General features: G+C 58.0%; 264 protein-coding genes, 3 pseudogenes and 1 CRISPR repeat array. Of the genes and pseudogenes, 169 read left to right on the top strand and 98 right to left on the bottom strand.

Annotated features, from left to right (window positions below; translation table 11 throughout):
• Both HNQ59_RS01330 and HNQ59_RS01325 read right to left on the bottom strand, forming a co-directional pair.
• Positions 1 to 1,157 (bottom strand): T6SS effector BTH_I2691 family protein (locus tag HNQ59_RS01330; RefSeq protein WP_184034086.1); only part of this gene is annotated, 1,157 nt, incomplete at its 3' end.
• Positions 1,150 to 1,317 (bottom strand): hypothetical protein, encoded by a 168-nt coding sequence (locus tag HNQ59_RS01325; RefSeq protein ID WP_184034084.1) that lies wholly within the window; start codon positions 1,315 to 1,317, stop codon positions 1,150 to 1,152. The genes HNQ59_RS01330 and HNQ59_RS01325, both read right to left, overlap by 8 nt.
• A 63-nt stretch (positions 1,318 to 1,380) precedes the next feature.
• On the opposite strand from HNQ59_RS01325, the pseudogene HNQ59_RS19540 reads away from it, so the two are divergent.
• Positions 1,381 to 1,582: pseudogene (locus tag HNQ59_RS19540) on the top strand (IS481 family transposase); the annotation flags it as partial.
• Between the two features lie 83 nt (positions 1,583 to 1,665).
• Here HNQ59_RS19540 and HNQ59_RS01315 read toward each other — a convergent pair.
• A complete protein-coding gene (locus tag HNQ59_RS01315; protein ID WP_184034083.1) occupies positions 1,666 to 1,869 on the bottom strand; it encodes a tautomerase family protein in 204 nt (67 codons plus the stop codon).
• Positions 1,870 to 1,896: 27 nt separating this feature from the next.
• A complete protein-coding gene (locus HNQ59_RS01310) occupies positions 1,897 to 3,066 on the bottom strand; it encodes a YbfB/YjiJ family MFS transporter (protein ID WP_184034080.1) in 1,170 nt (389 codons plus the stop codon).
• A 103-nt stretch (positions 3,067 to 3,169) separates the two neighbouring features.
• On the opposite strand from HNQ59_RS01310, the gene HNQ59_RS01305 reads away from it, so the two are divergent.
• The 3 genes from HNQ59_RS01305 (at position 3,170) to HNQ59_RS01295 (ending at position 5,574) form a co-directional block, all read left to right on the top strand.
• On the top strand, positions 3,170 to 4,111 hold the full coding sequence (locus HNQ59_RS01305) for a LysR family transcriptional regulator (RefSeq protein WP_184034079.1): 942 nt from the start codon (positions 3,170 to 3,172) through the stop codon (positions 4,109 to 4,111).
• 160 nt (positions 4,112 to 4,271) lie between these two features.
• Entirely contained in the window at positions 4,272 to 4,763 is a 492-nt protein-coding gene (locus HNQ59_RS01300) for a phasin family protein (RefSeq protein WP_184034077.1), read from the top strand.
• Positions 4,764 to 4,926: 163 nt separating this feature from the next.
• A complete protein-coding gene (locus HNQ59_RS01295; protein WP_184034075.1) occupies positions 4,927 to 5,574 on the top strand; it encodes a TetR/AcrR family transcriptional regulator in 648 nt (215 codons plus the stop codon).
• 39 nt (positions 5,575 to 5,613) lie between these two features.
• On the opposite strand, the gene HNQ59_RS01290 is transcribed toward HNQ59_RS01295, so the two are convergent.
• Positions 5,614 to 10,362 carry an NAD-glutamate dehydrogenase gene (locus HNQ59_RS01290; RefSeq protein ID WP_184034072.1) on the bottom strand — a complete coding sequence of 1,583 codons (4,749 nt, stop codon included), beginning with the start codon at positions 10,360 to 10,362 and terminating at the stop codon, positions 5,614 to 5,616.
• Positions 10,363 to 10,818: 456 nt separating this feature from the next.
• On the opposite strand from HNQ59_RS01290, the gene HNQ59_RS01285 reads away from it, so the two are divergent.
• From HNQ59_RS01285 to astE, 13 genes and pseudogenes are all read left to right on the top strand, one after another.
• The gene (locus tag HNQ59_RS01285) at positions 10,819 to 11,598 is read left to right on the top strand and encodes an ABC transporter substrate-binding protein (RefSeq protein WP_184034069.1); all 780 of its coding nucleotides are present in this window, start codon (positions 10,819 to 10,821) and stop codon (positions 11,596 to 11,598) included.
• A 218-nt stretch (positions 11,599 to 11,816) separates the two neighbouring features.
• The gene (locus HNQ59_RS01280; protein ID WP_184034066.1) at positions 11,817 to 12,209 is read left to right on the top strand and encodes an ABC transporter permease; all 393 of its coding nucleotides are present in this window, start codon (positions 11,817 to 11,819) and stop codon (positions 12,207 to 12,209) included.
• Positions 12,137 to 12,492, top strand: a pseudogene (locus tag HNQ59_RS19535) (ABC transporter permease subunit); the annotation flags it as partial. The gene HNQ59_RS01280 and the pseudogene HNQ59_RS19535, both read left to right, overlap by 73 nt.
• A 48-nt stretch (positions 12,493 to 12,540) precedes the next feature.
• Positions 12,541 to 13,659 (top strand): succinylglutamate desuccinylase/aspartoacylase family protein, encoded by a 1,119-nt coding sequence (locus tag HNQ59_RS01270; protein WP_184034061.1) that lies wholly within the window; start codon positions 12,541 to 12,543, stop codon positions 13,657 to 13,659.
• Between the two features lie 42 nt (positions 13,660 to 13,701).
• Positions 13,702 to 14,559 (top strand): ABC transporter ATP-binding protein, encoded by an 858-nt coding sequence (locus tag HNQ59_RS01265; protein WP_184034059.1) that lies wholly within the window; start codon positions 13,702 to 13,704, stop codon positions 14,557 to 14,559.
• A 100-nt stretch (positions 14,560 to 14,659) separates the two neighbouring features.
• Complete coding sequence (locus HNQ59_RS01260) at positions 14,660 to 15,631, top strand: GlxA family transcriptional regulator (RefSeq protein ID WP_184034057.1); 972 nt, start codon at positions 14,660 to 14,662, stop codon at positions 15,629 to 15,631.
• Positions 15,632 to 15,724: 93 nt separating this feature from the next.
• Complete coding sequence (locus HNQ59_RS01255) at positions 15,725 to 16,936, top strand: aspartate aminotransferase family protein (protein ID WP_184034055.1); 1,212 nt, start codon at positions 15,725 to 15,727, stop codon at positions 16,934 to 16,936.
• 174 nt (positions 16,937 to 17,110) lie between these two features.
• Complete coding sequence (aruF, locus tag HNQ59_RS01250) at positions 17,111 to 18,127, top strand: arginine/ornithine succinyltransferase subunit alpha (RefSeq protein WP_184034053.1); 1,017 nt, start codon at positions 17,111 to 17,113, stop codon at positions 18,125 to 18,127.
• Between the two features lie 70 nt (positions 18,128 to 18,197).
• Positions 18,198 to 19,217 carry an arginine N-succinyltransferase gene (gene astA / locus HNQ59_RS01245; protein WP_184034051.1) on the top strand — a complete coding sequence of 340 codons (1,020 nt, stop codon included), beginning with the start codon at positions 18,198 to 18,200 and terminating at the stop codon, positions 19,215 to 19,217.
• Positions 19,218 to 19,221: 4 nt separating this feature from the next.
• Positions 19,222 to 20,685 (top strand): succinylglutamate-semialdehyde dehydrogenase, encoded by a 1,464-nt coding sequence (gene astD, locus HNQ59_RS01240; protein ID WP_184034049.1) that lies wholly within the window; start codon positions 19,222 to 19,224, stop codon positions 20,683 to 20,685.
• Positions 20,686 to 20,952: 267 nt separating this feature from the next.
• Entirely contained in the window at positions 20,953 to 21,753 is an 801-nt protein-coding gene (locus HNQ59_RS01235; RefSeq protein ID WP_184034047.1) for a transporter substrate-binding domain-containing protein, read from the top strand.
• 42 nt (positions 21,754 to 21,795) lie between these two features.
• The gene (gene astB, locus HNQ59_RS01230) at positions 21,796 to 23,142 is read left to right on the top strand and encodes an N-succinylarginine dihydrolase (RefSeq protein ID WP_184034044.1); all 1,347 of its coding nucleotides are present in this window, start codon (positions 21,796 to 21,798) and stop codon (positions 23,140 to 23,142) included.
• A 64-nt stretch (positions 23,143 to 23,206) separates the two neighbouring features.
• Positions 23,207 to 24,223 (top strand): succinylglutamate desuccinylase, encoded by a 1,017-nt coding sequence (gene astE / locus HNQ59_RS01225; RefSeq protein ID WP_184034043.1) that lies wholly within the window; start codon positions 23,207 to 23,209, stop codon positions 24,221 to 24,223.
• Positions 24,224 to 24,335: 112 nt separating this feature from the next.
• On the opposite strand, the gene HNQ59_RS01220 is transcribed toward astE, so the two are convergent.
• The 4 genes from HNQ59_RS01220 to HNQ59_RS01205 form a co-directional block, all read right to left on the bottom strand.
• On the bottom strand, positions 24,336 to 24,764 hold the full coding sequence (locus HNQ59_RS01220) for a PilZ domain-containing protein (RefSeq protein WP_184034041.1): 429 nt from the start codon (positions 24,762 to 24,764) through the stop codon (positions 24,336 to 24,338).
• A gap of 160 nt (positions 24,765 to 24,924) precedes the next feature.
• Entirely contained in the window at positions 24,925 to 25,404 is a 480-nt protein-coding gene (locus tag HNQ59_RS01215; protein WP_184034039.1) for a GNAT family N-acetyltransferase, read from the bottom strand.
• Positions 25,405 to 25,728: 324 nt separating this feature from the next.
• Positions 25,729 to 26,235 carry a nucleotidyltransferase family protein gene (locus HNQ59_RS01210; RefSeq protein ID WP_184034037.1) on the bottom strand — a complete coding sequence of 169 codons (507 nt, stop codon included), beginning with the start codon at positions 26,233 to 26,235 and terminating at the stop codon, positions 25,729 to 25,731.
• 49 nt (positions 26,236 to 26,284) lie between these two features.
• Positions 26,285 to 27,466, bottom strand: a complete 1,182-nt coding sequence (locus HNQ59_RS01205; protein WP_184034035.1) for a vWA domain-containing protein — start codon at positions 27,464 to 27,466, stop codon at positions 26,285 to 26,287.
• 341 nt (positions 27,467 to 27,807) lie between these two features.
• Here HNQ59_RS01205 and HNQ59_RS01200 point away from each other — a divergent pair, with 341 nt between their 5' ends.
• Entirely contained in the window at positions 27,808 to 29,256 is a 1,449-nt protein-coding gene (locus tag HNQ59_RS01200) for a coniferyl aldehyde dehydrogenase (protein WP_184034033.1), read from the top strand.
• 264 nt (positions 29,257 to 29,520) lie between these two features.
• Here HNQ59_RS01200 and torT read toward each other — a convergent pair whose 3' ends face one another.
• Entirely contained in the window at positions 29,521 to 30,576 is a 1,056-nt protein-coding gene (gene torT / locus HNQ59_RS01195) for a TMAO reductase system periplasmic protein TorT (RefSeq protein WP_184034030.1), read from the bottom strand.
• 369 nt (positions 30,577 to 30,945) lie between these two features.
• Between torT and cas3 the strand changes: the two genes are divergently transcribed.
• From cas3 to cas2, 7 genes are all read left to right on the top strand, one after another.
• Positions 30,946 to 33,201 carry a CRISPR-associated helicase Cas3' gene (gene cas3 / locus HNQ59_RS01190; protein WP_184034027.1) on the top strand — a complete coding sequence of 752 codons (2,256 nt, stop codon included), beginning with the start codon at positions 30,946 to 30,948 and terminating at the stop codon, positions 33,199 to 33,201.
• Between the two features lie 424 nt (positions 33,202 to 33,625).
• Entirely contained in the window at positions 33,626 to 34,291 is a 666-nt protein-coding gene (cas5c, locus tag HNQ59_RS01185; protein WP_184034024.1) for a type I-C CRISPR-associated protein Cas5c, read from the top strand.
• Positions 34,288 to 36,051: a type I-C CRISPR-associated protein Cas8c/Csd1 gene (gene cas8c, locus HNQ59_RS01180; RefSeq protein WP_184034021.1), complete on the top strand. Its 1,764-nt coding sequence runs from the start codon at positions 34,288 to 34,290 to the stop codon at positions 36,049 to 36,051. Before cas5c ends, cas8c begins: the two co-directional genes overlap by 4 nt.
• Positions 36,048 to 36,926 (top strand): type I-C CRISPR-associated protein Cas7/Csd2, encoded by an 879-nt coding sequence (gene cas7c, locus HNQ59_RS01175; protein ID WP_184034017.1) that lies wholly within the window; start codon positions 36,048 to 36,050, stop codon positions 36,924 to 36,926. Before cas8c ends, cas7c begins: the two co-directional genes overlap by 4 nt.
• Before the next feature lie 69 nt (positions 36,927 to 36,995).
• Positions 36,996 to 37,619, top strand: coding sequence for a CRISPR-associated protein Cas4 (cas4, locus tag HNQ59_RS01170; RefSeq protein ID WP_184034014.1), 624 nt, complete (start codon positions 36,996 to 36,998; stop codon positions 37,617 to 37,619).
• Positions 37,619 to 38,653 (top strand): type I-C CRISPR-associated endonuclease Cas1c, encoded by a 1,035-nt coding sequence (cas1c, locus tag HNQ59_RS01165; protein WP_184034011.1) that lies wholly within the window; start codon positions 37,619 to 37,621, stop codon positions 38,651 to 38,653. The genes cas4 and cas1c overlap by 1 nt, the downstream gene beginning before the upstream one ends.
• A 1-nt stretch (position 38,654) precedes the next feature.
• Entirely contained in the window at positions 38,655 to 38,945 is a 291-nt protein-coding gene (gene cas2, locus HNQ59_RS01160; protein WP_184034008.1) for a CRISPR-associated endonuclease Cas2, read from the top strand.
• A 176-nt stretch (positions 38,946 to 39,121) separates the two neighbouring features.
• A CRISPR array of direct repeats spans positions 39,122 to 41,802; the repeat unit is 37 nt; unit sequence GCATCGCCCAGCCTAACCGCTGGGCGCGGATTGAAAC.
• Between the two features lie 103 nt (positions 41,803 to 41,905).
• On the opposite strand, the gene HNQ59_RS01155 is transcribed toward cas2, so the two are convergent.
• Positions 41,906 to 43,831, bottom strand: a complete 1,926-nt coding sequence (locus HNQ59_RS01155; RefSeq protein WP_184034005.1) for a M66 family metalloprotease — start codon at positions 43,829 to 43,831, stop codon at positions 41,906 to 41,908.
• Between the two features lie 314 nt (positions 43,832 to 44,145).
• The gene (locus HNQ59_RS01150) at positions 44,146 to 45,804 is read right to left on the bottom strand and encodes a 4Fe-4S dicluster domain-containing protein (RefSeq protein ID WP_184034002.1); all 1,659 of its coding nucleotides are present in this window, start codon (positions 45,802 to 45,804) and stop codon (positions 44,146 to 44,148) included.
• A 361-nt stretch (positions 45,805 to 46,165) separates the two neighbouring features.
• On the opposite strand from HNQ59_RS01150, the gene HNQ59_RS01145 reads away from it, so the two are divergent.
• Both HNQ59_RS01145 and hslO read left to right on the top strand, forming a co-directional pair.
• Positions 46,166 to 46,735: an MFS transporter gene (locus tag HNQ59_RS01145; RefSeq protein ID WP_184033999.1), complete on the top strand. Its 570-nt coding sequence runs from the start codon at positions 46,166 to 46,168 to the stop codon at positions 46,733 to 46,735.
• 15 nt (positions 46,736 to 46,750) lie between these two features.
• Positions 46,751 to 47,617: an Hsp33 family molecular chaperone HslO gene (gene hslO, locus HNQ59_RS01140; protein ID WP_184033996.1), complete on the top strand. Its 867-nt coding sequence runs from the start codon at positions 46,751 to 46,753 to the stop codon at positions 47,615 to 47,617.
• Here the strand turns inward: hslO and HNQ59_RS01135 are convergent.
• Positions 47,611 to 48,513, bottom strand: a complete 903-nt coding sequence (locus tag HNQ59_RS01135; protein ID WP_246490797.1) for a transporter substrate-binding domain-containing protein — start codon at positions 48,511 to 48,513, stop codon at positions 47,611 to 47,613. The genes hslO and HNQ59_RS01135 overlap by 7 nt on opposite strands.
• Before the next feature lie 129 nt (positions 48,514 to 48,642).
• Here HNQ59_RS01135 and HNQ59_RS01130 point away from each other — a divergent pair, with 129 nt between their 5' ends.
• Entirely contained in the window at positions 48,643 to 49,299 is a 657-nt protein-coding gene (locus tag HNQ59_RS01130) for a fumarylacetoacetate hydrolase family protein (RefSeq protein WP_184034155.1), read from the top strand.
• Here the strand turns inward: HNQ59_RS01130 and HNQ59_RS01125 are convergent.
• Positions 49,200 to 49,706, bottom strand: coding sequence for a putative zinc-binding protein (locus HNQ59_RS01125; RefSeq protein WP_184033994.1), 507 nt, complete (start codon positions 49,704 to 49,706; stop codon positions 49,200 to 49,202). The two genes, HNQ59_RS01130 and HNQ59_RS01125, sit on opposite strands and share 100 nt — an antisense overlap.
• Before the next feature lie 38 nt (positions 49,707 to 49,744).
• Between HNQ59_RS01125 and HNQ59_RS01120 the strand changes: the two genes are divergently transcribed.
• The 3 genes from HNQ59_RS01120 to HNQ59_RS01110 all read left to right on the top strand — a co-directional run bounded on the left by HNQ59_RS01120 (position 49,745) and on the right by HNQ59_RS01110 (position 51,771).
• A complete protein-coding gene (locus tag HNQ59_RS01120; RefSeq protein WP_184033991.1) occupies positions 49,745 to 49,885 on the top strand; it encodes a hypothetical protein in 141 nt (46 codons plus the stop codon).
• A gap of 241 nt (positions 49,886 to 50,126) precedes the next feature.
• A complete protein-coding gene (locus tag HNQ59_RS19885; RefSeq protein WP_184033988.1) occupies positions 50,127 to 50,915 on the top strand; it encodes a carbohydrate-binding protein in 789 nt (262 codons plus the stop codon).
• A 73-nt stretch (positions 50,916 to 50,988) separates the two neighbouring features.
• Entirely contained in the window at positions 50,989 to 51,771 is a 783-nt protein-coding gene (locus HNQ59_RS01110) for a carbohydrate-binding protein (RefSeq protein WP_184033985.1), read from the top strand.
• Between the two features lie 19 nt (positions 51,772 to 51,790).
• Here HNQ59_RS01110 and HNQ59_RS01105 read toward each other — a convergent pair whose 3' ends face one another.
• Positions 51,791 to 52,372: a methyltransferase gene (locus HNQ59_RS01105; protein ID WP_184033982.1), complete on the bottom strand. Its 582-nt coding sequence runs from the start codon at positions 52,370 to 52,372 to the stop codon at positions 51,791 to 51,793.
• Positions 52,373 to 52,476: 104 nt separating this feature from the next.
• Between HNQ59_RS01105 and yoaA the strand changes: the two genes are divergently transcribed.
• The 4 genes from yoaA (at position 52,477) to aspS (ending at position 57,421) form a co-directional block, all read left to right on the top strand.
• Positions 52,477 to 54,510 carry a DNA repair helicase YoaA gene (yoaA, locus tag HNQ59_RS01100; protein ID WP_184033980.1) on the top strand — a complete coding sequence of 678 codons (2,034 nt, stop codon included), beginning with the start codon at positions 52,477 to 52,479 and terminating at the stop codon, positions 54,508 to 54,510.
• A 167-nt stretch (positions 54,511 to 54,677) separates the two neighbouring features.
• Complete coding sequence (locus HNQ59_RS01095; RefSeq protein WP_184033977.1) at positions 54,678 to 54,950, top strand: FmdB family zinc ribbon protein; 273 nt, start codon at positions 54,678 to 54,680, stop codon at positions 54,948 to 54,950.
• A gap of 14 nt (positions 54,951 to 54,964) precedes the next feature.
• Complete coding sequence (locus HNQ59_RS01090; protein WP_184033974.1) at positions 54,965 to 55,579, top strand: DUF502 domain-containing protein; 615 nt, start codon at positions 54,965 to 54,967, stop codon at positions 55,577 to 55,579.
• Positions 55,580 to 55,627: 48 nt separating this feature from the next.
• A complete protein-coding gene (gene aspS, locus HNQ59_RS01085; protein ID WP_184033971.1) occupies positions 55,628 to 57,421 on the top strand; it encodes an aspartate--tRNA ligase in 1,794 nt (597 codons plus the stop codon).
• Between the two features lie 117 nt (positions 57,422 to 57,538).
• Here the strand turns inward: aspS and HNQ59_RS01080 are convergent, their stop codons facing one another.
• Genes HNQ59_RS01080 through HNQ59_RS01065 form a run of 4 tightly spaced genes read right to left on the bottom strand, consistent with a single transcriptional unit; the run spans position 57,539 to position 59,506 of the window.
• The gene (locus tag HNQ59_RS01080) at positions 57,539 to 58,345 is read right to left on the bottom strand and encodes a peptidylprolyl isomerase (protein WP_281397155.1); all 807 of its coding nucleotides are present in this window, start codon (positions 58,343 to 58,345) and stop codon (positions 57,539 to 57,541) included.
• A gap of 41 nt (positions 58,346 to 58,386) precedes the next feature.
• Complete coding sequence (locus HNQ59_RS01075; RefSeq protein WP_184033968.1) at positions 58,387 to 58,656, bottom strand: BolA family protein; 270 nt, start codon at positions 58,654 to 58,656, stop codon at positions 58,387 to 58,389.
• Positions 58,653 to 58,955, bottom strand: coding sequence for a YciI family protein (locus HNQ59_RS01070; RefSeq protein WP_184033965.1), 303 nt, complete (start codon positions 58,953 to 58,955; stop codon positions 58,653 to 58,655). The genes HNQ59_RS01075 and HNQ59_RS01070 overlap by 4 nt, the downstream gene beginning before the upstream one ends.
• On the bottom strand, positions 58,955 to 59,506 hold the full coding sequence (locus HNQ59_RS01065; protein ID WP_184033962.1) for a septation protein A: 552 nt from the start codon (positions 59,504 to 59,506) through the stop codon (positions 58,955 to 58,957). The genes HNQ59_RS01070 and HNQ59_RS01065 overlap by 1 nt, the downstream gene beginning before the upstream one ends.
• A gap of 152 nt (positions 59,507 to 59,658) precedes the next feature.
• Here HNQ59_RS01065 and HNQ59_RS01060 point away from each other — a divergent pair, with 152 nt between their 5' ends.
• The 10 genes from HNQ59_RS01060 to HNQ59_RS01015 all read left to right on the top strand — a co-directional run bounded on the left by HNQ59_RS01060 (position 59,659) and on the right by HNQ59_RS01015 (position 67,837).
• Positions 59,659 to 60,510, top strand: a complete 852-nt coding sequence (locus tag HNQ59_RS01060) for a 3',5'-nucleoside bisphosphate phosphatase (protein WP_184033959.1) — start codon at positions 59,659 to 59,661, stop codon at positions 60,508 to 60,510.
• 25 nt (positions 60,511 to 60,535) lie between these two features.
• Positions 60,536 to 61,162, top strand: a complete 627-nt coding sequence (locus HNQ59_RS01055) for an L-threonylcarbamoyladenylate synthase (protein WP_184033956.1) — start codon at positions 60,536 to 60,538, stop codon at positions 61,160 to 61,162.
• 2 nt (positions 61,163 to 61,164) lie between these two features.
• On the top strand, positions 61,165 to 61,806 hold the full coding sequence (locus HNQ59_RS01050; protein ID WP_184033953.1) for a site-2 protease family protein: 642 nt from the start codon (positions 61,165 to 61,167) through the stop codon (positions 61,804 to 61,806).
• Positions 61,807 to 61,831: 25 nt separating this feature from the next.
• Complete coding sequence (locus tag HNQ59_RS01045; RefSeq protein ID WP_184033950.1) at positions 61,832 to 63,034, top strand: tryptophan--tRNA ligase; 1,203 nt, start codon at positions 61,832 to 61,834, stop codon at positions 63,032 to 63,034.
• 40 nt (positions 63,035 to 63,074) lie between these two features.
• On the top strand, positions 63,075 to 63,431 hold the full coding sequence (locus HNQ59_RS01040; protein ID WP_184033947.1) for a hypothetical protein: 357 nt from the start codon (positions 63,075 to 63,077) through the stop codon (positions 63,429 to 63,431).
• Entirely contained in the window at positions 63,421 to 64,275 is an 855-nt protein-coding gene (locus HNQ59_RS01035) for a DMT family transporter (protein ID WP_184033944.1), read from the top strand. The genes HNQ59_RS01040 and HNQ59_RS01035 overlap by 11 nt, the downstream gene beginning before the upstream one ends.
• Complete coding sequence (locus HNQ59_RS01030; protein ID WP_184033940.1) at positions 64,275 to 65,117, top strand: segregation and condensation protein A; 843 nt, start codon at positions 64,275 to 64,277, stop codon at positions 65,115 to 65,117. Before HNQ59_RS01035 ends, HNQ59_RS01030 begins: the two co-directional genes overlap by 1 nt.
• Positions 65,118 to 65,306: 189 nt before the next feature.
• Positions 65,307 to 65,867: an SMC-Scp complex subunit ScpB gene (gene scpB, locus HNQ59_RS01025; protein WP_221320149.1), complete on the top strand. Its 561-nt coding sequence runs from the start codon at positions 65,307 to 65,309 to the stop codon at positions 65,865 to 65,867.
• A complete protein-coding gene (rluB, locus tag HNQ59_RS01020; protein ID WP_246490796.1) occupies positions 65,851 to 67,122 on the top strand; it encodes a 23S rRNA pseudouridine(2605) synthase RluB in 1,272 nt (423 codons plus the stop codon). Before scpB ends, rluB begins: the two co-directional genes overlap by 17 nt.
• A gap of 19 nt (positions 67,123 to 67,141) precedes the next feature.
• The gene (locus HNQ59_RS01015; protein WP_184033936.1) at positions 67,142 to 67,837 is read left to right on the top strand and encodes a GAF domain-containing protein; all 696 of its coding nucleotides are present in this window, start codon (positions 67,142 to 67,144) and stop codon (positions 67,835 to 67,837) included.
• A 63-nt stretch (positions 67,838 to 67,900) separates the two neighbouring features.
• On the opposite strand, the gene ispH is transcribed toward HNQ59_RS01015, so the two are convergent.
• The 11 genes from ispH to HNQ59_RS00960 all read right to left on the bottom strand — a co-directional run bounded on the left by ispH (position 67,901) and on the right by HNQ59_RS00960 (position 81,045).
• On the bottom strand, positions 67,901 to 68,833 hold the full coding sequence (gene ispH / locus HNQ59_RS01010) for a 4-hydroxy-3-methylbut-2-enyl diphosphate reductase (protein WP_184033933.1): 933 nt from the start codon (positions 68,831 to 68,833) through the stop codon (positions 67,901 to 67,903).
• A 101-nt stretch (positions 68,834 to 68,934) separates the two neighbouring features.
• Positions 68,935 to 70,245 carry a DUF58 domain-containing protein gene (locus HNQ59_RS01005; protein WP_184034143.1) on the bottom strand — a complete coding sequence of 437 codons (1,311 nt, stop codon included), beginning with the start codon at positions 70,243 to 70,245 and terminating at the stop codon, positions 68,935 to 68,937.
• 5 nt (positions 70,246 to 70,250) lie between these two features.
• Positions 70,251 to 71,234: an AAA family ATPase gene (locus tag HNQ59_RS01000; protein WP_184033930.1), complete on the bottom strand. Its 984-nt coding sequence runs from the start codon at positions 71,232 to 71,234 to the stop codon at positions 70,251 to 70,253.
• Positions 71,235 to 71,245: 11 nt separating this feature from the next.
• Positions 71,246 to 72,346, bottom strand: coding sequence for a DUF4350 domain-containing protein (locus tag HNQ59_RS00995; RefSeq protein ID WP_184033927.1), 1,101 nt, complete (start codon positions 72,344 to 72,346; stop codon positions 71,246 to 71,248).
• On the bottom strand, positions 72,343 to 73,890 hold the full coding sequence (locus HNQ59_RS00990; protein WP_184033924.1) for a DUF4129 domain-containing protein: 1,548 nt from the start codon (positions 73,888 to 73,890) through the stop codon (positions 72,343 to 72,345). The genes HNQ59_RS00995 and HNQ59_RS00990 overlap by 4 nt, the downstream gene beginning before the upstream one ends.
• Positions 73,880 to 74,851, bottom strand: coding sequence for a stage II sporulation protein M (locus HNQ59_RS00985; protein ID WP_184033922.1), 972 nt, complete (start codon positions 74,849 to 74,851; stop codon positions 73,880 to 73,882). The genes HNQ59_RS00990 and HNQ59_RS00985 overlap by 11 nt, the downstream gene beginning before the upstream one ends.
• Positions 74,848 to 75,531, bottom strand: coding sequence for an RDD family protein (locus HNQ59_RS00980; RefSeq protein ID WP_184033919.1), 684 nt, complete (start codon positions 75,529 to 75,531; stop codon positions 74,848 to 74,850). Before HNQ59_RS00980 ends, HNQ59_RS00985 begins: the two co-directional genes overlap by 4 nt.
• Before the next feature lie 12 nt (positions 75,532 to 75,543).
• On the bottom strand, positions 75,544 to 76,371 hold the full coding sequence (locus tag HNQ59_RS00975) for a BPSS1780 family membrane protein (RefSeq protein WP_184033916.1): 828 nt from the start codon (positions 76,369 to 76,371) through the stop codon (positions 75,544 to 75,546).
• 360 nt (positions 76,372 to 76,731) lie between these two features.
• Entirely contained in the window at positions 76,732 to 77,199 is a 468-nt protein-coding gene (lspA, locus tag HNQ59_RS00970; protein ID WP_184033913.1) for a signal peptidase II, read from the bottom strand.
• A complete protein-coding gene (ileS, locus tag HNQ59_RS00965; RefSeq protein ID WP_184033910.1) occupies positions 77,192 to 80,014 on the bottom strand; it encodes an isoleucine--tRNA ligase in 2,823 nt (940 codons plus the stop codon). Before ileS ends, lspA begins: the two co-directional genes overlap by 8 nt.
• A gap of 68 nt (positions 80,015 to 80,082) precedes the next feature.
• Positions 80,083 to 81,045, bottom strand: coding sequence for a bifunctional riboflavin kinase/FAD synthetase (locus HNQ59_RS00960; RefSeq protein WP_184033907.1), 963 nt, complete (start codon positions 81,043 to 81,045; stop codon positions 80,083 to 80,085).
• Positions 81,046 to 81,272: 227 nt separating this feature from the next.
• On the opposite strand from HNQ59_RS00960, the gene HNQ59_RS00955 reads away from it, so the two are divergent.
• Positions 81,273 to 83,174, top strand: coding sequence for an ATP-binding cassette domain-containing protein (locus tag HNQ59_RS00955; RefSeq protein WP_184033904.1), 1,902 nt, complete (start codon positions 81,273 to 81,275; stop codon positions 83,172 to 83,174).
• A gap of 114 nt (positions 83,175 to 83,288) precedes the next feature.
• Here the strand turns inward: HNQ59_RS00955 and HNQ59_RS00950 are convergent, their stop codons facing one another.
• From HNQ59_RS00950 to HNQ59_RS00940, 3 genes are all read right to left on the bottom strand, one after another.
• Positions 83,289 to 83,570, bottom strand: a complete 282-nt coding sequence (locus tag HNQ59_RS00950) for a DUF1653 domain-containing protein (RefSeq protein ID WP_184033901.1) — start codon at positions 83,568 to 83,570, stop codon at positions 83,289 to 83,291.
• Positions 83,571 to 83,644: 74 nt separating this feature from the next.
• Entirely contained in the window at positions 83,645 to 84,502 is an 858-nt protein-coding gene (gene ypfJ / locus HNQ59_RS00945) for a KPN_02809 family neutral zinc metallopeptidase (RefSeq protein WP_184033898.1), read from the bottom strand.
• 61 nt (positions 84,503 to 84,563) lie between these two features.
• On the bottom strand, positions 84,564 to 85,172 hold the full coding sequence (locus HNQ59_RS00940) for a TetR/AcrR family transcriptional regulator (RefSeq protein ID WP_184033895.1): 609 nt from the start codon (positions 85,170 to 85,172) through the stop codon (positions 84,564 to 84,566).
• A 129-nt stretch (positions 85,173 to 85,301) separates the two neighbouring features.
• Here HNQ59_RS00940 and HNQ59_RS00935 point away from each other — a divergent pair, with 129 nt between their 5' ends.
• The 9 genes and pseudogenes from HNQ59_RS00935 to HNQ59_RS00900 all read left to right on the top strand — a co-directional run bounded on the left by HNQ59_RS00935 (position 85,302) and on the right by HNQ59_RS00900 (position 95,097).
• Positions 85,302 to 87,110: an acyclic terpene utilization AtuA family protein gene (locus HNQ59_RS00935; RefSeq protein ID WP_184033892.1), complete on the top strand. Its 1,809-nt coding sequence runs from the start codon at positions 85,302 to 85,304 to the stop codon at positions 87,108 to 87,110.
• Positions 87,101 to 88,711, top strand: a complete 1,611-nt coding sequence (locus HNQ59_RS00930) for an acyl-CoA carboxylase subunit beta (protein WP_184033889.1) — start codon at positions 87,101 to 87,103, stop codon at positions 88,709 to 88,711. The genes HNQ59_RS00935 and HNQ59_RS00930 overlap by 10 nt, the downstream gene beginning before the upstream one ends.
• 13 nt (positions 88,712 to 88,724) lie before the next feature.
• Positions 88,725 to 89,885 (top strand): acyl-CoA dehydrogenase family protein, encoded by a 1,161-nt coding sequence (locus HNQ59_RS00925; RefSeq protein ID WP_184033886.1) that lies wholly within the window; start codon positions 88,725 to 88,727, stop codon positions 89,883 to 89,885.
• Positions 89,886 to 89,896: 11 nt separating this feature from the next.
• Positions 89,897 to 90,700 carry an enoyl-CoA hydratase/isomerase family protein gene (locus HNQ59_RS00920; RefSeq protein ID WP_281397151.1) on the top strand — a complete coding sequence of 268 codons (804 nt, stop codon included), beginning with the start codon at positions 89,897 to 89,899 and terminating at the stop codon, positions 90,698 to 90,700.
• Positions 90,693 to 90,740: pseudogene (locus HNQ59_RS19960) on the top strand (hypothetical protein); the annotation flags it as partial. The gene HNQ59_RS00920 and the pseudogene HNQ59_RS19960, both read left to right, overlap by 8 nt.
• Positions 90,721 to 92,652, top strand: coding sequence for an acetyl/propionyl/methylcrotonyl-CoA carboxylase subunit alpha (locus HNQ59_RS00915; protein ID WP_425491308.1), 1,932 nt, complete (start codon positions 90,721 to 90,723; stop codon positions 92,650 to 92,652). The pseudogene HNQ59_RS19960 and the gene HNQ59_RS00915, both read left to right, overlap by 20 nt.
• A gap of 85 nt (positions 92,653 to 92,737) precedes the next feature.
• On the top strand, positions 92,738 to 93,136 hold the full coding sequence (locus HNQ59_RS00910) for a hypothetical protein (RefSeq protein ID WP_184033880.1): 399 nt from the start codon (positions 92,738 to 92,740) through the stop codon (positions 93,134 to 93,136).
• Positions 93,137 to 93,280: 144 nt separating this feature from the next.
• On the top strand, positions 93,281 to 93,652 hold the full coding sequence (locus HNQ59_RS00905; protein WP_184033877.1) for a lysozyme inhibitor LprI family protein: 372 nt from the start codon (positions 93,281 to 93,283) through the stop codon (positions 93,650 to 93,652).
• A gap of 599 nt (positions 93,653 to 94,251) precedes the next feature.
• Entirely contained in the window at positions 94,252 to 95,097 is an 846-nt protein-coding gene (locus tag HNQ59_RS00900) for a hypothetical protein (RefSeq protein WP_184033875.1), read from the top strand.
• A gap of 126 nt (positions 95,098 to 95,223) precedes the next feature.
• Here the strand turns inward: HNQ59_RS00900 and HNQ59_RS00895 are convergent, their stop codons facing one another.
• Positions 95,224 to 96,180 (bottom strand): diguanylate cyclase domain-containing protein, encoded by a 957-nt coding sequence (locus tag HNQ59_RS00895; protein WP_184033872.1) that lies wholly within the window; start codon positions 96,178 to 96,180, stop codon positions 95,224 to 95,226.
• A 262-nt stretch (positions 96,181 to 96,442) separates the two neighbouring features.
• Between HNQ59_RS00895 and HNQ59_RS00890 the strand changes: the two genes are divergently transcribed.
• Positions 96,443 to 97,243 (top strand): TIGR00266 family protein, encoded by an 801-nt coding sequence (locus HNQ59_RS00890; protein WP_184034137.1) that lies wholly within the window; start codon positions 96,443 to 96,445, stop codon positions 97,241 to 97,243.
• A 221-nt stretch (positions 97,244 to 97,464) separates the two neighbouring features.
• On the opposite strand, the gene HNQ59_RS00885 is transcribed toward HNQ59_RS00890, so the two are convergent.
• From HNQ59_RS00885 to hppD, 6 genes are all read right to left on the bottom strand, one after another.
• Complete coding sequence (locus tag HNQ59_RS00885; RefSeq protein WP_184033870.1) at positions 97,465 to 98,016, bottom strand: hypothetical protein; 552 nt, start codon at positions 98,014 to 98,016, stop codon at positions 97,465 to 97,467.
• Between the two features lie 496 nt (positions 98,017 to 98,512).
• Positions 98,513 to 99,157, bottom strand: coding sequence for a maleylacetoacetate isomerase (gene maiA / locus HNQ59_RS00880; protein ID WP_184033868.1), 645 nt, complete (start codon positions 99,155 to 99,157; stop codon positions 98,513 to 98,515).
• Between the two features lie 128 nt (positions 99,158 to 99,285).
• Positions 99,286 to 100,275, bottom strand: coding sequence for a fumarylacetoacetate hydrolase family protein (locus HNQ59_RS00875; RefSeq protein WP_184033866.1), 990 nt, complete (start codon positions 100,273 to 100,275; stop codon positions 99,286 to 99,288).
• A gap of 84 nt (positions 100,276 to 100,359) precedes the next feature.
• Positions 100,360 to 101,487 (bottom strand): homogentisate 1,2-dioxygenase, encoded by a 1,128-nt coding sequence (locus HNQ59_RS00870; RefSeq protein ID WP_184033864.1) that lies wholly within the window; start codon positions 101,485 to 101,487, stop codon positions 100,360 to 100,362.
• The gene (phhA, locus tag HNQ59_RS00865) at positions 101,487 to 102,338 is read right to left on the bottom strand and encodes a phenylalanine 4-monooxygenase (protein WP_184033863.1); all 852 of its coding nucleotides are present in this window, start codon (positions 102,336 to 102,338) and stop codon (positions 101,487 to 101,489) included. The genes HNQ59_RS00870 and phhA overlap by 1 nt, the downstream gene beginning before the upstream one ends.
• A 13-nt stretch (positions 102,339 to 102,351) precedes the next feature.
• The gene (hppD, locus tag HNQ59_RS00860) at positions 102,352 to 103,467 is read right to left on the bottom strand and encodes a 4-hydroxyphenylpyruvate dioxygenase (protein WP_184033860.1); all 1,116 of its coding nucleotides are present in this window, start codon (positions 103,465 to 103,467) and stop codon (positions 102,352 to 102,354) included.
• Positions 103,468 to 103,633: 166 nt separating this feature from the next.
• Here hppD and HNQ59_RS00855 point away from each other — a divergent pair, with 166 nt between their 5' ends.
• Positions 103,634 to 104,119, top strand: coding sequence for an Lrp/AsnC family transcriptional regulator (locus HNQ59_RS00855; RefSeq protein WP_184033857.1), 486 nt, complete (start codon positions 103,634 to 103,636; stop codon positions 104,117 to 104,119).
• Positions 104,120 to 104,144: 25 nt separating this feature from the next.
• Here the strand turns inward: HNQ59_RS00855 and HNQ59_RS00850 are convergent, their stop codons facing one another.
• The gene (locus HNQ59_RS00850; protein WP_246490795.1) at positions 104,145 to 107,105 is read right to left on the bottom strand and encodes a bifunctional diguanylate cyclase/phosphodiesterase; all 2,961 of its coding nucleotides are present in this window, start codon (positions 107,103 to 107,105) and stop codon (positions 104,145 to 104,147) included.
• 349 nt (positions 107,106 to 107,454) lie between these two features.
• On the opposite strand from HNQ59_RS00850, the gene HNQ59_RS00845 reads away from it, so the two are divergent.
• Entirely contained in the window at positions 107,455 to 108,948 is a 1,494-nt protein-coding gene (locus HNQ59_RS00845) for an AMP nucleosidase (protein ID WP_184033854.1), read from the top strand.
• Positions 108,949 to 108,954: 6 nt separating this feature from the next.
• On the opposite strand, the gene HNQ59_RS00840 is transcribed toward HNQ59_RS00845, so the two are convergent.
• Entirely contained in the window at positions 108,955 to 111,162 is a 2,208-nt protein-coding gene (locus tag HNQ59_RS00840) for a putative bifunctional diguanylate cyclase/phosphodiesterase (protein WP_184033852.1), read from the bottom strand.
• A gap of 26 nt (positions 111,163 to 111,188) precedes the next feature.
• The gene (locus tag HNQ59_RS00835) at positions 111,189 to 114,947 is read right to left on the bottom strand and encodes a response regulator (protein ID WP_221320147.1); all 3,759 of its coding nucleotides are present in this window, start codon (positions 114,945 to 114,947) and stop codon (positions 111,189 to 111,191) included.
• Between the two features lie 376 nt (positions 114,948 to 115,323).
• On the opposite strand from HNQ59_RS00835, the gene HNQ59_RS00830 reads away from it, so the two are divergent.
• The 16 genes from HNQ59_RS00830 (at position 115,324) to lexA (ending at position 129,389) form a co-directional block, all read left to right on the top strand.
• The gene (locus HNQ59_RS00830; protein WP_184033847.1) at positions 115,324 to 116,877 is read left to right on the top strand and encodes a thioredoxin family protein; all 1,554 of its coding nucleotides are present in this window, start codon (positions 115,324 to 115,326) and stop codon (positions 116,875 to 116,877) included.
• Between the two features lie 21 nt (positions 116,878 to 116,898).
• On the top strand, positions 116,899 to 117,564 hold the full coding sequence (locus HNQ59_RS00825; protein WP_184033845.1) for a class I SAM-dependent methyltransferase: 666 nt from the start codon (positions 116,899 to 116,901) through the stop codon (positions 117,562 to 117,564).
• 78 nt (positions 117,565 to 117,642) lie between these two features.
• Positions 117,643 to 118,041, top strand: coding sequence for a LapA family protein (locus HNQ59_RS00820; RefSeq protein ID WP_246490802.1), 399 nt, complete (start codon positions 117,643 to 117,645; stop codon positions 118,039 to 118,041).
• A 123-nt stretch (positions 118,042 to 118,164) separates the two neighbouring features.
• Positions 118,165 to 119,328 carry a lipopolysaccharide assembly protein LapB gene (gene lapB, locus HNQ59_RS00815; protein WP_221320155.1) on the top strand — a complete coding sequence of 388 codons (1,164 nt, stop codon included), beginning with the start codon at positions 118,165 to 118,167 and terminating at the stop codon, positions 119,326 to 119,328.
• Between the two features lie 25 nt (positions 119,329 to 119,353).
• Positions 119,354 to 120,061 carry an orotidine-5'-phosphate decarboxylase gene (gene pyrF, locus HNQ59_RS00810; RefSeq protein WP_184033841.1) on the top strand — a complete coding sequence of 236 codons (708 nt, stop codon included), beginning with the start codon at positions 119,354 to 119,356 and terminating at the stop codon, positions 120,059 to 120,061.
• 16 nt (positions 120,062 to 120,077) lie between these two features.
• Positions 120,078 to 121,400: a nucleotide sugar dehydrogenase gene (locus HNQ59_RS00805; RefSeq protein WP_184033839.1), complete on the top strand. Its 1,323-nt coding sequence runs from the start codon at positions 120,078 to 120,080 to the stop codon at positions 121,398 to 121,400.
• 75 nt (positions 121,401 to 121,475) lie between these two features.
• Entirely contained in the window at positions 121,476 to 122,420 is a 945-nt protein-coding gene (rfaE1, locus tag HNQ59_RS00800; RefSeq protein WP_184033837.1) for a D-glycero-beta-D-manno-heptose-7-phosphate kinase, read from the top strand.
• Between the two features lie 123 nt (positions 122,421 to 122,543).
• Entirely contained in the window at positions 122,544 to 123,539 is a 996-nt protein-coding gene (gene rfaD / locus HNQ59_RS00795) for an ADP-glyceromanno-heptose 6-epimerase (RefSeq protein WP_184033834.1), read from the top strand.
• A gap of 121 nt (positions 123,540 to 123,660) precedes the next feature.
• A complete protein-coding gene (locus HNQ59_RS00790) occupies positions 123,661 to 124,122 on the top strand; it encodes a PaaI family thioesterase (RefSeq protein WP_221320146.1) in 462 nt (153 codons plus the stop codon).
• An 8-nt stretch (positions 124,123 to 124,130) separates the two neighbouring features.
• A complete protein-coding gene (locus HNQ59_RS00785; protein ID WP_184033831.1) occupies positions 124,131 to 124,562 on the top strand; it encodes a PaaI family thioesterase in 432 nt (143 codons plus the stop codon).
• A 178-nt stretch (positions 124,563 to 124,740) separates the two neighbouring features.
• Positions 124,741 to 125,274, top strand: coding sequence for a DUF2059 domain-containing protein (locus tag HNQ59_RS00780; RefSeq protein ID WP_184033829.1), 534 nt, complete (start codon positions 124,741 to 124,743; stop codon positions 125,272 to 125,274).
• Positions 125,275 to 125,439: 165 nt separating this feature from the next.
• Positions 125,440 to 126,036 (top strand): DUF2059 domain-containing protein, encoded by a 597-nt coding sequence (locus HNQ59_RS00775; RefSeq protein WP_184033826.1) that lies wholly within the window; start codon positions 125,440 to 125,442, stop codon positions 126,034 to 126,036.
• 256 nt (positions 126,037 to 126,292) lie between these two features.
• Complete coding sequence (gene serC / locus HNQ59_RS00770; RefSeq protein ID WP_184033823.1) at positions 126,293 to 127,378, top strand: 3-phosphoserine/phosphohydroxythreonine transaminase; 1,086 nt, start codon at positions 126,293 to 126,295, stop codon at positions 127,376 to 127,378.
• Entirely contained in the window at positions 127,375 to 128,025 is a 651-nt protein-coding gene (locus HNQ59_RS00765) for a LysE family translocator (protein WP_184033820.1), read from the top strand. The genes serC and HNQ59_RS00765 overlap by 4 nt, the downstream gene beginning before the upstream one ends.
• A gap of 129 nt (positions 128,026 to 128,154) precedes the next feature.
• Positions 128,155 to 128,526 (top strand): MAPEG family protein, encoded by a 372-nt coding sequence (locus HNQ59_RS00760; protein WP_184033817.1) that lies wholly within the window; start codon positions 128,155 to 128,157, stop codon positions 128,524 to 128,526.
• Positions 128,527 to 128,783: 257 nt separating this feature from the next.
• The gene (gene lexA / locus HNQ59_RS00755) at positions 128,784 to 129,389 is read left to right on the top strand and encodes a transcriptional repressor LexA (protein WP_184033814.1); all 606 of its coding nucleotides are present in this window, start codon (positions 128,784 to 128,786) and stop codon (positions 129,387 to 129,389) included.
• A 204-nt stretch (positions 129,390 to 129,593) separates the two neighbouring features.
• On the opposite strand, the gene HNQ59_RS00750 is transcribed toward lexA, so the two are convergent.
• The 3 genes from HNQ59_RS00750 to HNQ59_RS00740 are packed head-to-tail and all read right to left on the bottom strand — an operon-like array spanning position 129,594 to position 134,508.
• Positions 129,594 to 131,654, bottom strand: a complete 2,061-nt coding sequence (locus HNQ59_RS00750) for a putative bifunctional diguanylate cyclase/phosphodiesterase (protein WP_184033811.1) — start codon at positions 131,652 to 131,654, stop codon at positions 129,594 to 129,596.
• A 2-nt stretch (positions 131,655 to 131,656) separates the two neighbouring features.
• Entirely contained in the window at positions 131,657 to 132,589 is a 933-nt protein-coding gene (locus tag HNQ59_RS00745) for an ABC transporter substrate-binding protein (RefSeq protein WP_184033808.1), read from the bottom strand.
• The gene (locus HNQ59_RS00740) at positions 132,589 to 134,508 is read right to left on the bottom strand and encodes a TonB-dependent receptor plug domain-containing protein (RefSeq protein ID WP_184033805.1); all 1,920 of its coding nucleotides are present in this window, start codon (positions 134,506 to 134,508) and stop codon (positions 132,589 to 132,591) included. The genes HNQ59_RS00745 and HNQ59_RS00740 overlap by 1 nt, the downstream gene beginning before the upstream one ends.
• A 351-nt stretch (positions 134,509 to 134,859) precedes the next feature.
• Here HNQ59_RS00740 and HNQ59_RS00735 point away from each other — a divergent pair, with 351 nt between their 5' ends.
• Positions 134,860 to 135,654: a substrate-binding periplasmic protein gene (locus HNQ59_RS00735; RefSeq protein ID WP_184033802.1), complete on the top strand. Its 795-nt coding sequence runs from the start codon at positions 134,860 to 134,862 to the stop codon at positions 135,652 to 135,654.
• A 52-nt stretch (positions 135,655 to 135,706) separates the two neighbouring features.
• Here HNQ59_RS00735 and HNQ59_RS00730 read toward each other — a convergent pair whose 3' ends face one another.
• The 6 genes from HNQ59_RS00730 to HNQ59_RS00705 form a co-directional block, all read right to left on the bottom strand.
• Positions 135,707 to 136,468 carry a substrate-binding periplasmic protein gene (locus HNQ59_RS00730; RefSeq protein WP_184033798.1) on the bottom strand — a complete coding sequence of 254 codons (762 nt, stop codon included), beginning with the start codon at positions 136,466 to 136,468 and terminating at the stop codon, positions 135,707 to 135,709.
• A gap of 394 nt (positions 136,469 to 136,862) precedes the next feature.
• On the bottom strand, positions 136,863 to 137,927 hold the full coding sequence (locus tag HNQ59_RS00725) for a bifunctional nicotinamide-nucleotide adenylyltransferase/Nudix hydroxylase (protein ID WP_184034125.1): 1,065 nt from the start codon (positions 137,925 to 137,927) through the stop codon (positions 136,863 to 136,865).
• 63 nt (positions 137,928 to 137,990) lie between these two features.
• Positions 137,991 to 138,911, bottom strand: coding sequence for a quinolinate synthase NadA (nadA, locus tag HNQ59_RS00720; protein ID WP_184033795.1), 921 nt, complete (start codon positions 138,909 to 138,911; stop codon positions 137,991 to 137,993).
• A gap of 249 nt (positions 138,912 to 139,160) precedes the next feature.
• Entirely contained in the window at positions 139,161 to 139,982 is an 822-nt protein-coding gene (dapD, locus tag HNQ59_RS00715; RefSeq protein WP_184033792.1) for a 2,3,4,5-tetrahydropyridine-2,6-dicarboxylate N-succinyltransferase, read from the bottom strand.
• 393 nt (positions 139,983 to 140,375) lie between these two features.
• The gene (locus tag HNQ59_RS00710) at positions 140,376 to 140,969 is read right to left on the bottom strand and encodes a PilZ domain-containing protein (protein ID WP_184033789.1); all 594 of its coding nucleotides are present in this window, start codon (positions 140,967 to 140,969) and stop codon (positions 140,376 to 140,378) included.
• Complete coding sequence (locus HNQ59_RS00705) at positions 140,966 to 141,262, bottom strand: hypothetical protein (RefSeq protein WP_184033786.1); 297 nt, start codon at positions 141,260 to 141,262, stop codon at positions 140,966 to 140,968. Before HNQ59_RS00705 ends, HNQ59_RS00710 begins: the two co-directional genes overlap by 4 nt.
• 260 nt (positions 141,263 to 141,522) lie before the next feature.
• Here HNQ59_RS00705 and smc point away from each other — a divergent pair, with 260 nt between their 5' ends.
• From smc to HNQ59_RS00575, 26 genes are all read left to right on the top strand, one after another.
• Complete coding sequence (smc, locus tag HNQ59_RS00700; RefSeq protein WP_184033783.1) at positions 141,523 to 145,041, top strand: chromosome segregation protein SMC; 3,519 nt, start codon at positions 141,523 to 141,525, stop codon at positions 145,039 to 145,041.
• A 265-nt stretch (positions 145,042 to 145,306) separates the two neighbouring features.
• A complete protein-coding gene (locus tag HNQ59_RS00695; RefSeq protein ID WP_184033780.1) occupies positions 145,307 to 146,413 on the top strand; it encodes a cell division protein ZipA in 1,107 nt (368 codons plus the stop codon).
• A complete protein-coding gene (gene ligA, locus HNQ59_RS00690; RefSeq protein ID WP_184033777.1) occupies positions 146,410 to 148,482 on the top strand; it encodes an NAD-dependent DNA ligase LigA in 2,073 nt (690 codons plus the stop codon). The genes HNQ59_RS00695 and ligA overlap by 4 nt, the downstream gene beginning before the upstream one ends.
• Before the next feature lie 101 nt (positions 148,483 to 148,583).
• Positions 148,584 to 149,465 carry a UTP--glucose-1-phosphate uridylyltransferase GalU gene (gene galU, locus HNQ59_RS00685; RefSeq protein WP_184033774.1) on the top strand — a complete coding sequence of 294 codons (882 nt, stop codon included), beginning with the start codon at positions 148,584 to 148,586 and terminating at the stop codon, positions 149,463 to 149,465.
• Positions 149,466 to 149,769: 304 nt separating this feature from the next.
• On the top strand, positions 149,770 to 150,516 hold the full coding sequence (locus HNQ59_RS00680) for an S-methyl-5'-thioinosine phosphorylase (protein WP_184033771.1): 747 nt from the start codon (positions 149,770 to 149,772) through the stop codon (positions 150,514 to 150,516).
• A complete protein-coding gene (def, locus tag HNQ59_RS00675) occupies positions 150,506 to 151,048 on the top strand; it encodes a peptide deformylase (protein ID WP_184033768.1) in 543 nt (180 codons plus the stop codon). Before HNQ59_RS00680 ends, def begins: the two co-directional genes overlap by 11 nt.
• Before the next feature lie 60 nt (positions 151,049 to 151,108).
• Positions 151,109 to 152,104, top strand: coding sequence for a UDP-N-acetylglucosamine 4,6-dehydratase (inverting) (pseB, locus tag HNQ59_RS00670; RefSeq protein WP_184033765.1), 996 nt, complete (start codon positions 151,109 to 151,111; stop codon positions 152,102 to 152,104).
• The gene (gene pseC / locus HNQ59_RS00665) at positions 152,101 to 153,255 is read left to right on the top strand and encodes a UDP-4-amino-4,6-dideoxy-N-acetyl-beta-L-altrosamine transaminase (protein ID WP_184033762.1); all 1,155 of its coding nucleotides are present in this window, start codon (positions 152,101 to 152,103) and stop codon (positions 153,253 to 153,255) included. Before pseB ends, pseC begins: the two co-directional genes overlap by 4 nt.
• A gap of 4 nt (positions 153,256 to 153,259) precedes the next feature.
• Entirely contained in the window at positions 153,260 to 154,333 is a 1,074-nt protein-coding gene (locus HNQ59_RS00660) for an N-acetylneuraminate synthase family protein (RefSeq protein WP_184033759.1), read from the top strand.
• 3 nt (positions 154,334 to 154,336) lie between these two features.
• Positions 154,337 to 154,996 (top strand): imidazole glycerol phosphate synthase subunit HisH, encoded by a 660-nt coding sequence (gene hisH, locus HNQ59_RS00655; protein ID WP_184033756.1) that lies wholly within the window; start codon positions 154,337 to 154,339, stop codon positions 154,994 to 154,996.
• A complete protein-coding gene (gene hisF, locus HNQ59_RS00650; RefSeq protein WP_184033753.1) occupies positions 154,990 to 155,751 on the top strand; it encodes an imidazole glycerol phosphate synthase subunit HisF in 762 nt (253 codons plus the stop codon). The genes hisH and hisF overlap by 7 nt, the downstream gene beginning before the upstream one ends.
• Before the next feature lies 1 nt (position 155,752).
• Entirely contained in the window at positions 155,753 to 157,045 is a 1,293-nt protein-coding gene (locus tag HNQ59_RS00645; RefSeq protein ID WP_184033750.1) for an N-acetyl sugar amidotransferase, read from the top strand.
• A 48-nt stretch (positions 157,046 to 157,093) separates the two neighbouring features.
• Complete coding sequence (locus HNQ59_RS00640; RefSeq protein WP_184033748.1) at positions 157,094 to 157,792, top strand: acylneuraminate cytidylyltransferase family protein; 699 nt, start codon at positions 157,094 to 157,096, stop codon at positions 157,790 to 157,792.
• 47 nt (positions 157,793 to 157,839) lie between these two features.
• Complete coding sequence (pseG, locus tag HNQ59_RS00635) at positions 157,840 to 159,267, top strand: UDP-2,4-diacetamido-2,4,6-trideoxy-beta-L-altropyranose hydrolase (protein ID WP_246490794.1); 1,428 nt, start codon at positions 157,840 to 157,842, stop codon at positions 159,265 to 159,267.
• A gap of 1 nt (position 159,268) precedes the next feature.
• Complete coding sequence (gene pseI / locus HNQ59_RS00630) at positions 159,269 to 160,327, top strand: pseudaminic acid synthase (protein ID WP_184033741.1); 1,059 nt, start codon at positions 159,269 to 159,271, stop codon at positions 160,325 to 160,327.
• A gap of 126 nt (positions 160,328 to 160,453) precedes the next feature.
• Positions 160,454 to 161,728 (top strand): class I SAM-dependent methyltransferase, encoded by a 1,275-nt coding sequence (locus HNQ59_RS00625; RefSeq protein WP_184033738.1) that lies wholly within the window; start codon positions 160,454 to 160,456, stop codon positions 161,726 to 161,728.
• Entirely contained in the window at positions 161,725 to 166,467 is a 4,743-nt protein-coding gene (locus HNQ59_RS00620; protein WP_184033736.1) for a glycosyltransferase, read from the top strand. Before HNQ59_RS00625 ends, HNQ59_RS00620 begins: the two co-directional genes overlap by 4 nt.
• A gap of 107 nt (positions 166,468 to 166,574) precedes the next feature.
• Positions 166,575 to 168,077, top strand: a complete 1,503-nt coding sequence (locus HNQ59_RS00615) for a flagellin N-terminal helical domain-containing protein (protein WP_184033733.1) — start codon at positions 166,575 to 166,577, stop codon at positions 168,075 to 168,077.
• 73 nt (positions 168,078 to 168,150) lie between these two features.
• The gene (locus HNQ59_RS00610) at positions 168,151 to 168,552 is read left to right on the top strand and encodes a flagellar protein FlaG (RefSeq protein ID WP_184033729.1); all 402 of its coding nucleotides are present in this window, start codon (positions 168,151 to 168,153) and stop codon (positions 168,550 to 168,552) included.
• Positions 168,553 to 168,606: 54 nt separating this feature from the next.
• A complete protein-coding gene (gene fliD / locus HNQ59_RS00605; protein WP_184033725.1) occupies positions 168,607 to 170,637 on the top strand; it encodes a flagellar filament capping protein FliD in 2,031 nt (676 codons plus the stop codon).
• A 3-nt stretch (positions 170,638 to 170,640) separates the two neighbouring features.
• Entirely contained in the window at positions 170,641 to 171,129 is a 489-nt protein-coding gene (gene fliS, locus HNQ59_RS00600; protein WP_246490793.1) for a flagellar export chaperone FliS, read from the top strand.
• A complete protein-coding gene (fliT, locus tag HNQ59_RS00595; protein ID WP_184033723.1) occupies positions 171,126 to 171,449 on the top strand; it encodes a flagellar protein FliT in 324 nt (107 codons plus the stop codon). The genes fliS and fliT overlap by 4 nt, the downstream gene beginning before the upstream one ends.
• A gap of 190 nt (positions 171,450 to 171,639) precedes the next feature.
• Positions 171,640 to 172,041, top strand: a complete 402-nt coding sequence (locus HNQ59_RS00590; protein WP_184033720.1) for a DUF2802 domain-containing protein — start codon at positions 171,640 to 171,642, stop codon at positions 172,039 to 172,041.
• On the top strand, positions 172,038 to 173,189 hold the full coding sequence (fliK, locus tag HNQ59_RS00585) for a flagellar hook-length control protein FliK (protein WP_184033718.1): 1,152 nt from the start codon (positions 172,038 to 172,040) through the stop codon (positions 173,187 to 173,189). The genes HNQ59_RS00590 and fliK overlap by 4 nt, the downstream gene beginning before the upstream one ends.
• Complete coding sequence (locus HNQ59_RS00580; RefSeq protein ID WP_184033716.1) at positions 173,176 to 173,517, top strand: EscU/YscU/HrcU family type III secretion system export apparatus switch protein; 342 nt, start codon at positions 173,176 to 173,178, stop codon at positions 173,515 to 173,517. The genes fliK and HNQ59_RS00580 overlap by 14 nt, the downstream gene beginning before the upstream one ends.
• Positions 173,518 to 173,603: 86 nt before the next feature.
• Positions 173,604 to 174,485 (top strand): 2-hydroxy-3-oxopropionate reductase, encoded by an 882-nt coding sequence (locus tag HNQ59_RS00575; RefSeq protein ID WP_184033714.1) that lies wholly within the window; start codon positions 173,604 to 173,606, stop codon positions 174,483 to 174,485.
• A 669-nt stretch (positions 174,486 to 175,154) separates the two neighbouring features.
• Here HNQ59_RS00575 and HNQ59_RS00570 read toward each other — a convergent pair.
• The 3 genes from HNQ59_RS00570 to HNQ59_RS00560 form a co-directional block, all read right to left on the bottom strand.
• Positions 175,155 to 176,759, bottom strand: coding sequence for a peptide chain release factor 3 (locus HNQ59_RS00570; RefSeq protein ID WP_184033712.1), 1,605 nt, complete (start codon positions 176,757 to 176,759; stop codon positions 175,155 to 175,157).
• Positions 176,760 to 176,912: 153 nt separating this feature from the next.
• Complete coding sequence (locus tag HNQ59_RS00565; RefSeq protein WP_184033710.1) at positions 176,913 to 177,629, bottom strand: alanyl-tRNA editing protein; 717 nt, start codon at positions 177,627 to 177,629, stop codon at positions 176,913 to 176,915.
• 106 nt (positions 177,630 to 177,735) lie between these two features.
• The gene (locus HNQ59_RS00560) at positions 177,736 to 178,485 is read right to left on the bottom strand and encodes a substrate-binding periplasmic protein (RefSeq protein WP_184033708.1); all 750 of its coding nucleotides are present in this window, start codon (positions 178,483 to 178,485) and stop codon (positions 177,736 to 177,738) included.
• A gap of 745 nt (positions 178,486 to 179,230) precedes the next feature.
• On the opposite strand from HNQ59_RS00560, the gene HNQ59_RS00555 reads away from it, so the two are divergent.
• The 5 genes from HNQ59_RS00555 to HNQ59_RS00535 are packed head-to-tail and all read left to right on the top strand — an operon-like array spanning position 179,231 to position 184,465.
• Entirely contained in the window at positions 179,231 to 180,208 is a 978-nt protein-coding gene (locus tag HNQ59_RS00555; RefSeq protein WP_246490792.1) for an STM4015 family protein, read from the top strand.
• A 33-nt stretch (positions 180,209 to 180,241) separates the two neighbouring features.
• Complete coding sequence (locus tag HNQ59_RS00550; RefSeq protein WP_184033706.1) at positions 180,242 to 181,345, top strand: STM4014 family protein; 1,104 nt, start codon at positions 180,242 to 180,244, stop codon at positions 181,343 to 181,345.
• A gap of 19 nt (positions 181,346 to 181,364) precedes the next feature.
• The gene (locus tag HNQ59_RS00545) at positions 181,365 to 182,168 is read left to right on the top strand and encodes an STM4013/SEN3800 family hydrolase (protein WP_246490791.1); all 804 of its coding nucleotides are present in this window, start codon (positions 181,365 to 181,367) and stop codon (positions 182,166 to 182,168) included.
• A gap of 5 nt (positions 182,169 to 182,173) precedes the next feature.
• The gene (locus HNQ59_RS00540; protein ID WP_425491306.1) at positions 182,174 to 183,526 is read left to right on the top strand and encodes an STM4012 family radical SAM protein; all 1,353 of its coding nucleotides are present in this window, start codon (positions 182,174 to 182,176) and stop codon (positions 183,524 to 183,526) included.
• 33 nt (positions 183,527 to 183,559) lie between these two features.
• Positions 183,560 to 184,465, top strand: a complete 906-nt coding sequence (locus HNQ59_RS00535; protein WP_184033701.1) for an STM4011 family radical SAM protein — start codon at positions 183,560 to 183,562, stop codon at positions 184,463 to 184,465.
• Here HNQ59_RS00535 and HNQ59_RS00530 read toward each other — a convergent pair whose 3' ends face one another.
• From HNQ59_RS00530 to HNQ59_RS00500, 7 genes are all read right to left on the bottom strand, one after another.
• Positions 184,466 to 185,401, bottom strand: coding sequence for a GNAT family N-acetyltransferase (locus tag HNQ59_RS00530; RefSeq protein WP_184033699.1), 936 nt, complete (start codon positions 185,399 to 185,401; stop codon positions 184,466 to 184,468). It abuts the gene before it with no gap.
• Positions 185,398 to 186,675: a phenylacetate--CoA ligase family protein gene (locus HNQ59_RS00525; protein ID WP_184033696.1), complete on the bottom strand. Its 1,278-nt coding sequence runs from the start codon at positions 186,673 to 186,675 to the stop codon at positions 185,398 to 185,400. The genes HNQ59_RS00530 and HNQ59_RS00525 overlap by 4 nt, the downstream gene beginning before the upstream one ends.
• 52 nt (positions 186,676 to 186,727) lie before the next feature.
• Positions 186,728 to 189,187 carry an acyl-CoA reductase gene (locus tag HNQ59_RS00520; protein ID WP_184033693.1) on the bottom strand — a complete coding sequence of 820 codons (2,460 nt, stop codon included), beginning with the start codon at positions 189,185 to 189,187 and terminating at the stop codon, positions 186,728 to 186,730.
• A 1-nt stretch (position 189,188) separates the two neighbouring features.
• The gene (locus HNQ59_RS00515) at positions 189,189 to 190,319 is read right to left on the bottom strand and encodes a LuxE/PaaK family acyltransferase (protein WP_184033690.1); all 1,131 of its coding nucleotides are present in this window, start codon (positions 190,317 to 190,319) and stop codon (positions 189,189 to 189,191) included.
• Positions 190,320 to 190,445: 126 nt separating this feature from the next.
• Positions 190,446 to 191,714, bottom strand: coding sequence for an MFS transporter (locus HNQ59_RS00510; RefSeq protein ID WP_184033687.1), 1,269 nt, complete (start codon positions 191,712 to 191,714; stop codon positions 190,446 to 190,448).
• 624 nt (positions 191,715 to 192,338) lie between these two features.
• On the bottom strand, positions 192,339 to 192,551 hold the full coding sequence (locus HNQ59_RS00505; protein WP_184033685.1) for a VF530 family protein: 213 nt from the start codon (positions 192,549 to 192,551) through the stop codon (positions 192,339 to 192,341).
• 24 nt (positions 192,552 to 192,575) lie between these two features.
• Positions 192,576 to 193,043, bottom strand: coding sequence for a DUF3291 domain-containing protein (locus tag HNQ59_RS00500; protein WP_184033682.1), 468 nt, complete (start codon positions 193,041 to 193,043; stop codon positions 192,576 to 192,578).
• A 99-nt stretch (positions 193,044 to 193,142) separates the two neighbouring features.
• Here HNQ59_RS00500 and HNQ59_RS00495 point away from each other — a divergent pair, with 99 nt between their 5' ends.
• Positions 193,143 to 194,057 (top strand): LysR family transcriptional regulator, encoded by a 915-nt coding sequence (locus tag HNQ59_RS00495; protein WP_184033679.1) that lies wholly within the window; start codon positions 193,143 to 193,145, stop codon positions 194,055 to 194,057.
• A gap of 63 nt (positions 194,058 to 194,120) precedes the next feature.
• Here the strand turns inward: HNQ59_RS00495 and HNQ59_RS00490 are convergent, their stop codons facing one another.
• From HNQ59_RS00490 to HNQ59_RS00480, 3 genes are all read right to left on the bottom strand, one after another.
• On the bottom strand, positions 194,121 to 195,095 hold the full coding sequence (locus HNQ59_RS00490) for an isoaspartyl peptidase/L-asparaginase family protein (protein WP_184033676.1): 975 nt from the start codon (positions 195,093 to 195,095) through the stop codon (positions 194,121 to 194,123).
• The gene (locus tag HNQ59_RS00485; RefSeq protein ID WP_184033673.1) at positions 195,070 to 195,915 is read right to left on the bottom strand and encodes a 23S rRNA (adenine(2030)-N(6))-methyltransferase RlmJ; all 846 of its coding nucleotides are present in this window, start codon (positions 195,913 to 195,915) and stop codon (positions 195,070 to 195,072) included. Before HNQ59_RS00485 ends, HNQ59_RS00490 begins: the two co-directional genes overlap by 26 nt.
• Before the next feature lie 116 nt (positions 195,916 to 196,031).
• On the bottom strand, positions 196,032 to 196,427 hold the full coding sequence (locus HNQ59_RS00480; protein ID WP_184033670.1) for a DUF445 domain-containing protein: 396 nt from the start codon (positions 196,425 to 196,427) through the stop codon (positions 196,032 to 196,034).
• Positions 196,428 to 196,894: 467 nt separating this feature from the next.
• On the opposite strand from HNQ59_RS00480, the gene HNQ59_RS00475 reads away from it, so the two are divergent.
• Together HNQ59_RS00475 and HNQ59_RS00470 are read left to right on the top strand one after the other, a co-directional pair.
• On the top strand, positions 196,895 to 200,674 hold the full coding sequence (locus tag HNQ59_RS00475; RefSeq protein WP_184033667.1) for a response regulator: 3,780 nt from the start codon (positions 196,895 to 196,897) through the stop codon (positions 200,672 to 200,674).
• Positions 200,671 to 201,606 carry a diguanylate cyclase gene (locus tag HNQ59_RS00470; RefSeq protein ID WP_343074187.1) on the top strand — a complete coding sequence of 312 codons (936 nt, stop codon included), beginning with the start codon at positions 200,671 to 200,673 and terminating at the stop codon, positions 201,604 to 201,606. Before HNQ59_RS00475 ends, HNQ59_RS00470 begins: the two co-directional genes overlap by 4 nt.
• A gap of 142 nt (positions 201,607 to 201,748) precedes the next feature.
• Here HNQ59_RS00470 and HNQ59_RS00465 read toward each other — a convergent pair whose 3' ends face one another.
• The 8 genes from HNQ59_RS00465 to trxB form a co-directional block, all read right to left on the bottom strand.
• Entirely contained in the window at positions 201,749 to 202,792 is a 1,044-nt protein-coding gene (locus tag HNQ59_RS00465; RefSeq protein ID WP_184033664.1) for a bifunctional UDP-4-keto-pentose/UDP-xylose synthase, read from the bottom strand.
• Between the two features lie 19 nt (positions 202,793 to 202,811).
• A complete protein-coding gene (locus HNQ59_RS00460; protein WP_184034110.1) occupies positions 202,812 to 203,738 on the bottom strand; it encodes a formyltransferase in 927 nt (308 codons plus the stop codon).
• On the bottom strand, positions 203,735 to 204,679 hold the full coding sequence (locus tag HNQ59_RS00455; protein ID WP_184033661.1) for a glycosyltransferase: 945 nt from the start codon (positions 204,677 to 204,679) through the stop codon (positions 203,735 to 203,737). The genes HNQ59_RS00460 and HNQ59_RS00455 overlap by 4 nt, the downstream gene beginning before the upstream one ends.
• A 243-nt stretch (positions 204,680 to 204,922) precedes the next feature.
• Positions 204,923 to 206,047 (bottom strand): DegT/DnrJ/EryC1/StrS family aminotransferase, encoded by a 1,125-nt coding sequence (locus HNQ59_RS00450; RefSeq protein ID WP_184033658.1) that lies wholly within the window; start codon positions 206,045 to 206,047, stop codon positions 204,923 to 204,925.
• Positions 206,047 to 206,418: an SMR family transporter gene (locus HNQ59_RS00445; RefSeq protein ID WP_184033655.1), complete on the bottom strand. Its 372-nt coding sequence runs from the start codon at positions 206,416 to 206,418 to the stop codon at positions 206,047 to 206,049. The genes HNQ59_RS00450 and HNQ59_RS00445 overlap by 1 nt, the downstream gene beginning before the upstream one ends.
• Positions 206,415 to 208,070: a glycosyltransferase family 39 protein gene (locus HNQ59_RS00440; RefSeq protein WP_184033652.1), complete on the bottom strand. Its 1,656-nt coding sequence runs from the start codon at positions 208,068 to 208,070 to the stop codon at positions 206,415 to 206,417. Before HNQ59_RS00440 ends, HNQ59_RS00445 begins: the two co-directional genes overlap by 4 nt.
• 96 nt (positions 208,071 to 208,166) lie before the next feature.
• A complete protein-coding gene (locus HNQ59_RS00435) occupies positions 208,167 to 208,826 on the bottom strand; it encodes a Smr/MutS family protein (protein ID WP_246490789.1) in 660 nt (219 codons plus the stop codon).
• A gap of 194 nt (positions 208,827 to 209,020) precedes the next feature.
• Positions 209,021 to 209,974 (bottom strand): thioredoxin-disulfide reductase, encoded by a 954-nt coding sequence (gene trxB / locus HNQ59_RS00430; RefSeq protein ID WP_184033649.1) that lies wholly within the window; start codon positions 209,972 to 209,974, stop codon positions 209,021 to 209,023.
• 302 nt (positions 209,975 to 210,276) lie between these two features.
• Between trxB and HNQ59_RS00425 the strand changes: the two genes are divergently transcribed.
• The gene (locus HNQ59_RS00425) at positions 210,277 to 211,212 is read left to right on the top strand and encodes a DUF805 domain-containing protein (protein ID WP_184033647.1); all 936 of its coding nucleotides are present in this window, start codon (positions 210,277 to 210,279) and stop codon (positions 211,210 to 211,212) included.
• 77 nt (positions 211,213 to 211,289) lie between these two features.
• Here the strand turns inward: HNQ59_RS00425 and HNQ59_RS00420 are convergent, their stop codons facing one another.
• Positions 211,290 to 212,309, bottom strand: coding sequence for a nucleoid-associated protein (locus HNQ59_RS00420; RefSeq protein ID WP_184033644.1), 1,020 nt, complete (start codon positions 212,307 to 212,309; stop codon positions 211,290 to 211,292).
• Positions 212,310 to 212,430: 121 nt separating this feature from the next.
• Positions 212,431 to 212,910: a Cd(II)/Pb(II)-responsive transcriptional regulator gene (cadR, locus tag HNQ59_RS00415; RefSeq protein WP_184033641.1), complete on the bottom strand. Its 480-nt coding sequence runs from the start codon at positions 212,908 to 212,910 to the stop codon at positions 212,431 to 212,433.
• Between the two features lie 307 nt (positions 212,911 to 213,217).
• On the opposite strand from cadR, the gene HNQ59_RS00410 reads away from it, so the two are divergent.
• The gene (locus tag HNQ59_RS00410; RefSeq protein ID WP_184034105.1) at positions 213,218 to 215,491 is read left to right on the top strand and encodes a heavy metal translocating P-type ATPase; all 2,274 of its coding nucleotides are present in this window, start codon (positions 213,218 to 213,220) and stop codon (positions 215,489 to 215,491) included.
• 135 nt (positions 215,492 to 215,626) lie between these two features.
• Complete coding sequence (locus tag HNQ59_RS00405; protein ID WP_184033638.1) at positions 215,627 to 216,541, top strand: ADP-ribosylglycohydrolase family protein; 915 nt, start codon at positions 215,627 to 215,629, stop codon at positions 216,539 to 216,541.
• Between the two features lie 64 nt (positions 216,542 to 216,605).
• On the opposite strand, the gene HNQ59_RS00400 is transcribed toward HNQ59_RS00405, so the two are convergent.
• Entirely contained in the window at positions 216,606 to 217,175 is a 570-nt protein-coding gene (locus HNQ59_RS00400; protein ID WP_184033635.1) for a DNA-3-methyladenine glycosylase I, read from the bottom strand.
• 330 nt (positions 217,176 to 217,505) lie between these two features.
• Between HNQ59_RS00400 and HNQ59_RS00395 the strand changes: the two genes are divergently transcribed.
• The 5 genes from HNQ59_RS00395 (at position 217,506) to HNQ59_RS00375 (ending at position 221,994) form a co-directional block, all read left to right on the top strand.
• Positions 217,506 to 218,204 carry a TerC family protein gene (locus tag HNQ59_RS00395; protein WP_184034103.1) on the top strand — a complete coding sequence of 233 codons (699 nt, stop codon included), beginning with the start codon at positions 217,506 to 217,508 and terminating at the stop codon, positions 218,202 to 218,204.
• Positions 218,205 to 218,281: 77 nt separating this feature from the next.
• Entirely contained in the window at positions 218,282 to 218,707 is a 426-nt protein-coding gene (locus tag HNQ59_RS00390) for a universal stress protein (protein ID WP_184033632.1), read from the top strand.
• 358 nt (positions 218,708 to 219,065) lie between these two features.
• Positions 219,066 to 219,869: a transporter substrate-binding domain-containing protein gene (locus HNQ59_RS00385; RefSeq protein ID WP_184033629.1), complete on the top strand. Its 804-nt coding sequence runs from the start codon at positions 219,066 to 219,068 to the stop codon at positions 219,867 to 219,869.
• 210 nt (positions 219,870 to 220,079) lie between these two features.
• Positions 220,080 to 220,715, top strand: a complete 636-nt coding sequence (locus HNQ59_RS00380) for a TetR/AcrR family transcriptional regulator (protein WP_184033626.1) — start codon at positions 220,080 to 220,082, stop codon at positions 220,713 to 220,715.
• 157 nt (positions 220,716 to 220,872) lie between these two features.
• Positions 220,873 to 221,994, top strand: a complete 1,122-nt coding sequence (locus HNQ59_RS00375) for an alkene reductase (RefSeq protein ID WP_184033623.1) — start codon at positions 220,873 to 220,875, stop codon at positions 221,992 to 221,994.
• Between the two features lie 107 nt (positions 221,995 to 222,101).
• Here HNQ59_RS00375 and HNQ59_RS00370 read toward each other — a convergent pair whose 3' ends face one another.
• A complete protein-coding gene (locus HNQ59_RS00370) occupies positions 222,102 to 224,003 on the bottom strand; it encodes a potassium transporter Kup (protein ID WP_246490788.1) in 1,902 nt (633 codons plus the stop codon).
• A gap of 445 nt (positions 224,004 to 224,448) precedes the next feature.
• On the opposite strand from HNQ59_RS00370, the gene HNQ59_RS00365 reads away from it, so the two are divergent.
• The 3 genes from HNQ59_RS00365 (at position 224,449) to HNQ59_RS00355 (ending at position 229,670) form a co-directional block, all read left to right on the top strand.
• Positions 224,449 to 225,216, top strand: a complete 768-nt coding sequence (locus tag HNQ59_RS00365; protein WP_184033620.1) for a ParA family protein — start codon at positions 224,449 to 224,451, stop codon at positions 225,214 to 225,216.
• A 142-nt stretch (positions 225,217 to 225,358) separates the two neighbouring features.
• Complete coding sequence (locus tag HNQ59_RS00360) at positions 225,359 to 228,763, top strand: PAS domain S-box protein (protein WP_184033617.1); 3,405 nt, start codon at positions 225,359 to 225,361, stop codon at positions 228,761 to 228,763.
• Entirely contained in the window at positions 228,747 to 229,670 is a 924-nt protein-coding gene (locus HNQ59_RS00355; RefSeq protein ID WP_246490787.1) for a response regulator, read from the top strand. Before HNQ59_RS00360 ends, HNQ59_RS00355 begins: the two co-directional genes overlap by 17 nt.
• Positions 229,671 to 229,844: 174 nt before the next feature.
• Here HNQ59_RS00355 and HNQ59_RS00350 read toward each other — a convergent pair whose 3' ends face one another.
• Positions 229,845 to 230,255 carry a hypothetical protein gene (locus HNQ59_RS00350; protein ID WP_184033611.1) on the bottom strand — a complete coding sequence of 137 codons (411 nt, stop codon included), beginning with the start codon at positions 230,253 to 230,255 and terminating at the stop codon, positions 229,845 to 229,847.
• A 275-nt stretch (positions 230,256 to 230,530) separates the two neighbouring features.
• On the opposite strand from HNQ59_RS00350, the gene HNQ59_RS00345 reads away from it, so the two are divergent.
• Entirely contained in the window at positions 230,531 to 232,270 is a 1,740-nt protein-coding gene (locus HNQ59_RS00345; RefSeq protein ID WP_184033608.1) for a M14 family metallopeptidase, read from the top strand.
• 7 nt (positions 232,271 to 232,277) lie between these two features.
• Here the strand turns inward: HNQ59_RS00345 and HNQ59_RS00340 are convergent, their stop codons facing one another.
• On the bottom strand, positions 232,278 to 234,662 hold the full coding sequence (locus HNQ59_RS00340) for a DNA internalization-related competence protein ComEC/Rec2 (RefSeq protein ID WP_184033604.1): 2,385 nt from the start codon (positions 234,660 to 234,662) through the stop codon (positions 232,278 to 232,280).
• A 194-nt stretch (positions 234,663 to 234,856) separates the two neighbouring features.
• Here HNQ59_RS00340 and HNQ59_RS00335 point away from each other — a divergent pair, with 194 nt between their 5' ends.
• Positions 234,857 to 235,747 carry a cation diffusion facilitator family transporter gene (locus HNQ59_RS00335; protein ID WP_246490786.1) on the top strand — a complete coding sequence of 297 codons (891 nt, stop codon included), beginning with the start codon at positions 234,857 to 234,859 and terminating at the stop codon, positions 235,745 to 235,747.
• A gap of 11 nt (positions 235,748 to 235,758) precedes the next feature.
• Here the strand turns inward: HNQ59_RS00335 and rph are convergent, their stop codons facing one another.
• Together rph and HNQ59_RS19955 are read right to left on the bottom strand one after the other, a co-directional pair.
• Complete coding sequence (gene rph, locus HNQ59_RS00330; RefSeq protein WP_184033601.1) at positions 235,759 to 236,475, bottom strand: ribonuclease PH; 717 nt, start codon at positions 236,473 to 236,475, stop codon at positions 235,759 to 235,761.
• Positions 236,476 to 236,528: 53 nt separating this feature from the next.
• Complete coding sequence (locus tag HNQ59_RS19955) at positions 236,529 to 236,765, bottom strand: cysteine-rich CWC family protein (protein WP_184033598.1); 237 nt, start codon at positions 236,763 to 236,765, stop codon at positions 236,529 to 236,531.
• Between the two features lie 354 nt (positions 236,766 to 237,119).
• Here HNQ59_RS19955 and HNQ59_RS00320 point away from each other — a divergent pair, with 354 nt between their 5' ends.
• The 9 genes from HNQ59_RS00320 (at position 237,120) to HNQ59_RS00280 (ending at position 248,994) form a co-directional block, all read left to right on the top strand.
• Complete coding sequence (locus HNQ59_RS00320; protein ID WP_184033595.1) at positions 237,120 to 238,751, top strand: YncE family protein; 1,632 nt, start codon at positions 237,120 to 237,122, stop codon at positions 238,749 to 238,751.
• 87 nt (positions 238,752 to 238,838) lie between these two features.
• Positions 238,839 to 239,309 carry a TlpA family protein disulfide reductase gene (locus HNQ59_RS00315; RefSeq protein ID WP_184033592.1) on the top strand — a complete coding sequence of 157 codons (471 nt, stop codon included), beginning with the start codon at positions 238,839 to 238,841 and terminating at the stop codon, positions 239,307 to 239,309.
• Positions 239,306 to 239,530: a DUF4266 domain-containing protein gene (locus tag HNQ59_RS00310; protein WP_343074186.1), complete on the top strand. Its 225-nt coding sequence runs from the start codon at positions 239,306 to 239,308 to the stop codon at positions 239,528 to 239,530. Before HNQ59_RS00315 ends, HNQ59_RS00310 begins: the two co-directional genes overlap by 4 nt.
• Before the next feature lie 5 nt (positions 239,531 to 239,535).
• Positions 239,536 to 240,690 carry a DUF3570 domain-containing protein gene (locus HNQ59_RS00305; RefSeq protein ID WP_184033589.1) on the top strand — a complete coding sequence of 385 codons (1,155 nt, stop codon included), beginning with the start codon at positions 239,536 to 239,538 and terminating at the stop codon, positions 240,688 to 240,690.
• Between the two features lie 3 nt (positions 240,691 to 240,693).
• The gene (locus tag HNQ59_RS00300; protein WP_184033587.1) at positions 240,694 to 241,560 is read left to right on the top strand and encodes an FAD:protein FMN transferase; all 867 of its coding nucleotides are present in this window, start codon (positions 240,694 to 240,696) and stop codon (positions 241,558 to 241,560) included.
• Positions 241,561 to 241,603: 43 nt separating this feature from the next.
• Positions 241,604 to 243,871 (top strand): Lcl domain-containing protein, encoded by a 2,268-nt coding sequence (locus tag HNQ59_RS00295; RefSeq protein WP_184033584.1) that lies wholly within the window; start codon positions 241,604 to 241,606, stop codon positions 243,869 to 243,871.
• A gap of 10 nt (positions 243,872 to 243,881) precedes the next feature.
• Positions 243,882 to 247,016, top strand: a complete 3,135-nt coding sequence (locus HNQ59_RS00290; RefSeq protein WP_184033581.1) for a hypothetical protein — start codon at positions 243,882 to 243,884, stop codon at positions 247,014 to 247,016.
• A gap of 605 nt (positions 247,017 to 247,621) precedes the next feature.
• The gene (locus HNQ59_RS00285; protein ID WP_184033579.1) at positions 247,622 to 248,437 is read left to right on the top strand and encodes a LabA-like NYN domain-containing protein; all 816 of its coding nucleotides are present in this window, start codon (positions 247,622 to 247,624) and stop codon (positions 248,435 to 248,437) included.
• Positions 248,438 to 248,454: 17 nt separating this feature from the next.
• A complete protein-coding gene (locus HNQ59_RS00280; protein WP_184033577.1) occupies positions 248,455 to 248,994 on the top strand; it encodes a hypothetical protein in 540 nt (179 codons plus the stop codon).
• Between the two features lie 89 nt (positions 248,995 to 249,083).
• On the opposite strand, the gene HNQ59_RS00275 is transcribed toward HNQ59_RS00280, so the two are convergent.
• Positions 249,084 to 250,004 carry a PP2C family protein-serine/threonine phosphatase gene (locus HNQ59_RS00275; protein WP_184033575.1) on the bottom strand — a complete coding sequence of 307 codons (921 nt, stop codon included), beginning with the start codon at positions 250,002 to 250,004 and terminating at the stop codon, positions 249,084 to 249,086.
• A gap of 87 nt (positions 250,005 to 250,091) precedes the next feature.
• Positions 250,092 to 251,039: a serine/threonine protein kinase gene (locus HNQ59_RS00270; RefSeq protein WP_184033573.1), complete on the bottom strand. Its 948-nt coding sequence runs from the start codon at positions 251,037 to 251,039 to the stop codon at positions 250,092 to 250,094.
• Positions 251,040 to 251,187: 148 nt separating this feature from the next.
• Here HNQ59_RS00270 and HNQ59_RS00265 point away from each other — a divergent pair, with 148 nt between their 5' ends.
• From HNQ59_RS00265 to HNQ59_RS00225, 9 genes are all read left to right on the top strand, one after another.
• A complete protein-coding gene (locus HNQ59_RS00265; protein ID WP_184033571.1) occupies positions 251,188 to 252,054 on the top strand; it encodes a YicC/YloC family endoribonuclease in 867 nt (288 codons plus the stop codon).
• A gap of 220 nt (positions 252,055 to 252,274) precedes the next feature.
• Complete coding sequence (gmk, locus tag HNQ59_RS00260) at positions 252,275 to 252,898, top strand: guanylate kinase (RefSeq protein ID WP_184033569.1); 624 nt, start codon at positions 252,275 to 252,277, stop codon at positions 252,896 to 252,898.
• Positions 252,899 to 253,004: 106 nt separating this feature from the next.
• Entirely contained in the window at positions 253,005 to 253,211 is a 207-nt protein-coding gene (gene rpoZ, locus HNQ59_RS00255; protein ID WP_184033566.1) for a DNA-directed RNA polymerase subunit omega, read from the top strand.
• A gap of 25 nt (positions 253,212 to 253,236) precedes the next feature.
• Positions 253,237 to 255,432, top strand: a complete 2,196-nt coding sequence (locus HNQ59_RS00250) for a RelA/SpoT family protein (protein WP_184033563.1) — start codon at positions 253,237 to 253,239, stop codon at positions 255,430 to 255,432.
• Between the two features lie 56 nt (positions 255,433 to 255,488).
• Complete coding sequence (gene thiS / locus HNQ59_RS00245) at positions 255,489 to 255,692, top strand: sulfur carrier protein ThiS (RefSeq protein WP_184034093.1); 204 nt, start codon at positions 255,489 to 255,491, stop codon at positions 255,690 to 255,692.
• A 66-nt stretch (positions 255,693 to 255,758) separates the two neighbouring features.
• Positions 255,759 to 256,544: a thiazole synthase gene (locus HNQ59_RS00240; protein WP_184033560.1), complete on the top strand. Its 786-nt coding sequence runs from the start codon at positions 255,759 to 255,761 to the stop codon at positions 256,542 to 256,544.
• Between the two features lie 79 nt (positions 256,545 to 256,623).
• Entirely contained in the window at positions 256,624 to 257,331 is a 708-nt protein-coding gene (gene trmB, locus HNQ59_RS00235) for a tRNA (guanosine(46)-N7)-methyltransferase TrmB (RefSeq protein ID WP_184033557.1), read from the top strand.
• Positions 257,328 to 257,942, top strand: coding sequence for a 2OG-Fe(II) oxygenase (locus HNQ59_RS00230; protein WP_184033554.1), 615 nt, complete (start codon positions 257,328 to 257,330; stop codon positions 257,940 to 257,942). Before trmB ends, HNQ59_RS00230 begins: the two co-directional genes overlap by 4 nt.
• A gap of 23 nt (positions 257,943 to 257,965) precedes the next feature.
• On the top strand, positions 257,966 to 258,520 hold the full coding sequence (locus HNQ59_RS00225) for a hypothetical protein (protein ID WP_184033551.1): 555 nt from the start codon (positions 257,966 to 257,968) through the stop codon (positions 258,518 to 258,520).
• A gap of 179 nt (positions 258,521 to 258,699) precedes the next feature.
• Here HNQ59_RS00225 and HNQ59_RS00220 read toward each other — a convergent pair whose 3' ends face one another.
• Entirely contained in the window at positions 258,700 to 259,311 is a 612-nt protein-coding gene (locus HNQ59_RS00220) for a response regulator transcription factor (protein WP_184033548.1), read from the bottom strand.
• Positions 259,308 to 261,230, bottom strand: a complete 1,923-nt coding sequence (locus HNQ59_RS00215) for a two-component system sensor histidine kinase NtrB (protein ID WP_184033545.1) — start codon at positions 261,228 to 261,230, stop codon at positions 259,308 to 259,310. Before HNQ59_RS00215 ends, HNQ59_RS00220 begins: the two co-directional genes overlap by 4 nt.
• Positions 261,231 to 261,379: 149 nt before the next feature.
• Between HNQ59_RS00215 and HNQ59_RS00210 the strand changes: the two genes are divergently transcribed.
• The 4 genes from HNQ59_RS00210 (at position 261,380) to HNQ59_RS00195 (ending at position 266,369) form a co-directional block, all read left to right on the top strand.
• Positions 261,380 to 262,381, top strand: a complete 1,002-nt coding sequence (locus HNQ59_RS00210) for a TRAP transporter substrate-binding protein (protein ID WP_184033542.1) — start codon at positions 261,380 to 261,382, stop codon at positions 262,379 to 262,381.
• 230 nt (positions 262,382 to 262,611) lie between these two features.
• Entirely contained in the window at positions 262,612 to 263,169 is a 558-nt protein-coding gene (locus HNQ59_RS00205) for a TRAP transporter small permease (protein WP_184034090.1), read from the top strand.
• Positions 263,166 to 264,545, top strand: coding sequence for a TRAP transporter large permease (locus tag HNQ59_RS00200; RefSeq protein ID WP_184033539.1), 1,380 nt, complete (start codon positions 263,166 to 263,168; stop codon positions 264,543 to 264,545). Before HNQ59_RS00205 ends, HNQ59_RS00200 begins: the two co-directional genes overlap by 4 nt.
• A 99-nt stretch (positions 264,546 to 264,644) precedes the next feature.
• The gene (locus tag HNQ59_RS00195) at positions 264,645 to 266,369 is read left to right on the top strand and encodes a methyl-accepting chemotaxis protein (RefSeq protein WP_184033536.1); all 1,725 of its coding nucleotides are present in this window, start codon (positions 264,645 to 264,647) and stop codon (positions 266,367 to 266,369) included.
• A 144-nt stretch (positions 266,370 to 266,513) separates the two neighbouring features.
• Here the strand turns inward: HNQ59_RS00195 and nudK are convergent, their stop codons facing one another.
• From nudK to HNQ59_RS00160, 7 genes are all read right to left on the bottom strand, one after another.
• Positions 266,514 to 267,092 (bottom strand): GDP-mannose pyrophosphatase NudK, encoded by a 579-nt coding sequence (gene nudK, locus HNQ59_RS00190; protein ID WP_184033533.1) that lies wholly within the window; start codon positions 267,090 to 267,092, stop codon positions 266,514 to 266,516.
• Between the two features lie 83 nt (positions 267,093 to 267,175).
• On the bottom strand, positions 267,176 to 268,330 hold the full coding sequence (locus HNQ59_RS00185; RefSeq protein WP_184033530.1) for an ABC transporter permease: 1,155 nt from the start codon (positions 268,328 to 268,330) through the stop codon (positions 267,176 to 267,178).
• A complete protein-coding gene (locus HNQ59_RS00180) occupies positions 268,327 to 269,481 on the bottom strand; it encodes an ABC transporter permease (RefSeq protein WP_184033527.1) in 1,155 nt (384 codons plus the stop codon). The genes HNQ59_RS00185 and HNQ59_RS00180 overlap by 4 nt, the downstream gene beginning before the upstream one ends.
• Entirely contained in the window at positions 269,478 to 271,424 is a 1,947-nt protein-coding gene (locus tag HNQ59_RS00175) for an ATP-binding cassette domain-containing protein (RefSeq protein ID WP_184033524.1), read from the bottom strand. Before HNQ59_RS00175 ends, HNQ59_RS00180 begins: the two co-directional genes overlap by 4 nt.
• Entirely contained in the window at positions 271,403 to 272,506 is a 1,104-nt protein-coding gene (locus tag HNQ59_RS00170) for an HlyD family secretion protein (protein ID WP_184033521.1), read from the bottom strand. The genes HNQ59_RS00175 and HNQ59_RS00170 overlap by 22 nt, the downstream gene beginning before the upstream one ends.
• A gap of 22 nt (positions 272,507 to 272,528) precedes the next feature.
• Positions 272,529 to 273,884 carry a TolC family protein gene (locus HNQ59_RS00165; protein ID WP_184033517.1) on the bottom strand — a complete coding sequence of 452 codons (1,356 nt, stop codon included), beginning with the start codon at positions 273,882 to 273,884 and terminating at the stop codon, positions 272,529 to 272,531.
• Between the two features lie 141 nt (positions 273,885 to 274,025).
• Complete coding sequence (locus tag HNQ59_RS00160) at positions 274,026 to 274,901, bottom strand: sterol desaturase family protein (protein WP_184033514.1); 876 nt, start codon at positions 274,899 to 274,901, stop codon at positions 274,026 to 274,028.
• 180 nt (positions 274,902 to 275,081) lie between these two features.
• Between HNQ59_RS00160 and HNQ59_RS00155 the strand changes: the two genes are divergently transcribed.
• From HNQ59_RS00155 to HNQ59_RS00140, 4 genes are all read left to right on the top strand, one after another.
• Entirely contained in the window at positions 275,082 to 276,452 is a 1,371-nt protein-coding gene (locus HNQ59_RS00155; RefSeq protein ID WP_184033511.1) for a sensor histidine kinase, read from the top strand.
• The gene (locus tag HNQ59_RS00150) at positions 276,427 to 277,059 is read left to right on the top strand and encodes a response regulator (RefSeq protein WP_184033509.1); all 633 of its coding nucleotides are present in this window, start codon (positions 276,427 to 276,429) and stop codon (positions 277,057 to 277,059) included. The genes HNQ59_RS00155 and HNQ59_RS00150 overlap by 26 nt, the downstream gene beginning before the upstream one ends.
• Before the next feature lie 202 nt (positions 277,060 to 277,261).
• Entirely contained in the window at positions 277,262 to 277,909 is a 648-nt protein-coding gene (locus tag HNQ59_RS00145) for a response regulator (protein ID WP_184033506.1), read from the top strand.
• 10 nt (positions 277,910 to 277,919) lie between these two features.
• A complete protein-coding gene (locus tag HNQ59_RS00140) occupies positions 277,920 to 279,296 on the top strand; it encodes an ATP-binding protein (RefSeq protein ID WP_184033503.1) in 1,377 nt (458 codons plus the stop codon).
• 54 nt (positions 279,297 to 279,350) lie between these two features.
• On the opposite strand, the gene HNQ59_RS00135 is transcribed toward HNQ59_RS00140, so the two are convergent.
• From HNQ59_RS00135 to HNQ59_RS00115, 5 genes are read right to left on the bottom strand one after another with little or no spacing between them, the layout of a single operon-like run.
• Positions 279,351 to 280,064 carry a 4'-phosphopantetheinyl transferase family protein gene (locus tag HNQ59_RS00135; RefSeq protein WP_184033500.1) on the bottom strand — a complete coding sequence of 238 codons (714 nt, stop codon included), beginning with the start codon at positions 280,062 to 280,064 and terminating at the stop codon, positions 279,351 to 279,353.
• A gap of 11 nt (positions 280,065 to 280,075) precedes the next feature.
• Entirely contained in the window at positions 280,076 to 281,518 is a 1,443-nt protein-coding gene (locus HNQ59_RS00130; RefSeq protein ID WP_184033497.1) for an efflux transporter outer membrane subunit, read from the bottom strand.
• Positions 281,515 to 282,447, bottom strand: a complete 933-nt coding sequence (locus HNQ59_RS00125) for an HlyD family secretion protein (protein ID WP_184033494.1) — start codon at positions 282,445 to 282,447, stop codon at positions 281,515 to 281,517. The genes HNQ59_RS00130 and HNQ59_RS00125 overlap by 4 nt, the downstream gene beginning before the upstream one ends.
• Positions 282,444 to 283,160: an ABC transporter ATP-binding protein gene (locus HNQ59_RS00120; protein ID WP_184033491.1), complete on the bottom strand. Its 717-nt coding sequence runs from the start codon at positions 283,158 to 283,160 to the stop codon at positions 282,444 to 282,446. The genes HNQ59_RS00125 and HNQ59_RS00120 overlap by 4 nt, the downstream gene beginning before the upstream one ends.
• Positions 283,161 to 283,170: 10 nt before the next feature.
• Positions 283,171 to 284,298 (bottom strand): ABC transporter permease, encoded by a 1,128-nt coding sequence (locus tag HNQ59_RS00115; RefSeq protein ID WP_184033488.1) that lies wholly within the window; start codon positions 284,296 to 284,298, stop codon positions 283,171 to 283,173.
• Between the two features lie 1,080 nt (positions 284,299 to 285,378).
• Here HNQ59_RS00115 and HNQ59_RS00110 point away from each other — a divergent pair.
• The 20 genes from HNQ59_RS00110 (at position 285,379) to HNQ59_RS00015 (ending at position 337,510) form a co-directional block, all read left to right on the top strand.
• Positions 285,379 to 286,407 (top strand): hypothetical protein, encoded by a 1,029-nt coding sequence (locus tag HNQ59_RS00110; protein WP_184033485.1) that lies wholly within the window; start codon positions 285,379 to 285,381, stop codon positions 286,405 to 286,407.
• A gap of 272 nt (positions 286,408 to 286,679) precedes the next feature.
• Positions 286,680 to 293,444, top strand: a complete 6,765-nt coding sequence (locus HNQ59_RS00105; protein ID WP_184033482.1) for a type I polyketide synthase — start codon at positions 286,680 to 286,682, stop codon at positions 293,442 to 293,444.
• A gap of 137 nt (positions 293,445 to 293,581) precedes the next feature.
• Positions 293,582 to 297,910: a polyketide synthase family protein gene (locus tag HNQ59_RS00100; RefSeq protein WP_184033479.1), complete on the top strand. Its 4,329-nt coding sequence runs from the start codon at positions 293,582 to 293,584 to the stop codon at positions 297,908 to 297,910.
• A 71-nt stretch (positions 297,911 to 297,981) separates the two neighbouring features.
• Positions 297,982 to 300,972, top strand: coding sequence for a PfaD family polyunsaturated fatty acid/polyketide biosynthesis protein (locus HNQ59_RS00095; RefSeq protein ID WP_184034088.1), 2,991 nt, complete (start codon positions 297,982 to 297,984; stop codon positions 300,970 to 300,972).
• Complete coding sequence (locus tag HNQ59_RS00090; RefSeq protein WP_184033476.1) at positions 300,969 to 301,742, top strand: SDR family NAD(P)-dependent oxidoreductase; 774 nt, start codon at positions 300,969 to 300,971, stop codon at positions 301,740 to 301,742. Before HNQ59_RS00095 ends, HNQ59_RS00090 begins: the two co-directional genes overlap by 4 nt.
• Positions 301,743 to 301,895: 153 nt before the next feature.
• A complete protein-coding gene (locus HNQ59_RS00085) occupies positions 301,896 to 303,146 on the top strand; it encodes an SDR family oxidoreductase (RefSeq protein WP_184033473.1) in 1,251 nt (416 codons plus the stop codon).
• Between the two features lie 14 nt (positions 303,147 to 303,160).
• The gene (locus HNQ59_RS00080) at positions 303,161 to 303,856 is read left to right on the top strand and encodes a hypothetical protein (RefSeq protein ID WP_184033470.1); all 696 of its coding nucleotides are present in this window, start codon (positions 303,161 to 303,163) and stop codon (positions 303,854 to 303,856) included.
• Positions 303,843 to 304,625: an amidohydrolase gene (locus tag HNQ59_RS00075; RefSeq protein ID WP_184033467.1), complete on the top strand. Its 783-nt coding sequence runs from the start codon at positions 303,843 to 303,845 to the stop codon at positions 304,623 to 304,625. The genes HNQ59_RS00080 and HNQ59_RS00075 overlap by 14 nt, the downstream gene beginning before the upstream one ends.
• Positions 304,626 to 304,737: 112 nt before the next feature.
• On the top strand, positions 304,738 to 317,340 hold the full coding sequence (locus HNQ59_RS00070) for a non-ribosomal peptide synthetase (RefSeq protein ID WP_184033464.1): 12,603 nt from the start codon (positions 304,738 to 304,740) through the stop codon (positions 317,338 to 317,340).
• Between the two features lie 132 nt (positions 317,341 to 317,472).
• Positions 317,473 to 324,009, top strand: coding sequence for a non-ribosomal peptide synthetase (locus HNQ59_RS00065; protein WP_184033461.1), 6,537 nt, complete (start codon positions 317,473 to 317,475; stop codon positions 324,007 to 324,009).
• Between the two features lie 21 nt (positions 324,010 to 324,030).
• Positions 324,031 to 328,566: a type I polyketide synthase gene (locus HNQ59_RS00060; RefSeq protein ID WP_184033458.1), complete on the top strand. Its 4,536-nt coding sequence runs from the start codon at positions 324,031 to 324,033 to the stop codon at positions 328,564 to 328,566.
• Positions 328,563 to 330,242: a condensation domain-containing protein gene (locus tag HNQ59_RS00055; protein WP_184033456.1), complete on the top strand. Its 1,680-nt coding sequence runs from the start codon at positions 328,563 to 328,565 to the stop codon at positions 330,240 to 330,242. The genes HNQ59_RS00060 and HNQ59_RS00055 overlap by 4 nt, the downstream gene beginning before the upstream one ends.
• A 2-nt stretch (positions 330,243 to 330,244) precedes the next feature.
• A complete protein-coding gene (locus HNQ59_RS00050) occupies positions 330,245 to 331,183 on the top strand; it encodes an ABC transporter ATP-binding protein (protein WP_425491305.1) in 939 nt (312 codons plus the stop codon).
• On the top strand, positions 331,176 to 332,288 hold the full coding sequence (locus HNQ59_RS00045; protein ID WP_184033450.1) for an ABC transporter permease: 1,113 nt from the start codon (positions 331,176 to 331,178) through the stop codon (positions 332,286 to 332,288). Before HNQ59_RS00050 ends, HNQ59_RS00045 begins: the two co-directional genes overlap by 8 nt.
• 119 nt (positions 332,289 to 332,407) lie before the next feature.
• Entirely contained in the window at positions 332,408 to 332,599 is a 192-nt protein-coding gene (locus HNQ59_RS00040; protein ID WP_184033447.1) for an MbtH family NRPS accessory protein, read from the top strand.
• Between the two features lie 16 nt (positions 332,600 to 332,615).
• Positions 332,616 to 334,790: a penicillin acylase family protein gene (locus tag HNQ59_RS00035; RefSeq protein ID WP_184033432.1), complete on the top strand. Its 2,175-nt coding sequence runs from the start codon at positions 332,616 to 332,618 to the stop codon at positions 334,788 to 334,790.
• Between the two features lie 56 nt (positions 334,791 to 334,846).
• Positions 334,847 to 335,698 (top strand): MipA/OmpV family protein, encoded by an 852-nt coding sequence (locus HNQ59_RS00030; RefSeq protein WP_184033429.1) that lies wholly within the window; start codon positions 334,847 to 334,849, stop codon positions 335,696 to 335,698.
• Positions 335,699 to 335,972: 274 nt separating this feature from the next.
• A complete protein-coding gene (locus HNQ59_RS00025; protein ID WP_221320144.1) occupies positions 335,973 to 336,308 on the top strand; it encodes a hypothetical protein in 336 nt (111 codons plus the stop codon).
• Positions 336,309 to 336,485: 177 nt separating this feature from the next.
• Complete coding sequence (locus tag HNQ59_RS00020; RefSeq protein ID WP_184033423.1) at positions 336,486 to 336,863, top strand: hypothetical protein; 378 nt, start codon at positions 336,486 to 336,488, stop codon at positions 336,861 to 336,863.
• A gap of 5 nt (positions 336,864 to 336,868) precedes the next feature.
• Positions 336,869 to 337,510, top strand: coding sequence for an SOS response-associated peptidase (locus HNQ59_RS00015; RefSeq protein WP_184033420.1), 642 nt, complete (start codon positions 336,869 to 336,871; stop codon positions 337,508 to 337,510).
• Positions 337,511 to 337,534: 24 nt separating this feature from the next.
• On the opposite strand, the gene HNQ59_RS00010 is transcribed toward HNQ59_RS00015, so the two are convergent.
• Positions 337,535 to 338,521 (bottom strand): DNA-binding protein, encoded by a 987-nt coding sequence (locus HNQ59_RS00010; protein ID WP_184033417.1) that lies wholly within the window; start codon positions 338,519 to 338,521, stop codon positions 337,535 to 337,537.
• 364 nt (positions 338,522 to 338,885) lie between these two features.
• Here HNQ59_RS00010 and HNQ59_RS00005 point away from each other — a divergent pair, with 364 nt between their 5' ends.
• Entirely contained in the window at positions 338,886 to 339,626 is a 741-nt protein-coding gene (locus HNQ59_RS00005) for a tetratricopeptide repeat protein (RefSeq protein WP_184033414.1), read from the top strand.
• The last annotated feature ends 286 nt before the right edge of the window (positions 339,627 to 339,912 follow it).

Here is a 339,912-nt window from a genome sequence, read left to right as displayed (position 1 = left end):
TGCCAGAGTTGTTCATGCTCTTCTTTGGTGTGGCCAGAGCCGCTTGCACAGATGACAAAGTAGTGCTCCAACGCCAGCCCATTGCCCGGGTCAGCTGGGTCGATGTCTTGATTGAGCACGTGCCCAAGCTGGGTGGATTTCATCCAGCCCACATAGTCCGTCGAGTATGTTTCGAGCTGTTTGGCCAGCTGTTGCTTGGTCTGTAGTTTTTTCAAGACCGGGTCATATTTGCGGTGATCCAGGTGTTTTTCATAACGCTGCCAGCCCTTGGCTTGGGCTTCGGCCCGGTCTTCTGGATCGGTTTCCCCCTTGCTGGCTTGGGCTTCGATATGTTGTTTCATTTCCATGATCAGGCTGGCCACCATCAGGTCCTCTCGTTCCGGCTGGGTCAGCTTGTCATCCAGGAGCAGTATCTGTTCAGCCAGACCATTGCGCGAGGCGTTGAGGGTGGCTGTGATGCCCACCGGGTCGAACAGCGCCATGATCAGGCCCTGCTTGCCCGTGGCGGACATCTGCTTCATCTGGTCGGGCAACCGTGTCAGATGGCCATTGTCGTTGAGCACCCCCGCTGTCAGCGGGCTGCGATTGAGTTGCCGGACGCGCATCTCATCAAAATTCGCCACCCATTGTTTCAAATTGGCCGGGCTGGCTGGCAGGGCGTGGGCGAAGGGGCTGTCGTCGAGTGCTGTGATCGCCTGCATCCGCATGGCGGGGTGCTTGGCGTGCCCATCGCGCACTGCCTTGGTCCAGCGGTGGCGGCTGAAGGCGATCCACACCGGCCCCCGGGTGTCTTCTATGCAGAGGGCCCGACCCGGCAGGCTGTTGTGCGCCTGATTGCTGCAGGTCTGGCGCAGGGGCTTGTCCGGCGGCGCGGCAGGCATGTCTTCCAGTGTCAGGTTGGGGTAGTACAGCATCGCCCCTTCCGGATCGACCAGATAGCCTTTCCATTGTTTGTTGGGGTAGAGCAGGTACACATAACCGGCCTCCAGCCCACGCAGGTAGTAGTCGTGCTGTTTCAGCACCTGCTGGGTGATGCCTGCTCCAAACGGTTCAGCCAGCTTGGGCAGCTGGGCCTGGAGCGCTTTGGGGGCCACGGCATACAGCACTGGAAACAGCGCGTAGCCTTTACGTTGACAGCGGTGACAGAGCTTACCCATGTGCGGTCTCTGCGAGGATTGGGTTCAGCAGCGATGCGAAGCCCTGCACCGTTTCAACGATCAGCGCATTCGGGTGGTTGGCGGGGACGGGCTGGAACAGACGGTTGGTCGCTGTGAATCGACCCAGCGCCTGACGGAACAGCAAGGCGAAGTTAGACATGCGTTTGCCGTCAAATATTGACGATTTATTATGCCATCAAGATAGGCGGGCGTCATGGTTGACCTGCCACAGATGGCCGATGAATCCAGCCGATACCATCTGTTTGTCGCCATCGATCGGGCCACACGCTGGGTGTTCATTGCCCGCTGATGCAGTCAGCTGCTTCCTCCGTGCCCTGCACAAAGCCTGTCCCTGCAAGATCCACCGGCTGCTGACGGATAATGGCAAGGAATTCACAGATCGGCTGTTCGTCGGCGGTGGACGGGGCCTTGGGGTCATGAAGGCATGGTATGCCGAACGACCAGAATTGTTTAACAGAAGACCTTGTCATCTTGCAGGGTTTGATAGCTAGCGCCCTGCTTGTCGGCGGATGGTCACGGTTTCGCCGCCGATTCCCCAGTTGTCGGTTTCAACTTCATCGATCACCACTACGGTGGTGTTCGGGTTTTTGTCCAGTACATCCACCAGCAATTGCGTCACGCCTTTGATCAATGCGGCTTTTTGCTCAGCGGTGGCACCCTCGCGGGTGATTTTGATGTTGACGTATGGCATGGGTCAGTCCTATGCGTGGTTGAATAATCAGGTCTGGGGCAGCTGCTGTGGCAGGGGCCGGGCGGGCTGTGCTGATTTGATCAGCAGTATCGCGCCCACCAGCAGGCTGCCTGCGGCGATTTCCAGCGAGTGGGCCATGCCCTGAGGATGGTGCGCCAGGCTGGCGGTGATCAGTGGGCCGATGATCTGGCCGGTGCCATAAACCAAAGTCAGCAAGCCCACGGTGCGGCTGCCGCCTAGTGGGTCGTATCGGCGTGCCAGGGTGACTGCCATGACGACAATGCCCAGAAAGGTGCTGCCTAGCAACAAAGCACCAAGCAGGACGCCTGGCAGGCCGCCGATATGTACCGGCGCCAGGATGCCGATGATCTGCAGCCCGTAGGCCAGCAGCAGGGCGCGAAGCTCACCGATGCGCTGCATCAGCCAGCTCCAGAACAAGGTGGATGGAATGGCTGCCAGGCCGACCAGCACCCAGCTGGCGGCGGCCCAATCTGCGAGGCCTGGTGTTTGCCGCACCAATGTCGGCAGGAAGGTGGCGCTGACAATGTAACCCAGCCCTGAACAGCCATAGCCCAGTGCTACCCAGGTCAGCTGTGAATTGGCTGGCCGCGCCGATGTGGGGCGTTGTGCGGAGGGGAGGGGAGGCTCGCTCAGCTGCATGGCGGGCCAGAGCGCCAGTGCGCACAGGCCTGCGGCTGCCCACCAGCCACTTTCCCAATGGCCTTGCATCTGGGTCAACAGGCTGACCAGCGTGCCGGAAAAGGCGATCCCCAGCCCCACCCCAGCATACAGCAAGCCGCTCAGTGCCATGCGATTGGCTTGTGCCAAATAGGCAAAGACAAAAGTGGAGGCATACACAAATGCAATGCCATTGCTGATGCCAGCCACAAACCGTAACACTGCCCAACTGGGCCAGCTTTGCACCAGCGGCATGCCAAGCAGGGTCAGGATGTTGATCAGCAGCGCGCCACGCAGCCAAGGCCTGCGTCTGCCCTGATAGCATATGGTGAACAGTGCGCCCAGCAGGTACCCCACATAATTGGCTGACGCCACCCAGCCCCCTTGCTTGAGCGACAGGCCTGATTCAACCATCAGCGGCAGGATCGGGGTGTAAGCAAAGCGGCCAATACCATGTACGATCATCACGCAGGCAATGCCCGCGAATAGTGTTTGGACGAGGGTCGGGGGGTGTTTCATCAAAGTTTCACGATTGAATTGGCTTGTGGGCAGTATAGGTAATTTCACATATCAACAGAAATGAATAATAATGATGGTTGCCATCATATTTTGAGATGCCAGGATGGATATCGTCAGCCTGAAAATATTTCATGCCGTAGCCGAGACGGGCAGTGTGACCCGGGCTGCTGAACAGCTGCACTATGTACAGTCGAATGTCACAGCCCGTATCAAACAGCTGGAGGCCTCACTGGGGGTGCGGTTGTTTCATCGCCAGCCTCGCCAGATGCAGCTGACGCCCTCCGGCGAGGTGTTGTTACGCTACGCTGCGCGCATCATCCGTTTGATGGAGGAGGCGCGGTCGGCGGTATCTGATCAGGGTTGCCCCCATGGCCCATTGACCTTGGGCACCATGGAGACCACGGCTGCCTCGCGTTTGCCAGCCATCCTGCCGCGCTACCATGCCCGGTACCCCGATGTGGAGCTGAATCTGCAGACTGGCACCACCGGCGAGCTGGTGCCAGCAGTGCTTGAGCTGAAGCTGACTGCTGCTCTGGTGGCGGCGCCGCTGTCACATCCGGATCTGGCACAGGATGTGGTGTTTCAAGAGGAGCTGGTACTGGTCACCAGCGCCAGTTGTGTAACCCAACCTAGCCCTGCCCAGATTGGCGAAATGGCAATCATGGTTTTCCGACCAGGGTGCATGTACCGTGCCAATCTGGAGCGATGGCTCGCCCATGTGGGCGCTATCCCACGGCGCAGCATGGTGTTTGGCTCCTTTGACGCCATCATGGGGTGTGTAGCGGCAGGCATGGGTATGTCGATGATGCCATTGTCGGTGGTGCAGCAGCATCGGCTGTACGGCGCGGTGCGTATCCACCCCATGCCCAAACAATTTGCCCATGCGCCGACTTTGCTGATCTATCGCCGTGACATGGCGTTGACCTCGGCCATGCGGGCATTCCGCGACTTGCTGCTGGAGCACCATGAGCCCTTGCCCATGGAGCCTGGATCAGACGGGCTGGCTGACCGGCACCCGATCATGCATGACAGCGTCTCGGCTTGATCTGAATCAAGCCCTGGCTGTGCGATTAGTGGCCCCCCTCTAGATTTGTTGCATAGACTAGATTCCATTGAAGCCGCGCCAGGTACACCTGGTTGGCAAGCAGTCCGGAAGGCGCCGTCTGGTGGCGTCATGCACAATCGATGATACAGAGGAGCCCATCATGGCCGTGGTCAAACAATTGAAGAATATCGCTGTCAACGTCACCGAAAACGATCTGATCAAGGGCACCAAGGATTCGGCCCAGCAAATCTGGCTGGCAGGCTTGGGCGCGTTTGCCAAGGCGCAATCCACTGGCAACAAGGTGTTTGAGGAGCTGGTGAAAGAAGGCGAAGCACTGCAAGCCAAGACACAGAAAGCTGTCAGCAAGCAGGTTTCCAAGGGCACCTCGAAGGCGACCGAGACCTGGGACAAGTTGGAGCAGGTGTTCCAAGATCGCGTGGCAGGGGTGGTAGCACGCCTGGGCGTGCCCAGCCGGAAGGAAGTGGCCGAATTGACGGAGCGGGTCGAAGAGCTGACCAAGCTGCTGGAAAAAGCCATCGTGGCGGAAAAGAAGGCCGCCAGTGTGGTGAAGAAAGCGGCATTGGAGGCGAAAGAGGTCACCGCTAAAAGCACGGCGCTGACCGCTGCCGAGTTGGAAGTCGCGTCACAATGAATCGACAACGGATCTGGGTGACAGGCGCTTGCCAGGCTGGTTGGCAGGGCAGTGGTTCTGGCCGTTGATCTGAGAGATGAAGTAGCGCTTTCCTCATGCCCGCCGGTCGGCGGGCTTTTTTTGGTGTAGATTGCCTGGACACCGATGACGTGCAAAACAAGCCATGGACCCCAAACCCAAGCGCCAGACCAAAGCGCGGATTCTCGATGTGAGTCTGACACGATTCAATGCTGTTGGTGAGTCCAATGTGACCACCACCGAGATCGGCGAGCTGCTGAACATCAGCCCTGGCAATCTCTACTATCACTTCAAGAACAAAGAAGCGATTGTCGATGCCTTGTTCGAGCAATTCCGTCAGGAGTTCCATCAGTCGCTGGCCTTGGATGCCCATGCCAACGCCTCACTGGAAGACCTGTGGTTGTACCTGCACTTGTTGTTTCAATTGGCGTGGAAGTACCGGTTTCTTTACCGTGATCCGGTGAATGTGGTGTCGCGTTATGCAGGCGTGGCCAGCAGACTGAAACAGATCATCGGCTTGCAGGCGCGGTCGGTGGCGGGCATCCTGACCAGCCTGGCCGCCAGTGGCGAGCTGCGGGCCAGCCAGCATCAGCTGCAGACGCTGACGGTGAATATGTTGGTGATCGCCAATCAGTGGTTGTCCTTCGAATACGTGCGGCAGCCACGGCAGGCGCTGGATAGCGAGGTGATGGCCAATGGTGTATATCAAACCATGTCGCTGGTGTCGCCCTTGTTGAGCGAGGAGGCGCAGCTGGTGTTCGATCATCTGGCGGGGCAGTATCTGGCGCAATGAAAAAAGCGGGCTTGGCCCGCTTTTTTCATGAGCTTGGTGTCACGCGAAACGGATTCGCAATTCACGCAATGCAGCAGACAACATGGTGATGTCGGTACGCTTCTCGCTCATCAACTCATTGAGCAGCGCCCGAGCACCCTGGATGCCATCGTGCTTGGCAGCCAGCCAGTGATCGACGGTGCCCAGTTTCAGCACCCGCTCGACCAATGCACGTTGCTCGCGGTACAGCTCGTCCCGCAGCGACATGCGTGCCAGGGTCTGCCAGCGTGATTCGCGGGGCAGGGCGTCGATATTGGCGCGCAGCCAGGTCAGCGACAGCAGTTCATCCACACGGAAGTAGCTGACGGCGACTTCTTCCACGCTCCGGCCCTCTTGCTTGGCCAGCAGAACCACATCCAGCAGCGCGACCACCACGTCCAGATAACCCAGACGCTTGGCCAGATCAGCAGGAATGCCATTTTGCTCAAAGCCTTGCACCAGGTTGCGCAGGTCATCACGATAGCCCAGCCATTGTGAAGCCTGCGCCAAGGCTGCCTGGAAGTCGGAACGGATGCCATCCAGCGTGCTGCTCAGGTCTGGATTGGCCAAGCGCTCACGCAGCACCCAGCGGGTCAGGCGCTCCAGTTGCTTCCGCAGCTCAAGGTGCAATGCATGTTGTGCGCTGGCTGTGGCTTGGCCGTCCAGCGCATCGATGTCCTGCCAGAACTGTTCGGCAGCCAGCAGGCGGCAGGCGTCGCGCCAAGCCAGGACGATGTCAGCGCTGGAGGCGTCGGTTTCCTCGCGCAGTCGCACCACAAAGGTGCAGCCCATGCGGTTGATCGTCTCATTGATGACATGGTTGGCAATGATTTCGCGTTTCAGCGCGTGGCTCCGCATGCCATCCGCAAAACGTTCACCGAGCACTGTCGGGAAGTATTCGAACAGTAGCTGATCCATGCCAGCGGCGTCTGGCAGGGAGCTGGCCAGGATGTCCTGATACAGATCGATCTTGGAATAGGCCAGCAGCACAGCCAGCTCGGGCTTGGTCATGCCCTGTTGCTTGGTGCGGCGCTCAGCCAGGATGTCGTCGCTTGGTAGATATTCCAGGCGGCGAGACAGCTTGCCAGCCTTTTCCAGATTGTGCATCAGGCGGATATGCGCGGGCAGCAGCGACAGCGATTGCTCTGCTTCAAGGCTGATGGCTTGGGTCTGCAAGTAGTTGTTGTTCAACACCAGCTGCGCCACCTCGTCAGTCATGTCGGCCAGCAGCTGATTGCGCTGCTTCAGCGTCATATCGCCAGCCTGCATCAGCCCGGTCAGCAGAATCTTGATGTTGACCTCGTGATCGGAGCAATCCACCCCGCCCGAATTGTCGATCGCATCGGTGTAGATGCGGCCACCGGTGAGTGCGAATTCAACTCGGCCCAGCTGCGTGCAGCCCAGGTTGCCCCCTTCGCCCACAACCTTGCAGCGCAGCTCGCCACCATTGACGCGGATGGCGTCGTTGGCGCGGTCGGCGGCCTCTGTGTGCGTCTGGGTGGCGGCTTTCACATAGGTGCCGATCCCGCCGTTGTACAGTAGATCGACCGGGGCCTTCAGAATGGCATTCATCAGCTCGGCTGGGGTCAGGCTGTCTGCCTCGACCTGCAACATGGCTTTCACCGGTGCGGACAGCGGTATGGTTTTAGCGCTGCGGGAGAAGATGCCACCGCCCTCTGAAATGACCTCTTTGCTGTAGTCCTCCCAACTGGAGCGGGGCAGGGCGAACATGCGCTGGCGCTCTTTGAAGCTCAAGGCTGGATCGGGGTTGGGGTCGAGGAAGATATGCATGTGGTTGAACGCCGCCACCAGCTTGATGAAGGGACTGTTCAACATGCCATTGCCGAATACGTCACCGGCCATGTCGCCAATGCCAGCCACAGTGAAGACCTCTTGTTGCGTATCCAGACCCATCTCACGGAATTGGCGCTTGACCGACTCCCAGGCGCCGCGTGCAGTGATGCCCATCTTCTTGTGGTCGTAACCCGCCGAGCCGCCTGATGCAAACGCATCATCCAGCCAGAAGCCGTATTCCTGCGATACGCTGTTGGCAATGTCGGAGAAGGTGGCAGTGCCTTTGTCGGCGGCCACCACCAGATAGGGATCGTCCGGATCACGCCGCACCACGTCCAATGGGGGCACGACCTTGCCTTCCTTGAGGTTGTCGGTGACATCCAGCAGGCCACGGATGAAGGTCTTGTAGCATTCCACGCCCTCGTGCTGGATGGCGTCGCGATCCATACCCGGCACCAAGTGCTTGCACACAAAGCCGCCTTTCGAGCCTACCGGCACGATCACAGTGTTTTTCACCATCTGCGCTTTGACCAGGCCCAGCACCTCGGTGCGGAAGTCCTCCTTGCGGTCCGACCAGCGCAGGCCTCCGCGGGCGACTTTGCCGCCCCGCAGGTGCACGCCCTCGACACGTGGCGAGTAGACCCAGATCTCGAACATCGGCACGGGTTGCGGCATGTTGGGAATGTCGCGTGGCGAGAGCTTGAACGAAATATAGGATTTGGGCTGGCCGTCGGCGGCAGCCTGATAGAAGTTGGTGCGCAGCGTGGCTTTCATCACGCTGAACAGCCCCGACAGAATCCGCTCGTCATCCACGCTGTCAACTTTCTGCAGCGCATCCTTCAATTCGCTCTGCAGTGCATCGATATCGTGTTTGCCTGCTTGCGCCGGGTCAAACATTGCGTTGAACAGCCCGGTCAGCCGTTTGGCCAGCTCGGCGTGGCGTGCCAGTGTGTCCGCCAGGGTTTCGATGGTGTAATTGAAACCGATCTGGCGCAGATACTTCGAATACGCGCGCAGCACCACCACCTCGCGCCAGGGCAGGCTGGCAAGCAAGACCAGGCGGTTGAATGGATCGTTCTCGGCCAGACCAGTGAATGTGGCAGCGAAGGCTTGCTGGAACGCACGTCGTGCTTCGGTCTCCTGTAACAGGCCAGCCTGCGGCATGCGCAGGCCGATGTCGGTGATGGAAACAGTGCGGCCATCGTCCAGCAACAGCTTGTAAGGCCGCTCGTCAGATACGCGCACGCCCAGGTTCTCCAGCAGCGGCAAGCTGTCGGACAGCTCGATGGGCTGGGAGCGATACAACTTCAGGCGGATCAGGCTGGTGTCGGACGGATTGGGTGCGGACAGTGCCAGCTCCAACGGGTGGCCCGCCAGGCAGGATTCGATGCGGTCGATGTCAACCACGGCGTTGCGGGCGTTGAAGTCAGCCAGGTAGGCTGCCGGGAAGCTGTGTTGATAGCGACGCAATAGCGCATTGCCACGCTCCTCGCCGGCATGTTGCAGCAGATTGTCGCGCAGGTCGTCCGCCCAGCGGCGGGAGGCCGCCACGATCTGGGCTTCCACCTCACGGGCGACATAGCTCAGCTCTGCGCCAGTCGGGATGCGCACGATGAAATGGATGCGCGCCAGGGCGGCATCCGACAGCATGACGTTGAATTCCGCACTGATGCCATTGAAGGTGTTGAGCAGGATCTGCTGCATCTTGATGCGCACATCAGTGTTGTAGGCATCGCGCGGCAGGTAGACCAGCGCCGATACATAGCGCCGGAAGATGTCCTCACGGATGAACACCCGCACCCGTGCCCGCTCCTGCAGGTTCACCACGCCCAATGCGATCTGGAACAGCGTGTCCTCGCTGGTTTCGATCAGCTCGTCACGTGGATAGGTCTCCAGCACATTCAACAGCGCCTTGGCCTTGTGGCTGTTCGGCAACAGGCCGCTCAGCTGCATCACGCTGTCGATCTTGTCGGACAACAGCGGGATCTGATGCGGCGGGGTGTTGTAGGCGGCTGCGGTATACAGACCAAGGAAGCGATATTCACCAATGGCATTGCCTTGATCGTCGAAACGACGGATCGCGATCACGTCCAGATAGCCGGCACGGTGGACGGTCGAGCGTGAGTTCGATTTGGTCAAGACCAGCAATTGCTGGGCTTGTGCGTGCTTGGGGTTGCGCAACTCGATCGGCAGAGCTTTGAAGCTGGCCGACAGCTTTTTGTCTTTTGCCTCACGCAACAGGCCCAGGCCGGATTCGGCCACGATCTGCAATTGCGGGCCTTGTTCGTCTTCTGCCAGGGCATATTCACGGAAACCCAGAAACACAAAATGCTCGTCCCGTAGCCAGGTCAGGTAGTCTTTGGCCTGCTCGGATTGGGCATGCTGGCCGGGTAGGCTGCCGATGACACTTTCCAACTGTCTGGCCATGGCTGGCCAGTCTTCAACGCAGGCGCGTAGCTGTGTCAGTGCGGCGTGCAGGGCTTGGTGGATTTCATCCAGCTGCCCCCGGCCACTGATACGGTCGATTTCGACATGCATCCAGGACTCGGCACGGTTGTCCGCCGCGTCAAAGCCGGACAGTTGGCCCTTGGCGTCGCGATTGGTATCGAAGATGGGGTGGACGATCAGATGGATGTTCAGGCCCAGGCGCTGCAAGGTCAGGCTGACGGTATCCACAAGGAAGGGCATATCATCGTTGATGATCTCGACGACTGTGTGCGAGGTCTGCCAGTTGTCTTCGTTGAAGCTGGGATTGTAGACGCGTAGCTTGAGCTCGCCTGCGGCACGTTTGGCGCCGAATTGATAGTGGGCGAGGGCAGCGCCATACCAGTCGAGCGCTTCACGGCTCTCCAGGTCCTCGGTGGCGACAAGGCGGTAATACTGTTCGAGAAAACTCGTCAGCCCAGGGGCTGCGTTGCCGTTACCGGCGGCACAAATCTGGTCGAGTAGCTTGGTTGCGACGATATCGCTCTGCATGTGGGGGTCTCCTCTCAGAAGCTGTCCCAAAGCCGCTGTTGTGACCGGGCTTGTGGCTCGGTCATACAACGGTTTTGGGGCAGCCACTGGCGTGCATGAACATTTCAGCATAGTCGAATATGCCTACCACTCAAGTGTCATGCCTTTTTTTATTCTGACGCATTCTAGCGAAACGTCGATCTGGCGGATTTCCCTAATGCGACACCTTTGTACATCGGCCCGCCAGCGTGATATGCACCAATTTAGGGCGCGTAATGTCGCACAAGTCGGATTCGGGGAATACCCGTATAAACGCCAATATTGCGATGGCGGAAGCAATGGCGGTAAAAAATATGCTGTGTAAACATGGTGTTATTGGATTGTGAGCCTGTGCCGATCTGAGTGGGAGGGTCGGCGGCAGGGTGAAGGAGGGGGGTGGCTTGTGGTATGCTGACTGGTTTATGCGAGGAGTTGTATATGCAGAAACGGGTGCTGATTGCGGCGATGTGGTTGTCCGCGCTGGTGGCCACGGTACAGGCCAAAGAGTGGAAAACCATCCGCATCGGCCTGGAAGCCGCTTATAAGCCGTTCACCTACAAAACCCCGGATGGCAGGCTGGCGGGCTTCGATATCGACATGGCCAATGCCTTGTGTGCCCAGATGAAGGCCAAGTGTACGTTTGTCGAGCAGGATTGGGATGGCATCATCCCAGCGCTCAATGCGCACAAATACGATGCCATCATTTCTTCCATGTCGATCACGGAAGAGCGCAAACGGGTAGTCGCATTTTCCGATAAGTACTACCACACGCCCTCGCGCCTGATTGCCAAGCTGGACAAAAAGCTGACAGGTACGCCGGAAAGCATGAAGGGCAAGCGGATTGGCGTGTTGCGCGGCGCCACTCAAGAGCAGTATGCCGCTGATCTCTATGGCCGTGCTGGCGCACAGGTTGTACCTTATGGCTCGCAGAACGAGGCGTTTCTCGATCTGAGTTCTGGTCGGCTTGACGCCACCTTGGTGGACAGCGTGGTCGGCAAGGTGGATTTTCTGGATACACCGGCTGGCAGGAGCTACGGCTTCATCGGCGCGGTGCTGGATGACCCCAAGTACATCGGCGCAGGTGTGGCGGTTGCCGTCCGTAAGTCAGATACCGATCTGCGTGACCAGTTCTCCGCTGCCATCAAGGCCATTCGTGGTAATGGCGTCTATAAGCAGGTCCAGACCAAGTACTTCGATTTCGATGTGTACGGGAACTGAAATCTGCTGACACATGGCATGGTGTGGAGCGGGTACCGGCCAGTCTCCGGGTGCCGCGCAGCTTGCTCATTGCATCGCCATCCGGCACAGGCCGACCTGACCTCCCTATGTCTTTCCCGCATTGTGCGGATCAGGTTCAGGTTCGTCAGTGTGTTTTTTTGGCAGAAACAACCATTATGCTCGGCGGGTACCTTCCCAGCATTCCTGGTGGAGCGTGGGTGAGGCTGAAGATCGCTTTGGGTTCATTGCTGGTTGCCATCATCCTGGGTTTGATCGGTGTAGCAGCCAAGCTGTCGCCGCATCGTTTCGTCGCCTGGTGGGGTGACGCTTATTCCACGTTGATCCGGGGCGTGTCGGACAGGGTGCTGCTGTTGTTGTTCTTCGGCGGTCAGATTGCTGTCAACGAGGCGATTACCTGTTTCAATGACTGGATGATAGAACGGGGCACCGATCTGGCGCTGGATTTCATCGACGTCGATCCTTTCTTGGCCGGGGTGTTGACCACCGGTTTCATTTTCAGGGCCTATCTGTCCGAGACCTTCCGGGGGCGATTCTGGCCGTGCCCATGGGGCAATCGGAAGCGGATATGGTCTATGGCATGGGCTGGTTGATGATGTTCCGCCGCATCTTGCTGCATGCTGCACTGCGTCGGGCCTTGCCTGCCTACAGCAATGAAGTGATCATGATGCTGCACGGGGCTTCATTGGCGTCGATCGTAACGTTGATGGACATCACCGGCGCAGCACGTAAGATCTATGCACGGTATTACCTGCCGTTCGAGAGGCATTCATCGCGGCAGGGGTGATCTACCTGGGTTTTACATTTTTAATCGTCAAGTTGTTCAAGAGGGCGGAAGGACGCTGGCTGGCATATTTACAGCCACGCAAAACCTGATGGGCAGGTCACGTAACCTAGCTCACGGGGCAAACCGGAGGCAAGAAGATGAACATACAACAACACCCGCTGCTTTCACCGAGTATCGGTACGCAGCGGCAATTGATCAGCCTGCATTATGGGCAGCCTGGTCGTGGTGAAAAGGTCTACCTGCAGGCCAGCCTGCATGCAGATGAGTTGCCGGGCATGCTGGTCCTGCACCATTTGCGCCCGCTGCTGGCGCAGGCGGAGGCTGCAGGGCGCATCCAGGGTGAAATCGTCGTTGTGCCCTATGCCAACCCGATCGGCCTGTCACAGAGCCTCCTGCATGATCAGATGGGACGTTTCGAATTCAACACGGGCGAGAATTTCAATCGCTACTATACCGATTTCGCACCTGCCATCCAGGCTGGGTTGGCAGGCAAGCTCACACAGGATGCCAAGCATAATACGCACTTGATCCGTGAGGCGATGCAACAGTTGCTACAGACGCGGCAACCGACAACCGAGCTGGAGTCCTTGCGCCATGTGCTGATGTCGCTGGCTTTTGATGCTGATGTCGTGCTGGATCTGCATTGCGATTGCGAGGCGGTGCTGCATCTTTACACCGGTACGCCGCTGTGGCCGCAATGCGAACCACTGGCGCGTTACCTGGGGGCACATGCCACCTTGCTGGCCACCGAGTCGGGTGGCCAGCCATTCGACGAAGCCTGTGGGCAAACTTGGTGGAAACTCGCCAAGGCTTTTGCTGGACAATTCCCGATCGAGATGGCCTGTCTGTCGGTCACCATCGAGCTACGCGGTGAGCGCGATGTCAACCACACTCTGGCGCAGCAGGATGCGGCGGCTTTGTATGCATTCCTCTGTCATCGTGGCGTGATCGATGAGCCTGTCCCTGTCTTGCCACCCTTGTTGCATCCTGCCACGCCCTTGGCAGGCTCGGATTCGCTGATTGCGCCCTGTGCGGGCGCGGTGGTGTTCCACCGTGATGTCGGTGACATCATCGCCGCAGGGGATGCGATCTTCGATGTGGTGAATCCATTGCAAGGTGAGGTGGTGACTGTGACCAGCCAGACAGCGGGTGTGTTGTATGCCCGGGAAAACCGCCGATATGCAACAGCAGGCATGAGTTTTGCCAAAGTGGCCGGCCAGGTGCCTTTCAAGACCGGGAATCTGCTGAGTGCTTGATGCAAAAGCCAGCTGGCCCTTGTTTTTCGGAGCGAAACAACCATGTTTTTGAATGCTGGCCAAGCCGACCTGGCAGCTGGTGGCACAGTGGGTGCCATCGGGCTGGCAGGTGCGACAGCGCAATCGGCACAGTATGCCGACAAGCTGCAGGTCGATGATCTGCACAAGTGCTTTGGCACCCAAGAGGTACTCAAGGGCGTGTCGCTTTCGGCACGGGCAGGGGATGTGATCAGCATCATTGGGTCAAGCGGCTCGGGCAAAAGCACCTTGCTGCGATGCATCAATCTGCTGGAGCGGCCCAATCAAGGACGGATCAGGGTGGCTGGCGAGGAGCTGAAGCTGAAAATGGCCAAGGATGGCATGCTGATCGCCGTGGATGCCCAGCAGCTGCAACGGACGCGTGCCCGTCTGGCCATGGTGTTCCAGCATTTCAATCTGTGGGCGCGCATGACTGTGCTGGAAAACATCATCGAGGCACCGATCCATGTATTGGGTGTGCCCAGGGAGCAAGCCATCGCCCGCGCCCGCGACTATCTGGAAAAAGTCGGCCTCAGGCGGGTGGAAGACACCTATCCGGCTCATCTGTCAGGGGGCCAGCAGCAGCGGGTTGCCATCGCCAGGGCGCTGGCGATGGAGCCGGAAGTGATGTTGTTCGACGAGCCAACTTCCGCCCTGGGCCCGGAGCTGGCCGGTGAAGTGTTGCGGGTGATGCAGCAATTGGCTCAAGAAGGGCGTACCATGGTCATCGTGACGCATGAGATGGCTTTTGCGCGAGAGGTGTCGAATCATGTGATCTTCCTCTACCAGGGGCGCATCGCAGAGCAGGGTGATCCCCGCCAGGTATTGGTGTCCCCGCAAAGCGACCGGCTACGCCAATTTCTGTCTGGTAGTCTAAAGTAAAGGCTTCTGGGGCCGGCATGATGCCGGCCTTGTGTTTTGGGTGAAGCAGGCTGCTGATCCAGCTGTGACACCCAGTCAAAATCATGGTTTGCTCGTTTACATGTTCGAGTTGAATGATCAGGCGCCTGTCCGTCAGGTGCAATTGCTGTTGTTGCCGGGTTTCGCCATGCACGAGTTGGCCCTGGTCCGTGCGGCTTTGCTGCAGGCCAACCGGCTGGCGGGTGTGGCTGTATTCGAGGTGTCCTTGGCTGCCATGACGGCGGGCGAGGTGCAGGACGAGGCCGGTTTGCCGATCATGGCGCCCGCCCTGAGACCACAGCTGGCGACAGATCTGGTCTGCGTGCTGGCTGGTGGATGGTCGCCCCAGGCCGAGGCGCTGTGCCAGCTCAACCGTGACGCCATGCTGGCGGGCGTTGGGTGGGGGGCGTTCTGGCTGGCCCAGGTTGGGCTGATGAATGGTTATCGGGCCAGCGTGCATTGGCAGCAGGTTGAATTGTTCAGTGAGCAGTTTCCACAGGTGTCTGCCTCCACCCACTTATTCGAGCTGGATCGCAATCGCTTCAGCTGTGGTGGTGGTTTGGCCGCCTTGGATCTGACTCTGGCCATCATCGGTCGTCTGGCCGGGTCGGCACTGGCTGGCGCGGTGTCGGAGGCGCTGATGAACGAGCGTATGCGCAGTGGCGAGGAGCGCCAGCGGATTCCTCTGCAAAGCCAGTTGGGAACCAGTGCCCAGCCTAAGCTGGTCAAAGCGGTCAGCCTGATGGAGAGCCATCTGGAGGAGCCGTTGACCACCGATGAGATCGCGGATCGGGTCTGTGTGTCGCGGCGCCAATTGGAGCGGCTTTTCAAGCAACACCTCAACAGCGTGCCTTCGCAGTATTATCTGGAGCTGCGCTTGCAACGTGCGCGGCAGCTGTTGTTGCAGACCAGCAAGTCGATCATTCAGATCGGCTTGTCGTGTGGGTTTTCGTCGGGGCCACATTTTTCCAGCAGCTATCGGAATCATTTCGGCACCACGCCCAGAGAGGACCGGATGCGTCACCAACCAGGACGCAAGCCTTCGTCAGACTGATGTAATTAGTTGTCGCATGCATTAAATGATGCTGGCCAGGCATTGCCTACAATGCCAAGCATCAAACGAAACGTTTGGATAAGGAAACAGGAAATGACTCAGCAGGTTCAACGCGCCGATTTCGATCGGGTAATGGTTCCCAACTATGCGCCCGCTGCCTTTGTGCCCGTGCGTGGCCAGGGTTCACGAGTGTGGGATCAACAAGGCAAGGAATATGTCGATTTTGCGGGGGGCATCGCCGTCAACAGCCTGGGTCACGCCCACCCCGCACTGGTCGCCGCGTTGACCGAGCAGGCTGGCAAGCTATGGCATGTGTCCAATTCGCTGACCAACGAGCCAGCTTTGCGTCTTGCCAGCAAGCTGGTCGAGACAACCTTTGCCGAGAAGGTGTTCTTCTGCAATTCCGGCGGGGAGGCCAATGAAGCGGCATTCAAACTGGCCCGCCGTTACGCCATCGACAAATTCGGCCCAGACAAGGTCGAGATCATCGCATTCAACAATGCCTTCCATGGCCGCACCTTCTTCACGGTATCGGTCGGGGGGCAATCCAAATATTCTGATGGTTTCGGCCCCAAGCCTGGCGGCATCACCCATCTACCGTTCAATGATCTGGATGCGCTGGCCAAGCAGATTTCTGACAAGACCTGCGCCGTGGTGATGGAGCCACTGCAAGGCGAAGGCGGCATCACGCCTGCTACGCAGGCATTCATCGAGGGCGCGCGGGCGTTGTGTGACAAGCACAACGCACTGCTGGTGTTCGACGAAGTGCAAAGCGGCAATGGCCGCACCGGCACCTTGTATGCCTATCAGTCATTTGGCGTGGTGCCGGACATCCTGACCACGGCCAAGGGCTTGGGTGGCGGCTTCCCGATCGGTGCCATGTTGACCACTGCAGACATCGCTTCGCATCTGGCAGTCGGCACACACGGCTCCACCTATGGTGGCAACCCGCTGGGCTGCGCTGTGGCAGAGGCCGCGCTGGGTATCATCAGCCAGCCAGCCGTGCTGGCGGCAGTGCAGGACAAGCACAATCGATTCAAGCAGCGCTTGAATGCCATCAATGCGCAATATCAATGCTTCAGCGAGATCCGTGGCATGGGCCTGTTGATCGGTGCCGCTTTGGTGCCCGCCCTGGCTGGCAAGGCAAAAGACTTCATGAATGCCGGTGCCAAGGAAGGCGTGATGGTGCTGCAGGCGGGGCCGGATGTGATCCGTTTTGCGCCGTCATTGGTCATCCCAGATGCGGACATCGATGAAGGGCTGAATCGTTTCGAACGTGCCGTGGCGGCTGTTGTCGCCAAGTAACCCCGCACCCTGCGACTGGATGCGACTCAGCGCAGGGCGCTTGTCGGGATTCCAGTTGCAGGCAGTGTCTCGGTGCCTGTTCATGCTATGGGCTCCCGCCACCCGGCCTGGTCGGGGTGAGCGGGCGGCTATGCACGGGCAGGCCCTGGACTGGCCCCATTTCTTGAGATCACCATGTTTGTTCTACGCCCCAGTCGGCTGACTGATCTCCCCGCCATCGAGCGCATCGCCGCCAAAAGCCCGGTGGGGGTGACTTCGTTGCCGGACAACCGTGAGCGGCTGTATGCCAAGATCGAGGCATCAGTCAAATCGTTTGAGTCCGATGTATGTGGCAATGGCGAGGAAACCTATTTTCTGGTGCTGGAGGACACGCGCACTGGCGAATTGGTGGGGACGTCGGGTGTCGTGGCCTCGGCGGGCTATCAAGAGCCGTTCTACAACTACCGTAATGAGACGCTGATCCATGCCTCGCGTGAGCTGGGCGTGCACAGCAAGATCCATGTGCTGTCGTTATGCCACGACCTGACCGGCAATACGCTGCTGACCTCTTTTTATATCGACGAGCCCTATCAATACACTGAATGGTCGGATCTGTTGTCGCGGGCCCGCCTGCTGTTGATTGCTGGGCACCCGCAGCGCTTTGGTGATTCGGTGGTGTCCGAGATGGTCGGGCTCAGTGATGAGCAAGGCAATTCGCCCTTTTGGGACGGTGTGGGGCGGTTGTTCTTCGATATCGACTATGCGCAGGCCGAGTTGTATTGTGGAATCAAGGGCCGCTCGTTCATTGCAGAGCTGTTGCCGCAACACCCGATCTATGTGCCGCTGCTACCGGAGCCCGCCCAGGAGGCGATTGGCCAGGTGCACCCTGCGGCCATGCTGCCATTCGAGATCCTGATCAATGAAGGGTTCGAAACCGAGCGCTATATCGATATCTTCGATGGGGGCTGCGTGGTGCAGGCGCGCACAGCCAATATCCGGACCATTGCCGGGCATCGGCGTTGTCGGGTAGAGATTGGCGAGACAGCAGGGGCACCAGTGCAGCTGCTCGCCAACCGCAAATTGACCGATTACCGCGCAACCGTCGGCGCCGCCGTGGTGGACGAGCAGCAGGGTACGGTCCGCCTGAGCCAGACGTTGGCGGATGTGCTGTGTGTGGTGGCGGGTGATGCGCTGTTGGTCTGTGCATTGTGATATGGGTAGGTAAGGTGGGCGCCCTGGCTGCCCAGCCGTTTCTTTGATCTTGAATGCTGACGAGACGCCGATGTTTGTTCGTTCCATAGTTGCCGCCGACCTTGCTTCCCTGATGGCGTTGGCCCGTTCCACCGGCGTTGGGGTGACCACCCTGCCTGCCAATGAAGAACGGCTGTCGCGGCGTATCGACATATCAGAACGCTCGATTGCTGGCACCGCCCCCAGGCAGGATGCCAACTATCTGTTTGTGCTGGAGGATGCCAGCGGGGCAGTGGTCGGTACCTCAGCTGTGGCTGCTGCGGTGGGCTTGGATGAGCCTTGGTATAACTATCGTGTCGGCCTGTCCGTACATGCATCACGCGAGCTGGGCGTCTATCGGCGCCTGCAGACCTTGTTCCTGACCAATGACATGACAGGCGTGGCTGAGCTGTGCTCACTGTTTCTGCATACTGATTTCCGCCATTCCAATAATGGTGCCCTGCTATCGAAATCCCGGTTCCTGTTCCTGGCAGACTTTCCGGAGCGGTTCTCTGACAAAGTGATCGCTGAGATGCGTGGTGTATCCGACGACGCTGGGCGTTCGCCATTCTGGGAAAGCCTGGGGCGTCATTTTTTCAAGATGGACTTCTCCCAGGCTGATTATCTGTCGGGCATCGGCAACAAATCCTTCATTGCCGAGCTGATGCCACAGCACCCGGTCTATGTCGATTTCCTGAGCGAAGAGGCGCGGGCGGTGATCGGGCAGGTGCACGACAAGACCCGCCCCGCCTTGTCGATGCTGCAGGGAGAAGGGTTCAGTTACCAGGGCTACGTCGATATCTTCGACGCAGGCCCAACCGTCGAATGTGCATTGAAACAGATCCGCGCCGTGCGTGAATCCAAGGTGGTGACGGCATTGCCACATCATACGCAGGCTGATGACATCACCTATCTCGTTTCAAATCGCAAGCTGTCTGATTTCCGGGTGTGCCTGGTGCGTAGCCGAATGACCCCGGCTGGCCTGCCGATCAGCCCGGAAGCCTTGTCCAAACTCAATCTGGCCGTGGGCGACAGTGTTCGCGCCGTGCCCTTATCCGCAAGAGAGGAATGACCCCATGTCAACCCAATTGATCGCCGGCCAGTGGCTGCCGGGCTCTGGCAGCCCATTTCAGAGCCGAAACCCGGTGACCCAGCAGGTTGTGTTCACCGGGCAATCCGCCACCGAAGCGCAAGTGGATGCTGCTGTGCTGGCAGCGCGCGACGCATTCAAAGCATGGCGTGATGGCGGGTTGGCGGCCCGTCTGTCTGTGATCAAGCGCTTTGCGGAGCTGTTGGGCGAAAACAAGGCTGAATTGGCTGATGCCATTGGCCTGGAGACAGGCAAGCCACGCTGGGAGGCCTTGACCGAGGTGCAGACCATGATCGGCAAAGTCGATATCTCGATCAAGTCCTATCAGGAGCGCACTGGCGAGAAGCAAAGTGAAATGGGCGATGCCATGGCGGTATTGCGTCACCGCCCTCATGGCGTGGTTGCGGTGTTCGGTCCTTACAACTTCCCAGGCCATCTGCCGAACGGTCATATCGTGCCCGCGCTGATTGCGGGCAATTGCGTCATATTCAAGCCATCCGAGCTGACACCCAAGGTTGCGGAAGTGACCTTGAAACTTTGGCTGCAAGCGGGCATTCCTGCTGGGGTGATCAATCTGGTGCAAGGCGGGAAGGACACGGGCGTCGCTCTGGCCAATCACCCGGATCTGGACGGGCTGTTCTTCACAGGCAGCTCAAGCACCGGGCATCTGCTGCATCGGGCATTTGCGGGCCATCCTGACAAGATCCTGGCATTGGAGATGGGTGGCAACAACCCATTGATCGTCGAGGGAGTGGCCAATATCGATGCAGCCATCCACCATATCATCCAATCTGCCTTTATCAGCGCAGGCCAGCGGTGCACCTGCGCCCGTCGTCTGCTGTTGCCGAAGACTGCTGAAGGTGATGCGCTGCTGGCGCGCTTGGTGACGGTAACCCAGCAACTGCGGGTGGGCCGGTGGGATGATGCCGAGCAGCCCTTCATGGGTGCGGTCGTATCCCTGGCCGCTGCAGATCAGCTGCTGCAAGCGCAGCAGAAACTGGTGGCGCTGGGTGGCCAGCTGGTGCTGGAAATGCGCCGTATCGAGCCTGACACTGCCCTGTTGAGCCCAGGCATCGTCGATGTGACCGCGATAGCCGACCTGCCGGATGAGGAATATTTCGGTCCGCTGCTGCAAGTGCAACGTTATGACACCTTCGACGAGGCATTGGCGCTGGCCAATCGCACCGCCTATGGCTTGGCGGCAGGTTTGATCTGTGATGACCAGGCACGTTACGAGCTGTTCTGGCAGGAAATCCGGGCCGGTATCGTCAACTGGAACAAGCCATTGACCGGCGCCAGCAGTGCTGCCCCCTTCGGTGGTATTGGCAAGAGCGGTAATCACCGCGCCAGTGCCTACTATGCAGCGGATTATTGCGCCTACCCGGTCGCAGGGTTGGAGGCGGCGTCACCCACTTTGCCTGCACAGTTGAGCCCTGGCATGCAGCTGTGATTCAAAAGAAATGAAGGATGAGCAAAATACAATGACCTGACGGGATGTGCCATAGGTAACTTTATACGAAAGTAAAATGCAAATGGCATAATGTCATGATCGGATTGGATAATGTTTTAAGTACAAGATTGAAAAAGACAAATGTGATTTCGATGCCGTGAATGCAACAATCGTTTTGTCGTATGCTTTCTTCATTTTCTTTGATTGATTGCATTTGAGTATTATGAGATTCTTATTCTCCCTTGCATTGGATTGTGGAGAACAAGAATGAAAAAGGTTGGATGGCTGTGCCTGGCTGGTTTGGCAATGTCGGCTTCTGTATGGGCGGCAGATGACTGGGACAAGATCCAGGAGAAGAAGCAGATCGTGATCGGCGTGCGGGACAGTTCACCACCATTTGGGTTCTTCGATAAATCCAAAGGCAGTGTTTCTGGCTATGACATCGAGTTTGCGCAGTTGGTGGCTAAAAAGCTGAATCTGACGCCTGTTTTCAAGACAGTTGACCCCGCTGACCGGATGCCTGCGCTGAAAGACGGACGGGTCGATGTACTGTTTGCGACATTTGCCAAGACCAAAGAGCGTGAAAAAGAAGTCGAATACAGCCTCGGTTATTTTGTCTCCACACAGAAGATCGTCGCCAAGAAAGGCAAGTTCCATGATCTGCTGCAGCTGGACAGCATGACCGTCTGCGTGCCCAAGGGCACCACCAACGCCAAATATCTGCAGGATCTGTCACAAAAAGTACAGATCAAGCAGCTGGAAGATTACGCCGAAGTGTTCAAGGCGCTGAGCGAGGGCAAGTGTGAATTTGCATCGGGCCCAGAGCCTACCTTGTTGGGCAATATCAACAAGATGGCGAACAAGGCGGATTTTGAAGTGCCGGATGTGCCATTGGCTGCGGAAGTCTATGCGGTCGGTATGCGCAAAGGGCAAAAGCGTTTGCAACAACAGATCAACGAAGCATTGGTGGATGCGGAGAAGAGTGGCGAGGCCGCCAAGATCTACGATAACTGGTTTGGCCCCAAGTCTCCTGTGCCACTGATGCGGACATTCAAAATCACGCAATGACGGCTCAAGGCCGTCGATTGCGCTTGAAACCGAGGTTTGAAGATGACCGCATTTGAAGCCAATTTCGACGGCCTGGTTGGCCCAACCCACAATTATGCCGGCTTGAGTTTCGGCAATGTGGCCTCGACATCCAACGAGAAAGCCGCATCCAACCCCAAGCTGGCGGCCAAGCAAGGCCTGGAGAAGATGAAAGCCTTGCACGACCTGGGTTTCAAACAGGGCGTGCTGGCACCGCACGAGCGCCCCAGCGTTGAGCATCTACGCGTACTGGGGTTCAGCGGCACCGATGCCGAGGTCATCCGTAAGGCGGCCCAGGCGGCGCCCACCATCCTGGCGGCCTGTAGCTCCGCTTCGACCATGTGGACGGCGAATGCCGCCACGGTCAGCCCCTCGGGGGATACGGCGGATAGGCGGGTGCATTTCACCCCAGCCAATCTGAACAACAAGTTCCATCGCTCCATTGAGCACCCGACCACGGGCCGCATTCTCAAGGCCATGTTTGCGGACGAGCGCCATTTTGCGCACCACGCTGCCTTGCCGGCACAAATGCACTTTGGTGATGAGGGCGCTGCCAACCATACCCGATTCTGTGCCAGTTACGATGCCCCAGGCGTTGAGTTCTTCGTATTCGGCCAGGCTGCTTTCGATACCCGTTACCCGAGACCCAGCAGATTTCCTGCCCGCCAGACACTGGAGGCATGCCATGCGATTGCTCGCCTGCATGGCCTGAGTGATGCGCAGGTGGTGTTTGCACAACAAGACCCGAATACTATCGACGCAGGGGTATTCCACAATGACGTGATTTCGGTGGGAAACCGCCAGGTGTTGTTCCATCACCAGCGCTCGTTTGTCGATCAACAGCAGGTGTTGGCCGAGCTGGAGCGTAAGCTGGCGGCGGTGGGTGGGCAGTTTGTCGCTATTGAAGTGCCGGAGCAGGCCGTCAGCGTCGAAGAAGCCGTCAAGTCTTATCTGTTCAACAGCCAACTGTTGTCCAAGCCCGATGGCAACATGATCATCGTAGTGCCTGAAGAGTGTCGGCAGCTGGCGCCGGTCTGGTCATACTTGGAATCCATGACGCAAAGCGGCGGCCCGATCGATGAGATCAAGGTATTTGATCTCAAGCAGTCGATGCAAAATGGCGGTGGGCCCGCCTGCCTGCGTCTGCGCGTGGCCTTGTCCGAGGTTGAGTTGGCGGCGGTCAATCCCAAGGTGTTGATGTCGGATACCTTGTTCGCAACCCTCAATCAATGGGTGGATAAGCATTATCGAGACCGGTTGACCGGCGCCGATCTGGGCGATCCGCAGTTGCTGATCGAATGCCGCACCGCGCTGGATGAGCTGACCCGGATTCTAGGTCTGGGCGCGGTCTACCCCTTCCAGCTCGTTTGACCCACACGCAATCAGGCTGGGGGGGATGCTCTCGGCCTGTGTTCCATATCGATATGTGATCCCCATGCCAACATCTTTTCTACAAGCGCTGCTTGACAACACCCCCTTGGACTTCATGGATGGGCCTTTGCCTGATGGCAGCCAAGGGCAGATGCTGGGTGAGGGCGCCTGGCTGGTTGAGCCGGTGCGGTCGCCTGTCATGAATCTGGTGATTTCCTGCGGCATACACGGCAATGAGACAGCGCCGATCGAGCTGGTGGGCCGGTTGATCGAGGCGATCCGCACCGGCATCCTCTGTCCACAGTCCCGAGTGCTGTTCGTGATGGGCAATCTGGATGCGATGCGGGCAGGTAAGCGCTATCTGGTGGAGGACATCAATCGGCTGTTCTGTGGAAAGCATGGCGAAGTTGCAATGGGTGCCGAGCCGGCCCGAGCCGCCGCGCTGGAACAGGTGCTGCAGCAATTTTTCGCCGGGGCCGAGCCCCACACGCCGCGTTGGCACTTTGACTTGCACACTGCCATTCGTGGCTCGTATTACGAGAAATTTGCCATCTACCCATTTGTCGATGGGTTGCCGCATGATCCGCAGGCGGTGGCTCTGCTGGGGGCGTGTGATATCCAGACCATGCTGCTGCATAGCAAACCTTCACCTACTTTTTCCTACCATGCCAGTCACCATTTCGGCGCCAAGGCTTTCACGCTTGAGTTGGGCAAGGCCCGCCCATTTGGCCAGAATGCAGGGGTGGATGTCTCCGCGTTGGAGCGGGTGCTGGCCGGTATGATTGCTGGAGTGCTTCCCGCTTTGCCAGACTATGATCCTGCTGCTTTCCGGATTTTTGAAGCGACCCGCGATGTCATCAAGACCAGTGCGCAATTTAAATTGAACCTAGCGCCGGATGTGCAGAATTTCACGCCGCTGGAGGCGGGCTACGTGGTGGCGGAGGATGCCGGGCATCGTGTCGTGGTGCAACCCGGCGAGCACATCATCTTTCCGAACCCTGATGTGAAAGTGGGTTTGCGGGCAGGCATCCTGGTCGCACCGGCACAGTTGAAGACCAAGTCTGGCGCAAATGCCTGTTGATGCGGTACGTTGGCTCAGAGGGGAGGCTATCAGACTTGCTGACAGGGCGACATGGCCTGCGCCGTGGCACCTGGCCTGGCCAGCGTGGATCATGAAGTGGTGTCAACGGCACCTAGTGTAAGGATTCTGGGCCGCCATTGGGAAAGTCGGCGGCAAACTTGTCGATCCATTCCCGTGCCGCCTGTTCGGGGCTCAGTTCACGGCCCTCATGTTGCTTCACGTATTGCAGGTATTGCTCGATCTGGCAGACCTGCTCGACCATCCGCACCCGGAATGCATCCTCCTCATCCAGAAAGGTGACACCCAGCTCGAACCCTGGCGGGTCGCCACGGCACCAGACCACCTGCGCAGATGTTTCAAAAGGCGGTCGCGTACCTGGAATGCGCACACGGATCAGATCCCCCTGATTGGCCGCTGTGGCCGAGACGAAGGACAAGCCACCCAGGCTGACATTGACGGCATTTGCGGCTTGCTGCTGCGTGGCCTCGCTGTGATGAACCTCGATGGGAATGCTGCTAGGGTGGCGGATGAACTGTCTCATGATGGAGGTGGCGACATGGATATTTCATCCTAGTTGTTGTGGGCCATGAAAGACAGCTTATTTTCGGATGTATTCATCCTGCCATCAGGCTGGGACGAGGCACCTTGCGCAGCCACCACCCGCTGTATCGTATTCACCACACTTTGTGCTGAGATTGGGCTCATGAGGCCACATCAACTGCACGCAGCCTGGCGGGATCACGTTCTGCTGTCGGTATCAGATCTTTACTCATGAAATGCCGTGCATGCCCAGGTGGGAAGTCTGGTAGGGTGCCGATGATCTGGTAACCGGACTTTTCGTAGAGGGCAGGGCTTTGAAAAGTGAACGTGTCCAGATACGCGTGCTTGCAGCCTTTGCTGATCGCTTCTTGCTCGATCATTGCCAGCATGCGGGAGGCCAGGCCTTGTCGTCGGTACACTGGCGAAACCCAGACTGATGAGATATTCACCCAGCCCCAGTAGGCTGATCCAACGATGCCACCGATGACCTGGTTGTTCGAATCCTTGGCAAACACGTAGAGCGTGTCGATTGCGCCATCGCCGGTGCGTGCAACGTTGTCATCATAGACGCCTTTATAGAGTGTCCGGGTCATGGCGGCATTGGGGCTTGATTCAACGGCGAGCCGAATATCGTTCAGCATGGTTTGCTCCTCTCATCATGGTCAGCTTCTGGTGCTGGTGGCATAGGCTGTGGATGTCGTGCCATGGTCATGGCACAGAGCCTGAAGGTATACCCACAAGATCCATCGGACAAGGGACTCAAGACCCATCAATATGCAGGGTTGGTGATATCGGAAGCAAAAAAAAGGGTGACGAATCCGTCACCCTGAATAACCACTGGAGATACACAAGCAGAAGGCGTCGCCTTCTGATTGACATCATCGCAGAGCCTTGCGGTGGTTGATTTGATTTCGGTCAAGTTTGGGCAAAGGCATATGGTTACATCTGTCAACCACCGATTGCACTCAGATGATCCGCACCTTGGGCCAGCGTCGCGCCACCTGCTTGGTGATCTGGCGATGTTGGTAGGTTGCCAGATCGGAGAAGCCTGGATTCCGCCGCCAGATCATCCCGAACAGATCATCCAATCCCAGGGGGCTTGCCACTGCCCAGCCATGCAGGTCAAACCGCAGGCCGATGCAGGTGGCGGTTTCCGGCCAGCTGGCCATCGCCTCGATGCAGCTGTTATGGGCGGCGATGGGTTGTCCATGCTGATCACGATACCAGCGATGGACGTAGGCCTGATTGACCACCTCCCACTGGTTGCCGGTCTGGGTGGAGAGTGTTTTGCTCAAGACTTGATCTTGTTCTGGTGATGCCTGGGGATCGTGATAGATCAGGTCGATATCCTGCTCGCCACTGGGGGTGGTGTAGCCATGCCAATGGTCCCACAGCTGATTGCGGATGCAGCCGGCTGCCAGGTACCAATCGGGCAGGTCGAGCCGCGCCGCCTGGGCCAACCACGCTAACAATTGTGTGTCTGTTTGGGCCCAGCGGATCAATTGTTGTGGATATGCAACATCAGGCTTGCTGATTGAGTACACGGATACCTCGATCCAGCCCATCGATGGTCAGCGGAAACATGCGTTGGCCCATCTGTTGTTTCAGCAGGGTGAGTGATTGTGTGTAGTCCCAGTATTCCTCGCTCACCGGGTTGAGCCAGATTGCATGTCTGTAATGATCCAGCAGGCGTTGTATCCAGACATGACCGGCTTCCGGGTTGTTGTGCTCCACGCTGCCGCCGGGGTACAGAATCTCATAGGGGCTCATGGTGGCATCACCGACAAAGATCAGCTTGTAATCGGGGCCGTAGGTGTGGAGTACATCCTCCGTCGGGATGCGCTCGGCATGGCGCCGCCGGTTGTCACGCCAGACGGATTCATACACGCAATTGTGGAAATAGAAATATTCCAGGTGTTTGAATTCGGTCTTGCAAGCAGAGAACAGCTCCTCACAGATCTTGATGTGGTCATCCATCGAGCCACCCACATCCAGAAACAGCAATACCTTCACCTTGTTATGCAACTGCGGCACCATCTGCAGATCAAGGTGGCCGGCATTGTTGGCTGTGGCGCGAATGGTTCCTGGTAGATCCAATACCTCTTCTGCGCCCTCGCGCGCAAAACGTCGCAGTCGCCGTAAGGCCACCTTGATATTGCGCGTGCCCAGCTCGACGCTGTCATCAAAATTGCGGAACTCACGTTCATCCCACACCTTGACGGCGCGGCGGTGTCGCGATTCGGCCTGCCCGATGCGGATGCCCTCCGGGTTATAGCCATAGGCACCAAAAGGGCTGGTGCCGCCCGTGCCGATCCATTTGTTGCCACCTGCGTGACGTTCCTTCTGTTCCTTCAAGCGCTCTTTGAAGGTCTCCATCAGTTTGTCCCAGCCCATGGCCTGAATCTTGGCCTTGTCTTCGTCTGACAAAAAGCGCTCAAACTCCTTTCTGAGCCAGTCCTCGGGAATATCCCCGCCCAGTGCGGCTGACAGCGACTCGATGCCCTTGAAATAATGACCGAAGACCTGATCAAAGCGGTCAAAGTGTTTTTCGTCCTTGATCAGAATGGTGCGGGCAAGAAAATAGAAGTCATCCAGGCTGCCACTGATCACTCGTTTATCCAGGGCCTCCAACAGAGTCAGGAACTCCTTGATACTGACCGGCAGGCGGGCATCTTTGAGTTGGTAGAAAAAATCGATGAGCATGATGAATTGACGACAGGAATGTTGCAGCACAGTATACCGGCTTGTCTGTCGGGCTGATGCTATTTGATATGAGCCAAGAGCCAAAGGAAGCATTTCAATGGATTGTGCAGCCGCATATTGCGACTTATGATTACCCTCGAAGTGTATCCGCACATCGGTTGCATGTATTTGGATGACCAACCAGAGCATGAATGGCCATTTTTCCAAGTGACTATCGGTCATTGACGATTCATGGTACGGGTGCTACTTTGTGATTCATATTTTGATGGATTGTCTGACAATACGGGTGGCGTGGCTGATCCTGCCGACGCGATACTAAAAATCAATCAGGAGCCACACGGATGGAGCCACTATTTCCTCCTCATGCTTCGGCGGTGCAATTGGAGCGGCTGAATGCCTTATTCGAGCGTCAGCAACAGGCATTCCGTCGCGAGCGTTTTCCAACGGCTGTCATGCGCCGGGCGAACCTGCAGAAGCTGGAGCAGGCCCTGCTGGACAACATGGAGCAGCTGGTCGCTGCTGTCAAATCAGACTTTGGACACCGCTCGGCGGTCGAGACCCGATTCATGGAAATCTTTCCAAGCGTGGCGGAGATCCGCGAAGCGCGGCGGCATGTGGCATCGTGGATGAAACCACGACGGGCAGGCGTGTCGTTCTGGTTCACGCCGGCCACCAATCAGGTGGTGCCCCAGCCACTGGGTGTCGTGGGCATCATCGTGCCTTGGAACTACCCGATCTTTCTGGCGCTGGGCCCATTGGTGGCAGCATTGGCTGCGGGGAATCGGGTGATGATCAAGATGTCCGAATCGACCCCGCATACAGGCGAAGCGTTGGCCGCATTGCTGGCAGCCCACTTCGATGAAGATCATGTCGCTGTGATCCATGGCGGGGTGGATGTCGCGCAAGCCTTTTCCAGCAAGCCGTTCGACCATATGCTGTTCACAGGCTCCACCCAGGTCGGCAAACATGTGATGCGAGCAGCGGCGGATCATCTGACCCCGGTGACCTTGGAGCTGGGGGGCAAATCCCCAGTGCTGATCAGCCCGGACTTTCCAATCAATACCGCCGCCGAGCGGATCTTGTGGGGCAAGACAGTCAACGCAGGCCAGACCTGTGTAGCGCCTGATTATGTGATGTTGCCCTACCGCAAAGAGCAGGAATTCGTTGAGCAGGCCAAGGCCGCTGTGGCCAGATTTTTCCCCACCTTGGCAGCCAATGAGGACTACACGGCCATCATCGATGCCCGGCATCATCAACGGCTGATGTCCTATCTGGAGGACGCACAGGCAAAAGGCGCCACCATCATACCGCTGAACCCAGCCAACGAATCATTGGCCGGAACAGGCAAGATCGCACCCACCCTGGTGTTGAATGCCACCTCGGACATGCTGGTGATGCAGCAGGAGATCTTCGGGCCGATCCTACCAGTCTTGACATACCGCGACATGCAGGAATCCATCCTGTACATCAACGATCACCCCCGGCCATTGGCTCTGTACTATTTTGATCATCACCCATCCCGGGTGCGCAAGGTGGTGCGGGAAACCATATCCGGTGGCGTGACGGTCAATGATGTGGTGATCCATGTTGGGCAAGGCGATCTGCCCTTCGGTGGGGTAGGGCCTTCGGGCATGGGGCACTACCATGGCAAATATGGCTTTGACACCTTCAGCAAGCAAAAAGGCGTCATGTATCAAAGCCGCTTGAATACTTTGTGGATGCTATACCCGCCTTATGGCAAGCTGGCAAAGTGGGTATTCAAAGCCATGACAGGCCGCAGCTATCGCTGAATCAGTACCGTCGTGCAAATCAACGGGCCGCATGACGGCCCGTTTTCCTTTGCGCGTCGTAGATCACGGTGGCTATTATTGATTGGCAGCCGCTTTCCAGGTCAAACCGTGGTCGCTGGGGGAGTGGTGTGGCTTCAGAACAGCTGTTTGAATCCAAATTGCCATTGATGCTGTCTCGACTCGTGCCCTTGCTCCGTTTGCCAATTGATGAACCAGCTTTGCTGATTCCCACGATTTCTCACCGTGTCCATATTCACCTCTGCCTCACTGCAGTGAATTTTCCTTGTTGCGGTCGAGTGGTGGGAGGGCTTGTAAGACCATCCATTGGCCGGGTGGGGGGAGTAGGCGTGACAGGTCGATCTGGTTGATGTTTTGTCGATCGAGTACCACGATGGCGGGGCTGACCAGGGTGGGTACTTTTTCACCTTGGAGCGTTCGCACGGCCAGGTCGATGGCGATGCGGGCCTGAATCACGGGGGAGTCGGTCGGGGCGGCCATGACCTTGCCATTGCGGATCAGCTCGACAATGGCTTCGGTGGTGTAATAAGCCACCAGCCTGGGGGCGTTGGGTTGTTGCAGGAACAGGCGGCTGGCGGCTTCGATAGCCACGGCGTTGCCGATTACATAGTCGGGCAGCCCTTGTTTGGCCACCATGCGCCGCAGCAGCCCCATCTGAACTGATATCTCAGTTGCACCATAACCAGCGTGGATCAATGAGATCGGTCTGCCTTCAAATGCAGTCTTCAAGCCGCGTTCGCCATCTTGAACCCAGCCTGCATCCTGTGGGCCGGGCAGCCAGGCGACTTTGATCGGCGTGTCTTTGTCGGTGTGATCGACAATATACTTGCCCGCCATGCGTGCCATCTCCGCAAAGCTGACCAGCGAGCGTGAGGCGACCAGCTTCGAGCTGACCCCGTTGACCAGATCGATGACTGGGATATCGAGCATGGTGGCAGCTTCGATGCTCTCATTAAGCCCATCTGCCGATATAGCACCCAAAATGAGGGCTTGAGCCCCCTGTCGGGTGCACTCGGCCAATTGAGCCTTTTGCGTGCCAAGATGCTCATAGCCTCCTGCCTGATAGATGCCGACCACCGCCCCCTGTCGTTTTGCCTCCTCGGCCAGGCCGCGCGACACCCCCCACCAGTAACGATCTTTGCCATGGGGTAGCAATGCACAGATGCGCCAGGCATGGTTGGCGGCTGGTAGGGGCTTATAGGCCAGGCGCTTGCCATCTCCAATCACCTCGATCGGGTACCAGTCTGCAGCTTGTGCGATGGATATTGACAGCAATGCGAAACAAGCTGCCAACCATTTCATGATGTCTCCGGTGCAGGTTGGGCGCGTATGCGCCTGGGTGAATGAGCACATTGCCATGACTGTAGTGTAGACCATGTGCTGCAGGCAATCGGCAGGGTATCGCCGGCCAGTGCGCAATGCTGGGTGTGGCTCGGTTTGAGGGGGTGTGGAAAGGCGGTTTCCGTTTGTGAAACAAGGCGCCAGCCAGCGAGGCCAGGGAGCAGGATCGCCCTGAATGGCGCTGTGGGCTTTGTTTGGGCTGGTGGCGGGCTTTCGTCAGGGCTGCATGGTTGGATGGTGTTTATAGTTATGGGGCTTCGGATGTATTTGAGCGGATTTGCGTGCTTGGCTATGATCCCGCCCCCATGACCATCCACGCCATCTATCCGCATGACACCCATCTATCTGGCTCATGTTCACCCCGAAACATTGGCACCTCATACGTTGCCGGATCACCTGCGTGACACGGCCAAGCTGGCCCGAGCGTATCTGGCTGGCCTCGGCATGGATGACTGGATCAATGTGGCGGCGCTGTGGCACGACCTGGGCAAATACCGAGAGGCATTTCAGCAATATATCCGTGACGTCAGCGGCTATGATGCCCATGTCAAAGACAGCACCTCGAAAAAGACTGATCACTCCACCGCCGGGGCGTTGCTGGCGTGGCAGCGCATGCCAGATGTGCGTGGGCGTATTCTTGCTTACCTGATCGCCAGCCATCACACCGGCCTGTTGGACTGGTTTGGCGACGGCGTGGGCGGCCCGCGCCCCTTGGAAAAGCGCCTGGCGTCCGGGGTGGAAGACGGCTTGCTGGCGCAGGCGTTGGCGGCGGACATACCGGACGACATCCTGAACCCGCCTATGCCTACCTTGGTGCTGCCTTGTGGGGTGGATGGCCTACACCTTTGGGTGCGCATACTGTTCTCCAGCTTGGTGGATGCCGATTTCCTCGATACCGAGCGATTCATGAATATCAAGCAATCGGGCTGCCGCGAGCATGGGCACTCGATCAGCCAGCTGCGGGCGTTGCTCGATCAACATTTGGCGGCCAAGGCCGCTGCATTGCCGCAACCCTTGACTGAGGTCAACGTGCTGCGGGCCGAGGTGCTGCAACAATGCCTGGATCGGGCTGCAGAGCCACCGGGTCTGTTTTCGCTGACTGTGCCGACCGGTGGCGGCAAGACCTTATCGAGCTTGGCGTTCGCGCTGAAACACGCTGACATCCACAGCAAGCGCCGCATCATCTATGCCATCCCCTACACCAGCATCATCGAGCAGACTGCCGGCGTGTTTCGGGAAGCCCTGGGTGATGTCGTGCTGGAGCACCACAGCAGCTTCGACCCGGACAAGGAAACACCATTCAGCCGCCTGGCGGCGGAAAACTGGGATGCCCCGCTGATCGTCACCACCAATGTGCAATTGTTCGAATCGCTGTTTGCCGCACGTACCAGCCGCTGCCGCAAGCTGCATAACCTGATCAACAGCGTCATCGTGCTGGACGAGGCCCAACTGCTGCCGCCTGATCTGCTGGCGCCCATCCTGCACTGCATGCGCGAGCTGAGTGCCCGCTATGGCGTGACCTGGGTGCTATGCACCGCCACCCAGCCCGCACTGGGCACCCGCCGCAATGGCCATGGCAAGGTCACCTTGCAGGGCTTGGACGGTGTACGGGACATTATCCCTGACCCCCGTGCCTTATTCGAACGGCTGGATCGCGTCGAGGTCGAGCTGCCCGCTGACCTGAACCAGCCCACCGACTGGCCGACCCTGGCTGACGAATTGGCTGGGCATCAGCAGGCGTTGGTGGTGGTGAACACGCGCAGCCAGGCGCGCGAGCTGTTCCAGCACATGCCAGAGGGCACCCATCATCTCTCCGCCTTGATGTGTGGCGAGCACCGCAGCCAAATCCTGGCGCAGATTCGTGCCCAATTGGCCCTTGGCGAGCCGGTGCGTATTGTCAGTACCAGCTTGATTGAAGCGGGCGTCGATATCGATCTGCCCGTGGTCTACCGCGCTCTGGCGGGGTTGGATTCGATCGCCCAAGCGGCAGGCCGCTGCAATCGAGAGGGTAGGTTGTCCGGCAAAGGGCGGCTGGTGGTATTTGTGCCGCCTGCCAAGCGCTTGGTTGGTTTGGCCAAATACGGTGAGCAGGCCACCCGCAGCGTCTTGCATCGCCCGCCAGCCAAGCTGCTGTCGCCTGAGGCATTCCGGCTGTATTTCGACGCTTACTATGGGCAGATCGGCCAGGGGCTGGACAAGCACCAGATTCTGCAACAACTGAAGCAGAATGCCGGTGAGGCAAAGATTCCCTTCCGAACCGTGGCCGAGCAATTCAGCCTGATTGACGAATCGCAATCGATCAGCGTGATTGTGCCCTATGTCAACCCGGACAAGCCCGAAGCCGACAGCCGCCCGCTGATCGCCATGCTGGCCAGTGGCAACGTGCACCGCGAGCTGACCCGCCACCTGCAGCGGTTTGCCGTGTCCTTGCGCCGATATGAATTCGACCTGCTCAAGCAATCAGGTGAAATCGATGAGCCCTTGTCAGGCTACTTTGTGCTGAAAAATGAAACGATGTATCACCCGAAACTGGGAGTGTGCATTGACCAGCGCATGGGGCTGGACCCAGAGAGGTTTGTGACTTGAGGAGGGTTTTGTGTTTGATGGGAGCGGGCTGGCCAATGTGGCCAGCCTAGGCTTTTAGTTGAAGTCTTTATGGCAGATAGTTTCAATCCGCGTTACAGCAAAGGAGCTGAAACGAACATATATGGTACATCCCTTTTCCTCGGAGGGCGATGCTGATTTCAAGAACTCGTTAAGAAATATCTTCCTATGGTAGATAGAAGATTGTATGATTTCAGGCAATCAAAATTACCTGGAGGGCTGCGTCGTGAGCGATTGGAAATGGTTGCGGGAGTTTCGCCTTTTGCTAACTGGAGTGCCGGAGACACGGTTCTGGGGCGGAGTAGCGTTGATTATTTTTTTAGTGGTTTGGTTTTTCAAGCCCGCATTTGTGTCTTGAGTAAGCTAGCCCCTGACGTGGTCAGGGGCTGAATTTGGGAGCTACTCCATGAAATTTTGTTTGGAAGTGACTGGTGAGCTGGCCTGTTTTTCCAGGCCAGAGATGAAGGTTGAACGGGTCAGTTACGATGTCATCACGCCCTCCAGCGTGCGCGCCATCTATGAGGCCATTTTGTGGAAGCCCGCCATCCGCTGGGTGCCTGAGCGGATCGAGGTGCTGAGCCCCATCTGCTGGGCGTCCATCCGCCGCAACGAGCTGGGCGGCAAGATCTCGTTCAGCAATGTCAAATCCGCCATGAAACAGGGGCGGGGGCAGCTGGCGCAATATATCGAAGAAGACCGCCAGCAGCGCGCTGGCCTGCTGCTGCGCGATGTGCATTACCGGCTGCATGCCCGCCTGGAAATGACCGCGCAGGCTGGTGGTGACGAGCCTGTCGCCAAGTATGTCGAGATGTTCCGCCGCCGCGCCAGCAAAGGCCAATGCATCAACCAGCCTTATCTGGGTTGTCGTGAGTTCGCTTGTGATTTCAAGCTGGTGGAAGACGATTCGCCCGCCCAGCCTGCCGTGCAGGATTTGAGCCGTGATCTGGGCTGGATGCTCTACGACCTGGACTACACCGACCCTGGCGATCCGCAGCCGCGCTTCTTCCAGGCCCGGTTGGCACAAGGCGTGCTGGACATCCCTGCCCCCCATAGCCCGGAGATCAGAGGATGATCCTGCATGCCTTGATGGAATATTACCAACGTAAAACCCGCGACCCGGACAGCCAGCTGGCCCCGTCTGGCTTCGAGTGGAAGGAGATCCCGTTCCTGATTGTGTTGGATGCCGCCGGCAAGCTGGTACAGATCGAAGACACCCGCACCCCGCATGGTAAAAAGCTGCGGGCGCGCTCCTTTCTGGTGCCGCAAGCAGTGAAAAAGACCTCGGGCATTGCCGCCAACCTGATGTGGGATAACGCAGAGTACGTGCTGGGGGTGCCGATCAAGGGTAAGCCCGAACGTGTGGCTGAGCAGCATGCTGCTTTCAAGGCGCGGCTGGCCAGCCTGCCGCAAGACGAGCCCGCGATGCAGGCCGTGCAAGCCTTTCTGGCTGCGCTGCCGATGGCGGAGCTGGCCAGCCAGCCGGAGTGGGAGGAGCTGCGCACCACCAACCCCAACCTGTGTTTCAAGCTGCTGGGCGACACCGACACCATTTGCGACCGGTCTGCCTTGATCGATGCCGTTCACGCTGCCAACAACGACACCCCTGACGATGCAGTCCAGGGCCTTTGTCTGGTGACGGGCGAGCACACACAGATTGAGCGCCTTCACCCAGCCATCAAGGGCGTATGGGGCAGTCAATCAACTGGCGCCAATATCGTGTCATTCAATCAACGGGCGTTCGAGTCATATGGCAAGGAGCTGCGCCAGGGTGAGAATGCCCCGGTTGGCAAGCAGGCGGTGTTTGCCTACACCACCGCACTCAATCACCTGCTGGGTAAGGATTCCGTGCAACGGGTGCAGGTGGGCGACGCCAGCACGGTGTTCTGGGCCGATCGCCCATGCGAGCTGGAAACGCAGCTGCCGCTATTTATCAACGACCCACCCAAAGACAACCCGGATGCCTGCACCCAGGCCGTCAAGGCATTGCTGAAAAGTATTCAGAAAGGTGCTTTGCCGTCGTTGGAGGAGCCCCGCCGCTTTTATGTGCTGGGGCTGTCACCGAATGTGGCGCGCCTGTCAGTCCGCTATTGGCATCATGGCACGGTGGTTGAGATGTCACAGCGTTGGGCGACCTGGTTCAGTGATCTGCAGATCGACCATGCGGTGTACGAGCAAGACTGCCTGCCGCTGTTCCGGCTGTTGTTGGCCACCGCCACGCAGGACAAAGCGGACAACATCCCCAACGGTTTGGCGGGCGATATCATGCGCGCCATCCTCACCGGTAGCGTCTACCCGGCCACCATGCTGCAGGCGGTGATCCGTCGCATCCACGCCACGCAGACGGTCACTTATGCCCGCGCGGCGCTGCTCAAGGCTTATTTGAACCGGCTGGCACGCCAAGCAGCCAGCCATCAGGAGGAAATCACTGTGTCACTGAATACCGAGAACAAGCACACCGGCTATCTGCTGGGGCGGCTGTTTGCCGTGCTGGAGCGCGTGCAGGAAGAAGCCCACGATCGCACGCTGAGTGCCACCATCCGCGATCGCTTCTATGGCGCGGCCAGCACCACGCCGGTCACTGTCTTCCCAAATCTGATCAAATTGTCTATGCATCACCAGACCAAGATGGAGAAAAAGCAAAGCAAAGAAGTTTCGCAATGTCTCCAGGTTTTGGAGGGTTGTTTTGATGAGATTTTTGAAAAAATCAATGACATAAGTGGATTTCCTTCACATATGTCCATCGAAGAACAAGGTTATTTCGCTATCGGCTATTTCCAGCAGCGACAAGTATTGCCTAGGTGTAAAAATTCGGAACAAGGAGAAACAGCGTGACCCCATTGCAGAACCGTTATGATTTCGTATTGCTGTTTGACGTGAAAGACGGCAACCCCAATGGTGACCCGGATGCGGGCAATCTGCCGCGCATTGACGCCGAAACGGGCAGGGGGTTGGTGACGGATGTCTGCCTCAAACGCAAAGTGCGCAACTATATTGCGCTGGCCAAGGGCGAAACGCCTCCCTTTGATATCTACGTAAAGGAAAAGGCCATCCTCACCCAGCAGCAGGAGAAAGCCTATATCGCGCTCGGGCTCGACCCAAAAGGGGAAGAGGGCAAGCGCAAGGGTGGGGACGATGTACCGAGGGCACGGCAGTGGATGTGCCAGAACTTCTACGATATCCGCACCTTTGGCGCGGTCATGAGCCTGAAAGAGGCCAACTGCGGCCAGGTGCGCGGCCCGGTGCAGCTGACCTTTGGCCGCTCGGTCGATCGCATCGTCGCACTGGAGCACAGTATCACCCGTATGGCGGTGGCTACCCAGACCGAGGCCGACAAGCAACTAGGTGACAACCGCACCATGGGCCGTAAATACACTGTGCCCTATGGCCTGTATGTCGCGCATGGCTTTGTCTCGGCGCACCTCGCCAACCAGACTGGCTTTGGTGAAGAAGACCTGGCGCTGCTCTGGCAATCACTGATCAATATGTTCGAGCATGACCGCGCCGCCGCCCGGGGCGAAATGACCACCCGTGGCCTGTACGTGTTCAAGCATGACAGCATGCTGGGCAATGCCCCGGCCCATCAGCTGTTCAAGTTGATCAAGCCCGAGGCCCACACGGCAGTGCCGCGCGAATTCGACGATTACACCATTCATGTCGATCAGGCAGCCGTACCAGCAGGGGTTGAGCTGCAGACCTTGCTTGCATAAGCGTTGGCAGGGGCCTGGGTGTCGCGCTGGCGGCGCCCAGGCCGCTGTCATCATCGAGGCCACGCATCCATGACGCCAGACGACCCGATCCCTATCTCTGCTCTGCAACACTACAGCTATTGCCCTCGGCAATGTGCGCTGATCCACCAAGAGCAAGCCTTTGCCGACAACGAACACACCGCCCGAGGCAATGCAGTGCATCGGCTGGTGGACACCCCCGGCCTGGAGACCCGGCCAGGGCTGGTCATCGAGCGCGCCCTGCCATTGTATTCCGAGCAATACGGCCTGATCGGCAAAGCCGACGTGGTGGAATTCCTGACCGATGGCACCCCGTACCCTGTTGAATACAAACACGGCCCGCGTCGCCAACGTCAGCACGACGACCTGCAGCTCGCTGCACAGGCCCTCTGTCTGGCTGAAATGACCGGCAAACCCGTGCCCGAGGGCGCCATCTACCATGCCAGCTCCCACCGTCGTCGCATCGTGCCCATCACCCCCGTGCTGACCCAGGCTGTTGCCGACACCACCCAAGCGGTGCGCCAGATGCTGCAAGCGGGCCGACTGCCACCCCCGGCCAACGACGCCCGTTGCAAGGAATGCTCGCTGAACGACCTCTGCCAGCCAGCCATGATCGCCAACGCCAGCACCCTGCACCAACTGCGCGCCACCCTCTACGACGACCCGGAGCCCTGATGCAGACCCTGCTCAACACCCTCTATGTCACCACCTCCGGCAGCTACCTCCACCTCGATAACGACACCCTGCGTGTAGAGATCGAGCGCGAAACCAAGCTGCGCGTACCCTTGCACCATATCAGCAGCGTCGTCACCTTTGGCGACGTGCTGATCTCCTCCGCCATCATGCAGCGCCTGGCCGACGAGGGCAAAAACCTGGTCATGCTCGACCGCAATGGCCGCTTCAAGGCCAGACTCGAAGGCGGCGTCAGCGGCAACATCCTGCTTCGGCTGGCCCAGTTCAAACAAAGCAGCGAGCCAACCTTTGTGCTCGACACCGCCAAAGCCATCATCGCCGGCAAGCTGCGCAACAGCCGCCATGTCTTGCTGCGCGGCGCACGCGACGCCAGCGACACCGCCGACCAGCAAGCCCTGCGAGACACTGCCACCGCACTCGCCATCAACCTGCGCAACCTGCGGCAGGCCAGCGACCTTGACACCCTGCGCGGGCTGGAAGGCGAAGCCGCCCGTCGCTACTTCGCCGTCATGGGCCACCTGATCCGCCCAGACCAGCGCGACGCCTTCACACCAGATGGCCGCAGCCGTCGCCCACCCCGTGACCGCATGAACGCCTTGCTCTCATTCCTCTACAGCATGCTGATGAACGACTGCCGCAGCGCACTCGAAATCGTCGGCCTGGACCCCCAACTGGGCTGCCTGCATGCGGTCAGACCTGGCCGGGCCTCCCTGGCGCTGGACCTGATGGAAGAATTCCGCCCCATCCTGGCCGACCGGCTTGCCCTCTCACTGATCAACCGCCAGCAACTCAAAGCCGAAGACTTCACCCTGCACCCAGGGCACAGCGTCACCCTGAGCGACAGCGCCCGCCGACTGGTGGTGGTCGAATACCAAAAACGCAAACAAGACCTCGTCGCCCACCCATTGCTGAAAGAAAAACTCATGCTGGGCCTGGTGCCACCCCTGCAAGCCCGACTACTGGCCCGCTGCATCCGTGGCGAGGCCGAAGGCTACCTACCCTATCTGGCCCGCTGACATGCTCATCATCGTCTGTTACGACGTCTCCACCGAAACCAGCGCCGGACGCCGCCGCCTGCGCCGCGTCGCCAAAGCCTGCGAGGCCGTCGGCCAGCGCGTGCAGAAATCCGTATTCGAATGCCGCGTCAGCCTCATGCAATACGAAGAACTGGAACGCAAACTGCTCCGCGAAATCGACCAGACCCAAGACCGGCTGCGGCTTTACCGCCTGCACGAGCCTATTGACCTGAATGTCAAAGAATATGGACAATTCAAAGCACTGGATTTCGACGGCCCGCTGGTGGTGTAGCGCGAACCCCCAGCAACCGACAAAACCCAGCCCTGTTCGCGTTTTTCCAACTGATTGAATAAAATGGGAAAAATTATGACCACCACCCCAGGCGCCCACCCGCTGCTGCCACATGGCAACAGGTTCGCGCAGGTGATCAGAAAAAGCCTGTTTCATCAAAAAGATGGAAAAACGGGGCATCGCCCAGCCTAACCGCTGGGCGCGGATTGAAACAAGGATGCGGCCGGGGCGGCGATTATGTCGCTTCGCATCGCCCAGCCTAACCGCTGGGCGCGGATTGAAACAAGGCATCGAAAATGCGGGGCGCGTTGCTAACCAGCATCGCCCAGCCTAACCGCTGGGCGCGGATTGAAACCATGTACGCCCTAATTACGGCTTCTGCTGCCTCCGCATCGCCCAGCCTAACCGCTGGGCGCGGATTGAAACATGTTGCTACCGTCAAATATGGCACCAGTCACGAGCATCGCCCAGCCTAACCGCTGGGCGCGGATTGAAACAAGTTGGCAGTCATCAAGCATGTCGATTTTCTCGCATCGCCCAGCCTAACCGCTGGGCGCGGATTGAAACCTTTTCATCATCGTCTTTGGCCTGGCGAAGTTGCGCATCGCCCAGCCTAACCGCTGGGCGCGGATTGAAACTTGCGTTCGATGAAGCGGTCAGTTGCGCCAGGTGCATCGCCCAGCCTAACCGCTGGGCGCGGATTGAAACTTCTCGCCGGTCTTCTTGTCCTTCCATGCGTCGGTGCATCGCCCAGCCTAACCGCTGGGCGCGGATTGAAACTTTTCGAACCCACTGATAGTTACTGTCAGCATGAGCATCGCCCAGCCTAACCGCTGGGCGCGGATTGAAACCTCGTTACAGCAACTACAGCTGATGCGACCGATGCATCGCCCAGCCTAACCGCTGGGCGCGGATTGAAACAAATTTATCCTGCTGCTTAGTCCATTCAGGCGCCGCATCGCCCAGCCTAACCGCTGGGCGCGGATTGAAACTTGATCGTAAATCAGAAAATACATATGTGATTGCGCATCGCCCAGCCTAACCGCTGGGCGCGGATTGAAACCAAGCCAGCTCGATGTCGCTTGCCGGGTATTGCGGCATCGCCCAGCCTAACCGCTGGGCGCGGATTGAAACAACCGCCGATTTCATGTAACGGGCCAGCCTTTCGCGCATCGCCCAGCCTAACCGCTGGGCGCGGATTGAAACGCGCAAGTCGTGGTATTGGCCAGGCTATCGCATTGGAGGCATCGCCCAGCCTAACCGCTGGGCGCGGATTGAAACTCGGCGATCTGCTGAGCGAAGTTGTCAGCGTCCTGCATCGCCCAGCCTAACCGCTGGGCGCGGATTGAAACCAGTTCATGCCGGGGACGGTGGATGACGTAAGTAAACGCATCGCCCAGCCTAACCGCTGGGCGCGGATTGAAACTCTGAGAAGAAGTCGAAATCGACCGAATCACGGTGCATCGCCCAGCCTAACCGCTGGGCGCGGATTGAAACCGGGCCGTGCCTTGCGCCAACGCAGCCGCCTTGACGCATCGCCCAGCCTAACCGCTGGGCGCGGATTGAAACGTTTGCATCCCAACCCAAAAAATAATCGGATCCCCAGCATCGCCCAGCCTAACCGCTGGGCGCGGATTGAAACATCAATAAAGCCCGCGGCGCATGGGCAACCCTACTGCATCGCCCAGCCTAACCGCTGGGCGCGGATTGAAACTCTGGCCATAGCTCGACCTCCTCTTGATAATCTTGCATCGCCCAGCCTAACCGCTGGGCGCGGATTGAAACTTGTCGAGCCTGGCCGCGTCGGCAATCTTGGCTTGCATCGCCCAGCCTAACCGCTGGGCGCGGATTGAAACGCGATGCAAGCATTTGTGCGGCAACAAGGCGGCGGGGCATCGCCCAGCCTAACCGCTGGGCGCGGATTGAAACATGAAGTGGTGCGCGCCGCTGGCGAGCAGCGCGAGGCATCGCCCAGCCTAACCGCTGGGCGCGGATTGAAACATCTCGGCCCTTACATCAGGTGAAAAAGCCTTTGGCATCGCCCAGCCTAACCGCTGGGCGCGGATTGAAACTGCTTTGCGATACCTAAATACTTGGCCAGACCGTGCATCGCCCAGCCTAACCGCTGGGCGCGGATTGAAACGCGCCTTGTTGATGCGCTTACCGAGGGAGACACCGCATCGCCCAGCCTAACCGCTGGGCGCGGATTGAAACCGTTGCAATTAACCACGAATTGTTACGCCAAGTCGCGCATCGCCCAGCCTAACCGCTGGGCGCGGATTGAAACAAAAACAACTGGTTGTTTTTACCCCGAATCTGAAAGCATCGCCCAGCCTAACCGCTGGGCGCGGATTGAAACGGTTTGGACAAAGATCGTGGCATGGAACCGTTTTGCATCGCCCAGCCTAACCGCTGGGCGCGGATTGAAACAGAGTGTCTTCGTGTGATTACACTTCGTTTGCCAGGCATCGCCCAGCCTAACCGCTGGGCGCGGATTGAAACAACTAGGTTGTTACCAGCCGAGTCGGTTTCAGGCGCATCGCCCAGCCTAACCGCTGGGCGCGGATTGAAACATCTTGACGACAGAGGCTTGGCGCAGGCTGCTTTGCATCGCCCAGCCTAACCGCTGGGCGCGGATTGAAACATGCTTTAGTGGGCTGGAGCAAATGATGGAATCAGCATCGCCCAGCCTAACCGCTGGGCGCGGATTGAAACAGGTCTTTTTCTGCATCCGCAAGCTTATATCCATGCATCGCCCAGCCTAACCGCTGGGCGCGGATTGAAACAGCTGAATTTCCATCGAGGTGTAGACCTTCTGCCGCATCGCCCAGCCTAACCGCTGGGCGCGGATTGAAACTGGCTGAGGTGACGGATCGCAAAGGTATCTGCCAGCTACGACAGCGAAGTAAGTCTGTCGCCGTTGATAGGCCAAGGCAAGGGTTGCTATCCCTTGTTGGTCTTCATAGTGTTTTGCTGATCAATACCTTTGGGTTGTTGCCGATGCCGTTCCAGGCCATTGGTGTTTCCAGAAGCTCGATCTTGCTGATTGCTTTGTTGCCGGGTACGTTGATCCCCCACACCTGGAAACTGTTGCCATCATTTGGGTCCAACTTGCTCGCAGGGGTGTTGCCCATGGGTGAAAACCAACTGCGCATACCGCCCTGCAACAGAATATGCTGCATGCTGCCATCTTTGAAGGTGACGCGAACAGTGAAATCACATCCGCTTGCATGGCAGTACCATGGGTATTTCCCGGTATTCGGGATGATTTCCGCCAGTTGGGAGGCTACGGTCGGGTCAACGTTGCGACGCAGGTTGCCCTCATACGAGAGGACGGGGTAAATCTGCGATGCATTGGTGGTGCCGGCTAGGCTATGGGTAATGATGATTGTGTGGACTGGTACGTCACGTTGGCTTGGTAGGCCGTTGTCAAAGCCCCATAGCCCTTTTTTCTCGGTTGCTGGTGTGAATGTGACACGGCGCTTGTCAATGCTATCCCAGCGGCTATAGCCGGTTGGGAAGGCTTTGTCGATGAAAATGGTTCCGCCGTCGTACTCATGCTTGCCATCCTTGTCGAGGGTGGTGTTGCCTTCAAAGTAATGCTGAATCACCCCCGCATTGAAGTCGGCAAACATGGTATAGCGATAGCCTTTTGCTTGGTCGCCAGAGCCGCCTTGCATCGGGTCTTGCTTGATGCAACGGCCTTCCGCGTCCTTGATGCGATCGGTATCGGTCTTGCAGTTTTTGAAGCCGCTTACATCTTGTGGCAAATAGGGCGACAGGAAGGTATTTCGTCCTAGATCATAACCCCAGCTCGAACCCAGCAGACTGCCATTTACATAGGGGTAGCTGCCGCTCTTATAGCCATCGGCAGCATGAGGCATGCCAAAGGCGTGGCCTTGCTCGTGGATGAAGACGCCCCCATAGTGATGGTCGCCCGTTCCGCGTGAGCCGCCACCCAAACCACCGCCAGGCCCAAAGTACTTGCCATTGGCACCCAACATCAGCAGCGGAGCATAATGCTGGCTGTTGGTGCCGGATTCACCATTGGCTTCACGGATTGCGCTGAGAATGCCAAGCGCCGCACTCATGACGTCGTAGCCGCCCTTTTGCTGATCGGCATTTTCCACTTTATAAGCCGGGCCACTGTTGCGTGGGGCGACGATGATATATGGCCAATCGATTCGCTTGAGTGGGTGGTTTTTCATGTTCAGGCGTGACACTGGCCACTTGGCATACAGCTCGTCAAAGGTGGCTTTGTCTGGGTTGGCGACCATTGAAAAAGGGTAGGTATTGGTGTCATTGGCACCAAACAGGTACATCGGCACGATCCACATGTTGAAGTCGATATCTGCGCCGACTTCCGGTTTTTTGTAATCACTGGCGCTGTAGTTGTCTGCCGAGACGCGCAACATGACTCCAGGTTTGATCCAGTCGGCGGGCAGGATGGCGCTGTGACGATTGCTTGCATAAGCTGGGCCATTGGCTTCGGTGACAGGCAGCTTGTCTGGTGTATTCAACGCCACCTGCCCCAGCTTTGCATTGTTGCTCCAGGCTTCCAGCATGGGCCGAGTTGGCGTGGCAGCACCCAGGTCAACCATGACCAGCGTGTCTCGTTGTGCAGTCAGGTGCAATCTGCCCATTTCGGATCCGTCAGACTTTTTCCATGTCAGCCCGGCTTCAGGTAATACATGGGTTTGCGCGGTCTCAAATTTGGAGATCACCAGCTGAGCGGGGGTGGGTGTTGGCGTAGGAGTTGGCGCTGGTGTAGGAGTTGGGGTTGGTGTAGGGCTTGGCGCGGTGCCGCCACTGCTATCCCCACCACCACCGCCACATGCTGCTAGAGCAAGGGTAATCAACAGCGAAGCCAGTGTTTGTTGTCTCATTTTGCTTTTCTTGCATTATTTTGATTTGAATGGCCAAGATGAAATCACTTAAATTCATTAAAACAATACCTTGATGGCATTTTGGTTTTTTTCTTGGCTGTTGGGTACGCATGATAAATCACAATATCATTATATGTAAATGTATTTTACATGTCATAAGCTACTGATTTTACAATGTAATATTGTGACAATTTGTGTCATGGGGGTGGCGATTTTTGTTGTGAATGGGCAGATGCTGACAAAATTTGTCAGCTGAGTGCGAAAACAAAAACGCCCAATCAAGTGATTGGGCGTTGCATGCTGAATGTGATGATTTACATGTTCGGGTAATTGGGCCCACCCCCCCCCTCGGGTACGGTCCAATTGATGTTCTGGCTGGGGTCTTTGATGTCGCAGGTCTTACAGTGTACGCAGTTCTGTGCGTTGATCTGCAGGCGTGGCGCGTCCACCCCTTCCCGGACGATTTCATAGACACCCGCAGGGCAGTAGCGGGTTTCCGGGGCGTCGTAGGTGGCTAGGTTCAGGCTGATGGCAACCGAGGTGTCACGCAGACGTAGGTGGATCGGCTGGTCTTCTTCGTGGTTGGTATTGGAGATGAACACCGAGCTGAGTTTGTCGAAGGCGATTTTGCCATCGGGTTTGGGATACGGGATCTTCGGCATGTCAGCTGCGGGCTTCAGGCATTCGTGATCTGGCTTGCCGTGGCGCAGTGTCCAGGGCAGGTTGAGGCCCAGGCAGTGCATCCACATGTCGAAGCCGCCATAGAGCGTGCCGCCGATCATGCCCCACCGCGACAAGGCAGGTTTGACATTGCGCACCTTGTACAGGTCGTCATAGACCCACGATTGGCGGAAGGCTTCTGGGTAGGTTGTCAGCTCGTCATGCCCTTGGCGGGATTGGTTGACGACAGCATCGTAGGCTGCGTCTGCCGCTAACATGCCGGTCTTCATGGCGTTGTGGCTGCCTTTGATGCGGGGCACGTTCACAAACCCGGCGGAGCAGCCGATCAATGCGCCACCCGGGAAAGTCAGCTTGGGAATCGATTGCAGGCCGCCTTCGTTGATGGCTCGGGCGCCGTAGGCGATGCGCTTGCCGCCCTCAAAAAAGCTGCGGATGTGCGGGTGGGTCTTGAAGCGCTGGAATTCGTCATAGGGCGAGAGGTGCGGGTTCTGGTAGTTCAGGTGAACCACGAAACCGACCGCGACCTGGTTGTTCTCCAGGTGGTACAAGAAGGAGCCGCCGCCGGTGTCCTTATCCAGCGGCCAGCCCTGGGAGTGCATCACCAGCCCAGGCTTGTGTTTGGCTGGGTCGATTTCCCACAGCTCCTTGAAGCCGATGCCGAATTTCTGTGTCTCCACACCATCGCGCAGGTTGAATCGGGCCTGGATCTCTTTGGCGAGCGATCCGCGAACGCCTTCAGCAATCATGGTGTACTTGGCGTGCAGCTCCATGCCTGGCGCATATTCGCCTTTAGGTTGGCCATCGCGCCCTACGCCCATGTCGCCAGTGGCGACGCCTTTGACCGAGCCGTCCTCATGGTAGAGCACTTCGGCGGCGGCGAAGCCAGGGTAGATCTCGACGCCCAACGCCTCGGCCTGCTCCGCCAGCCAGCGGCAGACATTGCCCAGGCTGATGATGTAGTTGCCGTGGTTGTTGAGCAGCGGGGGCATCAGCTTTTCGGGGAAGCGTTTGGCGCTGTCTTCGGTCAGGAACAGGAAATGGTCTTCGACCACTGGGGTGTTGAGTGGGGCGCCGCGTTCTTTCCAGTCAGGGAACAGCTCGTTCATGGCGATGGGGTCCATGACAGCGCCGGACAGGATGTGGGCGCCGACTTCCGAGCCTTTCTCCAGCACGCAGACGCTGATTTCCTTGCCGTTCTTTTCCGCCAGTTGCTTGAGCCGGATCGCGCAGGAAAGGCCCGCTGGGCCGGCCCCGACAATCACGACATCGTATTCCATGAATTCGCGTTCCACGCTGATCCCCTTTAAATCGTGTAGCGGGCATACCCGTGTCTACAATAGAACAAACCAAGCTGATGCGAAGTCTTGAATTGCACATGTGGATATCGTGATATCTGCATGATATCGCGAGGTAAATCTGCAATCGCCGCCAGCGGTGGCCAGTCAGGCTTCGACAGTGTGGTAATGGGCGCCCGGATTGAAGTCCGGCCTAATGATGCAACGATTTGACGGGTAAGTCAAAAAAAGCCGATCAAACGCTTGTTTGGAACGCAGATTCGCCCTGCATGTGGCTTGGCCGGTCGGGGGGATGTCGTTACAGTTCTTGTCGGTGGGCCAATTCCGCTAAAATGTGATTTTATCCGTACGGTTTGTCATGACGACACTGGTAGTTGTTAGAAAAGATGGGGTGTCGGTAATCGCCGGCGATAGCCAATCCACTTTTGGTGATACCCGCCTGGCGGCGGCGTTTGATTCGGCCAGCAACAAGATCTTTCAGGTGGGCGAGAATCATATCGGTATTTCGGGGAGTGCGGCGCATGATCTGGTGCTGCAAAGTGCATTACGCAAGCGGAAGAAGCTTGATTTATCCAATCGCGTCGCCATTTTCGATACATTCCGCCAATTGCACCCGGTGTTGAAGGAGGAGTTCTTCCTGAAGCCGGATGAAGAGGAGGACGATCCATACGAGTCGAGCCAGATGACGGTGCTGATCGCCAATCCACACGGTATCTTCGGTGTATACAGCATGCGTGAGGTCTATCAGTTCGAGCGCTTCTGGGCGATCGGCTCGGGGCGTGAGTATGCCATTGGTGCCATGCATGCGCTGTACGATCAGCTGGATGCTGAAGCGATTGCCAGATCCGGTGTCGAGGCTGGCTGCACATTCGATATCAATTCCGCATTGCCTTTAACCCTGTATTCGGCTACCAGCAAGGTGGCCTGAAAGTTTGAGTGTTTCATGAAAGATGCTTTGTTCCGTTTTCTGTTCGAAGGCGCGCCTGTCCGTGGTGAGTTGGCGACCTTGGATCAAACCTATCGTGAGGTGTTGGCCCGCCATGATTATCCACCCGTGCTGCGCGCCATGATCGGTGAAATGATGGCGGCGGCGGCATTGTTGTCGGCCACACTTAAGTTCAATGGTTCCTTGATCATGCAGATGCATGGGACGGATGCGGTGCGTCTGGTGGTGGTGGAGTGCAATGCCGATCTGTCGATGCGGGCCACCGCGCGATGGGAGGGTGAGGTGAAGCCGCTGCCGATTCGTGAGCTGTTGGGCAATGGCAAATTTGTCATCACGCTCGACCCGCAGAACGGCCAGCATCCATATCAGGGCGTGGTGTCGCTGGAGGGGGATTCGATTGCGGCCATGCTGGAGACCTATATGCTGCGATCCGAGCAGCTGGAGACGCGCTTTTGGCTGGCGGCCAACGATCACCGGGCGACTGGCTTGTTGCTGCAGAAGCTGCCGGACAGCCAGGGGGATGAGGATGCCTGGGAGCGGGCAGGGCACCTGGCCGGCACCTTGACCGAGGCGGAGCTGCTGGAGGTGCCGCCCAAGGAGATCATGCACCGGCTGTTCCATCAGGAGGATCTACGGGTCTTCGATGATCATGCCATCCAGTTCCGTTGCTCCTGCTCGCGCGAGCGGGTGGGGAGCATGTTGAGGATGGTCGGGATCGATGAAATCCGCGCCGTTCTCGCTGAGCAAGGGTCGATCGATATTCAGTGCGAGTTTTGCAATACGCGCTATGAATTCGACAAGGTTGATGTCGAACAGGTGTTTTCCAGTCAACTCAGCCAGCCCGCCACCGGCACCCGTCATTGAGGTGGGTGCGCAGGCTTGCTGGGTGCGGCCAGGCGGGGCCGATACCAAAGCTCCCGCCGGTTGAGCGGTGTGGCTGGGGGAAGCAACGGGTTGTCCAGCTCGATGATGACCCGTTTGTCCAGTCGGGCGGCAATCAGGCTGTCTCGCATTTCCTGCTGGAATAGCTGCTCGAAACTGCCATCGGCCAGCGCGCGCTCCAGCCCAGTATGCACCCAATTGGCTAGGCGAAGGTTCTGTTTGTTGACAAAAAAATAGGATGCAGCCGGGTAATGGATGGCTATGTATGGGTCAACCATGATGCCCGCGCTGAGTTGCTCGCTCGCCTCAGCCCAGATCTCGCTGACCGATCTGGGGAAATAGTCGTATCGCCGCGCCAGCAGCGTCTTGAAGAGTGATTGGTAGCCCACCACGCCCAGGGTGGGGAGCCGGTTGGCACGCAGGATGGTCGTGTCTGGCCAGTCATGGCCTTGCCCGGCCAGCAGTTTGGCCAGATCGGCCCGTGTGCGCACCGCAGCCAGCAGATCCGGCTGATCTGCGGTGATCAAGGCAATGCGCCAGCCAATCAAACCTCGGCAGATCGGAATGCGGATCGGGAGTAGCCGTTCCTCACGCTCGATGGAGGTCATCGACCAGGTGATGTTCACCTCGCCCAGCCCTTTTTCAAGCATGACCAGGGCGCGCCCTTGCTGCATTGGAAGCTTGCTGGGTTGTAACGTATAGTCTACCCCGGCTTTCTGCAGGGCCAGCTCCAACAGCTTCAGGGAGTAGCGGGAGCGTTCATCGAAATCCCCGTCGGGCCTGGGATAGGTGACAGTATACCGTTCCCCGGCCAATACACCGTTGCTGATACTGCACATGAAAGCGAAGCAGAGCACAAACAGGATTGGCCGTGTCATGGAGAATGTCCACAGTCGCTTGAAATTCAGTTATAGCAGCCCAGATGCTGTTGACTGGCTCGATTCACCCCGCTGCCAGGCATGTGTGCCCATCGGCAGATCACCATACTATGAGGAGTAATGCGTCCCATGCCCTTCGTCACCTTGCAACCGCACGGACAGCAAGTCGCTGTCAACAATATCTTCTGCATTGGTCGAAACTACGCAGCCCACGCCGCTGAATTGGGTAACCGAGTGGAAGAAACACCGCTGGTCTTCATCAAGCCGACGTCAGCCCTGTTGCCAGTCGGGCAGCCGATCCAGCTGCCGTCCTTTTCGAAAGATGTGCATTATGAAACCGAGCTGGTGGTGTTGATCGGCCAGGGCGGGAAGCACATCCCCGAGGCGGCGGCGCTGCAGCATATTGCAGGCTATGCGGTGGGCCTGGATCTGACCGCGCGCGACCTGCAGAGCGCTGCCAAGGCAAAAGGGCTGCCTTGGACGTTGGCAAAGGGGTTTGATGGGGCCGCCTGTGTCTCGGATTTCCAGCCGGTCAGTGCCATTGCGGACATCACCCAGGCCCGGTTCAGCATGAGCCTGAATGGCGTGAGCCGGCAGCAAGGCAATACGGCGATGATGCTGTTTCCCGTCGCCTATCTGATCCACTACTTATCGACAGTGTTCACTTTGCAGCCTGGCGACCTGATCTATACCGGCACACCTGAGGGCGTTGGGCCATTGCAGGCCGGGGATGCACTGCAATTGTCACTGGAGGATCGCACTCTGGCTGAGTTCGTCGTGGCCTGATCAGGCTGCATGTCTGGGCTGGTGGCCTGGGCCAGCCCGACCTGGTTGATCTCACGGGCCGCCGCCTCGACCCAGGGCCACAGTTGCGCGGCCTGTTCTACATCAAAATCGGTATGGCGTTGTTTTTTCACGCCAAACGCTGATAGCGTCAAATGGCTGTCAGGCTCGACCCCCGCTCGCGCCAAGCAAGCCGCAACACAGTGCATGATGCAGCCATCCAGCGCCAGAATCGGTCGCCCGGATTGGGCTGTTCTGACCAGCCCTGGCACCCCGCCGCCGACTCCCGCGATACAAGACATCTCTGCAATGCCTGTCCGATCCAGCTTCAGCGCCAGATGGTTGGCCAGTTGTGCGGCACTGGAGCAGCCCGAGCAGGCATAAACCAATGGGATCGTGTTCGTTTTCATATGATGAGTGTGCCGCGATGCCTGGGGTGCCGGCCTTGATGAATATCAAACTCACTGGGTTTTCTGTTGATCTGACGGTTGATGAGCACGGCCCGGCGCGTGGATTCAGAACGCAGGTGGTGGGTGTCGGGTTGGGGGATTTTGCAAGTGGGTGGATGGGGCGTAAATATGCACTTTGATATCCATATATCAGAAAAGAATGAAAATCTGATTTTATATTCACGACATCCTTTGTTTCGAATGTTGCTATGAAAAAAATTAAATAAATCATATATCTAAAATGATTGATGGAAGAGGGTTTACCCTATCTTGTGCGCTGCAATATCGATGTTGAAAATGACCGTCGGTCAGGTGTTGTGCCCCCCCCACAGCACGGTGCCTGATGAAACCGCAGTGCTTACAACAAGAAAGGAAAATCCAGTGCGTCCTTTATCACTGGTGTGGGGAACCACCATGCTGCTCGGGGCTGTTCCAGCCTTGGCGGCCAACGAAGTCTCACTCGTTCATGCTCGTAGTATCGTCAGCAATAAGTACGGCATCACGGTGCAAAGTGCACAGTTTGATGTGCAGGTGGCGCAGCTTGGCCGCCAACAATCGGTATCGATTCGCCACCGCGCTGCGGATGGCCAATGGCAGACTACCCCGTTGACCTTCAGCCGGATGCTGGGCAACGGCCAGGCGCTGTGGAGCGGCAGCCTGCCCAATTACAGCACCAACGGCGTTCCTGGCCAGCCGATGACGCTGGATTTTGTCGTGTCATATCAGGCCGATGGTCGGCAGTATTGGGATGACAACCAGCGCCAAGGCTATCAGCTGGCACCAACGGCTGGCGATGTGTTGTATGGCCCTGTGGTGTGGGTCACCAACCATACCGGTAGCCTGGATCAGTTCTGGGGCGGTCAATACCACGGGAGCGTGGTGCTGAAGAACCTGGGCTATCACAAGGATGTGCAGGTGGTGTACAGCACCGACCATTGGCAGAGCCAGCGTGTGGCTTACGCGTCTTATTCGCCCTCCTATTGGGCAAGTGCCTATGCCCATACCACCAACCCCAACCCGGCTGGGTTCGAGGTCTGGTCGTATGTGCTGGATGTCGGAGCGGCGACGGCGGTGGAATATGCCGTCCGTTACCAGGTCAATGGGCAAATCTATTGGGATGACAATGGTGGTCAGAACCACCAGGCCCGCCTGACGAATCGTCAGATGTGATCAGCCCCGGCTGGTGGAGTCTGCTGGTCGGCTGATCAGCCATATCGATGAATATGATTCAAGAGATGATGAAATGCGAAAACATATAGTGGTAGCAATCCTGGGGGCATTGTCTTTGCCAGCGCTGGCGGTGGCCCAAGATGAAGTCAGTCTGCTGCATGCGCGTAGCTTGGTCATGACCAAGTATGGGCTGCAGTGGCAAAGTACCCAGTTCGATGTCAAGGTGCGGAATCTCGCGCACGACAAGCAGGTGGTGATCGAATACCAGCGCCCGAATCAACCATGGCGGCAGGCGCCGCTGTCATTCAATCGGCAGGTTGATGACGAAAGTGAAATCTGGTCTGGCGGTATCGGTGGCCATGGCGCGGATGACTCAGCCAGCCAACCGGGCCCATTCGTCTACCGTATCCGCTATCAAGTAAAAGGGCAGGCCTATCTCGACGACAATCAACAAGCGCTTTATCAGCTGGATGCCAATCAGGGCGACGTGTTGTACCGTGGAGTGGTGGGCGTCGTCGATCATCGTCCGCTGGTCGATCGCTTCTGGGGTGGCCAATATCATGGCCACGTAGCGCTGAAGAATCTGGGCCCCGCCAAGGATGTGCAAGTGCATTACACCACAGATGGCTGGCAGACCCAGCGTGTGGCTTTTGCGCAGTATCTGCCTTACTTCAGCTACGGCTATGGTTCTGTGCCCAACCCGAACCCAGCGGGATTCGAGGTGTGGTCATTCAGTCTGGATGCGGGTGGCGGCACGGAAATCGAGTACGCGGTCCGTTACACGGTGAATGGCCAGACCCATTGGGATAATCAATTTGGCCGTAATTACCGAGTAAGGGCAGGTACCGGTGGGTAACCCTACGGGTACCCTGTTGTCACCGGCGTTGCCACGTTTGCCACCATTCGTGCCCATCGAACGTGGGCACGGACGCTTTGACAGGCTGCGCCGCCAGCAGGGTGAAGTCCGCGTGCAATAACTGATCCAGCTCGGTTTGGCTGGTGCCGAACGGGGGGCCGGTGGGCGTGTCTTTCAGGAAAAAGAAGCCCGCCAGCAAACCCTGTGGCTTGAGCAGCTCTGCCTGGCGCCGGGCATACTCGGCCCAGCAGCTGCGGGGGAGCGCACAGAGAAAGGCGCGCTCGAAGACCACGTCGTAAGCAGGCCCGGAGTCGAATCGGAAAAAATCACCGAACACCACATGTCGGCCCAATTCGCCCAATGTCTGCTGAGCCTGGGCAATGGCACCCTCACTGAAATCGATGGCGAGCACATCCCAGCCCGCCTTGGCAAAGGCTACGACCTCGTGGCCCGTCCCGCAGCCAGGAATCAGCACCCGCCCGGGTGGGCGTTGCCGCAGCCAATCATGCAGTGCGGGATGGGTGCCGCCCGCATCCCAAGGGGTGACTTGTGATTGGTAGCGGGTTTCCCAGAATTCGGGTAGCGAGCTGTCTTGAGCCATATCAGCGTTTCTTCCATGTGTCGTGGTCAGTGTCGAGCCGGTTCCGATGTCTGCTCGTTGTAAAGGATCTGGTACCATTGGGCGTTTGATTGTAGCGTGAGATGATGGCGGATCTGGATTTTCTATTCAGCGAAACCGGCCCACTGGCTGAGTCCATTGCCGGGTTTCGTCCACGGCGCCAGCAGTGCGAGCTGGCGCAATCGGTGCAGCAGGCAATTGAAAACCAGGGCATTCTGGTGGCCGAGGCCGGTACGGGCACTGGTAAGACCTATGCCTATCTGGTGCCTGCATTGACATCCGGCGGCAAGGTCATCATCTCGACCGGCACCAAGACCCTGCAGGATCAACTGTTCCAACGTGATATCCCCACGGTCAGGCAGGCGCTCAGCGTGCCGGTCACCATTGCGTTGCTGAAGGGCCGCGCCAATTACGTCTGCCATTACCACCTGGAAAAGGCCGCGATGGATGGCCGCTTCATGTCGCGTGATGATATCCGCCACCTGCAAACGATCCGGTCTTTTCTCAATACCACGTCCACCGGCGACAAAAGCAGCTGTGGCGGGGTGCCAGAGAATGCACCCATCTGGTCGCATGTTACCTCGACCAAGGAAAACTGCCTGGGCGCAGACTGCCCTTACCACAAAGAGTGCTTTGTGATGCAGGCCCGACGGGAAGCCATGGCGGCAGATGTGGTGGTGGTCAATCACCATTTGTTCTTCGCGGATGTATGGCTGCGCGACGAAGGAGCAGGAGAGCTGCTGCCAGCCTGCAATACGGTGATTTTCGATGAGGCCCATCAACTGCCGGAGGTGGCCAGCCTGTTCTTTGGTGACAACCTGTCGAGCGGCCAATTGCTGGAGCTTGCAAGAGACAGCCGCGCCGAGGCCCTGACCGAGGCCAAGGACTTTCCGGCGCTGCCCGTCGCCTGTGGCAAGCTGGAGAAGGCGGTCAAGGACTTCCGGCTGGCGTTCGAGCAAGACAATGTCCGCCTGCCCAAGCATGCGCTGGCTGATAATGTGCCATTCAATCAGGCGTTGACCGATCTGGCCGCTGCATTGATCGATCTGTTGAATCTGCTGGAAATCCAGGCAGAGCGGGGCGAGGGGCTCAAGAACTGCCATGAACGTGCCATGGCGCTAAATGACCTGCTGCACGCATGGCAGGTCGGCGCGGCGGAAACGCCCTCGGAAACAGAGGGCGAGCAGAAAAACAGCGCTGCCATCCCGTCGGTGCTGTGGGTTGATGTGTTCAGCCACGCCTTTCAGTTGAACAGCACCCCTTTGGACGTGGCGGAGGTGTTCCGCAAGCAGATCAACATCCAGAAACGGGCATGGATCTTCACTTCCGCCACCTTGGCGGTCAATGGTGATTTCAAACATTATTGTTACGAGCTGGGGTTGTTCGATGCCGAAACTGGTTGTTGGGACAGCCCATTCGATTACAAATCCCAAGCCCTGCTTTACGTGCCCAAGCACATGCCAGAGCCCAACTCCCGCGAATTCACCGCCGCCGTGGTCAATGAAGCCTGGCCAGCCTTGAAGGCCAGCGAGGGACGGGCGTTCCTGTTGTTCACCAGCCTGCGGGCCATGCGGGAAGCGCACGAGCTGGTGAAGGCTCGCCTGGCCGAAGAGGGGCTGGATTATCCCCTGCTGCTGCAAGGAGAAGGCTCGCGCACCGAATTGCTGGAGCGGTTCCGCGCCTCGGAGCACGCCATCCTGGTGGCCAGCCAGACCTTTTGGGAGGGAATTGACGTCAAAGGGGATGCCCTGCAGCTGGTGGTCATCGACAAGCTGCCGTTCGCCCCACCCGATGACCCGGTACTGTCGGCGCGGGTGGATCAAATCAATAAAGCAGGGCGCAATGCCTTCATCGAATATCAATTGCCACGGGCTGCCATCACGCTCAAGCAAGGGGCAGGGCGCCTGATCCGCGATGAGCGGGATACGGGGGTCTTGATCATCTGCGACACGCGCTTGGTGGACAAGCCCTATGGCAAACGTATCTGGCAAAGCCTGCCACCGATGTTGAAAACGCGGGATGGCAGCGTGGTGCCCCGTTTTTTTACGCAGATTGCCCATCGGCGTACAGCGGCAAACCCGACCGAACCGATCGCGCCAACTGAAATACCAGCCCCTTGACCATCATTTGTAAAATGCAGCGCCATCTTGGGGACTTTCCGATCTCGATGATATACTGCACGGCTCTGTAAATAGGTTTGGTATGTGGTGCCAGGTGGCCAGAGCGCCTTCCACATGCCGACCGTATCTTGTTATTGCATTAGTGATTTGTTGTCAGGAGCATGATCATGCCGATCTATGAATACCGTTGCTCAGGCTGTGGCCATCAGAAAGAAGTCATGCAGAAGATGAGCGATGCGCCATTGACTGTTTGCCCCGCCTGCAATCAGGCGACATTTTCTAAAATGCTGACCGCAGCCGGTTTCCAATTGAAAGGCTCTGGTTGGTATGCGACCGATTTCAAAGGCGGGGCGAGCAGCACGGCTGCATCGTCCGCCTCCAGCACGACAGAGAGCGCACCCGCCAGCACGCCTTGTGGCGGCAGCTGTGCCTGTCATTGAGCATGAATGACTGAATGAAAAAATATTTCATCACCGGGCTCTTGATCTGGGTGCCACTGGGCATCACGCTGTGGGTGCTTTATAGCCTGATCGGCATGATGGACCAGAGCCTGAATCTGTTGCCGGCGCAGATCCACCCGAAACAACTGTTCGGGCACGACATACCCGGCCTGGGCGCCATCCTGACCGTGTTGGTGGTGTTTCTGTCCGGGCTGTTGACCGCCAATATTCTGGGGCGGCGGCTGGTTGATTTCTGGGATCGGCTGTTTCAACAGATCCCGATCTTCAAATCTATCTATACCAGCGTCAAACAAGTATCCGATACGTTGTTCTCAAGCAGCGGGCAGGCGTTCCGAAAAGCCTTGTTGGTGCAATACCCCCGACAAGGTGCTTGGACGATCGCCTTTCTGACCGGCACGCCTGGTGGGGATGTGGCGCGTCATCTGCAGGGCGACTATGTCAGCGTCTATGTGCCGACCACGCCCAACCCCACGTCTGGCTTCTTTCTCATGATGCCGCGCCAAGATGTCGTCGAACTCGATATGAGCGTTGACGAAGCACTGAAGTACATTATTTCGATGGGCGTCGTCGCGCCCGGCGGAAATCATTCGAATTCGAATGCCGGCTAATCCAGCCGGTCTTCCTTTTTTCAAATCCCATCCATCAGGTTAGAAAAAATGCGTACCAACTACTGCGGTCTGATCGACACACAATATCTGGATCAAATCGTCACCCTGCAAGGCTGGGTGCACCGTCGTCGTGACCACGGCGGCGTCATTTTCATCGACTTGCGCGACCGCGAAGGCTTGGTCCAAGTGGTCGTTGACCCGGATACCAAGGAAGCCTTCGAAACAGCTGACAAGCTGCGCAATGAATTCGTGGTGCAGATCCAGGGCAAGGTCCGCCACCGCCCGGAAGGCACGACCAATTCAAACCTGATTTCAGGTCAAATCGAAGTGCTGGCCAAGGCGATCGAGATCCTGAATCCATCAGTGACACCGCCTTTCATGATGGATGACGACAATCTGTCGGAAAACACCCGCCTGTTGCATCGTGTGCTGGATCTGCGCCGCCCGGAGATGCAGCGCAATCTGCGCTTGCGTTATAAGGTTGCGCTGTTGGTGCGCAACTATCTGGATTCGGCAGGATTCATCGATATCGAGACGCCGATGCTGACTCGTTCGACACCAGAAGGTGCGCGTGACTATCTGGTGCCATCCCGCGTGCACCCGGGGCAATTCTTCGCCCTGCCGCAATCGCCACAGCTGTTCAAGCAGCTGCTGATGGTGGCGGGTTTTGATCGCTACTACCAGATCACCAAATGTTTCCGTGATGAAGACCTGCGGGCTGATCGCCAGCCAGAATTCACCCAGATCGACTTGGAAACATCGTTTCTGGATGAAGAGCAGATCATGGACATCACCGAATCCATGGCGGTGCATGTGTTCAAGGAGGCGATCGGTGTGGATCTGGGTCAGTTCCCACGCATGACTTACGATGATGCCATGTTCTACTATGGCTCGGATAAGCCCGATCTGCGTGTGTCACTGAAATTTGCCGAGCTGACCGATGTGATGAAGGACGTGCCCTTCAAAGTATTCAGCGGGGCTGCCAATATGGATGGCGGTCGCGTGGTTGGTTTGCGCATTCCTGGCGGCGCGGCATTGAGCCGTTCCGAGATTGATACCTACACACAATTTGTCAGCATCTATGGTGCCAAGGGCCTGGCCTATATCAAGATCAATGACAAAACTCAGCTGAACGATACCGGCTTGCAGTCACCTATCGTTAAGAACCTGACCGAGGCGTCGTTAGCGGCCATCATCGAGCGCACGGGGGCTGAAAATGGTGACTTGATCTTCTTTGGCGCGGACAAGGCCAAGGTGGTCAATGAGGCCATTGGTGCGTTACGTATCAAGATCGGTCATGAAAAAGGTGAAGCAGGGGGCTATTTCGTCAAGGCATGGCGCCCGCTGTGGGTGGTGGATTTCCCGATGTTCGAACATGACGAGGATGGCGACCGCTGGGTTGCGTGCCATCACCCATTCACCAGCCCGAAACCCGGTCATGAAGACTGGCTGACATCCAACCCCGGCGCATGCCGCGCACGCGCTTATGATATGGTGCTGAACGGCTGGGAGATCGGTGGTGGTTCGGTGCGTATTCACAGTGCTGAGGTGCAATCGAAGGTATTTGATGCCTTGAAGATTGGCCCGGAAGAGGCACAGAATAAGTTTGGCTTCCTGCTGGACAACCTGAAATTCGGCGCGCCCCCGCATGGTGGCTTGGCATTTGGTCTGGATCGCCTGGTGACATTGATGACCGGCGCGGAATCGATCCGTGATGTGATTGCTTTCCCGAAAACCCAGCGTGCGCAATGTCTGCTTACCAATGCACCTAACGAGGTCGATGAAAAGCAGCTGCGTGAGGTGGGTATCCGCTTGCGTCAAAAGGCTGAAACCACCGCATGATCGGGTGGTGAAGGCTCACCGGAGATGCCGCCTGATTGAATCAGGTGGCATTTTCATGGGTTGAAGCAATAAAAAAGGGGCTTTCGCCCCTTTTTTCATTTGCATGCTGTGGCTGGCTTATTCAACCTTGGCCTTGGCTCGCAGGTCTTTCATCAGATTTTCCAGTTGCTTTTGCTGCAGGAACTGGGAGATCTGCGGTTTCAGCTCATCCAGTGAAGGAACCGGGGTATTGCGGGCGTCTTCCAGCTTGATGATGTGATAGCCGAATTCGCTCTTGACTGGCTCTTCGGTCACTTGACCCTTTTGCAGCTTGACCAGCGCATCGGCAAACGGCTTCACGTAATTGGAAGGTGCGCTCCAGTCCAGATCGCCACCTTTGGCAGCAGAGCCTTTGTCTTCGGACAGCTTGCTGGCCAGTTGATCAAACTTGGCGCCCTTTTTCAGCTGCGCCAGAATGTCCTTGGCCTGCTTTTCTTCCTTCACCAGGATGTGGCGGGCACGATATTCTTTGCCATTGGCGCTTTGCTGTTCCTTGAACTTGTCATACTCAGCCTTGATCTCGGCATCAGCCACTGGGTGGCTCTTGAAGTAGTCTTGAACGAATGCACGGAACAATACACCCTGGCGAGCTACTTCCAGCTCGGCTTGTACTTCAGGCGCCTTATCCAGGCCTTTTTTGGCCGCTTCCTGCTCGATCAGCATGCCGGTGATCAGGCTGTCTTTGACTGCGTTGCGCAGCTCGGGTGAGTCCTTCTGGCCGCGGGCAGCCAACACTTTCAGTTGCGCATCCAGCTTGGCTTGGGGGATGGCAACGCCGTTGACCACGGCAACATTGCCGTTGGCGGGCTTGGATTCTTCTGCAACGGCAGCAGCAGCCAGCGCGCCGGCGGTCATTGCAACGATCAAACGGGTAGTCAGTTTCATGTGTTGTGAGTCCTGAATAAAAGTGAATAGTGTCTTGGGTATTACATCTCTTCCGGAGCGTAAGCCTTGATGCTCAAAGCATGGATGCGTGTCTGCATCAAGTCCCCCAACGCTTGGTAGATCAGACGATGGCGTTCGATGCGGCTTTGGCCGACGAATGCCGCTGATACGATGGTCATCCAGTAATGTCCACCACCGCCTTTGGCTCCTTCGTGGCCGATATGCTGCGATGACTCATCCTGGATGTCGATCAACTCTGGCGAAAGCGCTTGTAAACGCTCCCGCATCAGCAGGTCGGTACTGCCATTCATGCAGGCAATACCTTTTTGAAGGGTTTCACCGCGATCTGGCTGAAAACACCTTCCTTGACATAGATGTCCTGCTGGAACCACTGCTCTGCAGCGGTAAGGGATTCAAACTCGGCAATGACGATGCTGCCGCTGAATCCGGCAGGCCCAGGATCGGGGCTGTCGATGGCTGGGCACGGGCCTGCAACCAGCAGGCGACCTTCATTCTGCAGGGTCTGCAGCCGTGCGAGATGCTCAGGGCGAACCCGCAGGCGCTTTTCAAGGGCATCCGGCGCATCGGTGCCTATCATGACGTACCACATCAGTCGTTTTTCTCCGGTGTGTCTTCAATGTATTTAGCCAGCATCATGCTTTGCAGGACAACGAACACGAGCATGAGGCCCAGACCGCCAAACATCTTGAACTTGACCCAGGTTTCTTCGCTGAATCTGAATGCGACAAACAAGTTGAGCGCACCCATGAATACGAAAAAGCCAGCCCAAGACCACATCAGTCGGGACCAGATCGGCTCGGGCAAGGTCATCTGTTTTTCCATGACGGAGCGGATCAGATTCTTACCCAGCGCCAGCTTGGCACCTGCCAATGTGACGGCAAAAGCCCAGTAAAGTGCCGTGGGTTTCCACATGATGAAGGTTTTGTTGTGGAAAACCAAGGTCAGGCTGCCCAGGCCAACCACCAAGAACAGCGACAGCAATAGCATGCCATCCACTTTGCGGTGCTTGAACCACATCCAGGCGACTTGGGCAATCGTGGCGGCAATCGTGACGGCTGTGGCGGCAAAGATGTCTTTGTCCGTCACAAAGTACGTCACAAAAAACAGAATGATCGGGAATAAGTCGAACAGAAATTTCATAGCGGGCGATTATGCAGCGGGTGCAAACGATTGTCCATGATATGCAAGATAAAGGTTCAAATAGACTTGATCGATGGTCTTTGGGTTGGGCTTGGTTTGGTGCCCGTGCTGGAGTTTGTTACCATGTCGGAGATTCATTCTGTTGGTTTACCATGCTCAAAATCGATTTGCACTGCCATTCCAATTGTTCTGATGGGGCGCTTGCGCCAGCTGAGGTCGCCGCGCGTGCTGCCAGTCGGGGCTGCGAGGTGTGGGCGTTGACCGACCATGACGAACTGCAGGGCTTGGCGGAGGCGCGTGCTGCGGCTGAGGGCGCAGGCATGCGTTTTGTTCCGGGTGTCGAGGTGTCGGTGACCTGGGATCGTTTGACCGTGCATATCGTCGGGCTGAATGTGGACCCGACCAATGCCAGTCTGCAAGCTGGTCTGGCGCAGGTGCGTAGTGGGCGTGTCCGCCGCGCTGAGGCGATGGGGCTTGATCTGGAACGGGTTGGCATCAAGGGTGCTTTCGATGGGGCACTGGCGCTGGCTGACAATAAGGAAATGGTCGGGCGGACGCATTTTGCTCGCTTTCTGGTTGAACAAGGGCATGTGAAGGATGTCAAAACGGCTTTCAAGAAATATCTGGTCAAAGGAAAGCCTGGTTATGTCTCCCATCAATGGGCAGAGCTGGTTGATGTGGTTGCCTGGATCAGGGCTGCGGGTGGCCAGGCTGTGCTTGCCCACCCAGGCCGTTATGAAATCGGTAAGGCCCGGATGTTGGCGTTGATTACGCAATTCAAAGAGGCGGGTGGTGAAGCCATCGAGGTGGTCACGTCCAATCACACCGCAGAACATGTCAGCCAATTTGCCCGGTTGTGTGTCGAGCATCAGTTGCTGGCTTCATGTGGTTCCGATTTCCATAGTCCGGCGGATGGTTGGTGCGATCTGGGCACGCTGCCGGCCTTACCTGCCAATGTGACGCCCATCTGGCATGACTGGCCCGGCTTGCCATTGGCCAGCTGAAACTCAATTCTCATCACAATAATTCATGGCACAATTTTTCTCTGTTCATCCTGAGAATCCTCAGGCACGCTTGATCTCGCAGGCGGTCAAGATCATCCGTGATGGTGGGGTGGTGATCTACCCGACCGACTCCTGCTACGCAATCGGCTGCCAGATCGGCAATAAAGATGCAGTCGAGCGCATCCGGCAGATCCGGCAAGTCGATGATAAGCATCACTTCACGTTGGTCTGCCGGGATTTGAGTGAATTGGCAACCTATGCCCGGGTCGATAATGCGCAATTTCGCCTGCTCAAAGCCACCACACCTGGCTGTTATACCTTTTTGCTGCAGGCGACCAAGGAGGTTCCCAGGCGGCTGCAGCATCCAAAGCGTAATACCATCGGCTTGCGCGTGCCAGAGCATGTGGTGACGCAGGCATTGTTGGCTGAGCTGGGTGAGCCCTTGCTTTCATCAACCCTGCTGTTGCCGGGTGATGAGTTTCCGCAGACTGATCCTTACGAAATCCGTGATTTGCTTGAGCATCAGGTGGATCTGGTGTTGGATGGGGGGTACTGTGGTGTGGAGCCGACAACGGTGGTCGATTTGACTGAAGGCGCACCCGTATTGATTCGGCAAGGCAATGGCAGTCTCAAGCCATTGGGTTTGGAGTGATCATGGACGAACTTAACCTGATCCAGAAGATTTGTGTCTACGCAATACCGGTGCTGTTTGCCATCACCATGCACGAGGCTGCCCATGCTTATGCCGCCATGCGTTTCGGGGATCGGACAGCTGCCGAGTTAGGACGATTGAGTCTGAACCCGATTCGGCATATCGACTGGGTGGGGACAATATTGCTGCCGATGGTATGTTTGGCTTTGGGGGGCTTTCTTTTCGGATGGGCCAAGCCGGTGCCGGTCGATTTCCGGCGCTTGAGGCATCCGCTTCGCGACATGGTGTGGGTGGCTGGCGCCGGCCCTGCGTCCAATCTGGCGATGGCCATTGGCTGGGTGCTGATGTTGAAGCTCGCCATGGCAAATCCGGACAGCTATTTTTCTCTCCCGTTGGCCTATATGGCGCAAGCAGGGGTGGGTATCAATGTTTCACTCATGGTGTTGAATCTGTTGCCGATTCCACCGTTGGATGGTGGTCGTATCGCAGTTGGGTTGTTGCCGAGAAGCTTGGCACAGCCGCTGGCAGGCATCGAGCCTTATGGCATGTTCATCCTGATCGGACTGATGGCGACGGGGTTGTTGACGGCCCTGATGCAGCCCTTGATCGCGATCACCTTCAAATTGTTAATGCTTTTTCTCTAAATCAAACTGATCGACGGAATACAACATGTTTCAAGACCGCGTCCTCTCGGGCATGCGCCCGACCGGTAGTCTGCACCTGGGCCATTATCATGGCGTATTGAAGAACTGGGTCAAGCTGCAAAGTGAATATGAATGCTTGTTCTTTGTGGCGGATTGGCATGCGCTGACCACCAACTATGACGATCCGCAGATCATTGAGAAGAGCGTCTGGGACATGGTGATTGACTGGTTGGCGGCTGGGGTGGACCCGGCCCAGGCCATTCTGTTCATCCAATCACGGGTGCCGGAGCATGCGGAGCTGCACCTTTTGCTGTCGATGATGACGCCACTGGGCTGGCTGGAGCGGGTGCCCACGTATAAAGACCAGCAAGAAAAGCTGAGCCAGAAGGATCTCGCAACCTATGGCTTTCTAGGCTATCCCTTGTTGCAGTCCGCTGACATCTTGATCTACCGCGCCAATCAGGTGCCGGTGGGGGAGGATCAGGTGCCACATATCGAGCTGACCCGCGAGGTGGCGCGTCGCTTCAATCACCTGTATGGCCGTGAGCCGGGTTATCAGGAAAAGGCCGAGGCGGCCATCAAGAAGATGGGCGGCAAAAAAGCCAAACAATATGTCGAGCTGCGTGGCCGGTATCAGGAGCATGGTGATGTCGAAGCGCTGGAGGCAGGCAGGGCATTGCTGGCAGAGCAGCAGAATTTGAGCCTGGGTGACCGTGAACGTCTGTTTGGCTACCTGGAGGGCGGCGGCAAGATGATCCTGTCCGAGCCGGGGGCGTTGCTGACCGCTGCATCCAGAATGCCTGGGTTGGATGGGCAGAAGATGTCCAAATCCTATGGAAATACCATCACACTGCGCGAAGATGCTGAATCGGTGACCAAAAAGATCCGCACCATGCCTACCGATCCACAGCGTGTCCGCCGCACCGATCCGGGTGATCCGGCCAAGTGCCCGGTGTGGCAGTTGCACGAGGTGTACTCGGGTGAAACGACGCGCGAATGGGTTCAACAAGGCTGTAAGAGCGCGGGGATTGGCTGTATCGAATGCAAGCAGCCCGTGATCGAGGCTGTGCTGAAGGAGCAGGAACCGATGCGGGAGCGGGCGCAACACTATCTGGATGATCCGACACTGGTGAAGAACATCATCGCAGATGGCTGTGACAAAGCGCGTAAACTGGCTCAGGAAACCATGCGTGATGTACGCGAGGCCATGGGCCTGAATTACAGTTGATGTAAAAGTGTCCATTCGTCGACTGTGTCAGGAGGTGTGCATGAAATCAGCTTTGATACCTGTTGCTTTGATCGTTATCGGTTTGGCGTGGCTGCTGGATGAATTCCATGTCTTTCCTGAGGTGAACTGGTTCTGGATCACCGCCCTGACTGCTGCCGGTGTCGCGGTGCTACTGCTCGATGGCATCAACAAGAGCTCTGTGGTGGTCGGCCCGCTGCTGATTGGGGGAGGTATCACCACGTTTCTCCGCCAATATTTAGACCTGAGATTTGGCGCGCAATGGTCAGTGCTGATGATTCTGCTGGGTGTGCTGATGTTGGTCGCGAGATCACCATCGATTCCAGAGGTAGGCAATGTCGGTCGCCTGCTGCCCAAATCCTCACGCGATGAGACTTGATCGTGCCAACCAGCTTGCGCTGGCCGCCATCTTGTTATGGGCCAGTCTGGCATCACTGGGTGTGAAACTGGCCCAGGTGCCGCCTTTCATGTTGGTTGGTATCAGCTTGTTGGTCGGTAGCCTGGGGAGCATCCATCGCATTGGGAGTTGGCGGGTGCCTTTGGGGACGCTCGTGGTGGGGGTCGCGGGGCTGTTTGGCTATCATTTTTGCCTGTTCCTGGCCTTACGCTGGGCAGCGCCAGTGCAGGTGAATCTGCTCAACTACCTGTGGCCTTTGCTGTTGGTGGTGTTGTCCCCTGTGGTATTGACCGGTTATCGCCTGAGCCTGCCGCAGGTCGGTGGCGGGGTGCTGGGTTTTACCGGGGCGGCTTTGTTGGTCACAGGTGGCGGGCAGGTCGCCACGCCCATGGCAGATTGGGCGGGTTATGGTCTGGCAATGCTGGCTGCTTTGATCTGGGCTGTCTATTCACTGTTGACCAAGCGCTTGCCGGCCTTTCCGACCAGCGCCATCGGTGGCTTTGCCGCCGTGTCGGGGCTGTTGTCCTTAATTTGTCATGTACTGTTGGAGCCCGCTTATTCACCTTCTGCCGAGCAATGGGCATTGCTGCTGCTGTTGGGGGCGGGGCCGCTGGGTGCGGCGTTCTTTCTGTGGGATGCGGCTCTGAAAAAGGGTGATCCACGGGTGATCGGCACCTTGGCTTACCTGACGCCATTGCTATCAACCGCTTTGTTGGTCGTGACCGGTGGGGCAGCCCTGAGCTGGCCTGCTCTGGTTGCCCTAGGGCTGATCCTGAGTGGTGCCTGGCTGGGCAGTCGGCCTGCCCGTGAGCGGGTGCCTGCTTGATGGATATCTTGCCTAGCGACGACAGCAATCCAGCACTGGCACCGATCGCCAGCCTGTTTGGTGAGCCAGTCACCGAACTGCCCAAGGATCTGTACATCCCGCCTGATGCACTGCGGGTGTTTCTGGAGGCCTTTGAGGGTCCACTGGATCTGCTGCTGTACCTGATCCGCAAACAGAACATCAATGTGATCGATATCCCCATGGCGCGCATCACGGCGCAATATATGGAGTATATTGAACTTATGCAGCAGAACCGGCTGGAGTTGGCAGCAGAGTATCTGCTGATGGCGGCGGTGCTGATCGAGATCAAATCCAGGATGTTGCTGCCAAGGCCTGCCGAGGTGGAGGGCGACGAGGGGCTAGACCCGCGTGCGGAGCTGGTGCGCCGCCTGTTGGAATATGAGCAGATGAAACTGGCGGCTTACAACCTGGATCAATTGCCACAAGCCGAGCGGGATTTCGCCTGGGCGCAAGCCATGATCGACCGGGTGGCGGTACAGCGCTTGCCAGAGGTGGATATCGACGACCTGCGATCAGCCTGGATGGCCATCATTGCCCGTACAAAAGCCAATACCAGCCATAAGGTGACGCGGGAGGAACTGTCGGTGCGAGAGCATATGACCCGGATTCTTCGGTTGTTGGCGGATGGCCGGTTTTTGGCTTTTCATGAATTGTTTGTACAGCAGGCGAGTCGCCCGGTGTTGGTGGTCAATTTCATCGCGGTTTTGGAGTTGGTCAAGGAAAGCCTGGTGTTTGTGACACAAGCACAACCCTATGCGCCGATCTATGTGCGACTGAGTGTGGCGGCAGATCAATCCACGACCGCCATGGAACCGGCCTGAGGTCATGCCTGCCTGCAGCCTGGCCAACAGTACGCCGGGCAGGGCGCATGCCGTGGCTTGATGTGAGCGGGCTGGATGAGGAAACCGTGCATATGGCTATGCCGACAACGCGTTGGGCGTTAAAATACGCGGTTTGCCTGATCAGCCCAAGATTGGGCTGATGTTCAGCCCTCGTTCCGGATAGTTGCATTGACCACCCACTCCCACCTCAAATTGGTCATCGAGGCTGCATTGTTTGCAGCTGGCGAGCCGTTGAATGTTTTTGATATAAAACGGCTTTTCGATGTGGATGTGCCTGCTGATGCCATTCGTAGAGCCGTTGCGGAATTACGGCAGGATTGGCAGGGGCGGGCCATCGAGCTGGTTGAGCTGGCCGGGGGCTGGCGTTTTCGCGTCAGGCCGGAATACATGGGCCACATAGAACGATTGAGCCCGGAAAAACCACCGCGTTATTCCCGAGCGGTGATGGAGACCTTGGCCATCATTGCCTACCGACAGCCCGTTACGCGGGGCGATATCGAACAGATTCGCGGCGTGTCGGTATCAACCAATGTCATAAAGGCATTGGAAACCCGTGGCTGGATTGATGTGATTGGCTATAAAGAAGTGCCAGGGCGGCCTGGCTTGTATGCCACTACCAAAAAATTTCTTGACGACCTGGGCCTGAATTCACTGAAAGATCTGCCACCCCTGGCAGAGCTGGGCCAGCTCGTGATCCCTGAGGAATCCCGAATTGAGCAGATCGAATAATCGCGCACCGCGCAACACACAGCAGTTTTTCCGCACTGGCACGCCAAGTGACCGTGTCGCGGGTGGCCGGAGCCGCACCCCTGATACCTCGCGAGCCCGCGCCGTGACCCCGGGCACCGATAATCTGGACAACAGCCAAGGACGACGCCCACCCCGTCAAGGCCGTGGTGGGCCAGCTCCCGCTGCCCCGACGAGCCATGGTATAGGCCGGCAGTCGCAAGCCCGCAGTGATTGGAGTATGGATGGTGGCCGTCAGGAGCGGGGCCGCCGCCGGGTGGCCATGGATATCGAGACATCGGACGAACATCGACGCCAAGTGGCCGAGGGGCGCCAACGCGCCTCGCGGGATGAAGTGGTGGAAGGTGCTGACAGCGATGGTTTTTCCTCACCTCGCCGTCCGCAACGCGACAGTCGTGGCGTGCCGCGTGCCAAAAAGATGCGCGAGCGAGTTGGTTCGCTCAAGGAACAAAAGCGCGCCCAAGATCTGCGTGAGCACCGCATCGACCCGAGCAGGCTCGATGATATGCGGCTGCAGAAAATCCTGGCGTTGACTGGCCTGGGCTCCCGCCGTGAGATGGAGGAATTGATTGCAGCAGGCAAGGTCGAGGTCAATGGCGCGGTGGCAACACTGGGCCAGAAGGTCGCTTACGGCGATAAGGTCAGGGTGGATGGTAAGAATGTCTTTCTGAAATGGCCGGATCGTTTGCCGCGTGTGATCATTTACCACAAGCAGGAGGGCGAGCTGGTCAGTCGTGATGATCCGGATGGTCGAACCACCGTATTCGACCGGCTGCCAGCCGTGCAAAGCAGTAAATGGGTGGCGGTTGGGCGGCTGGATTTCAATACCAGCGGACTGTTGATCTTCACGACTTCCGGTGAGCTGGCCAACAAGATGATGCACCCCCGGTTTGAGGTGGATCGTGAATATGCAGTGCGGGTCCTGGGTGAGTTGACGCCGGAACAGATGAAGGAGGCCACCAAGGGGATCGAGCTGGAAGATGGCCCCGCGCATTTCCAGCATATCTCTGATCAAGGCGGGGAGGGGCGCAATCACTGGTACCGGGTGGTGTTACGTGAAGGACGCAATCGCGAGGTGCGGCGGATGTTCGAACACTTCGGTGCCACGGTCAGTCGCCTGATCCGTGTCCGTTTTGGGCCGATTGCTTTGCCTGGCCGACTCAAACGCGGCACCTGGACTGAGCTGGAGCCGCAGGAAGTGCAGCGCCTGTTGAAATGGGCCGGTGTCACCCTGTAGACCGGATGGATGAAAACAAGTGAAGGTGGATCATCAGGTGGTTGTTGAATATCTTCGGCGGGCGGGCCTGCAGGCCTATCTGGATCAACCCGGCTTTGAGGGTGGGGTGCAGCAGGCGGTGGCGTGGCTTCAGGCCACGCCGGTGACCGTTCCAGATGCGGTGGCACTGCAATATGCTGTGCCAGTGTTGAGTGAGGATGGCAGCTGCTCCTTGTTTGATGTGTTATCGCCCGAGCCGTTTGATCTGCAGCCTGTGTTGGGTGCCGATACTGTGGCATTGCGCCAGTGGCTGGGCCGTTTGGATGGCTGGGTGGCGGCGCTGCAGGAGCGACATCAGATTGGCTGGATTGGCGTGTATCAGCGCCGTAGCCTGCAAGGTGATGACTGTCTGGTGAAGTTGGCATACCGTGGCAAGCCTAGCCGTGCGATTTTCCCACTGACCGAAACATTTGCCCGCCATTCCACCAACAGCTCAGTTGGCCTGTCAGGGCGGGCGCGGGTGATTGGAGATGTGTCGGCACATGTGGCCGGTGGTGGCGCCTATTACACTTGTGACCCTGCTGTCGTATCAGAGGCCTGCCTGCCGATTCTGGGTGGGCAGGGACAGGTGTTGGGCATCATGGATGCAGAGGATAACCGGCCCGGCTTCTTTGAGGCGGCCAGGTTGGCTGATCTGGTGGCGTTGTGCTTACTGGCATCAGCTCATCTGCAATGATGGCTGACAAGACGGCAGGACAGGCCCGGCTTTAGGCTGGGCCTGTTGCTTTTTCAATGGGCGTCAGGTGGCGGGCTGGTTCAGGCCCTTGGGCAGCGAGAAGACGATGTTCTCCTCGACGCCTTGCAGCTCTTCGACCGAGCTTGCACCCAGTTCACGAATCCTGGCGATCACCGCCTGTACCAATACTTCTGGGGCCGATGCGCCAGCGGTGACGCCGACACGTTGCCCAGCACCAAACCATTCAGCCCGGATCTGTTCTGCGTTATCGACCATATAGGCCGCTCGGCCAAGGTTCTCGGCCACTTCGCGTAAGCGGTTCGAATTGGAGCTGTTCGGTGAGCCGACCACGACCACGACATCGGCTTCGGCAGACAGTTTCTTGACGGCATCCTGACGATTCTGCGTGGCATAGCAGATGTCGTCCTTCTTGGGGCCGATGACGGCTGGGAAGCGCACCCGCAATGCGTTGACGACAGCTGCTGCGTCATCGACGGATAGCGTGGTCTGGGTCACATAGGCCAATTTGTCGGGTGAGTTGACCTGCAGGCTTGCGACATCGTCAACAGTCTCGACCAGATACATGCCGCCATCGGCCTGCCCCATCGTGCCTTCGACTTCAGGGTGGCCTTTGTGGCCGATCATGACGATCTCATAGCCCCCCTCGCGCATTTTTTTCACCTCGACGTGCACCTTGGTCACCAGCGGACAGGTGGCATCAAATACCTTCAATCCACGGGATTCCGCCTCTTGACGAACGGCCTGTGACACACCGTGGGCGCTGAAGATCAAGGTGCTGCCCGCCGGGACTTCCGCCAGATCCTCGATAAAGATCGCGCCTTTGCGTTTGAGGTCTTCGACCACGAATTTGTTGTGCACCACCTCATGGCGCACATAGATCGGGGCGCCAAATTGTTGTAGGGCACGTTCAACAATGGCGATGGCGCGATCGACACCGGCACAGAAACCGCGAGGGTTGGCGAGAAGCACTTGCATGGAGGATTCGGCTGTCAAGGGTAATGATCAACCGACTATTTTACTAGGCTTTTGCAATCCATGAAACCATATAGGCTGACGCCCGCCCTGGATAATGGCGGCTACAACGCGTGGCTTTGCTTGAGTTCCAGATAGCGGTTGACCAACGACAGTGGTAGCTGTGCGGGCTCGACATCCAGGCAACGCGCACCACTGGCGGTCAGCTGGCGCAGTGCATGGGCTCGCCGCTGGTTGTAATCGACAGTGGCGGCGAATTGCAGCGCCTGCTCCAATGTATCGACGGTCTGGCGGCTTAGGTCGAGTGCCTCTTCACGCAGGCTGGCCATTACCACCAGGTGTCGTTCCCGCAGTAGCTTCAGTGCTGGCAGCAGGCTGTCGCTGTCTTCATCACGCAGGCTGGTGACGACGATGACCAAGGCACGGCGCTTCACCTGCGTGGTCAGATCGAGGGCGGCCCTGAGATAATCCGGAGACAGCTTGCCAGGTTGCAAGTCGAATAGGGTGTCCATGAGCAGGCTGGTTGTCGATTTGGCCTTGCGCGGTGCAACAAAGCGTGGGGTGTCGCTGGCGAAGGTCATCAGCCCCACGGCATCACCTTGGCGCAATGCGACGTGGCCTAATAGCAGCAGGGCATTCAGCGCGTGATCGAAATGCGACAGCTCGCCATCCTGGGCGGCCATGCGACGGCCACAATCCAGCAGGAACATGACCTGCTGGTCGCGTTCGTCCTGATATTCACGTGAAATCAGTTTGCGCATGCGGGCGGTGGCTTTCCAGTCGATCTGCCGCTGGCTGTCGCCTTCGCGGTATTCGCGGAGCTGGTGGAACTCCAGGCCTTCTCCACGGCGGCGGCGCTGTAGCACACCCAACAGGCTGAGCCGGTTGGCGGTGGCCAGCAGCGCGTAGCCCGAGACCTTGGCGAAGTTGGGATAGACCCGGATGGATTGCTCGGCACCCAGCCAGATCGTCCGTCGCCATAGGCCCAGCGGGCTGCCGACCTGGGCCTCGACCCGGCCAAACTGGAAACTGCCGCGTTGATTGGCTCGGATGCGGTACTGCAGGCTGCTGCCCTGCCGTCCTGCCAAGCGCAGCGTGATCGGAAAATCCTCACAGTGCAGCTCGACCGGGTAGTGGTCGAACAATGTGACCCGCACCGGCAGGGTGCCGGTCTGACGTAAGGTCAGGGTGACGGTCGATTCCACGCCCACCGGGATCACGCCAGCCAGGTGGCGTTCAGCCTGCATGGTTTGTGGTGCGCGCCAGATGAGGATCGCATCCAGCGCCACGGCACTCATCAGCAGAAGCAGTGCGATACGCCATGGCTCGTTCAATGCGTCGGGCCAGGGGATGGCGGCGATCGAGAGGGCCAGCAGGGCCAGCAACAGGTAAAGCAGGAGGCGACTGGGTTGCAGCATGATTATTGACGAGGAGCCTCGACTTCGTTCAGCAGCTGCAGCAACAGCTGATCAGCATGGGTGCCTTCGATTTCGGCCTCTGGCGAGGGCACGACCCGGTGGCGCAGGGTGGGCAGCGCCACCTGCTTGATGTCGTCTGGCGTGGCAAATGCCCGGCCTGCCAGCAGCGCACAGGCCCTGCCTGCGCGGACCAGTGCGATGGCACCACGCGGCCCCGCGCCACTGGTCAGCCGGGCAAAGCTGCGCGTGGCGCGGGCCAGCCGCACAGCGTAATCCATTACCCGATCATCCACCATCACACGGGCGGCCATCTCTTGCAAAGCCAGCACAGTCGCGGGCTTGATCAAGGTTGGGACGACATTCACATCAAGCTGTTCCCCGATGGCACCCTGGGTGACTTGTTTGACCAGGCGGGTTTCTTCTTCCAGCGAGGGATAGTCGATCTGGATTTTCAGCAGAAAACGATCGAGTTGGGCTTCTGGCAGTGGGTAGGTGCCCTCCTGGTCGATGGGGTTTTCGGTGGCCAGCACCATGAACGGTGCATCCAGCTGATGCGCTTGGCCTTCGATGGTCACCTGCCGTTCCTGCATGACCTCCAGCAGCGCCGCCTGCGTCTTGGCGGGGGCGCGGTTGATCTCGTCTGCCAGCAACAGGTTGGTGAAGACCGGGCCTTTGCGCGTTGAGAAGTGTCCGGTAGCCGGGTCGTATAGGGTGTGGCCGGTGACGTCCGAGGGCATCAGATCTGGCGTGAATTGAATCCGGCGGAAGTCACCGCTGAAGGTCTTGGCCAGTGATTTCACCAGCAAGGTCTTGCCCAGGCCAGGCACCCCTTCGATCAAAACATGCCCGCCGGCCAGCAGGGCGATCAGTGTCTGATCCACCACGTCGCGCTGGCCGACCAAGGCGCGGCCAATGGCTTCGCGCATGGCGTCCAGGGCTTTGACGGCCTCGCTGAGTCGGGATTCAAATGTCGGATCTTGCATCATGTCTGTTATGCCTACAAAGATTGATGGATACGGATCAGCGCCTGCATACAGCGCAGAAAAGCCTCGCTGCGCTTGGGTTGGCCATGCAGGGCGTGGTCGATGTCGAGTGTGGTGAGCCGGGTGCGCTCCGCCAGCTGAGTGGTCAGCTGGTCGGTGGGCAGTGGCGCCAGCGTAGGGTGGCGCTGGATGCGTTGCATGACCCATTGCCGGACCAAGTTCAGCATATTGGCCTGCAGCCCATGTTGCCACCAGAAACGACCGACTGCGGCGAGGTGCTCGCTCAGTCGTCTTCTGATGGGCTGCGGCTCAGGTTGGAGCGGGCCGAAGCGGGGTGCAATGTGCCAAAGCCAGGCCAGGAGCAGGATGGCGGTGGTGATCAACGCCGGGAGCGCAGTGCGGGCCAGTAGCTGCCAGGTGGATTCGCCCTCGATGATGGCCCCGACCCAGACCGGACTTGGCGGCCCGCCCTGGTTGAGCACGTACCACAGGAAATCAGCGTGGTCGTGACGGGCCAGGGCGTTGTCCACCATGAAGTCAAAGTTCGACATCACCGTGATCCGTCCTTTGCCCATGCGCAGATGGACGACACGCAGGCCAAACCGGTCTTTGACGTGCCACTCAGCTTGTTGAATGGACGCCTCAAGATTCTGATAGGGCATGAACTGTACCCGGAACGCGCGACCATCAAGCGCAAATTGGCTGACATCTGCCGCTTCATGGGCTTCGTTATCGGCCTCGTGCTTGATCTGCAAGGCTTCCAGCAACAGATCCGTCTCGCCGGGCTGCTCGGCCTCTACCAGCAGCCGCCCACCGCGCTTGACCCAGTCGAGCAGTTGATCGACATGTTGGGGGGATATGATCTTGTCGCGGCGATCCCCCAAGAGCAATGTCGCTTGGGGGGGGAGCTGTGACAGCTCCGAAAGCGTCAGCATGCGGTGCGGTTGTGCGCCCAATCGATTCAGCCACAGCCCGACTGCGTGGTAGGCATCGGTTGCTGCCATGCCGCTGGGGCCCACCCAGCGGGCGTGGGGGTAACGCTCGAACAGGCTGAACATCAAGATCAGCAACATGCCCAGCAGGATGACGGGGAGCCATTTCAGGAAGCGCATCATGCGGCGGCCTCCTGTTTCACGAAATGTCGGGCCCAATCCAGACATAACGGTTGGATCGATTCAGGCTGTGGGATCTGGTGCCCATAGGCGGCTTGTTGCCATAGCCTGACCAGTTGCTTGAAATAGCCATGGCCAGCTTGGCCCAGCAGCAGTTCGCTGCGGCGGGTGCAGTCCAGCTCGGTGTCGCCTGGCTTCAATATCAGCTGGTGGTCATGCACCAGGGCGGATAGCGACGCCCGATAGAGCAACGACAAGGCTTCCAAGGGCTTGCCTTGTGCCAACAGTTGCTGGGCAGCCTCGCCAGGCAGGTTGGGGAGCGAATCCGGCGTGATGTCGAGCCCGAACAGGCTCATTGGTGACGTGTGCTTGCGCCAGGTGGGTTTGCCGCCTTCAAAGCTGATATGGCGACTCAGCCACACCACGCCCAGCGCCAGCAGGATGCCACCGACCACCCAGATCAACCAACGCATTGATTCGGCCAATACTGCGATCAGTTTGGCGAGCCAGGCTGGGGTTGATTCGTTTTTGCTTTCCTCGGGTTTGGGGTTCCACGGGTCGTATTGAAAAGTCTCGATCAGCCAATTGCGGAAGGCAGGTGTGGCACGCCACTGGCTGACTTGTTCATAGTGGCCGAATTCAGGGCGGGCGATGATCTCGTCAATTGCCTGTTTGGCCTGACTGGGCGTCGCCGGTGTGGTGGTGTCGGCATAGGCTGGAGAAGGCTGCAGGCCCATGAATGCCAGCCATCCTGCCGTCAACAGACAGGCGAGTGTCTGGCGCATGCCCACCATCGAACGCAGCCGCTGGCTCAAGCGACGGAAGGCCAATTCGATGTCCCAACCTTCCAGCTCGCTCCGCCGGTTCAGGTACAGAGCAAAGCCGGAGGCCACGAAAATCGGCTCGATCAGCAACAGGCAGGATACCCACAGCAGGTTGATCAGGCTTTGCCGGAGTGGCGATTCGCCGGTCAATGGCGCAAATATGGTGTCCCAGCCGGATTGGAAGGCATGGCTGGGTAGCAGCATATTGATCAGTATCCACAGGCCGAATAGTAGGACGCCTTCAATGTGCAGTAACACCAGCCCCATCCACATGCTTTGGCTGCGGCCATTACGATCGAGTACACGATAACGTGCCTTGAGGGGCTTGCCCGATTGGCGTTCCAATTGGCGGACCGGCAGTCGGAAGGTGCGTGACAATGACAGCCGCCCCAAGGTGAGCGCGTGGAGGAGGCCGGTATGGCGGGCCAAGTCGGGCACGGCCCGCAGCACCTCACGCCAGCTGGGGTGGTTGCCAAAGATGGCCTGAGAAAGAAATAGCAACAGAATGCGGTCATACAGCGGTTTCAGCCACCAGATGATCAGACCGGCCTGGGCTGGCCACCAATAGCCCAGCAAAATGACGGGTAGGATGATCAGCAACAGGCTGGGTAAAGTGGCCCGATACAGTGGGCCAGCCAGCTGGCGGAACAACGCCACACCGAGATCGATGGCCTCCCACGGGGTGCGGCTACGTAGATTCAGCGACATCTTGTCAAGCTGCATGGCGCCGCCCCGCAAACAGAAAATACACCAGCAACAACACCCACAGGCCGATGCCGAGCCCGACTTTGAATTCGAATGGCGCCCAGGGGTTGGGCGACCAGAATCCCTCGATGAAGGCTGCGACAAAGGTCATGGTTGCGGCCCCCCCGCACAAGCCAACAGCAGGTTTGGCGGCAAATTTGAGCGCGGTGGCCCGGCTGAGGCGGCCCGGCGCAATCAAGGCCAGCCCAATGCGCAGGCCAGCCGCGCCAGCCAAGACCGCTCCTAGCAGCTCAAAGCTGCTATGCCCGGATACAAACCCCCAGAACTGTTGCCCAGAGCCGATCTGTGTCAGATATCCTGCCACCATGCCGTGCATGATGCCGTTGAAAATCAGGTAGAACACCGTACCCACACCAAATAACAGCCCCCCGGCGAAGCACTGGAAATCGATTTTGATGTTATTGCCGATGTAATGCCCCCACATCATGACATCATCCGCTGCATCCCGTCCCTGTGTGGCCATGCTGCTGGAGTACATCTTTTGGAAATCAGCGACCTCGTCGGCAGGCATGACGTGATAGATCGCCTTGGGGTCGAATTGCGCCCAGACGATACAGATGATCAATGGGATGAAATACAAGGCAGCGGATGCCAATACCACGCCACCATGCTGGCGGACCAGTTGTGGGAACCCCCGGTGGAAAAAGCGCGCGATCTTGGCGGCAATGCCAGTCCGGGCGCCGTACAGCACCTCGTGGCCTTCCAGCGCGAGCTGATTCAGGCGGTCGAGCAGGGCACTGGTGTATTGGCGATCGCGTGCCAGCGCCAAGTGCGCGCACACCTCGCGATAGATGGCCGGAATGGTCTGTGTCGTCAGCTGCGCATCGGATGCCATGGTCCTTTTCTGTCGCCCTGCCAGCCACAGCTCGAATGCCCGCCAGGTGGCTTCGTGGGCTTGCTCGAATTGTTCCTGCGTCATCGTTGCCCCAACAGAAATCGGGCCAAACCCACCAGTTGCATGCTGGGGGAGGCGGTGGGTTTGTTTTCGATCAAGGGTTCGGCAATGGCCGCCAGCTCGTCTGCCCGCTCGTCCGTCCAGCCTGGCAGGCGTTGTGCGAAATCGATGATGGCACGTTGTTCTTCTGGCAGCAGTCTGACCGGCGGGGTGCGGACAGGTGCATCTGGTAAGGTGTTCGGGTAGGCCAGCTCGCTGCTGTAGACCACCACCGTGCCCGCTGCGAGGTCGCCAAGTCGCTGGAAACGACCACTGATGAGCATCGACATAAAGCCGGCCAGGTACATCAGCGGCATGAAATCGATCACCCGTAAGATGTTGCGGGTCAGTGAGGCGCCCCAGGTGATCGGGGTGCCGTCATCCATCACGGCCCGCAGTTTCATCGAAGCTTTGCCAGGGGTGGCGCCGCGCCGCAGCATTTCAAACATGACCGGGTAGAGCCATTCCAGCAGAAACCAGAGAACGGCAGCCAAACCGGCGCCGAATCGATCCAGGCTACCTAAAACGGTGGCGAAGGCAAGGAAGATGGCTGTGCGGATCAGCACATCGATCAGCCAAGCCAAGCAGCGGGAAACCGGCCCGGCCAGTCTGAGTGTCAACTCCACCCCCTCAGGAGTGGAGATGACGCGTAAGGTATCAAGCATGGATCAGATGATTTATTGCGCGTAAAAGATATCGCGGTAGCTGGTATAGAGTGTGGCCAGGATGAGCGGCCCTACAATCAGCAGGCCGAGGAGCAACGGGATCATGCCCAACACCATCAACACAAAATACAGCAGGCCATAGACGAAGAACGGCAGGATGTTTTTCAGGCAGGCCTTGAAGCTCATCTTCATTGCTTCAAATGGCTTGAGCTCGTTGAACACCACCAGCGTTGGTGCAAACCAGACTGCCATGACCAGGGGGATGCTCAGCGCCAGGATGATCAGGAACAACAATATCGCGCCAATTCCCAACCCACCCAAGGCCATGGCTGTTGCCACATCATCATTTTGGCTGGACCCAAAGGCTGCAGCCAGCGCCGCTCCTCCAAAGACTCCAAAGGCGATGATGGTGACTACGATGCCGATCAGAACAATGAAGCCGATGTAGATCAAGCCGATCATCACCAAGTTGCCGGTGTGTTGCTTGCCAGCAAATAGATGGTCGATGTTCAGATCGCCGCCTTCCTCCTGTGTTCTGCAGCCGATCATCATGCCGCCCACGAGAAATGGCATCAGCATATTACCCGCCAGCCAACCGAAGAAAGGGATGATGGAGGCAATGAAAGAGAGCAGAACGAACAGGATGGTGGTGAAGATCCACATCATCGGTGATTTCTTGAACAACTCCCATGCCGCGCCGAACCAGCTGGCGGCGCTGCCAGCAGGCACGCTGCGGCCATTGGGGATGAAGTTGCCAAAGTCATCGCGGATGGTAGGGCCGACTGGTGCTACTGCACTTTGTGGTGCTGCGTAGGGGTTATTGTCTGACTGGTTGCTCATATGCTCTCCCTGTTATGTGTTGGTGTATGTGCCAGCCATGATGAACCGATAGTTTGTCCGGCGCATGACAGCTCCTTTTCCGCTGGCTCGGATTCATGGCCCGTGTCAGGTTGCCTCGATTGAGGGGCAGATGCCGCCATTGCTCGCGGGTACATCCGCCGACGGGTAGGGCGGCCACACCTTGTCAATGACTTCAGGATCTGGTGCCGTCGCGACGCAAACGATTGCGGAGCCACCGTACATGCGGTTTTGATGATAGCAGAGCGCTATGTGCCAAGCGAGTGGCTATTGAGTGATCCACATGCGTGTCATGTGTGGGACCAGGGACAAAAAAGCCGGTTTTTCAACCGGCTTTTCCGTTCAATGTGCCACGTCGGGCTGTTTCTTGAAACTGTCGATGATCATCAGCGCCGCCCCGACACAGATGGCACTGTCCGCGAGATTGAATGCCGGGTAGTACCATTGCTGGTAGTAGATCTGAATGAAGTCCACCACATGGCCATAGGCGATCCGGTCGATCAGATTGCCGATGGCACCGCCCAGAATCAGACTGAGTGCACTGCTGAGCAAACGGTTGGTGCTGTTTTTACGCAACATCCATACCAGCCCGATCGAGACGACAACAGCGATCACGCTGAAGAAATGTCGTTGCCAGCCCCCGGCATCGGCCAGGAAGCTGAACGCCGCGCCAGGGTTGTAGGCCTTGACGATATTGAATGATGGAATGACCGGAATGGTTTGGCCGTAAAACAGGTTGCCATCGATCCACAACTTGGAAAATTGATCGATCACCACCACGACCAAAGCCAGTAACAACCACTTACGCATGACGACGTGCCTCTCCCTCACCAAACAGATTGGATACACAGCGGCCACACAGCCCGGTATGGGCGGTTATCGCGCCGACATCTGCGCGGTAATGCCAGCAGCGCTCACACTTGGTGTATTGACTTGGTGTGACGGTGACTTCGTCAGCCTGCCCGTTGACCAGCTTGGCCTGGGAGGTGATCAGCACAAAGCGCAGGTCATCACCCAGCGAGGCCAGCAGCGCATACAGCGGATCGGTCGCGGTAATGGTGATTTCGGCCTGCAACGACGAGCCGACCCCGCCAGCTGTCCGCACTTCTTCGATCTGCTTTTGCACCTGTGAACGGAAGGCTCGCAATGCGCTCCAGCGTTGCTGCAGGCGTTCGCATTCGGCTACGTCGATGGCGGGGAAGGCGTACCAGGTGTGCAGGAATACGGAATCCTGTTGATTGCCGGTCAGCCAGCCCCAGGCTTCCTCGGCAGTGAAGCTGAGGATGGGTGCGAGCAATCTGATCAGGCTGTGTGTGATGTGATGCAGCGCAGTCTGTGCGGCACGCCGTGCTGGCGCATTGGCCCCTGCGGTGTACAGGCGGTCTTTCAGGATGTCGAGGTAGAACGCACCCAGATCCTCCGAGCAGTACTGCGTCAGCTCTTGCACCGCATGGTGGAAGGTATAGCGCTGGAAGTGGCTGCCCGTTTCGGTGCCCGCGTATTCGGCAATGCGATCCTGCAGGGCTTTGGCCTGCACGATGGCGTATTGATCGATCTCCAACAGCTGCTCGAATGGCAGCAATTGGGTGGTGGCATCGAAGTCAGCCAGATTGGCCAGCAGGAAGCGTAGGGTGTTGCGAATGCGACGATAGCTTTCGGTGACCCGCTTCAGGATCTCTTCCGACAGCGACAGATCGCCCGAATAATCGCTGGATGCAATCCACAGGCGCAGGATGTCCGCGCCGAACTTGTTGCAGATTTCCTGCGGCTCGATGCCGTTTTTCAATGATTTGGACATCTTGCGCCCGTGCGCGTCCACGGTGAAGCCATGGGTCAGCAGCTGCTTGTAAGGGGCATGGCCAAAGGTGGCACAACCGGTCAGCAGTGATGACTGGAACCAGCCACGATGCTGGTCGGAGCCTTCCAGGTAAAGATCTGCCGGGAAGTCATCCGAGCTGTCGGTGCGCACCATGTCGGCGTGTTGCTTCACCACCGCGTAGTGTGTCGAGCCAGAGTCGAACCAGACATCCATGGTATCCGACAGCTTGTGGTAGTGCGCAGCGTCCTCGCCCAGCAAATCCGCCGGGTCGAGTGCGAACCAGGCTTCGATGCCACCTTGCTCGATACGTTGGGCAACGGCTTCCAGCAGCTCCGTGGTGCGGGGGTGCAGCTCGCCAGTCTCTTTGTGTTCGAACAAGGGCATCGGCACGCCCCAGTAGCGCTGGCGGGAGACGCACCAGTCCGGGCGATTGTTGATCATGGCTTCCAGGCGGGCGCGGCCCCAGGCAGGGAAGAACTGTGTGTCCTCGACGGCTTTCTGTGCGCGCTGGCGCAGTGTCTCGCCTTGATTGCCGGCCTTTTCCATGCCGATGAACCATTGGCTGGTGGCGCGGAAGATGACGGGTGTCTTGTGCCGCCAGCAATGCGGGTAGCTGTGCAGCAGTTTCTTTTGCACCAACAGCGCCCCATTGGCCTCCAGGGTGGCCATGACCTTGGGGTTGGCATCCCAGATGCTCATGCCGCCAAACAGCGGCAGGCTGTTGATGAATTTGCCATCCGGCCCGACTGGGTTGTTGACCGGCAGGCCATAGTGATTGCCGACCAGATAGTCCTCCAGACCGTGGGCTGGTGCGGTATGGACCAAGCCAGTGCCAGCATCGACGGTGACGTGCAGGCCACAGATGATGGGGACTTCCTTGTCGAGGAACGGGTGCTTGAGCTTGAGGTGCTCCAGCTTGTTGCCAGTACATTGGCCAACCACCTCGACCGACTCCAGCCCATAACGCTGCAGCGCAAACTCGGCCAGGTCACGCGCCAGGATCAATAAGCCTTTCTCGGTCTGGATCAGGTCGTAGATGACTTCCGGGTGGACGCTGACTGCTTCGTTGGCGGGCAACGTCCAGGGGGTGGTGGTCCAGATCACCGCATAAGCGGCTTCGCCATTGACATGGGTGCCAAATGCCTCTGCCAGTGCTTGGTTATCGACTACGCGGAAGGCAACATCAATGGCAGGGGAGTGCTTGTCCTGGTATTCAACCTCGGCCTCAGCCAGCGAGCTGCCGCAATCCAGGCACCAGTACACAGGCTTGGCGCCTTTGTAGAGGAAACCGTTCTGGTGGATGTGGCCCAGCGTACGGACGATGTTGGCTTCGGTTTTGAAGTCCATTGTCTTATAAGGCTTGTCCCAGTCGCCCAGGATGCCCAGCCGGATGAAATCGACTTTCTGGCGCTCGATCTGGCTTTCTGCATATTCACGGCAGAGCTTGCGGAACGCATTGGGCTCCAGGTGCTTGCCATGCAGCTTCTCGATCTGATGCTCGATGGGCAGGCCGTGGCAGTCCCAGCCGGGTACATAGGGTGCATCGAAACCCGCCATGGTCTTCGATTTGACAATGATGTCCTTCAGAATTTTGTTGACGGCGTGGCCCAGGTGGATGTCGCCATTGGCATACGGCGGGCCGTCATGCAGGATGAACTTCGGGCGGCCCTGGCTGGTCTCGCGGATTGTCTTGTACAGCTGGCGTTGCTGCCATTGCGCCACCATGCCCGGCTCGCGCTTGGCCAGATCGCCACGCATGGGGAAGCCGGTATCGGGAAGGTTCAAAGTGTTCTTATGGTCGGACATGTCGTTGTAGTCTCAGGCAAATATTGGGTATGTCCCCATTCTAATTCACAAAACAGGTGATGGCGGTATCAACCAGCCTGTTGGATGGAATGGGCGATGGTCAGTTCACGCTGCGCGAAAAAGTGGCGGCATTGCGCGACATCACGGGCGATGGCCTGGGTCAGCTCATCCAGGCTGGCGTATTTCTCCTCGTCCCGTAGCTTGGTCAGGAAATCGACCCGCAGGTGCTCGCCATAAATACTGCGCCCGAAGTCAAACAGATTGACTTCGAGCGTGGCTCTCCCGTTCGCGGTGATGGTGGGGCGCAGGCCGAGGCTGGCCGCGCCTTGGTAGATACGTTGATCAAGGCCGTGGACCTCGACCGCAAAGATGCCCTTCAGCGGCGGCTTGTTGTGCTTCACCTGGATGTTTGCTGTCGGAAAGCCCAATGTCCGGCCAATTTTATCGCCATGAAATACGCGGCCACTGATGGAATAAGGCCGGCCCAACAAGCACGCAGCCAGGGCGCAGTCACCTGCCGCCAATGCCTCGCGGACGGCTGTGCTGGATACCCGCGTCTGCCCGGACATGACACTGGGCATGCTCTCCACCGTCAAGCCGAGTGCGCCACCAACCTGGGACAGCATCTCGAAATTGCCCTGACGCCGGGCGCCGAAGCAGAAGTCATCCCCCACCAGGACATACCGCGCCTGCAAGCGACGTACCAAGATGTCGTGGATGAAGGCATCCGCGCTCAGCGCCGCGAAGGCGCGGGTGAAGCGGACGACGTAGACGCGATCGACCCCCTGCACTGCCAGCAGTTCCAGTTTTTCGCGCAGGCTGCTCAGGCGGGCTGGGGCGGCCTCGGGTGTGAACAGCTCCCGTGGATGTGGCTCGAATGTCATCACCGCAGCGGGCAGGCCACGCTGGCGTGCCACTTTGACCAGCCTGTCCAATATGACCTGATGGCCCAGATGGACACCGTCAAAGTTGCCGATGGTCAATGCACAGGGGGCGTCACTGACGGAAAAAGGGGAGCGGAAAACCTGCATGCCAATGTGGAAGTCTGGAAAACGAGCGCAAGCAACGTATGTCGAAAAGAATTGAATTGTATCGTTGCCTGGGCATGGGGTCTAGGTTCTGTTGACACGATTTCATGGCTGGTGCCGCCCTGTTTCCGGCCCAATGCCGATCAGAGATGGGCGCTGCCACGTCGAAGTGAGGCGGTGGCTGGTATAATCGATCGATCGATAATGATTGTTTCTAGGATGGTCTCATCTTGCCGCTGATTTCTGTTGATAACGCATGTTTGGCCTTTGGCCACCATCCCTTGTTGGATCAGGCTGCCCTGAATCTGGATGCGGGTGAACGGGTTGGGGTGATCGGACGTAATGGTACCGGCAAATCGTCGCTGCTGAAGGCGTTGGCGGGGCTGGTGAAGCTCGATGACGGGTTGATCCGTTTTGCCAGTGATGCCAAGGTGGCTTACGTGCCGCAGGAGCCTTTGTTTGAGCCGGGGCTGTCGGTGTTTGATGCGGTGGCGGGTGGCTTGGCGGATCTGGCGGGGCTGCTGCGTGACTATCATCACTGCACCCAGCAATTGGCCCATGCCCACGACGAGGCATTGCTGGCCCGGATGCAAAGCCTGCAGACCGCGCTGGAGGCGCAGGATGGTTGGCGATTCAACAGCCTGGTGGAATCCACCTTGTCTACGCTGGGCTTGCCCGCCGACAAGCCGGTCGATGAATTGTCCGGTGGCTGGAAAAAGCGCGTGGCGCTGGCGCGGGCGCTGGTGGCTGAGCCGAATGTGCTGTTGTTGGACGAGCCGACCAACCACCTGGACGTGGCGGCCATCGAGTGGCTAGAGGGTGTCTTGCGCGCCTTTGCCGGTGGGGTGCTGGTGATCACCCATGATCGGCGCTTTCTGGACAATGTCGCCACTCGCATCGTCGAGCTGGATCGCGGCCTGCTTTGCAGCTTTCCGGGCAATTTCGCGACCTATCAACTCAAAAAGGCCGAGATGCTGGAGGTCGAGGCCATCCACAACCGTAAATTCGACAAATTCTGGGCGCAGGAAGAGGTGTGGATTCGCAAAGGGGTAGAGGCGCGGCGTACCCGCAACGAGGGGCGAGTGCGGCGGCTGGAGCAATTGCGGCGTGATCGGGCGGCCCGACGCGAGCAGATGGGGCAGGTGCAGTTCTCACTAGACGCGGGTGAGCGCTCGGGCAAGCTGGTGGCTGAGCTGGACAAGGTCACCAAAGCCTATGCGGGCCGCACCTTGATCAAGGATTTCACCACGCGCATCCAGCGTGGTGACCGTATCGGTCTGCTTGGCCCCAATGGCATCGGCAAGACCACGCTGTTGAAGTTGATTCTGGGGGAGATCCAGCCTGATGGCGGGACGGTCAAGACCGGGACCAATCTGCAGATTGCTTACTTCGATCAGTTTCGTGAGCAATTGGATGAGGAGATGGCGATTGTCGATGTGATCAGCCAAGGTAGTGATTTCATCCAGATCGGCAATGAACGTAAACACATCATGAGCTATCTCGGTGATTTTCTGTTCGCGCCCGAGCGAGCCCGTTCTCCGGTCAAATCCTTGTCGGGGGGCGAGCGCAATCGCTTGCTGCTGGCGCGGCTGTTCACCAAGCCTGCCAATGTGCTGGTGCTGGATGAGCCCACCAATGACCTCGATATCGACACCCTGGAGCTGCTGGAGCAGCTGGTGGCGGATTACACCGGCACAGTGTTCCTGGTCAGCCATGATCGTGCGTTTCTGGACAATGTGGTGACGCAGGTGATCGCATTCGAGGGTGAAGGGGTGCTGCGCGAGTACCCTGGCGGCTATGAGGACTTCCAGGCAGCCAAAGCCCGGATGGAGAGTCAGAAGCCTGCTGAGAAGGCTGTCGTGGCGAGCAAGCCCGCAGCTCAGCCGGTGAAGAATCGTCAAGTCAAGTTGTCATTCAACGAGTCGCGTGAATTGGCCGCATTGCCCGATGAGATCGCCGCATTGGAAGCCGCGCAGGCTGAGATCAACGCCCAATTGCTGGCTCCTGATGCTTACAAGACTGACCCGCAACAGTTGAAGGCTTGGCAATTGCGAATCGATGAAATCGATGAGCAGTTGTTGGAGAAGCTGGCCCGCTGGGAGGCGCTGGAGGAAAAACAGAAAGGGGGCTAGGCTCTTTTCATGGGTCGCGGCGCCGCGTCGATCATGGACTGTGCCGGCGACCACCATCCGCCGTGGTGGGCCATGGCACCGTGTCGGATGGGGGCTGATCAGGCCATGCACCACTCAGGTCGAGGTTTGCCGTGCGCGGCGCGCGGCTTTGGCGGCAGTAACGGTTTGTTGGGCGGCCTGGCGATTGCCCTGCATCTGGGCCTGTACGATGGCCGCGTCTATCGGGGTGAAGCGCTGCTGGAACTCCACGGCATTGCGTACCCATATACCAGGCTCGAAAGGCCACAGGTGTTCATACACGATGACGGGCTGTGCGTTGTCAGCGTGGCGTGCTTCGGTGATGAAGCGGTACAGGCCGCCGTCGATGTGTTGGAAATAGCTGGAAGGTGGTGTCATCTGAAGCTCAGGTGTCTTGGTGGGTAGGGCGCGCAGTGTAGTTGGGGCTGCCGGGCCCGGATAGAGGGTGGTGGTCAGCCCTTTGCTGCGGAGAATGTATCACAGCGCCGCATGTCGCCTGCCTCGAAGCCGCGCTTGAACCAGTACATGCGTTGCTCAGACGAGCCATGGGTGAAGGCATCAGGCACGACATGGCCCGTGGCGTTGCGCTGCAGGGTGTCGTCACCGATGGCATGGGCAGCGGTCAGGGCCTCGGCCATGTCGCCTGGGTCGAGCAGTTTACGTTGCTGGGCATAATGCCCCCACACGCCCGCCAGGCAATCGGCCTGTAACTCCAGCTGTACCGATAGCGCATTGGCGGCTTTTTTGCCGAGTGCTTGTTGTTTGCGATGCACCTGTCCTGATACGCCCATCAGGTTCTGGATGTGATGGCCGACCTCGTGTGCGATGACATAAGCCTGCGCAAAATCGCCCGGGGCGGCAAAGCGCCGTTGCAATTCGTCGAAAAAGCCCAAGTCGAGATAGACCTTTTTATCACCAGGGCAGTAAAACGGGCCGACCGCCGAGCTGGCGCGTCCGCAAGCCGAGCTGACCGCATCGCGGAACAGAACCAACGTGGGCCGTTCATAGTGGCTGCCAGCCTGCTTGAACAAATGATCCCAGGTGTCTTCGGTGTCGCCCAGAATGGCTGAGACGAATCGTTTGCCTTCATCGTTGGTGGGCTGGGTGCGCGGTTGGGCGGCTTGATTGGTCGGGTGCTGGCTGGCGGATTGCATCAGGCCGAGGATTTCCAGCGGGTTTTGCCCCAGCAGCAGACTGATCACGGCGACCACCACCATGCCCCCGATACTCAGCCCGCCAATGGGCAATCCCCCGCCACCGCTGCGGCGGTCTTCGACATTGTCGCTTTGTCGCATGTCATTCCAGCGCATGGGATGGGCTCCTGAGGCAAGATGCTTGAATTGTATGTTGCTTTCGAGGCGGCGTCTTGTGTCAGGCGCTGCGCAGGAAAAAAACCATCGCGTCATCCACCAGATCGTCCAGTGAAAGCGGGCCGTCGGGCCGATACCACTGCGCAATCCAGTTCAACGAGCCAAACAGGAACAGCCGATCCGCACGGGTGGGCATGGGCCAGTCGCCATGTTGCTGGAGCCGTGCGATGACGCTTTCCCATACGGCCTCATATTGCTGCTGCAAGGCGGCGATCTCCACCTGTGCCGCCGGCGGCAGCGAGCGCCATTCATAGAGCATCACTGGGATGAAATCATGATCTGGCGCCAGGATGGTGTGCAGGTGTGTGTGGATCAGCGCGCGCAATGCGGCTTTGGCGGGCAGGGTGGCGACATCCAGCTGCTGGATGCGCGCCAGCGAATCCGCCATACCTTCCCGCATCACCGCCGCCAGGATCTCATGTTTGCTCTTGAAATGATAAAACCAGCTGCCAGCCTGCACACCTGCGGCGTGAGCGATGTCACGCACGGTGGTGCGCTCGAAGCCTTGTTCTCGAAACAGTTTGGCGGACTGTTGGATCAACACGCGGCGCAGGCTGGTGTCGGCGTCTTTGGGCGGACGGCCACGCTTTCTGGCGGGGGAAGGTGTCATGGCGAAGTGATCTGGTGCGGGGTGAGAACGGGTCTGGTGGCTATTGTGCCGAATTCTGACGGATTTTGATATTTATTAAATCAAGCGATTGAATTATATTGAGCGAAATCGCCCGTTCAAGGAGAGGCAATGGAGGAGAGAGTCGTCAAGATCGGCTGTGCAAGCGGCTTTTGGGGGGATACCCAAACTGCGGCGGCTCAGCTGGTGCGATTGGCCGAGCTGGATTACCTGGTGTTCGATTACCTGGCCGAGGTGACGTTGTCGATCATGGCGGCGGCCAAGGTAAAGGATTCGAGCCTGGGTTACGCGCCTGACTTCGTGGACAACGTGTTGCCGCCGTTGTTGCCACAGCTGGCGGCCAAAGGCATCAAGGTGATCAGCAATGCAGGTGGGGTGAATCCGCTGGCTTGCCGGGATCGATTGCAAGCCGCCATCGATGCCGCAGGTCTGACGCTGAGCGTGGCGGTGGTGCAGGGGGATGACCTGATGCCACAGTTGGATGCGTTGCAAGCCGCTGATGTCAAGGAGTGGCAGACCGGCGCACCGCTGCCGACCAGCCCCTTGACCGCCAACGCCTATCTGGGTGCGACGCCGATTGCCGCTGCTCTGGCTGCCGGGGCCGATATCGTGATCACTGGCCGGGTGGTGGATAGCGCCCTGGTGCTGGGCCCATTGCTGCATGCGTTCAATTGGTCGCTGCATGATTATGACAAGCTGGCGCAGGGCTCATTGGCCGGGCACATCATCGAGTGTGGGGCGCAGTGCTGTGGTGGCAATTTCACCGATTGGCAGACTGTGCCGGGGTTTGATCAGATGGGCTTCCCGCTGGTCGAGGTCGCTGCGGATGGCTGCTTTGTCGTGACCAAACCAGCAGGCACGGGTGGGCTGGTCAGTGTGCCGACCGTCGCAGAACAGGTGGTCTATGAGGTGGGCGATCCGCAGGCCTATCTGTTGCCAGATGTGACTTGCGATTTCAGCCAAGTGCAATTGACCCAGATCGGTGACAACCGTGTGGCAGTACAAGGCGCGCGGGGCAGGCCGCCCACTCATCAATATAAAGCATGCCTGACCTGGCAGGATGGCCACCGGCTGACTGCCTGCTGTGTGCTGGCAGGCCGGCAGGCGGTAGCCAAGGCGCGATCAGTAGCTGATCACCTGATCAGCAAGGCACAAGCCTTGTTGGCGCAGCGGAAGCTGCCGCCGTTTACTGCAACCCGGATCGAGATCCTGGGTGCCGAGGCCAGCTATGGCCACCATGCTCGTTGTGACGACACGCGGGAAGTGGTGTTGCGCCTTACCGTGACCCATCCCTTGAAACCCGCATTGCAATTCTTCGGGGGGGAAATCGCTCAGGCAGCGACCGGGATGGCACCAGGGTTGGTCAGCCTGCTGGGCGGGCGGCCCAAGCCGTCACCGGTGATCAAGCTGTTCGCCTGCCTGATTCCCCAGGCGCTGGTGGCCCAGTCGGTGCATATTGGCGGACAGGTGATCAGGGTGCCCTTACCGACGCTCCCGGCGATTGAGCCGATACCGATGGATGCAAAGTTGATCACCCCACCCCATCCGGTGAACGAACATGGGCTGATCAGCGTGCCGTTGATCCAGCTGGCCTGGGCTCGTAGCGGCGACAAAGGCGATGATGCCAACATTGGGGTCATTGCCCGCCACCCTGAGATCCTGCCTTGGCTGCATCAGGCATTGACCCCCACAGCAGTGCAGGCTTGGTTCCAGCATGTGCTGGATCACCCGCAAAGCCGTGTCGAGTGCTATGCCTGGCCAGGGCTGCATGCGTTGAATCTGGTGCTGCGCCATGCGCTGGGTGGTGGTGGCATGGCCAGCTTGCGGGTGGATGCACAAGGCAAGGCATTTGCCCAGCAGCTGCTGGACATGCCGATCCCGATTCCACCGCGATTGTTGGAAAGGCTGCCATGTCAGTGATCCAGAGCCAGATCGATACCAGTGGGCCAGCCTTTGCCGCCAATCGTGCCGCCATGCAGGGCATGCTGGATCAGTTGCAGGCGATTCGCGAGCGGCAAGGGCGGCTGGTGCAGGCGGAAAAGCCCAGATTCGACCAGCGTGGCCAATTATTGCCGCCAGAGCGGGTGCAGCGGCTGCTCGACCCTGGCTCCCCGTTCATCGAGTTGATGGGGCTGGCGGGCTACCAGATGCACGATGACAAGGACGGCACCGAAGCCGGCGGGGGCATTATTGCTGGGATCGGTTATGTGAGCGGGGTGCGGTGCCTGGTCTATGCCAATAACAGTGCCATCAAGGGTGGCACCATATCGCCAGCGGGGTTGCGAAAGACATTGCGCCTGCAACAAATTGCACTTGAAAACGCACTGCCCATGATCATGTTGACCGAAAGTGGCGGGGCCAATCTGCATCACGCCGCCGATGTATTTGTGGAAGGTGCGCGCGCCTTTGCCAATCAGGCGCGGCTGTCTGCGGCCGGCATTCCGCAGATCTCTGTGGTACATGGCAACGCTACGGCGGGTGGGGCGTATCAGCCGGGTCTGTCGGACTACGTGATCGTGGTGCGTCAACGGGCCAAGCTGTTCCTGGCCGGGCCACCATTGCTGCTGGCTGCTACTGGTGAGGTGGCGACGGATGAGGAGCTGGGCGGGGCGGAAATGCACGCAGGCCTGGCGGGCACCGCTGAGTATCTGGCCGAGGATGATGCCGATGCCATCCGCTATGTGCGGCAACTGATGGCGCATCTTGGCTGGTCTGCAGCCGAGTCAGGGCACCCCCATTATCATGAGCCGCGATATGACCCGTCCGAGCTGCTCGGGCTTGTGCCCGCCGACCCCAAGGAGCCATATGACGTGCGGGATGTGATCGCACGGCTGGTGGATGACTCCGAGTTCCTCGATTTCAAGTCGGTGTTCGATCAGCAGACCGTGTGTGGTTGGGCCGCCCTGGCCGGACATCGTATCGGCATCATCGGCAACAATGGCCCGATCACGCCACAAGGCGCGGCCAAAGCGGCGCAATTCATCCAGCTGTGCGACCAGACCGGTCGCCCGTTGTTGTTTCTACACAATACCACTGGCTTTATGGTGGGGAAGGAGGCCGAGCAGGGCGGGGTGATCAAACATGGCGCCAAATTGTTGCAAGCTGTGGCCAATGCCCATGTGCCCAAGCTGTCATTGGTCATCGGGGGCTCGTATGGCGCAGGTAACTATGCGATGTGTGGCCGTGGGCTCGATCCACGTTTCATCTTCGCCTGGCCCAACAGCCGCACTGCCGTCATGGGCGGGGTGCAGGCTGGCAAGGTGCTGCGCATCGTGGCCGAGCAGAAACAGCGCAGGGCAGGCATCACACCCGACCCCGCCAGCCTGGATGCCCTGGAGCAGACCACCGCACAAGGGCTGGAGGCGCAATCCACCGCCCTGTATGGCACAGCCAGGTTGTGGGATGACGGGCTGATCGACCCGCGTGACTCCCGCACCTTATTGATGTTGTTGTTGGATCTGATTGCCACTGCTGGCAAGCGGCCCTTGCACCCCAACCATTTCGGCGTTGCCCGATTCTGACCCGGAGCCTTCCATGCAATTGACCCCCGAACACGAGCAGATGCGCCGCACCGCGCTGCAGTTTGTCGAGAAGGAAATCAACCCCCATGCCGACGAGTGGGAGCGTGCTGGCTGTTTCCCGGCACACGAGCTGTTCCGCAAACTGGGTGAGCTGGGGTTATTGGGCATCCATAAACCCATCGAGAATGGTGGCCTGGGGTTGGATGTGTCGTACAACCTGGTGGTGGCCGAGGCCCTCGGCTGGTCGGCTTGTGGGGGGGTGCCACTGGCGATCGGTGTGCAGACGGATATGGCAACGCCCGCCCTGGCGCGCTTTGGCAGCAAGGCATTGCGTGAAGCCTTTCTGACCCCGGCGATCCGAGGGGACTACGTGGCCAGCATTGCCGTGTCCGAGACGCACGCTGGCTCTGATGTGGCGGCCATCAAAACCACGGCCCGTAAGGATGGGGACGACTATGTGATCGACGGCAGCAAGATGTGGATCACCAACGCCTTGCAGGCGGATTTCTTTTGTGTGCTGGCCAATACCAGCGACGGCCATCGCCACGCCAACAAATCCCTGATCATTGTGCCAGCCAGCAGCAAGGGCATCAGTTTTTCCAAGCCGCTCGACAAGCTGGGCATGCGGGCGTCGGACACCGCCCAGGTGTTCTTCGATGGGGTGCGGGTGCCACAACGCTATCGCATTGGTGAAGAAAACGCAGGTTTCATGATGCAGATGCTGCAGTTCCAGGAAGAGCGCCTGTTCGGTGCTGCCAATTGCATCGGCTGCATCGAGCGCTGCCTGCGGCTCACCACCGATTACGCCCGCCAGCGGCAGGTATTCGGCATGCCATTGCTGGACAACCAGACCGTGCATTTCCGGCTGGCCGAATTGCGGACCGAGCTGGAAGCCTTGCGGGCGCTGACCTGGCAAGCATGCGAGCAGCACATTGCCGGGCAGGATGTCACCATGCTGGCTTCCATGGCCAAACTCAAGGCGGGTCGCCTGGTGCGCGAGGTGGCGGACAGTTGCCTGCAGCTCTGGGGTGGGCAGGGGTATATGTGGGACAACCCTGCTTCGCAGCTGTATCGCGATGGCCGTCTGGCTTCGATCGGCGGGGGAGCTGATGAGGTCATGCTCGGCATCATCTGCAAACTCAGCGGCACCTTGCCCGGCAAACGCCCGCAGTGATGGAGATGGACATGGTTTTTGAGACATTGCAACTGGCCCGCCAAGGCGGTCTGGTTCAGGTGACATTGAATCGTCCGGCACAGCGCAATGCCATGAGCCTGCAGATGGTGGCAGAACTGTCGCGCCTGTGGAGCTGCCTGGCAAGCGATGCCGAGGCACGGGTCGTGGTATTGCAAGGGGCGGGTGGACATTTCTGTGCCGGGGGCGATGTCCGCGACATGGCCGGTCTGCGCCACCAACTTGCCTCGGATTCGCAAGCAGCGGTACGTTTCAATCGCCAATTCGGGCAGATGCTGCAACAGGCGGCGGCCCTGCCACAGGTGTTGGTCGCAGTGCTGCAAGGTGCGGTGCTGGGGGGCGGGCTTGGTTTGGCTTGCGTGGCCGATATCGTGCTGGCGCATGCCGATTGCCAGCTCGGCATGCCCGAAACCGGCCTGGGGCTGATTCCAGCGCAGATCGCACCCTTCGTTGCCCAGCGCATTGGTTTGTCGCAGGCCCGCTGGCTGGCGTTGAGCGGGCAGCGTATCGATGGACGCCGCGCCTTGTCGCTGGGGCTGGTGCAACAGATCCAACCATCCGATACCGCGCTGACTGGCGCATTGGCGGAACTGCTGGCCCAGCTGGCCCGCACCGCACCCTTGGTCACCCGCCAGACCAAACGGCTGATGCAGGCCATGCCTGGGATGGCGCTGGATGCGTTGCTGGATGAGGCAGCCAGCTGCTTTAGCGAGGCAATGCAAGGGGCCGAGGCGGCAGAGGGCGCAGCGGCTTTCATCGACAAACGCGTGCCCAGCTGGGTGGAGACCTGGCCATGACACGCCCCTTCCGCCGCTTGTTGATCGCCAATCGAGGTGAAATCGCCTGCCGCCTCATTGCCACCGCCCATCAGCTGGGCTATCACACCATCGCGGTGTTTTCCGATGCTGACCAGCATGCCCGCCATGTCAGGCTGGCAGATGAAGCGGTGCGCCTGGGGCCACCTGCGGTAGGGGAGAGCTATCTGTCGATTCCCCGCCTGCTGGCTGCCTGCCAGCAAAGTGGTGCGGAGGCAGTGCACCCAGGCTATGGGTTTCTCTCGGAAAACGCGCTATTTGCACAGGCCATATTGGCGGCTGGGTTGGTGTGGGTTGGCCCATCGCCAGCTGCGATGCAGTTGATGGGCAACAAACGGCAGGCCAAGCTTGCGATGCTGGCTGCGGGCGTGCCCTGTGTGCCTGGCTATGCGGGTGAGGATCAGTCTGACCGGGCGCTGGCCCAGGCCGCGAGCGAGATCGGCTACCCGCTGATGATCAAGGCGGTAGCTGGGGGTGGGGGGCGAGGCATGCGGCTGGTCAATCAACCCATGGCGTTGGAAGACGCCGTGCATCGCGCCCGAAGCGAAGCACGACACGCATTTGGCAGCGATGAGCTGATTTTGGAAAAAGCGGTGGTGCATCCCCGACATGTTGAGTTCCAGATCCTGGCGGACACTCATGGCCAGGTGCTGCATCTCGGCGAGCGTGAATGCTCGGTGCAGCGGCGCCATCAGAAGGTGATCGAGGAGAGCCCCTGCCCAGTGATGACCCACGCCCTGCGTGAGCGCATGGGGGCGGCAGCTGTGGCGGCGGCCAGCGCATGCGGGTATGTGGGGGCAGGCACGGTGGAGTTCCTGCTGGGTGCCGATCAACAGTTCTATTTTCTGGAGATGAACACCCGCCTGCAGGTCGAGCATCCGGTCACCGAGCTGGTCACCGGGCTGGATCTGGTCGCTTGGCAGCTGCGGGTGGCTCAGGGCGAGCGGCTGCCTTGGCAGCAGTCGGACATGACGCCACGCGGGCATGCCATCGAGGTGCGGCTCTATGCCGAAGATCCGGCACAAGGCTTTTTGCCGCAAACCGGGCCGGTCATCCATTGGCGGGTGCCATCTTCGATCCGGATCGATCATGGCATCCAGACTGGCGATCAGATCACCCCCTTTTATGACCCGATGCTGGCCAAGCTGATTACCCATGGCGATACTCGGGCTGATGCGGTGCGTGCCATGGCCCGTGCGCTGTCACAGACCACTCTGCTCGGTGTGGTGCACAACCAGCGTTTCCTGCAAGAGTTGATCGATCATCCAGCGTTCATGGCTGGCGAAACCCATACCGGCTTCATCGACCAATATCAGGCTGATTTGCCCAGCCTGTCTGCGCAGTGCATCGACTTCGACAGCTTGGCGCTGGCGGCGGCATTGCTGCAACAGGTTCACTCACAGCGTGTCGGAGACTGGGGGCGTCAACAGCTGGGAGAGCAACCTCGTGTGTTGAGGGTGGGCGAGCGCACCCATGAGGTGATCGTCGAAACCGCCGGGGCCGCACTGACGGTGAGTGATGCGCAGCTGCCTGGGCAGGCTCAGACGCTAGTGCTGCTGCAGACCGATGCGCATCACTGCGAATATCTGCAAGGGGTGCGTCGGCTCAAGGCTGCATTTGCCATGTTGCATGGGCAACTGCTGTTGCAGACCTGCAGTGGGGCCTGGCAAGTGGCAGACGTGACCCATGCGCCGCCTATCCGTCAGACCGGTGCGGGGAGCGGTATCGTCCTCGCGCCCATGGACGGTGCGATTGTCGATGTGCGTGTCCAGACCGGGGATCGGGTCGAAGCCGGTCAATTGTTGATGGTGCTGGAGGCCATGAAAATGGAGCATCGGCTGACCGCCGACTGTGCTGGCATCGTGAACACCCTGCTAGCTGGCAAAGGGCAACAGGTCAAGCGTCGGCAACAATTGGCCATCATCGGATCGTGATGGCGCGGCTGGTATTCGGGCTGCACGGCAGGCAATCAATACTATAAAAAAGTATGCATGGCACATTGGCAGGCGAGGGGGCGATATGGCTTACACCACCATCAAGGGTTGGCTGTCAGTACCTGCCAATCGGCTGGCGGAGGCCACAGCCATTCTGGATGACCACCAGGCGATGGCCGACAGAGCAGGCATCGGGCGCGACCTGGCAGCGTCGTATCGGTCGGGTTGGCTACTGCAGACCCATCCGATCAATGGTGCCTGCCTCGCTTTTTATGGTGCAGAAATCAAAACAACGGCGCTGCCGTTGATCGAAGCCCAAGTAAGCGCGCTGGCCCAGTTGGAATTCCAAGAGACGGAGGCTGGCGTGCTGGTCGAGACAGACGGCTATTTCCACCTTGATCAAGACACCCAGGGAGAGCGTGCCCGGCTGGCATGGCTGGTCAGGGATGGTGAGGTGTTGAAAATGACGCGGCCATTCGAGTAGCAGGCATCACCGCTTGCCAGCAGGTTGTGTCCCACACGGTCAGCCACCTGATGGGGGCACGCTGCCGGCGTCCTTGTAAGCGCATTTGCGCGGACCGGTCATCGACATCATAATCCATCGCTTTGCCAACCAAGGGATCTCAACATGAAACCATACCTTGCCATGCTCGCACTGGCATTACCCGCCCTGGCATTCGCCAACTCGAATTGTGACAAACCCATCAATGACTTCGATGGGCTCTACTGCCTGAACAAAGTCTACGGCGAGGCTGACAAGGAGCTGAACGAACGCTACAAAGAGCTGGTCGGCCTGCTCGACAGCCAAGGTAAGACTACGCTTAAGCAAGGCCAGCTCGCATGGATGAAAAAACGCAATAGCCAATGCTCACGCCGCGAAGGTGACGATTTCTTCGTCAACCTCGACTGCGCCACCAACCAGACCATCGATCGCGCCCAGTTCCTGCAAAGCCGCATTCGGGAATGCAAAAGCTCGGGTTGCTTGAACAGCAAGCTCTGACAGCTTTACCCGACGGACATACTGGCACGCTCCCGTTGACTTGTGGGGCTGCCAGGAATCGCCATGTCTATCCAGCCCACCCTGTATTGCCCCTCCTCTTCAATAGCCAGGTCGGTTCCCGATTGTCAGGGCACGGCCAGGGCATCCGATTCCATCACCCATTATTTCCTGCGTCTGCCGCACGCTAGGTGAATTCCATCGCAATGGCATAGAAGCGCTTCCGCTTGCCGAGCCGCAACGGCATGGGGACGCGCTCCGTGCTGTAAACAGGGCTCCGCTTGTCACTCTGTCTTTCTGTCAGTTAAATGCCAGCCTGTCAGTATGAGTGATCTTGCATTTTTTTGGATTGATTTTGATGTTTTATATTCGAAATTTGAATTATATATTTTTGTTTTAAATGAACAAATATAGAGTTTTTATGAAATGAACTTTTGATTTATATTTAATATTCGGAATATTATAATTTGTTGCAAATCGTATATGAATGTGGATACTTGCGGGCGACTTGCCTCCCTGTGAGCAGAAACCATATGGATTGGACGATAAGCCCAGGAGGCATTGGAAACGTCATTTAATGTCTCTGAGATGAGGAATTGAACATGCATGAAAATATCCGCCCCTGGGCTGAGCTGCGTCAACGCTCCAATTTGCAACGCCTTTGTATGGCGGTTTCAGCTTCGTTGTTCGTTTTAAGTGCGCCCATAGCCCAAGCTGGCGCAGTCGTGCTGTACAACCAGAATTTCGAAAAACCGGTAGGGTTTGTGGATAACGGTGGTGATGTCAATGCCCTTAGTTCGGTCAACCAGCTTTATCCCAATCAACCCCAGGGCTTTACGTTCGCACAGCAATTCACCGTCGAGACGCTGCGTGTAGGCGGCACTCAGGCCTGGGCGGCGGCTCAGGGCGGCAAGGGTGGATTCAAAGACCCGCAAGGTATTGCGGGCAGTTATGTGTTGGGGATGCTTTCTTCACGTCAGGATGACTTGCTCGGTTTGGCTTTCAATGTTGGCAACAATCATTTTCTGAATTTCAGACTGAATATTTCGAGCATAGATCTCAACGCACATGGCGGCCCGTTCGTCCCTACCGGCGGACAAGCACCGGTGTTCCGACTATCACTGTTCGATAATCCTAGCGGCCAGGCTGGCATTGGCGGTGGAAAGCTGCTGGACTCTGAAGACATTACGGGGCTCGTTGCGCCCAATAAATGGACTTTCAATTGGTCTGAGCTGACTGTGGCGCTCGATGCCATAGGTAATACCAACGGCAATGTGCTCTTGCAGATCGATCTCCTGAAGGGGGGCTATGCAGCGCTCGACAATCTGCGTATTGCGGCTTCCAATGAGGCTGGCAATGTGGGTACGGTGAATGAGCCAGCACCGCTGCTGCTGGCAGCGCTGGGCCTTGCTGCGCTTGGGTGGCAGCGGCGCCGGAAGATTGCTTGACGCCGTACCTGTCATATGGCGGGTGAAACCATTCACCCTGCCGATGCCGCCCACTGAGATTGCTGGCCAACATGGCAAGTGACAACAGTAGGTGGCCCGAGGCCCAAAGAACCCGTGCTGTCCCCCTCAGGACGGGTTCAACATGCAGATCTCCTGCTCCTGGCGCTGACTGATGAATGCGTAGGTATTCTTCCCGCTTTGCTTGGCTTTGTACATGGCCAAGTCCACTGCCTTGTGCAGCGGCTCTACCTCGCTGCCGTCCAGTGGGAACAGCGCGATGCCGATGCTGGCGCCCAGGGTGATCGGGACGCCTGCGAAATCGACCGGCAGGTTGATCCGATCGATCAGGCGTTTGGCGAGCATGGCGATGTCGTCCTGGTGATCGGTTTGCTCCAAAAGGATGGCGAATTTGTCATGGCCGATCCGAGCGACCGTGTCGGTCTTGCGCAGCACGGTCAGCAGCCGGGCGCCGATTTCACGCAGGGCCAACTCGGTGGCATCGTCACCGAAGCGCTCGTGGATCTGTTTGAAGTCATCGAGATCAAGCAACATCAACGCCAACTTGAAGAGGTCACGGCGCGCACGATAGATGGCATGGCTCAGGCGGTCATCGAACAGAAAGCGATTGGGTAGACCGGTGATCGGATCGAGGCCGCCATGTTGGCGGTCGGTGACCAGGGCGTTGTGGCGGGCCGCACGCGGGTGGTTGATCTGGAGCCAGCGGGCCTTGGCCAGCAGCAGATCGGTCTGCACCGGCAGCGTCAGTATGTCGTCGAAGCCCGCCTGGATCAGCTCGCCAGGGGCCAGTGATGGCTCAGTCAATGCGACAACCAGGGGTTGCGGGTAGGAGGCCGACGGGCGCAGGTGGGTCAAGGCCTCTGGCCAGTTGGCTGACTGTTGATCCGGGGCGACCAGGATCAGATCAGGCAGATGCTGCTGCGCCAATTCGTGCGCCAATGATAGCTGTTCGGTGTAACGCGCCTGGTGGCCGTGCTGGCTCAACAGGTCGGCCAGCGGTTTGGCGATGTTGTGGCCAGCCAGGATCAGGGTGGAGAGCGCAGTGGTGCCTCGGTTGATGGACATGTTCGGGAGCCCGCGTGTTGATTGTGCTGGTGCCATTATAGGCGCGGTTTTGTGAAAAGTTGTCACCGGAAAAAACCAGCCAAGATGATTGCACGGCAAGCCAGCTGCGTGGCCCTTGGACTGAAAACGGTTTTGTTGCACACTCTGTAGCTTGTCTGCCGAAGGAGGCTGGAATCGATCGAGATCCTTGCCTACCGCTTAGCAGAGCCCGGTTCAGGAATCGATTCCGACAGGTTTGATTGAAAAGGAGGGTTGTATGGCTATGGCTATGGATGTGATCGACTACCAAATATTCGGCGACGACATGCAGTATGTCGAGGTGGAGCTGGACCCCGGCGAGGCGGCGATTGGCGAGCCTGGCGTAATGATGTACATGGAAGATGGCGTCGAGATGGACACCATTTTCGGTGATGGCTCGCAACAACAGAGCGGCTTCATGGGGAAATTGCTGGGTGCGGGCAAGCGTTTGTTGACGGGTGAATCGTTGTTCACCACGGTCTTTCACAATGAAGGGCATGGCAAGCGTCGCGTGGCGTTCGCTGCGCCTTACCCTGGCAAGATCATTCCAGTGCATCTGCCGGATGTGGGTGGCACGCTGATCTGCCAGAAGGATTCATTCCTGTGTGCGGCCAAGGGCGTGTCGATGGGCATCGCCTTTCAGCGCAAGCTGGGCGCGGGGCTGTTCGGCGGCGAGGGGTTCATCATGCAGAAGCTGGAAGGCGATGGCTTGGCTTTTGTGCATGCGGGCGGCACCATCTGCGAGCGTCAGCTGGCGCCGGGTGAGCGGTTGCGGATCGATACCGGTTGCGTAGTGGCTTTCCAGCCGACCGTCGATTTCGATATCCAGTTCGTTGGCAAGGTCAAGAGTGCGCTGTTTGGCGGAGAAGGACTGTTCTTTGCCACATTGACTGGCCCTGGCAAAGTCTGGTTGCAATCGTTGCCGTTGTCCAAGCTGGCAAACCGCATTGTCATGGCGGCACCGGCGGCAGGTGGTACCAGTCAGGACCAGGGCTCGGTGTTGGGGAGTGGTGCTTTGAGTGGGATCTTTGGCGGAGATGATTGAACGGGCCTGTGCCGTATGACTGGGCCGAGATCAGGCAAAGCCTGGGTACGCCCTGAATCCATCCAGATATAGGTGGTGGGGTGCGTACCCGAGCTGGTGGCTGGGTGGTGGATGAACGGGGGCGCTTGTTGCTAACCCACCACTCGGACCATGATCCACCGACCAACCAAAACAGAAAAGCCGACTTGAGTCGGCTTTTCTATTGATGTCAGCTCAATACCTTATCTTGGCAGGCACAGCTCACCAATATAGGCACCCCAATTGCCAAGGTAGTTACCAAAGGCATAGATGTGGCCGCTGGCGCCATTGAACCTTCCTGTGCCGCCCACCAGCAGGATCTGCTCGGACAGGCCTTTCGCCCCCATCACACCTGCATCTGCACCGTACAGTGCGTCATTGCCGGATTTGATGATGGTGCGGCCTGTGAAGAAGCGGCGGGTGTAAGGAATAGGGCTGGTGCCATCGGGTACTGGCGGCACCTGCTGCTCATTGGCGCTACCAGGTGTCATGGTGTGGCCTTGATCGGCACCGAACACCGTTTCAACGGTCAGGCCGGAAAAACCCTTGCCCAGGCCGGTGACGGTGGTCCGGTGGCAGGTGTTGGGTGCCTTCAGGAAGGCATTGCCAGGGTATTCGGTGGCGACTTGGCAGGTGGGGTCCATATCCAAGCGGAGCGCGCCGACGAGTGGGTAGCAGCGATCAGCAGCCTGGGCGGCGAACGTGGTGGCGGTCAGGAGTACGGCGGTGAGCAGTTTGAGTTGGGTGGTTTTCATAATGTTGCGGTGACCTCGATAAAGATTGATGAAGCATTTGCAATAACCATTTCTATTAAGCAATTCTAATGCCATTATTTTTTTTACCCTTATAAACAAGGGAATGCGAAATGCGTAAATGATTGATATGACATCATTGTAAAAAATATCGACACCGTCACGGAAAGTGGCCGTTCAGGCTGATCTACAAGGTTCATGTTGAAAAATAGATGTTTTTGCAGTTATGGATTGTATATCCGAATACAAGGGAATGTTTGTATGTTCCAATCAGGACAATCGGCTTGAAGCGGTCTTTATTGCTGCTATTTTGAAATGAAGGTGGTTTAGGGGGCATGCCTGCCAGAGCGGTTTGCTGATTCAGTGCAGGTGGATTCTAAAGATGATTTGATATGGTGTTGATATAAAATGATATTTATATTTATTGTTGCTTGGTGTGAGTAAAATCAAAATTTTTTAAAAAAACAAAATATGGCCAACGCTCGGGTTGGCCAGAGCATCAGGCGGCGTCAGGTTGCTGGGCGGGGGCGGCTGTGCTGAAGGCAGGCAGCGACTGGCAATGTGTGGCGATACGCTGCAAAGTTGGGTAGGCATCCATATCGACCTGAAAACGCTGTGCATTGAATACCTGGGGAATCAGGCATACATCGGCCAGTGTCGGTGTGTTGCCCAGGCAACACAGCCCTGTGCGCGCATCGCCTGCCAGCTGGTTCTCCAGCGCGGCGAAGCCCAGTTTGATCCAATGCTGGGCCCAGCCTGTCTTGGCGTCATCGGTTACAGCCAGCTCATTGCTCAGGTATTGCAGCACGCGCAGATTGTTGATGGGGTGGATGTCGCACGCGATGCCAAGGGCAATGGCACGCACCCATGCCCGGTCGAGGGGTGAGGATGGTAGCAGGGGGATCTCGGGGTGGGTTTCCTCCAGATACTCGCAGATGGCCAGCGACTGGGTGAGGATTCGGTTGCCGTCGATCAAGGTGGGCACCAGCTCCGCCGGGTTGAGCTGTTTGTAGGCCACGCTGTGCTGCTCGCCGCCGTGATTGAGTAGGTGGATGAATTGTGGGGTGTAGGGTAGCCCCTTCAGATTGAGCGCGATACGCACTCGGAAGGCGGCGGATGATCGGAAGTAGGTGTAGAGCTCCATCTATGTCTCCAAAGGCAGGTCGATAGGATCACGTTTGCTCAGCGTACATAAGCAAAAAGCAGGTCGGGTGACCTGCCATGGTGTCAAATGGGCCTGGTACATCTGCCAGGCCAGCATGCTGCCGGGTGTCAGTTGGTGGGGTTGGGCCTGACCACCTGATCGATCGCGCCGAAGATCGACTGGCCGTCACGGTCGAACATCTCGATGCGAACCTGTTCACCATATTGCAGGAAGGGGGTTCTGGGTTGTCCTTCCGCCAGGATCTCCAGCATGCGGCGCTCAACGATGCAGGCGCTGCCACGGCTGCGATCCACGTTCGAGATGGTGCCAGAGCCGACAATGGAGCCAGCGCACAGCTCGCGGGTCTTGGCGACATGGGCGATCAACTGTGCGAAATCGAACACCATGTCGGTGCCGCAATCCGGAGCGCCGAACAGCTCGCCACGAACATGGACAGTCAATGGGCGCGTGACCTTGCGGCCATCCCAATCGTGGCCCAGTTCATCAGGCGTGACGGCAACGGGCGAAAATGCAGTGGCGGGTTTGCTCTGGAAAAAGCCGAAGCCCTTGGCCAGCTCGGCGGGGATCAGGTTGCGCAGGGTGACGTCGTTCACCAGCATCAATAGTTTGATCTGGCTGGCAGCCTGCTCGGGTGTGGCGCCCATGGGCACGTCGCCAGTGATGACGGCGACTTCTCCTTCCAGGTCCACTCCCCAAGCGGTATCGCGTACCGCAATCGGTGCGGTGGGGGGCAGAAAACTGTCTGACCCACCTTGATACATCAATGGGTCAGTCCAGAATTCTGGCGGCATGTCGGCGCCGCGCGCTTTACGCACCAGCTCGACATGGTTGACGTAGGCTGAGCCATCAGCCCATTGGTATGCGCGGGGTAGGGGTGAGTGGCATTGCTGCGGGTCGAACTGGAACGCATCTTGCATGTCACCGCTGTTGAGCACTTCATAAGCGGCTTGCAGCAGGGGCTCGACCTTGGCCCAGTCGTCCAGGGCGGCTTGCAGTGTCATGGCGATATGGGGCACCTTGACCGCTTGCGTCAGATCACGGCTGACAACCGCCAGGGTACCATCGCGGCCTCCGGCTTTCAGTGTGGCGAGTTTCAATGTTATCTCCAGCGTCATGCGTTAAAAACGCGGGGCTCGCCCCGCGTCAAATGGCTGATTGCCATGATAGGCCGAATTGATGGCTCAGGTTTTGGGTTTCCACGAGTCCACATACCCAGGCCATTCGACTGACTGGGCTGGCTCGTGGATGTCAAGCGGGAAGCGGGTGTCGATCATCACTGCCACCTCGTCCGTCTCTGTCCGGCTTGCTTTCATGCCCACCTCGAACGCCTTGGGGTGCGGCCCATGAGTGAAACCGTTCGGATGCAAAGTCATCATGCCGGGCTTGATATTGTCGCGGCTGAAGAAATTGCCACGATGGTAGAAGATCAACTCATCATAGTCATCGTTGTTGTGGTAGAACGGCACTTTCAGTGCGCCTGGGTCGGATTCGATCGGGCGGGGCGCAAAGGTGCAGATCACGAAATTGCGTGCGACAAAGGTTGTGTGTGCCGAGGGAGGCAAGTGGTAGCGATGGCTCATCAGGGGGCGGATGTCGCGCCAATTCACCTTGCAGGCTACCAGGTCGCCATGCCAGCCAGTGGTATCCAACGGGTTGAACGGGTAGGTGAGGGTGGACAGCTGCCTAGCCCGTTTCACCTTGACCTGCCAGGTCTGATTACCTTGCTGGGCGCGGAATGCATCATTCAGCGCGGGGGTTTCCAGCACAGCGGGGTCAAAGATCGCGTGCGGGCCGACCATGCCTTTTTCCGGTAGCTGGTACGAACTTTGCGTGGCCTCGATCAGCATCAACTGTGTGGGTGAGCTAGGTGTCAGCCGCCACATGCTGCCACGAGGCAACATGATGTAGTCGCCATCTCGATAGGGCAAATGCCCCCAGTCACAATACAGATCGCCCGCGCCTTCATGGATGAACAGCAGCTCGTCGCCATCTGCATTGCGCACCAGATGGGTCATGGCGTCTTTCAGTTGCCAATAGCGGATGCGGGTATCGTGATTGGAGAACAACAGGTGGGCATCCCAGGGGCTGGGGCCGGCGAGAGCCAGCTCATTCAGGTCAAAGGCATGGGGCTGTAGTGGGCCGTCGAAACTGATCCAGGCTGTGGGTGGATGCTGATGGTGGAAGTGGCAGGCCGGGCCGAAAAAGCCTTCTTTGCCCATTTCGCGCTCATAAGTGCCGGTGGGTAAGTCGCAGTGGGCTTGCTTGGAATATTCGCCAGCAGATTTCGGAAAACTGATCCATTTTTTCATCAGGCGGCCTTTTGATCGACAGGGTTGGTATGGCTGACCAGGGTATCGCTGGGGAGGACCACGCTGGGGTCGATCGGCTCCAGTTTCTTCAAGTCTTCGTAGATTGGGCCGAAATCCACCGCCGTTTCATCGAACAATTGCTGGAAACTGTCGATGACGAAGTAGGTGTCCTGATAACGGTCGATCCGATATTCACTTTGCATCACGCGCCGCAGATCGAATTTGATGCGATTGGGCGCTGGGCTGTCGATGCAATGGATGATCTCACCGCCCGAGGACAAGATGCCGGCCCCATAGGTGCGCAACCCCTCTGGCGTCAGGATCAGCCCGAACTCGACCATATACCAATAAAGCCGCGCCAAATAAGGCACGGCGTCCAGCTTCATGGCGCGCAATCCGCCTTTGCCATACGCTTGCAGATGATCTGCGAATACCGGGTTCAGCAACAGCGGCACATGGCCGAAGAAATCATGAAAGATATCGGGCTCGACGATGTAGTCGAATTCCTCGGGCTTGCGCAGCCACACCGTGACCGGGAATTGGCGATGTGCCAAGTGGGTGAAAAAGGTGTCGTCCGGAATCAGGCCAGGAACAGCCACGATCTTCCAGCCAGTCTCCGCCAGGATCTGATTGGCATCATCGAAACAGGGCAGCCCATCGGATGCCAGGCGATGCACATTCTCTATGAATTCCTCGGCGGCGTAGCCTTTCAGTTTGCTGCTCTGGCGCTCGAACAACCGCCGATAGAGATCATGCTCCTCGGCGGTGTAGACCTGCCAGTCCTGCTCGACGGTGTAATCCGCACGGATGTGGCTGTAATTGCCACGCAATGGGTTGTCCGGTTTGAGCATGAAAGCCTCCTGATCACGCGGCCTGGGTGCTTGGGTCTTGCAGCACGCCGCGACGGATCTGGTCGAGTTCGATCGAATCGAACAGGGCTTTGAAATTACCCTCGCCAAACCCTTCATTGCCCTTGCGCTGGATGATCTCGAAGAAGATCGGGCCGATGACGGTTTCGGTGAAGATCTGCAGCAGATAGCCTTGCCCTTCGCTGGGGGCGCCATCGATCAGGATGCGGTTGGCCTTGAGCCGCGCGATGTCCTCGCCATGCCCTTTGACCCGCTCATTCACCATGTCATAGTAAGTGTCAGGGGTGTCAAGGAAGGTGATGCCGCGTGCTTTAAGGGCCTCGATCGTGCCGATGATATCGTCGGTACCCAGAGCAATGTGCTGTATGCCTTCTCCATTATATGCATGCAGGAATTCTTCAATCTGGCTTTTATCGTCAGAAGACTCGTTGATCGGGATGCGGATCTTGCCGCATGGGCTGGTCATGGCCTGGCTTTTCAGCCCGGTCAGCTTGCCCTCGATGTCGAAATAGCGGATTTCCTTGAAATTGAACAGCTTTTCATAAAATGACGACCAGACGCCCATCCGTCCGCGATGGACATTATGGGTCAGGTGGTCGATATAGGTCAGGCCGACCCCGAAATTGACCCCGTTGGAATCGTCCAGCGGAATGAAATCCACGTCATAGATGGACTGGCTGCCATAGCGATCCACCAGATAGATGGGGCAATCACCGATGCCCTTGATGGCGGGGATGTTCAGCTCCATCGGGCCGTAGTTCTGATCATGCGGAACAGCACCCAGGCTCACTGCGCGGTCAAAAGCGGCGCGTGCATCAGCTACCCGGAAAGCCATCGCGCAGGCAGAGGGCCCATGCACTCGGGCAAAAGATTGCGCAAAACTTTCTTTTTCAGCATTGACGATGAAATTGATGTCGCCTTGACGATACAATGTCACATTTTTGGAGCGGTGCTTTGCGACGGCCTTGAAGCCCAACAGGGTAAACAGGGTGTCCAACGTTTGAGGGTCGGGCGCGGTGTATTCGACGAATTCAAAACCGTCGGTGCCCATCGGGTTGTCCCACAGTGAGGTGGGGGCGGAGCGAGGACGTGCAAACTGCAACGTGGTCATGAGTGTGTCTCCAAATGGATTTGTGATGTTATCTTTGGTCGCCGTTGGCGATACCTCACATTTTTCTATCCTACGCTGAAATCCTCGATATTTGATTTCAAAAATTGCCCGAACTTCTTTAAAATAAGCAACGTATAACTAACTTTAATTCGCAAAGAGCAATAAAATGTCAAAGCGAATCAGGCTCGACAAAATCGATCGCCGTATTCTTGAAGTCCTGCAGCAGCATGGCCGCATCTCCAATGTAGAGCTGGCCAAGCGCGTGGCCTTGTCTCCCTCGCCTTGCCTGCGGCGTCTGCAAAGGCTGGAGGAAACAGGCGTCATCGATCATTACACCGCCATTCTCAGCCCGGAAAAATTGGGGTTTGGCTTGCTGGCTTTCGTCAATGTGTCGTTGGACAAGCGAGCCGAAAGCTCGACTGACAGCTTCAAGCAGGCGGTCAGGGAGTGGCCGGAGGTGACGGAATGTCACTCTATGACTGGAGAGATGGATTATCTGCTGCGGGTCATGGTGACGGATCTGCAGCACTTTTCACGATTTGTGATGGATAAGGTGCTGAAGCAGCCCGGGGTGCTGGATGTCAAATCCAGCTTTGCATTGGAAGGGGTGAAGCGCACCACCATCCTGCCAGTCGATGAGGCGCTCGACTGAGCGTTGGGAGGCGGAGACGGGCACATCACGCCGCAGGCCGAGCCACCGATAGTGGGTTTTGCTGCAACAGCAGGTCGAATTCGGTGGCGGGCACGGGGCGGCTGTACCAATAGCCTTGCGCATAATCACACTGCGCCCCGATCAGCAGATTGCGTTGCTGCTCTGTCTCCACGCCTTCGGCTACCACTTTAATGCCAAGTTTGTGGGCCATCACGATGATGGCCTCGCATAACGCCAGATCGGGCGAGTCCGGTGTCAGATTGCGCACGAACGACTGGTCGATCTTCAAATAATCAATATCGAATTTCTTTAAATAGGACAGGGACGAATAGCCGGTGCCGAAGTCGTCCAGCGCCACCTGGATTCCCGCATCCCGGAACGCCAGCAGCCGACGGCTGACGGCTTCACCGGCATCCATCAGCAGACCTTCGGTGATTTCAACCACCATGCAGTGGCCGGGCAGGTTGAGTGATTTCAGGTGATCGATCCAGACGCTCTCATGGTGGGCCTCGCTGCGGAACTGGATCGGTGATTTGTTGACGCTGATCTGCATGTCGGGTTGATAGCGCTCGCGCCAGATCTTGACCTGGCGTGCGGCTTCGAGGAACACCCAATTCCCGATCTCATTGATCAGACCGGTTTCCTCTGCAATCGGGATGAAATCAGCCGGACTGATCCGGCCATGCTTGGGGTGTACCCACCGGATCAATGCTTCTGCTTTCTGGATGCGGCCACTGCTCAGCTCGACGATGGGTTGGTAGTACAGGGTGAATTGCTCGCCACTGATGGCGATACGCAATTCATTGGCCAATCGCATGCGTTTTTCGACGGATTCCTGCATCGATGGGGTGAAGAAATTGTAGCGATTCCGCCCTCGCTGTTTGGCGGCATACATGGCCTGGTCGGCGTGTTTGATCAGGCTATCGACATCCGTGGCATCGTCTGGGTAGAAGGTGATGCCGATACTGGCGGAAATGTAAGTCAGATCGTCGCCCAGCTGGAAAGGCTCGACCAGGCGGGCCAGCAGATCACGCGCCACCCGCTCTGCGATGTGGGTGTCCTCCAGCTCGCTCAGGATCAGGGTGAATTCATCCCCCCCCAGCCTGACAACTGTATCGCTCTCCCTTACGGTGGCGGTCAGGCGGCTGGCGACATCTTTCAGCAATTGGTCGCCCATCGCATGTCCGAGGGTGTCGTTGACCGCCTTGAAGTGATCGAGATCGAGGAAGATCAACGCCAGTGAGAGCCCCGTGCGGTGTGATTTCTTGATCTCCTGCTGGAGCCGATCGTGGAACATGTGCCGGTTGGGCAGTCCGGTCAGCGGGTCAAAATTGGCTTGTTGCCAGATCAATTCCTCGGATTTCTTTTTTTCACTGATATCCTGAAACTGTGCAACCCGACGATGGACAGTGCCATCTTCATTCAAAATGGTATTGACCCCCAGCCACGCGACGAAATCTTCGCCGCTCTTGCGCTTCACCCAGATCTCGCCTTGCCATTGGCCATTCAGGCGGATCGCATCGCTCATTTCCTGGTAGAAACGCTCATCATGTCTGTCGGAGCGCAACAAGCGGGTATTGCCGCCGACGATCTCATCACGCTGGTAGCCGGTGAGGCGGGTGAACGCCGGGTTGATCGCCAGAATGGCGTTCTTGGCATCTGACACCGACATGGCCTCATTGCTGTTGGTGTAGACCAGTGAGGCCAATTGCATCTCCTCTTCGGCATGCCGCTGGTCGGTGATGTTTTCGATGATCGACCAGACATAGCGTTCGCCCTCACCACCGGTAATCAGCATGCCGTTGAGCCGCACGGGGATCAGCTGGCCGTTGTGGTGGATGTATTCCTTCTCATACGGGCCATATCGCCCTTGCTGGATCAACAGCTTGGCCTGGTGCTGGTCGAGCGATGCATAGCGGGGCGGGGTGAGGTCCCAATAGCTGAGTCGATTCAGCTCAGCCAGTGGGTACCCCACCATATTCAACAGCGCCGGGTTTGCTTCCACATAGCGTCCATCGAGGGTATTGCGGGCCATGCCCAGCGGTGACAGCTCGAACATGGCGCTCAAGCGCTGTTCGCGCTCCCGTAGATCTGCTTCGGCCTGCATGCGCTCTTGCAAAGCCAGGGCGAGCGACATACCGATCAAGGTGATGATGACGGTGAAGAACCAGTAGTTGGCTTGGCTGCCTACCGGTGCAGATTGGCTGAAATAGCTGTGATCGCCCATGCCCCCAACCAGTGCCTGGATGGAAAGGATGGCCAGCGCCAGCGATACACCGTGTCGCCCCAGCCGCACCCCGGCCCAGGCTACGAATACAAAGGCCATGAAATCTTCCGCATATTGACCGACCTGCTGGTGAAGCCAGCCGAGGAAGATGATCTGGCCTGCCAGGATCGTCAGTCCAAAACAGATCACGGCTTCGATCAGCCTTTCCTGCTGCAGCCAATGACGGGGTGGATTCAGCCACAGGACAGCCAGTGGCGTCAGGATCAACATGCCAAGCACGTCGCCTTGCCAGTGCAGGATCATCTGTTGCAAGGGGAGTGTGTCGGGGATGTCGCTATTGATCCAGGAGAGCACCATGCCCAGGGTATCACCCAGCAGATTGGCAATGGCGATGGACGCGCAGAACCAGACATATTGCCGAAGGCGGGAAAATGGTGGCACACCAGGCTGGTGCAGCTGGATCAACCAGGCGGCAGTCACGGCCTCCACTGTGGTGTCAAACATACTGGCTGACATGGCCTGGGTGGGAAACCCAAGTAAGAAATGGCCGCACAGATCGCCCAGGGCAATGGCTGGCCAAAATCGCAGCCCCGCCACCATCAGCCCTGCCAAAGCCAGCCCGCCAGGCAGCCATAGCGACGTGGCGCGGTTCTGGTTGGCCAGAAAATGCCAAGTCAGCACGACAACGGTTGCGTAAAGTGTGGCAAAGGCCAATATCTGTAAGCTTTCTGTCACGCTGTAACGAAACCATTTCTTCAAGTGACAGTCTCCTGATGTCGGTTGCCCTGGCCGCCTGCTGTCATGGACAGGCGGGCAGGGTGGTTATGGGCTCTCTTTGTTATAGACCCTTGGATGCGGGGTGAGCTGTTGCAATCACATCTGCTCGCCCAGCCCTTGCCCGCTGGCAGGCATGCGGGAATGTCTGCAATGCCAAATCCAGCGCCGTTGCGCCATACTGAAGCCATATCACGGCTGTTTTCCGTTGGCTGTAAATAATATCAGTTATGATCAAATCAGCATCCGATCCGGCTGTTCCATGCTTCATCAACCCAACCCAGCGATGCTCAGATTATCGGCTGGGTGTCATATAGAGACTTGCGAGCCCGACATGCCCTATCTGCCCGCTTTCATTGCCGCTCAAGCCTTCACCGATGCCGAAGCCGCCTTGCAGCACGCCCGTCACATCTACGATCACAGCCTGGCGCATCTGCGCGATGCTATGCAGCGCTTTGTCAAAGGGGAGGATCTGCCAGGGCATGTCCGGGCGTGTTATCCCTACGTCAGGGTGCAGACCGACACCGTCGCACGGTTTTCACCTGCAGATGCCGCACGGTTGAGCTATGGGTTCGTGGCCGGGCCAGGCCGGTTTGAAACCACGCTCACTCGTCCTGACCTGTTTGCCGACTATTATCTGGAACAGTTTTCGCTGCTGTTGCAAAACCACCGATGCGAGCTGGAGGTCGGTGTCAGCAATCAGCCCATTCCTGTGCATTTTTCGTTTGCCGAGCATGACCATATTGAGGGCAGCCTGAGCCCGGCCCGCCGGATGTTGATGCGCGATGTGTTCGATCTGCCGGACTTGACTGCCATGGACGATGGCATCGCCAATGGCACCTACGAGCCCGGCCCTGGCGAAGCCCAGCCCTTGTCCTTGTTCACTGCGCCGCGCGTGGATTACTCGCTGCATCGGCTGCGCCATTACACCGGTACGGCGCCGGAGCACTTCCAGAGTTTCGTGCTGTTCACCAACTATCAGTTCTACATCGACGAATTCATCCGCATGGGCCATGCCGCCATGCAAGACCCGGCAAGTGATTACATCGCCTTTATCGAGCCAGGGAATGTGGTGACCCGCCGGGTGGGCCAACCTGCCGGGGCTGTTGACCATTTGGGTGCTGCCTTGCCGCGCCTGCCGCAGATGCCCGCCTATCACTTGATCCGGGCTGACCGCAGGGGGATCAGCATGGTCAATATCGGCGTGGGCCCAGCCAATGCCAAGACCATCACTGATCACATCGCGGTATTGCGCCCGCAGGCTTGGGTCATGCTTGGGCACTGCGCCGGGCTGCGAAACAGCCAGCAGCTGGGTGACTATGTGCTGGCGCATGGCTATGTGCGTGAAGACCATGTGCTGGATGAAGACCTGCCGCTGTGGGTGCCGATTCCGGCGCTGGCCGAGATCCAGCTTGCGCTGGAGGCAGCCGTGTCCGAGATCACCCAGGTCAAGGGCAGCGAATTGAAGCGGATCATGCGCACCGGCACGGTGGCGAGCACCGACAACCGCAACTGGGAGCTGCTGCCGGACAATCGGCCCCAGCGGCGTTTCAGCCAAAGCCGCGCCATTGCGCTGGACATGGAAAGCGCCACCATTGCTGCCAATGGCTTCCGGTTCCGCGTCCCCTACGGCACCTTGCTTTGTGTCAGCGACAAGCCCTTGCATGGTGAGATCAAGCTGCCCGGCATGGCAAACCAGTTCTATCGTGATCGTGTCGATCAGCATCTGCGTATTGGGATCAAGGCGATGGAGCTGCTGCGCGAGCAGGGCATCAACCAACTGCACAGCCGGAAACTGCGTAGCTTTGCCGAGGTGGCGTTCCAGTAGGTGTTGTCAACAGGACGGCGCTGGTGGTGGCATGCCGGCTTGGCTCGGCATGTGGTTTGGTCGCAGAGGCATACCTGCTGTCATGCTGTTGCTGATCAAGCTCTCCAGCTCTGCCACCTGGCAGGGCGGGGAGTAATAGAAGCCTTGAATGATGTCGCACCCCAGGCAGGTCAGCACATCCAGCTGGGCTTTGGTTTCCACACCCTCCGCGATGGTCTTCATGCGCAGGTTGTGGGCCAGATCGATGATAGAGGCGACGATGGCCACATCCCGTTCCGATTCCGCCAGTTGATCCACAAAGCTCTTGTCGATCTTCAACGCATCCAGATTGAAACGCTTGATGTAGCTGAATGAGGAATAGCCGGTGCCGAAATCATCGATCGACAACGACACGGCCAGCTGATGCAGTTGGTGGAGAATGTGCAGGGTCTGTTCATTTTCCTGCATCAGCATGTTTTCCGTCAGCTCCAGCTCGATCGAAGCCGGGTTGATCTGGTGCTGGTGCAGATGCTGGCGGAGCATGCGTGCTAGGTTCTCATCCACGAATTGCCGTGGCGAGATATTGATGGCGATTTTGCAGTCCTCCGGTAGCACATGCCGCCGATTCCAGTCTTGGCGCTGCGCACACACTGTCTTGATGATCCAGTTGCCAACCGGCACGATCAGGCCGGTTTCCTCCAGCAGTGGGACAAAGGTTGCGGGGGAGACCAAGCCTGCTGTCGGGTGCTGCCAGCGCAACAGGGCCTCCAGGCCGATGATCTGGCCCGTCCGTAGATCGATCTGTGGCTGATACACCAGCCGCAGCTGCTGGCCAGTGAGCGCATGGTGCAGGCTTTGTTCCAATACCATCTTGGTCCGCGCCCGGTCATTCATTTCCTGGGTGAAGAAATGGTAGAGGTTGCGGCCATCGCTTTTGGCCCGGTACATCGCGACATCTGCAGCCTGCATCAGCGCGACCGGGTTGTCGCCACACGCCGGATAGGTGGCGATGCCGACACTTGCGCCGATGATCAGCTCCATGTCCTGGATCTGGAAGGGGTGCTTGAGGGCCTCGATGATCTTGGCGGCGCAGTAGGCGGCGTCCTCCGCCCCGTCCAGATGCTCCAGAATGACTGTGAATTCATCGCCGCCCAACCGCGCCAGTGTGTCTGCTTGGCGGACGGTGTGTCTCAAGCGATCAGCTACGGCCTGCAAGAGCTTATCGCCGCTTTCGTGACCAAGGGTGTCGTTCACCTGTTTGAATCGATCCAGATCGATCAGCAAAAGTGCCATCTGGCCGTGGTGGCGGGTGCAGCGTGCCAGCGCGTGCAGCAGCGCGGCCTTGAATCCAGCACGATTGTAGAGCCCGGTCAGGTGATCGGTCATGGCTTGCATCCGCAGCTGGTTTTCCAGTGCCTTGCGTTGGGTGATGTCCACGAACACCACCACGGTGCCCTTGGTGCAGCCAGCCAAGGGCGAGCAGGTGTATTGAACGGGAAAGGCATCCCGTTGGGTGGAGCCGAACAGCGCTTCCTCTACTCGGATCTCACGTTTTTCCGACCAGGCCAGGTAAAAGTCGGATGCTTCCCAATGGTTGGGCTGTTCCTCAAGCGGGGGATAAAAGCTGCGAAAAGGTTGATCCAGCAGATCAGGCTGAGGGAGCTGCAGCAGATTCAAGGCGGCTGGGTTGGCGAATCGCACCTCGCCCTCGGTGGAAAGCCCGATCACGCCCTCGCCGGCGGCATTGAGCATGGATTCGTAATAGGCTTTCTGGGTGTCCAGCCGCTCATAGGCGATCTTGAGCTGATGCTTTTGTTGGTTCAGCGCCAGAAACTGCATGACCTTACAGCGCAACATGACGCTGTTGATCGGTTTGGTCAGGAACTCAATGGCCCCTGCTTGATAGCCACGTAAGGTCTCCATCTCGTCGCGCAGGAAGGCGGTCAGCATGATCACCGGGATATGGCGCGTGCTGCGGGTGCTGCGCATCATCTGTAGCACTTCGTAGCCATCCATGCCCGGCATCGACACGTCCAGCAGCACCAAGGATACCTCGGTGTTCAGCAGCATTTTCAGTGCGGTTGCGCCCGAGCTGGCATGCAGGAAATGGATCTGTCCATCATCCAACATGGCCTCCAGCGCCACGCGGTTCTCCTGTTTGTCATCCACCAACAGTACCGTCTGGATGAATGGGGGAATCCGTACTGCGGTAGGAGAGGTGTCATTGGCGGCCATGGTGGAGGTCCCTGTGTCAGCTGGGCTCAGCCGATCTGCCAGCGTGCCAGCGCTTTGAACAGCGACTGCTGGTTGATCGGCTTGGCCAGGTAATCATCTGCACCCGCCGCCAGGCATTTCTCCCGATCCCCCTGCATGGCATAGGCGGTGACTGCGATGATCGGCTTTTTGAAGTCTGCATCCCGCAGCCTGCGGATGGCGGTATAGCCGTCCATGACCGGCATCGCCATGTCCATCAAGACCACATCGATGTGGTGATGCTCGGCCACCTGCTGGATGGCCGCTTCGCCATTGTCTGCAGTCAAGACATTGAATTGCCGGGTTTCCAGCAGGCTGTTCATGGCATAGATGTTGCGGATGTCATCATCGACTACCAATACGGTCTTCCAGTCACTGCCCTCGGCTGGGGCGGGCAGCATGTCATCATTGGGCGGTTGCGCCAGGCCTGGGCTGGTGGGTAGCATATCTGCCAGTAACAATTGAATGGTGTTTTGTAGCGTGTCGGGCGAGTGTTGTTGCTTGCTCAGTGTCACAACATGCTGCGCCTGCTTGGGCAGCGGTGTGGTGGTCGGCAGGCAGCCGGAGTAGATCACCACATGAATGTGTTGATAGGACTGCTGATCGTACATCCAGGCCAGCAGCTCGCTGCCGAAGCCATCCGACAGATGTAGATCGAGAATCATCACATCAATGGCGCGGGACTGCAGCACTTGTTTGGCTTCCTCGATCGAGCCCACTGCGGACACATGGAAGTCGGTCTGGTCGAGCATCTGGGCATAGTGCTCACGCTCGATGAGGTTATCCTCCACCAGTAATACCTGCCAGCGGTCGGCCACCCCATTGGCTCCCAGCTGTTGCAAGACATGCAGCAGCGCCTGTTGATCAAAAGGTTTCACCAGATAATTGCAAATGCCCCTTTCCCGCCAGTCATCGGGGCGATCCAGGCAGGAGATGACCTGAACCGGCACGGTCGGGCCGATGATATCGCGCAATGCGCGCAAGACCCGCCAGCCACTCATGTCGGGTAGCAGTAGATCCAGCAACACCGCTGAGGGGGGCGTCTGGCGGGCCAGGTCGAGCGCGAGTGCGCCGCTGGATGCCACGGATGCTTGCAGGCCCAATGCCTGGGCGGCTGACAGAATGATATGGGCCAGCGCGGCATCGTCCTCGATGACCAGCAGTTTGTTGTGGGCGAGGGGGCGTTGAGCAGGGGGCTCAGGCAGCGGTGGTGGCATGAGTTGGCTATGTGGTTTGACAGACTGGACTGGGACGGACACCGTAAAGCAGCTTCCCCCGCCCGGCGGGTCGGTGAGCTGCACGTCTCCACCCAGCAATTTGGCCAACTGGCGTGAGATGGTCAGGCCCAGACCTGTGCCGCCAAAACTGCGGCTGGTGGAGTTGTCGAGTTGACGGAAGGCTTCAAAGATCTCTTCCCGTTTGTCTGGCGGAATGCCAGGGCCGGTGTCGGTGACAGCCACGGCCAGCCAGGTGTCCGCATCGGGCGGGGGCGATGACTTGGGTGGTGGCGCGGCGGGGTGGATCTCGATGGATACCTGCCCCTGATCTGTGAATTTGATGGCGTTCACGGTCAGATTTTTGATCACTTGCTGGAGGCGCTTGTTGTCGGTGATGAACAACGCTGGCGTGTCAGGCTGGACTGTGACCGTCAGGTGCAAGGATTGTCGCTCCGCCAGAGGCCTGAATGCGCTCAACAGGTGATGGGCCAGGTCCTGGGCTGAGATGAGATCCTGCTCGACGGTGACACGGCCTGCCTCGATCTTGGAGAGATCCAGAATGTCATTGATCAAGGACAGCAGCTCGGAACCTGAGCGGAAGATGATATCGGCGTGCTCCACCTGCTTGTTGGTCAGGTTGCCCTGGCGATTGTCCCGCAATTGCTCGGCCAGGATCAGAATGCTGTTCAGCGGGGTGCGCAGCTCGTGCGACATGTTGGCCAGAAATTCACTTTTGTAGCGGCTGGCTTGTTCCAGTTGCTCGGTCTGTTGCCTCAGGCGCTGTTCGGTGGCTTTACGGCTGGAGATGTCATTGATCAGGCAGAGCACAAAGACCCCTTCATCGGTACTCATCGGATTCAGGCCGATTTCGATCGGAAACTCCGACCCATCCTTTCTGAGCCCGAACAGGTCCCGCCCCGCCCCCATCGGTCTGGCATCACGCTCACGGAAAAAGGCTTCCCGGTAACCGGCGTGGTGTGCCCGAAAGCGTGTGGGGATCAGCCGCTCGACGGGTTGGCCCAGCAACTCATTGTCTGGATAGCCAAACCAGCGTTCGACTATCGGGTTCACCAACTCGATCTGGCCTTGTGGGTTGACCATCAGAATGGCGCTCGGGATGCTTTTCACCACTTGGCGGAATCGATCCTCCAGGCGTTTACGGATGGATAGATCGACAACCGAACATAAGGTGGCGGTGGCGTCATCGAGTGCCAGTGGGGTCAGTTGGATCTCAACCGGGAACTCGCCACCACCTGGCCTGAGCCCGACAAAGCCTTGCTCGGCGCCCAGGTGTTGCGGGGTGTTGGTCGCCGCACAACGGCTGGCTAATTGGGACAATGGGGCAGTGGTGGGTGGTCTGGTTGCCAGCACCTGGTCGATGGACTGCCCGACCAGCTTGCTGGTGCTGGTTTCAAACCACTCGGCAGCTGTGCTGTTGGCCGTCGTGATGCATCCGTTCCGATCCATTGTCAGCAAGGCATAGGGGATGGCTTCCAAGGTGTGGCGGAAGCGTGTCTCGCGTTGTTGGCTCTCCAGGGTGCGATCGGTGATCAGCCGCATCTCCAGCTGTCTGGCATTGGCACGTTGCGCGACGATGCCCATGGTCAGCAAGGTCATCAACAGGCCCGCGCCCCATATCCAGTGCGCGCGGCCAGGCATTTGCGAGGCCAGGAAAGGTGCCGTCGGTGACATGACCAGTATCCATTGATGGCCACCCAGATCCAGTGTGTGCTCGATGGTCAGCGGGCCGCTATGCTGTCCCGTGCCGTAGATCAGTTTTCCATCCCGTGTGCCATCGTGAATGCTCAATCTGATGGGGCGGCTTGAAATGCTGGTGGCTGCGACCAGCTCACGCACCCGGCTGCCTACATATAGCCATCCTTGTGGTTGGGCAGGGTGATCGGAGGCGGGTTGGGTGGGGTAGGCCAGATACAGCATGAAGCTTGGGGTCTGCGCATGCCGCTGGTCGAGAAGCAGGACAATGCTGGCCGATGCGGCCACCTTGCCGGTGGTCGCGGTGAAATCCATGGCGCGGCGCCGGTTAGGCTCGCCATAGGCGTCAAAGCCCAGGCTGGGCAGGTAATCCACACGCGGCGGGTGGATCATGGTGATGATGCTCTGCACAGGGGCATCCTGGCTGGGGTGGATCTGAAAGTCTGGATGCAGCAGCAGCATGCGCTCGACAAACGCCGCTCGCTGGGTGGCCGTCACCCGCTCGGCAAAGCCAATGCCAAACAGGCCAGGATAGTCCCGCATCAAGCCACTATCCCTGACATATAGATGGAATTCCTCCTCCGATACGCTGCCCCGTGCATTGAAATGTGCCGCCACACCACGTAACGCCTGCGCATAGTGCTGTATCCGCTCGGCAATGGCATGCTGCTGCAGCCTGGCCTGTTCCTCGAACCGGGTGCGCATCAGAGATTGCTCTTGCTGAGTGACCATCGATGCCAGAAAGGCCGTGCCACCCAGCATGGTAATCAACAAGGCCAGGCTGGCCAGCATTTGCCTGGGTATCGAGCGGACGATGGGGTGGGTGCGCAATTGCACTTCCTCTGCTGAAATGGGTCCGGTGATCAGATGGCGTTGCGTGTTAAAACAGGTTCACATCGTTGCTTCAATATTTAGATGGATTGGGTGAATATTTCAATTCATATGATTCATGATTTAATTCGAAATAGGTAAATTTGAAGTATGGTAAATATTCATATTAATCATTATGTTGTTTGATGCTGTTTCTGGCCTGATTTGTGGGTGATATTGATTGTATTTGCTATTCGGATATAAGGATGTATTGTCGATGTGTGCTTTTGCTGGCTGGCGACCGGGCTGATATTTACGTGTTGCTGAAATCAAGGTGGCAGAACCACCTCTACAGGATGTAAAAGCTGGATTATCATGCGGTATCTCATTGGGAGGGGTGAGCATGAAACAATGGCCGATTCTTTGGGCGGGCCTGATGGTGGTGGGCCTGCCTGGGCTGCCTGTCCTGGCGGCAGATACTGGTGCGGTGGCGATGGCGGGCATCGATTGGCAGAAAGGCGATGTGGATGCTGCCTTCGCGTTGGCCAAAGCCAACCAGAAGCCCTTGTTCCTGTATTGGGGGGCGGCATGGTGTCCGCCTTGCAATCAGGTCAAGGCGACCATCTTCAACCAGCAGGCCTTTATTGACCGGTCGCGTTCCTTTGTGCCGGTCTATCTGGATGGCGACAGCCCCAATGCCCAGCAGCTGGGCGAGCGATTCCAGGTGCGTGGCTACCCCACCATGATCTTGTTCAAGCCCGATGGCACGGAGATCACCCGCTTGCCCGGTGAGTTGGATCTGCGACGTTATCTGCAGGTGTTGGATCTGGGTATGTCATCCGCCTTGCCGGTCGGGATGGTGCTGGCCCGAGCCCAGGATGGCAAGACGACCCTGCATGCCAATGACTGGCGGCTGCTGGCAGACTACTCATGGGATACCGATGAAGCCAAGTTGGTCGAGCCTGAAAAGCGAGCTGCAGTTCTGTATGCCTTGGGCGCGAAATGCCCGCAGCGTGAAACGGCGGCCCGGCTGATGTTGAAGGCCCTGGCTGCGGCAAACGAGGGGCAGCCTGCACTGGATGAGCCGTCGCGCCGTGTGGCGGCCCGCCATGTGGCCAGCGTGTTGGCCAATGCCCGACTGGCTCGGCAGAATTTCGACATCCTGACCGGCTATGCGTCCGACATCGTACCGCTGATCGAAAAGCAAGGCGTGCAACGTGATCGGCTGCTGGCGAGCTGGGACAAGGTATTGCAGCGGCTGAGTCAAGATCCATCGCTATCCACCGCTGATCGCCTGTCTGCGTTGACCTCGCGTGTTGCACTGGCCAAGCTTGATGGCAAGACGCCGTCTGTTGCGCTGCAGCAGGCCGTGCGGCAGCAGGTGGCCAAGGCCGACCAGATGACCCAGGATCGGTTCGAGCGCCAGGCCGTCATCAGCACGGCGGCCTACACTTTGACAGAGGTGGGCTTGATGCCCGAGGCAGATCAGCTGCTGACTGCGGAATTGAGCAAGTCACATTCCCCTTACTATTTCATGCTGTCGTTGGCTGGCAATGCCAAGAAGCGTGGCGACAAGGCGCAGGCGCTGACATGGTATGAAAAGGCCTATGCCACGTCCGAAGGCCCGGCCACCCGCTTGCAGTGGGGGGCGAGCTATGTGCTGGGACTGCTGGAGTTGTCACCAGAAGACGAGCCACGCATCGATCAGGCCGTCCATCAGATCCTGAACGAGCTGAATGGTCAATCCAATGTCTTTTATGAGCGTAACCGCCGCTCGCTGGAGAAGATAGCCTTGAAACTGGCCGGGTGGAATCAACAAGGCCAGCACGAGAGCGTGGTCACCAAGGTGAAGGGGCAGCTGGATGGATTGTGCCAAGCGCTCTCGACAGAAGACCCGCAGCGACAGGTCTGCCAGGGCTTGGTGCAGGTAATGGATCGGAAACCCGGCGCCGCATAGGCCCATTTGATCAGGTATACCATGTCCCGACGTACATTGAATCTCGACGATACACTCTATCAGTATGTGCTGGATCACTCATTGCATGAGCACCCGGAACAGGCAGCACTGCGCAAGGTGACGGCCCAGCATGAGCGAGCCAGAATGCAGATCTCACCCGAGCAAGGGCAGTTGATGGCGCTGCTGATCAAGTTGCTGGGGGTGAGCCGCGCCATCGAGGTGGGTGTGTTCACTGGCTACAGTGCGCTTTCCGTGGCGCTGGCGCTGCCACCCACAGGATATCTGTTGGCCTGCGACATCAGTGAGGAATTCACCAGTATCGGCAAACCATATTGGCAGCGAGCCGGGGTGGCGCACAAGATCGACCTGCAACTGGCGCCAGCGGTGGATACCCTGCAAGCCCGCATCGCAGCAGGTGAGGCGAGCAGTTACGATTTTGCCTTCATCGATGCAGACAAAATCAGTTACGACCACTATTACGAGCAGTGCTTGACCCTGTTGCGGCCCGGCGGGCTGATCATGATCGACAATGTGCTGTGGGGTGGCGCGGTGGCCCGACCCGCTGATGATCTGGATGCCGATACCCGTGCCCTGCAAGCCTTGAATCGTAAATTGCATCGGGATGATCGCATCGATCTCACCCTGTTGCCGTTGAGTGATGGCATCACGCTGGCACGCAAGCGGTAGCGATGGTCTGTCCGGCAGTTTGGAGCGCACCAACAACCCCGGGCATCCGGGGTTGTTGCTTTTTTGTGCCGTGGATTGATGACTGTTGCGTACTTGCAACTTTATTTGTACGCCTTGCTAACGCGAATGGCCGTCTATCGGGTAAAATGCGCGGTTATCCAGACCTGCCAAAGAGACCTGATCGTGATGCGTTATTTCATCTGGGCCCTGCAGTTCGTTGTTTTCCTCTTGTTCTTGGGTTTTGCGCTGCATAACAGCCAAACCGTGTCACTCCGTTACTTTCTGGGCTATGAATGGCAAGCACCCTTGATACTGATGCTGTTGGTATTCTTCAGCATCGGCGCTGCCTTTGGGTTGCTGGCTGGTCTGGGACAATTGCTGAAGCTGCGCCGTGAAATACTGGTGCTCAAAAAAGAACTGCGCAGCCGTGGCACGCTGACACAAAGCGGCCCACAACAACCAGATGTGGTGATCTGACGCCTGATTCAGGGCTGACCCGCCTGGTCTTTCGCGTGTTCGGGGCGAGGCTGATGCAATGCTCCATACAGCAACACCTGTCAATAACACCTGTAAAGCTGATTTAGGAATACCCGCGTGGATATGGAGTTATGGTGGTTGGTACTGCCCCCCTTGTTTTTTGGCATGGGCTGGTTGGCCGCCCGGATCGACATTCGGCAACTGTTGCGTGAAACACGTAAATTGCCGCTGGCCTATTACAAAGGCTTGAATTTTCTGCTGAACGAAGAGCAGGACAAGGCCATTGCGGAATTCGCTGAAATCATCAAGAGCGACCCTCACTCGGTAGATCTCAATTTCGCTCTGGGCAGCATGTTCCGCCGCAAAGGTGAACATGAGCGCGCCATCTTGATCCATCAGAATCTGTTGGCCAGAAATGACATCTCGGCAGAGCAAAGGCTCAAAGGGCAATACGAGCTGGCGCTGGATTTCGTGAAAGCTGGCCTGTTCGACCGGGCAGAGGAGATGCTGCAGAAACTGGCGGATTCGCCTTACGCACGCACCGCCAGCCAGCAACTGCTGGACATCTACCAGCTGGAAAAGAACTGGGAGAAGGCCATCGAGACCGCCAACCGCTTGGCGGATGGGACGGCGTCATTCCAGAACGAAGTGGCGGAATTCCACTGCGAAATGGCACAGCGGGATATTGCCAATTCGCAGCCCGAGCAGGCACGCGGCAATCTCGAAAAGGCCTTGCAGATCCACCGCAAATGCGTGCGTGCCAACATGCTGCTGGGGGATATCGCCATGGCTGCAGGTGAATTGGACGACGCCATCGAGCATTGGAAACGGATCGAAAACCAGGACCCGCAATACCTGTCACTGGTGGGTAGCCGTTTGATGGAAGCCTATAAACAAGCCGGTCGGCCTGCCGAGGGAGTGCAGTTGTTGCGCACCTATCTGACCAGCTATCCATCGCTCGATATCGTCGATCAGGTGTTCCAGGCCATCAGTGAGCTGGATGGGCTGGATACCGCCAAGGAGTTTCTGTACGCCGAGTTGCGTCGGAATGCCTCGCTGCTGGGTTTGCGCTCGCTGGTCGAGGTGGAGCTGCATTATGTGGCCGCAGAGCGCCGCCCGGATCTGGAAGCGGTCCGCAATCTATTGCACGAACACACCAAGAAATTGGCCATGTATCAATGCCAGCAGTGCGGTTTCCGCGCTCGACAATATTATTGGCATTGCCCGGGCTGCGCAGGCTGGGAGAGTTATCTGCCCAAGTTGGGCGGTGGAGCCCGCGTCACCTGAATATATTCAAATAAACAGGATAGTCATGACCTCTCAATATGATCCAAAAATAATTGTGCCGCTGGACTATGCCAATGCGGCGACGGCCATGCAATTCGTGGGCCGCGTCGATCCATCCCTGTGCCGCTTGAAAGTCGGTAAGGAATTGTTCACAGCAGAAGGCCCTCGCTTTGTGGAGCAGTTGATCAAGACAGGGTTTGATGTATTTCTCGATCTGAAATTCCACGACATTCCCAACACCGTCGCTCAGGCTTGTAAGGCAGCGGCCAATTTGGGTGTGTGGATGGTCAATATCCACGCGCTGGGTGGCCGCAAGATGATGGAAACCACCCGCGAGGCATTGTCGGGTTTGTCACAGCGGCCCTTGCTGATCGGCGTGACCATCCTGACCAGTATGGATGCCACTCAGTTGGCAGAAGTGGGCCTCAACCCCGACCCGGCAGCCATGGTGGGTCGGTTGGCCGCGTTGGCCAAGGATTGTGGCCTGGATGGCGTGGTGTGCTCCGCGCAGGAGGCCGCCCAGCTGAAAGCCCAGCATGGGGCGGATTTCAAGTTGGTGACGCCCGGCATCCGTCCAGCGGATGCTGGTCTGGACGATCAATCCCGGGTCATGACGCCGGAGGCGGCGATCCAGGCTGGGTCGGACTATCTGGTCATTGGTCGCCCGATCACCCGTGCGGATGATCCCGTGGCTGCATTGATGCGTATTCGCGATGCTATCGCTCAGAATTGATTGAAGGATTCGAATTGTGAAGATCAGTATTATTGGAACGGGTTATGTGGGTTTGGTCACCGGCGCATGCCTGGCTGAGATGGGCAACAATGTGCTGTGTCTGGATGTCGATCCGCGCAAGATCGAGATCCTCAACAATGGCGGCATCCCCATCTATGAGCCTGGCCTGGAAGTCATGGTCAAGCGTAATGTGGCAGCAGGGCGCTTGGCGTTCACCACCAGTGTCGAGGCCAGCGTTGCCCATGGCACCTTGCAGTTCATCGCGGTCGGCACCCCGCCAGATGAAGACGGCTCGGCTGATTTGCAATATGTGGTGGCTGCTGCGCGTAATATCGGTCGTCATATGGCGGAATACAAAGTGGTGGTGGATAAATCCACCGTGCCAGTCGGCACCGCCGATCGTGTTCGTGAGGCCATCCGTGAGGAGCTGGCCCAGCGCGGCGTGCAGATCGATTACAGCGTGGTGTCGAATCCTGAATTCCTCAAGGAAGGCGCTGCCGTCGATGATTTCATGCGGCCAGACCGGGTGGTGATCGGTGCGGACGATGAACGGGCCCTCAGTCTGATGCGCAATCTGTATCAGCCTTTCCAGCGCAATCATGAGCGCATCATCATCATGGATGTGCGTTCTGCAGAATTGACCAAGTATGCTGCCAACGCCATGCTGGCGACGCGTATCAGCTTCATGAACGAGCTTGCCAATCTGGCGGAGGTCATGGGGGCGGATATCGAGCATGTCCGTAAAGGGATCGGCTCTGATCCGCGCATCGGGTATCACTTTCTGTACCCCGGTGTGGGCTATGGCGGCTCCTGCTTCCCGAAGGATGTGCAGGCTCTGCAACGCACCGCCAGTGAAAACGGCATCAATCTGCATGTGCTGAATGCGGTGGAGCGGGTCAACGATGCTCAGAAGTTCCGTATGCTGCAAAAGCTCGATAAACACTTCGATGGCGACTTGCAGGGCCGACATTTCGCATTGTGGGGGTTGGCGTTCAAGCCCAATACCGACGATATGCGTGACGCGCCCAGCCTGGTGATCATCCGTGGCCTGCTGGAGCGTGGTGCCACCGTGACTGCCTATGATCCGATCGCTGTGCATGAGGCACAACGGATACTGGGCAATGTGGAGGGCGTGCGATATGCCAGCTCACCGATGAATGCATTGGAAGGCGCTGATGCGCTGCTGATCGTGACCGAGTGGAAGGAATTCCGCAGCCCGGACTTCCCAGGGATCAAGGCGGCATTGAAGCGACCGCTGATCGTGGATGGCCGCAATATGTATGACCCAGCCCTGGTGCGGGGCTTTGAGTTGGAATACGACGCCATTGGCCGTAAATGACCCCAGTCGGTGTGTGATGGGACACCCAGCCGGCGTGACAGACGCCGGTTTTGGTATGGAACAGAAGGAAGACAGATGGATCGCGCTCAAGTCGATCAATTGAAATCAGCCATTCATGGCGCCCGTATTCTGGTGGTAGGGGATGTCATGTTGGATCGCTATTGGTTTGGCGATGTCAATCGGATCTCACCCGAGGCGCCGGTGCCGGTTGCGCTGGTCAACCGCAGCGAAGAGCGGGCTGGTGGGGCGGCCAATGTCGCCCGCAATGCAGCCTCATTGGGTGCGCAGGTCACCTTGCTGTCAGTGGTGGGGGATGATGAAGCGGGCACTGCCCTGGAAAAGCTGATGGCCAGCTCGGGCGTGAAGTGCTCGTTGCTGCGGGATGCCACCATCTCCACCATCATCAAGCTGCGGGTGATTGCGCGCCAGCAACAATTGATCCGTATCGATTTCGAGGCGCAACCGAGCCATGAAATCCTGGCGGCCAAACTGGACGACTTTCAAGAGGCCTTGCCAGAGCATGATGTCGTGATTCTGTCCGACTATGGCAAAGGTGGTCTCACCCATGTCGAAACCATGATGAAGCTGGCCCGCGATGCCGGCAAGGTGGTGTTGGTTGACCCGAAAGGGGATGATTATCGCCGTTATCAGGGGGCGACATTGTTGACGCCGAACCGTAGCGAATTCCGGCAAGTGGCGGGCAGCTGGCGGGACGAGGCCGAACTGACTGCCAAAGCCCAGGCACTGCGCCAGTCGTTGGCCCTGGAGGCATTGCTGGTCACGCGTAGCGAGGAGGGCATGAGTCTGTATCGTGAAGACAGCACGTTGCATGAGCCCACACAGGCCCGTGAGGTCTATGATGTATCCGGCGCGGGGGACACCGTCATTGCAACACTGGGCGTGATGCTGGGCGCGGGTCTGCCGATGTCGGAAGCAGTGCGTTGGTCGAACCGTGCGGCAGGTATCGTGGTGGGCAAACTTGGCACCGCTGTGGTGCAGCAGGATGAGCTGTTCGGCTGAGTACGGTTGACCGAGACACAATGCGCCACCGACACCTGGCGCTAGGATTTCAGCATTTCAAACCACCGGTCTGGCCGGTGATATAACAGGCCGGCATCGCCGCTGGCCGATGGAGAGACACACATGACCATCATCGTTACCGGCGCAGCCGGGTTTATCGGCTCCAATCTGGTCAAGGCGCTCAATGAGCGTGGGCAGACTGACATCATCGCAGTGGATAATCTGAAAAAAGCCGACAAGTTCAAGAACCTGATCGATTGCGAAATTGCTGATTATCTCGACAAGGAAGACTTCATCGAGCTGTTTCTGGATGGCGCGTTCGATGGCGATGTGGATGCCATTCTGCACCAGGGTGCGTGCTCCGATACCATGGAAACTGATGGCAAGTACATGATGGAGAACAACTATCGTTATACGCTGAGTTTGTTCGAGTACTGTCAGGCAGAAGATATCCCTTTCCTGTATGCATCCAGTGCCGCTACCTATGGCGCAGGCAAGGTCTTCCGCGAATCGCGTGAATTTGAAGGCCCACTGAACATCTATGGCTATTCCAAATTCCTGTTTGACCAAGTGGTGCGCCGTCGTTGGAACGAATTGACCAGTCAGGTCGTGGGGTTCCGCTACTTCAATGTCTACGGCCCGCGTGAGCAGCATAAGGGGCGGATGGCCTCGGTGGCGTCCCATCACTTCAAGCAATATCGTACCGAGGGGTGTGTCAAGCTGTTCGAGGGCTGCGATGGCTATGCCAACGGCGAACAGCGCCGTGATTTCGTGTCAGTCGAAGACGTCGTCAAGGTCAATCTGCATTTTCTGGATAATCCAGGCAAGTCCGGCATTTTCAACTTGGGGACCGGGCAGGCTCAGAGCTTCAATGATGTAGCGGTGGCCTCAGTCAACGCTTGCCGGGCGGCAGAAGGAAAGCCTGCGCTGAGCCTGGCGGAGCTGGTCGAGCAAGGCTTGTTGGAATATGTATCCTTCCCCGATGCCCTGAAAGGCAAATACCAGAGCTTCACCCAGGCGGATATCACCGCTTTGCGCAATGCGGGCTACGATCAGCCGTTCCTGACGGTGGAGCAGGGTGTGTCGCGCTATGTGCAATGGTTGTTGGCGCAGGCTTGAATGCTGAATCCAAATCGGCAAAACAAGTATGTTGCGATGCAATAACTGCTAGAATCCAGAACAGGATTGCTGACAGCCGGTGGCTTTCTACCGGCTGTCTTGTTTTGTGCAGGAGCCACACATGTCCATTTTGCCATTGCCAGTGGTCAACCAGGCGCTGTTTGAGTCGGTTGCACGCTGGTTCACCGAGATCCCCCATTCCAAGACGATAGGCCTGCAGTATGTCCAGGGCGAACGTGGCCGGGCCACCATGAAGATCGACTACCGGCCAGATCTGATCGGCAACCCCAAGACCGGCGTCGTACACGGTGGCGTGATCACATCGCTGATCGACACCACCAGCGGGCTGGCGGTGTTTTCACATCTGGCCGAGTCCGAAGCCATCGCAACATTGGATCTGCGGATCGATTATCTACAATCTGCGGTGCCCGGCCAGACCATCTACTGCACAGCTGAGTGTTATCGAATGACCAAGAACGTGGCATTCACCCGCGCCACCGCCTATCAGGATGGCCTGGATCAGCCGATTGCCTACAGTGTCGGCACATTCATGCGCGATTCGAACGCGGCCATATTGAAGTGAGGCGGACGATGAATCTAGTTGACAAACTGGCCACCGCAAAAAGCAGTGGCGACTATTCCGATATCATCGCCCAGATCCCCTACGCCACATTGCTGGGGGTCAAGATGACAGAACAAGATGGCGAGCCGTTCTTCACCTTGCCGTTCAATGCTGCCAATATTGGCAACACCTTGCTGCCGGCTTTGCATGGCGGGGCAATTGGTGGCTTTCTGGAGAATGCTGCGCTTTTGCATCTGATCTGGGCGAGGGAATCCAATGAAATCCCCAAGACGATCGATTTCTCGCTGGATTACCTGCGCCCTGGAAAAGCCCAGGACTTGTTTGCCGTCTGTGATATCACCAAGCAAGGCAAGCGGGTGGCCAATGTGTTGATGACAGCGTGGCAGACTGATCGTAACAAGCCGGTGGCAGTGGCTCGTGCGCATTTTCTGCTGGTATAGTGGGCGTTGTGCGGCCCGCCCATGAGCAGGTTGACCTGATGGGACGTGGCGATGTGTCGTGCGGCGCATCGCTGACCGATCCGAATATCGCTCGCCCATCCGGCGCTCATGACGCTGGCTTTGGCCAGGGTTGTCGGCTGTGGGGCCACGTCAACAAAACCTTGAGAGGAACCCTTGCATGAAACGATGGCAGGCTTTGCTGGCCGTGGCATTGGTGGTGCAATTGAATTGGGCAAATGCCGAGACACCCGTGCAGCCGGTATCAAGAGAAACAGTCAAAGCGCTCATTCAGCGTTTTGAGTTCAATGGCCAGTTGCAGCAGATGCTCGCGGCCATCGTGCAACAGACCCAATCCACCTTGCCGCAGGTGGCCGATGAGTGGATCGATCAGCGTCCCTATTGGGATTTCGACAAGCGCCAGCACAGCAAGCAGCAGCTCGCCAAGCAGCAGGACAAACTTCTGCAGGCCTTTGCCGATGAGATCAAACAACTGGATCTGACGGTGCTGATGGAAGACAACCTGTTGGCGGTATCCGGCCAATATTTCCAGGAATCAGACCTGCAGACTCTATTGCAAAGCCCGGTAGGCAGTGAAACCTCCAGCACACCACTGCCTGCCATGCTGACAGAGGCCATGCAGCGCACCATGAAGCAGATGATGCCACTGATCGGCGCCGCACGTGATCGGGCCATTGAAAAACAATTCAACTGACACCCTTGCCAGGGCAAAGTTGTGGTTTGGTCAAATGGACGATGCCTTTACACGGTAAAATCCATCCTGGGCTCTGTTGACATGATTCAAGGGCTGAGGCTTGTCAATATGACAACGGAGCATGGGCGGCAACATCCGCAATATATTCAAATAACGGAGAAGTAGATGAAACTGGTTAATGTGATGTATGCCGCATTATTGGGTGCAATGGTGGCAGGGCCGTTACAGGCTGCTGACGCACCGCTGACCCCCGAGAAACAGAAAGCGGCCAAAGAGCTGTTGGCCACGTTGGATGTGAAACGCTCTACCGCGCAGCTCAAGGAACTGATGTTCCGTCAATGGCTCATGGCAGCCTCATCCGCCGCGCCGCGTGCCATCAACGAAGACAAGACTTTGTCCGATGAGCAGAAGAAAAAGCTGATGGGCAATGGCGAGAAAGTCATGAAGATCATGGGTGACGATTTCAAAACCGCACTGGATAAGGTCGATATGACCAAGATTCTGGAAGGTGCGGCGGCGGAGGCCTATTCCAAAAGCCTGACCGAGCAGGAGATGCGCGAGGTGGCAGCATTCAACAACACCGCGACCGGCAAGAAGCTGCAACAGCTGCAACCGCAGATTTCGGCGGATGCCATGAAGCTGGCCACCGAGCGTGCCGCAGAACAGCTGCGTGGTGCCAAGCAGACTTCATTCGCTGACATGGTGAAGAAGATTGACAGCGCGCCTGCGCCGGCTGCCCCATCGAAGGACAAAGGCAAGTAAGCAACATGCCAGGCCAATGACATGGCCAGGCTGGCCAGAAAGCCGCTTTGCGACACGAAGCGGCTTTTCGTTTCTGGCGGGGCCACTGTATTGTGGTAAATAGCGCCAATTGTATGTATGCATGAGATGGGCCGCATTGCACAATACAGCCTGTGGTGTTGCCGATGTTGCTCAGACCTGCAGCCGGCGTGGGGCGTATCGTCCTGGTGTTGCGTAGGCCACCCATCTTTCTTCGAATTGATCAGACGAGGTAGTCGTGACCACGGTTTACAATTTCTCGGCAGGCCCCGCTGTGCTGCCCAAGGATGTTTTGCTGCAGACACAGCAGGAGTTGTTGGATTGGCATGGCTCAGGCATGTCAGTGATGGAAATGAGCCATCGCGGGCCTGAATTCACGCAGATCATTCAGGAGGCCGAGGCGGACCTACGGGATTTGATGGCGATCCCCGCTCATTACAAGGTATTGTTCCTGCAGGGGGGCGCGACCACTCAGTTCTCCGCGATACCCTTGAACCTCATCGGTCGTACCGGTAAAGCAGACTATGTGAATACTGGGCACTGGTCGAAAGGCGCCATTGCCGAGGCACGGCGCTATGGTGATATCCACGTGGCCGCCAGTGGCGAGGACCGGCAGTTCACCTATATCCCAGACCTGACTCGTTGGCAGGTCCGCCCGGATGCGGCCTATTTACACTACACGCCAAACGAGACCATTGGCGGTGTGGAATTCCAGAGCGTACCAACGGTAGGCGATATCCCGCTGGTGGCAGACATGTCGTCCAACATCTTGTCCAGGCCGGTCGACGTGAGCCGCTTCGGGCTGATCTACGCCGGTGCGCAAAAGAACATCGGCCCTTCTGGCCTCGTGATCGTCATCGTTCGCGAAGACCTGCTGGGCCATGCACTGCCGCTGACCCCTAAATTGATGAATTACCAGCTAGTGGCCGACAACGATTCGATGCTGAATACCCCGGCCACCTTTGCCGTCTATGTGGCTGGCCTGATCTTCAAGTGGCTGAAGGCCAAAGGTGGCGTGGCTGCAATGGAACAGATCAATATCGCCAAGGCCGATAAAATCTATGCAGCCATCGATGGCAGCCAAGGCTTCTACCGTAACCCAATCGACATCGCATGCCGTTCTCGAATGAATATTCCCTTTGTTCTGCATGATGACGCGCTGAACGCCGCTTTCCTGAAAGAGGCTGCCGACCATCGCCTGTTGCAGTTGAAAGGGCACAAATCGGTAGGCGGTATGCGCGCTTCCATCTACAACGCCATGCCCATGGACGGGGTCGATGCATTGGTATCCTTCATGCAGGATTTTGCTGGGCGTCATACATGATGCCGATCGATGTGGCGTTGTTACCGACCTTTCTGCTGGCCTGCCTGGCACTGGTAGTCATTCCCGGCCCGGATATGGCCTTGATCACGGCTTACACTGTCGCACAGGGGCGGCGAGCCGGCCTGCTCTGCACAGCAGGGATCGCGTTGGCTGGGGTGATGTTGGCGGCGCTGGTGGCCTCTGGTCTTGGTGGTGTCCTGCAAGTGATGCCGGCCTGGGTGGCGATCATCAAGGCTATCGGGGCGATCTATCTGCTGTGTTTGGGTATCCAGTCGTTGTATGGCGCTTGGCGGCCCACCTCAGTCAAGGGTGCTGGGTTGCCGACAGCGCCACAGGGAAACGGATGGGCCATTCTGATGCGTGGTTGTCTGGGCAATTTGACGAACCCGAAAGCTCTGCTGTTTTTCAGCTTGTTCCTGCCGCAGTTTGTGGTGCCTGGCCATGCCGCATTACCACTGCAATTGATCAGTTGGGGCGTGTTGCTCACGGCCTTGGCAGCCATATTCAATGTGCTGCTGGTCTGTCTGCTGGCCAGCATCCGTCAGCGCTGGCAAATGCCAAGACAGGCCTCACGGCTTGGTGACGGCGTGTTGGGTGTGGTCTTTGTCGGCTTGGCTGCACGGCTGGCGCTACCCAGGATCAATTGACAGCGCTGCTGCCCGCGCTGAGCCAATTGTGGACAAATCAGTGGTATATATTCCAGCTGCTGTTGGTTTGATTGCTACAATGGCATCCAAGTATCGTCGGCAATCTAATGTTCGTTTGGAGAGAAGTCTGTGACTGCTGCTTATTGGTGTGTCATGATCAGTGCCTTGATGCCGATCATCTGGGTTGCGCTTGCCAAGGCGCAGCCAGGTTACAACAATCGGGCACCCCGCCCGTATCTGGATAAACTCGAAGGGTGGCGTAAACGCGCCAGCTGGGCGCAGCAGAACAGTTGGGAGGCCTTGGCCATGTTTGCGCCAGCAGTGCTGCTTGCTCAGCAGGCACATGCCCCGCAGGACCGTATCGATACCCTGGCAATTGCTTTTGTGTTGATCCGTCTTGTCTATGGCCTGTGTTATCTCGCAGATCAACAAGCCTTGCGCTCATTGGTCTGGTTCGCCGGTATCGGCTGCACAATTGGAATCTATCTGGCTCCATTATGAGCATGCGCAGGTGAGTATCTGACTGCCAAGTGCTCACCTGTTGCCTGGATCTGTCGTGGTATTGCGTTGGCATCAACCGCCCGGGCTTGAAAAACAAGCCATGTCAGCGTTAAGATTCGGGCTGCCAGCCCTGTTCCGCTGGCGCCATTTCACCCAATCCCTCCAATTTCTTCATTTTTAACTGTTATTTTTTACAGTTTCTGTTCTATAATCCTGCTTGGAAATTTTGATCCTGATCTCAAGCAGGGAATACAACAATGGAACGATTAACCGCGCGTCAACAAGTCGTACTCGACTTCATCCGTGACTATATCCGCGAAAACGGCAGCCCACCGACATTTGCCGATATTGCAGAAGGGCTGGGCTTCCGCTCGATCAATGCAGCTGTGGATCATGTCAAGGCGCTGGTCAAGAAGAACGTGATCGAATTGCAGGCCGGCGTGGCACGAGGTATTCGCCTGAAGGACGAGGCCAAACAGGAAGGCTTGCCTGTCATTGGCCGTGTTGCGGCGGGCTCACCGATCCTGGCACAGGAGCATGTCGAGCATCATTATCTGGTGGACCCGAATCTGTTCTCCATGCCAGCAGACTATCTGCTGCGCGTGCGCGGCAACAGTATGATCAATGCAGGCATTCTGGATGGCGACCTGATTGCCGTTCATCGTACACAGACGATCCGGGAGGGGCAGATTGTCATTGCCCGTCTGCAAGATGATGTCACTGTCAAACGGTTCCACCGCAATGGCGAGGTGGTCGAATTGATCGCGGAAAACCCGGATTACCCACCTATCGTCGTTGACCCTCGTCGTGAAACACTTGATATTGAGGGGTTATGTGTCGGGGTGATCCGTTCGATGCAGTAATGCGTCGGATTGGCTGGGTGCCCGGCATCATCGCCATTATTGATGATGAGATGCAAGGCAGGATGATCAAGCAGGATGAGCCCGTAACAGACCCCATAGCGGGTAATACACCTGGCTCTCCGCCAGTGTCAGCCTGTATCCCGTCAGCGTGTTCCCGACGGCCAACCTGCTGTGGTATGTGCCGTTCAATCTTGCCAGCAGAGCCTAAGATGCTGTATCGGCCTCTCTGATCGAAGGATTGATTGGTCGTTTGGTGGAAAATTCGCTCAGGGGTCTGGGTGCCGCAATCCAGTAACCCTGTGCGAAGTCCACACGCAGTGCCTGTAATATATCCAGCACTTCAACCGTATCGACGTACTCTGCTATGGTTTTGAGCCCCATCAAGTGGCTGATTTCGTTGATGGAGGCGACCATGGCCCGGCTGATTGGGTCATGGGCGATGTCTCGGACAAATACGCCGTCTATTTTCACGTAATCCACAGGCAGTTGCTTGAGGTAGCCCATCGAGGATACCCCGCTGCCAAAGTCATCCAAGGAGAATCGACACCCCAATTTGCGCAGACGCTGCATCAGGTCAACGGCTTGTGGCAGATTCACGATGGCAGCTGTTTCGGTGATCTCAAAGCAGATTCGCTCAGCTGGCAGCGCATGCTGTTCAAGATGGGTGAGGATGAAATCAAACAATTCCGGGTCGCCCAAGGACATGCCCGACAGATTGATGGAGCACGTGGTCGGCATGGCGTGCCCCTGTTGTTGCCAAGTCCCAAGCTGCTCGAATACATGTGAGATCACCCAGCGATCGAGGGTGGGCATCAAGTTGTAACGTTCCGCTGCGGGAATGAAGGCCATCGGTGTGATCAGGGTGCCATGGCTGTCCATGATGCGCAGCAGCACTTCAATATGATCGATCGGGGCCTGGTGCAGAATATCCATGATCGGTTGATGGAACAGCTGTAGCTGCCCTTGTTCAAGCGCGTGATTGATGCGACCCACCCAATGCATTTCGCCTTGTCGTCGTTGAATCTCGGTATCACTTGCCTGGTGGATCTGGATACGGTTGCGACCACTATCCTTGGCGCTGAAGCAGGCCGCATCTGCATGGGCTAGCACCTGATGCAGATTGGCCGTTTCGGCATTGATCGCGGCCAGGCCAATGCTGGCACCCACACCAAATGATTTGCCTTCCCACGTAAAACGGAATCGATTGATGGTGTCCAACAGATTGCCGGCCAATTGGGATGCAGCCTCGATGGGTGTGTGTTCCATCAACAGGCCGAACTCATCGCCGCCCAATCGTGCCAGTATGGCGCCCTTGGGTACTTGCTGTTCCAATAACATCGACAATTGCCTCAGCAATGCATCGCCTGCGGCATGGCCACAGGTGTCATTGACAATCTTGAATTGATCGAGATCGAGATAACCGATTGCATGCGTGGCATGATGCATCTGTGCATTGGTGATGGCGAGGGCGACACGTCGCTCGAACTCAGCACGATTGATCAGGCCGGTCAGCGTGTCGTGGCTTGCTTGATGCCGGAGCTGACTGGTGGCATGTCGGATACGCTCCTGCAGGTGTTCCTGGGCGGATTCAATGGCTTCGGCCATACGATTGAAGCCATGCTCCAAGACGCCCAGCTCACCCGGGGAGGTACATTGCACCCGTTCATCCAGCTTGCCCGCGCCGAAGTGTTTGACTGCTCTGGAGAGGGCGCGGACTGGTTGTCGGAAGCCTTTGGATAGACGCCAGGCCAGGGCGCAGCTCAGCAAAATGCCGGCAACGCCGATCATCAGCGAATGGCGGATCATCTGATATCGCCGTTCGATCATATTCCGCTGGGTCAGTACCACTTCGACTTCGCCGAGATGGTGGTTTTGGGCGCCGTATTGCTGTGCGAAGTCATCCAGCGAGATCTCGATGTGTTCGATTGTGGCGCGGAACCGCTCCAGTGGCTCTTCCGGGCCTGGGTTACGACGTTGAATGCTTGCCAGCTCCCGCCCTTGATGGTCCTGGACACGGATGGACACCACATCGTTTGCAAGTGATGCAGAACGCAGCAGTTCGTCAAGGATGGCCACATTGCCCGACATCACGCCATATTCACACGCAGGGGCGAGGTTGCTGGCCAGCTGGGTGCCCCGGTCGTGTAGCGATTGCCGGAGATCGGTCAACTGGGTGCTGAGTGAGTGGGCGGTCAAGAGCACACCTAGTAGCAGCATTGGTGCGACCATCATGACAATCAGGCGGGGAAGGAAACCTTTCAGCATTGTCAGTTTTCCCCTAGTTCCTGATGTAGCCGCTCCAACAAGATGGGGGCAGGCTTGATTTCCATGCCCAATGCGCGGGCAACCCGGTCATTGACGCTGATGGTGTAGTGTTGCGGATACTGCGGGGCGGGCAGCACAGCCCGGCCAGACAAGACCTTGCTGGCGATTTCTGCTGCTTGCTGTCCTATCTGGCTGGGTGTCGAGTATACGGAACATAGTGCGCCAGCCCGGGTGAATGTACTGGAGAAACCAATGATTGGCACGCGCTGGCGATAAGCGGTCAGGATGACCAGCTCCGCCGTGTGTGGGGTATAGACCTTGTTGTCTGGGATGGCAAGCAGGGCCTGGGTGCCTGGCAAAACACGCTGCATGGTCGGGACAATATCCCGTTCGCTTTCGATGAGCTCAACCACGAGCGCGGGGGGATTTTTCAAAGCGCTGGCCAAAGGTTTTCGCGGTGGCGCAGGGTCCATGCTGCTCAGAATGGCGACACGCTCCAGATTGGGGACGACCAACCTGGCCAGCCCGAGAAAGCGGTCAAGAGGCTGGTCGAGATAGATGGCACTGCGATTGCGTAGGTCTGTAGCGGGTTTGCTGCTGAGCAGCTTTTCATAGGTCAGCCTGGGAACCAGAACAGCCAGGTGTGGTACACGTTGATTGGACTGAATGGCCTGCTCTGTCGCGCTGACGCCCAAGGTAAGCAATAACCTGGGTGGCTGTTTACTCAATGAATCGCTGAGTTGCTGCTGTGATTGAACGCTGATTTCCAGTTGATCAACCCGTCCAGCCAGCTGGGTGCTGAAGGTCTGGATCAATTCTTGATAGGGCGGGCTGTCCTCACTGCTGACAATCAACACATCGGGCGTGGCCAGTGCCCAGCCCGATGCCGTCAACCAGGCCAGCAATACGGTCGGAAGAAGCAAGGTTGGCCGCATCAGTAGTCCACGCTGAGGGTCAGGGCAGTGGTACGGTTTGCAAAATTCTCCTTGTAGAAGTCCATATAGTGGCTGTTGGTCAGATTCTGCACGGACAGCATGAGTTTGCCGTCCAGCCTGCCAAGACGCATGCTGTAGCCTAGACTGGCGTCCCAACGATGTAGGTCACCCACCCGGTCACCATCCCACATCCATACCATTTTGCCTACCCGGAAATAAGTCAGGTTGCCACTCCAACGGCCTTGGCGAAGGCTGGCCGAGCCGGTAAACGTGTAATGGGGAACCGACTCCACCAATTCATCGGGCGTGGAGTCGGAGCGCGCACGGGTTGAGGCTCGCGTATAGCCTATCCGTAGATCCGCCCATTGCCACGGCGACCAGCCTAGCTGGATGTCGCTCCCTCGAAGACGAATCCCCACCTCGTTGCGGAAATAAAGGGGTGCTGACCGGGCGCCCCGCTTGGTCAGGTTGACCAAGTGATCGATACGATCGTCAAACAACCGGATGTCCAGATTCAGTCGCTGATCCGGCCAATGCCAGAGATAGCCGATGTCGCGGCTGCGGATCTTTTCCGCTTGCAAGGTGCCATCTGCCAAGATGAACCGGATGCGTCGCTGGTTGACATCGATCCCGAAATCTCCCCGTTGTTCGAACAAGGCAGGATTACGGGTGGCGTGGGATTCACTGACCCGAAAGGTGTGCCTGGCCCATGGTTGGTAGTTGATTGCCACACGGGGGGCGGTGCTCCTGCCGGCCAGTCTATCTCGCTCCATCATCAGCCCGGTGTGAACCGACCATAGTGCATTGGGCTGCCAGGTGGCATCGGCAAAAAGGCGTTGCAATTGATTGCTTACACGGCTACTCGGCCCGGAGATATAACCCGTGGCACGTACCCGCTCATGGCGCAGGCTGCCGCCCCAGGCAAGGCGCAGACTGGGATGAGGCGACACACTGTGCTGGATTTCAAGCTCAGTGCGGGTTTCCTCGTCAAGATTGGTCGCGATCAGATAGGGTTGGGGAGGCAGGGCATCCAACGCAAGTGGTACCGTGGTGGTTTCCTGCCTATCGTACCGGCTTTGGCTGTACAGCTGGATGCTCAGCTCACTGCCATCAGCAAAAGGGTGCAGCCACCGGAGCTGTCCAAATTGGCTTTGATGATACCCATGGTGTGGCGTGTTGATCACTTCGCCTTCCTGGCCGGCCTCTCGATGCCCTTGTGCGACGCCCATGTTGAGGCTGACCGAATCGAGCTCGCCCACCCGGATATCCGCCCGGCCCGAGAAATAATGATACTGGCGACTGTCTCGGATTCGTGCAAAACCATGATCAACATTGCGCTCTGCGGTGAATCGATACAATGCCTCCCCCGCCTGTCCACCAAAGCGGAAACGCTGGCGTTGGTATTGACCAGCGGTCGTGCTGGCTGACCAGCCCAGCGTTTCTGCTGTATGGCGTGTCAGAATGCTGATGACGCCCAGAAAAGCATTGGCACCATAGGTGGCAGCACCCGGCCCGCGCACGACTTCAATTCGATCGATGTCTTGAATGCTGATGGGCAGATCGACCCAGTCCACTCCACCCAGCATGGGGGAATACACAGGCCGACCGTCGATCAAGACCTGCATACGGCGGGCATGCTGATCACCCAGCCCGTGGTAACTGGCCGCGATCTGATTGCCATCCAGGCTACCCACAACCATGCCTGGTACCAGGCGCAGCACATCTGGTAGATTGCGTGTTCCCAGGCTCTCCAGTTGTTCGCGATCAATGACCGTGATGGCAGCAGGTGTTCGCTCCAAAGGCTGTGCCAGGCGGGATGCGGACAGAATAGGTGGCAGGTCGAACAGGAAATCCTGTTCAGATAGATTGGCATTATCCTTTGCCAACGCGGAGCTGGTGGCATAGACCAACCCCAGCATGGGTAAAAGCAGAAGCCGGCAGGGGGGTGAATGGGTGGGAGGTCGCATTTTGCCAGTCAATTGTACGCATTCGGACATGGCATGATTCTAGGTTCTGTTGGCATGAATTCATAGCCCACGCCGAGCCGATTGACGATGAAGTCATATCCACCAGCGGTTGCTCTGGCCCCCAAGCACTGCCGTGAGACACAATACTTAGCGGGTGCTGATGTCATGCCAACAGCACTGCGCATCACCACCGGGTTCTGACTATGTGACAGCCAGGGTTGAGATATTTGATCGTGGTAATGTTGATGCGGTGCCGATGCACTATAAATAAAGCTGGCGGATGGCAGAGATCAAGAGAGCGTGATGTGGCAATTTCACAGTAAAGCGTGGGCGGTGGCGGGTTTGATGTGGTCAGTTGGTGTGTCAGCGATGGAGCCTATCAATCTGGTCTATGTTGACGTGGACTCCACCCCTTTTCTGGTGGGCAAGGGGGATATGATTGCCACACCACCTGGGCTGGCGGTCGAGTTGGTCAGAGATGCCATCACCCAGGCAGGCTACCAGGTGCAGATACGACGTCTCCCCCAATTGCGGATGCTGAAAATGCTCGAAGAGGGCAAGATCGATGGCGCATTCATCTTTTCCTATACGCAGGATCGCGCCAAGAAATTTGCCTATCCGATGAAAGATGGCCAGCCGGATGGGCGGTATCGCGTGACGCATATCAGCTATCGTCTGTATCGCCTCAAGGACAGCAAGGTGATGTGGGATGGCAATCAATTCTCCAATCTGACATTGCCCGTTGGCGTCAATACTGGCTGGACCATGGCAGCTCAATTGCGGGAGAAAAACATCGCGGTGGATGAAGGTGGGCGGGGTTACCCGGAAAATTTCAGCAAGCTCAAGCTGAAACGATTGGATGCCTACGCAGCCTTGGAGCTATCGGCTGACAGCTACCTGAAGAAAATGGGCCAGACGGAGCTATTTGAAAAAGTGGGGCCGCCATTGCAATCAAAAGACTATTTTCTGTTGTTCAGCCAGCAGTTTGCCGCAGCCCAGCCTGAGGCGGCCCAGAAAATCTGGCAATCAGTGGCGGATATGCGGGAAAAGCAGGAAAGCCAGCTGTATAGCAAATATGAAAACGTGGAGCCTCAATGAGGCAGATGAGGTTCGGTCAGTAGGCTTCGTCATAGGCCAGGAAAACCGGCCATTACTTACTGGGGCTGATCTCCTGAGATCTTGGGAAATATTTTTGATATTTGCCACTTTCTTTCAATCTATCCAATTTGTAGTTGAACAGGTTGATCAAATCCTGATTACGCTTGATCTTTTTTGAGAGCAGCAGAAAACTGTCTTTTTCCATCAGTGGCTTGGCATGATAAGTGATGCGGCTGACCTCCTCTGGGCTGAAATTGGTCTGTAGCACATTGATGGAAACCTGCAATTCCTGAGGGTAGATCTGGATGCGGCCAGCCAGCAGCTTTCTGAAGTTCTGGACGTCTGTATTGGTCCTGTCTACATGGATCTTCCCGCTTTTCTCGGCTTTGTCGAATTCGTCCCCATAAGAGAAATTGAGGATGCCACCGATCTTCAGCCCTTGTAGATCCTGGATGCTTTCCCAGGAAAACGGCAATTCTCTCATGTGGAAAAGGACATGCCTTTCCCGAATGACTGGATTGGAGTAATAAAAATCCGCCAGGCGTTCGTCATTTTTCAACCAGACCGCAGTGCCATCGAAATTGCCTGCTTTGGCCTCTTTGAAGGCGCGGGGCCAGGGCAGGAAGCGATACTCAACCTGATAACCAAGCTCAGCGAAAATATCAGTGATGATCTGCGCTGCCACACCATGCCCTGGCATGTTTTCAGACAGATAGGGCGGCCACTCGCCCGCAGCGATCCGGACAATGTCCTTACCATATGACGCCTGCCCGAAGTTCGCGATGAGCAGGCAGATGGTTGCAATGAATGACATGACATTCGGCATAGTGTGTCCGTTGGGTGCTTTGCCCACCTTGATCGTTTGTAAGGTTGCTCGGTTTTGACATCGATGGTCAGGGTGCCTCAATTTATCCTAGGTTCTGTTGGCCTGATTTCAACCACCTCGTTACAGGCAGTGCTGTTCTGTTCCGCAAGGCTGGCGGTTCCACCGTGGGAATCATGCCGCCGGGTATGATCCAGCCGTGCCGTAGTGATCAGCGGCAGACAGATCGTCGCCCCTGTGAGCCCGGGTGGCGGGTGGATTACATTAGCGTGCAGTGTGGCAAGGCGGGGCTGACCCATTCATCTGCAAGCCGAGGGCGACGTGAGTCAGTCCTGGCTTGAGGAAATAGGTTTCAAGGCTTGCATCGAGGCAGTGTCAACAGAATCTAGATCTGCCCCAGAAACCAGTTCACGATATAGAAGTGATCGTCGAACAGCTGGTCTTCCATCCTGCTGAATTCAAACAGGGGCACCCATTTGGCTTTGTCAGCGTCGTCTGACCCTTTGACTTTGGGCAGCCCATCCTGCGTAGGTGGCAGCTCGATCAGAAAGGCATGGGTGATGGTGCGGCCCCGCAGGCTGCGTTTAGGGTGGTCGAAGACACGAGAGGCTCGGATCGACCCTGCCAGCACCGGGGCAGGCACCTTCAGTTTGGTTTCCTCGCGTAGCTCGCGGATGGCTGCATCCCGGATGCGCTCCTGCTGATCGACGAAGCCCCCGGGCAATGCCCATAGCCCTTTGCCGGGCTGTGTCCGACGCCGCACCAGCAGGATATGGCCCGAGTACACCACCATGGTATCCACGGTGACAAAGGTGGGTGGGTAGGGCGCACGTGCCCAGCTGCGCTTGTAGTCCTGGATATAGGCATACTCCGTGACCAGATTCCGGTATTGCTCGGTCTGGCGGAATTGCTGCAGGTAGGCATCCACTGGTGGTGGCAACCGCTCTGCATCATAGGCGGCCTGGCAGGCAAGCGCCGGGTCAAAATAGTGGTGGCGGATGTCAGCCGAGGCAACGCCAGGTAACTCAGCAGTGTGCACTTGATGCCACTGTGGAAAGAATTCGAGATAGTAGTTGTCCTGACCTTGGCTGCTGCTGATCATGCCAATGCGGTATTCGGCTGGCCGCGAGGACAGGTTGGCGGTGTCCACGGCAATGACCTTGTCAACTGCGCTCTGCACCTCACCCACCCATTGCTGGTCGTTGTACATCCGATCGGAAATGCCAACGACAAACACGCGTTGCTGATCTGCCGGTGCAAGGCAGGCTCGAATGAGTTGTTCGCGCTCCTGAAATGTCCACGGATTCTCGAAGGTGCGGGCCCCCCGCGCCGAGCCGACAATGATGATGACCTTGGCGGCTTCACGTAAAGCATGGCGAACCGTTTGCAGATGGCCGAGGTGAAAGGGCTGGAAACGGCCAACAAAAATCAGATAGTCGAATAGGGCCATGCCAGTCAGGTCTGAAGATGCGTAGGTTGGAAACAAGGAAGCGACCCGTAGGTCGCTTCCGGATCAAGCGTAGTAGCGCTTGGAGAATTCCAGCATGCGTTCAATGGGCAGTCTGGCCGCATCCATCTGCGCTTCGGTCAGATAATCGATACGGATACCCTCACCCTGTTGTGCGCGTTTGACAGCCTCGATGGTGTTCAATTTCATGTACGGGCAGGAGTTGCACTGACAACCAGCATAGATGGGGGCCTGGCGGATGTCCAGCTCGGGCCGCGCCTGTTTCATGTTGTAGAGGATACCGTCCTCAGTTGCGACAAAAATCACGGAATCGGGTGCCTGGGCAAATTGTCTGACCCAGTTCAGCATGCCAGAGGTCGAGCCGACATAATCCGCCCGTTTCAACACCGGCAGGGGGCTTTCCGGATGGGCGATCAGGAAGGCAGACTTGTCTGCCACCTCAGCCAGCCCGGCATTCAACGCATCTTCATTGAATTTGTCATGCACCTCGCAGACCGCTGACCACAGTGGCATGTCGTAACCATACTGGAAATTCAGATAGGCGCCCATATTGCGATCAGGAGAGAAGATCACCTTCTTGCCCTGCGCGTATAGGTCGGCAATCAGGTCATCGACATTACGGCTGGTACAGATCCAATCCGCCACCGCTTTGTGCTCGGCGGAGGAATTGATATAGGCCACATGCACATGATCCGGGTGCTGCTTGCGCCAAGCGGTGAGGGCGGCAACATCGGTCTGGGTGACCAGCGAACAGGTCGAGCCCCGATCAGGCAGGATCACTTCAGCATGGGGGTTGAGTATCTTGGCAGTCTCAGCCATGAAGCGCACCCCGGCGAACACGATGGTGTCTGCGTGTGAATCGCGGGCAAACAGCGACAGCTCCAGGCTGTCACCGACCTTGTCGGCCATCTGTTGAATTTCGGGTGTGCAATAGTAATGGGCGAGCGTGACCACTTTCTTGGCCATAGGAAATCCTCCTATTTCAAATGCTTGCGATCTGCCTCGCAAGCGGGGTGATGCGATCATGTATAGACTTTGGCCACGGAATCCCCGTGTCTGGTCTGCCAAAGCGGTATAACGCTATCAGATTTGACCGTGAATCACCAGCGCGGTTTCATCTGCTTGATTCCATTGGGGAGATCTGGTTCGATGGCCCGTTCTGGTGTGATCAGGCAAAAAGCCGCTGGCGCGGCTTTCTTTCAGGTGGCTGCAGACTCAGATACCGCGCAGCAACTCATTGATGGCGACCTTGCCACGGGTCTTGGCGTCAACTTTTTTGACGATCACCGCGCAGTAGAGGCTGTACTTGCCGTCCGCAGACGGCAGATTACCCGAGACAACGACTGAGCCCGCCGGGATACGGCCATAGCTGATCTCACCGGTTTCACGGTCGTAGATGCGGGTGGATTGGCCAATGTAGACGCCCATCGATATCACCGAGCCTTCTTCGACGATCACGCCCTCGACGATTTCAGAACGTGCGCCGATGAAGCAATTGTCCTCAATGATGGTTGGATTGGCCTGCAGCGGCTCCAATACCCCACCGATGCCGACACCGCCGGACAGGTGCACGTTCTTGCCGATCTGCGCGCATGATCCCACCGTCGCCCAGGTATCGACCATGGTGCCTTCATCGACAAATGCGCCGATATTGACATAGGACGGCATCAACACCACGTTTTTGCCGATGAAGCTGCCACGGCGGGCGATGGCATTGGGAACCACGCGAAAGCCGCCTGCTTTGAAGTCGGCTTCGGCGTAATCAGCGAATTTGCTTGGCACTTTATCGAAAAACTGGGTGCAACCGCCGTCCATCGGGACATTGTCGTTCGCACGGAAAGACAGCAGCACTGCTTTTTTGACCCACTCGTGGGTGACCCACTGGCCATCGATTTTCTCCGCCACCCGCAGGCTGCCACTGTCCAACTCGCTGATCACTTGGTTGATGGCAGCTTTCAGCTCAGGTTGGATGGTCGCAGGGCTGATGTCTGCGCGGCGCTCAAAGGCTTCTTCAATCAGTGGCTGGATTGGGTGCATGCGGTTCCCCGTATTGGTAGTCAAATGAATACTGATCATGGATTTCAAACCTTCTTGATGATGCAACAACCTATCTGCGAAAAGCAGCCTGGGTTGGTGTTGGCGTGGTTGACAGTGTGTGTGTCTGGCATGGGCGGTATACCGCCGAGCCATGGGCTTGCCTTTGAATCGGGTCAATCACGCTGTTGTCGGCCCTGGGGGCGCTGGCTGATCGAAAGCGGGCGCAACCCGTTGCCACGTTACCTGGGTATCCGGTGAACGGTAGCATGTGCGTCGTTGAGATGGGTCGGCGTTGGCTGGATGGGTCCCGGGTCAGGAACCGATCACCGTTCAGATGCTGATTATATCCAGCATGGTGCCATTACCCAATACTTGCTTGAGGTGGGCGGCGGACTACAGGGCGGTGCCGGGCTGGGTGGACTTCCGATGGGCTTGGATCTGCCGGCGGTGGTAGCGGAATATCGTGCGCGCCAACCAATCGGCCACCGGGTCGGATAGGTGCTGGAACTCGGCATCGATGCGCCAGGTGTTGTCATTGGCCGGGTTGCAGGCGGCGATTCGCACCGGCAGCCTGAGCGGCTCGGGGATCTGCGCGGACAGATACAGCATCAACAGTTGTTCGTCGTCGATTGACTGAGGTGGCTGGCCCTGCCAGACCAGTCGGTCGGTATACAGCGTCACGGGTTGGGCTGCGGGCTGTGGGCACTGCGCCGCCATGAATCGAGCCAGAAGATGCAGGGTCAAATTCAGCTTGGCCTCGATCCGGTCGCTCTGTCGCGTCGCGTCGAATTCGTGCGCCAGCTCGCCACCGCCTGCATCCAGTGCCGCCAAGCCGACCAGCAAAGCCTGGTTGGCCTGCATCCATTGCTCGATCTGTGTCTCCCAGCTAGCGGGCAGCGGGGCGAGCGCCAACCCTAGGGATAGATCGAGCCCGATCGATGCGGGCCGTTGGCCGCCATGCAGGGTGTCTTGTGATGGAGCGATCACTTTTTAGCGGCGGCGGGTTTGCTTTTCTTCTCCGGTGCAGGGGGCGGCAGCGGAGGTGGGGGCGGTGCGGGGGGCTCCGTCTGCTCGGTGGCTGTGGTAGCAGGTTGCTCCTTGCTTGCATCGGCCAGGTTGGTTGCTTCTTCGGTCTGAGGGCGATTTTTGCAGAATGCCGGGGGGTTATCGGTAAAGCAGAGCACACTGATGGTGCGCTGGCCAGCACAGCCTTCGCAGGCGAATGCCGATGCTGACAGCAGCACGCAAGCCGATGCGACGAGGTATTTGAATTTGAACATGGTGGCGCTCCAGAAGCGACAGTGAATTCAAGGGTAGAGTGGCTGCAGCCGCAGCCTGCCACGATCTGGCGATGGTAGCCAGCGCCGGATACTGCCTGTCATGATAACCTGATCGCATGAAAATCGCATAAAAATCCATGCGCGGTTGATGTGCTGTGCGGATGGGCAGCATGGGCGGGTGCTCAGCCCAGATCAATGGGCCAAATCAGTACAAACCGGTTAAAATCGGCGCCGAATCGTTCAGTCCTCTAGGTCACTCCTTGCGTCTCTCTCAAATCAAACTCGCGGGCTTCAAATCTTTTGTCGATCCTCAGCAGATCCCTGTTCCTGGGCAGCTGGTGGCGGTGGTGGGCCCCAATGGTTGCGGCAAATCCAACGTGATCGATGCTGTTCGTTGGGTGCTGGGCGAAAGCTCGGCCAAGCAATTGCGTGGCGAATCCATGCAGGATGTGATCTTCAATGGCTCGGATCACCGGAAGCCGGTCGGTCGTGCTTCGGTTGAGCTGGTGTTCGACAACAGCCTGGGGCGGGCTGCCGGGCAGTGGTCGCAATATGCCGAGATCTCCATCAAGCGCGTGCTGACCCGGCAGGGTGAGTCGAGCTATTTCATCAACAACATCCAGTGTCGCCGTCGTGACATCCAGGATCTGTTCCTGGGGACGGGTGTCGGCACCCGTGGTTATGCGGTGATCGAGCAGGGCATGATCTCGCGCATCATCGAGGCCCGCCCGGAAGAATTGCGCGTGTTTCTGGAGGAGGCGGCCGGGGTATCAAAATACAAAGAGCGCCGCAAGGAAACCGAAGCCAGGCTCAACGACACTCGGGACAATCTGACACGGGTCGATGACATCCGCCAGGAGCTGGAAAGCCAGCTGGAAAAGCTGGCGGTGCAGGCCGAGGTGGCCGAGAAGTATCAACAGCTGAAGCAGACGCTGGAGAACACCCAGAATCTGCTGGCCCTGCTCCGTAAGCTGGAGGCGCAGAAAGACCAGGAGAAACTGACGCGTGATATCGCCACGGCAGTCAACGATCTGGAAGCGGCCACCGCGCAATTGCGCGACACCGAAAGCCAGCTGGAGCAATTGCGCGAGACGCATTTCACGGCCAGTGACGAGCTGCATGCGGTACAAGGCCGGCTGTATGAAGCCAATGCCGAGGTGGCGAGGCTGGAGCAGCAGATCATCCACCTGAAAGACAGCCGTGGGCGTCTTGGCAACCAGATCAGCCAAGCCAAAGCCCAGCTGTCGCAATTGCAGCAGCAGGTGGGTACGACCGATGAGCTGCACTTGCATTGGCAAAGTGAAACCGAGGTGCTGGCAGAGCGTGTGGAATGGGCGCAGACCCATCTATTGGAAGCCAATGAAGCCATGCCTGCGTTGGAGAGCGCCTGGCGGACGGCTCAGCAATCCTTTGGCGAGATTCAACAGAAGCTGGCTCAGGTCAAGCAGGCCCGTGAGCTGGAAGCCGCCCACGGCAGCCATGCGCTGAAGACCATCCAGCAATTGGAGGCCCGCCGTGAGCGTCTGCGACAGGAGCAGGCGGCGCAACCCAGCGTGGATCAGGATGGCCTGACCGACATGGAGGAGGCCATTGCCGAGCTGGAAGCCCGGCGGCTGATGTTGGAGGATCAGCTGGCGGCATTGCAGGAGGACGCCCCGCGTCATGAGCAGACCAAGCGTGATGCGCAACATGCCTTGCAGCAGAGCCAACAGCACTTGACCAGGCTGGAGGCCCAACATGCCGCGCTGGCGCGACTGCAGCAACAGGCTGATCAGGATCAGCAACTGCAGACCTGGCTGGCACGGCACCAGTTGTTGGACGCGAATCGTTTCTGGCAAGGGCTGCAGGTTGAGGCAGGATGGGAGACAGCGCTGGAGGCAGTGCTGGTTGAGCGGCTGCAAGCCCTGCCGATGCCGGTGGCGGCCAACGCCCTGTTGGCGGATCGAGCGCCTGCTCGCTTGGCCTTGTTCAACGCACGAGCCGGAAGCGATCTTGCTCCGCCCAGCCTGCACGGGTGGCTGCCGCTGCAAAGCAAGGTGCAGGCGGCTGACCCCCGATGTGGTGCGGCCTTGGGGGATTGGTTGTCCCATGTCTGGTGCGCCGAATCGATCACTGATATCGAGGCTGCTCAGGCTGCATTGCCAGATGGTGGGTGGGTGGTGCTACGCGATGGGCTGATGATCAGCCGCACCAGTGCTCGCTTCCATGCCGAGCAGGATGTGCAATCTGGCATGCTGGCGAGGCAGCGAGAGCTGACGCAGCTGGCGCAGGCCATTGAGGCGCAGGCCGTCGTGTTGGAATCGGCCCAGCAGACCGCCCAGCACTCAGAACAAACCCATGCCTCGATTTTCGCGGAGCTGCAGCGTAAACGCGGCGAATCGGATCAGCTGGGCCGGCAGCTGCATCAACAGCAGATGGAGTTGTTACGCCAGCAGCAATCTGTTGAGCGGGTGATGCAGCGTCGGCAGCAAATCGCGCATGAGCTGGCGGAGATCACTGAAGCCATCGCGCTGGAAAACGAGGCCCGGGGCGAAGCCGCCTATAAGCAGACCGAGCTGGACGAACAGTTGGCACATCTGGATGAGGCGATGGCCTCGGTCAGCACACATCGCACCCAGACGGACACCGCATTGGAAGCGGCGCGGAACCGGCTACGCGACGCAGAGCGTGAAGCGCGGGAGGCTGAGTTCCAGCTCAAGACTGCGCAAAACAAGATCATCGAGCTGGAAGGCTTGAAGCGTACCCACGGTGAGCAACAGGATACCTTGCTTGAGCGCATCGAGTCATTGCAGCTGGAGCTGGATGGATTCGACCCGACTTTGCTGGATGAATCGATCCAGGCGGCGTTGAACAAACGTGGGGAGCGCGAGGTGGAGCTGGCCAAGGCACGGGATGCGGTCGGCCATGCCACTAACAAGCTGCGTGAGCTGGAGTCCGATAAGATGCGTATCGAGCACGGCCAGGAGCCCCTGCGGGAGCGTATCAATGAGCTACGCTTGAAGGAACAGGAGGCGCGCCTGGCTGTCGAACGCTTTACACAGGAATTGCAAGAGGCCGGTGCGGATGAGGCCGCGTTGCTGCCCATGTTGCCTGCCCATGGCAAAGTCTCGACTTTTGTCGGGCAGATCGGCTCATTGACCCAACAACTGAATGCATTGGGTGCAGTCAACCTGGCCGCGATGCAGGAGCTGGAGGAGTCGCGTACCCGGAAAGCCTTTCTGGACGCACAGGCGGCGGATCTCACCGAAGCGATGGACACCCTTGAAGGCGCTATCCGTAAGATCGACAAGGAATCGAGTGATTTGCTGCAGGCGACCTTCGACAAGGTGAATGCATCGATGATGGAGCTGTTCCCCTTGCTGTTCGGCGGGGGGCAGGCGCGGCTGGTGATGACCGGCGAAACCATTCTGGATGCTGGCGTGCAGGTGATCGCCCAGCCGCCGGGCAAAAAGAACAGCACGATCCACCTGCTGTCGGGCGGTGAAAAAGCGCTGACCGCATTGAGCCTGGTGTTTGCACTGTTTCAGCTCAATCCGGCCCCGTTCTGCTTGTTGGATGAGGTGGATGCGCCGCTGGATGATGCCAACACCAGCCGGTTCTGCGATATGGTGAAACGGATGTCGGCCAATACCCAGTTTCTTTACATCAGCCATAACAAGATTACGATGGAAATGGCGGATCAGCTGGTTGGCATCACCATGCAGGAAAAAGGGGTGTCGCGGGTGGTGGCGGTGGATATCGAAGCTGCTTTGTCGATGGCCGAGCCGCTTGCCAGCTGATGAAGATACATAGTTGCCCGACAGGCGGGCTTGGCGGGCCGGCCCTGGCCACTGGCCTGTATTGAAAAGCCTTTTTGGTGCAACGTGGGTGGATTGCCCATGCTTTGACTGTCAAGGCGAATGTAAGCCTTTACTAAAGTAGTTGTCGCTTTTCCGCTGAATGTCGGAAAATAAGAGTCCGTGTCATGTCATGTTGCCCTGAATCCAGCGCGACAGTGTGGCACGGGTGCCGAATTAAACCCGTAGTCGAGTCATCCAACCCCACATGAGCGATCTCAACCTAGCCTTGATCGTGGCCGCCGTCGGCATCATTGGCGGCGTCTGGGCATTGAACTGGTGGCAGGAGCGCAGCTTCCGCCGCAAAGCCGAACAAGCCTTTGAAAAACCAGCCGAGGACGTGCTGCTGGAACGTAAGCCGAAAACCGCCGCCCGAGCCGAGCCCGACACCCCGCGACTGGAGCCGAGCTTGGTCGATACCTCGCCAGCCGTTACACCGGTCACCTCTCCCAGCCCGCAGGCGGAAACGACCGCTGCGCTGTCTGTCTTGCCCAACACAGTGCTCGACAGCGGTATCGATTTCATTGCCGAACTGCATCTGACCGAGCCGGTCGCGGTGCGTAATCTGCAGGTGTCGATGGAAGATGCCGCCAATATCGGCAAGCCCGTGCGCTGGAGCGGGCTGGACGCCGAGGGTGAGCATTGGAGCATGATCCATCCTGGCGCCGCCGGCAGCTTCCGCCAATTGCGGGTGGGCTTGCAGCTGGCTGATCGCAAGGGCCCGGTCAGCGATGCACAATTGCTGGAGTTCGTGCGTATCATCCGACTGGTCGGTGAAGATATCGGCGCAGTGGTCGAGCTGCCGCAACGCACGCCAGCATTGATGGCCGCCACCGATCTCGATACATTCTGCGCAGATGTCGATGTGTTGATCGGCCTCAATATCGTCAGCCGGGATGGAACACCCTTCTCCGCGACCAAGATCCGGGCGCTGTGCGAGGCGGCGGGCATGCAGCTGGCGGATGATGGGCTGTTCCACCTGCGCAATGAGCATGGCCAGACGCTGTTCTCGTTGTGCAATCTGGGGCAGGAATCCTTCTCTTCCGCGACCATCCGTCAGATGAAAGTGAACGCTGTCACCCTGTTGTTTGATGTGCCGCGCGTGGTGGGTGGGGTGAGCGTATTCGATCGTGTGGCCAAGTTGGCCGACCATCTTGCGGAATCGTTGGATGGCGAGCTGGTGGATGACAATCGCCGCCCGCTCAATGAACAAGGACTGGGGGCCATCCGCCGCCAGCTGATCGAACTCTATCGTCGTATGGAGCAGCGTGGCATCCAGCCAGGCAGCCCAACCGCACTCCGACTCTTCGCATGATTCCAACTTCTGTTACTGAGCGCGCAGCCGAGCTGCGCGTTTTGCTTGAATACCATAATTATCGTTATTACGTACTGTATGATCCGGAAGTCCCAGACGCTGAATACGACGCCTTGTTTCGCGAGCTACAAGCTCTGGAGCAGGCTCATCCAGCGCTCTTGACGCCAGATTCGCCGACCCAGCGCGTGGGCGGGCGACCGTTGGATGAATTCAACTCCGTCGTTCATCGTACCCCGATGCTGTCGCTCAACAACGCTTTTGAGGCGGAAGATGTCGAGGCTTTTGACAGGCGGATTCGTGAGGCCGTGCATGCCGAACAGATCGCCTACGAAGTCGGGCCGAAGTTCGATGGCTTGGCGATCAGCCTGACCTATGAGCACGGGATATTGGTGCAGGCCGCCACCCGGGGGGATGGGCTGACAGGCGAAGATGTCACTGCCAACATTCGCACCATCCGCTGCATCCCATTGAAGCTGGCCACGGATCAACCGCCCGCCCTGGTGGAGATCCGTGGTGAGGTGTTGATGTTGAAGGCGGATTTCGAGCGGCTGAATCGTGATCAGGCTGCCAAAGGTGAGAAACTGTTCGCCAATCCGCGCAACGCGGCGGCAGGCAGCCTGCGGCAGCTCGATTCCCGCATCACGGCCAGTCGGCGCTTGAGCTTTTTTGCCTATAATCTGGGCGAGATGCAAGGCGGGCCGGACTTTACACGCCAGACCGAGTTGATGGATTGGCTGCAGTCGCTGCAGCTGCCGGTCTGTGAGTTGCGTCGACAAGTGATCGGGCCACAAGGGCTGCTGGATTACTACCAGGAGATCGGTACCAAGCGACCAGGCTTGCCTTTCGATATCGATGGGGTGGTGTATAAGGTCGATCAGCTAGATTTCCAGCAATCATTGGGCTTTGTGTCACGCGCTCCGCGCTTTGCCGTGGCGCATAAATACCCGGCGGAAGAGGCCATGACCACGGTGGAGGCGATCGATGTCCAGGTGGGGCGTACTGGCGCATTGACGCCGGTTGCCCGGCTGAAGCCGGTCTTTGTCGGTGGGGTAACAGTCACCAATGCCACATTGCATAACGAGGACGAGGTGCGCCGTAAGGATGTCCGGGTTGGTGACACTGTGGTGGTGCGCAGGGCTGGCGATGTCATTCCTGAGGTGGCACGGGTGATGGTCGAGCGCCGTCCCTGCCGCGAGGTGCCCGGTGCGGATTTATTCTCAGCTGAGCAGGTGCCGCTGCATCCACCCTTTGACATGCCCAAGTCCTGCCCGGTTTGCGGCTCGCATGTTGTGAAGGAGGAGGGCGAAGCCGTGTCACGCTGTAGTGGCGGGTTATTCTGCTCCGCGCAGCGCAAGCAGGCATTGATCCACTTCGCCCAGCGTCGGGCCATGGATATCGAGGGCCTGGGCGATAAACTGGTGGAGCAATTGGTGGATGTCGGCCTGGTGCATACACCTGCCGATTTATACAGGCTGGACAAGGCCAGTTTGGCCGGGTTGGATCGGATGGCCGAGAAATCGGCTGGCAATTTGCTGGCCGCCATCGAGAAAAGTCGCTTCACGACCTTGCCCCGTTTCATTTATGCTCTCGGCATTCGCAATGTCGGTGAGTCAACGGCCAGAGACTTGGCGAAACACTTTGGTCAGCTCGATGCGTTGAGGGCGGCTGAATACGAGATGCTGTTGCAGGTGCCGGATGTGGGCCCGATCGTTGCTCAGAGCATCCGGGACTTCTTTGGCGAGCCGCATAATGCCGAGGTGGTCGAACAGCTGCTCCAGGCTGAAGTGGCCTGGCCTGCCATCGAGCCCTCAGCGTTGGCCAGCAGCCCCTTTGCGGGCAAGACTTTTGTCTTGACCGGCACCCTGCCCACCCTGACGCGGGATCAAGCCAAGGCCATGATCGAGGCCGTAGGCGGGAAGGCTGCGGGCAGCGTATCGAAAAAGACCGACTATGTGGTGGCTGGCGCAGATGCCGGCAGTAAATTAGCCAAAGCGCAGGAGTTGGGTGTGCAAATTCTGGATGAGGCGGCATTTCAAGCTTTACTGGCAACAGTGCAGCAGCCTGCCTGACGCGGTGAAGCCCGGGAACGTGGTCACTGCACCGAATTGGTAGCCACCTGTTGCGCTGAGCGCTTTTCAAGCAAATTCATAAGTAATGAAAGGGATGTGGAATGCAGAAGGTCAAGAAGGCGGTGTTTCCCGTTGCTGGTATGGGCACGCGCTTTTTGCCTGCCACCAAGGCAAGCCCGAAAGAAATGATGCCAGTGGTGGATAAGCCACTGATTCAATATGCAGTAGAAGAGGCGGTCGAGGCGGGGATCACTGAGATGATCTTCATCACTGGTCGTAACAAGCGCTCGATCGAAGACCATTTCGACAAAGCCTATGAGCTGGAAAATGAGCTGGAGATGCGCAACAAGCATCAAATGCTCGAAATTGTACAAAGTATCATTCCGAAGAATGTTACCTGCATCTACATCCGCCAACCCGAGGCGCTGGGGCTCGGGCATGCCGTGCTGTGCGCGCAGCCCGTGGTGGGGAATGAGCCATTTGCTGTGATTCTGGCAGATGATCTGTGCGATGCGAAGAAACCTGTGATGAAGCAGATGGTGGATGAGTTCGATCGTTGCCATTGCTCGATTCTGGGCGTGGAGACTGTCGAGCCCGAGCAGACTGGCTCATACGGCATCGTGGCCGTGGATGAGGAGAAGCCGCATGTGCATCGCATCCGCTCCATCGTGGAAAAGCCCAAGCCTGCGGACGCACCATCCAATCTGGCTGTGGTTGGTCGCTACATCCTGACCCCGCGCATCTTTGACATGCTGTTGAATGTACAGCCTGGTGCGGGCGGCGAGATCCAATTGACCGATGGCATTGCGGCATTGCTCAAATATGAGGCTGCCTTTGCCTATGAGTACGAGGGGGCGCGTTATGACTGTGGCTCCAAACTCGGGTATTTGAAAGCCACCATCCAATATGGGCTGAAACACCCGGAGGTCGGTGGTGAGTTCGCGGCCTTCCTGAAGCAACATCACTGCGATTGGGTGGCTTGATCCCTCAAACCGTGGCTCAAGGCACATGCAGGCGCATGTGCCTTTTTTGTTTGAGGTTGAATGGGATAGCGTTGGCGATGTATTCAGTGATTCCCTCTCAGCCCGCGCCAGTACTGGCATTGCTGCGGGAAACCGTCGATAATGTAGATAATCGCGTCCTTGTGAGGTGCGGCATCTGAGTGGGTGGCATCAATGGCCTATTGCATCAGCCTGCGCGGATTCCATCATATTGCATGATGTCCACATGCAAGGCGCTTGGTCAATTATTGCTTGAGCGGTCGATACGCTATCAGAAGGAGACGCAATGCTAGCCATCATCGGCGGAACGGGCATGACCCAACTGGCCAATCTGGAAATCACCCATCGCCAAGTGATCCGCACCCCTTATGGCGAGCCATCCGGCCCGCTGACGTTTGGTCGGATCAAGCATCACAACGTCGTGTTTCTGGCCCGGCATGGCTATGGGCACACCATCCCACCCCACGAGATCAACTACCGCGCCAATATCTGGGCGCTGTCGAGTCAAAAGGTCAAGCGTATCGTGGCGGTGGCCTCGGTCGGGGGGATTGCTGCGGCGCTGAAGCCCGGTGCCTTGGCGGTGCCTGATCAGCTGATCGATTACACCTATGGGCGTAAATTCACCTTCTTTGAAGGAGGGGAGAAACCCGTCACCCATATCGACTTCACCGAGCCTTACTCCGACAAGCTGCGGCAGCGCATTTTGAAAGCCGCGCACGCTGCCCAGGTGGCGGTATCGGATGGTGGAATCTATGCGGCCACCCAGGGGCCGCGCCTGGAGACGGCTGCCGAGATCAACCGACTGGAACGTGATGGCGCCACCATGGTAGGCATGACCGGTATGCCGGAAGCGGCCTTGGCGCGGGAGCTGGGAATCGAATACGCCGCGCTGGCGGTGGTGGCCAACCATGCGGCGGGGCGAGAGCCGCAGGGTAGTGCCATTGACATGGCGGCCATTCACGCAGTGCTGACCGGTGCCATGGAGCAGGTGCGTAACGTGTTGGAATATGTGGTGGATCACGATGCCGATTAAGCCGGTGCTGAAGATGGGTGAGCCGCTGCTGTGGCAGATGGCTGCTGCGATCGAGACATTCGATACACCCGCTTTGCATGCGCTGATTCAAGATATGGAAGACACCATGCTGGCCATGAATGGCGCTGGAATCGCTGCACCCCAGATCGGCGTCAGCGAACAGGTGGTGATTTTCGGCAGTAAAGCACCCAAGGAAAACCCCCGTTATCCAGATGCAGGCCATGTGCCCTATACCGTACTCTGCAACCCGCAAATCGAACCGATTGGCGACGAGATGGAGGAAGGATGGGAGGGGTGCCTGTCAGTGCCTGGTCTGCGTGGTGTGGTGCCCCGTCACATGACCATCCGTTATCGTGGCATGGATCAGTTCGGACGACCCATCGATCGCACGGTCAGCGGTTTTCACGCCCGCGTCGTACAGCACGAGTGTGATCACCTGTGGGGTGTGCTATATCCGATGCGGATACAAGACATGCAGCGCTTTGGTTTTGTCGACGTGTTGTTTCCCGACATGCCAGTCGAAGATGACTGATGGTCATATTGATTGGCAGGGTATAAGTGTGCCTGTGTGTAATGCAAAAAGGAGAGGCCGATGTTCGACAATCAATCGATTCTGATCACCGGGGGCACCGGCTCTTTTGGGCGTAAATTCATCCGGACATTACTGGCCCGGCATCAGCCCCGCCGGGTCGTGGTGTTCTCGCGGGATGAGCTCAAACAATATGAAATGCAGCAGGAGTTCAACCAACCCTGCATGCGGTTCTTCCTGGGCGATGTCCGAGATGGCGAGCGCCTACGCCAGGCGATGCGTGGCATCGACTATGTGGTTCATGCGGCGGCGCTGAAACAGGTGCCCGCAGCCGAATACAACCCTACCGAATGCATCCGCACCAATGTCTGGGGGGCGGAGAACGTCATCAATGCCGCGATCGAGAGTGGCGTACAAAAAGTGATCGCCCTATCCACCGACAAGGCGGCCAGCCCGATCAATCTGTACGGCGCGACCAAGCTGCTGTCCGATAAATTGTTCGTGGCGGCCAATAACATTACCGGTGGGCATATCACCCGTTTCGCCGTGGTGCGCTATGGCAATGTGGTCGGGTCACGCGGCTCGGTCGTGCCTTTGTTCCGCAAACTGGCGCAAGATGGTGCGCCAGATCTGCCGATCACAGATGTGCGGATGACCCGCTTCTGGATCACCCTGCAACAAGGCGTGGATTTTGTCCTGAAGAACTTCGCCCGCATGCATGGCGGAGAGTTGTTCGTTCCCAAGATTCCCTCCATCCGAATCGTCGATCTGGCGCAAGCCATGGCGCCAGACAAACCGCACCGCGTCATTGGAATCCGGCCTGGTGAGAAACTGCACGAGCTGATGGTGCCGCGTGATGCGGCATTCCAGACCATCGAATTCGATGACCACTATGTGATCAAGCCCGCCATTCTGTTCACCCAGCCTGCGGATTTCTCACGCAATCAGTTGAATGAAGCTGGCAAAACGGTGGCAGATGATTTTGAGTACAGCTCTGAAACCAACCCCTGGTTTCTCACGGTCGATGAGCTGATTGAATTGGATCGTGCAGACGTATGATTCCCTATGGTCGGCAAGACATCTCTGAAACCGACATCGAAGCAGTCGTCGCCACGCTGCGTTCCGACTGGTTGACCCAAGGCCCGGCAGTGCCCCGGTTTGAGCAGATGGTGGCAGCCTACTGTGGGGTGCGTTACGCCGTGGCCGTGGCCAATGCCACCGCTGCCTTGCATTTGGCCTGCCTGGCGCTGGGGCTGGGGCCAGGCAAGCGCCTATGGACGTCACCCAATACCTTTGTTGCATCAGCCAACTGTGGGCGCTATTGCGGGGCAGCGGTCGATTTCGTCGATATCGACCCCGTGAGCTATAACCTGAGCCCAGCCGCGCTGGCCGACAGATTGCAACAGGCCGAAGCGAATGACACCTTGCCAGACGTATTGGTACCGGTGCATTTCGCCGGCCAATCCTGTGATATGCAAGCCATTGCCGCACTGGCCCGGCCACGGGGTATCGCCATCATCGAAGACGCCTCGCATGCCATTGGTGGGCATTACCAGGGCAGGCCGATCGGCTGCTGCGAATTCTCGGATTGCGCCGTATTCAGCTTCCACCCGGTCAAGATCATCACCAGTGGTGAAGGCGGCATGATCCTGACCAATCGGGAGGACCTCTACCAACAGTTGGTCCGCCTGCGCAGCCATGGCATCACCCGTGATCCAGCCTGCATGGAGGGCCCATCAGAGGGAGATTGGTACTACCAACAGATCGAGCTGGGCTTCAATTACCGGATGACAGACATCCAGGCCGCGCTGGGGGCCAGCCAGATGACCCGGATTGACGATTTTGTCCGCCAGCGCCGAGAGTGGGTGACAGCCTACCGGACTGCATTGGACGGCCAGCCACTGCAGCTGCCGGACCCATCGAATGACCAGGCATCGGCCTGGCACCTGTTTGTGGTGCAGGTGCAGGCAGACGGACAGCGGCAGCGGGTATTCAACGCCATGCGGAGCGCGGGTATCGGCGTCAATGTCCATTACATCCCTGTGCATCTGCAGCCTTATTATCGACGGCTGGGCTTTCGACCCGGCGATTTCCCCGTGGCTGAACGTTACTACCGGCATGCCATCACCCTGCCGCTTTACCCAGGCCTGACCTGTCAAGATTTCCGACAAGTGGTCGATAACATGATAGCGATATTTGAAAAAGGTTGAAGCCATGGCGGTACATTTTGGCAAGCGTAAAGTCGGGGACGGCGAACCCTGTTTCATCACCTACGAAGCCGGCCCGACACATGATGGCTTGGCCTCAGCCAAGCGACTGGTCGAGCTGGCCCGTCAGGCGGGGGCGGATGCGGTCAAGTTTCAGATTCTGGATCCAGATCGATTGGTCGCAGACAAACAATTGCTGTTTAGTTACGACGTATTGGTGGATCGGGCTTCAGGCAGGCTGGAAACGGTAGAAGAGCCGCTGTATGACATTCTGTGCCGTAGATCACTGAGCCATGCGGAATGGCGCATATTAAAAACCTATTGCGACGGACTGGGCTTGGCTTTTTTTGCAACAGTTGGGTTTGATGATGAAATCGCCTTGCTGGAAAATTTGAATTGCGACTCTATCAAGATTGCCTCTGCTGATGTCAATCACTTTCCCCTGATTCGAAAGGCGGCACGAACAGGAATGTGTCTGCAATTGGATACGGGCAATGCTTCATTGGGTGAAGTCGAGCAGGCTATTGATGTGATTCGTAGCGAAGGGAATGAGAACATCATCATTCATCAGTGCCCAAGCGGCTACCCTGCACGATTGGAAAGTATCAATCTCAATATTATCAAAACGTTGAAGCAGATGTTTCCCTATCCGGTTGCATTTTCAGATCACACGCCAGGTTGGGAAATGGATGTGGCTGCGTTAGCAGTGGGTGCCAACCTGCTGGAAAAGACCATAACTGAAGACCGCACCACGCGTAGCGTCGAGCACGTATTTTCACTTGAACCACATGAAATGCGTCAGTTTATCCAGACGATTCGGGATGTGGAAATCGCCTTCGGTTCTTCTCGACGCATTCTACATGCGGAAGAGCTTTCCAAGCGTAAACGTATACGCCGTAGTGTACATCTTCTACAGTCTGTGTCGGCGGGGCAGAAACTTGCTGACGTGGCTGTAGAGTTCCGTCGCCCTGGATTTGGTATTTCACCAGATCAATATGAAGCATTGCTGCAACACCGGTTTGTACAGACACTGCCTGCAGGCACCTTGCTTTCCGGCGAACACCTGCGTGCGGAGGACTGATCCATGAGTGTGCGAGTTGGTATTGCCGATTACGGCGTTGGTAATATGGCTTCAGTGAGCAATGCTGTGATGGTTGCGGGTGGACTGGCAGACATTGTGACAGACCCGACGCGATTGCTGGATTATGACAGGTTGATTTTGCCTGGCGTGGGTGCCTTTGCTGACGCAGTCAAGCGATTGAGATCGAGTGGCATGGCTACTGCTCTGGATGCCTATAGACGGACCGGAAGGCCCATTTTGGGTATATGTCTGGGTATGCAACTGATGTGTAAGGATTCTACCGAAGACGGCTTGCATACCGGATTAGGTTGGTTTGATGCACATGTGCGCCGTTTTCCTGCGATTCCAGATCAGAAGGTGCCCCACATTGGTTGGAATGATCTGGCTTTCTCACGAGAACACCCTGTTTTGAGTCAAGTGCCCGCCCAGGCAGACGCCTATTTTGTGCATAGCTATCGCGTTGAGCCCATCAGTCAGCACGATGTACTTGCATGGTGCGATTATGGCGGGCCATTTGCGGCCATGATTGCCCGAGATAATTTGGTGGGTATCCAGTTCCACCCGGAAAAAAGTCAGCGTATCGGCTTGACGATACTGAAGAATTTCATTGCCTGGAATGCGGCTTTGATGGCTACCACAGAGTTGGAGATGGCTACATGCTGAAAAAGCGCCTGATCGCAGTCCTGATCTTGCGCGATGGCCAAGTGGTACAAAGTGTTAGGTTCAAACACACCAATGTCATTCACTATGATGCTGTCCATGCGGTCGAGTGCTTCAACAAGTGGGCAGTGGACGAGCTGGTGATGTTAAATGTATCCCCTGATTCCACATCCCGTGAGGGATTTGCTGATGCGGTAAGACGCATCGCTGGGCAATGTTTTGTTCCACTGTCGGCAGGAGGGTGGATCAATGATGCTGCATATGCCGAAACCTTACTGCGTGCAGGTGCTGATAAGTTGGTGCTGAATACGGCGTTTCACACTCACTGCGATCTAGTCCAAACGCTGTCAGCCCGCTATGGAAGGCAGTGCATCATTGGCTCTATGGATGTGAAGCTGCAAGTGTCTGGCGAAACTACCGTGATGGTAAATCGTGGTCGTGATGATACAAAAATAGCACCAATTGACTGGGCCAGAAGAATGGTCGAGCTGGGTGCGGGGGAGCTGTTCTTCAATTCCATTGATCATGATGGTGCTCGCAAGGGCTATCATCTATCAGCTTTGCAAGCCGTTTGCCAAACAGTTGATGTGCCAGTGATTGCCTTTGGCGGTGTCTTCACTTGGCAGCATTTGGTGGATGGATTGAATGCTGGTGCTCAGGCCGCTGCTGCGGCGAATATCTTCCATTACACTGAACATAGCACCCGTAAGGCCAAGCGTTTTCTGGCCGAAGCAGGTATTCCTGTCAGGAGCGAATAATATGCGGTATTGCGCACGGTGCCTTTATCCGGAGAATGCCAAGCCCACCATTATTTTTGATGAAGATGGGGTTTGTAGTGGTTGTCGCTACCACGAAAGCCGCGGTCGACTGGAGGTGGACTGGGAAGAACGATTGGCCATGCTTGAGCAGATTTTGGAAGAAGCTCGACGTATGGCGCGTGCACGCGGCAATTGCCATGATTGCATCATTCCTGTTTCTGGCGGTAAGGATTCGCACTACCAGGTATGGTTGCTGAAAAAGAAATATGGCATGAACCCCTTGTTGGTGACTTTCAATCATGTCTACAACTCGCCTGCTGGCTTACGTAATCTGTCCAATCTGGTAGAGAAGTCCGGCTGTGATTTGATCCGTTACACCGCCGGTGTGGATGCAGTCAGGCGGTTGTCCCGGTTTATGTTGCAGACAGTCGGAGATTTGACATGGCATTACCATGCCGGTATCCGCACTTTTCCGTTTCAAGTGGCAGTCAAGTACAACATACCGCTAATTGTCTGGGGTGAGCACGGTTTTGCCGAATTGACTGGTATCGTGTCATTGGAGGACTTTGTCGAATTCACCCGCTGGACGCGTAAAGAACATGATATGCGCGGATATGAACCCCATGATCTGATCGGAAAGGGTGGAATTACATTACATGATGTGGCGCCATACATCTACCCAACTGACGAAGAGATAGAGAAGACTGAGGTTCGTGGTATCTATTTATCCAATTTTGTGGATTGGAATGCCAAGGAGCATGCGGAGCTGATGATTCGTGAATGGGACTTTGCACCGGTTGCCTATGAGCGTGATCGTAGCTTCAATCTACATGCCAAGATCGAAGATCACGCAAATGACGTACATGATTACCTGAAATATCTGAAATTCGGATATGGCCGAGCTACCGATGATGCCAGCATGGAAATTCGTCATGGCCGGTTGACAAGGGAGGAAGGTATAGCACAAGTCGCACACTACGATCACCGCGAGCCGAAAACACTGGATACCTATTGTGAATTCTTGGGGGTTCGCAAATCTGAGTTTTATTCGCTGGTCGATCATCAACGGGACGCACGCATTTGGTCGCGTGATGCGGGTGGGGGCTGGGCACCATTGGACGCAGTTACTCGACATGCTATTGGCCCTGAAGAGGAAAAACAGCGTGTCAGGCAGGTCGCGGACCGGACCTTCTCAGAAGCCAATCGTCACTTGTACTACAACCTTGCTAATCCACCGAAGGCAACAGGTAATCCGGTGCTTGATCAGCAGAGTTTGAAGTTCACAGCGTTGTGAATGACGATGAATCTGCTGATGACACGAGTTTGAATGTGTTTTGCGAATATGGCCACATTGACACTGATTCCAGCAAAAGGCTGTTCCACCCGCTTGCCCCGGAAAAATATCCTGCCTTTGGGCGGAAAGCCGCTATTGGCCTGGGCCGCTGAGGCTGCACGGCGGGCAGGTGTTTGTGGGCGCATTATCATATCGACAGAAGATGAGGCGGTTGCAGCTGTTGCGCGTGAATATGGGATCGATGTGCCATTTTTACGACCTGCTGAATTAGGTTGTGATCCAGCGGGCGTTGTACAAGTCGCCTTGCACGCTTTGCAGACACTGCGCACACAAGGTGAGGAATACAAGCGCATGATCATCTTGCTGCCCACCAGCCCTTTTCGCACAGCCAGCGATATTGCAGAAGCTGTCGCCTTGTTTGATACCAAACAAGCCAAATTTTTGCTGAGTGTGTCTGCTTTTGATCACACGCCGTTTGCTGCAATGAAGCTGGAGGACGGGGTGGTGTCTCCCTGGTTTCCTGAGTATTTTGGGCGAAAGTCGCAGGAGATGCCTTCAGCGTTTCGCCCGAATGGGGCGATTCACGTGCTGGATGTGGCCGCGTTTGAAGCAGCGGGTAGCTATTTTGGCCAGCCCTTATATGCCTATGAAATGCCCTGGCCTCGATCGCTGGATATTGATACGGTGGCCGATTTGCAGATGGCTGAAGCGGTACTGGCGGCTGGGTTGGTATCGTGGCCAGTTTGATAGCGTTCCGGTGCGATGCTTCCGTCCGCGTCGGAGCGGGTCATATCATGCGATGCCTGACATTGGCTGATGCATTATCGACTCGTGGATTGAAAATTCTGTTTTTATGTGTCGAAGCGCCAGAACATCTATTGACGATGATTCGGGTGAAGGGCTATCGAACCAAGGCCTTAGCATCGTCAGCAACAGACCTTGAAGATGCCCAGCATACAATCGATGCATTGAAGGGCGAAGCTGTCGAGTGGTTGGTGGTGGATCAATATCATCTGGGCCAGGCTTGGCATCTGGCAGTACGATCTGTAGCGCAATATTTGTTGGTGATTGATGACCTCGCCAATCGTATGCTGGATGCAGATATTCTGCTGGATCAGAATGACTTTGAAGACCGTGCAAGCCGGTATTGTGGGCTGGTTGATCCGGCATGCCTATGTCTGCTTGGGCCTCGGTATGCCTTGTTACAACCTGCTTTTGGGCCGTTACATGCTCAGCCAGCGCAGTTGGTCGATCCGCCAAGCGTATTGGTCAGTTTTGGTGGTAGCGACCCTGCGCGGCTGACGCTTCCAGTTGTGCAAGCCCTGTTGTCTGGTTTGCCAGTGGATGTCCAATTTGATGTGGTGGTGGGTGCCTTGTGTGAAGATGCCCACGCACTTCAGCAACTGGCGCTGATTCAGCCACGGGTACGATGTCACATCGCAACTACTCAGATGGCGACCTTGATGACAAAGGCTACCATTTTCGTTGGAGCGGGGGGGGCCACAACCTGGGAGCGGGTCTGTCTGCGGTTACCGTCGATCATTGTTGCGGTAGCACCCAATCAAGAGGCCTTTAACGAAGAATTGGCCATGCAAGGCGCACAATGTTACTTAGGGCCGGTGCATATGCTTGATCTGCCAACCATAGTCAGCAGTAGTGCATTGTTGTTGGGGAATTCTGCTTGGCGCCAATCTATGAAGCGTCAGTTGGCAAGTAAGCAGGTGGATGGGTTAGGTGCGCAACGAGTTGCCAGCGCGATGCTTACATTCAATCATGCTGCAGCGATTCAGTTGCGCCCTGCCTGCATGGATGATGCTGTGGATTTGCACACCTGGCGCAATCATCCCACCGTTCGTCAATTTGCGGGGGATGATCAAGAAATTCCTTTTGCAACCCACATTCGATGGCTAAATACTGCCTTGGTAGACAAGGATTGCGCATTGTTGATTGCATCGGATGATGCAGGGGTGTTAGGCGTGCTGAGATTTGATCGCACTCGTTCAGAGGCTACTATATCTATCTATCTGGTGCCAGACCGAATTGGTCAGGGGCTGGGAAAGCACTTGCTAATAGCGGGTGAGCGTTGGCTGCAAACTCACTGGTCTGATGTGTCCAGACTAAAGGCAAATGTGCGTGTGGATAATCTGCGCTCGGCCAAGCTATTCGAAACCGCAGGATATCAAGCCACATCGCAGCACTTTATCAAGCGACTGGGGGGCTGAGATGTCCAACCGTTCATTTTCGATTGGTGGGCGCAGGATCGGGATAGACCAACCACCTTTCATCATTGCCGAGATGTCGGGCAATCACAATCAATCACTTGATCGGGCCTTGGCAATTGTGGTTGCCGCTGCCAAAGCCGGTGCACACGCACTGAAACTGCAGACCTATACCGCCGACACCATGACGCTGGACTGCCAGGAGCCTGGTTTCACCATTGATGATCCCCATAGTCTCTGGGCGGGGCGTACTTTGTACTCGTTATACGATGAGGCTCATACGCCCTGGGACTGGCACCGCCCAATCATGGCGCGCTGCCACGAGCTGGGTATGCTGTGTTTCAGTACACCCTTTGATGATACAGCAGTCGATTTTCTGGAGTCGCTGCATGTCCCTTGCTACAAGATAGCCTCATTCGAAAACACAGATCTCCCCCTGATTCGCAGGGTGGCAGCAACGGGTAAGCCGATGATCATCTCAACCGGCATGGCGACTGTGGCTGAATTGGATGAGACTGTTCGAGCCGCACGTCAAGCAGGGTGCCAAAATCTGGTGTTGCTGAAGTGTACCAGTACCTACCCAGCTACGCCGGCGTATTCCCATGTGCGAACCATTCCTCACATGCGTGAGTTATTTGGCTGTGAGGTTGGTCTGTCAGACCATACCATGGGTGTCGGGGCGGCTGTAGCTGCGGTGGCACTGGGTGCAACGGTGATAGAGAAACACTTTACCTTGAACCGAGCTGATGGGGGCGTGGATTCTGCATTTTCAATGGAGCCCGCGGAGCTTCAGTCCTTGGTCGTCGAAACAGAACGTGCCTGGCAGTCGCTCGGTCACATTACCTATGGTGTGGGTGAAGTAGAGCAAAAATCGCTGGCGTTCCGACGTTCGCTTTATGTAGTGGAAGCTATTGAACCTGGTGAAACGCTGACAGCCCGCAATGTTCGCGCAATCCGCCCAGGGTTTGGCTTACCTCCCAAATTTTTGGAGCAGGTGATCGGGCGAACCGCCAAAGTGCCCATCCAGCGCGGCACGCCGCTGAGTTGGGACTTGCTGGCCTAGGGGGCGGCTACTACACTGCTATGTAAATCAATAGTCACATTAAATTATTCTATAGCCTCGACGGTGATCATATTCCACCTGGTCAACGAGACGGGGCTTTCACTTTGTAGACAATTTGGAATCAATATGGCGAATGTGGATCGGCTGATCAATTGGAAGACCGATGCCTGGAAAGACCCGCAAATGGTGGCGTGGTATTCGCGTCGCATGGTCGAAAATACGGGCACCAATCGGTTGAATAACGATTTGGAAATTAGCTTGATAGCCCAGTATGCAGTGGGTGAGTCTTTACTTGATGTTGGGGTTGGTACTGGCCGTGCTTCCTTGCCGTTGGCACAGGCCGGCAGGCAGGTGACCGGTGTGGATAGCTCCCAGGCCATGCTTGATGAAACCCGACGGTTGGCCGGACAGACACCGATTACTTTGATTCCTGGAGATGTACTTGATCTGCCGGTGGCAAGTCAATCGTTCGATACTGTATGTGCATTGAATGTTCTGACTCATTTCCCGCATTGGCGAGAAATCTTGAAACACTGGGCCGACAAGGTAAAGCCTGGTGGTCGATTGGTATTTGATGTGTATTCACTGGATCATTTGCGCGTGGCCATGGGGCAGCCACTGACAGAAGCAGATATATTGCCTTCTGAGGGTGATGAAAGTGCAATCTCCCGCTTCAATTTACGGATTGCGGTGGATGATTTAGTGTCCGTCGCGGATGAAATGGGTTTGTGTGTCATTGCAGTCGTCCCGTATCGAGGTTTTTTTGGATCGACAGATACCAACCGGCTATTGGCCCCCTGGCTGGATGGACAGCAGCGTTGGGAAAGGCTGCTGTCCTGGTTGGCGTTGGATGACAGGATGTTCGCATTTGCCCGTTTTCTGGAGCATCACTTTATCGCACCGTTGACGAGTGTGGTATCTGGCAAGATGATGGTCGTATTGGAGCAACGGCCAGATAGCAAGGCGAATGCAAGCTGGCTGGCACGAAATGATGAAATCAATCGTGTGCTGCTAGCGGAGCAACAGCTGACAGTTGTCCAATTGGCTCAATATCTGCCTGCTGAAATGGAAGTTATCCGTACAGAATTGGCCACCCATCTGACATCCTTACGCAATCAGATTTTGTTGTATCGACTCATCAAGCCCTTATTGGCGCAAAGCCGTCGTTTTGATCTGATGGCCCTATTGCCTGAGATGATCTTCAATCGTTATGTCGATTGGTTCCGGCGTGAATTGCAAGATCAAAGGGCTACCCGTGTTGCCCGGCATTGGTCCGAATGCATGGTCAACCCAGGCGCGACTCAGTTTGAAGGTGTTAATTTGGCTGTCGCTACCGAATACTCTTTGACAGAGCGTGTCCTGACTGAGCATCTTGGTTGTTTCACAGGAGAGCGCACATGAAGCAGCAGGCGCTGGTGTGTTTCCTGTGGGAAAAGAACATAGATGTGCTTCGTCGCCACCTGCAGCGTTTTCCCGATTCTGTCGTGCTGGTTTATGCGCCCTGTACTGGGCAGCCGTCAGTAGCGATGCAGGAGCTGGTGGGTAGTCGCTTGGTGGATATGGGGCAATTGCTGACGCAGGCAGATTTGCCCGAGTTGCAACATGCATTGGCTCACTATGAGCAACAAGTAGAGACACTTGGGCAAAGTGGTGCTTGGTTGGCGTTGTGCGAGTCTTTGTCGTTGGCAGCAACAGCGTTGACAGAGGCTGTGATTGAGTCAGCCAGAGGACATGCCGCAGTCGGCATTCAGTTGCTTGCCGCACTAGATAAAGCTAATCACCTATTTGATATACGCTTATTGTTGCTGAATGAAGATGTAACCGCTGCTGGTCGGATCACTGTAGCGTGGGGTAAAGCGCATGGCGTACCAAGCCTGCTCGTACAACATGGGGTGCAGCTTTCTACGGCCTACACAGTACATGGTACCTTGTTTGCAGATGTTGCAGCGGTGTTCGGTGGGCGAGGTATCGAGGCATACCTGGATGTAGGTGTGGCGCCGGAAAGGATGTTCATCACCGGCAATCCTGCATGGGATGCTTACCCTGCCTGGATCGAGCAAAGGGACTCACTGCGTAAACAGTTATGTGAGAAACATGGTCAAGATGTAGATCGACCGATTGTACTGTTCGGTACAACTTGGGCGGCCAATTTATCGGCCATGGTGGATGAGGCCATTTACGGTGAGACCCTCCGAGCATTCATCCGGGCCCTGCCACCTTTGATGGCTGGTGGATTACGACCACAGTTCGTGATTAAAGATCGGGCTGCCAACGCCCATTTTGGTGTTGAAAGGTATCAGCAAATTGCATTGGAAGAGGGGGTAGATCCAGCTTGGCTGACCTATACCACGCTGGATACCGAAGCTTGGGTTGTGGCAAGTGACGTTGTTGTCGCAGTCGATTCCAACCTCACTGTGGAGGCGATGATTGCGGGTACTCCGGCCATCAATTTAATGAATGAGACGGGCATGCTGTTAGGCCCGAGTTTTGATGCCGAGACCGGGGTGCTTGAGGTTGAGGCGGATGAATTGATGCAGGCTTTGGCAGAAGTGCTGACCAGCGAGAGTTTACGTCTTGGCCTGCGTCAACAGATGGCCGCCAGATTACCCCATTACAATCATCGCAGCGAGCAGTGTGCTGCGGAGCGTGTCGTAGAACTGATTGCTCGACTTGGGCAATTTCATGCTGGTGAGCAGCGTTTCGTCTGGCAGCAATATCTGGATGTCGAGGAGATCGACGCAACCGGCTATCACGAGGGGGCACGGGGTGACTTGGTGGCCATGTTCACCAACACCCCACAATTCGTGCTCGATATTGGTTGCGCTGCCGGAGGCACGGGGCGGGTGCTCAAGCAGATGTATCCACAGGCCAAGGTGTGGGGGATTGAGACCAATCGCGCTGCCGCACAGGTGGCCTCAACCCGGCTCGACAAGGTGCTGGTGGGCAAATTCGAGGAATTCGACCTGGAGGCGGAGGGCATTCCCAAAGGTAGCCTGGATGGCGTGATCGTCGCGGATGTGTTGGAGCACATGTATAACCCGTGGCAGGTGATGGAGACCTTGCGGCCCTACCTGTCGCCAACTGCGCAAGTGATCGCCAGCATTCCCAATGTGCGCAATCTTGCGCTGATGGACGATCTTGCAAAGGGCCACTGGAAATACGAAGCGTTAGGTTTGCTGGATATCACTCATATCCGCTTCTTTACGTACAAAGAAGTCGAGCGGTTCTTCCGCGAAACAGGTTATCGCTTGGTACGGACCACCTATGGTATCGATACCCGACTGAAGGATGTGTTTGAGCAACATCGAGATCATTGCCCAACGACATTGGATACGGGCAAGATGGTGTTGCGTGATGTCAGCCATGCGGAGCTTTGTGAGCTGTGCAGCTTGCAATTCTATGTGGTGGCAGTGCCGTCGGAGGCGGCTGACAGCCAACCTTTGGCATTGGACGCGGGCCAATTGCCGGCATTGCGTCATCAGCAGTTGTTGAAACAACACGTCTTGACGGTAGCCGAAGCAGAACAATTCGAATTGCGGCTTGAGCAATGGGATCACCATCCATTATTCCATGTGGTGGTCATTGTCACGCCCAATACTGTCGAGCAATTGGGGCAGACCATCCAATCGCTCGCGCAACAAGGTTATTACCGGGTGCGGATCACCATCTTGTCAGGCAGCTCTGCACCGGTTGATTTCGTTGCCAATGAGCACATTGAATGGATGCAGGCCGATGGGCTGGTGTTCGATGCGATCAACCAATTGTTTGCCCATTCCGACGCGGATTGGCTGCTGGCGCTCAATGCAGGCGATACCGTGGTGTCTCACAGCATGCTGTTCGTGGCTGAGCAAGCCTTCCAGCATCCGGCCTGGCAGTTGATCTACAGTGATGAAGATACCATCGGAGGCAATAGCAAGCCCGAGCTGCCTTATTTCAAACCGGGCTTCAGCCCTGATTACCTGCGCGGCTACCCCTACATCGGGTCGCTGGTATGGTTGTCCAAGCCGGCCTTCAATCGCCTGTTGGGCTTCCAGACGGAGCTGGCCGGGGCCGAGTGGTATGACCTGCAGTTACGTGCCCTGGCCATGTTCGGCACCGATGCATTTGGTCATGTCGCGGACATCCTGATACACCGCTGGCCGGTTGACCGTTTCGATGATCTGCCCACGCTGCAGATCGTCAACGCCAATGCTACCGCGTTGCAGAACCACCTCGCTGCCACCCAGACCCCAGCAAAATTGGAGCTGGGCAGAGTGCCGGGCAGCTATCGGCTACGATATCAATTGACTGACCATCCATTGGTTTCCATCATCATCCCCACGCTGGACAATCTGGACTACCTGCGGCGTTGTATCGAAACAGTGTTGGAGCACACGGACTACCCGCGCTATGAGTTGATCATCATCGATACTGGCAGCCAAGAGCCGGAGGCAATGCAATATCTGCAGGGGCTGGAGGCACTCGGTTCGGAGAGTGTGCGGGTCTACACGCTGCCAGGCCCGTTCAATTTCTCAAGATTGATGAATCTGGCCAGTGGTGAAGCGCAAGGTGAATATCTGCTGTTTCTGAACAACGATGTGGCCCCGTTGCATGACGACTGGCTCAGTGAGCTGATGGGTTATGCAATCCGACCAGACATCGGTGTGGTCGGGCCGCGTCTGCTCAAGCCTGACGGCACGGTGCAACAGGCTGGTTTGACTTTGGGCCTGTTAGGGGCGGCAGATACAGCATTTTTCGGCATACCGCATGATTCAGACTACGGTTTTGGTCGTGCACAATTGGTGCAGAATGTGTCGGCGGTGTCGGGCTCCTGCCTGTTGATCCGTAAAGCGGTCTTTCAACAGGTGGGGGGCATGAATGAAGATATTGCCCTTGCCTATACTGATGTGGATCTCTGCCTTCGGGTGCGCGAACTAGGCTTGCTGATTGTCTATACTCCGTATGCCAGCTTGCTGCATGAGGGTGGCGCCACGTTGAAGAATATCGATCTGGTCGGCAATATCGGCCCGCGACTGGAGGCGGATCGCAAGCAACTGCATTTGCGCTGGTTACCCCAGTTGGCCCGTGACCCATACTACAACACCAACTTGTCGTTGAACGAGTACGGCTGCCAGATTGACACCCGGCCAAGTTTGACCTGGAACCCCCTGTCCTGGAAGCCGTTGCCACGTATTCTGGCCCACCCAGGGGACAATCAGGGTTGTGGTCATTATCGCATCATCCAGCCGCTCAGCAGGGCGGTGGATCATGGTTTGATCGAAGCGACCTATTCCTTCTCTTATTTCACGCCGGTCGAGATGGAGCGTTTTGAAATCGATACCTGGTTGTTACAGCGGCAGCTGCATCCTCACCAGACCGATATCATTCGACAATACAAGGCACTACATAAGTGTTTGCTGGTGTTCGAGCTGGATGACCTGACCACCAATCTGCCGGCGAAGAGCTTGCACCGTGAACACATTCCAAAAGATATTCGTAAGTGGTTGCGTGAGGCAGTTGCGTTGTGCGATCGCTTCGTGGTCTCGACTGAGCCTTTGGCTGAAGCCTATCGAGACCTGAGTGCAGATATCCGCGTGGTAAAAAATGCTATCGATACCCGGCAATGGGGACACTTCCAGCCTCGACGGGGCGTGTCGAGCAAGCCTCGGGTTGGTTGGGCCGGGGGCCTCAGCCATACGGGCGACTTGGAAATGATCGCAGGCGTCGTGGCAGCGCTGGCTGACGAAGTGGACTGGGTCTTCATGGGGATGTGCCCGGATAAGCTCCGGCCTCATGTCAAGGAATTCCACCCCGGCGTGCCGATCGATCGTTATCCTGGTGCGCTGGCGGGCTTGAATCTGGATCTGGCACTTGCGCCATTGGAGATCAATCATTTCAATGAATGCAAGAGCAATCTCCGCCTATTGGAATATGGCATCTTGGGCTTCCCGGTGATTGCGACCGATATCATTCCTTACCAGGGGGATTTCCCCATTAAGCGGGTGAAGAACCGTGACCGAGACTGGATACAGGCCATTCGCGAACACCTGTCGGACAGGCAGGCGCTGGCTGCGCGCGGGGATGCTTTACGGGAGTATGTGTTGGCACACTGGACCATTGAGAAACATCTGGAAAACTGGATGCAAGCCTGGTTCAGATAATTTTTGGGTTTATCACTAAAGTTAATTTAGCGAATGCCGATAAACGAGTCAGAGACGTGAGCAACGTCTTATTGAACGAACTAGGCTGCACCTGAAAGGAGCACAACATGCAGGTCATCAACACGAACATTGCCTCTCTGAACTCGCAGCGCAATCTGTCGCGCTCGCAAGACAGTCTGGCAACCTCCCTGCAGCGCCTGTCGTCCGGTCTGCGCATCAACAGCGCAAAAGACGATGCTGCGGGTCTCGCAATTTCCGAACGTTTTACAGCCCAGATTCGTGGCCTTGACCAAGCCCGCCGTAATGCCAACGATGGTGTGTCGATTGCGCAGACTGGTGAAGGTGCGTTGGAGCAGATGGGTAATATCCTGCTGCGTGTACGCGAGCTGGCTGTACAGTCTGCCAATGCCTCGAACTCTGCTGGCGACCGTCAGGCCCTGAATGCGGAAGTCACACAACTGGTTTCCGAACTGGATCGCTTTGCAGTGACCACTGAATTCAACGGCCAGAAGTTGTTCGACGGCTCGTTTGGCTCAGCGATCTATCAGGTTGGTGCCAATGCCAACCAGACCATTACCGCTACCACTGCTAATTTCCGCACGGATCAGTATGGTACCTACCAGTTGGGTAATGCTACGTCGGCCAATTCTGGGGCGTCTGGGACCACGGCAATAGCAGTACAAAACAGCGCTGCCGTCACCGCATCTGGCAACATGACGATCAATGGTGCGGATGGTACAGCAACCGTCGCATTGGCGGTGGATGATAGCGCCAAGACCATCGCCAGCAAGATCAATGCGCAGACCCAGACTGGGGTTCGTGCAACGGCAAAAACCGAGGCAACATTCACCTTTGGCGCGACTGGTTCTTATTCCTTGTCGGTGTTTGGCTCAAACAGCACTGCGCAAACAGTTAGTTTCAGTTTGACTTCGACCAATACTGCCGGTGGCCTGTCGCAAGCGGTGCAGGCTTTCAATGATCAATCATCGAAGACAGGCATCACCGCCCGCCTCAATAGCACCAATGATGGTGTGGTGTTGACAGCAGAGGACGGTAGTAACGTCACATTGGGTGCTGCGAACGCTATTGCGGCTCCTGGGAAAATCACACTGTCTGGAGCGGGTGCTGCTACAAGTTTGGCTGCAACGACAAGCGGTTCATTGACAGTGGCAGGGCAGGTGACATTGGATTCGTCTAAATCCTATTCGATCAGTACTGACGCCACTGCGGCGCTCAATTCTGGTGTCATTGGAGCAAATTCGATTGCTGCCAGCACAACTAGCGTGTCTGCTCTGCAAAAAGTATCGAATCTGGACATCTCAACTGTTCTGAATGCAACCAATGCACTGCGGACGGTGGACAGTGCCATCGGTATCGTCAACGATCAACGCGCCAAGTTCGGTGCACTGCAAAACCGTTTCTCAGCAACGATCTCGAATTTGCAGACCACCTCGGAGAACCTGAGTGCTGCGCGTAGTCGGATTCGCGATGCGGACTTTGCGACGGAAACCGCCAACCTGAGTCGTACGCAGATTCTGCAACAGGCTGGTACCGCGATGTTGGCCCAGGCGAACCAATTGCCACAACAAGTGCTCCAACTGTTGCGGTAAGTCGATAGCGCATAACATCATCGTGCCCGACCGGTTTACCCGGTCGGGCTTTGTGCCGTAAAGGAGTGAAACCATGACCGTCCCTTCCGTCAGCAGTCCGACACAGGTCGGTTTAGCTCAGCTCGATACCTATGCCGGCAGTGTGCGTAACCGAGACAATGCCGCTCAGGCCAATACGACACAGTCTGCAAGCCAGGTTGCTGGCAATGCCTATGAACAGACAGCCGTTGAGCAGACCAAAAAGCCGACGCCGGTTGAAGAATTGAAAAAGGCTGCCGATAAGCTCAATAAGGTTGTCAACGTCTATGCCAGCGAGCTCAAGTTCACTGTTGATGAGGAGACCGGCATCGACGTGGTCAAAGTGATCGATACACAATCCAAAGAGGTGATCCGTCAGATTCCTTCCGAGGAAATGTTGAAAATCGCTGAGAGTATCGAACATCTGCAGGGCCTGCTGGTTCGTCAGAAAGCCTGATCAGGCATCGGCTTAGCCGGCCAGGATCATGTGGATCAACCCAAGGAGAATACCATGGCTATCGCATCGCCCGGTGTTGGCTCCGGACTGGATGTCAACACCCTCATCACCAAGCTGATGCAGGCTGAGAAAGAGCCGCTGACAGTCTTGGCTACCAAAGAGATCGGGGTGCAGGCGAAGCTGTCTGCCTTTGGTACGGTCAAGGGCGCTATGGCGGCGCTGCAATCCGCTGTGCGGGGCTTGGCGGATGCCAGTAAATTCCAGGCCAGTAAATCTGCTAATTCATCCAACAGCGAGGCGATCACAGTGACGGCTTCGGCTGGGGCCGCGTTGGGCAACTATAATATCGAGGTGACCAAGCTCGCTCAGGCACAAAAATTGGCCTCTGCAGGCCAGGCATCGAAAAATACAGTCATTGGCAATGGCACCTTGACATTCAGCTTTGGCACTGTCAGTGGTGGAACATTCGATGCCAACACGGGCAAGTATACCGGGGCGTCGTTTGCATCCAATGGCAATGCGACCAAATCCGTGACCATCGATGCATCCAACAACAGCCTGGAAGGCATTCGTGATGCAATCAACAAAGCCAACATCGGCGTGACTGCCTCGATCATCAATGATGGCAGCGGCACCCCTTATCGCCTGGCATTGGCATCCAGCAACCCAGGCGCGAGCAATAGCGTCAAGATCAGCGTGGCCGGTGACACGGCGCTGCAAAACCTGTTGGCACATGACCCTGCCTCCAATACAGGTCAGGCATTGCAGGAGACCGTCACGGCTCAGAACAGTGAATTGAAGATCGACGGTGTTGCTATCAGTAAATCCAGCACCTCGATCACCGATGCCATAGAGGGCGTGACACTGAACCTGCTGAAGACCAATGTCGGTTCGCCCGCCAAGATCACGGTATCCAATAGTGGTAGCTCACTGGGCACTGCGGTCAATGCCTTTGTCAAAGCCTACAATGATCTGAACAAATTGCTGGATGATGCCACCGCCTATGATGGTAGTGGTGCGAAAGCGGGTGGCACAGCGGGAAAATCCGCGCCGCTGCAAGGTGACTCGACAGTGCGAAGCATGCAATTCCGCTTGCGGCAGATGTTCGGCACTGTGGTGGCAGGCGTGGACAGCTCAGTCAATTCGCTGGGCAAGGTGGGAATCGCTTTCCAGAAAGACGGTACATTGAAGGTGGATTCAGCCAAGCTGCAATCCGCCATCGATAGTAAATTCAACGATGTGACGGCTCTGTTTGCCGCAACAGGCAATGCCACCGATAGCCTGGTCAAGTATCAGGGATCAACAGCGTATACCCAGGCGGGCAACTATGCTGTCAATGTCACCAGCCTGGCCACCCAGGGCAAGTTGGTCGGCAGTGCCGTGACCAGCGGTCTGACCGTGACTGCGGGTGTCAATGATTCATTGGCCGTGACCTTGAATGGCAAGGCCGCTACCTTGACGCTGGGCGCGGGGACGTACGCCAGTGTTTCGGAGCTGGCTGCGGAAATCCAATCTAAAATCAATGGTAACAGCACGTTTGCCGGCAGCAAGGTTGCCATCACGGGCACCGGGGATGCGACCAGCTTCACGCTGACCGGGGTGTCCGACCAATACGGTTCATCATCGAATTTCTCGGTCAGTGGCAACGCTGCTGCACTCTTTGGCGCCAGCCCGGTTGCGACAGCTGGCACGGACATCGTGGGCACCATCGGTGGTGCGGCAGCAACCGGGAGTGGTCAGAAGCTGACTGCCAGCTCCGGCGCTGCGCTGGGTTTGTCGGTGACGGTGACGGGTGGCGCTGAGAATGCAGATCGCGGTACCATAAGCTTCTCCCGTGGATTCGCTTCACAGCTGGACAAGCTGCTGGATGAGTTCCTGGGGGCAAAAGGTGCGATTGCTGCGCGGACTGACGGTCTGAATCAGACCGTCAAGGATATCGGTAAACAGCGAGAAGTACTCAACCGCCGACTGGACGATACCGAGAAACGATATCGGACGCAATTTACTGCGCTGGATGTGATGTTGTCCAACATCAGCAAGACAGGGCAGTATTTGTCTCAGCAGTTGGCAATGCTCAACAGATAAATTATGCACGGCTCAACCATGACTGGCTATCCACGCTCTGCGGTTCATGCTTACACACGGCATGCACTGGAAAATGAAATCAATAGTGCCAGCCCTCATAAATTGATCCTGATGTTGTTCGATGGGGCGTTAGCCTCGATTGCACAGGCGAGGAAACATATCGAGGCATCCCAGATCTCTGCCAAAGGCAATGCCATATCAAAGGCCATTGCCATTGTGGAGGAGGGCTTGCGGCTCAGTCTGGATAAGAACGTGGGCGGTGAATTGGCCCAGAATCTCGATGCCTTGTATGAATACATCTCCCACCGCCTGCTGTTGGCCAATATTCAAAATGATGTGGCCATGCTGGATGAATCGACCCAGTTGCTGAACCAGCTGCGGGATGCGTGGCAGGGTATTGCGCCACAAGGTGGCGGGGCACCGACCGATCCGGCATCGCCGCCTCCTCCGGATGCGGGGGATCGTCAGACGGCCAGTTACGGCAAAGTATGACCAGCGAGGAGCTCATTGCCACCTATCGAGAGCTACATAGCCTGAGCCAGCACATGTTGGATCTTGCCCGGCAGGAGCAGTGGGAGCCGTTGCTGGCCTTGGATGCAACACGCGCCGCCATGCTGGCGACAGTGGCAGGAATCGATATCGGTGCATTCGACCTGTCGCAAACCATTCAAACCGAGCTGCGGGACATGATTGCCGCCATTCTTGCAGCTGATCAACAGACGGTCACGCTGACTGAAGTCTGGCTGTCGGAGCTGCGCGACATCCTGGCCAGTGCCAGTAATGAACGTAAAATCACTGATGCCTACCGTTGACCGGTGCGGCATATGACACGATACCAGCGCCAGCTGGGCTGGCTGGGGCATCATGGTTTGTCTGAACAATGGATTGAGAAAACATCTGCCACGGCGTAAGCTGAAAGCAGCAGGGTTTCGGCATGATGCAGTCGTGCGTGCCAGCCCTACGACCTCAAGTATCAACTGTCAGATGTCGGGCTGTTAGATCATGGAATCCATCGTTATTACCTGGCGTGAGTTGTTGGTGGTCGGCGCTATTGTCATCGGCATCTACATTGCCGAGTGGTTTGCGTTCATGCGGGCCAGTAAACGGGCACGCGAGCGCCGCGAGACCATCCCACCTCAACCCGCATCGCACGAGCTGCTGGGGCGGTTGGAGGTGCTGGAGGCGGAGGTGCAGGCCTTGCGGCAACGGCTTGAGGCCGCCGCCAATGCCGCCCCGCCAAGGCCGGTGCGTACCGCTGAACATGAGAAAGTGCACTCGCCGTATACCCAGGCGGTGGAGTTAGCGAGGCAGGGCCTGGATGCCGCCACTCTGGCGGCCCATTGTGGTATTTCCCGTGGTGAGGCTGAATTGATCATCGCTTTGCATCGGTTTGACCCGGTATGATCCATAACGATGCATTAGGCCAACTCAACCAGCTGGTTCGGCGGGTTTCGCCAACCTTGATCGAGGCCAGCCAGGAAAGGCCGCCTGTCACGGATGAGCGTATTCCGCAATTCATCCCTGGTGAGCGGATTCCCGCTCATGTGCTGACTCTGTTGCCCAACGGTCGGTTCGAGGTGTTGGTGAAAAACCAATTGCTCGATATGAATCTGCCCGGCAATGCCCAACCGGGCGAGGCATTGGACTTGACCTTCATCCGCGTCGAGCCCAGGCCCACTTTCGCGCTGACCAAGGATCTGGCAGCCTTGATGGGGGGCGGGGCAGGAGAGGTCAGGTTCAGCGAAACTGCCAAATTCCTAGGGGCGTTGCTGGCCAAGGCGGAACAGTCAGCCGCCACCCCTGCAACCATCGGCACCCAGCCTATGATGGAATCGGCTGATACCCAGCCGGAGCAGATTGCTCAGAATCTGCAGAAAGCCATCGCCCACAGTGGCGTTTTCTACGAATCGCATCAGGCTGAGTGGGTCAGTGGCCAGCGCAGCCTGCAGGCTCTGCAAGCCGAGCCGCAAGCCACTCTGTCGCAATCGGTTGCCAATCATCCAACACCCCAAGCGGTGGCCGATCCGGAAAAGACTGCTGCTGCGGTGGGGCCAAAGGCAGAGGTGCCTGATCTGACCAGGCCCGCTGGCCCAGCCAAAGAGGCGACATTGCTGGTGCCTGCCAGCACGGTTGCCGAGAAGGCCCCGTCACTGTCCGGTGCTGAGCTGGCGCCACAGCTCAAGCAGATCGTCCAGCAGCAACTGGGTGTGCTGGATACTCGCCAGATGATGTGGCATGGCGTGGCATGGCCCAATCAGCCGATGGAGTGGTCGATTGAGGAGCAGGTGGCAGCCCAGCAAGGCGGAGGGGGAGAGGAGGACCGGACTTGGTATTCACGCATGAAATTGAGCCTGCCTACCTTGGGTGATGTGGTGATTGGCGTCAGCCTGCATGGGCAGAATGTCGCTGTCAATTTTCATGTCGCCAAGGCTGAGACAGGCAACCGCATCCGCAATGCCGGCACAACCTTGAGCCATCAATTGGAAGCAGCCGGTCTCCGCCTGGCGGGCAGTACAGTGGATATTCAGGAAGCATCTGATGGCGTTGGATAAAGACCGGCAGCGGCAGATGGCGGTGGCCATGGCCTATCAATCGGGCATGAGCGCGCCCAAGGTCGTGGCCAAGGGGCGGGGTGTACTGGCTGAAATGATCATTGAACGCGCACGCGAGGCAGGTGTGTTCGTCCATGAATCGCCGGAGCTGGTGTCCTTGTTGATGCAGGTCGATCTTGATCAGCATATTCCCCCTGAGCTGTACCGTGCCGTGGCCGAACTTCTGGCTTTCATCTACCTGCTGGAGCAGGGCGGCGACGCACCCCCGCCACCGACGCTGTCATTGCCTGAAATGCCAGCGACTGTCGATGGTGAGCAGCCGGGCTGATCGGTTAAACTCCACCCGCTTGCCTGCGGCCTGGCTCAATGTGCCGGGCGCTCTATCCGTGTCTCCATCCATCGTAAGGAATCAGCATGACCAAACCGGTTGTCGGCTATATTGGCCTGGGCATCATGGGCCGCCCCACAGCGCTCAATCTGATCAAAGCGGGCTATACGTTGCATGTGTATGCCCGGCGGGCAGCGTCATTGGCCCCTCTGTTGGCGGAGGGTGCGCAGGCCGCCGCCAGCCCATGTGAGCTGGCTCGGGTGGCCGACATCCTGTTCGTCAATGTGTCGGACACCCCGGATGTGGAGCAGGTGCTGCTGGGGGAGCAAGGTGTGATCGAGGCTGGCAGGGCGGGCCAAGTTGTGGTGGACATGAGCACCATCGCGCCGCTGGCTGCCCGGCAGATGGCCGAACGATTGGCAGAGAGGGGCATTGACCTGCTGGATGCGCCGGTATCGGGTGGAGAGGCGGGCGCGATAGCCGGTACGCTCTCGATCATGGTAGGGGGTAAAGCAAGCGCATTCGAACGGGCGTTGCCGCTGTTGCAGGTGTTGGGCAAGAATATCGTACATGTCGGTGACAGCGGGGCGGGGCAGGTGGCGAAAGCCTGCAATCAGATCGTGGTGGCGGGCACCATTGCGGCGGTGGCGGAAGCCCTGACCTTTGCCCGTCGTAGCGATGTGGATGCAGCCAAGGTTCGGGATGCCCTCATGGGCGGTTTTGCGGGCAGCAAGATTCTAGAGGTGCACGGCAAGCGGATGCTGGATGGTGACTTCCGGCCTGGCTTCAAGAGCCGCCTGCATCAGAAGGATATGCACATCGTGCTGGAGACTGCCCGCCAGCTTGGCTTGGCTTTGCCCATCAGCAGCCAGACCACCCAGCTGATCAATGCCTTGCTGGGATTGGGGCAGGGTGAAATGGATTCATCGGCTATGATCAAAGTGATCGAGCGGATGTCTGGCGATTGACATGTCACGGGGCGTTGACATCTCCGCACGAGTGGGCCGCATGTAGCTGTTGTGGAGATATCATGGAGGGCTGCCGCCATGGGAAGAATGCCCCTGATGCTTGTTGCGGTGCTTGCCCTACCAGCTTGCACCATCCTTTCGTCCTTTCAATTCAGGCCACTGGTTGAGGCCACATCAGGTGAACGTGCCAGAATCAGAGCCATCGTAACCTATGGAAGTCTTGCGGTGACACCAAACAAGTCGTGTGCCGCTCCCTCAGATCCACAATCTGGCATGGCGATCATGCGAACGCCTGTGGGAAACCCAGGATTTACGGGAAGATCGATCGGCATACCTGACGATAAGATCCAATATCTGGACAAGGCAGATTATGCGGAATTCTACGCTACTGCGAACGCACCTATCACGTTCACGCTGATGGACTTTGGTGGTAGATGGCACTGCGTTGCGCCATCGATCTATTTCATACCGGAAGCCAATAAAGATTATGAGGTCGAGTACATACACGATGTCCGGGCGGGGGTGTGTGGTGTGAGGGTGCGCTCACTTCCCAACAGGGCAGTCGTCATGTATTCCGAAACGGGTTTGTGTCGGCGCCGGTAGCCACCTGACTGGGGCTTATTGATTGTAACCCGCCAGCCAGGCGGGTTACGTGGTGGGCCGCGCTGATCAGTTCAGCTTGGCGGCATGCTCACGGGTTGCGTGAAAACGGATCTTGGGCCAACGCTCTTCTGTCAGTGACAGATTGACGCGGTTCGGGGCCAGATAGGTCAAGTTGTCGGTGGCATCATGGGCCAGGTTCATGCCGAGGTTTTTCTCGAAATCAGCCAACATGCGACTGTCTTCGCTGCTGACCCAGCGTGCGGTGTAGATCGAGCAGGACTCGAAAATGGCATCGACGCCATACTCGTTCTCCAAGCGGCTTTTCACCACCTCGAACTGCAGCACGCCTACCGCGCCCAGAATCATGTCTGCGCCCGAAAGGGGCTTGAACACCTGTACTGCGCCTTCCTCGCCTAGCTGCTGCAGACCTTTTTGCAACTGCTTGAGCTTTAGTGGGTTCTTGATCCGCACACTGCGGAACAGCTCGGGCGCAAAGAACGGGATGCCGGTGAAAGCCAACAGCTCGCCTTCGGAGAACGAGTCACCGATCTGGATATTGCCGTGGTTGGGTACGCCGATGATGTCCCCGGCGTAAGCCTCCTCGACCTGCTCGCGGCTGGATGCCATGAAGGTGACCACCGAGTTGGCGGCCACATCGCGCCCTAGGCGCAGATGTTTCATCTTCATGCCACGCTCGAATTTGCCCGAGCAGACGCGCAGGAAGGCGATACGATCGCGGTGTTTCGGGTCCATATTGGCTTGGATCTTGAACACGAAGCCGGAAAATTTCTGTTCGTCCGGGTTGACGCTGCGAACCGTAGCATCTCGTCCGCCTGGGGCGGGTGCCCAGTCGATCAATGCATTCAGGATCTCGCGCACGCCGAAGTTGTTGATGGCTGAGCCAAAGAATACGGGCGTCTGCCGACCCGCCAGAAAGGCTTCCAGGTCGAATGGATGTGATGCGCCGCGCACCAGCTCCAGCTCGTTACGGGTATGTTGGATTTCAAGCGGGAACAGCTCGTCCAGGCGCGGATTGTCAATCCCTTTGATGACCTCCGCCACATCTTGCCCTGCCTTGTCTTCGCCAGGGGTGAACAGCATCACCTCATCATTCAGCAGGTGGTAGACCCCACGGAACACCTTGCCCATGCCGATTGGCCAGGTGATTGGTGCGCACTGGATCTTCAGCACGCTTTCCACCTCGTCCAGCAGCTCCAGGTTGTCACGCACTTCACGGTCATATTTGTTCATGAAGGTAACGATCGGCGTGCTGCGCAGGCGGCAGACATTCAGCAATTTGATGGTCTGCTCCTCCACACCTTTGGCGGCGTCGATGACCATCAGGGCGGAATCGACCGCAGTCAATACGCGGTAGGTATCCTCAGAGAAGTCCTGGTGGCCTGGGGTGTCGAGCAGGTTGATCACGTGTTCACGGTAATCGAACTGCATCACGCTGGATGCGACGGAGATACCCCGCTGCTTTTCGATCTCCATCCAGTCGGAGGTGGCGAATTTGCCGGTCTTCTTGCCCTTGACCGTGCCCGCCAGTTGAATGGCACCCGAAAACAGCAGCAATTTCTCGGTCAGTGTGGTTTTGCCCGCATCGGGGTGGGAAATGATGGCGAAGGTGCGTCGGCGCGCCACTTCATTGGCGATCTGTTCGAATGACATGAGGAAAGGCAGGAGGGATAAAAGGGCGGCATTATAACGCTAATTCAGCGACTTATTCCATGTTGAATAGGGTGGCCCTGCGCAGCCCCGCACAGCGCCTGGCGGAATGGCGGTGCGAGGGTGGTAAGCAGCTGATTTATAGGGGTTGCATGCTCACGCAAACGTGATGGTCACCCGGCGGTTCTGTTTGCCCTTGTTTTCGATTTTTTGCACGACCATAGGGCCGATCTCGGCGGTGTTACCTACATGGGTGCCGCCACAGGGCTGTAAATCGATCTGTTGGGCCGTGCCAATGCGCAGCAACCTGATCTGGCCCGCTCCTCGGGGGGGAGTGACCGACATGGTCTTCACCAATTCAGGCTGGGCATCCAGTTCGGCATCGGTAATCCATTGGGTGGTGACGGGGAGGCCGGTGGTGATCAGCGCATTCAACTGAGCAGCCACTGAATCTTTGTCAGGTTGCTCACCTTGCAAATCGAAATCCAGACGCCCTTTGTCCTCTGCAATCTGTCCGCCTGTCACCGGGTAGGGCAAGGCGACGGAGAGCAGGTGCAGCGCGGTATGCATCCGCATCAGCCGGTAACGGCGTGCCCAGTCGATCTGGGCTGAAACAGTATCGCCCACCGCCAGGGTGGGGCTGTCGGGCGCTGGGATGTGGACGATGCTGCCTTGGCTTTCCCCTTTGCGGGTATCGATGATCTGCAGCACCCGACCGTCTGCACAGGCCAGGGTCCCCGTATCGCCAGGCTGGCCGCCGCCGAGCGGGTAGAACACGGTGTGGGACAGCTCGATACCACGCTCATCGACGGCGATTACGGTTGCTTGGCATTGTTGCAGATAGGCATCGTCGCGGAACAGGCATTGCGTCATGAGTTGATCTCCGTTGTTCGTGGTCAGCAGAATCTAAACAAAGACCATGCTTTTGCAAAGTGACAGATCACCAAAAAAGGCGTGGCCATTTGCGCTGTGACGGGGATCAAGGTTGCAGGAACTGTTGCCATATGCCCTGATGCTTGGCTTTCTGGATGGCGACATCGATGCGCCTCAGCAATAGGCGCTTATTGGCCGATTTGGCATAGGCGAAATGCACCGGGTCTTTGATCAGGGGCTTGTCGAGTACCGAAACCAGCCCGGCCTGCTTGGTCTGTTTATCGAGCGAAGCTTGCAACTGATCCCGCGTCTTGTTGTGGGTCGTCAGCAAAACGACATCCACACGACCGGCCAGCAGCCTGCGCAGCCGGATGGGCGTGGAGTCCACGTCCTCCTGCACCTGAAATAGCTGCCCGCGATGGCGTTCGAAATCATCACTCAGGACATTACCACGGAATACACTGACCACCTTGCCCCGCAAGTCTTCAATACGATGGCAGGGAAAGCGCTCGCCAGCGCGGGTGATCATCCAGATATCGTTGGTGCGGACCGTGGCGGAAAAGTCGAAGACGGCCTGTCGCCGGGTATTGCTCGATAACCCCCAGACCAATCCCTTCCCTTGCGCAGCCAAGGCCAGACCGCGCTTCCAGGGGTAGGTCTGCACATCGAAGTACAGCTGCAGCTCCTCCTCCAGATAGCTGATCAGACGCTGCAGAAAGGCAGGCAGAGGGGCTTCGCTGCCATCCGGGTTCAGATACTGCTTGATCAGCAATACCTCCCGGTTGGACCGGGCAGAGGCACGGATCGGCAGCAGGCCCAGACAGAAAGCCAAGCAGGCGCTACGGCGATTGATCATGTTGTCCCCTTGGCGGATCGGCTGGGTTGGTGGAAAGCAAGGCCCCGCGATGCAGGATGGTGGCCATTTTGGAGCGGATCACGCACCGAATTGGGTGGCGTCCGGGTTGCATTTTAACGCATATGTCATTTGATTAAAATGATTTTGCAACCTTTTCCAAAAAAGAGTGAATAATTGCGCCAATGGAATCATTTTTTCATTGGTTGGTGCGGGTGGTGGGTTGTTTCAGCAGAGATTACGGGCGCCTGATTAGTCATTTTGGCAGGATATGGCCCGCGTTTAGCCGGCCTGGTTTTTCTGGTGGTCTGGCGTGCTGGAAATACCTACCATCCCTTTACACCATATATACACTCCGACACTTGCATGGCGCTCGCCCTCGGCGGGCTGATGCTTGCTCGATCTGCGCGCAATTTTGCATGGACATGGAATAGTTTGCAATTTCGAATGTAAGTAAATAATTCGATCAAAAAATTATCAAATGATGAAATAGCGATATTGCACTGTGCAATCTGTGAGTCTTTGTAAAAAAAGCATGAATGACAATGTGGTTTTCACGGGGCTCTGCTACACTGCCAGCCAGTTTGAGACCGCTTTCAGCCTCGCGCCAGTGATAGGTCGTCCGTGCGTTTCATGCCTCCCTTGCAGATGAAGCAGTTGTCCTGCGATGTGGGTGGTTTGCCTGAAGGATGCCGACTGACGACCTTGGCGGGGTTTGACTGTTGTTGACATGGTTTCGGTGCGGGCCATGAAACATGTCAATAGCACCCGGCATCCAGACTTTTACATATCACATAAAGGGAGCGCCATGACCATCGGGGATCATCAGGAGTCGTTCTACGGCAAGCGGGTGCTGACTTATCAGCCAGATAAGCCATTACAGCCGCTTGAAACGCATGTCTATCGGATTGCCACCGAATACGATGATGAGCGGAGCTTGTTGGATCTGTTGACTTCGTTTCTCGATCAAGTGGAAACCAGCAAACTCGATTCGCTGATCATTGGCATGTGGACGGACGCCTATGAATCCTCTCCGCAACCGGTTCTCGATCTGCTGATCGAGCGCCGTGATGCGCTGCCGGCGTTGCGAGCCTTGTTCATCGGTGACATCACCTATGAAGAATGTGAAATCTCCTGGATCATCCAAGGCTCATATCAGCCTTTGCTGAATGCCTTTCCATCACTGGAGGTGCTGCGGATCAGAGGCTCGAATGGTTTGGAGATCGCGCCTTTCGAGCATGCCAACCTGTGCGAATTGGCTATTGAGTGTGGCGGCCTGCCAGTGGCGATCGTTCACAATCTGACACAGTCACGTCTGCCCAGGCTGGCTCATTTGGAGCTGTGGTTGGGTACTGACGAATATGGCTTTGATGGGGGAGTGGATGATTACGCAAAGCTGCTGACGGCCCTGGATGCATCTCGCCTGCGCTATCTGGGCTTGAAGGATGCTGATATTGCGGATGATGTGGCGATTTGGGTGGCATCACAGCCTTGGCTTGCCGAAATCGATACCCTGGACTTGTCAATGGGGACGCTGGGCGATGCGGGGGCGGCAGCCTTGTTCGCCAGTGATTATGTGCGACAGCTGAAACGGCTGGATGTCTCGCATCACTATATGAGCGATGAATGGATGGAAAAGCTGCAGTCGCTACCTATCGAGGTGATTGCCGATGAGCAGCTGGAAGCAGACGAAGACGATTGGCGCTATGTGGCGGTGGGGGAGTAGCCTTCATCAGGCCCTGGCAGTAGTGGAGTGGATATGAGGTGGGTGTTGCTGGCCAACCCCGCCCATCCACGTGTAGCCAGCCTGCAGGCAGCATTGGCTGAGGCTGGTCTGCCGCTGGCACAGGTGGTGTCTTATCAGGATTGGCTGTCACGCCCGGCGACTCTGTGGCAAGCCTTGGATTCGCCCTGCATTTTGAAGCTGGAGGCACCTGGGGAGCACGCCTGGGTGCAGGATCACTTGATTGCGACAGGGGCGGCATTGCAAGGTGCCGCTCGCCCTGCGGCGCTGGCGCATGGCGAGCTGGCCCATCAGGCGTGGTGGTTCTCTGGGTTTCAGCACCATCTGCATGGCTTGGATCAAGCCTTGCAGGCCCGCCCATGGGTGCGTTGCCTGAACCCGCCGACCACGGTGCTGGCGATGTGTGACAAGTGGGCCTGTCAGCAGGCGCTGGCGGCGTCTGGGCTGTCGGTGCCCGACCAGTTGGGCTTGGTGGGAGGGTTCGCGCAGCTACAAGCGCAGATGCTGCAACAGGGATTGCGGCGGGTCTTCGTCAAGCCTCGCTACGGCTCGTCCGCCTCGGGCGTGGTGGCCCTGGCCCATGATGGCCGGTCACGCTGGGTGGCGACGACTTCGGTCGAGATGACTTTGGCAGGGCGCCTGTTCAATTCGCTGAAGATCCGCCGCTATCATGATCAAGCGGTCGTGACGTTGATCGACGCGCTGGCCCCGAATGCACTGTATGCCGAGGCATGGGTGCCTAAGCCACAAGCTGGGGGTGGCCGATTCGATGTGCGCGTGCTGTGTCTTGGCCAATCACCTTTGCACCGTGTGGCGCGGGTGTCGCGCAGCCCATTGACCAATCTCCATCTGGGCAACCAGCGCCGTGCGGTGGAGGATTGCCTCGATGCGCCGCGTGTGGCTGCTTTGGAGCGGGTGGCCAGCCAGGCTGCCGGGTGCTTTCCAGATGCCTGGCTGGCGGGTGTCGATCTGATCGTCGGGGCGCGGCAGTGCCATGTGCTGGAGGTCAATGCCTTTGGCGACTGGCTGCCCCGCCTGACCTGGCAAGGCCAGACTGTCCACCAAGCCGAGGTTGCGTTGTTGTCACATAAGGCGGCGCAGCTTGTTCCAATTCCGTAACCTGATTTGATGCAATCGCATGACAGCTTTCAATATGCGCCAGTTGGTGGGTGAGGTCGATATCGTCCTGATCACGCTGGATACGCTACGTTTCGATGCGGCGCAGAGCCTGTTCCAGGCTGGGCGACTGCCGGTGTTGTCCCGTTACCTGCCTGCCACTGGGTGGGAGCGCCGTCATAGTCCCGGCAGCTTTACCTACGCGGCGCATCATGCATTCTTTGCGGGCTTTCTACCGACGCCCGCCCAGCCAGGGCGCCATCCACGCCATTTCGCGGTGGCTTTCCCTGGTAGCGAGACCACCGCGCCGACCACCTGTGTGTTCGAGACCCCTGATATCGTGTCTGGCTTGGCGCAGCGGGGGTATCAGACCATCTGCATCGGCGGGGTTGGATTTTTCAACAAGACATCACCGCTGGGGCGGGTCTTGCCTGGGTTGTTCCAGGTCAGTGAATGGACGCCTGCATTTGGCGTCACCGCGCCGGATTCGACCACACAGCAGGTGGCCTGTGCGCAGCGCCATCTGGCGGCCTGTCAGGGGCGAGCGTTCCTGTTCATCAATGTCTCGGCCATGCACCAGCCCAACCGACATTATGTGCCGGGTTGCGAGCGCGATGATCTACAGAGCCATATGGCGGCCATGGCCTATGTCGATGGTGCGCTGGCACCGCTGTTCGATACCCTGGCCGCGCGCGGTGCGTTCGTCATCCTGTGCGCTGATCATGGCACCGCCTATGGCGAAGATGGCTACGATGGTCATCGGATCGGCCACCCGGTGGTCTGGGAGGTGCCCTACGCCGAATTCCTGATCCCGGGGCGGATATGAACGATATCACCATGCCCTGGCTGGCCACACCCTATCAGGCCTACTCCTACTCCTACCCGCACAAGACGGCCTACCGCCCCTTTTCGACGCCCCTTCCCCTGGCGCCGTTGTGGGCGGAGGAGAAGCGTGATGCGCTGTTTCTCTACCTGCATATTCCGTTCTGTGAAATGCGCTGTGGTTTTTGTAATCTGTTCACGTTGGCCAAGCCCAATGCCAGCCTGCCCATGCGATATGTGGATGCCATGCAGCGCCAGATGCGGCAGGTGGCTGCCGCGCTGGGCCCGCATCGGATCGCACGTTTTGCCATTGGGGGGGGCACACCTACCTATCTGTCGGCTCAGCAGCTGGCTCAGCTATTGGAGTCGGCCCAGCGGCATTTCCAGTTGGACATGGCTACCACCCCTGCTTCGGTGGAGGTGTCCCCCGAAACCCTGACCGACGAGAAACTCAGCCTGCTGGCCCAGGCTGGGGTGGATCGGGTCAGCATTGGCATCCAGAGCTTTTTGCGCACCGAGACGGATGCGTTGATCCGCCCCCAGCTGAACACTGTGGTCAGCCAGGCGCTGGATGCCATCCGCCAGGCAGGGATCGCGACATTGAATCTGGACCTGATCTATGGCATCCCCAACCAGACTGCTGCCAGCTTTGCTGCATCCATCCGGCAGGCGCTGCGCTGGATGCCAGAGGAGATCTACCTCTACCCGCTTTATGTGCGCGACCTGACCGGGCTGGGTGTGATCCAGCAACGGCACGCCGGGCGCTATCCGCAATTCGTCATTCAACAAGGGCAGGCGGACAACCGGGCCGAGTTGTACCGGGCCGGGCAGGCCGTTTTGCTGGCGGCGGGCTATCAGCAATGTTCGATGCGCATGTTCAAACTGCCCCATGCGCCAGGCAAACCTGCGCCGATCTACTGTTGTCAGGCGGATGGCATGGTGGGGCTGGGGAGCGGTGCCCGATCCTATACGCGACAGCTGCACTATTCGACTGAATATGCCGTGGGGCGGCAATCGACCCGGGACATCATCGAACACTATTGTGATCGGCAAGAGGAATGGTTCACGCAGGCACATTACGGCATCGAGCTGGATGCAACCGAACGCAAACGCCGCTTTGTCATCCAATCGCTGCTGATCCGCCCCGGCCTCAGCCTGAGCGATTACGCAGCGCGTTTTGATGGTGCGGATGCCTGGGCTGACATCCCGTTGCTGGATCAGCTGCGTGAGCATCAACTGCTCAGCCAGCAAGGCGACTGGCTGAGCCTGACCGAGGCCGGGCTGGCCTTGTCGGACAGCATCGGTCCTGCATTGATCTCTGATGCGGTTCGGGCAAGGATGCAACAATATGAGCTGGCCTAGCGTCAGCGGGGCGGCTGACAGCATGGGCGGGTCATGCAATTGAATCTGATGTATCGTGGGCGGCTGGCCAGCTGCAACTATGATTGCAGCTATTGTCCCTTTGCCAAGCGTCGGGACACCCGCGCCACTTTGCTGCAGGATGCCGCCGATCTGACACGTTTTGTCGAATGGGCGGGGCAACAGGCGCAGCATCAGCTGTCGATTCTGTTCACGCCTTGGGGCGAGGCGTTGACCCGTCGATACTACCGCGAAGCCCTGCTTACGCTGGCGGCCATGCCACAAGTACAGCGGGTGGCCATCCAGACCAATCTGTCGGTGATGCCTGACTGGTTGGTGGATGCGCCGCCAAGCAAGGTGTCGCTATGGTGCACCTTCCACCCCGACCAGACCCCCAGTGCCCGCTTTCTGGCGCGGGTAGCCCGGCTGACAGCCTTGCAGGTGCCACATAGCATTGGCATGGTGGGGATTCGCGCGTTTTTTCCCGCCATTGCTGATATGCGGCTGGCCCTGCCTGCGACCACCTACCTGTGGGTGAATGCGTACTGGGACGAAGGCCGTGATTATTACCAGGCGCACGAAGCGGCTTGGTTGCGGCAGATCGACCCCTGGTTCGAACACAATCTGAGCCCGCCCCCCAGCCTGGGCGTGGCTTGTCGGGCGGGAGAGAGTGCATTGTCCGTCGATGGCGCGGGCAACCTGCGGCCTTGTCATTTCGTCAACGAGCCATTGGGCAACCTCTACCAACATGACTGGGCAGCGCGGCTGCGTACCAAGCCCTGCCCCAATCCAGTCTGTGATTGCTACATCGGCTATGTGCATCGTCACGACCAACCCTTTGCTGCTGAATTCGGCTGGGGCGCGCTGGGCCGGGTGCCTCTGTATTTTCGATGGCAGCGCCCAGTGGGCTGGGTGGCGACTGCGCCGCAGGGCCACCCCTGATCAGCAGAGCGCAGTCTCCCGGGCCCCTGCCTGCTCGCTTTCCAGCAAGGCCCTGGCCGTTGGGCAGCGCAGATCCAGCTCGTGGGCGTGATGACCACGGATCATCAACGCATGCCAGCGCTGCGCCGGGCCAGGCACCAAGCCTGCACAGCTAAAGCCCGCCTGTTGCAGTTGCAGCATCATCGGCGGGGTTTGCGCCGAGAGCGCAAGTTGCAGATAGATCAACCAATCAGCGGGCAGGCAGGCGATTTCATGCACCAAGGTGGGGCACATCTTGTGCAGCATGACATCACAGCGATGGTCAGTATTGGTGATCGCCAGCGGAGGCACCACCTCCTCCAGCACCGGGGCTGGGCCGCTCCCAAATTGCCTGATCATGGGTGCAAGCCAGCTCTGCCATGCGGCAGGCCACGCCACATCGGGAATGGGATGTGGCTTGATCGGCAGGCAGCCCAGCACAATGCTTTCCCGGTATTTGTTGCCAAAAGGGGAGTCCACATAGTCCATCATCAGGGCGGTTGTCTGAAAGCCCAGCTTGCTGGCCAGCCGTTGGCTTTGGCTGTGTGATGAGACTTCCTTGATGGTCAACATGCTCAGGCCCGCTTGCCGAGCATGCTCGCACAGATATTGGGCCAGCTGCGTGGCGATGCCATGGCCGCGTGCGGCGGGGTGTACCACATTCAAGGCGAATTCAGCGTGATCGGGCGCAGTGGCATCGCACCATAGCACAGCATGGCCCACAATCTGTTGCCCGAATTCGGCAACAGCAGAGTGCCACAGGTGCGAGGCGTTATTGCGGCGGATCATGCTGGGCAGATAGACATCCGGGTAGACATAACAGTCACCATACACTGTGCGGAAAAGCTGGCTGACACCGTCAGCATCGGTATCGACAAATGACCTGACGGTCAGTTGGCATGGGGGGAGGGTGGTCATGCTGGGCGCTCCATCTTGTCTTGATACTGGCGGCGATCCACCACTTTCAATAATTTGCCGGATCGTTCGTGGGTCTGCATTGAATCGCTCGACAGATGTTGGATATGAAAGCGGAGCTGACCGGATTCGCATGCTTCGCCCAAACCACAGATCGATTGCTGCAAGAATGCGGCGAGCGCAGCCGGGTCGGCTGATGCTGCTTGATCATCATGGGCAAGGCACAGTGTCAGGCGATCCTGGCAGTCGATGCGGTCGATGACCAACTGCCAGGCGACCTGACCAATGGCCTGGTGCAATGCCTCATCGATCTGTGCTGGAAACAGCGATAAGGTGCCGACACGGATACGGTGCCCTTGCCCGGCCCGGCCATGCAGCACGAATTTGCGGTTTGGCGTGCCTGCCGGCTCCCGCCAGCAGGCCTGGTCACCGGTTGGGTAGCGGAGTATCGGCATCAGTCGTCGTTGCAGGCTGGTCACCACCAGCAGGCCGATCTGGCCAGGCTCGGTGATGGGTTGGCCCGTGGTTTCATCGATGATCTCGATCAGGGTTTCGCCATCAAAGCAGCGATGCTCACCTGGCTGGCAGTCGGGCAGGCTGGCACCGATCAGGCCAGCATCGACGCTGGCGCAGCCGATCGAAGCAATGGTGGCATTGGGGAAATCACGCGCCAGCAATGGGCGCTGGTCGTCGAACAGGCTCTCTCCGCCATACAGAATGGTGCGTATCTGGGGGAGCTGTATCCCGGCCTGGCTCAGCCAGTGGGCGAATTTCATCAATTGCGCGGGCACGCAGGCCAGCACGTTGATGTCATATTGCCGGATGGCATTCGCCAAAACGGCGTGGTCAACCGCGCCGGTGAACGGATATTCACACACTGGTACCGGTGAGTGGTTCAAGGCGTCATGGATGAACAGAAAGCTGGTGTACAGATCGCCCGCGTAGAACAGGTTCGCCACTCTGTCTCCGGGCTGCAGGCGGCTGCTCATGGCCTGGCTGAAGGTGTGGATGAATGCCTGCCACTCTTCGCGGGTATAGATCGACAGCTTGCCCTCGCTGGTTGAGCCACCGGTCTTGAACACATGGCCATCTTGTATGTGTGCGGTCAATACCGGCCAATGATCCAGGTCGTCCGAGCCTGCCCAGAAGTGGCTTGGGTCGATGATCGGCAGATCACTCAGGCTCCAACCTGCTGCGGGTAATGCTGCATAGTGTTGATGGAAATAGGGGGCATGTTGTCGGGCATGCTGCACAATCGATTCCAGTTGGCTATTCATTTTTTGTTCCTGCTTCATTGACGACAATAGGCGTGGTTGACAGTGGCTCGGGTCAAGGCCGGGCAATGGTTGCGGAGGTCAGCGTGGTGGCCGCCTGGTTGGGCGACAGCTGCCGCCGATCGATCACCAGCGGGCTTTTACCGCTTTGCGGATGTTGCTCGAATCGATCGATCGGTCTGGCCTGGATGTCCAATATCAACAAACCGATGTCAATCGCCTCAGCGATCAAAGGGTCGGCCATCAGGGTAGATCGAGCGTGATCGGGCGAGCCATCGACCAGCAGCGTCAGCATCTCGGTGCCCAGGTCGTTGTGCCCAATCAGGCACTGCAAGGGGTAGCCTAGTTGCTTGCTCAGGGTGTTGGGGTCGAAGAACACCGTGCCCAGCCTCCATGATTGCCCTTGGCGGCCAGTCAATTCAAAACGGGGACTGGGCAGCCCGCAGGGGCAGGGGCCAGGTACCCAACGACCAGCATCGCCCAGATCGTAGCGATTGACATGTTGGCCTTCGCGAGCGCGGGAGGTGAAGATCAGCCGCCCGATTTCAGTGCCGGTGACGGCCTGGTCAGCGTCTTGCACCACAATTTCCAGCCATTGCGTATCGGCCAGCAGGTGGAAGACGCCGTCCGGGCTGTGTGGACAGGCGTGGCCCAGCGGCCCGGCGTCCACCGAGCCATAGATGGCTGAGCGTATCTGCTTGACACCAAAGCTCTGCAGGTAAGCCCGCTGCGCCGCATTGCTTTGCTCTCCACCCAGCAGCACCTTGTCAACACCGCCGTAAGCGCGCAATCGGTCCGCCTCGCAGACGAATAGCTTGTGAATGGTACTGGGCATGCCGATCAGCGTATTCACCCGCTGGGCGATGATCATGTCGGCAATCTGGCTGTAGTCCTCATCCAGCGGCCCACCCATCGGGAAATGGGTCGCAGACAGCTTCTCCAGAATGCTGAAGAAGCTCAGCAGGCCACCATAAAGATTGCCGCCATAGAGCAGGTTCATCACCCGATCCTGGGCTGGGTCCAGACCGGCAGCGAACAGGCCGTCGGCTGCTGCGCGCATCTGGCGGTGGTAGTCGCGATAGCTGAAGCCCGCCAGCTTGGGCGCCCCGCCGCTGCCGCCGCTGCGGAAGAACAACTGCGCGTCGGCTTGCATCGGCAGCGCCTGGAAATCCGTCTTGCACATGATCGGCAGCCCAGCGGGGAGCGTCGGTTGCCGGGGTAGGGGGTCCAGCGTGGCATGGCCTGGCAAGACGCCGTGCGCCAAGGTGACCGACACCCGCCTTGCCAGTCGGGCCAGGGCATAGACACCATCATGCGGTTCACCGTCATAGCTCTGATGCATGTGCCCCAGCGGGACGACCCGGGTGACGCCAGCCGCCAGCAACTGACGGGCCAGCGCAGCCTGATCGATGGCGTCGGCTACCAGGCCGCAGGTCTGCAGACGGGTGCGCCAGGGTTGCAACACCTGGGATAGATGCTGGCGGGGGAGGGGGCGAAGCAGAATGGTCCGGAACAAGGGTGATGGCGCCAGCTCGGGCCGGTGCGACCAGAGAATGCGCCAGCCTTCACCCACCCAGGTGTGCCCGACGACCTCGGCAAAGCTGTATGACAACCAAGTCAGGTTGAGCCGAGTGGCGATTTCAGCAGCCTCTTGTCGGGTAGGCGTAAGCCCTTGCCAGACAGCGCAGCGTGCACCCATGGCCAGCGCCAGCCGTTCGCCCAGCTCTCGCAGGGTAGCCGGGTCATCGCTGTCGACCAGCACGCATTGCGGACTGGAGCAGGCCTGTTGATCGAGTTGGCACACGTCGTCGGCCAGCGCGGCCAAGTCGGCATCGCTGGCTGCCCCCGGAACGACATAGGCAAAGCTGATGCGGTGCCCCCAGTCTATCCAACGACAACCTGCCGGCACTTGCTGCTTGATGTTGTCCAGCGCGGCATCTCCTCCCCAGGCAGAGACGCCATCGGCCAACTTGAACAACTTGGGCAATTGCGCAGTGGGGCAGGGGATGACGGCAATCTGTTCGGCCAGGGTGCCGCTTGGGTCATGGCTCAGCAGGGCTGCCAGCAGGCGGGCGGTCAGGCCGTCATCGCTGCTGCTGGGGCGCAGCCAGTTGACATTGCCCACCAGCAGGCTTTCCAGCACCGCGAAAAAGGGTAGCAAAGGTGCATTGGCAGGGGTGATATGTACCACCAGGCCCAGTGGGCGCCAGCTTTCGAAGTGCTGGCTGGTGTAGCTGTTGCGGCGCAAGGAGAACGGCGCGTCACCCAGCTCGCGTTGCAGCTTGGTTTCCAGCGCCTCTTTGCGACAAAAGTCGATCAGCGCCTGTCGTGCTACCTCGTCCAATGGCAAGTCAGTCTGGCCATGCTGAAGCGCATCGGCAAAACGGGCAGCGCATTCGATCACCAAATCAGCTGCCGGTGGGTTGGCCAGCAAGGCTGGCAGGTGCTCGGCCAGTGAAGCGAGTACGTGTTCGAGGTCGGCTTGGGGGGCCAGTGTGCCGTGTGTGAGAAGCATATCAGGACTCCTTGATCAATTCAGATGCCGCCAATGCGCAGCTACGGGCTTTGCTGGTGCCCGCCCGGCCAAGCAGATCGAACCAGTCGGTCTGCAGGCCGCAACCGCAGGTGCTGGCCGGATGCAGCACGGCCAGGTCGCTCATCACCACGCTGTGCGCGGGGCTGGAGGTGATGTAGGGCGAGATGAACTGCAGAAAGCCCGCTTCGCCATAGGGCTGCCTGACCAGGGTGGCCGGGTGCCGGATGACCGCGCGGGAGTAGGTTGGGACATGGAAACGGTGGTGGGGGCACTCAATGTAGGGAACGGGATGCTCCACGGCACCGTAGCCGTCTCGGCAGCGGGCATCGGGCAGGCCAAGCTGTTCGCCCAGCCGCCGATACAGCATGGTTTTGGGGATGGCTTTGTCCGCGTGGGTCTTCCAGCCGCCGCCAAAGAACGCCAGCGAGTCCGGGTGTAGCGACAAGGCGGGGAGGCCCATCTCCTGCATGCGTTCCAAGGTGAACCACATGAAGGCGGGAAAACCCAGGATCCTTACCGGCAATGCTTCATCGGCAAAGTCCTGCAGCGCCCGGATCACGCCGAACGGATCGAATTCATTACCGTGTCCGTTGTGACGCAAGGCGTAGACCACACGGTTCACCGGCGCATATTTGCACAGAAACTGGTCGGTATAGGTGGTGCCAAGTGTGACGGCCCCGGCGGGCTCGTAGCTGAGCAGCAGATAATTGCAGGGCTGGGCCGGGGTGACCCAGCCGTAGTGGGCGAAGATACGATCCACCATGGCCTGCGCCGCACTGAGGCTGCGGGCGTCGTAGCGCATCCGGCTTTTTTGCCCGCTGGTGCCCGAGGAGGTCAACTCCAGCGCATCCACGCCAGCTGGGCTCAACACCAATTGCTGCTTGAAATAATTGGCAAAGATGGGCGGCAGCATCGACCAATCCTTGAGCGCCAGCGCATCGTCGATGGTCAGACCGTTGGCTGCCAGCCATTGCCGATAGCCAGGGGTGGCGTGACCATGGTAGGCCACCAGCTCCCGCATCGCAGCATCGAACAGGCCATCGGTTTCCGCATCGTGTCGATAGGGGTTGTCGATTCCGCAGAATGCATCCACGGCGGGGAAGTCATGCATGGTGTACTCCTGTTTGCAGTTCATTTGGGCGAAAAGTGGCCCGTCGGCGCTGGCATGGGCCAGTCCGTGGATGGGTCGGTCAAGGGAGATCAGCCGCCATACACGCTGTCAGCGGCTATTTGGTGGCTAGGGGCTGGCCATGGCCAAGGGGGCTGGTTTCAACAGGCGCCAGAGCAGGGGCAGCGCCAGACTGGCTGCCAGCAAGGCCCCGCTGACAAAGGCAGCAGGGCTGTCACCTGCGCCCAGGTGTGCCAGCAAGCTGCTTCCCAGGCCAATGGTGGCGACTGATACCATGCCCAGCATGGCGGCGACTGAGCCTTTTGCGCCATCATCGGCAAACAGCGTCAGTCGGTACAACGATGCATTGCAGATGCCCATCCCAAAGGCATACAGAGACAGGCTCACCAGCAAGGTGGGCAGGCCGCCGCCGCCGAGGGCTGCCAGCCAGCCCCCAATCAGGCCCGCCAGGATGGGCCAGCAGGCGTATCTGATCAGCTGCGGTAAAGCGTATTTACCAGCCAGCTGATGCAAGGCCAGATTGCCGATGATCAAGCCGCCGAAGATCGGCAGCTGCCCCAGCCCATAGCTCATCATCGACCAGCCCGCGTGTTCCATCATTAATACCGGGGCAATGCCGATCCAGGCGATCAGTGGCACGCTCAACAAGCCCAGAGCCAGGCTGCCTTGCATGAAGCGGGGCTGGCGTAGCAGCCGCAGGTAGTTACCAGCCATGTCCCGCAGGCAGAGCGGCACGGGTTGCAACATCGTGCCATCGGTTCTGCGCACGCCAATGGTTTCCGGCAGATAACGCCACAAACCCACCATCACCAATAGCGCCAGCCCACCGATACTGATGAACAGCTCACGCCAGCTCAGCCAATTCAACAGGACGCCACCCATCAATGGGCCCAGCAGGGGCGATAGCAGTGCAATATTGGCCAGCAATGCCATCAGGCGGACCGCGTCCGTTTCATGAAAGGCTTCCTGCAGGATGGGATAGCTGACCACCACCACAAACCCGAGCCCCACACCCTGCACAAAGCGCAGCAGATTAAATGCCTGGATGTGGGTAATGGCCGGTGTGATCAGAAAAGACACCGCAAACAACAGCACGCCTGCCAGCAGAACAGGGCGGCGTCCGAAGCGATCAGCCAGCGGCCCGATCAGCCATTGAAACGCCACCCCACCCAGCAGATACGCATTCAATGCTGTCGGCACATGCTGGGGCGTGGCATGCAGATCTGCCACCACATCCAGCATGGCGGGCATGACCAGATCACTCCCGACATAAGTGATCCATTCGAACAGCGCCAGCAGCACGCAGAAGCCGATCATCCGATGGCGGGAGATCGGTAATAGCGAGCGGGGAGGGCTGGTTTCGGTGGCGCGATTCATTTTTCAGCGATCGGAATTGTAAAAAAGTGTCTGTGATCTTTATGTTTTCAATGTCGGAAGTGATTTCGACAGAAGGTTAGGCATTTCACCCAGGCCGTCTTGTTTTCAGCGCAACATGCTCACGGCCCGACCCATTACTCCAGTACGCTGGCCGTGTGCGATATGCTGATGACGCTCCGTGGCAGGTATGCATATTTGTTCTGATTCATTTTGTTTGATCATGCATGATGGACTGAGGTGATTCTGTAAAGTTCAGATTCGAATAAAGCTGGGCTGTAAATGAATGTGAATGTCTGAAATACTTATCGCATTTGTTCTATTTGTATGTAATTTGTAAATGTTTGATAAGCGGATATTTCTTTTTCAATGAAATCGTTTCATTTCCGGCGCGCTTCTTGGCGAGATGATGTGCAAGCCGCCGCCGCTACGGCCCGTCACATGCCGCTCGTGGCGCCAAATCTGGCGAAAAGGGAGACATTCCAGATGGCGCGGGGGCAGTGAAGTCAGCGCTGGCGCGGGAAAGGGTGCGGGGTCGCCGCAGGCAGGGGCGGGCCTGGTCAGGCCGCTTTTGACGGGGCTGTAGCCCGCAGGGAGTGGGATGCCCGGCGGGCAGACCAGGTGGGCTTACCAGCGGGTGTTCAAAAACAGGTTTTCCACTTCGGTGCGGGCCCAGGGCGTGGTGCGCAAAAAGCGCAGGCTGGATTTGATGCTGGGGTCGTGTTTGAAACAGCGCACCGGTATCCGCTGCGCCAGTCCATCCCATCCGTAGTGATCCACCAGACGAGTGACAATCTGTTCCAGAGTGATACCGTGCAAAGGGTTGTTGGCTTGGGTCATGCTGCATCCTGCTGGGCAATCCGTTCAGGCTGGCATGATAACCGAAGGGGCTGGAAAAGGGTGGGCGAAGCTGAAAGCCTCCGGCCCTGGCCCATGTAGCGCCAGCTGTTCCAGCCGGGCCTTGGCCTGCGCTGTTGTCGGCAGCGTGCCGGCCTTGACCCACCAGAGCACCAGTCTGGGCTGCGGTTGCACGTTAAACCACTGTTTACGGGTCTTGATCGACGCCAGATGCGCGCCTTGATAGACATACGCTTTCAAGCTTGCCAGGTCTGCCCAGACTGACAAGTTGATCAACAACAGCGGGTCATCGAAAACCTGAATCGACGTGGCATCGCCCGCGTCGTCCTGCAGCCGCCAGACGTAGCCGGGGCTCTGTTCTGCCAATTGATTGAGTGGGGCGATGTCCTCCATATAGCCTTGCATGGAGGGATCAGTCAGCGGGGCGCGCAGTCTGGCGATATTGCATTGGGCAAGGTGGAATTCGGTTGTCATGGCTTGGCTTGGTAAAAGGTGACGGGTGCCAGTCTAGCGGATGTTACTCAGATCGATTAGATGGCATAATTTGATTTCATCAATCCAAATAATCGAGCAATGTTGGATGAACTCAGGGCAATGGCGGTGTTCGCCAAGACAGTCGAACTCGGGTCGTTCCGCGCGGCAGCGGCGGCTTTAGGCTTGGCGCCGTCAGTGGTCAGTCATCACATCAGCCAGCTGGAGAAACGGTTGGGCGCGGCTTTGTTGTATCGCTCGACGCGAAGGCTGTCGCTGACGGCGGCGGGCGAGCAGTTGTTTGAGGCGACACAGGCCATGCTGCATGCCGCATCAGTTGGCCTGGATGCCATCGCCGCGCAGACCCAGGCCCCCGTAGGCCGGCTGCGGGTGACCTTGCCGGCATTCTTTGCGCCGAGCAAGGTGTTGGATGCAATAGCCGCCTTTGCGCAGCAATATCCCAAGGTATCATTGTCAATGCAGTTCAGCGATGCCAAGCAGGATCTGGTCAAGGACGGATTGGATCTGGCCATCCGGGTCGGGGCATTGGCGGATAGTGCCCTGAAGTCACGCCAGCTGTTCACCATGCGGCGGGTACTGGTGGCGAGCCCAGCCTATCTGCAACACCGACCCGCACCGACCCACCCAGAAGCCCTGCAGGATTGGGACTGGATCGGTCTGTCGATTCGCGCCAATCGTAAGCAATGGCGCAGCCCGGCGGGGGAGGCTGCCGAGCTGGGCTTTGCGCCCCGGATTGTGGTGGACAGCTTAGCGGCAGTGTGTGCGTTGGCGCGGGCAGGCATGGGGCTGGCCACGCCGCCCCGGTTCATGGTCGAGCAAGATCTGCTGGCAGGCGGGCTGATCGAGGTGTTGCCAGACTGGCAAGTCACGCCGCTGGATGTATTCGCGGTCTGGCCAGGCAATGCGCCAGCACATGGCTTGACTCAAAGGCTGGTTACCTTTCTATACGACCAATCCGCTTCGATCGAAGGTGAGCACCGGCGCGAGTCATGGTGATCAGGGCAGGGTGGGTCAAATGAGCCACGCCTGCCGATCCACCGGCTTCGCTGATCCGTTTCCTCAAGCAGTGGCTGGGGCAGATCCGTCCCGATAGATAGCCACTGTCCGTTGGCCCTGTTGATCGATAGCCGCTCGGTACATGCCTTCACAGTTGAAGGGCATCGCGATGTTGCCGTGGTGGTCGATTGCAATGACGCCGCCAGTACCGCCCATCGCGGTCAGGGTGTCGATGGTGGCCTGGCTTGCCTGCGCGAGGGGTTGGGCGCCATAGTGGATGCGGGCGGCGATGTCGTGGGCGACTGCGGCGCGGACAAAGTATTCACCATGCCCAGTGCCGGAGACCGCACAGCGCGTGTCGGCCCAGGTGCCCGCGCCGATGACCGGGGTGTCACCAATGCGACCCGCCATCTTGGCGGTACGACCACCGGTTGAGGTGGCGGCAGCCAGGCGGCCCATGCAATCCAGCGCCACGGCGCCGACGGTGCCATGCTTACGGTCTTCAGGCGCATCGGCCTCGCTGCCGCCCGCTGCCATCCTGGCCAGCTCATCCTGCAAAGCCTGCCAGCGCTTGGCGGTGTAGAAATAATCGGCATCTCCCTGTGGCAAGCCCAAGGTGAGCGCCAAGCGATCTGCTGCATCAAAGCCCAGTGTGACATGGGCAGTATGCTGCATGACGGCCCGCGCCAATTGGACCGGATTGCGGGTGCGCGTCACCCCTGTCACACTGCCAGCAGCCTGATCCGGGCCGTTCATGACGGCAGCTTCCAGCTCGATCCGCCCTTCATCGTTGAAGACGGCGCCTCGGCCTGCATTGAACAGGGGATTGTCTTCCAGGGCGGAAACAGCAGCGATCACGGCGTCCAGCGCACTACCTCGCTGTGCGAGAATGGCTTGTCCAGCATCCAATGCGGCATGCAATCCGGCCAGCAGGGCCGCCTCTTGATCAGGCGTCAGATCCTGACGCCGTATCGTCCCCGCTCCACCGTGGATGGCGAGCACGAATGGCGGATCATTTGGTTTGTTGTTCAAGGGCATATTGGGCTCCGTCATCTTGTGCCAATTCGTGGGTCAACCAGGGCATGACCGTCTGCAGGGTCTGATGTAATGTCCAGGGTGGGTTGATGATGAACATACCGCTGCCATGCATGCCAAAGCCGTCGGCACGGGGGCGGTGCACGTCCAGGCTGACATGTAGCCAGCTGTCGATCGGCAGGCGTTTGAGCTTATCGACGAATTGCTGTGAGGCCGCCAACTGCAGCTTCGGATACCAGATGGCGTACACGCCATTCGCCTGGCGCTTGAGCGACTCCTGCAAGCAGTGCACCACGTGCTGGTAGTCGCGTTTGTCCTCGTAAGGCGGGTCGATCAGGGTCAGCGCACGTCGAGATGGCGTCGGCAGCAGTGCCTTGATGCCTTCAAATCCATCGGCCACCAGAATCTGGCCCCGCTTGGCATGCTCAGCAAAATTACGTTGCAACAAGTCCGCGTCGGTCGGGTGCAATTCAAACAGCCGCAGCCGATCCTGGCTGCGGATCAGTTGCAGCGCCAGCCATGGCGAGCCAGGGTATAAAGCCAGCTTGCCCTGTGGATTCAGCGTCTTGACGGCGGCCACATACTCGGCCACAGCAGCAGGCAGATCGGTGCGTGCCCACAGCCTGCCTATCCCGGTACGGAATTCCGCATTCTTGGTCGCATAACCATCCAGCAGCGAATAAACGCCTGCACCCGCATGGGTGTCGATATACCAGTAGGGTTTGTCCTTTTGATTCAGATAGCTCAGCAGTTGCACTTGAACCAAGTGTTTGAGGACGTCGGCATGGTTGCCGGCATGGAAAGCATGGCGATAGCTCAGCATGATGGGACGTTCTGTTTAAACCGCAGGATGATCCGACTTTGGGTGCGTAGCGTCAATCTTTCTGCATTGTGGGATGGGATTGGGATGGCAATGGGAGGTGGCTACGCCAGTAGCGCCTAGACTCGGTGGTTCGGTGATCCTGCGTCCGTGGTCAAATGGGCAACTACAGTCGTCACCGCGTCGGACAAGGCGGGCGATGCCAGGATCTGTCTGGTGATGGTGTCGGCCATCTGGTAGAACGCCGGGTCGTTCAGCAATTGATCCCCCAGCTCATTCAGCAGCACCGCCTCAATGAAGGCTTTGATGCCTTTGTGCTTCCTGTCCGGGTCGTCATGTGTGACAGCTGCCAAGCTGCTCGAAACGCGTTGTTCGATCGAGCGGGACAAGGCTTGTGGTGGGCTGGAATTGGTGGCGCGGCGGGTGCGCTGGCGTGACTGATCTTCAACCAGCTGTTTTCTGATGATGGAAACAATCGCGGCAAGATTGCCCACAGAACTGATAGGCGTCGTCATGGTTGGCGGCGGATTACAACATAAGGTGGGAACAGGATAGCCTGCCACCCGGTCTGGCGCAATAAAAGGCGTTCGGACGGGGCTTGTTCGGGCTGATTGGGCGGCAGGTGGGCGCGAGCATCCTGATGCTGGCCCGCCGAGCCAAAGTGTGCGGCGAGCGCCCGAACACTATTCAGCGGGCCCGGTGGCCAGGGTGAGAAATCATCGCTTTGGGTTGATAAAACAGGCTCGATTGCCTCCTGAGGTGACTATACTGATATGCAATAGCACTATCGAAATTGGCTACGCATATATCTGAAGGCGCATTGGGGGGTTATACCATGGCTGTGTCGATTCAGTGTCTCACTCCAGTTGCTCACCCATGCAACCGCTGATGGGCAATTTCTGCCGATACATGCAAACGAGTGCATGTGTTGTGAGCTGCCGTCGTGTTTGCCTTGCCCGTCCATGATGAGCCGAGTCAGGGCGTGAATCCCCCACGTGCCATGGATATGTCACCGCCAATCCGCCTGGGGTTGGGGCGACGGATGCAGATTGCGTTTGCGCTGGCAGCAGCCATCACTGGTTTTCTGGCCATCAGCGCGCTTTGGATCTTCCGCGATGTCGATGCCTCGTTGCGGGTGTTGCAGGAGCAGAATCTGCCTGCTGAGCTGCATGTGGCGGAGCTCAATGCCTCCGCTCATGCACTATCTGCATCATTGGCCGCATTGGCTATGGCTGATCGGCCAACGGATAAAGTCCCGGCTCAGCAGCAGATCGATCAGCTGCTGACCACCATCGACCAGCAGATTGGGTTGGTGCTGACGTCTGAGCGTGAGGCCCGCATCCAGCTGGAACGGCTGATCCGGACAATGCGCTTGAACGCCAATAACACTCGTCAGTTGGTGGATGGGCGAGCGGATCTATACGTCAGGCGCCAGGTGAAATTGGATGCCATCGAGCAGGCGGCTGCCGTCATCCGCCAGCAATTGCTGGTCACCACGGGTAGCCCTGCCCAAATCATGCAGCTGAGTGGAGAGCTGGGTCAGTTGTCGGGCTTGCTGAGCGCGGCATCGCAGGCGCAGGATGAGCAACAGCTGGCGATGTATCATGATGCCTACACCCCCCACCTGCAACGCCTGCAATATCTGGTGCATTCATTGCCCGCCACGAGGCAGCAGGTCGTCCGTACGGCCTTGGCACCTTTTGAGGAAGCCATTGTGCCCGGAGATGGCCTGATCGCGTTGTATGGCCTCCGGCTGGGCCTGGACCGGATCACTTTGCAGCTATTGCAGGAGAATCAGCAGCTGACGCAGGAAATCAGCAGTCTGCTCACCCATGTGGCATCGGACAACCGACAGGATACGGTGGCCTTGCTGGATGACCGGCGATATGTGTTGCAGCGTGGCAGCGTCCAGTTTGGCGTGATATTGCTCGTGGCACTGGCTCTGTTTTTTTGGGTCGGGTATGTCTATGTCGGCAGGGTCATCATGCGGCTGGAGCGCTTGCAGCAAGGTGTGCAGGACATTGTGACGGGGCGCACCACTGGCAGCCTGGTGATGCAGGATGCCGAGGATGACGAGATTCTCGCCTTGTCCAATTCACTGGATCGGTTTCGTGACTTGATCCAGCAGTTGCGGGAACAGTCGGAAGGGTTGGCCAGGAGTGAAGCGAGGTTGTGGTCGATCTTCGAGGCTTCGCCTTTTCCATTGTGGATTTCCAATCTGGAAACCGGCTATCTGATCTATCTGGACCATCGCTTTGCCGAGCTTTTCAAGCTGGGGCAAGAGCGGGGCGGGAGCGGGTTGGATATCTCGCAGCTGTTCGCTGAGCGTGGTGCCTATGCTGAATTGCAATGTCTGATGAATACCCAGCACCGTATCAGCGATCGGGAGCTGCAATTGCGGGCTGTGGATGGCACATTGGTATGGGTAATGTTGTCCGCAGTGCGCATCCAGTACGCGGATCAGCAGGCTATCTTTGGCGCCTTGCAGGATATCTCTGGCCGAAAACAGGCTGAAGAGCAGCAACGACGGGCCAAGGAGTCTGCCGAGGCGGCCACGCGGGCCAAATCCGCTTTCCTCGCCAATATGAGCCACGAGTTGCGCACCCCTTTGGCAGCCATTCTCGGCTATGCGCATCTGATGCAACAGACTTCGCTGACGCAGCGTCAGCAGTCCTTGCAGCAAAAAGTCAGCGCCTCTGCGACCACCTTGCTGGAGCTGATCGACAGTATCCTCGATTTCTCCAAGATCGAAGCCGGCAGGTTGGAGCTGGAATCTGTGGATTTCAATCTGCAACAGGTGTTGGATCGTGTCGCCAGTATTGCCACGGTGCAGGCAGAGGCCAAGGGCCTGTCGCTGGTGATCGCTGTTGATCCGAGCGTGCCGATGGCGCTCAAGGGTGATCCTTTACGGCTGGGGCAGATCCTGCTCAATCTGGTCAATAACGCCATCAAGTTTACCCTGCGCGGCAAGGTGATGGTCACCGTGGTGCCTGGCGAATCGACTGATCAGCAGGTCGAGCTGCAATGTTGTGTCAAGGACACGGGGATCGGCATGTCCGAGGCGCAGATGGCTACGATCTTCCAATCATTCACCCAGGCCGACAGCTCCACCACTCGCCGTTTTGGTGGCACAGGCCTTGGCCTGGCCATCTGCCGCGAGCTGATCCACAAGATGGAGGGGGAGATCGATGTCAGCAGTTTGCTGGGGCAGGGCACCTTGTTCAGTTTCAATGTCTGGCTGCAACGCGCCACACTGCAAAGTGCCGCCAGCGATGACGGGCATGGTCTGCACGGCTTGACTGCGATGGTGGTGGACCACAATGTCGCCACCGGGCGGGAGCTGGCTGACTGGCTGTCGGGCTGGGGGATGAAGGTCCGCCATGTCAGCAGCGGTGAGATTGCCTTGCAGTTGTTGCTGGCGGCGCAGGAGTCCATTGCGCTATCACCGGTCGATCTGGTTCTGATCGAGCAGTCGCTCCCGGCCTTGGATGGAGTGGATACTGCTCGTAAGCTGGCCCAGCAGATGCGGAGTGGTCGGCTGGTGTGCCCGAAAGTCATGCTGTTGGTCAGCAACCCGCTGGCTGCCAATGCGGGCAACCCAGAGGGGGTGGATGCCACGCTGCAAAAGCCGGTGGGGCAGGCCGAGCTTCAGTCCATGGTCATGCAAGTGTTGGGGCAGCTGTCGTCCAGGCCGGTTTCACCACCTTGTCGGGCTACGCTACGTGCGGAGCTGCGCGGCATGCGTATTCTGGTGGTGGAGGACAATGACATCCTGTGCGAATTTGAAGTGGATCTGCTGTCCTCGATGGGGGTGCTACCCATTGTGGCGGTCAATGGTAAGCAGGCGGTGGATCTGCTCGCTGACCCGGAAACCCACGTCGATGCGGTGTTGATGGATGTACAAATGCCGATCATGGATGGGCTGGCGGCGACGCGCCTGATCCGTCGCCTACCCGGACGCGAACAACTTCCCATCATCGCGATGACAGCACATGCCATTGACACCGAGAAGCAGCGTTGCTTCGACGCTGGGATGAATGACCATATCTCCAAGCCTATCGACCCTGATCGCCTGGCCGGGGCGCTGGTGCATGCCGTCTACCCCAGCGTGGCGGCAGGCTCGGTACCGATGCCTACCCACCTGCCCGATGTGCCCGATCTGCCAGGGTTGGATCTCAATGCCGCGTTGCAACGCCTGGGTGGCAAGGTTGCCTTTTTGCGCCGCATGTTGAACCGTTTTAGAACCGGATATCCGGATGCGGCACATCGTTTGCGCGAGCTATCGGATTCAGTGCAGTATGACGAAGCACGTCGATACGCCCACTCGCTAAAAGGATTGGCGGGCACGCTGGGCGCCACCCAGGTGGCCGAATTGGCGTCGATGATCGAGCCGAAGATGGCGCAGCATTCGTCAGATGGCATGGATCAGTTGTTGATAGATTTGGCCGCCGAGCTGGATGTCGTGTTGAACAGCATCGACAGCTGGTTGCCACCCCGTAGCGAGATGCCGGTGAAGAGCGATCATGCGCTGGACGGGCGCGATGATGCCGCACCACAGCTCAATGAGCTGGACGCGTTGCTGCGTGTGCGGTCGATCAGCGCACGGCGGCGGTTCCAAGAGTTGCAGGCCCTTGTCGCCGCTGTGGATGAAAGTGTGGCAATCGATATGGGCACCGCTCTGGAGAGCTTGGACTTTCCGGAGGCCCAGCGCCTGCTGGGTCGTATCCTGGCCTATTATGCAGAAAGGAATCCATCGTCGTGATCGGGCAGCCGACCATTCTCATCGTGGATGACGAGCCGGCAAATGTCGAGGTTCTGGCGGGCTCGCTTGAAGAGCTGTATGAGGTGCAGTTTGCCCTGAGTGGCCAAGAGGCCCTGGCCCGGGCACGGCTATCCCCCTTACCGGATCTCATCTTGCTGGACGTGTTGATGCCAGAGATGGATGGGTTTGCCATCTGCCGACTGCTGAAGGTAGATCGGCGTACCGTGGACATCCCGGTCATCTTTGTGACAGCGCTGGCCAACCCGGATGAAGAGGCTCGTGGCTTCGATTGCGGGGCCGTCGATTTCATCAGCAAACCATTCAACAGTGTGGTGGTACGAGCCAGGGTACGTAATCATCTGGAGATCAAGCGCAATCGTGAGCTATTACAGCGGCTGGCCATCACCGATGGCCTGACCGGACTGGCCAATCGGCGTCATTTCGAAGATGCCTTGTCACATGAGGTCAATCGTCAGCGCCGGCGGCGGGGGGACTTGTCATTGGTGTTGATCGATGTCGATTTCTTCAAGCAGTACAACGACCACTATGGCCATCCTGCGGGTGATATGGTGTTGCGATCTCTCGCAGATGCCTTGGTGGCGACATTGCAGCGCCCAGCCGATCTGATTGCCCGCATCGGTGGTGAGGAGTTCGCCTGCCTATTGCCCGAAACCGAGATGGAAGGCGCGATGGCGGTTGCAGAGCGTATCCGTAGCAGTGTGGAAGCATTGGCGATGCCCCATGCGTGTTCGCAGGCGTCGTCTTGTGTCACGGTCAGTATCGGCGTGGCTCATGTCGATAGTGGCGAGCCCGATGCGGGCCATGCATTGTACAAATTGGCCGATGCCCAGCTGTATAAGGCGAAAAAACGGGGGCGGAACCAAGTGGTGGGCATGGAGCCAGTCAACTCTGAGCCCACTCAGAGTGGTTGAGCAGCATGTCCGGCTAGGTGCTGGGTGCGGGGTGGATCTGCGGGTGTCGGCGTTGTCCCACCAGCATGGTGGCGGTGCATGGTTTTGGCAAAGAAAAAGGCAACCCGCCGTGGGTTGCCTTGGTGAGCTGACTGACGAAGGATCAATCAACCAAGCGGCGTGCTTCAGCAACTTGATTGCGATAGGCGTCGAAAATGTAACGCAACGCTTCCTTCATGCTGAACTGAGGCTTCCAGTCCAGGTCTTGCATGGTGTTGTCGATCTTCGGCACGCGGTTCTGCACATCTTGGTAACCTTTGCCGTAGTAGTCACCGGAGCTGACTTCCACCAGATTGACATTGAGGGCTGAGTCGCGGTATTCGGGATAGGTCAGGGCCAACTCCAGCATCATCTCCGCCAGCTCGCGTACCGAGAAATTGTTGCTGGGGTTGCCGATGTTGTAGATCTTACCGGAGGCGCGGCCATCCTTGTTCTCGATGATTTTCATCAGCGCGTTGATGCCATCGTTGATGTAGGTGAAGGCACGTTTCTGCTCCCCCCCATCCACCAACTTGATGTCCTCGCCGCGCACGATATGACCCAGGAACTGGGTGATCACCCGTGAGCTGCCTTCTTTTTGCGTGTGGATGCTGTCGAGACCGGCGCCGATCCAGTTGAACGGGCGGAACAGAGTGAAATCGAGTTCGTCACGCGAGCCGTAAGCATAGATGACGCGGTCCATCAGCTGCTTGGAGCAGGCGTAGATCCAGCGCTGCTTTTCGATCGGGCCATAGATCAGCTCGGATTCGTAGGGGTCGAACTGGCTGTCGTGGCACATGCCGTACACTTCCGAGGTGGACGGGAACAGAATGCGTTTGCGGTATTTCACGCACTGACGGACGATCGGCAGGTTGGCTTCGAAATCCAGCTCGAAGACGCGCAACGGGTCTTTGACATAGGTCGCCGGGGTGGCGATGGCAACCAGCGGCAATACCACGTCACATTTCTTGACGTGATATTCGATCCATTCCTTGTTGATGGTGATGTCGCCTTCGAAGAAGTGGAAGCGGGGGTTGCCAAGCAGATCCGTAATCCGATCGGTGTGCATGTCCATACCGTACACCTCCCAGTTGGTGGTGTCGATGATGCGCTTGGACAAGTGGTGGCCAATGAAGCCATTCACGCCGAGAATCAGGATTTTCTTCATGATGTGGTCCTAAAGTAGTTCAGGCAAGCGACAGCGGTGAGGTGCCGAAGCGTTGTACGAAGCCGGTTGCATCCAGTGCATGACCGGCAAGTTCCAATTCGACGATGCGGAGGATACTGCCATCGCCACATTTCGCAAAGATCTTGCTATGTTCCGTATATAAGCACTTTTCCGGCCTGTCTTGTGCGTGAAGGTCGGTCACCTGCGTCTGCAGGATGCGGGCCGGCAGGCCATGGATGATCGTGTGCGCACCAGGGTAGGGTGGGGCCACGGCGCGAACCAGGTTGTGGATCTGGCGGGCGGAGCTGTGCCAGTCGATACGACCGTCTTCGGCCTTGCGCCCGCCGAAATACGCTCCTTGTGCGAGATCCTGTTGTGTCAGGGTGGCCGTGCCGGCCAGCAAGGCTGGCAGGCAGCGATACAAGGTAAGCTCTGCGGCTACGGTCACCTTGTTGAATACCTCGTGTGCGGTATCGTCAGGCAGGATCGGCACCGCCGTCTGATCAACGATGGCGCCGTTGTCCGGTTTTTCATTCATCACATGCAAGGTGGCACCAGTCTCGGTTTCCCCGTGGATGATGGCCCAATTGACTGGAACGCGACCTCGGTACTTCGGCAATAACGAGCCGTGCATGTTATAGGCGCCTTGGCTTGCGGTGGCCAACAGCGGTGCCTTCAACATGTGCCGGTAATAAAATGAAAACAACCAGTCGGCCCGCGCTGCTTTGACTCGCTCCAGCACTGCGTCTGTGTTCGGGTCGGCAGGCTTGATGACCGGAATGCCATGCAGGGCGGCCAGTTCGGCCACGCTGTCGAACCAGATGGTTTCGTTTGGATTGTCTTCATGCGTCACCACCAGCGCCACCTCAACACCCCGCGCCAGCAACACGCTCAAGCAGCGGACGCCGACATTGTGATAGGCAAAGACGACAGCACGTGCCATCAGGCTTCCTCCCGCTTCTGTTCCAGCACCGCCTGCACGATGTAACGTGGCCGGTCGCGTACTTCGTGGTAGATCCGGCCAATGTATTCACCCAATAGGCCAATGCCGAACAGCGCGATGCCGATCAGGAAAAAAGCCACCCCGAACAGGGTAAACAGGCCGCCTTCTTCGGGGCCGACGATGATCCGTCGGATCGCCAACCACGCAACCAACAGGCCAGATAGCAGAGAAACTGCCATGCCCAGCATGGAGAACATCTGCAGCGGCACGATCGAGAAGCCAGTCATCAGGTCGAAATTCAAGCGGATCAGGCTATAGAGCGAGTACTTCGACTCACCTGCCGCCCGTTCCTCGTGGCCGACCACCACTTCGGTGGGCTTGCTGGCAAAGGTATAGGCCAGGGCTGGGATGAAGGTATTCATCTCGCTGCAGAGATTGATGGCATCGATGATGTGGCGATGGTAAGCGCGCAGCATGCAGCCCTGATCGGTCATCTTGATGCGGGTGATACGCTCCCGCAGCTGATTCATGGCTTTGGATGCAATATGCCGCCATGTGCTGTCATTGCGCTGTCGGCGGATCGAGCCGACATAGTCGTAGCCTTCATCCATCTTGCTGAGCAGCGTGGCAATGTCTTCGGGCGGGTTTTGCAGGTCGGCATCCAATGTCACGACATATTCGCCACGGGAATGGGCAAAACCCGCCAGAATCGCACGGTGCTGGCCAAAATTGCCATTGAACAGAATCACCCGGGTCACATCGGGCCGTTTCTGGAATTGTTCACGCAAGATGGCGGGGGAACGATCCCTGCTGCCATCATTGACAAATATCAGCTCATATGGACGATGTAGCGCATCCAGAGCGGGGTAGAGCCGGTCGAACAGAGCTTGTAGCCCCGCTTCCTCGTTATAGACCGGCACAACGACGGTAACTTGCGGCGTCATATGATTGTTGGTTTCGCCTGTTGATGGTTAAAGACAAACAGTTTGCATGCCAGGACTGAGCCGCGTATTGCTGGATCAAGACCACCGTTTGGCCATGACAGGCCTGCCCACAGACGGCGCAATGCAAACTGGACGAAAGCCCAGACTGTGATGCCTGCTGACTTGATCAGAGCGTCTGACCGAATCACCGTTCCATCACAGCCTGGGCATTATTTTACGACTGTGCTGCGTGTCAGACCGATATCAGCGGCGATGGGCCGATACGATCTCACTGATGGCTTTGCACACCCGCTCGACATCATGGCACTCCATGGCCGGGAACAGCGGTAACGTTACCGTTTCACGGCCTGTCTTTTCAGCATGGGGGAAGTCGCCTTCTTTCCAGCCCAGGCTGCGATAGAGTGTGAACAGATGCATGGCCGGATAGTGAACGCCAATTCCAATGCCCTTGGCATGCATGGCCTGGATGAAATCCCCTCGTCCGATGGTCAGGTCGGACAGTGGCAACTGGATCTGGAACATATGCCAGTTGCTGTTTTCCATGTCGTCCAATGGCAGTCCAAGGCCAAGGGAGCGGTCCAGTGTAGCGAAGTAATGTTGCGCCAGCATTTTGCGCTTGGCGTTGAATGCGTCGATCTGCTGCAACTGATGCAGGCCGATCACGGCGGCGACATCAGTCAGGTTGTACTTGCCACCGGCCACATCGACATCCATATTGCCATCTGGGAAGCGCACCACACCTTGCAGGCGCAGTTTCTCAAATAGCGGAATCTGCGACTCATCGTTCAACACCAGGCAGCCACCCTCGGTGGTGGTCATGTTTTTGTTGGCGTGGAAACTGATGGAGATCAGGTCGCCAAAGCTGCCGATTCGCTTGCCCCGCCAGCTGCTGCCCATCGATTGGGCCGCGTCTTCGATGACGCGCAGGCCATGACGATCAGCAATGGCATACAAGCGATCCCGATCCACCGGCAAACCAGCCAGATCCACCGGCATGATGGCCTTGGTGGCGGGCGTGATGGCTGCCTCGATTTGTTCCAGGTCGATATTACGGGTGACAGGGTCGATATCGACAAACACTGGCTTGGCGCCAAGGTTCAATATGACATTGCCGGTGGCAACCCAGGACAGAGGCGTGGTGATGACTTCATCACCTGGCTGGAGGCCGATCAGTCGTAATGCAACCTCCATGCCGCCGGTTGCTGAATTGAGCACCCTGACGGGGCGCCCACCAAAATATTCACTCAATGCGGCTTCAAAGGCTTTCACCTTGGGGCCGCTGGTAATCCAACCTGAACGCAACACATCACCAACTGCAGTGATGGTGGCTTCGTCCAGGGTCGGGCGGGTAAAGGGTAGAAATTCCATCAGCTTCTCGCAACCAGGCAAACGCCCACAATAATCACACCGATACCGACAACACGCATCATCGATACCGCTTCACCAAACAGCCACCAAGCAGCCAGCGCATTGACCACATAACCGATCGACAGCATCGGGTAGGCTATGCTGACCTCCACCCGTGACAAGGCAAGAATCCACACCACCACGCTCACCGCATAGCAGGACAGGCCGCCGAAGATATAAGGGTTGGTGGCAAGTTTCCAGCCGATCGGCAGGATATTGGCAGGGTGGAATTCGAAATGGCCAATGGTATTGGCCCCGGCTTTCAACAACAACTGTGCGACTGCGTTGAGCAGCACGCCAGACAGGATCAAGGAGAATTCAGTCAGTTTCACGGTTTGCTCACCACAATCCGGCGGGTATCCCTCGCCAGGACTTTCATAGGTAGGCCGGTCTGAGCGACGATCTCTTCATAGCGGCCTGGGGTCATCAGGGCATAGGCTTCGGGCAGGCTTTGCCAAAGGGCCTGGAATGTCGCATCCTGCGGAATGGCCTTGTGCGGCTCCTGCTGGATGCCTAGCGCCATTTCGTCGGTATAGTTCACCAAGGTCATCGTCCGCTTCAAATAGAAGGTCAGGGTCTGATCGTAAGTGTTGACCGAGAAGAAAGGCACATTGGGCTTGATCTTACCCTTCAGTTGTTGGGCAAAATGATATGAGGAGTTGGAGGGTGCCAGCTCATTGTGTCCGTTCAGGATCAGTGATGCGACAATGGCACCGGTCATACCTATGGCAACCAGGCTGTCCAAGGCTTGGTTTTTCCTGGCCAGCCGCCAAGCCATGACGAAACCGATCACACCCGTGACCGCACCCGCTTGTATCCAAGTGGCATAGGCCATGATCAGCGAAGCGGGCGTCTCTTCACTGCCAAATTCCTGCACATGTGGCAGCGCGATCAGGAACACGCACATCGGCACAGAGAGCAACGCCAGCCAGCCGGCGTGGCGGGCGATTTGCGCGGGAGTCTGCCGTGCCAGATGATCCCCCATCAACAGTGCGACAGCAGGAAACATCGGCAATATGTAAGCCGGCAGTTTGGATTTGGAAATGCTGAAAAAGATGAAAATGAATGCTGACCAGATCAATAACATCCATTTGGGCTGGAAGGTCTGCTGCGGCGTTTTTGTCTTGGCCTGCCACAAGCTGCTGCCAAGCCAGCTCGCCCAAGGGGTGATGCCCAGTATCAATAGCGGAATGAAATACCAGATTGCACCATCCCGGCGCGCATTGTCCGTGGCAAAACGCTGGAAGTGCTCGTGAATGAAGAAGAATTGCAGGAATTCCGGGTTACGCTGAGATACCAGCACGAACCAGGGCAGCACGATCAAGGCAAATAATGCAAGGCCCGGAAGCCAGTGCATCCTGGCAAGCAACGACCATTGCCGGGTAAGCAGCATGTACAGGATCAGCGCCATGCCCGGGATGACCAGGCCGATCAGGCCCTTCGACAGCATGGCGCCTGCCATGGCAAACCACACCACCATCATCCAGTTGCGCTGACTGCGGGGGCTTGCCTGGTCACGGTGTGCCATCAGGAAGCCGATCAACGCCAGCTCCAGAAACAGCGACACGCCCATGTCGAGGGTGTTGATATGGCCCAGCGCCAGATAATAGAGGCTGCCGCCCAGCACCAACCCGGTAATCAGTCCGGCCCGTCTGCCGAACAGCACACTGCCGGCGTAGACCGCGAGCAGGATGCCAATGAAGCCGGATAGCCCGGTCCACAGGCGGGCAGTCCATTCCGTTTCGCCAAAGATCTCATAGGCCAGAGCGGTGGCCCAGTATTGCATTGGCGGCTTTTCAAAATATTTCAGGTCATTCAGGCGAGGGGTGACCCAATCTCCACTGACCACCATTTCCCGGGAGATTTCGGCGTAACGCCCTTCGTCCGGCTTGACCAGCTTGCGGAAATCCAGCTGGCCGAACCAAAGCGCGGCGAATAAGATCAGCAGCGCAGCCCAGCTACGTTTTGAGGTGGATTCGAACACGATTTGACAATGCTGAGGGGCAAAAGGCGGCATTCTAACATCTTACGCGAATGGTTCGCTGATCGTCGTTGAAATAGATGCAGGGCCGGGATCGGCTTATTTCGGGCCTCGCAGCAATACGATCAATGCGCCGCAATCGCCGTCCACCCGTCGTGCCTGACAAAATGCCAGAACTTCATCACGTTGGACCAGCCAGCCCGGCACCTTGGCGCGCAGCACCGATTCCCGATTGCGTGATCCAAGCCCCTTGCCATGGATGATCCGCACACAACGTTTATTGTCACGTCGGCATAGATACAGGAATTGTGCGATTTCGAAGCGGGCCTCATCCACAACCAGACCATGCAGGTCGATCTGGGCATCGACCACCCAATGTCCTCGGCGGAGCTTTTTCAATGTATCGCGACGCATGCCGGGCCGGACGAACGCGGGCTCATTGCCTGTCTCCGGACCGAATTCCCATTCGCTCCAGTCACTTAGGCTGTCGATGAGCACCTGCTGCTCATCCAGCTGCAGCTGGCGGGCAATTGGCTTGGGCTTGGCGGGGTACAACTCGACTCTGCGCTGGTCCTGAAGCGGAAGTACGCCCTTCATGGCCGCTTCGAAGGCCTGCTGATCCAATTGCGTCGGATCTGGCTGCGCAGGCCGGGGAGGGGCCTTGGGTTGGGTCAGGGTTTTGCGCAGGGCTTTCAGCCGCGCCACTGTATCGTCATCCATGGTTGGCCCGGTGATTGATGAGGTTGCCTGAGCACGCATTTTATCACCTGTTCGAGGCTGCTGGCCGTGGGTCAGTACCGGGGGCGCAATGAAAACGGCATGTCGAATCGACATGCCGTCGTGGCGTGGACTTTGCAGGTCTGGTGGGCGGCACCTGCTTTGGTCATCAGCCATGAAGCCGATCTGCTGTGCCCAAACACGGCTGATCGGTCATGCCATCCTGAAGGGGCGGGTCATTTCTCCAGTGCTGCGAGGTATTTGTCCGCATCGAGTGCGGCCTGGCAGCCTGATGCCGCGCTGGTCACTGCTTGGCGGTAGATATGATCCTGCACGTCGCCTGCGGCGAATATGCCGGGGATGCTGGTTGCCGTGGCGTTGCCATTGCGGCCACCCTTGGTGATGATATAGCCATTCTCCATCTCCAGCTGGCCGGTGAAGATGTCGGTATTGGGCTTGTGGCCGATGGCGATGAAGCACCCCATCAATGCCAGCTCTTTGGTGCTGCCGTCAGCGGTCGATTTGATGCGGACACCCGTCACGCCACTGGCGTCCCCCAGCACCTCATCCAGCGTCTGGTTGAGCTCCAGCGTGATTTTGCCAGCAGACACTTTCTCCATCAGGTGATCAACCAGGATCTTCTCAGCGCGGAAGGTATCGCGGCGATGGATCAGGGTGACGTGGCTGGCGATGTTCGCCAGGTACAGGGCTTCTTCCACAGCGGTGTTGCCCCCGCCGATCACGCATACCTGCTGATTGCGATAGAAAAAGCCATCGCAGGTGGCGCAGCCGGATACGCCTTTACCCATGAATGCCTGTTCGGAATCCAGTCCCAGATACTGGGCTGAGGCGCCAGTGGCAATGATCAGCGCATCGCAGGTGTACTCACCGCTGTCACCGATCAGGCGGATCGGCTTTTCATTCAACTTGGTGGTGTGGATGTGATCAAAAATCATCTCCGTGCCAAAGCGCTCAGCATGCTGCAGGAAGCGTTGCATCAGCTCCGGGCCTTGCACGCCTGTGGCGTCGGCGGGCCAGTTGTCCACATCTGTCGTGGTCATGAGCTGGCCACCTTGCGCCAGGCCGGTGATCAAAACAGGCTTGAGATTGGCGCGGGCTGCGTAGACAGCAGCGGTATAGCCGGCAGGCCCGGAACCCAGAATCAACAAGCGGGAATGTTTGGCAGTCATGATGAACACATCCTTGGTCTTTAATCGAGGTCATTCATTTTATCAACAACCGCGTCATTCCTCCGATTTTGTCACATTTTATTTTGTTCATTTTTGTCATAGCATTTGACTATCGAGTAGGTCAGTCGATCAATGTGGTGAATGCAAGGCTGGCCCTTGTATTTGTTGGGGTGCATGCAGTGTGGGTGTAAACGATGTTTGAGCGCTGGCCCTTTGATGGCTGAGGGTGAATATTTGCAAGGAATTGATATGCTATGATCCGCGCCTTTGTATGAAGTCGTTGTATTTCAATTGGGGCATAAATGGCAGATCGAGTGGATTTGGCCTTGGCGGGTTTTGCCCTGCCTGGATATGAAGTCGAGCAGGTTGCAGTCAACCTGGCACGCCTGTTGAAAATCTCACAGGCACATGCATCTGCATTGTTGCAGGGGCAAGTGACTGTCATCAAACAAGGTCTGGATGAGCAGCAGGTGCCCAGCTATCGGGCTGCTCTCGAACGAGCCGGCGCGATGGTTCAGATTCTCCCGCAGATGGCCTCAGCTTCCGCTCGGGATGTGCAGCCAGCGGTCACGACCAAACCGGTACAGGTATCGACTGGGGAGGGAAGTGTGACGGATCGAGGTCCGTTGATGACCTGCCCGGCCTGCCAGCTGGAGCAGCCCCGTCGTGCGGCGTGTCGTGGCTGTGGGGCAGATGTCGAGAAAGCCAAAGCTGTTCTTGCGCAAAAAGCGCGGATGGCAAGGCTGGGCGAAACCACCGCTTGGCGACCACCTTCAGCCAGCTTGGTGGAAGATGCACAGGATGAGTCCTCCCCCGCACCACGATTTTTCTCTCTGTCATTTGAGGGGCGCTTGGATCGGGTGCACTATCTCACTTATTTATTGGGGGCGACTTGCCTCTTGATGGCTGGCATGCTGCCAGTGCTTGGCACGGGTAGTTCGCCAGGTTCGCTGGGGGTGTCTTGGGTGTTGGTGGGGGCGATCATTCTCTTCATCATGAATATCCGCTATGCCGTGCTCCGCCTACATGACATCGGGCGTCATGGCAATTGGGCCCTTTTGCTGTGGGTGCCAATTGTGCAGCTGATGTTGTTGGTGGTGCTGATGTTGATGCCTGGCGAGGAGGGCGGCAACGCATATGGCTACCAGAATGAGCCTGCACCCGTCTGGATGAAAGTCATCGCCTGCGTATTCGGGCTGATGCTGTTGTTGACATATTTCGAAGCGGGCACCAAGTGACCCTTGGCAAAAGACCGCCACATACATGGAATGCGTCATGAGTATGGCAAGCCACCTGATGGCTTGCCGTACTGCTTTCAAACAGGGCGTCTTGCCAATTTCAGCGTGACGGTGATGCTGTCAGTGTCGCTGTCTTCATCTTTATCGATCGAGTCGATCTGATACTTGTCCTGAAAGACCAACTCCAGCCCTGCCATGACCCGGATCTTGCGGCTGCCTTTACGGACAGCCTCTGTCAGTTTCTCAGTCGGGACTTCGATCGTGTCCGGCAAGGCAATCTGATCGCGAGCCTCGGTCTTGGCAATGACCTCTGCCACCACTTCCGGGGCGATGAACCCAGCGGAGATCTGCTTGAGATCTTCGATCTTCAATGCGCCGTCGTTGATAGCCTGTTCGGTCAGCGCCCGATTGTATTCAAGCACCTGGGCGGGTTCTTCGATCTCGTGGGTCACCTGCTTGACCAATTGTGTCAGTGATTTCAGGCATGCCTTCTCGGTGGGCTTCTTCTTGACCTTCAAGAAAGACTCCAGCCAATACTTGGTCTTGCTGCTGAGTTTGTCCACTGCAAACACGGTATAGCTCTCATCCAGTATCAGCGCGCCTTTCTGCACCATACCCAGGCTGATGCCGCGATCACCATGCAGACTGAATCCGCCATCGATTTCCTCAACCGACAGATAAGGCTCGCGAATCTCGGATTTGAAAATGCCGATTGCTTGACGTGGCTCGCCATCATGCTGCAAACCGCTGAAGCGCACCACCAGTAAATCCCCCGCGCTGACGTTGGGGTGCAGCGACTGGGCGTACAGATGTTTGGCCAGGCTTTCCGATGCGCTGCGGAATTGATCCGGGTCGGCAAAAATGGCCTTGCAGAAATGGAACACCTCGTTCAATTCAAGGTCGGACTCATGGAAAAACACATAGCCGTCACCGCCGCCTTTGACAACGCTGGCCAGATAGTGATGGACCAGCAGCTCTTTGACGCCGCCGTCATCGGTGGCCTCGACGGTGGATAGGCGGTAGCCTTCATCGCGGGCTTTGTTACCGATCTGGTGGATGATGATGTTTTCGACGGTTGCGGCTTGGATATTGATCATGATCTGGGTGTGGAATCGGCCCCGGCAGGAGGGCGGGGCGCAAGGCAAAACACGGATTGTAACCAGCCCGATACACTTTGCACAGCCGCGTGTCAGCCGCCACCGGCGGGCAGGTTGATCTTCATGGTTTGTGTGGCTGCGCTGGGCGGTGACCATGTACCCCAGCGGTATGGGAGCAATGCTCGTGATCATTGGTTCTGTCAAATCGCTCCGGCTCCTCCAGACCTTTGATGATGCCGCATTCGCGGGTGGCCTGGTTGCGCTGGCATTGTTGGCGCAGGGTGATCAATTGCTCCTGCAAGTGCTGCAATTCCTGGATGCGGGCGGTAACATGGCCGATGTGGTGGTCGATCAAGGCGTTGACTTCCTGGCAATTGTCATTGGGGTGATCGCGATAATTCAATATTGCCCGGATCTCCTCCTGCGTCATGTCCAGCAGGCGGCAGTTGCGGATCAAGCGCAGGCGCTCCACCAGTGATGCATCGAAGTCGCGGTAGTTGCCATCTGTGCGGCGGGAGGGGGGCAGCAACCCTTCCTTTTCGTAATAGCGGATGGTTTCGACTGTGCAGTCGGCCAGTTTGGCCAATTCGCCTATTTTCATGATGCAAGTCCGATCAGGGGTTGACTCTATAGTAGCTTCAGGGTGTCCAATGGACAACCTGACCAAACGATAACGATAAGGTTGCATCATGGCAGATCGACATGATCATTCGACACCCCACCAACATGCACATGAGGGGTGCGCAACAGACCAGCCACGCAAGGTCGCCACCACCAGACACTACCGAGGCGTGACATCATCCCACGTCCACCATGATGGCGCTCACTGCTGTGGCGGGCATGATGCGGCCCCCGCAGCGGCAGTGTCGGCGCCAGAGGGGCAGTGGGTGCGGTTTCGCATCGCAGCCATGGACTGCCCTACCGAGGAGGCTTTGATCCGGCAACATCTGAGTGCGATGGCAGGGGTATTGCAGTTGGAGTTCAATCTGATACAGCGGGTGTTGTCGGTGCGCCATTCGTTGCGGGATGTCGCACAGCTGCAGCTGGCTGTGGCTGAGCTGGGCATGCAGGCCGAGCCATTGAATGACCTCATCCACACCCGCTTTCATATCGCCCAGATGGACTGCCCGACCGAAGAGACGTTGATCCGCCAGCGACTCGGGCGGCTTGCGAGTGTGCAGGGGATGCACTTCAATCTGGTGCAGCGGGTGCTGACCGTGGCGCATCAGGACGACCAGCAGGCTCATATCATTTCGGCCATTGCCGAGCTGGGCTTTACGGCCATCGTGCAGACCGAGCAGTCTGCTGTGCCCGCAGCGGAGCAACCCAAGCCCTGGTGGCCGTTGGCGGTATCCGGTGTTGCGGCCTTGTCCGCCGAGCTGGCGCACTGGTTTGCCATCGGTGGCGAATGGTTGCCGGCCATGTTCGCCGTGGTGGCCGTGGTAGGCGCAGGGCTGGACACCTATCGCAAAGGCTGGATTGCCATCAAGCATCGCAACTTGAATATCAACGCCTTGATGAGCATTGCCGTCACGGGCGCCTTGTTGATCGGCCAGTGGCCGGAAGCAGCAATGGTGATGTTCCTGTTTGCCGTGGCCGAACGCATTGAGGCTAAATCGCTGGACCGCGCCCGACAGGCCATTCGAGGGCTGCTGGCCTTGACGCCGACACAAGCGTTGGTTCAGCGACCAGATGGCGAATGGCACCGACAACCTGCGGAACAGATTCAGGCGGGGCAGATCGTGCGGGTGGCGCCTGGGGAGCGTATTGCACTGGATGGGATCGTGACCAGCGGTCAATCAACCGTGGATCAGGCACCCATCACAGGCGAAAGCCTGCCAGTCGAAAAGCAGGCCGGTGATATGGTGTTCGGCGGCACCATCAACCAAGCGGGCTCATTCGATTTCCGGGTGACGGCGGCGGCGAGTAACAGCATGTTGGCGCGGATCATCGAGGCCGTCGAGGCGGCACAAGGTGCGCGCGCGCCAACTCAACGTTTTGTCGATCAGTTCGCCAGGGTCTATACCCCAGTGGTCTTCGCCATTGCCTTACTGGTGGCGGTCTTGCCGCCCTTGTGGCTGGGTGGCGGATGGTTTGATTGGGTGTACCGGGCGCTGGTCTTGCTGGTGATTGCCTGTCCATGTGCCTTGGTCATCTCAACGCCGGTCACCATCGTCAGTGGTCTGGCTGCTGCTGCCCGGCACGGTATTTTGATCAAAGGCGGACAGCATCTGGAAACCGGTCGGCATCTGAGCTGGCTGGCCTTGGATAAAACCGGTACCTTGACACGAGGCCGGCCAGCCCAGACTGATGTCGTGGCGTGGGCAAAGGGTGATCTGGCCGCCTATCGGCAGATTGCCGCCAGTCTGGCCAGCCGGTCCGATCACCCGGTATCACAAGCCATCGCCAGACAGGCGCAGGCTGACCGGATTACGCCTTTACCGGTTGAATCGTTTGAAGCCCTGCCTGGGCGGGGTGTCAAGGCCAGCCTGGATGGCCAGCGCTACCACCTTGGCAATCACCATCTGGTGGAAACACTCGGGATCTGCTCAGCCGCACTGGAGGCCAAGCTCGACGAGCTGGAGCAGCAAGGCAAGACCGTCGTGTTGCTGTGCGGCACTACGGGGGTGCTGGCACTGTTCGCCGTGGCGGATACTGTGAAGGAAACCAGCCGAGAGGCAATTGCCCAACTGCATGCGCTGGGTGTCAAAACCATGATGTTGACCGGTGACAACCCGCACACCGCTGCAGTGATCGGTAGGCAAGTCGGTATCGATGATGTCCGTGGCAATCAATTGCCCATCGATAAGCAACAAGCGATCCAGGCCCTGCGCGCACAAGGGCAGCAAGTGGGCATGGTCGGGGATGGCATCAACGATGCGCCAGCATTGGCCGAGGCGCAGATCGGCTTCGCCATGGGCGCAGCCGGCACGGATACGGCCATCGAGACCGCTGATGTGGCGTTGATGGATGACGACCTACGCAAGATCCCACGCTTCATCCGTCTGTCTCAACAAACAGCGGTCGTGCTCAAGCAGAACATCGCCTTGGCGCTGGGTATCAAAACAGTGTTTCTGGCGCTGACACTGCTGGGGCAGGGCTCCATGTGGATGGCCGTGTTTGCCGACATGGGCGCCAGCCTGTTGGTGGTATTCAATGGCCTGCGCCTGTTGCGCCAATAGCCCCGCCTTGCTGATTTGACTTGTAGGTTTGATATATGAGTGGCACTTCATCAGGGTATGGGTGATGTAAAAGCATTATTTTGTGGGCAAAGCAGTCAAAGGGGTGGGGTAACATTGGAAGGAATATGGTGGTGTATGGAAAACCAATTGGAAAAAGAGAATCGTGCGCGCGGTTGTTTGCTAGGGCTGGCAATTGGTGATGCTCTGGGAACGACTGTTGAATTCTGTGAGCGTGGTACTTTTGAGCCGGTAACTGATATGGTGGGCGGTGGTCCATTTGACCTGGATGCAGGGAAATGGACCGATGACACATCAATGGCATTGTGCCTTGCAGAAAGTCTGATCCGTAAACAAGGTATAGATCTTGCTGATCAGATGAATCGGTATTGCAACTGGATGAATTTTGGTTACCTGAGCAGCACAGGGGTTTGTTTTGATGTAGGTATGACAGTTGCAGCGGCCTTGCAGCGTTACATTGCGACAGGGAATCCTTTGCAGGGTTCACCAGACCCTAGATCTGCTGGCAATGGTGCATTGATGCGTCTTGCACCAGTGCCAATATTTTACCGGGATGATCTACCCAATTTGTTGAAAGCTGCCGCAGATTGCACCCGCACCACACACGGAGCTGAAGAATGCATCGAAGCCAGTCAGTTGTTTGCCGGTCAGCTTTGGCTGGCTTTGAAGGGAGCTGATAAAGATGCTGTGCTATTTGGGGTGCCGCACACTTACTATACCCCGGCCATTTCCAGAATCGCACGAGGTGATTGGCAATATAAAGCAGAGTCGGAAGTAAGGGGCAGTGGCTATGTGGTAGAAAGCCTCGAGGCAGCGCTATGGTGCTTCTTCCACACTGATTCGTTCTCAGCCGCCGTGCTGAAAGCCGTGAACCTGGGAGAAGATGCCGACACCACAGCAGCCATTTGCGGCCAGCTTGCCGGTGCCTTCTATGGAGAGGCGGCCATCCCTGAAGCTTGGCGTGAACGATTGCACTTGGGCGCGGAGATTGCAGCGGTGGCAGAACGGTTGTCCTCTGTTGTTGGCGAATAACTTTATTACGCGAACCAATGCCTTCTGCCACTGCGATCCAATATATCTGAGGGTGAAAGCACCATCACCTATTGGATGGATGGCAATGGCAGTTGAGGGTGTGGTCGTTGACCATCCCCGTTGCCTGCATGAATGCGTAGCAGATCGTGCTGCCGACGAATTTGAATCCACGCTTGGCGAGGTCTTTGCTCATCGCGTCGGATTCGATCGTCTTTGCGGGGACTTCCTTGAGTGATGACCAGGTGTTCACCCGGGGTTGTCCACCGATGAATTGCCAGATATAGGCATCGAAACTGCCGAACTGCGCCTGTACCGTTAAAAAGGCTTGGGCGTTGGCAATGGAGGCGGCGACTTTCAGTCGGTTCCGGACGATGCCTGGGTCTGCAAGCAGGGCGGCTTGTTTTGCTTCGTCATAGCGGGCAATTCTTTCTGCATCGAACTGATCATAGACGGTCCGATAGTGTGCCCGTTTGTTGAGAATCGTAATCCACGACAGCCCCGCTTGGGCGCCTTCCAGAATCAGATACTCGAACAATGTCCGATCATCATGGACAGGTATGCCCCATTCTTCGTCATGGTAGCGCTGATATAGCACGCTGTCGTTGACCCAGTCGCATCGCTTGATGGTGTCCATTCTCAAAGTCATCCCGCCTAGTCAAATTGGAAAAGTGTATCGCAATCCCCGCTGGGCGGGCGTTGTAACCGATTTGATCAGTAAATGGGCGGTGTTGTTCAATATATGCGGAATTGCATTGTCAGCGTCATGGTGGTCGGCAGCTATCTGCTTCAAAAGGGAAAATGGCGGGATTCATTGCGTATGCCTTGAATTCTTCTATCACGGTTGCGTGCCGGGCAGGTTAAAATGCGACCCCACATGACCGAAGTGGTCATGACCGTGTATTGTCAGGCTGGTTGATGCCAACACGCCAGCCTGATTGATTTGAGAGGGAAGTGTTTGAATATGATGGATATCACCTCGCCACAGTTCTGGATGGCGTTGTTGCAGATCGTGGCCATTGACGTTGTATTGGGCGGGGATAATGCCGTCGTGATTGCGTTGGCTTGTCGTAAGCTTCCGGATGAATTGCGCAGAAAGGGTATTTTCTGGGGGGTGTTCGGTGCCATTTTGCTGCGCGTCGTCCTGATTTTCTTTGCCATCACGCTGTTGCAGATCCCTTATCTCAAGCTGGCTGGGGCAGCCATGCTGTTGTGGATCGGTGTCAAATTGCTTCAGCCGGAGCCTGAAGACGGTGGCCATGAGATCGATGGTGGCACGACACTGTTCAGCGCGATCAAGACTATCATCATCGCTGATGCCGTCATGAGCCTGGACAATGTGATCGCGATTGCCGGCGCCTCGAACGACAGCATGGGTCTGATTGTATTTGGCTTGGCATTGAGCGTGCCCATCATCGTATGGGGCAGCAAGCTGGTCATGAAGCTGATGGACCGCTTTCCTGTCGTGGTGGTGTTGGGCGGTGCATTACTGGGCTGGATCGCCGGTGACATGGTGGCGACGGATGTGGCATTCAAATCCTTGATCCACGATGCCTCGCCCTTATGGAAATGGGTGCTGTGTGGAACGGGTGCCGCGTTGGTGGTGGTGATCGGTAAATGGCTGGCCGCCCGTACCCTCAAATCACAAGGCAAGGTCGCTGCTTGACTGACAAGACGGCCAGTCGTTTGGGTGTATCGGCACAATTGGCCAGAAACCCCCGATTCATGTATAGGTAATTGACAATGCATAAAATTCTAGTGGCGGTCGATGGGTCAGCCAGTGCCTTGAGAGCGCTGGATGCCATTTTGGCCCGTGTGGCAGACTTGAAAAGCGGTGCAGAGCTGCATCTGGTGAATGTGCAATACCCCTTGCACGGCGAGGTGGCCAGTTTCATCGATGCCGCCCAAATCAAACAATATCACCAGGAGGAAGGCGACCGAGCACTTGCCGAGGCTGTGCAGAAGGTGGCCGCCGCCGGCGTGCCTTATGTCGCCAAGGTGCGGGTGGGCCGCCCCGAGCAATCCTTGCTTGAATATGTGAAGGAGCAAGGCTGTAGCGAGATGGTGTTGGGCGCGCAAGGGGTTGGCTCATTCAGCAGCATGCTGATGGGCTCGGTGGCCACCAAGATTTTGCATGTCAGCCCCTGCCCTGTGCTATTGGTCCGCTAAAGGGTGAGCCGTGGCTGCATCAGCGCAGGATGACAGCTTATCTGCGCGCATTCAGTCCATCGAGGTTGCCTTTGGGTGACGTATAGCCCAATTAACGATTTCTGCAGCATCTAATAATTACAGCTCGACAATCACAAGATACACAGCCTGTTTTGGCTACATGAAATAGAGGCGAAAGCGAAGGAAACAGGTGGGGTAGGTGCCGGAGAGCGCCGCTCCATACATGGCGGTACCAACAGAAGCAATTGGCTGCATGAATGGATGCCGGACAAGCCACAGTTCAGTGTGGGGGTCGTTCTTGCTTGTTGTTTTGCCACATCCGATTGGCCAATTGCCGATTTCATGTTTTGGAGAGTCAATGAAGAAGCGCTATGGTGTCATGTTGTTGGGGATGTTGCTTGCTGGTGCGGTACAAGCCGGTGATTGGGAAAAGATAGAAAAGAAGGGTGAGATCGTCATTGGGGTGCGGGATAGTTCTCCACCGTTTGGTTTTTTCGACAAGGGGCGGGGCACTGTCTGGGGCTATGATGTTGAATTCGGACAACATATTGCACAGAAGCTGGGTTTGAAGCCGGTGTTCAAGACGGTTGACCCAGCAGATCGGATCAATGTACTGAAAGATGGGCGTGTCGATCTGGTATTGGCGACCCTGGCAAAGACAGCAGAGCGCATGCGCGAGATCGAATTCAGCCTGGGCTACTTCCTGGCTACTCAGAAACTGCTGGTGAAGAAAAAAGTCGGGTTCAAGGATGTCGCTCAGCTCGACAGCCTATCGGTCTGCGTGCCGGCGGGCTCATCCAACGCCCAGTATCTGCGCCGCTTGTCGGCCTCGGTGAAAATCGACAGCTCGCAGCCCGATACGGCAGAGGTGTTCAAAGCCATCGGTGAGGGGCGTTGCGAAGCCACATGTGGCAGTGAAGGCTCGTTGCTGCGGAATCTGTCCAAATTGCCGAATAAGGCGGATTTCGAAGTGCCTGATGTGCCATTGGAAGTAGAAGTCTACGCAGTAGGCATGCGAAAAGGTGACAAGAAGTTGGTCGAGCAGGTCAATACGGCATTGCTGGATCTGGAGAAGTCGGGCGAGGCGGCTGCGATCTATGACCGTTACTTCGGGCCTGCGTCACCTGTGCCGGTCGCACGGACTTTCAAAATCACCAAGTAAGCGTGGCGGGCGCAGCATGGAAACACGTGCGTAATGCATCTGTTTTCATGCTGTCGGCACCTGGCGTGCAGCACATTTTCGGCGGGCGATATTTTTATAGACGACCGGTCTAGTTGGTGGTAAAGTGTTCACTGGAAAGTGCAAAATGGCCTTGAGTCGCGATAGCGAGCAAGCTGTCGTGCGGTTTGTTGTTTATTGGTAGGGCGTGTGATGAGAACCCAGTATGCGGATACCCGCGATCATATTCTAAGCGTTGGCGAATCGATCATCCTGGGGAAAGGCTTTGCAGCAGTCGGGCTGTCTGAGATCCTGACCTCGGCAGAAGTGCCGAAAGGTTCGTTTTATCATTATTTCAAATCCAAAGAGCAATTTGGGGTGGCACTGTTGCAGCGGTATTTTGACGAATACAGCCAGCAAGTCGCCCGATTGCTGAATGATGAGCAGCTGCCAGCAGCAGAGCGTTTGATGCGCTATTGGCATGCGTGGTTTGCAAAACTGCATCACTGCAAGGGGGATGCGCAGTGCCTCGCCGTCAAGTTGGCGGGCGAGGTGTCCGACCTGTCAGAGCCGATGCGAGAAGCATTGCGCTTGGGCATGGAAAGCGTCATCCACCATATCGGGTGCTGTATCCAGGCAGGGCAGCAGGATGGCTCGATACCTGTTTCACAGCCTGCTCATCAGTTGGCCCATGTGCTGTATCAGTTATGGCTGGGGGCCAGTCTGCTGGCCAAGGTGCAGAAGGACTGCCAGGGCGCCAGTCAGGCTTTGCTGGCAACCCGCCAATTGCTTGGGCGGATGGATATGGATGTCAGGGTCTGGGAGGCACCTGCATGCCAAACCAACTGACGACCACCAGATCGTAGAATCAAATCAGACTGTGCCTGCGCTTGGTGGCTAGGCCGGTCTGGATCATTGCGGTGTCATGAATCATGAGTAAGTTGGCAGTCTTGCCATTTTTTTAAAATCACAAAATAGACGACTGGTCTAATATTTGAGGTGAAACATGAAACAATCTGTCCTGTTCTCTCCGATCCGCGTTGGTGCCGTGACACTGGCCAATCGCATCATCATGGCACCCTTGACCCGCTCGCGTGCTGGCCAGCCTGGTGATGTTCCGCGTGCGCTGAATGTGGAATATTACCGGCAACGCGCCAGTGCTGGTCTGATCATCACCGAAGCTACCCAGATTTCCCAGCAAGGCCAGGGCTATGCCTGGACGCCAGGCATCTATACCGACGCCCAGCAAGCAGGATGGCAATCCGTGGTCGAAGCGGCGCATGGCGCAGGTGGCAAGATTGCCATGCAGTTGTGGCACGTCGGTCGGATCTCACATCATCTGTTGCAACCAGGGCAGGCGCAACCTGTTGCGCCATCAGCCATTCAGGCACCCAACAGCATGAGCTTTGTGGTTCTGCCGGATGGCACCCCGGCAAACGTTCCATGCGATCTACCCAGAGCCTTATCGACGGAGGAGATCGGACATATCGTTAAGCAATACGCCGATTCGACACGCCGATCCAAACAAGCGGGCTTCGACTTGGTAGAAATCCACGCGGCCAATGGCTATCTGCTCAATCAGTTCCTGGCAACCGGCACCAATCAGCGACAAGATCAGTATGGGGGCACCATCGAAAACCGTGCTCGCTTCCTGCTGGAAGTGGTGGATGCGGCCATTGCGGAAATGGGGGCTGATCGGATCGGGGTGCGTTTGTCGCCATGGGGGCTATTTGGTGACATCGACGATACCGAGCCTGCTGAAATGGCCTTGTATCTTGCAGATCAACTCAATCAGCGCAAGATTGCCTACCTGCATTTCAATGAGCCCACCTGGACCAATGGGCCGAATTACCCCGCAGGCTTCCGCGAGTCGATCCGGCAGGCTTTCCAAGGCGTGATTCTCTACTGTGGCGGGTATCAGGCGGATTCCGCAGACAAACTGGTCAGCGCTGGCGTAGCCGATGGCGTGGCCTTTGGGCGCCTGTATATCGCCAACCCGGATCTGGTTGCGCGTTTTGCCGCCGGGGCGGTATTGAATGAACCCGATGCCAGTACCTTCTATGGTGGTGAGGAACAGGGCTATACCGATTACCCATTCCTGACCAGCCAGGCCGCTGCCACGGTCTGATTGTCGGGCTTGTTGCCTGTGGCGTGGGGGATTTTGTCAACCATGCCGATAGGCTATATGAAAACGCCTCGCAGATGCGAGGCGTTTTTGCATGCCAGATGGGGTAATCAGATTTCGACCTGAGTCCCTAGCTCAACGACACGATTGGTCGGGATCTTGAAGAAATCCGTGGCGCGCATGGCATTGCGCGACATGATGGTGAACAGTTTTTCCCGCCAGAGTGCCATGCCCGGCATTTCACTTGGGATCAACGTCTCGCGGGACAGGAAGAACGAGGTGTCCATCATGTCGAATGCCAGATTCTGCTGACTGCAAGAATCCAGGATCTCGTCGATATTCGGCTCTTCCTTGAATCCATAGGCAGCCTGGACGGTGAAGAAGCTCTGGCCGATCTGCTTGACCTGCACGCGATCGATGTCGGGTACGAATGGGATGTCCTCAGTCGAGACCGTCACCAATACGATGCGTTCATGCAACACCTTGTTGTGCTTGAGGTTGTGCAGAAGTGCGTGCGGTACGCCTTCCTGGCTGGAGGTCATGAACACCGCTGTACCTTGAACCCGTGTCGGTGGGTGTGCCTCAATCGCCTCGACGAAGCTGGCCAGGGGCAGGGCATCGGCAGACAGGCGCTCAGCAAGGATCTGCCGCCCCCGCTTCCAGGTGGTCAGCAGAATGAACAGCAGCATGCCCATGGTGAATGGGAACCAGCCACCTTGGAAGAATTTCAACGCATTGGAGGCAAAGAATGTGAGATCTACGATCAGCAGCCCGCTGAAGGCGAGGAACAAGGCGGGTTTGCTCCAGCCCCAGACACGGCGGGCGACAATGAAGGCCATACAGGTGGTGATGACCATCATGCCACATGCAGTCATGCCGTAGGCAGCGGCCAGATTGCTGGAGGATTTGAAGCCCAGCACCAAGCAGATGACGATGCCGAACAACAGCCAGTTGACTGCGGGGATATAGATCTGGCCAATTTCACGCTCTGAGGTGTGCAAGATCTCCAGGCGGGGTAGATAGCCCAGCTGCACCGCCTGGCGGGTCAGCGAGAAGGCGCCGGAGATGACCGCCTGGGAAGCGATTACCGTGGCTGCCGTTGCCAGCGCCACCAAAGGAATCTGTGCCCATTTGGGTGCCAGCAGATAGAACGGGTTTTGCACCGCCTCGGGCGTATGGATCAACAAAGCCCCCTGGCCAAAGTAATTGAGCAGCAATGCCGGCAGCACAAAGCAGAACCATGCACGGCGGATGGCTGACTTGCCGAAGTGGCCCATGTCTGCATATAAAGCCTCGGCACCAGTAAGGGCCAGCACCACGGCACCCAGCGTGACAAAGGAATGCCAGGGGTGTGAGGTAAAGAAATGGATGGCAAAGAAGGGGTTCAGCGCCGTAAGCACGTCTGGTGCCTGGATGATGCTGACCAAGCCCATGCCGCCTAGGCTGATGAACCAGATCACCATGATCGGGCCGAACGCCTTGCCGACACTGGCGGTGCCATGCCGCTGCACGGTGAACAGGATGACCAACACCACCAAGGTGATCGGGATGATGTAGCCATGCAGCGTCGGTGAGATGACGCCCAGACCCTCCACCGCTGACAGCACCGAGATCGCCGGGGTGATCATGCCATCTCCAAAAAACAGCGACGTACCAAAGATGCCAGCCAGCATCAGCAGCCAGCGCGCCCGACCTTGATCATCACGCAGGCAACGTTGTGCCAGCGCCATCAAGGCCATCGAGCCACCTTCCCCTTGGTTGTCCGCTCGCATGATGAAAACGACGTATTTCAAGGACACGATGATCAGCAGTGCCCAGAAGATCAAAGACAACACCCCCAGAATGTTGCCGGGGGTGGGTGATAACGCGTGGGGGCCGGTGAAGCACTCCTTCATTGTGTAAAGGGGGCTGGTGCCAATATCGCCGTACACCACGCCGATTGCACCTATGATCAGTCCAGCCTGGCTGCCTTTTTGCACACCCACCTGCATAAATACTCCTCCTTGTGTCATGCGCGCTGCATCCATATAAAGCATGGCAGAATCAGCGCCCAAAAGTGGCGTCGAATCTTAGCACTTTGCCTGGGGTGGAGATAGGGGGAGAAAGCGACAAAATGTTGCAATGCCGCATCCGAATCTGGATATGTCAAATACTTGGACGAGGTGTCGCTAAGCCATTGGCATGCAAGGTAGTCTGTTTTGTATGTGCGCAAAAATACCTGCGATTTGGGTAAAATTTGGAAATCCATATGTTTTTGCATTTTTTTGACATGCAGGCAACACTGGCACGATAGGGGTGCAGTGAATTATGCTAAAGGCGGGAACCCACTCTGGCGCTGGTCACCCGGCGGCTGGCTGCGGTGGTGATTTTCCCGATCTGGCATATGGAAAAGCGCATTTTCAGGCGGTTTGCCATATCAATTGATCTGAGATCATGGCATGGGCGAAAAGGAGACGCATGAAACGCGTGATTTTCAATCAGAAGGGGGGTGTGGGCAAATCCACCATCACAGTCAATCTGGCGGCCATCGCGGCGTCGGAAGGGCTGCGGACCTTGGTTCTGGACCTCGATCCTCAAGGCAATGCCACCCGCTATCTGCTGGGTGAGCAGGCCGATGGGCTGAAGCCGACCCTGGCTGAATTGTTCAGCCAGACCTTGAGCTTCAGCCTGTATACGAAAAAGATCGATGAATTCATCCACAGCACGCCATTTGAGCGGCTTCACATCCTGCCATCCAGCCCAGAGCTGGCTGAGTTGCAGTCCAAGCTCGAATCCCGCTATAAAATATTCAAATTGCGCGACTCCTTGAAAGAGGTCACGGCGCAATTTGACTGTGTGTTCATCGACACCCCGCCTGCCTTGAATTTCTACACCTTGTCAGCCCTGATTGCCGCCGATTCCTGCCTGATCCCGTTTGACTGTGACGATTTTTCAAGGCGGGCGTTGTACAGCCTGATGGACAATGTCCGAGAGATTCGAGAAGACCATAATCCAGCGCTCGACATCGGTGGGATTGTGGTGAACCAGTTCCAGGCGCGTGCTGCATTGCCCGGCAAACTGGTGCAGGAGCTGAAGGACGAGGGCTTGCCGGTGTTGGATGCCTTTTTGTCTTCATCGATCAAGATCCGCGAATCACATGAGCGCTCGGTGCCGATGATCCATCTGGATGCACGGCATAAGCTCTCGCAGGAATATGTGGCGCTTTATCGGGCGATCAGCCAGTGATGGCCTGTTGTCCTGGCGGGCACGATGGGCGATGGTCGCCTCAGTCGAGGTCGGCGGTGATGTCAGATGAGTGGGCGCGGGCCGATCTGGTGGGCGTGAGCTGGCTGCTGCCAATTTTGTGGGACAGGCTCGACATCGCATCATGACAAAACAAGTGGTAGGACCTGCCAAGTGGGTCAGGTTCACTTTTGCACGCCTTTTCCGCTCCTTGACCCTCCGCCCCTCACTCAAATGGGTGGTGCTGATGGTGGGTTTGGTGCTGACGGGCATTTCCACCTGGCAGACCAGCCTGGATGCTGATCGGGCTGCTGGCGAGCGGGCTCACCTCAAGGCCAATGTCCGCCTGGCTGCGCTATCCGCCGAATTGGCCCGGGTGGAGAGCTACAGCCGACAATTCAGCGCTTTTTTCACGGTGGATGCGTTCCCGCATTTCCGTCAATTCAACGCCTACGCCACCGCCCTGGGCAAGATGCCTCGTGGCACCATCATGGTCGGGCTGGTGGCCAGGGTGCGTAGCGATCACATCCCGCATTTCCAACAACGGTTTGCAGCCGCGACTGAGGACGTGCCCGAGCTGAGCGGTGTGCGTTTCCCCTGGTCGCAGGCAGGCGCCAGTCGGCCTTATTATTATCCACTGAAATATGCCTACCCGCTGGTGGGTATCCCAGTCGGGACGGATATTGTCGGCATGCCACAATTACGCCGCAGCTTTGCTGATGCGCTCAACAAGGGGGGGCCATTGGTCACACCACCCTTTCAGCTGGAGGTCGATGGCAGCACACGGACGTTGGTCGCGCTGATCACGCCGGTGCAGCGCGAAGCACAAGCCTCCGCCGAAGGCTTTGTGATGCTGCTGTTGGATGTGGATCGCTTGCTGTCAGCGATTGTGGACAGTGATGCCACCCATGACCGCATGACGGTCACGGTGGTCGATTACAGCGATCCCCGGCAGGGTCGGCGGCTGTATCCGCTCAATGATCCACGGGAGGTCGGCCAGGTGTTGACACCCCATGGTGCACGATTCCAGCACGATGTGGAGTTCGGTGGCCGTCGCTGGGCAGTGTATCTGGAAGGCGAGGTGCGGCCTGACAATGACATGATCTGGTCGCGCTTGATCATCGGTTTCGGCCTGACCGCCTTGGCGTTGTTGTTGGTGGTGGGCGCACAGTATCGTGGATTCGAAGCGGTGCAGGTGACGGGTGAGCGGCTTAAGCGTGCGGCGGAGTCCAATGAGGCGCTGAAGACGTTGTTGCAGCAGCGTGAGCAGACCGAGTCGGCCTTACGCAATAGCGAAGCGCGTATGCGCACCATCCTGGATGCATCCAGTGATGCCATCGTTTTGTTCGATCGGCTGGGAACGATCGAAATGTTCAACCCGGCCGCCGAGCAGATGTTCGGGCATCAACGGGGACAAGTCATTGGCGGCCATGTTTCCATCCTGATGCCGGAGACTATGCGCCAAGAGGGGGCGGCACAGCAGGTGCTCGATTCCATGGTCGAGGGGGTCGGGCAGACACGGGAATTGCTGGCATTGCGCTGTAATGGCGAGCTGTTCCCACTGGAGCTGACCATCAATGTGGCCGAGCTGGCCGGCACGCGCTATTTCGTCGCCACGGGCCGGGAGATCACCGAGCGCAAGAAAGCCGAACGCCTGCTGTTTGAAAGCGAATATAAACACCGGGCGATTCTGGACGCGGCCTACATCGGTATCTATGTGCTGCAGGATGAGATGTTGCAGTATGTCAACCCGACCTTCGCCCGCTATTTCCGCATGAAGCGTGAACATATGCAGTCTCTGGCGCCGCTGAGCCTGTTGGCGCCAGAGTCGCATGACAGTTTCCGTGAGCAGTGCGAGTTGGCCTATGCCTCATCCAACCACGTGCTGCCAGTGGAGGTGACCTGTCTGCGATCTGACGGTACCCGCTTTGTCGGCTTGCTGACGATGCAGCGCATCACCTATGCCAATCACCCTGGCTTGACTGGCTCCTTGCTGGATGTGACCGAGCGCAAGCAGGTCGAGGAGGCGGTGAGGCAGTCTGAGCAGAAGACCCGCGCCATCCTGGCGGCGTTGCCGGACACCACTATCCGCTTGGATCTGGACGGCGTGGTCTTGGATTGCCGAAGCCCGGACGAGCGATTGATGGGGTTGTTCTCCGCATCCTTGATCGGGCACGCACTCGACAAAGTGTTTTCAGACAGTGTCGCACAACGTATCCGCCTGTATATCGAACAAGCGGCCCGCGCCCGCCAGATCAAGCAGCTGGAGTTTGGCATGCAGGTCGGCTCAGCAGGGATGACTTTCGACGCTCGTATCGCACCCTATGGCCCAACCGAGTGTCTGCTGATTCTGCGCGATATCACCGAACGTAAGCGCACCGAAGCCGAGCTGATCCGCCACCGCGATCACTTGGCGGAAATGGTCACCGAGCGCACCTCTGAGCTGCAAGCCATGTTGGACACCACCCCCTTGGCCATGGCCAGGCTGGCCCAGCGGACATTCGTCGATGTCAACCGCGCGATGGAGGAGCTGTTCAAACGTCGCGGCGTCGATTTCATGGGGCAGCGCACCCGCATGATCTACCCTGATGATGCGAGCTATCTGGCATTCGGTCAGCGTATCTACCCCTCGCTCGGGCGTGGGGAGGTCTTCCATGATGAGGTCAAGTTCGTCGATGCCGATGGTGAGCATTTCTGGTGCGAGATGTACGGTAAGGCCATCGATCCGACCAATCCCTTGGGTTCATCGGTGTGGGTGTTCCAGGACATCACCGAACGAAAGATCACGGAGCAGGCGCTGACTGAAGCCAAGGAGATCGCGGAATCAGCCAACCGCGCTAAGTCGGAGTTCCTGGCCAATATGTCACATGAGCTGCGCACCCCGATGCACGCCATTCTGGGTTTCGCTGACATGGGGCTGTCGAAATCGGAGGTGGCGGCCCGCGAAAAGTTGGCGCATTATTTCGACCGCATCCGGCAAAGCGGCAAGCGCTTGTTATCCATCTTGAACGATCTGCTGGACTTGTCCAAGCTGGAGGCGGGCAAGATGGAGTACCGCTTCGAGCGGCGGGATGTCATACCTGTCATCGAAGAGGCCGTGGATGAGCTGCATCAATTGGCTGCGGACAAGCAGATACAGATCCATGTTCAGCCCTCGGGCGAGACCTGGGGCGACTTCGACACGCTCCGCGTCAGCCAGGTGGTGCGTAATCTGTTGTCCAATGCCATCAAATTCAGCCCGACCAACCTTCAGATCGAGGTGACATGTGGTCGCGAGCCTTGGTTCAACAAGATGGCGCTGCGAGTGACGGTGCGCGACTGGGGGCCGGGTGTGCCAGAGCAGGAGATCGACCGGATCTTCGACAAATTCATTCAAAGCAGCCAGACCAAGACCGGCGCGGGCGGCACCGGGCTGGGGCTGGCCATCTGCCGTGAAATCGCCCATGCTCATGGTGGCGAGATCACCGCACGCAATCATCACGATGGAGGCGTCAGCTTCTCATTCGTACTGCCAGACTCATATCGAGGAAATGATGGAAAATTACCGTAACGGCCACTTGTTGATCGTGGACGATGAACCGTTCAATCTGGAGATCCTGACCGAATACCTGGAAGATGCCGGTTACCAGGTTTCCGCTGCGGAAGATGGCGTCGAGGCCTGGGAGGCACTGCACAAAGAGGGCCAGGCTTTTGACGCTGTGCTGCTGGATCGGATGATGCCACGTATGAATGGCATGGAGCTGTTGCAGAAGATCAAGACTGAGAGCCGGTTCGAAACCCTGCCCGTGGTCATGCAGACCGCCATGGGCGCTCCTGACTCAGTGCGGGAAGGGCTGTTGGCCGGCGCTTATTATTACCTGACCAAGCCATTCGAGCGCGAAACGCTACTGGCCATTGTCTCTGCTGCGATCCGTGATCGACGCGAGCAGCGGGCGCTGATCCATGAGCTGTCCCGCCAACGCAATACCTTGACGCTGATGACCCGTGGCAGCTTTGCTTTCCGCACCATCGATGAGGCGCACAACCTGACTGCGATGTTGTCATCGATGTGCCCCAATCCGGAAAAGACTGCGCTGGGCTTGTCCGAGCTGTTGGTCAATGCTGTCGAGCACGGCAATCTCGGCATCACCTACCATGAGAAATCCGCCCTGGTGCATGGCAATCGCTGGCGGCAGGAGGTTGAAGCGCGCCTGCTCAAGCCAGACTACGCAAACAAGCAGGTGACGGTCGAGATTGTGCGGCTGCCCGAGGTGCTGGAGATCACCATCACCGATGAAGGACATGGCTTTGACTGGCATCCCTTTCTCGACTTCGCGCCGGAACGGGCATTCGACCCGCATGGACGGGGGATTTCGATGGCGCGGATGTTGAGCTTTGACGAGGTGGAGTATCTCGGGGTGGGGAATCAGGTCAAGGCCACCATCAAATTGGTAGCCAAGTCCGATAATCCGCAGTAGGATGGTGGCGGCAATACGCAATTCCCATCAAAAACAATGATTTGAAGGTGCCTGCATCTGTGCAGGCGGTTTTTCGTATCAAGTCGTACCGACGGGCTTTTGCCCCAGGCGTATGCTGTCTGACCTGGCTGATGTCAGGTCAGTACGAAGTTCTGTATTGGTTTGGGCAGCCGATCATTCCCAGGCATTCTGCCAACCGGTGGCGACCACCCGCCCTTGTCCCATGGCCAGTACCAGTCGATCATGCTTGCCTCGCCAGTTGTACAGCCAGAGCTCGCCTGCAGGCTGGCCCTGCCAGTTGCTATGCTGAATCTGTGCTGAGTACATTGGCATGTCAGGTCGGATCAATTCATCCGGCTCACCCATGAGCTGCCGTACCTGTGCCGTACCCAGCCGTTGTTGCCAGACATGACGGGCCAGCTTTTGCATGGCTTGATGTTTCTTGCCTTGCCACTGATCCAATGCAGGCTGCCACGGGCCCCCGTCAAAATGTCCATGTCGTTGCCGCATGGCGCGGAAGTCGGCGGCGGTGTCCGTGATATCTGCGGCCAGGCAAGAGGCGGTGGTCATAAACCAGAACAGCATGCCCAACCACTTGAATACACGGTTTTCTGACTGAAATGGAAAGGAGCACATTTACCACCATCCTTGTTGGTTGATCCGGACATATCGAACCGCTTCATGATGCGGCTTGCGATGCATTTGGTGTGGCATTGCCCGGTTGCGTCGATGTGGAATCGATATGGCCTGTTGTGAAAGAAGTTGTCCCACGCAGTATGCGTGACCGTCGGGGTGCCTCACAAGGGCAGTCGCCGGTGACGAAGTGCATCGGAATTTTCTTGAACAATAAGGAGAGATACATGAAGAAGGCCATCACGCTGTGCGGTATCGCTGCACTCACGAGCGCTGTCCTGGGTTCGACTGCCGCCATGGCAGCGGAAAACAAGGCAGAGACCTTGCAGTTGCTTGAGCAGGAAAAAGCCAACAACAATATCTACAAAGCTTATTTCCCAAGCCTGGAAATCGCCCGCAAAGCTGCCATTTCCTTCCATGAGCAGATGCTGGAATCGCATTACGACAAGGGTTACCTGATTCTGGAGTTGGATTCATCCGATATGGACAAATTGGCCAGATTCGGCTTCCGGCTGGAACACGCGACCGATTTCATCGCCAAGCGCAATCAGATGATCGATCAACTGTATCAGATCCAGACCGATCGACTGGCGCATGACCCGATGGCCGCCCCGGTCGGGATGACGGCGATCCCAGGGTTCAGCTGCTACGAGACTGTTGAAGAGACGTTTGCAGCCGCGCAGGCCTATGCCACCAACCAACCCAATCTGGCCAGTTGGATCAAGGTTGGTGATTCGTGGGAAAAGACGCAGGGCCTGGGTGGGCATGATATCCGCGTGTTGAAATTGACCAACAAGGCCATCACGGGCGCCAAACCCAAGTTGTTCGTCAATGCAGCGATCCATGCACGGGAGTACACCACTGCGCCGTTGACCCTGGCCTTCGCCAAGTGGTTGATGGATGGTTATGGTGTCAATGCTGATGCCACCTGGATTCTGGATCACCACGAAGTCCACCTGATGTTGCACACCAACCCGGATGGTCGTAAAAAGGCGGAGTCCGGCCTGTCGTGGCGTAAGAACACCAATCAGGCTTATTGTGGCGCAGCCAGCAATAATCGCGGAGCGGATCTGAACCGCAACTTCTCCTTCAGCTGGAACATCACTGGGGGCTCTGGCTCCAGCGGCAACCCCTGCGACATCACCTATCGTGGGCCTGCCGCTGCTTCAGAGCCGGAGATCAAAGCCATCGAGCGATATGTGCGCAGCCTGTGGCCCGATCGCCGTGGCCCGAGCCCCAGCGACCCGGCACCGGCAGATACCAGCGGTATCCATCTGGATATCCATAGCTACAGCCAATTGGTGTTGTGGCCGTGGGGGTACACCAATACCCCGGCGCCCAATGGTAATGCGCTCCAGACACTGGGGCGTAAGTTCGCCTTTTTCAATGGTTACACGCCACAGCAGTCGATCGGCCTGTATCCGACCGATGGCACCAGTGATGGCGTCAGCTATGGTGAGCTGGGGGTGGCGGCCTATACCTTTGAGCTGGGGACGGCTTTCTTCCAAAGTTGCAGCGCATATAACAGCACCATCAAACCTCAAAACCTGAATGCGCTGATCTATGCCGCCAAAGTGGTACGCACGCCTTACATCACCCCTGGCGGGCCGGATGTCACCAGTGTGGGCCTGGCTGGCACGGCTGGCACCACTGGTGTCACCGCTGGTACGCCGGTGCAGCTGACTGCGGTGGTCACCGACACCCGCTTCAACAACAGCAATGGCGTTGAAGCCACGCAGAACATCAGCTCGGCTGAGTACTATATCGACGTGCCGCCCTGGAAGGTTGGGGTGGCTAAATCGATGACGGCCACCGATGGCGTGTTCGATGAAAAGACGGAGGATGTCAGAGCCACCATCAACACCACGGGCCTGTCAGTGGGCAAGCATCTGGTGTATGTCCGTTCGCGTGATACCACGGGCACCTGGGGGCCAGTCAGCGCAAGGTTCCTGGTGATCAAGCCATGACAGCGGATCAGGGATGGTCTGTCTCATCCCAATAGCGTGGCCGGGCCTGCCGGTATCGCTGCAACTGGATACCGGTAGGCTCAAGCAGGATGCTGACCTCGCCATCCTGATCTGTTCGGGCGACTGCGCTGCCTTGCGCCTTCAGGCGGGCCAGCACCTTGGCCGTCGGGTGCCCGAAGCGGTTCATATAGCCTGCGCTGACCACCGCGATCTGGGCCTGGGTCGCGGCCAGGAAGGGCTCGCTGGACGAGGTGTTGCTGCCATGATGACCAACGGACAGCACCTGCACGGTCGGTAGTGTGTTCGATTCAAGCAGGGTGAGCTCACCCCAGCGTTCCAAGTCCCCCGTCAACAATACCCGCCCGCCGGCACAGCTGATCAGCAGGACACAGCTGCGGTCGTTGTCCTTGACGGTGGGTGATGCCAAGGTTGCGGCATCGGGCGCCAGCACTGCAAACCGGACGCCATCCCACTGCCATGTCAGATGTTGCCGACACCCGACATAACGCTTGGCCTGTGTTGTGATCGGGTGGTGAGGTGGCAGGCTGCCCATCACCCAATCAGGTGGCAGCGCCTGGATGATCGAGGCCGCGCCACCCGTGTGATCCAGGTCATCATGGCTGACGATCAGCCCATGCAGCCTGCTTACCCCGGCAGCCCGCAGCCGGGGGAGGATGACCCGATTACCGGCATCGAGCTGAGTGGCGTCCTCGACGATGCGCTGGGTTGCGCGTGGGCCAAATGGCTTGATCTGGAAGCTGGGGCCGGTGTCATAGAGCAGGTCGTGCCGGGCCGTCTGCACCCAGACCGCCAGCCCCTGCCCGACATCGATGAACGTGATGCGAAGCTGCTCAGGCTGTGGACGATCGTCCACACTGGCAATCAGTGGCAGCAGGAGCAAGCAGCCCAGGCCGCGTGCGGGCCAACCTGTCGGCAGCAGGCACCAGGCGATGCCGGGCATGGCCAGCCAGATGGCCCAGCCGTGCGGAGCGGGCTGTTGCCACAGCGACCCTGGCAGGCCCGCCAGCCAGCCCAGCGCTTGCATGCATGGGGTGAGGATGGCATGCGCCAGCGTCAGCAGCGGTGTGATGATGCTACCCAGCAAAGCCAAGGGGGTGACCACCGCGCCAACCACTGGGATGGCAAAGGCATTGGCCAGCGGCGAGAGCAATGGCAGCTGCGAGAAATACGCCAGCAACGCCGGGGCCAACCCCAAGGTCACCGCCCATTGGGTGCGGCCCCATTCCACCAGCCAATGCGGGCGTTGCAGGCGGTTGGCGGCTGCCCACATGATGCAGCCGATCGCGCCGAAAGACAGCCAGAAACCCGGCGCCATCACCGCCCAGGGGTCGATCAGCAAGCAGATCAACGCAGCCATCAGCCACATGCTGCTGATATGGATGGCCCGACCACGCCATAGCGCGATGGCTGCGACCAAGAGCATCCACAGTGTGCGTTGTGTCGGGACGGAAAAGCCACCCAGCAACGCATACCAGCAGGCCGCAATCAAACCGGCCAGCACAGCCGCTTTGCGGGCAGGCCAAGCCATGGCGAGGGGCAGTGACCGCCAGAGTCGATAGACCACGCCACCCACCAGCCCTGCAACCAGCGTGATATGCAGGCCAGAGATCGAGACCAGATGGGTGACGCCGGTCTGGTTGAACTTATCCCACTGCGATTGCGGAATGGCGCGTTGATCCCCCATCACCAGCGCTATCAGCACCCCGGCATAGGGGCGTTCGCCCAATGTGGCGGCCATCCGATCCCGTAGTGCCTGCCGCCATAGGTGGATCTGGATCAGTGGGCTCCAGCCCTGGCCCGCCAGCTGACGGTAATGGCGCACGCTGCCGACGGCGCGCAACGACTGCTCCAGCATCCATGCTTCGAAATCAAAACCGTGCGGATTGGCGTTGCCATGTGGGCGCCGCAATTTCACGCCGAACTGCCAGCGCTGCCCAGGTGCGAAGACTGGCAGGGTTGTCGGGTCACCATACAAAGAGAGCTGGATCAACGAAGGCACCTGCGCATCACGCGTCAGCACCTGATCCACCCGAGCCTTGATGCGGACGCCGCCAGCTGTCGGATCAGGCAGGTCAACCAGGGTGGCCTCGATTTCGATTGCCTTGCCTTCCCACTCCTTAGGCAATCGATCAGCCATGCGTTGATGGGCGAGGCACAGCGCCCAGGCCGCTCCCAGGCTGAATCCAAGTAGCACCCAGGCTAGGCGGGGAAAGCGTGCGTGCAACGACCAGCAGATCAGGCAGATCGGAAGCAAAGCCAGCAGCGCACCCAGGCTGGGGAGTGTGGCACAGGACTGCAGGGCGAGTATGCCCGCCACCAGGCCCAGGCCAGACAACCAGAATCGTTGCACAGGGGTAAAGATGGGGAGCATAGGCGGCTTGTACCGGAGAGGCCAGGGCCAGCTGGCACAGGCCGTGCGATCATGTCGATCACACGGGTAGTGGCGCGGTGGCACGGTGCTGATATGCTGAATCGTAGGTGCTGCGACCGTGATTGCAAGCCATACAGAACCCGCCCGGTGCAGAGATGTCTTATCATCCTGCCTTTGACCACGGAAACTGCCTGATGACTCTGACCGCCCCCCAGCGCATGGCTTTGCTGTCGATCTTTGCAGCCTTGCTGACCTTGGCATTGAAATTCGCCGCGTATTTCGCGACAGGCTCCGTCAGTCTGTATTCCGATGCGATGGAGTCATTCGTCAACTTGGCGGCGGCCATCGTGGCATTGATCGTACTGACGGTGGTGGCGACTCCGGCGGATGAAGGGCACCCATACGGACATGACAAAGCTGAGTATTTCTCCAGCGGGGTAGAGGGCGGACTGATCTTGCTGGCGGCGCTCACCATCATCTATGAGGCGGTCAAGCGGCTATGGCACCCCGAGCCGGTGAATGACCTGGGGGTCGGGTTGCTGCTTTCGCTGGTGGCCTCGGGTGTCAATGGGGGGGTGGCATGGTTGTTGATGCGTGCAGCCAAGCGGCATGACAGCATCACATTAGAGGCCGATGCCCATCATCTGTTGACCGACGTCTGGACATCAGCCGGGGTGGTGGCCGGGCTGGCGGTGCTGTTGTTTGCGCCGCCCAGTTGGGTGATTCTCGACCCTATCATTGCCATCCTGGTGGCCTTGAATATCGTGATGACCGGTGTGGATCTGCTTCGACGTTCACTTGATGGCTTGATGGATGCCACCTTGCCGCCCGACGACTTGGCGGCAATCCAGCAAGTCTTCCTCTCAAACAAACCGCCCCAGGCCACCATTGCCGACCTGAAAACGCGTAAGGCCGGTGCGCAGCGCTTTATCGAGTTCAAACTCCGCGTGCCGGGCGACATCACCGTAGACGCCGCCCATACCTGGTGCGATGCGTTGGAACAAGCGCTGGAGCGGCAATTGAGCCGATCGACAGTCACGATCCATGTCGAGCCGGCTGGCAATCAGCTTGATGGACAGGGGTGACCCGCCAGCGTTCAACCAAGCAAGGTGGCTTTCTGCAATGCAATCAGCTCGCGGATGCCTTGTTCGGCCAAGCCCAGCAGCGCGTCCATCTCTTCGCGACTGAAAGGTTCACCCTCGGCGGTGCCTTGCACTTCGACAAAACGACCATCGCCAGTCATCACCACATTCATATCGGTTTCACAATCGGAGTCTTCGACATAGTCGAGATCCAACACCGGCACACCTTGGTAGACCCCGACCGACACCGCCGCCACATGGTCGCGGATGGGTGACTGGGTCAATTTACCGCTGGCGATCAACTTGGCAACGGCATCCTGCACCGCGACAAATGCCCCAGTGATACTGGCGGTGCGTGTGCCGCCATCAGCTTGGATCACGTCGCAGTCGATATGCAGGGTGCGCTGCCCCAGCTTGTCCAGATCCACCACGGCGCGTAACGCGCGGCCAATCAGGCGCTGGATCTCCTGCGTCCGTCCGGATTGCTTGCCACTGGCGGCTTCGCGCTTCATGCGGCTGTGAGTGGAGCGGGGCAGCATGCCGTATTCCGCAGTCAGCCAGCCCTGATTCTTGTCGCGCAGAAAGGGAGGGACATTTTCTTCCACGCTGACAGTGCAGATGACTTTGGTTTCGCCAAACTCGACCAGCACTGAGCCTTCTGCATGCTTGGTGTAGTGGCGGGTCAGGCGAACGGGGCGTAATTGGTGGGTTTCACGTTGGCTGGGTCGCATCGGAGATCTTTCAGAAAGGAAAGCGCCATTATCAGGAAAAAGGGCAGCGCTTGTCACGGCGAGGCCGTCAGGGTGCGGGTTTTCAGGCAGTCTTCACACAGACAGGCCTCAACCGGAAATTGTACTTTCAGCCCAGCGCACAGGGCGGGATGCAGCGAAACTGTCATGCACCAACAGGATGCAGGCGACTTACCCAAAGCCATGGCGCATTGGTTGGCTTTACCACAGGCAGGGCAGCAGGTGGCGCATGGTTTGCCTTGCGGCGGCTGGTTTTCCTCGGCGGCTGGCATGTCTGGGGCCTGTGTGCAGTGTATTGGATAAAGAGGTGGACGCAGGATGACCACGCTCAGCGGATCGCATGATGGGTGACGTGGGACATGGTTGGGATGATACACCTGTCAGTTACCGACAGTTTTATTGGCCTGACTAACTCACAGGATAAGAATGATTGTCATTCACATGAAAATCAGATTAATCAAATATTTGCAAACAACGATAGGCATATGTACGTTGATCTGGCGCAAATTAATTAACAATAATTATTCTCATTCTTAAAAATTGACAGTAGAATTCGCCTCCATTCCGTGGATGCGCCTAGCAGCATGCCTCGGTGATCCTTAGTTGATACCAGATGGAGTGCGATGGTGACCAATCTTTCTCTGTGCAGGCTTTCCACTCTGACCTTGGCCGTGGCGATGGCCATGACCGGCTGCGGCGGTGGGGGCGGCAGTGGGGGCGGTGGGGAGCAGAAATCACCTACGGCGAATGTGAGCGTGGCGCCACAGCCTGTTCAGCGCAGCTGCATCGATACGAATGACAATTTCCATTGCGACGCCACTGAGCCTGCATCTGGACAAGGGCCAAGTTTGCAGATGCAGATCAGCCCCGAAACCGGTGAAGTGCTCAGCGTGCTGGCTGCACCAGCAGGGTTGGCACCCTCGGCCTACCACACTTTGCTGCGCGCCATGCAGTTGATATCACCGGACCTGCCGTTAGCCACATTGCAACAACAGCTGGCCGCTCGCTTGGGGCCTGCTTCCACAACGCTGGAAGCCGCATTGCAGGTGGTATTGAAGCCGCAGGCCGGATGGGGGTTGCAGGAGCAGGTGCTGGCAGTGACTGCCACCAGTCTGGCCAATGGTCGTCCCAGTGAGGTGCGGATGCCAGCGATGGCGCGTGATGCAGTCGAGGTGGCCGGGTTCGCCAAGGCAGGCAGCGACGAGCAGGTGACAAGCATGGCCTGGCAGGGCTCGCAGCTACTGGTCGGCACCAGCAAGCCCAATCGGTTGCTACTGTTGTCAGCTGATCGCCAGCACACGGTATTGGATGTACTGCCCAGCCCGCGTCGCGAGGTGGCGATGATGCATGCCATGGGTGGTGCCAGTGGGGTCATCACCCGCCCACAGCCACCCAAGCCGCCCGTTCCGTTGCCGCCCGCGCAGCCTGGCTCTTCGACACCCACCACTCCAACGCATGAGCCCATTGCGCCGTCTGAGGGGTTGAGTCAATTGGTGGCTGGTGCGGACGCCCATGTGGTGTTTGCCGTGATGACGGCCACCAAGCCAACCGTTCAATCCACACCTTGCCGGGCCTTGAGCGCAGGTGAGGTGCCCAGCTTTGGTGTGTTCCGCTGGGGGGTGAGCAAGCAGGGCAGCCAGATTGCGCTGGACCGTTCCCCAGTCTGCGTCAATGACGGCATCTCGCAAGTGGTCTACAGAGCAGGCGCGGGACAGCTGCTGGCGCTGGATGGGCCTGGCAAGCGCATCCTGCAGCTGGATGCAGGGCAGCTGGCCCTGCAACAGAGCTGGCCGCTGCCCGCCAAGCCTGTGCATATGGCGCTGGCCAATCAGGCGCGTGAGTTGTGGGTGGCGCAGGACGATCAGTCCTTGTTGCGCATTGGCCTGGATGGCCAGGCATTGAGTGGCTGGCGGCTGGCTACCGCGCCCAGCGGCATGGCAGCACAGGGTGACTGGGCGGTGGTGGTCGAGGGGCAGCAGATTTCCGTGTATCACACCCTGGGCGCTGAGCCCCGCCTGATCCGCCAGCTTAGGCTGCCCGGTGCGGCACAGCAGTGGTCGATCAGTCATGACTGGCTGGCCGTCTCGCTGCCCGATCAGCGTGTACAGGTCTATCACTTGGGATCAGGCCAATTACGGGCTGACGCATGGCTGCCCGACCCCATCAATCAGCTTGCGCTGCATGGCGACCGATTGCACATCGTCGCAGGGGGTAATCGGTGGTATCGATTGGATTGGCGAGCCCATCCCCCAGCCTAGCCGGCTGATTTCCCTTTTCCTTTTCAAGTCTGCTTTGACGGCGCCGCAAGCACCGTCAGGGCAGGGTATTCCCTTCAGGAGTCGTGCATGTCTGTTTCTCGTTGGTGCGTCTTGCCGCTGTTGTGTCTGTCGCCATGGGCGATGGCGTATCAGGTTGGCGATACGGTAGATGCTCGTTGGTTGTCTCGGTTGCAGGTCAGTAATCAGCAGACGGTCGTTGTCGATTTTTTCGCGGCGTGGTGTGAGAGCTGCCGGCATGAGATGCCGCTGCTGTCCCGCCTGTATCAACGCCTCGGGCCACAGCGCATGGCGCTGGTCGGCGTGGATGTGGACGATGACCCCCAGCTGGCCAAGCGTTTCCAGGCGGACATGAAGGCCAAGGGTGCGTTGAGCTTTCCGGTGGTGGATGACCCGCAACAGGACATCATCAGTGCCTTCAAACCGATCGGCATGCCTGCCCTGTACATCATCAAAGCGGGCAAAGTGGTCAAAGTGCTGACGGGAGCGATGCCCAATGTGGACAAGGTTGTCGAACAAGCATTGGAGGCCAAGCCGTGAGCGCCGGACGTGTCTGGTTGGTAGTGGGTATGGCGGTGGTTTGTCTGAATACCGGTTGCGCGCAGGTCAAGCCCTGGGAAAAGGGCCAGCTGGCACGAGACGATATGCAGGCAGGCGGGCCGTATGTGATGGCGGGCGTGATGCATGAGCATGTATTCAGCTCGAAGGAAGCCAGCCGTGGTGGCAATGGCGTAGGGGGAGGCGGTTGCGGCTGCAACTGAGATCGATGCGCAAACCTTTATTGATTCTTTCTGCGGCAGCCATGCTGGCCGATGCAGCACTGGCAGCGGATACCTTTGATCTGCAACATTCACGTTATCGGGAAGGCGATGACCGGGTTGCGGTCGATTTCACCCATGCCAAACTCAGCCACGACATCGGCACCGATCACACGTTGACCGTCAATGCCAGCTACGACGCCATCTCTGGTGCGACACCCGCCTGGCAGGCTGCATCACCCCTATATGCCGCACCTGATGACGCCAAGCGGGCAGCGAAGGGTGAAAAGCTGTATGGTCTGGCGCAAGATGGCCGCTACCAAGTGCGCAAAGTTCCCCTGACCGACACCCGTCGGGCTGCCTCTGGCAGCTGGGCCTATCGGACAGGCCGACGTGATGAGTGGACGCTGGGGGCGGCGTACTCCAAAGAGAAGGACTTTCTCAGCAAGGAAGTCTCACTGGAGGCGCGCGTCAACCAGGACGCGGAGCGCAACTGGGTATGGCTGATGGGCGTGGCGCGGCAGTGGAATGAAACAGATGCTCTGCGCGATGACTTCAGCCAGACCCGCGAGCACTTTGATGTCAGCAGTGTGACAGCGGGCGCGCAATGGGTACTGACGCGGGACAGCCTGTTGGAAGCCCGCGCCTTTGCGGCACGGGACAACGGTTTTCTGTCCAACCATTACCAGACGGTATTGCGTCGGCAAGGCGATACGCTTTATCTGGCAGCAGACAGTCGCCCTGGCAATCGTGACAGCGGCGGGGTCAAGCTGCGGTGGATGAAGGCGTGGCACCCGACGGTAGCCAGCCAGCTGTCGTATCGCTATTACCGTGACAGCTGGGAAATCCGTTCGCACACTGCCGAAGCCCAGCTGACCTGGCAAGTGACCCCGGCATGGCGTGTCTCGCCCAGCTGGCGGGGCTATCACCAGACCGCAGCCTTTTTCCACCGCCCCTGGCAGGCCGCCGAACCCGCCTTTTCGCTCAGCGGCTATGCCAGCAACGATGAGCGGCTGAGCCGGTTCAATGCCAATACGGTGTCGTTGAATACCGACTGGCGCGTGCACCCCGATTGGCAGTTGACCGCCGGTTTGACACGTTATCGACAATCCACCGGCCTGACTGCCAACTGGCTGTCGGCGGGCCTGCAATACCGGTTCTGACCCATGCAGGTGACGACGCACGCCTTCGTGGCCATGACCACCCCCTGCCAATTGACCCTGCATGGTGCGCCAGCAGGGTTGGCGCGCACCATCGAGGCTGAGGTGCGACGGCTGGAGCAGCGCTATAACTTCCATGATCCGGCGTCCTGGCTCAATCGGGTCATCAACACCCGCCAGACAAGCGAAGTCGAACTGGACATGGAGACCGCGCGGGTGCTGCATCGTGTCCGCACATTGTCGACATGGTGCCAGGGAGCATTTGACATCACCGTCGGCACGTTGGCTGCGCTCAGGCTGGTACGCGATCCCGAGCACTACCGGCAAGGGCATGCGGCCTTGCAAGCGGCCATGGGGCTCGATGCCTGGCAGTTGTCAGATCGACAATTGAAGCTACCTCATGCTGCAACCCGTCTGGATCTCGGTGGTGTGATCAAAGAGCATGCGGTGGATGTGGCAGTCACCCTTGCGAAACAGGCGGGGGTGGCGGCAGGCATCGTCAATTTTGGCGGGGATCTACGTGTGTTCGGCCAGCCACCGGACAGCGACTGTTTCACCATCGGCATCGAAAACCCACGGCAACCAAGCGAAGTGCTGTTTGGCCTGACCTTGTACGACCAGGCCTTGGCCAGCTCTGGTCACCACGCCCGGCGCAACGTGCTGGGTGGCGCATCACGCTCCCACATTCAACCCACCCAGGGCGACACCCTGCCAGGCTGGCTGCAGGCCAGCGTGATTGCCGCAGACACTTTGACTGCGGGCCTGTTGGCAACGGCCTTGCTGGTCAAGCCGTTGCAGACCTTGCCACCAGATTGCGCGGCAGTGTTGGTTGCAGAAGACCTGACGCTACATCCACTGGGGTCCACAGCTTGAGACACCGCATAAGAACACAAACATTTAACAGGGAGAACCGTCCATGCACTTTCCCAAAGTGACACCAGCCGTGGTCCTGACCACGGTCGTTTTATCCGCGTGTGGCGGCGGAGGCGGCGGCAGCAACGAGACGACCGCCAAAGGCTCAGCGGCAGAACAGCCCAGCCCGCCCGTCACCCCGCCAGCCGTGACGCCCCAGCCGGCGCCACCCACCACCCAAACCATGTTGCCAGCCGTGGCCGCTGTGCAGGCCGCCGACGCGTCCGATGCAATGGTCGTCAACCTCTATCAAGATGCGCAAGGCAGCTGGAAGAACTGGCGGCTGACCGGCCCGCAAGCTCTGGTTGCGCAGGCCAAGCTGGTGGGTAATCAGCTGACCTTCCCGGCGTGGCCGGAAGCCGGCCAGCTGGACATCCAGTATCAGGTGGAAGTCAGCCAGCACCCACAGTATGGCACCACCACGTTGACCGGCACCGCCAGCCTGCACCGCATTGCGGTCGGCGCACGCTTTACCAAGTTGGATGCACGCAGCCGACCCCTGGCCGATCAGGCCGCCAAGTACGAAGCCGAGCCCTGGCCCTGCGTGTTCGATCGCGAACAGCAGGCGGTCTGGATGATCGGCAATACCGATGCCAAGAGCCCGTTCTACCGGCAGGCCACCTATCGCTGGGGCAACGGGCTGTACCACACGGTGACTGCTCCTGGGCAATGCGCGTTGGCAGACAATGAGTGCGATACCGACACCCTGGTGGAAACCGCCAACCGGCTTCGCCTGTGTGGATATGACGATTGGCGCCTGCCCAGCCACCGAGAGCTCAAGTCGCTGGTGAACCAGAACTGGCGTGGCGAAGAGCAGCCCGCCATCGATACGCGTTACTTTCCGGATACCTTGTACAAACAAGATGGCCTGTTCGATGCCGCGCAATACGTCAACTACTGGACGGGCACCACTGCACCGCCCATGGATGACAAAGCCAACCCGTTCAATGACGGCAATGTTGGCGGCAGCTTCCCCCGCTACAACGCATTCACGGTGATCTTTGGCATGGGCCAGAAAAACGGACGCTATGTGGAAACCCGTCACAAGGGGGATGCGCATCATGTCCGGCTGGTACGCGGTGGTCGGGGCGAGCCGGTTGATCCACCCGTGTATCGCCCGGAGCGCGGCGAGCGGCCCGCTGTCATGGAATCCTTCGTCAAACTCGACGGCCAAGGCCAAGCCCTGGCTGGCGATGCCACCGACTGGGCCTGCGTCGAAGACAAACGCTACGCTGATCGCCCACGCACGCTCTGGCAGATCCAGCCTGTTGCCGAGCGGCAGGAACGCTTCACCCAGGCCGAGCTGAGCGATGTCGTGGCGCGGGCCAATCGTGAACAGCGCTGTGGTCGGCGTGACTGGCGCGTACCTAGCCAGATCGAGCTGAGCATGTTGATGGTGGAGCAGACCACGCCCTTGACCTACCGTGCTGCCTATATCGGTTATTTCCCCGACCTGCAGCTGGGCTCGTCGGGTGCCAATGTCTTCTGGAGTGATGTCGAAAAAGTCGGTGACATTGCCGACCTGTATCGCATGTATTTCGCGGCGGATTTCGGTGGCGCCCTGGGTCAATCGGGCAAGAGCGATGCCCGTCTGATCTCGGAAAACGCCAGCCAGCGGCATCGGGTGCGCCTGATCGCCACCGACCGTCATTGGCCGACTGCTGTGCCAGCCCCAACCGGCACGCCCGAAGTGGAGGAGGTGGCGCGTAAGGATCGCTTGGCGTTCCGCCGCTTGGCCAGTGATGGCACGACAGTGATCGGTGCCCAGCAGAAGTGGCCGGTGCAACCCTGGAGCTGTGTCGAAGACATCCGCTACCCAGGCCGTGGCAAGGTGTTCTGGGCAATGAAACGCAACGATCTCGGCGCCAATCTGCACCACTCGATGGAGACCTTCGCCTGGGGCAATCAGCGCAATGATCGGGCCAACTGTTCGCTGAAGACTTGCAACACCGACGCCTATGTGGCTGAAGTCAACCAGCAGGGGTTGTGCGGACGCCGTGACTGGCGCTTGCCGACCGTCGCGGAGCTACAGACCTTGACGGTCAAGGAAACGCTGCATGGCTTGACCATGGTGCCGGCCTATCTGGCGACCTTTCCGGATTTTGTGATTGCAGATCACAACGCTGACCGTTTCTGGACAGCGTCCCCCGTCCCGAACGACCCAGGTCGGGTGTATACGATCGCCTTCAACAAGGCAGGCGCGGTGCCCTTTCCCAGCGCCAAGACTGACCTGGCGACGATCCGCCTGATTGCTGGCGATGGCTGGCGCTGAGGAGCAGAACATGACAATGCAACATATTGGACTAATGGCCGGCACTATCGTCATGATGGGGCTGGCCGGATGTGGCAGTGAAAACAAAGGCCAACCCGAGCCTGCCACGCCCATGCCCGCATCCCAGCAGCCCCAGCCGGCGCCCCCGCCCGCAGCGCGCGAGCTGAGCGGCACCGTCATCAATGGCTATGTGCAGGGCGCACGGGTATGCCTGGATCTGAATCGTAACGGCCAATGTGATGACAAAGAGCCGCAAAGCCAGACCGATCAGAAAGGGCAGTACCGCTTTTCGATCAGCTCGACCTTGTCAGAGCAGGAGCTGACCCAAGCCTGGCTGCTGGCGGAAGTCAGCACTGGCGCGGTGGCTGCTGATCGGGCAGATCGCCCGATCAGTCAGTCTGAACAGTATCGGTTGCTGGCGCCTGTGCAATTTCAAGGTGCGGTGATCAGCCCGTTCACGACCATGCTGCAGGCCAGCCTGAATCGACCAGCCACACCGCCCGCCACCCCAGAGCAGGAAACACGGGCCTTGCGGCAATTGTTGGGCTTGGGCCAGGATGCCCCATTGCTTGGGGACTATTTCGCCATCCGTCAGCAACAAGCCGTCGCCAACAAGCTCCACCAGCAGGGGCTGGTTCTGGCACGCAGTTTGGCGCAACTGGGCGGCAATCTGGCTGCAACCGATCAACTGTTGACCCGGTTGGCGGGCTTAGGCCGGTTGCCGATCACCGATACGCCTGCCACTGAAGAGCAGTTACAGGCATGGGCGAAACAGCTGGTGAGCCCGCCAACGCCCGCCACGCCGGAATCGCCACCGGTGGCCAAGCCGACAGTGGAGCAGAGCCCGTTCGACCGGAAATGGCGCAAGCTTGCTGCGGATGGCTCCGCGTTGTCGGCCAGCAGCAGCTTGGCCAGCGGCTGGCGCTGTGTCGAAGATCAACGTGCGCTGATCGGTGACCAGCGCCACCAGGGGCAAGGTGATGTCTGGCTGCTTGCAACGGCGCCGGACGCCCAGGCCGATGACATCAAGGAAGCCGCCATCGACAAGCTGGTGGCCGATGCCAACAAGGCCAAACTGTGTGGCCGTACCCGGTGGCAAGTACCCAGTCTGGCCCAATTGCAGGAGCTCAATACCGCTCCCTTCAAACTGGATGGCCGATACTGGGCCACCTTGGACAAGGCCCTGTTCCCGGATCACCAAAGCTTGTCCCAGCCCACGCAGATGACAAACGGCGCGTATTGGAGCAGCGATTTTCAATACGATGAGCAAGGGGGCTTCCAGCGCAAGGTGTATCTGTATGCCTCGCAGGAAGCGGGCCATATCGATCAGGTGGCGACCTACGACAGCAGGCAACAGCAGCTCCGCCTCCGCTTGATCAGCCCCACCCAGGCCAGCCTTGGCACATTGGATCAGCTGCTGACGACCCGCATCGCAGCGTTGACAGCGGCGCAGACGGCGCTCGATGCCCAGCTGGCCGCGCATGCCGCCCTGCCAGCCACCACGGCGGGCTGGCAGGCCAAGTTGCCGACAGCAGATCTGCTGAAGCGTTTTGAAGAGGCACTGCCGACAGCCAACAAACAATTGCAGGCGGCATCGGCATCGCAGGACAGTGCGTTGCAGAGCCTGCGCCAGCTGGTGTTGGATGCCAGCCGTGGCAACGCGCTCCGTTGGGGGTTCACCCAGCCTGATGATGCCACGACCGCATGGGCTACATGGCAGGCCACACAGCAAGCCAATCAGCTGAAGCTGGCAGATATCCAGGCCACCCGCCCCAAGCTGGTACAGGATATCGCTGCAGCCCGCACCGCGATTGCCGTTGAGCAATGGTTGCAGGCCATGGATGATCAGCAGCTGGAAATCCAGGCCAGGCAAACTGCCTTCCAGCGCGAGGTGAAGGAGCTACAGGCCCAGCCTGGCTCACAGCCCCACCTGCAGACGGCCACGCTGTCATCGTTGGCATTGCAGCGACTGCAACAGGCTGGAACCGATGCGCTGGCGGCGGGGCAGTCCTTGCTGGTGGCAATTCAGGCCGACACCGCCCGCAAGGCGCTGGCTGAGCGCCTGGCACTGCGTCTGGCAGCAGGGCGGACTGCCTTGAATCAAAGCATGCTTGTCTACATACCGCTCAGGCGGCAGTTGGAGGCCATCAGCGCAAGCGCCTCCCCTTGGGCCAAGCTGGCACGCGATGGCTCGCCGCTCCCTCTCCAGGCTGGCATGGCTGAAGGTTGGACATGTGTGCAGGATCGTGTCCGCCAGCAAGTATGGTTGCTGGCCGATGTCGAGCTCAAGAGCGCGTCGCAGGCCACCATTCGGGGTCAATCCTCCTTGATGTACAGCCAGAGCGGCTCGGTGGCGGGTGCGGCCAAGCCGGAAACCACCTACCATTTGATGGAGCTGGCGCAGCAAGGGCAGCTATGTGGACGATCCGGCTGGCGATTGCCCAAGCTGGCCGAGTTGGCCGCCCTGGGTAAGATCGAAGGAAATGTGCTTTGGCAGGGCATGCTGCCCGCCAGCCATTACTGGACGCAGGAGCAGCACAACGGTTATCAGGTCGCCAGCCGTTACCCCTTCCGCCGCCCAGATCAGGCAGGCGCACAAGAAGGAAGCGACTTCATCCTGAACCGCCCCTTGGCACGTGCCAGTGCATGGCTGGTTGCTGACGATAATCCGCCCACCATGCCGGGCGCATTGGAATGGTCGGATCGACTGGGCCAGCCGACGCAGCGCCTGAGTGACGCCCGCTGCGGGCGGGATCAGCGCCCGGATGGCAAACTGTGGCTGCTGCCGGAGAAGCCCGTTGACAAGCTGCCCGGTGGCGATGCCAGACCGTGGAATCGCAGCCAGTTCGACAACACCGTCGAAACCGTCGCTGCCTACCTGGCGCGCTATAATCAGCAATCCATTTGCGGTGTGCAAGGGGGCTGGCGGCTGGTGACCTTGTCCGAGCTGAAATCAGTCAGTGAGCTGTCCGTGGCCGATCAAAAGGCGCTCGGATTCGTGCGGGACCCAAAGAATCGTATCTACTACCACTGGGCCTGCCCCGACGCAGCCTGCACACAGGGGGTGCTCCATGACCCGCTGACCCAGGCATCGGATCGTTTCGACGGATTCAAGCGAGCAGATGTCCATCTGATCCACGACTGAATCAGGCCAGTGCGTTGATCGTAGTGAAAAAAGGGGGGCGCCCCCCTTTTTCACGGCTTGATGGCGTCATGCCCGAATACCCCGCTGGACGAGGCCACAATGGCTCGTGCACGGTGCAAGCGGGCTGTGGCCCAGCTGCAATCGGGGAACCAAATGTATCGTTCATCTGACCAAGGGTTGGGCGATGGTGCCAAGCCTCTCCGCAGTGTGTGATCGATCAAGTGTCAGGTGCTGTCATCAGGGCTGCCAGCCCTGTCTGGATGGTTGTTCGAGCACAAGGCGTGAGCGGAGCCGCTTGTGCGGTGCCTGTATTGCCCTGGAGATATGTCTGGCTGTGTGTCATAGTTTTTTGCAATTATTTCAGATTTGCGTCTAAACAAGCACTGTATTGGCTTTCCGTCCTATTTGCCGTGAGGTCGGGTGAAAAAAAAGCGGGGCATCACTCGGACTTGGGTTATCCTGCGCGGCTGCACGCGATTCAGGTGCATTCAGATTGAGTTGGTATCGACCACGTGGGGCCTCCTGCGTGCCAAAGCTGATTGTCAGGGTCAGTCTGATTAACCAATCATATTCATATCACAACAATTCATTTTTCAGAGGTAGCGATGCGCAGAGTAGGCGTATACGTTGATGCAAGCAATATTGGAATGAACGGCGGTCATGGCATGCGTTATGAGGTGTTACGAACCCTTGCCTGCCGGGCCGGTGGAGAGCCGCAACGGTTGAATGTCTATCTGGCGTTTGATGCCCAACGCGCTGAACGCGAGCCGGAATATCTGCAAAAGGCCAGTAATTATCAAGCTGCGTTGCGCGATCAAGGGTTCCGTGTAACGGTCAAACAGGTCAGACGGTTCTATGACGATGAGGGCATGGAAACCAAAAAAGCCAATGCCGACCTCGATATGGCGGTGGATGTACTGACGGAATCAGAGCGTCTGGATACCGTGGTTCTGGTGACGGGTGACGGTGACTTCGTGCAAGTGGCCAGAGCGCTGCAAAGCAAAGGCTGTCGTGTCGAAGTGGTGGCATTTGACAATGTATCCCGTGAATTGCGTGATACCGCAGATCAATACATCAATGGATTGCTGGTGCCCAATCTGGTGCCGGTGCGCAATGTCAACCCTGCCTCACCCAAGTGGGGGGAGATCGGCTCCCGCGTGCGAGGTGTCTGCCAGACGTATCAGGCCGAACAACGCTATGGTTTCATCCGCTATTTGAGTGCCGTTCCTGGTAGCATTGTGGTGGGCAATCAGCTGGAAGAAACGCGCTCCGCATTTTTCCGGGGTGGCGACTTGCCCAGCAATTTGAGCGAATCATTGCTACCCTCCCGCGATGTGATTCTGGAATTTGAATTGTCAGAGCCCGCCAAGATCGACGGGTTGCCGGTTGCACGTCGGATTGATGTCGTCGCAACCCTCTGACCTGTCAGGAGGTGAATATGCGTGTCGTACGGTGTCTGGTGTTGGTCATGTTGATCGGTACAGCGCACGCTACGGCCCGTGTTGAGCTGCCATTGCCTGCAGCTTCGCTTCTGCAGCCTGAGGTCATTGTGTTGTGGCTGCAGGCAAATGCCCGGGCTGCTGACACCCAGGGCGCTGAACGAGCCCGCCAGCAAGCAGAGGCGGCCATGCGGCAGGGTGATCGACAAGGCACCCTGCAATCACTTGAGCACAGCGCTCGCCTCGATCCTTCCCCTACTGCGTTGGTCGCATTGGCGGAAGCCCGCCTGAGCGAGCTAGGCAAGCGGTTCCCAGAAGGGGCTGCCATCGATCGTGATGCACTGCATCAAATCGGCCAGCTGTATCAATCTGCCTTGGCCAGCGAGCGGGCCTACCCAAGATTGGCGCGCGCCGCGCATGACACGCTGTACCAGCAGACGCAATGTCTGCATGCCTATCTGGCAAAGCGTACAGTGCCTACCCCTTGTCGTCCATTACAGCTGTTGGGTCTGACTACAGCAGAGATGCAAACCCAATAAGGTGGGGCCATCTGTGACGCCATGGCGGGCAGCTGATCCGGCGGTGACGTGTCATGTCTGTCGGCCAGGATCAGCATCCGTAGTAAAAATCACTTCGAGTATTTGGCAATCGTTGCCCTGATTTCAGCGATGGCTGCTTCGATGTCCATTTCGCTGACGCCTTTGTCTTCTTTCAGGATCTGATCGGCATTCAGCTCCTTCAGGCGAGTGGTGAAGCCGTCGAGCGGCAGGGTCTTGGTGTGTACTGCATTCTTGGTGTCCGCTGCTGTATCTTCTTCGAGCCAGGTAATCCCCAATACGGAGAGATTGTCGCCGTGCTTTCCACCACGCATTTCAGCGCGATCCATCAACTGTGGCAAGGCGTACAGCACCGGGTAGCTGCCCAGGAAAGCACACATCTCATCCGCAGGGAGCGGCCCCCAGAAACCATCGGTGCACAATACCAATGAATCGCCTTCATATAATGGCACTTTGCCGCCGAAGTCGATCTCAGGCGGAATCATGCCGCCCAGGCAGCTGTATATCTTGTTCCGTTCCGGGTGGCGCATGGCCTCTTCCTCAGTCAGCAGGCCATTTTCGACCATCTGCTGCACTTTGGAGTGATCCCGTGTGTGGCTGAGAATCTTGCCGTCGCGAAAGTGATATAGGCGCGAATCCCCGGCATGCGCCCAATAGGCGGTGCTGTCTTGAACCAGGCAGGCAATACAGGTGGTCCGTGGTGTTTCGAGCAGGTTGTGGTTGGTCGAATAATTCAGTATGGCATCATGCGCCTTGGTCAGTGCCTCCTGCAAGAAGGCCAGTGGCGCGGGCACCACCGGACGCGCTCGCTTCTGAAACAGCCCAGCCAATAATTCAATGGTGATCTGGGAGGCGACCTCACCGTGAAGGTGCCCGCCCATACCATCTGCAACAACCAACAGCAATGCATCCCGACTATATGAATAGCCGATGCGATCCTGATTGTACTTGCGCGCGCCGCGCCGGCTTTCTTGATAGATCGAGAACTTCATTTCAATTCAGAAATATGTTGTTGGTATAAGTATAGCTGCTTTCGGATGGCATTGGAACGCTGAAAACCATCAATTGGCATAATCGGGTCAAGCCTTCCGGATGCGTGCCAATGTCATTTTCAGGTTCGTCAATATGCCGGCTTTCGGAGGAGGCAGCGGTACCTGTGGTTTGAATGATAGAGCTTTTTGCAGCGCATGCACGCTTTGTGGGCGATCCAGATGATTCAGATGCAGGCACCAATCGACGATCTCCAATAATTCGTCGCTATACTTGCCTTTCCACAACTTCTTGGCGGAGACCAGCTTGTCTTCCTCCACCCGGGAATCAGCGGCCTGCGGGGCGAACCCGGCCATGCAGGCAAAAATGCTGGCGCCGACTGCGTAGATGTCGGTCCAGGGGCCAAGATTCTCCCGGTTCTTGTACTGTTCCGGCGCCGCGAACCCTGGTGTGTACATGGGGGTGAAGCGCTTGACTTCATTGGTCAAGGTCTGTCGAGCAGAGCCGAAATCCAATAAAACCGGGCTGCCATCACGCCGAATGTAGATATTCGCGGGTTTGATGTCGAGATGGAGCAGCTTGTTCAGGTGTACTTCCCGCAAGCCGTTGAGCATGTGGTAGAAAACATGGCGGATGATGTCCTCCCGCACCGACTGGTGCAGCTGGATCTCCCGTTGCAAGGTGCGCCCGCGCTCATATTCCATCACCATGTAGACGGTTTCATTGGCGCGAAAAAAATTCAGCACACGAACGACATTGGGGTGCTGGATATGAGCGAGCGTCTTGCCTTCCTCAAAAAAACACTTCAAGCCGAATCGAAAGGTGGCAAGTTTGTCCGGGTCCGTTGCGACAATCTTGTCACCATCGGTGCGTAACACCAGCGAGCTGGGCAGATACTCTTTGATCGCGACTGGACGGTCATTCTCGTCATGCGCGAGATATACCAAGCTGAAACCACCGGCAGAAAGCTGCTTGACGATGGTGTAATTCAGCAACTGATAGCCACGAGGTAGGGGCCGGTTGGATTGATTAGCCATCGCTGATATTTGTATATGGTATAGTTCTGAAAAACCAGGCAGTCATTTTCTCGGCTCTCTGCGTCGAAGTAAAGATACTAAGGTTAAGAAACCGCTAATATTTCCGCCGGCGGACCGGTCGGGATCGCCTAACGATGGGAGCAACTACATGATTTTTAGCATGACAGGCTTTGCAAATGCCAGCCGGGAACTTGGTGGTGTGTCGCTTACGCTTGATTTGCGCGCTGTCAACCATCGCTACCTCGAGGCGCAGTTTCGTATGCCTGACGAGCTTCGTGTCGTCGAACCGCAGATGCGGGAGCTGATTTCGAGCCGTTTGTCTCGCGGTAAGGTGGATTGCCGTATCCAGCTCAACATCCAGACTGGTGCGCAGACATCATTGTCGCTCAATCAGACCATGTTGGAGCAGCTCGTGGGCTTGACCCGCCAAGTCAAGCAGATCTTTCCGGATGCGGGTGATTTGAAAATGGGTGAATTGTTGCGCTGGCCGGGCGTCCTGGAGACGCAGGATGTGCCTGCCGAGTTATTGCAACAGACCGTGTTGGAGATGTTGGCGCAGGCACTGGACGACTTCACCGCCAGCCGTGGCAGAGAAGGGGCCAAGCTGGTGGAAATGATCTTGCAGCGTGTCGATCGGATGGAAGTGCTTGTCACCGAAGTGGAGCCTAAGATCCCAGCGTTGCTTGCTGCCTATCAGGAAAAAATCAGCCTGCGACTCAAAGAGGCCATGGTCAATGGCGAGGATGACCGCATCCGCCAGGAATTCGCCTTGTTCGCGCAGAAAATCGATGTGGATGAGGAGATCTCCAGATTACGAACACATCTGAGCGAATTACGCCGGATTTTGAAAGCTGGTGGCACGGTAGGCAAGCGGATGGATTTTCTGATGCAGGAGCTGAATCGCGAGGCGAATACCTTGGGGTCGAAATCAGTCTCTGCTGAAGTCTCGCAGACTTCGATGGAATTGAAGGTGCTGATCGAGCAGATGCGTGAACAGATACAAAACATCGAGTAAGGTCAAAACTGTCTGATGCATGCACATCTTTGTCTGACTTGCCCCTGCCGGAAGAGGACTTGGATGTACTGCATGAGAATCATGCGGATGGCTCGCACCGAGACCGTTTAATTGATCCGCACGCAATAAGGGCTTGCTCGTCCGTACAGCCGGGCTTCCTTTGTGTTAAATTGAAATATTGAAGACTGCTGGGTTGCCTCACAACCCGATCAAGCTCACTATGCAACAAGGTACAATTTTCATCGTGGTGGCGCCGTCTGGCGCGGGTAAGACCACTTTGGTCAATGCGCTGCTGAACGCAGACCCTCACGTCAAACTTTCTGTTTCCTATACCACTCGCGCGCCGCGCGAGGGTGAGGTGGATGGCAAACATTACCATTTTGTCTCTCGCGATCTATTTCAGGAGATGATCAATCGAGGTGAATTCCTCGAATGCGCAGAGGTTTATGGTAATTACTACGGTACGTCGCAGCGCTGGATCGCTGATCAGCTCGCGCTGGGAAATGACATTCTGCTGGAGATCGACTGGCAAGGTGCGCATCAGGTACGCAGATTGTTTCAAGATGCGATTGGTATTTTCATCCTCCCGCCGTCCCTCGAAGCGCTGGAAAACCGCCTGCGTGGGCGGGGAAAAGACTCCGAAGAAACCATCCAACGTCGCCTGGCGGCAGCCCGCGATGACATCTCGCATGTTGATGAATTTGACTACGCCGTCATCAATGAGTCACTCGACGTGGCCTTGGATGACCTGCTGGCAATTGTCCGTACCCAGCGTTTGAAGCTGCTCCGACAGGCTGAGCGCCATCGAGATCTGTTTTCGGAATTGAAAGGCGGCGCGTTCTGACGCTCGCCCGGGCAAGTCTCCTGTGTGGCAGAGGCTTGGATGCCCGCCATATATGCCACACTTTCATCTTTAAACCTTGAATCTTTTATTATCTCGGGACTGAATCATGGCTCGTATCACTGTTGAAGACTGCCTGCACAAAATCGCCAACCGTTTTGATCTGACACTGGCTGCCACCTATCGCGCTCGCCAACTGGCCTCTGGTGCAACCCCTTTTGTCGAGCCCGGCAAGGACAAGTTCACTGTGCTGGCATTGCGTGAGATCGCTGCCGGCCATGTTGGCTCGGAAATCATGAATCGCGGCCAGGCTTGATTGCGTTTTCATAGCGGAGTGGAGCATGCTGGGTACGCAATCGACGATCCCGTCCACACGCCCTCAGGTCGGCACCGCCGACCTGGATCCGCTGTTGCCTGAAGCACAGGCGTTACTCGCCAAAGTTTCTGCCTATCTGAAGCCGGATGAAGTCACCTTGCTTGAGGTGGCGTACCGGTTCGCGGCCAAGGCCCATGCCGGGCAATTCCGCAAAAGCGGTGAGCCGTATATCACGCACCCGATTGCGGTCGCTGGCATCCTGTCCGAGTGGTTCCTGGATTCTCAGGCATTGTGTGCAGCACTCATGCATGATGTCATGGAGGATACCGGCGTCACCAAGCTCGAAATCGCCGAGCATTTCGGGCGCCCGGTCGCGGATCTGGTAGATGGTCTTTCCAAGCTGGAGCGGCTCGAATTCCAGACCAAGGAAGATGCGCAGGCTGAAAATTTCCGGAAGATGCTGTTGGCCATGGCGCGGGATATCCGCGTCATCCTGATCAAGCTGGCGGATCGGCTTCATAATATGCGTACGCTGGATTCCATGAATCCGGACAAGCAGAAGCGGATTGCTCGTGAGACCATGGAGATCTATGCGCCAATCGCCAACCGTATTGGTTTGAACAGCGTCTATCAAGAGCTGGAAGACCTGAGTTTCCGCTATGTCCACCCGCATCGCTATGCTGTGTTGTCCAAAGCCATGCGTGCCGCCCGGGGCAACCGTCGGGAAGTCGTGGGTAAGATCGCGGACGCGGTACGTAACAAATTGGCAGATGCCGGGCTGGATTCGACGATATCAGGCCGCGAAAAGCACTTGTTTTCGATCTATCAGAAGATGCAGGAAAAGCACCTGACCTTTTCTGAGGTGCTCGACATCTATGGCTTTCGTGTGATCGTGAAGGATGTGCCCTCCTGCTACTTGGCTCTGGGTGCGCTACATGGTCTGTATAAGCCGATTCCTGGCAAATTCAAGGACTATATCGCCATTCCCAAGGCCAACGGCTATCAGAGCCTGCACACGACGTTGTTTGGTCCTTATGGCACCCCTGTCGAGATCCAAATCCGCACGCAGGAGATGCATAAGCTCGCTGAGGCGGGCGTAGCGTCGCATTGGATCTATAAATCTGGCAATGTCAGCATCAACGAGGTGCAGCAGAAAACGCACCAATGGCTGAAAAGTCTCCTGGAGATCCAATCGGAGAGCGGCGATTCCGTTGAGTTTCTTGAGCATATCAAGGTCGATCTGTTTCCTGATGAGGTGTATGTCTTTACGCCCAAAGGCAAGATCATGGCCATGCCGCAGGGTGCAACAGCAGTGGATTTTGCCTATGCGGTGCATACTGACATCGGCAATCGATGCATCGCGGCCAAGATCAACTATGAGCTGATGCCCTTGCGTACCATTCTGCGCAATGGAGATCGGGTCGAGATCATCACCGCCAGTACAGCCCGACCTAATCCGTCATGGCTGAATTTTGTTGCCACCGGCAAAGCGCGGTCGCATATCCGTCACTTCCTTAAGACCATGCGTTATGAGGAATCGGTTGCCTTGGGCGAACGGCTGCTCAATCAATCGCTACATGCATTGAAAACCGAACATGTGGAGGTCGATGAAGTATTGTGGGAGCGCTTCCTGAAGGAATCCGGCGATCGCTCCAGGCAGGAAATCCTGTCTGACATCGGATTGGGTAAGCGACTGCCGGTCGTGGTGGCGCGGCGGCTCTTGCAGATTTCTGGTCAGATGCCTAATGAAGCCCATAAGCCAGACCCCATCACCATTTATGGCACGGAAGGAATGGCGGTACAGTTTGCTCCTTGCTGCAACCCGATTCCGGGTGATCCTATCATTGGTGTGGTCAAGAAAGGGCAGGGGTTGGTGGTGCATACCCACGACTGCCCGGTTTTGCAGAAAAGCAGACCTGATCCGGACAAAATGCTAGATGTACAGTGGGACCCGGCTGTCAAGCGGATGTTCGATGTGGCGGTCAAAGTGCTTGCCGTGCATGAGCGGGGCGCTCTGGCGCAGATTGCTTCGACCATTGCGGACGAGCATGCCAACATCCAGAATGTGCATATGGAAGATGAGCCCAATCAGAGTGCTTATACCACGTTGAATTTCACCTTGCAGGTTGAGCATCGGCAACACCTGGCCAAGGTCATGAAAGCGTTGCGGCAGCTGCAGGTTGTGGTTCGGATCAATCGCATGCGTGCCACATCAGCCTGAGACCCGGGTTGCGGTGTTACAATGTATCCCTTTTCCTCAATTTCTCTATGACTACCGTGATTGAAGTCATGATCAATGGTCAGCCGCGACATTTCGCGGCGGCGGTGTCCCTCACAGGGCTGCTCGCAGAGCTGGATCTACTCGGAAAGCGTGTTGCCATCGAGCGCAATGGTGAGATCGTACCGCGCAGTCAATTTGACGCCCTCACCATCGCTTCTGGGGATTCGTTCGAGATTGTGGTAGCGGTTGGTGGCGGTTGACAGACGCCCGGCCCCAGCTACTGATAGTCCAATTGGTTCAAACCCATTTCTTCCTAGGCATCTCACATGGACGCATTAACCATCGCAGGCAAGGCCTATGCCTCCCGTTTGCTGGTCGGCACAGGCAAGTACAAAGATTTTGACGAGACGCAGGCTGCGATTGAAGCCAGTGGCGCAGAGATCGTTACGGTCGCAATCCGACGTGTCAATATTGGGCAAGACCCCAATCAACCCAATTTGCTGGATGCCATCCCGCCTTCCCGCTATACCATTCTGCCCAATACAGCAGGTTGTTATAGCGCAGATGACGCCGTGAGGACACTTCGGTTGGCGCGGGAGCTGTTGGATGGCCATTCATTGGTGAAGCTCGAAGTATTGGGCGATCCCAACACATTGTTTCCGAATGTGCTGGAAACCATCAAGGCTGCAGAAACGCTCGTCAAAGAAGGTTTTGATGTCATGGTATACACTTCGGATGACCCGATCATCGCCAAGCAGCTGGAGGAGATCGGCTGTTGCGCCATCATGCCATTGGCCAGCCTGATCGGGTCCGGCATGGGCATCCTCAACCCGTGGAATCTGCGCCTGATCATCGAGCAGAGCAAGGTCCCCGTGTTGGTGGATGCAGGTGTGGGCACGGCATCCGATGCCGCAGTCGCCATGGAATTGGGCTGTGATGGCGTATTGATGAATACCGCCATCGCGCATGCCAAGTCTCCCGTACTGATGGCCAGCGCCATGCGAAAAGCGGTGGAGGCGGGCCGCGAAGCCTATCTCGCAGGGCGCATGCCAAGAAAGCTCTATAGCGCAGACCCCAGCTCACCCATGAGTGGCCTGATCGGTCGGTCTTGATTCTGACCGTACCCCCGTTCTGTATTCGTATGACCCGTTGCCGGCATAGCATGCCGGCAACCTTTTTCAGATGCTCACCATGTCCGACGACGTTTATACCAATCCTGATGACCCGAAATTACGCCCAATCCGCAGCTTTGTATTGCGCCAAGGGCATCTTTCAACCGCGCAGCAGCGTGCAATCGACGAAGGCATGCCGCGTTGGGGTGTACCTTATCAGGCACAACCTTTGGACCTCGATGAAGTCTTTGGTCGCACTGCACCCAAGGTTCTGGAAATAGGCTTTGGGATGGGCGGAGCAACAGCGGACATCGCCCAGACCATGCCGGATGTTGATTTCCTTGGCATCGAGGTACACGGCCCTGGGGTTGGCAATATGCTGAAATTGATAGCGGAACGTAATATCACCAATATCCGTGTCATGCGACATGATGCCGTGGAGGTGATGGATCATATGCTGGCGGATGGCGTACTGGATGGCTTCCACCTGTTCTTCCCTGATCCCTGGCATAAAAAACGCCATAACAAGCGTCGGTTGGTACAGCCAGCCTTCGTCGAGAAAATTGTGAAGAAACTCAAGCCTGGTGGTTATATCCACATGGCGACAGATTGGGAAGACTATGCCATTCAGATGCTGGAAGTGCTCAGCGCCAATGGCGAACTGATCAATACTGCGTCGGGCTATGCTGACAAGCCCCGCTATCGCCCACAGACGAAATTCGAAGCGCGCGGGCTGAAGCTGGGCCATGGTGTCTGGGATCTGGTCTTTCGGCGGCGATCCGCATGAGCTTTTCCGGCGCTTTACTGAGCCAGATCACCGATGGGCTGGTCGATGTTGGATATGTGGTCATCCCAGACACTTTTTCCGCCTACGAAGTAGCGGCATTGGCGGCAGATTGTCGGCAAGGCTGGCGCAATGGCTTGTTCCATGCTGCTGCAGTAGGGCGGGGGGAGCAAGAGCGGATCGCACCGGACATCCGGGCCGACCATGTCCGCTGGTTGGACATGGAAACCGCGACGCCACATCAGCTCACCTATCTGGATAAGATGGAATCCTTGAGACAGTCTTTGAATCAATCGCTGTATCTGGGATTGTTAGAGTTGGAAACACACTTTGCCATTTACCCTGAAGGTGCTTTCTATAAAAGACATGTCGATAATTTTCGTGGCACCGGGCAACGGCAGATTACGACTATCTTGTATTTGAATGAGCAATGGCAACTGGGGGATGGAGGTGAATTGCGGATTTATCTGGATGAATCAAATGCGGATTCATATATTGATGTGCCCCCCAGAGCGGGTACCATGGTCGTTTTCCACTCCCCTCGTTTTTACCATGAGGTGTTGCCTGCCAAGCGTGAAAGAATGAGTCTGACGGGGTGGTTTCGCACTCGCTGATGAGGTTTTGAAAAGTCATTCTCATGGTGATAAATCACCACTTGCTTAAATATTTATGGTCGGAACAATTTGCATTTGAATCACATGTAAATACACAATACATTTCCTTAATAATGAATGATCAAGGGAGTGCTGAAATGAATGTTTCGAAACTGGTTGCTGGGGCGATGATGCTGGGCGCAATGGGCTTGGCGAATGCAACCACCAAAAATGGCACTTGTTTCTATACGTCGATTATCGAGCCTGGTGCGTCGACAACCAAGGTGGGTAATCGCGTTCAAATCAATGTAAAATTCATCACCAGCCGTGACTTCTTCAATACCGCTGGTTGTGGCACATTTGATAATGTGCCAGTCATCATCGTTGATCGGAGTACCGGTCGTCAGGTGGCGGAAAGCCAATTGATTGCCAATAACAATCCTAACCAGACTTATGGTGGTCAATGGATTACACCAGCCATCACCATCTCCACCCAAGGCTGGGCGACTGGGTCGTATGACCTGGTTGGTTATGTTGGGTTTAATGGTTGGTATCACGATACCAATCCTTCTCCCTTTCAATTGCACCTAACCAATTAAATCTAATTAAATTTGGATTCAAGCCAAGAAAAATCAGCGGTCAATTTTTCTTGGCTGACCACGCCGAATGATTCAATAGCGTCATTTCTCGCTATGCGGGTTTTGTATTTCAGTCAGATAAGTTCATCCATTGAGAGACAGGATTCACGCTGTCAGACCTGTTGAAAATATAAATTCTGTCATTCCTTCCCAGCCAATAGCTGGGCCAATTCTACTGCCGAGCGCACGCCCATTTTGGCAAACACATTGGCGCGGTGGACTTCTACCGTGCGCATGGTGATGTCCAGTTCATCTGCAATCACCTTATTGAGCTTGCCAGCCAATACGCGTTCCATTACTTCCCGCTCCCGAGGGGATAGCTTGCCCAGCCGTGAATGCACCGCTTCCTGGTTGCCGCGCGATTGTTTACGGGTAAGGCAGATATCCAGGGCGGCATTGAGCTTGCTCAACAGCAAATGATCGGTACACGGCTTTTCCAGAAAATCAAAGGCACCATCCTTGACTGCTTGTACTGCCATAGGGATGTCGCCATGACCGGACAAGAAGATGATCAACAACTCGCTGCCCCGTTGACGCAATGCATCGAATACATCCTGCCCGCTCATGCCTTCCATGCGGATGTCGAGTACGGCAACACCCTCCCATGTTGGCTCCAGGGCTGCCAGGAATCGTTCGCCTGACTCAAAAGTCCGTACCGAATAGCCATGAGACAGCAGTAATAGCCCCAGTGCATCCCGCACGGCTGCATCGTCATCTACGATAAAGACGTTTTTCAGTTCCAATTGGCTCATAACGGTAAGGTGAAATGAAAGCAGGTACCGACGCCAGGCTCAGTCTCGAACCAGAGCTTACCTTGGTGATTTTCGATGATGGAGCGGCAGATACTCAAGCCCATGCCCATACCCATGTTCTTGGTGGTGAAAAACGCTTCGAACAGGTGTTGGGCAACTTGGTCGGGGATACCGCCACCTGTGTCCCGCACGCTGACTTGCAGCATACCACGGTATTCGCACGCCATGATGGTGATTTCCCCCCCGCTGGCTGGCTGGCTGGCACACGCATCGATCGCATTGCGTAAAAGGTTGAGCAGCACCTGCTCGATAAGCACCTTGTCCGCCTGGATGTCGGGTAGCGGTTGCTGGTTGACCACCAATTTGACGCGTTTCTGGCGTGCATCGGGCTCAACCAAGCCCATTGCGTCATCTATTACGCTATTCAGGTTACACGTCTCACGGTGTGGCGTGCTCCGACGGACGAATTCACGGATGCGCCTGACGATCTGGGCGGCGCGCTGGGCTTGCTCAGCAATCTTGTCCAATGTGCTGCCAAGCAGCAGTTGGCGATCAGGCTGCTTGGCCAACTGCTGGGCTGCGTTGGCGTAACCCGACATGGCCATCAAGGGTTGATTCAACTCATGTGCCAGCGTCGAGGCCATTTCGCCCATGCTGACCAATTTGGCGGTCTGTCGCAATACTTCTTCTTGTTGGCGGGTATGCTCCTCGATTCGCTTGCGTTCGGTGATGTCCAGCACCGAACTCATCCAGCCGCGCTTCTGGCCATCGGCATCGATCAGCGGGGTGGTGTAGACCATGGTGTCCACATAATGGCCATTCCGATGGCGGATGCGGGATTCAAACCCTGCCATGGGGGCATTGCCCGACAGCACGGCCTGGTTCTGCTGCAGGTGGTGTTCCATGGCCTCTGGCACCCAGTAGGGGTAGGGTGGCGTCGCGCCGATCAACTCCTCCTTGCTGAAACCGACCATTTTGCAGAAAGCAGGGTTGACATAGATGATCCTGCCTTCCAGGTCACGGGCGCGCATGCCGACCGAGAGGGAGTCCTCCATCGCCTGCCGGAAGGCATGTTCTGCTCTTAACGCAGCCTCCGCCTGCAGTCGCCCTTGGACGTGGCGCCGTAGGCGCCACCAGCTGTATACGACAGCCAGCGCCAAACTGACGACTGCCGTGACCAGCAGATTGCGGACAATGCTGCTGGGTTGGCGATAGGCGGTGACCTTCAGCAGCAGATCCTTTCCGGGCGGCTCCAGCGGCACCTGATAGGACAGGGTTTCATCACCCGTTTCAACCTGTGATTTGCTGGCGATGATCTGTCCATTGCTGTCGTGGATCACCAGCCGGTACTTCACTGCAAACCACCAGGGCACCTGCTGCGCCACCATCTTGTTGAGCGACATCAGGGCAACGGCAACATGCTCTCCCTCCGGTACCACCAATGCGATGATGGCATCCTGCCCCTGCTTGAATATATCTGAATATGAAGAATTTCCTGATCGGGTCGCAAAGGCGCTTGCAGCCTGGATTTCAGGCAGATACTGCCGCCCGATTGGTGTACTATCGTAGATGGCAGCATCATCTGGCGAACGGATCTGGACACGGGTCACGCCGGGGTTGCTGCTTTGTATGAATTGTACGCGGGCATTGAAAGTGTCGAGGTCGAGCTGACCACTGCGCTGACTTTGCAATAGCGACCTTAGCCGTTCTTCTGTTTGTTCAAATTGAAAACGCAGATTCTGCTCAACCCAAAGCACATCATTGATCAGAACCTGCCGTTGTTCACTACGCTCGTCATGGTGTGAGTACCACAACAATCCCGCTACGGCGGCGATGAACAACGCTAGGGCGATCCGTGGTAGCAGCCACAATGATCGATGCGTTGCGGTGGGCACGCGAGGAGGAAAAATGAGATTCATACCCGTCATCGTAAGGAATATGCCCTATGTTGCGCCAGACTGTGGAAACCCACAGCGGGATGGTATTCGATTTCCCACAATTGAGGGGCCGTCCTTTAGACACCAGAATTTGTCATATATTTACTCTAATCGATAAAAGGAGACACTCCATGAAACGTCGCTCGTTGCTACTGGGTGCACTAGCCTTGGCATGCTCGGGATTGGCACTGGCAGATAACCCGATTGTGATCAAATTCAGCCATGTCGTGGCATTGGATACACCAAAGGGTAAGGCAGCCGAGCAATTCAAAAAGCTGGCGGAGGAACGGACCAAAGGCCGTGTCAAGGTCGAAGTCTATCCCAACAGCCAGCTATACAAAGACAAGGAAGAGCTGGAGGCCCTGCAACTGGGCGCGGTACAGATGCTGGCACCCAGCTTGGCAAAATTCGGCCCGCTGGGCGTGAAGGAATTCGAAGTCTTTGATCTGCCTTATATCTTTGATAACTATGCTGAGTTGCATAAAGTTACACAAGGCCCCATTGGCGCCAGCCTGTTGGGCAAACTGGACAGCAAAGGGATCAAGGGGCTGGCTTTTTGGGATAATGGATTCAAGCAGTTCTCCGCCAATAAGCCGCTCAAAAAACCTGAGGATTTCAAAGGGCTGAAAATGCGTATCCAGTCTTCCAAAGTGCTGGACGCAGAAATGCGTACCCTGGGTGCCAACCCTCAGGTCATGGCATTTTCCGAGGTGTATCAAGCCCTGCAGACTGGGGTGGTGGATGGTACTGAAAACCCTGCCTCGAATTTCTTTACCCAGAAAATGCATGAAGTTCAGAAATTCATGACACTGACTGACCATGGCTACCTGGGCTACGCCGTCATCGTCAACAAGAAGTTCTGGGATACGCTCCCTGGCGATGTGCGTACAGCGCTGGAAGGGGCAATGAAGGATGCCACCAAGTACGCCAATGATATTGCCAAGAGCGAAAACGATGGCGATATCGACAACATCAAAAAGTCTGGGAAGACTCAAGTCCTCACATTGACCGCTGATGAGAAAAAAGCCTTGAAACGCGCCTTGACACCCGTTCATAAGCAGATGGAAAGCCGCATTGGCAAAGAGCTGATCGATGCCATCTATAAAGAAACAGGGTTCAACGCAAACGAATGAGTGTCGAGTGTCCATGGATGGCTTGAGTATCCACCTGAGTCATTCTCAGTGGATACCACGCCATCCCTCGGATTGGACAACCTCTTTTCGGTTTCAGGCAGTCTTCAGCGCGTGACATCGATCGGGTACGGCTGGCCAGCTGTACCCAGCTGACTGCAAACAGAATCATCCAGCCTGAATGAGCTGTCGATGACAGCTCGCTTGTGAAGGAAGGCATCATGAAGCTATTCATGAAGCTGCTCGATCATATCGAGGAGTTCATCATTGCCACGCTGATGGCGTTGGCGACATCCATCATCTTCGTCGCGGTCATACACCGCTACCTCACCGGATTCAATTGGTTTGCACAAGACTGGTTGCTCAGTCTCAACCTGTCCTGGGCGCAGGAGCTGTGCATCTACATGTTTGTGTGGATGGCCAAGTTCGGGGCGGCCTATGGCGTGCGCACCGGTATCCATGTGGGTGTCGATGTACTGATCAACCGCCTGAGTCTGCGGCATTTCCAGATATCGGTCGTGCTGGGGCTGTTGGCGGGCGCGCTGTTTACCGGCATTGTCGGCACCTTGGGCGCGAAATTCGTGTGGGAAATCGCCCATACAGATCAAACATCTGCAGACATGGAGATACCGATCTGGTGGGTATATATGGCCATCCCCGCCGGCTCGTATCTGATGTGCTTCCGCTTCCTGCAAGTAGCATGGCGTTTCCTGCGAACAGGTGAGCTGCCGAAGCATGATCATTCCCATGTGGAAGGTTTGGACGAAGAATTGGAAAGGCAGCCCGCATGAGCGCGACATATACCCCTCCACAACACCCACTGTCCATCAAGGTCCCCATTGCGATCCTGGCTGCGCTGGCCGCGCTGGCGTATATCGGCGGCGCCAATGCCGTCATCTTTTGCCTGTTGATTGGCCTGATGTTGACTGGCATGCCAATCTCGATCGCCCTGGGCCTGACAGTGCTGACCTTTCTGTTTACCATGACTCAGGTGCCGATTGAATCCGTGGCATTGAAACTGTTCACCGGCATTGAGAAATTCGAGATCATGGCGATCCCGTTCTTCATCCTGGCGGGTAACTTCCTGACGCATGGCGGCGTGGCGCGGCGCATGATCAATTTTGCCACCAGCCTGGTCGGCCATTGGTACGGCGGGCTGGGGCTGGCCGGGGTGATGGCCTGCGCATTGTTCGCAGCCGTGTCCGGATCCAGCCCAGCCACGGTGGTGGCGATCGGCTCGATCATCCTGCCCGCGATGGTCAAGCAAGGTTTCCCCAACCGCTTTGGCGCAGGGGTGATCACCACCTCCGGGGCGTTGGGTATTCTGATCCCACCCTCGATCGTGATGGTGATGTACTCGGTCGCGACCAATACCTCTGTCGGTGCCTTGTTCATGGCTGGGGTCATTCCTGGCATCATGCTGGCCTGCCTGCTGGGTTTCACCACTTGGTGGCGGGCCAAGAAAAACAATTACCCCCGGCTGGCCAAAGCAAGCTGGGCTGAGCGCTGGCAAGCATTCCGTCGTTCGGTATGGGGCCTGCTGTTGATCGTCATTGTGATGGGCGGGATCTATACCGGCATCTTCACCCCGACTGAAGCTGCAGCAATGAGTGCGGTGTATGCTTTCTTCATCGCTGTGTTTGTCTACAAAGACTTGCGTCTGTCACAGATTCCCAAGGTGTTGCTGGATTCGGCGTCGATGTCGGCGATGTTGCTGTACATCATCACCAACGCGGTGTTGTTCTCGTTCCTGATGACGCACGAAAACATTCCGCAAGCCATGGCAGACTGGATGCTGCACATGGGGCTGGGCCCGATCACATTCCTGCTGGCGGTGAATCTCTTGCTGCTGCTGGCGGGCAATGTAATGGAACCCTCTTCGATCGTGCTGATCTTGGCACCGATCCTGTTTCCGGTGGCGACACAATTGGGCATACATCCCGTCCATTTTGGGATTCTGATCGTGGTGAACATGGAGGTGGGCATGTGCCACCCGCCGGTTGGCCTGAATCTCTATGTTGCGTCGGGCATCACCAAGATGGGGATCACTGAGCTGACGGTTGCAGTCTGGCCTTGGCTGTTGACAATGGTGTTCTTCTTGATCGTGGTGACCTATATCCCCGGCATTTCGCTGTGGTTACCAAAGATGCTGGGCATGATCACCTGATCGCTGGTTATTTCGCGGTAACAAACAGGCAGCTTTGGCTGCCTGTTTTATTTTCTGATCGCCTGCCTATACCTGGATTATTGGCTATAAAGATAAGCAATGAGCCATCTTGATTGCGCCGGTGGCCCTCAACAGAAGATGGTTTCCGTAGCATCAAAATATGAGGGGATGGGTATGCAGGCCTTGCTTTCCAATTTCAGCATCCGGGTGAAGGTGATTGCCTTGATTGTGTTGGCGGTGGCAGGTTTGATCATTGCCGGGTCGATCGGCGTTCAAAGCACCAGCGCCATGGCCAAGCTGGCTGGTGACATGTATTCCAATCAGACGAAACCGATCATTTTGATCGCGAGTGCCAATCAATATGCCATCTATGCCAATCGCAGTGACTACCGGTTCATCGCTGAGCCTGAGAAAAGCGCGATGGATGAAGTGACCGCCAATCGCGCCAAGCAAGTGGCTGAAATGAACCGCTTGCTGGATGAGTACCGTAAGAGCGAACTGACCCCGCAGGAGGTCGATCTGCTCAAACAATTCGATGCTGCCTGGCCGACGATGGAGGCTGCCTGCAAGCAGGCACGTGATCTTTCCTATGCTGACACTGGCGATGGCGCAGGTAACACCAAGGCGCTGGAGGTGATGCGTGCTGAGTGCCGCCCCAAATTCAAGATTGTGGATGACTTGCTGTCGAAATTGATGGAGACCAACCAGCAGTTGGCTGAAGAGGCCCATAAAAATGCAGAGGCGAGCTATGCCTCCACCCGCAATCAATTGATCACCATTGCCGTGGTATTGACTGTGTTGATGTTCATCTTCGGCTTGCTGGTGCAACAGGGTATCGTCGGTGCGCTGGCTCGCGCGGCGCAATCGATCAAGCGCGTTGGGCAGGGCGACTTCTCTGAGCAGATCCAGGTGGTGGGCAATGATGAGGTGGCCACCATGATGACCTTTCTGTCCTCCATGCAAGGTGATCTCAGATCAACCATCGGGCATATCCTGAATTCCGCACAGACCCTGGCCAGCACTGCGGAGGAGCTGGCCACTGCAACAGAGCAGATGTCCGCCAGTGTCAACCAGCAGGTGGATGCGACAGCGTCGGCGGCGGCTAGTGTGGAGGAGTTGACCGTCAGTATCGCCAACATCTCCAACAATGCCGGCTATGCCAGTGAGAACGCCGTCGAGGCGGGCAGCAAGGCCGATCATGGCAATAATGAGGTGATCAGCGCAACACAATTGGTCAAGAAAGTCAGCGAACGGGTCGTGCAGACAGCGGCAGAGCTGGAGACATTGTCGAGCAGCGCGCAACAGATCGGCAGCATTGCCACGGTCATCAAGGATGTGGCGGACCAGACCAATCTGCTTGCGCTGAATGCTGCCATCGAAGCGGCGCGGGCTGGTGACACCGGGCGAGGGTTTGCGGTGGTGGCGGATGAAGTACGTAAACTGGCGGAGCGGACAACCACCTCTGCCTCGGAAATCACCAATATGATCGCCTCGATCCAAAGAGGGGTGCAGACGGCGCAGGCCAGTATGCGGCAAAGCTGTGATGCAGTGACCGAGGTGGTTAGCGCGTCGGAGCGCGCGGCACAGACCATTGAAGACGTGCAGGTGAAAGCTGGCGTGGTCGTACAGGCCATCGGAGGCATTGCCACTTCGACTGGCGAACAAAGCCATGCCAGCAATGAGTTGGCCAAGCGGGTCGAGGTGGTGGCGCAGATGTCGGAGGAGAATCAGGCCACGGTGGTCAGTGTCTCGCAGTCTGCGCAGGATCTGGCCAGCATTGCCGAGCAGCTGCAGGTATCGGTGGCCCGGTTCAAGCTGGCTTGACACCCTGCTGTGAACGATCGGATCTGAGCGGGAACTGGCGCCGCCAGATTGACATGTCCAAAGCGGGGCGCTGCAAGCCCCCAGAGCGCCACCAGGCTGCTCGGGCGGCTAACATCCCCGCCTGATTGCAGTCGATGAGTGTGATCAAAGTATGTTTTTCAATCGCAAATGCTGTAACAGCATGATGGTCTTGGCATCGATGATCTCGCCACGATCGATCATGGCCAATGCCTCGTCGAATTCCAGCTCCAGCACTTCGATTTCCTCTCCTTCTTCAATCAAACCGCCACCCACATGGCTGCGTGAGTCGTGTTCGTATTCACCGATGAAGAAATGGATACGTTCCGTCACCGCGCCAGGGCTCATGAATACGTCGAACACCTTTCGAACGTGACTCACCTTGAAACCTGTTTCCTCTTCAGTTTCACGTTTGATACAGGTTTCCGGGTCGTCTTCATCCAAGAGACCAGCACAGGTTTCGATCAGGAAACCGTGGTAACCATTCAGGAAGGTGGGCAGACGGAACTGGCGGATCAGGATGACTGTCCCTTGCTCAAGGTTGTAGAGCAGAATGGTGGCACCGTTGCCACGGTCATAGACTTCGCGCACCTGCTGCTGAGTGGCCCCGTCCTGGCGCTGGTACTGGTAGCTGTACTTGCGCAGGATATACCAGTTGTCGGACAGCACTTCTTCTTGATCGATGCGGATGCGGTTTTCTGTCATGTTCATTGCCAGGAAAGAGGATCAGCCCATAGTGTACCTGAATCGACCCATTATTATGGTTAGCCAGTGCGGCGCAGGCCGACTCAACCAAACTGCCTGCGGAAACGATACAGCCCGAAGCCAAAGACCACTGCGCCGAGCAGGAGCATGCCACCGATCGTGGGCAGCAAAGCGCGCAAAGACTGACCCTTCAGCAACAGACCAAAGGCAATATCAATGTAGTAGTGCAGGGGTGAGACATACATCATGTCACGCAGCCAGACCGGCATGGCTTCCGGCGGGGTCCAGGCCCCGGACAGGAAGAGCATCGGTGCCAGGATCAGAATGGTCAACATGCCAACCTGGGCCAGGTTGCGCGCCAACGTGGCGGCAAACAGCCCCAAGCCTGCGGTGGTAAAGACATATAAAGCAGTCAGCCCGAAAAAAGCCACCAGACTGCCACGCGCCGGCAGGTCGAACGCCGGCATCAGCACGGCAAACAGGCTAAGGCCGCTGCCCAACAGGATCACGACGGTCATCGAGATGACTTTGGGAAACATGATCTGAAAAGGGGAGAGTGGCGAAACCAACAGCTGCTCCACCGTACCTCTTTCCTTTTCCCGCACCATGGCCGCAGCAGGCAGTAAAACCGCGAATACGGTGATCACAGTCAACAACTCGGTGATGCCCATGAACCAGGCATCGTTCTGATTGGGGTTGTACCAGACCCGGCTACGGTTCTCGATGACAGGCAGATCGGTCAGTCTGCCGCCGCTCAGCCCGGCTTGGTGCAACCCGGCCTCCAGTCCGAATCCGCCCACGATCTGCGCCGCGTAGCTGCTGGCAAGGAAACCCAGCACGCTGTTGGTGGCATCGATCTGCATTTGGATGGCGGTGGGCTGCCCTCGCTGCAGGTCGTGTTCGAATTGCGGGGGGATGTCCAGCGTCAGCATGGCACGCCCTTCATCCAATAGCTGCTGGCCCTCTCGGCTACTGGCCAGTGCGCCATCGATGCGGAAGTAGGGTGCCTGGAAGCGTCCCAGCAGCTCGCGTGAAGCGCCCGACCGGTCTTGATCCAAAACACGGGTGGCCGCCTGATTGAGCTGCAAGGACACGCCGGAGGCCGCCAGGTAGATATCCGCTGTGAAAGCATAGGCGATGAATATCAACAATACGCCGTCGCGCAACAGTTGCAGGAATTCCTTGCGGGTCATGACCAGCATGCGCCGTGACCAGATCAAAATATCGTGCGATGTCATGTGTTGGGCCGTTTATGGAACATCAGATAACCAATACTGAACAAAGTGGTGGCATAGCCAGCCAGCACCAGCATGTCAGGCCATAGGGCGCTGAATCCCACCCCTTTCAGAAAACAGCCGACCACGATGTTGGTGTAGTACATGGCGGGCAGCAGGTGCGCGATCAGCTGCGCGGTTGGGCCGAGCGACGGAATCGGGATCAGCACGCCGGAGTACAGCACTGCTGGGATGACGGTGACGATGGCGGTGACGATCATGGCGGCGACCTGGGTCCGCACGGCCACAGAGACCAGCAGCCCAATGCCCGTGGTGCAGATCACATAGATCAAGCTGGCGAGCATGAAGAACAGCCAGCTCCCTTTGAATGGCGCATCAAACAAACCCACTGCCAGTAGCCATAGGATTAGGATGTTCAAGCTGCTGATCACGACATAAGGCGCCAGTTTGCCAGCCAGGAACTCACCCCGGCTGACCGTGGCGCTATAGATGTTGAAGATCGAGCCGGACTCCTTCTCGCGCACGACACCCAGTGCCGTCAGGAAGGGGGGGGAAATCATCAGGATCACCATCAGCAGCTTGGGGGCAAGCGACCAGATGCTCTTCACGCTCTGGTTATACAGATAGCGGACTTCCAGCTTGACGGGCTGTATCATCTGGCGAGCCTGGGTGAGCGATACCCCCTTGGCCTGCGCCAGCAGCCTGGCCAGCGTGTCCTGATTGGCCGCAGCATTCAATGCGGTCACATACCCCTTGGCAGTCATGGCGCGGAAGGGGAAGGTGCCATCGACCAGTGTCTGTACCGTACTGGCTTGCCCAGCCTGCAAGCGCTGCCCAAACTGGGGCGGAATGATGATGGCAGCACGGATGTGGCTGCTGGCCAGCATTGCACCCAGGGCTTGCTCATTGTTCACATAGCCTTGAAAGGCGAAGTAGCGTGAATCAATGAATCGGTAAGCATAGTCGCGGCTTTCCACGCTGTGGTCGTAATCGACGATAGCCAATGGAATGTCCTCCACATCCAGTGACAGGCCGTAACCGAACAGCAGCATCAGCAAGGCGGGGACGACAAAAGCCAAGGTGAAAAACAGTCGGTCGCGAACAATCTCCCGCCACTCTTTATAGGCCACGGCCCAGATGCGTTGTCGATTCATCGCATGCGCTCCAGCTCGGTGACGCGCTGCACGAACACATCCTCCATGCTGATCGGGCGGCTGTCGATGCGCTCGCAGTGGATGCCCGCTGCCTGCCAGATCGGTCGGATCTGCGCAATGGCAGCATCTGGCGTGGGGCTGAACAGGTGGATTTTCTTGCCATACAGCGAAGCATCCACAAAGCCCTGCGCCTGCAGCAGCCCGAGCGCCGCCTGTGGCTGGCTGACGGTGGCCTCCAACAAGGTGCCGACCTTATCTCGCAGGGCCTGTTTCAAGGCAGCCGGAGTTGCGTCGGCCACCACCCTGCCGGCAAACATCAGCGCCAGATGATCACAGTGTTCGGCCTCGCTCATATAGTGCGTGGTGATGAGAATCGCCACCTGTTCCACGCGCGACAGGTGAAACAGGATGTCCCAGAACTGGCGACGACCGATCGGGTCAACACCCGAGGTTGGCTCGTCCAGAAACAAGACCTGCGGCTGGTGCACCAATGCACAACCCAGCGCCAGTCGTTGTCGCAAGCCCATCGGCAGGGTGGCTGCCAGATCGCGCTCATGGCCGCGCAGGCCAGCCATGTCGATGATCCACCCGCTACGGGTCGCAGTCTGTCGCCTGTCCAGACCATAGATGCCCGCATAGAGGGCAATGTTTTCCAGCACTGTCAGATCCATATACAAGGAAAACGCCTGCGACATATAGCCAATGCGCTCTTTGATCTGACGCCCAGCGGTGCGCATGTCGGCCCCGGCCACCTGCCCTTTGCCTGCCGAGGGGGGCAAGATGCCGGTCAACATCTTGATGACCGTGGTCTTGCCCGCGCCGTTGGCACCCAGCAGCCCGAAAATCTCACCTGGCGGCACACGGAAACTGACCTGGTCGCAAGCGGTGAATTCACCGAATACCCGCGTCAGCTGCTGCGCCTCGATCGCTGCCGTGGTCTGCGGGCTGCGGTCACCTACCGGGGAGACGAAGTCCTGTGTGCGCTGTTCGCTCAAGCCCCGTTGCCGCAGCAGCGCTACGAATACGTCCTCCAGCTCGGGTTCGGTGGCATCCAATTGCAGAATCTGCACACCTTGCAGGTGGTCGCGCACCTGGGCGGCGGCATCCGCCGTGCGCAAGCCCTCGGTGAACAGCCGCAGCTGTGGGCCTTGTGCTTCGATTTGCGGATGCGGCCCGCGTAGCGCTTGCCACGCGTCAAACTGGGGCTGGGCCGTGACCGTGACGATACTGCCGGGCGCCAGATCCAGAATATCCTCCGGCGTGCCCTGCGCCAGCACTTTGCCCTCATACAACAAGGCCATGCGGTGAAAGCGTGCCGCTTCATCCATATACGCTGTGGACACCAGTGCGGTCATGCCCTGCGCTTGTAGCAGCTCGCCCAGGATGGCCCAGAAATCACGCCGCGACACCGGATCAACGCCAGTGGTCGGTTCATCCAGAATGATCAGCCGTGGCTCATGAATCAAGGTGCAGACCAAGCCGAGCTTCTGTTTCATGCCACCCGACAGGTTTTTCATCGCCCGATGTCGAAAGGCTTCCAGCCGCGTCATCTTCAATAGCCGTGCCTTCCGTTCCGCCAGGATGTCATCGGGCACCAGGCGCAATTTGGCAAAGAAATCGATGTTCTCTTCGATTGACAGCTCGGCATAAAGATTTTGCCCCAGGCCCTGCGGCATCAGTCCGATTCTGTCCTTGATCCGTTCGGCGGCGGTTTCACTGTCGAGACGCGTGCCAAACACGGTCAGCTCACCCGCGTCATAACCCAGCACGCCCGCAACAGCCTTCATGAAGCTGGATTTACCCGCGCCATCCGGGCCGATCAGCCCGAAGATCTCGCCTGGTTGCACGGTGAGATCCAACCCACTGACCGCGATATGCTGGCGATAGCGTTTGGTAAAGCCCTGTGCGTGAATGACTGGCGCTACCACTTCGGACGCTGCCATGCGATCTGTTCATCCCAGCGGATCACCGCATCAGCAGGCAGCCCTGGGGTCAATTGGTGCTTTGGGTTTTGATTCAGGTGAAGCTTGACGGCATAGACCAATTTGACCCGTTCATCCGGGGTCTGCACTTCCTTCGGGGTGAATTCGGCCCGGCTGGCGATATAGCGGAGCGTGGCCGGATAGGCTGTGTCGGGAAAGGCATCGGTATAGATCTGTGCGGGCAAGCCGAGCTTGATCTTGCCGATCTGGTTTTCCGGCACATAGACCTTCAGATAGAGCTGATCCAGATCCACGATATCGAATACCGGTGAGCCAGGCGCCACCATTTCACCCAGATCGCGAATACGGCTCATCACCACGCCCTGAGCCGGGGCTTTCAAGGTCAAGTCCGCCAGCACACTGTCGATTTCGCGTTGGGCTGCCCGCGCTTGTTCCAGCTGGGCGGCGAGCGCATTTAGCTCAGCCTGCTTGGCGGCAATACGCGCATCGCCCAGCCGCGCCTGCTGCAATGCTTGTTCTGCCTGGATCACCCCGGTGCGGGCTGCTGCCGTATCGGCCTGGGCAGCAGTTGCTGCCAACTCGGCCAGCTCGGTTTTGTGGCGATCCACCGAGCCACGCTCCAGCAAAGCCCTCATGCGGCTGGCGTCGCGCTGGGCCTGGGCTTCGGCAGCCTGCGCCTTGCCAAGCTGCGCCCGGGCGCGCTGCAGCTGCGCATCGTTAGCAGTGATGTTCAGGGGAACTTCCTGCTTGGCCACGCCCAGCACGGTCTGCGCAGCATGTAATTGGGCAGTGAGGGTGGCCACCGTCTGGGCTACTTGTTCCGACTTGGCTTTCAGCTGGGTGTCGTCAAGCTGGGCCATGGCTTGCCCAGCATTCACCGAGTCACCTTCCTTGACCAGCAGTCTGACGATGCGTCCCGGCGTTTTGCCCGCCACGGCGATGTGCTCGCCTTCCAATCTGCCATTGGTCTGGATCAATCCTTCCGGCAGGCCCTGGCGGTCAGCCAGCTGATGCCAGACCAGAAAGCCGGCCAGGCCGATGGCCAGAGCAGTGGGGATCAGGATATGTGCTTGTAGTTTCATGGATGTTCCATTCTGACAGCATCTACAAATTTCCGACGGCATGCCGTAATTGCAGGATGGCTTGTTGTTCGTCGTAATGTGCGTTGTGCAGATTGCCTAGCGCGCCCGCCCGCCGAGTTTCGGCATCCAACACCTCGCTTTGTGGCGCCAGGCTGTTGGCATAGCGATCTTTGGCGACTTTCAGGTTCTCTTCGGCATAGGCCAGGGTTGCCTGCGCCACCTGTTTGCGCTGCAGTGCTTCCTGCTGTCTTTGCCAAGCCTCTCGCACCTGTAATTCGATGAAAGACTGTACTTCATCACGTTGCAGCTGCAGGGCGGAAGCACGGGCCTGCAGGGCTGCGGCCTGGTGGCGATTGACCCCGCCATCGAAAATGTCCCAGCTCAGGCCCAGGCTCAGCGACCGGAAGGTATCTTGCTTCAGATAGGGGTTGTCGAGATGATGGTAGCCGCCGATCAGGGCCAGCTGCGGGCCATCAGCGCTCCGGACGGCTCTGGCCTGCGCGGTCATGGCTGTGCTGCCCGATTTGAGTTGATCCAACTCGGCCCGTTGCTGTTGCGCCAAATGTTGTAGCTGGGCCAATTCAGTGTGCTCGGGCTGAAATTGTGTCTCTGCCAAGGTCACTGGCGTAGCCAATGGCCGTTGCAGCTGACGGTTGTAGGCGGCGCTGGCCAAGTCCACGGCGTTACTGGCCTGAATCTGCCTTTGCTGGGCATCCGCTACCGCAACGGTGACGGCAAGAGTGTCTGCCTTAGCTACCAGCCCTTGTGCGAAAAAGGCTTGTACATCATGTTGGTGAGTCAGCAGACTGCTCAAGTGCTGGTTGGCCACCAGGGCCAGCTGTTGCGCCCGTAAGACATTCAGATAAGCCTTGGCGATTGCCAGCTTGCTGTCTTGGCGGGTTCGCCGCAAATCAGCGGCGGCCACCTCGACACTGGCGCGCGCAGCCTCAATGGCATGGCTGATCCGCCCACTGGTGTAGAGCGGCAAGGTCAATGTTGCGTGGCGGTTCTGAAACCGGTCTTTGCTCAATGGCAGGGAAAGGCTGCTGGGTAAGGGCAAGGGCAAAGGCAGTTGCGGAAGGCTCGCGCTGGCCTCGGGCGCCTCGCTCAGCCGGGTGTAGCTGGCGCTGATCTGCAATCCCGGCCAACGGGCACTTTCCGCGGCAGCTTCGAATTCCTGCGATGCCGCATGTTGTTGCGTCGCCATCTGAACAGGACGATCATGTCTTAGCCCGATTTCCCATGCATTCTCAAGTGTTTCCACTGCGCCAGCCGACAGTGACGCCAGCCATAGCGCCCCGACCAGGAGAACTCGGAACGATGGGGTGCCCGCAGGGTGAGGAAGGGTCGAATGCTTGACCCGGCGTGTATGGCACATGAGTTTGGATACCTGAATATATCAGGCTCCATTATTGGCAATCCTGACAGGGGCGGTGTTGATGGTGATCAAGAGAAAGCCAATGAAGAAGGCAACATGGTAACCGTGCCACTTTCTTCACTGGCCGCTGCCCGATGCCGGTCAGTTGGCAGGTTGTCTGCCCAGCTGGGGATCGATAGCTGGGGCGGGCTGCCAGCCTGGATGACGGAACAGGTATTGGATGCGATCCTGCCAGCGGGTCGCTTGCTGAATGTCTTGCCACAACCGGCTTGCCTCAAACGTGTGAACGACCCAGGGGTTGACGGACTGAATGGGATGGGTCAATCCGTAGATGACCGTTTCCTCTTCCCGTTCATAAGTGCCGAACAATCGATCCCAGATGATCAGCACTGCGCCAAAATTCTTGTCGAGATATTGCGTCTGCACACCATGATGCACGCGATGATTGCTGGGCGTATTCAACCACGGGTCGAGCCAGGGCAGCCGTCCAACCGTCTCGGTATGGATCCATTGCTGATAAACCAATACAAAGGTGATCAGGCTGACTATTAGAAGTGGATCGAAGCCAATTAAGAAGGCTGGCAAATAGAAAATAGGTGCGGTGAATCCATCCACAAATGAAATCCTGAGCCCAATGGTTTGATCATATTGCGGCGAGCTATGATGAACTGAATGTGCCATTGCCCAGTACAGGCGGACTTCATGGGCAAACCGATGCTCGATGTAGGATAGAAGATCCACCAATAGGAAAGCTGGAATGACAGTGAACAGCGTGGTAGGAATGTGGATAGGGGCCAGCTGGTAGCAGGCCATGAAAGCCAAGGTCATGTATGCGGTATATGCACCATCCAATAACAGTGTGGGGATCAACGGACTTACCGAGGCCAACATTTCCTGAACGCAAGGCCGATTCAACTGGCCCTTTCGCCAACGGCGGAACAATTCAAGCGGGAGAAGAATCAGAATCAGATTCTCCAGATGTAGATTCAATTGATTAAGCTGATCCAAAACATTCATGTTGGCCTCTTCATGATTTGCATTAGGAACGGCTGATATTAAGCTGGCCTGATTGAATGTGCTTGAGGCTTGCGGTAGTGCGCAGATGGGTCTCGAGGCTCAGTCGCGGTCAGATTTGATCATATCGGTACCTAGGAGAGAGCAGTGCAATTGTGGCGGTCTTTATGGTGGAAAATGGCGTTGAGTTACATTCCGATCACGCTGCTCGGCAGCCTGCTGGCGGTATTCCTGATCGGGCCTGTGGTTGACGCCAAGGTGTTCCATGCAATCGTCGCGCCCGCTCATTTGAAGATGCTGATCCAGGGGGAGCGTCAGATTCTGGATGGCCGCTTGCACGATACGACCTTGTTGGAAAAGATGGCTCGCAATATCGCCTGCCACCTGATGAATGTTGATGGCCCGAATGGCATGTCGGGGATCAAATATTCATCCGATCCTGCGGTCAGTGTCGGCATCTACCGGGCGGATGGCCAACGGGTTGCGCAGGCTGCGATAGGGCGGTTGAGCTTACCATCGAGCTGGTTGCCCAGTCAGGAGCAACTGATCGTCCGCTCTCCGGGTGAGCGCTGGCTCGCTTTGCCCATCGAGCCGGATGGCACCTTGCTGATCCGTCATCAGGCAGCGTTCCAGTTCTGGAAGAACATCCAGAGTAGTGTGTTGGATGCCAGCAGTGCGCTATGGTTCCTGGCGGTCATCGTGTCACTGCCGGGCATTGTACTGGGTGGGTTGATCACCTATTGGTTGCGCCGACGGCTACGCCATATTGCTCATGTCACCGAAGCCTGGGCCAACGGCGATTTCAGCGTTCAGTTGCGTGATCAGTCGCAAGATGAACTGGGGCAACATGCGCGTTCACTGGATCGGATGGCCAGCCAATTGGCTGCGCATGTCGATACCCGCCAGCACTTGGCTGCTTTGGAAGAGCGACAACGCCTGGCGAGAGAGCTGCATGACAATATCAAGCAAGCCGTGTTCGCAACGGGCCTGCAGCTGCACGCCGCCTCGCGTTGGGTCACCCATGACGGGGCCCGCACCAAGGCGCTATTGTCTGATGCACAGCAGCTGAATGAAGCGGTGCAGCTCGATCTGTCCCGTCTGCTGGATCGTATCCGTACCGTCCCAGTCGGCCACCAACGGCTGAAGAGCGCCCTGGAGGAGGTGGCACGCCCTTGGCGTGCGCATTTGGATATTCAGCTGATCATGGTGGGTGACCGCTTTCTGCCAGCGGAGATCACCCACCATCTCGCCCGGATCGTCAATGAAGCATTGGCCAATGTCAGCCGTCATGCTTTTGCTCAACAGGTCTGGATACGAACCCATGTCGATCGGGCGGGATTGGAGCTACAGATAGAAGATGATGGCTGTGGCTTTGACCCCGCGAGCATCGCCAATGGCCTGGGTTTGCAACATATGCAGGAACGTGCAGCGGCCCTGCCAGCAGGAAAGTTGATCATTCACAGCGACCCAGCAGGTACACAGATCATCTTGCGTTGCCAAATGACTGCCATGGAAGAGGAGTCGAGTGATGATATCCGTGCTGATCTGCGATGACCATGCAGTAGTACGCTATGGCATTGCCGCAGTTCTGGATGCGCAGGGCACTTTTCGTCTGGTCGGGGCGGTCGATCATGCCGAACGGGCGATTTCGCTCGCCGCGACCACCCGGCCTGATGTGGTGCTGATGGATCTGTTACTGCCAGGGTGCAATGGCGTCCAGGCCACACGTGAGATCCGCCGCGCCAGCCCGCAATCGAAAGTCATGTTGCTGACCAGCCACGAGGGTGAAGAATACTTGCTGGAAGCCATGCAGGCGGGGGCATTGTCCTATTGGCTGAAACGAGCCTCGCCTGACGAGCTGGTCCGGGCCATTGAAAGCACGGCGAGAGGAGAAGCGGCGTTGCATCCGAAGATCGCCGGTGCCGTCATAAGGGCAATGAGGCAATCGACCGAGCCCCACGGCCCGACGCTGACCGAGCGCGAAACCGAAGTGCTGCAACTGATCGCGGATGGCCTGAGCAATGCCCTGATTGCCAGCCAGCTGGGTCTGAGCGAGAAGACCGTCAAAAACCATGTGAGTCATATCCTTGAGAAATTGGAGCTGTCAGATCGCACGCAAGCGGCGGTGTATGCTTGGCGTGAGGGCATCAAGACACGCTGATCCGACTTGGCTGCGAGATGCCCTGTTGGCCCGCTCACTCCCTAAAGATTTGATTTGCCAGCCCCTACTGTCGCTCACCCCTGCGTAGCGTGGTTTTCTGTGCATCGGCCAGGTGAATTCAATGTTCAATTGCCCGGCAACCGGCTACGATAGCGGCTCTTGCATGTGACACGTTATCGACGGAATCAAAAGGTGCAGTCAGATGAATGTACTGTTGGTGGAAGATGATCTGGCCTTGGGCGAAGCACTCAGCCAGGCGCTGCAGCAGGCCGGCTGGCGCGTAGTCTGGGTGAGGCGCCTCAAGGAAGCGAGAACTTTCCTGTCAACGACCCCGCCAGATGCATTGCTGCTGGATCTGGGGCTGCCGGATGGTGAGGGTGGGGAGCTGTTGCAAGGATTACGGCAACAGGGCAAGACGCTGCCGATCATTGTGTTGACAGCACGCGATGGGCTGGAAACCCGGCTGGCGGGGCTGCGGGATGGCGCAGATGATTTCCTCGTCAAACCTTTTGCCATCCCCGAGCTGTTGGTGCGGCTACAAGCCGTCACCCGGCGCAGTGCAGGGTTCGTATCCACCCTTTGGCAGATCGGGCCGCTTGCCATCAATACCGATACTCACGATGTATCTCTGGCCGATCAGGCCATCAATCTGTCACCTTCAGAGTTCTCCCTGTTGTTCGAGCTGGTTCGGAAAGCTGGCAAGGTGGTCAATCGCGAGTATCTCGTCGATTACCTGCATTGCGAGTCGGACAACGCGCTGGAAGTCCATGTCCACAACCTGCGCCGCAAACTCGGTAGCGAATGGGTCAAGACCGTGCGCGGTGTAGGCTACCTGATGCCCAGGGCCTGAGCGTGCGGCCATGTTGACGCCCGCTGCGGCCCGCCGTTCACTGTTCCGCCGCTTGTTGTGGACCAGCCTGTCCGCCATCCTGTTGATCTGGTCGCTACTGCTGGCTTGGTTCTATTGGGAAGTGACCCGGGTGGGCTCTGGCTATTTCGACCGCGATCTGCGCAGCCTGGCTGATACGCTTGCCACCCTCTATAGTGTTGATTTCAAAGAGCCTGAGCGCTCGCATGTCGTGGACCAACAGATCCGGCAATTCAGCCGGGCCTATACCGATTCACCATTGAAGGAGCAGGAGTTCGCGTATCGGGTGCGCAAGGTGGAGGGAGAAGTGGTGTCCGAGACCGCTAACTGGCCCGATCTGGCGGAACCCGCGCCTGGTGCGGATGCGATGAATGTCGAGCGCTGGCGTACCGTCAGGGTGCTGAGTGATGACCAGCACATCACGGTGCAGGTTGCCGTGGCGCGAAGCTTTGTCCAGCGCGCTTTGACAGAAATCCTGATCTTCTTTCTGCTACCGTTGATGCTGGCATTGCCAGTGATCATGTTGATGCTGAAGATCGGCTTTGGGCGTGCGCTACAGCCGTTGCGTAACCTCGCCAGGGCCATTACCGAGCGCGACCCGCAGACCACCGCGCCCCTGATCTACTCCGAAGCCGAGTACCGCGAACTGAAGCCGGTCTTTCAATCTGTCAACGATCTGCTGTCCCGTCTTGCCACCTTCCGGGCGGGAGAGCAGCGCTTTTTCGCTGATGCGGCGCATGAATTACGCACGCCTCTGGCGGCACTTGGTGCACAGGTCCACCTGCTGGCGCAGACTCATGACCCATCACGGCGGCAGGCGCTGGTACAACAGCTGGAGTCCAGCATCGAGCGCAGCGCCACCCTGGTAGGTAAACTGCTCACCCTGTCCAGGCTGGATGCGGAGTCAGCAGGTTTGAAACGCGAGCCGGTCGATCTGGCCAAACTGGCCAGGGCCGCTGTGGCCCGCCATGTACCGCATGCCTTGGCTCATGAGATGGAGCTGGGTTACGAGGGGGTGCAGGCCGCCTCATGCCAGGGGGATGTACATGCGCTGGAGAGCCTGCTGGACAATCTACTGGACAATGCCATCCGCTATTGCCCGGACGGTGCCAGCATACAGGTCGAGGTGGAAGCTGGATTCGCCTGTTGGCGATTGATGATTGCGGACGACGGGCCCGGCATCCCGGCTGCGTGGCGAGAGAACGTATTGAAACGTTTTGTGAGGTTGCCAGATTCACCCGCGACCGGTAGTGGGCTGGGACTGGCCATCGTCAAGCGGGTGGTGGAGCTGCATGGCGGTACACTGTTGCTGACTGATGGGCTGGGCGGACGTGGGTTGGGTGTGGATATCCGACTGCCTTTTGAATGAAGGGGAGATCTTCATTGTCGATCCAGTGCAGGATAGTGGCCATGCCAGCCAAGCCTAGATCAGCCGGTCAATCACACACCGCGTGACCAAGTATTCATTACCGATGGCGTAATCGACCCGATAGGCATGGCCGACAATGTGATGGCTGGATAGCGTCTGCAACAGTTTCAGGTAGATGTGCCCGGAGCGGGTGTCAAGGAGAGAGACACTGGCCTCCAGAAAATCAAAATAGTGCCCGACAGTGGGGTACAGAGCCTTGAACAGACTTTCCTTGGCCGAGAAGACCAGGGTTGCCCATGTCTCATAGGCCAAGCCTTTTTGCAGCCCGATGGCCAGCTCGGCCTGGGTGGCAATCTGGTGGGCGATCAAGCGCAAGGTATCCATGGCCACCGGGCGCTCGATGTCGATTCCCACTCCCATGAAGTGCTGCCGCTCCCCAGCGATGGCGACCGCCAACCCTTTGCTGTGGCTGATGGAGCCAACATAGCCCATTGGCCAGCAGGGTGCGCGATCCCGCCCGATGGGAATGCTGGCCGGGCCACCATAACCACGTTGACGCAATGCCCGTAGCGCACACCAGCGGCCTGCAGCGAACTCGATCTGTCGCTTCAACACGGCCCGATCCAATTGTGCGGGCAGGGGTTGATCCGGCTCGGTCAATTGCTGCAATGCGCCGGTGTCGATCTTGTATCGGCGCACCACCAGCGATAGTGGCGAGGGAAGTGGAGGCAGGCAATACAACGCCAGTTCTGGGCGAACAGGGCTCATGGTCATTTGAGTCATCGGCTGGAAACCCTGGTAGCAAGGTCTGATGTCGTAGATGTGGCCTGATCGACGGGCTCGGCCACCCAGCCACCACCCAGCGCGGCAATCAGGGCGACGCTGGCTTGCAATTGCTCACGGCGGGCCGTCAATTGCGCCTGTTCCGCTGTGAGCAAGGCGAGCTGGGCCTGCCGGACTTGCAAGCCGTCATTGAGCCCTGCACGACGGCTGGTCTGCGCTGCTTTCCATTGCTTATCGGCCAATTGCCAGAGTGACTGGCGACGGTGAACAGTGTCGGTGGCCCAGGTCATGGTCTGGGCTGCATCCTCCACCTCATTGACTGCGTTGATGATGGCGCCGTGCCATTGTGCGTAGCTCGCGCCCGCCAGCGATCTGGCCTGATCGACCTCCGCGCGGCGGCGTCCCGCATCAAACAAAGGTGCGGCAATCTGGGGCATCAGCGACCAGTTTTTGGCATTATCCCGCCGCAGGCCAGCCCAATTGCCGGCGCTGACACCCAACACACCGGCAAGGGTCAGTGCGGGCCAGCGGGCAGCCTCGGCCTCGTCGATGCGGGCCCGGGCTGCGTCATAACGTGCCTGGGCAGCAGCAAGGTCCGGGCGGCGTTGTAGCAATGCGGCGGGTACGCTGGTACCGATGCTGGGGATAGCCATGTCTGCCATGGCCCGACCGACGGGCAGCTTGCAACCGGCGTGTGATTGGGCGGCCAATTGGCACAGGCTGCGCTCGGCGCGCAGACGTTGCTGCTCTATGTGTAGCGCTTGCAAGTCCAGCTCGTCCAGCTGGCGAGCCTCGTCGCGTAATGGGTCTGCAGCCAGCAAACCCACCTGACGTTTGCGCTGCAGCACTTGCTGACGTTCGGCCAGCAAGGCGCGTTGTGTGGCGATGTTACGTGCCATTGACGACAGCTCCGCACGCATCAGCCATAGATCGGCGGTCTGTCGGGCCAGGCTCAGGCGCAGCGCCTGCAGATCGAATCGGTTGGCACGTTGCTCGGCCTCCCCGGCGCGTATTGCAGCACGGATCTTGCCACGCAGATCCAGTTCGTACCCGAAAACCAGTTGTGATGCATGGCGATTGTTGGGGTTCTTGGGGTCTTCGATGGTTTCACCCAGGTCGTATTTCGACTGTTTGCGGCGCTCGACACTGTGCTCCCAATCGAGGGTGGGATATTGTGCCGCCGAGATACCGGCCAGCTCGGCCTTGGCGGCGTCCAGTCGCGCCAGCCCGGCTTGTAGCTCGGTATTGCTGGATTGCACCTGCTCGATCCATTGGCTGAGGGCCGGGTCACCAAGCATGCGCCAGGGGTTGGCATCGGGCATGGTGCCTTGCACCGGCTGAAGGAATTGATCCGGCAACGTGGGCAGCGGTTGCGGTGGGGTCATCTGGTTACAACCCAACACCATGCCGCAAAGAGCAATGGGCGCCCAGTGTTTCATGATCGCCCCGATGTGGTCGGATGCGCGATCTTGACCACCACCCGTTGGCCGATTTTCAACTCGGGTGCATCCAGCGACAGCACACACTCGATCACCCGCACGTCCTGTTTCTCGGTCGGGTCATCATTTTCTGGTCGGCTGCCGAAAACCTCGCCCAACCGCAGCACCTTGGCTTTGTAGACCTTGCTCTCATCCGCCTCCAACACCACCTCGGCAGATTGCCCAGAGGCCACCGACCTGACAAAGCGCTCTTCCAGATCGGCACGGACGATGCGAGGGCCATGTGGCGCAAACATGAACAGCGGCGTGACATTCAAGGTCGAAGCACCATCACCCGGTTTGGCCTGACGCCGGATGATGCGGCCATCCAGCGGTGCCTTGACGACGTGTTGCTCCACCTCCAACCGACCTGCCGACACTTGGGCTTCAGCGGCGGCAACGGTGGCCTGCTGCCTGGTGACCTCAGCATTGGCCAGCGTCAGCTGGTCTTTGGCGTTGTCACGATCCTGATTGGACACCACCTCGTCATCCGGCAAGCTGGCGATACGTTTCCACTCGCGCTGGGCAATCTGCTGCCGCAGGGTCAACAGGGCCAGGGTGGCGCGCGCTTCGTCGCGTTCCTGCTCTTTGATCCTCAAAGCGAGCTGGGACTCACGATCATCGATACGAGCCAACACCGCGCCAGCCTTGACCTCTGTGCCTTCCTCCACCAGCACCGCCTGGACAATGCCTGGCCGTGGAGCGGCAATGTTGATCACACCACCCTCGATGCTGATGCGGCCTTTGGCAATAGCCGCCCAAGGGGACGCCGTGGCGGTCGTGGTGGGCTGTTTGCCAGCCTGGGATTCGGCACAGCCAGTCAGTTCTACAGCCAGCGCAATTGCACCCATGGCACACAGGCTGTAGACGATAGGTCGCAAGCGATTCATGCTGCCTCCAACATGTTGCGGGCACGTTGATCTTTCACTACCGCCCCATCTTCCAAAGTGATCACCCGATCCGCATGTTTGATCAGTCGATTGTCATGCGACACCCCCAGTACCGTCGTGCCGTGTTCCTGGGCAATGTGGTGGAGAATATCGATCACGATCTGGCCATTGTGGCTGTCCAATGCGCTGGTGGGTTCATCTGCGAACAGCAGCTTGGGCTCTTTGACCAGGGCACGAGCAATGGCCACCCGTTGTTTTTCACCACCAGACAATTCCATGGGCCTGAGCTTGATCCGGTTCCCCAGCCCCACCAGCTCCAGGGCTGCAGTGGCGCGTCTGACTGCAACCGCCTTGTCGATTTTCGGGCCGTAATTGAGCGGCAGCAGCACATTCTCCAGTGCAGTCAATGAGGTGAATAGATTGAACCCCTGGAATACAAAACCGCAATATTCCAGACGGAAACGATCCAGTGCTTCTGCCGACAGGCGGCTCAGCTCCATCCCCATGGCATGCACCGTGCCGGAGTCCGGCAACAGCAGCCCGGATAGCACAGAAAGCAGCGTGCTTTTACCTGAGCCGGATGGGCCGATGATCAGGGTCAGCTCGCCAGGCAGGATCGACAGCGAAATGCCATTCAGCACAGTCTGGCGGGTTTTGCCGCTGCTGAACGACTTGACCAGCTGCTCGCCAATGAGGGTGGGCGTGGCAGACATTGTGATTTCCTTATCGCAATAAAGTGAAAGGCTCGGCTTGATTGAGCGCACGTAACGCCGCCAGCCCGGACATGAGCGCAATGCCCAGCACCAGAATACCGGTGAAGATCGCCGCCCAGATCGGTGTTGACAACGCAATATGGGCGGACTGCGCCAGCATCACCAGCAGCACACCGATCCCCGCTGTGATGAGAAGGCCGACCAACCCTACCCAGAACGACTGCTCCACCACCACCGCGCGCAATGAGCGCGTAGATACGCCCAGGGCCCTGAGTGTGGCGTATTCACGCAAGGCTGCCACAATGGCGCCCATCAAGGTCTGGCTGGTGATGACAATCCCCACCAGCAAGCCAAGCGCGGAGGAGAACAGAAACCCAGAGCCCGCACCTGACTCCAGCAGCCAATAGAGCTGCGACTGGATGGAAAACTCCTCCGCCGTCCAGACCTGAAAAGGTTTGAAACTACCATCAGGTTGCAAGGCATCACGTACCGATTCGGCATGTTGCGGATCTTTCAAGCGGATCAGGAAATAATCGGTCGTGTCCCCTCGCAGATACGGATCAATACCCCGGGCGGTGCTGAGAGAGGTCAGAACGTTAGCGCCGCCCATTGCGCGGATTCCATTGACAGTGGCCACGATGCGCACCCGCTTGCCACTCAGCTCCGCGTCATCTCCCACTTTGACACCCAACTTGTCCAGATCGGCTTCATCCACCAGCACGCTGCCGGGTTCCAGCAACTTCTGTCGCAACGCCGGGGTCAGCAGGGTGGCGAAAGTCATGGCATCCGGCTTGGGATCGATCCCGATCAGCACGGCGGACAACTTACCCCCGGTTGGTCGCTGCCAGTCGCCCATCGTCCAGGTGAACCGCTCCACACCGACGACATCCGGGTGCATACGCAGGCTGTTTTCCACTTTGCCAGGGATCGGGCGAGCCAGATCGACACTTTGCGTCCCTGGGTAGCCAACCCACAGGTCGGCAGAAGAACGGTCGATATACACCGCGATTGAGCCGAACATGCCCAGCAGCAAGCTCAGTTGGATCTGTACCAGCAGTCCGGCGAATGCAACGGCCAGCACGGCTGGCAAAAACCGACGCCATTCGTAGATCAATGCGGCACGGGCAACGGAAACCATATTGGCCACCTCATCAAGCGAGATGGGTTGGAATGGGGTGGGCGCGGAGATATTGATCTGACATGACGGACTCCCGATTGGAATGGTGGCCAGTTTGCCGTCATTGGCTTAGGGTTTCCTGAGGGTGAGTGTCTAGTAAATGGCCCAGTTGATTTTTAATTTAAAATCAATTGCTTAATTGAATTTTGGTTGCACAAGGGATGAATCGCCATTTACTGGCATTCGAATGAGCATACGAAGAAAATTGTTGTGGTTTTCCACAAGGAACATTTCGGAAAACCACAATTTTTGAATATGAGGCAGCTGTGGCAAGAAAAATTCTGCTGCTACATGTGGTGAAATGTGGTGCACAGCTGGTGACTTCAATATGGCGATGCCCTCAATACACAGTAGGGGAAAGGCTGTCAGGCTGGCTTTTTCGTACTTGAATATGTACATAATTTTCCTTTTTTGTTGCACTTATGTCATTGCAATTTCCAGGTGAAGTATATTTAAAACAACCTATCGCTTTGGCAAATATAGAAACTTTTCAGATTGAAAATGAAAGGAGTCAAGGGGCGTTTCGATGAAATCTTTTCAATCGACCACCATCTGACATGCTGTTTTGTTTTTGAATAAAACGCATAAAAATCAATAAATTAATGCAAGTCAACAATACGCCAGCATGCACGCAAGATGATTAAATTCGGAATTACGCATTCCATCATGTTGTTGCTTTTGTTCTGAAGCTAATAGATTCTTTGCTCCAATTCGATTGATCTTAAGTGTCTCGAAGAATTCACATCGGTAAATCATGTTTTGCTGATTAAAATCAATTCGAGATTGATCAGATTCAAAACTAGCTGAGTATGTATCAGTAAAACTGTAAAAAATCACTGGCAGAATAGGTTTCAACACCGACCTCAAATGCAGTATGCCAATTCGTTTGTGAGTTGGCAGCCTGCCACAAGATGCATACCCGATAAAACATGCGGACACTCGTTGACCTTAAAGCAGGGTCAGGGTCGGTTTTTTTCTGAAAAAATCAAAGCCTTGTCGCTGACCTGTGGTCGGCGCCAGCGCCAGGAAAGGTAATTTGTCGTGGCAGACCATGTTTCGTGGCAATGGAATCGGATCATCAGCAATGTCGTGATGCGGTTCACGCTGGATCTGATCATTGTCGGCCTGCTGTATTTTGCGGCAGGTCGCGTGTGGCAAAACCTGGAGCCGGCGGCCATTCAATTGTTTATCGCGGCGTATTTACCTTGCGCGCTGGTGATCGTGACTGCCGAAACACTGTTTGATGAACGTAACCGCTTGTCATCCTCTGCCGTTGCCGCCTCCTCGCAATCTGGCTCCCCCCTGGGCAGCCTGGATCTATGGTCAGGGCTGGTCGCCATGGGCGGGGGGCTGGCAGCGCTCTGTATCGGTGGCTTGATGTGGCTGTCCAGCGTTTTACCAGCCAGCTGGGGGACGCTCGCGCTGATATTGGCCTTGCTTTGGTCGAGTCTGGTACTGGCCAGCCTGATCACTGTCCGTTGGATGGGGCTGGGTTATCTGAAGCGTTTTGCCTTGCAATCTCATCAGGACAATCGGCCCGCGACCGAGAGCGAGTCTGACGACCGAATGTTCGGCGCCTACTTGTTGCCATGGGGCCTGCTGGCCGCTGTGCTCTGTGGGCTGATCAGCTACCGCTATTTCTCAGGGCCACACTATGGCGGCGCAGGCAGTATTCCATTCAAGGATGCGGTCTATTCACTCGGTGGGACAGTGTATGTGGTGGGTATGTGGATTTGCCATGTGTGTAAGAACCAGGCCATGGCCGATGTCCGCCACGGCTGGATTGTGGTGCCCGAGTCGGAGCAGATCAAGGAGGCCGATATGTACCTGCTGCTGCATGGTGCAGCCGGAGCCCTCACCGCAGGTGGCATGGTGATCAGTAATGTATTTGTGATCGAACACTTGCCATTCTGGCTGGTGTTGAGCTTGGAAATCTGCCTGGGTGCCGCTGCGGCAGTCGGTGGGGCCTTGCTGGGTGTCGCGCGTGGCGCGGCATTGGCCATGCCGATGCGCTTGAGCCCCTTGTCTGATACCGCCTTTTCCTCCAAGCCAGGATGTGGCGGCAGGTAAGCAGGAGATGCCTCGGGAGCGATGACACCGCCCACCCGATCAGGCAAGTTTGGAGCGTACCGGCTGGATGGCACCTAGGGCTGCCACCCTCCCGTTGAAATTCCAAGCATGGCCGACTCTGTCAGACCAGAGGCTCCGCCATGCCAGGTAGTAGTAACGCATTTGAATGGTTGTAGTGGTTCGGCTCAGGCCGATTGCTGGCTCCCGAAGAGGGAATTTGACTGTTGTAAATGATGTGAAAACGATCTGGCTGTAATCAAGGTGAGGAGCCTATGGACAAGGCGCAGTTGAACAATGCAGGGCGTCCGTCGGACATCGCGATTGTGGGCATGGCAAGCCACTTTCCTGATGCGGCGACGTTATATGATTTCTGGACGAACATCGTCAATCGGAAAGACTCGATCATCGATGTCGATCAGATGAATGGTGATGAATATTGGCGCAAGGCGGATTTCTATGATCCAGACCCGACCGCACCGGACAAGACCTATGGCCATAAAGCTGGTTTTGTGCCGCCGATCGAGTTCGATCCGGTGGAATTCAAGCTGCCGCCCCTGATGCTGGAATCGGTCAGTACCGCCCAGATCTTTGCGTTGTATGTGGCCAAGCAGGCCATGCAGGACGCACGATTGATCGGTGACAATCCGATACCGACAGACAAGGATCGGATTGGTGTGATTCTTGGCGGTGCTGGAAACGGTAATACCTCGTTTTCGTTAGGCTCTCGTCAGCAATCCCCTTATCTGAAAAAAGTGCTGGTCAACACCGGCCTGTCGGAGCCGGTGGCCGATGAGATCATCTCACGCGCCAATGATCTGTATCTGGAATGGAATGAAGACAGTTTTCCAGGCTTTCTGGGGAACGTGGCATGTGGCCGGATCGCCAGCTACTTCGATCTGGGCGGTACCTCCTATATGGTTGACGCTGCCTGCGCCAGCAGCCTGGCCGCCATCAAGTCTGCCATGGGCGAGCTGGCAGACCACAGCTGTGATGTGGTGCTCACTGGTGGGGTCAACCTGGAAAACTCAGTCTTTTCCTTCCTCTGTTTCAGTAAGACCCCGGCCCTGTCGAAGAGCAACATCTCCCGGCCTTTCGATGCTGAATCCGACGGCATGATGCTGGGTGATGGGGTGGGCTTTTTGGTGTTGAAGCGGTTGGCTGATGCCGAGCGGGATGGGGATCGGATCTACGCCGTGATCAAATCCTTGCAGGCATCCAGCGACGGACGCGCCAAAAGCATTTTCGCCCCCCGTCACGAAGGCCAGGTCAAGGCCATGCATCGTGCCTATGAGCGTGCGGGTGTCTCACCTGCCGATATCCAGCTGGTCGAGGCCCATGGCACAGGCACCCAATCGGGCGACCATACCGAGATCCGTAGCCTTCGGGCCGTATTCGAGGCCTGCCAGATTCCAGAAGGCTCGATCGCCATCGGCAGCGTGAAATCGCAGATCGGCCATACTCGTTGCGCGGCAGGTGCTGCCTCCATGATGAAAGTGGCCTTGGGGCTATATCACAAGGTGTTGCCGCCGACCATCAATGTCAAGCAACCCAGCAAAGAGCTGGCGTTGGAAGGCAGCCCTTTCTATGTCAACACCGACAGCAAACCCTGGTTCCGCCCGGTCAGCCAAGCGCCACGTCGTGCCGCGCTGAGTGCGTTTGGGTTCGGTGGCACCAACTACCACGCCATCCTCGAGGAATATCAACCAGAGCAGCGGGCGACCTATCGCCTGAATCGTCGGCCAGAGGTGGTGCTCCTGCAGGCAGACTCACCCGACGCTTTGTTGGTGCAAGGGCAAGCCATGCTGACTGCATGGCAAGGCAAGGAAGGCTTGACCGCATTCCGGCAGCATCAGCTGTCCTCCACCGGACAAGCAGTCCCCACCAGTGCCGCACGCCTGGCATTTGCAGCAGAAGGATTGGCGCAGGCCATCCAGCTGTTGGGCGAAGCCTTGAAGCAGTTGAGCAACAAGCCCGACCAGGACTGGGAACACCCGCTGGGTATCTACTACAAGCCTTTTGCCAAGGCAAGTATGGGGCGGGTGGTGGCGCTGTTCCCAGGGCAGGGAGCGCAATATGTCAGCATGGCGCGAGAAGTCGTCAATGACTATCCGATTGTGCGCCAGACCATCGAGATGCTGGATCAAGTCGCACACGGCCAAGGCCTGTCTCCCTTGTCGGGGGTGATGTTTCCACCGCCGGCATTCAGTGAGGCCACACAAAACGAGCAGATGCAGCAGATCACCCGGACCAGCCGCGCACAGCCTGCAATCGGAGCCATCAGCGCCGGGTATTTCAAACTGTTGCAGGGCATGGGGTTACAGCCAGATTTCTTTGCCGGGCACAGCTATGGTGAGGTGGCTGCATTGTGGGCTGCCGGGGCGCTGACCGACCAGGATTTCGTGCGGGTGTCGTTGGCACGAGGGGCGGCAGTCGAGGCATCGTCTGAAGGCGACATGGGCGCGATGCTGGCGGCAGCAATGAGTGAGGAACAGGCTGAAACCTTGTTACAGCAGTTTCCGGCATTGATCGTGGCCAATTTCAACTCACCCGAACAATTGGTGCTGGGTGGTGCATCGGCAGTCGTTCAACAGGCCTTGGCGTTCTTGAATGAGCGCAAGATCCGGGCACAGATGTTACCAGTGGCGGCAGCCTTCCACACACCGTTTGTCGAACATGCTTGCGTACCGTTCCAGGCCGATCTGGCGGATATCGCCTTCCAGACGCCGCAGGGCAAGGTGTATTCGACGGCCACTGCCGAAACACACGATTCCAACCCCGCTGCGATCAAGCAGGCACTGGTGAAGCAATTGATCAGCCCGGTGCGTTTCACCCAGACCATCGAGCAGATTCATGCCGCAGGTGGCGACCTGTTTGTTGAGATCGGACCGAAAGGCATTTTGGGCAAGCTGGTTGGCGACATTCTGAAAGGCAAACCGCACAGCGTTGTGTCGGTGAATCCAGCCGCCAATGGTGATGCCTCTCTGCAATTCAAGCGAGCGCTGGCCAAGCTGCTGGTAGAGGGGGTGGCATTGCAGGATCTCGACCCGCAGGCCGAGCCAATCCCGCTGCCGCCCGTGGCCAAGCAGACCCGCACCTATACCATGACAGGTGGTTTTTTCCTGTCCGACAAATCCCGTCAGCGGCGCGAGCGGGCGTTGCGTAAGGATTCACAGGTGGTCGAGGCATTCATCCAGTCCCGGCTGCCTGCCAGCGCACCTGCGCTGGCACCGGCGCCAGCGCCAGCATCGACTGCTCCGGTACTGGAAGCCGAACCTGTGGATTGGCCAGCCCCAAGGCTGGAACCCGAATTGTTAGTTGGAACCCTGGTTGAAGACGATACCGGCATGAATTGGCTGCGCGCCGTTCCTGCCTTGAATGGAGAAGGCATGATGCAAAGCGGTAATCAGGAAAATGAAATGCTGAGCGTACTGGGTGCACAAATCCAGGCTCAAAATGTATTAAGTCAGGTTCATCAACAGTTCCAGATCAATCAGCGCGAATACATCCAGCTGCTGAATTCATTGCTGGGCAAGCAGTGTGCGTTGCTGGAGAAATTCCAGGGCAGCCCACAGCTGACAGAAGTTGTATCCAGTCTGAGCCAGAGCTTCCAGCTGCTGGACAAGAATCAGGAACTCTACCATGTCAACCACGAGCACTATTTTGACAATCAGCACGCGATGCTGGGGGGCGATGCGGCTCGCCAGAACCGTATCGGTGTAGCCACCAGCCAGCGCGCACCAATCAGCCTGCCAGCCAGCCCGGCGGTGGCGCCAGTGGTGGCACCCGTCAGCGCGCCGGCCATGCAGCCGGCAGTGGCGACCGCACCTGTTCAAGCACCCAAGCCAGTTGTGCCAGCACTGCAGCCTGCGACACCAGCGCCGGCCATGGCTGCTCCGGTAGCGGTCGCTACGCCCGCTCCTGCGGCCACCAAGCTCAGCCCGGAAGACGAGGCGCTGGTGAAGCGCTTTGAAGCCATCACGGTAGATGAGCTGATCAGCCAACTGATCGAAATCGTTAGTGATCGCACCGGCTACCCAGCGGATATGATCACGGCGGAAATGGATCTGGAAGCTGATCTGGGCATTGACTCGATCAAGCGTCTGGAGATCTTCGGCGCGATGTTCGACATTCTGGCAACTGATGTGCCGTACTTCCAGGACGCAGAGAGCACCAAAGAGTCGGAAACCTTCGATATCGATGCATTCAGCAATATCCGCAAAATGGCTGTGTTCTTCAAGGACACCATCGACGAGCTGTTGGCGGAAATCAAAGGCCAAGGCGCATCCAGCGAAGCCGCTGCCACTGTTGAGACAGCCGAAGCCGCGCCTGTGGTCAACACGCCGGCTGCAGCAGCTGAATTACCCGCCATCGTCGAGACACCGATCGAAGCGGCACCGCCGATCCGTAATCTGGGCGTGGTGACGACCACCCGCAAGCTGGCTGATCAAGCAGGGGATAAGGAATCTGCCGCAAAAAAATCCCTAGCTGAGCCACGGGAAGACGCATCTGCCCCGGCTCGGCGCTTGATTGCAAGTGATGCCGATACTGTTTCCCAACCCGTACAACGCTTCCAGCCGGTCAAACGGCTCTTGCCGAAACCGGATCAACGTGACCTGGCCCTGCCTGCAGGGCAGGTATGGTTGATAACGGATGATGGAAAGGGCCTGAGTGATGAGCTTGCACAGCAATTGCTCGCCAGAGAACAGAAAGTGGTGCGGCTGGCCTTGGCCTGGCAACCGTCCAAGGGCAATCGCAAGGGTATTCAGGGCGTGGTGGACTATGCCCTGGAACAAGCCGACGAAGGTAGTCTGCAGACCGTGCTGAGCCGGATCACCGAGACAGAAGGTGTCATCGGTGGGGTGATCCACCTGCAGGCGGCTGGGCAAGTGAGCAAGTCGGTGCTGTCGGCGTTTCAGGCTGCCGATTATGATCAGGCGCGGTTTGCGTTCAACTTGGCCAAGGCCATGCAGCCACGATTCAGCGAGCAAACCATCGGGCGTTCTTTCTTCTTCCTCATTAGCCAGGTGGATGGTGAATTGGGCACGGCTGGCCGTGGGAATTATCCACTGGTAACCGCTGGTGTGACCGGTCTGAGCAAGTCATTGAATATCGAATGGGAGCAGACATTCTGCCGCACGGTTGATCTCGACCCGAAAGCCAACAAGGCATTGGCAGCATCGATGATTGTCGAGGAGCTCAGCGATGCCTGCACCGATGTGGCTGAAATCGGACGTGGAGCCAAGGGTGAGCGTATCGGATTAGGTTTCGAGGCGGTGTCGATCGATGCCGAGGCCGCACTGACCGATATCGACGATAAATCGGTATTTGTGGTGACCGGTGGTGCCCGTGGCATCACGGCGGAGTGTGTCATCGCGCTGGCCAAGCGATACCCTGCACGCTTCGCACTGTTGGGTCGCACCCGCATCGATGGCGCAGTGCCTGCCTGGGCAGAAGGCATCAGCGAAGTCAACGCACTCAAAGCCAGTGCCATCAAGCACCTGCAGCAGCAAGGCGAGCAGCCGACACCGGTGAAGGTGGATCGGATGTTGAAGGATGTGCTGCAACTGGCTGAGGTGAGACAGACCCTGACCAGGATCGAAGCCGCAGGCGGCCAGGCGCGTTATATCGCCTGCGACATCGCTGATGGTAAGGATGTGGCGCGTGCCATGGCCGATGTGCAGCGCGAGCTGGGGCCGGTGACCGGGCTGATCCATGGCGCAGGCAATCTGGCCGACAAGCGGATCGAGAAAAAGACTGCAGCAGACTTCGACAGTGTGTTCCTGACCAAGGTCAAAGGGCTCGAAACCCTGCTGGCGGCCATCAAGGTGGACAAACTCAAGCATGTGGTGGTGTTTTCGTCGGTGTCTGGCTTCTTCGGCAACGCGGGGCAGACCGACTATGCGATGGCCAACGAGGTGCTGAGCAAGTTTGCTTGGCTGTTCCAGACCCAATACCCGAAAGCCTATGTGCGAGCCATCAATTGGGGCCCGTGGGATACCGGCATGGTCAATGATGTGCTGAAGAAAGCCTATGCAGAACGCAATCTGGCCATCATTCCAACTGACATCGGCGTTGGGCATTTCGTCAACGAGTTCCGCCACGCAGCGGTGCCACAGCTGCTGATCGGCGGGGGCAGTTATAAAGTCAGCCCAAAGATCAAACAGCTGCCAGAGCTGACTGAAATCAATCGGATCATCAAGGCTGAGGACAACCCCTTCCTGAATGATCATGTGGTTGATGGCCACGCCGTGCTGCCGGCCACGCTGGCGATCGGCTGGATGGTGCAGCTGGGTGAAGACGTGTTGCCAGGCTATCACTTCGAAAAGCTGGTCGATTTCCGGGTCCTGAAGGGCGTGGTGTTCGATGAGGCGGAGCAAGGGCAATTACGGGCAGAGATCCGCCCGCTGGCTGGCCCGGAAAAAGGCAATGATCGGCATACCTTGTCCATCCGGATCGTCAGCGACCAGCCGACAGGCGTGCTGCAGCGCTACCAAGGTACATTGGTCATGAGCCATGAAAAAGTGGCCCAGCCAGTGTTCACCGGAGCCAATCTGGCTGGGCAGGTCGAGGTGCAGACGCTTTATGGTGATATGCGGCAGGGGGCGTTGCTGTTCAGCGGCCCGATCTTCCGTGGGGTGCAGCGCATTTTGAACGTGGATGCCGCACACCTGACCCTGGCGGCGCAATTGCCTGAGGTCACGGCCACACAGCAGGGCCAATTCCCGATCTGCAGCTTCAACCCCTATCTGGGTGACGTGTGTGTGCAACCGCCGATGGCCTGGCTGTTATTGCAGACAGACAAGGCGGGCCTGCCGTCGCAAATCACGCAGTGGGAGCAGTTTGCAACGCCAGCAGCAGGTCAGCCGTTCTACCTGTCCTTGTCTGTATTGTCGCAGACACAGGCCGGGCTGGTGACCGACATCGTGGTGCATGACGAAGCCGGTCGGGTATTCAGCAAGCTGTCCGGGCTGACATTTACCGTCTCGAAGAAGTTACGGCAGCTGCTGTGCGACCCGGAGGATTCCACGATCAGCTGATCGATCCACCCTGGTAGTCATTGACGGGCGCCGGTGCCCGTGCCGATGCCGCCTTCCCTGGCTGAGTCCCGGGAAGGCCCGGCAGGGCAGCGTGCGCCCGGCAATCTTTGAATAGCACGATTTTTAGGCATGGACGCATGATGGAACACATTGCCATTGTCGGCCTGGGTTGCCTGTTTCCCGGCGCCGAGACACCCGCGCAGTACTGGCAAAACCTGCTGGATCGACGCGACTGCACCACGCCACTTTCCAATACGGAATTGGGCGTGGACCCGACGGTGTACTTCGACCCGACACCGGGTACCACCGACAAGATCCACTACAACAAGAACGGCCATGTCCGTGGCTTTCAGTTTCAATCGGCTGGGTATCGACTGCCCAAGGCCCAACTGGATGCGCTGGATCCGCTGTATCAATGGACACTCTACGCGGCAGACCAAGCCCTGAAGGATGCGGGCCATGGTCAGGCCGACGAATCGATCCGCCAGCGCTGTGGGCTGGTGATCGGCAATATCGGGATGCCCACGCACTCGGTGAAGCGGCTGTTTGCCGACTTCTACCATCGCATGCTCGACCCCTATCTACAAACGCTGCTGGGGCGACCGGATTTTCATCTGCAAGCACCCTGGTCAGCAGCCGGCCTGTCTGAAATCAACCTGATGACGGGCAGCCACAATGCCACCATTGCCGCTCAGGCACTGGGGTTGACCGGCCCTTGTTATACGCTGGATGCCGCATGTTCTTCAGCACTGTATGCCGTCCGTGTTGCCAGTTATTACCTGCAGAGCGGGCAGGCTGACATGATGGTGGCGGGTTCGGTGTGCCACGCCGATCACGTCTATATCGACCATGGTTTCAATGTCCTGCAGGCCTTCCCGACCGATGGCGAATCGGTGCCGTTCGACCGACATTCACAAGGTCTGAAGGCAGGTGAGGGCGCGGGCATGATTGTGTTGAAACGCCTGTCAGATGCAGTCCGTGACCGCGACACCATCTATGGGGTCATCGAGTCGGTCGGCCTATCCAATGACGGCGGGGCCAAACACATTCTGGTGCCCGATTTCAACGGCCAGATGCTTGCCCTGCAGCGTGCCTACCAGCAGGTCAATGGTGAGATCGATTATCTGGAATGCCATGCGACCGGTACCCCGGTGGGCGATCAGGTCGAGCTGGGCTCGGTGGAGGCATTCTTCGGTGAGCGGGGCCACATTCCGCTGATCGGCGCCAATAAAGGCAATATCGGCCATATGCTCACGGCCTCGGGCATGGCCAGCATTCTCAAAGTGCTGTTGGCCATGAAGTACGGCACCATTCCGCCCACCATCGGGGTCAAGGACATGGTGGCCACGCCCAAGGGCACGCTCGGGTTGCAGCATGTCGTCACCCAGACCTGCGATTGGCCAAGCCATGGTGGGCCCAAGCGTGCAGGCATCAATGCTTTTGGCTTTGGTGGTGTGAACGGGCACATGGTATTGAGCGAATACCACCCACAGATGGTGCAAACCGATATCACCACGCTGAAGACCGTGCCGGTGTCGATCATTGGCATGGGCTTGTCATTGGCGGGCACCGATACGCTGGCGGCATTCGATGACACCCTGCGGCAGGGGCGTGACCACTTCTCACCCTTGCCCCGCACCCGCTGGCTGGGGCTGGAAGGGCGCACAGACCTGCTCGCGCCGCGTGGGTTCGATGGCGCGCCGGTTGGTGCCTACATCGAATCGCTCGATTTCGATTGCAAACACTACAAACTACCACCCAAGGTGATCGGCACCCATTTGCTGTCTCACCTGTTCCTGATGCCGGTGGCCGAGCGTGCCTTCTACGACGCGGGTTATCAGCTGGATGGTGAGAAACGTAACATCGCCGTGATCGTGGCGGGCGACGTGGATCTCAATTGCGCCCGTTATCAGGCCCGCAATGAAATCAGCTGGCAGATCCGCCAAAGCCTGGGCAGGCAGGGTATCCAGCTCACCGAGGCGCAGCAGCTGGCTTTGGAGACCATCGCCAAAGATGCGTTGTTCCCCACGCCGTACCCAGAGGGCATCACCGGGGGCATCGGCAATGTGGTGGCGAGCCGTATTGCGGCACACCTCAAGCTGGATGGCCCAGCGTTTGCCTTGGGCTCGCATGAGAATGCGCCATTCAAGGCGATCGAGCTGGCTCAGTTCATGTTGTCTGAGCAATTGGTCGAGGCGGTGATCGTCGCGGGCGGTAGCTTTGGCGGCAGTCTTGAAAATGTGCTGTGGTCGAGTTTACGCCAGCCGGGTCTGCCTATCGGTGAAGGTGTGGGCATGGTGGTACTCAAGCGTGAGGACGAGGCGCAGGCCAAGCAAGACCGCATCTATGCCACCTTGACAGGCTTGGCGATTGGCCATGCTGTGGAAGGCGATGTGGCGTTCACGCCACGCGCAGACCAAGTGGCCCAGATCGCGGCCCGTGCCTTGCAGCAAGCCCGCTGCACACCAGATCAGATCGATCTGCTTGAGCTATGCAGCGGCGGCCAGCACCAATTGGCCGAAGCCGAGCTGGCTGGGCTGTCGCAGGTCTACCAGACTGGCACACGGTCACAAGCCGCAGTGGTGGGCTCGGTGAGCGGCAACTATGGCTACTTGTCTTTGGCGCAGGGCATGCTGGGTATCATCAAGACGGCATTGAGCCTGTATCACCGCTATCTGCCCCCCGCCGCCCGGTGGTCGATGCTTGCCACGGGCCAAGCCCTGCCGGGGCTCAACACCTTGGCGGCGCAGGCCGCATGGGATGCACCGACAGGAGTACGGCGGGCTGCAGTAAACAGCATGGGCCTCGATCATGCCTACGCACACCTGATCCTGCAGGAACCGAGCGAGACCAACCGTCAGCAAGCCAAGGTGCCCGCCCCGTATCAACAGCGCGTAGGCAGCTTGATGAGCCGGGTCTACACCGGGCGTGAGCAGACCATTCCCGACATGATCCTGACTGCTGAGCATTGTGCGATATTCGGCACGAAGCTGCCGGATGCCGTTACGCCCACTCTGCCAGCCAAGCCCACCATGCCTGCTGCGCAGTATGACGGTGATGCGCTATGGCGCGAATCGGTCAGAACGGCCCGCTCGCAGATGCAGTTCCTCCGTGCGGAACAGCAATTCTATCGGCGGTTGAATGCCTTATTGGGTGGCCAGCTCGCGCCGACAGTCCAACCGGTCAAGCCCGCTGCAGCCACATCGACCGCACCCGCCGCACCATCGAAACCAGTGCTGTTCGATCTGGCGCAGTTGATCGAGCTGACTGATGGCTCAGTCGCCAAAGTGCTGGGGCCGGACTACGCCGAAGCCGATACCTACCCGATCCGCACCCGGATGCCATCGCCACCCTATATGTTTGTGTCACGCATCACGGCGATGTCAGCGGAAAAAGGCAAGCTGGAGCCCTGCTTCATCGAGTGGGAGTGTGATCTGCCACACGATGCCTGGTTCTCCATCGACGGGTTGGTGGGCGCGTTTGTGTCCCTGGAATCCTCGCATGCCATGATCGTGGCCTTCACCTACATCGGTTGTGATCAGCTGTTCAAAGGGCAATTGCGGTATCGGGCCGTGGATAGCCAGACCACGCTCTACAGCGACATGCCCAAGGCAGGCGAAGTGCTGCGCGGGCGGGTCAATATCAAGTCCTTCCTGAAGGTCGGCAAGAACGTGCTGATCGCCTACGAGTACCTGTGTTATGTCGGTGATCGGCTGTGCTTCAAGCTGGAAGCCAATTCCGGCTTCTTCCTGCCCAAGGATATCGAGAAATCGAAGGGGGTCGATCCGACACCTTATCTGAAGGCCACCCAGTCAGCGGAGCCATTCAAGCCGTTGCTGACCTGCGATAAGACCGCATTCAGCACGGCGGACATCGATGCCTTACAGGCGGGCGATACCGTTGCTTGCTTCGGCCCGGCCTACCAGACGGCGCGGGTTGGCCATCTGTACGCACCCGCAGCTCGCATGCTGCATCGTATTGCCTCGATCAATACCGATGGCGGGGCATTCGGGCTGGGCGAAGTGGTCGGGGAGTGCGATATCGACCCGGATCATTGGGCGTTCAAGGCGCATTTCAAGAATGATCCGGTGATGCCCGGTACCTTGGTCGTGGAAGGCTGCGAACAGACACTGAAATTCTTCCTGTGCTATCTGGGGCTCTACAACCAGCTCGATCTAACCCCGCATACCCTGATCGATCACCACTACAGCGCCAAGTTCCGAGGCGAGGTGAAATGCCAGGCGGAAACCCTGCGTTACCGGCTGACCTGCAAGTCGATCGACCGTACTTACGAGCCGGATGGCCACACCCTGCAGCAGATCGCCCTGGTCTTTGTGGCCGAGATCATCTACCGCGGCAATGTGATCGGCATCTGCGACAACCTGGGCGCGGGTTTCCGCCGCCCAGGCATTCCACAACAACCGCCAGTCAAGGCGGTGCAACCTGTGATCGAGGTAGCCAAGTGAACAACGACACACTGAGCGTCGCGCCACGTTTTGCGCCGGCGCCTTATCAATGGCAAGGCCAGGCGGGTAAATTGCAGCAGACCTTGCAGCAGGCCCAGCAACGCCTGTTGGAGCTGTCCAAGCCTCTCTACGTGCTGCAACATCAGCAAGGGGCGGTGCTGGAATCGGGCGGCGGCCTGGCACCGCAAGGCCAAGTGGGATGTCTGGGCATTGTCCCTGGCATCACGCCGGAGCATCTGGGTGACCCGAGCTTCCTGCATGACTATGGCGTGCGTTTTGCCTATTACGCCGGGGCCATGGCGGGCGGCATCAACTCAGAGGAGATGGTGGTCGCCCTGGGCGCCAGGCGCATTCTGAGCGCGTTCGGTGCGGGTGGGTTGACGCTGGATCGCATCCGCACCGCCATCCGCCGTATCAAAGAAGCGCTGCCCAACGGCCCTTATGCCATCAACCTGTTGCACAACCCCAGCCAGCCCGATTGGGAGATGGCCTGCGTCAAGCTGTTCATCGAGCAGGACGTGAAAGTGGTCGAGGCCTCCGCTTACGTCAATCTGTCGGCAGCGATTGTGTATTACCGCATCAAAGGTCTGGAGCAGGGCGTCGGCAACACGGTGATCCGGCGCAATCGCGTGATTGCCAAAGTCTCACGCCGCGAGGTGGCACAGCACTTCCTGAGCCCCGCCCCAGAGAAGGTAGTGCGCAAGCTGCTGGCGGAAGGCCTGATCACCGAGCAACAAGCGTGGTTGGCTTCACGGGTGCCAATGGCGGATGACATCACCGTCGAGGGAGATTCGGGCGGCCATACCGACAACGGTGTCCTGAGCTGCATCTTCCGCTCCATCGTCGAGCAGCGGGATGAGCTGGTGGCCAAGCATCAGTACCCCTTCACCGTGCGGGTCGGGGCGGCAGGTGGCTTGGGCACGCCCCATGCGGTGTTGGGTGCCTTTGCAATGGGTGCAGCCTATGTCGTCACCGGCTCGATCAACCAGGCTTGCGTCGAGGCCGGCACCTCGGCGGCGGTCAAGATCTTGCTGGGTAAGGCCAAGACCAGCGATGTAGCAATGGGGCCTTCCGCTGACATGTTCGAGCTGGGCGCCAAGGTGCAGGTGCTCAAGGGCGGCAGCATGTATGCCATACGTGCGACCAAGCTGCATAACCTTTACAAGCAGTATGAATCGCTGGAGGAGATCCCTGCCGCCGAAGTGGCCAATCTGGAACAGACCCTTTTCAAACAACCATTGGCGCAGGTCTGGGCCGATACCGAAGCATTTTTCAAGTCCCGTGGCAACGAGGCGGTGATCGTGGCGGCCAACGCCAATCCCAAGAAAAAGATGGCATTGGTATTTCAGTGGTATCTCGGCCAATCGTCACGCTGGGCGATCAGCGGGCAGGCCGATCGCGCAGTGGATTTCCAGATCTGGTGCGGTGCCGCCATGGGCGCCGCCAATGAGTGGCTGAAGGGCAGCGCCCTGGAGGCAGTGGAAAATCGCCATGTGGCTGATATGGCGGTGGAATTGATGGCGGGTGCGGCCTATCTGGGCCGTGTGAACGCCTTGCAGCAACTCGGCGTGGTCGTCCCAGAGCCGCTACGCCGCTACCAGCCGGGCGCTGCCCGGCTGAATGAGCCGGACGAGGCCGATCAGACTGACACGGCCCTGTCGTCTCCCCCCCCAACCATCCGTAAGGAAGAGGATCGTAAGCATATGGAAGCTGAAACCAAACTGTCGTTGACCAAATCCAAAGATTTCTACAAGCAGTGCTGGGAGCTGCTGCCAGGTGGCACCCACTACAACTTCGGTGATCCGGAGCGCCCCCTGGTCATCCCATTCAACCGTGGCCGCAATTCCCGGGTGTGGGATCTGGATGGCAACGAGCACCTGGATCTGTTCTGCAAATTCGGCGCCCTGTTCGTCGGCCACCATAACGAGGCGTACAACGAATCGCTGATCAAATACATGCAGAAGGTGACCTCGGTGGACACCTGCGATCTGGAGGTCGAAGTCTGCAGCCAGATGATCAAGCATGTCCCCTGCGCCGAGATGGTCCGTTTCTGCCTGAGCGGCACCGAGGCCGTGCAAAACGCGCTGCGCCTGGCGCGTGGCTTTACCGGCAAGAATCGCTTCATCCGCTTCCATGGCCATTACCACGGCAATGCCGACAACATCATGGGTTGGCGCAAGAAGAAGGATCTGAGCTACCCGGTACCCGAGCAATTCAAGGGTGACCTGCTGGACACGCTGGGCCGTGCCGACGGCGTCATGGAATCGCAGTCATTCGTATTGCCCTGGAACGACATCCAGATCCTCGAAGCCACCATCGAGCGTTATCACAGCGAAATCGCCGCTGTATTGATGGAGCCGATCTGCATCAACGGCGGGGGCATCCTGCCGCGCGAAGGCTATCTGGAGCGGGCGAAGGAGATCTGCGAGAAGTACAACGTGGTATTGATCTTTGACGAGATCATCACGGGTGTCCGTCTGGGCTTGTCCGGCGCACAGGGCATCCTGGGCGTGACACCCCACCTGGCCACCTTCGGCAAGGCACTGGGCGGCGGCTCGATGCCGATCTCAGCGATTGCCGGTCGTCGCGACATCATGGATATGTACACCCGTGGCAAGGTGATCCACGCTGGTACCTTCAACGGCTACCCGCTGGGCCTGGCCGCAATCAAGGCGACATTCGATCTGGTCGAGCAAGACCCTGGCTGCTACGAGCGCATGGCTGGTTTCACCGCACAGATCTCCGATGCCTTCGTGCGGGCTGCACATGCCAACGACCTGCCAATGGTGGTGCAGGGTATGCCGACCGCACTGGTCTACCACTCGCAGGATACGGCGGTGGATCGCTCTGAAGGCTACAGCGACAAGGTCAAGTTCTGCGACATCATCATCCGTGAAATCTCCAAGCGTTATGGCATCCAGTTCTCGCCTTTGTCACGCATCTACTCGAATCTGCTGATGAATCAAGATGATGTGCGCTTCTTCGAAGAGCGGATCTTTGACGCACTCGCCAACGCCAAGAAGGTGATCGACATCACTTTCAAGGAAGGAGAAGCAGCGTGAATCGGCAGATCGCCATCGTCACCGGTGCCGCAGGCAGTTTCGGCGCCGCCATCAGCCAGTCCTTACTGGATGTCGGCTATGCGGTGGCGGCGACCGACCTCGATCACGCGGCACTGGAACGATTGGGCCAACAGCTGGGTTATCCGGAGCATTTGAAGACCTTTGCGATGGATATCACCGACCCAGCCCAGGTCGAGGAGGGCGCCCGCCAGATCATGGCGCGCATGGGCACCAATACGACAGTGTTGGTGAACAACGCCGGCATCATCGGGCGCGGCTTCTGCACGTCGGAGAAGAGCGTGTCGATGTCCAAGCAGGTGATCGATGTCAACCTGACTGGCGCCTTCAACTGCACCTCAGTGTTTTCCCGCCAGATGGCGCGTCTGAAATATGGGCGCATCATCAATATCGCCTCGGTAGCCGGTATCTGGGGGGCGGCTGGTGGCGCAGCCTATGCCGCCTCCAAGGCTGGCCTGATCAAAGCGTCGGAATCCTGGGCGCGTGAGCTGGGGCCGATGAACATCAGCGTGACCGCCATTGCGCCGGGCATCTGCAAGACCAATATGCTCAACCGCTTTGTGGAAAACGAAGCTGTGTCGGCTGCTGCGGTGGATGAGGCGAAGATCGTCAAATCGATCGTGCCGGTCGGACGCTGGGGTACGCCGGAGGATGTGGCCGAGGTGGTGACCTTTCTGGCCACCTGCAAAACCAACTATTTGAACGGAACAGTCATTCCGATCGATGGGGGAATGCGCATCGGCGCGTTGTAGCAGCAAAGCAGTTCAGGGTGGTGGCCAGGACTGGTCACCACCCCAGCCTGTGGCCCATGGGCCTGGCAGGTGTTGTTGAGGCAGTAACCGATGGGGTGTTGCGCCTGTGCCGCCCCGTATTGATGAATGCATTTCGTTTGGGAGGTGCTCGGCATGAATTATCGGGCCAAGACGACTGTCAGCAATATCGTATTGACCGGTGCCACTGGCGTGATGGGTGGCCGGTTGTTGCAAGAGATTCTCCGCACCACGGAAGCCTATGTGTACTGCGTGGTGCGCGCGGAAAGCCACGAAGCGGCGATGAGCCGCATCGAGGAAGTGCTGTTCTGCTACGACGAGGAACGGCGGTTGAAAGAGGAAACCTGGCGCATCATCCCGCTGCTGGGCGATGTCAGCCAGCCCAAGTTGGGCCTGAGTGATGAGTGCTACGACGAGCTGGTGAATACCATCGACGTCGTGTTCCACTGTGCAGCCAATGTCAGCCTGGTGGCAGCTTACAACAAGATCGCTCCCGTCAATGTGGGTGGGGTGGCGAACATGATCGAATTCTGCCTGGCCGGCAAGATTCCCTTGATGTTCACCTCCAGCTTCAGCATGGTCGGTGACAAGCTGTACGAGCCCGATTTCGTGCTGCGTGAAACCGACCATGACGTAGGTCAGGGCTTCGAAGAGATGGACTATGAGCGCTCCAAATTCGAAGCGGAAAAGTTGGTTCGGGAGGCCAGTGACCGTGGCCTGGACTGGGTGATCGTGCGCCCCGGCAACATCTGGGGCGATAGTGAAACCGGTTGCTACCCGCTCAAGCAGACCAAGGTCAAGGGCATCTATTACGAAATGCTCAAGGCGCTGGTCGAGACAGGTATGACCTTTCCCTCTGACGAAGATTTCGATGTCACCCCGGTGGATTATGTTGCCAAGGCTGCCCTGCATGCGGTGATGAACCTGCATCTCACCAATCGCCGTACCTTCAATCTCACCAACCCGAATATCGTGACCTACGACGGGATCGTCACACGACTGCGCGCATACGGTTATGTCGCGAAGGAGATCGAGACGCAACGCTATTTCGAGGCCTTGCAACAAGGCCGGGTCACCCGTAATGGCAAACCCTATCGCTCGACATTCACCGATCTGTTGTCGATTTTCTACGACGGCAGCGACTGCCGCGAGTGTGCCAAATATGACACCACTCAGATCCAGGCCCTGCTGCATGAAACCGACATTCGCTGCCCGGAGCCTGATCAGGCCTTGTTCAAACGCTATCTCGACTATGCGGTGCGAGTGGAGTTCCTGCCACCGCCGGCTCAGCAGACCCCGCTGGCGGAGCTGCGCGACATTGTCATGGGTGGCGGTTATATGGAAAGCCTGTACGACGCCGACCTGAGTGAACCCGCCCTGGCCTGAGGAAAACCATCACCATGCAAGCCGACACGATGGAACAAGCCGTCATGACGCCCGCCGGGGCTCGTCATCTATTGCGTTATCAGGTGCTGTCCGACAACGAACCGGTGGGCGAGCTGTTGTCCGAACAGTTGCTGGTAGTCGAAAGTGGCCGCTCGGCACTGTTTCTGCGTAATCAGCTGGCCATCCGGGCCAGCAGTTTCTGGTCGGACTATGTGCTCGATTCGGAAGAGGAAATGCTGCTGGATGCGGAAGGATTGTGCCGCTACGCCGGCATCTCGACTGAGGATGGTGAACAATCCGCTGTGACCGGCATGCGGGAGACGGACGCGCTGACACTGCATATCAAAGAAGAGCGCATTTACACCGAGCGCTTTGCGCTGAGCACATTCGACGCCACCAGCCAGAATGCCGCCAGTGACTTCCTGGCCCGTGGCGACGGGCAAGCCACTTGGCGGGTGCTGGATCTGGAAACATTCGAGATCGACAGCTGGCAGTTACGGCGCTTGCCAGAGGAGTCGTTACAGGTATGTGGCCAGACCGTGTCAGCACAGGTCGTGTCCATCGACATCTGCGGCCAGCACAGCCGCAGCACGGCGTGGTACGTGCACCGCGACGATGCCTGCATTCTGGTGCGTGAAATCAAGGAAGAGTTGGGCGAGCGCAACGAAGTGATTTTGATCAATTGGGATATACAACATGCAACAACGTGACTTGAAGCTGACTCTGGTGCAAACCGATATCACCTGGGAAGCCATTGAAGACAATCTGAGACGCCTGGAGCGAGAGCTGGCTGAGGTCAATGACACCCAGCTCATCGTATTGCCGGAGATGTTCACGACTGGGTTCAGCATGCGCCCGACCAGTATCGCTGAAACCATGGATGGCAAAGCGGTGAACTGGCTATGTGCCACCGCCCGTGCCAAGGGTGTGGACATGGTAGGCAGCGTCGCCATCGAGGAAGATGGCCGCTACTACAACCGTCTGCTGTGGGCCAAGCCAGACGGCACCCTGCTGCATTATGACAAGAAACACCTGTTTTCCTTCGCGGGTGAGCATCAGCACTACACCCCTGGCGACGCACCGCTGATCGTTGAGCTGAATGGTTGGCGTATCGCCACCTTCATCTGTTACGACCTGCGCTTTCCGGTGTGGTCGCGCAATGTCGATGCCCGCTATGACCTGGCGCTGTACATCGCCAGCTGGCCGGAACGCCGCGCCCGGCACTGGCAGGCATTGCTGCCCGCGCGTGCCATCGAAAACCAGAGCTATGTGGTCGGCGTGAACCGTATCGGTACTGATGGCAACGAGATCCGTTACAGCGGGGACTCGATGATCATCGATCCCTTGGGTGAAGTGCTCTTCCACGAGCGCAATCAAGCCCGTATCCAGACCGAAACCCTGTCGCGCAGTCTGTTGGACGAGGTGCGCAGCCAGTTTCCATTCCTCAAGGATGCGGATCGGTTCACGTTGCAGGCTTAGGTACGCCTGACACGCTTCATGGCCAGCGTCATGAAGCTGTGTCGGACGGGCCTGGATGGAGGGTGCTGCTGGCGGCTCAGGCGGCACAAAGTCAATCTTGTGAAGGTACGGAATGAATATTCTGTTTGAATTCAGTCAGGTTGCAGCTCGTTTTGCCAATCGGATCGCGCTGGAATACAACGGACAATCGATCACTTATCAGGCATTACAGCAGCGGATCGCACACCTGCAGCAACAGATGGCAACCCGCTGGCAGGCGGGCAAGATGATTGTGACCTTGCTGCCAACCCAGCCAGGGCTGGTGACCAGCGCATTGGCCATCTGGGGGGCAGGGCGCATCTTCGTGCCGCTCGACCCTGGCCTGCCAGACCAGCGCTTGCGGACATTGCTGGCTGATCTGCCGGTGGGGCTGATTCTCACCGAGGCCAGTCAGCAAAGCCGATTGTCACGGATCGTCGCACCCGACGCCTGCCCGCCTGTGTGGTGTCTGGATCAGGCGGATGAGCAAGTGGATGCCGACGCTGAACTGTTGCTGCAGGAGCATGACCTGGCCTATCTGTACTTCACTTCTGGCTCGACCGGCACCCCAAAAGGTGTCTTGGGCCGTACCGACAGCCTGCTGCAGTTCATCCGCTGGGAAGGGCAAGCACTGCACATGACAGCAGATGACCGGGTCAGCCTGCTCACGGCTCAGATGTTCGACCCCTTCCTGCGTGATCTGCTGTTGCCTCTGCTGCATGGCGCCACCCTGTGCCTGCCCCCCAGCCGGGATCTGGTCTACTCGCCAATGGCGTTGCTCGACTGGTTCCAGCAGCAACGCATCAGCGTCACCCATCTGATCCCGTCATTATTTCAGGTGCTGATCGAGCAGCAACAGGCCGCCGAGGCCTTGCAAGCGCTACGGGTGGCCGCTTTGGCCGGCGAAATGCTGAAAGGCTCGCTGGTTGATACCTTCTATGCCTTGGGGCTGCCACACGCCACCCTCATCAATTTATATGGGCCGACTGAAACCACCCTGGCCAAGTGTTGGCATCGTGTCAACGAAGCGGATCGGCACCGCACGGTGGTGCCGGTAGGCTTCCCAATCGACGCTGCTAGCGTCCATGTGGTGGACGATGCAGGGCAACCGGTCAATGGTGATCAGGTTGGCGAGGTGCTGATAGCGACCCCATATATGTCAGCGGGCTATCTGAACGCAGCCGCAGACGACCACGCACGCTTTTTCATGGGCGATGGGGCCTTGGCTGGCCTGCGTCTCTATCGCACCGGCGATTTAGGCCGTCAGTTGGCCGATGGCAGCCTGGAGCTGATCGGTCGCAGTGATTTCCAGATCAAGATCGATGGCCAACGCATCGAGCCTGGCGAGATCGAAAGCCTGCTGGAGCGGCATCAGTCCATCCGGCTGGCCATCGTCCAGCCCATCAAAGGGCCAGCCGGACAAACGCTGCTGGCAGCGTATCTGAAGCGGCAGCCGACAGCCGAGCCACTGACCCGGCAGACTTGGCAGACGTTTTTGGCGCATTACCTGCCCGCTGCGGCGATTCCTGCGCATTTCCAATATATCGAGAACTTCCCGCGTCTGCCTAATGGCAAAATCGATCGCAAGGCGCTGACCCTGGTCGGCCAACCTTGGTTGGATACGACACCGATCCAAGCACCTGAAACCTTCCAACAACAGCAATTGGCTGCCATCTGGCAAACCTTGCTGCAGATTGAGCCGCTAGGGTTGGAGGCCGATTTCTTCGCGCTCGGTGGCAGCTCGCTGGTGGCCATTCGGATGCTGGCCCAGGTGGGGCAGCTGTGTGGTCGTACCATGCCATTCGGTGCGTTTTTCCAGCAGCCGACCCTGGCCGCGCTGGATCACTACCTGAACGAACAGCCTGCCGGGGCCGAGTCCAATTGGCCGAGCCAGGGCCGATCAGTGGGGCTGGCCACGCTCGACCAGCAACGGCTGTTCTTGCACCAACATCTGCAGCCTGACAGCACGGTCTACAACATGGCCTATGTGGCCCATTGGCAGGGCCCACTGGATGTGCCAGCCCTCCGGCAGACCTTGCAAGCCCTGCAGACCCGCCACCCGGCGCTACGTACCGCCTTTACCCTGGTGGGCGAAGCCGTGGCGGCCCGCCTGATGACACCCATAGTGGCGCCTTTGCATTGCAGTGATGCGGAAGATGAAGAAGGCGCCATGGCCCAGTTGCATCGATTGGCCCATCAGCCATTTGATCTCGGCAGCGGGCAACTGTGGCGGGTGGGTGTGGTCAGCGTGGGTACGGCCCAGCACTGGCTGGGTCTGAGCATCCACCATATCGCGGCAGATGCCTGGTCGGTCGATCTGCTCTGGCAGGATCTGCAGACCCTGTATGGCCGCCAGTTGGAAGGGCAAGCCCAGGCTGCGACCGCCCCCGCCACCACCGTGCTGGATGCAGCCCACTGGCAACAGACCCAATTGGCAGGCGCTGCGGTACAGCAAGCGCGCGAATATTGGCTGGAACAGCTGGCCGGCTCGCTACCGATCACCCAGTTGCCCTATGACCGTGAAGCCGGTCACATCCACAGCCAGCGCGGTGCGAGGCTGAGCTGCATTCTGCCCGCCAGCCTGCACCAGCCCGTGCATGCACTGGCGCAAGCCCACCAGGCGACGCCATATATGGTGCTGATGGCGGCTTTTGCTGCTTTTCTGCAACGCTACACCCAGCAGCAGGACATTCTGATCGGTACGCCCGTGGCCAATCGCCCTCATGCCGCCATGGCGGACATGGTGGGGTTCTTTGTCAACCTGTTGGTGATGCGCCACCGTGTGGTGCCCGGGCAGACGCTACAGGATCTGCTGCCCCAGGTCAGACAGACTGTACTGGATGGCCTGACTCACCAAGCCCTGCCTTTTGACATGCTGGTCGAGGCGCTCAACCCACCCCGCCATCATGGGGTATCGCCGCTATTTCAGGTGCTGTTCGTCTACCAAGGCCACCAGGCGGGGGCCAGTCGTCTGGGGCCGGTCACCTTGTCTGCGCCCGGTCAGCTCGATCTCGGGGTGGCCAAGTATGACCTGACGCTGGAGATGTGGGAGCAGGCAGGCCAACTGCACGCGGTGTGGGAATACACCAGCGAACGCTTCAACGCAGACACCATTGCGCGCATGGCGGCCAATTTTGAGCACTATCTCACCACCATGCTGGCCCAACCTGAACAGGATCTGGCCAGGCTTCCCTTACTGTCTACCCACGAAGCCAGACTGTTGGCTGCGTGGAACGATACTGACACGCCGTTCAGCGACGACTGCGGCATTCATCACCTGATCGAGCGGCAGGCGGCCCGCACACCCGATGCCATCGCCGTGATCGATGGCGACACGACGATCAACTACCGACTACTGGATCAGCAAGCCAATCAATTGGCGCATCAGCTGGTAGGGCTGGGGGTCAGGCCCGGCGTCACCGTTGGCATCAGCATCCCACGTTCTGCGGCGCTGGTGGTGGGCTTCCTTGCCATCCTGAAGGCGGGCGGGGTGTATGTACCCATAGACCCAGACTACCCCTTGGCACGGCGTCGGTTCATGATGGAAGACGCCAATCTGGCGCTGATGGTGACACTGTCGTCGCTGCAGGATGTCTATGCCGACGCCCAGGTGCCGATGCTGCTGGTAGACAGTGCAGCTGATGCCATTGCCAGCCAGCCTCGGACGGCACCTACGGTTCAGGTCGGGCCGCAGGATCTGGCCTATATCATCTACACCTCGGGTTCGACAGGCCGCCCCAAGGGGGTGCTGATCCGCCACCAAGGGGTGTGCAACCTGGCGGAAGCTGAAATCGAACTGTTGCAGATGGGCCCAGGCAGCCGCGTGTTGCAGTTCGCCTCGTTCAGCTTCGACACCTCGATCTGGGAAATCGTCATGACCCTGTGCGCCGGCAGCGCACTGGTGATGGCCCCCGCGCTGAGCCTGCTGCCCGGACCCGACCTGCTGGCACAGCTGAAGCGCCATCGGGTCAGTCATGTCACCTTGCCTGCCTCTGCCTTGGCGGCATTGCCAGACGATCCATTGCCTGATCTGCAGGTATTGATCGTGGCGGGCGAAGCCTGCGGGCTGGATCTGCTGCGCAAATGGGGCGTGGGTCGTTGTTTCGTCAATTCCTATGGCCCGACCGAGGCCACGGTCAGCGCCACCAATGCCATTCTGGCGCAGGATGCCGAGCGGATTCATATCGGTCGCCCGCTGCACAATACCCAGATCCATCTGCTGGACGAGCAAGGCCAGCCGGTACCGGTAGGGGTGGCAGGTGAGTTGTATATCGGCGGCATCGGGCTGGCGGTGGGCTATCACCAGCGCCCAGAGCTGACCGCCGAACGGTTCGTAGTCAACCCATTCGACCCAAGCGGCCAAAGCCGTCTGTATCGGACCGGGGACTTGGCCCGTTGGTTGCCGGACGGACAGATCGATTACCTGGGCCGGATCGATCAGCAAGTGAAATTACGCGGCTTCCGGGTCGAGCTGGGCGAGGTCGAGGCTGCGCTGCGCAGCCACCCAGCAGTGGTCGATGCGGTGGCCATGGTGCGGCATGACTATCTGGATGGCGCCGCCATCGTCGCCTATGTATTGGTCAATGCAGCAGACCAGGTCGATCCTGCGGCCTTGATGGCCCAAGCACAGGCCAGCCTGCCTGGCTTCATGCTCCCGTCGGTCATTGTGCCGATGCAGGCATTTCCGCGTTTGCCCAACAATAAAGTCGATCGTAAAGCCTTCCCGAGCCCACATCAGCCGGCAGGGCCCGCCACGATGACAGACGATGCCCCGCAAGGCGAGGCCGAACAGACCCTGGTCACACTGTGGTGCCGTTTGTTGCGCCGGACAGCAGTCAGCCGCCATGCTTCCTTCTTCGATCTGGGTGGGCATTCGCTGCTGGCGGCCAAGCTGGTGGCCTTGCTGGCCAGTGAATACCAGCTGGGCCTGTCGGTGCGCGATGTATTCGAGGCCAAGACCATTGCCGCCCTGGCGCTGCGCATGGCCCGAGTGGGCACGACCGACGATACGCTGCCGGCCACCGTTGGCTTGGCACCGCTCAGCCACGCCCAGCGGCGGATGTGGTTCATCGAGCAACTGAACCCTGGCCAGGCGGCCTATCACATCACCACCATTACCTATCTGCAGGGTGGTGTGCATCTGGGCATGTTGTGCAAGAGCCTGGATCGGCTGTTCAGTCGTCACACGGTGTTGAATACCCGGCTGACCCTGCAAGCCGGTGAGGTATACCAGCAGATCCATGCCGAGCCGGCGCGATATCAGATCGAAACCCTGGGCGGCTTGAGCGATGCCGACTGGCAGCAGGCGGTCAGCGCGTTGGCCAGCCAGGACGCCGCGCAACCATTCACCTTGTTGGATCAGCCCCTGTATCGGTTACGGGTGCTGACGGCGAGCCCAACCCAATGCGCCCTGGTGTGGACGGTACACCACCTGTTGCTGGACGAAGCCTCACTGGCGGTGCTGGATGAAGATCTGTTGAATATCTACACGACACTGCAGGCAGGGCAGGAGGTGGACTGGGCCACGCAGCCGATAGCCTATCCGCGATTTGCCAGCTGGGACCGTGACCCGGCGCGCGCGGCGGAGCGGGCCAGCCAGCTGCAGTATTGGCAGCAGACTTTTGCCAGCCTGCCGCCGGTGCTGACCTTGCCGACCGATGTGGCTCACGAAGCACCCCTCACACATCAGGCCAGCAAGGTCTGCCTGGCCTTATCCCCCGACTTGACCACCGGGATACGGCAACTGGCGCAGCAGGCGGGCACCACACCGTTCAACGTGGTGTGGCTGGCCTACCAGTTGTTGCTGCACCGTTACAGTGGCGAAACCGACATCGCCGTCGGCGTACCAGTGTCGGTGCGGCCCATGCCAGCGCTGATGCACAGCGTGGGGCTGTTCCTGAATACCGTGATACTGCGCGGGCAGATCCGGCCACAAGCCAGCGTGCTGGATCAGCTGGCAGACTGCCGGCAACGTTGTGAGGCGGCGTTGGCGAATCAGGCCGTGCCATTCGAGCAGGTCGTCGATGTGATCGACCCTGCTCGTGAACGTGGCGGCGAGGGGGTGTTCCAGGTGATGCTGGCGTACACCGCCTACCGCCCACCGATCGAGCACGCCAGCTTGGCTCTGCGGCGAACAGGTGTGGACTCCAGTGATGCCAAGTTCGACTTGACCTTGTTCATCGACGAGCAAGCCGATCATTTCAACGCCAAATTCGAATACCAGGCAGCGCGGTTCGCAGCAACGACCATCGCGCGGTTTGCCCGCCATTTCGAGCGGCTGTTGCAGGCGATGGTCGCCCAGCCGGGTGCAGCCGTCGGCAGCCTACCAATGCTGTCGGCAGATGAGCGCCAGCAGTTGTTGATCGACTGGAACCAGACCGACTGCCCGATTCCGGACTGGTGTGTCCATCAGGCATTCGAAGCCCAAGTCAAGCAACGGCCCGACGCCGTGGCCTGCGTATACGGTAACCAGCGCCTGAGCTATCGCGAATTGAACCAGCGCGCCAACCGCTTGGCACGTTGGCTGCGGGCAAATGGAGCCGGGCGGGGCCAGCTGGTGGCATTGTTCATGCATCGCTCAGACCAGCTGGTGGTGGCGATCCTGGCCATCCTGAAAGCAGGGGCGGCCTATCTGCCCATCGATGCAGCCTACCCATCGCAGCGGGTCGCCTACATGCTCGACGACTCCCAGGCGGCAATCGTCTTGACCGAAGACAGCTTGCTGGACAGCCTGCCGACGCTCGATGGCCGGGTATGGCCGCTGGATTCCTTATGGACGCAATTGGCAGACGAGGCAGACAACAACCTCGATCTGCCTGTCTCACAGCAGGATCTGGCCTATGTGATCTACACCTCGGGCTCGACCGGCCAACCCAAGGGCGTGATGATGGCGCACCGTGGGCTGACCAATTACCTGAGCCATGCGCAGGCCTGCTATGACCGGCCTGCCACCACGGGTAATCCGATGCACTCCTCGATTGCCTTCGACGCCACCATCACCAGCCTGTATCTGCCGCTGCTGACGGGCAAGACGCTGTGGGTGATCCCGGAAGACGATGAGTTGATTGCATTGAGCGGATGCTGGCAACGGGAGCCCGCGCTGACATTGGCGAAAATCACCCCGGCGCACCTGGAGCTGCTGGGCAAGACCCTGCCTGCCGACGCCGCTGACCACACCCAGGTGTTGGTGATCGGTGGCGAAGCATTGCATGGCAATGCGTTACGGTATTGGCGCGAACATGGGCCCGCCGTGCGCATCATCAATGAATACGGCCCGACCGAAGCCACGGTCGGCTGCTGCATCTTTGACATTGCCGCTGGCGATTGCCCCAGCCAAGGTGCGGTGCCGATCGGCAGACCGATCCGCAACACTCACCTGTATGTGCTGGACGAGGCGCTGCAGCCAGTGCCCATCGGGGCCGTGGGGGAGCTGTACATTGGCGGGGCGGGGCTGGCGCAGGGGTATCTGAATCGGCCAGACCTGACTGAAGCACGCTTCATCCGTCACCCTTTCAGCGATGATCCGGCGGCTCGTCTATATAAGACCGGTGACTTGGTGCGCTATCTAGCGGATGGCAATCTGCTCTACCTGGGCCGGAAAGATCATCAGGTCAAGCTGCGCGGATACCGTATCGAGCTGGGCGAAATCGATGCGGCGCTGAGCAACCACCCGCTGGTCGAAGCCGCTGCGACCCTGATCCAGAGCCGCCAGGGCCGCACCCATCTGGTGGCCTATGTCGTGATGGCCGATGGCATGGCAGACACCCGCACCTTACGGAGCCACCTGTCCGAGCAATTGCCGGCATGGATGATGCCCTCTGACCTGATCGCATTGCCCGCCATGCCCTTGACCACCAACGGCAAGATCGACCGCGATGCCCTGGCCCGAATCGAGCCAGTGGCCCGCCCGGTGACGCAGACAGCTGCAACCAGCGGGATCGAGCAACAACTGGTGGGTATCTGGGAAAATGTGCTGCAAACCCAGCCGGTCGGCATCCATGACAACTTCTTCGAGCTGGGCGGGGATTCCATCCTCAGCCTGCAGATCGTGTTCCAGGCTCGTCAGCTGGGGCTGAAACTGGCGCCACGCATGGTGTTCGATTATCAGACCATTGCCGAGCTGGCCAGCGTGCTGGAGCCCGTCATCGAGCACCCGGTCGCCACACCGGCAGGGCAGGGTGCGCTGCCGTTGACACCGATCCAGCACTGGTTCTTTGCCCATAATCAGGCCAATCCACACCATTTCAATCAGAGCTTTGTGTTCGAGATCGACCCGACGGTGGATCTGGGCGCGCTGGAGGCGGCATTCGACGGTGTACTGACGCACCACGAGTGCCTGCGCAGCCGGTATCGGCAGCAGGACGGCGTGTGGCAGGCGGAAATCGGTGTCAACGTGCCCCCGTTCAAGCTGCAACGCTGTCAAATGCCCTTGCACGACCGCCAGTCCGGCTATCTGCAAACCACCTTGGCACAGTGCCAACGCGAGTTGGACATCGGGCGGGGTGCCTTGATCAGCGCGCTGTATCTGCATGACGAACAGCAGGCCCTGTTGTTGGTGGTGATCCATCACCTGGTGGTCGATGGGGTGTCCTGGCAGATCCTGCTGACCGACCTTTGCACTGCTTACGCTGCCCATCGCGACAGGCGGCCTCTCCAGCTGCCCGCCCGCACCGCATCCTTTCAGGACTGGGCACGTTTCTTGGCAGCCCAGCCGGATCAACCGGGCTGGCCCGACACCAGCCGCTATTGGCGGCAATGCCTGTCGGCCAAGGCGTTGACCCTGCCTCTGGATCAGATCGACGCCTCACGTCGCCCACCGGTTGCCAGTTGCCGCCAGCTGTTCTGGTCGCTGCCAGAGGCGGACACTGCCGTGCTGGCCCAGGCCGCCGCTGCCTATCATGCCAATACTGCCGATCTGTTGCTGGCTGCGTTGGCCATGACGCTGCAGGACTGGCTGGGCGAAGGAACATTACGCATCGACCTGGAAGGCCATGGCCGTGATGCCTGGGCCGATGCGCCTGATGTCAGCCGCACTGTGGGCTGGTTCACCAGCCTGTTCCCGGTGTGGGTGGCCGCACGGGCGGATTGGTCTTGCCATGACTGGTTGTGTCAGGTCAAAGAAGCCAGCCGACGCCACCCGCACCAAGGCGCCAGCTTTGGCTTGGTGGCCTGGGGGAGCGACGAACCCCTGGTCAGCCGTGGTGGCGAGGTGTGCTTCAATCATCTGGGGCGTCTGGAACAGGGCTTTCACCAAGCGCCATTGCGGGGCCTGGCAACGGTCAACGCCGGCAGCCGGCAGGCACCGGACAATTTGCGTGCCTATCTGCTGGAGGTGGACAGCTACATCCATGATGGCGAGCTGTCGGTGGCGTGGACATACAGTGACGGCTGCCATCGCGCCACCACGGTTCAGGGCCTGATCACCCGCTTTGGTCAACAACTGGCGAGACTGGTAGCGCATTGCCAGTCTATCGATCAGCCCGTGCTGACGCCCGCCGATCTGCCCCTGGCAGGTCTGGACCAACCTGCACTCGATCAGCTGCAGGCACAGGTGCCGGCTGTCATCGATGCCTATCCGCTGACAGCCATGCAGGCGGGCATGGCCTATCACAGCCTGCAGCAGCCACAAGCGGCTTTGTATATTGAGCAACTGGTGTTCGAGCTGACCGAACCCACACCGCTGGCCGATCTGCAAGCCGCCTGGCAGCAGCTCACCCAGCGCCATGCCCAGCTGCGTAGCCGCCTGTGGCTACATGGCAGCGATGCGCCATTGCAGTTGATCCTGCAAGAGGCCAGCCCAGCCTGGCAGCACCTGGATCTACAACAGGCAGCGGATGCCGAACAGCAATGGCAGTCCTGGTTACAGACCGATCGGGGCACCCCGTTCGATCTACATCATGCACCGCTCTATCGGTTGGCTACCTGCCAGTTGCCAGGGCAGCGGCAGTTGTGGGTGCTGACTCACCACCACGCCATATTGGATGGATGGTCGGTGCAGCTGTTGCTGGATGAGTTGAGCCTGCTGTTGCGCGAGGCAGCCTTGCCAGGGCAGCCGCGTCCGTTCCGCGACCATGTGGCAGCAAGCCTGGCCCAGGCTCCCGCAGCCTTGCAATATTGGCAACAGCAGCTGGCCGGGTTGACCGAGCTGACCCCTTTGCCAGCGGCATTCAACCAGCCCACGGAAACAGGGCAAGGCCGCGCAGACTTCGTGTTGTCCAGTGCCCAGGCAGCGCAACTCAACCAATTCGCCCGTCACCACCGGCTGACCCTGAGCACCTTGATGCAGGGCGCCTGGGCGCTGTTGTTGAGCCGCTACACCGGCCAGCAGGACTGCCTGTTCGGCGTCACCGTCTCTGGCCGTGCGCAGGCATGGCGTGGGGTGGAGCGCATGGTGGGGCTGTTCATCGGCACCGTACCGGCCCGTGTGGCTGTGGACGAGCGGCAGCTGGTGGTCACCTGGCTGCAGGCGATCCAGCACCGGCAGTTGCAAGATGAGCAGCATGCCAGCGTGTCGTTGGCGGACATCAAGCAGCAAACGGCCCTGGCTGGCCCAGGCCAGCTGTTCGAGTCGCTGCTGGTGTTCGAAAACTACCCTGGCAGCCAGGCCGAGGCCGAATCCCGCCTGCGTTTCGTCGAGGTCAGTGAGCGGACCAACTTCCCACTGACCTTGGTGATCTCACCCAGCAATGGGCTGCATGGTCACCTGCACTATGACCGGCAGTATTACAGTGCGTCGATGGCGGCCCAGCTGCTCCGGCACTTCCAGCAACTGTTGTGCTCGCTGGTCGAGGCGGAGCAGGGCACCCTGCGCGAGGTGGCGATGATGCCGGCCACGGAAGTGCAGTCTCTACTGCAGACCTGGGTGGCACCAGATACTGCCTTGCCAGCGGACAGCGCATTGCACCTGTTCGAGCAGCAAGTGGCCGCCACACCGGATGCCATTGCGCTGGAGACGGCAGGTGAGCAACTCAGTTACCACGACCTGCAGCAGGCAGCCTGCCAGATGGCGGCCACCCTGTGCCAGTTGGGCGTGCAGCGTGGCCAATTGGTGGCGGTCTGCCTGCCCCGCTCAGTGGCATTGGTGACCGCCATGTTGGCCAGCTGGTATGCCGGAGCGGGCTATCTGCCCATCGACATCAGCTACCCGAGCGAGCGGATCGCCTATCTGCTCGATGACAGCCAGGCGGCAGTGTTGATCACTCATTCGGCCTGCCTGCCCCGCCTGCCCGATACCCGGCTGCCCTGCCTGCAGGTCGATCAGCCCAGCCCACAAGGGATTGCTAAGGTTGGCGCGCTACCATCGCCCGGCGATCTGGCTTATGTCATCTATACCTCGGGCTCCACCGGCTTGCCCAAGGGCGTGATGATCGAGCAGCGCGGGCTGGTCAATTACCTGAATTATGCCCGCCGCGCCTATCGCGTCAGCGCCGACAGCCGTGCCTTGCTGCATTCGTCGATCAGTTTCGACGCCACCATCACCAGCCTATGGGTGCCTTTGGTGGCTGGGGGCCGTGTCGTCGTGGTGCCAGATGAGGCCGATGCGCAGGCGTTGGCCCAGGCAGTGGGGGCAGCAGGTCAGCAGCAGCTTTTGAAGATCACACCGGTTCACTTGGAATGGCTTGGGCAGACGTTGCAATCCGGGCAGGCCGCCCATGTCGCCGCCATGGTGGTAGGAGGGGAAGCGTTGAAAGGCTCAGCAGTCGCAGCGTGGCAGGACCAAGCGCCAGCTATCCGTATCTTCAATGAATACGGCCCGACCGAGACTGTCGTTGGCTGCTGCGTGTATGAATTTGGCGCAGGCGAACGGCATGCGGGCAATGTGCCGATCGGCCAGCCCATCGACAATACCCGCCTGTATCTGCTGGATGCCGAGCAACGGCCCGTGCCCTTTGGCGCAACTGGTGAGCTGTACATCGGTGGGGCCGGGGTGGCCAGAGGCTATTGGAACCGCCCGGCACTGACCGCCGAGCGCTTCATCGACGACCCGTTCCATGCCAATGGGCGGCTGTACCGTACCGGCGACTTGGTGCGTGCGCTGCCCAATGGCCAGCTGGATTATGTCGGACGCCGCGACCATCAGATCAAGCTGCGGGGCTACCGCATCGAGCTGGGCGAGATCGAGGCGCAATTGGCATCGCTGCCAGCCGTGCGCCAGGCAGCCGTGCGGCTGTGGGCGGAGGACGACGGCTATCTGGCTGCCTATCTGGTGGCGCAAGACCCGGTGCCACCAACCATTGCCAGCCTCCGTGCGCAGCTGGCGCAACGGCTGCCCGCCTATATGGTGCCCAGTCACCTGACGTGGTTGCCCGCGTTGCCGGAGACACCCAATGGCAAAGTGGATTACCCGGCGCTGCCCCGCCCAACCAATGTCTCAGCATGCCGACAAGCACCTAGCACCGAGACAGAGCGCCAGTTGGCCGCAATCTGGGAAAGCGTGCTGGGTATCGATGAGATCGGCGTGGATGCCCACTTTCTGGAGCTGGGCGGCCATTCATTGAAAGCGCTCCGCCTGTTGAGCCGGATCGGTCAGGTCTGGCCGGTGGCGATCACCCTGCAGGATCTGTTTGCGCATCCCACCATAGCCGGCCTGGCGGCATGTATCGATATGCGTCGCCAGTCCGCGCCACGGGCCGCCCCTGCGCCGATCAGCCGCATGGCGAGAGTGGCGCGGGGCACCGTGGAAGAGGTGAATTCATGAGCCGTTTCATCCGCCTCTCATCACCGACACGATTGGATTTCCATCATCACCAAGGATGTGCCGTGCTGCCGTGCGGCACCCCGCCGCTCAGACCAGGGCAGCCCACATCCTTACCATCAGCAGGAGATTGACATGCAGGCCCCATCCTATCTGTTCAAGCCCTCGTTCTCTCAGCAGCGGCTCTGGCTGCTGGATCAACTTGAGCCTGCGTCCACGCAATATCATATTGCAACCGCTCTGCGCCTGGTCGGGCCTTTGCATGTTCCCGCTCTGCAACAGGCGCTGGATGCGGTCATCGCCCGGCATGAGTCGCTCCGCACCTGCTTTGTCTACGACCAGGGCGAATTGCAACAGTGCTGCCTGGAAACGCTGTCCGTGCCGATCCGGCTGCATGAGCTGGCCGATGCAGAGCCCACAACACTGCAGGCATTTGCCCTGGCGCAATACCATCAGCCATTCGATTTGAGCCAAGCCCCTTTGTTACGGGTCGATCTGGCCGCTTGCGGCCCGCAGGATCATCTGCTGGTGATCATCCAGCATCACATCATTTCAGACGGTGTCTCCAGCGGCATCTTTGCGCGTGAGCTGGCCGACGCCTACCGGGCTGCCTGCCAGGGCCAGGCGCCTGACTGGGCCGAATTGCCGATCCAATATGCAGACTACGCGGCATGGCAGCGCCAACAAACAGCCACGCCCGAACACCAGGCTGCCTTGCAGTATTGGCTACAGCAATTGCGCGGCGCTGAGCCGCTGGCCTTGCCCACCGACCGCCCACGCCCAGCCCGCCAGTCATTCAAAGGCGCGACACTATTCACCGAGTTGCCCGCCTCGGTCGTCGAGGCTCTGGCCCAACGCGCCAGACGCCAAGGCAGCACCTTGTTCATGACCTTGCTGACAGCGTTCTATGCTCTGCTGCATCGCTACACCGGGCAGAGCGATCTGGTGATCGGTACCCCAGTTGCCGGGCGTCAGCAGCCTGAGCTGGACAATCTGATCGGATTCTTCGTCAATACCTTGGCCTTGCGCGTGCAGCTCGACCCTGCGCAGACCTTCCAACAACTGCTGTCCCAAGTACGGGAAGTGGTGTTGGCTGGACAGAGCCATCAACAGGTGCCGTTCGATCAAGTGGTGGAGAGGCTGAACCTGGCCCGGGATCTCAGCCATGCTCCAGTATTCCAGGTCATGTTCGCCTATCAGGAGGTGGATGAAGCGGGCTGGTCATTCGATCAGTTGCAGGTCACCCCGTTGCAGCTCGCCACTGACACCAGCAAATTCGATCTGACCCTGTCGCTGGTCAACGCGCCCGATCAGCTCAGCGTGGCCTTGGAGTACAGCACGGATCTGTTCGACACGGACACCGCCGCCCGTTTCGGGCAACACTTCATCACCTTGTTGACGGGCATTGCGGCGGACGATGCCAGGCCGATCCTCGACTATCCATTATTGGGTGACGCCGAGCGTCATCAGCTGCTGTCCGGCTGGGATCAGCCGTTGACACACCATCCGGTCGATCTGTGTCTGCACCAACTGTTCGAGCGACAGGCGCGACTGACCCCACATGCCGAAGCACTGACCGCCGGGCACCAACGCCTGAGTTATCAGTCCTTGAATGCCCGCGCCAACCGCTTGGCGCATTACCTGCTGAACGCGGTGCATGAGCGGGGCGGCCAGCCCGTCGGGCAGCCATTGATCGGCATCTGCCTGCCCCGTCAGGAGGAGCTGGTGGTGGCCATCCTGGCGGTGATGAAGGCTGGCTATGGCTATCTGCCGATCGATCCAGCCCTGTCCGCAGAGCGGATCGGGTTTTATGTGGCAGACGCCCAGGTGTCGTTGGTGGTGACCCAGGCCGAGTACAGCGTGCTGTTCGATGAGCGCAGCATCGACACGGTCTGTGTGGACAGTGAACGGCCTTTCATTCAGTCCATGTCGGAGGACAACCCGGCGCTACCCTGCACACCCGAGCAACTCGCCTATGTGATCTATACCTCTGGCTCCACTGGGCAGCCCAAGGGCGTGATGGTCACGCATCTGAATGTGTTGCGCTTGTTCAAGGCCACGCAGGATTGGTTCCAATTCGACCAGCAGGATGTGTGGACCTTGTTCCACTCCACCGCTTTCGATTTCTCGGTGTGGGAGATCTGGGGCGCCTTGCTGCACGGGGGGCGGCTGGTAGTGGTGCCTTATCTGGTGTCCCGCTCGCCCGAAGCATTCCATCAGTTGGTGGTGCGCGAACGGGTCACGGTGCTGAACCAGACACCATCCGCCTTCAAACAATTCATTGCCGCAGATCAGGCCGCAGGCTTGTCTGCTGACGCCATGCAGTTGCGCTGTGTGGTATTCGGTGGCGAGGCGCTGGAACCTGCCAGCCTGCTGCCCTGGCTGGACAAGTACGGGGAAGACCGCCCGCAATTGATCAATATGTACGGCATCACCGAGACCACGGTGCATGTCACCTATCGTCCGATCCGCCGCGCCGATGCCGAGCGGGTGGGCAGCAGCCCGATCGGCGTAGCCATTCCGGATCTGCGCCTGTTCATTCTTGACAGCCAACGCCGCCCCGCGCCCATCGGCGTGATCGGTGAGCTGTATGTGGCGGGCGACGGGGTGGCGCTGGGTTATCTGAACCGGACGGCACTGACAGCGGAACGTTTCATCGATTGGCCCGCCGACCTGATGCTGGCGGTCGGGTATCAGCCTGGCACCAAGTTGTACAAAACAGGCGATCTGGCGCGCTTTTTGTCAGATGGCGGTATCGAATATAAAGGCCGAGCCGATGATCAGGTCAAGATCCGTGGCTTCCGCATCGAGCTGGGCGAGATCGAGGCCGCTTTGCGGCAATCCGAGCAGGTGAAGGAAGTGGTGGTGCAGACCTGGCGCGACACGCCGACTGCCGATGCACGGCTGGTCGCCTATGTGGTGCCTGCGGTGGACGATGTGAAGGTTGAACAGCTGCGCAGCCTGTTGAAGACCATGCTGCCGGACTACATGGTTCCTGCACATTTCCTGTTCCTGACCGCCTTGCCGCTGACCAACAACGGCAAGATCGATCGCAAGGCATTGCCCGCGCCACAGACTGACCGCCCACAGCTGGCCAGTGATTACGTTGCGCCAGGTAATCCAGCCGAGCAACAGTTGGTGGCAGGATGGTGCCGGGTGCTGGGGCTGTCGCAGATCGGCATCCATGACAATTTCTTTGCCTTGGGGGGAGATTCGCTGCGTGGCGTACAGGCCATTGCCAAGGCGCGCGAAGCGGGGCTGAGCCTGTCGCTGGTCGATCTGTTCGCCCATCAGACCATTGCTGAGCTGGCCAAGCTGGCGGCCAGTCGGGCAGGCGACGAGCAAGGCGTAGAAACGATCAAAGTGCCATTCGGCCTGATCAATGAGGCCGACCGAGCCCGCATGCCGGATACAGCGATCGATGCCTATCCCCTGAGCCGTATGCAGGGCGCGATGTTCTATCACATGCAGATCTCCCCGACGGCCAATGTCTACCATTGCACCGGCACCTCGCACTTGCGCCTGGGCTCGCCATTCGATGAAGCAGCCTTCCGTGAGGCGGTGCGACGCACTGTGGCCCGCCACGACATCCTGCGCATTGGGTTTGACCTGACCGGTTGCAGCGAGCCACTGCAGATCGTGCACCGGGAAGCCGTGCTGCCGGTGGTGGTGGAAGACTTGCGACATTTCAGCGAGGCAGAGCAGATCGAGCAGATCAAAGCGCTGCTGGAGCAGGAAAAGCACACCCCCTTCGATTTTGCCAAACCCACGCTACTGCGCTTTTTCATCCAGCTGCGCAGTGATCGCAGCTTGCAGTTCACCATGACGGAATGCCACCCGATCTATGATGGCTGGAGCTATCACACCATGATCGTCGAGGTGTTCAACCGCTATGCGGGCCTGACTGGCGACAGCACCTTTGTCGAGCCGCCTCCTCTGCAGGTCAGCTACCGTGACTTCATCGAAAAGGAACTGGCGGCAGTTGCCGACCCGGCGCACCAGCAGTTCTGGTCTGACTGGCTGGATGACTGCACCGTGCTGCGTCTGCCCCGCCTGCCGGGCTACCAGCAGCATTCACATGACCCCAGCCTGAAGGCGATCCGGCTGAGCCTGCCGGAGTCGGTCTATGCTGGCCTGCAGCGCTTGATGCATGCGGCCTCTGTGCCGATGAAGAGTGTATTGCTGGCAGGGCATATCAAGGTGATGAGCCTGATCAGCGGCGAAACCGACATCCTGACTGGCATCCCCACCAATGGCCGCCCGGAAGAGGTCGGGGGCGACCAGCTGTATGGGCTGTTCCTGAATACCTTGCCCTTCCGCTATGCACTGGAGGAGAGCAGCTGGCAGGCGCTGGTAAAAGGCGTATTTGCCAAGGAGTGCGCCGCCATGCCCTATCGGCGCTACCCGCTGGCCGAGATCCAGCGCCAGTTCGGCAAGACGCCACTGTTGCCGGATGTCCTGTTCAACTACATGGATTTCCATGTCTATGACCAGCTGGATAGCAAGCTGGGGTTCGAGGTGGTGGATACCTTGGACACTGGTGAGGTGAACGAAGGCACCAATTTCCCGCTGAATGTACATTTCCAGCATCTGACCTTGTCCTCCAAGCTGACTCGCCATCAGATATCGATCCAGATCGACTTCGACGAACACCAGCTTGCCCGCGAGCAGGTCGATCTGCTGGCGCATTTCTACCAGCAGGTCTTTGCCGCAATGGCCAACGAGCCCAGCGCACTGCACCATCAGCAGGATTTCCTGCCAGTACCGATGCGGCAGCAGCTGTTGGGCGTGCTGGCTGGCGCTGCTTCATCATCCACCATGGCCAAGCAGACATTGGCTGATGCCTTTGCCGCGCAGGTGGCTGCCAAGCCCGATCAGGTCGCCCTGATCGATGGCGACAGCCAGCTGAGCTACCAGGCACTGAATGCCCGCGCCAATCAACTCGCCCATTATCTGGTTGGGCAAGGGCTGCAGCCCGGTGAGCCAGTGGCGATCCATCTGGGCCGGTCGAGCATGCTGGTGGTGGCGATGCTGGCCTTGATCAAGGCCCAGGCGATCTATGTGCCAATCGATCTGGATGATCCGCGCGAGCGCATCGACAATATCCTGGCGGACACTGGCTGCAAGCTGATGCTGACCGAGGAGCGCGGGTTGACACGCCTTGGCGGGGTACCTGCCCAGTTGTTGGTGCTGGATCGGATCAGCACCTTGGTCAACCAATATCCGACGCTGGATCTACCCTGCGATGACCAAGCCAACACTGCGGCTTACATCATGTACACCTCTGGCTCGACTGGCGTGCCCAAAGGCGCAGTGATTCCTCAGCAGGGGATCATCCGACTGGTATGCCGCCCTGGTGATATCGACTTGGCCCAGCATGGCCGGATATTGCAACTGTCATCGATTGCCTTCGATGCAGCGACATTCGAAATCTGGGGCGCGCTGCTCAATGGTGGCACGCTGGTGTTGTATCCCGCCAGCCTGCCCAGCATCCCGGTGCTGGAGTCGATCATTGCGCAACATCAGATCCAGACCCTGTTCCTGACCACCTCGTTGTTCAACACTGTCGTGGATGAAAGACCCTCGTTGCTGGCACCGGTGCAACAGGTGTTCACGGGCGGCGAAGCCATGTCGCTCAGCCATGCCCGCAAATTGTTGGCAGCGCTGCCCCGGCTGCGGCTGTTCAACGGCTACGGCCCGACGGAGAACACCACTTTCACCACCTTGCATGAGCTGGATGTCAACCGACTCGACCAGCCCGACAGTGTCCCGCTTGGCCGCCCGATCAAAGCCACTCAGGTCTATGTGCTGGATCGATTCCAGAATCTGGCGCCAATCGGCACGCCAGGCGAGCTGTATACCGGCGGTGCAGGCGTGGCGCGGGGCTATCTGAATCGCGAGGCGCTGAACGCAGAACGCTTCATCGCGGACCCATTCCACGGTGATGCAGGTGCACGGCTGTATCGCACAGGTGATCGTGCTGCCTTCCTGCCAGATGGCAACCTGATCTACCTCGGGCGCTTGGATGGCCAGGTGAAGATCCGTGGTTTCCGCATCGAGCCAGGTGAGATCGAGCATGCCCTCCGGCAGCACCCGCAGGTCAAGCAAGCGGTAGTACGTATCGTGGAGGAGCCCTCGGGCAAGCGCATCGCGGCCTATGTGGTGGCAGAGCCTGGCTTGGCGCAAGACCCCATCACGCTCAAGACCTTTGCGGCGCAATGGCTGCCGAAATACATGGTGCCCAATCATTTGATTTTCCTGCCCCAATTGCCACTGAAACGTAACGGCAAGGTGGATCTGAAGGCGCTGCCTGCACCACAACAGGCCACCGAACCAGCCGCCCTGCGTAGCCCTGGCAACCAGCGGGAGCGTGACATCCAGGGGGTGTGGGCGCAGGTGCTGGAAATCGATCAGCCTGGCATTGATGAGAACTTCTTCGATCTGGGGGGACATTCGCTGCTGTTGGCTCGCGTCCATCAACAGTTACGCGCCAAAGGCTATGAGGATCTATCCATCGTCGATCTGCTGAACTACCCGACGATCCACGCGCTGGCCAGTCATCTGGAACAAGGCCCGCGCCAGAGCGGTGCGCAGGCTGCTGCCACTGCCCAGAAGATGGCGGCAGGGCGCCAGCGTCTGGCCGAGCTGCAAAAACAGAAACAGAACGCATGAAAACAGGGGAGTTTAGGTGAGATGGATACGCAACAACTGAACGGTTTTGAAGTCGCCATCATCGGCATGGCCGGGCGCTTCCCAGGTGCGCAGTCGGTGGAGGAGTATTGGCGCAATATCGAAGCGGGACTGGAATCGGTTCGGCCACTGACAGCCGACGAGCTGGCCACCGCCGGCATCAGTGCCGCGCGGCTGGCTGACCCGGACTATGTGAACGCCGGCGCGTTTCTGGAGGACATCGAGTATTTCGATGCCGGCCTGTTCGGCTATTCCGCCAAAGAGGCGCAGCTGATGGACCCCCAGCATCGGCTGCTGCTGGAGACCGTATGGCAGGCTTTGGAGCATGCAGGCTGCGCCCCCGACCAGTTCAAGGGGCAGATTGGCCTGTTTGCCGGCTCATCGGGCAGCAGTTATCTGGTTGAGCACCTGGTCAACAACCCGGCCTTGTTGCGCCAGGTGTCGCTGCAAGATCTGATGTATGAGAACAACCATGATCTGCTGGGCACCCGGGTATCGTACAAGCTGAATCTGACCGGCCCCAGTGTGGTGATGGGCACGGCCTGCTCCACCACATTGGTATTGCTGCACTACGCCTGCCAAGCCTTACTGGCTGGGGATTGCGATGTGGCATTGGCCGGTGGCGCACGTGTCAGCGTACCGCACAAGAGCGGCTACCCATATGCACAAGGCGGCATCTTGTCGCAGGACGGTCATTGCCGCAGTTTTGACGCCAAAGCCAGCGGCACCATTTCCAGCAACGGGGTCGGGGTGGTGGTGTTGAAACGGCTGGCCGATGCGCTGCAGGATGGCGACACCATCTATGCCGTGATCAAAGGCACTGCCATCAACAACGATGGCGCACAGAAAGTCGGCTTTACCGCACCCTCGGTCGAGGGGCAGGTGGAGGTGATCCGTCGGGCGTTGATTGCGGCGGACGTGTCCCCGGCATCAATCGGCTATATCGAAGCACATGGCACCGGCACCCATCTGGGCGATCCGATCGAGGTCACCGCACTATCCCGCGCCTATCGGGAATCGACCGATCGCGTCGGGTACTGCGCCATTGGCTCGGTCAAGGCCAATATCGGCCATGCCGATGTCGCAGCCGGCATCGCTGGGGTGATCAAGGCTACGCAGATGCTGCATCACGCGGTGATCCCCCCGGCAGTGAATTTCGAGCAGCCGAACCCAGAGATCGACTTCGACTCATCGCCATTCTATGTCGCCACCCGTCGCCAACACTGGCAACAGATGACCCGCCGCGCCGGGGTGAGCGCATTCGGCATTGGCGGCACCAATGCCCATGCGATTCTCGAATCCACCGACCACCAAGTGCCCAGCGGCCCTGGGCGCCGACTGCAGGTGATCAGTGTTTCGGGCAAGTCCAAGGCCGCGCTGCAGGCCAATGTTACCCAGTTGCAACAATGGCTGGCAGATCACCCCGATGCCGAGCTGGCCGACGTAGCCTACACCTTGCATCGTGGCCGAACCGGGCTGGAACACCGCAGCAGCGTGGTATGCGACAGCGTGGCCGACGCCGTACAACGTCTGAGCGGCAATGTGCCGATGCTCCATAGTAAACAGGCTGATCGAGGTGTGGTATTCATGTTCAGCGGCCAGGGCACGCAGTACCCAGGCATGATGCGTGATCTGTATGCAACCGAAACCGTCTTTCGTGAGGTAGTCGATACCTGCGCCACCCTGTTGCAGACCTGGCTGGGTCGCGATATCCGCGAGCTGATGTTCGATGAGGCACAAACCGACGAGCCCAGCCTGTTATACCGCACCCGCTTCACTCAGCCCGCCTTGTTCGTCTCTGAATTCGCGCTGGCCAAGCTGCTGATGAGCTGGGGCATCGAGCCACGTGCGGCCATTGGTCACAGCATCGGTGAATATGTCGCTGCCTGCCTCGCAGGGGTATTCAGCCTGCCCGACGCACTGAAGCTGGTTGCCGCCCGCGCCGCCGCCATGGACGACATGCCAGCCGGCAGCATGATCGCGGTGGATTTGTCCGAAGCCGACATCCAACCATTTCTGCTACCCGGCGTGGCGGTTGCTGCCGTCAATGCGCCAGAGCTGGTTGTGGTGTCCGGCGAAAGCAGCCTGATCGAATCGATCGAACACAGCCTCAAGCAGTCGGATGTCCATGTGCGCAAGCTGCACACCTCGCATGCATTCCACTCAGCCATGATGGATGCCTGCCTGCCGACCTTTGCCCGCGCTTTTGACGAGGTGACGCTGAATCCGCCGCAATGGCCTTTCATTTCGGATGTCAGCGGTGATTGGATCACCGACGAGGCTGCCACGTCGGTCAGCTATTGGCTGACCCAGCTCCGGTCTGCTGTCCGCTTCAGCGAAGGCGTCAGCCGCCTGCTGGCAGACACCCATAGCATCTTGTTGGAAGTCGGCCCCGGCAGGACCCTGGCGGGTTTGGTGGAGATGCAGCTGCCCGCAGCGGAGCGGAGCAGGGTGGTTTCGACTGTGCGTGACATCAAGCGCAAACAGGCGGATGACCATGTTCTGCTGGAGTCATTGGCCCAGCTGTGGATGCTCGGGGTACGCATCGACTGGGCCGGGTTCTATGCCGCCCAACAGCGCCGCAAGCTGGCCTTGCCTAGCTATGCCTTCCAACGCCAGCGGTATTGGATCGACCCGGTTCCCACTACTGCGTCTGCCGCTGTCGAGCATCGACCAGAACGCCTACCTCTGGCCGACTGGTTCTACCAGCCGGTCTGGCAACAAGCAGCACGGCCCGCGCCCGCTTTTCCAGTGCAGGATAGCCGTTGGCTGTTGTTCGATGATGAGCAGGGCGTGGTGGTGGCGCTGGCACGTGCGTTGCGTAAGACTGGTGCACGCTGCTGGCTGGTCAGCAGCGCAAAATCGTTCGTCGTGTACGATGCCTTCCATATCGGCGTATCGCAGACACAGGCCGGAGAGATCGGACTGTTGTTCGACCACCTGGGCAAGCAGGGTGGCATACCAGAGCATATCGTATTCGGCTGGGGGCTGATGCCCGCCCGCAGCAGCCTGCTGCCAAGTCAGCAAGGGCTCGACACCTTGCTGCAGTTGGCTCGTCAACTGTCGGTTAGCGCACCGGGGCAAGCGGTCAACCTGAACTGCCTGGTGACTCAGTTGTTCGATGTCACTGGCAGTGACCACCTGGATCCGACCAAGGCACTGTTGCTTGGCCCATGCCGGGTGATGAGCAAGGAATATGAGCAGATCCGCTGTCGGCTGATCGACCTGAACCTGCCACCCAAGCGCCTGCTGGGTGGCACGGCGGCCTTCGATACCAGCGCGCTGCTGGCCGAATTACTCAGCCAGGACGAGCCGGAGGTCGCGCTGCGCGGGCGGCAGCGCTTCGTGCAACGTATGGTGCCAGTACCGCTACCCATCTCACCGGCGACATCGATCTTTCGTCAGGGCGGGGTCTATCTGATCACCGGCGGGTTCGGTGGCATTGGTGCGACTGTCGCGCTGCACCTGGCCAAACAATATCAGGCTCGCTTGATCCTGACGGCCCGCCACGAATTACCCGCCGAGGCCGAATGGGCCAACTGGCTGGCGAGCCACGCCGAAACCAACGAGAAATCACAGCGCATCCGCTTCTTGCAGCAATTGAATGCGCTCGGGGCGCGGGTGCATGTGATTGCGGCTGACATCGCTGATGAAGTGGCAATGAAGCAAGGCCTGGCAGATGCCCAACAACAGCTGGGGCGCGTGCAAGGGGTGATCCACGCGGCAGGGGTGGCGGATGGTGCCTTGATCCAACGGCGCACCAGCAGTGAAACCGCCGCCGTGTTGGCACCCAAGGTAAAAGGCACCCTGGTGCTCGATGCTTTGTTGCCGGAGCAAGGGTTGGACTGCTTCGTGCTGTGTTCCTCCTTGGCCTCGCATATCGCACCGGTCGGGCAGGTGGGCTATTGCGCCGCCAACGCCTTTCAGGATGCATTCGCCACCGCAGCCAGCCTGCGCCGACCGGGTACTCGCTACCTGGCCATCGGGTGGGACTCATGGCGCGAAGTTGGCATGGCCGTCAACAGCCTGGGCGCGGATCAGCTGGATGCCATCCGCCACGGCATCCTGCCACAGGAAGGCATCGAAGCGTTGGAACGGTTGCTGGCCAGCTCACTGCATCACGCCTACACCAGCACCCGTGGCCTGCCGCTACCGATCACACCAGAAGCCGAGGCAACCGAAACGGTGGCCGAGTCACCTGAAACCAACACGGAAGCAGGTGGTTTAGGCAGCTTTTTCCCACGCCCTGAATTGTCGGTGCCCTTTGTCGCCCCTCGCAACGGTGTCGAGGCCTGCATCCGCGATATCTGGCAGGACAAGATGGGGGTGGCGCCCTTGGGTGTGCATGATGACTTCTTCGAGCTGAATGGCCACTCATTGATGGCAGTGCAGATCATCACCGAGATCAAGCGCAAATTGAAGATCGCGCTGCCCACCGGCGTGATCTATGACCAATCGACCATCGCGCAGCTGGCAGAAAGCGTGGTGGCGCAGGCCAATCAGCAACAGCAACCCCTGCCAGCGCTGGAGGAAGCATGATGGCGGCGATCCAGACCCATGCCAGCCCATTGACCGAGCTGAATCTCGATGAGCTGCCGTTCTACCGCGAGCGGGAGCAACCAACCCGCCCCGCCGCGCCCACCAAGCCCAATCATCCGCCCACGCACGAGCAGCAGCCTGAGCCCCAGGCCATCGTGCCGGGGCAGGCTTATCCCTTGGGTTATGCGCAGCTGTGCTTCTGGTTTGTGTACATGGCGCTGGGTGAGACAGCCAACAACCTGCTTCGCCTGATGCTGGAAGGTGAGCTGGATGTCGGCAGGCTGGAGAAGGCGCTGAATCACCAGCTGCAGCGGCATGATGCATTGCGGGCGAGCATGTCGGACTGGAATCCAGTACAGCGCTTCATCGCTTGGCAAGCCATCGATCTGCCTTTTCAGGATCTGGCCGGGAAAAGTGAGCGGGAACAATCTGTCGCGGTATCGCAGCTCTCCCATCAACTGCTGGGGGCCCCCTTCGATCTGGCCAAACCCCCGCTGATGCGTGCCAGATTGGTGCGGCTGGGGCCACAGCAACACCTGCTGTTGCTGTGCTTTCCCCATATCGTGGCGGATGGAGCGGCCATCCACCTGTTCCAGCAGCAAATGATGGATGTCTATGATCGCCTGGCGCGCGGCGAACGCTTGCCAGGTCGGGAGCAGACCCTGCAGATTGCTGATTTCGCCCGCCAGGAGCGTCAGCGCTATCAGGCCAATGGGCGGGCCGCCAGTGCCTTCTGGCAACGGGTGCTGGCCAAGCATCCCTACGCCCGGTTTCCAGAGTCGATGCGCGAGACTGGCCGCATCCAGCATCACAGCCGCTATGTGACCTTTCCCGGCGAGAGCTATCAGCAGTTGCAGCAGCTGGCCAAGCACCACAAGGCAACCCACCAGATGGCGCTGATCGCTGCCTTGACCTGCGTGATCCAACATTTGACCGGTGCACGACAGTTCACGGTCAACTCGGTGCTGGAAAGCCGCGACCAGGCTGGCTCGGAAGACCTGATGGCCCCCCTGTTGCGGGTCATGCCGGTGCCGGTGACATTCCACCCAGGGCAGACCTTTGTCGATCTGCTGCAAGCGGTGCGTAGCCACATCCTGGCTGCCTATGAGCACAAGGATTGCCCCTGGAGCGTCCCAGTCGGGCTGTTGGCCGAGCAGCGCTGGCACCGCAGCCCCCGTGCCTATGTCCGGCTGATACACGCCGGCAGCTGGCTGTTTGCCAAATTGTTCCGACGAGGGCAGTTGTACCCACGCTATCTGGCGGATTACCTGTTCATGGAGGCCTTCCCGCCCGAGGCAGGCTGGCGCAATCGCCTGCGCAAGCAACCACCACGGGCGGAGCGGGGCGGCATTCCAGATCCGGTGATCAATATCAATATCCTGCAGGGTGTCTACAAGCGTGATAAAGCGCCGGCATGCAGCCAGCTACGTGCCTGGCAGCTCAACGACCCGCGTCAGTTCGCGCTGAGTGAAAGCCTGGACAGCAGTTGGGAGGATGAAACCATCAACCTTTATATCGTTGACACCGGCCAGGGCAAACCCAGCATCCGTATCTGTTGTACCAACCTGCATGAGCAGGGGTTGAATCGTCTGATGCAGGCCATGGAACACATCCTGCAGCGGGTGGCCGATCAGCCGCTGTTACCACTCAACTTAACGGGAACGTCAGTCACATGAAGATGGCAGCAAATGAAAAAGTGATCGAATTCAAAGGCGTGACCAAGCGTTTCAAGGATTTGACCGCGGTCAACGATGTATCGCTCGACATCCATCGAGGTGAATTCATTGCCTTGCTCGGCCCGAATGGGGCAGGCAAGACGACGCTGGTGGAGATGATCGAAGGGCTGAAACAGCCAGATGCCGGCTCGATCCGGATTCTGGGCAAGGAATGGGCCCGGGATGAGGCTTTCCTGCGGATGCGGCTGTCTGGGGTGCTGCAGGAGACATTGTTCATCGGTAAGTTGCGGGTGGATGAGACAGTCAATCTGTTCGCCAGTTTTTACAAGCGCCCGCGCAGCCGGTCCGATGAAGTCTTGGAGCTGGTCGAGCTGACTGGCAAGCGGAAGGCGCTGGTGGAAGGCTTGTCCGGGGGGCAGCGGCAGCGGCTTGCCTTGGCGATTGCCATGCTCAACGAGCCGGAGATCATGATTCTGGACGAGCCCACCACCGGTCTGGACCCACAAGTACGCCGTGGTACGTGGGAGATCCTGCGTCGGCTCAATCGTGAAACCCGCTCCACGATGATCCTGACCACCCATTACATGGAAGAGGCGGAATTCCTGTGCGACCGGATCTGCATCATGCATCAGGGCCGGATTCTGACTCAGGGCACGCTGGATGAGCTGTTGCATACCCATGAGCCAGGCGAGATCGTCGAATATCGGGTACAGAATGAGCAGGCCTGCGTCGAGCTGCGGCAGAACGACAACGTGATCAGCTACAGCTACGACCAGGTGTCGGCCAAGGCCCGCATCCTGGTGCATAACGGCTCGGATTTCCTGTTCCGCCTGTCTGAGTTCGTGCGTGATCACAAGATCAAGATCGATGAAATCGTCGTCCGGAAGAAAACGCTGGACGATCTGTTCCTATCCCTGGCTGGCAGAGGTTTCCATGAATAGCGCGCTGTTCCAACTGATGATGACGCAGTTTCGCCAATACATTCGCGAGCCGCAGATTCTGTTCTGGTCGTTTGGCTTTCCGTTGCTGCTGGTCTGGCTGCTGGGCGTGTCGTTCTCTGACAACGAGGTCAAAGAGCACACCATCGGCGTCGTCCTACCCGCTCAAAGTGAGCCAGCCAAGGCTTCCATCAAACAATGGGCCGAGCAGATGGCGTCCACGCCACATAGCCTGTCCACGATCGTCAACAGCGGTGAGATCAAACGTGATCATCTGGTCAAGGTGAAGTATCGCTTCCATTACTATGACAACCGTGAAGAGGTCGTCAAAGCCCTGAAACGGGGCGATGTGCAGATGTTCGTGGAGCTGGATGCGTCGTCCGGCAAGCGCATCTATTACCTCGATCCGCAGAACAACGACGCCATGTTGACCTATTTCTTTCTGGGGGACGACCCGACCAGGCTGACCAAGGTGGTTGAAAAGAACATGTCAGTGCTGGAAAGCCCCGGTCTGCGCTATGTCGATTTCCTGGTGCCTGGGCTGATCGCGATGGCCATCATGGAAACCTGCCTGGTTGCGGTCGGATGGACGCTGATCGAGAAACGCGCCACCAAGGTGACCCGCCAGATGCGCATCACCCCGATGAGCCGTCATGACTTTCTGGCCGCCCATGTGCTGGCGTGTTTCGTGTTCAGTTTTACGGAGATCCTCGTCATCTACTTCTTTGCACAAAGCTACTTCGATGTGCATGCACAAGGGGGCATGCTGCCCTTCGTGCTGCTGGTGATCGCGGGCAATCTGTGTTTTGCGGGCATCGCCATCCTGGCGGCCTCCAGGGCGCTCAAAGCCCAAACGGCAAGCGGCCTGCTGGAGGTCACCATCCTGTTCCTGGTGATCTTCTCAGGCATCTTCTTCAGCTACAAACAATTCCCGGCTTGGATGGTATCGGTCATCGAAGTCCTGCCGTTGACCATCCTGGTGGATGCCATGCGCATGGTGTTCGTGGAAGGGGCAGGGGTTCTCGACATCGCCAAGCAGGCGGCGATTCTGAGCTTGATTGGCATCGGTACCTTTGTGACCGGCGCCCGCGTCTTCCGTTGGTATTGATGGGCCGCAGGCGGCGCAGCACGCGCCGCCTGCCATTGCAAGTAAGCGTCTGGCCATGGTTGGATGACCGACCGGCCAAGCAGGGCGCACCCCAACCCAGACTGAGTAAAGGAGCCACCATGAACACACGTTTCACGGTCATCGTCAATGCCTATCACGACTATGCCCTCCATGATCTCGATCAGCCCATCCCGTCCGGGTGGCGTGACTTGTTGGTGGTCGGCAGCCTGGCGGATTGTCAGGCCTACATCCGCAAGGCGCAGCAGTGCCTGCCTGCCAGCGCCATCGATAGTGAGCCCGCGATCATTTGAAGGTGAGGAGGTCAACATGTTGAAACCTTGGTTGAGGACTGTGGCCGGGGTGTTGGCCCTGCTTTCCCTGAGTGGCTGTGAGTGGGATCTGGAAGAAACGACACAGCTGCCGCGCGGCAGTCAGGTGATGTGGGATGGCGATGGTGTGCCCCATATCTATGCCTGGCGATCAGACAGCCTGGCCTACGCGTTTGGCCGGGCCCAGATGCAGATGCATCCGGAACTGCTGTTGCGCCTGTACGCACAGGCCCGTGGCCGCAGCGCGGAGTACTATGGACCAGTGTTCATGCAGGGCGATCCCTTCCCGACGGATCTGGTCGAGGTGGATACCCTGGTACGGACCATGGGCTTTCCGGCACGGGCACAGACCTGGCTGAATCAGCAAAGCCCACGCATGCGGGCATTCATCGACAGCTTTGTAGAAGGGATCAACGCCCAGGCGGCCAGCATGGCCCTGAGCCCCGAAGCCAAGGCGGTGCTGCCTGTGCGCAGCGAAGACGTGATGGCGCACACGCTGCGGTTGTTCTTCAGCTATCTGTCCGGCGCCACCACCACAGGCGAGCCCAACTGCAGCTTGATCTACCCCAATCCAGCCGCCACCCCTTTCAATCTGATTGGCGGCTCCAATGGCTGGGCATTGGGCCCGAAACGAACCGCTTCCGGACATGCCATGCTACTGGCCAACCCGCATCTGGTGTGGGGCGGCACCCATACTTGGTTCGAGGCCCATTTCAGCAGCCCTACGTACCAGATCTATGGTGCCACGCTGGTCGGCCTGCCTGTCATGCGGATCGGCTTCAATCAACAACTGGGCTGGGTACACACCGTCAACAGCCAGGATGGCTGCGATCTGTATGAACTCAAACCAAGCGGGGAGGGCTATCTGTTGGATGGCCAGACCCGGTCATTCGAACAGCGTCAGGAAACCCTGCTGATCAAGCAGCCAGACGGCAGCCAGCTGGCCACCACCTTGCATCTGCGTCGTAGCATCCATGGCCCGGTCTTCGAAAAAGCAGGCAAAGTCTACGCCATGCGTATTGTCGGGGTCGATCAGCTGCCCACCCCAGGGGTGCTGGAGCAATGGTGGGATATGGCTCAGGCGCGTCATTTTGGTGCCTTCAAGCAAATTGTCACACGCCTGCAAAATCCGTATCACAATATTCTGTATGCAGATCGTGACCGGAACATCTGGGGCGTATTCGGTGGATTGACCCCGCGCCGCCCACAAGGCGATGCCGCCTTCTGGGCGCAGCCGGTCGATGGCAGCCGTAGCGACCTCATCTGGCACGACGCGCTACGCCTGTCCGAGCTGCCCCAAGCCATCAACCCGGAGAGTGGCTGGGTGCAGAACTCCAACAGCGTTCCATGGACAATGACCAAGCCTAACCTGAACCCAACGCATTACCCGGCTTATCTGTCCCCTTATGTCAGCCCCTTGTTGCGGGAGCAACGTGGCATCCAACTGATCGAGCAGTCCGCACCGTTTACGTTGGACAGCCTGATGACGGCCAAACATGACACACGGGCGCTGCTGGCAGATCGTGTGCTCGATGACCTGATCAGGTTTGCGCTTGCCAGCGGGCAGCCTGCACTGCAACAGGCAGCGCAGGTGCTGGGAGGCTGGGATCGTCGAACCGATGCGCACAGCAGGGGTGCCGTATTGTTCGCCGCCTGGGTGGCCGTGATGGGAGGGGACGAGGCTTTGCCCTATCGTGACCCAGCCGATCCTCGTCGACCCGACACCACGCCTGCGGGATTGACTGACCCGGTCGCCAGCTTGACTGCGCTGGGTAAAGCGCTGGCCATACTCGGGCAGGTAGGCGTGGCGCCCGATGTGGCGTTTGGCGAGGTCTACCGTTTCCGTAAAGGCAAGCCCGGTAGCGCACACTTTGTCGATCACCCCGCCAATGGCGGCAGCGAAAGCCTGGGCGTGTTCCGTACCTTTGGGTACATCGACGACAGCGATGGCCGTCAGCGTGCCATTTTTGGTGACACTTTTTCCGCGCTGGTGGAATTTTCCAGCCCGGTTCGTGCCAAAGTGATCCACACCTATGGAAACAGCAGCCAGCCAGACTCGCCGCACTACGGCGATCAGCTGGCATTGGCCGCCAGGCAAGGCATGCGGGATGCGCGGCTGAGCTGGCCCGAGGTGCAACGGGCAACTGTCCGACAAGAGCGTTTCAAGCGTTGACGCCCCATCATCAACGCGTTTTACCCTATCGTTTCTTTATTTTGATCGGAGTAAGGATGAGTACGTTGCGTCACAATACCCACAACCGACCAACAACCTGGATAAGCCGCCTGGGCTTGGCGCTGTGCATGGCAGGCGGAATGAATATCGCCTGGGCAGATGACTGGTCATTGACCACTGATTTGGGCGTCGCCGTCGGCCATCGGTATCCAGGCGGGAAGGAAACCGTCACCAGCCCACTGATTGGCCTGACGCTCAAGGCACCCATGGGTTTCTTTATCGGCACCCAATCCGGCCTGGGTTGGGGCACGGATATCGGCAAACGGGCCAGCGTTGCGGTCTACTTGGCTGCCAGCCCTGGCCGGAAGGATCATCGTGCACGCTTTGAGGGCTCGGACTACCTCAAAGGCATGGGCGATATCAAAAGCCGGGCACAATTAGGCTTCAATGCCAAGGTCGAGTTGGGCATGTTCGAACTGGAATCCACGCTGGCATTCACCGATAAGGGCAGCGAAGAACAGTACATCGACCTGAATGGCAAGCAACAGACCGCCCGCCAAGAAGGTAGCGCCAACCTACGCCTGTCACTGGGAACCCAATTCTATGAAGGCAAATGGGGCACGCTGGCCGGTGCCGTCCTTACCGACTTTGGTGACAGCCATTACATGATGAACTGGTTCGGCGTGAACCCGCTGCAAGCATCCAGAACCCAATTCAAGGCGTACACGCCCAGCGCGGGCATGGTGGACCTGGGTGCCAGCCTGGCCTGGATCGTCCCGCTGGACAAACAGACCACGTTGACTTTCGGCGGCGAAGCCTTGCGTCTGGTCGGTGATGCAGCGGACAGCCCGATTGTCCTGAAGAAGAACCAATTCTCAGGCACTGCGGCATTGAGCTATACCTTCTAAATAGCGCGCTGCCACCGACAGGCCACCAGGGCATTCTGGTGGCCTGTCAGGCTCTGAATCGTGATGACCGCAGCATGAAAGGCGCATCCATCAGTGGCTGCGCCTGCCATGAGCAACCAGCCACCGAAAGGAGGGCTGCGCGAGGGTGTCAAAATATTATAGGGACTCCAAGCCCCCACCCCTGGATGCTTACCAAAGCCAGTATCAGTGTTACAATGCGCGCCGCAAAAAAATCTCGCCCTCATCCATGAAGCAAGCAGCAGACGACAAAACCATGGAACTCCCTGGCATGCCGGTGCCGAAACGCCGAGGCCGCCCCCCCATTGGCACGCGGGCCATGACCGCTGCCGAGCGCAAGCGTCGCAGCCGCCAACTGAACGGAATCGGTTCGTCGGTCGATCTCAGCCGCCAGACCGCACGCCAATTGCGTGATTTCGCCAACGACAATAATCTGACGATTGATTCAGCCATCCAGATGCTGATCGTCGCGTTTGAGCATATCGAACTCAGTAACGCCAAGCGCGCCGGTGATCTGGTGGCTGCTTACGCCAAGAGCCCAGAAGAAACAGTAGGCTATATGCGCACCATCCCATTCCAGTTTGGTCGGTGAAATCCACGCTTGCCTGAACGCTGCTGATCAAATCGACACCTCAGACAAAGCACCTATCTGAGCGGTCAGCCTTTTCCAAGCGGGGTGATCATCCATCTTGGCGCTCAGTCGATGACTGGTTATAATTACAGTCACGACTATCACGCATTTGCCCTTCATCTTGCAAAAGGATAACTCATGAACACCGATTGCGAGCCAATCAACCTGATGCCCGCACCGGCCATCACTGACGCACGTAAAACCTTGGGTGCACTGGCTGTATTTGCCATGGCGCGGAATGAACAACTTATCGATGCCCACAGCTTGAATCGTGAAATTGAATCACGTATTGGCACTGGCTGGAGCTTCCTGACAGCCATGCAATGGCTGGGCGGGGAAAAGGCGCAGGCCGTGGTGCAAGGCCTGGCAGAGCAGGGCACCTATGGCGGGCTATCAAAACAAGCCATGCGAGATCTGATGCAATCCGCCCACGCCTTATGTCAGCAATGGCCCCCGCACGCCAATGACAACTGGCTGCTGGCACGCATCGTCGCGGATCAACGCCAGGCACACTGACCATCATGTGCGTCAACTTCCAGTCACCCACCAAAGGGGAATTCCAACAATATTTCGCAGTTGATTGCCCAAGTGAGATGGATTCCCTGGAAATCTGGCAAGACTATTGCGCGCCCATCATACTGAATGACGACGATGATCAGCGCATCGCGGTTTCCGCCAGCTTTGGCCTGGTGCCACAACACCACAAGCCCATTGGTGTCAAACACCTGTCAACCATGAATGCGCGCGCGGAGACCATTAGCAGCCTGCGCAATTACAAGCCATTCTGGCAAGCCTGCCAGCTCTGCCTGGTGCCCGCAAAATACATCTATGAACCTTGTTACGCGTCAGGTACGGCAATGCGTTGGCAGATCGGCATGGCAGATGGGCAGCCCTTTGCCATTGCCGGGTTATGGCGCACCTGGTCAGGGCGGGGCGGTGTGGTCGAATGCGCATTCACCCAGATCACCATCAATGCAGACACCCATCCACTGATGAGCCGCTTTCATAAACCATTGGATGAGAAGCGAATGGTGGCGATCATTGCCCCGTCCGATTATGAGGCTTGGTTACGCTGTCGCAACCCTGCTGTGGCGGCCACTTTTCTGAAACCCTATCCAGCCGAATGGATGACTGCCCAAGCTTCGCCACTGAAGCGCAGGTGATACGCTCCTGCGGTTGCCTGATCCCTACTGGAACAAATCCAACGTCAACACATCAGGCAAAGGCTCAGCCACTTCCGCAGGGCGGTGGGCAGTCTGCAATGCGCTCCACAAACGGCTTTGATCAAATGTAGCCTGACGCAGCTGTTGGTTGAGTGACTCGATCATCGACTCAAGCCGGTCTATACGCTGCTGCTGCGCCCGGCGCATGATCAATGCCTGATCTTGATCCTGCATTGCGAGCGACAGCTGCTGCTTATGTAATGCCAACTCGGCGTCCAGCTTGGCCAAGTCCTGGTAGGTATTGGTCAGCTCACTCTGCTTCACAATCAAAGTCTGATTGATAGTACGGATCTCCATCTGTGCCTGCTGCAGCTGCTGATCATGTCGCCTCAGCTCCTGCTCACGCTGCACCTTGACCGATTCGCGATAGTGCTCCAATGCCGATCTCGCATGCTGATGTTTCTCTTCCAGTGATTGAATGAATTGCTGCCGCTCCTCAAGACGCTCCTGCAGCACTTGACTCTGTTGCCTGCTTGCCAGCAATGCCGCCTGAGACTGCTGATATTGATCAGTCAAGACATTCAGACGATCCTCCTGAGCTTTCAGATCTGCTCGACAACCATCCAATGCCTGCTGCCGTTGTACGGCTTCGACTTGCAGCCGAGCGACAGTGGCTTCATGTTCCACCACCAAAGCTTGCTGATGTGCACGCAATAACTCCACCTCAGCTAGGCTTTCCGCATGCAATCTTTCAGCCAAACGTACCACCAGATCCTGGATGACTTCACTGACCACCAGCTTTCCACTGCCGGCTCCACCATCCTCATCCTCCAGCTCACGCAGATACCGGTGGATGGTCGTTTTAGAGCCTGTATTCCCCAAAATGACCCTTATCGCATCGATAGATGGGTGCTTACCCTCCGCTAGCAGCACATCTCTCGCCTTTCTGACATCCGATTTATAAATACCTGTTCTGGCCATGGGCTTACCGTCCGCACAAATAAGATACATATTACATACCATGTAATATCATACTAAAAAATACGAATAATGAAATAAAAAATCCCTATTTATAACAATTGATAATCACAAGTTATCACGCCTAAGAGGAGGGATGCAGGCCCCGAATGGGGCAGGGTGCATTAATTACAATTCCCGCCCGCAATCAGATCAAGGTAATGTGGACATGCTCACGCCGACGCGAGCAACACTTCAATAGCTACCTGATTGGCGCGTACAGCTATGAGGGCCGCCATTCTGGCTTGCATTTGCTTAATTGGAGATGTATTCGCCAAGCATTTATCATGCAAACGTGCGAAGTTGCCGCAAACTGTAAGCCACATACAACATTGCCAACATACCGGGAATATCCATCATGCGTGACAGCACCAAAAGCTTGTCCGAAATTTGCACCCTCGCGCTGAACAAAAACGTGAATCGAGTGCAGATCGTTGATCTACTTGGAAAAATACAGGCTACTCTGGGCGGAGACTATGCTACGACCAAGGCAGGCGTAGGAGGCGGTATTTATGAACTGGTGCGGGCGATCAAGATTGTGGACCGTGGTCACCAAATACATGACCCCAAAGATATCGGCGACAACTATTACAACAAAGGTGGCATCAATCGTGTCCGACAACAGAAATGGGCGACCGGCACATCTCGCGCCACGCTGAAAAACAACCTCAGTAGCGCCATTTGTCAGCTTGCCGGGGTGGTGGACAACAATCCCGAAGTCGCACCAGCCGGCTCCGTCGCCATCATGGATATCGTGCTAGCCGACGGCATGCACACCAACACGCAAACAACGCTACAGAACAATCTGCAAACCTACATGACAGATGTCATGCAGTCGCACCTTGCCAATTATGGCGACAGTGCATTGCGTCACGCCCGATCTGTTTCATTAAGGGTTACGGTGGTCAATGGCGGCAATTCGACTAAATATTGTGCCGACTATGTAGCGGGCACAGTCACGGTGCGGACGCCGCAAACCAAGCAGCGTGATGAGGTCATTGTCACGGCTGGCTTGATCGAACTATTGGCGGCAGATGTAAGAGACTACGGAAGGGCTGTTATTAAAAATGAGATCAACCAGATCGCGTCGCAGATTTGAAAGACTATTCAAGAAGTTTCAGGAAGGCATGCTGGTGATTCTGCAGCAAGTCGAGCCATTGGCCAGCCCAGCAGAGATTGAAATCCATAATTTTACATAATACACATTATACGAACTGTATGCGACTCTGTATTGCAGCTGCTGACGCACCAGGTTCAGCAGCTCTCAGCCTATCCAGAACGGCGGGCGTGTGACCTTTCCCCACCACGGTATACCAAGAATTAGTTAGCATGGAGGGCGATAGGAGCTCACATGCGCAAGGCGAGATTCAACGAAGTCCAGATCA

Origin of the sequence: Chitinivorax tropicus (assembly GCF_014202905.1) — a bacterium.
GTDB classification, from domain to species: Bacteria; Pseudomonadota; Gammaproteobacteria; order Burkholderiales; family SCOH01; genus Chitinivorax; species Chitinivorax tropicus.
This window is presented reverse-complemented; position numbering and strand designations above follow the sequence as displayed.

Excerpts from the sequence above, each read along its gene's own strand:
- HNQ59_RS01325 (WP_184034084.1), bottom strand. The coding sequence starts at position 1,317 with ATGTCTAACTTCGCCTTGCTGTTCCGTCAGGCGCTGGGTCGATTCACA.
- HNQ59_RS01315 (WP_184034083.1), bottom strand. The coding sequence starts at position 1,869 with ATGCCATACGTCAACATCAAAATCACCCGCGAGGGTGCCACCGCTGAG.
- HNQ59_RS01310 (WP_184034080.1), bottom strand. The coding sequence starts at position 3,066 with ATGAAACACCCCCCGACCCTCGTCCAAACACTATTCGCGGGCATTGCC.
- HNQ59_RS01305 (WP_184034079.1), top strand. The coding sequence starts at position 3,170 with ATGGATATCGTCAGCCTGAAAATATTTCATGCCGTAGCCGAGACGGGC.
- HNQ59_RS01300 (WP_184034077.1), top strand. The coding sequence starts at position 4,272 with ATGGCCGTGGTCAAACAATTGAAGAATATCGCTGTCAACGTCACCGAA.
- HNQ59_RS01295 (WP_184034075.1), top strand. The coding sequence starts at position 4,927 with ATGGACCCCAAACCCAAGCGCCAGACCAAAGCGCGGATTCTCGATGTG.
- HNQ59_RS01290 (WP_184034072.1), bottom strand. The coding sequence starts at position 10,362 with ATGCAGAGCGATATCGTCGCAACCAAGCTACTCGACCAGATTTGTGCC.
- HNQ59_RS01285 (WP_184034069.1), top strand. The coding sequence starts at position 10,819 with ATGCAGAAACGGGTGCTGATTGCGGCGATGTGGTTGTCCGCGCTGGTG.
- HNQ59_RS01270 (WP_184034061.1), top strand. The coding sequence starts at position 12,541 with ATGAACATACAACAACACCCGCTGCTTTCACCGAGTATCGGTACGCAG.
- HNQ59_RS01265 (WP_184034059.1), top strand. The coding sequence starts at position 13,702 with ATGTTTTTGAATGCTGGCCAAGCCGACCTGGCAGCTGGTGGCACAGTG.
- HNQ59_RS01260 (WP_184034057.1), top strand. The coding sequence starts at position 14,660 with ATGTTCGAGTTGAATGATCAGGCGCCTGTCCGTCAGGTGCAATTGCTG.
- HNQ59_RS01255 (WP_184034055.1), top strand. The coding sequence starts at position 15,725 with ATGACTCAGCAGGTTCAACGCGCCGATTTCGATCGGGTAATGGTTCCC.
- aruF (WP_184034053.1), top strand. The coding sequence starts at position 17,111 with ATGTTTGTTCTACGCCCCAGTCGGCTGACTGATCTCCCCGCCATCGAG.
- astA (WP_184034051.1), top strand. The coding sequence starts at position 18,198 with ATGTTTGTTCGTTCCATAGTTGCCGCCGACCTTGCTTCCCTGATGGCG.
- astD (WP_184034049.1), top strand. The coding sequence starts at position 19,222 with ATGTCAACCCAATTGATCGCCGGCCAGTGGCTGCCGGGCTCTGGCAGC.
- HNQ59_RS01235 (WP_184034047.1), top strand. The coding sequence starts at position 20,953 with ATGAAAAAGGTTGGATGGCTGTGCCTGGCTGGTTTGGCAATGTCGGCT.
- astB (WP_184034044.1), top strand. The coding sequence starts at position 21,796 with ATGACCGCATTTGAAGCCAATTTCGACGGCCTGGTTGGCCCAACCCAC.
- astE (WP_184034043.1), top strand. The coding sequence starts at position 23,207 with ATGCCAACATCTTTTCTACAAGCGCTGCTTGACAACACCCCCTTGGAC.
- HNQ59_RS01220 (WP_184034041.1), bottom strand. The coding sequence starts at position 24,764 with ATGAGACAGTTCATCCGCCACCCTAGCAGCATTCCCATCGAGGTTCAT.
- HNQ59_RS01215 (WP_184034039.1), bottom strand. The coding sequence starts at position 25,404 with ATGCTGAACGATATTCGGCTCGCCGTTGAATCAAGCCCCAATGCCGCC.
- HNQ59_RS01205 (WP_184034035.1), bottom strand. The coding sequence starts at position 27,466 with ATGCTCATCGATTTTTTCTACCAACTCAAAGATGCCCGCCTGCCGGTC.
- HNQ59_RS01200 (WP_184034033.1), top strand. The coding sequence starts at position 27,808 with ATGGAGCCACTATTTCCTCCTCATGCTTCGGCGGTGCAATTGGAGCGG.
- torT (WP_184034030.1), bottom strand. The coding sequence starts at position 30,576 with ATGAAATGGTTGGCAGCTTGTTTCGCATTGCTGTCAATATCCATCGCA.
- cas3 (WP_184034027.1), top strand. The coding sequence starts at position 30,946 with ATGACACCCATCTATCTGGCTCATGTTCACCCCGAAACATTGGCACCT.
- cas5c (WP_184034024.1), top strand. The coding sequence starts at position 33,626 with ATGAAATTTTGTTTGGAAGTGACTGGTGAGCTGGCCTGTTTTTCCAGG.
- cas8c (WP_184034021.1), top strand. The coding sequence starts at position 34,288 with ATGATCCTGCATGCCTTGATGGAATATTACCAACGTAAAACCCGCGAC.
- cas4 (WP_184034014.1), top strand. The coding sequence starts at position 36,996 with ATGACGCCAGACGACCCGATCCCTATCTCTGCTCTGCAACACTACAGC.
- cas1c (WP_184034011.1), top strand. The coding sequence starts at position 37,619 with ATGCAGACCCTGCTCAACACCCTCTATGTCACCACCTCCGGCAGCTAC.
- cas2 (WP_184034008.1), top strand. The coding sequence starts at position 38,655 with ATGCTCATCATCGTCTGTTACGACGTCTCCACCGAAACCAGCGCCGGA.
- HNQ59_RS01155 (WP_184034005.1), bottom strand. The coding sequence starts at position 43,831 with ATGAGACAACAAACACTGGCTTCGCTGTTGATTACCCTTGCTCTAGCA.
- HNQ59_RS01145 (WP_184033999.1), top strand. The coding sequence starts at position 46,166 with ATGACGACACTGGTAGTTGTTAGAAAAGATGGGGTGTCGGTAATCGCC.
- hslO (WP_184033996.1), top strand. The coding sequence starts at position 46,751 with ATGAAAGATGCTTTGTTCCGTTTTCTGTTCGAAGGCGCGCCTGTCCGT.
- HNQ59_RS01135 (WP_246490797.1), bottom strand. The coding sequence starts at position 48,513 with ATGACACGGCCAATCCTGTTTGTGCTCTGCTTCGCTTTCATGTGCAGT.
- HNQ59_RS01130 (WP_184034155.1), top strand. The coding sequence starts at position 48,643 with ATGCCCTTCGTCACCTTGCAACCGCACGGACAGCAAGTCGCTGTCAAC.
- HNQ59_RS01125 (WP_184033994.1), bottom strand. The coding sequence starts at position 49,706 with ATGAAAACGAACACGATCCCATTGGTTTATGCCTGCTCGGGCTGCTCC.
- HNQ59_RS01120 (WP_184033991.1), top strand. The coding sequence starts at position 49,745 with ATGAATATCAAACTCACTGGGTTTTCTGTTGATCTGACGGTTGATGAG.
- HNQ59_RS01110 (WP_184033985.1), top strand. The coding sequence starts at position 50,989 with ATGCGAAAACATATAGTGGTAGCAATCCTGGGGGCATTGTCTTTGCCA.
- HNQ59_RS01105 (WP_184033982.1), bottom strand. The coding sequence starts at position 52,372 with ATGGCTCAAGACAGCTCGCTACCCGAATTCTGGGAAACCCGCTACCAA.
- yoaA (WP_184033980.1), top strand. The coding sequence starts at position 52,477 with ATGGCGGATCTGGATTTTCTATTCAGCGAAACCGGCCCACTGGCTGAG.
- HNQ59_RS01095 (WP_184033977.1), top strand. The coding sequence starts at position 54,678 with ATGCCGATCTATGAATACCGTTGCTCAGGCTGTGGCCATCAGAAAGAA.
- HNQ59_RS01090 (WP_184033974.1), top strand. The coding sequence starts at position 54,965 with ATGAAAAAATATTTCATCACCGGGCTCTTGATCTGGGTGCCACTGGGC.
- aspS (WP_184033971.1), top strand. The coding sequence starts at position 55,628 with ATGCGTACCAACTACTGCGGTCTGATCGACACACAATATCTGGATCAA.
- HNQ59_RS01080 (WP_281397155.1), bottom strand. The coding sequence starts at position 58,345 with ATGAAACTGACTACCCGTTTGATCGTTGCAATGACCGCCGGCGCGCTG.
- HNQ59_RS01075 (WP_184033968.1), bottom strand. The coding sequence starts at position 58,656 with ATGAATGGCAGTACCGACCTGCTGATGCGGGAGCGTTTACAAGCGCTT.
- HNQ59_RS01070 (WP_184033965.1), bottom strand. The coding sequence starts at position 58,955 with ATGTGGTACGTCATGATAGGCACCGATGCGCCGGATGCCCTTGAAAAG.
- HNQ59_RS01065 (WP_184033962.1), bottom strand. The coding sequence starts at position 59,506 with ATGAAATTTCTGTTCGACTTATTCCCGATCATTCTGTTTTTTGTGACG.
- HNQ59_RS01060 (WP_184033959.1), top strand. The coding sequence starts at position 59,659 with ATGCTCAAAATCGATTTGCACTGCCATTCCAATTGTTCTGATGGGGCG.
- HNQ59_RS01055 (WP_184033956.1), top strand. The coding sequence starts at position 60,536 with ATGGCACAATTTTTCTCTGTTCATCCTGAGAATCCTCAGGCACGCTTG.
- HNQ59_RS01050 (WP_184033953.1), top strand. The coding sequence starts at position 61,165 with ATGGACGAACTTAACCTGATCCAGAAGATTTGTGTCTACGCAATACCG.
- HNQ59_RS01045 (WP_184033950.1), top strand. The coding sequence starts at position 61,832 with ATGTTTCAAGACCGCGTCCTCTCGGGCATGCGCCCGACCGGTAGTCTG.
- HNQ59_RS01040 (WP_184033947.1), top strand. The coding sequence starts at position 63,075 with ATGAAATCAGCTTTGATACCTGTTGCTTTGATCGTTATCGGTTTGGCG.
- HNQ59_RS01035 (WP_184033944.1), top strand. The coding sequence starts at position 63,421 with ATGAGACTTGATCGTGCCAACCAGCTTGCGCTGGCCGCCATCTTGTTA.
- HNQ59_RS01030 (WP_184033940.1), top strand. The coding sequence starts at position 64,275 with ATGGATATCTTGCCTAGCGACGACAGCAATCCAGCACTGGCACCGATC.
- ispH (WP_184033933.1), bottom strand. The coding sequence starts at position 68,833 with ATGCAAGTGCTTCTCGCCAACCCTCGCGGTTTCTGTGCCGGTGTCGAT.
- HNQ59_RS01000 (WP_184033930.1), bottom strand. The coding sequence starts at position 71,234 with ATGATGCAAGATCCGACATTTGAATCCCGACTCAGCGAGGCCGTCAAA.
- HNQ59_RS00995 (WP_184033927.1), bottom strand. The coding sequence starts at position 72,346 with ATGATGCGCTTCCTGAAATGGCTCCCCGTCATCCTGCTGGGCATGTTG.
- HNQ59_RS00990 (WP_184033924.1), bottom strand. The coding sequence starts at position 73,890 with ATGCAGCTTGACAAGATGTCGCTGAATCTACGTAGCCGCACCCCGTGG.
- HNQ59_RS00985 (WP_184033922.1), bottom strand. The coding sequence starts at position 74,851 with ATGACGCAGGAACAATTCGAGCAAGCCCACGAAGCCACCTGGCGGGCA.
- HNQ59_RS00980 (WP_184033919.1), bottom strand. The coding sequence starts at position 75,531 with ATGCTTGATACCTTACGCGTCATCTCCACTCCTGAGGGGGTGGAGTTG.
- HNQ59_RS00975 (WP_184033916.1), bottom strand. The coding sequence starts at position 76,371 with ATGAGCAACCAGTCAGACAATAACCCCTACGCAGCACCACAAAGTGCA.
- lspA (WP_184033913.1), bottom strand. The coding sequence starts at position 77,199 with ATGCGTAAGTGGTTGTTACTGGCTTTGGTCGTGGTGGTGATCGATCAA.
- ileS (WP_184033910.1), bottom strand. The coding sequence starts at position 80,014 with ATGTCCGACCATAAGAACACTTTGAACCTTCCCGATACCGGCTTCCCC.
- HNQ59_RS00960 (WP_184033907.1), bottom strand. The coding sequence starts at position 81,045 with ATGCAGGTTTTCCGCTCCCCTTTTTCCGTCAGTGACGCCCCCTGTGCA.
- HNQ59_RS00950 (WP_184033901.1), bottom strand. The coding sequence starts at position 83,570 with ATGACACCACCTTCCAGCTATTTCCAACACATCGACGGCGGCCTGTAC.
- ypfJ (WP_184033898.1), bottom strand. The coding sequence starts at position 84,502 with ATGCGCTGGAATGACATGCGACAAAGCGACAATGTCGAAGACCGCCGC.
- HNQ59_RS00940 (WP_184033895.1), bottom strand. The coding sequence starts at position 85,172 with ATGACACCTTCCCCCGCCAGAAAGCGTGGCCGTCCGCCCAAAGACGCC.
- HNQ59_RS00935 (WP_184033892.1), top strand. The coding sequence starts at position 85,302 with ATGGAGGAGAGAGTCGTCAAGATCGGCTGTGCAAGCGGCTTTTGGGGG.
- HNQ59_RS00930 (WP_184033889.1), top strand. The coding sequence starts at position 87,101 with ATGTCAGTGATCCAGAGCCAGATCGATACCAGTGGGCCAGCCTTTGCC.
- HNQ59_RS00925 (WP_184033886.1), top strand. The coding sequence starts at position 88,725 with ATGCAATTGACCCCCGAACACGAGCAGATGCGCCGCACCGCGCTGCAG.
- HNQ59_RS00920 (WP_281397151.1), top strand. The coding sequence starts at position 89,897 with ATGGTTTTTGAGACATTGCAACTGGCCCGCCAAGGCGGTCTGGTTCAG.
- HNQ59_RS00910 (WP_184033880.1), top strand. The coding sequence starts at position 92,738 with ATGGCTTACACCACCATCAAGGGTTGGCTGTCAGTACCTGCCAATCGG.
- HNQ59_RS00905 (WP_184033877.1), top strand. The coding sequence starts at position 93,281 with ATGAAACCATACCTTGCCATGCTCGCACTGGCATTACCCGCCCTGGCA.
- HNQ59_RS00900 (WP_184033875.1), top strand. The coding sequence starts at position 94,252 with ATGCATGAAAATATCCGCCCCTGGGCTGAGCTGCGTCAACGCTCCAAT.
- HNQ59_RS00895 (WP_184033872.1), bottom strand. The coding sequence starts at position 96,180 with ATGTCCATCAACCGAGGCACCACTGCGCTCTCCACCCTGATCCTGGCT.
- HNQ59_RS00890 (WP_184034137.1), top strand. The coding sequence starts at position 96,443 with ATGGCTATGGATGTGATCGACTACCAAATATTCGGCGACGACATGCAG.
- HNQ59_RS00885 (WP_184033870.1), bottom strand. The coding sequence starts at position 98,016 with ATGAAAACCACCCAACTCAAACTGCTCACCGCCGTACTCCTGACCGCC.
- maiA (WP_184033868.1), bottom strand. The coding sequence starts at position 99,157 with ATGGAGCTCTACACCTACTTCCGATCATCCGCCGCCTTCCGAGTGCGT.
- HNQ59_RS00870 (WP_184033864.1), bottom strand. The coding sequence starts at position 101,487 with ATGAAAAAATGGATCAGTTTTCCGAAATCTGCTGGCGAATATTCCAAG.
- phhA (WP_184033863.1), bottom strand. The coding sequence starts at position 102,338 with ATGCTCAAACCGGACAACCCATTGCGTGGCAATTACAGCCACATCCGT.
- hppD (WP_184033860.1), bottom strand. The coding sequence starts at position 103,467 with ATGACCACGTTGCAGTTTGCACGTCCTCGCTCCGCCCCCACCTCACTG.
- HNQ59_RS00855 (WP_184033857.1), top strand. The coding sequence starts at position 103,634 with ATGTCAAAGCGAATCAGGCTCGACAAAATCGATCGCCGTATTCTTGAA.
- HNQ59_RS00845 (WP_184033854.1), top strand. The coding sequence starts at position 107,455 with ATGCCCTATCTGCCCGCTTTCATTGCCGCTCAAGCCTTCACCGATGCC.
- HNQ59_RS00840 (WP_184033852.1), bottom strand. The coding sequence starts at position 111,162 with ATGGCCGCCAATGACACCTCTCCTACCGCAGTACGGATTCCCCCATTC.
- HNQ59_RS00830 (WP_184033847.1), top strand. The coding sequence starts at position 115,324 with ATGAAACAATGGCCGATTCTTTGGGCGGGCCTGATGGTGGTGGGCCTG.
- HNQ59_RS00825 (WP_184033845.1), top strand. The coding sequence starts at position 116,899 with ATGTCCCGACGTACATTGAATCTCGACGATACACTCTATCAGTATGTG.
- HNQ59_RS00820 (WP_246490802.1), top strand. The coding sequence starts at position 117,643 with ATGACTGTTGCGTACTTGCAACTTTATTTGTACGCCTTGCTAACGCGA.
- lapB (WP_221320155.1), top strand. The coding sequence starts at position 118,165 with ATGGAGTTATGGTGGTTGGTACTGCCCCCCTTGTTTTTTGGCATGGGC.
- pyrF (WP_184033841.1), top strand. The coding sequence starts at position 119,354 with ATGACCTCTCAATATGATCCAAAAATAATTGTGCCGCTGGACTATGCC.
- rfaE1 (WP_184033837.1), top strand. The coding sequence starts at position 121,476 with ATGGATCGCGCTCAAGTCGATCAATTGAAATCAGCCATTCATGGCGCC.
- rfaD (WP_184033834.1), top strand. The coding sequence starts at position 122,544 with ATGACCATCATCGTTACCGGCGCAGCCGGGTTTATCGGCTCCAATCTG.
- HNQ59_RS00790 (WP_221320146.1), top strand. The coding sequence starts at position 123,661 with ATGTCCATTTTGCCATTGCCAGTGGTCAACCAGGCGCTGTTTGAGTCG.
- HNQ59_RS00785 (WP_184033831.1), top strand. The coding sequence starts at position 124,131 with ATGAATCTAGTTGACAAACTGGCCACCGCAAAAAGCAGTGGCGACTAT.
- HNQ59_RS00780 (WP_184033829.1), top strand. The coding sequence starts at position 124,741 with ATGAAACGATGGCAGGCTTTGCTGGCCGTGGCATTGGTGGTGCAATTG.
- HNQ59_RS00775 (WP_184033826.1), top strand. The coding sequence starts at position 125,440 with ATGAAACTGGTTAATGTGATGTATGCCGCATTATTGGGTGCAATGGTG.
- HNQ59_RS00765 (WP_184033820.1), top strand. The coding sequence starts at position 127,375 with ATGATGCCGATCGATGTGGCGTTGTTACCGACCTTTCTGCTGGCCTGC.
- lexA (WP_184033814.1), top strand. The coding sequence starts at position 128,784 with ATGGAACGATTAACCGCGCGTCAACAAGTCGTACTCGACTTCATCCGT.
- HNQ59_RS00750 (WP_184033811.1), bottom strand. The coding sequence starts at position 131,654 with ATGCTGAAAGGTTTCCTTCCCCGCCTGATTGTCATGATGGTCGCACCA.
- HNQ59_RS00745 (WP_184033808.1), bottom strand. The coding sequence starts at position 132,589 with ATGCGGCCAACCTTGCTTCTTCCGACCGTATTGCTGGCCTGGTTGACG.
- HNQ59_RS00740 (WP_184033805.1), bottom strand. The coding sequence starts at position 134,508 with ATGCTGGGGTTGGTCTATGCCACCAGCTCCGCGTTGGCAAAGGATAAT.
- HNQ59_RS00735 (WP_184033802.1), top strand. The coding sequence starts at position 134,860 with ATGTGGCAATTTCACAGTAAAGCGTGGGCGGTGGCGGGTTTGATGTGG.
- HNQ59_RS00730 (WP_184033798.1), bottom strand. The coding sequence starts at position 136,468 with ATGTCATTCATTGCAACCATCTGCCTGCTCATCGCGAACTTCGGGCAG.
- HNQ59_RS00725 (WP_184034125.1), bottom strand. The coding sequence starts at position 137,927 with ATGGCCCTATTCGACTATCTGATTTTTGTTGGCCGTTTCCAGCCCTTT.
- nadA (WP_184033795.1), bottom strand. The coding sequence starts at position 138,911 with ATGGCCAAGAAAGTGGTCACGCTCGCCCATTACTATTGCACACCCGAA.
- dapD (WP_184033792.1), bottom strand. The coding sequence starts at position 139,982 with ATGCACCCAATCCAGCCACTGATTGAAGAAGCCTTTGAGCGCCGCGCA.
- HNQ59_RS00705 (WP_184033786.1), bottom strand. The coding sequence starts at position 141,262 with ATGTTCAAATTCAAATACCTCGTCGCATCGGCTTGCGTGCTGCTGTCA.
- HNQ59_RS00695 (WP_184033780.1), top strand. The coding sequence starts at position 145,307 with ATGAGCGATCTCAACCTAGCCTTGATCGTGGCCGCCGTCGGCATCATT.
- ligA (WP_184033777.1), top strand. The coding sequence starts at position 146,410 with ATGATTCCAACTTCTGTTACTGAGCGCGCAGCCGAGCTGCGCGTTTTG.
- galU (WP_184033774.1), top strand. The coding sequence starts at position 148,584 with ATGCAGAAGGTCAAGAAGGCGGTGTTTCCCGTTGCTGGTATGGGCACG.
- HNQ59_RS00680 (WP_184033771.1), top strand. The coding sequence starts at position 149,770 with ATGCTAGCCATCATCGGCGGAACGGGCATGACCCAACTGGCCAATCTG.
- def (WP_184033768.1), top strand. The coding sequence starts at position 150,506 with ATGCCGATTAAGCCGGTGCTGAAGATGGGTGAGCCGCTGCTGTGGCAG.
- pseB (WP_184033765.1), top strand. The coding sequence starts at position 151,109 with ATGTTCGACAATCAATCGATTCTGATCACCGGGGGCACCGGCTCTTTT.
- pseC (WP_184033762.1), top strand. The coding sequence starts at position 152,101 with ATGATTCCCTATGGTCGGCAAGACATCTCTGAAACCGACATCGAAGCA.
- HNQ59_RS00660 (WP_184033759.1), top strand. The coding sequence starts at position 153,260 with ATGGCGGTACATTTTGGCAAGCGTAAAGTCGGGGACGGCGAACCCTGT.
- hisH (WP_184033756.1), top strand. The coding sequence starts at position 154,337 with ATGAGTGTGCGAGTTGGTATTGCCGATTACGGCGTTGGTAATATGGCT.
- hisF (WP_184033753.1), top strand. The coding sequence starts at position 154,990 with ATGCTGAAAAAGCGCCTGATCGCAGTCCTGATCTTGCGCGATGGCCAA.
- HNQ59_RS00645 (WP_184033750.1), top strand. The coding sequence starts at position 155,753 with ATGCGGTATTGCGCACGGTGCCTTTATCCGGAGAATGCCAAGCCCACC.
- HNQ59_RS00640 (WP_184033748.1), top strand. The coding sequence starts at position 157,094 with ATGGCCACATTGACACTGATTCCAGCAAAAGGCTGTTCCACCCGCTTG.
- pseG (WP_246490794.1), top strand. The coding sequence starts at position 157,840 with ATGCGATGCCTGACATTGGCTGATGCATTATCGACTCGTGGATTGAAA.
- pseI (WP_184033741.1), top strand. The coding sequence starts at position 159,269 with ATGTCCAACCGTTCATTTTCGATTGGTGGGCGCAGGATCGGGATAGAC.
- HNQ59_RS00625 (WP_184033738.1), top strand. The coding sequence starts at position 160,454 with ATGGCGAATGTGGATCGGCTGATCAATTGGAAGACCGATGCCTGGAAA.
- HNQ59_RS00620 (WP_184033736.1), top strand. The coding sequence starts at position 161,725 with ATGAAGCAGCAGGCGCTGGTGTGTTTCCTGTGGGAAAAGAACATAGAT.
- HNQ59_RS00615 (WP_184033733.1), top strand. The coding sequence starts at position 166,575 with ATGCAGGTCATCAACACGAACATTGCCTCTCTGAACTCGCAGCGCAAT.
- HNQ59_RS00610 (WP_184033729.1), top strand. The coding sequence starts at position 168,151 with ATGACCGTCCCTTCCGTCAGCAGTCCGACACAGGTCGGTTTAGCTCAG.
- fliD (WP_184033725.1), top strand. The coding sequence starts at position 168,607 with ATGGCTATCGCATCGCCCGGTGTTGGCTCCGGACTGGATGTCAACACC.
- fliS (WP_246490793.1), top strand. The coding sequence starts at position 170,641 with ATGCACGGCTCAACCATGACTGGCTATCCACGCTCTGCGGTTCATGCT.
- fliT (WP_184033723.1), top strand. The coding sequence starts at position 171,126 with ATGACCAGCGAGGAGCTCATTGCCACCTATCGAGAGCTACATAGCCTG.
- HNQ59_RS00590 (WP_184033720.1), top strand. The coding sequence starts at position 171,640 with ATGGAATCCATCGTTATTACCTGGCGTGAGTTGTTGGTGGTCGGCGCT.
- fliK (WP_184033718.1), top strand. The coding sequence starts at position 172,038 with ATGATCCATAACGATGCATTAGGCCAACTCAACCAGCTGGTTCGGCGG.
- HNQ59_RS00580 (WP_184033716.1), top strand. The coding sequence starts at position 173,176 with ATGGCGTTGGATAAAGACCGGCAGCGGCAGATGGCGGTGGCCATGGCC.
- HNQ59_RS00575 (WP_184033714.1), top strand. The coding sequence starts at position 173,604 with ATGACCAAACCGGTTGTCGGCTATATTGGCCTGGGCATCATGGGCCGC.
- HNQ59_RS00570 (WP_184033712.1), bottom strand. The coding sequence starts at position 176,759 with ATGTCATTCGAACAGATCGCCAATGAAGTGGCGCGCCGACGCACCTTC.
- HNQ59_RS00565 (WP_184033710.1), bottom strand. The coding sequence starts at position 177,629 with ATGACGCAATGCCTGTTCCGCGACGATGCCTATCTGCAACAATGCCAA.
- HNQ59_RS00560 (WP_184033708.1), bottom strand. The coding sequence starts at position 178,485 with ATGATCAATCGCCGTAGCGCCTGCTTGGCTTTCTGTCTGGGCCTGCTG.
- HNQ59_RS00555 (WP_246490792.1), top strand. The coding sequence starts at position 179,231 with ATGAAACATGTCAATAGCACCCGGCATCCAGACTTTTACATATCACAT.
- HNQ59_RS00550 (WP_184033706.1), top strand. The coding sequence starts at position 180,242 with ATGAGGTGGGTGTTGCTGGCCAACCCCGCCCATCCACGTGTAGCCAGC.
- HNQ59_RS00545 (WP_246490791.1), top strand. The coding sequence starts at position 181,365 with ATGACAGCTTTCAATATGCGCCAGTTGGTGGGTGAGGTCGATATCGTC.
- HNQ59_RS00535 (WP_184033701.1), top strand. The coding sequence starts at position 183,560 with ATGCAATTGAATCTGATGTATCGTGGGCGGCTGGCCAGCTGCAACTAT.
- HNQ59_RS00530 (WP_184033699.1), bottom strand. The coding sequence starts at position 185,401 with ATGACCACCCTCCCCCCATGCCAACTGACCGTCAGGTCATTTGTCGAT.
- HNQ59_RS00525 (WP_184033696.1), bottom strand. The coding sequence starts at position 186,675 with ATGAATAGCCAACTGGAATCGATTGTGCAGCATGCCCGACAACATGCC.
- HNQ59_RS00520 (WP_184033693.1), bottom strand. The coding sequence starts at position 189,187 with ATGCTTCTCACACACGGCACACTGGCCCCCCAAGCCGACCTCGAACAC.
- HNQ59_RS00515 (WP_184033690.1), bottom strand. The coding sequence starts at position 190,319 with ATGCATGACTTCCCCGCCGTGGATGCATTCTGCGGAATCGACAACCCC.
- HNQ59_RS00510 (WP_184033687.1), bottom strand. The coding sequence starts at position 191,714 with ATGAATCGCGCCACCGAAACCAGCCCTCCCCGCTCGCTATTACCGATC.
- HNQ59_RS00505 (WP_184033685.1), bottom strand. The coding sequence starts at position 192,551 with ATGACCCAAGCCAACAACCCTTTGCACGGTATCACTCTGGAACAGATT.
- HNQ59_RS00500 (WP_184033682.1), bottom strand. The coding sequence starts at position 193,043 with ATGACAACCGAATTCCACCTTGCCCAATGCAATATCGCCAGACTGCGC.
- HNQ59_RS00495 (WP_184033679.1), top strand. The coding sequence starts at position 193,143 with ATGTTGGATGAACTCAGGGCAATGGCGGTGTTCGCCAAGACAGTCGAA.
- HNQ59_RS00490 (WP_184033676.1), bottom strand. The coding sequence starts at position 195,095 with ATGCCCTTGAACAACAAACCAAATGATCCGCCATTCGTGCTCGCCATC.
- HNQ59_RS00485 (WP_184033673.1), bottom strand. The coding sequence starts at position 195,915 with ATGCTGAGCTATCGCCATGCTTTCCATGCCGGCAACCATGCCGACGTC.
- HNQ59_RS00480 (WP_184033670.1), bottom strand. The coding sequence starts at position 196,427 with ATGACGACGCCTATCAGTTCTGTGGGCAATCTTGCCGCGATTGTTTCC.
- HNQ59_RS00465 (WP_184033664.1), bottom strand. The coding sequence starts at position 202,792 with ATGAAGAAAATCCTGATTCTCGGCGTGAATGGCTTCATTGGCCACCAC.
- HNQ59_RS00455 (WP_184033661.1), bottom strand. The coding sequence starts at position 204,679 with ATGACGCCGCAAGTTACCGTCGTTGTGCCGGTCTATAACGAGGAAGCG.
- HNQ59_RS00450 (WP_184033658.1), bottom strand. The coding sequence starts at position 206,047 with ATGGAATTTCTACCCTTTACCCGCCCGACCCTGGACGAAGCCACCATC.
- HNQ59_RS00435 (WP_246490789.1), bottom strand. The coding sequence starts at position 208,826 with ATGCGTGCTCAGGCAACCTCATCAATCACCGGGCCAACCATGGATGAC.
- trxB (WP_184033649.1), bottom strand. The coding sequence starts at position 209,974 with ATGACTGCCAAACATTCCCGCTTGTTGATTCTGGGTTCCGGGCCTGCC.
- HNQ59_RS00425 (WP_184033647.1), top strand. The coding sequence starts at position 210,277 with ATGGCAGATCGAGTGGATTTGGCCTTGGCGGGTTTTGCCCTGCCTGGA.
- HNQ59_RS00420 (WP_184033644.1), bottom strand. The coding sequence starts at position 212,309 with ATGATCAATATCCAAGCCGCAACCGTCGAAAACATCATCATCCACCAG.
- cadR (WP_184033641.1), bottom strand. The coding sequence starts at position 212,910 with ATGAAAATAGGCGAATTGGCCAAACTGGCCGACTGCACAGTCGAAACC.
- HNQ59_RS00410 (WP_184034105.1), top strand. The coding sequence starts at position 213,218 with ATGGACTGCCCTACCGAGGAGGCTTTGATCCGGCAACATCTGAGTGCG.
- HNQ59_RS00405 (WP_184033638.1), top strand. The coding sequence starts at position 215,627 with ATGGAAAACCAATTGGAAAAAGAGAATCGTGCGCGCGGTTGTTTGCTA.
- HNQ59_RS00400 (WP_184033635.1), bottom strand. The coding sequence starts at position 217,175 with ATGGACACCATCAAGCGATGCGACTGGGTCAACGACAGCGTGCTATAT.
- HNQ59_RS00395 (WP_184034103.1), top strand. The coding sequence starts at position 217,506 with ATGGATATCACCTCGCCACAGTTCTGGATGGCGTTGTTGCAGATCGTG.
- HNQ59_RS00390 (WP_184033632.1), top strand. The coding sequence starts at position 218,282 with ATGCATAAAATTCTAGTGGCGGTCGATGGGTCAGCCAGTGCCTTGAGA.
- HNQ59_RS00385 (WP_184033629.1), top strand. The coding sequence starts at position 219,066 with ATGAAGAAGCGCTATGGTGTCATGTTGTTGGGGATGTTGCTTGCTGGT.
- HNQ59_RS00380 (WP_184033626.1), top strand. The coding sequence starts at position 220,080 with ATGAGAACCCAGTATGCGGATACCCGCGATCATATTCTAAGCGTTGGC.
- HNQ59_RS00375 (WP_184033623.1), top strand. The coding sequence starts at position 220,873 with ATGAAACAATCTGTCCTGTTCTCTCCGATCCGCGTTGGTGCCGTGACA.
- HNQ59_RS00370 (WP_246490788.1), bottom strand. The coding sequence starts at position 224,003 with ATGACACAAGGAGGAGTATTTATGCAGGTGGGTGTGCAAAAAGGCAGC.
- HNQ59_RS00365 (WP_184033620.1), top strand. The coding sequence starts at position 224,449 with ATGAAACGCGTGATTTTCAATCAGAAGGGGGGTGTGGGCAAATCCACC.
- HNQ59_RS00360 (WP_184033617.1), top strand. The coding sequence starts at position 225,359 with ATGACAAAACAAGTGGTAGGACCTGCCAAGTGGGTCAGGTTCACTTTT.
- HNQ59_RS00355 (WP_246490787.1), top strand. The coding sequence starts at position 228,747 with ATGGAAAATTACCGTAACGGCCACTTGTTGATCGTGGACGATGAACCG.
- HNQ59_RS00350 (WP_184033611.1), bottom strand. The coding sequence starts at position 230,255 with ATGCTGTTCTGGTTTATGACCACCGCCTCTTGCCTGGCCGCAGATATC.
- HNQ59_RS00345 (WP_184033608.1), top strand. The coding sequence starts at position 230,531 with ATGAAGAAGGCCATCACGCTGTGCGGTATCGCTGCACTCACGAGCGCT.
- HNQ59_RS00340 (WP_184033604.1), bottom strand. The coding sequence starts at position 234,662 with ATGCTCCCCATCTTTACCCCTGTGCAACGATTCTGGTTGTCTGGCCTG.
- HNQ59_RS00335 (WP_246490786.1), top strand. The coding sequence starts at position 234,857 with ATGACTCTGACCGCCCCCCAGCGCATGGCTTTGCTGTCGATCTTTGCA.
- rph (WP_184033601.1), bottom strand. The coding sequence starts at position 236,475 with ATGCGACCCAGCCAACGTGAAACCCACCAATTACGCCCCGTTCGCCTG.
- HNQ59_RS19955 (WP_184033598.1), bottom strand. The coding sequence starts at position 236,765 with ATGCCAGCCGCCGAGGAAAACCAGCCGCCGCAAGGCAAACCATGCGCC.
- HNQ59_RS00315 (WP_184033592.1), top strand. The coding sequence starts at position 238,839 with ATGTCTGTTTCTCGTTGGTGCGTCTTGCCGCTGTTGTGTCTGTCGCCA.
- HNQ59_RS00305 (WP_184033589.1), top strand. The coding sequence starts at position 239,536 with ATGCGCAAACCTTTATTGATTCTTTCTGCGGCAGCCATGCTGGCCGAT.
- HNQ59_RS00300 (WP_184033587.1), top strand. The coding sequence starts at position 240,694 with ATGCAGGTGACGACGCACGCCTTCGTGGCCATGACCACCCCCTGCCAA.
- HNQ59_RS00295 (WP_184033584.1), top strand. The coding sequence starts at position 241,604 with ATGCACTTTCCCAAAGTGACACCAGCCGTGGTCCTGACCACGGTCGTT.
- HNQ59_RS00290 (WP_184033581.1), top strand. The coding sequence starts at position 243,882 with ATGACAATGCAACATATTGGACTAATGGCCGGCACTATCGTCATGATG.
- HNQ59_RS00285 (WP_184033579.1), top strand. The coding sequence starts at position 247,622 with ATGCGCAGAGTAGGCGTATACGTTGATGCAAGCAATATTGGAATGAAC.
- HNQ59_RS00280 (WP_184033577.1), top strand. The coding sequence starts at position 248,455 with ATGCGTGTCGTACGGTGTCTGGTGTTGGTCATGTTGATCGGTACAGCG.
- HNQ59_RS00275 (WP_184033575.1), bottom strand. The coding sequence starts at position 250,004 with ATGAAGTTCTCGATCTATCAAGAAAGCCGGCGCGGCGCGCGCAAGTAC.
- HNQ59_RS00270 (WP_184033573.1), bottom strand. The coding sequence starts at position 251,039 with ATGGCTAATCAATCCAACCGGCCCCTACCTCGTGGCTATCAGTTGCTG.
- HNQ59_RS00265 (WP_184033571.1), top strand. The coding sequence starts at position 251,188 with ATGATTTTTAGCATGACAGGCTTTGCAAATGCCAGCCGGGAACTTGGT.
- gmk (WP_184033569.1), top strand. The coding sequence starts at position 252,275 with ATGCAACAAGGTACAATTTTCATCGTGGTGGCGCCGTCTGGCGCGGGT.
- rpoZ (WP_184033566.1), top strand. The coding sequence starts at position 253,005 with ATGGCTCGTATCACTGTTGAAGACTGCCTGCACAAAATCGCCAACCGT.
- HNQ59_RS00250 (WP_184033563.1), top strand. The coding sequence starts at position 253,237 with ATGCTGGGTACGCAATCGACGATCCCGTCCACACGCCCTCAGGTCGGC.
- HNQ59_RS00240 (WP_184033560.1), top strand. The coding sequence starts at position 255,759 with ATGGACGCATTAACCATCGCAGGCAAGGCCTATGCCTCCCGTTTGCTG.
- trmB (WP_184033557.1), top strand. The coding sequence starts at position 256,624 with ATGTCCGACGACGTTTATACCAATCCTGATGACCCGAAATTACGCCCA.
- HNQ59_RS00230 (WP_184033554.1), top strand. The coding sequence starts at position 257,328 with ATGAGCTTTTCCGGCGCTTTACTGAGCCAGATCACCGATGGGCTGGTC.
- HNQ59_RS00225 (WP_184033551.1), top strand. The coding sequence starts at position 257,966 with ATGGTGATAAATCACCACTTGCTTAAATATTTATGGTCGGAACAATTT.
- HNQ59_RS00220 (WP_184033548.1), bottom strand. The coding sequence starts at position 259,311 with ATGAGCCAATTGGAACTGAAAAACGTCTTTATCGTAGATGACGATGCA.
- HNQ59_RS00215 (WP_184033545.1), bottom strand. The coding sequence starts at position 261,230 with ATGAATCTCATTTTTCCTCCTCGCGTGCCCACCGCAACGCATCGATCA.
- HNQ59_RS00210 (WP_184033542.1), top strand. The coding sequence starts at position 261,380 with ATGAAACGTCGCTCGTTGCTACTGGGTGCACTAGCCTTGGCATGCTCG.
- HNQ59_RS00205 (WP_184034090.1), top strand. The coding sequence starts at position 262,612 with ATGAAGCTGCTCGATCATATCGAGGAGTTCATCATTGCCACGCTGATG.
- HNQ59_RS00200 (WP_184033539.1), top strand. The coding sequence starts at position 263,166 with ATGAGCGCGACATATACCCCTCCACAACACCCACTGTCCATCAAGGTC.
- HNQ59_RS00195 (WP_184033536.1), top strand. The coding sequence starts at position 264,645 with ATGAGCCATCTTGATTGCGCCGGTGGCCCTCAACAGAAGATGGTTTCC.
- nudK (WP_184033533.1), bottom strand. The coding sequence starts at position 267,092 with ATGACAGAAAACCGCATCCGCATCGATCAAGAAGAAGTGCTGTCCGAC.
- HNQ59_RS00185 (WP_184033530.1), bottom strand. The coding sequence starts at position 268,330 with ATGACATCGCACGATATTTTGATCTGGTCACGGCGCATGCTGGTCATG.
- HNQ59_RS00180 (WP_184033527.1), bottom strand. The coding sequence starts at position 269,481 with ATGAATCGACAACGCATCTGGGCCGTGGCCTATAAAGAGTGGCGGGAG.
- HNQ59_RS00175 (WP_184033524.1), bottom strand. The coding sequence starts at position 271,424 with ATGGCAGCGTCCGAAGTGGTAGCGCCAGTCATTCACGCACAGGGCTTT.
- HNQ59_RS00170 (WP_184033521.1), bottom strand. The coding sequence starts at position 272,506 with ATGAAACTACAAGCACATATCCTGATCCCCACTGCTCTGGCCATCGGC.
- HNQ59_RS00165 (WP_184033517.1), bottom strand. The coding sequence starts at position 273,884 with ATGTGCCATACACGCCGGGTCAAGCATTCGACCCTTCCTCACCCTGCG.
- HNQ59_RS00160 (WP_184033514.1), bottom strand. The coding sequence starts at position 274,901 with ATGAATGTTTTGGATCAGCTTAATCAATTGAATCTACATCTGGAGAAT.
- HNQ59_RS00150 (WP_184033509.1), top strand. The coding sequence starts at position 276,427 with ATGATATCCGTGCTGATCTGCGATGACCATGCAGTAGTACGCTATGGC.
- HNQ59_RS00145 (WP_184033506.1), top strand. The coding sequence starts at position 277,262 with ATGAATGTACTGTTGGTGGAAGATGATCTGGCCTTGGGCGAAGCACTC.
- HNQ59_RS00140 (WP_184033503.1), top strand. The coding sequence starts at position 277,920 with ATGTTGACGCCCGCTGCGGCCCGCCGTTCACTGTTCCGCCGCTTGTTG.
- HNQ59_RS00135 (WP_184033500.1), bottom strand. The coding sequence starts at position 280,064 with ATGAGCCCTGTTCGCCCAGAACTGGCGTTGTATTGCCTGCCTCCACTT.
- HNQ59_RS00130 (WP_184033497.1), bottom strand. The coding sequence starts at position 281,518 with ATGAAACACTGGGCGCCCATTGCTCTTTGCGGCATGGTGTTGGGTTGT.
- HNQ59_RS00125 (WP_184033494.1), bottom strand. The coding sequence starts at position 282,447 with ATGAATCGCTTGCGACCTATCGTCTACAGCCTGTGTGCCATGGGTGCA.
- HNQ59_RS00120 (WP_184033491.1), bottom strand. The coding sequence starts at position 283,160 with ATGTCTGCCACGCCCACCCTCATTGGCGAGCAGCTGGTCAAGTCGTTC.
- HNQ59_RS00115 (WP_184033488.1), bottom strand. The coding sequence starts at position 284,298 with ATGGTTTCCGTTGCCCGTGCCGCATTGATCTACGAATGGCGTCGGTTT.
- HNQ59_RS00105 (WP_184033482.1), top strand. The coding sequence starts at position 286,680 with ATGGACAAGGCGCAGTTGAACAATGCAGGGCGTCCGTCGGACATCGCG.
- HNQ59_RS00100 (WP_184033479.1), top strand. The coding sequence starts at position 293,582 with ATGATGGAACACATTGCCATTGTCGGCCTGGGTTGCCTGTTTCCCGGC.
- HNQ59_RS00085 (WP_184033473.1), top strand. The coding sequence starts at position 301,896 with ATGAATTATCGGGCCAAGACGACTGTCAGCAATATCGTATTGACCGGT.
- HNQ59_RS00080 (WP_184033470.1), top strand. The coding sequence starts at position 303,161 with ATGCAAGCCGACACGATGGAACAAGCCGTCATGACGCCCGCCGGGGCT.
- HNQ59_RS00075 (WP_184033467.1), top strand. The coding sequence starts at position 303,843 with ATGCAACAACGTGACTTGAAGCTGACTCTGGTGCAAACCGATATCACC.
- HNQ59_RS00070 (WP_184033464.1), top strand. The coding sequence starts at position 304,738 with ATGAATATTCTGTTTGAATTCAGTCAGGTTGCAGCTCGTTTTGCCAAT.
- HNQ59_RS00065 (WP_184033461.1), top strand. The coding sequence starts at position 317,473 with ATGCAGGCCCCATCCTATCTGTTCAAGCCCTCGTTCTCTCAGCAGCGG.
- HNQ59_RS00060 (WP_184033458.1), top strand. The coding sequence starts at position 324,031 with ATGGATACGCAACAACTGAACGGTTTTGAAGTCGCCATCATCGGCATG.
- HNQ59_RS00055 (WP_184033456.1), top strand. The coding sequence starts at position 328,563 with ATGATGGCGGCGATCCAGACCCATGCCAGCCCATTGACCGAGCTGAAT.
- HNQ59_RS00050 (WP_425491305.1), top strand. The coding sequence starts at position 330,245 with ATGGCAGCAAATGAAAAAGTGATCGAATTCAAAGGCGTGACCAAGCGT.
- HNQ59_RS00045 (WP_184033450.1), top strand. The coding sequence starts at position 331,176 with ATGAATAGCGCGCTGTTCCAACTGATGATGACGCAGTTTCGCCAATAC.
- HNQ59_RS00040 (WP_184033447.1), top strand. The coding sequence starts at position 332,408 with ATGAACACACGTTTCACGGTCATCGTCAATGCCTATCACGACTATGCC.
- HNQ59_RS00035 (WP_184033432.1), top strand. The coding sequence starts at position 332,616 with ATGTTGAAACCTTGGTTGAGGACTGTGGCCGGGGTGTTGGCCCTGCTT.
- HNQ59_RS00030 (WP_184033429.1), top strand. The coding sequence starts at position 334,847 with ATGAGTACGTTGCGTCACAATACCCACAACCGACCAACAACCTGGATA.
- HNQ59_RS00025 (WP_221320144.1), top strand. The coding sequence starts at position 335,973 with ATGGAACTCCCTGGCATGCCGGTGCCGAAACGCCGAGGCCGCCCCCCC.
- HNQ59_RS00020 (WP_184033423.1), top strand. The coding sequence starts at position 336,486 with ATGAACACCGATTGCGAGCCAATCAACCTGATGCCCGCACCGGCCATC.
- HNQ59_RS00015 (WP_184033420.1), top strand. The coding sequence starts at position 336,869 with ATGTGCGTCAACTTCCAGTCACCCACCAAAGGGGAATTCCAACAATAT.
- HNQ59_RS00010 (WP_184033417.1), bottom strand. The coding sequence starts at position 338,521 with ATGTATCTTATTTGTGCGGACGGTAAGCCCATGGCCAGAACAGGTATT.
- HNQ59_RS00005 (WP_184033414.1), top strand. The coding sequence starts at position 338,886 with ATGCGTGACAGCACCAAAAGCTTGTCCGAAATTTGCACCCTCGCGCTG.